Origin of the sequence: Bordetella genomosp. 13, from assembly GCF_007679965.1 — a bacterium.
In the GTDB taxonomy this organism is placed as follows: Bacteria; Pseudomonadota; Gammaproteobacteria; order Burkholderiales; family Burkholderiaceae_B; genus Bordetella.
The window spans coordinates 224,870-610,466 of sequence record NZ_VEHL01000002.1; the positions used below are offsets into that span (position 1 = coordinate 224,870).

340 protein-coding genes, 2 tRNA genes, 3 pseudogenes and 1 riboswitch (1 of these 346 only partly in view) are annotated in these 385,597 nt (G+C 69.0%); of the genes and pseudogenes, 193 read left to right on the top strand and 152 right to left on the bottom strand.

The features are described from left to right. The 11 genes from argH to FS845_RS06945 all read left to right on the top strand — a co-directional run. On the top strand, positions 1 to 249 hold the 3' end of the coding sequence (argH, locus tag FS845_RS06895) for an argininosuccinate lyase (protein ID WP_144631807.1). The gene continues 1,254 nt to the left of window position 1, outside the view; 249 of the gene's 1,503 nt are visible here — the last part of the coding sequence; its start codon lies off the left edge, out of view; the stop codon is at positions 247 to 249. A gap of 46 nt (positions 250 to 295) precedes the next feature. Next, the gene (locus FS845_RS06900; protein ID WP_144631810.1) at positions 296 to 1,261 is read left to right on the top strand and encodes a Bug family tripartite tricarboxylate transporter substrate binding protein; all 966 of its coding nucleotides are present in this window, start codon (positions 296 to 298) and stop codon (positions 1,259 to 1,261) included. Positions 1,262 to 1,372: 111 nt separating this feature from the next. Further along, positions 1,373 to 2,053, top strand: a complete 681-nt coding sequence (locus FS845_RS06905; RefSeq protein ID WP_144631813.1) for an HAD family hydrolase — start codon at positions 1,373 to 1,375, stop codon at positions 2,051 to 2,053. 127 nt (positions 2,054 to 2,180) lie between these two features. Next, on the top strand, positions 2,181 to 3,515 hold the full coding sequence (rsmB, locus tag FS845_RS06910; protein WP_144631816.1) for a 16S rRNA (cytosine(967)-C(5))-methyltransferase RsmB: 1,335 nt from the start codon (positions 2,181 to 2,183) through the stop codon (positions 3,513 to 3,515). Between the two features lie 19 nt (positions 3,516 to 3,534). After that, on the top strand, positions 3,535 to 4,146 hold the full coding sequence (locus FS845_RS06915; RefSeq protein WP_144631819.1) for a DUF4390 domain-containing protein: 612 nt from the start codon (positions 3,535 to 3,537) through the stop codon (positions 4,144 to 4,146). Next, positions 4,143 to 6,431 carry a sensor histidine kinase gene (locus tag FS845_RS06920; protein ID WP_144631822.1) on the top strand — a complete coding sequence of 763 codons (2,289 nt, stop codon included), beginning with the start codon at positions 4,143 to 4,145 and terminating at the stop codon, positions 6,429 to 6,431. Before FS845_RS06915 ends, FS845_RS06920 begins: the two co-directional genes overlap by 4 nt. 11 nt (positions 6,432 to 6,442) lie before the next feature. Next, a complete protein-coding gene (locus FS845_RS06925; RefSeq protein WP_144631825.1) occupies positions 6,443 to 7,126 on the top strand; it encodes a response regulator in 684 nt (227 codons plus the stop codon). Then, a complete protein-coding gene (gene trkA, locus FS845_RS06930) occupies positions 7,123 to 8,502 on the top strand; it encodes a Trk system potassium transporter TrkA (protein ID WP_144631828.1) in 1,380 nt (459 codons plus the stop codon). The genes FS845_RS06925 and trkA overlap by 4 nt, the downstream gene beginning before the upstream one ends. A gap of 10 nt (positions 8,503 to 8,512) precedes the next feature. After that, on the top strand, positions 8,513 to 9,982 hold the full coding sequence (locus FS845_RS06935) for a TrkH family potassium uptake protein (RefSeq protein WP_144631832.1): 1,470 nt from the start codon (positions 8,513 to 8,515) through the stop codon (positions 9,980 to 9,982). 26 nt (positions 9,983 to 10,008) lie between these two features. Beyond that, positions 10,009 to 10,710 carry an NTP transferase domain-containing protein gene (locus FS845_RS06940; RefSeq protein WP_144631835.1) on the top strand — a complete coding sequence of 234 codons (702 nt, stop codon included), beginning with the start codon at positions 10,009 to 10,011 and terminating at the stop codon, positions 10,708 to 10,710. Positions 10,711 to 11,100: 390 nt separating this feature from the next. Next, positions 11,101 to 12,363, top strand: coding sequence for a YbdK family carboxylate-amine ligase (locus FS845_RS06945; RefSeq protein WP_144631838.1), 1,263 nt, complete (start codon positions 11,101 to 11,103; stop codon positions 12,361 to 12,363). Positions 12,364 to 12,376: 13 nt separating this feature from the next. On the opposite strand, the gene FS845_RS06950 is transcribed toward FS845_RS06945, so the two are convergent. Further along, complete coding sequence (locus FS845_RS06950) at positions 12,377 to 13,300, bottom strand: methyltransferase domain-containing protein (protein WP_144631841.1); 924 nt, start codon at positions 13,298 to 13,300, stop codon at positions 12,377 to 12,379. Between the two features lie 86 nt (positions 13,301 to 13,386). Here FS845_RS06950 and FS845_RS06955 point away from each other — a divergent pair, with 86 nt between their 5' ends. After that, positions 13,387 to 14,202 carry a ComF family protein gene (locus tag FS845_RS06955; RefSeq protein WP_260986196.1) on the top strand — a complete coding sequence of 272 codons (816 nt, stop codon included), beginning with the start codon at positions 13,387 to 13,389 and terminating at the stop codon, positions 14,200 to 14,202. A gap of 164 nt (positions 14,203 to 14,366) precedes the next feature. Continuing rightward, positions 14,367 to 14,837, top strand: coding sequence for a tRNA (cytidine(34)-2'-O)-methyltransferase (locus tag FS845_RS06960; protein WP_144631843.1), 471 nt, complete (start codon positions 14,367 to 14,369; stop codon positions 14,835 to 14,837). Positions 14,838 to 14,930: 93 nt separating this feature from the next. Here the strand turns inward: FS845_RS06960 and FS845_RS06965 are convergent, their stop codons facing one another. From FS845_RS06965 to FS845_RS06990, 6 genes are all read right to left on the bottom strand, one after another. Then, on the bottom strand, positions 14,931 to 15,449 hold the full coding sequence (locus FS845_RS06965) for a hypothetical protein (protein WP_260986197.1): 519 nt from the start codon (positions 15,447 to 15,449) through the stop codon (positions 14,931 to 14,933). Positions 15,450 to 15,651: 202 nt separating this feature from the next. Further along, the gene (locus FS845_RS06970; RefSeq protein WP_144631846.1) at positions 15,652 to 16,644 is read right to left on the bottom strand and encodes a Bug family tripartite tricarboxylate transporter substrate binding protein; all 993 of its coding nucleotides are present in this window, start codon (positions 16,642 to 16,644) and stop codon (positions 15,652 to 15,654) included. A 54-nt stretch (positions 16,645 to 16,698) separates the two neighbouring features. Further along, positions 16,699 to 17,754 carry an NAD(P)H-dependent glycerol-3-phosphate dehydrogenase gene (locus tag FS845_RS06975; protein ID WP_144631849.1) on the bottom strand — a complete coding sequence of 352 codons (1,056 nt, stop codon included), beginning with the start codon at positions 17,752 to 17,754 and terminating at the stop codon, positions 16,699 to 16,701. Between the two features lie 18 nt (positions 17,755 to 17,772). After that, positions 17,773 to 18,291 (bottom strand): protein-export chaperone SecB, encoded by a 519-nt coding sequence (secB, locus tag FS845_RS06980; protein WP_144631852.1) that lies wholly within the window; start codon positions 18,289 to 18,291, stop codon positions 17,773 to 17,775. Positions 18,292 to 18,333: 42 nt separating this feature from the next. Then, positions 18,334 to 18,591, bottom strand: a complete 258-nt coding sequence (gene grxC, locus FS845_RS06985) for a glutaredoxin 3 (RefSeq protein ID WP_144631855.1) — start codon at positions 18,589 to 18,591, stop codon at positions 18,334 to 18,336. 33 nt (positions 18,592 to 18,624) lie between these two features. Then, positions 18,625 to 19,047, bottom strand: a complete 423-nt coding sequence (locus FS845_RS06990; protein WP_186332191.1) for a rhodanese-like domain-containing protein — start codon at positions 19,045 to 19,047, stop codon at positions 18,625 to 18,627. A 195-nt stretch (positions 19,048 to 19,242) separates the two neighbouring features. On the opposite strand from FS845_RS06990, the gene gpmA reads away from it, so the two are divergent. The 8 genes from gpmA (at position 19,243) to FS845_RS07030 (ending at position 27,361) form a co-directional block, all read left to right on the top strand. Then, entirely contained in the window at positions 19,243 to 19,995 is a 753-nt protein-coding gene (gene gpmA, locus FS845_RS06995; RefSeq protein ID WP_144631858.1) for a 2,3-diphosphoglycerate-dependent phosphoglycerate mutase, read from the top strand. Positions 19,996 to 19,998: 3 nt separating this feature from the next. Then, entirely contained in the window at positions 19,999 to 21,675 is a 1,677-nt protein-coding gene (locus FS845_RS07000; protein WP_144631861.1) for a murein hydrolase activator EnvC family protein, read from the top strand. A 98-nt stretch (positions 21,676 to 21,773) separates the two neighbouring features. Beyond that, on the top strand, positions 21,774 to 23,237 hold the full coding sequence (locus tag FS845_RS07005) for a S41 family peptidase (protein WP_144631863.1): 1,464 nt from the start codon (positions 21,774 to 21,776) through the stop codon (positions 23,235 to 23,237). Then, positions 23,234 to 23,998 (top strand): HesA/MoeB/ThiF family protein, encoded by a 765-nt coding sequence (locus FS845_RS07010; RefSeq protein ID WP_144631866.1) that lies wholly within the window; start codon positions 23,234 to 23,236, stop codon positions 23,996 to 23,998. Before FS845_RS07005 ends, FS845_RS07010 begins: the two co-directional genes overlap by 4 nt. A 94-nt stretch (positions 23,999 to 24,092) precedes the next feature. After that, positions 24,093 to 24,371: a hypothetical protein gene (locus FS845_RS07015; RefSeq protein ID WP_144631869.1), complete on the top strand. Its 279-nt coding sequence runs from the start codon at positions 24,093 to 24,095 to the stop codon at positions 24,369 to 24,371. Between the two features lie 193 nt (positions 24,372 to 24,564). Further along, the gene (locus FS845_RS07020) at positions 24,565 to 25,116 is read left to right on the top strand and encodes a hypothetical protein (RefSeq protein WP_260986198.1); all 552 of its coding nucleotides are present in this window, start codon (positions 24,565 to 24,567) and stop codon (positions 25,114 to 25,116) included. A gap of 98 nt (positions 25,117 to 25,214) precedes the next feature. Beyond that, positions 25,215 to 25,952: a FadR/GntR family transcriptional regulator gene (locus FS845_RS07025; RefSeq protein WP_144631872.1), complete on the top strand. Its 738-nt coding sequence runs from the start codon at positions 25,215 to 25,217 to the stop codon at positions 25,950 to 25,952. After that, entirely contained in the window at positions 25,949 to 27,361 is a 1,413-nt protein-coding gene (locus FS845_RS07030) for an FAD-binding oxidoreductase (protein WP_144631875.1), read from the top strand. Before FS845_RS07025 ends, FS845_RS07030 begins: the two co-directional genes overlap by 4 nt. A gap of 88 nt (positions 27,362 to 27,449) precedes the next feature. Here the strand turns inward: FS845_RS07030 and FS845_RS07035 are convergent, their stop codons facing one another. Next, the gene (locus FS845_RS07035) at positions 27,450 to 27,638 is read right to left on the bottom strand and encodes a hypothetical protein (protein WP_144631878.1); all 189 of its coding nucleotides are present in this window, start codon (positions 27,636 to 27,638) and stop codon (positions 27,450 to 27,452) included. Positions 27,639 to 27,814: 176 nt separating this feature from the next. Here FS845_RS07035 and FS845_RS07040 point away from each other — a divergent pair, with 176 nt between their 5' ends. After that, positions 27,815 to 29,191, top strand: a complete 1,377-nt coding sequence (locus FS845_RS07040) for a PLP-dependent aminotransferase family protein (RefSeq protein ID WP_144631882.1) — start codon at positions 27,815 to 27,817, stop codon at positions 29,189 to 29,191. Positions 29,192 to 29,224: 33 nt separating this feature from the next. Here FS845_RS07040 and FS845_RS07045 read toward each other — a convergent pair whose 3' ends face one another. After that, positions 29,225 to 29,878, bottom strand: a complete 654-nt coding sequence (locus tag FS845_RS07045) for a hypothetical protein (protein ID WP_144631884.1) — start codon at positions 29,876 to 29,878, stop codon at positions 29,225 to 29,227. Positions 29,879 to 29,986: 108 nt separating this feature from the next. Beyond that, positions 29,987 to 31,900 (bottom strand): phosphomethylpyrimidine synthase ThiC, encoded by a 1,914-nt coding sequence (gene thiC / locus FS845_RS07050; RefSeq protein WP_144631887.1) that lies wholly within the window; start codon positions 31,898 to 31,900, stop codon positions 29,987 to 29,989. A gap of 347 nt (positions 31,901 to 32,247) precedes the next feature. Here thiC and FS845_RS07055 point away from each other — a divergent pair, with 347 nt between their 5' ends. After that, complete coding sequence (locus tag FS845_RS07055) at positions 32,248 to 32,835, top strand: SecDF P1 head subdomain-containing protein (RefSeq protein WP_144631890.1); 588 nt, start codon at positions 32,248 to 32,250, stop codon at positions 32,833 to 32,835. A gap of 158 nt (positions 32,836 to 32,993) precedes the next feature. Here the strand turns inward: FS845_RS07055 and FS845_RS07060 are convergent, their stop codons facing one another. Further along, positions 32,994 to 33,464 carry an Rrf2 family transcriptional regulator gene (locus FS845_RS07060; protein WP_144631893.1) on the bottom strand — a complete coding sequence of 157 codons (471 nt, stop codon included), beginning with the start codon at positions 33,462 to 33,464 and terminating at the stop codon, positions 32,994 to 32,996. Positions 33,465 to 33,635: 171 nt separating this feature from the next. Here FS845_RS07060 and FS845_RS07065 point away from each other — a divergent pair, with 171 nt between their 5' ends. Continuing rightward, positions 33,636 to 34,526 (top strand): NAD(P)/FAD-dependent oxidoreductase, encoded by an 891-nt coding sequence (locus FS845_RS07065; RefSeq protein ID WP_144631896.1) that lies wholly within the window; start codon positions 33,636 to 33,638, stop codon positions 34,524 to 34,526. Positions 34,527 to 34,775: 249 nt separating this feature from the next. Here the strand turns inward: FS845_RS07065 and FS845_RS07070 are convergent, their stop codons facing one another. Both FS845_RS07070 and FS845_RS07075 read right to left on the bottom strand, forming a co-directional pair. Further along, on the bottom strand, positions 34,776 to 35,177 hold the full coding sequence (locus tag FS845_RS07070; protein WP_144631899.1) for a helix-turn-helix domain-containing protein: 402 nt from the start codon (positions 35,175 to 35,177) through the stop codon (positions 34,776 to 34,778). A gap of 112 nt (positions 35,178 to 35,289) precedes the next feature. After that, positions 35,290 to 35,712 carry a helix-turn-helix transcriptional regulator gene (locus FS845_RS07075; RefSeq protein ID WP_409929265.1) on the bottom strand — a complete coding sequence of 141 codons (423 nt, stop codon included), beginning with the start codon at positions 35,710 to 35,712 and terminating at the stop codon, positions 35,290 to 35,292. 95 nt (positions 35,713 to 35,807) lie between these two features. Here FS845_RS07075 and FS845_RS07080 point away from each other — a divergent pair, with 95 nt between their 5' ends. Then, entirely contained in the window at positions 35,808 to 36,479 is a 672-nt protein-coding gene (locus tag FS845_RS07080) for a response regulator transcription factor (protein ID WP_144631902.1), read from the top strand. A gap of 68 nt (positions 36,480 to 36,547) precedes the next feature. Here FS845_RS07080 and proB read toward each other — a convergent pair whose 3' ends face one another. The 4 genes from proB to rplU all read right to left on the bottom strand — a co-directional run bounded on the left by proB (position 36,548) and on the right by rplU (position 39,647). Continuing rightward, positions 36,548 to 37,684, bottom strand: coding sequence for a glutamate 5-kinase (gene proB / locus FS845_RS07085; RefSeq protein WP_144631905.1), 1,137 nt, complete (start codon positions 37,682 to 37,684; stop codon positions 36,548 to 36,550). Positions 37,685 to 37,755: 71 nt separating this feature from the next. Further along, positions 37,756 to 38,892 (bottom strand): GTPase ObgE, encoded by a 1,137-nt coding sequence (gene obgE / locus FS845_RS07090; protein ID WP_144631908.1) that lies wholly within the window; start codon positions 38,890 to 38,892, stop codon positions 37,756 to 37,758. A 151-nt stretch (positions 38,893 to 39,043) separates the two neighbouring features. Beyond that, the gene (gene rpmA, locus FS845_RS07095) at positions 39,044 to 39,301 is read right to left on the bottom strand and encodes a 50S ribosomal protein L27 (RefSeq protein ID WP_144631911.1); all 258 of its coding nucleotides are present in this window, start codon (positions 39,299 to 39,301) and stop codon (positions 39,044 to 39,046) included. A gap of 34 nt (positions 39,302 to 39,335) precedes the next feature. Beyond that, positions 39,336 to 39,647 (bottom strand): 50S ribosomal protein L21, encoded by a 312-nt coding sequence (gene rplU / locus FS845_RS07100; protein WP_186332192.1) that lies wholly within the window; start codon positions 39,645 to 39,647, stop codon positions 39,336 to 39,338. Positions 39,648 to 40,169: 522 nt separating this feature from the next. Between rplU and FS845_RS07105 the strand changes: the two genes are divergently transcribed. Together FS845_RS07105 and FS845_RS07110 are read left to right on the top strand one after the other, a co-directional pair. After that, positions 40,170 to 41,135, top strand: a complete 966-nt coding sequence (locus FS845_RS07105) for a polyprenyl synthetase family protein (RefSeq protein WP_144631917.1) — start codon at positions 40,170 to 40,172, stop codon at positions 41,133 to 41,135. Positions 41,136 to 41,255: 120 nt separating this feature from the next. After that, positions 41,256 to 41,332 (top strand) — tRNA-Pro (locus FS845_RS07110). A 153-nt stretch (positions 41,333 to 41,485) separates the two neighbouring features. Here the strand turns inward: FS845_RS07110 and FS845_RS07115 are convergent. Beyond that, complete coding sequence (locus FS845_RS07115) at positions 41,486 to 42,829, bottom strand: aspartate aminotransferase family protein (RefSeq protein ID WP_144631920.1); 1,344 nt, start codon at positions 42,827 to 42,829, stop codon at positions 41,486 to 41,488. A gap of 169 nt (positions 42,830 to 42,998) precedes the next feature. Between FS845_RS07115 and FS845_RS07120 the strand changes: the two genes are divergently transcribed. Then, positions 42,999 to 43,892: a MurR/RpiR family transcriptional regulator gene (locus tag FS845_RS07120; RefSeq protein ID WP_144631923.1), complete on the top strand. Its 894-nt coding sequence runs from the start codon at positions 42,999 to 43,001 to the stop codon at positions 43,890 to 43,892. Positions 43,893 to 43,936: 44 nt separating this feature from the next. On the opposite strand, the gene FS845_RS07125 is transcribed toward FS845_RS07120, so the two are convergent. Next, complete coding sequence (locus tag FS845_RS07125; protein ID WP_144631926.1) at positions 43,937 to 45,445, bottom strand: M81 family metallopeptidase; 1,509 nt, start codon at positions 45,443 to 45,445, stop codon at positions 43,937 to 43,939. A 120-nt stretch (positions 45,446 to 45,565) separates the two neighbouring features. Between FS845_RS07125 and FS845_RS07130 the strand changes: the two genes are divergently transcribed. The 5 genes from FS845_RS07130 (at position 45,566) to FS845_RS07150 (ending at position 52,058) form a co-directional block, all read left to right on the top strand. Next, complete coding sequence (locus FS845_RS07130) at positions 45,566 to 46,552, top strand: Bug family tripartite tricarboxylate transporter substrate binding protein (RefSeq protein ID WP_144631930.1); 987 nt, start codon at positions 45,566 to 45,568, stop codon at positions 46,550 to 46,552. Beyond that, positions 46,542 to 47,831: a hydantoinase/carbamoylase family amidase gene (locus FS845_RS07135; RefSeq protein WP_144631933.1), complete on the top strand. Its 1,290-nt coding sequence runs from the start codon at positions 46,542 to 46,544 to the stop codon at positions 47,829 to 47,831. The genes FS845_RS07130 and FS845_RS07135 overlap by 11 nt, the downstream gene beginning before the upstream one ends. A gap of 140 nt (positions 47,832 to 47,971) precedes the next feature. Beyond that, positions 47,972 to 48,775 (top strand): exopolysaccharide biosynthesis protein, encoded by an 804-nt coding sequence (locus tag FS845_RS07140; RefSeq protein ID WP_144631936.1) that lies wholly within the window; start codon positions 47,972 to 47,974, stop codon positions 48,773 to 48,775. A gap of 171 nt (positions 48,776 to 48,946) precedes the next feature. Continuing rightward, positions 48,947 to 50,320, top strand: coding sequence for an MFS transporter (locus tag FS845_RS07145; RefSeq protein WP_144631939.1), 1,374 nt, complete (start codon positions 48,947 to 48,949; stop codon positions 50,318 to 50,320). A gap of 91 nt (positions 50,321 to 50,411) precedes the next feature. Further along, positions 50,412 to 52,058 (top strand): acyl-CoA synthetase, encoded by a 1,647-nt coding sequence (locus FS845_RS07150; protein ID WP_144631941.1) that lies wholly within the window; start codon positions 50,412 to 50,414, stop codon positions 52,056 to 52,058. A gap of 42 nt (positions 52,059 to 52,100) precedes the next feature. On the opposite strand, the gene FS845_RS07155 is transcribed toward FS845_RS07150, so the two are convergent. From FS845_RS07155 to FS845_RS07190, 8 genes are all read right to left on the bottom strand, one after another. Beyond that, entirely contained in the window at positions 52,101 to 53,075 is a 975-nt protein-coding gene (locus FS845_RS07155) for a Bug family tripartite tricarboxylate transporter substrate binding protein (protein WP_144631944.1), read from the bottom strand. Positions 53,076 to 53,219: 144 nt separating this feature from the next. Beyond that, complete coding sequence (locus FS845_RS07160; protein ID WP_144631947.1) at positions 53,220 to 54,620, bottom strand: ATP-binding protein; 1,401 nt, start codon at positions 54,618 to 54,620, stop codon at positions 53,220 to 53,222. A 338-nt stretch (positions 54,621 to 54,958) separates the two neighbouring features. Then, the gene (gene creD, locus FS845_RS07165; protein WP_144631950.1) at positions 54,959 to 56,386 is read right to left on the bottom strand and encodes a cell envelope integrity protein CreD; all 1,428 of its coding nucleotides are present in this window, start codon (positions 56,384 to 56,386) and stop codon (positions 54,959 to 54,961) included. 110 nt (positions 56,387 to 56,496) lie between these two features. After that, positions 56,497 to 56,658 (bottom strand): toxin-antitoxin system HicB family antitoxin, encoded by a 162-nt coding sequence (locus FS845_RS07170; RefSeq protein ID WP_144632808.1) that lies wholly within the window; start codon positions 56,656 to 56,658, stop codon positions 56,497 to 56,499. 9 nt (positions 56,659 to 56,667) lie between these two features. Continuing rightward, entirely contained in the window at positions 56,668 to 58,104 is a 1,437-nt protein-coding gene (gene creC, locus FS845_RS07175; protein WP_144631953.1) for a two-component system sensor histidine kinase CreC, read from the bottom strand. Between the two features lie 186 nt (positions 58,105 to 58,290). Continuing rightward, entirely contained in the window at positions 58,291 to 58,992 is a 702-nt protein-coding gene (gene creB, locus FS845_RS07180) for a two-component system response regulator CreB (RefSeq protein WP_144631956.1), read from the bottom strand. A 115-nt stretch (positions 58,993 to 59,107) separates the two neighbouring features. Further along, complete coding sequence (locus tag FS845_RS07185) at positions 59,108 to 59,995, bottom strand: amidohydrolase family protein (protein WP_144631959.1); 888 nt, start codon at positions 59,993 to 59,995, stop codon at positions 59,108 to 59,110. A 30-nt stretch (positions 59,996 to 60,025) separates the two neighbouring features. Further along, the gene (locus FS845_RS07190; protein WP_186332193.1) at positions 60,026 to 60,988 is read right to left on the bottom strand and encodes a Bug family tripartite tricarboxylate transporter substrate binding protein; all 963 of its coding nucleotides are present in this window, start codon (positions 60,986 to 60,988) and stop codon (positions 60,026 to 60,028) included. 151 nt (positions 60,989 to 61,139) lie between these two features. On the opposite strand from FS845_RS07190, the gene FS845_RS07195 reads away from it, so the two are divergent. After that, positions 61,140 to 62,087 (top strand): LysR substrate-binding domain-containing protein, encoded by a 948-nt coding sequence (locus FS845_RS07195; RefSeq protein ID WP_144631965.1) that lies wholly within the window; start codon positions 61,140 to 61,142, stop codon positions 62,085 to 62,087. Between the two features lie 138 nt (positions 62,088 to 62,225). Further along, entirely contained in the window at positions 62,226 to 63,341 is a 1,116-nt protein-coding gene (locus FS845_RS07200) for a branched-chain amino acid aminotransferase (RefSeq protein ID WP_144631968.1), read from the top strand. Positions 63,342 to 63,388: 47 nt separating this feature from the next. On the opposite strand, the gene FS845_RS07205 is transcribed toward FS845_RS07200, so the two are convergent. The 4 genes from FS845_RS07205 to FS845_RS07220 all read right to left on the bottom strand — a co-directional run bounded on the left by FS845_RS07205 (position 63,389) and on the right by FS845_RS07220 (position 66,305). Beyond that, complete coding sequence (locus FS845_RS07205) at positions 63,389 to 64,081, bottom strand: antibiotic biosynthesis monooxygenase family protein (protein WP_144631971.1); 693 nt, start codon at positions 64,079 to 64,081, stop codon at positions 63,389 to 63,391. A 102-nt stretch (positions 64,082 to 64,183) separates the two neighbouring features. After that, positions 64,184 to 64,822, bottom strand: a complete 639-nt coding sequence (locus FS845_RS07210; protein WP_409929273.1) for a DNA-3-methyladenine glycosylase I — start codon at positions 64,820 to 64,822, stop codon at positions 64,184 to 64,186. A gap of 29 nt (positions 64,823 to 64,851) precedes the next feature. After that, positions 64,852 to 65,376 carry a methylated-DNA--[protein]-cysteine S-methyltransferase gene (locus FS845_RS07215; RefSeq protein ID WP_144631978.1) on the bottom strand — a complete coding sequence of 175 codons (525 nt, stop codon included), beginning with the start codon at positions 65,374 to 65,376 and terminating at the stop codon, positions 64,852 to 64,854. A 218-nt stretch (positions 65,377 to 65,594) separates the two neighbouring features. Beyond that, positions 65,595 to 66,305: a 4'-phosphopantetheinyl transferase family protein gene (locus FS845_RS07220; protein WP_144631981.1), complete on the bottom strand. Its 711-nt coding sequence runs from the start codon at positions 66,303 to 66,305 to the stop codon at positions 65,595 to 65,597. A gap of 221 nt (positions 66,306 to 66,526) precedes the next feature. Here FS845_RS07220 and FS845_RS07225 point away from each other — a divergent pair, with 221 nt between their 5' ends. The 27 genes and pseudogenes from FS845_RS07225 (at position 66,527) to FS845_RS07355 (ending at position 99,102) form a co-directional block, all read left to right on the top strand. Next, positions 66,527 to 69,289, top strand: coding sequence for a hybrid sensor histidine kinase/response regulator (locus FS845_RS07225; protein ID WP_222129974.1), 2,763 nt, complete (start codon positions 66,527 to 66,529; stop codon positions 69,287 to 69,289). A 185-nt stretch (positions 69,290 to 69,474) separates the two neighbouring features. After that, positions 69,475 to 70,191, top strand: coding sequence for a DUF4198 domain-containing protein (locus FS845_RS07230; RefSeq protein ID WP_409929274.1), 717 nt, complete (start codon positions 69,475 to 69,477; stop codon positions 70,189 to 70,191). A gap of 125 nt (positions 70,192 to 70,316) precedes the next feature. Continuing rightward, entirely contained in the window at positions 70,317 to 71,651 is a 1,335-nt protein-coding gene (locus tag FS845_RS07235) for a hypothetical protein (RefSeq protein ID WP_260986199.1), read from the top strand. Then, the gene (locus tag FS845_RS07240; protein WP_144631990.1) at positions 71,648 to 72,349 is read left to right on the top strand and encodes a DUF4194 domain-containing protein; all 702 of its coding nucleotides are present in this window, start codon (positions 71,648 to 71,650) and stop codon (positions 72,347 to 72,349) included. Before FS845_RS07235 ends, FS845_RS07240 begins: the two co-directional genes overlap by 4 nt. Continuing rightward, entirely contained in the window at positions 72,349 to 75,159 is a 2,811-nt protein-coding gene (locus tag FS845_RS07245) for an ATP-binding protein (protein WP_144631993.1), read from the top strand. The genes FS845_RS07240 and FS845_RS07245 overlap by 1 nt, the downstream gene beginning before the upstream one ends. A gap of 26 nt (positions 75,160 to 75,185) precedes the next feature. Beyond that, positions 75,186 to 75,449, top strand: coding sequence for a helix-turn-helix transcriptional regulator (locus FS845_RS07250; protein ID WP_144631996.1), 264 nt, complete (start codon positions 75,186 to 75,188; stop codon positions 75,447 to 75,449). A gap of 4 nt (positions 75,450 to 75,453) precedes the next feature. Then, positions 75,454 to 76,796, top strand: a pseudogene (locus FS845_RS07255) (type II toxin-antitoxin system HipA family toxin). A 185-nt stretch (positions 76,797 to 76,981) separates the two neighbouring features. Beyond that, entirely contained in the window at positions 76,982 to 77,227 is a 246-nt protein-coding gene (locus FS845_RS07260) for a sulfurtransferase TusA family protein (protein WP_144631999.1), read from the top strand. 50 nt (positions 77,228 to 77,277) lie between these two features. Beyond that, positions 77,278 to 77,640: a DsrE family protein gene (locus tag FS845_RS07265; RefSeq protein ID WP_144632002.1), complete on the top strand. Its 363-nt coding sequence runs from the start codon at positions 77,278 to 77,280 to the stop codon at positions 77,638 to 77,640. 35 nt (positions 77,641 to 77,675) lie between these two features. Next, on the top strand, positions 77,676 to 78,212 hold the full coding sequence (locus FS845_RS07270; protein ID WP_144632005.1) for a hypothetical protein: 537 nt from the start codon (positions 77,676 to 77,678) through the stop codon (positions 78,210 to 78,212). A gap of 180 nt (positions 78,213 to 78,392) precedes the next feature. Further along, on the top strand, positions 78,393 to 79,970 hold the full coding sequence (locus tag FS845_RS07275; protein WP_222129975.1) for a hypothetical protein: 1,578 nt from the start codon (positions 78,393 to 78,395) through the stop codon (positions 79,968 to 79,970). Positions 79,971 to 79,988: 18 nt separating this feature from the next. Then, positions 79,989 to 81,509: a 5-methyltetrahydropteroyltriglutamate--homocysteine methyltransferase gene (locus tag FS845_RS07280; RefSeq protein WP_144632008.1), complete on the top strand. Its 1,521-nt coding sequence runs from the start codon at positions 79,989 to 79,991 to the stop codon at positions 81,507 to 81,509. Between the two features lie 144 nt (positions 81,510 to 81,653). Continuing rightward, the gene (locus FS845_RS07285; RefSeq protein WP_144632012.1) at positions 81,654 to 82,154 is read left to right on the top strand and encodes a sigma-70 family RNA polymerase sigma factor; all 501 of its coding nucleotides are present in this window, start codon (positions 81,654 to 81,656) and stop codon (positions 82,152 to 82,154) included. A 4-nt stretch (positions 82,155 to 82,158) separates the two neighbouring features. Continuing rightward, positions 82,159 to 83,178: a FecR domain-containing protein gene (locus FS845_RS07290; RefSeq protein ID WP_144632015.1), complete on the top strand. Its 1,020-nt coding sequence runs from the start codon at positions 82,159 to 82,161 to the stop codon at positions 83,176 to 83,178. A gap of 103 nt (positions 83,179 to 83,281) precedes the next feature. Continuing rightward, positions 83,282 to 85,717: a TonB-dependent receptor gene (locus tag FS845_RS07295; protein WP_144632018.1), complete on the top strand. Its 2,436-nt coding sequence runs from the start codon at positions 83,282 to 83,284 to the stop codon at positions 85,715 to 85,717. A 43-nt stretch (positions 85,718 to 85,760) separates the two neighbouring features. Then, positions 85,761 to 86,909, top strand: coding sequence for a PepSY-associated TM helix domain-containing protein (locus FS845_RS07300; protein ID WP_260986200.1), 1,149 nt, complete (start codon positions 85,761 to 85,763; stop codon positions 86,907 to 86,909). A gap of 197 nt (positions 86,910 to 87,106) precedes the next feature. Then, positions 87,107 to 88,036: a TauD/TfdA dioxygenase family protein gene (locus FS845_RS07305; protein WP_144632024.1), complete on the top strand. Its 930-nt coding sequence runs from the start codon at positions 87,107 to 87,109 to the stop codon at positions 88,034 to 88,036. A 33-nt stretch (positions 88,037 to 88,069) separates the two neighbouring features. Next, on the top strand, positions 88,070 to 89,617 hold the full coding sequence (locus FS845_RS07310; protein ID WP_144632026.1) for an ABC transporter substrate-binding protein: 1,548 nt from the start codon (positions 88,070 to 88,072) through the stop codon (positions 89,615 to 89,617). A gap of 3 nt (positions 89,618 to 89,620) precedes the next feature. Then, positions 89,621 to 90,541 carry an ABC transporter permease gene (locus FS845_RS07315; protein WP_144632029.1) on the top strand — a complete coding sequence of 307 codons (921 nt, stop codon included), beginning with the start codon at positions 89,621 to 89,623 and terminating at the stop codon, positions 90,539 to 90,541. Next, positions 90,538 to 91,422 (top strand): ABC transporter permease, encoded by an 885-nt coding sequence (locus tag FS845_RS07320; protein WP_144632032.1) that lies wholly within the window; start codon positions 90,538 to 90,540, stop codon positions 91,420 to 91,422. Before FS845_RS07315 ends, FS845_RS07320 begins: the two co-directional genes overlap by 4 nt. Then, on the top strand, positions 91,419 to 92,453 hold the full coding sequence (locus FS845_RS07325) for an ABC transporter ATP-binding protein (protein WP_144632035.1): 1,035 nt from the start codon (positions 91,419 to 91,421) through the stop codon (positions 92,451 to 92,453). Before FS845_RS07320 ends, FS845_RS07325 begins: the two co-directional genes overlap by 4 nt. Further along, a complete protein-coding gene (locus tag FS845_RS07330) occupies positions 92,450 to 93,454 on the top strand; it encodes an ABC transporter ATP-binding protein (protein ID WP_144632038.1) in 1,005 nt (334 codons plus the stop codon). Before FS845_RS07325 ends, FS845_RS07330 begins: the two co-directional genes overlap by 4 nt. A 12-nt stretch (positions 93,455 to 93,466) precedes the next feature. Next, positions 93,467 to 94,867 carry an LLM class flavin-dependent oxidoreductase gene (locus FS845_RS07335; protein ID WP_144632041.1) on the top strand — a complete coding sequence of 467 codons (1,401 nt, stop codon included), beginning with the start codon at positions 93,467 to 93,469 and terminating at the stop codon, positions 94,865 to 94,867. After that, positions 94,860 to 95,699 (top strand): TauD/TfdA dioxygenase family protein, encoded by an 840-nt coding sequence (locus FS845_RS07340; RefSeq protein WP_144632044.1) that lies wholly within the window; start codon positions 94,860 to 94,862, stop codon positions 95,697 to 95,699. The genes FS845_RS07335 and FS845_RS07340 overlap by 8 nt, the downstream gene beginning before the upstream one ends. Next, the gene (locus FS845_RS07345; protein WP_144632047.1) at positions 95,696 to 97,075 is read left to right on the top strand and encodes an LLM class flavin-dependent oxidoreductase; all 1,380 of its coding nucleotides are present in this window, start codon (positions 95,696 to 95,698) and stop codon (positions 97,073 to 97,075) included. Before FS845_RS07340 ends, FS845_RS07345 begins: the two co-directional genes overlap by 4 nt. Before the next feature lie 35 nt (positions 97,076 to 97,110). Continuing rightward, the gene (locus FS845_RS07350; RefSeq protein WP_144632050.1) at positions 97,111 to 98,325 is read left to right on the top strand and encodes an acyl-CoA dehydrogenase family protein; all 1,215 of its coding nucleotides are present in this window, start codon (positions 97,111 to 97,113) and stop codon (positions 98,323 to 98,325) included. 120 nt (positions 98,326 to 98,445) lie between these two features. Further along, positions 98,446 to 99,102: an SMI1/KNR4 family protein gene (locus tag FS845_RS07355; protein ID WP_144632053.1), complete on the top strand. Its 657-nt coding sequence runs from the start codon at positions 98,446 to 98,448 to the stop codon at positions 99,100 to 99,102. Between the two features lie 64 nt (positions 99,103 to 99,166). On the opposite strand, the gene FS845_RS07360 is transcribed toward FS845_RS07355, so the two are convergent. Further along, positions 99,167 to 100,384, bottom strand: a complete 1,218-nt coding sequence (locus FS845_RS07360) for a hypothetical protein (RefSeq protein ID WP_144632056.1) — start codon at positions 100,382 to 100,384, stop codon at positions 99,167 to 99,169. A 422-nt stretch (positions 100,385 to 100,806) separates the two neighbouring features. Between FS845_RS07360 and bla the strand changes: the two genes are divergently transcribed. After that, complete coding sequence (gene bla, locus FS845_RS07365; protein ID WP_409929275.1) at positions 100,807 to 101,709, top strand: class A beta-lactamase; 903 nt, start codon at positions 100,807 to 100,809, stop codon at positions 101,707 to 101,709. A gap of 50 nt (positions 101,710 to 101,759) precedes the next feature. Here bla and FS845_RS07370 read toward each other — a convergent pair whose 3' ends face one another. From FS845_RS07370 to FS845_RS07385, 4 genes are all read right to left on the bottom strand, one after another. Further along, on the bottom strand, positions 101,760 to 102,206 hold the full coding sequence (locus FS845_RS07370) for a GlcG/HbpS family heme-binding protein (protein WP_144632062.1): 447 nt from the start codon (positions 102,204 to 102,206) through the stop codon (positions 101,760 to 101,762). A gap of 13 nt (positions 102,207 to 102,219) precedes the next feature. Further along, positions 102,220 to 104,154, bottom strand: coding sequence for an AMP-binding protein (locus FS845_RS07375; RefSeq protein ID WP_144632065.1), 1,935 nt, complete (start codon positions 104,152 to 104,154; stop codon positions 102,220 to 102,222). Beyond that, the gene (locus FS845_RS07380; RefSeq protein ID WP_144632068.1) at positions 104,151 to 105,050 is read right to left on the bottom strand and encodes an HpcH/HpaI aldolase/citrate lyase family protein; all 900 of its coding nucleotides are present in this window, start codon (positions 105,048 to 105,050) and stop codon (positions 104,151 to 104,153) included. Before FS845_RS07380 ends, FS845_RS07375 begins: the two co-directional genes overlap by 4 nt. Positions 105,051 to 105,135: 85 nt before the next feature. Beyond that, positions 105,136 to 105,927, bottom strand: a complete 792-nt coding sequence (locus FS845_RS07385) for an enoyl-CoA hydratase/isomerase family protein (RefSeq protein ID WP_186332194.1) — start codon at positions 105,925 to 105,927, stop codon at positions 105,136 to 105,138. Between the two features lie 278 nt (positions 105,928 to 106,205). Here FS845_RS07385 and FS845_RS07390 point away from each other — a divergent pair, with 278 nt between their 5' ends. From FS845_RS07390 to FS845_RS07400, 3 genes are read left to right on the top strand one after another with little or no spacing between them, the layout of a single operon-like run. Continuing rightward, positions 106,206 to 106,853, top strand: coding sequence for a TetR/AcrR family transcriptional regulator (locus FS845_RS07390; protein WP_144632074.1), 648 nt, complete (start codon positions 106,206 to 106,208; stop codon positions 106,851 to 106,853). A gap of 43 nt (positions 106,854 to 106,896) precedes the next feature. Then, positions 106,897 to 107,733, top strand: coding sequence for an enoyl-CoA hydratase-related protein (locus FS845_RS07395; RefSeq protein ID WP_186332195.1), 837 nt, complete (start codon positions 106,897 to 106,899; stop codon positions 107,731 to 107,733). A gap of 4 nt (positions 107,734 to 107,737) precedes the next feature. Continuing rightward, entirely contained in the window at positions 107,738 to 108,367 is a 630-nt protein-coding gene (locus FS845_RS07400) for an enoyl-CoA hydratase/isomerase family protein (protein WP_144632080.1), read from the top strand. Here FS845_RS07400 and FS845_RS07405 read toward each other — a convergent pair. Next, positions 108,339 to 109,304: a Bug family tripartite tricarboxylate transporter substrate binding protein gene (locus FS845_RS07405; RefSeq protein WP_144632083.1), complete on the bottom strand. Its 966-nt coding sequence runs from the start codon at positions 109,302 to 109,304 to the stop codon at positions 108,339 to 108,341. The genes FS845_RS07400 and FS845_RS07405 overlap by 29 nt on opposite strands. Positions 109,305 to 109,379: 75 nt before the next feature. Next, positions 109,380 to 110,522, bottom strand: coding sequence for an acyl-CoA dehydrogenase family protein (locus tag FS845_RS07410; protein WP_186332196.1), 1,143 nt, complete (start codon positions 110,520 to 110,522; stop codon positions 109,380 to 109,382). A gap of 372 nt (positions 110,523 to 110,894) precedes the next feature. Between FS845_RS07410 and FS845_RS07415 the strand changes: the two genes are divergently transcribed. From FS845_RS07415 to FS845_RS07425, 3 genes are read left to right on the top strand one after another with little or no spacing between them, the layout of a single operon-like run. Next, positions 110,895 to 111,869 carry a Bug family tripartite tricarboxylate transporter substrate binding protein gene (locus tag FS845_RS07415; protein WP_186332197.1) on the top strand — a complete coding sequence of 325 codons (975 nt, stop codon included), beginning with the start codon at positions 110,895 to 110,897 and terminating at the stop codon, positions 111,867 to 111,869. Positions 111,870 to 111,909: 40 nt separating this feature from the next. Next, positions 111,910 to 113,163, top strand: coding sequence for an LVIVD repeat-containing protein (locus FS845_RS07420; RefSeq protein ID WP_222129976.1), 1,254 nt, complete (start codon positions 111,910 to 111,912; stop codon positions 113,161 to 113,163). Next, positions 113,160 to 114,251, top strand: a complete 1,092-nt coding sequence (locus tag FS845_RS07425; protein WP_144632092.1) for a CobW family GTP-binding protein — start codon at positions 113,160 to 113,162, stop codon at positions 114,249 to 114,251. Before FS845_RS07420 ends, FS845_RS07425 begins: the two co-directional genes overlap by 4 nt. A 15-nt stretch (positions 114,252 to 114,266) precedes the next feature. Here the strand turns inward: FS845_RS07425 and FS845_RS07430 are convergent, their stop codons facing one another. The 3 genes from FS845_RS07430 to FS845_RS07440 form a co-directional block, all read right to left on the bottom strand. After that, a complete protein-coding gene (locus tag FS845_RS07430; RefSeq protein ID WP_144632095.1) occupies positions 114,267 to 115,487 on the bottom strand; it encodes a type II toxin-antitoxin system HipA family toxin in 1,221 nt (406 codons plus the stop codon). A gap of 3 nt (positions 115,488 to 115,490) precedes the next feature. Continuing rightward, on the bottom strand, positions 115,491 to 115,754 hold the full coding sequence (locus tag FS845_RS07435) for a helix-turn-helix domain-containing protein (RefSeq protein ID WP_144632098.1): 264 nt from the start codon (positions 115,752 to 115,754) through the stop codon (positions 115,491 to 115,493). Positions 115,755 to 115,933: 179 nt separating this feature from the next. Continuing rightward, positions 115,934 to 116,009, bottom strand: a tRNA-Phe gene (locus FS845_RS07440). A 265-nt stretch (positions 116,010 to 116,274) separates the two neighbouring features. Here FS845_RS07440 and hemA point away from each other — a divergent pair. From hemA to FS845_RS07470, 6 genes are all read left to right on the top strand, one after another. Next, a complete protein-coding gene (gene hemA, locus FS845_RS07445; RefSeq protein WP_144632101.1) occupies positions 116,275 to 117,549 on the top strand; it encodes a glutamyl-tRNA reductase in 1,275 nt (424 codons plus the stop codon). A 90-nt stretch (positions 117,550 to 117,639) separates the two neighbouring features. Beyond that, positions 117,640 to 118,722 carry a peptide chain release factor 1 gene (gene prfA / locus FS845_RS07450; protein ID WP_144632104.1) on the top strand — a complete coding sequence of 361 codons (1,083 nt, stop codon included), beginning with the start codon at positions 117,640 to 117,642 and terminating at the stop codon, positions 118,720 to 118,722. 73 nt (positions 118,723 to 118,795) lie between these two features. After that, positions 118,796 to 119,608 (top strand): peptide chain release factor N(5)-glutamine methyltransferase, encoded by an 813-nt coding sequence (gene prmC / locus FS845_RS07455; protein ID WP_144632107.1) that lies wholly within the window; start codon positions 118,796 to 118,798, stop codon positions 119,606 to 119,608. 79 nt (positions 119,609 to 119,687) lie between these two features. Beyond that, entirely contained in the window at positions 119,688 to 120,014 is a 327-nt protein-coding gene (gene grxD / locus FS845_RS07460; protein ID WP_144632111.1) for a Grx4 family monothiol glutaredoxin, read from the top strand. A 6-nt stretch (positions 120,015 to 120,020) separates the two neighbouring features. Continuing rightward, on the top strand, positions 120,021 to 120,581 hold the full coding sequence (locus tag FS845_RS07465) for a UbiX family flavin prenyltransferase (protein WP_144632114.1): 561 nt from the start codon (positions 120,021 to 120,023) through the stop codon (positions 120,579 to 120,581). 46 nt (positions 120,582 to 120,627) lie between these two features. Next, positions 120,628 to 121,383, top strand: coding sequence for a GntR family transcriptional regulator (locus FS845_RS07470; protein ID WP_186332198.1), 756 nt, complete (start codon positions 120,628 to 120,630; stop codon positions 121,381 to 121,383). Positions 121,384 to 121,394: 11 nt separating this feature from the next. Here the strand turns inward: FS845_RS07470 and FS845_RS07475 are convergent, their stop codons facing one another. The 4 genes from FS845_RS07475 to FS845_RS07490 form a co-directional block, all read right to left on the bottom strand. Then, positions 121,395 to 122,519 carry an aminotransferase class V-fold PLP-dependent enzyme gene (locus FS845_RS07475; RefSeq protein ID WP_144632120.1) on the bottom strand — a complete coding sequence of 375 codons (1,125 nt, stop codon included), beginning with the start codon at positions 122,517 to 122,519 and terminating at the stop codon, positions 121,395 to 121,397. Between the two features lie 56 nt (positions 122,520 to 122,575). Further along, positions 122,576 to 123,553: a Bug family tripartite tricarboxylate transporter substrate binding protein gene (locus FS845_RS07480; protein WP_144632124.1), complete on the bottom strand. Its 978-nt coding sequence runs from the start codon at positions 123,551 to 123,553 to the stop codon at positions 122,576 to 122,578. A gap of 147 nt (positions 123,554 to 123,700) precedes the next feature. After that, positions 123,701 to 125,056, bottom strand: coding sequence for an aspartate aminotransferase family protein (locus FS845_RS07485; protein WP_144632126.1), 1,356 nt, complete (start codon positions 125,054 to 125,056; stop codon positions 123,701 to 123,703). A gap of 146 nt (positions 125,057 to 125,202) precedes the next feature. After that, complete coding sequence (locus FS845_RS07490) at positions 125,203 to 125,931, bottom strand: IclR family transcriptional regulator (protein ID WP_144632129.1); 729 nt, start codon at positions 125,929 to 125,931, stop codon at positions 125,203 to 125,205. 264 nt (positions 125,932 to 126,195) lie between these two features. Here FS845_RS07490 and FS845_RS07495 point away from each other — a divergent pair, with 264 nt between their 5' ends. The 3 genes from FS845_RS07495 to FS845_RS07505 all read left to right on the top strand — a co-directional run bounded on the left by FS845_RS07495 (position 126,196) and on the right by FS845_RS07505 (position 129,497). Next, positions 126,196 to 127,125 carry a hydroxymethylglutaryl-CoA lyase gene (locus FS845_RS07495; protein ID WP_144632133.1) on the top strand — a complete coding sequence of 310 codons (930 nt, stop codon included), beginning with the start codon at positions 126,196 to 126,198 and terminating at the stop codon, positions 127,123 to 127,125. A 183-nt stretch (positions 127,126 to 127,308) separates the two neighbouring features. Then, positions 127,309 to 128,508: a CaiB/BaiF CoA transferase family protein gene (locus FS845_RS07500; protein WP_144632136.1), complete on the top strand. Its 1,200-nt coding sequence runs from the start codon at positions 127,309 to 127,311 to the stop codon at positions 128,506 to 128,508. Continuing rightward, positions 128,505 to 129,497, top strand: coding sequence for a Bug family tripartite tricarboxylate transporter substrate binding protein (locus FS845_RS07505; RefSeq protein WP_144632139.1), 993 nt, complete (start codon positions 128,505 to 128,507; stop codon positions 129,495 to 129,497). The genes FS845_RS07500 and FS845_RS07505 overlap by 4 nt, the downstream gene beginning before the upstream one ends. Positions 129,498 to 129,680: 183 nt before the next feature. On the opposite strand, the gene FS845_RS07510 is transcribed toward FS845_RS07505, so the two are convergent. Both FS845_RS07510 and FS845_RS07515 read right to left on the bottom strand, forming a co-directional pair. Then, positions 129,681 to 130,214, bottom strand: a complete 534-nt coding sequence (locus FS845_RS07510) for a DUF934 domain-containing protein (protein ID WP_144632142.1) — start codon at positions 130,212 to 130,214, stop codon at positions 129,681 to 129,683. Next, a complete protein-coding gene (locus tag FS845_RS07515) occupies positions 130,207 to 131,943 on the bottom strand; it encodes a nitrite/sulfite reductase (protein WP_144632145.1) in 1,737 nt (578 codons plus the stop codon). Before FS845_RS07515 ends, FS845_RS07510 begins: the two co-directional genes overlap by 8 nt. Positions 131,944 to 132,251: 308 nt before the next feature. On the opposite strand from FS845_RS07515, the gene FS845_RS07520 reads away from it, so the two are divergent. Further along, positions 132,252 to 132,479 (top strand): hypothetical protein, encoded by a 228-nt coding sequence (locus FS845_RS07520; protein WP_144632148.1) that lies wholly within the window; start codon positions 132,252 to 132,254, stop codon positions 132,477 to 132,479. Positions 132,480 to 132,523: 44 nt separating this feature from the next. Here FS845_RS07520 and FS845_RS07525 read toward each other — a convergent pair whose 3' ends face one another. After that, positions 132,524 to 133,171, bottom strand: coding sequence for a carbonic anhydrase (locus tag FS845_RS07525; RefSeq protein WP_144632151.1), 648 nt, complete (start codon positions 133,169 to 133,171; stop codon positions 132,524 to 132,526). Positions 133,172 to 133,427: 256 nt separating this feature from the next. On the opposite strand from FS845_RS07525, the gene FS845_RS07530 reads away from it, so the two are divergent. Further along, positions 133,428 to 133,760 (top strand): PsiF family protein, encoded by a 333-nt coding sequence (locus FS845_RS07530; RefSeq protein WP_144632154.1) that lies wholly within the window; start codon positions 133,428 to 133,430, stop codon positions 133,758 to 133,760. Between the two features lie 86 nt (positions 133,761 to 133,846). On the opposite strand, the gene FS845_RS07535 is transcribed toward FS845_RS07530, so the two are convergent. From FS845_RS07535 to FS845_RS07565, 7 genes are all read right to left on the bottom strand, one after another. After that, on the bottom strand, positions 133,847 to 134,182 hold the full coding sequence (locus FS845_RS07535) for an FxLYD domain-containing protein (protein ID WP_144632157.1): 336 nt from the start codon (positions 134,180 to 134,182) through the stop codon (positions 133,847 to 133,849). Between the two features lie 200 nt (positions 134,183 to 134,382). After that, positions 134,383 to 135,423 carry a cyclase family protein gene (locus FS845_RS07540; protein ID WP_186332200.1) on the bottom strand — a complete coding sequence of 347 codons (1,041 nt, stop codon included), beginning with the start codon at positions 135,421 to 135,423 and terminating at the stop codon, positions 134,383 to 134,385. A 5-nt stretch (positions 135,424 to 135,428) separates the two neighbouring features. After that, entirely contained in the window at positions 135,429 to 136,211 is a 783-nt protein-coding gene (pcaD, locus tag FS845_RS07545) for a 3-oxoadipate enol-lactonase (RefSeq protein WP_144632820.1), read from the bottom strand. A gap of 112 nt (positions 136,212 to 136,323) precedes the next feature. Further along, the gene (locus tag FS845_RS07550; RefSeq protein WP_144632161.1) at positions 136,324 to 136,620 is read right to left on the bottom strand and encodes a YciI family protein; all 297 of its coding nucleotides are present in this window, start codon (positions 136,618 to 136,620) and stop codon (positions 136,324 to 136,326) included. 14 nt (positions 136,621 to 136,634) lie between these two features. Next, the gene (gene catC / locus FS845_RS07555) at positions 136,635 to 136,910 is read right to left on the bottom strand and encodes a muconolactone Delta-isomerase (RefSeq protein ID WP_144632164.1); all 276 of its coding nucleotides are present in this window, start codon (positions 136,908 to 136,910) and stop codon (positions 136,635 to 136,637) included. Positions 136,911 to 136,962: 52 nt separating this feature from the next. Continuing rightward, a complete protein-coding gene (locus tag FS845_RS07560) occupies positions 136,963 to 137,607 on the bottom strand; it encodes a 3-oxoacid CoA-transferase subunit B (protein ID WP_144632167.1) in 645 nt (214 codons plus the stop codon). Positions 137,608 to 137,609: 2 nt separating this feature from the next. Continuing rightward, on the bottom strand, positions 137,610 to 138,293 hold the full coding sequence (locus FS845_RS07565; RefSeq protein ID WP_144632170.1) for a 3-oxoacid CoA-transferase subunit A: 684 nt from the start codon (positions 138,291 to 138,293) through the stop codon (positions 137,610 to 137,612). Positions 138,294 to 138,423: 130 nt separating this feature from the next. Here FS845_RS07565 and FS845_RS07570 point away from each other — a divergent pair, with 130 nt between their 5' ends. Further along, the gene (locus FS845_RS07570; protein WP_144632173.1) at positions 138,424 to 139,206 is read left to right on the top strand and encodes an IclR family transcriptional regulator; all 783 of its coding nucleotides are present in this window, start codon (positions 138,424 to 138,426) and stop codon (positions 139,204 to 139,206) included. A 74-nt stretch (positions 139,207 to 139,280) separates the two neighbouring features. Here the strand turns inward: FS845_RS07570 and FS845_RS07575 are convergent, their stop codons facing one another. From FS845_RS07575 to ppc, 4 genes are all read right to left on the bottom strand, one after another. After that, positions 139,281 to 140,006, bottom strand: coding sequence for an SDR family NAD(P)-dependent oxidoreductase (locus FS845_RS07575; RefSeq protein WP_144632176.1), 726 nt, complete (start codon positions 140,004 to 140,006; stop codon positions 139,281 to 139,283). Between the two features lie 35 nt (positions 140,007 to 140,041). After that, the gene (locus FS845_RS07580) at positions 140,042 to 141,376 is read right to left on the bottom strand and encodes a short-chain fatty acid transporter (RefSeq protein WP_144632191.1); all 1,335 of its coding nucleotides are present in this window, start codon (positions 141,374 to 141,376) and stop codon (positions 140,042 to 140,044) included. 102 nt (positions 141,377 to 141,478) lie between these two features. After that, positions 141,479 to 142,411 (bottom strand): 3-hydroxyacyl-CoA dehydrogenase family protein, encoded by a 933-nt coding sequence (locus tag FS845_RS07585; protein ID WP_144632194.1) that lies wholly within the window; start codon positions 142,409 to 142,411, stop codon positions 141,479 to 141,481. A gap of 267 nt (positions 142,412 to 142,678) precedes the next feature. Next, on the bottom strand, positions 142,679 to 145,531 hold the full coding sequence (ppc, locus tag FS845_RS07590) for a phosphoenolpyruvate carboxylase (RefSeq protein WP_144632197.1): 2,853 nt from the start codon (positions 145,529 to 145,531) through the stop codon (positions 142,679 to 142,681). 121 nt (positions 145,532 to 145,652) lie between these two features. On the opposite strand from ppc, the gene queC reads away from it, so the two are divergent. Next, positions 145,653 to 146,393 carry a 7-cyano-7-deazaguanine synthase QueC gene (queC, locus tag FS845_RS07595; RefSeq protein ID WP_260986201.1) on the top strand — a complete coding sequence of 247 codons (741 nt, stop codon included), beginning with the start codon at positions 145,653 to 145,655 and terminating at the stop codon, positions 146,391 to 146,393. Positions 146,394 to 146,523: 130 nt separating this feature from the next. Here the strand turns inward: queC and FS845_RS07600 are convergent, their stop codons facing one another. Together FS845_RS07600 and FS845_RS07605 are read right to left on the bottom strand one after the other, a co-directional pair. Next, the gene (locus FS845_RS07600) at positions 146,524 to 147,720 is read right to left on the bottom strand and encodes an MFS transporter (protein ID WP_144632200.1); all 1,197 of its coding nucleotides are present in this window, start codon (positions 147,718 to 147,720) and stop codon (positions 146,524 to 146,526) included. A gap of 13 nt (positions 147,721 to 147,733) precedes the next feature. Continuing rightward, positions 147,734 to 148,279 (bottom strand): GNAT family N-acetyltransferase, encoded by a 546-nt coding sequence (locus tag FS845_RS07605; protein ID WP_144632203.1) that lies wholly within the window; start codon positions 148,277 to 148,279, stop codon positions 147,734 to 147,736. Between the two features lie 156 nt (positions 148,280 to 148,435). Here FS845_RS07605 and FS845_RS07610 point away from each other — a divergent pair, with 156 nt between their 5' ends. Continuing rightward, positions 148,436 to 149,332 carry a LysR family transcriptional regulator gene (locus FS845_RS07610; RefSeq protein ID WP_144632206.1) on the top strand — a complete coding sequence of 299 codons (897 nt, stop codon included), beginning with the start codon at positions 148,436 to 148,438 and terminating at the stop codon, positions 149,330 to 149,332. Positions 149,333 to 149,350: 18 nt separating this feature from the next. Here FS845_RS07610 and FS845_RS07615 read toward each other — a convergent pair whose 3' ends face one another. Further along, positions 149,351 to 150,670, bottom strand: a complete 1,320-nt coding sequence (locus FS845_RS07615; protein ID WP_144632209.1) for a M20/M25/M40 family metallo-hydrolase — start codon at positions 150,668 to 150,670, stop codon at positions 149,351 to 149,353. Positions 150,671 to 150,915: 245 nt separating this feature from the next. On the opposite strand from FS845_RS07615, the gene ilvD reads away from it, so the two are divergent. After that, the gene (gene ilvD / locus FS845_RS07620; protein ID WP_144632212.1) at positions 150,916 to 152,775 is read left to right on the top strand and encodes a dihydroxy-acid dehydratase; all 1,860 of its coding nucleotides are present in this window, start codon (positions 150,916 to 150,918) and stop codon (positions 152,773 to 152,775) included. 196 nt (positions 152,776 to 152,971) lie between these two features. On the opposite strand, the gene FS845_RS07625 is transcribed toward ilvD, so the two are convergent. Next, on the bottom strand, positions 152,972 to 153,727 hold the full coding sequence (locus tag FS845_RS07625; protein ID WP_144632216.1) for an SDR family NAD(P)-dependent oxidoreductase: 756 nt from the start codon (positions 153,725 to 153,727) through the stop codon (positions 152,972 to 152,974). A gap of 144 nt (positions 153,728 to 153,871) precedes the next feature. Between FS845_RS07625 and FS845_RS07630 the strand changes: the two genes are divergently transcribed. Further along, the gene (locus FS845_RS07630; protein ID WP_144632219.1) at positions 153,872 to 154,483 is read left to right on the top strand and encodes a TetR/AcrR family transcriptional regulator; all 612 of its coding nucleotides are present in this window, start codon (positions 153,872 to 153,874) and stop codon (positions 154,481 to 154,483) included. A gap of 35 nt (positions 154,484 to 154,518) precedes the next feature. On the opposite strand, the gene FS845_RS07635 is transcribed toward FS845_RS07630, so the two are convergent. Further along, a complete protein-coding gene (locus FS845_RS07635) occupies positions 154,519 to 155,682 on the bottom strand; it encodes an alpha-hydroxy acid oxidase (RefSeq protein ID WP_144632222.1) in 1,164 nt (387 codons plus the stop codon). A 134-nt stretch (positions 155,683 to 155,816) separates the two neighbouring features. Between FS845_RS07635 and FS845_RS07640 the strand changes: the two genes are divergently transcribed. The 3 genes from FS845_RS07640 (at position 155,817) to FS845_RS07650 (ending at position 158,996) form a co-directional block, all read left to right on the top strand. Beyond that, positions 155,817 to 156,716, top strand: coding sequence for a LysR family transcriptional regulator (locus tag FS845_RS07640; RefSeq protein WP_144632225.1), 900 nt, complete (start codon positions 155,817 to 155,819; stop codon positions 156,714 to 156,716). Between the two features lie 220 nt (positions 156,717 to 156,936). Next, positions 156,937 to 157,965 (top strand): hydroxyacid dehydrogenase, encoded by a 1,029-nt coding sequence (locus tag FS845_RS07645; protein ID WP_144632228.1) that lies wholly within the window; start codon positions 156,937 to 156,939, stop codon positions 157,963 to 157,965. Positions 157,966 to 158,000: 35 nt separating this feature from the next. After that, positions 158,001 to 158,996: a tripartite tricarboxylate transporter substrate binding protein gene (locus FS845_RS07650; RefSeq protein WP_144632231.1), complete on the top strand. Its 996-nt coding sequence runs from the start codon at positions 158,001 to 158,003 to the stop codon at positions 158,994 to 158,996. A 3-nt stretch (positions 158,997 to 158,999) separates the two neighbouring features. Here FS845_RS07650 and FS845_RS07655 read toward each other — a convergent pair whose 3' ends face one another. Together FS845_RS07655 and FS845_RS07660 are read right to left on the bottom strand one after the other, a co-directional pair. Further along, on the bottom strand, positions 159,000 to 159,968 hold the full coding sequence (locus FS845_RS07655; protein WP_144632234.1) for a Bug family tripartite tricarboxylate transporter substrate binding protein: 969 nt from the start codon (positions 159,966 to 159,968) through the stop codon (positions 159,000 to 159,002). Between the two features lie 208 nt (positions 159,969 to 160,176). Further along, complete coding sequence (locus tag FS845_RS07660; protein ID WP_144632237.1) at positions 160,177 to 161,343, bottom strand: MFS transporter; 1,167 nt, start codon at positions 161,341 to 161,343, stop codon at positions 160,177 to 160,179. A gap of 104 nt (positions 161,344 to 161,447) precedes the next feature. Here FS845_RS07660 and FS845_RS07665 point away from each other — a divergent pair, with 104 nt between their 5' ends. After that, positions 161,448 to 162,329: a LysR family transcriptional regulator gene (locus FS845_RS07665; protein ID WP_144632240.1), complete on the top strand. Its 882-nt coding sequence runs from the start codon at positions 161,448 to 161,450 to the stop codon at positions 162,327 to 162,329. Positions 162,330 to 162,341: 12 nt separating this feature from the next. Here the strand turns inward: FS845_RS07665 and FS845_RS07670 are convergent, their stop codons facing one another. The 3 genes from FS845_RS07670 to FS845_RS07680 all read right to left on the bottom strand — a co-directional run bounded on the left by FS845_RS07670 (position 162,342) and on the right by FS845_RS07680 (position 165,450). Next, on the bottom strand, positions 162,342 to 163,679 hold the full coding sequence (locus tag FS845_RS07670) for an NAD(P)H-dependent oxidoreductase (RefSeq protein ID WP_144632245.1): 1,338 nt from the start codon (positions 163,677 to 163,679) through the stop codon (positions 162,342 to 162,344). Then, positions 163,676 to 164,551 (bottom strand): phytanoyl-CoA dioxygenase family protein, encoded by an 876-nt coding sequence (locus FS845_RS07675; protein WP_144632248.1) that lies wholly within the window; start codon positions 164,549 to 164,551, stop codon positions 163,676 to 163,678. Before FS845_RS07675 ends, FS845_RS07670 begins: the two co-directional genes overlap by 4 nt. 224 nt (positions 164,552 to 164,775) lie before the next feature. Next, positions 164,776 to 165,450 carry a GntR family transcriptional regulator gene (locus FS845_RS07680; RefSeq protein ID WP_144632251.1) on the bottom strand — a complete coding sequence of 225 codons (675 nt, stop codon included), beginning with the start codon at positions 165,448 to 165,450 and terminating at the stop codon, positions 164,776 to 164,778. A 143-nt stretch (positions 165,451 to 165,593) separates the two neighbouring features. On the opposite strand from FS845_RS07680, the gene FS845_RS07685 reads away from it, so the two are divergent. Next, the gene (locus FS845_RS07685; RefSeq protein WP_144632254.1) at positions 165,594 to 166,418 is read left to right on the top strand and encodes a TauD/TfdA dioxygenase family protein; all 825 of its coding nucleotides are present in this window, start codon (positions 165,594 to 165,596) and stop codon (positions 166,416 to 166,418) included. Between the two features lie 102 nt (positions 166,419 to 166,520). On the opposite strand, the gene FS845_RS07690 is transcribed toward FS845_RS07685, so the two are convergent. Beyond that, complete coding sequence (locus FS845_RS07690) at positions 166,521 to 167,081, bottom strand: 5'-3'-deoxyribonucleotidase (RefSeq protein ID WP_144632257.1); 561 nt, start codon at positions 167,079 to 167,081, stop codon at positions 166,521 to 166,523. 287 nt (positions 167,082 to 167,368) lie between these two features. Here FS845_RS07690 and FS845_RS07695 point away from each other — a divergent pair, with 287 nt between their 5' ends. From FS845_RS07695 to FS845_RS07710, 4 genes are all read left to right on the top strand, one after another. Beyond that, positions 167,369 to 167,875: a sigma-70 family RNA polymerase sigma factor gene (locus tag FS845_RS07695; protein WP_144632260.1), complete on the top strand. Its 507-nt coding sequence runs from the start codon at positions 167,369 to 167,371 to the stop codon at positions 167,873 to 167,875. A 5-nt stretch (positions 167,876 to 167,880) separates the two neighbouring features. Further along, positions 167,881 to 168,888 carry a FecR domain-containing protein gene (locus FS845_RS07700; RefSeq protein WP_260986202.1) on the top strand — a complete coding sequence of 336 codons (1,008 nt, stop codon included), beginning with the start codon at positions 167,881 to 167,883 and terminating at the stop codon, positions 168,886 to 168,888. Positions 168,889 to 168,975: 87 nt separating this feature from the next. Then, on the top strand, positions 168,976 to 171,357 hold the full coding sequence (locus FS845_RS07705; protein WP_260986203.1) for a TonB-dependent siderophore receptor: 2,382 nt from the start codon (positions 168,976 to 168,978) through the stop codon (positions 171,355 to 171,357). Between the two features lie 10 nt (positions 171,358 to 171,367). After that, on the top strand, positions 171,368 to 172,513 hold the full coding sequence (locus FS845_RS07710) for a PepSY-associated TM helix domain-containing protein (protein WP_144632265.1): 1,146 nt from the start codon (positions 171,368 to 171,370) through the stop codon (positions 172,511 to 172,513). A 26-nt stretch (positions 172,514 to 172,539) separates the two neighbouring features. Here the strand turns inward: FS845_RS07710 and FS845_RS07715 are convergent, their stop codons facing one another. After that, entirely contained in the window at positions 172,540 to 172,962 is a 423-nt protein-coding gene (locus FS845_RS07715) for a CopD family protein (protein WP_144632269.1), read from the bottom strand. Then, entirely contained in the window at positions 172,959 to 173,297 is a 339-nt protein-coding gene (locus tag FS845_RS07720; RefSeq protein ID WP_260986204.1) for a DUF3817 domain-containing protein, read from the bottom strand. Before FS845_RS07720 ends, FS845_RS07715 begins: the two co-directional genes overlap by 4 nt. 144 nt (positions 173,298 to 173,441) lie before the next feature. On the opposite strand from FS845_RS07720, the gene FS845_RS07725 reads away from it, so the two are divergent. Beyond that, on the top strand, positions 173,442 to 174,422 hold the full coding sequence (locus FS845_RS07725; protein WP_144632276.1) for a GlxA family transcriptional regulator: 981 nt from the start codon (positions 173,442 to 173,444) through the stop codon (positions 174,420 to 174,422). On the opposite strand, the gene FS845_RS07730 is transcribed toward FS845_RS07725, so the two are convergent. The 4 genes from FS845_RS07730 to FS845_RS07745 all read right to left on the bottom strand — a co-directional run bounded on the left by FS845_RS07730 (position 174,419) and on the right by FS845_RS07745 (position 181,292). Beyond that, entirely contained in the window at positions 174,419 to 175,108 is a 690-nt protein-coding gene (locus tag FS845_RS07730) for a 2'-5' RNA ligase family protein (RefSeq protein WP_144632279.1), read from the bottom strand. The two genes, FS845_RS07725 and FS845_RS07730, sit on opposite strands and share 4 nt — an antisense overlap. Positions 175,109 to 175,345: 237 nt before the next feature. Then, complete coding sequence (locus FS845_RS07735; protein WP_144632282.1) at positions 175,346 to 176,869, bottom strand: efflux transporter outer membrane subunit; 1,524 nt, start codon at positions 176,867 to 176,869, stop codon at positions 175,346 to 175,348. 10 nt (positions 176,870 to 176,879) lie between these two features. Further along, complete coding sequence (locus tag FS845_RS07740) at positions 176,880 to 180,068, bottom strand: efflux RND transporter permease subunit (RefSeq protein WP_144632285.1); 3,189 nt, start codon at positions 180,066 to 180,068, stop codon at positions 176,880 to 176,882. A gap of 27 nt (positions 180,069 to 180,095) precedes the next feature. Continuing rightward, on the bottom strand, positions 180,096 to 181,292 hold the full coding sequence (locus FS845_RS07745; protein ID WP_144632288.1) for an efflux RND transporter periplasmic adaptor subunit: 1,197 nt from the start codon (positions 181,290 to 181,292) through the stop codon (positions 180,096 to 180,098). Between the two features lie 234 nt (positions 181,293 to 181,526). On the opposite strand from FS845_RS07745, the gene FS845_RS07750 reads away from it, so the two are divergent. From FS845_RS07750 to FS845_RS07760, 3 genes are all read left to right on the top strand, one after another. Next, positions 181,527 to 182,555 (top strand): LysR family transcriptional regulator, encoded by a 1,029-nt coding sequence (locus FS845_RS07750; RefSeq protein WP_144632291.1) that lies wholly within the window; start codon positions 181,527 to 181,529, stop codon positions 182,553 to 182,555. Positions 182,556 to 182,730: 175 nt separating this feature from the next. Next, positions 182,731 to 183,831, top strand: a complete 1,101-nt coding sequence (locus FS845_RS07755; RefSeq protein ID WP_144632294.1) for an AI-2E family transporter — start codon at positions 182,731 to 182,733, stop codon at positions 183,829 to 183,831. Positions 183,832 to 183,936: 105 nt separating this feature from the next. After that, entirely contained in the window at positions 183,937 to 184,701 is a 765-nt protein-coding gene (locus tag FS845_RS07760) for a phytanoyl-CoA dioxygenase family protein (protein WP_144632297.1), read from the top strand. A gap of 136 nt (positions 184,702 to 184,837) precedes the next feature. Here the strand turns inward: FS845_RS07760 and FS845_RS07765 are convergent, their stop codons facing one another. Then, on the bottom strand, positions 184,838 to 185,743 hold the full coding sequence (locus tag FS845_RS07765; protein ID WP_144632300.1) for a LysR family transcriptional regulator: 906 nt from the start codon (positions 185,741 to 185,743) through the stop codon (positions 184,838 to 184,840). Between the two features lie 130 nt (positions 185,744 to 185,873). Here FS845_RS07765 and FS845_RS07770 point away from each other — a divergent pair, with 130 nt between their 5' ends. Continuing rightward, entirely contained in the window at positions 185,874 to 187,040 is a 1,167-nt protein-coding gene (locus FS845_RS07770) for a mandelate racemase/muconate lactonizing enzyme family protein (protein ID WP_144632303.1), read from the top strand. A gap of 16 nt (positions 187,041 to 187,056) precedes the next feature. Here FS845_RS07770 and FS845_RS07775 read toward each other — a convergent pair whose 3' ends face one another. The 4 genes from FS845_RS07775 to FS845_RS07790 form a co-directional block, all read right to left on the bottom strand. Beyond that, positions 187,057 to 189,201: a TonB-dependent siderophore receptor gene (locus tag FS845_RS07775; RefSeq protein ID WP_144632306.1), complete on the bottom strand. Its 2,145-nt coding sequence runs from the start codon at positions 189,199 to 189,201 to the stop codon at positions 187,057 to 187,059. Positions 189,202 to 189,239: 38 nt separating this feature from the next. Further along, positions 189,240 to 191,648 carry a TonB-dependent siderophore receptor gene (locus tag FS845_RS07780; RefSeq protein ID WP_260986205.1) on the bottom strand — a complete coding sequence of 803 codons (2,409 nt, stop codon included), beginning with the start codon at positions 191,646 to 191,648 and terminating at the stop codon, positions 189,240 to 189,242. Positions 191,649 to 191,733: 85 nt separating this feature from the next. Next, complete coding sequence (locus FS845_RS07785) at positions 191,734 to 192,774, bottom strand: FecR domain-containing protein (RefSeq protein WP_144632309.1); 1,041 nt, start codon at positions 192,772 to 192,774, stop codon at positions 191,734 to 191,736. Between the two features lie 67 nt (positions 192,775 to 192,841). After that, on the bottom strand, positions 192,842 to 193,354 hold the full coding sequence (locus FS845_RS07790) for a sigma-70 family RNA polymerase sigma factor (protein ID WP_144632312.1): 513 nt from the start codon (positions 193,352 to 193,354) through the stop codon (positions 192,842 to 192,844). A 246-nt stretch (positions 193,355 to 193,600) separates the two neighbouring features. On the opposite strand from FS845_RS07790, the gene FS845_RS07795 reads away from it, so the two are divergent. The 7 genes from FS845_RS07795 (at position 193,601) to FS845_RS07825 (ending at position 200,712) form a co-directional block, all read left to right on the top strand. After that, on the top strand, positions 193,601 to 194,803 hold the full coding sequence (locus FS845_RS07795) for an ATP-binding protein (protein WP_144632315.1): 1,203 nt from the start codon (positions 193,601 to 193,603) through the stop codon (positions 194,801 to 194,803). Then, complete coding sequence (locus tag FS845_RS07800; RefSeq protein WP_144632319.1) at positions 194,800 to 195,354, top strand: response regulator transcription factor; 555 nt, start codon at positions 194,800 to 194,802, stop codon at positions 195,352 to 195,354. Before FS845_RS07795 ends, FS845_RS07800 begins: the two co-directional genes overlap by 4 nt. Positions 195,355 to 195,569: 215 nt before the next feature. Further along, the gene (cyoA, locus tag FS845_RS07805; RefSeq protein ID WP_260986206.1) at positions 195,570 to 196,484 is read left to right on the top strand and encodes a ubiquinol oxidase subunit II; all 915 of its coding nucleotides are present in this window, start codon (positions 195,570 to 195,572) and stop codon (positions 196,482 to 196,484) included. A 9-nt stretch (positions 196,485 to 196,493) separates the two neighbouring features. Then, complete coding sequence (gene cyoB / locus FS845_RS07810; RefSeq protein ID WP_144632325.1) at positions 196,494 to 198,473, top strand: cytochrome o ubiquinol oxidase subunit I; 1,980 nt, start codon at positions 196,494 to 196,496, stop codon at positions 198,471 to 198,473. Between the two features lie 3 nt (positions 198,474 to 198,476). Further along, complete coding sequence (cyoC, locus tag FS845_RS07815) at positions 198,477 to 199,097, top strand: cytochrome o ubiquinol oxidase subunit III (protein WP_144632328.1); 621 nt, start codon at positions 198,477 to 198,479, stop codon at positions 199,095 to 199,097. Further along, positions 199,097 to 199,435, top strand: a complete 339-nt coding sequence (cyoD, locus tag FS845_RS07820; protein ID WP_144632331.1) for a cytochrome o ubiquinol oxidase subunit IV — start codon at positions 199,097 to 199,099, stop codon at positions 199,433 to 199,435. The genes cyoC and cyoD overlap by 1 nt, the downstream gene beginning before the upstream one ends. Positions 199,436 to 199,710: 275 nt before the next feature. Next, a complete protein-coding gene (locus FS845_RS07825; protein WP_144632334.1) occupies positions 199,711 to 200,712 on the top strand; it encodes a tripartite tricarboxylate transporter substrate binding protein in 1,002 nt (333 codons plus the stop codon). A gap of 9 nt (positions 200,713 to 200,721) precedes the next feature. Here FS845_RS07825 and FS845_RS07830 read toward each other — a convergent pair whose 3' ends face one another. Further along, entirely contained in the window at positions 200,722 to 201,468 is a 747-nt protein-coding gene (locus FS845_RS07830; RefSeq protein WP_144632337.1) for an IclR family transcriptional regulator, read from the bottom strand. A 103-nt stretch (positions 201,469 to 201,571) separates the two neighbouring features. On the opposite strand from FS845_RS07830, the gene FS845_RS07835 reads away from it, so the two are divergent. Beyond that, on the top strand, positions 201,572 to 202,834 hold the full coding sequence (locus FS845_RS07835; RefSeq protein WP_144632340.1) for a CaiB/BaiF CoA transferase family protein: 1,263 nt from the start codon (positions 201,572 to 201,574) through the stop codon (positions 202,832 to 202,834). A gap of 46 nt (positions 202,835 to 202,880) precedes the next feature. Next, positions 202,881 to 203,963, top strand: a complete 1,083-nt coding sequence (locus FS845_RS07840; RefSeq protein ID WP_144632344.1) for a TauD/TfdA family dioxygenase — start codon at positions 202,881 to 202,883, stop codon at positions 203,961 to 203,963. A 122-nt stretch (positions 203,964 to 204,085) separates the two neighbouring features. Here FS845_RS07840 and FS845_RS07845 read toward each other — a convergent pair whose 3' ends face one another. Then, entirely contained in the window at positions 204,086 to 205,297 is a 1,212-nt protein-coding gene (locus FS845_RS07845) for an MFS transporter (protein ID WP_144632347.1), read from the bottom strand. A 172-nt stretch (positions 205,298 to 205,469) separates the two neighbouring features. Here FS845_RS07845 and FS845_RS07850 point away from each other — a divergent pair, with 172 nt between their 5' ends. The 4 genes from FS845_RS07850 to FS845_RS07865 are packed head-to-tail and all read left to right on the top strand — an operon-like array spanning position 205,470 to position 210,168. Next, complete coding sequence (locus tag FS845_RS07850) at positions 205,470 to 206,387, top strand: NAD(P)-dependent oxidoreductase (RefSeq protein WP_260986207.1); 918 nt, start codon at positions 205,470 to 205,472, stop codon at positions 206,385 to 206,387. 52 nt (positions 206,388 to 206,439) lie between these two features. Beyond that, positions 206,440 to 206,940, top strand: a complete 501-nt coding sequence (locus FS845_RS07855; RefSeq protein ID WP_144632353.1) for a (2Fe-2S)-binding protein — start codon at positions 206,440 to 206,442, stop codon at positions 206,938 to 206,940. A gap of 5 nt (positions 206,941 to 206,945) precedes the next feature. Continuing rightward, positions 206,946 to 207,941 (top strand): FAD binding domain-containing protein, encoded by a 996-nt coding sequence (locus FS845_RS07860; protein WP_144632355.1) that lies wholly within the window; start codon positions 206,946 to 206,948, stop codon positions 207,939 to 207,941. Between the two features lie 10 nt (positions 207,942 to 207,951). Further along, positions 207,952 to 210,168 carry a xanthine dehydrogenase family protein molybdopterin-binding subunit gene (locus FS845_RS07865; RefSeq protein WP_144632358.1) on the top strand — a complete coding sequence of 739 codons (2,217 nt, stop codon included), beginning with the start codon at positions 207,952 to 207,954 and terminating at the stop codon, positions 210,166 to 210,168. A 76-nt stretch (positions 210,169 to 210,244) separates the two neighbouring features. Here FS845_RS07865 and FS845_RS07870 read toward each other — a convergent pair whose 3' ends face one another. The 4 genes from FS845_RS07870 to FS845_RS07885 all read right to left on the bottom strand — a co-directional run bounded on the left by FS845_RS07870 (position 210,245) and on the right by FS845_RS07885 (position 213,364). Next, positions 210,245 to 211,003 carry a LamB/YcsF family protein gene (locus FS845_RS07870; RefSeq protein WP_144632361.1) on the bottom strand — a complete coding sequence of 253 codons (759 nt, stop codon included), beginning with the start codon at positions 211,001 to 211,003 and terminating at the stop codon, positions 210,245 to 210,247. A gap of 11 nt (positions 211,004 to 211,014) precedes the next feature. Then, positions 211,015 to 212,031, bottom strand: a complete 1,017-nt coding sequence (locus tag FS845_RS07875; protein WP_144632364.1) for a biotin-dependent carboxyltransferase family protein — start codon at positions 212,029 to 212,031, stop codon at positions 211,015 to 211,017. A gap of 52 nt (positions 212,032 to 212,083) precedes the next feature. After that, positions 212,084 to 212,845, bottom strand: coding sequence for a 5-oxoprolinase subunit PxpB (gene pxpB / locus FS845_RS07880; protein WP_144632367.1), 762 nt, complete (start codon positions 212,843 to 212,845; stop codon positions 212,084 to 212,086). A gap of 84 nt (positions 212,846 to 212,929) precedes the next feature. Beyond that, positions 212,930 to 213,364, bottom strand: coding sequence for a VOC family protein (locus FS845_RS07885; protein ID WP_144632369.1), 435 nt, complete (start codon positions 213,362 to 213,364; stop codon positions 212,930 to 212,932). 117 nt (positions 213,365 to 213,481) lie between these two features. Between FS845_RS07885 and FS845_RS07890 the strand changes: the two genes are divergently transcribed. After that, positions 213,482 to 214,342 carry a LysR family transcriptional regulator gene (locus FS845_RS07890; protein WP_144632371.1) on the top strand — a complete coding sequence of 287 codons (861 nt, stop codon included), beginning with the start codon at positions 213,482 to 213,484 and terminating at the stop codon, positions 214,340 to 214,342. A 422-nt stretch (positions 214,343 to 214,764) separates the two neighbouring features. On the opposite strand, the gene serA is transcribed toward FS845_RS07890, so the two are convergent. From serA to phoB, 3 genes are all read right to left on the bottom strand, one after another. Beyond that, positions 214,765 to 215,961 (bottom strand): phosphoglycerate dehydrogenase, encoded by a 1,197-nt coding sequence (gene serA / locus FS845_RS07895; RefSeq protein ID WP_144632374.1) that lies wholly within the window; start codon positions 215,959 to 215,961, stop codon positions 214,765 to 214,767. A 275-nt stretch (positions 215,962 to 216,236) separates the two neighbouring features. Continuing rightward, the gene (gene phoR / locus FS845_RS07900; RefSeq protein WP_144632377.1) at positions 216,237 to 217,538 is read right to left on the bottom strand and encodes a phosphate regulon sensor histidine kinase PhoR; all 1,302 of its coding nucleotides are present in this window, start codon (positions 217,536 to 217,538) and stop codon (positions 216,237 to 216,239) included. Positions 217,539 to 217,547: 9 nt separating this feature from the next. Continuing rightward, positions 217,548 to 218,246, bottom strand: coding sequence for a phosphate regulon transcriptional regulator PhoB (phoB, locus tag FS845_RS07905; protein WP_144632380.1), 699 nt, complete (start codon positions 218,244 to 218,246; stop codon positions 217,548 to 217,550). A gap of 146 nt (positions 218,247 to 218,392) precedes the next feature. Between phoB and ubiE the strand changes: the two genes are divergently transcribed. The 6 genes from ubiE to rfaE2 all read left to right on the top strand — a co-directional run bounded on the left by ubiE (position 218,393) and on the right by rfaE2 (position 224,339). Then, a complete protein-coding gene (gene ubiE, locus FS845_RS07910; protein WP_144632383.1) occupies positions 218,393 to 219,166 on the top strand; it encodes a bifunctional demethylmenaquinone methyltransferase/2-methoxy-6-polyprenyl-1,4-benzoquinol methylase UbiE in 774 nt (257 codons plus the stop codon). A 148-nt stretch (positions 219,167 to 219,314) separates the two neighbouring features. Further along, positions 219,315 to 220,334 carry a Tim44 domain-containing protein gene (locus tag FS845_RS07915; protein ID WP_144632386.1) on the top strand — a complete coding sequence of 340 codons (1,020 nt, stop codon included), beginning with the start codon at positions 219,315 to 219,317 and terminating at the stop codon, positions 220,332 to 220,334. Positions 220,335 to 220,530: 196 nt separating this feature from the next. Next, on the top strand, positions 220,531 to 221,163 hold the full coding sequence (locus FS845_RS07920; protein ID WP_144632389.1) for an SCP2 domain-containing protein: 633 nt from the start codon (positions 220,531 to 220,533) through the stop codon (positions 221,161 to 221,163). A gap of 4 nt (positions 221,164 to 221,167) precedes the next feature. Then, positions 221,168 to 222,724: a ubiquinone biosynthesis regulatory protein kinase UbiB gene (gene ubiB / locus FS845_RS07925; RefSeq protein ID WP_144632392.1), complete on the top strand. Its 1,557-nt coding sequence runs from the start codon at positions 221,168 to 221,170 to the stop codon at positions 222,722 to 222,724. Between the two features lie 186 nt (positions 222,725 to 222,910). Further along, entirely contained in the window at positions 222,911 to 223,804 is an 894-nt protein-coding gene (locus FS845_RS07930; RefSeq protein ID WP_144632395.1) for a ferritin-like domain-containing protein, read from the top strand. 55 nt (positions 223,805 to 223,859) lie between these two features. Next, positions 223,860 to 224,339 carry a D-glycero-beta-D-manno-heptose 1-phosphate adenylyltransferase gene (gene rfaE2 / locus FS845_RS07935; protein WP_144632398.1) on the top strand — a complete coding sequence of 160 codons (480 nt, stop codon included), beginning with the start codon at positions 223,860 to 223,862 and terminating at the stop codon, positions 224,337 to 224,339. A 91-nt stretch (positions 224,340 to 224,430) separates the two neighbouring features. On the opposite strand, the gene FS845_RS07940 is transcribed toward rfaE2, so the two are convergent. The 7 genes from FS845_RS07940 to FS845_RS26785 form a co-directional block, all read right to left on the bottom strand. After that, positions 224,431 to 225,759: a TolC family outer membrane protein gene (locus tag FS845_RS07940; RefSeq protein ID WP_144632401.1), complete on the bottom strand. Its 1,329-nt coding sequence runs from the start codon at positions 225,757 to 225,759 to the stop codon at positions 224,431 to 224,433. Between the two features lie 3 nt (positions 225,760 to 225,762). Continuing rightward, positions 225,763 to 226,443: a protein-L-isoaspartate O-methyltransferase family protein gene (locus FS845_RS07945; protein ID WP_144632405.1), complete on the bottom strand. Its 681-nt coding sequence runs from the start codon at positions 226,441 to 226,443 to the stop codon at positions 225,763 to 225,765. A gap of 55 nt (positions 226,444 to 226,498) precedes the next feature. Continuing rightward, positions 226,499 to 227,335, bottom strand: a complete 837-nt coding sequence (gene thiD / locus FS845_RS07950; protein WP_144632408.1) for a bifunctional hydroxymethylpyrimidine kinase/phosphomethylpyrimidine kinase — start codon at positions 227,333 to 227,335, stop codon at positions 226,499 to 226,501. Then, positions 227,332 to 228,132, bottom strand: a complete 801-nt coding sequence (locus FS845_RS07955) for a thiazole synthase (protein ID WP_144632412.1) — start codon at positions 228,130 to 228,132, stop codon at positions 227,332 to 227,334. The genes thiD and FS845_RS07955 overlap by 4 nt, the downstream gene beginning before the upstream one ends. A 68-nt stretch (positions 228,133 to 228,200) precedes the next feature. Beyond that, positions 228,201 to 229,289 (bottom strand): cobalamin-binding protein, encoded by a 1,089-nt coding sequence (locus FS845_RS07960; RefSeq protein WP_260986208.1) that lies wholly within the window; start codon positions 229,287 to 229,289, stop codon positions 228,201 to 228,203. Between the two features lie 38 nt (positions 229,290 to 229,327). Continuing rightward, positions 229,328 to 231,349, bottom strand: coding sequence for a TonB-dependent receptor (locus tag FS845_RS07965; RefSeq protein ID WP_144632415.1), 2,022 nt, complete (start codon positions 231,347 to 231,349; stop codon positions 229,328 to 229,330). An 89-nt stretch (positions 231,350 to 231,438) separates the two neighbouring features. Beyond that, positions 231,439 to 231,621: riboswitch (cobalamin riboswitch) on the bottom strand. A 126-nt stretch (positions 231,622 to 231,747) separates the two neighbouring features. Then, the gene (locus FS845_RS26785; protein WP_260986209.1) at positions 231,748 to 232,710 is read right to left on the bottom strand and encodes a tetratricopeptide repeat protein; all 963 of its coding nucleotides are present in this window, start codon (positions 232,708 to 232,710) and stop codon (positions 231,748 to 231,750) included. Positions 232,711 to 232,915: 205 nt separating this feature from the next. On the opposite strand from FS845_RS26785, the gene metH reads away from it, so the two are divergent. After that, positions 232,916 to 236,689: a methionine synthase gene (metH, locus tag FS845_RS07980; RefSeq protein WP_144632418.1), complete on the top strand. Its 3,774-nt coding sequence runs from the start codon at positions 232,916 to 232,918 to the stop codon at positions 236,687 to 236,689. A 227-nt stretch (positions 236,690 to 236,916) separates the two neighbouring features. Continuing rightward, complete coding sequence (locus tag FS845_RS07985) at positions 236,917 to 237,396, top strand: PTS sugar transporter subunit IIA (RefSeq protein ID WP_144632421.1); 480 nt, start codon at positions 236,917 to 236,919, stop codon at positions 237,394 to 237,396. Between the two features lie 54 nt (positions 237,397 to 237,450). Here the strand turns inward: FS845_RS07985 and FS845_RS07990 are convergent, their stop codons facing one another. Beyond that, positions 237,451 to 238,254, bottom strand: a complete 804-nt coding sequence (locus FS845_RS07990; protein ID WP_144632424.1) for a class I SAM-dependent methyltransferase — start codon at positions 238,252 to 238,254, stop codon at positions 237,451 to 237,453. Between the two features lie 101 nt (positions 238,255 to 238,355). Between FS845_RS07990 and FS845_RS07995 the strand changes: the two genes are divergently transcribed. Next, the gene (locus FS845_RS07995; protein WP_144632427.1) at positions 238,356 to 239,186 is read left to right on the top strand and encodes a helix-turn-helix transcriptional regulator; all 831 of its coding nucleotides are present in this window, start codon (positions 238,356 to 238,358) and stop codon (positions 239,184 to 239,186) included. 18 nt (positions 239,187 to 239,204) lie between these two features. Here the strand turns inward: FS845_RS07995 and mutY are convergent, their stop codons facing one another. Beyond that, positions 239,205 to 240,365 carry an A/G-specific adenine glycosylase gene (mutY, locus tag FS845_RS08000; protein WP_144632430.1) on the bottom strand — a complete coding sequence of 387 codons (1,161 nt, stop codon included), beginning with the start codon at positions 240,363 to 240,365 and terminating at the stop codon, positions 239,205 to 239,207. Positions 240,366 to 240,522: 157 nt separating this feature from the next. On the opposite strand from mutY, the gene FS845_RS08005 reads away from it, so the two are divergent. The 3 genes from FS845_RS08005 to FS845_RS08015 all read left to right on the top strand — a co-directional run bounded on the left by FS845_RS08005 (position 240,523) and on the right by FS845_RS08015 (position 245,775). After that, positions 240,523 to 244,155, top strand: a complete 3,633-nt coding sequence (locus tag FS845_RS08005; RefSeq protein ID WP_144632433.1) for an indolepyruvate ferredoxin oxidoreductase family protein — start codon at positions 240,523 to 240,525, stop codon at positions 244,153 to 244,155. An 86-nt stretch (positions 244,156 to 244,241) separates the two neighbouring features. Continuing rightward, positions 244,242 to 244,925 (top strand): PadR family transcriptional regulator, encoded by a 684-nt coding sequence (locus FS845_RS08010; RefSeq protein ID WP_144632436.1) that lies wholly within the window; start codon positions 244,242 to 244,244, stop codon positions 244,923 to 244,925. Positions 244,926 to 244,950: 25 nt separating this feature from the next. Continuing rightward, positions 244,951 to 245,775, top strand: coding sequence for a siderophore-interacting protein (locus tag FS845_RS08015; protein ID WP_144632439.1), 825 nt, complete (start codon positions 244,951 to 244,953; stop codon positions 245,773 to 245,775). 54 nt (positions 245,776 to 245,829) lie between these two features. Here FS845_RS08015 and cheD read toward each other — a convergent pair whose 3' ends face one another. The 3 genes from cheD to FS845_RS08030 all read right to left on the bottom strand — a co-directional run bounded on the left by cheD (position 245,830) and on the right by FS845_RS08030 (position 248,527). After that, positions 245,830 to 246,645 (bottom strand): chemoreceptor glutamine deamidase CheD, encoded by an 816-nt coding sequence (cheD, locus tag FS845_RS08020; RefSeq protein ID WP_144632441.1) that lies wholly within the window; start codon positions 246,643 to 246,645, stop codon positions 245,830 to 245,832. Between the two features lie 152 nt (positions 246,646 to 246,797). Beyond that, positions 246,798 to 247,709, bottom strand: a complete 912-nt coding sequence (locus FS845_RS08025) for a cell division protein FtsX (RefSeq protein ID WP_144632443.1) — start codon at positions 247,707 to 247,709, stop codon at positions 246,798 to 246,800. Between the two features lie 113 nt (positions 247,710 to 247,822). Further along, positions 247,823 to 248,527, bottom strand: coding sequence for a cell division ATP-binding protein FtsE (locus FS845_RS08030; protein WP_144632845.1), 705 nt, complete (start codon positions 248,525 to 248,527; stop codon positions 247,823 to 247,825). 321 nt (positions 248,528 to 248,848) lie between these two features. On the opposite strand from FS845_RS08030, the gene FS845_RS08035 reads away from it, so the two are divergent. The 6 genes from FS845_RS08035 (at position 248,849) to FS845_RS08060 (ending at position 254,943) form a co-directional block, all read left to right on the top strand. Continuing rightward, positions 248,849 to 249,865 carry an amino acid ABC transporter substrate-binding protein gene (locus tag FS845_RS08035; RefSeq protein WP_144632446.1) on the top strand — a complete coding sequence of 339 codons (1,017 nt, stop codon included), beginning with the start codon at positions 248,849 to 248,851 and terminating at the stop codon, positions 249,863 to 249,865. 128 nt (positions 249,866 to 249,993) lie between these two features. Then, on the top strand, positions 249,994 to 251,184 hold the full coding sequence (locus FS845_RS08040; RefSeq protein ID WP_144632449.1) for an amino acid ABC transporter permease: 1,191 nt from the start codon (positions 249,994 to 249,996) through the stop codon (positions 251,182 to 251,184). A 143-nt stretch (positions 251,185 to 251,327) separates the two neighbouring features. Then, on the top strand, positions 251,328 to 252,428 hold the full coding sequence (locus tag FS845_RS08045; RefSeq protein WP_144632451.1) for an amino acid ABC transporter permease: 1,101 nt from the start codon (positions 251,328 to 251,330) through the stop codon (positions 252,426 to 252,428). 60 nt (positions 252,429 to 252,488) lie between these two features. Beyond that, entirely contained in the window at positions 252,489 to 253,229 is a 741-nt protein-coding gene (locus tag FS845_RS08050; RefSeq protein ID WP_144632454.1) for an amino acid ABC transporter ATP-binding protein, read from the top strand. 265 nt (positions 253,230 to 253,494) lie between these two features. Then, complete coding sequence (locus FS845_RS08055; RefSeq protein WP_144632456.1) at positions 253,495 to 254,517, top strand: Bug family tripartite tricarboxylate transporter substrate binding protein; 1,023 nt, start codon at positions 253,495 to 253,497, stop codon at positions 254,515 to 254,517. A gap of 6 nt (positions 254,518 to 254,523) precedes the next feature. Beyond that, the gene (locus FS845_RS08060) at positions 254,524 to 254,943 is read left to right on the top strand and encodes a CopD family protein (protein WP_144632459.1); all 420 of its coding nucleotides are present in this window, start codon (positions 254,524 to 254,526) and stop codon (positions 254,941 to 254,943) included. A 69-nt stretch (positions 254,944 to 255,012) separates the two neighbouring features. On the opposite strand, the gene FS845_RS08065 is transcribed toward FS845_RS08060, so the two are convergent. From FS845_RS08065 to gtdA, 9 genes are all read right to left on the bottom strand, one after another. Next, on the bottom strand, positions 255,013 to 255,978 hold the full coding sequence (locus tag FS845_RS08065; protein WP_144632462.1) for a Bug family tripartite tricarboxylate transporter substrate binding protein: 966 nt from the start codon (positions 255,976 to 255,978) through the stop codon (positions 255,013 to 255,015). A gap of 67 nt (positions 255,979 to 256,045) precedes the next feature. Beyond that, entirely contained in the window at positions 256,046 to 257,014 is a 969-nt protein-coding gene (locus tag FS845_RS08070; RefSeq protein ID WP_144632465.1) for a ketopantoate reductase family protein, read from the bottom strand. Positions 257,015 to 257,027: 13 nt separating this feature from the next. Further along, positions 257,028 to 258,800 (bottom strand): thiamine pyrophosphate-requiring protein, encoded by a 1,773-nt coding sequence (locus tag FS845_RS08075; RefSeq protein ID WP_144632468.1) that lies wholly within the window; start codon positions 258,798 to 258,800, stop codon positions 257,028 to 257,030. A 64-nt stretch (positions 258,801 to 258,864) separates the two neighbouring features. Then, positions 258,865 to 260,310 carry an aldehyde dehydrogenase family protein gene (locus tag FS845_RS08080; RefSeq protein WP_144632471.1) on the bottom strand — a complete coding sequence of 482 codons (1,446 nt, stop codon included), beginning with the start codon at positions 260,308 to 260,310 and terminating at the stop codon, positions 258,865 to 258,867. Between the two features lie 9 nt (positions 260,311 to 260,319). After that, the gene (gene maiA / locus FS845_RS08085) at positions 260,320 to 260,958 is read right to left on the bottom strand and encodes a maleylacetoacetate isomerase (protein ID WP_144632474.1); all 639 of its coding nucleotides are present in this window, start codon (positions 260,956 to 260,958) and stop codon (positions 260,320 to 260,322) included. A gap of 64 nt (positions 260,959 to 261,022) precedes the next feature. Beyond that, complete coding sequence (locus FS845_RS08090; protein WP_144632478.1) at positions 261,023 to 261,985, bottom strand: Bug family tripartite tricarboxylate transporter substrate binding protein; 963 nt, start codon at positions 261,983 to 261,985, stop codon at positions 261,023 to 261,025. Between the two features lie 57 nt (positions 261,986 to 262,042). Next, positions 262,043 to 263,302: a flavin-dependent oxidoreductase gene (locus tag FS845_RS08095; protein WP_144632481.1), complete on the bottom strand. Its 1,260-nt coding sequence runs from the start codon at positions 263,300 to 263,302 to the stop codon at positions 262,043 to 262,045. Beyond that, positions 263,299 to 264,003, bottom strand: a complete 705-nt coding sequence (locus tag FS845_RS08100; protein ID WP_144632484.1) for a fumarylacetoacetate hydrolase family protein — start codon at positions 264,001 to 264,003, stop codon at positions 263,299 to 263,301. Before FS845_RS08100 ends, FS845_RS08095 begins: the two co-directional genes overlap by 4 nt. 72 nt (positions 264,004 to 264,075) lie before the next feature. Next, a complete protein-coding gene (gtdA, locus tag FS845_RS08105) occupies positions 264,076 to 265,131 on the bottom strand; it encodes a gentisate 1,2-dioxygenase (protein ID WP_144632487.1) in 1,056 nt (351 codons plus the stop codon). A gap of 162 nt (positions 265,132 to 265,293) precedes the next feature. On the opposite strand from gtdA, the gene FS845_RS08110 reads away from it, so the two are divergent. After that, positions 265,294 to 266,244 (top strand): LysR substrate-binding domain-containing protein, encoded by a 951-nt coding sequence (locus FS845_RS08110; RefSeq protein WP_144632490.1) that lies wholly within the window; start codon positions 265,294 to 265,296, stop codon positions 266,242 to 266,244. 28 nt (positions 266,245 to 266,272) lie between these two features. On the opposite strand, the gene FS845_RS08115 is transcribed toward FS845_RS08110, so the two are convergent. From FS845_RS08115 to FS845_RS08125, 3 genes are all read right to left on the bottom strand, one after another. Then, complete coding sequence (locus FS845_RS08115; RefSeq protein ID WP_144632493.1) at positions 266,273 to 271,261, bottom strand: autotransporter outer membrane beta-barrel domain-containing protein; 4,989 nt, start codon at positions 271,259 to 271,261, stop codon at positions 266,273 to 266,275. 512 nt (positions 271,262 to 271,773) lie between these two features. Then, complete coding sequence (gene glpK / locus FS845_RS08120; RefSeq protein ID WP_144632496.1) at positions 271,774 to 273,288, bottom strand: glycerol kinase GlpK; 1,515 nt, start codon at positions 273,286 to 273,288, stop codon at positions 271,774 to 271,776. Beyond that, the gene (locus FS845_RS08125; RefSeq protein ID WP_144632499.1) at positions 273,275 to 274,720 is read right to left on the bottom strand and encodes a DHA2 family efflux MFS transporter permease subunit; all 1,446 of its coding nucleotides are present in this window, start codon (positions 274,718 to 274,720) and stop codon (positions 273,275 to 273,277) included. Before FS845_RS08125 ends, glpK begins: the two co-directional genes overlap by 14 nt. Before the next feature lie 168 nt (positions 274,721 to 274,888). On the opposite strand from FS845_RS08125, the gene FS845_RS08130 reads away from it, so the two are divergent. The 4 genes from FS845_RS08130 to FS845_RS08145 all read left to right on the top strand — a co-directional run bounded on the left by FS845_RS08130 (position 274,889) and on the right by FS845_RS08145 (position 277,423). Beyond that, positions 274,889 to 275,077, top strand: coding sequence for a DUF3460 family protein (locus FS845_RS08130; protein WP_144632848.1), 189 nt, complete (start codon positions 274,889 to 274,891; stop codon positions 275,075 to 275,077). Positions 275,078 to 275,113: 36 nt separating this feature from the next. After that, the gene (locus FS845_RS08135) at positions 275,114 to 276,004 is read left to right on the top strand and encodes a segregation and condensation protein A (protein WP_144632502.1); all 891 of its coding nucleotides are present in this window, start codon (positions 275,114 to 275,116) and stop codon (positions 276,002 to 276,004) included. 45 nt (positions 276,005 to 276,049) lie between these two features. Beyond that, on the top strand, positions 276,050 to 276,892 hold the full coding sequence (gene panC, locus FS845_RS08140; RefSeq protein ID WP_144632505.1) for a pantoate--beta-alanine ligase: 843 nt from the start codon (positions 276,050 to 276,052) through the stop codon (positions 276,890 to 276,892). A gap of 216 nt (positions 276,893 to 277,108) precedes the next feature. Then, the gene (locus FS845_RS08145; protein WP_144632509.1) at positions 277,109 to 277,423 is read left to right on the top strand and encodes a response regulator transcription factor; all 315 of its coding nucleotides are present in this window, start codon (positions 277,109 to 277,111) and stop codon (positions 277,421 to 277,423) included. Here FS845_RS08145 and FS845_RS08150 read toward each other — a convergent pair. After that, positions 277,395 to 278,213, bottom strand: a complete 819-nt coding sequence (locus FS845_RS08150; RefSeq protein ID WP_144632512.1) for a copper resistance protein NlpE — start codon at positions 278,211 to 278,213, stop codon at positions 277,395 to 277,397. The two genes, FS845_RS08145 and FS845_RS08150, sit on opposite strands and share 29 nt — an antisense overlap. A gap of 214 nt (positions 278,214 to 278,427) precedes the next feature. Between FS845_RS08150 and FS845_RS08155 the strand changes: the two genes are divergently transcribed. From FS845_RS08155 to FS845_RS08190, 8 genes are all read left to right on the top strand, one after another. Continuing rightward, a complete protein-coding gene (locus FS845_RS08155) occupies positions 278,428 to 279,369 on the top strand; it encodes a prepilin peptidase (RefSeq protein ID WP_144632515.1) in 942 nt (313 codons plus the stop codon). A 25-nt stretch (positions 279,370 to 279,394) separates the two neighbouring features. Then, positions 279,395 to 280,036: a dephospho-CoA kinase gene (gene coaE / locus FS845_RS08160; RefSeq protein ID WP_144632517.1), complete on the top strand. Its 642-nt coding sequence runs from the start codon at positions 279,395 to 279,397 to the stop codon at positions 280,034 to 280,036. Between the two features lie 56 nt (positions 280,037 to 280,092). Then, a complete protein-coding gene (gene zapD / locus FS845_RS08165; protein WP_260986210.1) occupies positions 280,093 to 280,845 on the top strand; it encodes a cell division protein ZapD in 753 nt (250 codons plus the stop codon). A 196-nt stretch (positions 280,846 to 281,041) separates the two neighbouring features. After that, positions 281,042 to 282,316 carry an MdtA/MuxA family multidrug efflux RND transporter periplasmic adaptor subunit gene (locus tag FS845_RS08170; protein WP_144632520.1) on the top strand — a complete coding sequence of 425 codons (1,275 nt, stop codon included), beginning with the start codon at positions 281,042 to 281,044 and terminating at the stop codon, positions 282,314 to 282,316. A gap of 9 nt (positions 282,317 to 282,325) precedes the next feature. Further along, positions 282,326 to 285,430, top strand: coding sequence for an MdtB/MuxB family multidrug efflux RND transporter permease subunit (locus tag FS845_RS08175; RefSeq protein ID WP_144632523.1), 3,105 nt, complete (start codon positions 282,326 to 282,328; stop codon positions 285,428 to 285,430). Next, on the top strand, positions 285,427 to 288,540 hold the full coding sequence (locus tag FS845_RS08180) for a multidrug efflux RND transporter permease subunit (RefSeq protein ID WP_144632526.1): 3,114 nt from the start codon (positions 285,427 to 285,429) through the stop codon (positions 288,538 to 288,540). The genes FS845_RS08175 and FS845_RS08180 overlap by 4 nt, the downstream gene beginning before the upstream one ends. After that, positions 288,537 to 289,988, top strand: a complete 1,452-nt coding sequence (locus FS845_RS08185; RefSeq protein ID WP_144632529.1) for an efflux transporter outer membrane subunit — start codon at positions 288,537 to 288,539, stop codon at positions 289,986 to 289,988. Before FS845_RS08180 ends, FS845_RS08185 begins: the two co-directional genes overlap by 4 nt. A gap of 209 nt (positions 289,989 to 290,197) precedes the next feature. Beyond that, positions 290,198 to 291,199: an Rpn family recombination-promoting nuclease/putative transposase gene (locus tag FS845_RS08190; RefSeq protein ID WP_144632532.1), complete on the top strand. Its 1,002-nt coding sequence runs from the start codon at positions 290,198 to 290,200 to the stop codon at positions 291,197 to 291,199. Positions 291,200 to 291,234: 35 nt separating this feature from the next. Here the strand turns inward: FS845_RS08190 and FS845_RS08195 are convergent, their stop codons facing one another. The 4 genes from FS845_RS08195 to dkgB form a co-directional block, all read right to left on the bottom strand. Next, positions 291,235 to 292,257: a Nudix family hydrolase gene (locus tag FS845_RS08195; RefSeq protein WP_144632536.1), complete on the bottom strand. Its 1,023-nt coding sequence runs from the start codon at positions 292,255 to 292,257 to the stop codon at positions 291,235 to 291,237. Further along, the gene (locus FS845_RS08200; protein WP_260986211.1) at positions 292,250 to 293,122 is read right to left on the bottom strand and encodes an ATP-binding protein; all 873 of its coding nucleotides are present in this window, start codon (positions 293,120 to 293,122) and stop codon (positions 292,250 to 292,252) included. Before FS845_RS08200 ends, FS845_RS08195 begins: the two co-directional genes overlap by 8 nt. A gap of 5 nt (positions 293,123 to 293,127) precedes the next feature. Next, positions 293,128 to 294,357, bottom strand: coding sequence for a bifunctional glutamate N-acetyltransferase/amino-acid acetyltransferase ArgJ (argJ, locus tag FS845_RS08205; RefSeq protein ID WP_144632540.1), 1,230 nt, complete (start codon positions 294,355 to 294,357; stop codon positions 293,128 to 293,130). A gap of 129 nt (positions 294,358 to 294,486) precedes the next feature. Further along, positions 294,487 to 295,296: a 2,5-didehydrogluconate reductase DkgB gene (dkgB, locus tag FS845_RS08210; protein WP_144632543.1), complete on the bottom strand. Its 810-nt coding sequence runs from the start codon at positions 295,294 to 295,296 to the stop codon at positions 294,487 to 294,489. Positions 295,297 to 295,490: 194 nt separating this feature from the next. On the opposite strand from dkgB, the gene FS845_RS08215 reads away from it, so the two are divergent. Then, on the top strand, positions 295,491 to 296,252 hold the full coding sequence (locus FS845_RS08215) for an SDR family oxidoreductase (protein ID WP_144632546.1): 762 nt from the start codon (positions 295,491 to 295,493) through the stop codon (positions 296,250 to 296,252). A 140-nt stretch (positions 296,253 to 296,392) separates the two neighbouring features. Here the strand turns inward: FS845_RS08215 and FS845_RS08220 are convergent, their stop codons facing one another. The 3 genes from FS845_RS08220 to FS845_RS08230 are packed head-to-tail and all read right to left on the bottom strand — an operon-like array spanning position 296,393 to position 298,881. Then, a complete protein-coding gene (locus tag FS845_RS08220; RefSeq protein WP_144632549.1) occupies positions 296,393 to 297,409 on the bottom strand; it encodes a hypothetical protein in 1,017 nt (338 codons plus the stop codon). A gap of 30 nt (positions 297,410 to 297,439) precedes the next feature. Beyond that, positions 297,440 to 297,928 carry a MarR family winged helix-turn-helix transcriptional regulator gene (locus FS845_RS08225; RefSeq protein ID WP_144632552.1) on the bottom strand — a complete coding sequence of 163 codons (489 nt, stop codon included), beginning with the start codon at positions 297,926 to 297,928 and terminating at the stop codon, positions 297,440 to 297,442. Then, entirely contained in the window at positions 297,925 to 298,881 is a 957-nt protein-coding gene (locus FS845_RS08230; RefSeq protein WP_144632555.1) for an alpha/beta hydrolase, read from the bottom strand. The genes FS845_RS08225 and FS845_RS08230 overlap by 4 nt, the downstream gene beginning before the upstream one ends. Positions 298,882 to 299,074: 193 nt before the next feature. Between FS845_RS08230 and FS845_RS08235 the strand changes: the two genes are divergently transcribed. The 11 genes and pseudogenes from FS845_RS08235 to FS845_RS08285 all read left to right on the top strand — a co-directional run bounded on the left by FS845_RS08235 (position 299,075) and on the right by FS845_RS08285 (position 312,338). Next, complete coding sequence (locus FS845_RS08235; RefSeq protein WP_144632558.1) at positions 299,075 to 300,238, top strand: ABC transporter substrate-binding protein; 1,164 nt, start codon at positions 299,075 to 299,077, stop codon at positions 300,236 to 300,238. 89 nt (positions 300,239 to 300,327) lie between these two features. Further along, positions 300,328 to 301,248, top strand: coding sequence for a branched-chain amino acid ABC transporter permease (locus FS845_RS08240; protein WP_144632561.1), 921 nt, complete (start codon positions 300,328 to 300,330; stop codon positions 301,246 to 301,248). Positions 301,249 to 301,262: 14 nt separating this feature from the next. Beyond that, positions 301,263 to 302,225 (top strand): annotated as a pseudogene (locus FS845_RS08245) (branched-chain amino acid ABC transporter permease); the annotation flags it as partial. 77 nt (positions 302,226 to 302,302) lie between these two features. Continuing rightward, on the top strand, positions 302,303 to 303,085 hold the full coding sequence (locus tag FS845_RS08250) for an ABC transporter ATP-binding protein (protein ID WP_144632567.1): 783 nt from the start codon (positions 302,303 to 302,305) through the stop codon (positions 303,083 to 303,085). Continuing rightward, positions 303,085 to 303,789 (top strand): ABC transporter ATP-binding protein, encoded by a 705-nt coding sequence (locus FS845_RS08255; RefSeq protein ID WP_144632857.1) that lies wholly within the window; start codon positions 303,085 to 303,087, stop codon positions 303,787 to 303,789. The genes FS845_RS08250 and FS845_RS08255 overlap by 1 nt, the downstream gene beginning before the upstream one ends. Before the next feature lie 295 nt (positions 303,790 to 304,084). Continuing rightward, positions 304,085 to 306,040 carry a biofilm regulation protein phosphatase SiaA gene (siaA, locus tag FS845_RS08260; RefSeq protein WP_409929269.1) on the top strand — a complete coding sequence of 652 codons (1,956 nt, stop codon included), beginning with the start codon at positions 304,085 to 304,087 and terminating at the stop codon, positions 306,038 to 306,040. 25 nt (positions 306,041 to 306,065) lie between these two features. Continuing rightward, positions 306,066 to 306,605: a biofilm regulation protein kinase SiaB gene (siaB, locus tag FS845_RS08265; RefSeq protein ID WP_144632573.1), complete on the top strand. Its 540-nt coding sequence runs from the start codon at positions 306,066 to 306,068 to the stop codon at positions 306,603 to 306,605. Positions 306,606 to 306,636: 31 nt separating this feature from the next. After that, positions 306,637 to 307,014, top strand: coding sequence for a biofilm regulation phosphoprotein SiaC (siaC, locus tag FS845_RS08270; protein ID WP_144632576.1), 378 nt, complete (start codon positions 306,637 to 306,639; stop codon positions 307,012 to 307,014). After that, positions 307,011 to 307,841 carry a biofilm regulation diguanylate cyclase SiaD gene (siaD, locus tag FS845_RS08275; RefSeq protein WP_144632579.1) on the top strand — a complete coding sequence of 277 codons (831 nt, stop codon included), beginning with the start codon at positions 307,011 to 307,013 and terminating at the stop codon, positions 307,839 to 307,841. Before siaC ends, siaD begins: the two co-directional genes overlap by 4 nt. Positions 307,842 to 307,843: 2 nt before the next feature. Then, positions 307,844 to 310,426, top strand: a complete 2,583-nt coding sequence (locus FS845_RS08280; RefSeq protein ID WP_144632582.1) for an EAL domain-containing protein — start codon at positions 307,844 to 307,846, stop codon at positions 310,424 to 310,426. A gap of 355 nt (positions 310,427 to 310,781) precedes the next feature. Then, complete coding sequence (locus FS845_RS08285; RefSeq protein ID WP_186332201.1) at positions 310,782 to 312,338, top strand: ABC transporter substrate-binding protein; 1,557 nt, start codon at positions 310,782 to 310,784, stop codon at positions 312,336 to 312,338. Between the two features lie 3 nt (positions 312,339 to 312,341). On the opposite strand, the gene FS845_RS08290 is transcribed toward FS845_RS08285, so the two are convergent. Further along, the gene (locus FS845_RS08290) at positions 312,342 to 313,259 is read right to left on the bottom strand and encodes a LysR substrate-binding domain-containing protein (protein ID WP_144632585.1); all 918 of its coding nucleotides are present in this window, start codon (positions 313,257 to 313,259) and stop codon (positions 312,342 to 312,344) included. Positions 313,260 to 313,347: 88 nt separating this feature from the next. Here FS845_RS08290 and FS845_RS08295 point away from each other — a divergent pair, with 88 nt between their 5' ends. From FS845_RS08295 to FS845_RS08330, 8 genes are all read left to right on the top strand, one after another. Further along, complete coding sequence (locus FS845_RS08295; protein ID WP_186332202.1) at positions 313,348 to 314,475, top strand: NAD(P)/FAD-dependent oxidoreductase; 1,128 nt, start codon at positions 313,348 to 313,350, stop codon at positions 314,473 to 314,475. Further along, positions 314,456 to 314,752, top strand: a complete 297-nt coding sequence (locus FS845_RS08300) for a (2Fe-2S)-binding protein (protein WP_144632864.1) — start codon at positions 314,456 to 314,458, stop codon at positions 314,750 to 314,752. The genes FS845_RS08295 and FS845_RS08300 overlap by 20 nt, the downstream gene beginning before the upstream one ends. Continuing rightward, positions 314,749 to 316,149, top strand: a complete 1,401-nt coding sequence (locus FS845_RS08305) for an FAD-dependent oxidoreductase (protein ID WP_144632588.1) — start codon at positions 314,749 to 314,751, stop codon at positions 316,147 to 316,149. Before FS845_RS08300 ends, FS845_RS08305 begins: the two co-directional genes overlap by 4 nt. Before the next feature lie 53 nt (positions 316,150 to 316,202). After that, on the top strand, positions 316,203 to 317,408 hold the full coding sequence (locus FS845_RS08310; protein WP_260986212.1) for an NAD(P)/FAD-dependent oxidoreductase: 1,206 nt from the start codon (positions 316,203 to 316,205) through the stop codon (positions 317,406 to 317,408). Further along, positions 317,405 to 318,346 carry an ABC transporter permease gene (locus FS845_RS08315; protein WP_144632594.1) on the top strand — a complete coding sequence of 314 codons (942 nt, stop codon included), beginning with the start codon at positions 317,405 to 317,407 and terminating at the stop codon, positions 318,344 to 318,346. Before FS845_RS08310 ends, FS845_RS08315 begins: the two co-directional genes overlap by 4 nt. Next, positions 318,343 to 319,221, top strand: a complete 879-nt coding sequence (locus FS845_RS08320) for an ABC transporter permease (protein WP_144632597.1) — start codon at positions 318,343 to 318,345, stop codon at positions 319,219 to 319,221. Before FS845_RS08315 ends, FS845_RS08320 begins: the two co-directional genes overlap by 4 nt. 88 nt (positions 319,222 to 319,309) lie before the next feature. Next, a complete protein-coding gene (locus tag FS845_RS08325; protein WP_144632600.1) occupies positions 319,310 to 320,299 on the top strand; it encodes an ABC transporter ATP-binding protein in 990 nt (329 codons plus the stop codon). Continuing rightward, positions 320,296 to 321,273, top strand: coding sequence for an ABC transporter ATP-binding protein (locus FS845_RS08330; protein WP_144632603.1), 978 nt, complete (start codon positions 320,296 to 320,298; stop codon positions 321,271 to 321,273). The genes FS845_RS08325 and FS845_RS08330 overlap by 4 nt, the downstream gene beginning before the upstream one ends. Before the next feature lie 351 nt (positions 321,274 to 321,624). On the opposite strand, the gene FS845_RS08335 is transcribed toward FS845_RS08330, so the two are convergent. The 7 genes from FS845_RS08335 to FS845_RS08365 are packed head-to-tail and all read right to left on the bottom strand — an operon-like array spanning position 321,625 to position 329,448. Beyond that, positions 321,625 to 322,050 (bottom strand): RidA family protein, encoded by a 426-nt coding sequence (locus FS845_RS08335; RefSeq protein WP_144632606.1) that lies wholly within the window; start codon positions 322,048 to 322,050, stop codon positions 321,625 to 321,627. A gap of 30 nt (positions 322,051 to 322,080) precedes the next feature. Then, complete coding sequence (locus FS845_RS08340) at positions 322,081 to 322,506, bottom strand: acyl-CoA thioesterase (protein WP_144632870.1); 426 nt, start codon at positions 322,504 to 322,506, stop codon at positions 322,081 to 322,083. 5 nt (positions 322,507 to 322,511) lie between these two features. Then, positions 322,512 to 324,185, bottom strand: coding sequence for an AMP-binding protein (locus FS845_RS08345; protein ID WP_144632610.1), 1,674 nt, complete (start codon positions 324,183 to 324,185; stop codon positions 322,512 to 322,514). Positions 324,186 to 324,237: 52 nt separating this feature from the next. Next, positions 324,238 to 325,407 (bottom strand): acyl-CoA dehydrogenase family protein, encoded by a 1,170-nt coding sequence (locus FS845_RS08350; protein WP_144632874.1) that lies wholly within the window; start codon positions 325,405 to 325,407, stop codon positions 324,238 to 324,240. Positions 325,408 to 325,415: 8 nt separating this feature from the next. After that, on the bottom strand, positions 325,416 to 326,270 hold the full coding sequence (locus tag FS845_RS08355; RefSeq protein ID WP_144632613.1) for an enoyl-CoA hydratase family protein: 855 nt from the start codon (positions 326,268 to 326,270) through the stop codon (positions 325,416 to 325,418). A gap of 50 nt (positions 326,271 to 326,320) precedes the next feature. Then, on the bottom strand, positions 326,321 to 327,109 hold the full coding sequence (locus tag FS845_RS08360; RefSeq protein ID WP_144632616.1) for an SDR family NAD(P)-dependent oxidoreductase: 789 nt from the start codon (positions 327,107 to 327,109) through the stop codon (positions 326,321 to 326,323). Beyond that, positions 327,106 to 329,448: a bifunctional salicylyl-CoA 5-hydroxylase/oxidoreductase gene (locus FS845_RS08365; protein ID WP_144632619.1), complete on the bottom strand. Its 2,343-nt coding sequence runs from the start codon at positions 329,446 to 329,448 to the stop codon at positions 327,106 to 327,108. Before FS845_RS08365 ends, FS845_RS08360 begins: the two co-directional genes overlap by 4 nt. Before the next feature lie 356 nt (positions 329,449 to 329,804). On the opposite strand from FS845_RS08365, the gene FS845_RS08370 reads away from it, so the two are divergent. Next, the gene (locus FS845_RS08370) at positions 329,805 to 330,716 is read left to right on the top strand and encodes an arsenic resistance protein (RefSeq protein ID WP_144632877.1); all 912 of its coding nucleotides are present in this window, start codon (positions 329,805 to 329,807) and stop codon (positions 330,714 to 330,716) included. A gap of 142 nt (positions 330,717 to 330,858) precedes the next feature. On the opposite strand, the gene FS845_RS08375 is transcribed toward FS845_RS08370, so the two are convergent. The 4 genes from FS845_RS08375 to FS845_RS08390 form a co-directional block, all read right to left on the bottom strand. Next, positions 330,859 to 332,490, bottom strand: a complete 1,632-nt coding sequence (locus FS845_RS08375; protein ID WP_144632622.1) for a DUF342 domain-containing protein — start codon at positions 332,488 to 332,490, stop codon at positions 330,859 to 330,861. Positions 332,491 to 332,745: 255 nt separating this feature from the next. Further along, the gene (hemL, locus tag FS845_RS08380; protein ID WP_144632625.1) at positions 332,746 to 334,029 is read right to left on the bottom strand and encodes a glutamate-1-semialdehyde 2,1-aminomutase; all 1,284 of its coding nucleotides are present in this window, start codon (positions 334,027 to 334,029) and stop codon (positions 332,746 to 332,748) included. Positions 334,030 to 334,055: 26 nt separating this feature from the next. Beyond that, positions 334,056 to 334,712 (bottom strand): thiamine phosphate synthase, encoded by a 657-nt coding sequence (thiE, locus tag FS845_RS08385; RefSeq protein WP_144632628.1) that lies wholly within the window; start codon positions 334,710 to 334,712, stop codon positions 334,056 to 334,058. Positions 334,713 to 334,815: 103 nt separating this feature from the next. Further along, the gene (locus tag FS845_RS08390; protein WP_260986213.1) at positions 334,816 to 335,670 is read right to left on the bottom strand and encodes a bifunctional hydroxymethylpyrimidine kinase/phosphomethylpyrimidine kinase; all 855 of its coding nucleotides are present in this window, start codon (positions 335,668 to 335,670) and stop codon (positions 334,816 to 334,818) included. 199 nt (positions 335,671 to 335,869) lie between these two features. Between FS845_RS08390 and FS845_RS08395 the strand changes: the two genes are divergently transcribed. The 4 genes and pseudogenes from FS845_RS08395 to FS845_RS08410 all read left to right on the top strand — a co-directional run bounded on the left by FS845_RS08395 (position 335,870) and on the right by FS845_RS08410 (position 338,000). Beyond that, complete coding sequence (locus FS845_RS08395; RefSeq protein ID WP_066132292.1) at positions 335,870 to 336,034, top strand: rubredoxin; 165 nt, start codon at positions 335,870 to 335,872, stop codon at positions 336,032 to 336,034. A gap of 56 nt (positions 336,035 to 336,090) precedes the next feature. Continuing rightward, positions 336,091 to 336,690 (top strand): YqgE/AlgH family protein, encoded by a 600-nt coding sequence (locus FS845_RS08400; RefSeq protein ID WP_144632633.1) that lies wholly within the window; start codon positions 336,091 to 336,093, stop codon positions 336,688 to 336,690. After that, positions 336,683 to 337,075: pseudogene (ruvX, locus tag FS845_RS08405) on the top strand (Holliday junction resolvase RuvX); the annotation flags it as partial. The gene FS845_RS08400 and the pseudogene ruvX, both read left to right, overlap by 8 nt. Before the next feature lie 178 nt (positions 337,076 to 337,253). Then, positions 337,254 to 338,000 (top strand): lysophospholipid acyltransferase family protein, encoded by a 747-nt coding sequence (locus tag FS845_RS08410; protein WP_144632639.1) that lies wholly within the window; start codon positions 337,254 to 337,256, stop codon positions 337,998 to 338,000. 91 nt (positions 338,001 to 338,091) lie between these two features. Here the strand turns inward: FS845_RS08410 and FS845_RS08415 are convergent, their stop codons facing one another. Beyond that, positions 338,092 to 338,982 (bottom strand): LysR family transcriptional regulator, encoded by an 891-nt coding sequence (locus FS845_RS08415; RefSeq protein WP_144632642.1) that lies wholly within the window; start codon positions 338,980 to 338,982, stop codon positions 338,092 to 338,094. 136 nt (positions 338,983 to 339,118) lie between these two features. On the opposite strand from FS845_RS08415, the gene FS845_RS08420 reads away from it, so the two are divergent. Then, on the top strand, positions 339,119 to 339,769 hold the full coding sequence (locus FS845_RS08420; RefSeq protein ID WP_144632645.1) for a hydrolase: 651 nt from the start codon (positions 339,119 to 339,121) through the stop codon (positions 339,767 to 339,769). Positions 339,770 to 339,897: 128 nt separating this feature from the next. Here FS845_RS08420 and FS845_RS08425 read toward each other — a convergent pair whose 3' ends face one another. Next, positions 339,898 to 340,893, bottom strand: coding sequence for a tripartite tricarboxylate transporter substrate binding protein (locus FS845_RS08425; RefSeq protein WP_144632648.1), 996 nt, complete (start codon positions 340,891 to 340,893; stop codon positions 339,898 to 339,900). Further along, positions 340,890 to 341,720, bottom strand: a complete 831-nt coding sequence (locus FS845_RS08430; protein WP_260986214.1) for an amidohydrolase family protein — start codon at positions 341,718 to 341,720, stop codon at positions 340,890 to 340,892. Before FS845_RS08430 ends, FS845_RS08425 begins: the two co-directional genes overlap by 4 nt. A 113-nt stretch (positions 341,721 to 341,833) precedes the next feature. On the opposite strand from FS845_RS08430, the gene FS845_RS08435 reads away from it, so the two are divergent. Continuing rightward, positions 341,834 to 342,739 (top strand): LysR family transcriptional regulator, encoded by a 906-nt coding sequence (locus FS845_RS08435; RefSeq protein ID WP_144632652.1) that lies wholly within the window; start codon positions 341,834 to 341,836, stop codon positions 342,737 to 342,739. A 15-nt stretch (positions 342,740 to 342,754) separates the two neighbouring features. Here the strand turns inward: FS845_RS08435 and FS845_RS08440 are convergent, their stop codons facing one another. From FS845_RS08440 to mpl, 8 genes are all read right to left on the bottom strand, one after another. Further along, positions 342,755 to 343,591 carry a symmetrical bis(5'-nucleosyl)-tetraphosphatase gene (locus tag FS845_RS08440; RefSeq protein WP_144632654.1) on the bottom strand — a complete coding sequence of 279 codons (837 nt, stop codon included), beginning with the start codon at positions 343,589 to 343,591 and terminating at the stop codon, positions 342,755 to 342,757. Beyond that, positions 343,588 to 344,766 (bottom strand): LPS export ABC transporter permease LptG, encoded by a 1,179-nt coding sequence (gene lptG / locus FS845_RS08445; protein WP_144632657.1) that lies wholly within the window; start codon positions 344,764 to 344,766, stop codon positions 343,588 to 343,590. The genes FS845_RS08440 and lptG overlap by 4 nt, the downstream gene beginning before the upstream one ends. A gap of 83 nt (positions 344,767 to 344,849) precedes the next feature. Beyond that, on the bottom strand, positions 344,850 to 345,554 hold the full coding sequence (mtgA, locus tag FS845_RS08450; RefSeq protein ID WP_144632660.1) for a monofunctional biosynthetic peptidoglycan transglycosylase: 705 nt from the start codon (positions 345,552 to 345,554) through the stop codon (positions 344,850 to 344,852). 34 nt (positions 345,555 to 345,588) lie between these two features. Then, the gene (aroE, locus tag FS845_RS08455) at positions 345,589 to 346,440 is read right to left on the bottom strand and encodes a shikimate dehydrogenase (RefSeq protein WP_144632664.1); all 852 of its coding nucleotides are present in this window, start codon (positions 346,438 to 346,440) and stop codon (positions 345,589 to 345,591) included. Positions 346,441 to 346,675: 235 nt separating this feature from the next. Further along, on the bottom strand, positions 346,676 to 347,572 hold the full coding sequence (locus FS845_RS08460; protein WP_144632668.1) for an energy transducer TonB: 897 nt from the start codon (positions 347,570 to 347,572) through the stop codon (positions 346,676 to 346,678). A 134-nt stretch (positions 347,573 to 347,706) separates the two neighbouring features. Then, positions 347,707 to 349,590, bottom strand: coding sequence for a ribonuclease catalytic domain-containing protein (locus tag FS845_RS08465; RefSeq protein WP_144632671.1), 1,884 nt, complete (start codon positions 349,588 to 349,590; stop codon positions 347,707 to 347,709). Positions 349,591 to 349,662: 72 nt separating this feature from the next. Then, positions 349,663 to 350,283, bottom strand: a complete 621-nt coding sequence (locus FS845_RS08470; RefSeq protein ID WP_409929270.1) for a YqiA/YcfP family alpha/beta fold hydrolase — start codon at positions 350,281 to 350,283, stop codon at positions 349,663 to 349,665. A gap of 4 nt (positions 350,284 to 350,287) precedes the next feature. Then, positions 350,288 to 351,721 (bottom strand): UDP-N-acetylmuramate:L-alanyl-gamma-D-glutamyl-meso-diaminopimelate ligase, encoded by a 1,434-nt coding sequence (gene mpl / locus FS845_RS08475; protein ID WP_144632674.1) that lies wholly within the window; start codon positions 351,719 to 351,721, stop codon positions 350,288 to 350,290. A gap of 72 nt (positions 351,722 to 351,793) precedes the next feature. Here mpl and FS845_RS08480 point away from each other — a divergent pair, with 72 nt between their 5' ends. The 13 genes from FS845_RS08480 (at position 351,794) to FS845_RS08545 (ending at position 363,491) form a co-directional block, all read left to right on the top strand. Continuing rightward, entirely contained in the window at positions 351,794 to 352,312 is a 519-nt protein-coding gene (locus tag FS845_RS08480; protein ID WP_144632677.1) for a TlpA family protein disulfide reductase, read from the top strand. An 83-nt stretch (positions 352,313 to 352,395) separates the two neighbouring features. After that, on the top strand, positions 352,396 to 352,830 hold the full coding sequence (aroQ, locus tag FS845_RS08485) for a type II 3-dehydroquinate dehydratase (RefSeq protein WP_144632680.1): 435 nt from the start codon (positions 352,396 to 352,398) through the stop codon (positions 352,828 to 352,830). Between the two features lie 91 nt (positions 352,831 to 352,921). After that, positions 352,922 to 353,371 (top strand): acetyl-CoA carboxylase biotin carboxyl carrier protein, encoded by a 450-nt coding sequence (gene accB, locus FS845_RS08490; protein WP_144632683.1) that lies wholly within the window; start codon positions 352,922 to 352,924, stop codon positions 353,369 to 353,371. Positions 353,372 to 353,494: 123 nt separating this feature from the next. Next, complete coding sequence (accC, locus tag FS845_RS08495; protein ID WP_144632686.1) at positions 353,495 to 354,841, top strand: acetyl-CoA carboxylase biotin carboxylase subunit; 1,347 nt, start codon at positions 353,495 to 353,497, stop codon at positions 354,839 to 354,841. A gap of 70 nt (positions 354,842 to 354,911) precedes the next feature. After that, positions 354,912 to 355,832: a 50S ribosomal protein L11 methyltransferase gene (gene prmA, locus FS845_RS08500; RefSeq protein WP_144632689.1), complete on the top strand. Its 921-nt coding sequence runs from the start codon at positions 354,912 to 354,914 to the stop codon at positions 355,830 to 355,832. Between the two features lie 12 nt (positions 355,833 to 355,844). Beyond that, entirely contained in the window at positions 355,845 to 357,569 is a 1,725-nt protein-coding gene (locus FS845_RS26940) for a DUF3426 domain-containing protein (RefSeq protein WP_260986215.1), read from the top strand. Positions 357,570 to 357,580: 11 nt separating this feature from the next. After that, the gene (locus FS845_RS08515) at positions 357,581 to 358,522 is read left to right on the top strand and encodes a carbohydrate kinase family protein (protein WP_144632692.1); all 942 of its coding nucleotides are present in this window, start codon (positions 357,581 to 357,583) and stop codon (positions 358,520 to 358,522) included. A 190-nt stretch (positions 358,523 to 358,712) separates the two neighbouring features. Next, positions 358,713 to 359,186, top strand: coding sequence for a glycine zipper 2TM domain-containing protein (locus FS845_RS08520; RefSeq protein WP_409929276.1), 474 nt, complete (start codon positions 358,713 to 358,715; stop codon positions 359,184 to 359,186). 189 nt (positions 359,187 to 359,375) lie between these two features. Next, complete coding sequence (locus FS845_RS08525) at positions 359,376 to 359,612, top strand: acyl carrier protein (RefSeq protein ID WP_144632697.1); 237 nt, start codon at positions 359,376 to 359,378, stop codon at positions 359,610 to 359,612. Then, a complete protein-coding gene (locus FS845_RS08530) occupies positions 359,593 to 360,771 on the top strand; it encodes a D-alanyl-lipoteichoic acid biosynthesis protein DltD (protein WP_144632700.1) in 1,179 nt (392 codons plus the stop codon). Before FS845_RS08525 ends, FS845_RS08530 begins: the two co-directional genes overlap by 20 nt. Further along, positions 360,768 to 360,893, top strand: coding sequence for a hypothetical protein (locus FS845_RS26790; RefSeq protein WP_062826573.1), 126 nt, complete (start codon positions 360,768 to 360,770; stop codon positions 360,891 to 360,893). The genes FS845_RS08530 and FS845_RS26790 overlap by 4 nt, the downstream gene beginning before the upstream one ends. Before the next feature lie 7 nt (positions 360,894 to 360,900). Then, positions 360,901 to 362,028 carry an MBOAT family O-acyltransferase gene (locus tag FS845_RS08540; protein ID WP_144632704.1) on the top strand — a complete coding sequence of 376 codons (1,128 nt, stop codon included), beginning with the start codon at positions 360,901 to 360,903 and terminating at the stop codon, positions 362,026 to 362,028. A 23-nt stretch (positions 362,029 to 362,051) separates the two neighbouring features. After that, positions 362,052 to 363,491, top strand: a complete 1,440-nt coding sequence (locus tag FS845_RS08545; protein WP_144632707.1) for a D-alanine--poly(phosphoribitol) ligase — start codon at positions 362,052 to 362,054, stop codon at positions 363,489 to 363,491. Positions 363,492 to 363,515: 24 nt separating this feature from the next. Here the strand turns inward: FS845_RS08545 and FS845_RS08550 are convergent, their stop codons facing one another. The 6 genes from FS845_RS08550 to FS845_RS08575 form a co-directional block, all read right to left on the bottom strand. Beyond that, positions 363,516 to 364,484, bottom strand: coding sequence for a DUF3800 domain-containing protein (locus FS845_RS08550; RefSeq protein ID WP_144632710.1), 969 nt, complete (start codon positions 364,482 to 364,484; stop codon positions 363,516 to 363,518). Positions 364,485 to 364,690: 206 nt separating this feature from the next. Beyond that, entirely contained in the window at positions 364,691 to 365,251 is a 561-nt protein-coding gene (locus tag FS845_RS08555) for a YggT family protein (protein ID WP_144632713.1), read from the bottom strand. A gap of 173 nt (positions 365,252 to 365,424) precedes the next feature. Continuing rightward, entirely contained in the window at positions 365,425 to 366,030 is a 606-nt protein-coding gene (locus tag FS845_RS08560) for a histone H1-like DNA-binding protein (RefSeq protein ID WP_144632716.1), read from the bottom strand. A 310-nt stretch (positions 366,031 to 366,340) separates the two neighbouring features. Continuing rightward, positions 366,341 to 367,543, bottom strand: coding sequence for a ribonucleotide-diphosphate reductase subunit beta (locus FS845_RS08565; protein WP_144632719.1), 1,203 nt, complete (start codon positions 367,541 to 367,543; stop codon positions 366,341 to 366,343). Positions 367,544 to 367,564: 21 nt separating this feature from the next. Then, complete coding sequence (locus tag FS845_RS08570) at positions 367,565 to 370,501, bottom strand: ribonucleoside-diphosphate reductase subunit alpha (RefSeq protein WP_144632722.1); 2,937 nt, start codon at positions 370,499 to 370,501, stop codon at positions 367,565 to 367,567. Positions 370,502 to 370,806: 305 nt separating this feature from the next. Beyond that, positions 370,807 to 374,331: an indolepyruvate ferredoxin oxidoreductase family protein gene (locus FS845_RS08575; protein WP_144632725.1), complete on the bottom strand. Its 3,525-nt coding sequence runs from the start codon at positions 374,329 to 374,331 to the stop codon at positions 370,807 to 370,809. A gap of 124 nt (positions 374,332 to 374,455) precedes the next feature. Here FS845_RS08575 and FS845_RS08580 point away from each other — a divergent pair, with 124 nt between their 5' ends. The 8 genes from FS845_RS08580 to FS845_RS08615 all read left to right on the top strand — a co-directional run bounded on the left by FS845_RS08580 (position 374,456) and on the right by FS845_RS08615 (position 381,503). Further along, positions 374,456 to 374,908 (top strand): Lrp/AsnC family transcriptional regulator, encoded by a 453-nt coding sequence (locus tag FS845_RS08580; RefSeq protein WP_144632728.1) that lies wholly within the window; start codon positions 374,456 to 374,458, stop codon positions 374,906 to 374,908. A 101-nt stretch (positions 374,909 to 375,009) separates the two neighbouring features. Beyond that, positions 375,010 to 375,966: a Bug family tripartite tricarboxylate transporter substrate binding protein gene (locus FS845_RS08585; RefSeq protein WP_409929277.1), complete on the top strand. Its 957-nt coding sequence runs from the start codon at positions 375,010 to 375,012 to the stop codon at positions 375,964 to 375,966. Positions 375,967 to 375,991: 25 nt separating this feature from the next. Next, positions 375,992 to 376,774: a GntR family transcriptional regulator gene (locus FS845_RS08590; RefSeq protein WP_144632734.1), complete on the top strand. Its 783-nt coding sequence runs from the start codon at positions 375,992 to 375,994 to the stop codon at positions 376,772 to 376,774. Positions 376,775 to 376,786: 12 nt separating this feature from the next. Beyond that, positions 376,787 to 378,106, top strand: coding sequence for a 3-isopropylmalate dehydratase large subunit (locus tag FS845_RS08595; protein WP_144632737.1), 1,320 nt, complete (start codon positions 376,787 to 376,789; stop codon positions 378,104 to 378,106). Between the two features lie 11 nt (positions 378,107 to 378,117). Then, complete coding sequence (locus FS845_RS08600) at positions 378,118 to 378,648, top strand: 3-isopropylmalate dehydratase (protein ID WP_409929278.1); 531 nt, start codon at positions 378,118 to 378,120, stop codon at positions 378,646 to 378,648. Then, positions 378,645 to 379,508, top strand: a complete 864-nt coding sequence (locus FS845_RS08605) for an oxaloacetate decarboxylase (protein ID WP_144632740.1) — start codon at positions 378,645 to 378,647, stop codon at positions 379,506 to 379,508. Before FS845_RS08600 ends, FS845_RS08605 begins: the two co-directional genes overlap by 4 nt. Before the next feature lie 153 nt (positions 379,509 to 379,661). Next, positions 379,662 to 380,183 (top strand): hypothetical protein, encoded by a 522-nt coding sequence (locus FS845_RS08610; protein ID WP_144632743.1) that lies wholly within the window; start codon positions 379,662 to 379,664, stop codon positions 380,181 to 380,183. Between the two features lie 120 nt (positions 380,184 to 380,303). After that, positions 380,304 to 381,503 (top strand): MFS transporter, encoded by a 1,200-nt coding sequence (locus tag FS845_RS08615; RefSeq protein WP_144632746.1) that lies wholly within the window; start codon positions 380,304 to 380,306, stop codon positions 381,501 to 381,503. 4 nt (positions 381,504 to 381,507) lie between these two features. Here the strand turns inward: FS845_RS08615 and gltX are convergent, their stop codons facing one another. Beyond that, positions 381,508 to 382,920, bottom strand: coding sequence for a glutamate--tRNA ligase (gene gltX, locus FS845_RS08620; protein WP_144632749.1), 1,413 nt, complete (start codon positions 382,918 to 382,920; stop codon positions 381,508 to 381,510). 101 nt (positions 382,921 to 383,021) lie between these two features. On the opposite strand from gltX, the gene FS845_RS08625 reads away from it, so the two are divergent. After that, a complete protein-coding gene (locus tag FS845_RS08625; RefSeq protein WP_144632752.1) occupies positions 383,022 to 385,463 on the top strand; it encodes a GNAT family N-acetyltransferase in 2,442 nt (813 codons plus the stop codon). Positions 385,464 to 385,597: the final 134 nt, after the last annotated feature.

Sequence of the window (385,597 nt, forward strand, 5' to 3'; positions counted from 1 at the left end):
GCCACCATGCAGCAGGTGGGCCGCAAGGCAGCACTGCCGCCGGCGGACATCGCCGCCTGCCTGGACCCGGCGCGCAACGTGTCCGCGCGGCAGTCGCTGGGCGGACCGGCGCCGCAGGCCGTGCTGGCGCAGATCGAACGCGGGCGCGCCGGCACTGACCAGGCCCGGCAGGCCCTGGCGGCGATCCAGGCCCGCATCGACCAGGCCGACCAGGCGCTGGATCGGCAGGCCCGTGCGTTGGCGGCCTGAGCCGCGGCGCCGATCAATCATTTATAAACCGACAAGGGGAATCATCATGTGGAAACGCTATGCGGCGATCGCCGCGCTCTCGTTCGCCTGCCTCGACGTGCAGGCGCAGGCCGCCTATCCGAACAAAGCCATCGAGCTTGTGGTGCCGTTCGCGCCCGGCGGCACCGTGAACCTGACCGCGCGCATGCTGGCACAGCGCATGTCCGACATGCTGGGCCAGCCGGTCATCGTGGAGAACAAGCCGGGCGCGGGCGGCAACATAGGCGCCGGCTACGCGGCGAAGGCGCGCGGCGACGGCTACACCTTGCTGTACGCCACCATGGGCAACCAGGTCATCCAGCCGCTGGTGAGCAGGAACCTGCCGTATTCGCCCTCGCGGGACTTCGCGCCCATCGCGCTGTTCGCCACGGTGCCCAACGTGCTGGCGGTATCCGCCGATACGCCCGCCAGGACGATCGGAGAACTGGTGCAGTACGCCAGGCAGAATCCCGGTACGCTCAACATGGGGTCGGCCGGCATCGGCTCGGTCAACCACATGGTGGGCGAACTGTTCATGTACCGGGCGGGCGTGAAGTTCTCGCACGTGCCGTACAAGGGCGCGGGGCCGGCCGCGACCGACCTGCTGGCCGGGCAGATCCAGGTGCTGTTCGTCAACCTGCCCACGGTCCAGCCCTACCTGAAGTCCGGCAAGATCCGCATCCTGGGCGTGGCCAGCGAGGCGCGCGTCGCCAGCATGCCCGACGTGCCCACGTTCGCCGAGGCCGGCGTGCAAGGGGCGGAGACGGAATCGTGGTCGGCGCTCATGGCGCCGGCCGCCACGCCGCCCGCTATCGTCGGCAAGCTGCAGGAGACCGTCACCGCCATCACGCGCGATCCCGCCTTCGCCAAGCTGCTGGACGAGCAGGGCGCGCGGCCGCTGGAAGGCGGCGGCACTGAGCTGAAGGCCCTGATCGACGCGGACAGCAAGCGATGGCAGGAGGTCGTCCGGCACGCCGACATCCAGCTGGACTGAGCGGCGCCGCCGCATGGCGGACGGGGCCTGTCACCGGCTGGACGCATGGCCGTGTTTCAATAGCGGCTACGCCCCAGCCCGACCCGGCCCCACGCGGCCGCCCATCGCCCCATGACTCCCGCTTCACTGCTCGCCGGCCGCAAGGCCATCGTCTTCGACCTGGACGGCACCTTGCTGGACACCCTCACGGACATCCGCGAGGCCATGAGCGACGGTTTGCGCGAGTGCGGGCATCCCGGCCTGCCGGCCGACTACGTGCTGCCCAACCTGTACGGCGCCTTCCCCGCCGCGCTCACATCGATGATGGCCGACCGCGGCGTGCCCGAGTCCGACCACGAGGCGGTCATCGCGGCGTACGGACGGCACTACGAGGCGCGCGCGCACCGCAGCTCGGTGCCGTATCCCGGACTGGTCGATTTCCTGGACGATTGCCGGCGCCGCGGCGTGCGCCTGGGCGTATGCACCAACAAGCGGCACGCCCCCGCTTTGCAGGCGCTGCGGCAGACCGGCATCCTGCAGTACTTCGATCACGTCTCCGGCTGCGATACCGTGCAGCGTCCCAAGCCCGACCCCATGCCCCTGCTGCAGGCGCTGCAGGTCCTGGGTGCCGAGCCCGCCAGCGGCGCCTACCTGGGCGACACCCACGTCGACGCCCAGACGGCCAGCCGCGCCGGCGTGCCCTTTCTGTATTTCCGGGCGGGCTACGGCAGCCCGCTGGTGCACGAATACCCCATCGCCGCCAGTTTCGACGGCTACGCCGAGCTGATCGCCGGCGACGAGCTGGTCGCCTGACGCCATTGCCGCCGGCGCGCGGACCGAGAAATCCCGCCCCGGGATGCCGTGCCGCAGCCGTCCGGCACGGTGCGGCGCGCGCTCCAGCTACCATAGCGGTCTTGCCTACGTATTTCGCAATTCCGCCATGTCGCAACCGTCATCCGAAGCCCGCTCCTGGGCGCCGCCCCTGTCCCGCCTGCTGTTGGCCGCCGCATCCGCCGTGGACGCGGTGGGGCAGGGCTATTCGCTGACCGAGGCCCTGGCGCGCATCGAGGGGCCGCTGCGGCCCGGCGCCCAGGCCCTGACCTTCCACACCATGCGCCAATGGGGCTGGGCCGACGAGATCGCCCGGGAACTGGTGCGCAAGTCGCCCGGCCCCCTGTTCGATGCGCTGCTGCGGGCAGCCCTGGCCCTGTTGCGTCCCGCCGGGCCGCAGGCCGTGCCCGGCATGCCCGTGTACGCGCCGCACACCGTGGTCGACCAGGCCGTGGAAGTCGTGGCCGGCACCCGCAAGCTGGCCTCCTACAAGGGCCTGATGAACGCCTGCCTGCGCCGCTTCCTGCGCGAGCACGAGTCGCTGGAGCGCACGGTGGGGCAGCGGCCCCGGGCGCGCTGGAACCACCCCGACTGGTGGATCGACCAGCTGCGCCAGAACTACCCGGACCAGTGGCAGCAGCTGCTGCAGGCGGCCAATGTGCCGGCGCCCCTTACCCTGCGGATCAACCGCCGCCGCGCGCAGCGCCAGGCCGTGCTGGATGCTTTCCAGGCCCAGGGCATCGACGCCGCGCCCGTCGGGCAGGATGGCCTGGTGCTGGCGCAGGCGCGGCCCGTGACCCAGTTGCCGGGTTTCGAGGAAGGCTGGTGGTCGGTGCAGGACGCCGGCGCGCAACTGGCGGCGCCCCTGCTGGCGCCGAGCGACGGCATGCGCGTGCTGGATGCCTGCGCGGCGCCGGGCGGCAAGACGGCGCACCTGCTGGAACTGGCCGACGTGGACCTGATGGCCCTGGACGCCGATGCGCAGCGCCTGCAGCGGGTGGGCGAGAACCTCGAGCGCCTGGGCCTGTGGTCCGACCGCGTGGCGCTGGCGGAGGCCGACGCATCCCGCCTGTCGTCGTGGTGGGATGGCAGGCCGTTCGATGCCGTGCTGGCCGACGTGCCGTGCACTGCCTCGGGCATCGTGCGCCGCCATCCCGACATCCGCTGGCTGCGCCGCGCCGACGACGTGGCCCGTACCGCGGCATTGCAGGCCCGCATCGTGGACGCGCTCTGGAAGACGGTCGCGCCGGGCGGACGCCTGCTGTACGTCACCTGCTCGATCTTTCCGGCCGAGGGCCAGGCGCAGGCCGAGGCCTTCGTCCGCCGCCACGCCGACGCGCAGCCCCTGCCGGCGCCCGGCCAGTTGCTGCCGGTTGCCATCGATGCAACACCCGAGCAGCAGCATGACGGATTTTTCTATGCGTTGTTTGCCAAGCAGTCCTGAATCGCCAAGAATAGGTGGCATGTTCGCGCGCATTCGCTGCAAATCCATGATTTCACGCTTGTTTTCCGTGCTGCTGATGGCCGTCGTGCTGCTGCCGCTCGGTGTGGGCCCGGCTGCCCATGCCGCCGATCCCCACGTGCTGCGCATCGATCCGGTCGTGCGCGACGGCAAGCTGGAGATCGACGCCGACGTGCAGTTCGAGCTGAACGACCAGTTGCGCGACGCTGCCCAGCGCGGCGTGCCGCTGTACTTCACCGCCGACCTGGTCATCACCCGCTCGCGCTGGTGGTGGCTCGACCGCACCGAGGTCGAGACCAGCATGACCTGGCGCATCGTCTACAACGCCCTGACGCGCCAATGGCGCGCGGGCGCCGAAGAGCTGTCCCTGCCCGTGTCGTCGCTGGACGAGGCCATGGAGATGGTGCGCAACATCCGCCACTGGCGGGTCCTCGACACCGACCGGCTCGATCCCGACGTGCGCTATAGCGGCCAGCTGCGCGTGCGGCTGGACACCTCCATGCTCGCGCGGCCCTTCCAGGTCAACGCGCTGAACAGCAGCTCCTGGTCGCCGGCCACGCCGTGGACCGATTTCTCCTTCTCCCTGTCGCGATCGCCCCGCGATCCCTCATGAGACGCTTCCTACGCATCGCCCTGATCATCGGCGGGATCAGCGGGCTGGCCCTGATGGGCCTGCTGGCCTGGTCGACGGGCAACGCCTCGCGCTTCGCGCGCTACTACGACACGCTGCTGGTGCTCAACGGCGTGTTCGCCTTCGCGCTGTTCGTCTGGGTCGCCGCGCTGACGGTGCGCCTGGCGCGCCAGATACGGCGGCGCCAGTTCGGCGCCCGCCTCACCGCGCGCTTCGCACTGGCGTTCGCATTGATCGGCGTCGTGCCCGGCGCGTTGATCTACGTACTGTCCGTGCAGTTCATGTCCCGCTCGATCGAATCGTGGTTCAACGTGCGGGTCGACAGCGCGCTCGAGGCCGGCCTGAACCTGGGCCGCGCGGCGCTGGACTCGCAGCTGGCCGACCTCGACGCCCGCGCGCGCGGCATGGCGGCCGAGCTCAACAACCTGAACGACGCCGACATCCCGGTCACGCTGACGCGCCTGCGCGAGAACAACGGCGTGCAGGAAGCCATGGTGTTCACCGGCAGCGGCCGGCCGGTCGCCTTCTCCACCAACCAGTACGGCCAGCTGCTGCCGCCCACGCCGCCGCCCGCGGTGCTGAACCAGTTGCGCATGGCGCGCAACTACTCGGCGGCCGAGGCCGACGATCCGGTCGCGCCCAATGCCGATCCCGGCCTGCACCTGCGCGTGGTGGTGCCGCTGACCCCGCCCGCCCGCATCGACGGCCTGCTGGGCGCATCGGCCGAGCCGCGCTGGCTGCAGCTGGTGCAGCCCGTGCCCGAGCAGATCGCCCACAACGCCAACCGCGTGCAGCAGGGTTTTCGCGACTACCAGGAACTGGCCCTGTCGCGGCTGGGGCTGCGCAAGCTCTACGGCATCACGCTGACCCTGGCCCTGCTGCTGTCGGTGTTCAGCGCCATCGCGGTGGCGCTGTCGCTGTCCAAGCGCCTGGTGCGTCCGCTGCTGCGGCTGGCCGCGGGCACGCAGGCCGTGGGCGTGGGCGACTACCGTCCCCTGCCCGAGCCGCCCGAGCGCGACGAGGTCGGCCAGCTGACGCGCTCGTTCAATGCGATGACGCGCCAGCTGGACGAGGCGCGCCAGATGGTCGAGAGCAACCGGCGCCAACTGGAGCGTTCCAACGTCTACCTGGAAAGCGTCATGGCGAACCTGTCGTCGGGCGTGCTGGTGTTCGACGAGGGCTTTCGCGTCACCACCGTCAACCAGGGCGCGCAGACCATCCTGCAGGCAGACCTGCGCTCGGTCATCGGCCGGCCGCTGGAAACGGTGGACGGCATGCTCGAGTTCGCGCAGATCATCCGCCAGGCCTTCGCCGGCCACGCCGCGGTGGGCTCGGAGCGCACGCATTGGCAGCAGCAGTTCGAGGTGCGCCCGGGGCAGGGCGAGCCCGTGGCGCTGCTGGCGCGAGGCACGCATCTCAGCGTCGACGGCCGCGGCAACGGCTACATGGTGGTGTTCGACGACATCACCGAAGTGATCTCGGCCAACCGCACCGTGGCGTGGGGCGAGGTGGCGCGCCGCCTGGCACACGAGATCAAGAATCCGCTGACGCCCATCCAGCTGTCGGCCGAACGCCTGGCCATGAAGCTGGCCGACCGGCTGGCGCCCGCCGACGCGCAGATGCTCACGCGCGCCACCAACACCATCGTCAACCAGGTGAGCTCGCTCAAGCAGATGGTGGACGATTTCCGCGAGTACGCGCGCACGCCGCCCGCAGTGATGCAGAGCGTGGATTTCAACTCGCTGGTGGGCGACGTATTGGCGCTGTACGGATGGGGCGAAAGCGGCGAGGGCCCGCGCCTGCTGAACCTGGACGTGCAGCTGGCCCCGGACTTGCCCGCGATCGAGGGCGATGCCACGCAGCTGCGACAGGTCATCCACAATTTGTTGACCAATGCCCGCGACGCGGTGGCGGAGCAGGGCGACGCGGGCCGCGTGCGCGTGTCCACGCAGCTCGTGCAGAGCGAACAGCCCGATGGATCGAAGCAATGCGCGGTGCGTTTCATCGTGGCCGACACAGGGCCCGGCTTCGCGCCGCAGGTCGCGCAAAGGGCCTTCGAGCCCTACGTAACGACCAAGGCCCATGGAACTGGGTTAGGATTAGCCATCGTTCGCAAGATCGTTGACGAGCACGGAGGGCGCATCGATCTTGCCAATCGCAAAGAGGGCGGGGCTCGCATCTCCATCCTGCTGACGCGTCTGGCACCTGCATCCGATACTATTATGGACGCGACACGTCAAGCAAAGGATAATGCGGCTACGCAATAGGTGAGAGGTATATGGCCAGAATCCTGGTGGTCGACGACGAAATAGGCATTCGCGAGCTCCTGTCCGAGATCCTGTATGACGAAGGACACACGGTCGAGCTTGCCGAAAACGCAGCGCAGGCGCGCTCTGCGCGGCAGCGCATGCGCCCCGATCTCGTGCTGCTGGACATCTGGATGCCGGATACCGATGGGGTCAGCCTGCTGAAGGAGTGGGCGTCGCAAGGCCTGCTGGACATGCCCGTCATCATGATGAGCGGCCACGCCACCATCGACACGGCGGTCGAGGCCACGCGCATCGGCGCCATGGATTTCCTGGAAAAGCCCATCACGCTGCAGCGCCTGCTCAAGACCATCGCCGCCGGCCTGGCGCGCGGGCGTGCGCCGCATTCGGCTCCCGCCGTGCATGCCGCGCCGGTCGCCGCGATGCCGCTGGACGACGAACTCGACGCCCCGGCTCCCGTCGCGATGGCCAGCGACGCGCCTGCCGTGTCCAACGGCCAGCTGGGCAACATCTCGCTGGACCAGCCGTTGCGCGAGGCGCGCGACGCCTTCGAGCGCATCTACTTCGAATACCACCTGGTCCGCGAGAACCACAGCATGACCCGTGTTTCCGAACGCACGGGCCTGGAGCGCACGCACCTGTACCGCAAGCTCAAGCAACTGGGCATCGAATCCGCGCGCAAGCGTAGTACATGAAGATCCTCATCATGGGCGCCGGCCGCGTGGGTACCAGCGTGGCCGAGAACCTGGTGTCGGAACACAACGACATCACGGTGATCGATTCCGATCCCGCCCAGCTGCGCTATCTGCAGGAGCGCTACGACCTGCGCGGCCTGCACGGCGACGGCACGCAGGTATCGGTGCTCGAGGCCGCCGGCGCGGGCGACACCGACCTGTTCATCGCCTGTGCGGCCTCCGACTCCGCCAACATGGTGGCCTGCAAGATCGCGCGGCAGCTGTTCAACATCCCGCGTCGCATCGCCCGCATCCGCATGCCCGAGTTCGCCGACCACCCAGAGCTGATGGGCGAACAGGGCTTCTGCATCGACGCGCTGATCAGTCCCGAGCGCAGCGTCACCACCTATCTGCACAGCCTCATCGAATTCCCCGAAGCCCTGCAGGTGGTCGAATTCGCCGACGGCCGCGTCAGCGTGGTCACCGTGCGCGTGGGGCAGGGCAGCCCGCTGGCGAACCTGCCCGTGGACAAGCTGCGCGACGTCTGGCCGGACGTCGCGGCGCGCGTGGTCGACGTGCTGCGCGGCGGCCGTCCGCTGCATGCGGGCAGCGGCACGGTGGTGGCGCCCGGCGACGAGGTCGTCATCGTGGTGGATACGCGCCACGCGCGGCGCGCGGTGCGGCAACTGCGCGAGGCCGAGAAAAGCGTGCGCCGAGTGATGATCGCGGGCGGCGGCAACATCGGCCTGCGGCTGGCGCGCCAGCTGGCCGAAGAGAATTACAGCGTGCGCATCGTCGAGCGCGACGAGAAACGCTGCCTGTACCTGGCCGCCGAACTGCCCAACAACGTGCTGGTGCTGCACGGCAACGGCACCGACGAGGCCCTGCTCGAGCGCGAGAACATCGACGACATGGACACCTACCTGGCACTGACCAGCGACGACGAGGACAACATCATGTCCTCGCTGCTGGCCAAGCGGCTGGGCGCGCGCAAGGTCATCGCGCTGATCAACCGCCAGGCCTATGGCGAACTGATGCAGGGCAGCCACATCGACATCGCCGTGTCGCCCTCGCAGGCCACCATGAGCGAGCTGCTGCGCCACGTGCGCCGTGGCGACGTGGTGGGTGTGCACCGGCTGCGCCAGGGCGTGGCCGAGGCGCTCGAGGCCGTGGCGCACGGCGACCGCTCCACCTCGCGCGTGGTCGGCCGCGCCGTCGGCGAGCTGCGCCTGCCCAAGGGCGCCAGCATCGGCGCGCTGGTGCGCGGCGACGAGATCCTGCTGCCCGACGACGACACCGTCATCGAGCAGGACGACCACGTGGTGGTATTCGTGCCCTCGCGCCAGCAGATGCCGCGCGTCGAGAAGCTGTTCCAGGTCTCCGCGTCGTTCTTCTGAGGCTGCACGCATGAAACGGCTGCTGGCCACCTTCCACGTGCTCAGCCTCACCATGCTGGTGTTCGCGCTGACCATGCTCGTCCCGCTGGGCGTGGCGTTCTTCGGTGACGACGCCGGCCTTGAGGCTTTCTGGCGCGGCTTCCTGCTGGCCCTGGTCATCGGCGGCCTGCTGTGGGCCTGCACCCGCCACGCGCGCACCGAGTTGCACGCGCGCGACGGCTTCCTGCTGGTGGCCATCGTGTGGGCCGGCCTGCCGCTGCTGGCCGCCATTCCGCTGCTGCTGTACTTCCACAACGCGGGCATGCCGCTGTCCTTCACCGACGCCTATTTCGAGGCCATGTCGGGGCTGACGTCCACCGGCGCCACGGTGCTGACGGGGCTGGAGCACCTGCCCGCGTCGATCAACCTGTGGCGAGCCACGCTGATCTGGATCGGCGGCATGGGCATCCTGGTGCTGGCCGTGGCCATCCTGCCGCTGCTGGGCGTGGGCGGTCATCAGGTGGTGCGGGCCGAGACGCCAGGTCCCATGAAGGACGAACGCCTGACGCCGCGCATCGCCGGCACCGCCAAGGCCCTGTATGCCGTGTACTTCGGCCTGTCCATCGTCTGCCTGATCGCGTACCGCGCGGTGGGTCTGCCGTGGTTCGAGGCCTGGTGCCACATGGCCACCACCATGGGCCTGGGCGGCTTCTCCACGTGGGACGAAGGCTTCGCGCATTTCGATTCGCTGTCGGTCGAACTGGTGGCCATGGTGTTCATGCTGATCTCGGGCATCAACTTCGCCACGCACTTCACCGCGCTGCGCCAGCGCAGCGCGCGGGCCTATGTGCTCTGTCCGCAGACGCTGCCGTACCTCGGCCTGGTGCTGGGCGCGGGTGTGCTGATCTCGGCCTTCCTGTATGCCGAGGACGTGTATCCGGACCCGCTGCAGGCGCTGCGCTACGGCATGTTCAACACGATCTCGGTGGCCACCACCACCGGCTATGCCAACGCCGACTACACCACGTGGCCGCTGTTCGCGCCGCTGACCATGCTGCTGCTGTCGGCCATCGCCACCTCGGCGGGCTCCACGGGGGGCGGCATCAAGATCATCCGCGTGATCCTGCTGATCAAGCAGGCGCGCAACGAAGTGGTGACCATGCTGCATCCGCACGCGGTCAGCCCGGTGCGCATCAATGGCCGCGTGATCGACGCGCGCGTGATGTCCTCGGTGCTGGCCTTCATGCTGGTCTATGGCATGTCGCTGGCCGTGCTGACCGCCGTGCTGATGTTGTCGGGCATGGACCCCGTGCTGGCGTTCTCGGCCGTGATGGGCATGATCAATAACACCGGTCCCGGCCTGGGGGCGCTGGGCCCCATGGGCAGCTTCGCCACGCTCAACGACTTCCAGACCTGGGTCTGCACCTTCGCCATGCTGATCGGGCGGCTGGAGTTCCTGACGGTGCTGGTGCTGTTTACGCCGATGTTCTGGCGCAAGTAGCAGGACCTCGCGCGAGGCTCGATCCCATGCACGCGGACACGGACATGACGGTGGCGGATTGTGTGGGCATCCTGTTGGCGGGCGGTTTCGGCCGCCGCTATGCGGCCCAGGCGCCGGGCGCCGACAAGCTGCTGGCGCGCTTGCCCGACGGCCGGCCGGTGGCCGTGGCGGCTGCGCAGGCCCTGCTGGCCGTGCTGCCGCGCGTGCATGCCGTCGTCAGGCCCGAGAACGCCGAACTGGCGGGCCTGCTGGCCGCCGAGGGCTGCCGGGTGGTGCCGGCCGACGCCGCGAGATCGGGCATGGGCGCCAGCCTGGCCGCGGGAACGCGGGCGCTGCTGCACGCGTGCGGCACGCCCGAGCCGGCCACGGGCCATCCACCCGGCGCCATGGCACAGGATTCAGCGCGCCTTGCACGGCATGCCACCAGCCATCGATCTCCGGACCGCTGCCTGGTGGCCCTGGCCGACATGCCCTGGCTGAGGCCGGCCACCATCCGTCATATCGCCCTGCACAGCCGCAGCCATCCCATCGCCGCGCCGGTCTACCAGGCGCAGCGCGGGCATCCCGTGGCCTTCTCTGCCGCGCTGTGGCCGGAGTTGGCGCGCCTGGAAGGCGACACCGGCGCGCGCGACGTGCTGCGCCGCCATGGCGTGCACCTTCTGCCGGTGGACGACCCCGCGGTACTGGTGGACGTGGATCTGCCGACCGACCTGGCGGATGGGGCATAGGGCGACTGCCTCGGCACCAGTTCGCGTGCACGCGTTGCTCAGAACGCGCTTTCCCGGGCAAAAATTTGCCCCTGAAAGCGGCTCGGACGGTAGTGGAAAACCCTTGCTATCGATTTCCCACCCGAGCTGCACAGCGTTGCATCCTCTGCATCTCGGCCCGGAACAAGCTGCAGACCCGCACCATTGCTTGAGTGTAAGTAGTCACTTCCTTCAAGGATGAGAAATGCCGTGCAGTTGGCCGATGTTGCGGATAATTGTCACGATTGCTCGGCGTTTTGCCACATAACTCCCGCTATCATGCCTTCATAACCCCTAGACGCCCCCGGCACCCGGCCTGCTCCGGACTTTCGCCCGCGGCGCATCCGTAGCAAAACCTTCTAGGAGCCGGTGATGGAACAGATCCCGTTCACCCCGTCAGCCCCCAATACGTTGGGCATTGAACTCGAACTGCAATTGATTCACCCGGGCAGCTTCGATCTGGCCGCCGCGTCGGATGAACTGCTGGCCCAACTGGCCAATCACCCCATCGCGGACCGCGTCAAACCCGAAATCACCCGCTCGATGATCGAGCTGAATTCTTCCGTCCATGAGCATCCCAAGGGCCTGCAGGCCGAGATGCGCGAGATGCGCGACGTGCTGTGCGAGGCGGCCGACGCCGTCGGCGTGCTGGTCTCGGGCGGTGGTGCGCACCCCTTCATGCGCTGGCAGGACCGCGCCATCCACGACAGCCCGCGTTTCCAGTACCTGGCCGAGATGTACGGCTACCTGGCCCGCCAGTTCACGGTGTTCGGCCAACACATCCACCTGGGCGTGGGGTCAGGGGACGAGGCCATCCGCATGGTGCATGGCCTGTCGCCCTACGTGCCGCACTTCATCGCGCTGTCGGCCTCGTCGCCGTACTGCGAAGGGGTGGACACCCTGTATTCGTGCTGCCGACTGAACGCGGTCAACAGCTTCCCGCTGTCCGGCCACATGCCGCCCGACGTGGGCGACTGGTATCGCTTCGAAGCTCACATCGCGCAACTGCGTTCCACCGGCCTGGCGGAAAGCATCAAGGACCTGTACTGGGACATCCGACCCAAGCCCGAATTCGGCACCGTCGAAATCCGGGTGTGCGACACGCCCCTGACCATCGAGCGCGCCTGCCAGATGGCGGCCTTCGCGCAGGCGCTGGCGGTGCTGGTGTCGCGGGATCCCGCGCCGGGCGACAAGGCCTGGCTGGCCTACCGCAGCAACCATTTCCAGGCCTGCCGTTTCGGCCTGCATGGCAGCTACGTCACGCCGGACGGGCAGCGCGTGCGCCTGCAGGACCACGCGCGCGAACTGCTGGATCGCCTGATGCCCATCGCCGAGGAACTGGGCACCACGGACATGCTGGCCGGCCTGCGCGACGAGATCCAGCGCGGCGGCAACGACGCGCGCTGGATGCGCAGCCAGTTCAATCGCGCCCGCGAACTGCCCCTGTTGGTCGAGACCCTGACGCGCGCGTGGCGCCATGGCCGCGACGGCGCGCAGGTGGTGGATCCGGCGCCCGCGCGCCGGCGCATCCGCGCGACGTCCGAGCCGGTGGGGCATACCCCGGCGCACGACGTGCAGGCGCTGGCAACGCCCGAGGTGGCGGGCACGCGCAACTGGCAGGACAGGCTGCACTGAGGCGCAGGACAGCCTAGCTGCTCCGCCGTCCCCCGATCGCATTGACCGACAGGCGCGTCTCGCCCGGCGTGGCGCGGTGCGCGGCGGCGCGCCACGCATGGCCATAGGCCACCTCGATCGACAGGCCGATGCGGCCGTCCGGCCCGCGCTGCGCCGCCAGGGCGTCGCACAGCCGGTCGCGCCAGGCGCGGCCGGCCAGGCCGGCGCGCCGTCCCAGGGCGGGATTGCCGCCCAGCGCGCGCACGTCTTCCAGCAGGCGCTGCGGCGTCTCGTAGGTCAGGGTCAGGATTTCCTGGTCCATGACGGGATCGGAGAAACCGTTTTCCACCAGCAGGTCGCCGAAGTCGTGCATGTCCACGAAGCCGGGTGTGGCGGTCTGCAGGCCCGCGTCGTCCAAGGCCTGGCGCAGTTCGCGCAGGGTGGCGGGGCCCAGGCACGAGAACATCGCCAGTCCTCCCACGCGCAGGGTGCGGCGCCATTCGGCCAGCACCGCGTGCGGCGCGGGATGCCAGTGCAACGCCAGGTTCGACCAGACCAGGTCCAGCGACTCGGGCGCCAGGCCGCTGTCGGCCAGATCGGCCTGCACGTAGCGCGTCTCGGGCTTGCCGGAGCGCGTCAGCTTGCCCAGCCAGGCGCCCACGCCCGACGGCGCGAAACGCCCGCGCGCGCATGCCAGCAAGGGCGCACAGGCGTCCAGGCCGGTGTAGGCGGCTTGCGGATAGCGCTCGCGCAGCAGCGTCAGGTTGTCGCCCGCGCCGCAGCCGGCGTCCAGCATCTGCGCCGGTTGCAGGCGGATGTACTGCAGCCGGCCCAGCATGCGCCGGGCCACCTCGCCGTACAGGAACTGGGCATCGGACAGGTCGCCGCGGCGGGCGAACTGGCGGATGACGTGCTGGGAAGACAGGGGAAGCGTGGGCAGGGCGGAGGACTGGGACATTTCTGTCGCGCCGCCCGTGACGGGGCGCGCGTATGCGTGATCTGATGGGGGCCGGCGCCCGTGTGCGCGACGACGGCGGTTTCCCGATGCCTCCCATTATTGCCCATCCACCTGTCCATGCGCTGCGTCGGGCCATACGCGCCTGGGGTCTTGCCTGGCGCCGGCTGGCCGCCAGGGCGGGTTCGGCGTGTCCGGCCTGTGGCGGCGCCGCGCGCGGCGGACGCCTGTGCGAACCCTGCGTGGAGGACGTGCTGGAGGGCGTGCTGGACCCCGATGGCCTGCGTTGCCAGCGCTGCGCCTTGCGCTTGTCTTGCGCGGCGCTGCCGCGCGACCTGCCCGCCGGCGCGGTCCTGTGCGTGGACTGCCTGCTGCATCCGCCCGCCTTCGCGCGGACGGTTGCCGCGTTCGACTACGAGCCGCCATTCGATGGCCTGGTCCAGCGCTACAAGGGCGAGCACCGCTACGTGATGGCCGGCGCGCTGGCGCACCTGCTGTACTGCGCCTGGCTGGCGGCCGACGTGGAGGGCCCGCCCGTTCAGGCGCTGGTGCCCGTCCCGGCCAGCCGGAGCTCGCTGCGGCGACGCGGTTTCAATACCGCCGCGGAGCTGGCGGCGGCCCTGGGCGCGCAGGCGAATGTGCCGGTGCTGCGCACGGCCCTGCACCGGCGCCGCGAGGACGGCCGGCGCCAGGCGTCGTTGGGGCGACGGCAGCGCGAGGCGGCCGTGCAGGGCCTGTATGCCTGCCGGCGGCCGCTGCCGCCCCTGCACGTGGGGCTGGTGGACGACGTGATGACCACGGGCAGCACGGTGGATGCGGCGGCGCGCGCGCTGCTGGGGGCGGGCGCCGCGCGGGTCACGGTGCTGGTGGCGGCGCGCACGCCCGCCTTGCCCTCCCGGGACTGAGCGGGCGGGGCTGCGCATCACCCGACGGTCAGGGCAGTTGTTCCTGGCCTGGCCAACGCCGGACATCATGTCCCGCGTCCTTTCGGGACACTCCGGCACCCGGCGCGTCGTGCTGGCAAAATGACGGCTTTCGTTCCTCGGCATGCCGCCGAGCCGCAAGCGCCATGTTCCACGTCGTCCTCGTCTGCCCCGAAATCCCGCCCAACACGGGCAACGTCATCAGGCTGTGCGCCAATACCGGCTCGCAGCTGCACCTGGTGCGCCCGCTGGGGTTCGAACTGGACGATGCGCGCCTGCGGCGCGCCGGACTGGACTACCACGAATGGCAGCCCATGCAGGTGCACGACACGCTGCAGCTGGCGCTCGCCGCCACGGGCGCGCCAGCCGAGCGCATCTATGCGCTGACCACCCGCACCGCGCACAGCGTGGCCACGACGGCCTTCCGGCCTGGAGACGTTTTCGTGTTCGGTCGCGAGACGGCGGGCTTGTCGGACGAGCACATGGCGTGCTTCGCCGATGCGCAATGCCTGCGCCTGCCCATGCTGCCGGGCCAACGCAGCCTGAACCTGTCCAATGCCGTGGCGGTGACGGTGTTCGAGGCGTGGCGGCAGCAGGGCTACGAAGGCGCGGTGTAGCGGCGCCGGCCCGTCCCGGCATGGCGCCATGCCGCGGACATTGACGGGCCGGCCCGCCGCCAGCGGCGCGCCTTGCGCGCCACGTTCCGGCGGTCAGTTGATGCTGTAGCCGCGCCCCAGCAGGCACGCGCCGATGGAACGGGTATACGAGTCCGTCTGCGCGCCGGTGGTCCACTGCGACGCCTGGTTGGGATCGAAGCCGCTCTGGTTGGCGGCCCAGCGCTCGCATTCGCCGCGGTCGCGCGCCTGCTGCGAGGGGCTTTGGCCGCGTGCGGGATAGGCGATGACGTCGGCCGCGGCCACGCGCTGCGGCGGGGGCGGAGCCACGTATTGCACGGGCGGCGCCACGTACACCGGCTGCGGCGCGACATAGACGGGCGGGGGGCTGTAGTACACCGGCGCCGGGCCGTAGACGTAGCTGGGCCGCGAGTTCAGGGCGATGTAGGTGCCGGCCGCCGCCAGACCCAATGCGCCGCCGATGACCCAGCCGCTGCTGGGGCCGTGGTAGCCGCGATAGCCATGGTGATAGCCCCAGGCGGACGCCGTGGTGCTGAACGAGGCGAGCGCCATCGCGAGCGCCGCGCCCGCGATACGCAGAGTATGAATCTTCATGTCGAACTCCTGAGCCGGCGCCGGGGGCGCGATGCGCATCCGCCGGTCGGCTGTGGATAATGTACCCAGGCGGGGCTGTCGCGTCGCTGTCTGGGGCAGTAATGAGACATCTTGGCGCATGTGGCCATTTCAGTCGGTTTCAATGGGGTCGGATGCCCGCTGCTGCGGCGCATCGCCCCATTGTGCATTGCCCCGAGCTGCGTTAGTCCAGCGACAGGTTCAGACGCGCGATGACCTCGTCCCAGCGCGTCTTTTCGTCGCGGATGCGGCGCGTCAGGTCTTCGGGCGTGGACCAGGCAGGGGTGAAATACTGCAACGCCAGTTGCTTGCGCACCGCTTCGCTGTCGATGATGTTGGCCAGCTCGCGGTTCAGGCGTTCGATGACGGGCGTGGGCGTGCCCGCCGGCGCCAGGATGGCGTTCCACGAAATGGCCTCGAACCCCGGATAGCCCTGCTGCGCCATGGTGGGAATGCCGGGCAGCGCCTCGCTGGGCTGCAGGCTGGTCACGGCCAGCGCCTTCACCTTGCCGCTGCGTACTTGCGGCATGGCGATGGCCGGCACCATGAAGCCGGCGTGCACGTCGCCGCCGATGATGGCGCTGATGACCTGCGGAAAGCCTGGATACGGAATCTGCGCCAGGTCGATGTTCGCTTCATGCTTGAACATTTCCATGGCCAGGTGCGCCGAGCTGCCCGGGCCGACCGAACCGTAGTTCAGCGAGCCGGCGCGGCTGCGCGCCAGCGCCACGAATTCCTGCACGTCGGACGCGGGCAGGCTGGCCGGCACCGTCAGCACGTTGGGGCTGGTGGCCACCAGCGTGATCGGCGCCAGGTCGGTCAGCGGATCGTAGCCCAGTGTTTTCTTGTACAGCGTCGGCGCGGTCACCAGCGGACCGTTGATGGTGTAGAGCAGCGTGTAGCCATCGGGCTTGGCCTGCGCCACCAGGCGCGTGCCGATGTTGCCGCCCGCGCCGGGCTTGTTGTCCACCACGATGGCCTGGCCCAGCACCTGGCCCAGCGGCTCGGCGATGGTGCGCGCCAGCAGGTCGGGGGACGAGCCGGGCGGGAAGGGCACCACAAGGTGCACGGGACGGTCCGGCCATTCGGCGTGCGCGGCGGCGGGCAGCACGGCGGCGGCGATCAGGGCGAGGCAGGCGCGGCGAAGCAGCCGGCCGGCACGCGTGGCGTAGGGCATGTGAGGTCTCCTTGGGCGGCGGAAAGTTCTTGGTGTGGTTCTTGCGTGACGGCGTCAGCCGACGGGATGCTCGGGACGCGCTTCGCGCGCCAGCAGCGCCGAGACGGCCGTCATGGGGGCGACGCCGTCGAACAGCACGGCGCAGACGGCTTCGGTGATGGGCAGTTCGACGTCCAGCGCGCGGGCGCGCTGCAGCACTGCGCGGGCGCAGCGCACGCCTTCGGCCGTGATGCCGCTGGCCAGGATGTCGGCCAGCTTGCGGCCGGCGCCGATCTCGAGCCCGACGCGGCGGTTGCGCGACAGTTCGCCGGTGGCGGTCAGCACCAGGTCGCCCAGGCCCGTGAGGCCGGCGAAGGTCTCGGCCTGCGCCCCCAAAGCGATGCCGAAGCGGGTGATCTCGGCCAGGCCGCGGGTAATGAGCGCCGCGCGGGCATTGGTGCCCAGCGCCAGGCCGTCGGCGACGCCGCAGGCCACTGCGATGACGTTCTTCAGCGCGCCGCCGACCTCCACGCCGACCACGTCGGTGCTGGCGTAGACGCGCATGGCGCCGCCATGCAGCGCGGCGATGGCCAGGCTGGCCACCTGCGGGTGGGTACTGGCGGCGGTGAGCGCCACGGGCAGGCCCTGCGCGACTTCGCGCGCGAAGGACGGGCCCGACAGCACGCCGCCGCGCCAACCGGGCAGGCCGGCCAACGCGTGCTGGGCGATTTCATGGGGCAGGCGGCCACTGTCTTCCTCGAACCCTTTGCAGGTCCAGACCAGCGGCACGTCTTCGAGGCGGTGACGCGGCAGGCGTTGCGCCAGGTCGCGGCACATGGCGTCCAGGCCCGCGACGGGCACGCCCAGGATGATCAGGCCGGGTTCGGACCCGGCAGCCAGGAACGCCAGGGCCTCATCGACGTCAGCGCTGAAGCGCAGCGCGGCGGGCAGGCCGACGCCCGGCAGATAGCGCGCGTTCTCGTGGTCGCGCGCCATGGCGTCCACGCGCGCCGCGTCCCGGGCCCAGAGCAGGGTGGGATGGCGGCGCGCGGCGGCCGCGGCAAGCGCCGTGCCCCAACTGCCCGCGCCCAGGACGGCGACGCGGGGCGCGGAAGGAGACGCAGCAACCATGGCGCGGCCAACCGCCGATTACTGGCGCGTGGCGCCCGGAGGCAGGATGATGCCGGCGTCGGCGCCGTTGGGGGCCTGCTGCTGTTGCTGCAGCTCGGCGATGCGCTGTTCGTACAGGGCCTGGAAGTTGACTTCGGCCAGATGCAGCGCGGGCAGCGACGTGCGGGTGATGGCGTCGGCGATGTTGGCGCGCAGGTACGGGTACAGCATGGTCGGGCAGACGATGCCCAGCAGCGGATCCATCTGTTCGGCCGGGATGTTGGCCAGTTCGAAGATGCCGGCCTGGGTGCCTTCGACCAGGTACAGGACCTTGTCGTTGATGCGGGTGGTGACCGTGGCCGTGACGGTGGATTCGAACACGGTCTCGGCCAGGCGCTGGCCGCCGACGTTGATGCTGACTTCGACCTGCGGCGTTTCCTGTTCCAGGAAGACGTGCGGAGCGTTGGGCATCTCCAGCGAGAGGTCCTTCAGGTAGACGCGTTGCAGATTGAACGAAGGCGCGTCCGCTTGCTGGGTGTTTTGGTCCTGGTCAGCCATGGTGATTCCGGTTGGTGGGGTCGAATGAAAGGGTCTTGCGCGTCAGCCGTTCAGCATCGGCAGCAGGTTGCCGGCGCGGTCCAGCGCCTGCAGGTCGTCGCAGCCGCCGACGTGGGTGTCCCCGATGTAGATCTGGGGCACCGTGCGGCGTCCGGTGCGCGCGATCATCGCGTCGCGCTGGGCCGGATCCTGGTCGATGCGGATGATCTCGAGGTCGGTCACGCCCCGTTGCTCGAGCAGCGACTTGGCGCGCGCGCAATAGGGGCAATAATCCTTGCTGTACATGACAACTTTGTTCATGGTTTCTCCGGCTTCGGGGAAGAAAGGCGCCGCTCAGCCCTTCTGGGTGATGGGCAGGCTGGCCGCCGACCAGGCCTTCATGCCGCCTTCCAGGGCGGACACGTCGGCAAAACCCTGCGCCTTCAGGCGCGCGACCATGCGGGGGGCGTCGCGGCCCTGTTCGCAGACGAGGATCAGCGGCTTGTTCTTCGGCAGGTTACCCGCTTTCTGCTCGAGGTCGGCTGCCGGCAAGCTGCGTGCCTGCGCGATGTGGCCGGCCTGGAACTGCTCGGTGGGACGCACGTCGACCCAGACGGCCTGGCGCTGGTTGACCATCTGGATGGCCTCGGTGGTGCTGACGCCACCGCCGGAACGGCCTTTGCGCAGCGACGGGATGGCCAGCATGATGCCCGAGACCACGGCGACGGCGACGATGAAGATGTTGTTCTTTTCGAGCAGAAATTGCAGAAGATCCACGAGGTATCCTGAAGTGTGGCTTGAACCGGTGCGGCCTGAAGCGTGTAGGGGCGCCCGGGGCGCCGAGGTCGGCCGACGGCCGTGCGCGAAAGACCGCGCGGCGGACGTAAAGCCGAGGCAAAATCGCTCAATTATAAAATGAGCGCATCGCTGACCGTTTTTTCACTTGTTCCCGCGCCCGACGCGGCTTCTACCATGCACAAACTCGTACTGATGCGCCACGGCGAAAGCCAGTGGAACCTCGAGAACCGCTTCACCGGCTGGACCGACGTCGACCTGACCGATACCGGCCGCGAACAAGCCCGCAAGGCGGGCGAACTGCTCAAGGCCGAGGGCTATGGCTTCGACGTCGCGTTCACTTCCGTGCTCAAGCGCGCCATCCGCACGCTGTGGATCGCGCTGGACGCCATGGACGCCATGCATACGCCGGTCGGCAACAGCTGGCGCCTGAACGAACGCCACTACGGTGCCCTGCAAGGCCTGAATAAGGCCGAGACCGCCGCCCAGTACGGCGACGAGCAGGTGCTCATCTGGCGCCGCGCCTACGCCATCGCGCCCGAGCCACTGGGCCTGGACGACCCGCGGCACCCGCGCTTCGACGCGCGTTATGCCCGCGTGCCGGCCGACCAGCTGCCCGCCACCGAATGCCTGAAGGACACCGTCGAACGCGTGCTGCCGTTCTGGAACGACTCCATCGCTCCCGCCATGCGCGCCGGCCGCCGCGTGCTGGTCGCGGCGCACGGCAACAGCCTGCGCGCCCTGATCAAGTACCTGGATGGCGTGTCCGACGATGACATCGTGAGCCTGAACATCCCCACCGGCCAGCCGCTGGTGTACGAGCTGGACGACGACCTCAAGCCCATCCGCCACTACTACCTGGGCGATGCCGCCGAGATCGAGGCCGCGATGGCCGCGGTCGCCGCCCAAGGCAAGGCCAAGAAGGACTGAGCGATGCGGGTTGCGCGGGGAGTGCCGCGGTTCGCGCGGCGGGCGGCGGTGCTGGCGCTCAGCCTGGCCGCGGCCGGGGCCGGCGCCGCGTCGGCCGATCTGGCCGGGCGGCAGTCCGAGGCCGAGCGTCAGCAGTCGGCCCTGCGCGACCGCATCGAATCGCTGCAGAAAGAGATCGACACGCGCGAGGCCGCGCGCAAGGAAGCGGCCGATGCCTTGAAGCAATCCGAATCGGCCATCTCGCGCATCAACCTGCGCCTGCGCGAACTGGACGAGGCGCAGCATCGCGCCGAGACCGAGCTGGCCAGCCTGGAAAAGCAGATCGTCGCGCAGAACATGGTGCTGGCGCAGCGCCGCGCCGAGCTCTCCGAGCAACTGCGCGCGCAGTACGCCAGCGGCCTGTCGCCCTGGACCGCGCTGCTGTCGGGCGATGATCCCCAGCAGTTGGGCCGCAACCTGGGCTATCTCGATTACGTGTCGCGCGCCCGGGCCCGCGCGGTGGCGGCGCTGCGTGCCGAGATCGACCGGCTGGCCGCGCTGCAAGCCAGCGCCGACGCGCGCCGCACCGAGATCGCGGGCGTGGTCGAGGAAACCGGCAAGCAGAAGGCCGAGCTGGTGGCGCAGCAGAAAGAGCGCGCCACGCTGGTGGCCCAGCTGGAAGGCCAGATCGCCGCGCAGCGCGCCGAGGCCGGCAAGCTGGGCCGCGACGACCAGCGCCTGTCGCACCTGATCGACGACCTGGAAACCGCCATCGCGCGCCAGGCGGCCGAAGAGGCGCGGCGCCGCGCCGAAGAGGCCCGCAAGGCGGAAGAGGCCCGCAAGGAAGCCGCCCGCAAGGCGGAATTGGCCCGCAAGGCCGAAGAGGCCCGCCGCGCCGAACTGGCCCGCAAGGCCGAGGAAGCGCGCAAGGAAGCGGCCCGTCAGGCCGAGGCCGTGCGGCAGGCCCGCAACGATGCCGAACGCCGTGCCGCGGAAAAGGCCCGTTCCGAAGCCATGGCCGAAGCGGCCCGCGTGCGCGAGCAGGCCGAGGCCGCCGCGCGCAAGGCCCAGCAGGCGCTGGTCGATCCGGACAGCGCTGGTCTGCGCCCGGTGGAAGGACAGGGGCATACCCGCCTGGTGGAGCCGGGCCAGCAGACATCCCGCCCCCAGGCCGGGGAACCTGCCTCCGCTGCCAGGCCCGAGCGCATCGAGCGCGCCGAACGTCCCGAGCCGGACGAGCCCGCCGGGCAAGCCGAGCAACGCGCCGAACAGCGGCCCGAGCGCGAGGCCTCCGCCCGCCCGGCCGCCGGCGGCAACGGGCTGCGCCGCGGCCTGACGCCGCCCGTGCGCGGCGCGGTCCAGGGCCGCTTCGGCGTGGGCCGTCCCGACGGCGGGGTGTGGCGCGGCATCGTGCTGCGCGCCTCCGAAGGGACGCCCGTCAAGGCGGTGGCGCCCGGAACCGTGGTGTACGCCAACTGGCTGCGCGGGTTCGGCAACATCATCATCGTCGACCACGGCCAGCAATACCTGTCGGTCTACGCGTACAACCAGAGCCTGCTCAAGCGCGTCGGGGACACCGTGGCGGGCGGGGATACCCTGGCTACCGTGGGCGCGACCGGCGGCCAAGTGGAATCGGGCCTATACTTTGAAATTCGCCATCGCGGCGCGCCCGTGGATCCAGCCCAGTGGCTGGCCCTGTAGCGCCGCGCTGAAACACCGCTGTAGTATTTTCACAGCATGGTAGCCCCCTCGAATTCCCTGGCATCGCGCCCTGGGGGCGTCAATTTCAGGATGTGTGCATGAGCACTCGCAAGTATCGCGGTTTCGGTCTCGTTGCCATCGGTGCGGTGGCAGGCGTTCTGCTGAGCGCGGGCGTCACTGCCGTGGCGCAGCGCGGCAGCCCGCTGCCGCTGGACGAGCTTCGGCAGCTGACCAACGTCTTCGGGGCGATCAAGGACAACTACGTCGAGCCCGTCGACGACAAGACGCTGATCCAGAACGCCATCTCGGGCATGGTGTCCAACCTCGACCCGCACTCGGCCTACCTGGATGCAGACGCGTTCCGCGACATGCAGACGGCCACGCAGGGCGAATTCGGCGGCCTGGGCATCGAGGTCGGCGCGGAAGACGGCTTCGTCAAGGTCATCTCGCCCATCGAGGACACGCCCGCCGCACGCGCAGGCATCCTGGCCGGCGACCTGATCACCAAGATCGACGACACGCCCACCAAGGGCATGCAACTGAACGACGCCGTGAAGCTCATGCGCGGCGCGCCCAAGTCGCCGATCACGCTGACCATCATGCGCGCCGACCAGCCGCAGCCCATCGTGGTCAAGCTTGTGCGCGACATCATCAAGGTGCGCAGCGTGCGCAGCAAGATGCTGGACGACGGCACGGCCTACCTGCGCATCGCGCAGTTCCAGGAAAAGACCGGTCCCGACATGGCCCGCCAACTGCGCGAGCTCGGCGCCAAGGGTGCGCCCAAGGCCCTGGTGCTGGACCTGCGCAACGATCCGGGCGGCCTGCTGACCAGCGCCATCGGCGTGTCCGGCGCCTTCCTGCCCAACCCGCAGGACACGCTGGTGGTCTCCACCGACGGCCGCACGCCCGACGCCCGCCACAAGTACATGGCCAAGCCCAGCGAATACGCGCGCGGCGAAGGCGACTACCTGGCCGACGTGCCCGCCTGGGCCAAGACCGTGCCGATGGTGGTGCTGGTCAACGTCGGTTCGGCCTCGGCCTCCGAGATCGTGGCCGGCGCGCTGCAGGACCACAAGCGCGCCAAGCTGCTGGGCAACCGCACCTTCGGCAAGGGCTCGGTGCAGGTCATCCTGCCGCTGTCGCAGGACACCGCGGTCAAGCTGACCACGTCGCGCTACTTCACGCCGCTGGGCCGCTCCATCCAGGCCACCGGCATCGTGCCCGACTACATCGTGGCCGACACCGCCAAGGGCGACCTGTTCCGCCTGCCGCGCGAAGCCGACCTGCAGCGCCACCTGTCCAACCAGCAGGACGCCAACGAGATCAAGTCCGCCGGCTTCGACAACAGCGAGCCGGTCGCCAAGATCTTCGAGTTCGGCGGCAAGGAAGACTTCCAGTTGCAGCAGGCGCAGAACCTGCTGGCGGGCCGCGCGGTCGACAAGGGCACGCAGCGCCAGGCCAAGGCCGACGCGAAGCCCGATGCCAAGGATGGCAAGCCCGGCAGCGACGCCCAGCGCATGAAGATCACGCCTTCCGGAGTCGAGCCCTCGCAGTCCAAATGAACGACCAGCAACTGCTGCGCTATGCCCGCCACATCCTGCTGGACGAGGTGGGCATCGAAGGCCAGGAAAGCTTCCTGGCCGCGCGGGCACTGATCGTGGGAGCGGGCGGCCTGGGTTCTCCGGCCGCCCTTTATCTTGCCACCGCGGGTGTGGGCCACATCGTGCTGGCTGACGACGACCACGTCGAACTCAGCAACCTGCAGCGCCAGATTCTGCACACCACCGCCAGCGTGGGCCGTCCCAAGGCCGAATCCGGCCGCGACATGCTGGCCGCCTTCAATCCCGAAGCCGAGGTGCACGCGCGCGTGGCGCGCCTGGACGGCGTCGCGCTGTCCGAGGCCGTGGCCGCGGCCGACGTGGTGCTCGACTGCACCGACAACTTCGCCACCCGCCACGCCATCAACCGCGCCTGCGTGCGGCATCGCAAGCCGCTGGTGTCGGGCGCGGCCATCCGTTTCGACGGCCAGGTCAGCGTGTACGACCTGCGCGACGACGACGCGCCCTGTTATCACTGCCTGTTTCCCGAAGCCGACGACGTCGACGAGGTCAGCTGCGCCACCACCGGCGTCTTCGCGCCTCTGGTGGGCATCATCGGCAGCATGCAGGCCGCCGAGGCGCTGAAGCTGCTGGCGGGCGTGGGACGCAGCCTGTCCGGACGGCTGCTGCAGCTGGACCTGCGCGAGATGCAGTGGCACTCGGTGAACGTGCGGCGCGATCCGGAGTGCGAGGTGTGCGGGGGGCGGGGCCAGGGTGGACGCTGACCGCGGCACGGCCGATTGTCCGGCAAGGCCGGCATAGTGTCCGATATGCCGTCCGCCAGGCGACGTATGCCATTGATTGTGGGACAATCTTCCCATGGACAAGCCCTCATCGCGCAAACCGCTGGCCAAGGCCGCTCAGTACTCGGCGGTAGGTGACCTTTCGTCCCTCCAAGGCGAGAAAGCCGCGCGCAAGCGCGTCAAAGCTTTGTCCGCTTCCCGACGCAAGCAAGGCAACACCAGTCGCATTTTGGTTCTGCAGAGCGAGCCGCTCTCGGATAACCCCTATGCCATTGGAACGGATGCCACACTGGAGGTCCTGCGACGCGTCGGCGTGCTGACGCCACAGGGCAGGTTGACGAAGACCTTCCGTTGAACGCCGGCCAACTCCTGGTCGCGTATCACGGTTGTGATGCGGTGGTCCGCGACGATCTGGTGTCGGGGCGCCTGCGGGCGCTACGGCACAGCGCCAACCCCTACGATTGGCTTGGCCCCGGCGCTTATTTTTTCGAAGGCGATGCCGAACGCGCCCGCAATTTCGCCCGGGCATCCCACGCGCATCCCAACGCATGTACACCCGGCAGCCAATCGTCACGCCGACGGTCGTCGGTGCAGTCCTGTGCGTGCAGAGCTGGTTGGACATGACCACCCAGGACGGGCTGCGTGAGTTCGGCAAGGCCCACGACGTGTTGATCGACAGCCTGCGGTCGGCGGGAAGCACGCTGCCTCGCAACGCTGCCGCGGGTCCTCACGACACCGACATCCTGTTGCGCCAGCTCGACAACGCCGTCTTCACGTACCTGCATGGGGTTCGCGATGCCGTGCCCCAGTTACGGCCATATCAGGCGGTTCGCGGCGCTTTTCCGCAAGGTGCGCCGCTTGCCGAGAACTCCGGATTTCGCCGGGATACGCACATCCAGATTGCGCTGCGTGACGACACGTGCGTGCTGGGATGGTTCCTGCCGGCTGGCGTGCAACTGATGACCGGCGATCAATACCGCCAAGCCGTGCAGGCGCTGCAGACGGCGAAGGCTCGGCCCATCGAGCGCAAACCCAGAGTACGCGCCTCCTCGGCCGAACAGAGTGGAGCGGCGATCCGGCCTGGTGAGTCCAAGCGCTGAGGCGCCTGTCGCGGCCTCATAGGCTGGCTGCTGGGCGGATCGCTACACGTCTTGGGTAAAAGTTTTCATATAACCTGAGAACATGCCTATAATCCCGCATGTCCCTGCACACCGCCACCCTGACCGAACAGGTCGCCAGCCAGCTTGCTGCCGAGATCGCGCGTGGCACCTATCCCGTGGGCGCCAAGCTGCCGGCGGGCAAGGACCTGGCCAGCCTCTACGGCGTCAGCGCCGCCGTCATCCGCGAGGCGACCGAGCGCCTGCGCGCGCAGGGGCTCGTGCGCAGCCGGCAAGGGTCGGGCTGCGTGGTGCTGGCCCGTACCGGCGCCGCGGGATTCCAGGTGCCGGCGCAGGCCGACCGCGCGCAGCTTGGCCACGTGTACGAGCTGCGCATGGAACTCGAGGGCGGGGCGGCCGCGCTGGCCGCCCAGCGCCGCACGCCGGCCGACCTGGCCGCCATGCAGCGGGCCCTGGACGGACTGCGCGGCTGCCTGGACGATCCCGACCCCGACGCGGGCGTCGAGTACGACGTGGCCTTCCACAGCGCCGTGGCGGTCGCCACCCACAATCCCAGTTATCAACGCCTGCTGCAGTACCTGAACCTGCAGTTGCGCCAGGCCGTGCGCACCGCGCGCGTCAACAGCCTGCGCCACGCGGGGCTGCCGCTGCGCGTGCAGCAGGAACACGTGGCCCTGTTCGACGCTATCGCGCGCGGCGATGCCGACGCCGCGCGCGCCGCGGCCGTGGCCCACCTGCGCGCCGCCGCGGGACGTCTCGAACTCGGGCTGCCCGCCTCCGAATTTTCCCTTTCTTCCGAACACGGATACGCCTCATGAGCACGCAAGCCTTTTCGCAACGCCTGGTCCAGGCCCTGGGCCCCGACGTCGTCGCCACCGCCGAACAGGACATCGCACCCTGGCTCGCCGACTGGCGCGGGCTGTACCGCGGCCAGGCCCAGGCCGTGGTGCGGCCGCGCACCACGGCCGAGGTCGCGCAATGCCTGGCGCTGTGCCAGGAGGCCGGCGTGCCGGTGGTGCCGCGCGGCGGCAATACCGGCCTGTGCGGCGGCGCCACGCCCGATGGCGGTGCGTCGAACGTGGTGCTCAGCCTGGACCGCATGAACGCCGTGCGCGGCATCGATACCGTGGCCAACACCCTGGTGGCCGAGGCCGGCTGCATCCTGGGCAACCTGCGCCGCACCGCGCACGAGGCGGGCCGCCTGCTGCCGCTCAGCCTGGCCGCGGAAGATTCCAGCCAGATCGGCGGCAACCTGGCCACCAACGCGGGCGGCGTCAACGTGGTGCGCTACGGCATGGCGCGCGAGCTGGTGCTGGGCCTGGAGGCCGTGCTGCCCACCGGCGAGATCTTCCATGGCCTGCGCACCCTGCGCAAGGACAACACCGGCTACGACCTGAAGCAACTGCTGATCGGTTCCGAGGGCACGCTGGGCGTGATCACCGCCGTGGCCCTGCGCCTGTTCCCGCGCGTGGACACGCGCAGCGTGGTGCTGGCCGCGGTGCAGTCGCCCGCGCAGGCGCTGCAACTGTTCGAACTGCTGTACGAGCAATGCGGCGCGCGCCTGCAGGCGTTCGAGTTCTTCACGGGCGATTGCGTCGACCTGGTGCTGCGCCACGCGCAGGGCGTGCAGGAGCCCTTCGCGCAGCGCTACCCCGGCTACGTGCTGGTCGAGCTGGCCGACAGCGTGGACGAGGCCGCGCTGAACGCGTTGGTCGAGCAGGTGATCGGCGAGGCCCTGGAGAAAGAACTGTGCCTGGATGCCGCGGTGTCGGCATCACTGGCCCAGGTGCAGGCGCTGTGGAAGCTGCGCGAGGAGATCTCCGAGGCGCAGCGCGCAGACGGCCCGCACCTGAAGCACGACGTGTCGCTGCCCATCGAGCGCATCCCCGAGTTCATGGTGTCGGCAGAGGCCCGCGTGCGCGCCGTCAGCGCCGACCTGCGGCCCTTCATCTTCGGCCATTTCGGCGACGGCAACCTGCACTACAACCTGTCGCGCCCAGCTGGCGCCCCCGCCGACTGGGCCGCCAGGGAAGGCGCCGCCATCACCGACGTGGTGCTGGACGAGGTGAACCGCTACGGCGGCAGCATCAGCGCCGAGCACGGCATCGGGCAATTGAAGCGCGAGCACTTCCTGCACAGCAAGGATCCGCTGGAACTGCGCGTGATGCGTGACATCAAGCGGGTGCTGGATCCCAAGGGAATCATGAATCCGGGCAAGCTGCTGTAGGGGTGGCTTGGAAGGGCGAGCCCGTTTTATCTCCCTTGGGTGCGGTGCTTCGTGGCGGGTGTGGATGTATGTGGGGTCCTGGCGTCCTTCAGGCGCCTGTTCCCTGGCTGCGGACGCTCGTACTCGCGCTTTCGCGCTCTGCCCCCGTCTCTTTTTCTTTCTGCTTCTCCTTTTCTTTTTTTGCTCCATCGTAATGGGACTTGATGCCCAGGAACATGCACGTGCCCAACACGAGCAGCTTGAACGTACCGAAGACTACAGGGACCCAGAAATCCATCGTTTCCTCACTGCTTGTGGGCCAGAATCCATACAAACAGCGAAATTTTACAGTTAAAATCCGTACAAAAAGTTGAATTGTCCGCTTTTGTGCTGTTTTTTTATCTGTAACCCGTCTAAAAGATCCATACATCAAGGGAAGACATGTCTCTAGCGCGTCGCCTTAAAAAAGCAAACATGTCTTGGTTGCGCCCCCTCGCCGCCGGCGCAGGCACCCGGTATCAGCAGATCGCCACGCAAATCGTCACGGCGGTCGAGGACGGCGTGCTGCGGCCGGGCGACCGCCTGCCTGCGCAGCGCGAACTCGCCCAGGCATTGGGCGTCGACCTCACGACCGTCACGCGTGCGTATACGGAAGTGCGTCAGAAAGGGCTTCTGGAAGCGCAGGGGGCGGGTGGGACCTATGTGGCCTATTCCGGCTTGGAGACGGGAGGGACGATCGATCTGGGGATGAATATCCCTCCCTTGCTCGGCAGCACGGAGTTTTCGCGCTTGCTCGAGCAAGGCAGCGGCACGACCCAGGTGGCGGCAAGCTCGATGGACCTGATGAGCTATCACGTGGGTGCGGGGGCTAGCCGGCATCGTGCAGCAGGTGCGAAATGGCTGCAGCCGATGATAGGCAACACGGACATCGAGCGCATCGTGGTCTGCCCCGGTGCGCAGACCGCCATCGCGGCACTGCTTCTGGCCAGGAGTCAGGCCGGAGATGCCGTGGCCTGCGATGCGTTGACTTACCCAGGCTTCCTGGCCGCGGCCCGCTTGCTCCAGCGCTCGGCCGTAGGGGTGAAGTCCGATGCGCTCGGAATGGACCCGGCCGACCTCGAGCGCGTGTGCGAGCAACATCGTCCCGCGTTGCTGTACTTGAATCCGACGATCCAGAACCCGACCGCGCTGACGCTCTCCACCGAGCGACGAACCGCGCTGCTGCGTGTCGCGCAGAAGCATGCGCTGCCTGTCATCGAGGATGATCCTTACTGGCTGTTGGCCGAGCGTCCGCCGAGCACGATGTTCTCATTGGCCAGCAACACGTCTTCGACGCCGGTGTATTACGTCTCGACGCTGTCCAAATGCATAGCTCCAGGCCTGCGAACGGCCTACCTGGTCGTACCCTCCGGCGAGCCGTTGAGTCCGGTCCTCGACGCCCTGCGTTCGCTGGCACTGATGCCCACCGCCTGGATGGCCGAAACGGCGTCGGCCTGGATAGAGTCGGGCGCCGCCGTTCAATGGCTGGCACGGATCAGGAGCGAGATGCGGCATCGGCAGGCGATCGCAGCATCGATCCTTCCGGGGCATATCCAGGCCGACCCGAATGGGCTGCACCTCTGGCTCCAGTTGCCGCGTCACGTCGACTTGTACCGGCTTGCACAGACGGCGCTGCAACAAGGGGTGAGCGTCACCGACTCGGAGTCATTTTCCACGGGGTCGTTCAGCCCCGTGGCGCTTCGTGTGTCATTGGGGGGAGCCATCGATCGCCATCGCCTGACGCACGGCCTGACCCGGTTGGCGGAGTTGCTCAAGGGCGATCTTGCCCGGCGGGTCTCGAACGTTGTCTGATCGGCCTGGACGTCCGGTCCCACCCTGCCGCGTTCAGCGGCCGTAGGCGTCGATTCGTTCGCATCCCGCCAGCGAAGGATGCGCATGTCCAGGGGCGCAGCGGTACCACGCGTCGCGATACTCGCGCTGAACGGACATTCCGATCGGGGACCGCCGGGCCATGACGAGGAACAGGTCGCCCTTCTCGATGCGTTTCACCATTGCCGCGGGGGCGCAGATCTTCCGGGTGTCGGCCAGCCTGAAATAGGTCGGGCACTTACGAAAGGCGTCGTCCTTGTCCCGCTTGAACGAAACCGCCACGAGGTCGCGTTGCGACGGGCCCGCCAGTCTGTCGTGGGCCAGGAAGAACAGCATGTCCACGAAGATCGAGGTGAACAGTCCGCCCAGAAGCGCCAGGCCACCCAGATACACCAGGCGCTGGAATATCGATGCGGCGTGCCAGAGTCCCGCCCGCAAGCGCGGCCGCAGCAGCAGCGCCGTCCCCAGGCAGGCCCCGCCGATGAAGCTCGCATTGAAGATGGCGTCCGCCCACGCCGGGCGGATGGCGAAGCGCTGGGCATGGACGATCAGCGCGACGATCGCGAAGATCCCCAGCACCATCAGCACGATTGAAATGCACCGCAGCGCGGGCGACATCGTCGCGCCGCGCGGTGGTGCGGCAGGTCTTGCGGGCTTGTGCTTCGACATGCTCTCCGTGGCCTGGATTGCCAGCCAAGGGTTGTATCACGAGCCTCGCCGCGCCAGGGCGGCCGATGCCGCAAGGCGTGCCGTGATCGAGGTCACGGCACGCCGGCATCACGCCTGGTGATACAGCGCCGCGCCCTTCTTCACGAACTCCACCGCCTTCTCCTGCATGCCCTTGTGCAGGGCATCGGCGTCGCTGACGCCCTGCGAGGCCGCATACTCGCGCACGTCCTGCGTGATCTTCATGCTGCAGAAGTGCGGGCCGCACATCGAGCAGAAGTGCGCCACCTTCATCGAGTCCTTGGGCAGGGTCTCGTCGTGGAACTCCTTGGCGGTGTCCGGATCCAGGCCCAGGTTGAACTGGTCGTCCCAGCGGAACTCGAAACGCGCCTTCGACAGCGCGTTGTCGCGGATGGACGCGCCCGGATGGCCCTTGGCCAGGTCGGCGGCGTGGGCGGCGATCTTGTAGGTGATGATGCCGTCCTTCACGTCCTTCTTGTTCGGCAGGCCCAGGTGTTCCTTGGGCGTCACGTAGCACAGCATCGCCGTGCCGTACCAGCCGATCAGCGCGGCGCCGATGCCCGAGGTGATGTGGTCGTAGCCCGGCGCGATGTCGGTGGTCAGCGGGCCGAGGGTGTAGAAGGGCGCTTCGTGGCAGTGCTCCAGCTGCAGGTCCATGTTCTCCTTGATCATCTGCATGGGCACGTGGCCGGGGCCCTCGATCATCACCTGCACGTCGTGCTTCCACGCCACCTGGGTCAGCTCGCCCAGCGTCTTGAGCTCGGCGAACTGCGCCTCGTCGTTGGCGTCGTAGGCCGAGCCCGGACGCAGGCCGTCGCCCAGCGAGAAGCTGACGTCGTAGGCCTTCATGATCTCGCAGATCTCTTCGAAGCGTTCGTACAGGAAGCTCTCCTTGTGATGCGCCAGGCACCACTTGGCCATGATCGAGCCGCCCCGCGAGACGATGCCGGTCATGCGGTCGGCCGTCATCGGAATGAACGGCAGGCGCACCCCCGCGTGGATGGTGAAATAGTCCACGCCCTGCTCGGCCTGCTCGATCAGCGTGTCGCGGAAGATCTCCCACGTCAGGTCCTCGGCGCGGCCGTCCACCTTCTCCAGCGCCTGGTAGATGGGCACCGTGCCGATCGGCACCGGCGCGTTGCGGATGATCCACTCGCGCGTCTCGTGGATGTGCTTGCCCGTGGACAGGTCCATCACCGTGTCGCCGCCCCAGCGGATGGCCCAGGTCATCTTCTCGACCTCTTCGCCGATGCCCGAGCTGACGGCCGAGTTGCCGATGTTGGCGTTGATCTTCACCAGGAAGTTGCGGCCGATGGCCATCGGCTCGATCTCGGGATGGTTGATGTTGGCCGGGATGATGGCGCGGCCGCGCGCGATCTCGTCGCGCACGAACTCGGGCGTGATCAGCGCCGGGATGGCCGCGCCGAACGATTGGCCGGGATGCTGGCGCAGCAGGCGGCGCGCCATCTTCTCGCCGTCGGGACCGCTGGCGCGCAGCGACTCGATGTATTGCTCGCGGCGCAGGTTTTCGCGGATGGCCACGTATTCCATCTCGGGCGTGACGATGCCGCGGCGCGCGTAGTGCATCTGCGTGACGTTGGCGCCGTCGCGCGCGCGGCGCGGCGGACGCCGCAGGTCGAAGCGCATGGCCGTCAGCCTGGGATCCTCCAGCCGCTGGCGGCCGTATTCGCTGGTGGGGCCGGACAGCAGTTCGGTGTCGCCGCGTTCCTCGATCCAGCCGCGGCGCAGCTCGGGCAGGCCGCGGCGGATGTCGATGCGCACCTCGGGGTCGGTATAGGGGCCGCTGGTGTCGTATACCGTCAGCGGCGGATTCTTCTCGCCGCCGAACATGGTGGGCGTGTCGGCCTGCTCGATCTCGCGGAACGGCACGCGCAGGTCGGGCCGCGATCCGGTCTGGTATATCTTGCGGGATTTCGGCAACGGCGCGACGGCGGCGGCGTCCACTTCGGCGGTGGCGGCCAGGAACTTGGGATTGGCGTTCATGAAAGCTCCAATGAGACAAAGTTGGAGCCGAATAGGGATGGAATTCCGGCCGCGCACGCACGGGCGCACGAAGGCGCAAGTACCGGCGGCAATGGAATACGCTCCCAGCATCGGCATTATCCGTACTGGTACGAAGGGACTCTCTCAACACGCGGCCACGTGGCCGCGAGTACCCCTGCATGGGCCGAAGTATAGGCGTTTTGCGGGCGGGTTCCGTATTGCCCCGTTGCAACTGGAATCAGACTTGACCGGCACCTGTCGCGCGAGGCCTGTAAACTTTTTTGTAACGCGCACGAATCCGCGATGAATGCGCACGGAAACCGCGAACCTCAAGGGAACTCTCGATCATGCAATTGACTCTCCGCAAACTGGCTCCTGTCTTCGCCGTGGCCATGTTGGCCCTGGCCGGATGCCAGACTGCGCCGACGACGACCGGCAAACAGGCCGCCGGCACCGCCACCCCGACGGCGCCCGCCCAGCCCAGTACCGCGTCGCCGGTCGAGTTCTACATCGCCTACACGACGCCGGGCCAAGGACGTACGGCCGTGAACATGCCGGATGGGACGCTGTACCTGCAGACCACCCCCGTGCTGACGCGCGAGTACCTGACCGAGGCCGCCGCCGTGGTCGACCGCCAGGGCCAGCATTTCGTCGGGCTGCGCTTCAACGAAGCCGGCACGCGCATCCTGTCGGACGTCAGCAGCCAGAACCTGGGCAACATGCTGGCGCTGGTCGTGAACCGTGAGCTGGTGGCCGCGCCCAGCATCGCCGAGCCGCTGAACCGCGGCGCGCTGGCGTTCAGCGTGCCTACGGCCCAGGCCGCCATGGAGCTGGCCGCCCAGATCCGCGGCGATGCGGCGCCGGGCGCCGCCGCGCCGGTGGGTACGCCCATGCCGGCTGCCGCACCCCGTTCCGGCGCGACGCCGGTACGTTGATCAGGCGGGGGCAGGGCGCCTGGGCGCCGCTGCCCGCGGGCAGGAGAACCGGGCCTGGCGTCCGGTTTTTGTTTGGGGGTAAAGCCCAGTAAAGCCGCGCCCGTCCAGGCCCGCAAAGATGGGTTCCCACTTGCAGGGCCAGGTCGGCGTCCGCCGCTTCACTCGTGCCGATGCTGGCGCTGCGCCAGCCGTTCGTCCCAGCCGCTGCCGCGGCACAGCGCGTCGAACTCATCGGCCAGGTCCGCCAGGGCGATCCCGGCCAGCCGCTCCAGCAGCAGCGTCTCGGCCTGGCGCAGCGCATCGTCCAGCGCCGCGTTGACCACGCGCTCCACCGCGCATTCCGGGTTCTCGGTCTCGTTGCCGATGGCGAAGATGCGCGGCCCGCCGACGGCGCGGTGGATGTCCAGCAAGGTGATCCGCTTCAGGTCGCATGCAATGCGCCAACCTCCGCCGTGGCCCTTCTCCGACTGCACGTAGCCCGCCTGGCGCAAGCCCGCCATCGTGCGGCGCACGACCACGGCGTTGGTGTCGAGCATCAGGGCGATCTGCTCGGAGGTCAGCGGTTCGTCGCGCCGCGCCATGTGCAGCAGCACGTGCAGCATGCGGGACAAGCGGCTGTCTTTTCTCATGATGAGGCGCCTCAGGAACGCGCACGCCACGGCCACGGCGCACGATATGAAACATTATAAGTTGCGTGACGGCCGGCCTTCGGCCTATCATGTAACTTCAATAGTTTCATGACAGACCGAAGGCCGGACTGGGTCCGCGCCGCGTCGGCCGTCTTCCGGAAAGGAGCCTCCATGCAATACGACGCCATCATCGTGGGCGGCAGTTATGCCGGCCTGGCCGCCGGGCTGCCGCTGGCGCGGGCACGCCGCAATATCCTCGTCATCGACGGCGGACAGCGCCGCAATCGCTACGCCGGGCACTCGCACGGCTTCCTCACGCAGGACGGCACGCCGGCCGCCGTCATCGCGACGAAGGGCCGCGAGCAGTTGCTGGCGTATCCCACGGTGCAGTGGCTGAACGCCACGGTCGCCGGCGTCGCGGCCACCGCCGAGGGCTTCCGGGTCGAGGTCGACGGCCAGGACGTGCGCCACGCCCGCCGCATCGTGTTCGCGCTGGGCGTGACCGACCAGCTGCCCGACGTGCCGGGCCTGGCGGAACGCTGGGGGACGTCGGTCTTCCATTGCCCGTACTGCCATGGGTACGAGCTGGACCGGGGCAGGATCGGAGTGCTGGCCAGTTCGCCGCTGTCCTTGCACGTGGCGATGCTGCTGCCCGATTGGGGGGCGACCACGCTGTTCCTGAACGAGGCGTTCGAGCCCGATGCCGCGCAGCTGCGGGCGCTGGCCGAGCGTGGCGTGCGCATCGAACGCAGCCGCGTGCAACGCATCGACGGCGAGCTGGATCTGATCCTGCAGGGCGGGCACGTGGTGAAGCTCGACGGGCTGTTCGTCACCTCGCGCGTCGCGCCGTCCAGTCCGCTGGCTCAGCAGCTGGGCTGCGAGATGGAGGAGGGGCCGTGGGGACGTATCGTCAAGACCGACGCCATGAAGGCGACGTCGGTGGCGGGCGTGTACGCGTGCGGGGACATGGCCCGCCCGGGAGGATCGGTGGCGGTGGCCGTGGGAGACGGCACGATCGCGGGCGCCGCGGCGCACCAGTCGCTGATCTTCGCGGCGTCCTGAGGCTGCGCAGCCTCGCGTTCGGCCTCGTGGCGTCCTGAGGCGGCGGCGCACAGGCGTCTTGGCGGCGTCTCGAGGCCGCGGGAGGCTCGCATGCGGCTTCCTGGCGGCCAGAAGACCAGGGGGGCGCTGCATGCATCCACGCGGTTCCTGGAGGCCGCGAGCGACGCGCATGCAGGCCGCTCCGGGAGCCCTTTTTCTACGTGTTAACGTGCCCGTGCACGGGCCGCCGCGGCTCGACGCCGCTGACGCTCAGCCGCGCCGTTTCGGGGCCTTCGGCGGCCTGGCGCCGCGCTGGCAGGTGTCCAGGTAGGTTTCCAGCAGCTGGTCGACGAACTGCAACTGCTCCGGCCCCAGCGCGCCGAAACGGCGCGGGTCCACCGAGAACGGCCAGGCCACGGGCTGCGGTTCGCGCAGGCTGTGCCGATCGGCGCCGCGGCCGCCCGGCTCGTACACCAGCACGGCGCGTTCCAGCGGGCCGTTGCCGGTTTCCAGCCATTCGATCTCGATGTCCAGGGCCGCGGCCAGGCTGCGCACCGAACGGCTGCTGCCGCGGTCGCCGCTTTCGTAGCTGGCGATGGCGCTCTGGGACAGGCCGCTGGCGCGCGCCAGCGCCTGCTGCGTGTATCCGCGCAGCAGGCGTGCTTCCTTCAATCGGTCTGAGAAATTGCTCTTCACGCCATGATTGGAGCGTGGTGGGCGAATACTTTGGTGGTTCAGAAAATCACGGACGTGGTATTTGCCTTGCCCGCTTCATTTCAAACCTTTATCGCCGTTTCGTCTGCGGTACCGGATTGGCGCCGCGTTGGCACGCGTCCAGATAGGCTTCCAGCCACTGGTCGAGAAAATGCAGCTGGTCGGCATTCAGTGCGGAAAAACGGCGCGGATCCACGGAAAATGGCCATGCCACGGGTTGCGGTTCACGCAGGCTCGGCCGGGCCGCCTCGCGGCCGACATTTTCGTACACCGACGGCGGGCGCTCCATCGGCCCTTTTCCCGTCTCCAGCCATTCGGCCTCGATCTTCAGGGCCGATGCCAGTTTTCTCGCCGAGCGGCTGCTGCGCCGATTGCCGTTCTCATAACTGGCAATTGCGCTTTGCGACAGACCGCTTGCACGGGCCAGCGCCTGCTGCGTAAATCCGCGCAGCTGCCGTGCTTGTTTCAATCGGTCTGAAAAAGAGGTTTTCACGCTGCGATTGGAGCGTGTGCTGTAAATACCATGGTGATTGATAAAATTACATATGTAGTATCCGCACCGCTCGAAACCGTTTTCCGATCACCAACATGTCCGACAACCAGCAACTCATATTCGTCAATGACGCGTTGCCCGTCTCGTCCACCACCGCGTTGGTGCAGGGGCTTCAGCAGTCGGGTTGGTCCGTGCAGTTCGCCCATGCGGGCGGCGCGTTGCGCGCGCTGGTCGACGTCCGCATGCCGGATGCCATCGTGGTGCGCACCTCGGCCGAGGCCCTGTACGACCGCGTCACGCACGTGCGCGCCTGTGCGCCGGTATCGGCCCTGGTGGCCATGGTGACCGGCGCGCCCGCCGACGCGCGCATCGCCGCCATGGACGCCGGCGCAGATGCGTGCTGTCATGCCGATACCCACTACTCCGAGTTGGCGGCCATGCTGCGCGCCGCGCTGCGGTTCCGCGGCTTCGGCGGGCGCCGGTCGCTGTGGCGCCTGATGGCGCGCGACCGCGTGCTGGCCGGTCCGGCCGACCAATGGGTGCCGCTCACGCTGGCGGAAAGCCGGCTGCTCAAGCGCCTGTTCGACGCGCCCGGTTGGCTGCTGCCGCGCAACGACAAGGCCTTCGGCGGCGGCCGTGCGCTGGACGTGACGGTGTCGCGGCTGCGCGCCAAGGCCCAGGGCCTGGGGGTGCAGCTGCCATTGTTCACGGTACGCGACTGGGGCTACATGTTCCTGGCCGACGGCGACGTCGGCGCCTGGAACTGACGCCGCGGGCCGCCCGGACGGGCGGTCGCCACGGCGCCTGCTGCGGCCAGGGACGGCCGCCGCGCGGGTCAGATCACGACCAGGTTGTCCCGGTGCATCAGCTCGGGATCCGTCATGCTGCCCAGGATGTCGGCGATGCGCGCCGACGGCTGGCGCATGATGCGCCGCGTGTCGGCGGATGAATAGTTGATCAGTCCGCGCGCGCACTCCTTGCCGTCGACGCCCACGCAGGCGACCACGTCGCCGCGTTCGAACTCGCCTTCGACGGCAGTCACGCCAATAGGCAGCAGGCTCTTGCCTTCGTGCAGCAGGGCGCGCACGGCGCCATCGTCCAGCACCACGCGGCCGCGCAGGCGCAGGTGGTCGGCCAGCCATTGCTTGCGCGCCGACCACACGGGCAGCAGCGCGCGCAATTCGGTGCCGATGCACTCGCCCGCGGCCAGGCGGGTCAGCACGTTGCGTTCGCGGCCCGAGGCGATGACCGTATGGGCGCCGCTGCGCGCGGCGCGCTTGGCGGCCAGGATCTTCGTCAGCATGCCGCCGGTGCCCACGCCCGTGCCGGCGCCGCCCGCCATGGCTTCCAGGGCCAGGTCGCCGGCCTGCGCGTGCGAGACGAACTGCGCGTCGGGATTCTTGCGGGGATCGGCGCTGTACAGGCCGCGCTGGTCCGTCAGGATGACCAGCGAGTCGGCTTCGATCAGGTTGGTGACCAGCGCGCCCAGCGTGTCGTTGTCGCCCAGGCGGATTTCGTCGGTGACCACCGTGTCGTTTTCGTTCACGATGGGGACGACGCCCAGGCGCAGCAGCGCGAACAGCGTCGAGCGGGCATTCAGGTAGCGGCGCCGATCGGCCAGGTCTTCGTGGGTCAGCAGTACCTGGGCGGTGCGCAGGCCGTACTCGGCGAAGGCGGCCTCGTAGGCCTGGCACAGGCCCATCTGGCCCACCGCGGCGGCGGCCTGCAACTCGTGCATGACCGACGGGCGCTTGGCCCAGCCCAGCCGCGCCATGCCCTCGGCGACGGCGCCGCTGGACACCAGCACCACCTGGCGGCCCTGGCTGCGCAAGGCGGCGATCTGCGCCGCCCAGTGCGCCACGGCGACCCGGTCCAGGCCGCGCCCCTCGTTGGTGACCAGGGACGATCCCACTTTGGCGACCAGGCGGCTGGCGGAGGCGATGACGGAAACGGCGTTGGTGTGGGCAGTCATGGCGACGACCGGGCGTTGCGGGACACGGGACACAGCCGCCGGGGCGGCGGCTGACGGACTGCGATTATGGCCTATTCGCCGGCGCTGCGCGGCGGCGTGGGCATGTCGGCGTCGGAACGGGTGGTGTCGAAACGCGGATCTTCGTGCACGTAAGTGCCGTCGGCCTGGTCCTGGGCGATGTGATCCTTGCGGCTTTCGGCGTCCAGGTAGTCCTGCAGCGCCCAGATCAGGTCCTGCGTGCCGTCGCCGTTCAGGCCCGAGATGACGTGCACGGGGCCGTCCCAGCCGAACTCGGCGCAGAACTGCTCGCGCGCGGCCTGCGGGTCGGCCACCATGTCGAGCTTGTTCAGCACCAGCCAGCGCGGCTTGGCGGCCAGGTCGGGATCGTAGCGGCGCAACTCTTCGACGATGGCGCGGGCGTCGACCACCGCCTGGGCCACGGCGTCGGTGTCCGGGTCGGGGCTGGAGATGTCCACCAGGTGCAGCAGCACGCGGGTGCGCGCCAGGTGGCGCAGGAACAGGTGGCCCAGGCCGGCGCCTTCGGATGCGCCTTCGATCAGGCCGGGAATGTCGGCCACGACGAAGCTGCGCGACGGCGAGGTGCGCACCACGCCCAGGTTGGGGTGCAGCGTGGTGAAGGGATAGTCGGCGATCTTGGGGCGCGCATTGGAGATGCGCGTGATCAGGGTGGACTTGCCCGCGTTGGGCAGGCCCAGCAGGCCGACGTCGGCCAGCACCTTCAGTTCGAAGCGCAGGCGGCGCTGCTCGCCTTCCTTGCCGGGCGTCCATTGCTTGGGCGCGCGGTTGACGCTGGACTTGAAGTGGATGTTGCCCATGCCGCCCTGGCCGCCGGCCGCCAGGGTGACCTGCTCGCCGTGGCGGTCCATGTCGAACAGCACCTCGCCGGTGTCGGCGTCGTGCACGACGGTGCCCACCGGCACGCGCAGCGTGATGTCGGGGGCGGCCGCGCCGTACTGGTCGGAACCGCGGCCGTTCTCGCCGTTCTTGGCGCGATGCAGGCGCGCGTAGCGGAAGTCGATCAGGGTATTGATGTTGCGATCGGCCACGGCATAGATGCTGCCGCCGCGTCCGCCGTCGCCGCCGTCCGGGCCGCCCTTGGGAATGAACTTCTCGCGGCGAAAGCTCGACGCGCCATTGCCGCCTTTGCCGGCGATGACCTCGATGGTGGCTTCGTCTACGAATTTCATGATGTGTGCGGTAAAGAGATAACGGCGGCGGTTGCGGTCCTCGCTGCTGCCGCCAGGCAGGCGAGGATGTCATTCTGCAAAACAAAAAGCCCTGCCGCAGACGGCAGGGCTTTTGCCGGTGCGGCGCGTACGGAGTACGCGGCGCCGGGTATTACTCGCTGACCACCGAGACGATGGCCTTGTTCATCGGGCCCTTGTGGCCGAACTGAACCTTGCCGTCCGTCAGGGCGAACAGGGTGTGGTCCTTGCCCACGCCGACGTTGACGCCGGGGTGGACACGGGTACCGCGCTGGCGAACGATGATGCCGCCGGCCGAGATCTGCTGGCCGCCGTACACCTTGACGCCCAGGCGCTTCGATTCTGAGTCGCGGCCGTTCCGGGTGGAACCGCCGCCCTTTTTCTGTGCCATGTTTAGCTCCTGCTAAAAATGTACCGAGTCGCTATCAGGCCGTGACGGCTTCGATGCGGATTTCGGTGTAGTTCTGACGGTGGCCTTGACGCTTCTGGTAGTGCTTGCGACGGCGCATCTTGAAGATCTTGACCTTGTCATGCCGGCCATGCGCAAGAACCGTCGCCTTGACCAGGGCGCCGGAGACGAGGGGCGTGCCAACTTTCAGTTGGTCGCCTTCGCCCACGGACAGGACCTGGTCCAGCGTGATTTCTTGCCCAATGTCAGCAGGTATCTGTTCTACCTTGAGTTTTTCACCGACAGCAACACGATATTGCTTGCCGCCGGTTTTTACGACCGCGTACATGGGTTTTCCTTGAAGGGTTAAATCGGAGGGCAGGGCGGGCGGGCATGGCAGGGGGAACAGCGACTTGGCTGCTGCCCGCTGCGAATGGATTCGCCATCCTTGCCGTCCTGACACATTCGGTCCTTCGGACGACGCAGCCGCAAGGCGTGGCCTTGCTGGCATGGGTACTGGCACCGTACTGCGAATTGCGATTGCGACTGTACTGATGCGTACCGACCTCGTGCCAACGCACGTAGGCGAACGGACCGAATCGAGGATTCTAGCCCGAGCGAGGGTGAAAGTCAAAAACGCCTTGTGGCGTAAGGGCTTATCCCGCGCGAGTGTGGCATCCGGGTGACATCGGCCGCGCGGCTGGCGGGGCCGGATCGGCGCGTGGCCGCGGTGCACCCGGCCTGCCCCTGGGGCGTCGGGCGACCTCTGCCGTGTCAGTATAATTCGGGCCGGCCCCTGAAACCCGCGCGCTCGCCGCGCGGCATGCTGCCCGAGCCGCGGGGCCTGGCTCACCCATTCCCGGATCTGGTTTTGACTCTCTCCGCGCTGATCGCTCCCATTGCCGATGACATGAAGGCCGTCGACGCGGTCATTCGCGACCGGCTGAATTCCGAAGTCGTCCTGATCCGCACCATCGGCGACTACATCATCGGGGCGGGCGGCAAGCGCATGCGCCCGGCCATGCTGATGATGGTGGCGCGCGCGCTGGGCTACACGGGCACCTATCACCAGCTGCTGGCCGCGGTGGTCGAGTTCATCCACACCGCCACGCTGCTGCACGACGACGTGGTCGACGAGTCCGACCTGCGCCGCGGCCGCAACACCGCCAACGCCGTGTTCGGCAACGCCGCCAGCGTGCTGGTGGGCGATTACCTGTATTCGCGCTCGTTCGAGATGATGGTCGAGGCGGACAACATGCGCATCATGCAGATCCTGTCCGAGGCCACCACGGTCATCGCCGAGGGCGAGGTGCTGCAGCTGCTGAACGTGCACGATCCCGACGTCTCGCAAGAGCGCTACCTGCAGGTGGTGCGCTACAAGACCGCCAAGCTGTTCGAGGCCGCCGCCCAGGTGGGAGCCGTGCTGGCGGGCGGCACGCCGGCGCAGCAAGAGGCCGCCGCCGCCTATGGCCGCCACGTGGGCACCGCGTTCCAGCTGGTCGACGACGTGCTGGACTACAGCGGCGACGCGCAGGCGCTGGGCAAGAACGTGGGCGACGACCTGCGCGAAGGCAAGCCCACGCTGCCGCTGATCCGCGTCATGGAAGTGGGCACGCCCGAGCAGCGCGACCTGATCCGCCAGGCCATCGAAACCGGCGACGCCGACTTCGAAGCCGTGGCTGCCGCCATCCAGGCCACCGACGCCCTGGAGCACGCCATGCAGGCCGCGCAGGCCGAGGCCGATCTGGCTCGCGACGCCCTGGCCGATTACCCGATTTCCATTTATAAAGAATCCCTGGTAGAATTCTGCGCTTTCGCGGTGAAACGCGATCGCTGATGCAGAAAGCGCGATAGTACGGATAAGTGCGGTACGGATAAGTTCGGTACGGATAGGCGCGCACGGCGGTTGGGCTCCCAGCCCCTCCACTGGTTCGCATTGGCAGCAGTTGCAAGACTTCGGGGCGTAGCTCAGCCTGGTAGAGTACTGCGTTCGGGACGCAGGAGTCGGAGGTTCGAATCCTCTCGCCCCGACCAATTCAGTTGGTCGATCCCGATGAAAGACCCCTAAGCCATCAGGCTCAGGGGTCTTTTTGTTATGGCCGTGGCAGGCGTGGTGCCTGGCCTATCCCCGGCAGCGCTGTCCTTGCGCCGCCGAGGTGCCGGTGGCCGGTGGCCGGTGGCGCGGCCTCAGGCCGCCTGGGTCTGCCGGGCGGGCAGCACGTCCTGCACCGCCGCCGCGAAGCGCTCGACGATGCCGTCGATGTCGGTCGCGGTGCAGATGAAGGGCGGGGCCAGCAGGGCATGGTCGCCGCGCGCGCCGTCCACCGTGCCGCCGGCGGGATAGGTCATCAGGCCGCGCTGCATGGCCGCGGCCTTCAGTTGCGCATGCATGCGGCGGGCTGGGTCCAGCGGCGCCTTGGTGGCGCGGTCCGCCACGAACTCCACGCCCACGAACAGGCCCCGGCCGCGGATGTCGCCCACATTGGGGTGTTCCCCGAGCGCCTCGCGCAGCCGTGCGCGCAGCTGCTCGCCGCGCGCGCGCACATTCTCCAGCAGATTCTCGTCGCGGATGGTGTGCTGCACCGCCAGGGCGGCCGCGCAGGCCGTGGCATGGCCGATGTAGGTGTGGCCGTGCTGGAAGAATCCGCTGCCGCCTTCGATGGCGGCATTGATGCGGTCGGTGGACAGCATGGCGCCGATGGGCTGGTAACCACCGCCCAGGCCCTTCGCGATGGCGATGATGTCGGGAACCACGCCGTCTTCCTCGCAGGCGTACAGGTAGCCGGTGCGCCCCATGCCCGACATGACTTCGTCCAGGATGAGCAGCACGCCGTACTTGTCGCAGACGGCGCGGATCCGCCTGAGGTAGTCGCCCACGGGAGGCAGCGCGCCGGCGGTGGCGCCCACGACGGTCTCGGCGACGAAGGCCGCGACCGTCTCGGGGCCCAGCCCGACGATGGTGGCCTCCAGCTCGTCGGCCAGGCGCTGGGCGTACTGCGCGTCGGATTCGCCTTCGAGCCGGTCGCGGTACGCGTAGCAGGGCGAGACGTGGTGCGCCTGCACCAGCAGCGGCAGGAAAGGTTCGCGCCGCCAGGCGTTGCCGCCGATGGCCAGCGCGCCCAGCGTGTTGCCGTGGTAGCTCTGGCGCCGCGCGATGTAGTGGCGGCGCGCGGGTTGGCCCACCTCGACGAAGTATTGCCGCGCCAGCTTCAGCGCCGCCTCGACCGCCTCGGAGCCGCCCGACACGAAGTACACATGGTTCAGGTCGCCCGGCGCCGTGTCGGCCAGGTGGTCGGCCAGGAACTCCGCTGCTTCGGTCGTGAAGAAGGACGTGTGGGCGTAGGCGAGGCTGGCCGCCTGTTGCTGGATGGCGGCGACCACGCGGGGATGGCCGTGGCCCAGGCAGGACACCGCCGCGCCGCCGGAGGCATCGACGTATCGTCGGCCGTCGCTGTCGATGATCTCGATGCCCTGGCCGCCCACGGCGACGGGCAGGCGATGGCGGGGATTGCGATGGACGATGCGTGACATGGTCGATGGTCGGTAGGAAGAGCAGGCGCTCGGTGAAAAAAGTATAGGTAAACGGGTCCCGCTATGCAACAAGTGATTCTTTATTGTTTTAAATGAAACGATTGGGCTAAGCGGCGCGGCGGGCGCGGTGTGCAACAATCGTTGCGCCGCCGTCCGCCTCTTTTTCCCGATGCCATCGAACCCGACTTCCGCCCTGCGTACCCTTGCCGATTTCCAGGAGCATTGCCGTGCGCATTTCGCCGACCTGAGCGCGCAATACCAGCAGGGCGTGCGCTACCTGATGGATCACCCGCAAGAGGTGCCCATCTCTTCCATGCGCGCGATAGCGGGACGCGCCGGAGTGCAACCGGCCACACTGGTCCGGCTGGCCCAGCATCTGGGCTTCGATGGCTGGCAATCCCTGCGCGCCTTGTTCGTGGACGACTTTCGCGGCGCCCACCAGCCCTACGCGTCGCGCGCCAGGAAAGTCGTTCGCAAGGGCGGCTCGTCGCGCCTGCTCGACGATATCGTCCAGGCGCAGCACCAGAACCTGGACGCGATGCGCGCCGAGGCCCAGGCGGGACTGGCGGGCGCCGCCGAACTGCTCGGCCGCGCGCAGGACGTGCACGTGGCGGGCTTCCGGGCGTGTTTTCCGGTGGCGTCCACTTTCCATTATCTGTACCGGCTGTTCCGCAAGTCGGTGCACCTGGTGCGGGGCGACGCCGGCGCGCTGGAGATGGAGCTGCGCGCGTTCGACAGGCAGGACGCCGTGCTGGCCATCAGCTTCGCGCCCTATTCGCAAGAGGTGCTTCGCGTGGTCGAGGCCGCCCGCGCCGCGGGTTGCCGGGTGGTGGCCCTGACCGATAGTTCGGTGTCCCCGCTGGCCCTGCAGGCCGATTGCACGGTGCTCTTCTCGGTGGACAGCCCTTCGTTCTTCCCGTCCATCACCGCCGGCGTCGCCGCGGTCGAGGCGCTGGTCGAACAGTTGCTGGCGCGCGAGGGCAAGGGCGCGGTCAAGGCCCTGGAGGCCGCCGAGGGCCAGTTGCACAGCACCGGCGCATACGTGCCCGCCCGCCGCCGGTAGTCGTTCGATGCGGCGCGCGTCGCACCGGCCGACGCGATGCGCGATCAGGCCGTGTCCGCATCCGCGAAGGGATAGACCGAACGCCTGTCGAGCCGTCGATAATCCAGCAGCGTCAGGTCGGCCGGGCCGTGGTCCGGCGTGTCCACGATGAGGATCTCGCGCGCGATGGGTTCGTAGAAATCGCGGAAGTGCGTCTTCGAGCGCAACACGATCACGTCGAAGTCCTCGGGGCGCTGGCCGAACAGATAGAAGGGATCGCCGTCCACCGCGAAGGCGAAGCGGCTGACGACGCTGACCGACACCCCATCGACGCGCAGCAGCGCCGTCATGCCCAGGTCCACCGGCATGCCGCGCTGGTAGTTGCCCGTGACGCGGTAGGCGATGGGCCCGGTCCGTTCGACCAATGCCGTGACCGTCAGGGGCGGGCCGGCCTGCGGCGAACTGTGCGCGCCCAGGCGCAATGTGATGGTCGCGCCCGCTCCGGCCGCATGGGCGGCCTGCGCGGCGGCGGGGTCCAGCAGGAACGGCACCGCCACGTTGCGCATCCCGCGCGCCAATACCGCCGCCAGCACGTAGGTCGAATCGTTCATGCGGTCGGCATGCTCCAGCAGCACGCATGGCCGGCCCGTGCCCGACGGGCTTGCGGCCACGCGGTCCATGGCCTGGTCGACGGTGTACACCTCGAGCGGCCGGTACAGCGCGTGGCGCTGCGCATGCAGTCGGCGGGCGAAGGACCGGGCGATGTCCGCGGCCTCGGCTGGCGGGCCGTCCAGCACGCACAGGACGGAGAAGCCCGTGTTGCAGGCGTCCGCGTACGAGAATCCCGCCATCACCGAGATGTCCAGGTAGCGGTCGCTGGCCGCCTCCGCCGCGCGCGCCTGGGCGATCAGGCCGGCCAGCGGCTCCAGGCTGGTGGCGCTGAAGATGCTGGGCACCAGCACGCCGGGCTTGGCCACCGCCATGGCCGGGCGGATCTCGCCCGCGATGGTGCGGGCCAGGCAGAGCGCGGCGCGCCGGCCCGTATCGCCCATGTCGATGTGCGGCGACTTGTGGTACGCGAAGGCGGCCGTGGCCTGGGCGAACGTGGCGGCATCGACATTGCCGTGATAGTCCAGCGCCACCACGATGGGCAGGTCCGGTCCGACGCTCTGGCGGGCGCGCTCGATGATGTGGCGTTCGACGTCGGGATACGACGCCGCCGCGCAGGCCCCATGCAGGTACAGCAGCACGCCGTCCAGCTGGCCGGCCTGGGCCGCCAGCGCCGCGCAGATCTCCTCGGTATAGAACTCGACCGCCTCGTCCGTCGCGGGACCCAGCGCGCCCAGCAAGGTGTGGACGATGGGCACGATCTGGACGGCGCGCGATTCGCAGACCTCGATGACGCCGCCGGCCACCGTATTGGTGCCGCGCAGCTGTTCGATGATGGCCGGCCCGCGCAGGGCCACCCGCTCGAAATCCTGCAGGGTGGACGGCACGGGCAGGAAGCTGACGGATTCGGTGTTGAAGGCGGCGAGCGCCACGCGGGGCCGCCGGGAGGGGGGGTCGGTTTTCATGTCGGCGCTTCAGTTGGAAACAAATGTTGTGTAGTATCTTAAATCGAATCGGTTGATTCGTGTGCCGCGTGCACGACGAATCGGCCGGCTCGCCACAACAACCATTCCAGGGGAACATTCATGGCCATCTCTTTCGTGCAACGCGTGTTGCGGCGGTGCATCGCCGCCGCGGGCGTCCTGATGCTCGCGCCGCTGACGGCGCACGCCGACTTTCCCGAGCGGCCCATCACCATCGTCGTGCCGTCCGCCGCGGGCGGGACGCCCGATACGCTCATCCGCTTCCTGTCGCTGAAGGCGCAGGAGCGCTACCAGAAAACCTTCGTGGTCGAGAACCGGCCGGGCGCGTCGGGCATTCCCGGCATCAATGCGGTCTATCGCGCCAATCCGGACGGCTACACCCTCGGCTATGCGAACAACGTCACGCTGGCCATCAACCGCGTCGCGTTCAAGGAGCTGCCCTACGATCCGCAGGCGCTGGTGCCGGTCGCGTACGTGATGAAGGTGGCCAACGTGCTTGCGGTGAATCCCGCGCTGCCGGTCAAGACGCTGGACGAGTTCCTGGCCTATGCGAAGAACAATCCGGGCAAGGTCACGTTCGCCTCGCCGGGCCAGGGCACCTCTGGCCACCTGACCGGCGAGCTGCTGGCCAGCAGCTCGGGCGTGAAGCTGCTGCACGTGCCGTACCGCGGCAGTCCGCAGGCCACCAACGACGTGATGGCGGGCATGGTCGATGCGCTGTTCGACAACACCACCAGCATCAGCCCGCACATCCGCTCGGGCAAGCTGCGCGCCCTGGCGGTCACCAGCCTGAAGCGTTCGCCCAGCTTTCCCGACCTGCCCACCGTGGCCGAGAGCAAGCTGCCGGGCTTCGAGGGCGTGGCATGGGGCGGCATCGTGGCCCCGCCGGGCACGCCGCCCGAGATCGTGCAGACCCTGACCAAAATGTTCAACGACCTGCTCGAAGACGCCGCCATCCGCGATCAGTTGCTGAAGATGGGCATGGACGAGGTGATCGGCGGCCCGCCGCGGGCCATGGCCGACTACGCGGCGAAGGAAACCGAGAAATGGGGGAAGGTCATCAAGGAGGCCGGCGTCGATGTCCAGTGAGCAACACGGCCCGATCGAACCCGCCGCGCGCGCGGCGGCGCGGCAGCAGGTCGTCCGCTGGTTCGACGTGATGGCGGAAACCACCGCCGATCCCGTGGCCGGCATCACCCGGCCGTCGTATGGCGAGGGCGAGCAGTTCGTCCACGCCTTCCTGCGTGCCGAGGCGGCCGCGCTTGGCCTGCGCATCGTCCAGGACGCCGCGCTGAACAGCTACATGACGCTGCCCGGCCGCGATCCGGCCGCGCCGGCCATCATGATCGGATCGCACCTGGACTCGGTGGCGCAGGGCGGCAACTTCGACGGCGCGGCGGGCGTGGTGGCGGGGCTCGCGGCCCTGTCCATGCTGCGGCAACAAGGCGTGGCGCCGCGCGGCGACATCACGGTGATGGGGGTGCGCGCCGAGGAAAGCGCGTGGTTCCAGACTTCGTACATCGGCAGCCGCGCGGCCCTGGGTCGGCTGTCCGCCGAGGCGCTGCAATGCCGGCGCGTGGATACGCAGGCCACGCTGGCCGAGCACATGCGCCAGTTTGGCGGCGATCCCGACGCGTTGCTGGCGGGGCCGCCTTTCCTGGCGGCCGGGCGCATACGGGCTTTCATGGAAGTGCACATCGAGCAGGCGCCCAGCCTGGTCGAGGCCGGCGTGCCGCTGGGCATCGGCACGGGCATTCCCGGCAATTTCCGCTATCCGGAGATCGTCGTCACCGGCGAGACCGCGCACGTGGGCCTGCCGCGCCGGTTCCGCCGCGATGCGCTGGTGGCGGCCTCCCGGTTCGTGGCGCGTCTGGACGACCTGTGGCGGCGCTGGGAGGACGCGGGGAAGAGCATGGCCTTCACCGTCGGGCGGTTTCATACCGATGCCGCCAACGATGCGATGACCAAGGTGCCGGGCGACGTCCGTTTCAGCCTGGACGTGCGGGCCTACGACGAAGCGGACGTGGCGCGCCTGCATGAAGAGGTGCTGGGAATCGTCGGGGCGCTGCAGGACGAATGCGGCGTCCGCTTCGACCTGGGCCGGCGCACGCAGGCGCCGGTGGCCACGGTGTCGCCGGACATCCGCGCCGCGCTGGCCGCGCTGGCACAGGCGCGCGGCATTGCTTGCGTGCCGCTGGCCAGTCCCGCCTCGCACGACGCGGCGGTTTTCCACGAAGCCGGCGTGCCGATGGGACTGCTGTTCGTACGCAACCGGAACGGCAGCCACAATCCGCACGAGGCCATGGACATCGATGATTTCATGCTGGCGGTGGACGTGCTGACCGACTGGCTGCTGGCGCAGGGCTGAGGTTAAGCGCTGAGGGTTAAGCGCTGAGGGTTAAGCGCTGAGGGTTAAGCGCTGAGGCCGGCCGGTGGATCGGGGCCGGCTTCCTGCATCCGCCAGCGGGGCGCGGAGCACCTGGGCACGTCGCTTGCTGGGCGGGGCGCATGAACGGTCAACGATACGAAAGCATTCGGGCCACCGCCGGCGCGCATCCGGAAGCCGCCGCGACCACGCGCGCCCTGGGGCTCGAGGCCACCGCGCGCCTTGCGGCAGCCAGCGCGGGCGATGCGCCCGGGATGGAGGACGTACCGGGGACGGAGCCGGCCAGGCCCCCGGTCAGCGCCCACCTCGACGCCGGCCACGCGCACGGTGCCCGTTTCCGCCGCCGCGCCTGGCGAGCGGCGCCCAAGCTGTCCACCATGCTGGACCGCCTGGAACGGCTCACGTGCCGCGACTGCGAGATCTCGGTCGAGCGCATGCTCAACGCCATCGGGCGCACCAGCTTCGCGCCGCTGATCCTCATCGTGGGCCTGCTCATCATGTCGCCCCTCGGCCACGTGCCGGGCATGCCCAGCACGGCGGCCGTGCTGGTGGGCCTGAGCGCCGCGCAGATCGTCATGGGCCGATGCCACATCTGGCTGCCGGCGTGGCTGCTGCGGCGCCAGGTCAACCGCAAGCTGCTGCAGCGGGCGATCCGCTTCCTGCGGCCGCTGGCCCGGGCCAGCGAATTCGTCTGCCGGGCGCGCATGCGCTGGATGACGGGCAACGTGGGCGTGCGCACCGTGGCGGGGTTGTGCCTGGCCATCTGCGTGGTCATGCCGCCCCTGGAGATGGTGCCCATGGCCAATTCGGCATGCGGGGCGGTGTTGGCGCTGTTCGGGCTGGCGCTGACCACCCGGGATGGCGTGTTGATGAGCGTGACGCTGCTGGGCGGCGTGGGGGCGCTCGGTTGGCTGGCGATGGGATGATGGGCAGCCTGGACGACCCGCCACGTGGCCGATGACAGGCCGCCGGCTGACAATCCGCTGGCATTTCGCACATTCAAAGCACCGCCGATACGGGAGTAATATCAACGCCTCCGCGACCCACGCCCAGGCGCGTGCGGCCATCCCGTCCGTCACTCCCCCGCCGTCCCAGTCATGCTGTTCAGCTTCGCGCGTACCCACCAACACCCGATAGGCGAAGGCGTCCCGCACGCCGAACGGTGGAGGGCGGTGCTGGCGTTGTTGCTGGGCGTGTGCATGGCGAGCCTGGACACCGCCATCGCCAACACCGCGTTGCCGACCATGGCACGCGATCTGCAGACCACCGACGCGCTGTCGGTATGGATCGTCAGTTCCTATCAACTGGCCATGATCGCGGCGCTGCTGCCGGCCGGCGCGCTGGGCGAGATCGTGGGCCATCGCCGCGTCAGCATGGCGGGCCTGGTGCTGTTCACCGTGTCGTCGCTGGCATGCGGCCTGGCGCCTTCGCTGGAGTGGCTGGTGGCCGCGCGCGTGGTGCAGGGGCTGGGCGCGGCCGGCGTGATGGCGGTCAACGCGGCGATCCTGCGCTTCGTCTATCCGGCCGGGCAACTGGGCCGCGGCGTGGGCCTGAATTCGCTGGTTGTGGCCGTGTCGTTCGCGGCGGGCCCCACGCTGGCCTCGCTGATCCTGGCCGTGGCCAGCTGGCACTGGCTGTTCCTGATCAACGTGCCGCTGGGCTTCCTGGCCTTCCGCCTGGGCCTGAAGTCGCTGCCGGTGACGCCGCTCAACGACCGTGCCTTCGACCGCGTCGCCGCGGTCCTGTGCGCGTGCTTCTTCGCGCTGCTGGTCTACACGCTGAACGAGGGTGCGCACTCGCGCACCTGGACGGACGTGCTGGTCACGCTGGCGCTGACCTTGCTTTTCCTCTTCCTGCTGCTGCGGCGGCAGGCCGGCGACCCCGCGCCCATGCTGGCGCTGGACCTGCTGCGCCGGCCGATGTTCGCGCTGTCGGCGGCCACCGGCGTATGCGCCTTCGCCACGCAGGCGCTGGCCTTCGTGTCGCTGCCGTTCATGTTCCAGCAACTGGGGTATACGCAGGTGGCCACGGGCTTCCTGATCTCGCCGTGGCCGGTGGCGGTGGCGCTGGTGGCCTCGGTGGCGGGCCGCCTGTCGGACCGCTATCCGGTGGGCATGCTGGCGGGCATCGGCCTGGCGGCGCTGTGCGCCGGCATGGGCCTGCTGGCCAGCATGCCGGACCATCCGTCCGCGTTCGACATCGCCTGGCGCATGGCGCTGTGCGGCGCGGGATTCAGCTTCTTCCAGTCGCCCAACGTGCACGCCATCATGACTTCGGCGCCGCACGAGCGCAGCGGCGGCGCCAGCAGCATGGTCGGGACGGTGCGGCTGCTGGGGCAGTCCACCGGGGCCGCGCTGGTGGCCGCGTGCTTCAACATCTCCACGACCCATGGCGCCGTGACGGCGCTTTGGCTGGGAACGGCGTTCGCGGGGCTGGCGGGGGTGGCCAGCGTGATGCGGCTGCGGTACTGACCTGCCTTACACTGGTCCGGCGGCCACAGCAGCCGCCGGATCGGCCTCCACGTCGCGGGATGGCCGGCTCCGATACCGACAGGAGACAGCCATGCCGCAGGCCTTGAAGGAGGAACTGGCGCGCAATGCCGCCAATCACGTTCCGTTGACGCCGCTGGGTTTCATCGAGCGTGCCGCCCGGGTCTATCCCGATCATCCCGCGTTGGTCCACGGCGCGCACCAGCAGAGCTGGAGCCAGACCTACGAGCGCTGCTGCCGCATGGCGGCCGCGCTGGTGGACGACGGTGTGGCCACGGGCGATACCGTGGCGATACTGGCGCCCAACACGCCTGCCCTGTACGAGGCGCATTTCGGCGTGCCCATGGCGGGCGCCGTGCTCAATGCCATGAACACGCGGCTGGACGCGGCCACGCTGGCCTTCATCCTGGAACACGGCGAGGCGCGCGTATTCCTGTACGACAGCGAGTATGCGGACCTGGTGGCCGATGTACTGGGCCGCCTGCGCGAGCCGCCGCGCACGGTGCGCATCGAGGACACCGGCTTTGCCGGCCCGCACGGCGACCTGGGCGACGCCGAGTACGAAACCTGGCTGGCCTCGGCCGAGCCGCGCTGGGACTGGGCCTGGCCGGCGGACGAATGGCAGTCGATCTGCCTGAACTACACCTCGGGCACCACGGGCAATCCCAAGGGCGTGCTGTACCACCATCGCGGCGCGTACCTCAACGCCATGGGCAACGTGCTGTCCAGCAACGTGCCGGCGCACGTGCGCTATCTGTGGACGCTGCCGATGTTCCACTGCAACGGCTGGTGCTTCCCGTGGACGGTGGCGGCGGTGGCGGGCACCAATCTGTGCCTGCGCAAGGTCGATGCCGCGCACGTCTTCGAGGCGATCGGCGAGCGGCGCGCCGAGCTGTTCTGCGGCGCGCCCGTGGTGCTGAACATGCTGGTGAATGCGCCGCAGGGCGTGCGGCAACGCGCGGAGCACCGTGTGCTGGCCGTGACCGGCGGCGCCGCGCCGCCCGCCGCGGTGATCGAAGCCATGGACGCCCTGGGCATCGAGGTGTCGCACCAGTATGGGCTGACGGAGACCTACGGTCCATCGATGGGTTGCGCCTGGCATCCCGAATGGGACGAACTGCCGTTGGAGCAGCGCGCCGCGCTGAAGGCGCGCGTGGGCGTGCGCAAGGTCAACGTGGAGCGCACGCAGGTGGTCGATGCCGACATGCGGCCCGTGCCCGCCGATGGGCAGACCATGGGCGAGATCGTGGTGCAGGGCAACAGCGTGATGAAGGGCTACCTGAAGAATCCCCGCGCCACCGACGAGGCCTTCGCGGGTGGGTGGTTCCATACCGGCGACCTCGGGGTGGTGGACCCGGACGGCTACGTGGCGATGCGCGACCGGGCCAAGGACATCGTGATCTCGGGCGGCGAGAACATCTCGACCGTCGAGGTCGAGAGCGTGCTGTACCGCCACCCCGACGTGCTGGAGGCAGCCGTGGTGGCGCGGCCCGATGCAACGTGGGGCGAGACGCCGTGCGCCTTCGTCACGTTGAAGGACGGGCACGACGCGCAGGCCCAGGACATCATCGATTTCTGCCGGGAACGGCTGGCGCGCTTCAAGGTGCCGCGCACGGTGGTGTTCGGCCCGCTGCCCAAGACGTCGACCGGCAAGATCCAGAAGTACGTGCTGCGCGAGCAGGCCGCGGGATTGCCGGCGAGGGAGGGGGCGTCGGGATAGCCGGCACGTGCCTGGGCGGTGCCCGCACCGCCTGCCCCGGGCTTACTGCGCCGTGATGTTCCGCTCGCGCACCACCTTGCCCCACTTGTCCGACTCGGCGCGGATGAACTCGGCCAGGCCTTCGCGCGTGGTCGGCTGGGGCGTCAGGCCATGCTTGTCCAGCGCCGCCTTGATCTCGGGATCGTTCAACACCTTCACGATCTCGCGGTTCCAGTTGTCCAGCAGCGGCGCGGGAGTCTTGCCGGGCGCGACGAAGGCATACCAGTTGAGGGCCTCGAAGCCGGGGTAGCCCGATTCGGCCACCGTCGGGATGTTCGGCAGGTAGCTCGGACGCTTCAGGCCGGTGGTGGCCAGCGGAACCAGCTTGCCGGTCTCGACGTGCGGCATCGCCGTCGGCGGCGCCGAGAAATACGAGGCGACCCGGCCGCCCAGCAGGTCCTGCAAGGCCGGCGCGCCGCCCTTGTAGGGGATGTGGACCATCTCGATGCCGGCGCGCTGGTTGAACAGTTCGCCCGCCAGATGCGACGCGGAGCCCGGACCCGTGGAGGCGAATTCGACGCGGTTGCCCTTCTTGGCCAGGGCGACGAATTCGGCCAGGGTGTTGACGCCCAGGCCCTTGTGCACGACCAGCACGTTCGGGAAGTTGACGCCGCCGGAGACGGGCGCCAGGTCCTTGAACGGGTCGTAGCCGACCTTCATGAGATGCGGGGCGATCGACAACGGACCGATGGAGCCAAACAGCAGCACGGTGCCATCGGCCGGACCATGGGCGACCTGCTGGTGGGCAATGTTGCCGCCGGCGCCGCCCTTGTTCTCCACCACGACCGACTGGCCGATGTTCTCGCCGAGTTTCTTGGCGATGAGGCGCGCGGATGCATCGGCCGCGCCGCCGGGGGCGAAGCCCACGATGAGCGTGACCGGCTTGCCTGGCGGAAAATCCTGGGCCGCCGCGGGCAACGCCACGGCGCATGCGAGCGCGCTACAGGCCAGCAGGATGTGGCGTCGGATGGGTTTCATGGAGAGTCTCCTGGTTCTTGTAGGAATGGGGCCGGCTTCAAAGGGCCAGCCGCATACTTTAGGAGGGGCGGCGGATGCGGGGAATGCACATCTGTTCAACAGGTGTTCAGTATTCGTGAAGGGGGCCGGACGTGCGAGCCGGCTTCAGCGAACCTTGGGCGGCAGCCAGCGGTCCAGGCAGGCGGCCAGTTCGGCCTGCGGCACGGGCTTGGTTAGCCACTCGTTGAAGCCCGGACGCCGGTCCGTGGCGCCGGCAAGCGCCGGCCGGCCCGCCGAGAAGGCGACCACCGGCAACGGCTCTCCCTGGATGTTGCGCAGCCCCGCGCGGCGCACGTGGCGGGCCAGCGCCGCGCCGTTCATGCCGGTCATGCGCACGTCGGTCAGCAGCAGGCCGTATTGCCGCGCGCGCAGCTGGCGCAAGGCATCCAGGCCGTCCGTCGCCGTGTCGTGGGCATGGCCGAGCTGGGCCAGCTGCAGACCGATCAGTTCGCGGGCGATGGGGTTGTCCTCGGCCAGCAGGATCAGCCGGCCGCGCTGCCGCTCGCGGGCGTGGTCGATGGGCAGCAAGGCCAGCGCATGGCGCGGCGCGGGCGGGTCGTCATCGTGCAGGCGATCCCGCCTGGAGGCGCGAATGGGCGCGTGGGACGTGGCCAGGGGAGTCCGCGCCCGCGGCAGGGGCAGGTCCACCGTGACGCACGTGCCCGCGCCGACCCGGCTGCGCAGCGCGATGCGGCCCCCCATGGCGTGGACCAGTTCCTGGCTGATCGCCAGGCCTAGGCCCACGCCGCTGTAGCCGGCCCGCCGGGCGGCGCGCGCGCGGCGATAGGGCCGGAACAGCCCGGCCTGCTCATCGGCGGCAATGCCGACGCCGCTGTCCTCCACGGTGAAACGCACTATGGCGGCATCGTGCTGGCGCCGCACGCGCAGCAGCACACGACCGCGCGGGGTGAACTTCAGGGCATTGGCCAGCAGGTTGAACAGCACCTGGCGCAGGCGCAGCGGGTTGCCGCGCACGTGCACGGGCAGGTCCGCGTCCAGGATCAGATCCAGGCGCAGGCCCTTGCCGCGCGCGCTCTCGTTCCAGAAGCCGTAGGTGTCGCGGCACAGCGCCCACAGGTCGAACGGCTCCTGGCCGGCCGCCGCGGCTGGCGTGGCATCGAGGATGCCGTCCAGCAGGCGCACCAGGTGATCCCCGGCCATCCGGCCCAGCTCGACCAGGCGTTTCTGCCGGGCGTCGGTGCACGTGCCGTGCAGCGTATCGAGCATGGCGATCAGGCCGTTGAGCGGCGTGCGCAGTTCGTGCGCGGTATAGGCCAGGGCGATGGGCGGGGCGGCGCGCGTGCGCTCGGGTGCCGCCGTCTCGACGGCCCTGCGCCGGCCGGGCTTGCGGCCCGCGCCGGACGTCCTGGACGGCGCCCCGAGGGCGCGCACACGGGGCTTGCGTGTCCGGAACCTGCGCAATGCGGGCCTGTCGGCCTCGTTGGCCACGGGCGGCTGGTTCAGCAATCGCCGTGCAGGGGCGTGCAGCGCGTGTCGGTGTTGCATGCGAGGCGGGTAGCAGGCGCGCGGGGATGCGGAGCAGGGGTTCGGGACATGGCCGGGATCATGAAAACGCGATATTCATGATTTAGTGTTTCCGCGGCCGTCCGATTAATGGAACAAGAAAATATCGGACTGGTATACGTATTGACGCGGCTTATATTGCAGTTGCGGGTGGGTGCTATTTGTATCCAATGGCCAGCGCCGTGTTGCCTGATTGACGGTTCGTGAAAGGAAGAAGGCGGAACCCGGGTCCGGGATTCCGCCTTTTCGATCGGCACTCGCCACGCGGTCAGGGCCTGCGGCCCGGAACCGCCCGGAACGTCAGGCTGCCATGTCCATGCTCAGGGCACCGGCGGCAGGGCGGATTGCGGGGCGGCCTGCAAGGGCGCGGCCTGCGTCGGCGCCGCCGCCTTGTCGCTGCCCAGCACGCCGTACCAATCCAGCTTGCGGGTGGCCAGCATCACCGCGGCCAGCACGGCGAACAACAGCAGCGAGCCCATCATCAACGCCGCCTGCTCGCTTTGCAGCACCACATACAGCGCGCCGTACAGGCCGCCCACGCCCAGCCCGAATCCCAGGCCCGTGCGCTTGCCGCCCATCGCGTAGCTGACGTACACGGCCAGCAGCAGGCTGCACGCGGCGCTGGCGCAAGCGTAGGCCCAGCCGAAGGGCATGTGCTCGGACAGGCTGAGCAGCAGCAGGAAGAAGATGCTGAGCGCGCTGCCCACCAGCAGGTATTGCATGGGGTGCACGCGCAGGCGGCGCAGCAGTTCCAGCATGCCGACCGCGATGAAGGTCAGGCCCACGAACAGCATGCCGTACTTCACCGCCCGCGAACTGAGCGAGTACGGATTGACCGGATCGAAGAAGGCCACGCCGAAGCTTTCCACGCACGAGCCGGGCTCCGGGCCGTATTCCTGGCGCATGTCGACGGCGCACAGCGGCACGCTGCGGCCGTAGTCGGCGGGCGCGGTGGTCGCCAGCGAGAAGACGCGCCAGGTGGCCTCGAACCCCTGGTCGGTGACGGTGCGTTCGGCGGGCAGGAAGCGGCCGCCGAAAGAGGGGTGGGGCCAGTCGGCGTTCATCTTCACCTGCGTGGATTCGGCCACCGGCGCGAACGACAGCTGGGCCGTGCCCTGCAGTTCCAGCGTGACGTCGGCGCTCAGCTCGCGTCCGGCGGCCGCGGTCTCGTCCAGCTCCATGTGGAAGCCGCGCGGGTAGCCGGGATGCTGCGTGCCCGGCTGGATCGCCACGTCGCGGCCATTGACGGCGGCGTGCGCCGAGCGGATGCCGCGTGCGTCCATCAGCGCCAGCATCAGCGTGGGGGCTTCGCATTGCACGCGGCCGTCGGCATGTTCGGAGCGGGGCGGCAGCATGGCGTCCGAGGCCGGCCATTGCGCCTTCAGCCGCATTTTTGCGGCATAGGTGTCGATGCGGAAGATGCCGCGATAGCGCGGATCCTGGTCGACCTGCGCGTCGACCTGCAGCGTGCCGGGCGGCGCGGTCAGCATGAAGCTGCGGCGCTCGTTGCGCAGCTTGCGCGCGGCGCCTTCGCCGTCCCAGGCCTGCCATTGCTCGGTGCAGTAGCGCTGCAGCACGGGACCCATCAGCGTCTGCTTGCCGACCTGGTCCTGCTCGACGTTCATTTCCGCGGTGCGCTGGTTGCCGTGGCGTTCGTGGACGATGTCGCCGATGCTGATCAGGCCAAAGGCCAGGCACGCCAGGACCAGCAACAACGCCGCTCCCTTCACGATCACAGGGCTTTTCATGGACTTTCCTCTCTCCGTCGGGTGTTCGATGCTGGGCAGTCTGAACGGGGAGGGTGAGCAGGCGATGAAGTGTGTGAAGGGAGTGTGAAGTGTCGGGATGATGAACGCGTTCAGGCGTTAGCGGCTTTCCTGATGACGCTTGCGATCCACTGGTTGAGGCTTTCCTCGTGCGCGGCCGCGGCTGCGGCGGCGGCTTGGTGGATTGCAGGAGGAACGCGAAGCACAAACTTGCCGGAGAAATCCTTGCGGGGTTCGACACCGCCAGCACTTATGAGACTTTTCTACACCGCCGGAAACCGCAGTCTTGCCACCAGCCCCGGCTGTGCCCGCACCAGCTCCAGCGTGCCGCCATGCAGCGCCATCACCTGTTCGACGATGGCCAGGCCCAGGCCGCTGCCCTTGTCGCCGCCCTCGGGCCGGGCGGTGGAGTAGAAGCGCTTGCCCAGCTGCGGCAGGGCATAGTCCGGCACGCCCGGGCCATGGTCGCGCAGTTCGAACAACACGTGCGGGCCGTCGCGCCACACGGACAGGTCCAGCGCGGCGCCGGCCGGCGAGAAGTCCAGCGCGTTGGCCAGCAGGTTGCCGATGGCCAGTTCGGCCAGTTCGGGGTCGCCGCGGATTTCGGCGGCTTCCTGCCGCAGCCAGCGCACCTGCAGGCCGCGCTGGCCGATGCGCGCCTGCTGGGCCTGCAGGGCGTCCAGGGCGCAGTTGTCCACGCGCATGCGCTGCGCGTGGGCCAGGCTGCCGCGGGTTTCCAGCTTGGACAGTTCCAGCAGGCGGTCGACCAGCACGCGCAGGCGTTCGGACTGGTCCAGCACCTGCGCCGCGAACAGCTCGCGGTCGGCCGCGGGCAGCGGGTCCTGCAGCAGTTCGCCGGCGCCGCGGATCGCGGCCAGCGGGCTTTTCAGTTCATGGGTGAAGGCGCGCACCACCTGTTCCATGTGCTGCCGGCCTTCCAGGCGCAGGCGCATATCCTCCATGGCGTGCGCAAGGTCGCCCAGCTCGCCGGGCAGGCGCGGCACGGCCAGCACCTGGCCGGCCTGCACGTGCTGCGCGTAATGGCGCAACCGGCGCACCGACCAGACGATCCATATCGTGACCAGCACGCCCACCAGCAGCGACAGCCCGAACAGCCACGCGCCGGCCACCAGCACCTTGCGCTCGGCGCGGGCGACGAAGCGCGCGACCGAGGAGGCGGGCTTGGATACCGTCAGAACGCCCAGCAGCTGGCCGTCGCGCCGCACGGGGGCGGCCACGTACATGGTGCCGTCCTCGGTCTTCTGGGCGGCGTCGTGCGTCGAGCGGGCGCCGTACTCGCCGCGCAGCGTGCGCATCACGTCGTTCCAGCGGGAATAGTCCTGGCCCACCGCGGACGGCGTGCGGGAATCGAGCACCACGCGGCCGGTGGCGTCGGTGACGTACACACGGAAATCCAGCGAACGCTTGTCCAGTCCCCAGATGCGTGCATTGACGGGACGGGTGGCGTAGTCGCGGATGCTGCGGGCCAGGTCGCTGTCCTCCAGCGTGCCGCCAGGCGGCATGGCGGCCAGCGGTCCGGCGGCCTGTTCAGCCAGCAGGTTGGACGTGTCGACCAGGATGTCTTCCATCACTTCACGCGCGCTGGGCTTGATCTCCGCCATGAAGACGCGCAGCACGAACACGGCCGCCAGGCCGGCGATCAGGAAGAACCCGAGCAGAAGGCGCAGGCCCAGTTTCATGGGCGGTCCTCGGTGCGTGGGGCGGGCGGGGCGCTCCGGTATTCACCCTTGAGGCGGCTCTGCGGGGTCATGGGGATACCTTCGTGCTGCGCACTCCGGTATTCACCCTTGAGGCGGCTCGGCGGCTCATCGGGAAACCTTCGTGCTGCGCACTTCGGTATTCGCCCTTGAGGCGGCTCGGCGGGCTCATGCCTGCGGTAGTTCCAGCGAATATCCCAGGCCGCGGTGCGTGACGATGGGATCGAGGTCGGGACGGATCTCGCGCAGCTTGGCGCGCAGCGTCTTGATGTGCGTGTCGACGGTGCGGTCGCCGCTGTCGGCGCTGTGGCCCCACACCGCGTCCAGCAGCGCGTCGCGCGTGTGGATGCGGCCGGGGGTGTGCAACAGGCGTTGCAGCAGGCCCAGTTCGCGCCGCGTCAGCGCCAGCCATTGGCCGCTGAAGCGGATGCGGCTGCCGGCTTCGTCCACACCGAACAAGGGTTCGGCCAGGGCGGGGGGCACGGTCACCGGGGAGGGCATGCGGCTGCGGCGCAGCAGCGCCCGCACGCGCGCCACCAGCTCGCGCGGGCTGAAGGGCTTGGCGATATAGTCGTCCGCGCCCAGTTCCAGGCCCAGCACGCGGTCGATCTCGTCGCTGCGCGCGGTCAGCAGGATCAAGGGCAAGGTGGAGCCCGTCTGCCGCAGCTCGCGGCACAGGTCCAGGCCGCTGCCGTCGGGCAGGCCGACGTCCAGCACAGCCAGGTCGGGCGGGGTCGCGCCGGACAGGATCCGCCGCGCCAGGGCGACCAGGGGCACGTGTTCCACCGCCAGGCCCTCGCGTTCGAAGGTATAGGCGATGGTGCGCGCGATGGCGGGGTCGTCTTCGAGCAGAAGCAGGCGTGGCGTCATGGCAGGCGGAGCGGGGTCGGCGGGCAGGGACACGGACAGCGGCAGCGTGCATCATGCCGCATGTGCGTGGCCCCGTTCCAGCAGAATCCTACCGCGCCCCCGCCTCGCGGGGCCGCTAGAAGCGGTAGAGCCGCGCCGGATTGTCGACCAGGATCCTGTTTCGCAGCCCGGAATCCGGCAGCCAGCGGTACAGGGTATTGAGCAACGTGCCGTCGTTCGGCACGGCGCCCGCCTCGAAATAATTGATGTGCGGCCAGTCCGTTCCCCAGACGATGCGCTCCGGATTGGCGGCGATCAGCGCGCGCACGTAGGGGTCGATGTCGCGGTAGTCGTCGCGCTGGTTGGTGTTGCGGTCGGCGCCGGAAATCTTGGTCCATGCGCGGCCGCTGGCCAGCATGCGGCAAAGCTGCTGGAATCCGGGGTCGCCGGTGCCCAGCGAGGCGTTCATGCGGCCCATGTGGTCGACCACCAGGGGAACTTCCAGCTTATCCAGGCGCGGCGCCAGGTCGGTCAGGTCGGGCGCGTGGATCCATATCTGCGCGTGCATGTCCAGCTCGCGCATGGCGGGCGCCAGCGCCTCCAGGGCTTCCAGGCCGACGCCGTTCTTGTAGACCTTGGCGCCGCCCACGGCATACAGGTTGAAGCGCAGGCCGCACACGCCGGCGCGGCGCCATGTGCGCAGCGTGTCCGCGGCGGTGTCCGCGTCGGCCACCGCCACGCCTCTCAGCCTGCCGGGATGCGCCGCCAGGGCGTCCAGCATGGACCGGTTGTCGGTGCCGTACGCGCTGGCGGTCACGATCACGCCGCGCTCGAAGCCGATGGCGTCCAGGTGCTTCAGCAAGCGCTCGCAAGGGTTCTCGGGCGGCGTGTAGCTGCGCTCGGCCGCCAGCGGGTAGCGGTCGCCGGGGCCGAAGATATGGACATGGCTGTCGCAGGCACGGGCGGGAACGTCGAACTGCACGCGCTCCACGGCGTCATGCGGCGGTAGGCAGGGTCTGGACATGGTCTCGTTTTCGGTGGGTCGGTTTCGGGGTCATTGCGACAGCTTGCCTGCCTCGCTCAGCCGCTTCGCCTGCGCGCTTTCCTGGTCGATCATGGCGGAGAATGCGTCGGGCGCGGACCATCTGGCGGTGCTGCCGATCGCCTCCAGCGATGTCTTCACGGTCTCGTCCCGGGCCACTTCCTGCAGGGCGGCGTTGAGTTTCCGGACGATCTCGGCCGGCGTGGCCTTCGGCACCAGGATGCCGGTGCTCGTGGACGCGTCGATGCCCTGCACGCCCGATTCCTTGAGCGTCGGGATGCCGGCAAGCGAGGGCACGCGGTCCGCGGTCATCACGGCCAGGGCCTTCAGCTTGCCCCCGCCGATCAGGTTGGCCGAACTGCTGAGTTGGTCGATGACCATGTCCACCTGGCCGCCGGCCAGGTCCACCAGCGCGGGGCCGGAGCCCTTGTACGAAATGGCCGTGAACTTGCAGCCGGTCGCTTCCTGCAGATTGATCAGCGCGACGTAGTTGGTGGTGCCGATGCCGGAATGTCCCACGGTCACTTTTCCGGGGTTGTCGCAGGCCGCCTTCAGCAGGCCCTTGATGTCCTGGTACTTGCCGGCGGAATTGACGTCTATCAGCAAGGGTGTGTTGGCGATCATCCCGGCCGACGTGAAATCGCCGGCCTTGTAGCCCGTCGAGGCCATGAACGGCGCGACGGCGATGGCGTTGGGCGTGGTGACCAGGAGGGTATAGCCGTCCGGCTCGGCCTTGGCGACCTGCGTGGCGCCGATGATGCCGCCAGCGCCGGGCTTGTTGAGCACGACCACGGTGGCCTTCAGGGCCTTGCCGAGCGCGGGCGCGACCAGGCGGGCGGTGATGTCCAGGTTGCCGCCCGGCGCGAACGGAACCACCAGGGTGATCGGCCGGTCGGGGTAGTCGGCGTGCGCCAGCGCCGGCGCCAGCGACGTACAGAGGCAGGCGAGCGGCAGCGCGAGCGGTTTCAGGTTCATTATTGTCTCCTTGATTTTTCGAGGCGGTGCATGCAGGCTCGAAAGGCCCGTGAGCCGCAAGTCTAGGCAGCGCCGGGTCTGGCCGACAGACTCGGAAATCGAAGAGGTGTTTAATTTATTTAAACGCGCGGGAAATTCACCGGCAGGCACCATGGAACTGCGGCAAATAAACTATTTCATCTCGGTCGTGGAATTCGGCAGCATGGGCAAGGCCGCCCTGGCGCTGGGCGTGACGGCCTCGACGCTGAGCCAGCAGATCAGCCGCCTGGAAAGCGAGCTGTCCACGGTGCTGCTGCAGCGCTTCTCCACCGGCGTCGTGCCCACCGAGGCCGGGCTGGAATTCCTGCGCCGCGCCAAGACGGTGATGCACCACGTCGAGATGGCGGCGACCGCCACGCAAAGCGAAAGGCTGTCCGGCAAGGTCAGCATCGGGATGGCGCCCACGATCGCGCTCAAGCTCGCGCTGCCGTTGCTGCGCGCCATGCAACAGCGCTATCCGAAGATACGCGTGCAGATCGTCGAGGGCATGTCCGGCCACCTGACCACGCTGTTCGAGGCGCGCAAGCTCGATTTCCTGATCCGTTTCGACATCGGCGACAACCCCAGGCTGGGGATTTTTCCGCTGCTGCGGGAGAACCTGTTCGTCATCGGGATGCGCGACCTGCCGGGCATGCCGGACGCGCGAGGCTTCGGCATCGAACACCTGGGGGCGCTGCCGCTGGTGATGCCGACCGGCCAGCACACCTTGGTCAACCTCATCATGAACGCCTTCCGGCTGAAGAACGTGCGGCCGAACATCGTGCTGGAGGTCGACGGCCTGAACACCTTGATGGGCGCGGTCCAGGAGGGCATGGGCGCGGCGATCCACCCGAGTTCCGCGCTGGCGCTCATCCGCGGCGAAGGCATCGTTGCGCTGCCCATCGTCGATGCCTCGCTGTTTCGCACCAGCATCCTGATCGGGCAGCCCGACGCAGAGCTGACGCCGGCGGCATTGGCGACGCGCATCACGTTGAAAAGCGTCGCGCGTACACTCATCGAGGACGGTCGATGGGAAGGCGCCGCCCTGGAGCCGCGCTTGCCGGACCCGCCGCAGCGATAGATTCCCGCAGGACGGACCACGGGTGCGCCTGGGCCCGTTTCCGCCGCGCCGGGGACCGGCCGTCCAGAAGGATTAAACTGGCACGATACCCCGACGCGCCACGCGCCGGCACACCGACCCACTTTTACGCCAGCGAAAATGAGCACCACCACGTCTCCCACCGCCACTTTCCCGATTCCCTTCAAGACGACGCGTTCGCAGGCGGCGCGGGCGCTTGCCGAGCGCGAAGCCATTCTGGCCGATCCGGGATTCGGCAAGCACTTCACCGATCACATGGTCTCGATCGACTGGACGGTGGACAAGGGTTGGCATGACGCGCAGGTGCTGCCGTACGGTCCGCTGCAGCTGGACCCGGCCGCCTCGGTGCTGCATTACGCGCAGGAAATCTTCGAAGGCCTGAAGGCTTACCGCCACGCCGACGGTTCGGTCTGGACCTTCCGTCCCGAGGCCAACGGCGACCGCATGCAACGCTCGGCCCGCCGCCTGGCGCTGCCCGCGCTGCCCACCGACCTGTTCGTCGAATCGCTTAAGCAGCTGCTGGCCGCGGATGCCGACTGGGTGCCGTCGGCGCCCGAGACCAGCCTGTACATCCGTCCCTTCATGATCGCCAACGAGAGCTTCCTGGGCGTGCGTTCGGCGCACCGGGCGGCCTACTACGTGATCGCCAGCCCCGCGGGCCCGTACTTCGCCAAGGGCGTGGCCCCGGTGTCGATCTGGCTGTCCACCGACTACGCGCGCGCCGCCAAGGGCGGCACGGGCGCGGCCAAGTGCGGTGGCAATTACGCCGCTTCGCTGCTGCCCCAGCAGGAAGCCTATGAAAACGGCTGCGCCCAGGTGCTGTTCCTGGACCCGCTGGAAGGCAAGTACCTGGAAGAGCTGGGCGGCATGAACGTTTTCCTGGTGATGAAGGACGGCACGCTGGTGACCCCCGAGCTGTCGGGCAGCATCCTGGAAGGCGTGACGCGCGCCAGCATCATCCAGCTGGCCCGCGACCGCGGCCACGAGGTGCAGGAACGCAAGGTCTCCATCGACGAATGGCGTGACGGCGTGGCGTCGGGCCAGGTGGCCGAGGCCTTCGCGTGCGGCACGGCCGCGGTGGTCACGCCGATCGCGGCGCTGAAGGGCCGCGGTTTCGTGGCGGGCGACGAGTCCGCGCCCGCCGGCAAGCTGACCATGGCGCTGCGCCAGGAGCTGACCGACATCCAGTACGGCCGCGTGGCGGACCGCCACGGCTGGCTGACCCGCCTGGCCTGACGGGCTTCGGGCCGGCGCGGCCCGACGCGGCCCGGCGGGCATACCGCCTAGGCTGCCGGCCGGGCCTCGTCAGGCCGCGCGATCTCCGGGTAGTACTGCGGCGCCTCGCGCCGGTCGTACATGCCGTAGTCGCGCACCACGCGCAACGTGCGCAGGCGAGCGCCCTCGGGCAGCGCCAGCGCGCCGCGCAGGGCCCCTGCCGCCTCCGCGTCGCGCAGGCACAGGAACAGGATCACGTCGCCGGGCGCCAGCACGGCGTCCAGGACATCCCACGAAACCAGCCCCGCGATGCCGTCGCGCAGCCCCAGCTCGCGCGCGAGATCGGCCGGCGCGGCGGTTGCCGACCAGTCCGCGGGACGGCTTGCATCGATCATCGCGATGACGGTGCCCGCGCCGACCTCGGTTTCGTCCAGGCGCTGCTGGCGCAGCGCATGGCCCGGCGGCGGACAGGAATCGGCGGTGATCTCGCCCACGCGCAGGTGGTAGTCCAGCATGATCCGCTCCCGTCCCTGTTCCTGCACCAGGTGGTGCTTCATCTGCGTGCGCCAGCGCACCACGGACTTCTCGTCGCGCCAGCTCGACAGCGACAGCAGCCAGCCGTCGCGCGTCAGGCTGCGATAGCGCACGTTGTCCACGAAGCCGTCGACCTGCTCCAGCTCCGGCTTCAGCAGCCTGGCATTGCCCAGGTAGGCGTCCCATTGCTCGGGGCGCGGGTGGACTTCGAACATCACGGCGAACATGCGGTCTCCTCGTTCATTGCGCCGCGGCGGCGGGGCCGCGGGGCGCGTGCACAGGCCTGCGTTTGGCTGGGTGTCGGGTCATCATCGCCCGGTTCGTCGGTATCAGCGGTCCGGCGGCCACACGCCCGAGCTGCCGCGCCGGTGGCTGCCGACCAGGTGGGTATCGATCATGCCCGTGGCCTCCATCAACGCGTGCATGGTGGTGGGTCCCACGAAGGCGAAACCGCGCTGCCGCAGGGCCTTGCTCAGCGCCGCGGAGGCGTCGGACACGGTGGGGATCTCTGCCAGCGTGCGCGGCATGGGCGTGGCCTCGGGCTTGAACGACCAGATGAACGCCGCCAGGCCGCCTTCCTCGCGCAGGCGCAAGGTGGCGGCCGCGTTGCCGATGGTGGCCAGGATCTTGGCGCGGTTGCGCACGATGCCGGCATCGGCCATGAGGCGGGCGACGTCGTCGTCGCCGAAATCGGCCACCACGTCGGGATCGAAGCCGCGGAATGCCGCGCGGAAGGCTTCGCGCTTGCGCAGGATGGTCGCCCACGACAGGCCCGACTGGAAGCCTTCCAGCGCCAGGCGTTCGAACAGGCCCTGTTCGTCGCGCACGGGCATGCCCCATTCGGTGTCGTAGTAGGCGCGCAGCAGCGGGTCCACCGCGGCCCAGGGCGGGCGCGCCAGGCCGTCCTCGCCCATGACCAGGCCGCTTTCGGGGGCGGCAGTGACGGGGCTGGCCGGGCGGATCGCCATGGCGGCGCCGGATCGGGCGGCCATGGCGCTCAGGCCGCCAGCGGCCGCGGCATGCGGTCCAGCGCCAGGCCCTGCTGCGCGCTTTCCAGGGCCAGCAACTGGGCCTTTCTTTCCAGCCCGCCGGCAAACCCGGTCAGCTTGCCCGACGAGCCGATCACGCGATGGCAGGGGGCGATGATGGAGATGGGATTGCGCCCGTTAGCCGCACCCACCGCGCGCACCGCATCGGGCTTGCCGATCTGCACGGCGATCTCGCGGTATGTGCGCGTCTGGCCGTAAGGGATGGCCAGCAGGGCCTGCCACACCTGTTTCTGGAAGGCGGTGCCCGCGAAGTCCAGCTCCAGGTCGAAGCGGTCGCGCTGGCCGGAGAAATACTCGGCCAGCTGTTGCTGCGCGGCCAGCAGGGCGGGGTGATGCGGATCTTCGCGCAGGTCGCCCAAGGGCACGCGTTCGGGGCAATCGTTCTCCCACAGGATGGCGGCGAGTTTCCGGCCGCGCGCGACCAGCTTCAGCTGGCCCACCGGCGATGCCATGTACGTGTAGACGCAGGTCATGTCGTGCTCCGGGTTGGTTGCGGATGCGTTCGCATGGGCGAACACCATGGATGCCAGTGTAGGAGGGCGGCGGATGGGACGAAACCGGATTCTTGCGGTCGAATTCGCGAAGCCGGGATTCGACCCGCGCGGCCGGCGGTGTGATCGTTCGGGGCGTCGCTTCCGCGGCCGTCCCTGTCGCCGGCCGCGCCGCGTCAGCCGGTCCATCCCTCGACCCGTCAGCCCATCGATCGCGCGGTCCATGCCAGCGCCGCGGCATAGCCTCGCGGTGCCGCAAGCTCGCGCACCGCCATGCCGTCCAGCAGTCCGGGCCGGGCCCGCAGGCGTGGCGGGGCATCCGGAAACAGCGTCAGCGACACGGCTTGCAGATGTTCGGTGATGCCCGCGCCAGACGCCTTCAGCAAGGCTTCCTTCACCACCCACAGCCGGAAGGCATGGGCGCGCGGCTGCGGCGCGGCACGCACGGCGGCGCGCTCTTCCTCGGTGTAGACCAGCGGGCCGATGGCATCGGGGTCCAGCGTGTCCTTGCACTGCTCGATGTCCACGCCCACCTGCGCGATGGCGCGCGCATCCCCGATGGCGATCAGTGCGTAACGGCCAGCGTGCGAGACGTTGAAGGGCAGATCGGGCGCCTGCGCCAGCAGGGGCTTGCCTTGCGGTCCCGCCGTGAAGCGCAATTGCGCCGGCGGGCAGTCCAGGCGCTGGGCCAGCAGGCGCCGCAGCGCCGCGCGCGTGGCGGCATGGCGTACGCGGTCGGCGCGCTGCAGATAGCGCGAATTGCGTGCCCGCTCGTCTTCCGAAAGTACGTGCAGATGGTCGTGCGGCTCGGCCTCCAGGTCCAGCCGCAGGCAATGCACCGCGAGGGCGTCGCCGGCATCGTCGGGCAGCGGCAGGCGCCGCAGGTCGGGCGATTCTTCCGGACCGGACATGGGGTTCTCCTTGTGTATTCGTTGCGCGAGCCTTGCGGGACAATACCAGGGCCGCCACCCGATGGCCCACGCGGCCGGCGGGCCGCTCGCATCGCCCTGCGCCAGGGACGGAACCGCGCATGCTCGCGGGCGCGATTCCATGTTAGAAATCGGGCTGCGGGACCTGCGCGTGCACCAGACTGCCGCATGCCGGCAAGATGTACATCAACAGAGGGCTGACGTTGCCATTCGACGCTGACATTTTCGACTGGAGCCAGACCCCGCTCGGGCCCAAGGAGACGTGGTCGGCCGCGCTGCAAACCACGTACGACATCGTCATGGCCAACGGTTCCGGCATGTGCGCCGTATGGGGCCCCGAAAAGACCATGCTGTACAACGCAGCCTTCGCGCCTTTCCTGGGCCAGCGCCATCCGGGCGCCATGGGGCGGGGCTTCCACGAGGTCTGGCAGGACGTCTGGGCCGACATCGGCCCGCTGGTGGATCGCGCCCTGTCGGGCGAATCGGTGCGCTTCGAGAACATGCACCTGGTCATGACCCGCAACGGCCGCGAGGAAGACACGTACTGGACGTTCTCCTACAGCCCGCTGCGCGACGGCGGCCGCATCGTGGGCGTGCTGGACGTCGCGCTCGAGACCACCGCGGCGGTGATGAACCAGGAGCGCGCCCGTGCCGACGCCCAGCGGGTGCAACTGGCGCTGGCGGCCGGCGCCATCATCGGCACCTGGGTCTGGCATCTTCCCACCGACCGCTTCACGGTGGACGAGGCATTCGCGCGCAGTTTCGGACTGGATCCGGCGCTGGGCCGCGCCGGATTGAGCCTGGAGCAGGTGATCGCCACCGTCCATCCCGACGACCGGCAGGGACTGATCGAAGCCATCGACGAGGTGATCGGCCGCGGCGGGGCCTATGCGCACCAGTACCGGGTGCGGCGGTACGACGGCCTGTACTACTGGCTGGAAGCCAACGGCCGGGTCGACCTGGCGCCCGACGGCACGCCGCTGTACTTCCCCGGCGTGCTGATCGACGTGCAGGGACGCCGCGTGATAGAGGCCGAGCGCGACCAGGCCATCGCGCGGCTGCGCGCCCTGAACGCCGAGCTGGAACAGAAGGTGCTGGCGCAGTCGATGGTGCGGGGCCGCAACTGGCAGCTCACCTCGGACATGCTGGGAGTGCTCAATGCGCAGGGGTATTTCGAGGCCTCGAACCCTGCCTGGGAGGCCACGCTGGGCTGGTCCGAGGACGAGATCGCGCAGACCCATTTCCTGGATTTCCTGCATCCCGAGGACCGGCCCGGCACCGAGGCCGCATGGCAGGCGGTGCATGACCGCGGCGAGATCGCGCCGCGCTTCGAGAACCGCTATCGGCACAAGCGTGGCGGCTGGCGCTGGCTGTCGTGGGTCGGGGTTCCGGACGAGGGCAAGGTGTATTGCGCGGCGCGCGACGTGACCGCCGAGAAGGAGGCCCAGGCCGAGCTGGTGACGCGCACCGCCGAACGCGACCGCCTGTGGGAAACGACCAACGACCTGATGGGTACGGTGGGCCAGCATGGCTACCTGAAGGCCATCAACCCGGCCTGGAGCGCGCAACTGGGCTGGAGCCGCGAGGAACTGCTGGGCCAGCCGTTCAGCGCGTTGATGGTGCCGGTGGACCAGCCCGTGGTCGCCGAGGCGATGCGCCGCCTGGCCGAAGGCGAGGACGTGGGCGGCTTCGGCGGCCGCGTGCGGTGCCGGAACGGCTCCGAACGCGACATCATGTGGACCGCGACCTTCGATGCCGGGATGGGTGTTTTCCACATGGTCGGCCACGACCTGACCGAACTGCGCGCCGCCGAGGAATCGCTGCGGCAGTCGCAGAAGATGGAGGCGGTCGGCCAGCTCACCGGCGGCCTCGCGCACGACTTCAACAACCTGCTGGCCGGCATCTCGGGCTCGCTGGAGCTGATGCATCTGCGCGTGGGCCAGGGCCGCCTGCACGACGTCGAGAAATACATGGCCGCCGCGCAGGGCGCGACCCGGCGCGCCGCCGCGTTGACGCACCGCCTGCTGGCGTTCTCGCGGCGCCAGACCCTGGCGCCCAAGCCCGCGAAGATCGGCCACGTCGTGCTCGGAATGATGGACATGATCCAGCGCTCCGTGGGCCCGGGCATCAGCGTCGAATTCGTGCCGACCGCCGATCCGTGGACCACCCTGGTCGACGTGTCGCAGATGGAGAACGCGCTGCTGAACCTGTGCCTGAACGCGCGCGACGCCATGCCGGAGGGCGGCCGCATCAGCATCGAATCGGCCAACCGCTGGCTGGACCGTCCGGCGGCGCGCCAGCTCGACCTGCCCGAAGGCGCGTACCTGGAACTGTGCGTGCTGGACACGGGCACCGGCATGCCGCCCGACATCCTGGCACGCGCCTTCGATCCGTTCTTCACCACCAAGCCGCTGGGCGAGGGCACGGGGCTGGGCCTGTCGATGATCTATGGCTTCGCCAAGCAGTCCGGCGGTCAGGCACGCATCTATTCCGAGGTGGGGCACGGCACGCGCGTCTGCATCTACCTGCCGCGGCATCGCGGCGAGGCCGCCGCGGAAGAGTCTGCCGCCGACGATCCGCCCGCGCAGGCGGCCCGCACCAACGAGATCATCCTCGTCGTGGACGACGAGCCCACCGTGCGCATGCTGGTGGTGGACGTGCTGGAAGAGCTGGGCTACACGACCATCGAGGCGGGCGATGCCGTCGCGGGCCTGAAGGTGCTCGAATCCGATGCCCGAATCGACCTGCTGCTGACCGACGTCGGACTGCCCAACGGCATGAACGGCCGGCAGATGGCCGACGCGGCGCGCCAACTGCGCCCGGGCCTGAAGGTGCTGTTCATCACCGGGTATGCCGAGAACTCCCTGCTGACCAACGGCCAGCTCGAGCCGGGCATGGCGATCCTGACCAAGCCGTTCGCCGTGGACGTGTTGACCGCGCGGGTGCGCGAGCTGATCGCGTCGTAGCGCTCCGATCGGTCCGGCGCGCGCTGTCCTGCGGCATTGAACCGTGCGTCGTCCGCACGGCGGGCCGGGTTCCTGCGCGCAAAATTTGCAAATGAGAATTGTTGCTATCATTCGGAACCCGCGCGGCGTCGTTGCGCGGATTTCCAACCAACAAGAGTTGGCTCGCCCTGATAGGAACCCACATGATCAAGAAGACTTTGATTTCCACGCTCGCGGCCTTCGGCTGCCTGGCCTCCGCCCACGCGCACCAGGTCTGGCTGGAACAGCCCGAGGGCCAGAACGCCGTGCTGCGTTTCGGGGAATTCGGCGACAACCTGCGCGAGGCCTCGCCCGGCCTGCTGGACAAGTTCGGCAAGCCCACGGCCACGCTGATCAACGCCAAGGGCACGCAGCCCGCTGAGGCCAAGAAGACCGCCGATGGCTACGCGCTGCCTTTCAAGGCCGCCTCGGGCGACGCCATCATCGCCGAAGACGCGGCCTATCCGCTGAACACCTACAAGCGCGACGACAAGAGCGTCACCAGCTGGTATCACCCCGCCGCCCGCTACATCACCGGCTTCGCCGAACAGGCGCCCAAGCTGGCCCTGGACATCGTGCCCACCGGCAAGCCGGGCGAACTGAAGGTGACGTACAAGGGCCAGCCGCTGCCCAAGACCAAGGTGTCGCTGGTGGTGCAGTCGGGCTGGGCCAAGGAGGAATGGACCGACGCCCATGGCCTGGTGACGTTCGCCATGCCCTGGCAGGGCGCGTACGTGGCCGAAGTCGGCCACGCCGACCGCACGCCGGGCGAGCGCGACGGTAACAAGTACGACGTCGTGAACTACGTCACGTCGCTGACCTACGTGAAGCCCGACGGCATCGCCGCCGTCCCCGCCGGTCCGGCCGCCACGCCGAACAAGTAAGGCGAGCCTGCATGCGGCGCCTTGCCGCACGTGCTTCGGCCGCGGGGCGAGCGCCAATCCCACGGCCTGCCCGGACGGGCTCCACCCGGTAAACTGTGCGGTTTTCCCCACCCAGGGCCCGTTCATTGTCCAACCGCGACCCGTCCGCCTTGCTCGATCCGCCCCTGGCCGAGGATGCCGAGGCCGGAAGCACCTTCGAGAGTTATTTCCGCGATCCGGGCCTGGCCGCCGAGTCGCCGCTGGCGTGGGCGCTGTCGCATCGGCTCGACGTGCTCGATGCCCTGCGCGGCCTGCTGTCGGGCGGCCATGCCGCCGCGCGGCTGCGGGTGTGGGCGTTCCTGGAGGTCGCAGGCCAACCCCAGGCGCGCCTGCAGCGCGACGACCTGAACCTGCTGCTGCACGCCCTGAAGCCCGAGGCGCTGGACATGGTGCTCAAGCGCCTGCGCGAACTGGGCCTGCTGGTATGGGACGCCACCGATCAGGATTACCACCTGCCCCCGCTGGCCCAGCAGGTGCAGGCCATGCTGGCGCCGCTGTCGCGCGCCTCCACCGAGGACGACGACATGGCCGCGCTGCTGGCCCAGGTCGCGGGCGCGCAGGCGCTGGGCCTGTCGGACGCGGGCCACATCAAGCACCTGCACGCGCAACTCGCGCGCCTGCATGACGAGTTCTCCGACGCCATCGCCAGCGGCTCCGAAGCGCGCCTGCGCGAGGCCCAGCCGCGCTTCGAGCGCGCGCTCAGCCTGGTCGAGCGCGCCGGCGAGGCGCTGACGGCGCTGATCCGCAGCGAGCACGGCGACACGCGCCTGGAGCGCGAGGCCCGGGCCCTGGGCCATGGCCAGGCCCGCCTGCTTTCCATGGCCAGCCAGTTCACGCGCGCGATGCAGCAGGCCGACCGGCAGCGCGTCACGCTGGGCAGCACCGGCATCACCAGTTCCGACGTGCGGCATTGGCTGCGGTCGCATTCCGCCCTGCACGAGCTGATGGGCGACTCGCTGTCCATCGGCGTGCGTCCGCTGTTCGCCAGCGCGGCCGACCTGCTGGACGTGGCCGAAGGCGAATTCGAGCGCGACCGGCCCGATCCCCAGCGCTCGAGCGGCCTGCCGCCTCCCGCCGAGGCGGCCGCGGGCGAGATCGAGGCGCTGCGCATGCCGGCCGAGCTGGGAGCGCTGATCGGCCTGCTGGCCGACTGGAACGCCGCGGACGCCGATGGCGCGCCGCCCGCGCCGCAACCGGTCGGGCAGGCCGTGCTGGGCGGCCGTTTCGCGCAGGCCGCCTATCGCATGCAGCTGCTGCCGCTGCTGGGCGACGCGCAGGCGCGCACGCTGCAAGGTCAGACAGGCGACCTGGCGCGCTCGCCGTGGCGAGCGGTGCTGTCCACCAAGGTGGTGAAGGTGGACGACGAACACGTGGCGCGGCTGAGCGCGGGCCAGCTGCACCCCGATACAGGAAAACAATGATGAACGCTCTCGATGACGCCGCCGTGCTGGCGGCCGAACTGCTGGCGCGCCGCTGGCTGCCTCGCCAGCATCCGCGCGTGCGCCGCGCCCTGGTCGACGCCGACCTGTGGCAGGCCGTGCAGGACCGCCTGGCCCAGGTGGGCCTGCGCCTGATCGACAACATCCATTCCGACCACATCTCGGTGGCGCTGCTGCGCGGCGCCGAGACCGCCGTGTTCGGCGAGGCCGGCCTGAACGCCAGCAACAACGCGGACCTGCCGCGCGACGGCATCTCGCTGCTGGTGGTGCTGTGGGCCCTGATCGTCCTGCCCAAGCGCGAACGCCAGGCGGCCCGGGCCAGCAGCGCCGAAGGCGATCAGCAGAACGAGATGTTCAAGGCCGAACGCCCCATGCCCAGCGCGGCGGAGGTCAGTCCCACGGTGTCGTACAAGGCGCTGCTGGCCGACTTCGGGACGCAGTTGGGCAAGAAGACCCGCCTGGACACCAACCTGCGGCGCCTGGAGACCCACGGCTTCATCGTGCGGCGCGGCGACGACATCGCCGAGGGCCCGCTGCTGGACCTGCTGCTGGACTACGACACCATGGCGCCCCGCATCCTGGATGGCGCATTGAGCAGCGTACTGGCGCGTACTCAGACAATGGCAGAGCCGGAAAAGCAGGGCGATCCCGACACCGATACCGCGCAAGGACAGATCTGATGTTTCATCTGCAAAGCCTGGAACTGCTGCAATGGGACTACTGTCAGCGCCTGACGCTGCCGCTGGACGGCGCCATCATCACGGTGGCCGGTCCCAACGGCTCGGGCAAGACCACGCTGCTGGACGCCATGCGCACGCTGCTGGGGCTTGAATGCTCCGGCGGCCGCAACTACAAGACCTACGCGCGGCACGCCAACGCCGACATGACCTGGCTGCGCGCCGTGGTGGACAACCGCGCGCATGGCCGCCAGACCTCCAGCCGGCCGTTCGCGCGCAACCTGCTGTACTCGGACCAGGTCACGCTGGCGTGCCGCATCGACCGCAACGGCGGCGACTGGCAGCGCCGCTACGTCATGGTAGAGGGCGACGTCTCCATCGAGACCCTGACGGAGATGCCGCAGAAGGACTGGCTGGGCATCGAGCACTGGCGCAAGCGCCTCGAGGGCGCGGGCCTGTCGCGCGCCATCGCGCGCGTGCTGGCGCTGGAGCAGGGCCAGACCGACCGCCTGTGCGAATACTCGCCCAAGGACCTGTTGCGCCTGGTGTTCGATGTGTTCGGCGATCAGGAAGTGCTGGATCGCTATGAAGAAGCGCGCCGCCACCAGCGCGAGCTGCTGCAGGAGGTCGAGGCTGCCGAACGCGAACTGGCGCACAGCCAGCTGCAGCTGTCGCACCTGGAATCGCGCGTGACGCGCCATCGCGACTACCAGGCGCGCCTGCGCGAGCGCGAGCGCCTGGCCACCGAAGTGGTGCCCGTGCTGGCCTGGCACGAAGAGCGCCAGGACCTGGCGGGCAAGCTGCGCGAGGTGCATCGCCAGCGCCTGCACCAGGCCGAGGAGGTGCGCGCGCGTGCCGGCTACCGGCAGTCGCTGCTGGACCTGCTGCAGGCCAAGACGGACGCGGCCCAGGCCGTGCAGCGCCTGGAGACCGAACGCGCCGCGGCACGCGCCGCGCAGGAACAGGCGCGCGATGCCGAGCGGCCCGTCGAGGAATTGCTCAAGCACGCCGCCGAGCTGCAGAAGCTGGCCGAGGTCGAGGGCGACGCCGCCCTGCTGGCCGAACGCGTGCGGACGCTGGAAGAGGAGAAGGCCACGCTGGCGGCGCAATGGCACGCGCTGCAGGCGCAGCGCGATGCCGCGCAGGCGGCGCTGGACGGCCTGCAAGGCCAGCGGCGCGCGCCGCCGCCGCCCGAGGTGCTGCGCTTCCAGCGCGTGCTGCGCCAGGCCGACATCGCGCATCACGTGATGGCCGACGTGATCGAGATCGCCGACGAACAATGGCGCGCCGCCGCCGAAGGCGTGCTGCGCGCGGCGCGCTGGGTCGTGGTGCTGGGCAATCCCGCCGACGAAGGCCGCGCCATGGCGCTGGCCGAGCGCGAGCGCTATCGCCACTACTTGGTCTCGGACGCCGTGCAGGCGCCCGCGCGGCCCGATGCCGACAGCCTGCTGGCCGTGCTGCGCTTCTCCGCGTCCGCGCCCACGTGGCTGATCAGGCAGCTGGGCCAGATCCGCCGCGTGGCGGATACGCAGGCCGGCAGCCGCCAGGGCGGCGAGTGGATCACGCCCGAAGCCTATTACCGCGATCCGCGCGGCGGCCGCAGCGTGTGGGTCGAACCCGCCGAGCATCAGTTCGGCGCCGCCGCCGTGCTGGGACGACGCACGGCGCTGGAGCAGCGCCTGGCGCGCATCGACGACGAGATGACGGCGCTGGCGCAGAAGCAGCGCGAGATCCGCCGCCAGGCCGATGCCGCGCAGGCCGCGGCGCGTGGCCATCGGGCCGCCGAGGAACTGGCCGGCAAGGCCGAGCAGTTCGAACAGGCGCGGCGCGAGCTGCCGGCCCTGAAACTGGCGCGCGCGCAGGCCGGCGACCGCTGGCAGGCGCTGGAAGAGGAACATTCCAAGGCGCTGCTGACGCAGCACCGGACCAGGTCCGAGTACGACCGCGTGCAGCGCAGCCTGACCGACAGCGAACGCAACGCGCAGAACAGCGAGCGCGAACTGCGCGAGCGCTACGAGGCGCTGCGCGAGCGCGCGGCCACCTCGCGCGAGACGCGCAAGCGTTTCCCGGCGCGCTGGATCACGGCCGGCACGCTGGACGACCTGCGCGAGCACTACACCAACGCCACCCAGGCCCGCCTGCGCGCCGAGACCGTGCAGCGGGAGCTGGAAGAGGGCGAATGGGAAACCGACCCCACCGTCGAGGACAAGCACGTGCTGATGCAGGCCACCGTGGCCGGCCAGCAGGGCGAACTGGGGCAGCGGCGCGCCAGCAACGACGCGGCCGCCGTGGCGGTCAACAATGCCCGCGAACGCTACATCGACGTGCTGCGCGCCACGGTGCGCCGCTATCGCCAGAACATCGTCGAGCTGGGCGCGCTGGCCGGCGTCGAGGTGGGCGCCGACCTGCCGCACCTGGACAACGACGACACCGTGCTGCGCCAGGCGGAACTGCGCGTGCGCTTCAACTTCGATGGCAAGGGCCAGATCGGCCTGAACGACGGCGAGGCGTCCGGCGGCCAGCAGGTCATCAAATCGCTGATCCTGCTGGTGGGCCTGCTGAAGGACGAGGACACGCCCGGCGGCTTCGTCTTCATCGACGAGCCCTTCGCGCACCTGGACGTGCGCAACATCCAGCTGGTGGGCCACTTCCTGAAGTCCACGCGCGCGCAGTACGTGTTGACCACCCCCATCACGCACAACGTCGAGGTGTTCGAGCCCGCCGACATCACGCTGGTGACGGCGAAGAAGCCGCGGGATGCGCGGTGGGCGCCGCCGATCGGGGTGTTGCAGCGGCGGGTGGAAAAACATTGACGGTTTCGTGATCGCCCGGCGTCGTACTGAGCGACTTCACGATTCGCACCGCGCAGCAGTTGCCCTCGATCTTGCAGGCGTTCCGCAAGGAAGCCGGCCTTACCCAGGCCGAGGCGGCACGGCAGTTGGGCGTATCCCAGCAGACGCTGTCCGCCCTGGAACGCAACGCCGAGCGCGTCAGCGCCGAACGGCTGCTGCGCCTGCTGAGCGTATTGGGCGTTCAACTTGTGCTGCGCAAGGACGCGCCCGCTACCCGGTTGGCGAAACCCGCCCCCGGCCCCAACTGGTAGCGCCATGGGCAGGCCATCGCATTCGCGCGCGCTGGGGCTTTGGATGAACGGCGCCTTCGTGGGCACCTGGAACCTGCGGGCCGCGGAGCAGACGCTGGAGTACGACGCGGACTGGACCGCGTCGGCGCAGGGCCGGCCCCTGTCGTTGTCGCTGCCTTTCCAGCCCGGCAATGCCCCGCATCGCGGCGCTGCCGTACGCGCCTATTTCGAGAACCTGCTGCCCGACAGCCAGGACATCCGCGAGCGGATCGCGCGGCGCTATCGGATCGGCACCACCGAAGCCTTCGACTTATTGGCGCAGATCGGCCGCGATTGCGTCGGCGCGTTGCAGATCCTGCCGATGGGCGCGGTGCCGCAGGGCGTGGATTCGGTCCAGGCCACCACGCTGAACGAGGCCGACGTCGCGAAATGGCTGCGCGGCACCTTGGTTTCCCTCGCGGACGGACCGTCGGACCTGGACGATTTCCGCATCTCGATCGCCGGCGCCCAGGAAAAAACGGCGCTACTGCAGGTCGATGGCCGGTGGTGCCAGCCGCACGGGACCACGCCGACGTCGCACATCCTCAAGTTGCCGCTGGGGTTGGTGGGCAACATGCGCTACGCATGCGCGAGTCCGTCGAGAACGAGTGGCTTTGCTCGCGGATCCTGCGTGCCTACGGCATGCCGGTGGCGAATTGCCGGCCGTTGGTGTTCGAGGACATGAAGGTGCTGGCGGTGGAGCGCTTCGACCGCGTGTGGTGGCAGCCCGATGGCGGCGCGCGCTGGCTCGTGCGCCTGCCGCAGGAAGACCTGTGCCAGGCCACGGCGACCCCGCCCCATCTGAAATACGAGGCGGATGGCGGCCCCGGCATGGCGCGCATCCTGGAGGTGCTGTCGGGCAGCGTCGATCCGCGGCAAGACCGCCGCGTGTTCTTCCAGGCGCAGATACTATTCTGGATGCTGTGCCCCACCGATGGCCATGCCAAGAACTTCAGCCTGTTCCTGAGGCCCGGAGGGGCCTATGCCTCGACGCCGCTGTACGACGTGCTGTCGGCCTATCCGATACTGGGCGAGGGGCCGGACAGGCTGTCGCCGCATCGCGCCAGGATGGCCATGGCCGTGCGCGGCAGGGATGCCCACCACCGGATGCGTGACATACGGCGCCAGCATTGGCAGGCCATGGGCGAACGCCATGGCATCCTGACGCCGGATGGAGGTGCCGCGTCGCGAGTCATCGACGACCTGGTGGAGCGCACGTCCGACGTGGTGCGTACGGTACGTGATGCCTTGCCCGCGGATTTTCCGCAGGCGCTGGCCGGCAGCATCCTGGGCGGGCTGGTGGATGCGGCACGGCGCCTGGCCCAATAGTAGGCTCGCGCGCAACGAGCAGCAGTACTATATGCATATTCCCGCCGACCATATCGCATGGTCCGCCCACGGCCCAACTGTGCAAGGTCCTTGCCGCCATGACCGTCTATCCACGTATCCATCCCCGTCCTGAGCCCGTCCCGTCGCGCACGTGACGCGCGGCCATGAACAAGCACGAGTCATACATGTCCACACCGACGCCCGGCGATGGCGCCGATTTCTGGGATGCGGGAGAGATGGGCTGCGGCGAGCTCATCCTCAAGCTGCGCAAGCATCTCAAGCGCATGCCTGGCCAGGTGATGCGCGTCGTGGCGCACGACGCCGGCGCGATCCACGACATCCCGGCGTTCTGCCGGATGACCCGCAACGAACTCGAACGCTACGACCCCCAGACCCACACTTTCTGGGTCCGGTCGCGGCTGGATTGGTAGGCCGGCGATCCCGTCATCGCCTTTTTTCATCTTTGCTACGGAGACCCATCATGGCTGGAAAATTCGTCGTTTCCCTGACCTGCTCGAAAGACAACACCGACCGCGCGACCGTCGCCTTCGTCGTCGCCAATGCCGCCGTCGCCTCCGACAAGCAGACCCTCGTTTTCCTGTCGATCGAAGGCACCCGCCTGTCGCAGAAGGGCTATGCCGACGACATCCATGAAGAAGGCTTCGCGCCGCTGAAGGAACTGATGGCCAGCTTCGTGGCCGCGGGCGGTGAGATCTATGTCTGCTCGCCGTGCTTCAAGAAGCGCGCGCTGGACGAGAACAACCTGGTGGAAGGCGCCAAGATCGTCGGCGGCGCCAAGCTGGTCGAGTTCATGAGCGACAACGCGCCCAGCATCAGCTACTGATCCGCGGGCGCCCCGTCACCACCAGGAAGATCCCCATGATTCCCCGTCGCCTGATGTCCATCGTCTTTCTCCTGGCTGCCCTGGGCTACGTGGCCATCAGCTACGCCGTGTTCGAGGTGCCCGCCACCCCGGCCGCCGCGGAAGAGTGCGGATTCCTGCCCGGCGAACTGTCCGCCGGCGGTGCGGTGGCCTACGAACGCTCGCAGGCGTGGGCCATCAGCTTCGTGCGCAAGCAGGAGTACTACACCGCGATCACGGTGGGACTGGCGCTGGCCTTCATGGTTTTCGCGCTGGCCATCGGCCGGCGCGGCGGCGCGGCGTCGGCCGGCGTGGCCGCCAGCAGCGGCGTGCTGGCAGTCTCCGCCTTGTGCGTCAGTTGCCTGGCGCCAGCGCTGTCGGTCGTGGGCCTGGGCATCGCCGGAGGCTTCCTGGCCGACGTGCCCAAATCGCTGATCGCCCTGAACACGCTGTTGCTGACGGGGTGGGGCGTGCTGTTCCTGTCGCGGCGCACCAGCGCCTGTGCGCTGCCGCCGCGCAAGCCGGCAGCGTCCGAGCCGGCGGCGCAGGCTTGAGAATCGCGAGAAACCCCCCACGCCGCGCCTTCGGCTTGCTGCCCCCCGAGGGGGCGCTTTTTGCCTTGGGGCGGCCCGGCGGAAAAAGAGAAACCCCCCCACGCCGCGCCTTCGGCTTGCTGCCCCCCGAGGGGGCGCTTTTTGCCTTGGGGCGGCCCGGCGGCAAAAAAAGGACTACACATGAAAACCCGTTTCGCCGCCGCAGCGGCCGTGCTGGCCTGCCTGGCCGCGGCAAGCGCCGTGTCCGCGGCGACCACCGACTACGCCACCGTGCTGACGCCGGCGCGTCCTGGCATGCCGTTGGCGCATCCCATCGCGCCCGAGACCCTCGCGCCGCCGCCGTTCTCGCTGATCGCGGACCGTCCGGTCAAGCCGGCGTACGTGCCGGGCCTGCCCGGCCTGCCGCAGTACCGCATGGTCAGCGACGACTTCGGCCGCAAGATCCCCAAGTACGACGGCGTGTTCATCCGCCAGAGCCGGGTCGAGGACGGCGAGGTCGTGATTCCCGCGGGCGGCCTGTTCTACCTGGAAGACACCTGGGGCGGCGAAGTGGCGCTGCGCGGCGAGCAGGTGCCGGTGCTGGGCCGCATGACCACCTACATCGACTACGACATGTCGATCGAGGTGCAGGAGAACATCACCATCCCGGCCGGCGGCAGCGTGGCCGTGGGCGGCCAGGTCTATCACTACTACGCCACGGTGGGCCACGAAACCACCACCAATCACGCGCTGCACGTGCGCAGCATCTCGGGCACCGATTGGGAATGGGCGTTCGGCAACCCCATCCTGTCGGCCAGCCAGGCCAACTGGTGGGGCACTCGCTTCAACCAGCTGTACAACCAGGGCCAGGCGCGCGAGGTCACGCCGCAGAAGATGGTGTTCGACTGGTTGAGCGGCGTGCGCACCGACCGCATGCTGTATGCCGAGGAAAAGGTGCACGCGGGCCTGGCGGCCGCCGGCGACCAATGGCAGGTGGGTGCGCGCACCGTGCGCGTGGCCGCGGTCGATGCCGCGCGCGGCACCGTCAGCCTGGAAGTGCTGCAGGACGGCAAGGTGACCGGTTCGCGCACGCTGGGTCCCGTGCGGCAGGAACGCCTGATCGAGGATACCGACGCCCGCAAGGCTCTGGTGTTCGAGGACGGCGACATGGTGGCGTTCCTGTCGCCGTGGCCCGCGGCGTTCGACGGCGAGCGCGCCAACCTGAAGGTGTACGGCAAGGCGTTCAGCCTGCGCTACGGCCAGGACTACGTGCACGACGCGCGCTATGCCAGCTATCCGGTGGGTTGCCCCACCGGCCATGAATTCGGCTTCATGCTGGTCAACAAGGAAGAGATCCGCCTGAAGCCGGGCGAGTCCTATGCCGGCCCGGAAGGCTATTTCAAGGTCGTCGTCGACACCGTGGCCGACGGCAAGGTTACCGGCTGGCACGTCGAGGACCGCGAGGGCGCGCGTTCGATCAACCTGGGCGGCCCCGACGTGGCCAACGTCGACCTGGTGCTGGGCCAGGGCCGCGTGGCGGGACAGGCCATCCTGTTCGACGTGGGCCGCGCCATGCTGGCCCGCACCTACGCCGCGGCGCAGCGCGCCGACACCGGCGCGGCCTCCGTGCCCGCGGCGCCCGCGCCGTCCCCGGCGCCAGCCGCCGCGCCGGCCGCGCAATCGAATGGCGGCCTGTCGCCGTCGCTGATCATCGTCATCGCCATCCTCGCGCTGGCCTGCCTGGGCGTGGGCTTCGAGTGGGGCCGGCGCCGCCGCTGACATTACTGGAGCTTCAACATGGAACCCGTCACCCGGCATAGCCTCTCGCCCGACGTCAGCTTCGACGGCGGCGATCTCGATTGCGGCAACGGCCTCTTGCTGCTGATCCGCAAGCACATCGATCCGCTGCCGCGCGGCGGCCTGCTAGAGATCCAGTCGCGCGAGATCTCGGTGGACGAAGACCTGCCCGCCTGGTGCCGCCTGACCGGCAACGAACTGGTCTCATGGACCAAGGCGAACGGCCAGCGCAGCTTCCTGGTGTGCAAGGGCAGGCTGGCCGAGCGCGATGCCGCGCCCATCGCGTCCCCCGCATCCGCGGCGGTGGCGGGGGGCCAGGCGTCCGCGACCGCCGTGCCGCGCGAGCGCCGCCAGCCCGTGCAGGCATTGCCCGTGCCGCCGCTGGCCGTCACCGGCATGGGCAGCTGGCCTCGTCCGCGCTGGATGATCGAGGCCATGCACGCGCACGTCGAAGGCCGCCTGCCGGAAGCCTCGTTCCACGAGACCGCCGACGACGCGGTGCGGCTGGCGATCTCCGCCCAGGAGAAGGCTGGCGTGGATCTCGTCACCGACGGCGAACAGCGCCGCGACAGCTATGCGAGCTTCGTGGCCTCGCGGCTGGACAACTGCCAGCTGATCCCGCTGACCGACCTGTTGCCCCTGGTCGACGATCCCGAGGAGTTCGCCGCCGAACTGCGCGCGCTGGACATCCCGGCCGGCGAGGTGCGCCATCCCGCCGTCTTCGGCCGCCTGTCGCGCTCGCGTCCGCTCGTTGCGCACGAGGTCGACTTCGCGCGCTCGGTCTCCGGCAAGCCGGTGAAGGTGGCGTTGCCGGGCCCGTACCTGCTGACGCGCACCATGTGGATGGAATGCATCTCCGACCGGGCCTATGACAGCCGGGAAGCGCTGGCGGCCGACGTGGTGCGCGTGCTGCGCGAAGAGCTGGTCGAGTTGCTGGACGCCGGCGCATCGCTGGTGCAGCTGGACGAGCCCGTGCTGTCCGAGGTGGTGTTCGCCGGCGCCAAGAACAAGCGCAGCTTCATGTGCGGCGCGCTGTCCGAGTCGCTGGCGCCCGCCGAGGAACTGGCCTTCGCGCGCGACCTGCTGAACGCCGTGCTGGACGGCATGCCGCAGGACCGCACGGCCCTGCACGTGTGCCGCGGCAACTGGACGCCCGACGAAAGCGTGGCGCTGTCCGGCGACTATGCGCCGCTGTTGCCGACGCTGGCGCAGGTGCGCGTGGGCGCGTATCTGCTGGAGATGTGCACGCCGCGCGCGGGCGACGTCGCCATGCTCCGCGCGCTGCCCGACCATGCCCGCATCGGCATCGGCGTGGTCAACCAGAAAGACCAGGCCGTCGAGACGGAAGACGCGGTGGCGGCCCGCATCGAGCGCGGCATCGCGCTGTTCGGCCGCGACCGCCTGCTGCTGCATCCCGATTGCGGCTTCGCCACCTTCGCGGACAACCCGATCTGTTCGACGCAGATCGCCCAGGACAAGCTGAGGGTGATCGCCAGGGCGGCGGAGCGATTCCGGCAATAGCAGGGCCGTCGGAGAGCGGCAAGCCGCCGCCTGGCGGCAATGCGGGCAAACGAGGGGCCCCATGGGGCTTCCCTCGTCCGTCTCATTCTCTATAATGCCAACGATTCTCATTCATGACGACGGTCCGCCGTCGCGCACGGAAAGATCGTGGCCGGCAAGCTCGCGTTCCAGCAAGACATCGAAATCCTCTACACCGACCATCATGGTTGGCTGCGCGGCTGGCTGTCCCGCAAGCTGGGGGACGCCTTCGTGGCCGCGGACCTGGCCCACGACACCTTCGTGCGCCTGCTGTCCAAGGAGACGGCGCCGGCCATACGCGAGCCGCGCGCGCTGCTGACCACCATCGCCAGCGGCCTGATGATGGACCTGTGGCGCCGCCAGCGCATCGAACAGGCCTTCCTGGAAGCGCTGGCCCTGCAGCCCGAGTCGCACGCGCCGTCTCCCGAGACGCGCGCCATCCTCATCGAGACCCTGGTCGAGATCGACCGCATCCTGGACGGCCTGCCGCGGGCGGTGCGCCAGGTGTTCCTGATGTCGCAGCTCGATGGCCTGAAGCAGGCCGACATCGCCCAGCGCCTGGGCATCTCGGTTCCCACCGTCAAGCGCCACCTGGCGCGGGCGGTGGAGTACTGCTGCTTCGCGTAAGCCGATGTCCGCCGCTGCCCAGCCCATCGAGACGCCCATACCGCCGCACGTGCGGCGCCAGGCCGCGAACTGGGTCGTCGCCCTGCAGGCCGACGACGCCAGCGACGACACCCGGGCGCGCTGGCGCCAGTGGCGCGCCGGCCACCCCGATCACGAACGCGCATGGCAGCGCATCGAGGCGTTCGGCAGCCGGCTGACGGGCCTGCCGTCGCCGTTGGCGCATGCCGTGCTGGCACACGCAGCATCGGCCGCGCCAAGCCAGCCGGGCCGCCGCCGCGCGGTGAAGGCCCTGGCCGGTGTGTTCGTCGCCGGGGGCGCGGCCTGGCTGCTGGAAGACGCCACCCCCTGGCGGCAGTGGACGGCCGACCGGCGCACGGGCACCGGCGAGCGCGCCGAGGTCCGCCTGGCGGACGGCACCCTGGTGCAGATGAACGCGCAGACGGCCATCGACGTGCGCTACACCGATCGGCAACGCGTGGTGCGCCTGCTGGCCGGCGAGATCCTGGTCACCACCGCGCCGGACCCGATGGGCGATGCCGGATCGGATCGCGCCCGGCCGTTCCTGGTGCAGGCGCCGCAAGGCATGCTGTGCGCGCTGGGCACGCGCTTCAGCGTGCGCCTGCCCGAAGCGGCCACGGACGCAAGCTGCCACGTGGCGGTGTTCGAGGGCTCCGTCGAGGTGCGTCCCGATCTGGCCGTGCAGGGGCCCCTGGTCCTGCATGCCGGCCAGCAGGGCCGTTTCACACGCCGGGCCGCCCTGCGGGACGGCCCCGCCGACGATGCCGACCTGGCCTGGCTGCAAGGCATGATCGTGGCGCGCGACATGCCGCTGCAGGCTTTCCTGTCGCGCATGGCGGAGTATCGGCGCGGCTGGGTGGTCTGCGATCCGGCCGTGGCCGCGCTGAAGGTCACCGGCACGTACCCCCTGTCCGACACCGACCGGATCCTGGACATGCTGGCCGCCACCTTGCCGGTGCGGGTGGAGTCCGCCACGCGCTACTGGGTGGCCGTGCGGTCGGCGTGACGGCCCGAGGCCGGATTTTTTCCGTCGAGTTGATCCCTTTTCGTTTCCCGAGCGGCATGGAAGGTAGAGACCGTTCATCCAGCCATCGAGGGGAACCCACACCATGGATCGATCCAGGCCCGGCCAGCGCCGGCGCGCCGCCGCAGGCATTCATCTCGGCCGCCTGAGCCACGCGATCGTGCGCGGCGCCATTGCCGGCGCTGGCGCGCTGGCCTTGCCGCATGCCGCCGCGCAGGCCCAGCCGGCCGAGGCCGTGCGCGCCTACGACGTGCCGGCCGGCCCGCTGACGCAGGCGCTGAACCGCTTCGGCCGCGACGCGGGCATCCTGCTGTCGTTCTCCACCGACCAGACCGACGGCCTGCAAACCCCGGGCATCCGCGGCAGCTACTCCGTGCCGCAGGCGCTGCGCGCGCTGCTGGCGCAGTCCAGCCTGCAGGCCGTGCAGCAGCCCAATGGCGGCTACGTGCTGCGTGCGGCGGCGGGCTCGCCGGTGACGCAGCTGCCGACGGTGCAGGTCACGGGCACCGCCGTCGACGGCGCGCTGCCGCCGGAGTATGCCGGCGGCCAGGTCGCCAGCGGCGGCCGCGTGGGCCTGCTGGGCAACAAGGATTTCCTGGACACGCCCTTCAGCGCCACGCAGTACACCGCCAGGCTGATCGAGGACCAGCAGGCGCAGAACATCGGCGACGTGCTGGTCAACGATCCTTCTGTGCGCAACACCTATGCGCGCGGGGCGGGCCGCGACGAGTTCAACATCCGCGGCTTCACGCTGTTCAACTACGACGTCTCGTACAACGGCCTGTACGGCGTGTCGCCCCGCAATGCCAGCTCGCTGATCGGCATCGAACGGGTCGAGGTGCTGCGCGGCCCGAACGCGCTGCTCAACGGCATGGCGCCGTACGGCTCGGTCGGCGGCTCCATCAACCTGGTGCCCAAGCGCGCCGGCGCCGAACCGCTGAACCGCGTCACGTTGTCGTACATGGAGGACAGCCAGCTCGGCGTGCATGCCGACGTGGCGCGCCGTTTCGGCCAGGCGCAGCAGCTGGGTGTGCGGCTGAACGTGCAGCGCGCCGGCGGCGAGATGAACATCGACCACGGCAAGGAAGACCTGGGCGCCTTCGCCTTGGGCGTGGACTACCGCGCCGACCGCTTCCGCATCGAAGGCGACCTCAACTACCAGGACCGCATCACCGACGCGCGCAGCGGCCTGCTGTTCCCGCCGCCCGCCGGCACCGCCATCGGCCGCGCGCCCGACGCCAGCCACAACTTCTTCCCGTCGTGGACGTACTGGAAGGCGCGCGAGTGGTCCGGCATGGTGCGCGCCGAGTACGACCTGAGCAACGACTGGACCGTGTACGGCGCGCTGGGCGGGCGCCGCCACGATTTCGACAGCCTGCAGACCAGCTGGCTGATGCTGGATGGCGACGGCATGATCGGCGCCGTGCCCGCGCGCCTGGGCGAGTCGCTGGCCAGCCGCACGGCCGAGGTGGGCGTGCGCGGCCGCGCGCGCACGGGCCCGGTGATGCACGAGCCCTCGCTGTCGGCCAGCGTGCTGGCCATCGACTACGAGTCGCGGCGCTTGCGATCCAGCACGGTCTTCTCCGACCTGTATGAGCCTGTGGACCTGCCCAAGCCCGACATCGCCAGGCCGTCGGGCCTGGGCAAGACCAGCGATACGCGCCTGTACAGCGTGGCGCTGGCCGACACCGTGTCGCTGCTGGACAAGTCCGTGCAGCTGACCGCGGGCCTGCGCCACCAGCGCGTGCAGATCGTCAACTTCAATGCCGATACCAACGCGCGCACCACGGACTACGGCGAGTCCGCCGTCACGCCCGCGCTGGCGCTGACGTTCAGGCCCACCGAGCGGCTGTCGCTGTACGGCAACTACATCGAAGGCCTGAGCCAGGGCGCCACCGCGCCTGCCGGCACGCTCAATGCCGGCGAGACCTTCGCGCCCGCCAAGTCGAAGCAGTACGAGGTCGGCGCGAAGTATGACTTCGGCAGCTTCGCCACCACGCTCAGCGCCTTTCACATCGAGCAACCCAGCGCCTATCTCGATGCCGGCTCGATGCGCTACGTGGCCGATGGCAGGCAGCGCAACCGCGGCCTCGAATTCCTGGTGCAGGGCGAACTGTCACGCAGCGTGCGCCTGCTGGGCGGCGTGGCCTATACCGATGGCCGCCTGACGCGTACCGAGGGGGGCATCAACGACGGCAGGCACGCGCCGGCCGTGCCGAAGTTCCAGTTCAACGCCGCCGTGGAATGGGACACGCCCTTCGTCGACGGCCTGACGCTGACCACGCGCATGCTGCGCACCAGCCGCCAGTACGTCGACGCGGGCAACACGCAATCGCTGCCGGGCTGGACGCGCTTCGACGTGGGCGCGCGCTACGCGACCACCATCGCGGGCACGCCCATGGTGTTCCGGGCCACGGTCGAGAACGTGTTCAACAAGGACTACTGGCTGTCCGCCGCGCGCGAGGGACTGACGGTGGCCGCGCCGCGCACGTTCCTGTTGTCGGTGTCCGCGGACTTCTGAGGCCATGCCGGGAACGGCCTCGCGTATCAGGACCTGGTCCGCCGTGCACAGGTGGACCAGCCTGGCCTGCACGCTGTTCATGCTGGTCGCGTGCCTGTCCGGCCTGCCGCTGATCTTCCGAGACGAGATCGTGGGCTGGCTGGACGGCACGCAGGCCTACACGCCCGTGGCGTCCGGGCAGCGCCAGGCCGGCCTGGATGACATGGCCCGGGCCGCCACGCGGCTGCACCCGGGCTATCGCCTGACCGAGGTATTCGTCGGTCATCGCGAACCCAAGGCCATATTCCAGATGAGCGCCTCATCCACGGCGCTGGCCGCCGGGCAGCCGGCCCATCGCCGTCTCGTCTTCGACCTGCGCACCGGCGATCTGCTCGAGGAATCCGACGCCGCGCAGCCGCATGGCGGCCCGGCCGCGCGGCTGATGGTCGTCATGGTGCGCCTGCACATCGACCTGTACGCACGCCTGCCGGGCCAGCTCTTCATGGGCTTCATGGCGCTGCTGCTGGTGGCTGCCGTGGTGTCGGGCGTCGTACTGTATGGCCCCTTCATGCAGAAGCTGCCGTTCGGCACCGTGCGTGCCCACCGGTCGGCGCGCATCCGATGGCTGGATCGCCATAACCTGCTTGGCATCGTGGCCCTGGCGTGGACACTGATGATGGGCGGCACGGGGGCGCTCCACGAATTGGCCGTGCCGCTGTTCAGGCACTGGATCGACGCGGAGGTGCGGCCCGCGGTGGCGGCCTGGAGCGGCCTGCCCGCGCCGGATCCCGCGATGATGGCGCCCGTGCAGGGCGCCTACGAGGCCGCGCGCGATGCGGCGCCGGACAGGGTGATCGAGGAACTGGTGTTTCCGCGCGAAGCCTACGGCGTGCCGCATCACTATCTGCTGTGGGCCAAAGGCGATACCGCATTGTCCGAACATCTGTTCGACGCGGTGCTGGTGGATGCGCGCACCGGACAGGCAAGCGCGGTGCTGCGGATGCCCTGGTATCTGCGCGCCCTGCAGTTCTCGCGGCCGCTGCACTACGGCGACTACGCGGGCATGCCCCTGAAGATCATCTGGGGCCTGCTCGACCTGGCCGCCATCGTGGTGCTGGGTAGTGGACTGTACCTGTGGGTGGCGCGGCGCAAGCAGGGCAGGGCGCGGCTGCGAACGCTCGTCCATGCGCACGCCGGGTCCGCTCGCCGATAGCGGCGGTCCCGGGGCAAACGCGTCGCATACATGCGGATCGCATCGATCCTTATGCCGGATATCAATATTCGAACTGCATCGTTTGGGTCCGGTGCGCGCGCTCCTATCATTTGCCCTTCGCCCTTTGGGGGCTCGCGGATCGTGTAGTCGATGCGGGAGCCTAGCCATGCTCCCACGACCGCACGCACGATCCTGCCATGTCCGCCACCGCCGAGAAAATCGAAGTCCGCCCCTTGTCGCTGCACACCGGCGCCGAAATCCACGGCGTGGACCTGCGCGACGACCTGGATGCCGACACGGTGGCGCAGATCCGCGCAGCCCTGCTGACGTGGAAGGTCGTGTTCTTCCGTGACCAAAACCTGGGCCACGCGGACCAGATCCGCTTCGGACGGCGCTTCGGCGACCTGACCGTGGGACATCCGGTGTTCGGCTACGTCGACGGCTATCCCGAGCTGTACTCGGTGGCCAAGAACCGCTTCAAGGCGCGTTTCGACGGCGAACAGCTGGTGCGTCCGTGGAGCGGCTGGCATACCGACATCACGGCGGCGGTGAATCCGCCCGCGGCCTCGATCCTGCGCGGCGTCACCATTCCGCCATATGGCGGCGACACGCAATGGACCAACCTGGTGGCGGCCTACGAAGGCCTGTCGCCGACGCTGCGCGGCTTCGTCGACGGGCTGCGCGCCATCCATCGCTTCACGCCGCCGGAAGGCCGCCAGGCCAAACAGGAATTCATCAAGAGCCTGGCCGACACGCCGCTGGTGTCCGAACATCCGCTGGTGCGCGTGCATCCCGAGACGGGCGAGCGCGCGCTGTTCGTCAGCCCAGGATTCATCAAGCAGATCGTGGGTCTGTCGCCGCGCGAAAGCGAACATCTGCTGGCGCTGCTGTTCGAACAGATACTGAAGCCGGAGTACATCGTCCGCTTCAAGTGGCAGGCGGGCGACATCGCCTTCTGGGACAACCGCGCCACCGCGCACCGCGCGCCTTCCGACATCAATCAGACCGACTTCGATCGGCAGCTCTATCGCATCACCCTGGTCGGCGACGTGCCGGTCGGGCCGGACGGCCAGTCCTCCACGGCCATCCAGGGCGATCCCGTGCTGGCGCATCAACTGGCCGACTGAGACCGCATCACCCCCGTTAGATAAGGTTCCTTCATGTACAAGATTTCGACAGCCCTCGGCGGGCTGGCGCTGGCTGCCGCATTGCTCGTCGGTTCCGCACAACCCGCGCTGGCCGCCAGCACGGCGCCCGCGGTGGACCGCGACACGCTGGTCGTCGGCGTGGAAAAGGAGTTCTACAACCTGGACGGCCTGGTGGCCGTCAGCGGCGACTCGCTGCGCTACGGCTGGCAGATCTACGACACGCTGTACGGCTTCGACGGCAAGGGCAACCTGGTGCCGCGCCTGGCCACGGCGTTGAAGGTGTCTGACGATGCGCGCACATTCACCTACACGCTGCGTCCCGACGTGAAGTTCCACAACGGCACGACGTTCACCTCGCGCGACGTGAAGGCCTCGCTGGACCACGTGCTGGACCCGCAGAGCAAGAGCACGCGGCGTCCGTACTTCGCGCCGGTGGTCGAGTCGGTGGAAACGCCCGACGACCAGACGGTAGTGTTCAAGCTGAAGGCCCCCGACGGCGCCTTCGCCAACAAGGTCGCGGGCTATCTGTACATCGTGCCCGGCGAGTACCTGGCCAGCCTGCCCAACCCCGACGCCTTCGCGCAGAAGCCCGTGTCGCTGGGACCGTACAAGTTCAAGTCGCTGGCGCCCGGCGGCAGCGAGCTGGTACTGGAACGCTTCGACGACTACTGGGGCGATAAGCCGCGCGTGAAGACGCTGGTGTTCCGCGCCATCACGGAGCCCGCCAGCCGCGTGAACGCCGTGCTGCGCGGCGAGGTGGACCTGTCCGTGGCCCTGCCGTTCTCGGACTTCGAGCGCCTGAAGAAGGAAGCGGGCCTGGAGGTGATCGAAAGCCGCGTCGCCTCGCCCATCTATGTGCGCGTCTACACCAACGTGAAGGAATCGCCCTTCGCCGACGTGAAGGTGCGCCAGGCGCTCAGCTATGCGCTGGACACGAAGGCCATCATCAAGAGCGTGCTGCACGGCGTGGGCGAGCCGCTGGGCACCTTCATCTCGAACTACTACCCGTATGGCGCGGACAAGGCCATCGCACCGTATCCGTACGACCCTGCCCGGGCGCGTGCGCTGCTGGCCGAAGCGGGCTACGCCAAGGGCTTCTCGACCGAACTGAACATCCAGGGCGACATCCCGCAGGGCGTGGCCGAGGCCATCGCGGCCTACTGGGGCCAGGTGGGCGTGAAGGTCAAGCTCAACCGCCTGACCTATGCCACCTTCCAGCGCCTGAACAACACGCACACCTCGGGCCCGCTGGCGCTGAGCCAGTTCACCAATGCGCTGTACGACCCCATCCATCCGGTGGGCGGCGCGTTCGCCAGCAACGGGAGCTGGTCGGACTACTCGAATCCCAAGATCGATGCGCTGCTGGACGAGGCCTCGCGCATCAGCGACACGGCCAGGCGCGGCGAGGTATTCCAGCGCGTCGGCCGCGAGCTGCACGACGACGCGGCGGCATTCTTCATTTCCGAGTTCTCGTACATCTATGCGAAGAAGCAGACGCTGCAATGGCAACCGCAGCAGGGCTCGGGCTTCCTGAACTTCCGCACCGTGCAGTGGAAGTAGGCGATGCTGGTCTATAGCCTGCGCAAACTGGGATCGGCGCTGGTCACGGTGCTGCTGATGTCGATCCTGATCTTTGTGCTGGTGCGGCAGGTGGGCGATCCCGCCTACCTGCTGATGCCGCCCGAGGCCACCGAGGCCGACCGCCAGCTGTTCCGTCAGCAACTGGGCCTGGCCGACCCGGTGCCCGTGCAGTACCTGCGCTTCCTGGGCGGCATGGCGCGCGGCGACATGGGCAAGTCCTTCCATTTCGGCGCGCCCGCGCTGGACATGGTGCTTGCCCGCCTGTCGTCCAGCCTGCTGCTGGTGGGCATCGCGCTCTGCCTGGCCCTGGCCGTCGGGCTGCTGCTGGGCGTGTCCTCGGCCGTGTCGCGCAGCCGCCTGCTGGCGCGCTTCGCGGCGCTGTTCTCGGTATTGGGACAAGCCGCGCCGCCGTTCTTCGTGGCCCTGCTGTTCATCCGCCTGTTCTCGGTGCAATGGGGCTGGCTGCCCACCGGCGGCCATGGCACGTGGCAGCACCTGGTGCTGCCCGTGGCCGCGCTGGCCTGGTACTCGGCGGCCGGCATCGCCCGGCTGACGCGCGCCAACATGCTGACGGTGCTGGAGACGGACTACATCAGGATGGCGCGCATCAAGGGCCTGCCCACGCGCGTGATCGTCTTCACGCATGCGCTGAAGAACGCGGCGCTGCCCATCGTGGCCTTCGCGGCGTCGCAGTTCGGCGTGCTGGTGGGCGGCGCAATCGCCATCGAGACGGTGTTTTCGTGGCCGGGCTTCGGCAGCCTGATGGTCGAGGCCATCAACACGCTGGACTTCACCGTGGTGCAGGCCGCCGTGGTGGTCTCGGTGCTGCTGTTCATCGTCATCAATCTGCTCGCGGACGTGCTGTATGCAGCCATCGATCCGCGCATACGGTATCGCCAATGAGTACATCATCGACCGAGGTCCTGGCCGTCTCCAATCCCGCCGCGCCGCGCGCACGCCCGGACCGGCAACTCTGGAAGCATCGCCGCGTGATGCTGCCCGCGGCGGTGTTCCTGCTGATCGTGGCCGTCTCGGCGTTCGCGCCGTGGCTGTCTTCCATCGACCCCAACGCCATCGACCTGTCCGCCACGTTCCAGCCCCCGGGCGCGGCGCACTGGTTCGGCACCGACCAGATGGGACGCGACGTGTACACGCGCACGCTGCACGGCGGCCGCATCTCGTTGCTGATCGCGTTCTGCGCGGTGGCGCTGGCCGGCGTGCTGGGCGCGTTGGCCGGCATCCTCTCCGCCTACATCGGCGGCCGTTTCGACGGTTTCATGATGCGCATCGTGGACGCGCAGTACGCGCTGCCGCCGGTCTTCCTGGCCATGCTGATCGTGGGCGTGCTGGGCCCCAGCATCACCAACATCATCGCCGTGGTCACGCTGGCCAACTGGGGCCGCTTCGCGCGCATCATCCGCGCCGAGGCGCTCAGCCTGCGCGAGCGCGACTTCGTGTTGATCGCGAGGCTGGTCGGCGCCTCGCCGTGGTACGTGGCGGTGCATCACCTGCTGCCCAATGTGCGCAATACCTTCATCGTGCTGCTGACGCTGGACGTGGGCCTGATCGTGTTCATGGAAGCCGCGTTGAGCTTCCTGGGCCTGGGCGTACAGCCGCCCGATCCGTCGTGGGGCGGCATGATCGCCGAAGGGCGCAACTACCTGGAGAATGCGTGGTGGATGTCCGCGCTGCCCGGCCTGGTGCTGATGGCGACGGTGCTGTGCTCCAACCTGATCGGCGATGCCTTCCAGGACGGCAAGCCGCTGCGGGGAGCGCGGGAATGAGCGGCACCGTGCACAAGCTGCCTTCCGCCGTGCTGTCGGTCGAGAACCTGGTGGTCGAGGCCGCGACGCCGGCCGGCCCGGCGCGACTGGTCGATGGCGTGGGCTTCTCGGTGCATGCGGGCCGCACGCTGGGGCTGGTGGGCGAGTCGGGCTCCGGCAAAAGCGTCACCTGTCTGTCCGTGCTCGGCCTGCCGCCGGCCGGCGTGCGCGTCTCGCAGGGCCGCGTCCTGCTCAACGGGCAGGACCTGCGCGGCCGCACCGAGGTCCAGATGAATGCATTGCGCGGCACCGAGATCGGCATGGTGCTGCAGGACCCGATGACCTCGCTGAACCCGCTGTTGACCATCGGCCGGCAGATCACCGAGATGTACCGCTATCGCGAGGGCGGCGGCAGCCGCGCCGAGCATCGCGAGCGTGCCGTCGAGCTGATGCGGCGCGTGCGCATTCCCGCGCCGGAAAGCCGGCTGGGCAGCTATCCCCACCAGTTCAGCGGCGGCATGCGCCAGCGCATCGCCATCGCGATGAACCTGGCCTGCAACCCCGGCCTGCTGATCGCCGACGAACCCACGACCGCGCTGGACATCACCGTGCGCCTGCAGATCCTGGACCTGCTGCGCGAGCTGCAGGCGCAGCAGGGCACTGCCATCGTGTTCGTCACGCACGACCTGCACCTGGTGCGCCGCTATTGCGACGACGTGGCCGTGATGTACGCGGGCCGCATCGTCGAACAGGGGCCGGTGGAGCAGGTCTTCGGTCAGCCGCTGCATCCGTATACCCGTGGCCTGCTGGGCGCGGTGCCGCGCCTGCGCGGCAATCCGCGGCGCCTGACGGTGATACCCGGCCAGCCGCCGCTGCCCGGCGCCATCACGCAGGGTTGCCGCTTCGCGCCGCGTTGCGGGCAGGCGCAGGCGGACTGCGCCGCCGCCTATCCGGACCTGCGCGCGCACCGGCCCGGTCACCAGGCCGCGTGCTGGCTTGCCGGCGCCGACGCGGCAGCGGCGCGTCCCGATCGAATCGCGGTGGCCGTATGAGCAACGCCGTCGAGATTCCGCATCCTGCGGACCCTGCCATCGACGTCTCGGGCGTCGGCCGAACTTTCCCCGTGCGCACGGGGCTGTTCTCCCGCACGCGGCAACTGCAGGCCGTGCGCGATGCCTCGTTCGTGCTGCCCCGCGGCGGCACCTTCGGGCTGGTGGGCGAGTCCGGATCGGGCAAGTCCACGCTGGCGCGCATCCTGCTGGGCGCGGACACGGCCAGCCAAGGCGAGTTCCGCTTCGGTTCGCGCGTGTTCGGCAAGAGCGTCGACGCGCGCGACGTGCGCTGGCGGCAGCGCAAGGTGCAGGCCGTGTTGCAGGACCCGCTGGGGTCGCTGGATCCGCAGATGCGCATCGGCGACATCGTGCTGGAGCCGCTGCGGGTGCAACGCAGCGGCATGGTGCGCGCCGCGCTGGAGGCACGCCTGGACGAGCTGCTGGCGCAGGTCGGCCTGCCCGCCGAGTTCAAGGAGCGCCGTCCCCGGCAGCTGAGCGGCGGCCAGCGGCAGCGCGTGGCCATCGCTCGTGCCCTGGCGCTCGAACCCGACATCCTGGTGCTGGACGAGCCCGTGTCCGCGCTGGACGTGTCGATCCAGGCGCAGGTGCTGAACCTGCTGAAGGACCTGCAGGACACCCTGGGGCTGAGCTATCTGCTGATCTCGCACGACCTGGCCGTGGTCGGCTTCATGAGCACGCACATCGGCGTGCTGTACCTCGGGCGATTCATGGAGCAGGGCACGCGCGAGGACATCATCGAACGGCCGGCCCACCCGTATACCCACGCGCTGATCGCGGCATCCGAGCCCGATGCCCTGGATGCGCAGGCCGTGGGCGGCGAGATCCCGTCGCCGCTGGCGCCGCCGTCGGGCTGCGTCTTCCACACCCGCTGCCCGGCGGCGCGCGACGTCTGCCGCACGCAGGCGCCCGCCGAGCAGCGCCTGTCCGCCACGCATCGCGTGGCCTGCCACTTTCCCATCGCCGCGCCCGCGGGCCGCTAGCGCGCTGCCATCATGTCCAAACAGATCCGCCTGAACGCCTTCCTGACCTTCGCGCCCACGCATCTTTCGCCGGGACTGTGGTCGCATCCCGAGGACCGCTCGCTGCAGTACAACACGCTGCCGTTCTGGACGGACCTGGCGCGTACCGCCGAACGCGGGGGCTACGACGCCCTGTTCTTCGCCGATGGCATCAGCCAGTACGACGTGTATGGCGGCTCCAACGCCGCCGGCGTGCGCTGGGGCCTGCAGTTTCCCCGGCTCGACCCGCTGCTGCTGGTGTCCGCCATGGCGCAGGCCACCGAACACCTGGGCTTCGCCGTGACCAGCAGCGTCACGTACGAGCCGCCGTTCCTGTTCGCGCGGCGCATGTCCACGCTGGACCACCTGACCGGCGGACGCATCGGCTGGAACATCGTGACCAGCTTCGGCGACAGCGGCGCGAGGGCGGCGGGCCATGCCGGCGCGCGGCCTCACGACGAACGCTACGAGGTGGCCGACGAGTACATGGAGCTGGTCTACCGCCTGTGGGAGCAGAGCTGGGAAGCGGGCGCCGCGCTGCGCGACCGCGACAGCCGCGTGTTCGCCGACCCCGCACGCGTGCACGAGATCCGCCACGAGGGCCGCTTCTTCAGCGTGCAGGGCATGCATTATTCGGAGCCCTCGCCGCAGCGCACGCCGGTGCTGTACCAGGCCGGCACCTCCGGGCGCGGCAAGGACTTCGCCGCCCGGCATGCCGAGGGCGTGTTCCTCAGCGGCCCCACCGCGCGCATCGCGGCCAACGATGCCGCGGACATCCGCCGCCGCGCCCAGGCGCTGGGCCGAGATCCGGCATCGCTGCTGTTCTTCTCGCTGGCCACCGTGGTGGTCGCGCCCACCACGGAAGAAGCACGGCAAAAGTGGCAGGATCTGCAGCGGCACGTCAGCCTGGAGGGCGCGCTGGCGCTGTTCTCGCGCTGGATCGGCGTGGATCTCTCGCAGTACAGCCCCGACGACCCGCTGCGCTACATCAGGACCGAGGGCATGCAGTCCACCATGGAAGGCTTCACGCTGGCCGATCCGGACCGCGTGTGGACCATCGGCGAACTGGCCGTGCACAACGCCATCGGCGGCAAGGGACCGGTCTTCATCGGTTCGCCCTCGGAGGTGGCCGATGCGATGCAGGCCTGGATCGCCGAGTCCGACATCGATGGCTTCAACCTGAGCCATGCGCTGCTGCCGGGCAGCCATGAAGACTTCGTGGAACTGGTGGTGCCCGAGCTGCGCCGCCGCGGCGTCTACAAGCCGGCCTACCGGCCGGGCACGCTGCGCGAAAAGCTATACGGCAGCAGCGCGCCGCTGCTGGCCGCTCCCCATCCCGCCGCGCTGCACCGCGCGGCGCCCGTCACTACGCAAGCCATCGAGACCCATGCCTGACGCTACCTACGAGACCATCACCGTCGATCCGCTGACGCGCCACATCGGCGCACAGATCGGCGGCATCGACCTGACCGCGCCGCTGTCGCAGGCCCAGGTGGCCGAGCTGCGCCGCGCGCTGCTGGAGCACCAGGTGATCTTCTTTCGCGACCAGCCGCTCAATCTGGACCAGCACCTGGCGCTGGGCAAACACTTCGGCTCCTTGCACGTGCATCCCAATGCACCGGGGCCGGAAGGGTATCCCGAGATCCTGCGCATCCACGCCGACGAGAAGACAAAACGCATCGCGGGCGACCGCTGGCACTCCGACGTGTCGTGCGATGCGGAACCGCCGCTGGGCAGCATCCTGCACCTGCATACGCTGCCCGAGCGCGGCGGCGACACGCTGTTCTCCAGCAGCTTCGCCGTATACGACTCGCTGTCGCCCGGCCTGAAGACCTATCTGGAAGGCCTGACCGCCACCCACGACGGCGAGCCCACCTATCGCCAGCGCAACCGCCTGAAGGGCATCGACGACAGCGGCAAAACCTATCCCAAGGCCTCGCACCCGGTGGTGCGCACGCATCCGGAAAGCGGCCGCAAGGGCATCTTCGTCAATGCCAACTTCACCACGCACATCGACGGCGTGTCGGCGGCAGAGAGCGAAGGCATCCTGCGCCTGCTGTTCGAACGCTTCACCGTGCCGGATTTCCAGGTGCGCTGGCGCTGGGAGCCGGACTCGATCGCGTTCTGGGACAACCGCGCTTGCCAGCACCTGGCCGTGTGGGACTACTACCCCGAGGTGCGTTCGGGCTTCCGCGTCACCATCAACGGGGACAGGCCTTACCTATGAGCACGACGAGCCCGAAGAAAGAGATACGCATGAACGCCTTCGCGCTGCACAGCCCGGTGCACCATTCGCCCGGCATGTGGCGCCATCCGCGCGACCGCTCGCTGCAGTACAACACGCTGGACTACTGGGTGGACCTGGCCCGCACGCTGGAGCGCGGCCTGGTCGATTCGCTGTTCATGGCAGACAGCGTGGGCGTCAACGACGTATACGGCGGCAGCGTGGACACCGCGCTGCGCCACGGCGCGCAAGTGCCCAAGCAGGATCCCGTCATGTCGCTGTCCGCCATGGCCTATGCCACCGAGAATCTGGGCCTGGCCGTGACCAGCAACGCCAACCACGAGCCGCCCTATGTGTTCGCGCGCCGCATGTCCACGCTGGACCACCTGACGCGCGGGCGCATCGGCTGGAACGTCGTCACCGGCTTCGCGCAGAGCAGCGTCAAGGTGCTGGGCAAGGACGGCGTAGCCTCGCGCGACGAGCGCTACGACATCGCCGACGAGTACATGGACGTGGTCTACAAGCTGTGGGAAGGCAGCTGGGAAGACGCCGCCGTCGTGCGCGATCCCGCCAGCGGCGTGTTCGCCGATCCGTCGCGCGTGCACCGCGTGGATCACCAGGGCAAATACTTCCGCCTGCAGGGCATCCACCTGACCGAGCCCTCGCCGCAGCGCACGCCCATGCTGTTCCAGGCGGGATCCTCCGCGCGCGGCATGCGTTTCTCGGGCCGCCACGCGGAGGGCATCTACCTGAGCGGCCCCAGCAAGAAAGTGCTGGCGCCCGTGGTGGCCCGTACGCGCGCGGAGGCGGTCGAGGCAGGCCGCGGCGCGAACGACATCAAGTTCTTCGCCATGGCCACCATCATCACCGGCCGCACGGCGCAAGAGGCGCGCGACAAGTACGAGGACTACAAGCGCTACGTCACGCCCGAGGCCGCGCTGGCCATGTTCTCGGGCTGGACCGGCATCGACTTCTCCACCTACGACCCCGACGAGCCGATCCGCTACATGCAGCTTGACGCGGGCACCTCGTCCGCGCTGGAGGGCTTCACTCGCCTGGACCCGGACCGGATCTGGACGGTGAAGGAACTGGCGCTGCACAACGCCATCGGCGGGCGCGGGCCGGTCTTCATCGGCGCGCCGCACGAGGTGGCCGATGCACTGGAAGAGTGGGTGGACGAGACCGACATCGACGGCTTCAACCTGAGCTATGCCGTCACGCCCGAGGCCTACGAAGACTATGCCGACCTGATCGTGCCCGAATTGCAGGCGCGCGGCCGCTACAAGACGCGCTATGCCCCAGGCACGCTGCGCGAGAAGCTGGGCGGCCAGGGCCGGCTGCTGCCCCGCAGCCATCCCGGCGCCGCATTCCGCCGCTGACCGCCTACGCCCACGGATTTTCTACAGGAAACACCATGAGTACTGATAGCCCTGATTCCAACCCGCGCCTGCGAGAGGCTCTGGACGGCCTGCCCGCGCTGGCCCGCGAGATCGGCGTGGATGCCGCGCAGCGCGAACTGCGCCGCGAGTTGCCGTACCCCGCCTTCGATGCCTTCCGCCGTTCCGGCCTGGCCGCGCTGCGCATTCCCGTCGAGCGCGGCGGGCTGGGCGGCACGCTGGAGGATGCCATCCACGTCGTCACCACGCTGGCGGCCGCGGAATCCAACGTGGCCCATGCGCTGCGCGTGCATTTCGACGTGGCCGAATCCATGCGGCTGTCGCCGCGCACGCCCTTTCACGACAGGCAGGTCGCGCGGCTGGTGGAGGGCAAGCTGTACGGCGGCGCATCGGGCGAGCAGGGCACCGCGCGCGCGGGCCAGATCGAGACCGTGCTGAAACGCCAGGGCGATCATTACGTGGTGTCGGGCAAGAAGTACTACACCACGGGCTCCGCCTACGCCGACTACATCCGCGCCAACTTCGTGGACGAGCAGGACAACGGCATCACCGCCATCATTCCGCTGAAGGCGCGGGGCGTTCAGCCCATCGACGACTGGGACGGCATGGGCCAGCGCATGACCGCCAGCGGCAGCGTCGTGTTCGACAACGTCGAGGTCGATGCGTCCGAGGTCGTGGGCAAGGGCTATCCCTCGCTGGCTGGCCGGCACGGCGGGGCGTATCGCCAGCTGCATCTGGTGGCCGTGGCGGCCGGCATCGTGCGCAACATCGTGTCGGACGCGCAGGGCTACGTGACGGGCCATGGCCGTCCGGTGCTGCACACCAACGCACCCTCGGCGCGCGAAGACGTGTTCATCCAGCAAGTGGTGGGAGACCTGTCCGCGCTGAGCCACACCATCGACGTGCTGGTCTACGAGAACGCGCGCACGCTGGGCCGCTCGTCGGATGCGATCCTGGCGCAGGATCCGGCGGCCGACGAACTGGTGTTGCAGAGCGCGCTGGCCACGGCGCGCACGCAGATCATCGTGGGCAAGCTGGCGCTGCAGGCGGGCGAACGCCTGTTCGACGCGGGCGGCGCCTCGGCCACCTCGCGCAAGCACAATTTCGACCGGCACTGGCGCAACCTGCGCACCATCTTCAGCCACAACCCGCTGCATCACAAGGCGCGCGTGGTGGGGGATTACGTGCTGAACGGCGTGAAGACGCACCTGATCGAAGGTCGCACGTTCTAGGGTATCCGCCGTGCGGCGGGCCGGCCGCCGCAGCCCTCCTGAAACCTTTTGCAGCCTGTGCCGGAAGCGGGGTCGGCCCGCATCTGGCTAGAATGCGAAATTGTTTTCCTGGAGGCACGCATGGATCTACTGAGCTCGTTCACCGACATCGCACGAAGCGCCGGCTTCGAATTGCCGCCCGAACTGGCGGCCTGGTATCGCGAGGGCGTGGCGCATGCCGATGCCGACACGCCCGCCATGGCGGAGGTTTACGATTTCGAATGGATCACGCCCGAGCAGTGCCGGCAGACCATCGACGAGTGGCTGAATCCCGAGGCGCAGGACGGCAACCGCTTCTTTCCCTTCGCCGAAAGCGGCGCGGGCGATGCGTACTGCCTGGTGCGCCTGGCCGACGGCCGCGAAGGCGTGTCCATGGTCTGGCACGACGACGATGAAAACGACATCGAGTACGCCACCTTCGCCGACTTCGTCGCGGGCACGTACCTGGGCAGCTACGCCAACCTTTCGTATCTGCGAGCCAGCCTGGAAGAGATCGGCACGGCGATTCGCGCCAGCCTGGAAGTGACCGCGCCGGCGCTGCCCGAGTCGCACGCCAAGGCCATCACCGCGCCCGCGCGCGTGGCGGTCCGCGAACGCACGTACCGCACCGGTCCGAAGGCCAAGCCCGAGACCGTGCCGTCGCTGCTGCCGCAGCAGGAAGCCGAGGCCGGCGCCGAGCGCTTCAAGCGCCGCACGCCGATCTGGTTCACCGTGGTGGCGCGCTGGGACATCGAATGACGCACCTGGCGTGCGCGTGAAAAAACCCGGCGCGCGCCGGGTTTTTTCATGGTGCGGGCCGCGCTCAGTTCGCGGCGGGCCGGCGGGCGAACCGCTCTTCGCTGGGGAACCCGCGCGTGCGATAGCGCACCGGATAGCCGTCGGCCATGGGCTCCAGCAGCGCGCTGCATTCGTTCCACATGGCGTCCCAGGTCGTGAAGACGTCGGCCTTCGGTTCGCCGTCCTCGCCGATCACCAGCAGCGCGATCAGGTCGGTACGGGGCAGCAGCGTGTCCACGTCCTTGGTCCATACCGAATACGTGGTCAGCCGCTCGCTGTCCTGGTGCTTGATCAGCTTGCAGCTGGCCACGAACAGGTCGATCTCCTGCTTTTCGTGCACGCGCTCCAGCAGCTCCTTCTGCACCTGGTAGGCATCGGCCGCGCCGTGGCGCTGCAGATCAGCCAGCAGCTGCGCCGTCTGCGGGTCCTGCGGCGCGACGACCTCAAGGCGACCATCGGCGATGCGGTACAGGTACGAGGACACCGCGCGCTGCTCCGCGTCCAGCGTCTGCCGGGCCACGGCCACCATGGCGCGTTGCGCGGCGGTGTCGCGGGCCGACGCCACCAGCAGGCAGCCGCGCGTGGGAATCATGATGACGCAGTCGGTGCCCGCGGGCGTGCGATGCATCATGTCCGTCAGCAGGCAGCGCGACGAGTCGTACGCGTCGCTCCATGCGCCGCGATACACGCCTGGCGCCATTTCGACGAAATGCTCGGCGCCCTGGCCGCGCAGGTTGTCGATGGCGTCCGCGAAGGCGGTCTCGAACGTCACGCCCCATTCGCGGATCTGCTCCATGCCCACGCTGGCCATGGTTTCGGGCGTGTCGTAGGCCAGCATCACCACGGCATCCTCGCTGAACGCGCGGCTGGGATCCTCGAAGGGCTCGTCGCCGCCGTTGGCGGCCTGCGTCAGGCGCAGCGTCTCGGGGAACATCTTGCTGCGTATGATGGGCCGCAGATAGGCTCTGGCGTCGGCATAGGTGGTCGGCGTCTCTGGCTGCCGCAGCACGGCCAGATACTTGGCCAGCACGTTGGCGCGCTCGCCCTTCGGCGCGGCACAGTAGTCGTGGTAGGCGTTGTGCAGGTTGAACACCTGCTTGTGGCCTTCGCCGTGCAGCAGCGCAAAATCGCGCTCGGAGTAGACCATATCCTGCGTCAGGCCAGACCGCGCGGCCTGCTCGCGGACCATCTTCGCGAACTTGTCGCGGGACGGGGTGGAGGAGAAGAGGTCGAGTAAACCCAAAGCGCGCTCCCGGTTATTTTTGATGGCGGAGCGGATCGCCAGTCTGGCCTAGGTCGTTCTTCCCGCGCCTGGTCCTGGGGCACGGAGGCTGTGGCGAGCCGGAACTGCGGGGCCAACATATCACGTGCCGGTGGCCGCGCATCGTGCCCGCGGCGCGCGCGGAGCTCGCAGGTGTAACGCACGTTTGCAGCGCGGCCAGGGCCGCCGAAGGGGCCACAGGCAAGCCAGATCGGCGCGCCGACGGGGCCGCCCGCGCGCGGGCCGCGATGCGCGAGGCGCCGGGATGCTCACAGGCGCATACATTTCCCGGTGGCGGCACGGGCGCCGGCTGGCGCGCGAGTTGCCAGGATTGGAACAAGGCCCTGTACCATCCTCTGCCACCCACTGTCTCGGCGTTTAGAACCCTCAGTATGCGTACATTCATCACTCGTCGCGCCGCGCTGCAAGCCGCGCTGATTGCTGCTTTGGCAGGACTGCACCCCTTGCGCGCCCAGGCCGCCATACGCCGCGAAGGCATCGAGGCGCGGCTCAAGGCCCTTGAAACCCGTGCTGGCGGACGCCTTGGCGTCGCCGTGCTGGATACCGCAACGGGCCGGCTGGCAGGCAGTCGGCTGGACGAACGATTCGCGCTGTGCAGCACGTTCAAGGCCCTGGCCGCTGCGTGTACCCTTGCGCGCGTCGACCGCGGACAGGAGCGGCTGGAGCGCCGCATCTTCTTCACGGAGCAAGACCTGGTGATGCCCTTCAAGGCGACCCAGCCCCATCTTGCCGACGGCATGACGATCGGGCAGCTGTGCGAGGCGGCGGTGACGGTGAGCGACAGCACGGCGGCGAACCTGCTGCTGGCGAGCCTCGGCGGGCCATCGGCGTTCACTGCCTATATGCGATCCCTGGGCGACTCCGTGACGCGGCTCGACAGAATGGAACTGGGCTTGAACATCGTCAAGCCCGGAGAGACTCACGATACGACCTCGCCGCGCGCCATGGCCGGCACGCTGCGGGAAGTCATGCTTGGCCATGCGCTGTCGGAGCCGTCGCGAAAGACGCTGACGGACTGGATGACCGAGTCCAGGGATGCCGCCGAGCGTCGCCTTCGGCTCGGTCTGCCCAAGGGATGGAGGATTGCGAACAAACCGGGCACGTGGGAAGGGATATCCACCAATGACATCGGCGTGATCTTCCCGCCAGGTCGCGATCCGGTCGTAGTGGCTGCTTTCCTTGCCGAAGCGCCGGGAACGATCGAACAGCAAGAGGCCGTGCTCTCCGAGGTCGCCAGGATCGTGGCCGAGGAGATCCTGCAAGGCGGAAAGCCAAGCCGCGGGTAATCCACCGAGGCCCGGCAGCCCGACCCCTACTGCGGTACCACGCCCGCCGCTCACGCGGCCGGCGCGTCGCCCGTGTCCGGCACGAGTCCCGTCGCTTGCACCGCAGGCACCAGCGCGGCCTCGTCATTGTCCGAGGTGTCTCCCGACACCCCCACGGCGCCTACGACGTGGCCGTCCGCATCGCGCAGCAGCACGCTGCCCGCCACGGGCACCATGCGGCCGTCGGAGATCGCGTTCAGGGCGGCGAAGAACTCGGGCATCTTCTGGGCGCGGCGGGCCAGCTCGCGGCCGCCGAACCCCATGCCCAGCGCGCCCCAGGCCTTGGCCGTCGCCAGTTCGGAACGCATGATGCTGGCGCCGTCGTCGCGCTTGAGCACGACGGCGTGGCCGCCCGCATCCAGCACCGCCACGGTCAGCGGTTGCAGGCCCAGTTCCCTGCCTTTGGCGATCGTGCCGTCGGCGATGCGGTCGGCCTGCGCAAGCGTCAATCCTTTCATGTCGTCCTCCTGGTCATGGTGCGGGTGGGTCTTCGACGATCACATAGGGAATGGCGTAGGCCGACAGCACTTCCTCGGCCTTTTGCCGCGCGCCCGGCGCCGAACCCTTCAAGGTCAGCGTCGTGGCCATGCCGCTGCCGCCGGTATTGACGACCTGCAGCGACCATTCCCCCGGCACGCCTTGCAGCGCTTCGTTGAAGACACGCTGTGCGGCGTCCAGCTGCAACAGGTGCTTGATGGGCTTGCCGACCGAGGTCAGCGGCAGCTTATCGAGGAAGATGATTTCCTTCGGCACCGCCGGCCGCTCGGGGATGTGTTGCGCGGCATGGCGCAGCAGCACGTCGGCCGAGACCTCGGCGCCGGGATGCAGTTCGACATAGGCGATCGGCAGCTCGCCGGCATGCGCGTCGGGCTTGCCCACCGCGGCCGCGACCGCGACCCAGGGCGAGGCAAGCAGGGCGTTCTCGATCAGGGCAGGCTCGATGTTGTGGCCGCCACGGATTATCAGGTCTTTCTGGCGGCCGCTGATGCGGATGTAGCCGTCGGCGTCGATGCTGCCCAGGTCGCCCGTGACGAAGTAGCCGTCGGGCAGGAATGCGCCCTTGTCCTGCGCAGGATCCAGGTAGCCGCCGGCCACGCCAGGTCCGCCGACCAGGATCATGCCTATCTCGCCCAGTGCGCAGTCGCGTTCGATGCCGCCGTCGGCGCCCATCTTGACGATGCGCACTTTCATGTAGGGCACGCGGATGCCAGAACAGCCGCGGCGTATCTCGCCATCGCGCGGATCCAGGCTGACGTGGCTGGTGTTCTCGGTCAGGCCATAGCTCTGCAGCGTGCGTGCGCCGGTGATCTCGGCGATGCGGTCCTGGATGGCGGGGGACATGGCGGTGGAGCCGGTGGCGAAGTACGGCCGCAGCGACGAGATGTCCTCGCCGGCAGGGGGATTCTTGGCCAGCATCGACAGCGTCGTGGGCACGCCCGAGATCTGCGTGACGCCGAAGCGTTCCACATAGCGCCAATAATTGGCCAGGTAGGTCTTGTCGCGCGCGCCGTGCATGCTGGGCAGCACCGCGGTGTTGCCGTTGGCGGTGCTCACCAGTCCGCGCACCAGCAGCCCGCCCACGTGGAACAGCGGCGTGTCGGACAGCACCACGTCCTCGGACGTGAAGGCCAGGCCGTTGTTCGCCGCCCATTGGCGGTACACCATGCCCCCGTGCAGGATCTTGACGATCTTCGGGTGGCCAGTGGTGCCGCCCGAGTGCACGTAGCAGGCGATGTCGCGTCGCTGGGCGACGTCGCGCGGAAAGTCCAGCCTGTCCTGCGGATACGCGGCCGCGGCCGCCAGCAGGTCGCCCTCGTGCGGCGCGGCGAAGGGATCGTGGAGCGTGAACAGGCGCGGCGGGCGTTCCATGCGCGTCAGCGCCGCGCAGACGTTGTCATGGATCTCGAACCCCGGTGTCGGGCCCAGCGCCACCACCGCCTTGGCATCGGCGCGCTGGATCAGGTCGGCCAGGGCGTGGGCGTCCAGCATCCAGTTGATGGGAAACGGCCGCGCGGCCAGCAGGCCGCCCAGGAACGTTGCGAACAAAGCCGGCACGGTGGGACTGACGATGGCCACCGCATCCTGCGGACCGACGCCGCTGGCGCGCAGCAGGTTGGCGATCTGGATGGACCGGTGCTCCAGGTCGGCGAAACTCCAGGCCTGGATCTCGCCGTCGAGATCGCCGTTGTGGGTCACATGGAAAGCCGTGCGGTCGGGCTTGTGGCGGCAGCCGTCCAGCAGGTTCAGGGCGAAGTCCCAGCGCGTGATGCGCTGCTCGATGGGCACCTGCTCGATCGCCTCGATGTCGGCCATGTCGCGCAGCGGCGCATACCGGCCGGAGGGCACGCTGCCGTGGGGGCCCATGTCGGGCAGGACGGCGGGAACGGTCTCCTGGAGAGTCGTCATGCTTGCTCCCTTGCCAGGGAAAGCGTGCGCTGGGCCAGCCGGACGTTGGCGTAGTCGACCATCATGCCCTGGTACTTGACCGCGGCGATGCCGGCCGCCTCGCTTTCGCGGAAGGCCGCCAGCAGGCCGCGCGCATATTCGATCTCCTGCTCGCCGGGCGAGAACACGGCGTGCATGACCTCGATCTGCGATGGGTGGATGGCCATCTTGCCGACGAAGCCCTGCTCGCGGGCGATCTCGCATTCCGCACGTAGCGCGTCGGCGGACGCCAGGTTCATGAAGACGCCGTCGACCAGCCATTCGATGCCGGCCGCGCGCGCGTCCACTACCAGCTTGCCGCGCGCATAGGCCAGCGCGAGGCCGCTGGGCGTCCAGCGGCCGCCCAGGTCCACCATGAAATCGCCCTGCTCGGCGCTGGCCAGCGCCATGCCGCGCACGCGCGGCGAGGCCCGGGCCATGTCGTAGGCATTGCGCAGTCCCAGGCAGGTCTCCACCAGCGGAACGATGGCCAGCGTGTTCATGGGCAGCGAGGCATGGCCTTCGACGGCAAGCAGGGCCTCTGCGACCGTGTCGACGTCCGCCGCTTCCTCTGCCTTGGGCAGGATGACGCCGGCGACGCCGTCCAGGCTGCCGGCGTCGGAAAGCACCGCCAGGTCGCGCCGGAACTCATCCGTATTCGGATGATTGATGCGCAGGTACATCGGCTTGCGCAGCCCCGCCGCCAGGGCGGCGGCGATGTGCTCGCGCGCCTGCGCCTTGGCCTGCGGCGCCACGGAGTCTTCCAGGTCGAAGATCATGGCGTCGGCCTGGCCGGCCTGCGCCTTGGCCAGCAGCTCGGGCCGGGCGCCCGGCGCGAATAGCAGGGTGCGGTACATCCTTTGCGAAGCAGCGTCCATGTGTGTCTCTATGGTCAGGAAAGAACCCCTTGCCCCTTGCCGGGGCTGGCCGCGCCGCCTGGCGGCAGACCGGGGCTGCGGAATCTCAGCAGCCGCGCCAGGCGGGCGGGCGTTTCTCGAGAAAGGCGCGCGGACCTTCCTGCGCGTCTTCCGTCGTGTAGACGAAGGTGGCCAGATCCTGCTCCATGCGCAGGCCGTCCGCCAGCGACAGCTCGGCGCCCCGCTTGATCGCCGCCTTCGCGGTGCGCACCGCCACGGGCGCGTTCGCGGCCATCTGCTGCGCGCACGCAACCGCGCGCGCCAGCAGCTCGGCGTCGGGCGCGACGTACTCGACCAGCCCGATGTCCAGCGCTTCGCGGGCGCCAATGGTGCGGCCGGTGAGGATCATGTCCATCGCCCGGGCACTGCCGATGCGCCGGGACAGGCGCTGCGTGCCGCCGTTGCCGGGAATCAGTCCACGCTTGACCTCGCCGAACGCGAAGCTGGCCGACTCGCCGGCGAAGCTGAGGTCGCACAGCAGCGACAGCTCGACGCCGCCGCCGATCGCCAGGCCGTTCACGGCCGCGATCAACGGCTTGTCGAACGCTGCGATCCCTTCGCCTTGTTCCCAGCGATAGCGCTTCATCTCGGACAGCGGGACGCCGGCTTGGGCGGTGGCGAATTCGCGCAGGTCCATGCCGCTGGAGAACGCCTTGGCGCCGGCCCCGGTGAGCACGGCCGCGCCGATTCCGGCATCCCGCCGCAGGGCATCCAGGGCATGGCGCAGGTCGCTGCGCATCTGCATGTTGATGGCGTTCATGACGTCGGGACGGTTCAGCGTCAGGATGGCCACGCGGCCCTGCCGCTGGACCGCGAGGGTTTCGAAAGACTCTGTCATTTGCGTGCCGCGCGTTGGCGTTGCGTTCGACGGCGATGTCCCGCAATCAGCGGGCATCGCCAGGATGCGATCCGGTCAGGCTGCCCGCGCCGTATCGCAGTGGGTTTACTCACTTGATTCAATCATGTGATTTAATTATGATGATGACGTGGCATGCTGTCAACTCCGGTTAGCATCCCTGGAGGGCCAGGATGAGTCGCTTGCTTCAGGCGTTCAGTTGAATATGCGCCGGCCGCCATCCTGAATATTCTTCGTAGAACAGGACTTAGAGCTTCAACATGAAAAAGGATCTGGAAGCCGCGGCTGGCTTCGGAACAAGCACGCCGGAACGCATTCTCCAGGCCGCCGAGCGCCTTTTCAGCGAGCGTGGCGTGGATGGCGTCAGCCTGCGCGAGATCACTGCCGCGGCCCAGGTGAACAGCGCCGCGGCGCACTACCACTTCGGCTCCAAGGAAGAGGTGCTGAAAGAGCTCTTCGCCGTGCGCGCGCGGCCCATCGCCGAGCGCCGCGTCGAGCTGCTCGGCCAGCTCAAGCGCAACAGGCAGGGCCGTCCCGTGCTCGAAGACGTGCTGCGCGCCTTCCTGTGGCCGGCGCTGGACGCGCTCAACACGCCCGAGGGCCTTGCCTTCACGCTGTTGCGCGCCCGCATGGCGTTCGAGCGCGAAGAGGTGCGGCGCGAGGTGCTGGCCAATGCCTTCGATGCGTCCAGCCGGCTGGCCATGGACGAACTGGCCAAGGCCTTGCCCAAGCTGCCCGTGACGGAATTGCGCTGGCGGTTCCACTTCCTGCTGGGCGCCATGGTCTACACCATGGCGGTTCCGGGCCGGCTGGAGTCCATCACCGAAGGCGGCATCGACACGCGCGACGCGACCACGGCGCTGGAACAGCTGGTGCGCTACGCCGCTGCGGGGTTCCGCGCGCCTTGATGCGGAACGGGAATCCCGGCCATCGAAGTTCCAAGGAGAACACGTGCAATACACAGGTCCAGACCAGTCGGCAGGCGGGCCGCGCCAGCTCGGCGCAGTGCTCGAGGCAGGCGTGTTGACCGTCACGCTCGACCGTCCCGGGCACGGTAACGCCATCGACGTCGGCATGACGCGCGAGATGGTTGCCCTGCTGGGCGCCGTGCATGGAGATCCGCAGGTGCGCGTGGTGGTGTTGCGCGGCGCGGGCGCGGACTTCTGCGCCGGGATGGACGCCGCGGATTTCCAGGACGTCGCGCGGCATGGCGAACAGGCCCTGCGCGCCGCGCGCCAGATGTTCGACGATTGGCGCGTGCGCCGGCTGCGCCTGCTGCCGCAGCCCGTCATTGCCATGGTGCATGGCGCCTGCCAGGCAGAGGCCATCGGCATCCTGGAGGGCTGCGACATCGTGCTGGCCGCGGAAGACGCGCGCTTCGCGCTGCGCGGCGACCAGGCGCCCGGGTTTCCCGGCGGCGTCGCCGCCAAGACCGTCTCGCGCGTGATGACGCCCCGGGCGGCAAGCTTTTTTGCGCTGACGGGCGAATCTTTCGACGGCAGGGAAGCCGAGCGCAACGGGTTGGCCACGCTTGCCGTGCCGGCGCAGCGCCTGGAAGAAGAGGTCTATGCGCTTGCTCGCGACATGGCGGCCAAGGAGCAGACCGCGCTCCAGTTCACCAAGGAGACCCTGCTGCACGTGGGCGAGATGAGCTGGGACGGCGTGCTCAATTTCACGGCGGCCAAGTTCGCCGAACTGAAGATGCTGCAGGCGGGCAGGCCGTCGGCACGAGCCTTCGCGGTCGAGAGTTTCCTTGCCGGGCAGTCCAAGCCCGGCCTGGGAGGGTGATGCAATGCTGCGCATCGAAGACGCCGACGGGGTGCGTTGCATCGGGCTCGACCGGCCAGCCAAGCGCAACGCCATCGGCGTCGAGCTCACGCTGGCGCTCGAAGAGGTGCTGCTTCGCACCACGCACGACGCCGGCATCCATGCCTTGGTCTTTCACGGCATCGGCGGCAATTTCTGCGCGGGCATGGACATGAAGGACTTCTTCGACAGTTCCACCCGGCCGCCCGATGTACTGCTGCAGGCGCGGATGGCGACCGAGCACTGGCGCACCCGCCTGCTGCCCCGGATGCCGCAACCGATCTTCACGGCGGTGCGAGGGTACTGCCTGGGCGCGGCCATGCCCATCCTGAATGCGTCCCAGGTGGTGCTGGCCAGCGCCGACGCCCGGTTCGGGCTGCCCGAGATCAACTTCGGCTTCGTGCCCGGCGGGCAGATCGTCAAGGCGGCGGGCCAGATGATCACCCCGCGCGGCTTGGCCTATGCTGCGCTGAGCGGCCGGCCTTTCGATGCCGAACGCGCGCAGCGCTGGGGCCTGGTGACGCGGGTGGTGCCGGACGATCCCTTCGAGCCGGCGCTGGCGCTGGCGCGCCAGGCGGCGCGGGCCGCTATTCAGGCAGGAAGCCGGGCGTGCTGACGACCTTCTGGTAGCGCGCGCTTTCGGCCTGCACGAAGGCGCGCAGTTCCTCCGGCGACGAGTGCATCGGTTCCGCGCCCAGTTCCTCGAACCGGCTCTTGAGCTCCGGGTTCTCCATCGCCTTGTCCAGCGCCTGGCCGAATTTCGCCGCGATGTCTTTCGGTACGCCGGCGGGCATCCAGATGCTCCACGAATTGGCGCCGATCAGATCCTTGTAGCCGCTTTCCGCGAAGGTGGGTACCGTGGGCAGCAGCGGGCTGCGCCGGGCGCCCGTATAGGCGATGGCGCGCAGGCGGCCGGCGCGTATCTGCGGCAGCGCGCTGGGCGGGTCCACCGCGATCATGTCCAGCTGGTTGGCCAGCACGTCGTTCAGGGCCTGCGCGCCGCCCTTGTACGGAACGTGGGTGATCCGGATGCCGGCCACCTGGTTGAACATCTGGCCCGTCAGGTGAGCGAAGGTGCCGATGCCGCCGGATCCGAAATTCAGCACGCCGGGCTGCGCCTTGGCGGCCTGGACGATGTCGGCGACCGTCCTGTACGGCGACGCCGAGTTGACCACCAGCACGGCCGGCCCCGTGGCGATCAACGACACGGGCTGGAAATCCTTCAGCATGTCGTACGGCGTCTTCTGGATCAGCGGCTGCACGATGGACGAACCCAGCGTGCCGATGGTGAACGTGTAGCCGTCGGGCGGCTGCTTGGCCGCATACACCATGCCGATCGCGCCGCCCGCGCCGGCCTTGTTCTCCACGATGACGGGCTGCCCGAGTGCCGTGCCGACCTCCTGTCCGAACAGGCGCGCCATCGAGTCCGATGCGCCGCCCGGCGGGAAATTCACCACGAAATGCAGGGGCCGGTCGGGGTATGCGTCCGCGGCATGGGCGGGCAGCTGCAACACGGCGCCCGCCACGAGGGGCAGGATGTAGCGTAGCTTCATGAGCGTGTCTCCTGATTGTTTTGATGGCGGGCGCGGACATCATGGCGGTCCGCCCCGGTACTGCCCGCCTGCCGGCTACAGCCCCAGCGACGCGGCGATGATGTTCTTCTGGATCTCGGACGTGCCCCCGCCGATGGTGGCCAGTCGCGAATCGCGGAAGAAGCGCTGCATCGGGTATTCCATGCAGTAGCCGTAGCCGCCGAGTATCTGCAGGCACATGTCCGAGATGGTCTTGTACGACTCGGCGATGTAGTACTTGATCACCGCGGTATCCGCGCGTTCGGCCTGGCCATGCTCCATGAGCCAGGCGTACCGGCGGATCATGGTCTGCGAGGTGTCCAGCATCACCTTCATGTCGGCGAACTTGTGCTGCGTGACCTGGAAGCTGCCGATGGGCTTGCCGAACTGATGGCGGGTCTTGGCGTAGTCCAGCGCGAATTCGAATGCGCGCCGCGCCGCGCCGATGCGTGCGGCGGACAGGCACAGGCGCTCGTAGCGCAGGGTGTCCTCGCAGATCGCCCAGCCATGGTCGAGTTCGCCCAGCAGCGCGTCCCGGGGCACGCGCACGTTGCTCAGCGTGAATTCCGTCGTGCCGATGGCGTGCTGGCCCAGGGTGGGGATCTTGCGGATCTCGATGCCGTCCAGCCGGGTGTCCACGAGAAAGGTGCTGATGCCCAGCTGCTTCTTGCCCAGGTCGCTGGTGCGGACCGGCACCAGGATGTAGTCGGCGATGTCGGCGCCGGAGGTGAACTGCTTGCGGCCCTCGATCACGAAATGGTCGCCCTCGGCCGTGGCGCGCGTGCGTAGCGCCGCGGCATCCGAGCCCGAGTCCGGTTCGGTCAACGCGAAGGCGAACGACAGTTCGCCCTTGACCACGCGCGGCACGATGCTGCGCTTCTGGGCTTCTGTGCCGTGCTTGAGCACCGCATAGCAGCCGTAGGTGAAGTTGCGGAACAACCAGAGTCCCAGCTCTTCGAAATGATTGCCGGTCTCTTCCAGCAGCAGGGCCAGGTCGGTGGGCGTGCCGCCCGCGCCGCCGTATTCCTCTGGGGCGATCAGGCCCAGCCAGCCGTTGCGGGCCAGCGCGTCGAACGCCTCGCGCGGCGGGGTCTGCGTGGCGTCGCACCGCGCGGCGTACTCCAAGCTGCATACGTCGTCCAGCAGGGTGCGAACGTGGCTGACCAAGGCCTCCTGGTCATTCGTGAGTCCGAAATTCATCTCTATGCTCATCGTGTAGGCAGAGCGCGGGTCGCGAACCTCTGCGGGTGGTTCGAGCGGCATGCGGCGCTTGCGAAACGCGGGCCGCCAGCCGTGCTGCGGCGTACAGTCTTGCGCGCCGTCTATTTCAACTGATTTAATCACTTGATTGAAGGCTATCATGTGCTCGAATCGACTGTCAACGATTCCTCCTCGATGGCACGCGGTGCTCCTCCAGGCTAGCAATGGGCTTGAATCGGCGGTTTGCAATCGAATGGTTTAATCACTTGATTGACGCTTTCAGGTGGCCACGCTATGCTGCGTTCAATCAAATGATTCAACGAGACAAACCAAGAGATTTGCGAATCGAAAAAAGGAGGAAGCATGGTGAGCATGGAGACGCTGAAACGCGCGCGCCTCGCCGTCTTGATGGCGCTTGCGCTCGGGTGTGCCAGTGCGCATGGCCAGGCGCAGGACTATCCGTCCAGGCCTATCCGGGTGATCGTGCCCAGTTCGCCCGGCGGCAGTCCGGATGTGCTGGCAAGACTGATCAGCGAACCGCTCGGCAAGGAACTGGGGCAGCCGCTGGTCGTCGAAACGATTCCCGGCGCGGCCGGCATCATCGGCACGGACAAGGTGGCCAAGGCCGAGCCCAATGGCTACACGCTGCTGTACGGCTTCAACCAGATAGCGACGATGAATCCGCCGCTGTACAAGAAGCTGCCGTACTCGCCCGAGCGCGACCTGGCGCCTTTGGGACTCACGCTCAACCTCAGCTACATGTGGATCGCCAGCAGTGCGTTCGGCCCCGACAACATTGCCGAGCTCATCGCGCTGAATCGCCAGAAGCCCGGCAGCGTCGACTACGCCTCGACGGGGCCGGGATCGGCGGCGCACCTGGGCGCGCTGCTGCTGGAAAAAATGACGGGCACCGAGATGCACCACGTGCCCTATCGGAGCAATACCAATTCCGATCTGATGGCGGGCATCGTGCAGTTGAAGCTGGATCCGGTGGCCGCATCGCTGGGCCTGGTGAAGTCGGGCAGGGTCAAGGTGCTGGCCGTCAGTTCTCCCCAGCGCCTGGCCGTGCTTCCCGAAGTCCCTACGGTCGCCGAAACCGTTCCCGGCTATGAAATGACCGGCTGGCAAGGCTTCTGGGCGCCGGCCGGCACGCCCGCCCACATCGTGCAGCGGCTCAATACGGCCATCGTGAAGGTGGTGCGCCAGGGCGACATGCGGGCCCGCATCGAGCAGCTCGGCTACGAGCCCCTGGGGTCGTCGCCGCAGGAGATGGCCGACCGCATCCACCGCGAACTGCAGCACTGGACGGACATGGCCAGGCAGGCCAATCTCAGCCTGGACCAGTGACGGCCCGCGCATCCAAAAGTTGATTCCACTGGAACCGCAGATGTCTCTCCCGCATGCCAACCGCCCTGCCAGCCGCGCCGATCAGACGCTGGCGCACAACATGACCCTGCTCGCGCACCACGAGCTCGCCGGCTTCGGCGGCCTGGGCGAGGGCATCGCGATGCAACTGGCTGACGATGGCCGGCGCATCCTGTGGCTGGCGCACGAGTCCGCGCCCAAGAACTTCACCGGCGTGGACGTGACCGACCCGCGTGCGCCCAGGCTGGTGGTCCAGACCGAGCTGCCGCACATGAAGGTGCGTTCTAATTCCCTGGACGTCTGCGGCAACCTGATGGCGGTTGCCTATCAGGTCAACACGCCGGGCCTGCAGCCCGCGGGCTTCGACCTGTTCGACATCACGGTGCCCGAGCAGCCGCGCCTGGTCTCGCACTTCGATTGTTCCGGCCCGTGGTCGCGCGGCGTGCATTGCCTGTGGTTCATCGACGGCAAGACGGTGCACATGGCATCGGGGGCGCCCGACTTCCAGCCCCATGATCCCAGGGACGACCAGATCTATCGCATCGTCGACGTCAGCGACCCGGCGCGGCCGGTGGAGGCGGGCCGCTGGTGGCTGCCGGGCACGCGGGTGGGTGACGAGGCCCCGCCGCCACGGCGGCTGGCGCCGCAATTCGATCGCGGCTTCCGGGCGCACAACACCAATGTCTATCCCCAAAGGCCAGACCGCGCCTACGTGGGATACATCGATGGCGGCGCGGTGGTGCTGGACATTTCGAATCCTTCCGACATCCGCGTGGCGTCCAGCTGGAATCATTCGCCGCCGTTCAACGGCTTCACGCACACCGTGCTGCCGCTGTTCGAGCGCGGCCTGTGGGTGGTCACCGACGAGTGCGTGCAGGACGACGGCAAGGACTGGCCGAAACTGGTGTGGATGCTGGATGCGCGGTCCGAGGTCAACCCCGTTCCCATCTCGACGTTTCCCATGCCACCGGTGGAAGTCTTCGCGCGGCGCGGCGGACGCTTCGGCGCGCACAACGTGCACGAGAACCTGCCGTTGCCGATGTCGTTCCAGTCCGAGACGTTGATCATCGGCACGTTCTTCAACGGCGGGGTGCGCGCCTACGACACCCGCGATCCCTATCGCGTGGAAGAGGTGGCCTATTACGTGCCCGGCGCGCCGGCGCTGTCGCCGGCGGGGGCCATCCAGCTCAACGACGTGTTCGTCGACGAGCGGCGCATCGTCTACACGGTGGACCGTTTCAACGGCGGGCTGTACATCCTCGAAATGAACCTATGAGCGGCTCCGCGCCCGATGCCTACGTGCGCGATCCGCTGGCGGGCAAGCTGCCGGTGACGCTGGTCACCGGATTCCTGGGCAGCGGGAAGACTACTCTGATCGGCAGGCTGCTGCGGCACCCGGGCATGCGCCGCGCGGCCGTGATCATCAACGAGGTCGGCGAGATCGGCATCGATCACGACCTGGTCGCCATGTCGTCCGAGAACGTCAGCCTGCTGGCCAACGGCTGCATCTGCTGCGTCGTCCGCACCGACCTGCAGGACACCCTGCGCCAGCTGTTCGGGCAACGGCGCGCGGGCCAGGTCGCGGATTTCGACCGCGTCATCATCGAGACCTCGGGCCTGGCGGATCCGGCGCCGGCCGTCCAGACGCTGACCAGCGACACGATGCTCGGCGCGCATTACCGGCTGGACGGGGTGGTGACGCTGGTCGATGCCTTGAACGGCGCGCGGCAGCTATGCAGCAGCCCCGAGTGCGAGAAGCAGATTGCCCTGGCGGACCTGATCGTGCTGACCAAGGAGGACCTGGCGGAGCCCCAGTCCGCCACATCGCTGCGGGATGCCATCCGCGGCATCAACGCCAGCGCGCCCTTGCGGCACAGCCGCATGGGCGATCTGGATCCGTCGGAGTTGACCGGGCTGGGCCTGCACAGCGCGCGGGTCGGCGACCGGACGGGGCGGTTCCTGGGGCGGTGGCTGGATGACGATAGCTCGGTGGGCGAGGGCGCGGCCGGCGAGGGCGGCGAGCCGGGATACCTGGCGGACAGGCTGCCGGGCGTCCGCCATGATCGCTCGGTGCGCACTTGCGCGCTGACGTTCGAGCAGCCCTTCGACTGGGACTCGTTCGGCGCCGCCATGGACATGTTGATGAAGCTGCGCGGCCCCGACCTGCTGCGCGTGAAGGGCATCGTCAACGTAGCGGGCGCGCCGGTGGTCGTGCAGGCCGTGCAGCACGTCATGCATCCGCCCGTCACGCTGGACCGCTGGCCCAGCGAGGATCGCCGCTCGCGGCTGGTGTTCATCGCGAGGAACCTGCCAGCTGGGCGGATTCGGGGGGTGTTCGAGGCGGTGGTTGGAGTGCGGGGTTGAGGAGGCGGCCGTCCGTCAGGCAGAGGTCTGCCAGGCAGCGGCCATGTCCGCGCGCAAGGCGTCGGGGATACGCGCGTCGTTTCGCGCCTGTCGCAGCGCCGCGAGCATGCCCTCGCGTATGCGCCGCAGAACCTCGCGCGGATTGCTGACCTCGCATATCTTGCTGCCGAACAGCAGCAACTCGTCTTCGGTGGGATAGGTCCTGGTCTGGTGCTTGCCGGCGAACAGCTTCAGCGCCATCGTCCTGTCTTCCAGCTCCGGTCCACCGTCGTATCGTGCGTATCGATAGATCGCGGTGGTGACGACGTCGAACATCGGCGCCAGCCAGGCATCGGTGACCGAGCGGTACAGCACGCCATAGTTCTTCAGATGACCGTCGCCGTTGCGAACCATGGCGCTGAATGCGACCTGCTCGAAGAAGCGATGGAGGTTGACTCTGGGCAACTGCAACTGCTTGAGCAATTCGGCCACGCGCTGATAGCTGCCTTGGTACTTGCGATCGGCCAGTACGTCGCGCACGCGCAAGCCGGCCAGCGCCGCGACGTCTTCGAAGCCGAGTCGCTCGACACTTCCGTCGGCTGTTGGAACCAGGTCGAATCGGTCCAGTATCAGCATCTGCCCATCATGCGACAAGGCGAAATCCGGCGTATCGATGCCAGCCAGTCTGGCTGCGGTCAGGCAGAGAAACTCGTTCGCGGTCAAGCCGGGATAGGCAGGGCTGCCTGCCTTGACGATCAACGAAGGGATAGGCACGGTAGGCCTGTCCGGCACCATGATCTTCGGTTGCATCCCCGCAATGCCGGCGCCTGTGCTCAGGTAAGCGCGCACCAGTTCGTCGAAGACTTCCGGTGTGTAGCGAGTGTTGAGCAGGGTCTCCTTGGACATCGCCGGCGCGGCGGGAGCCGGCGAACTGTCCGGCAGGGTGTAGCCCAGCCGTCCAATCCCGTTCTCGCCTATCAGCGCCAGCAGATGCATGGGCGTCAAAGGCTGTTTTGGAAACGCGGCGCGCAGCCGCATGTACAGGTCGCCTTCCGGCAGGTTCTGGTCCATCACGGGAAACAGATCGCCGTCTTGCCAGGTCAGTTGGGTACCGGCATTCATCAGCAATGCTACGGATGGCTGCTGCGCACGGGGATCCAGGTAGCGGAACTCGTACGTCGAACGCTTGAGCAACTGTCCCGCGTGGGCTTCGTGCCCGATCGACACCTGCAGCAGAGGAATCTTCTCGGGCAGCATGGCTTACTCGTCGTCCTGCGCGAAATGGCGGGCGATTTCCTGCATCGTCGGCATGCCGGCGTTAGTGATTTGCAGCGCCAGGCCCAGGCCTGCGAGGACGGCCAGCAGGGATGAGACGGTGACGTCCTCGCCCGATTCCAGGCGATAGATCACCTCGCGCACCTTGCCTGCGCGCTGAGCAAGTTCGGTCTTCGAGAGGCCGGCGGCTTCCCGTTTGGCTTTCAGCAAGGGAGCCAACTCGCTGAGGAGGCGGATTTTGTCAGTCATGACTTACGTTTTAGCGATGAACCGCTACTGGCGCAAGTTTTAACTGGCATGAGAGGCGTAGCGGGTGTTATTGCAGCGTAGATGAGCGGCCTGCGGCTGCCGGCGCGATTCATTGCTGCGCACTTTCCAGCGCCAATGCAAAAAGGGCTGCGCATCTGCGCAGCCCTTCGAAATTCTTTTGGTGGCCTGGGGCGGAATCGAACCACCGACACGCGGATTTTCAATCCGCTGCTCTACCAACTGAGCTACCAGGCCAACGAAGACCGCAACTATACACGAATTTTTCGCCCTGTGCAGGCGGCGTGCCGAAGCAGTGATCAGCCACTGCGCTACCGTTTCCGGGCCGCACCCATCCCGCCCACGGGACACCCCATCCCACCCATTGATGCCTTCCAGCAACCCCAGGGGTAACCCTAGGCGTATAATCCTGGGTTGTTCTCTGTTACATCCGTGTGTACAAGCTACCCGTACACGCCGGCGCGCCGCGCCGACACATCCCGGGTTGCGCGCACCTGCCACGATGTCCGTCGCCGTTCTTGCCTTCGGTCTGAATCACACCTCCGCCCCGGTCTCGGTGCGCGAGCGCGTGTCCATGCCCGTCGATCTGGTGCGTCCGGCGCTGGAAGGGCTGCGCGCGGCGTTCGGGGGATCGGTGCGCGAAGCGGCCATCCTGTCCACCTGTAATCGCACCGAGGTCTACTGCGCGGCCGAGCCGCAGGTGGCCGAGCAGTTGCCCGCGTGGCTGGCCGAGCACAACCGCATCGAGGCCGTCTCGCTCGATCCCCATCTGTACCGCCATCGCCAGGACGATGCCGTGCGTCACGCGTTCCGCGTGGCCAGCGGGCTGGATTCCATGGTGCTGGGCGAGCCGCAGATCCTGGGCCAGATGAAGGACGCCATCCGCGCCGCCGACGAGGCCGGCTCGCTGGGCACGCTGCTGCATCAACTGTTCCAGCGCACCTTCTCGGTGGCCAAGGAAGTCCGCTCGCAGACCGCCATCGGCGCGCAGTCGGTGTCCATGGCGGCCGCGGCGGTGCGCCTGGCCGAACGCGTGTTCGGCAAGCTGGACCAGGCGCGCGTGCTGTTCATCGGCGCGGGCGAGATGATCGAACTGTGTGCCACGCATTTCGCCGCGCAGCGTCCGCAAAGCATGGTGGTGGCCAATCGCACCACCGAGCGCGCCGAGACGCTGGCGGGCCGCTTCTCGGCCGGCACGATGAAGCTGGCCGAGCTGGGCGACCGCCTGTCCGAATTCGACGTGGTGGTGTCCTGTACGGCCAGTTCCCTGCCCATCATGGGCCTGGGCATGGTCGAGCGCGCCACCAAGCTGCGCCGCCATCGTCCCATGGTCATGATCGACCTGGCCGTGCCGCGCGACATCGAACCCGAAGTCGGCCGCCTGGACGACATCTACCTGTATTCCGTCGACGACCTGGGCCGCCTGGTGCAGACCGGCACCGACGCGCGCCGCGCGGCGGTGGTGCAGGCCGAGGCCATCATCGAAACCCGCGTCCAGGGCTTCATGCACTGGATGCAATCGCGCGAAGTGGTGCCGGTCATCCGCGACCTGCACCAGGCCGCGGCCGACGTGCAGGCCGTCGAGCTCGACCGCGCGCGCCGCATGCTGGCGCGCGGCGATTCGCCCGAAGCCGTGCTCGAGCAGCTGGCGCACGGCCTGACGCAGAAGTACCTGCATGGCCCGCTGGCGGCGCTCAACCGCAGCGAAGGCGACGAGCGCCGGCAATTGCTGGGCTGGATGCCGCGCCTGTTCCCCAGCCGCGACACGCGCCGTTAGCGGTCCCGCCGCGCTCCGTCCCTTGCGGCGGACGTTCGCCTTGCGGGCGCCCGCCGTGCCGATTTCCCCTTTTACTTGGTACTTCCGCTGATGAAAGCTTCCATGCGCAGCCGGCTGGAACAGCTGGCCCATCGCCTGATCGAGATCGACGCCCTGCTGGCCGATCCCGATTCCGCGTCCGACATGGAGCGCTTCCGCAAGCTGTCGCGCGAGCGCGCCGAGGTCGAGCCCGTGGCCGTCGCCTTCAAGACCTTCGAGGCCACCGAGGGCGACATCGCCACGGCGCAGGAGATGCTGTCCGATCCCGACATGCGCGACATGGCGGAAGAGGAGCTGAAGGCTGGCAAATCGCGGCTCGAGCAGCTGGAAAGCGAATTGCAGCTGCTGCTGCTGCCGCGCGATCCCGATGACGGCCGCAGTCTGTTCCTGGAAATCCGCGCGGGCACGGGCGGCGACGAGAGCGCGCTGTTCTCGGGCGACCTGCTGCGCATGTACACGCGCTTCGCGGAAACGCGCGGCTGGCGTGTCGAGCTGATGTCGGAAAGCCCCTCGGAGCTGGGCGGCTACAAGGAAGTGATCGCGCGCATCGATGGCGATGGCGCCTATGGCCGGCTGAAGTTCGAGTCGGGCGCGCATCGCGTGCAGCGCGTGCCGGCCACCGAGGCGCAGGGCCGCATCCACACGTCGGCGTGCACGGTGGCGGTGATGCCCGAGGCCGACGAGCTGAGCGAGATCGTGATCAACCCCAGCGACCTGCGCATCGATACCTTCCGTGCCAGCGGCGCGGGCGGCCAGCACATCAACAAGACGGATTCGGCGGTGCGCATCACCCACCTGCCGACCGGGCTGGTGGTGGAGTGCCAGGACGACCGTTCGCAGCACCGCAACAAGGACCGCGCCATGCAGGTGCTGGCCGCGCGCCTGAAGGACAAGGAGCTGCGCGAGCGCCAGAGCAAGGAGGCGGCCGAGCGCAAGAGCCTGATCGGCTCGGGCGACCGCTCCGAGCGCATCCGCACCTACAACTTCCCGCAAGGCCGCGTCACCGACCATCGCATCAACCTGACGCTGTACAAGCTGCAGCAGATCATGGAAGGCGACCTGGAAGAACTGACCGGCGCGCTGATCTCCGAGCACCAGGCCGAGCAATTGGCGGCGCTGGGCGACGAGGTCTGATGCGACGGCAGGCCTGCCTGGCTCCACACCGTACCGCTCCTCCGATTCCATCCGGCCCGCAGCCCTCATCGCCATGACCCGCATCATCGACCTGCTGCACGACACGCGCCTGCCGCGCCTGGAGGTGCGCATGCTGCTGGAACGCGCGCTGGACAAGCCGCGCGCGTGGCTGTTGGCGCACGACACCGATCCCGCGCCCGCGGCGGCGGCCGAGCTGTACCGCGCGCTGGTCGAGCGCCGCCAGGCCGGCGAGCCCATGGCCTATCTGCTGGGCGAGCGCGAGTTCATGGGCCACCCGTTTCGCGTGACGCCCGACGTGCTGATCCCGCGGCCCGATACCGAGCTGCTGGTGGAGACGGCCATCGAGGCGCTTTCCGGCAAGCCTGGCGCGGCCCTGCTGGACCTGGGCACGGGCAGCGGCGCCGTCGCGGTGTCGGTGGCGCTGGCGCGGCCGCAGGCGGTGGTCAGCGCCACCGATCGCAGCGCGGCCGCCCTGGCCGTGGCCGCCGACAATGCCGGCCGCCTTGGCGCGCGGGTACGTTTCCTGCAGGGCGACTGGTTCGGCGCGCTGCCGGCAGGGGAACGTTTCGACGTGATCGTGTCCAACCCTCCGTACATCGACAGCGCCGACCCGCACTTGCAACAGGGCGACCTGCGGCACGAGCCGCGCGGCGCGCTGACGGACGATGCCGATGGCCTGAGTGCCCTGGCACGTATCGCCGCCGACGCGCCGGATTGGCTGAAGCCGGGCGGCGCGCTGTGGATGGAACATGGCTGGGACCAGGCCGAGACCGTGCGCGCGCTGTTGCGGGCGGCGGGCTTCGCCAGCGTGGCCAGCCGGCGCGATCTGGCCGGCATCGAACGGATTTCCGGCGGATACCTATAATTGACGTATTCCCGGACCATCCCCATATAGGTGGGACGGCCTGAGCCCATCCGGAACCCATACCCTCTGCGAGACCACCATGAGCGACGTGCAAGAATTCATCCGTGAAACCGTGACCCAGCATCCCGTGGTGCTGTTCATGAAGGGCACTGCCCAGTTCCCGCAATGCGGCTTCTCCGGCAAGGCCATCCAGATCCTGAAGGGCTGTGGCGTGAAGAAGCTGGTCACCGTCAACGTGCTGGAAGACGACGAAGTGCGCCAGGGCATCAAGGAATTCTCGAACTGGCCCACCATTCCGCAGCTGTACGTGTCGGGCGAGTTCATCGGCGGGTCGGACATCATGAACGAGATGAACGGCAACGGCGAACTGAAGCAGCTGCTGGACGACTCCGGCGCCACGGCCTGACGCTCGATGCGGCGGCTGGTCGTCGGCATCACGGGCGCCACCGGCGCCCTGTACGCGGTGCGCATGCTGCAGGCCCTGCAGACCGTGCCCGACGTGGAATCGCACCTGGTCGTGTCGGCCTCGGGCGTGCTGAACATCCAGCACGAGCTGGACATCGGCCGCAACGAGGTGCAGGCGCTGGCCGACCACGTGCACAACGTGCGCGCCGTGGGCGCCACGCTGGCCAGCGGCGCGTTCCAGACAGCGGGCATGGTCATCGTGCCGTGCTCGATGCGCACGCTGGCGGCCGTCGCGCACGGCCTGTCCGACAACCTGATCACGCGCGCGGCCGACGTCACGCTGAAGGAACGGCGCCGGCTGGTGATGATGGTGCGCGAGACGCCCTTCAACCTGGCCCACCTGCGCAACATGACCGCCATCACCGAGATGGGCGGCATCATCTTCCCGCCGCTGCCGGCGTTCTATCACCGGCCCACGTCCATCGAACAGATGGTCGACCACACCGTGGCGCGGGTGCTGGAGATGTTCGACATCCACGTGCCCGGGCCGACGTGGGAAGGCACGTGACGCGGACGACGCGCGCCGGTTTCATCGAGCCGTACCGACCATGACCGTGACCAAGAAAGGCCCGCCTGCCTCTCCGGCATTCTTCAATCCCTTTCCGAAGTACCTGCAGGTCCGGCACATCCTCGAGCGCCGGCTGTATTCCGGATACGAGCTCGGCGACCAGCTTCCCACCGAGCAGGCGCTGTGCGAAGAGTTCGGCGTCTCGCGCGAGACGGTGCGCGAGGCCCTGCGGGGTCTGGAGCAGGAGGGCATCATCCAGCGCCACCGCGCCAAGGGGACGTTCTTCGTGCGCCGGCCCGATGCGCCGGCCAATCAGCGCCTGACCGGCATGGTCGAGGACTTCACCGCGCTGCACCTGGATACCTATGCCAAGGTGCTGTCGGCCGCGCCGGTCAAGGCCGCCGACGAGGCCAAGCTGCTGCACGCGCCGACCGAGGACCTGTTCCACATCGAGCGCCTGCGCTACTTCGAGAATCGTCCGCTGGTGGTGCACGAGGCCTTTTTGCCGCCCGCGGTGGGCGAGCGCATCATGGCGTGGGACCTGGGCAATGCCTCCATCCAGGGCCTTATCGAGGACGAGCTGCGGATCGTCTGCATCGAAGAACGCCAGCAGATCGAGGCCATGATCGCCGACACGCGGTTGGCGCAGCTGCTGGACGTCCCTGTGGGGGCGCCGGTGCTGCTGGTCAGCCGGCTGCACAGGCTGTCCGATGGCAGCGGCATGGTGCTGTTCCGCTCGTACTACCGCGCCGACCGCTACTACTACACGCTGAACCTGTCACGGCCCGGCGCGCGGCCGTAGCGGCCGCGGTCTCACAGGCGCCGCCGGATCAGCGCGGCCAGCTGGTCGACCTCGTCCACGGTGTTGAACAGCGACAGCGATACGCGCACCCCGAGCCGCTGCGGCGACACGCGCACCTGGTGGGCCGAGAAGTATTCGCCCCAGCCTTCGCCGGGCAGGTCCAGTACGTGGATGTGCGAGCGCTGGCCGGCGGGCGCCCGCAGCGGCACGCCCAGATCGTCCAGGTGACTGGCCAGCCGCTCGCCCAGCGCCTGCACGTGCCGTGCGATGCGATCCACGCCCACCGAGGAAAGAAAGGCCAGTGCCGCATCCAGCGCGTGCACGTGCGGCAGGCTCAGGTTGCCGATCTCGAAGCGGGCCGCGCCGGGACGCAGCGCCACGGCGCCGTCGCGCACCATGCGGTCGGGCGCCGCGTCGGCCACGGCCGAGACGGCCAGGTACGCCGGCTGCAGGTCCGCCAGTTCGCGCGCCACGTACAGCAAGCCCAGTCCCTGCGGCAGCAGCAGGCCCTTGTGGCAGCCGGCGGCCAGCATCGAGATGCCCAGTTCGCGGACGTTCATCGGATGGATGCCGAGCGACTGGATGGCGTCGACCACCAGAGGGATGCCGCGATCGCGGCAGAAGGCGCCGAGGCCGGCCAGATCCATGCGCAGGCCGGTGTCGGACGTGACGTGCGACACCGCCACGGCGCGGGTGCGCGCATCGGCGTGCGCGGCGCAGGCCGCCGCGTCCAGGCCCCGCGGTCCGCAGGCCACGAAGCGCACCTCGACGCCGCGACGCCGCAGGTTCAGCCAGGCGTACGTATTGTTGGGATGATCGCCCGCCATCAGCAGCACGTTGTCGCCGGCCCGCAGCGGCAGTGCGTTGGCCGCGATGTTCAGGCCCTCCGAGGTGTTCTTCACGAAGGCGATCTCGTCGGGCCGCGCCCCGACCAGCGTGGCGGCGCGTTGGCGCGCGCCGGGCACGCGGCCCAGCCACAGCGGCTTCGGGCCGCCGTCGAGCTGGCTTTCGTCCATGAAGGCTTCCAGCGCCGCGCGCACGCAGGCCGCCAGCGGCGACTGGTGGGCGATGTCGAAGTACAGGAAGCGGCGGGTTACCGGGAACTGGGCGCGCACCGCCTCGATGTCGTAGCTCATTGGCGGAGTTCCGTGTCGAGGTTGCGGGTCTGCGCGCGTCGAGCGGTGGGCATGGCTCAATCCAGCTTGGCGCCGGAACTGCGCACCACGCCGCCCCACTTGGAGACTTCGCTCTTCACGTAGCTGGCGAACTGCGGACGGCTCAGCGTCGCCGGGGCGGCGCCCTGCACGGCCAGGGCCTCAATCACGTCAGGCTGCTTGAGCGCCTGCGCCACCGCGGCCGACAGCTTGTCGACGATGGGCGCGGGGGTGCCATTCGGCGCGAATATCCCATACCAGTTGTCCACCGTGTAGGCGGACGCGCCGCTCTCCATGACGGTGGGCACGTCGGGCAGCGAGGCCGCGCGCGTCTGGCTCGAGACCGCCAGCAGCTTGACGCGGCCCGACTTGGCCAATCCCAGCACCGGCGGGGTCGGCACGAACATCACCTGCACCTGGCCGCTGACCAGGTCGGCCAATGCCGGGGCGGTGCCCTTGTACGGGACGTGTACCCAATCCAGCCGGTTCTGCTCGCGGTACATCTCGCCCGACAAGTGGGTGATGGTGCCCGTGCCGGCCGAGGCCACGTTGATGCGGCCCGGCTGCTGCCGGATCAGCGTCGCCAGTTCGGCCAGCGTGCCGGCCTGCACGCTGGCGTTGACCGCGATGGCCAGCGGCGTGGTCGCGACCATGGCGACGGGTGTCAGGTCGTCGATGGTGCTGTAGCCCAGCGTTGGATACAGGCTGGGATTGATGGCGATCTCGGAGGTCGACGCCAGCACCAGCGTGTAGCCGTCCGGCGAGGCGCGCGCCACCGTGCCGGTACCGATGGAGCCGCCCGCGCCGCCGCGGTTGTCCACCACGACCTGCTGGCCCAGGCTGTCGCTCAGGCTCTTGGCGATCAGCCGCCCGACGGCGTCGGAGCCGCCGCCGGGCGGGAACGGCACGACCAGCCGGACAGGCCGGTCGGGATAGGTGTCGGCATGGGCGGCCGCGCCGGCGAGGCACGACAGGGCCAGGACACAACGGGCGATTCTCGATACGTATCGATGCATGGTAATTCCCCTGGGGTTGCAGACTCCCGGCGCCGGCACGGCGACCGGGTCATGCGCGCCGGGATCTATGCGTCCGGCTGCGCGCGATACTTCGAATCCGAATCGGCCGGCGGCGTGTCTGTCTCCTGAGCGCCGCGGCGGTTGGCGTCATGCGGCGGCGGTCTCCTTCGCGGCGGCCGATTGCGCCACCTGTTCGAGAACGTGCTCCAGGATGTCCATGCCCTCCTGGAGTTCGGCGTCCGTGGTCACCATCGGCGGCACCAGCCGGATCACGTTCATGCGGCCCTGGCTGCCGCGCGCCTGCACGATCAGGCCCTGGTCCTGGCAGGCCTGCACCACTGCCTTGGCGGCGGCGTTGGCCGGCTCGCGCGTCGTGCGGTCGGTGACCAGTTCCACGCCGTACAGCACCCCGCGGCCACGGATGTCGCCGATCATGTCGATCTGCCTGGCCATGGCCGACAGGCGTTCCTTGAGCTGGGCGTCGATGAGGCTCGCGCGCTCGACCAGGCCGTCCTGTTCGATGATGTCGATGCTGGCCACGCCGGCCGCGCAGGTGATCGGGTCGCAGGCATGCGAACGCGTGGCGAAGTAGCCGTTTGCGGCCGCGCGGTCGGCGATCTCGGCGGTGGTGCACACCGCGCTGACGGGCAGGCCCGCGCCGAAGTGCTTGGACACGGTGATGATGTCGGGGACGATGTCTTCGTGCTGGTGGCCCCACATGCGGCCGGTCTTGCCCAGGCCGGTCTGCGACTCGTCCATGATGAACAGCATGCCGTATTGGCGGCACAGGTCGCGCAGCGCCTTCACGTAGCCGGGGGGAGGGACGATGATGCCGCCCGCGCTGAGGATGGGCTCCATGATGAAGGCGGCCGGCCTGCCGGTGAAGTTGCTGAGCGCCAGGTCGAAGCTGGTCTTCATGCAGAGGAAGTCGCCCTGGCCGCTGATGCATCCGCAACCCCGGAACGGGCAGCGGTAGCCGTAGGGCGCCATCATCGACGAGGTGGCCTGCGCCGCCAGCCCGTGCTTGCCGCGGTTCCAGCCGAACGACAGCGAGCGCGTGACGAACGACGTGGAGCCGTGCAGGCCCATGTTCATGCCCAGCACGTCGGTGCCGCCCGTGACCTTGCGGGCCATGTCGACGGCGGCCTCCACGGCGTCGCTGCCGCTGACCAGGAACAGCGATTTCTGCAGGGGCGCGTTCAGCACCTCGCCCAGGCGGCGGTGCAGGGCCAAGCGGTCGACGTTGAGGAAAGTCTTGGTCGAATGGCTGATGGTTTCCAGGTTGCGCTTGACCGCCTCGACGTACAGCGGGTGGTTGTGGCCCAGCGCGGCGGCCATCTGGCCCGAGCCGAAGTCGAGGTAGCGGCGGCCCTGCGTGTCGAACACTTCGATGCCCTTCGCGCGGGCGATGACCGGGCGGCTTTCCAGGCCGGCCATATAGGCGCCTTTGGCCGTGGGGATCATCCAGCGGTCGACGATTTCCTTCACTTCGGTGGTGTCCATGCCTGTATTTCCGTAGGGGGAGTGAAGCCGCTGGTTCGCAGCTAATGAGGTAATGTACGGATAATAATACAATAGGCAATGACGACACTTCGGACAAACCCGGAGCCCGTCCGGCCTGCCTTTCGCCGACCTGGCGGTCGTACTGCTTACCCCACCAACCCCCGCAATTTCTGCGCCGCCGCCTGCACGGCCTTCAGGTTCTCCGCCTTGTAGCGATGCGCCGGCGCCGTCAGCGTGACGGCCGCCGCGATGGTGCCGTCATCGCGCAGCACCGGCACGGTGATGCCCGCGACTTCCGCCAGGCGGTCGCCCACGGCGGCGAAGTAGCCATCGGCGCGGATGCGTGCGTACAGCTCGCCATCCGGGCCGTCGACGTGCCCCAGCACGGGGTCGTACGCCGTCAGCACGCGGCCGCCGGTGCCGCGGTCCAGCGGCAGCAGGTCGCCCGCCTTGATGAAGTCGCGGATCGGGCTGGGCGAGTCCACCCGGTACAGGCATAGCCGCGCGTCGCCCTGGCGCACGTGATAGGCGGCGCTTTCGCCGGTGGCGGCCACCAGGTCGCGCAGCACCGGCACCACCACGTGTTCCAGCGAGAATGCGGCCGCGTACAGCGCGTGCACGCGCGCGATTTCCGATCCCAGCGCATAGCGGCCGTCGTCCAGCCGCTGGATCCAGCGCGCGTGCTCCAGAGACGCCAGCAGGCGCAGCACGGTGCTCTTGTACAGGCGCGTGCGCTCGGCCAGGTCGGCCAGTCCCAACGAGGCATCGCCGGGCCGGAACGCGCCGATCAGGCTGAGCGCGCGATCGACCGCCGCCACGCCGCCGGGCGCTGCGGCCGCGTCGGCGACGGATTCGGTGGAGGCTTTCTTCGGCATCGGGTCCCTTGAAGGCGGGCGCTGGAAGCGCCTGATGAGCCCTGGATTTTATGCGGCGAGGGCCTGCCGGGCGGGCGGACGACATCCACGGGGCGGCTATGCGTTACCTGTCGAGGAAGCGGCCGCCGCCGTGGGGACAGCGTTCGCCGCGTCGCCTCGCCAACACCGCGCGTTGACACCGCACAACCATCGGGAGCAAAATCTATTTCATAAGAAAGAATTTTGTTCTATCTTACAGAATAAACTCCAATGGAGCGAGACATCGTGACCCCAGCTTCTCCCGACGTCCTCATCAGCGAGGTCGGCCCCCGCGACGGCCTGCAGTCCGTGGCCGCCACCATGCCCACCGATGCCAAGACGCGCTGGATCGACGCCCTTGTGGCCGCCGGCGTGCGCGAGATCGAGGTGGCTTCGTTCGTGCCGCCCAGGCTGCTCCCGCAGATGGCCGACGCCGCCGAGGTGGTGCGGCACGCGCTGCGCCACCCCGGCCTGACCGTGATGGCGCTGGTGCCCAATCGCCGCGGCGCGGAGAACGCGCTGCGCGCGGGCGTGCACAAGCTGACCATGCCGGTCTCGGCCAGCCATGCGCACAGCCTGGCCAACGTGCGCAAGACGCCCATGGAAATGGTCGACGAGGTGCGCGCCATCGTGCAGCTGCGCGACGAGATCGCACCCGGGGTGAAGATCGAGGCCGGCATTTCCACGGCGTTCGGCTGCACGCTGCAGGGCGAGGTGGACGAGGACGACGTCATCCGGCTGGCGGCCGCCTGCATCGAGGCCGGCGCCGATGAATCGGGCCTGTCCGACACGGTGGGCTATGCGAATCCTGCGCAGGTGCGCCGCTTGTTCCGCCGCCTGCGGCAGGAGATCGGCACGCACGCCGGCGCCGCGCACATGCACAACACGCGCGGCCTGGGGCTGGCCAATTGCCTGGCCGCGTGGGACGAGGGCGTGCGCACCTTCGACAGCTCGCTGGGCGGGCTGGGCGGCTGCCCGTATGCGCCGGGCGCCTCGGGCAATGTGGTCACGGAAGACCTGGTGTTCATGTTCGAGGCCATGGGCGTGCGCACCGGCATCGACCTGGACCGCATCGTGGCCGCGCGCGCGCCGCTGGCCGCCGGATTGCCGGGCGAGCCGCTGTACGGCATGACGCCGGATGCCGGCCTGCCCAAGGGCTTCGCGCAGGCGGCGTAAGGCCGCGGCGGGAAGCGCAGGCAGGGCCGCGCTCGCCGAGCGCAATGCCCCGGCCGCCCGCGCCCATGCCTGCTTCGCGGCGCCGCCGCGCGCGGGCCCGGGCCAGGTACTCCGCCAGTCCCTCATCGCACGCGCGCCTCCAGGCGTGTGCCGTTTCACCGATCCGTCTGTAGAAAAAAGCCAATGTCCGCTGCCAATCCCTTGCCCTACGAGGGCATCCGAGTCATCGAATTCACTCACATGGTCATGGGGCCGACCTGCGGCATGCTGCTGGGCGACCTGGGCGCCGAGGTCATCAAGATCGAGCCGGTCGGCGGCGACAGCACGCGCCGGCTGCTGGGGTCGGGCTCGGGCTTCTTCCCCATGTTCAACCGCAACAAGAAAAGCGTGGTGCTTGACCTGAAGCAGCCGGATGGCGTGCAGGCGGCGTTGCGGCTGATCGACACCGCCGACATCGTCAGCGAGAACTTCAAGAGCGGCGTGATGGACAAGCTGGGCCTGGGCTACGAGACGCTGAAAGCCCGCAACCCGCGCCTGATCTACGTCAGCCACAAGGGCTTCCTGGCGGGCCCGTACGACAACCGCACGGCGCTGGACGAGGTGGTGCAGATGATGGGCGGCCTGGCCTACATGACCGGCCGTCCCGGCGATCCCGTGCGCGCGGGCACCAGCGTCAACGACATCATGGGCGGCATGTTCGGCGCCATCGGCGTGATGGCCGCGCTGGCCCAGCGCGAGAAGACGGGCGAGGGCACGTACGTCGAGGCCTCGCTGTTCGAGAACAACGTGTTCCTGATGGGCCAGCACATGCTGCAGTACGCCGCCACGGGGCGCGCGCCCGCGCCCATGCCCAGCCGCGTGGCCGCTTGGGCCGTGTACGACGTGTTCACGGTGCAGGACGGCCAGCAGATCTTCCTGGCGGTGGTCAGCGACAAGCAATGGCGCATCTTCTGCCGCGCCTTCGGCATGGACGACCTGCTGGCCGACGCGCGCCTGGCCACCAACAACGACCGCGTGCAGGCACGCGAGTGGATGATGCCCGAGCTGCGCAGCCGGCTGGCCTCGCGCAGCGCCGCCGAACTGGCGCGGGTGTTCGAGGCCGAGGGCCTGCCGTTCGCGCCCATCACGCGCCCCGAGGAATTGTTCGACGACCCCCATCTGGCCGCCACCGGCGGCCTGGCGCCGATACGCATGAACGACGGCAGCACGTCGCGCGTGCCGCTGGCGCCGTTCACGCTGGGCGGCGCCCAGCCCCCCGTCCGCCTGCAGCCGCCGCGCATCGGCGAGCACACCGAGGCGCTGTTGCGGCAGGCGGGCTATGCCGACGCGGACATCGAATCCCTGAAGGCAAGACAAATCACACAAGGAGACAGCACATCATGATTTCCCTCACTCGCCGGCAATTGCTGGGCGCCGCGCTGGCGTCGGGCGCCTTGCCCGCCTGGACGCAGGCCCTTGCGCAGTCGTCCGATTTTCCGGGCAAGCGGCCCATCCGCCTGGTGGTGCCCTACACGCCGGGCGGCGGCACGGATGCGATGGCGCGCCTGACGGCCGAGAAGATGGCGGCCGAAGCGGGGTGGAGCGTGGTGGTCGAGAACCGCCCCGGCGCGGGCGGCAACATCGGGCTGGACCAGGTGGCGCGCGCGCAGCCCGACGGCTACATGCTGGGCATGGGCCAGACGGCCAACCTGGCCATCAATCCGGCGCTGCTGCCCAACATGCCGTTCGACGCGGCCAAGGACTTCACGCCGGTGGCGCTGGTGGCCTCGTTGCCCGTCATCCTGGTGGTGCGCGCGGATTCGCCGTGGCAGTCGGTGCAGGACGTGGTGAAGGCCGCGAAGGCGAAGCCAGGCGAGGTGAAGCAGGCGCTGGCGGGCACCGGCACGGTGGGCCACCTGGCCGGCGAATTGCTGGCCTACGACGCGAAGTTCAAGGTGCTGAACGTGCCGTACAAGGGCGCCGCGCCGGCCCTGAACGACCTGCTGGGCAAGAACACCGACTATATGTTCTCCACGGCGCCCGCCGTGCAGGAAATGATACGCGGCAAGGTGCTGCGCGCGCTGGCGGTGACCTCGGGCGAGCGCCTGGCGATCCTGCCGGACGTGCCCACCGTGGCCGAGTCCGGCTTTCCGGGCTTCGAGGCGCTGGACTGGAAGGTCCTGGTGGCGCCGGCCAACACGCCCAGGGACGTGGTGGACAAGCTGAACGCGGTGATGGAAAAGGTGCTGGCCAGCCCGGCCACGAAGCAGTACCTGGCCAGCGAGGGCAGCCAGCCGATGGGCGGCACCGCGGAGCACGCGCGGCAATATCTGGCGGCCGAGCAGAAGAAGTGGGCCGGACTGATCCAGGACGCGAAGATCACGCTGGGTTGAGCGCGGCCGGGGCCGCGACGAGGGCCGCGTGGGCCGCGCACGTGTACGAGCGCGCGCAGGTGTGATTCAGACCGGGGCGAATGAAAAACGGCGCGCGAGGGTTCGCGCGCCGTTGTGCGGAGGATCGCCCGCGGCCTTGCCAGGCTGGCCCTGTCGCCAGGCCGGGCATCGGCCGTGCATTCGTCAGGCCGGCACCAGATACGTCTTCTGGTAGTGCACGCTGAAGGTCTTGAAGGCGGCCAATGCCTTGTACGGATCGTGGCCGGCCTTGACCAGGAAGCTGTCGAAGCCCACGCGCGCCTGGTAGTGGATGGTGTCGATCATCACGTCGCCTACCGCGCGCAGTTCGCCGGTGTAGCCATGGCGCGTGCGCAGCAGCTGCGCCAGCGAATAGCCGCGGCCGTCGGTATAGGCCGGGAACTCGACGGCGATCAGCGCGATGCCGGTGGTGTCCAGCGTCCCGGTGTCGCCGCCCAGCAGGTCGGCCAGGTCGGCGTCCGGCGGCAGCAGCACGCCAACCGGATTGCGGCGCGCGCGCAGCACGTCGCGCTCGGCCTTCCAGGTGGCCAGCGTCACGATCCAGTGGGGCTCGTCGGCGGGGACGGCGGAGGCCGTCTCTTCACCTTCGGCGGGCGCGTACTCGCGCCAGTCGTTGGCTTGCAGCTCGCCGTTGCGGATCAGGTGAGGAACGCTCAGGTCCAGGGTGGCGTCAGGCATCCGCGGTCTCCTTCTCGGGCTTGACGATATCCGGATCGCTGTACACGTCCTTCTTGAATGGATCGATGCCGAGGCGGTCGACCACGTCGATGAAGCGTTCCTCGTCGCTGTCGCGCAGGCTCAGATAGGTGCGGATCAGGCGATCCACCACGACCGGCACGGTGTCGCGCGCGAACGAGGGGCCGATGATGCGGCCGATGGCGGCGCCGCCGCCGCGCAGCGATTCCAGGTCGGGCAGCGGCTTGGCCGCGCCGTTCTGGCGGCCGCCGATGGTGACCTGATACCACTCCTCGCCGGCCTTGTCGACGCCCAGGATGCCGATGTGGCCCACGTGATGGTGGCCGCAGGCGTTGATGCAGCCGGAGATGTTCAGGTCCAGCTCGCCGATCTCGAACAGATAGTCGAGGTCGTCGAAGCGGCGCTGGATGGCCTCGGCCACGGGAATGGAGACGGCGTTGGCCAGCGCGCAGAAGTCTCCGCCCGGACAGGCGATGATATTGGTCAAGAGGCCGATGTTGGCGGTGGCCAGGCCCAGCGCGCGCAGCTCCTGCCACAGTTCGTGCAGCTGCGAGCGGCGCACGTCGGCCAGGATCAGGTTCTGCTCGTGCGAGACGCGCAGTTCGCCGAAGCCATAGCGTTCGGACAGGTCGGCCACGGCGTCCATCTGGTCGGCCGTGATGTCGCCCGGCGGCACGCCGGTGGGCTTGAGCGACACGGTGACGGCGGCGTAGCCGGCCATCTTGTGATCCTTCACGTTGCGGCGCAGCCAGTGCGCGAAGGCCGGGTTCAGCGCGGCCTGCTCGGCCGTGGTGTCGGCGTCGTCAGCGGCCTTCGCATCGTACTGCGGCCACGTGAAGCGGCTGGCAATGGTGTCGACGAACTGCTGCGTGATCGTGTCGGGGCCGTCCTTGATGCGCTGCCATTCTTCGTCGACCTGCTGGGCGTACACCTCGGGCGTCAGGTCCTTCACCAGGATCTTGATGCGCGCCTTGTACTTGTTGTCGCGGCGGCCGTGCAGGTTGTACACGCGCAGCGCGGCCTGCAGGTAGGTCAGCAGGTGCTGCCATTCGACGAACGGGTTGATCAGGTGGCCGACCATGGGCGTGCGGCCCAGACCGCCGCCGATCCACACGCGAAAGCCCATCTTGCCGTCGCGCTCGACGGCCTGCAGGCCGATGTCATGCACGCCCACGGCGGCGCGGTCCTCGACGGCGCCGCTGACGGCGATCTTGAACTTGCGTGGCAGGAAGGCGAATTCGGGGTGCAGCGTGGACCACTGGCGGATGATCTCGCACCATACCAGCGGGTTGATCAGCTCGTCGGGCGCGATGCCGGCGAAGTGATCGGTGGTGGTGTTTCGGATGCAGTTGCCGCTGGTCTGGATGGCGTGCATCTGCACCTTGGCCAGCTCGGCCAGGATGGCGGGCACGTCTTCCAGGCGCGGCCAATTGAACTGGATGTTCTGGCGCGTGGAGAAGTGGCCGTAGCCGCGGTCCCAGGTGCGGGCGATGTGGGCCAGCGTGCGCAGCTGGCGCGCGGCCAGCATGCCGTAGGGGATGGCCACGCGCAGCATGGGCGCATGGCGTTGCACGTACAGGCCGTTCTGCAGGCGCAGCACGCGGAATTCGTCTTCGGTCAGTTGGCCGTCGAGGAACCGGCGCGTCTGGTCGGTGAACTGCGCCACGCGCTCGTCGACCAGTTGCTGGTCGACTGGATCGTAGACATACATGATGGTTGTCTGTTGCGTTGGAATCTGTTGTGGGCGAAGCAGGACGGTGGGGCGTCCTGCCGCCGTGCCGCGGGCATTGTAGGAAGAATGCGGCGCGGTCTGCGGGTTCTCATAACCGTAACAGCAGACAAGGCGGCGGGTCTAAGTCTTTCTGGTAATAAGGAAGGAGCGTCCGGTTGTGAAGGCGCCGTGACGACGCGGGCGTCTTGGCGCCCGCGGCGCGCCCGCCCGGACGGGCCGGTTGCCAAGGGGGCGGCCAAGGCGGGTGCTATAAACGACAGGTAGTGTCTTTTGCAGGGGCTGTACAGATGTCGCTTCACACCATGGGTCAACTGGGCGCCGCGCTGCTGCTGGCAGCCACCCTCGCGGGCTGTTCGTCGAGCAGGCCCGAGGAGCCGAGCCGCAGCAGCGATTGCAGCTGGTGGCGCAGCAGTTGCATGTATGAGGGCCAGTACGAGCCGGACGAGCGCGAGTACGCCGAGGAAGAGGCCGCGCGCCTGAACCGGCAGCAGTCCAGGCGGATGGGCAGGGATTAGGTTGTCCGGGCCGGGCCGTCCGGTCCGGGCCCTCCACGCCGGCGTCAGCCGGCGGGATTTTCCACGCAGGGGGCGAACTGCCCCGAGGCCGGGTCGCGCACGAACAGCACGCCCGTGGCCACGCCGAAGTAGGCGCCGTGCAGCACCAGTTCGCCGGCGTCGACGCGGCGGCGGATGGACGGGAAGGTCAGCAGGTTGGCCAGGCTCTGCTCGATGACGGCCAGCTCCAGGCGCTTCAGGTCGGCGTTGCGGTCGCCGGTGGAGGGCCCCAGGCGGTCTGCCACGGGGCTGATCTGCGACATCCACTTGCCGATGAAGTCCATCTTGGACAGCGGTTCGGCGTCGTCGTAGAACGCGCGGATGCCGCCGCACGAGGCATGGCCCAGCACCACGATGTTCTTGACCTTCAGGCCGTTGACCGCGAACTCGATGGCCGCGCTGGTGCCGTGGTACGACGATTCCGAATCGGTCTCGGCCGGGGGAACCAGGTTGGCCACGTTGCGGATGACGAACAGTTCGCCAGGACCGACGTCGAAGATGACTTCCGGCGATACGCGCGAGTCGCAACAGCCGATGATCAGCGTTTCGGGATTTTGGCCGGTTTCGCCCAGGGCCTGGTAGCGGCTGCTTTCGCCGGGAAAGCGGCCCTGCAGGAACGACTGGTAGCCTTCGGTGAGTCTTTTGGGAAACATGGTTTCTTCCTTGTTTTGGCGCGTCCGGCGCCGTCGCGTGGGCCCCGGCGGGGGCGGTGCGGCGCGTGGGCACCCTGGATTTTCCCATATCGGCCCGACTACCGCCCGCCTGGCATTTCAGGTTTAAGACAGTTTTCCAGGCTTGCGCCTGCCGGCGCTTTTGCCGGATGATGGTTCGCCGGCCCGCGGGCCGCGCATGCGCCAGCCCGGCCAGTCCGTGCATTCCGCCCGGACGGGGCGCGCCCAGGAGGATGCCATGGCTTTTCCGACCCGTGAACTGACGGTCGCCGCCCTGCTGGCGGTGTTCTGCGCCGCGCCTGCCTGGGCGCAACAGGCCACCCCCACGCCCGCCAAGACGCCCACGCCGCAGCAGCAGCGCATGGCCGACTGCAACAAGGCCGCCGCGGACAAGAAGGGCGACGAACGCAAGGCCTACATGAAGAGCTGCCTGAAGGGCGAGGCGCCGGCGGCCACCGTGACGCCGCAGCAGCAGCGCATGAAGGACTGCAACGCGCAGGCCACCGCGCAGTCGCTGATGGGCGACAAGCGCAAGATCTTCATGAAGGATTGCCTCAGCACCAAGACCTGACGGCGCGGGACGCCCGGCACGTCGCGCTCCCCTATGCCATGGCGCAGCGCGCGGGCGCTGCCTCCGTACGCGGGCGCGAGGCGCGCCTACTCGGCCTTGACGTCCACCGCGGTGAACCGGCTGAAGCTCTGCGGCGTGGTCGCCAGCAGTTCCCAAGAGGCGCCCGGCGGCAGCGGGGCCTCGGCGCGCTGGGCGACACGGCCGATCTCGGCGCCGTTGGCGTCGTACAGCGCGAAGACGATGGACGGCGCGGGCAGCAGGCGGTCGCCGTTGTTGGTGACCGTGCCGGTGATGGTGGTCTGGCCCATCGTGGTGTCGCGGGTGGCTTGCAGGTTCGACACCGAGACGCCATAGGACAGGCTCTGGGCCGTGGCGGAGCCGGCGGCCAGGGCCAGCAGCAAGGCGGCGAATCGCGTTTTCATGGGCATCTCCGGAAGCAGCGCGCGGGGCGCCGGGGCCCTTCACGATAAGCCGGCAGCTGTGACAACGCGGTGCGCAGTCGTGTCGGTTTGTTTATGGCGCGTCGCGCCCGGCCCGCGGTGCCGTATAGGCGCCGTAAAGGTGCCGGACCGCGCGTGCTCCACCTGCGCGGGGCGCGGATGTTCCCGCGCGGCGCGCCCGCCTATACCGTGGCGATCGGCGTGGCGGGCGAACCGATGGCGTGCGGCAGCCGCAGCGGAGGCGCGGTCAGCATGAAGCGGTGCCGGCCGTTGGCATGCAGCCAGTCGGCCAGGTCCTTCATGTACCAGAGTTCGGCCAGCGGCAGGCCCAGCTTGAACAGGCAGTGATGGTGCAGCGGCAGCATCGGACGCTGCCCGGTGGTGGCGCGCGAGGGATAGGCTTCCACCGCGTAGTTGTCCGCGCACAGCGCCGCGATGCCGCTGTCGGTGATCCATTGCAGCAGGCCGGCGTCGGTGCCGTCCAGCGCGGCGCCGTACTGGTGCAGCACGTCGCCGTCGGGCTTGCCGTTCATCTCGACCAGCTTCTCCGCGTAGCCCGTGCGCAGCAGCAGCATGTCGCCGGACTCGACCTCGATGCCGTCCGCGTCCATGGCCTGGCGCAGTTCGCGCAGGCCGATCATCGTGCGGCCGGTGCCGAAATGGCGCGCCAGGTCGACCAGCACGCCGCGGCCCTGCATGCCTTTCTCGGCCAGGTTCTCCACGCCCAGGCGCAGCGCCGCCGACGGGCCGCCGCTGTTGCAGCCGCAGCCGGTATGGTCGCCGTCGGCGGGGCCTACCACGTCCACGCCAGCGCGAAAGCCGTTGTAGTAGCACAGCTCGGGCTTGCCGTCGCCGTCGGCGTCGAACAGCGCGCCCACGTGCGCCAGAGAATCCCATTGCGTCGAATACTGCGTGGAAAGCAGCACCTGATCGTCGCTGAGCACGTCCACCGCGTCGGGGTTCAGATTGCGCAGCGGAAAGTTCAGGTAGGGCGTGTCCTGCAAGCGGGTGGGGCTGAGCTGCGGCGGATGGCGGCGCGGGTTCAGCACGTTGCCGCCCGGCAGGTTCAGCGGCAGCGACAGGCAGAAGGTCCTGCCCGCGCGGATCTCGCGCGCGCCGTTCAGCACCTGCGTTTCCTGGATGAGGTTCAGCCGGCCCAGTTGGTCGTCCGGCCCGAAATCGCCCCAGTTCGAGCCCTCCGGACGTTGCTTCCAGCGTTGCATGGCGGTCAGTCCTCCTGCAGGAAGTCGAGCACGGCGCGCGTGAAGGCGTCGGGCTGTTCCCAGTTCGAGATGTGCGAGGTGTCCAGTTCCAGGTAGCGCGCGCCGGGAATGGCCTCGGCCAGCTCGCGCCCTTGCTGCGGCGTGGCGGCCACGTCGTGCGTGCTGCCGATGACCAGCGTGCGCGCGCGGATGGCCCGCGCCTTTTCGCGCAGGTCGTTGTCGCGCAGCGCGGCGCAGTTGGCGATGTAGCCGGCGTCGGGCGTGCGGCGCAGCATGTCGGTCAGCACCTGCGTCAGGCCGGGCTGCGCGTTGCGGTAGGCGGGCGTCAGCCAGCGCTCGACCAGCGTGGGCGCCATGGCCGACACGGTGTCCCGCGCCACGGCCGCCATGCGGGTGCTCCAGCTGTCGACCGAGCCCAGGCGCGCGGCGGTATTGCACAGCACCAGGCGATCCACGCGCTGCGGATGCGCAAGCGCCAGCGTCATGCCGGTGGGCCCGCCCATCGACAGGCCGCAGAAATGCGCGCGTTCGATGCCGACGTGGTCCATCAGCTCGCGCACGTCCTCGGCAAGTCGGTCGAAGCGGTACTCGCCATCGGGCACCGAGGAGCGGCCGTGGCCGCGCGTGTCGTAGCGCAGCACGCGGAAGTGGCGGGCGAAGGCGGGCACCTGCTGCGACCACATGTCGGCGCTGGATCCCAGCGAATTGGACAGCACCAGGGCGGGTGCGTCGTCGGGGCCGTCGACCACGTAATACAGCGTGGCCTGGCTGAGTTTGGCGTAGGGCATGAAGGGAAAACTCGCGTGGTGCATGGGCGAAGCGTGGCGCCCGCGTGGATGAAAAGGGCATGCGCCGCGCCGTCTGCCGGCACGGCGGCCGAAACGGCGTGCCGCCACTGTCCTACAGGTACGACTTGCCGTCGACGTAGGCCTTGCGCCAGCGCGTCAGCGTGACGCGCTCGAACAGGTCGGCCTTGTGGAACGGGTCGGCGGCGATGAAGCGTTCCGCTTCCTCGCGCGTGTCCAGCGCCACCACGTACAGGCCGCCGCCGGCGTCGCTGCCGTCGTCGTTCAGCTTGGCGCCGGTGGCCAGCAGCAGGTGCTTGTGTTCGTCCAGGAACTTCAGGTGCTCGGGGCGGTGCTGCTGGCGCACGGCCTGGTGGTTGGGCTTGTCGAAGGTTTCGATGATGTAGGGCATGGCGGGCCTCGTGGTCAGATGGCCGACGGGTGGCGCGCCAGGGCGGTCACCTCGACGTCCATGTAGGGAAAGAGCGGCAGCGAGAACAGCAGGGTGTTCAGTTCGTCGTGGTCGGCCACGTCGAACACGCTGACGTTGGCATAGCGGCCGGCCACGCGCCACAGGTGGACCCATTTGCCTTCGCGCTGCAGCGTCTGGGCCAGGGCCTTCTCGTCGGCCTTCAGGCGGTCCGCGCGCTCGGCGGGCATGTCGGGGGGCAGGTTGACCTGCATTTGCACCATGTACAGCATGGGAGACTCCGTAATGGGCACGGCGCCCCGTGGGGCGCCGTGTGGATGAAACCTAGTTGGCGAACGTCAGGGGCAGGCCCGTCAAGGCCAGCAGGCCGTCTGGCGTGGCGTCGCCGAACAGGTCGATGACGGTGACCTTGCCGTCGCGCAGGTCGAACACGGCCACGTCGGTGTACACGCGCGACACGCAGCGCACGCCGGTCAGCGGATAGCTGCAGGCCTCGACCAGCTTGCTCTGGCCTTCGCGCGTGGTCAGCTCCATCATCACGTACACGTCCTTGGCGCCGATGGCCAGGTCCATCGCGCCGCCCACGGCGGGGATCGCATCGGGCGCGCCGGTGTGCCAGTTGGCCAGGTCGCCATGGCGCGACACCTGGAACGCGCCCAGCACGCAGATGTCCAGGTGGCCGCCGCGCATCATGGCGAACGAGTCGGCATGATGGAAGAACGCGCTGCCGGGCAGTTCGGTCACCGGCTGCTTGCCGGCATTGATCAGGTCGTAGTCTTCCTGGCCCTTTTCCGGCGCGGGGCCCATGCCCAGCAGGCCGTTCTCGGTGTGGAGGATGACCTCGCGGTCGGCGGGCAGGTGGTTGGCCACCAGCGTGGGCAGGCCGATGCCCAGGTTGACGTAGGCGCCTTCGGGAATGTCGCGCGCCACGCGGGCGGCGATCTGGTCGCGGTTCAGACGATTGCTCATGATTACTCCTGCACGCCGCGCGGGGCGTCGATCTGCACGACACGCTGGACGAAGATGCCGGGGGTGACGACTGCTTCCGGATCGAGTTCGCCCAGTTCCACCACCTGGCGCACCTGCGCCACGGCCACGCGGGCGGCGCTGGCCATGATGGGCCCGAAGTTGCGCGCGGTCTTGCGGTAGACCAGGTTGCCCCAGCGGTCGCCGCGCTCGGCCTTGATCAGTGCGTAGTCGGCGTGCAGCGGGTATTCCAGCACGTAGTGGCGGCCGTTGATCTCGCGCGTTTCCTTGCCGTCGGCCAGCGGCGTGCCGTAGCCGGTGGGCGTGAAGAACGCGCCGATGCCGGCGCCCGCGGCGCGGATGCGCTCGGCCAGGTTGCCCTGCGGCACCAGTTCCAGTTCGATCTTGCCGCTGCGGTACAGGCCGTCGAAGATCTGCGAGTCCGTCTGGCGCGGGAACGAGCAGACGATCTTGCGCACGCGGTTGGCGCCCAGCAGCGCGGCCAGGCCGGTGGTGCCGTTCCCGGCGTTGTTGTTGATGATGACGAGGTCTTTGGCGCCCTGCTCGAGCAGGGCGTCGATCAGTTCCATGGGCTGGCCCGCGGTGCCGAAGCCGCCGATCATGACGGTGGCGCCGTCGGGCACGTCCGCCAGCGACTCGGCGGCGCTGGATACAAGTTTGGAGATCATTGAGGGTCTCGAAGGGATGGAAGTGTCTCGGTTTGTTCTATAGTCGAACATTCGTTCTTTTATAGAACATCGTTTCATGGTGGGTGGGGGGTGTCAAGACGACCGTCCACCTTCTGTTTTTGGATGATTCATGGTCGAGCAAGCGCACCAGCCGCCCAGCGACAGCTACGTGCAGTCCTTCGCGCGCGGCCTGTCGGTGATCCGCGCCTTCGGGCCGCAACGCCCGCGCATGACGCTGTCCGAGGTGGCGGCCGCCACCGGGCTGACGCGCGCCGGCGCGCGCCGCATCCTGCTGACGCTGGTGCAGCTGGGCTACGTCGAGGCCGACCAGCGCCGCTTCGCGCTGACGCCGCGCATCCTCGAGCTCGGCTACGCCTACCTGTCGGCCACGCCGCTGTGGGACCTGGCGCTGCCGTACATGGAAGAGGTGGCCGAGACCACGCGCGAATCGTGCTCGGTGTCCGTGCTGGACGGCACCGACATCGTCTACATCCTGCGCCTGTCCACGCACAAGGTGATGACCATCAACCTGGCCGTGGGCAGCCGCCTGCCCGCCTGGGCCACGTCGATGGGGCGCGTGCTGCTGGCCGGACTGCCCGAGGCCGAGCAGGAACGCCTGCTGGACGCCAGCCAGATCCAGGCCTACACGCCATCCACCATCACGGACCGCGCCGCGTTGAAGCGCGTGCTGGCCGAGGTGCGCGAGCAGGGTTATGCCTGCGTGGTGCAGGAGCTCGAACCCGGCCTGCAATCGGTGGCCGTGCCCATCATCGACCGCAGCGGCCGCGTGACCGGCGCGATGAACGTCAGCGGGCATGCCAACCGCTACTCGCGCGAGCAGATGCTCGAGGCCTTCCTGCCGCTGTTGCGGCGCGCCGCGCAGCACATCAACCAGGCCCTGCAGCGGCGCTGAGCGCGCGCGGGCGGGGCAGGCGGCGCCGGAGGGGCAGGCGAGCGCGCGGGCCATGGCGGTCGTTCGTGCCGGGATCAGATGGGCGCCATGCCCAGCGAGGTGCCGCCGCATACGTACAGCACCTGGCCGGTGACGAAGCCGTTGTCGGGCGACAGGAAGAACATGGCCGCGCGCGCCACGTCTTCCGGCGTGCCCAGGCGCTTGACCAGGATGCTGTCGATGATGCGCTGGGTCTGCGGCGCGCCTTCGGGGTTGCTCTTCATGAAGAGGTCGGTGGCGATGGGGCCGGGCCCGATGGCGTTGACGGTGATGCCGTCGCCGCCCAGTTCCATGGCCAGCGTGCGCGTCATGCCGATCAGGCCGGCCTTGGTGGCCGAATACACCACGCGTTCGGGCTTGCCCAGCGCCGCGCGCGAGGACATGTTAACGATGCGGCCGAAGCCCGCCGCGCGCATGTCCGGCAGCACGGCCTGCACCAGGATCAACGCGGTGCGCAGGTGCAGGTTCACGACGTAGTCCAGGTCGGCCAGCGTGGCCGTGTCGGCCGTGCCGGGCCGCGTGGCGCCGGCATTGTTAACCAGGCCCACAATGGCGTACGACTGCACGGCCTGCTGCGCGGCGGCCTGGGCCTGTTCGGGATCGGTCAGGTCGGCCTGGATCGAGACCAGGCCCTCGGGCGGGTTCTCGGGCAGGCGGTAGTCGATGTTGACGACGCGCTGGCCCGCGTCCAGCAGGGCGCGTGCGATGGCGGCGCCGATGCCGGCGCTGGCGCCGGTGACCAGATAGGCGGTGGGTTTCATGGGGTGGACTCCTCGTGGGGCGTTTGCGGTCGGGCTCAGGCCATGTGGCCCCAGATCCAGACGGTGGCGATGTGCAGGATGCCGACCCAGACCATCATGATCACGGTGTAGCCCATCACGTCGCGCAGCTTCAGTTTGGACAGCGCCAGCGCGGGCAGGATCCAGAAGGGCTGCACCAGGTCGTTCCAGGCGTTGCCCAGCATCACCGACATCGCGGTCTGGTTGATGGGGCTGCCGATCTCCTTGGCCGCCTCGATCATGAAGGGGCCCTGGATGACCCAGTGGCCGCCGCCCGAGGGCGCGAAGAAGTTGATGACGAACGAGCTGAGCAGGCCCCAGAACGGCAGCGTGGACGGCGTGGCCACGTCGACGAACACCTGCGAGATGGTGTTGACCAGGCCCGAGCCCGCCATGATGGCCATGATGCCGGCGTAGAACGGATACTGCAGGATGATGCCCGAGATGGTCTTGATGCCTTCGTTCAGCTTGGCCACGTAGGCGGCGGGCGTGCCCAGCAGGATGATGCCCAGGAACAGGATCACGAAGTTGATCAGGTTCAGGTCCAGCGAGCCGCCGTCGGCGATGTGGAAGGCCACGTAGGCCACGCCCAAGAGGCCGATCAGCAGGCTCAGGATGCGGCTGTTGTTCAGGCGCGAGGCCAGCGTGCGGCCTTCGCCGTCCTCGTCGGACACCGGCGCCTTCGCGGCCTGGTCGATGGCCGGGTCCACCTCGACCACCTTCTGTCCGGCCTTGGGATGCAACCACGCGTTCAGCAGCGGCAGCGTCACCAGGATGACCGCGCTGAGTATCAGCATGGGCGGCGAGAAGATGGTTTCCGACAGCGGGATCACGCCCATCTGGCCGGCCAGCGGATGGCCCGGCGTGGCGATCAGCACCGGGATGCTGGCCGACAGGCCCAGGCCGTACATGGTGAAGCCGCTGTAGGCAGAGGCGATGATCAGCGGGTAGTGCACGCCTTGCACGCGCCTGGCCAGCTTCTTGGCGACGATGCCGCCGATCACCAGGCCGAAGCCCCAGTTCAGGTAGCTGCCGATGGCGCCCACCAGCGTGGCCACGATGATGGCGGTGTGCGGCTTGTGCACGGCGCCGACGATGCGGTCCAGCAGGCGTTCGGTGACGGGCGCGGTGGCCAGCACGTAGCCCATGGCCAGGATCACGGCCATCTGCGTGGTGAAGGCCAGCAGGCTCCAGAAGCCCTTGCCCCATTCGCGGGTGATGGCGCCCAGCCCCTGGCCTTCCACCGCCATGGCCAGCACCACGGAAAGCAGCGTCAGGCCGATGGCGAATACGAAGGGATCGGGCAGATACTTGCGCATCAGCTCCGTGAAGAAATTGGCGAGGCGGTTCATGCGTGTCTCCAGCTTGTGTCTGGCAGGTGAGGCAATGCACGCGAGGCCGCGGCGCGGCCGCGGAGGGCGGACGCCGCGTGGCTTCGTGCGCGGGGGGAGGGATCAGGCAGGCGGGCGGGCGTTCAGCCACTGCACCAGTTCGGCCAGCGCGGCGCTCTTGTCGCGCAGCACGCGCTCGCGGCGCTCGGGCGGCCAGGCGTAGAAGCCCTGGCCGCTCTTGGCGCCCAGCTGGCCGTCGCGCACCTTGTCGCGCAGCAGCTCGGAGGGCTCGGTGCGGTTTTCCAGGTCGGCGTACAGGTATTCGGCGATGGCCAGGTGCACGTCCAGGCCGTTCATGTCGCGCTGTTCCAGCGGGCCGGACAGGGCCAGGCGGATGCCCAGGCTCCACTTCACGACCTCGTCGATGTCCTCGGCGCTGGCCACGCCGCTTTCCAGCAGGGCCATGGCTTCGCGCGCCAGCGCGTGCTGGATGCGGTTGGCGATGAAGCCGGGGATGTCGCGCTTGACCAGCACGGGGCGCTTGCCCACGTGGCGCAGCGTGTCCATCACGCTGACCACGGTGGTGTCCGAGGTGCCGTCGTTGCGAACTACCTCGACCAGCGGGATGACGTCGGCGGGCGTGAAGAAGTGCGTGCCCACGAAACGGTCGCGGCGCGTGACGGCCTGCGCGATGGCGTTGATCGACAGGCCCGAGGTGTTGGTGGCCAAAATGGTTTGCGGCCCGCACAGGCTGTCCAGGCGCGAGAAGATGTCGCGCTTGAGTTCCAGCTTTTCGGGCACGGCCTCGATGACCAGCGCCGCGTTGCACGCGGCTTCCAGGCCGGCGTCGTAGCGGATGCGGCGCATGGCGGGGGCGATGTCGTCGCCCGCCAGCACGTGCAGCTGCCGTTCGATGTTGCCCTGGGCGCGCGTCAGGGCGCCGTCCACGGGGTCGATCAGCACGACGTCGATGCCGCGTGCCGCGAAGAGGGCGGCGATGCCGCTGCCCATGGCGCCCGCGCCGATGACGGCGACGGGGGAGAGAAGAGAAGTCATGTCGGGACCACACTGCTCGTGGCCCTGGCCGGTGCAGGCATGCCCGTTGGGGGCGTCCGGGATGCCGGGCGTCTCTTCCGTGATGCCTTTCCGTGCCGGAGCCAGAAGATCATTGTTGTTCTATATGCGAACAAGTGTGCGCATATAGAATTTTCAAGGATGGTATCGGCTTTGCATGGAGTGGACAAATCGCCCCGCCAAGGGTGTCCATTGGGTGGTCACTTGGCCAGGCGGGCGGCGGGCCGCGGCCGGCCGCCCGCCGGACGCTCAGCCCGAATTGCGCAGCCCCGCCGCGATGCCATTGATGGTCAGGTGGATGGCGCTCTGGATGCGCGGATCCGGTTCCTCGGCACCCTTTTCCTGCAGGGCGCGGTGGCGCTTGATCAGCTCGATCTGCAGGTAGTTCAGCGGGTCGATGTAGGCGAAACGCTCGCGCAGCGAGGCCTGCAGCGCCGGGTTGTCGGCCAGCAGGTCGCGTTGCGTCAGTTGCTTCAGCATGGCCATGGTGCGGCCGTGTTCGTCCTGGATCTGGCCGAAGATGCGCTCGCGCACGCCGCGCCTGGGCATCAGCTGGGCGTAGCGCGCGGCGATGGACAGGTCCGACTTGGCCAGCACCATCTCCATGTTGGATAGCAGCGTGCGCAGCGCGGGCCAGTGCTCGGCCATGTCGCGCAACTGGTCCAGGCGCGCGCGGCGCGTGCGCGGGCCGCCCTTCACGCCTTCTTCCAGGTAGGCCTCCATGGCCGAGCCCACGCCGTACCAGCCCGTCAGCATCAGCCGGCACTGGGCCCACGAGAAGCCCCACGGGATGGCGCGCAGGTCCTCGATGCGCTGGCCTTGTTTGCGCGAGGCCGGGCGCGAACCGATGTTCAGGCCTGCGATCTCGCTGACCGGCGTGGCGGCGAAGAAGTAGTCGGTGAAGCCCGGGGTGTCGTAGACCAGCTTGCGGTAGGTGCGCTGCGCGTGTTCGGACAGGAAGTCCATGGCCGCGCCGTGCTCGGCCATGTGGGCGTCTTCCGCGCTGGCCGCGGCGGCGCGCGGCGCCAGCGAGGATTCCAGCGTGGCGGCCACCAGCAGCTCCAGATGCCAGCGGCCTACCTCGGCATCCTTGTACTTGCTCTGGATGACTTCGCCTTGCTCGGTCAGGCGCAATTGGCCGGCCACCGTGCCCGGCGGCTGCGCCAGGACGGCGTCGAAGCTGGAGCCGCCGCCGCGGCCCACCGAGCCGCCCCGGCCGTGGAACAGGCGCAGCCGTACGTGCGCCTTGCTGAACACGTCGACCAGCGCGCGCTCGGCCTGGTACAGCGTCCAGTTGGACGTGAGGAAGCCGCCGTCCTTGTTGCTGTCGGAATAGCCCAGCATCACTTCCTGCGTGTCGGCCTGCGCCAGCTTCACGCGCTGGCGGATCTCGGGGATGGCCAGCCATTCGGCCATGATGCCGGGGCCGCGCTGCAGGTCGGGGATGGTCTCGAACAGCGGCACCACCATCAGGCCGTCGTCTTCTTCCAGCGGCTCGCCGGCCGCTGCGATCAGGCCGGCTTCCTTCTGCAGCACCAGCACTTCCAGCAGGTCGCTCAAGGTCTCGGTGTGCGACACGATGCTCTGCCGCACCGCCTGCTTGCCGTAGCGCGCGCGGGCCGCCGCCGCGGCACGCAGGATGGCCAGTTCGCGCGCGGTCTCTTCGCTGTAGGGCAGCCACGGCGAGGACAGCGGGCGCGCGTGCGCGAGTTCGGCGCGCAGCAGCGCCACGCGGTCGGTCTCGTCCAGCGCGGCGTAGTCCACCGGCACCCCGCGCCACTGCGCGCCCGCGCGGGTGAACAGTTCGGCCAGCGCGCGCTCGTGCACGTCGGAGCTCTGGCGCAGGTCCACGGTGGCCAGGTGGAAGCCGAACACTTCCACCGCCTGGCGCAGTCCGGTCAGGCGCAGCCGGGCGATGGGCGCGCCCTGGTGCTCGGCCAGCGAGGCCGCGATGACGGCCAGGTCGGCGGCGAAGTCCCGCGGCGCCGCGTATGGCTCGGCGGCATAGGTCGAGCGGCGCGCCAGGTCCTGGCCCGTCAATTGCCGGGCCGTGGCGGCCAGGCGCGCGTAGATGCCCACCAGCGCGCGGCGATAGGGCTCGTCGCGGCGATGCGGCGATTCGTCGCCGCCCGAGGCCGCCAATTGGCGCAGCTCGGGTTCCACGCCGATCAGCAGCGTGGTGATCGACAGCTCGGCGCCCAGCGTGTGCACCTCTTGCAGATAGTGTTCGAACAGCACGGTGGCCTGGCGCAGCAGCGCGCGCTCCAGCGTGTCGGCGTCGACGTTGGGATTGCCGTCGCGGTCGCCGCCGATCCAGCTGCCCATGCGCAGGAAGGGCTGCAGCGGTTCGGCGGGCGCGGCGAAGGGACGCTGCGGGCCGTCGGGATGCAGCAGCTTGCCCAGGTCGGCGTACAGGCGCGGCACCACGGACAGGAAGGTGCTGCGGTAGTACGACAGCGCATTCTCGATTTCGTCGGCCACCGTCAGGCGCGTGTAGCGCAGCATGCGCGTCTGCCACAGCGTGGCCACGCGGCCCAGCAGGGCCAGGTCCAGTTCGGCGCGCTCTTCCTCGGTCAGCGGCTGTTCGCGCTGCGCCACCAGGGCGGCGATCTCGCGGTGCGCGTCCAGCGTGCTCTTGCGCTGCACCTCGGTGGGGTGGGCCGTCAGCACCGGCATCACGCAGGCCTCGGCCAGCAGGCGGCGCACGCGCGCCGGACCCACGCCCTGCGCCTTCAGGCGCGCCAGCGCGTCGCGCAGGCTGCCGCGCGGCGGCTCGGCGCTGGCCAGCAGCTGTTCGCGTTGCGCGCGGTTCTGGTCGCGGTCCTCGGCGATGTTGGCCAGGTGCAGGAAGTAGCTGAAGGCGCGGGCCACCGCGTTGGGATCGTTGTCGCGCAGGCGCTTGACGCGCTGTTCCAGCACCTTGCCGTCTTCCGCACGGCCCTCGCGGCGAAAGCGCACCGCGGTGCGCCGCAGGGTTTCGATGGTGTCGAACACCCGCTCTCCTTCTGTGGCCTCGATCACCTCGCCCAGCATTCGCCCCAGCAGGCGGATGGTGTGGCGCGAATTTTCTGCGGAATCGGACTGCGGGCGTACGACTTTCATGGGCTACGGATCCGTCTGGATGAAGGAAAGGAGATGGTGTTCGGCTTGCTGCTCTGATGCGGAATTTGCGATGCCGGCATTGTACGCAGCCGGGGCCGTTCGGCTGGGTTAAAGTGCCGGCATGTCTACCCCCATGCTTGCCCCCACGCCGGACACGCGCCGCGCCCTGGTCCTGTTCTCGGGCGGCCAGGATTCCACCACCTGCCTGGCCTGGGCCCTGGACCGCTATGCCCACGTCGAGACCGTGGCGTTCGACTATGGCCAGCGCCATCGCATCGAGCTGGATGCGCGGCTGAACGTGCTGCGCGAACTGCGCGCGCGCCATGCGCACTGGAGCGCCAAGCTGGGCGAGGATCACCTGCTGGACCTGTCGGTGCTGGGACAGGTGGGCGATACCGCGCTGACCTCCGACCGCGAAATCGAGATGCAGGCCAACGGCCTGCCCAATACCTTCGTGCCGGGCCGCAACCTGCTGTTCCTGACGCTGGCCGCCGCGCTGGGCTATCGCCGCCAGCTGGACGTGCTGGTGGGCGGCATGTGCGAGACGGATTTTTCGGGCTATCCCGATTGCCGCGACGACACCATCAAGGCGCAGCAGGTCGCGCTCAGCCTGGGCCTGGCGGCCCGCGTGACCATCGAGACGCCGCTGATGTGGCGCGACAAGGCCCAGACCTGGGAGCTGGCGCGCACGTTGGGCGGGCTGGAACTGGTCGACCTGATCGTCGAGCACAGCCATACGTGCTATCTGGGCGAGCGGGGCGCGCGCCATGAGTGGGGCTATGGCTGCGGCAACTGCCCCGCATGCGAGCTGCGCGCGGCGGGATGGCTGCGCTGGAAGACGGGGCAGTACGCGCCGGCCTGAGTGTGCTTGCGCTATCGCGCGCCATCGCGCGCTGTCGCGTGCCGGCCGCACGGATGATGCGCAGGCATCATGCCGCCGCGCGCACGCGGGTCCGGCCCTGCGCGGCGGGAGGCAAGGCCTGCACCGTGATTCAGGAAGGCGGACGGACCCTGCCGCGCTGCGCGCCGAAGCGCCACGCCAATCCCGCCGACGCGGCCAGCAGCACGACGGCGCAAGCCAGCGACAGCAGCATGGCGGCGTGCGCGCCGCCATGCGCGATCACCTCGGCATAGGCCAGCGGGCCCGCGGCCGTCATCAGCAACGCCGGCACCAGCAGCCTGCCCGTGATGGCGCCATAGGACCGCGGGTCGAACAGCACCAGCGGCAGCGTGCCGCGCGTGATGGTGAACAACCCGTTGCAGACGCCGTAGAAGAAGGCGAAGCAGGCCGCCGCGGCCGCGTAGCCGCCCGCCAACCCGGCCACGAAGCACAGCGGCAGCGCCAGCGCGGTCAGCGTGTTCAGCGCGATGGGCGTCAGCCGGCCGCCCGCCAGGATCTCGGCCAGGCGGCCCGTGACCTGGCCCACGCCCCACAGCGCCGCCACGCCGACCGCCACGTGCGCCGCCAGGCCCAGGTCGTGCAGCATGGCGATCAGGTGCGTGGCATTGCCCGCGGTCAGGAAGCTGGCCAGCATCACGATCAGGGCATACAGCAGTTGCGCCAGTCGCGGATTGTCCGGCGCGATCGAGCCATTGCGCCGGCCATGCGCGAGGGCCTCGTCGGCTGGCGGGGCCCAGCGTCCTTCCGGCAGGGCGCGGAAGAGGGCCATCATCGCCAGGGCCAGCAGCGCATAGACGCCCAGCGCGCCGCGCCAGCCCAGGGCGCCGGCCAGCGCCTGGCCCACCGGCCACATCACGGTGGAAGAGAGTCCGCCGAACAGCGTGATCTGCGACATGGCGCGACGCGCTTGCGGGCCGCCGGCGCGCGCCAGGGCGGCGAAGGCCGCGTCGTACAGCGTCAGGCGCATCCCGACGCCCAGCAGCGCCCAGGCCACGGCATACGACAGCAGGGTGTGGGTAAGGGCGAGAATCCCGCATCCCAGTGCCACCAGCAGGGCGCCGATCGGCATGACGGTGCGTCCGCCCCATCGGTCGATGGCGCGTCCCGCCGTGGGCGAGACCAGCGCCATGCAGACGATGCCGCCCGACATGCCGCCGTAGACGAGCGCGGCGCTCCAGCCCAGTTCGGCCTGCATGGCGGGACCGAAGTTGCCGATCAGGTAGAACGAGACGCCCCAGGCCAGCAGCTGCGAGACGCCGATGCAGACGATGGTGCGCCAGGAAAACATCGCCTCGTCCTGCTCAGGCGGTCTCGGGCGGCGTGCGGTCGCCGTCGCCCAGCTCGCGCTGCATCAGTACGGTGTCGCGCCACTGGCCGTGCTTGTAGCCCACCGAACGCAGCGTGCCCACGGGATGAAACCCCTGGCGCGCATGCAGCGCCAGCGACGCGCCGTTGCGGCTGTCGCCCACCACCGCCAGCATCTGGCGCCAGCCGGCGGCCTGGCAGCGCTGCACCAGCGTGGCCAGCAGCCGGTTGCCGATGCCCAGGCCGCCCCAGCCGGTCTCCACGTAGACCGAGTCTTCCACGGTATGCCGGTATGCCGGACGCGGCCGGTAGGGCGTGACGTAGGCGTAGCCGCGCACCGTGCCCTCGACCTCGGCCACCAGGTAGGGCATGCCGCGCGCCAGCACGTCGGCGCGGCGGTCGCGCATCTGCTCGGGCGTGGGCGGGTCGAGTTCGAACGAGGCGGTGCCGTGCAATACGTGGTGCGCGTAGATCTGCTGGATGCGGGCGAGGTCGCCGTCGGCGGCGTCGCGGATCGAGACGATGCGGGGGGAGTCGGTCATGACGAAACGTGGAAAGGAAACGTGCAAGGCGCCAGTGTGCGCCCGGACGCCGGATAACAGAAGGTTTGTCTGCTTCTGCCTGGCATAAGCAAAACTTTGGTATCGGGCGCCATGCGGCCGTATCATCGGGGCGTTCCATCAGCCGGCCATCGCCTCATGCGCGGACTCAACCTCGATCATCTCCGCATCTTCCTCGACGTGATCGAGCTGGGCAGCTTTTCCGCCGCGGCCGAGCGCAACGGGCTGACCCAGCCCGCCGTCAGCCAGCAGGTGCGCCAGCTCGAACGCCGCTACGGCCTGCGGCTGGCCGAACGCGTGGGACGGCGCGTGGCGCCGACCCATGCGGGCCTGGCGCTGATCGAGCACATCCGCCGCATCGACGCCGCCGTGGCCGAGGCCGACCAGGCCATGCAGTCGCATGCGGCTGGCGTGGGCGGACGCGTGCGGCTGGGCACGGGCGGCACCGCCTGCACCTATCTGCTGCCCGCCATGCTGGCGGGCCTGCGCCGCCGCTTTCCCGAGCTGGACGTGGTGGTCAGCACCGGCAACACGGCGGATATCCTGCGCGGCATCGAGGGCAACGCGCTGGACATCGGCCTGGTGACCTTGCCCGCGCCGGGCCGCATGTTCCAGGTGACGCCCGTGCTGGACGACGAATTCGTCGCGATCTTTCCCGCCCACGAGGCGCTGCTGCCTGCGCGCGTGGCGCCCGCCTTGCTGGCGCAGCGGCCCCTGGTGCTGTTCGAGCCCGGCGCGCGCACGCGGCGCCTGGTGGACGACTGGTTCGAGACGGCCGGCCTGGCCGCTCGGCCGGTGATGGAACTGGGCAGCACCGAGGCCATGAAAGAGATCGTGGCCGCCGGCCTGGGCTGCGCGGTGCTGCCCAGCATGGCGGTGCAGGGCGCGGGCGCGCGCGGCACGCTGGCGGTGCGGCCGTTGCGGCCGCGCCTGCGGCGCCAGCTGGCGGTGGTGATGCGGCGCGACAAGCCCGTCAGCCGCGGCCTTCGGCAGGTGGCCGACATGCTGCTGGCCCTGCGCGGCAGGCGCGGCTGATTCCGCGCGGAAACGGCCTTACTGCCCCTGCACCTTGTCCTGCGACAGGTCCATGATGATGCGGGTGGCCAGGTACAGCCGCGGCACGATGCTCTTGATCTGGACGTACTCGGCGTCGTTGGAATGCGCGCCGAAGCCCGACAGACCCATGCCTTCCACCACGGGGCCGCGTGCCTTCAGCGCGGCGAAGGCGGCGTCGGTGCCGCCGCCGGTGGCGCGGTCCAGCACCTTCATCTCCATGTCGAGCTCCTTGTAGATGGTCGCGCCGTGCTGCGCCAGCGCGCGCGAGGCGGGCGTGGCCGACAGCGGCGGGCGGCGCACCTCGAACTTCAGGCTCACCTTGGACTCGGGCAGCAGCTTCTTCTGGATGCGTTCCTGCAGGGCCTTCTCCAGCGCATCGAAGTCTTCCACCTTCAGCGCGCGCGCATCGGCCTGCGCCGTGGCCTGGCCGGGAATCACGTTGCGGTTGGTGCCCGCCTGCGCCACGGTCCAGTTCAGCTTCAGGCCGTCGTCCGGCTTGGACAGGTCCTTCATCTGCAGCACCTGGTGGGCCAGCTCGTACAGCGCGTTCACGCCGCCTTCCGGGCGCGAGCCGGCATGCGAAGTCTTGCCCTGCACGGTGAGATAGGCCGAGCCGATGCCGCTGGTGGCCAACCGCAGGTCGCCCGTGGTGCCGCCGCCCTCGAACGAGAACACCGCGTCCTGGTCCGCCGCCATGCGCGTGATGGTGCTGCGCGCGCCCGGCGAGCTGATCTCCTCGTCGCCGTTGACCAGCACGGTCAGCGTGCCGAAGTCCTTGAAGCCCAGCTTCTGCAGCGTGGAGATGGTGTGGATGATCAGCGCCACGCCCTGCTTGTCGTCCGCGATGCCCAGCCCGTAGGCGCGTTCGCCGTCCACGCGGAACGGCTGGTCCTTCAGCATGCCGTTGCGGTAGACGGTGTCCATGTGCGCGATCAGCATGATCTTCTTCTTGCCGCTGCCCTTGAATTCGGCATGCACCATCGGGCCGGTCTTCTCGGGCGTGTCGTCCATGCGGTAGACGTCGGTGGGCGGCAGGATTTCCACCGTGCCGCCCAGCGCCTTCAGGCGGTCGTGCACCAGCTTGGCGATCTGCTCCACGCCCTCCACGTCCTTGCTGCCGGACTCGATGCCGACCAGGTCGCGCATGGTATCCAGCATGGGCTGCTCCTGCGCGCGCGCCGCCTCCAGCACGTTGGCCACGGGCGCGGCCTGCGCGGCGGCGGCGCAGGCCAGCGCGGCGGCCAGCGCGGCGGCCAGCAGGGCGGCGGACAGCAGGTTCAGGGCGGGAACTTGCAGGGAACGGGCATGGCCGGGCATCGTCGATCTCCTCGCATGGGTAGGGGCGGAGCGTCCGCCCGGATAAGGCCCGCGGCGCGCGTGGCGCGATGCCCGCCGCGCCGCGGACAGCCTGTCCACGATAGGCCGCAATGGGCCCGACAAGTAGGGGGATTTTCCGGGTTGCGGGCCGCGGGCTTCCGTGCATCCCCGCGGAACGGCGTATTATCTGGAGTTTTGCCGAATTTCCGCCTCGGAATCGACCCCGCCCGCAGAGAGCCGCCGCCATGCCGCACTACCGTTCCCGCACCTCCACCCACGGCCGCAACATGGCCGGCGCCCGCGCCCTGTGGCGCGCCACCGGCATGAAGGACGGCGATTTCGGCAAGCCCATCATCGCGGTGGTGAATTCGTTCACGCAGTTCGTGCCGGGCCACGTGCACCTGCGCGACCTGGGCGCGCTGGTGGCCAGGGAAATCGAGGGCGCCGGCGGCGTCGCCAAGGAATTCAACACCATCGCCGTGGACGACGGCATCGCCATGGGCCACGGCGGCATGCTGTATTCGCTGCCCTCGCGCGAACTGATCGCCGACTCGGTCGAATACATGGTCAACGCGCACTGCGCCGACGCCATGGTCTGCATCTCGAACTGCGACAAGATCACCCCGGGCATGCTGATGGCCGCCATGCGCCTGAACATCCCTTGCGTGTTCGTGTCGGGCGGCCCGATGGAAGCCGGCAAGATCCTGTCCCCCACCGACGGCAAGGTCATCGCCAAGATCGACCTGATCGACGCCATGATCAAGGCGGCCGATCCCAAGGTGTCCGATGCCGAGGCCGAAGAGGTCGAGCGCAGCGCCTGCCCCACGTGCGGCTCCTGTTCGGGCATGTTCACCGCCAACTCGATGAACTGCCTGACCGAAGCCATCGGCCTGGCACTGCCGGGCAACGGCACCATCGTGGCCACGCACGCCTGGCGCCGCGGCCTGTTCGAGCAGGCCGGCCGCCTGGTCGTCGACCTGTGCCGCCGCTACTACGAGCAGGAAGACGCCTCGGTGCTGCCGCGCGCCATCGCCAGCAAGAGCGCCTTCGAGAACGCCATGACGCTGGACGTGGCCATGGGCGGCTCGACCAATACCGTGCTGCACCTGCTGGCCGCGGCGCAAGAGGCCGGCGTGGACTTCACCATGGCCGACATCGACCGCATCTCGCGCCGCACGCCCTGCCTGTGCAAGGCCGCGCCCGCCACCGACAAGTACCACATCGAAGACGTGCACCGCGCGGGCGGCATCCTGGGCATCCTGGGCGAGCTGGCGCGCGCCGACCTGCTCGACCTGTCCTGCGGCAACGTGCACAGCGGCACGCTGGGCAATGCCATCTCGCAATGGGACATCGCGGGCGGCGCCGGCGAAGCCGCGCAGAAGTTCTACCGCGCGGCTCCCGGCGGCATCCCGACCACGGTGGCCTTCAGCCAGGAAGCCACCTTCCTGACGCTGGACGCCGACCGCAAGACGGGCTGCATCCGCAGCAAGGAAAACGCCTATTCCAAGGACGGCGGCCTGGCCGTGCTGTACGGCAACCTGGCCGAGAAGGGCTGCATCGTCAAGACCGCGGGCGTGGACGAGTCGCAATGGGTCTTCACCGGCCGCGCGCGCGTCTTCGAAAGCCAGGAAGACGCCGTCGAGGGCATCCTGGGCGACCAGATCGTGGCGGGCGACGTGGTCGTCATCCGCTACGAAGGCCCCAAGGGCGGTCCCGGCATGCAGGAAATGCTGTATCCCACGTCGTACCTGAAGTCCAAGGGCCTGGGCAAGACCTGCGCGCTGTTCACCGATGGCCGCTTCTCGGGCGGCTCGTCGGGCCTGGTGATCGGCCATGCCTCGCCGGAAGCGGCCGAGGGCGGCACGGTCGGCCTGGTCGAGGACGGCGACACGATCGAGATCGACATCCCCAACCGCCGCATGCACCTGGCCGTGGACGACGCCGAACTGGCGCGCCGCCGCGCCGCCATGGACGCCCGCGGCGACAAGGCCTGGCAGCCGGTCGACCGCGAACGCGTAGTCTCGCTGGCGCTGCAGGCCTACGCCGCGCTGGCCACTTCGGCCGACCGCGGCGCGGTGCGCGACCTGTCCCAGTTGAAGCGCTGATCGCGCCTGTGCACGGGCGCCGGCCGGCGCCTGCGCGGTACATGACCCGGCGCATGCCGGGTTTTTCAATGCGCGCCCGACCTTGCCCGTGCCTCCCATGGAAGCCTGGCGCCGTGCCGGGCTTTCCATGGGCTTGCCGCCAGGACGTGCCGCCAGCCGCCAGCCGCCTGCCGCCTGCCGCCGCGTCGACCCGGCGTCAGATGTGAAAGCCTCCGCTCACGTCCAGCACGCCGCCCGTGATGTAGCCGGCGTCCGGTCCCGCGAGGAAGCAGACCGCCGCCGCGACTTCCTCGACGGTGGCGATGCGGCGGATCGCATGCAGGTCCATGATCGCGTCCGGCAGTTCGTCGGCCACCGCCGCCGCCATGTCGGTCGGCATGATGCCGGGCTGCACCACGTTGACCGTGATGCGGCGCGGGCCGAGGTCGCGCCCGACGCCCTTCGCATAGCCGACGATCGCCGCCTTGGTCCCCGAGTAGTCCGCCACGCCGGGGAAGGCGACGCGGCTGCCCAATCCGGAGCCGATGAAGACGATGCGTCCGTCATCCGAGATCTTCTGCGCCGCGGCGCGCGTCGTCGCCACCACGCCCAGGACGTTGACGTGCCACTGGCGGTCGAAGGCCGCGGCGTCCAGTTCGGGGTCGTCCGTCGTCTTGCCCTGCACGGCGATCGCGGCGTTGTTCACCAGGATGTCGAGCTTGCCGAACTGCGCGATCACCGCCTCGATCAGCGGCCTGGCGGCGGACGTATCCGCCTGGTCGCTCTGGATGGCTGCTGCACGCACGCCTTTTTCCCGCAGCGCCTTGACGACGGCCTGCGCCTTTTCGGCCGAGGCCGCGTAGCTGATGGCGACGTCCGCGCCTCGCTCGGCCAGCGCCAGCGCGATGGCCGCGCCCAAGCCGCGGGACCCGCCGGTGACCAGCGCGACCTTTCCTGCCAATGACTTATCCATGAGAAACCCTTTGTTCGACACGGGACGATGCCCCGGCACCTGGTTATTCATAACGACTGTTATGATAACGAACATTATGGAATTCGGCGTGGGGTGTCAAGACGGTTTACTATCGATCGTTATGAAAAAAGAGGTCTATTCCTGATGGGGCGCCACCGCGAATTCGACGTGGATCAGGCGCTGGACGCCGTTCTCTGCGTGTTCTGGCGCAAGGGGTACGACGGCGCGTCGTATACCGACCTGACGCAGGCCACGGGCGTCGAACGGCCCGCGCTGTATTCCGCATTCGGCAACAAGGAGGCCTTGTTCCGCCTGGCGCTGTCGCGCTACGAACAGCGGTTCCTGGGGTTCTATCCGATTGCGTTGCAGCAGCCGACCTCGCGGGAAGTGGTCGAGCACGTGCTGCGCGGCACGGTCGAGCTGAACACCCGGTTTCCCGATCATACGGGCTGCCTGGGCCTGAACGGCGGGCTGGCGGGTTCCGACGAGTCCGAACCCGTCCGGCAGATCCTGGTCGACGCGCGCGCCAGCAGCGAGACGGCGTTGCGTGAGCGCTTCGAACGCGCGCGGCGGGAAGGAGACCTGCCCGGCACGGCCGACTGCACCGCGCTGGCCGCCTTCGTGACCACTGTGATGAACGGCATCGCCGTGCAGGCCAAGGCAGGCGTGGGCCGCGAGGTGCTCGAAGCGGTCGCCGCGCACGCGCTCAGCACCTGGCCCACCGGCGATTCCGGCCCTGCGGACCCGCGCGCGTAAGGTTCGCTGCCCGGTTGCGCGGCGTCGTCGCGCGGTCAGTGCACGTCGTCGTGCACCAGGTGCGCGGGCTTGATGTCCCGCACCGACACCACGCCCAGCAAACCCATGTCGCGCTTCACTTCCTCGACGATCAGCCGGATGGCATGCGCCACGCCGGCGGACCCCGCCACCGCCGCGGCGTAGTTGAAGGGCCGGCCCACGAACACGCACGAGGCGCCCAGCGCCAGCGCCTTGAGCACGTCGGTGCCGCGCCGCACGCCGCTGTCCAGCATGATTTCCAGGCCCTGTGCGGCGTCGGCGACGGCGGGCAGCATCCGCAGCGGCGATACCGTGCCGTCCAGCTGCCGTCCGCCGTGGTTGGACACGATGATCCCGTCCATGCCTTTCTGGCGCGCCAGCGCCGCGTCGCGCGGATTCAGGATGCCCTTGATGATCATGCGGCCCTGCCAGCGGCGGCGGATGGCTTCCACGTGCGTCCAGTTCAGGTGGCCGCGGTCGGAGAAGTCACGCTGCACGTTGGGCGACACGATGGGCGCGCCGCGCGTCGCGTAGTTGTTCTCGAAGTGCGGCATGCCGTGCTTCAGCAGCGTGCGCAGGAAGGTGCCGAACAGCCATCGCGGATGCGTGATGCCCTGCCACGCCAGCGACAGGTTGGGGCGCAGCGGCGTGGAGAACCCGGCGCGCAGGTTGTTCTCGCGGTTGGCGGCCACGGGCGTGTCCACCGTCAGCACCAGCGTCTGCACGCCGGCGGCGGCCACCCGGTCGATGAGGGCGCGGATCTGGGCCTCGTCGCCCGGCAGGTAGGCCTGGAACCACGTCTGCGGCGCGGCCTCCATCACGTCCTCCAGCCGGATCAGCGACGAGCCGCTCATGATGCAGGGGATGCGCGCCTCGGCCGCGGCGCGCGCCAACACGATGTCGCCGCGATAGCTGGACAGCGCCGAGATGCCCATGGGGGCGATGCCGACGGGCGCGTCATAGGCCTGGCCCATCACGGTGGCGGCGGTGCTGCGCCGGGACACGTCCACCAGCACGTCGGGCACGAAGGCGTACTGCGCGTAGGCGTCGCGGTTGGCGCGCGCCGACAGCCCGTCCTCGACCGCGCCCGATACGTAGGCGAAGACGGGCTTGGGCAGCACGCGCTGTGCCGCGGCTTCGAAGTCCTGCAGGTTCAGGATGTGGCGCAAGGAGGAGGGCATGGTCTCGTTGTTATGGGTAGGGGAATGCGCGGCGTGCCGGGCCGCATCCGACGATAATAGGAGCGCGGCTGCTTTGGAATAAAGCGAGTTTATTGATATAAAACACTTCACTTTTATTCGCCCTGCGCCGTGCCATGACCCTCAAGCAGCTGGAAGCGTTCTATTGGGCCGCCACGTGCCGCAGCTTCGCCATCGCGGCCAGCCGCCTCAACATTTCGGTGTCGTCGCTGTCCAAGCGGCTGGCCGAGCTGGAGAGCGCGATCGGCTCGGAACTGTTCAGCCGCAGCGCGCGCAGCGCCATCCTGACCCCGCTGGGCGAACAGCTGCTGCCGCATGCGCGCGACCTGCTGCGTTCGGCCGACGATTTCCTGCAGCGTGCAGCCGACAGCGTGCCGCTGGCCGGTCGTTGCCGCTTCGGTGTGGGCGAGCTCAGTTCCATGACCTGGATGCCGCGCCTGATCGCCGAGATCCGCCGCGAATATCCCAATCTGCTGGTCGAGCCGCGCGTGGGCGTGGGCGAAGAGGTGGAACTCGGGCTGGAAGACGGCGACCTGGACTTCGGCATCATCGGCGGGCCGTCCACGCGCGCGTCCATCACGTCCGTGCTGATCGGACAGGCCGAGTTCGAGTGGGTGGCCAGTCCGGCCGCCGTGCGCGACGCCCGGTGGCTGCCGCCGGCGGCGCTGCGCGACCATACACTGGTGGCGCTGCCCAACAGCTCGGGCGTGATCCGTATCGTGGACGACTGGATGACCGCGCAAGGCGTGTCGCCCGGCCGCAATCTGCGCTGCAATGGCTGGGCCGCGGTGGCGGGCATGCTGCGCGAGGGGCTGGGCATCGGCATCCTGCCCACGGCGTGGGCGGGCGTGCTGGTGGAGCGCGGGCAACTGGCGCGGCTGCAGAACTTCCCTGCGCCGCAGCCCCTGAGCTACGCCATCGAATGGCGCCGCGACGACACGCGGCCCCTGCTGTCATGCATGCGCGACCTGGCGCAGCGCTGCATCGACTTCCATGCGCCGTCCTGTCTGATGTGAGTGCGGCAGGGTATGTCGATAATTTCTAAAAAGCGAAATACGGATTAGAAAATAATTCGCTTTATGGAAATTTTACGCGGCGTTAGAGTGGTCTCCTACAACAACCATTACTGACCGGAGACATCCGCCCCGTGCAATGCCGGCCGACACGCGCTCCCGCGCGTCCTGGCCACGGCGCCGCGGGCTTGCGGTGATCGCCGGCACGCGCGAAGGAACCGCCATGACGTCCGCATTACGCCTGGTCCGCCTCGATCTGTGGCTGGACCCCATCTTCGACCGGCTGGTGGCCGAGCAGCCCGGTGTGGCGCTGACGGTGGCGCCCGCGCGCGGAGACGAGCCCGCCGTGCAGGCCGCGCTGGGCCGCGCGCACGGCTACCTGGTCACCGCAGCCAAGGACGAACTGCCGCCGCGCTGGTTCGTCACGGCCGACCTGATCTCGCAATGTCCCGACCTGGTGTGCGTGGCCACCACCGGCGCGGGCTACGACACCGTGGACGTGGCGGCCTGCACCGCCGCCGGCATCGCGGTGGTCAACCAGGCGGGCGGCAATGCCGACTCGGTGGCCGAACACACCTACGCACTGCTGCTGGCCGTGCGCCGGCGCATCGTCGAATCGCACCAGCGGCTGCGCCACGACAGCGGCTTCACGCGCGAAGACCTGATGGGGCACCAGATCCGCGGCAACACCATCGGCCTGGTCGGCCTGGGCCAGATCGGTTCGCGCGCCGCGCGCATCGCGCAGGGCTTCGGCCTGCGCGTGCTGGGCCACGACCCTTATCTGGCGCCGGAAAGCCTGCGCGCGTTGGGCGTCGAGCCCGTATCCCTGGATGACCTGCTGGCGCAATCGGACATCGTGTCGCTGCATTGCCCGCTGAGCGCGGAAACGCGCGGCATGATGGACGCGGCCGCGTTCGCCCGCATGAAGCCGGGCGCAATCTTCATCACCACCGCGCGCGGCGGCGTCCACGACGAAGCCGCGCTGTACGACGCGCTGCGCGCGGGGCACCTGGCCGGCGCGGGCCTGGACGTATGGAAGCAGGAGCCGCCCGGCAACGATGCGCCACTGCTGCAGCTGCCCAACGTGGTGGGCACCTATCACACGGCGGGCGTCACGCACGAAGCCCGCCGCAACGTGGCGCGGTCGGCGGCCGAGCAGCTGCTGGCCATGTTCCAGGGCCAGCGGCCGCCCAACCTCGTCAACCCGCAGGCCTGGCCCGCGGCGATGCAGCGCATCGCCCGGCTGGCATAACGATACGCGGCATGCAGCCGCAGGAGACATACATCATGCAGAATCCCTACAAGCGTCGTACCCTGGGACGCCTGGCCGGCGCCGCGCTGTTCTGCGCGGCCGCCGCGCTGCCCGCCGCCGGCATGGCCGCGGACTATCCGTCCCATCCCATCAACATGATCGTGTCGTATGGTCCCGGAGGCGGCACCGACCTGGTCGCTCGCATGATGGCGCCTTTCCTGCAGAAGTACCTGCGCAACGACGCGCGCATCGTGGTGCTGAACCGCCCCGGCGCGGGCGGCGCCATCGGCTTCTCCGAGATCGCGCGCGCCACGCCCGACGGCTACACCATCGGCTTCATCAACACGCCGAATATGCTGACCATTCCCATCGAACGGTCGTCGAACTTCACCTGGCGCAGTTTCGACCTGATCGGCAACCTGATCGACGATCCGGATTCGTTCACGGTGCGCGAGGACAGTCCGATCAAGTCGCTGGCGGACCTGGCCGACTATGCGAAGAAGCATCCCGGCGCCGTCACCGTGGGCACCACCGGCACGGGATCCGACGACCACCTGGCCATGCTGCGCTTCCAGCATGCGTCCTCGACCAAGCTGAACCACGTACCCTACAAGGGCGCGGGCGAGGTGCGCAGCGCGCTGGCCAGCGGCGAGATCATGGTGGGCGCGATCAACATCGGCGAGGCGCTGCAGTACCAGAAGGGAGGCACGCCGTTGCGCATCCTGGGCCAGATGTCGAAGACGCGCTCCGCGGCGCTGCCCGACCTGCAGACGTTCAAGGAGCAGGGCTATGACTTCGAGCTCGCCTCGCTGCGCGGCCTGGCCGCGCCCAAGGGCCTGCCCGAGCCGGTGCGCGCCAAGCTGGTCGAGGCCGTGAAGCAGACGTACGACGATCCCGAGTTCCAGGCCAAGGCGCGCGACCTGTTCGCGCCGTTGCGCTACCTGGCGCCGGCCGACTATGCCCGCACGCTCGAAGCGGGCGAGGCCGAGTTCCGGGCGCAGTGGAAGGAATCGCCCTGGATCGACAAGTAAGGATCAGTCGACACTGGCGCCGGACGCCCGCACCACCGCGCCCCACTTGTCCACGTCGTGCTTCAACACCTGGGCGAACTCCGCCGGGGTGGTGACGTAGGGCTCGGCGCCTTGCGCGGCGAAGCTCTTGGCCACCTCGGGATCGCGCAGGATCTCGTTGACGTCGCGATTGATGCGCGCCACGCGTTCGGGCGGCGTCTTTTTCGGCGCCATCAGCCCGAACCACGGATTGACGTCGAAGTCCTTGAAGCCGGCTTCGGCGATGGTGGGGATGTCGGCGAACGACCTGGCGCGCTGCGCGCTGGTCACGGCGATGGCCCGCAGGCTGCCGCTCTTGATCTGGCCCGCCACCGACGGCAGGCTGGTGAACACCACGTCGATGCGACCGCCCAGCAGGTCCTGCAGGGCCGGCGCCGCGCCGCGATACGGCACGTGCACCATCTTCACGCCGGCGGCGCTGTTGAACATCTCGCCCAGCAGGTGGTTGACCGATCCGTTGCCCGCCGACCCGTAGTTGACGCGTCCGGCCTTGGCCGCCTTCACCAGTTCGGGCACGGTGTGGAACGCGGCATCGGGACGGCCGACGGCGACGAAGGGCAGCGTGGCCAGCGTGGCCACCGGCGCGAAGCCCGTGCCCGGATCGAACGACAGGTTCTTGTACAGCGCGCCGTTGATGGCCTGCGTACCCACGTAGCTCATCAGCAGCGTGTAGCCGTCGGGCTCGGCGGCGATCACCGTCTCCATGCCGACGTTGCCTCCCGCGCCCGCGCGGTTTTCCACCACCACGGGTTGGCCCCACTTCTTCGTGAGCTGCTGGCTGACGATGCGCGCCAGCACGTCCGAGGCGCCGCCGGGCGTCTGCGGCACGATCAGCCGCACGGGCTTGGCGGGATAGGTGTCCTGCGCGGCGGCGGGCGCGGCCGCCGCGGCAAGACAGGCGAACAGGGCTGCCGCCCGGAAGAAGTGCTGCATGCGTTGTCTCCGATTCGTTGTCGCGCCGTCGCGCGGCGGCCGGCATCGGACGGCTGGTGCAGGGCCGCGGCCGGCGCGCCGCGTGGGGCGCCTTCATTTCTTATGCCTTCCGTGACGACGCCCGGTCGTGCCGGGCGTCTTTGCGTCACAGGGTCGAACCATTGTATGCGTGTCGTATCCCCTCGGCACGTCGTGCCGTGGCGCGCGGTCAGATCGCGGCGTGCAGCGCCGGGCTGACGCGGTCGCGCCGCCAGCTGTACAGCGCCACCAGCAATCCGCTGCCCGTGACCGCGGCGGCCACCAGCGGCGTGCTGCCCAGGCCGGGGCCATGGTCGATCGCCAGGCCGCCCAGCCACGCGCCCGCGGCATTGCCCAGGTTGAACGCGGCGATGTTGAAGGCCGACGCCAGGTTGGGGGCGCCGCCGGCCTGTTCCAGCACGCGCATCTGCAGCGGCGGCACGGTGGCGAAGGCTGCCGCGCCCAGCACGCCGACGGTGATCACGGCCAGCACCTTGTCGTGCACGGTGAAGGTGAACAGCACCAGCACGGCGGCCAGCACGGCCAGGCTGCCGATCAGCGTGGGCATCAGCCGGCGGTCGGCCAGGCGGCCGCCCAGCGTGTTGCCGGCCACCAGGCCCACGCCGAACAGCAGCAGGATGGGCGACACCGCGCCTTCCGGAAAGCCCGACAGCTTCGTCAGCAGCGGCGAGATGTAGGTGAAGGCCGTGAACACGCCGCCGAAGCCCAGCACGGTCATCAGGAAGCCCAGCATCACCTGCGGACGGGCCAGGGCGCGCAGTTCGCCCTTCAGGTCGCTCTGGTGCGTGCCGCGGCTGGCGGGCACCAGGGCGGCGATGGCGATGAAGGCCACCACGCCGATGGCCGTCACGGCCCAGAACGTCGAGCGCCAACCCCAGGCCTGCCCCAGCCAGGTGCCAAAGGGCACGCCCAGCACGTTGGCCAGCGTCAGGCCGGTGAACATCAGCGCGATGGCGGAGGCCTGCTTGTCGGCGCGCACCAGGCTGGTGGCGACCACCGAGCCCACGCCGAAGAAGGCGCCGTGCGCCAGCGAGGTCAGCACGCGCGCGGCCATCAGCCAGCCGTAGTCGGGCGCCAGCGCACACGCCAGGTTGCCGGCGATGAAGATCACCATCAGTGCCAGCAGCAGCGTCTTGCGCGGCAATTTGGTGGTCAGGATGGCCACCGGCGGCGCGCCCACGGTGACGCCCAGCGCATAGCCGGTCACCAGCAGGCCTGCGCTGGACAGGGTGACGTCGAGGCTGGCCCCGACCTGGGGAAGCAGCCCCATGATGACGAATTCCGTGGTGCCGATGCCGAAGGCCCCCACGGCGAGCGCCCAAAGCGCGATAGGCATGATGTCGAACTCCAGATGAAGGATTGGATGCCCGGCATTGTGCGCCGCATGATCTTTGAGAAAAAGCGCTCTAAACTCACAGGACTTATGTTCCGGAGGCAAAAATGGCCCTCAATTCAGATGCCTTGCGGGTGTTCCTTGCGGTAGTGGACACCGGCAGCATGAGCGCGGCGGCCGAATTCCTGGGACAGACGGCCTCGGGTGTCAGCCGGGCGCTGGCGCGGCTGGAGGAACAGCTGGGCGTGACGCTGCTGACGCGCACCACGCGCCGCATGGAGCTGACCGAGGAGGGCCTGCAGTTCCAGCAGAAGGCGCGCGGCATCGTGGGCGCGCTGGACGAGGCCGAGGAATGCATGCGCATCCGGCACCAGCAGCCGGCCGGCCGGCTGCGCGTGGACGCGTCGGCGCCGGTGATCCTGCATTGCATCGTGCCCCACGTGGCCGATTTCCACGAACGCTATCCGGCCATCCAGCTGGAGCTGACCAGCAACGACCGCATCGTCGACCTGGTCGAGCACCGCACCGACCTGGCAATCCGCGCGGGCGCGCTGGGCGATTCGTCGCTGCACGCGCGGCCGTTCCGGCCTTCAAGGCTGTACCTGGTCGCCAGCCCCGCCTACATCGAGAGGCACGGTCGCCCGCGCAACGTTGCCGCGCTGGCGCAGCACATGCTGCTGGGCTTCACGCAGCCCGAATCGCTGAACAACTGGCCGGTGCGGCACGAAGGCGGCAACAGCTATCCCATCGTGCCCGGCATGGCCGCGTCCAGCGGCGAGACCCTGCGCAGCCTGGCGCTGGCCGGCGTGGGCATTACGTGCCTGTCGGAGTTCATGACGCGCGCGGATCTCGAAGCAGGGCGGCTGGTGAAGGTGCTGGATGCGGCCGACAATGGCTATCGCCAGCCGCTGCATGCGGTGTACTACCGGAACACGCAGCTGGCGCGCAGGATCGCGTGCTTCCTGGATTTTTTGTCGGAGCGGATGTAGGAGGCGAAATCGTCAACCGAACGTCTGCTCCATCTCCCTCCTGAACCGCACCGCCATCGCGTTGTCGTCGAACTCGACGTCGTCCCAGCGCACCGCCTGGCCCTGCTTCACGGCGTGCTTCAGTTGCACCTTGTGCGCCAGGCCCAACGGCAGGTAGCCGTCGCCCACCGACACGCGCGCCGGAACCAGTTGCCCGTACACCGTGTAGCCGCCTTCGCCGTCCAGCTCCTGGCCGGCCTGCAGGTTGCGCTTGGCCGTGGCCACCACGTCGCCGTGCCAGCCGGCGGGCGATCCGGTGGGCTCGCGGCGCAGCCCGACGCTGGCCACGCTGATGCCCAGCTCCAGCCCGATCAGGTGGTAGGGCTTGTACATGGCCGTGTAGTTGCCGCCGGGGTCGGTGATCAGGCCGTACTCGTTGAAGCAGCGCCGGACGTAGTCGCTGTCGCCCGCCAGCGTGACGTAGACGCCCCAGCGCAGGTCGCGGAACACCGGGCGTCCGTCGCGCTCCAGCGACGAGATCACCTCGACCTGGCCGCGATGGTGCAGGATGCCGCCGTCTTCGCGCGGCCGCAGCACGCGCGCCAGGTCGTCCACGCCGCACGGCGGAAAATGCAGGCCGGTGGGCGAGGGCGCCAGCCCCGTCGCGTTGGCCACGGCGGCCATCTCGATGGCGCTCTTGGTGCCGTCCAGGAAGCTGTTGAACATCTGCGCGTTGAAGTCGCCCGCGGCCACCATCTCGTCGGTGAAGCCGTAGTACGGCCACACGGTGTCCGGCGTGGATGTGTGGAACTCGGGCAGGTACTTGGTGCCCTTGCCGGCCGCCACGACCTCGAAGCCGCTGGTGCGCGCCCAGTCGACCATCTCGCAGATCAGGGCCGGCTGGTCGCCATAGGCCAGCGAATACACGATGCCCGCTTCGCGCGCGCGCTTGGCCAGCAAGGGGCCGGCCAGCGCATCGGCCTCCACGTTGACCATGATGATGTGCTTGCCGTGCTCGCAGCAGGCCAGCACGTGGCGGATGCCGGCGGCGGGATTGCCGGTGGCGTCGATGACGATTTCCACGCCGGGGTCGGCGATCACCGCCTCTGCATCGTCGCTGAAGTAGACCTTGCGCGACTTCACGGCTTCGTGGACGCTGCCGGCGTTCAACGCGGCGGCCGGCCAGCCGACCTTGGTGAGGGCGGCGCGCGCGCGGTCGGGCGCCAGGTCGGCCACGGCCACCAGCCGCATGCCGGGCGTGCGCTGCGCCTGGCTGAGGAACATCGAACCGAACTTGCCGGCGCCGATGAGCGCCACGCGCAGCGGCTTGTCGTCGGCTTCGCGTTGCTTGAGCATGCGGTGCAGATTCATTGAACGGCCTCCTCGAGGGGTTCCAGCGACGTGCGAGCGGCCGCCGGCGGCGTGCCGTGCTGCCAGGGCAAGTCCACAGGATAGTCCTTTCGCAGGCAGTCGTCCGGCAGGCATTCGATGGGCGTGAAGTCGCGGTGCGCGATCCATTCCACGCGCTTGTGGCGCCGGATGTGATTGGAGAGCGCGCACAGGCTCAGGTAGACGCTGACGCGGTTCCACGGGCTGAGGTTCGACGTGGATGCGTGCACCAGACACGAGTGGAACAGCAGCATCGATCCCGCCGGCCCCTTGGGCGCGACGATGCCGCCCTCGCGTCCGCCGGCCTTGTCCACCAGCGTGCGGATGTTGCCGTTGTTGATGGTCCACAGCGGATAGCTGGTGGTGGTCAAGTCATGGCCGGCCTCCAGCACGCCCATGCGATGGCTGCCGGGGATGAACATCAGCGGGCCGTTGAACTCGTTGACCTCGTCCAGGAAGATCGCCACGTTCATGGCGCGCGGCGTGGGCATCAGGTCGTCGTTCAGCCAGGTGCCGTAGTCCTGGTGCCATTGCCAGACGTCGCCGTCGAAGGCGTTCTTGCCGTTGATCTTGAACTGGTGCATGTACACCTGCTCGCCGAACAGCTGTTCCACCGGCCGCACCATGCGCGGGTGGCGCGCCAGGCGCGCGAACGGGCCGCTGTACATATGCGCCGCGAAGTTGGTGCGTACCGCGCCGCCGTTCTTCTCGCGCACGTTCTCGGGGCGGTCCTGCGCGTACAGGCGCGGCACCTCGTCGGTCAGCTTGGAGATCTCCTCGGGGGAGAACAGGGCGGGAAAGAACAGGTAGCCGTCCCGTTCGAATTGATCGAGTTGCGCTTGGGTCAGTTGCATCGTCGTCTCCGGATGACAGGCCGGCTGGCGCCGGCTTCTGAAAGCGCCGGCACGCCGGCCGGCTGGTGGGGATGCTGTCTGCTGCGGGGAACTGCGAAGACTGCGGGTGTCGCGGATGCTGCGGGTGCTTCGGGGAACTGCGGGCGGTGATGCCGTGGTGCCGCGGATGCCGCGATGGAATGTCTGCCGATGCGCGCGGCGCGGCGAAGGGCGTCGCGCCGGCTTCAAGCCGCCGAGCGCTGCTCCAGCCGCGGCATCAATCCTTCGGCGGCGCGCACCGCGTGCTCGCGCGCCAGCCGGGCGGCGAGCTTCGCGTCGCCCGCGTTGATGGCGGCCACGATGGCGGCGTGCTCGTCCCACACGCCGGCGCGCACGGCCGCGGGTTCCAGCACGGCGGACATCACGCGTTCCAGGTGGCCCCATTGCGGCTCCATCAGCGCGGCCACCAGGCGGTTGCCCGAGGCCTCGTAGATGGCGCGATGCAGTTGCGTGTCGGCGGCGATGAGCGCTGGCATGCGGGCGCGGCGCAGGGCGGCGTGGCCGCGTTCGACCAGCGCATCCGGCAGCGCGGGCGCCTCGCCGGCCTGGATGCGTTCTGCGGCAAGCCGCGCCGCCAGCGCGTCCACCTCGGCGCGCAGCTGGTAGAACTCCTGCACCAGCTGCGGGTCCAGCGGCGCCACCTGCAGCGTGCCGCGCCCATCCGCGCGCACGGCCAGGCCGTCGCGCTCCAGCTGCGCCAGGGCCTGCAGCACGGGCTGGCGCGAGATGCCGAAGCGGGCGGCCAGGTCTTCCTGGCCCAGGCGCGAACCCGGCGCCAGCGTTCCGCCGATGACGGCTTCGCGCAGTTCCAGGTAGACGGTCTGCACCAGGTCGCCCGGGGTGGGCAGCGGCTTCAGCATGGCGGTCTCCCAACCGTTTTCTGTATTCAGAATACAGAAAGACCGTATCCGCGTCACGCTGCGGCGCGACATGGATGCACCAGACCGCACTAGAATGACGATTCAGCGCACGGCGATGCGCGACACCGGATTCGGAGACGACGTTGGACATCAAGAAAATCGCGGGCGCCCTGGGCGCCGAGATCTCGGGTGTGGACCTGACCCAGCCGCTGCGCGGCGAACAGGCGGCCCAGGTGCGCCGGGCGCTGCTCGATCATCAGGTCATCTTCCTGCGCGGACAGGACCTCACGCCCGCGCAGTTCCTCGACTTCGCCTCCGTCATGGGCGAGCCCATCGAGTACCCTTTCGTGAAGGGGCTCGACGGCTACCCGCAGATCATCGAGGTGAAGAAGCTGGAGCACGAGCGCAGCAATTTCGGCGGCGTCTGGCATTCCGACACCACCTATCTGCAAGAGCCGCCCATGGGCTCGATGCTGCTGTCGCGCGAGATCCCGCCCTATGGCGGCGACACCCTGTTCGCCAACCAGTACCTGGCCTACGAGGCGTTGTCCGACACCATGAAGCGCCTGCTGGACGGCCTGGTGGGCATCAGCACCTCGGCCAAGGCGGACGTGTCGCGCACGCGCGAAGACCGCATCAAGAGCGACGGCAAGGAAGGCGCGCCGCAACAATACCAGGCCGAGCATCCCCTGGTGCGCACGCATCCCGAAACGGGGCGCAAGGCGCTGTACCTGAACACGGCGCACACGGCCGGCATCAAGGGCCTGACCGACGAGGAAAGCGCTCCGCTGCTGCAGTTCCTGTTCCAGCACCAGATCAAGCCGGAGTTCACCTGTCGCTTTGCCTGGACGCCCAACGCCATCGCGTTCTGGGACAACCGCTGCGCCATGCACAACCCGGTCAACGACTATCACGGCTTTCGGCGGGTGATGCACCGGATCACGCTGCGGGGCGACAGGCCGGCATAGCGGTTGCGCGGGTGGCGCGACGGCCCTGGCGCGCGTAGCGTCGAAGCGCCAGCGCGCGGCACGCGCCCGCGCCGCGTCGTGCGCGCGATGCCGACGCGGAGGTCAGCCGTCCGACGCGTACAGCTCGCCCGCCAGCACGTTGCGCCAATTGGCCCACGTCAGGCGGGGACGGCCGGTCTCCTGGCGGTTGTAGGGCGCGTCGTAGATGACATGGCGCCAGCGCGGCCGTGCGGCGCCCTCGATGCGCGGCCGGTCGTCGATCAGCAGATCGCCCTGTACCAGCGTCTTGTCGCGCGTCAGGATCAGGCGCTCGGTGGCGGGGCGGCCCAGGTGGCGCTCGACCCACTGGTACTTTTCCGCCACGCAGTTCTCGTACTGGCGCAGCGGCGACGAACAGATGCGCACGTCCATGCCCAGCGCCAGCAGTTCGCGGAACGCCTCGATGGCGCCCGGCACGGGCGGCAGGCCGGCGATGAAGCCGGGGGCGGTGTAGATCGCCTCGGCCTGCGCGCGCAGTTCGGGCGGATAGTCTTCCAGCAGGTGGAAGGACTTGCGGTCCGCGAATTCGACGGGAGGGATGTCCGCATACCGCTCGCGCCACGCGGCAAGGAACGCGTGTTCGAAATCGGCCAGCACGCCGTCCTGGTCCAGCAAAATCAGCATGATCGGGGCACCTCGTAAGTCGGGACAGGCGGGGCGATTGTGCCACGGCGGCCGCTTGCCGCGGGACCGGGCATGGTGCCGGCGGCATCCCGCTGGAAACCATCCCCTTCCTGCCTTCCGGCGGCGCTGCAGTCCGGCCGTGCCCAACCCATTCTTCGGGCCTTGTCGATACGGCCTCTTAAAAAACCGCCACCGCTCAGAAATGCTTATTGCTATCATTTGCGGTTTCGGCTCGCGCCTGGCCGTCGTCGTGCGCATCGCCTCGTCCTGACCGCCCCGAGGACACCGTGTCTTCCGCTCCCGTTCCCGCCGCATCGCTCCAAGCCCTGTACGAAGGCAATCATGGTTGGCTGCACCAATGGCTGCGCCGCCGGCTCGGTTGCGGCGACGACGCGGCGGACCTGGCGCAGGACACCTTCGTGCGCGTGCTGCTCAAGCCCGACGAACTGCCCGGCGTGCGCGAACCGCGCGCCTATCTGGTCACCATCGCCCGCGGGCTGATCAACGACCTGTGGCGGCGCCGGTCGCTGGAAAGCGCCTGGCTGGACGCCGTGGCCGCGCTGCCCGCGCAGACCGCGCCATCCCCCGAGGAACAACTGGCCATGTGGCAGGCCCTGCAGGCGCTGGACCGCATGCTGGCCGGCCTGGCGCCCAAGGCGCGCGAGGTCTTCGTGCTGTCGCAGCTGGAAGGCCTGAGCTATGCGCAGATCGCCGAGCGGGTGGGCTTGAGCGAACGCACCATCAAGCGCTACATGGCCGATGGTTTCGCGCATTGCCTGGCGCTGATGGACTGAACGGCATGATGCATCGCCAGCCTTCCGCGCCGATGGATCCCGGCGTGATCCGCCAGGCCGCCCGCTGGCTGGCCCTGCTGCATTCGGGTCATGCGGGGCCTGCGGATCACGAGGCCTGCCGACGCTGGCGGCAGGCCGAAGTGGCTCACGAACAGGCCTGGCAGAAAGCCGAGCGCCTGAGCCTGCAGTTCGGCGCCGTGCCCGCCGCGCTGGGCGTGCCCGTGCTGGCGCGCCAGGCGCGCACCAATCGCCGCGCAGCCCTCAAGACCCTGGCCCTGCTGGGCGGCACGCTGTCCGCCGGATGGCTGGGCTATCGCCGGGCCCCATGGCAGGAATGGTCCTCCGATTACCGCACCGCCATCGGCGAAAGCCGCGAGCTGGTGCTGGACGACGGCAGCCGGCTGGCCATGAACACGGGCACCGCGCTGGACGTGCGCTATTCCCCCGGCGAACGGCTGGTGCGGCTGCAGCAGGGCGAGATCTACGTGCAGACCGCGCGCGATGCCGGCGCGCGGCCCTTCTTCGTGCAGACCCGCCATGGCCGGCTGCGCGCCCTGGGCACGCGCTTCGTGGTGCGGCAGCTGGGCGGCGATGGGGACGCCACCTGTATCGAGGTGCTGGAGCATCGCGTCGAGATTTCGCCGCAGGGCGGGGCACGCTCCGTGGTGCTGGATGCCGGCCAGCGGGCCTGTTTCACCGCCGCCGCCATCGAGGCCCCGCGCGCCGTTGCGCCCGCCACGTCCACTGCGCCCTCCGACGCGGACGCGGCGCCGGGCTGGACGCGCGGCGTGATGTATGCCGATCGGACCCGGCTGGGCGACTTCCTGCAGGAGCTGTCGCGCTATCGCTCCGGCATCGTGCGATGCGACCCGGCCGTGGCCGGCCTGCGCCTGTCCGGGGCGTTCCAGTTGGCCGATACCGACCGGGTGCTGGACATCGTCGAGCAGACGCTGCCGGTGCGCGTGGTGCGCCGCACGCCGTACTGGATCACCGTGCTGCCGCGCTCGGGCTGACTTTTACAATTTTCCGTGTCCCTTTCGACGCCGCTCGTTCGGCATTGCCTCCGAACGAATCAACCGCGCACGCAAAGGAAAGGGAACGTGGCATTGCAATCCAAGCAAATCAAGGCGCGCCTGGCCGCGGCCGTGGCGCTGACGCTGTCGGCCGCGGGGTACGCGCCCAGCGTCCTGGCCCAGCAGGCTGCCGCCGCGCCGCAGGCCCAGGCCCGCGACTATGCCGTGGCCGCGGGTTCCCTGGCCGATGCCCTGTCCGCCTTCGCCGGCCAGGCCGGCATCACGCTGTCGTTCCGTCCGGAGCAGACCGACGGCCACGCCAGCGAGGGACTGCGCGGCAGCTACACCGTGGCGCAAGGGCTTGCGCAACTGCTGCAGGGCAGCGGCCTGCGCGCGGTGCCGCATGCCGACAATGGCTATGTCCTGCAGGGCAATGCGCCGGCGTCCGCCGTGCCGGCCGCGCCCGCCGCGGCGGGCGGCGGCGCGTCCACGCTGGAGGCTATCCAGGTCAGCGGCAGCTGGCTGGGCACCGGCCTGGAGAACAGCGTGCGCAGCTTCGGCGGCGCGCGCACGCTGGTGCAGCGCAATGAGATCGAGCAGAGCGGCGCGACCAGCGTGTCCGACGTGCTGCGCCGGGTGCCCGGCGTGCAGATCAACGGCAGTACCAGCGCGGCAGGCAGTTCGGTGGGCCTGCACGTGGGCGTGCGCGGCCTGTCGGGGCGCAACTCGTCGCGCTCGACGATGCTGCTGGACGGCATTCCGCTGGCCATGGCGCCCTATGGCCAGCCCAATCTGGTGATGGCCCCGGTCAGCCTGGCCAACATCGATTCCATCGACGTGGTGCGCGGCGGCGGCGCGGTGCGCTATGGCCCGCAGAACGTGGGCGGCATCATCAACTTCAAGACGCGCGCCATTCCCACCGAGCCGGGACTGACGGGCGATGCCTCGCTGCGCTACAACCTGTTCGGCGAAGGCGGCGGCAATACGCAGTACAGCACCTTCCTGGGCAGCCAGCTGGACAACGGCTTCGGCCTGGCGCTGCTGTATTCGGGCATGGACGGCCGGCAATGGCGGGATGGCAGCGACGACCAGTACAACGACCTGGCGCTGAAGTGGCGCTACGAGCTGACGCCCTCGTCCGAGGTGTATGGCAAGTTCTCGTACTACGACGTGAAGTCCATGACGCCGGGCGGCCTGACGCGGGAGCAGTATCGCGACGATCCCTTCCAGAACACGCGTCCCACCGATTACTGGAAGGGCGAGCGCAAGGGCCTGGACGTCGGCTACCTGAACACGATCTCGGACACGCAGGAGTTCGAGGTGCGCGCCTACCGCTACAACAGTTCGCGCGAAAGCTCGCTGATCAACGTGGCGGCGGGCCGCAACGACTTCCAGCCGCGCGACAACCACGTCACGGGCATCGAGCCGCGCTACACGCAGCGCTTCGAACTGGGTTCCACCACGCATGACGTGACGGTGGGCTACCGCTACATCCGCGAGACCGGCGAGGACAAGCGCTACAACACGCTGCTGTCCAGCGGACGGGCCAATCCCGCCACGGTGTTCGTCAACGGCACGCGCGCGCATTCGTTCTACATCGACGACCGCATCGCGTATGGCTCGTGGCGCGTCACGCCGGGCGTGCGCTACGAGCGCATCGACAGCGACCGCCACCAGCAGGGCACCGACGACGAACCGTTCGAGCAGCGCAACCGCAAGGCGCTGCCGTCGCTGAACATCGCCTACCTGGTCAACCCCAACCTGACGCTGTACACGAACTACAACACCTCCTTCGGCGCGGTGCAGTACACGCAGCTGAACTCGATGTCGGCCACCAACCCGCTGCGCCCCGAGATCGCCAAGACGGTCGAGGCCGGCACGCGCTGGTCGGGCAAGCAGATGCATGCCGAGTTCACGGTGTTCAACCTGCGCTTCGACAACCAGATCCTGTCCATCCCGGGCACCAATCCCGCCGTGTTCCGCAACCTCGGAGCGACGCAGCACAACGGCGTGGAGTTCGCCTGGGACTACGACTTCGACAAGGAGGGGCCGTTGGCGGGCTTCAACGTGTATGCCAACTACACGTACACGCGCGCCATTCAGAAATCCGGCGAGGACGAGGGCAAGGAAGTGCCGTTCAACTCGCGCCAGACCGGCACGCTGGGCGCGCGATATGCGCTGCGCGCGTGGGCCTTCGACCTCTCCACCACGATGCAGAGCGGCAATTACACCGACGCCGCCAACACCCGGGACGAATCGGCGGACGCCATCACCGGCCGCGTGCCGGGCTTCTCGATCTGGAACTTCCAGGCCAGCTGGCAGATTCCGAACGCAGCGGGCAGCAGCATCGTGGCCGGCGTGAACAACCTGTTCGACAACCGCTACTACACGCGCAACATCGACAGCGACGGCGGCCGCATGGTCGGCGCGCCGCGCATGTTCTACGTGCAGACGCGCCTGGCGTTCTGAACGGCGCACGATGCAGCGCCTGCGCGCCCTGTGGCTGACGTGCCACCGCTGGACGGCCCTGACGCTGGGCTGGCTGCTGATCCTGGCCGGCCTGACCGGCGCGCTGCTGGTCGTGGCGCGGCCGCTGGACGAATGGGCGCACCCGGGGTATTTCGTGGCGCACCGCGAGGTGGCGCAGGGCTACCTGGCGCGGGGCGATGCCGCGCATGCCGATGCCGCGCGAGGCGCCGTGCCGCTGGACGCCGTGCGCGCGTCCATCCAGGCCGAATTCGGCGCTGACGCCGGCATGACGCTGCGTCCACCGCGCCAGGCGGGCGAAACCTTGCAGGTGCTGGTGCGCGGCGCCTGGCGCGGCACGGTCTACCTGGATCCCGCCACTGGCGCGGAACAAGGCCGGCGCGGCGAGGACGAAGGCTTCGTCAACACGCTGTTCCGCCTGCACAGCGCATTGCTGATGGAGTCGACCGGCAAGGCCGTGCTGGCCTGGGCATCATTGGCCTATCTGGCCCTGCTGGCCACCGGCCTGGTGCTGTGGTGGCCGAAGCGCTGGCCGCCGTCGTTGCGTATCGAATTGCGCAAGGGCCTGCTGCGCGGACTGTTCGACGTGCATCGCACGGGCGGCGCCGTGCTGGGCCTGGTGCTGGCCGTGTCGGTCGCCACCGGCGCCTTCATGGCATGGCGGCCGATAGGCGCGTGGATCAATGCGCTGGCGGGTTCCACGCCCGCCGCCGTGCCGGCGCTGCGCGGCGAGCCCGCCGATGCACTGCCGCTGGACGTGCTGGTGGCGCGCGCCCAGGCCGTCTATCCCGATGGGCAGGTGGGGTACGTCATGTTGGCGCCGCAGCCGCACCGGCCGGTGCGGATACGCATGCGCGTGGCGGGCGAGCCGCACCCCAACGGCATGTCCACGATCTGGCTGGACCCGCGCGACGGCACGGTCCTGTCGGCCCGACGCTGGGACGAGATGGACGTGGCCGTGCGCCTGAACACCGTCATCTATCCGCTGCATACCGGCGAGCTGGGCGGCGTGCCGCTGCAGGCGGTGACGGCGCTGGCGGGACTGGCGCTGGGTGTGCTGGGTATCAGCGGCGCGTGGCTGTGGTGGCGGCGCCTGCGGGCGCGCCGTATCGCCCGCGCGGCAGGGCGGCGCGGATAGACGCCTTTCGCCCGGCGGCCGGCGAGTCAGAAAGGCTTGGCCGTCGCCAGGATGCCGACGACTGCCAGGAGAACCACCATCGACGGCGCAGCCATGCTCCAAGGGGCAGCGGGCTCGCCGTCCTGGCCGGCGCGGCGCAGGCGGCCCGACTGCACGCCGTGCAGGGCGGACAGCACGATCACCAGCACTGCCTTCAAAGGCAGCCACACGCTGCCGGACCAGTAGCCCGAACCGGCCAGCGCGACGCCCAGCGCCCATACCAGCAGCATGGCGGGCGTCGTGACACGGCGATCCCACCGCCGCATCGCGGGGGCATGGGCCCGCAGCACGCTGGCCTGGCCGCGCATCACGCGCAGGAACACCGCCACGGCCAGCACGCCGCCCGCGAAGACCAGCGCGGCGGCCACGTGCAGGGCCTTCATCCACGGATAGAGCATCGCGAGACTCATGCCGCGCGCTCCATGCGCAGGGCCGTGATCCTGCGCGCCAGGAAGCTGGCGTTGACGAAGCCGCCGAACGGCACGATGGCCAGCAGCAGCAGGCGCAGCACGTCGGGCCGGCTCCAGGCCGCGCCGGCCACCGTCTGCACGAGCACCCACAGATAGGCCAGGAAGGCCAGGCCATGCAGCGGGCCCAGCGCCTGTACGCCGTAGGGCCAGCCGCCCAGGTGCTTCAGCGGCACCGCGAGGAAGACCAGCAACAGCAGGGTCGTGCCTTCCAGCACGGAAAACAGCTCCAGCCGACGCAATTGCGCCAGTTCGGCTTCGCGGGTGGACGGGGTCACGCGGCGTCTCCTTCGGACCGGGGATGGGTATTTATAGCGGCCCGCGCAGGCCTCGCGTGAGTGGCAGAAATGACGAAAACCCATCATTTCCTGCCAACCCGCATTGGTAGAATTCCGATCGGATATCCCGTGCTGGAGCCCCGCATGCGCACCGTTGCCGTTCTCGTCCTGCCTGATTTCGTTCCCTACGACATGGGCATCGCATGCGACGTGTTCTCGCGCGTGCGGCTGCAAGGCGGCCGGTGCGCCTACCGCGTCCTGGCCTGCTCGCAGACCGCCAAGGTGCACGCGGCGCCCTTCGACATCCACGTGCCCTGGCGGCTCGACCAGGTCGTGCAGGCGGACATGGTGATCGTGCCGGGCATCGAAGATCCCTTCCGGCCCATTCCGCCCGCCGTGGTGAAGGCGCTGCGGGCGGCGCGGCAGCGCGGCGCGCTGATCGCCTCGATCTGCACGGGCGCTTTCGTGCTGGCCGCGGCGGGCCTGCTGGATGGCCGCCGCGCGACCACGCATTGGGCGGCGGCCAGCGAACTGGCCCGGCACTACCCGGCCATCGACGTCGATCCCGGCGTGCTGTTCGTGGATGACGGCGATATCGTCACGTCGGCCGGAGCGTCCGCCGGGCTGGACATGTGCCTGCACCTGGTGCGCCGCCATCACGGCCAGGCCGTCGCTTCGCAAGCGGCGCGGCTGGCCGTCGCGCCGCTGCATCGCGATGGCGGGCAGGCGCAGTTCATCCCGCAGTCCACGCCCGCGCCGGCCGCCGGCCTCGCGCCGCTGTTCGACTGGATGCTGGCCAACCTGGACCAGCGCATCGACGTGGCGGCCCTGGCGTCGCGCGCCTGCATGAGTCCGCGCACGTTTGCCCGGCGATTTCGCGAACAGACGGGAACGACCCCGATCCAGTGGCTGTTGAAGTCGCGGGTGCGCCGCGCCCAGGAGTTGCTGGAAACGACCGCGCTATCGATAGACCAGGTGGCCCGCGCGGCAGGCTTCGATTCCCCGGTGACCTTCCGCACGCGTTTCCAGAACCTCGTCGGGCTGACGCCCAGCGCCTACCGGCGCCGTTTCAGCGGGCCGGCCGGGGATGCGTCGAGCGATGCCTTGGCCGCATTGGCTGCCTAGGCGTCGGATTCGCCGCTGCGTGCCAGTACGCGGTATTGCGCCGTGCCCATGCTGGGTTCGGACGAGACCAGCACGTAATGCCGATAGGCCCACAGGACCGGTTCGGCGGGAGGCTCGGGCAGCGAGGCGCAATCGGCCTTGCGCAGCAGCGTGACGTGTGGGCGGAAGGGCCGGGCTTCGCGCTGCCAGCCGAGCGCCTGCAGGGCCGTCCACAGGCGATCGTTCAGCGTGTGCATGGCGTGGATGCCGGGAGATGGCGTGTCGTGCGTGGCCACGCCGGCCGTATCCACGTCGGCCGTATCCACGTCGGCCGTATCCACGTCGGCCGTATCCACGCCGGACGTCTCCACGCGCGGCCGGTCCCCGCCGGACACCGCCGCGTCGGGACACGCATGCACGATCCCCTGCCTGGGAAACGTGCCGTAGCGCGACAGCAGGAGTTCCCCCGGTTCGATGCGGTCCTGCCGCGTATGCGCGATCAGGGTCTCGGCCTGCGCGCGCGTGGCCTCTCCCAGGAAGGCCAGCGTCAGGTGCAGCGTGTCGGGCCGCATCGGCCGGCCGCCGCAATGCGCGTGGGCGCGTTGCTGCCAGGGCGCCAGGGCATCCCGCGCGCGGCCTTCGGGCCATAGCGCGAAGAAAATCCGCAGCGTATCGCGCGGGTCGGGGCGGGAGGTGGAAACCGTCATGGCCCCAGCTTAACCGGCTAGGCGAGGAAGGGGCAGGAACGAGGCGCGCGGCGCGGCGTCATGCCGGGCAATCGCAACTCTTGAGCGCCATCCACTGACACCATCCACGGGCGCCCCCTTCCGCGAACGCCACCCGCAACGCACCCACGGTCGCTGGCCACAAAGGACAAGGGCCGGCACGATCTCCGTGCCGGCCCTCCGAAACCGCCGCGTGTCGCGGCGATCAGGCAACGACGCCTACTGCGCCGCCACCTGTTGCGCCGGCGCGTCCTGCTGCGCGCGCGGCGCCATATCCGGCAACGGCGTATCCCAGCCGCCGCCCAGCGCGCGGATCAGGTTCACGGTGGAGCGCGCGCGCTCGCCGTTCAACTGCACCGAGGCGCGCTGCTGCACCAGCACCGTGCGGTCGGCCTCGATCACGTCCAGGTAGCTGATCGAGCCTTCGCGGTATTGCGTCTGCGACAGCGAGGCGGCGCGGGTCGAGGCCTGCAACGCGGCCTCCTGCGCCTCGGTCTGGCCACGCAGCAGGCGCAGGTTGGACAGGTTGTCCTCGACTTCGCGGAAGGCGGTCAGCACCGTCTGGCGGTAGTTGGCCACGTCTTCCTCGTACACCGCGCGGGCGCGGTCCACGCCGGCCTGGCGGCGGCCGCCGTCGAAGATCGGGATCGACAGCGCCGTGCCCACCAGCGGGCCCAGCAGGAACGTGCGGCTGGACCACTGGAACAGGTTGCCCAGTTCCGAGGACTCGAAGCCGCCCGCCGCGGTGATGTCCAGGCGCGGGAAGAACGCGGCCTTCGCCACGCCGACGCGCGCATTGGCGGCGGCCATGGCGCGCTCGGCCGCGGCGATGTCGGGACGGCGTTCCAGCAGCGTGGAGGGCAGGCCGGCCGGCACGTCGATGGCCACGCGCGACAGGGGTTGCGCGGCCATGTCGAATTCGGACGGCGCCTTGCCCAGCAGCACCGCCAGGGCGTGCTCGGCGGCGGCGCGCTGGCGCTGCACGCCGGCGGCCTCGGCGCGTGCCGACTCCAGTTCGGCGCGCGAACGGGCCAGGTCCAGTTCGCCGATGTCGCCGGCGTCGTAGCGCTGCTGGATCAGCTTCAGCGAGGCGCCGCGCAAGTCCACCGTCTGGCGGTAGATCTGCAGTTCGGCATCCAGCTGGCGCACCTGGAAATAGCCCGTGGCCACGTCGGCCTGCAGGGCCAGCAGCACCGAACGGTACAGCGCCGCGCTCTGCTGCGCGTCGGCATTGGCGGCCTCCACGCCGGACGAGACACGGCCGAACAGGTCGACCTCGTACGAGACCGATGCCTGGGCACGCCACAGCGTGGTGGAGCTGGCCGGACCGTCGTCGCGCAGGCCCTGCGAGGCTGGCGAGGCGCGCTGGCGCGACGGGCCGATGCCCGCGTCCAGGTTCGGGTACTGGTCGGAACGCGCGTCGCGCAGCAGGGCGCGGGCCTGCGACAGCCGGGCGGCGGCGGCCTGCAGCGTCTGGTTGGCCTGCAGGGCCTGCGCCTGCAGCGCGTCCAGCGTCGGATCGTTGAAGACCTTCCACCAGTCGCCGCGCAGGGCGTCCTCGGACGGCTTGGCGGCCTGCCAGTTACCGGCCTCGTGGCCGGCGAGGTCGTTGGCGGGCGCCGCTTCCTTGAAGGCCGTCGGGGTCGAGACCTCGGGCCGGTGGTACTCGGGGCCCACCGCGCAGCCCGCCAGCGTCAGCAGCAGGAACAGCAGGGCGGAGCCGCGTTTGATGGTATGCGTCATGGCTGGCTCCTCAGTCGGCTTCGGCAGTGTGGTGATGCGAGATCGTCGGCGCGGTGTGGTGGCCGGCGCTGTGCAGCGGGCGCTTGCCCAGCTTGCGCAGCAGCACGTAGAACACCGGCGTCAGGAACAGGCCGAACAGCGTCACGCCCAGCATGCCGAAGAACACGGCGATACCCATGGCCTGGCGCATTTCCGCGCCCGCTCCGGTGGACAGCACCAGCGGCACCACGCCCATGATGAACGCGATGGACGTCATCAGGATGGGACGCAGGCGCAGGCGGCTGGCCTCGATGGCGGCCTGCAGCGGCGTGCTTCCGCCCATTTCCAGTTCGCGGGCGAACTCCACGATCAGGATGGCGTTCTTCGCGGACAGCCCCACCAGCACCATCAGGCCGATCTGCGTGAAGATGTTGTTGTCGCCACCGGTGAAGTAGACCCCGCTCAGGGCGGCCAGGATGCTCATCGGCACGATCAGGATGACCGCCAGCGGCAGCGTCAGGCTTTCGTACAGCGCGGCCAGCACCAGGAACACCAGCAGCACGCTGATCGGGAACACCCACAGGCCCGCGTTGCCGGCCAGCATCTGCTGGTAGGCAAGGTCGGTCCACTCGACCTGGAAGCCGCGCGGCAGCGTTTCCGCGGCGATGCGCGCGGCCGCTTCCTGCGCCTGGTTGGTCGAGAAGCCCGGTCCGGGGCCGCCGTTGATGTCTGCGGCGGTGTAGCCGTTGTAGCGCACCACCATCTCGGGGCCGAAGCTCTGCTTGACCGTGACCAGCGACGACAGCGGCACCATGTCGCCCGAGGCGTTGCGGGTCTTCAGTTGCAGAATGTCCTCGGGGTGGGCGCGGAACTGCGCGTCGGCCTGGGCCCGCACCTGGAACACGCGGCCGAAGCGGTTGAAGTCGTTCACGTACACCGAACCCAGGTAGACCTGCATGGTGTCGAACACCTCGGTCACCGGCACGCCCAGCTGGCGGGCCTTCACGCGGTCCAGGTCGACGTCCAGCTGCGGCACGGCGATCTGGTAGTTCGAGAAGGTCGGGCCCAGTTCGGGCGTCTGCGCGGCCTTGGCCACGAAGGCCTGGGTGGCGCGGTCCAGCGCCTCGTAGCCCTGCGCGCCGCGGTCCTCGATCTGCAGCTTGAAGCCGCCCAGCGTGCCCAGGCCCAGGATGGGCGGGGGCGGGAAGACCGCGACCGTCGAGTCCTTGATCGAGGCGAACTGCTGGTTCAGGGCGCCCGCGATGGCGTTGCCCGACAGGTCGGAGGTGGTGCGCTTGTCGAAGTCGTCCAGCGTGACGAACACGATGCCGGCGCTCGAGCTGTTGGTAAAGCCGTTGATCGACAGGCCCGGGAAGGCGATGGCGCTCTTCACGCCAGGCTGCTTCAGGGCGATGTCGCTCATGCGGCGGATCACGTCTTCGGTGCGGTCCAGCGAGGCGCCGTTGGGCAGCTGCGCGAAGCCGATCAGGTACTGCTTGTCCTGCGCCGGAATGAAGCCGCCCGGCAGGATGTTGCCGATCAGCACGGTCAGTCCCAGCAGCACGGCGTACACCAGCATCGAGCCGCCCTTGCGCTTGACCACGCCGCTCACGCCGGTGGCGTAGCGGTCGGACGCGCGATTGAACGTGCGGTTGAACCAGTTGAAGAACGGCCCGAAAAGACGGTTCATCACGCGGGTCAGCGCGTCGGGCTTGTCGTGGTGGCCCTTGAGCAGCATTGCCGACAGGGCGGGCGACAGCGTCAGCGAGTTGAAGGCCGAGATCACCGTCGAGATGGCGATGGTCATGGCGAACTGCTTGTAGAACTGGCCGGTCAGGCCCGTCATGAAGGCCAGCGGCACGAACACGGCGCACAGCGTCAGCGCGATGGCGATGATGGGCCCGCTGACTTCCTGCATGGCCTTGTAGGTGGCGTCGCGTGGCGACAGCCCCTCGCTGATGTTGCGCTCGACGTTCTCGACCACCACGATGGCGTCGTCCACCACGATGCCGATGGCCAGCACCATGCCGAACAGCGACAGCGCGTTGATCGAGTAGCCGAACATCAGCAGCAGCCCGAAGGTGCCGATGATGGACACCGGCACGGCCAGCAGCGGGATGACGGACGCGCGCCAGGTCTGCAGGAAGATGATCACCACCAGCACCACCAGCGCGATGGCTTCAAGCAGCGTGTGCACCACGGCCTCGATACTGGAACGCACGAACTGCGTGGGGTCGTACTCGATGCGGTATTCGACCGAGGGCGGGAAGTCCTTGGCCATCTCGGCCATGGCGGCGCGCACCTGGCTGGACACTTCCAGCGCGTTGGAGCCGGGCGACTGCATGATGCCCATGCCCACCGCGGGTTTGTTGTCCAGCAGCGAGCGCAGCGCGTATTCCTGCGAGTCGAGCTCGACGCGGGCCACGTCGCGCAGGTGCGTGACGGCGCCGTCGGACGAGGTCTTCAGGATGATGTCGCTGAACTCCTCCGCGCTTTGCAGGCGGCCGCGTGCATTCACCGAGAACTGCATGGGCACGTCGTTGGGCGAGGCGCCGATGGTGCCGGCCGCGACCTGCACGTTCTGCTCGCGGATGGCGTTGACCACTTCCATGGCCGTCATGCCGCGCTGCGCGACCTTCTGCGGATCGAGCCACACGCGCATGGAATAGTCGCCCGCGCCCCACACCGTGACTTCGCCGATGCCGGTGATGCGCGACAGGCGGTCCTTCACGTTGATGACCGCGTAGTTGCGCAGGTAGGTGGCGTCATAGCGGTCGTCGGGCGAGATCAGGTGCACCACCAGCGTCAGCGTGGGCGAGCTCTTGACCGTGGTCACGCCCAGGCGCTGCACGTCGGGCGGCAGGCGCGGCAGCGCCTGCGAGACGCGGTTCTGCACCAGTTGCTGCGCCTTGTCCGCGTCCACGCCGAGCTTGAAGTAGACCGTCAGCGTCAGGTTGCCGTCGCTGTTGGCCTGCGACTGCATGTACATCATGTCCTCGACGCCGTTGATCTGCTGTTCCAGCGGCGAGGCGACGGTTTCGGCGATCACCTTGGGGTTGGCGCCGGGATACTGCGCCCGCACGACGACGGACGGGGGCACGACTTCCGGGTACTCGGAGATGGGCAGCTGGAACATGGCCAGCAGGCCACCCAGCAGCACCAGCACCGACAGCACGCCCGCGAAGATGGGCCGGTCGATGAAGAATTTGGAGATATTCATTGTTGTGTCTTCCGAACAGTCGGTGCCTTACTTCAGGCTGGCCGATGCGGTCTTGACGGCGTCCGGCGCGGTGTCCATGGACACCATGTTGGGCGCGACCAGGTCGCCGGGGCGCACGCGCTGCAGGCCATTGACGACGATGCGCTCGCCGGCCTTCAGGCCGGACTCGACCACGCGCAGCGGGCCGACGTTGGCGCCCAGTTTTACTTCGCGGTAATTGGCGTGGTTGTCGTCGCCGACCACCAGCACGAAACGCTTGCTCTGGTCCGTGCCGATGGCGCGTTCGTCGATCAGCACGGCCTGGTACGGGGCGCTGCCGCCCAGGCGGACGCGGGCGTACAGGCCGGGCAGCAGGCTGCCGTCCTTGTTGTCGAACACGGCGCGCACGCGGATCGTGCCCGAGGTCGGATCCAGGCGGTTGTCGACCGACTGCACCGTGCCTTCGCGCGAGTAGCCGTCCTCGTTGGCCAGGCCCAGCTGCACCGGCACGGAAGCGCCCGTGCCGCGGCTGGGATTCACGTAGCGCAGGAAGGTCTGCTCGTCCACGTCGAACGACGCATACAGCTGGGCGACCGACACCAGGGTGGTCAGCGGCACCGACTGGGCGCCGGCCGACACGACGTTGCCGACGGTGACCTCGGCGCGCGACAGGCGACCGTCCACCGGGGCCGCGATGCGGGTGTAGCCCAGGTTGATCTTGGCGGTGTCGAGGGCCGCCTGGGCGGCCTGCAGGTTGGCGGCGGCTTCGCGGGCGGCGTTTTCCTTCTCTTCGAAGTCGCGGCGGGCGATGGCGTTCTCGCCCATCAGGCGCTTGCCGCGCGCCAGGTCGGACGCGGTATACGAGACCCGGGCACGGGCGGCGGACAGCTGGGCGGCGGCGCGGTCGACCTCGGCCGCATACGGACGCGGATCGATGGTGAACAGCACGTCGCCCTTCTTGACCAGCGCGCCGTCCTTGAAGTGGACCTGCGTGAGGGTGCCGGAGACCAGCGGGCGGATGTCGACGCGGTCGATGGCTTCCAGGCGGCCGGAATAGCGCTGCCAGTCGACGATGGGGCGGGTGAAGGCCGGGGCGACGTCGACCGCCGCGCCGGCGGGCGGGGCGGACTGGGCCTGTGCGGTACCCGTCCCGGTGGAGGGGCCGAATACTGCGTAGCCGCCGCCGGCGGCGGCCAGCGCGGTCGCCAAAGCAACCGCGGCAAAACGGGGACGAATAGCCGTCATGGCATTTCCTTGAGATCGATGGGGAGAAACCTGGCCCGGAGACTGGCGTGCTGCTGGGGGTGACGCCGCTGCTGCACTGCAACAGCCGGAACGGTTTCTTCTGGACGGTGAGATTCTGGTAGCTTTGTCGGCTTGGATAAACAGTGTTTTCATGGCAACACTAGTCGATCCGGCCGAACAATCTGGGATCTTTCCGGGTTATGCTGGCGTCACTCCTTCTTCCCGGACACACCCATGGATCGCTTCCAAGCCATGCAGGTCTTCGTGCGCGTCGTCGAGGCGAACAGCTTCACGCGCGCGGCCGATGGGCTGGCGCTGCCCCGCACCACGGTCACCACCATCATCCAGAACCTCGAACGCCACCTGGGCGTGCGCCTGCTGAACCGCACCACGCGCCGCATCAGCCTGACGCCCGACGGCGCTGCGTACTACAAGCACAGCACCCGCATCCTGGCCGAGGTCGAGGAGACCGAGGCGTGCCTGCAGGACGCCGCGTCGCGCCCGCAGGGACGGTTGCGGATCGACGTGCCGCCGTCCATCGGCAACCAGATCCTGATCCCCTCGCTGTGCGAGTTCCACACCAAGTACCCCGACGTCGAATTGGTCATCGGCCTGTCCGACCGCCGCGTCGACCTGGTGCAGGAGGCGGTCGACTGCGTCATCCGCGGCGGCCTGCTGGAAGACTCCAGCCTGGTGGCGCGCCGCATCGGCATCCTGCAGTCGGTCACCTGCGCCTCGCCTAGCTACCTGGCGCGCTACGGCATGCCGCACTCGCTGGAAGACCTGCAGCGCCACCAGGCGGTGCATTATTTCTGGGCGTCGGGCCGCAACTGCAACTGGGATTTCGTGGTCGACGGCAAGGAACAACAGGTCGACGTGGCGGGCGCGGTGTCGGTCAACGACTGGATGGCGCACCTGAAGTGCGGCGTGCAGGGCTTCGGGATGATCCAGACCGCGCGATTCATGGCGCTGCCGCACCTGCGCAGCGGCGAACTGGTCGAAGTGCTGCCGCAGTGGCGCCCCTCGGCCGTGCCGATCTCGCTGCTGTACCTGCAAAGCCGCCAGCTGTCGCCCAAGGTGCGCGCCTTCTCCGACTGGGTGGCCGGATTGTTCGCCGGCTGTCCGCTGCTGAACGGCGGCGACGAGAACGACCTGGACGGCACGGAATGCATGCGCCGTCCGCAGGCGCCCGAACTCACGCCCGCGGCCGTGCAGGCCGCGCGCCTGAACGCGCCGATGGATGCGCCCGAGTTCGTGATGTAGGTGTTTTCCCGGCCGCGCGCCCCGTCGCCGCCATCTGGCGGACGGGGCGTACGGCTGCGGGGCGCATTACGCCTGCCGCGGGCGTGCTGCGCGCGAGGGACGGAACTGCGGTGGGGCAGGTTATCAAAACTCGGTATATTCCGAAGTCCGGGCCGAACCTCCTCGAAAGTGGTCTATGCAGACAGTCCTTCCCGCTTCGCTGATCGCCCGCTGGCTGTTGCTGCTGGTGGTATTGGCAGGCTTGTACTTCCTCAGCGGTTTCCTTGTCCCCGTGCTGGCCGCACTGATCATCGGCCTGGCCACGTGGCCCGTCTACACGCGCCTGTTGCGCCGCTGCGGCGGCAGCACCCCGGTCGCGGCTACCATCGCCCTGCTGGTGGTGCTGCTGGTGCTGGTGGTGCCCATTTCCCTGGCGCTCAGCTATGCGGTGAAAGAGGCCAGCCACTTGTTCGCCTGGGCGCTCGAGGTCAACCGGCACGGCATGGCCGCGCCCAACTGGATCCTGGCATTGCCCATCGTGGGCGAACAATTGGCCGCCTACTGGCAGACCTACCTGGGCGCGCCGCATGCGCTGGGCGAGATGGTCCAGCTGATCAGCGGCGAGCACCTGGGCAACATCTACCGCATGGCGCTGTCGGCCACGGGCAACGTGTTCCAGCTGCTGCTGACCGTGCTGTTCATGCTGATCACGCTGTTCTTCGTCTACAAGGACGGCGGCCGCATGGTCTCCCAGCTGGACATCCTGGGAGAACGCATCCTGCCCGCGCGCTGGCAGCGCTTCTCGCGGGTGGTGCCGGCCACCGTCAGCTCCACCGTCACCGGCATGTGCCTGATCGCCCTGGGCGAGGGCGTGGTGCTGGGCATCGCGTACTGGATCGCCGGCGTGCCCTCGCCGGTGCTGCTGGGCGTCATCACCGGCTTCATGGCACTGATCCCGGGCGGCGCGCCCCTGTGCTTCACGCTGGTGTCGCTGTACCTCGTCGGATCCAATCACCTGGCGGCCGGCATCGCGCTGTTCGTCTGGGGCACGGTCGAGCTCTTCATCGTGGACAAGACCCTGCGCCCGCGCCTGGTGGGCGGCCCGGTCAAGCTGCCGTTCCTGCCGACCTTCTTCGGCCTGGTGGGCGGCGTCAAGACCATGGGCATCGTGGGCCTGTTCGTCGGCCCGGTGCTGATGGCGCTGCTGGTGGCCATCTGGCGCGAATGGGTGCGCAACGTCACCCAGGAACGCGACGAGGAGCGCCTGCGCATCGGGACGGACCGGCCCGCCGACTGAACGCCAGTCACAGGAGTATGCTTGCAAGAGGACACGATGTGTCCCAGCCGGTTTACAGGGGCCGTTCGCCTTTTCCGGCTCGCCAGCATGAGGAAGAACAGCAAGATGTCCGGGCCTACGGTTGCCGAACAGGTCGCCACCCTGCGCGAGCAGGGCTTTGTGGTGGCGCGCGGATTTGCCGCCGCCGATGAGTTGAAGGCCCTGCGCGACCTGTCGCAGCGCCAACTGGAACAGGCGGCCGCGCCTGTCGAATACGAGGCCGACCTTCGGTATCCCGGCGCGCCGGCCTCGCGCCACGCCGAGGGGGGCCACACCGTGCGGCGCCTGCTGGACGCCTACGGCCGCGATCCTCTCTATCGCCAATGGGCCACCTCGCCCCGCATCGCCGACTGGCTGCGCGCCTGCTTCGGGCAAACGCCGGTGCTGTCCACCACGCACCACAACTGCGTGATGACCAAGCATCCCCGCTACGGCAGCCTGACCGGCTGGCACCAGGACATCCGCTATTGGTCGTTCAGCGCCGAGAACCTGGTGTCGACCTGGCTGGCGCTGGGCCACGAGCAGGCCGACAATGGCGGACTGTTCTTCCTGCCGGGCTCGCACAGCGCGGCGTTCCAGCCCTCGCAATTCGATGGCGCCAAGTTCTTCCTGCAGAACCTGCCCGAGAACCAGCCTTGGATCGAGCGCGCCGTCTGCCCCGAGCTGGAGCCGGGCGACGTGGTGTTCTTCCATTGCCGCACGCTGCATGCGGCGCGCGGCAATGCCAGCGACCGGGTGAAGCTGTCGCTGGTGCATACGTACTACCCCAGCGATACGCAGCCCGTGCCGGGCACGCGGTCGTCGTCCAGGGTGGACGTGCCGCTGGGTTGAGCCCGGCGGCGCGGGGTCAGTCCGCGGGCTGCAGGAGGGGCGCTTCCCGCAGCTTCCGCGCGCCGGATTTCAGCGCGTGCGCCCGGAGCACCGGCTCCCGGAGCACCGGCTCGGCCGTTCGGCCGCGGTGCATCCGTCACGCCGGTCCTCCCGCCGCCGCCCAGAACGCCTCCGCCGTCGCCGTGTCCGGCGCCGCGCGCCGATACAGCCGGATTTCCAGCGGAATCCACGTGCCCTCGGGCCCGGCCGGCACGAGCCGTCCCTGGTCCAGTTCGTCCTCGATCAGGCTGCGCGGCAGCCACGCCACCCCGCGCCCATCCAGCGCCATGCTTTTCAACACTGTCGCCAGGTGCGCGGTGAACACCGGCTTGCCCCCCGCCAGGTCCAGTGCATCCGCGCACAAGGTCCGCACCAGCCGCCCCAATCCCGATTCCGCGCTGTACGCCAATATCGGCACCGGCCCGCCACGCTTTCCCGCCGCCAGGTTCCAGCGCGCCCGGCCCGCGCGTCCCGGCACGCATACCGGCATCAGCACGTCCGCGCCGACCTGCACCGACGGATAATCCTGAGGCGGCAGGCGTCCCGGCGCGTCCGCATGCGCATGGCTCAGCAGGAACTGCACGCGCCCGTTCTGCATCCAGCCCTCGCATTGCTGCAGCACGTCCGAAGCCAGCTGGATCGGGCCCACCGGCGTGCGCGATTCCAGGCTGCGCAGCCATTGCGGCAGGAAATGCAGCGACAGCGCGTGCGTGGCCGCGAAGCGCAGCGTGGCCGAGGTGGCGGCATCCACGGCGCGCGCCTCGTCCGGCACGCGCTCCACGCGCGCCAGGATCTCGCGCGCCACGTTGCGGAACCACGCGCCGGTCTCGGTCAGGGTGGCGGGATGCGTGCCGCGGTCCACCAGCACCACGCCCAGCCAGTCCTCCAGCGCGCGGATGCGCCGGCTGAAGGCGGGCTGGGTCATGTGGCGCGCCTCGGCGGCGCGCGAGAAACTGCCGGTGGCCGCCAGGGCCAGAAAGTCTTCCAGCCAGGAAAGATTCATGGTCTATGCGCGCAAAGCATGGAAGTAGAGAAAAGCGGCATTGGCCGCGGGCCCGCCGATCGGCCACTATACACATCCGTGCCCCAAGCAGAGGGCGTCCGCCCATCTCCAGGAAACCAGGACCCGCGCCATGAAAATCGTCGACATCGTCGAATCCACCCGTCCCATCAAGTCCAACATCCGCAACGCGTACATCGACTTCTCCAAGATGACGCTCAGCCTGGTCGGCGTGGTGACCGACGTGGTGCGCGACGGCAAGCCGGTGATCGGCTACGGCTTCAACTCCAACGGCCGCTACGGCCAGGGTGCGCTGATCCGCGAACGCTTCCGCCCGCGCGTGCTGGAAGCCGCGCCGGACAGCCTGCTGGACGGCACCGGCAACAACCTGGATCCGCACAGGATCTGGGACACCATGATGATGAACGAGAAGCCCGGCGGCCACGGCGAGCGCTCGGTGGCCGTGGGCACCATCGACATGGCCGTGTGGGACGCCGTGGCCAAGATCGAGAACAAGCCGCTGTACCAGCTGCTGGCCGAGCGCTACGGCGACGGCAAGCCCAACCGCGACGTGTTCGTCTACGCCGCTGGCGGTTACTACTGGCCGGGGCAGGGCATCGAAGGCCTGCAGCGCGAGATGCAGAGCTACCTGGACCGCGGCTATTCCGTGGTGAAGAAGAAGATCGGCGGCGCGTCGCTGGCGGAGGACTGCAAGCGCATCGAGGCCGTGCTGAAGCTGCTGGGCCCGGGCCAGCGCCTGTGCGTGGACGCCAACGGCCGCTTCGACCTGAAGACCGCCATCGCCTATGCGCGCGAGCTGTCCCAGTACGACCTCTTCTGGTACGAAGAGGCCGGCGATCCGCTGGACTTCGAACTGCAGGCCGAACTGGCCAACCACTACGACAAACCCATGGCCACGGGCGAGAACCTGTTCTCGATGCAGGACGCGCGCAACCTGATCCGCTACGGCGGCATGCGCCCCGACCGCGACTGGCTGCAGTTCGACTGCGCGCTCAGCTACGGGCTGGTCGAATACCTGCGCACGCTGGACATGCTGAAGGAGAACGGCTGGTCGCCGTCGCGCTGCGTGCCGCACGGCGGCCACCAGATGTCGCTGGCCATCGCGGCCGGCCTGGGGCTGGGCGGCAACGAGTCCTATCCCGACCTGTTCCAGCCCTACGGCGGCTTCCCGGACGGCGTGAAGGTCGAGAACAGCATCGTGCGCCTGCCCGAACTGCCCGGCATCGGCTTCGAGGGCAAGGCCGACCTGTACGCAGAGATGCGCGCACTGACGAACTAGCCGGCCCCGCCTCGCGCTACCAGCGGTAGGCCACCGTGCCTACCACCGAGCGCTCCAGGCCGTAGCGGCAATTGAGCGTGTTGTTGCGGCACACGATGGTCGTCTTGTCGAACACGTTGTTGGCGTTCACCGCGAAGCGCCACGGCCCGGTGTCATAGTGGATGGCGGCATCGACCATCACCGACGAGCCATTCTCCAGCGTGTTGGCCACGTTCGCGTAGGTCTTGCCCACGTAGCGTATGCCCGCGCCCATGCCCAGGCCGGCCAGCGTGCTGGCGGGCAGCGTGTAGTCCAGCCACGCCGATGCCATGTGGCGGGGCGTCACGATGGGCGCGTGGCCCAGCTCGACCGGATTGTTGCTGCGCGTGACCTCGACGTCGTTGTACGTATACGAGGCCAGCAGGAACAGGCCGCGCGCCAGCTCCGCCTTGCCTTCCAGCTCGACGCCGCGCGAGCGGATCTCCCCCGTCTGCACGCTGAAGGCCAGGTCCGTCGGATCGGGCGTCAGCACGTTGCGCTGGCGCAGGTCGAACAGCGAGATGGCCGCCAGGCTGCGGCTGCCCGGCGGCTGGTACTTCAGGCCGATTTCGTACTGTTCGCCCTTGGTCGGCACGAACGGCGAGCCGCTCTTGGACGTGCCGGATTGCGGCAGGAACGACGTGGAATAACTGGCGTACGGCGTCAGGCCGTTGCCGAACAGATAGGCCACGCCCGCGCGGCCCGTGAAGGCGTCGTCCTGCGTGCGCGTGGTCTGTCCGGCCAGGTAGTCCTGGCGCGTGGCCCGCGCCCAGTCCTGGCGGCCGCCCAGCGTCAGCATCCATCTGTCCAGCTTGATCTGGTCCTGCAGGTACAGGCCCATCTGCCGGTTGATCTCCTTCTGGTCGATGATGGTGCCCGCCGCGGTCGGATACGGGATGTCCAGGCCGTAGCGCGGATCGGCCAGGTCCAGGTTGGGTGCAAGGCCTTGCCGGTAGCGCTGCTGCCCGTTCTGGAAGCGGTAGTCCAGGCCGGCCAGCAAGGTGTGCTGCGTGGGGCCGGCGGCGAATTTCCATTCGGCCTGGTTGTCCGCGACGACGCCGTCGGCATGCTCTTTCGATGCCAGCGCATAGCGGCGGATGGTGTGTCCGTCCGGCAGCATCGACAGGGAGTACAGGTCGCGCTGATCCAGGTCGCCGTATTGGTAGCGCGCGTTCTGGCGCACCGTGAAGCCGCTGTTGAAGCGACGTTCGAACAGGTACCCCACCGAGTAGGTCTTGCGGTCGTATTTGTTGAAGTCGTAGTCGCCCACCAGCGTGTGGAACGGATACACCGGGCGCGACTCGCCGTCGGTGCGGTCGTGCTGGTAGTGGGTCAGCAGCGTGAACGAGGTGTCGGCATCGGGCTGCCAGGTGAAGGCCGGCGCGATGTAGCCCAGGTCGTCCGGATAACGGTGGCTGGAGTCGTACTCGTCCTGCGTGCCGGCATCGCGCAGGATGCCGGTCAGGCGATACAGGTATTTGCCGCCGTCATCCAGCGGGCCGCCCACGTCGAAGGCTGCCTGGCGGCGCTCGAAGCTGCCCGCCTGCAATTGGATCTCGCCGAATGCATCGCGGGTGGGCCGCTTGGTGATGCGGTTGACCAGGCCGCCGGGCGCCACCTGGCCATACAGGACCGAGGACGGGCCGCGTATCACTTCCACGCGTTCCAGCGCGTAGGGGTCCATGCGCACGCGGATCTGGTCGTAGGGCAGCTGATTCAACCCATCGCGGTAGTCGCCGGTGATCTTGGCGTCGAACCCGCGCAGCACGATCCAATCGTTGCGCACTTCGGACCCGCCGAAATTGTTCACCTGCACACCGGGCACGTACTGGACGGCCTGGGCCACGGTCTGCGCGCCGCGGTCGCGCATCTCCTGCGCGCCGACCACGGACACCGATTGGGGAATCTCGCGCAAGGCTGTCGCCGACTTCGAGCCCGTGGTCGTTGCGCCGGCGGCGTAGCCTTGGACCGGGCCCGTGGCCGGGTCGGTAGCTGCGCCGGTGACGGTCACGGTGGGCAGGGTGGCCGGCGCGGTCTGCTCAGTCTGCGCCGCGGCGGGCTGGGCCTGCAAGGCGGCGAGCACGCTTGCGGCCAGCAGCGCGCGATAGGCGGGGGCGGGCGGGGGAAGGCGTCTGTGGTTCATCGTTCTTCTGGTGGGAGATGGCCTTGCGGCGGAAAGGGTCAGTAGCGGTACGTCAGCGTGGCGGAGACCGTGCGCGCCATGCCGTACCGGCAATTGAGGCGATCGGTACGACACACCACGGCGGCGGCGTCGAACAGGTTGGCGGCGTCGAGCGACAGGCGCCAGGCGCGCGTTTCATAGCGCAGGGCGGCATCGACCATGAACGCCGCGTCGTTCTTCATCGCGTTCGAGGCATCCACGTAGGTGGTGCCCAGGTAGCGCACGCCCGCGCCCGCGCTCCAGCCCTCGCCGGGCGCGCCCCACAGGCGGTGATCCAGCCACAGGGCCGCCATGTGGCGGGGCGTGACGACCGGCCGCTTGCCCTGTGCGGGGCCGTCGGCCGACAGGATGCGCACGTCGTTGTACGTATAGGCGGCGACCAGGTCCCAGGACGGATCCAGGCGGGCCCGGGCTTCCAGCTCCAGGCCTCGCGTGCGCATGCGGCCGGCCTGTACGTCGAAGCCCGCATGCGCGGGATCGGGGTCGGGGGTGAGCGCGCGCCGCTGGCGCAGGTCGAACACGGCCAGCGTGTACAGGTCCTGGCGGCCCGGCGGTTGGAACTTCAGTCCCGCCTCGGCCTGCGCCGCCCGGGCGGACGTGAAGGGCCGGCCGTCATATCCCGCCCCGGCCTGCGGCAGGAAGGCCGTGGCATAACCGAGGTACGGAGACAGGCCGGACTCGAAGGTGTACGTGGCGCCGACCCGGCCGGTGCCCACGCGTTCGGCCTGATGGGTGCGCGTGCCGGCCAATCGGTCCTGCGTGCGCAGGTCCGCCCGGTCATGCCGGATGCCTGCCGTGAACGTCCAAGGGCCGGCCTGCGCCTGGTCCTGCAGGTAGAGGCCCCATTGCCCGTCGACCTGTCGCAGATCCAGCACGCGCTGCTCCGGTCCTGGCGAGACGGTGGGCAGGCCGTAGCGGGGCGCCGCGAGGTCCAGCGACGGCGCCATCGCCTGGCGATACTGCTGGCTGCCGTCGACGCGGCGGAAATCGATACCGGCCACCACGGTGTGCAGCATGCCCGCGCTGGCCAGGCGGCCTTCGACCGAGCTGTCGACGGCGATGCCGTCGGCATGTTCGCGCGCGGCGAGCTGGTAGCGCGACAGCGTGCGGCCGTCGGCGCCCAGCGCCAGCGGATAGAGGTTGCGCAGCGTCAGGCGGCCCTGCTGGTAGCGCGCGTTCTGGCGCAGCGTCCAGCCTTCGGTCCATTGGTGCTCCAGCAGGTAGCCGGCGCTGTACACCTCACGCTCGTTGCGGTCGTAGCCGTAATCGCCCGTCAGCACGCGCGTGGGGTAATACGCGCGCGACTCGCCGTCATTGCGGTCGCGCTGGCCGTGCATCAACACGGTGATGGACGTGTCCGCGTCGCGCCACGTGTAAGCCGGCGCCACGTAGGTCAGGTCGTCGCGGTAGCGGTGGCGCGCGTCGTAGCGGTCCTGCGTGCCTGCCCGCCGGGCGGTGGCCGTCAGCCGGTAGTAGGCGTTGCCGAGCGATTCGTCGGGCGCGTCGTCCAGCGGGCCGCCGAGGTCCACGTAGCCCTGGCGCAGCCCGAACGATCCCGCCTGCAGGCCGGCCTCGGCCAGGGACTGCGCGGGCGGACGCTTGGTGATGCGGTTGACGATGCCGCCCGCGGCCGCCTGCCCGTACAGCGACGACACCGGTCCGCGCAGCACTTCGATGGCTTCCAGCGCATAGCTGGGTACGCGCGCGCGGATCTGGTCGTACGGCATCTGGCTCAGGCCGTCGCGGTAGTCGCCGGCCAGCTTGGCGTCGAAACCGCGCAGCACCAGCCAGTCGTTGCGGACTTCGTTGCCGCCGTAGTTGTTGATCTGCACGCCGGCGCTGTACTGCAGCGCCTGCGGCACCGAGCCGGGATTGCGCGCGCGCAGCGCCTGCGCGTCGATCGTCGAGACCGATTGCGCCAGGCCCTGCACCGGCGTGTCCGTCTTGGTCGCCCCGCGCACGGACGTCCATGGCGAGACGGCGGCCGGCGATCCGCCCCTGACGGCGATGGCGTCCAGCTCGACCAGCGAGACAATGGCGGCGCGCTCGATGCGGTAGCCGTCCTGCATGTCCGGCCGGGCCCGCAGACCGTGCACGCCCAGTACGGCCTCGAACGCGTCCTCGATGGAATGGCCGCCCTGCAGGCCGGCGCTGTGCAGGCCACGCGTCAGTGCCGGATCGAAATACAGCAGCACGCCAGCCTGGCTGGCGATCTGCTGCAATACCTGCACCAGCGGTCCGGCGGGCACCTGGTAGACGCGTTGCGGCGCGACGGCACCTGCCGACGCGGCCTGCGTCGGCATGGCGCCCAGCGGCGCGCCGAACGCGCAGGCCAGCGCCAGCCAGGTCCCGGGCAGGGCACGCCGCGGCCGGCGCAAGGCGCTTGCGAAGTCGATGGGGTAGGGCAATGTCGGTCCTCTTTCACATGAGAGGACACGCGAGAACCGGAATCCGGAAAGCGCCAGGGACTTTTTTGCGGATGGCCGGCGGGCGTCAGCCCGCGGCCGTCACGATCACCCAGTACGGCGTGACCCGGCGCACCGTCACGGGAAGCAGCCGGCCCAGCGCATCCAGCGCCCGGTCGGTGTCGGCCAGCGGAAACAGGCCGGAGATGCGCAGCGCCCCCGCGCGATCGTCGTGCCAGATCAGGCCGGGCCGGTAGCGGCCGAGCTCGGCCAGGAAACGGGCCACCGGCATGTCGTCGGCCGCGAGTTCACCGCGCATCCAACTGTCCGCCTCGGGCGACAGCGCGTGCGCGGGCTGCACCTGCGCATCGGTCAGGCGCGCCATGGCGCCGGCGTCCAGGCGATGCGCCCGGCCGCCCCGCCCGGGCGTCAATTCGACCGCGCCTTCCAGCACGGCGATCCGGGCCGAGTCCTCGTCGCGGCGGACGATGAAGCGCGTACCCAGCGCGCGTGCCTGACCGAATGGCGTCTCGACCACGAAGTCGTGCCGGGCATGAGGGCCCGCGTGCCCGGTGGTGAAACAGGCCTCGCCGCGCAGCAGGCGCACGACCCGCCTGGCGCCGTATTCGACCTCGACCGCGCTGTCGGCGTTGAGCAGGATGCGCGTCTGGTCGGCCAGTGCGAATTCTCGCCGCTCGGCCACGCCCGTGGCGTAGCCGGGCGCGGGCCGCTGCCAGGTCGCCCGCGTGCCGGCCCACAGCAGGGGGCCGCCGACCGCGCCCGCCAGCGCGGCGCAGACCAGCACCCGCCGCGACCGGCCGCGCCGCGCCGCGGACAGCGCCTCGCAGGCGGCGGGCCCCGCCACGCCGCGCAGCCGGGCATCGGCCTGCGACAGGTGCGTCCAGGCGCGCGCATGGTCGGGATGGCTGTCGCGCCAGTCCTGCCAGGCGTGACGGTCCGCCTCGGTGGCCTTGCCGGACATGAACAGGACGTACCAGCGGGAGGCCTCCCTGGCCACGCGCGGCGCCAGCGGCAGGCCCGCGGCGTACAGCTGGCCGGCGGCGCTCGCGGGTGTGCCTTCGTGCTCCGCGCCCAGGTATTCGCCCTTGGGGCGGTCCAGGGAGCTCATGCCGCCGCTCCGCCACTGCGCGCGGCGTTCCGGCGGACATGGGAGGCCAGGCGGCGTGGCGGCATGGTCAATCCCCCACCTGCGCGAAGAAGCAGGCCTGCACCGCGCGCTCCATGTAGTTGCCCACGGTGCGGGGCGTGACGCCCAGGCGCCGGGCGATGTCCTCGTACTTCATGCCTTCCAGCTGGGCCAGCAGGAAGGCTTCGCGCACCTTGGCGGGCAGGGTGTCCAGGGCGCGGTCGATGGCGCACAGGGTCTCCAGGATCTCCTTGCGGGCCTCGGGACTGGGAGCGAAGGCTGGCGGCAGGGCGGCCAGGGCGTCCAGGTAGGCCCGCTCGATCGCGACGTGGCGGTGGTGGTTGGCCAGCAGGCGCCGCGCGATGGTCGCCAGGTAGGCGCGCGGTTGCGCCAGGACCGGCGTGCCCTGCGCCAGCAGCACGCGCAGGAACGTGTCCTGCGCCAGGTCCGCGGCGGCCTCTTCGCCGCCCATGCGGTATCGCAGCCAACCGGCCAGCCACGCGTGGTGCTCGCGGTAGAGCGATTCGGCGTGATCGTGCAGGGGCAATTGGGGGCTGCGCATGGCTGCGGACTCCGTACACTCCATGGGATTTTGGGAATGATAACTATTAACAACATATTTCGGTACCCTCGATGCGCAAAACGCGACATCGGCGCGGGTTTCCCATGCCGGGCCGATGCCCCGGCGCGCCTGGGCGGACCCTGTTCCGCAACGCCTTCCCGGCCCTGCGCAGGCGGGCCAGGCCGGGTTCGCCATACAATGGCAGGTCGCGCAAGGTCCGCGCCCGTATCCGTTTCCGCCCGTCCCATGTCGTCCGGTAGTTCCGCCAATTCCTTCCTGCGCACGCTGTGCAGCCTGCGCTGGGTCGCCATCGCCGGGCAGGCCGCGACCGTGCTGGTGGCCAGCGGCCCGCTGAACGTCTCGCTGCCGCTGGCGCCCCTGTGGGGCGGCGTGCTGTTCCTGGTCATCTTCAACCTGTACGCCACGCTGCTGCCGCCGCGCAGCGAAGAACTTTCGCCGGGCGTCGCATTCCTGCACCTGCTGATCGACATCGCCGTGCTGGCCTGGATGGTGGGCTGGAGCGGCGGCATCCACAATCCGTTCGGCCTGCTGTTCCTGGTGCTGATCGCGCTGGCCGCGCTGGCGCTGCCGCCGCGCTGGGCCTTCGCCGCGGCGCTGGCCTGCGTGGCGGGCTATGCCGGATCGGCCGTGTTCGGCAAGCCGCTGGACAGCCCGCACGACCAGCACATGCTGCTGCTGTGGGGCATCGCCGCCAACTTCATCATCTCGGCGGGGCTGGTGTTCTATTTCCTGACGCGGCTGGCGGGCGGCCTGCGCGCCCGCGAGCGCGAACTGGCCGCGCTGCGCGAGCGCTTCACCCGCAACGAAGGCATCGTGGCGCTGGCCACGCACGCCGCCGCCATGGCGCACGACCTGAACACCCCGCTGGCCACCATGACGCTGCTGGCCGACGAGATCGCCGTGCAGGCACAGGGCGACGAGATGCGCAGCGACGTGGCCACGCTGCGCCAGTTGCTTGCGCTTTGCCGCGAACGCATCCGCAACCTGGCGGTGCCCACCCAGGTCGACCTGGTGCGCGTGGTCAGCCAATGGAAGCTGGTGCGTCCCACCATCGAGCTCAGCCGCACGGGCACGCTGCCTGCTTCCCTGCGGGTGGAGCCTTCCATCGCCCATCTGCTGCAGGCCCTGCTGAACAACGCCGCCGACGCCGGCGAGGAAGTCGGCGATCCGCGCGTGGAACTACACTTGGAATATCAGGGGGGCACGTTGCGCGGCGAAGTGCGCGACCACGGCCTGGGCATCGATCCCGACCGGCCCCTGCTGCCGGCCACCGGCCTGTTCCATAGCGGCAAGCCGCAAGGACTGGGTGTGGGCCTGGCGCTCTCTCACGCGACCGTGGAACAACTGGGCGGAGAGATGACCCTGACCGCGGCTGAAGGGGGAGGCACCCGTATCCGTTTCGATCTACCCCTGGAAAGTCCTGCATGAACCCGTCCGGCCCCGGCCTACTCATCGACGACGACGAACTGTACCTGCGCACCCTTCAGCGCAGCCTGGCGCGCCACGGCCTGGAAACCCGCATCGCCTGCAGCGTGGGCGAGGCCCTGCGCGTGGCCGAAGAAATGCGTCCCGGATTCGCCCTGGTCGACCTGCGGCTGGGCGAGGATTCCGGCCTGACGCTGATCCGCCCCTTGCGTGCGCTGCGCGAGGACATGCGCATCCTGCTGGTCACCGGCTACGCCAGCGTGGCCACGGCGGTCGAGGCCATCAAGCGCGGCGCCGACGACTACCTGCCCAAGCCCGCCACCGCGCCCATGATCCTGCGCACCCTGGGCCTGCTGGATCCGCAAAACGTTACGATTGAAAGCGCCATGACGCCGCTGCACCGCCTAGAATGGGAGCACATCCATCAGGCGCTGTCCGAGACCAACGGCAACGTCTCCGCAGCCGCCCGGCTGCTCGGCATGCACCGCCGCTCGCTGCAGCGCAAGCTGGCCAAGAAGCCCGGTCCCGAGCGCGACGCCATCCCCCACGATTGATCTTCCCTGCGGTGAAACCCGGGTGCGACCTTTTGTCGCACCCCCCGGATTAACCCCTGCGGGCTTTCCCTAGGCTTACGTCCCTTTGGTGCACCATGTTGGTGCTGTTGCCCCGTGGCGACTGCGACCTTCTGTCGCATGTGCGGGGCGCCGCCGCGGGCTACCATCCCGGCTTTGCTGCAAGGCAGCACCTTTATCGTCTGTTAGGGCCGCCCGTGAAACTCCCCCCTTACGCCTCCACTGCCGCACGCGCGCTTGCCGTCGGCGCCGCCCTGCTGCTGGGCGGCTGTTCCATGGAAATCCTGAACCCGAAAGGGGACATCGGGATGCAGGAGAAGAATCTCCTGTTGACCGCCACGGGCCTGATGCTGCTGGTCGTCGTGCCGGTCATCATCATGACGCTCTGGTTCGCGTGGAAGTACCGGTCCACCAACACCAACGCCAAGTATTCGCCCAAGTGGTCCCATTCCACGCCCATCGAGATCGTGGTCTGGACCGTGCCCTGCATCATCGTGGGCATCCTGGCCGTGCTGACGTGGCAGAGTTCGCACGCGCTGGATCCCTACCGCCCCATCGAGTCGGACAAGAAGCCGGTCACCATCGAAGTGGTGTCCCTGGACTGGAAGTGGCTGTTCATCTACCCCGAGCAGAACATCGCCACCGTCAACGAGATCGCCTTCCCGGTGGACCGTCCCGTCGAATTCCGCATCACGTCCGGTTCGGTGATGAACTCGTTCTTCATCCCGCAGCTGGGCAGCATGATCTATTCGATGGCCGGCATGACCACCAAGCTGCACCTGATCGCCCGCGAGGAAGGCACCTACGCCGGCCTGTCGGCGAACTACAGCGGCGGCGGTTTCTCGGGCATGCGCTTCAAGGCCCACGCCACCTCGGAGCAGGGCTTCGAAGAATGGGTTGCCAAGGCCAAGACCAACGGCACCGAGCTGACCAACGAGAAGTACGCCGCGCTGTCCAAGCCCAGCGAACACACGCCGGTCGCCTATTTCTCGAGCACGCCGCCGGCGATGTTCGATTTCATCCTGAACACCACCATGGCCAAGATCGCCGGGGTCGACTCGCCGTTCTGCACGCCCACGTCCAAGAACCTGGTCGCAGCCGCCTCGGAGTAATTTCAAATCATGTTCGGCAAACTTACCCTCGAATCGGTTCCGTACCACGAACCGATTGTCATGGTCACGCTGGCGGCCGTCATGCTGGGCGGTCTCGCCCTGTTTGGCGCCATCACGTACTTCCGCAAGTGGAACTACCTGTGGTCCGAATGGATGACCACGGTCGACCACAAGAAGATCGGCATCATGTACATCGTCGTCGCGCTGGTCATGCTGCTGCGCGGCTTCGCCGACGCCATCATGATGCGCACGCAGCTGGCCGTGGCCTCGGGCGATTCCCCGGGCTTCCTGCCGCCGCACCACTACGACCAGATCTTCACGGCCCACGGCGTCATCATGATCTTCTTCATGGCGATGCCCTTCATCACGGGCCTGATGAACGTCATCGTGCCGCTGCAGATCGGCGCCCGTGACGTGGCCTATCCCTTCCTGAACTCGCTGAGTTTCTGGTTGTTCGCCGCCGGCGTCGTGCTGATGATGCTGTCGCTGTTCGTGGGCGAGTTCTCGGCCACCGGCTGGCTGGCCTATCCGCCGCTGTCGGGCCTGGACTACAGCCCCAGCGTCGGCATGGACTACTACATCTGGGCGCTGCAGATATCAGGGTTGGGAACGACACTATCCGGCATCAACTTCATCGTGACCATCCTGCGCATGCGCGCGCCCGGCATGTCGCTGATGAAGATGCCCGTGTTCACGTGGACCGCGCTGGTCACCAACATCCTGATCGTCGCCGCCTTCCCGGTGCTGGCCGCCACGCTGGCCCTGCTGACCGGCGACCGCTACCTGGGCACGCACTTCTTCACGAACGACGGCGGCGGCAACGCCATGATGTACGTGAACCTGATCTGGATCTGGGGCCACCCCGAGGTGTACATCCTGATCCTGCCGTGCTTCGGCGCGTTCTCGGAAATCATCGCCACGTTCTCGCGCAAGCCGCTGTTCGGCTACAAGTCGATGGTGTACGCCACCGCGGCCATCGGCGTGCTGTCGTTCCTGGTCTGGCTGCACCACTTCTTCACGATGGGTTCGGGCGCCAACGTCAACGCGTTCTTCGGCATCGCCACGATGATCATCTCGGTGCCCACCGGCGCCAAGATCTTCAACTGGCTGTTCACGATGTACCGCGGCCGCGTGCAGATGACGACCCCCGTCATCTGGACCATCGGCTTCATGGTCACCTTCGTCATCGGCGGCATGACCGGCGTGATGATGGCCATCCCGGCCGTGTCGTTCGTGCTGCACAACAGCCTGTTCCTGATCGCCCACTTCCACAACGTCATCATCGGCGGCGTGGTGTTCGGTTGTATCGCCGCCATGACGTACTGGTTCCCCAAGGCCTTCGGCTTCAAGCTGAACGAGCGCCTGGGCAAGTACTCGTTCTGGTGCTGGCTGATCGGCTTCTACCTGGCCTTCATGCCCCTGTACATCCTGGGCTTCAAGGGCATGACCCGTCGCCTGAACCACTACGACAACCCCGAGTGGCAGCCGTACCTGATCGTGGCCTGGGTGGGCGCCGTGTTCGTCGCCGCCGGCATCGGCTTCATGCTGCTGCAGATCGCCGTGAGCATCCGCGACCGCGAAAAGAACCGTGACCTCACGGGCGATCCCTGGGGCGGCCGCACGCTCGAGTGGTCGATCTCGTCGCCCGCGCCGTTCTACAACTTCGCCCACGTGCCCCAGGTCGACCACCTGGACCAGTTCTGGGAAGACAAGGAATCCGGCCGCACCGGCCGTCCGCAGCGTCCCTACACGGACATCCACATGCCGCGCAACACCGGCACGGGCGTCTACATGGGTGCCTTCGGTCTGGCGATGTGCTTCGGCCTGATCTGGCACATCTGGTGGATGGCCATCGTCGGCCTGGTCGGCATGATCGCGTCGTTCGTCGCACGTGCCTACAGCCGCGACATCGACTACTACGTGCCGGCCAAAGAGGTCGAGGCCATCGAGAACGCGCACTTCCAGCGCAAACAGCAACAGGCTGCCTGAGCCATGACGCAAGCTACCACTCTCAATCACGGCGTGGCCCACGGCCACGACGACCACGAGCATCACGACGACGGATCCAAGACCACCTTCGGTTTCTGGATCTACCTGATGAGCGACTGCCTGATCTTCTCGGTGCTGTTCGCGACGTTCGCCGTGCTGTCCAAGGCCACCGCCGGCGGCCCGGACGGCAAGGAACTGTTCGACCTGTCCTTCGTGCTGGTCGAGACGATGCTGCTGCTGGTCTCCAGCTTCACGTTCGGCGTGGCCATGCTGAACATGCAGGCGGGCAAGGTCGCCAAGGTGCAAGCCTGGCTGGCCATCACCTTCCTGTTCGGCCTGGGCTTCGTGGCGATGGAAGTCTGGGAATTCCATCACCTGATCACCGAAGGCTACGGCCCCGGCCGCAGCGCCTTCCTGTCTGCGTTCTTCGTGCTGATCGGCACCCACGGCCTGCACGTCACGTTCGGCCTGATCTGGATCCTGATCATGATGCACATGATCAGCCGCCAGGGCCTGGATCCGTTCAATACGCGCCGCCTGCAGTGCCTGAGCCTGTTCTGGCACTTCCTGGACATCATCTGGATCTGCGTGTTCACCTTCATCTACCTGTTCGGAGCCCTTTGATGTCGTCTCATACCGCAGCGGCCGACCATCACGGCGCACACGCCCACGGCAGCATGAAGCAGTACGTCGTCGGCTTCATCATCTCCATCCTGCTGACCTTCGGCTCGTTCGGCCTGGTCATGGCGGGCGACTATCCCCATTCGGTGGTGGTGCCCGGCCTGATCATCCTGGCCGTGGCGCAGCTGCTGGTCCAGCTGATCTTCTTCCTGCACATGGGCCGGTCGGAGCGCGACAACACGCTGACCTTCATCTTCACCATCAAGGTCATCGCCATCATCGTCGTGGGCTCCCTCTGGGTGCTGCACAACATGAACATCAACATGATGCCCGGCATGTAAGCCGACGCGTCCCGATCGAACCGCTCGATCAAGAAGGCCCCGCACCGGATGGTGCGGGGCCTTTTGCTTTGGGACTCTCGGGCCGTCTTGGGACGGGCGAGCGGCACGACCCCGCGCGGCCGCCCCGGCGCGGCGGTCGGTGTTTACCCGTAGGAATTCGCCTCGCTTCCTATGACGGCGCTTATGGCCGTTTCGGCCGCGCCTCGACACCGCCGGAAAGCTGTGCCTATACTGCTCCACAAAAATAGACATCATGTCTAAAACTGGAGGAGACGATGAAAACCATCCTGCGCCGTGCCGCATGCACGCTGGCCGTCCTGGCCATTTCCGCCGCTGTGTCGGCCGCACCCACGGCGGCCGCGCCCACTACGGCCGACAGCGTGAAGCTGCCCGAGCTGATCCGCATCGTGGTGCCGTTCTCGCCCGGCGCCAGCAACGACGTGTTCGGACGTGCGCTGGGCGAGCGCATGTCGCGCCTGCTGGGCGTGAACGTCGTGGTCGAGAACAAGCCCGGAGCGGGCGGCGTGATCGGCGCGTCCGACGTGGCGCGTTCCAAGCCGGACGGCTCGGCGCTGCTGTTCAGCTCGGTGTCGTTCGCGACCAAGGCGGCCACCGATCCCAAGCTGCCGTACGACGCCACGAAGGCATTCGCGCCCGTGGCGCTGGTGGCGCGCGGCGCCATGGTGATGGTGGTGGGCAAGTCCACGCCGTACACCAGCGCCAAGCAGGTCATCGACTACGCCCGCGCGAACCGCGGCAAGCTGAACTACGGTTCGGCCGGCATCGGCTCCATCGGCCAGATGAGCACCGAACTGCTGAACGCGCAGACCGGCGCCGAGATGGTGCACGTGCCGTACAAGGGCATCACCAACGCCGTCACCGACATGATCGGCGGACGGCTGGAGACCATGATCACCACGCCGGCCTCGGTCAGCGGCCCGCTGGCGTCCAAGGACATCCGCGCGCTGGCCGTGACATCGCCCGAACGGTCGAAGTTCTTTCCCGACCTGCCCACCGTCGCGGAGTCGGTCCCCGGCTATTCGGTGGAGGTGTGGTGGGGCATGTATGCGCCGGCGGGCACGCCGGCTCCGGTGGTGGCCAGGCTGAACGCGGCCATCCGCGAGGCCAGCCATACGCCCGAGATGCAGGCGCTGTTCGCGCGCGAAGCCACCGAGCCCACCGACATGGACCCGAAGGCCTTCGCCGCCTACACGAACGAGCAGCTTGCCCAGTGGCGCAAGCTGGCGTCCGACCGCCACATCGTGGCCAGCGAATAACGGCCGGCGTCAGCCGGGCAGCACCAGGCCTTCCAGCTTGCGGTAGGGCGCCTCGAACGACGAGACGTCGCCGCCCAGGTCGCGGCTCAGCTGCCGGCCGGCTTCCATGACCAGGGGCAAGGCTTGCTTGAACACGTTCTTGTCGAAGCGGAACAGCGGCACGCCCAGCGAGATGGCGCAGACCACCCGCTGGCGCACGCCGAACACCGGGCACGAGATGGCCGCGGTCTCGCTGCGGCGCTCGGACAGCGAGACGGCATAGCCGGCCGCGCGGATGCGGTCATACGCTTCGCCCGGCTCGCCGCTGAACGCCAGCAGCACCTTGCCGGCCGCGCCTTTTTCCAGCTCGACCTGCTCGCCCTCGCGGACATGCATGATCACCGAGCGCGGCTGCGTCATGCGATGCAGGCAGATGCGGCGGTCGCCCTCGCGCACGTAGATGGCGGCGGTCTCCTTGGTCTGGCGCACCAGCTCGCGCAGCACGGGGGCGGCGTAGTCCCAGAGCCGGAACGACTCTTGGTAGAACATGCCCAGGTAGAACGGCGCCGGGCCCAGCATGAAGCGGCTGTCGTCCAGCCGCTTGATGAAACCGAAGTGCTCCAGCGACTCGCAGATGCGCAGGATGGTGCTGTGGTACAGGCCCGTGGCGTTCATCAGGTCGGTCAGCGTCATGCCTTCGACGCTGTCCTGGAAGGCCATCAGGATCGACAGCGCCCGGTTTACCGACGCGACGCCGGGATCTTCTTTTGCAGCCATGCTTTCTTGCTCCCGCGGATGCGCCGGACAGGGACGGCGCGGGGCCACATTGTAGAGTTCTTCAAAATAGACATCATGTCTATTTTCAGGATAGACTGAATCCATGCAGACGAAAACGACTCGAGACACGGGCCTGCCGCGCAGGCAATTCGACGCCGCCGCCCAGGGGCCGCTGGCGGGATTGAAGGTGGTGGACCTGTCCCGCCTGGTGGCGGGCAACATGCTGACGCTGCAACTGGCCGACTTCGGCGCGGACGTCGTCAAGGTCGAGCCGCGTGCGGGAGACACGCTGCGGGCCTTCCAGACCGCGGGCGTCGAGGCCTTCTGGAAGGTCTATGCGCGCAACAAGAAAAGCATCTGCCTAGAGTTCCGCCATCCCGCGGCCATCGGCCTCATCCGCCAGATGTTGCGCGACGCGGACGTGCTGATCGAAAGCTTCAGGCCCGGCGTGCTGGAAGAGATGGGCATGGGCCCGGACGTGCTGCACCAGGCCAATCCCGGCCTGGTCATCGTGCGCATCTCGGGGTGGGGTCAGACGGGCCCGTACCGCCGCAAGCCGGGGTTCGGCACGCTGGTGGAAGGCTATTCGGGGTTTGCCGCGATGAATGGCTTCGGCGACCGCGAGCCCGTGCTGCCGCCCATGTTCCTGGGCGACATGACGGCTGGCCTGTACGGCGCCAGCGCCGTGATGACCGCGCTGTGGGAAGTTCGCGTGAATGGCGGGAAAGGGCAGGTGATCGATCTTTCGCTGTTCGAGCCGACGATCTCGGTGCTGGGGCCGCAGGCAGCCAACTACCGCATCACCGGCAAGGTCAAGGCCCGCACCGGCAGCCGCTCCAGCACCAGTTGCCCGCGCAACACCTACCGCACGTCCGACGGGCAGTGGCTGTGCGTGTCCACGTCCACGCAGAGCATGGCGGCGCGGCTGTTCGAGACCATCGGCCGCGCCGACATGAACGGCGACCCGCGTTACTGCAGCAATTCGGCGCGCCTGGCGCACCTGGAAGAGGTCGACGGCATCGTCGCAGGCTTCATCGCGCAGCGCAGCCTGCGCGAGAACCTGGCCTTGTTCGAGGCCGCCGACGTCACCGTGGGGCCGGTGTACGACTCGGCCTCGCTGCTCGACGACCCGTACGTCTCGCAGCGCGAGAGCCTCGTCGAGCTGGACGACCAGGATCTGGGCAGCCTGCCCATGCACAACGTCACGCCCAGGCTGTCCGGCACGCCCGGCAATTTCTATCGCCCCGCGCCGCGCAAGGGCGAACACAACGAAGCGTGCCTGCTGCCGCTGGTGGGCGAGCAACGCTATCGGCAACTGGTGGCCGAGGGCGTGGTGGTGGCGGCCGACGCCGCACCGCCCGCCTGAAGCCCGCCACGAACGGCACACCCATGAACATCGGAGGAGCAACAGCATGAGCATGATCGGCAAATACATCGACAGCCCGGGCGCCTGGAAGGGGCCCGACATCGACTGGACGCGCGAGGGCCTGCACGTCCTGTCGGATGACGAGCTGCGCGAGATCGACCTGGCGCTGAAACACTTGCTGAGCCTGGGCAACCTGGACTTTCCGCAGATCACGCGCCAGACCTTTCCGTTGGACAAGGTCGGCGCGCTGATGGAAAGCCTGCCGCAGCGGCTGCGCACCGGCCGCGGGTTCCTGATGCTGCGTGGCCTGCCGCGCCAGCAGTATTCCGACGACGACATGACGCGCATCTATTTCGGGCTGGGCGCCTACATCGGCACGCCGATGACGCAGTCCTACCTGGGCGACATCCTGGGCCACGTCATGGACGTCAGCGACTACGAGCCGAAGTCGCGCGGCTATCGCAAGGGCGGCGGGCAGCTGATGCATACCGACTCGTGCGACATCATCGGCCTGATGTGCCTGCGCTCGGCCATCTCGGGGGGCGAAAGCCGCATCTCCAGCGCGCTGGCGGTGCACAACGTGATGGCCGAGCAATATCCCGAGCAGCTCAAGCTGCTGGCCGACGGCCTGTTCCTGAAACGCACCGATGAAGACGGCCGCCGCGCCACGCGCACCTTCAGTCCCGATCGCGTGCCGTTCTTTTACGAAGAGAACGGAGAAGTCTCGTGCTACCTGCCCACCGGCTATGCGCGCCTGGCCGAGAAAAGCGGCCAGTGCCCCTTCACGGCCGAGGAGTCCGAGGCCTTGTACCGCGTGCGCAAGGTGGCGGCCTCGCCCGAGTTGTACCTGGACATGGGGTTCAAGGAAGGCGACATCCAGTTCCTGAACAACCGCATGATGGTGCACGGCCGCACCGACTACCAGGACGCGAAGGACCTGGCGGATCGCCGTCACCTGCTGCGCCTGTGGTTCGAGGTGCCGACTTGGCCCGCCATGCCGCAGAAGCAGATCTTCCATACGGCGGAGGACCGCAGGCTGTGGAGCCAGTACCGCCAGCCGCTGGGCGAGTTGCCGTCCATCCACTACCAGAAGCTGCTGGAAGGCGTGCACGGCGAGATGGTGGATTGATGCGGGAAGGCGCGCGCCTGCGTGCGCCGCGATCGGGGTAGGGTAGGGCGCCAGGATGACGCTTCTTTTCGACGCGGGCCGAGCGTCGCACGGTCAGCCCGTCGCACGGTCAGCCCGCCGCGTCAACCCGCTGCGTCGGCCGCCAGCACCTGCCGCTTGCGCCTGGCGTCGCGATCCATCGATACCGACACGGCCCACAGCGCCAGGCCACCCAGCGCCAGCGCGCAGCCGACCCAGCCGGTGGAGACCCAGCCGAAACCGGCCGCGATGGCCAGGCCGCCCAGGTAGGGGCCCAGCGCGTTGGCCGTGTTGAAGGCCGAGTGGTTCAGCGCCGCGGCCAGACCCTGCGCGTCTTCCGCAACGTCCATCAGGCGCGTCTGCAGCACGGTGCCCAGCGCGCCGCCGCAGCCGATCAGGAACACCGACAGCGACAGCGTCCAGATGTTGCCCGCCATGAAGGGGAACAGCGCCAGCGAGGCCGCGCTGAAGACCAGCACGCCGCCCGCCGTGCGCATCAACGCGCGGTCGGCGAAGGCCGGGATGACGAGATTGCCGATGGTCATGCCCACGCCGAAGACGCTGAGCACGATGGGCACGGTGCCGGGCGACACTTGCGTGACCGCCATCATCGTATCGGCCAGATAGGTGTACACCGCGAACAGGCCGCCGAAACCGATGGCGCCGATGCCCAGGGTCAGCCACACCTGGCCGCGCGCCAGGGCGCCCAGTTCGCGCAGCGGACTGGCCCCGGCATCGGGCGCGGCGTTCGGCGCGTACAGGCGCACCAGCGTCATCGTCAGGATGGCCAGCAGGGACACCAGGGCGAAGCTCCAGCGCCAGCCCACGGCCTGGCCCAGGAAGTTGGCCATGGGCACGCCGACGATGGTGGCCACCGTCAGCCCCAGGAACACGCGGCCCACGGCCAGCGTGCGCTTGTTGTCCGGCACCAGTGAGCTGGCCACCAGCGCGGCGATGCCGAAATAGGCGCCGTGCGGCAGGCCGCTGACAAAGCGGAAGGCCAACATCCAGTGGTAGTCGGGCGCCAGGGCGCTCAGGCCGTTGCCGACGGCGAACATGCCCATCAGCAGGACCAGCAGCGTGCGGCGCGGCAGCCTGGCGCCCAGCACGGCCAGCAGCGGCGCCCCGACCACCACGCCCAGGGCGTAGGCGCTGATGACGTGCCCGGCCGTGGGGGCGTCGATGCCCAGGCTTTGCGCGAAATAGGGCAGCAGGCTCATCGAGGCGAATTCGGTCGTGCCGATGGCGAAACCGCCCACGGCCAACGCGAAAAGCACCAGGCCCGGCTGCGTGTGCCGGGAAGAGGGGGGAGTCATGGGGGATCCTTCGAGTTGATGCGAGACATGCGCCCAGGAGGCCGCATGCCGCCATTATGCCCCCGCGGTGCAGGCGTCTTTTGCCTGATCCTGCTTTTTTGCGCCGCATCAAAATACAGGCGCCCCATGTCCGGTATGACGATTGCTCACGTGTTCAGGGCGGCGTCAGTCCGTGCCCGCACCATCGAGGCATGCACAGGAGATTCGGATCATGAACATCGGTTTTATCGGTACAGGTTCCATGGGCGCGGTCATGGTGCGGCGGCTGCTGGCCGCGGGCCATGCGGTGCGGGTGTGGAACCGCAATCCCGAGCGCACGCGCCCACTGGCGCAAGACGGCGCCGTCATCGTCGACACCGTACGCGAGGCCTTCAGCGGCGATGCCGTTTTCTCGGTGCTGGCCGACGACACGGCCGCGCGCGCCGTGCTGCTGGACAGCGGCGTGCTGGATTCGGTGCCGGATGACGTGGTGCACGTCAACATGGCCACCATCTCGGTGGAGCTGGCCGCCGAACTGGCCCGCTGCCATGCCGACCGCGGCGTGGCCTACGTGGCCGCGCCCGTGCTGGGCCGTCCCGACGTGGCCGAGGCCGGCAAGCTGAACATCGTGGCCGCCGGCCCCGCGTCCGCCATCGACCGCGTGCAGCCCCTGCTGGACGTGCTCGGCCAGAAGACCTGGCGCATCGGCGACACGCCCGAGCATGCCAATGTCTACAAGCTGGCCGCCAATTTCATGCTGGCCTGCGCCATCGAGAGCTTCGGCGAGGCGGCGGCGCTGGTGTCGGGACACGGCTCGGATGCGGCGCTTTTCCATGAACTGATCACCAGCAGCATCCTGCCCGGCCCCGTCTACCAGGGCTACGGCAAGATGATCACCGAAGGCCGCTACGAGCCCGCGCTGTTCAAGGCACGGCTGGGCCTGAAAGACGTGCGCCTGGCGCTGGCCGCCGGCGAGGCGGTCCACACGCCGCTGCCCATGGGCAGCGTGGTGCGTGACAGCCTGATAGAGGCCATGGCGCACGGCGACGGCGAAAAGGATTTCGCCGTGCTGGGCCGCGTGGCGCAGCGCCGGGCGGGCCGCGTGGACTAGGCATGGCAGGCATGGGGCTTGCTGCGGCCTTCCGATCTTTCCGGAGGTCTCCATGCCCGACTCTTCCCCGACTGCCGCCGCCGCGGCGGGCACCGTCGACGTCACGCTGCACGTCAACGGCGCCACGCACGCCCTGCGGCTCGATCCCCGCGCCACGCTGCTGGACACGCTGCGTGAAACCCTGCACCTGACCGGCAGCAAGAAGGGCTGCGACCACGGCCAATGCGGCGCCTGTACCGTGCACCTGGACGGACGGCGCGTGAACGCCTGTCTGACCCTGGCCGCCGTCGCCGATGGCTGCCAGGTCACCACCATCGAAGGCCTGGGCTCGCCCGAGTCGCTGCATCCCATGCAGGCTGCTTTCGTCGCGCACGACGGCTATCAATGCGGCTACTGCACGGCCGGGCAGATCATGTCCGCGTGCGCGTTGGTGAACGAACCCTGCGGCCCGCATGACGACGACGTCCGTGAACTGATGAGCGGCAACATCTGCCGCTGCGGCGCCTATTCCAACATCGTCGCGGCCATCCAGGATGTCCGCGGAAAGAGGTGAGCGCCATGCAGAATTTTCGCTACAGCCGCGCCGCCGACGTCGCCGACGCCGTGCGCATGGCCGCCGCCGAGCCCGCCCGCGTGCGTTTCCTGGCCGGCGGCACCACGCTGGTCGACCTGATGAAGCTGGACGTCGAGACGCCCACGCACGTGGTCGACATCAACCGCCTTGGACTGGACCAGGTCGAGGTGGCGGACAACGGCGAGGTGCGCATCGGCGCCATGGTGCGCAACGCCGACCTGGCGCACCACCCGCACATCCGCGAGCATTATCCCGTGCTGTCGCAGGCCCTGCTGGCCGGCGCGTCGGCGCAACTGCGCAACATGGCCACCACCGGCGGCAACCTGTTGCAGCGCACACGCTGCGTGTACTTCCGCGACCGGGCCATGCCGTGCAACAAGCGCGAGCCCGGCTCGGGCTGCTCGGCCATCGGCGGCTTCAACCGCAACCTGGCGGTGCTGGGGACCAGCGAGCACTGCATCGCTTCCAATCCGTCGGACATGAACGTGGCGCTGCTGGCCCTGGATGCCAGCGTGCGGGTGCAGGGCCTGAACGGCATGCGCACCATCGCGTTGCGGGATTTCTGGCTGCTGCCCGGCGACACGCCGCAGCGCGAGACGGTGCTGGCCGCGGACGAGCTGATCGTCGATGTCGTGCTGCCGCCGTTGCCGGAAGGCACGCAGTCGGCCTATCTGAAGCTGCGCGACCGTGCCTCGTACGAGTTCGCGCTGGCGTCGGCCGCGGTGGTGCTGCGCGTGCGGGACGGCCGCATCGAGCATGCCGGCATCGCATTGGGCGGCGTGGGCACGCGGCCTTGGCGTTGTCCACAGGCGGAGCAGTTGCTGGTGGGGCAGGCCCCTGGGGTTCAGCGTTATGCACAGGCTGCCCAGGAGGCCCTGCGTGGTGCCGTCCCGCAGAGCGAGAACGGCTTCAAGATCGAACTGGCGCGCCGTTGCCTGGCGCATGCCCTGGCGACCGTGGTGCCGCCGCACAACGCCTAGGAGCCCGCGCATGGATACCCCCCGACTACAGAAGGCGCTTTCCCATCCCGCCGCCATCGGCAATCCGTTTCCGCGGGTCGACGGCCCCCAGAAGGTCAGCGGCACGGCGCGCTATACCGCCGACTTCAACCTGCCGGGCATGCTGCATGGCGTGCCGGTGACCGCCACCATCGCGCATGGCCGCATCGCCGAGCTGGACGCCAGCCAGGCCGAGGCCGTGCCAGGCGTGCGGCTGGTGCTGCGCCAGGGCAACTGTCCGCCGTTGAAGCGTGCGCAGAAGGGCTCCATCGACGAGAAGCGTCCGCCGCTGGAAGACGACGTGATCCGCTACTACGGCCAGTACGTGGCCATGGTGGTGGCGGACACGCTGGAAATCGCAACGGCCGCCGCGCGCCTGGTGAAAGTGCGCTATGACGCGTATACGCCCGATGTCGCGCCGCCGGAAGACCTGGACGAGGCGACCAAGGTCGAGAGCGAGCGCGGCGATGCCGTCGCCGCCTATGCCAGCGCGCCGGTGCGTGTCGAGGCGACCTACAGCACGCCCGTCGAGACGCACAATCCCATCGAGCTGCATGCCTGCGTGGCGGACTTCGACGGCCAGCGCTACACGCTGTACGAGACCAGCCAGGCCGTGGTGAACCATCGCGACGTCGTGGCGCAGATGCTGGGCGTGAAGGCCGACGACGTGCGCGTGGTGTCGCTGTTCCTGGGCTCGGGGTTCGGCGGCAAGCTGTGGCCATGGCCGCATTCGGTGCTGGCGGCCGCGGCATCGCGCCAGTTGCGCAAGCCCGTGAAAGTGGTGCTGCAGCGGCAGATGACCTTCCAGAGCGTGGGCCATCGGCCCTTCCTGCGCCAGCGCTTCCGACTGGGCGCCGACCGCGATGGCCGGCTGTTGTCGGTGCAGCAGCATTACGTCGGCCAGACCTCGCAGCTGGACGACTACGAGGAGAGCTGCGCCGAGGCCACGCCGCACATGTACAGCACGCCCAACCTGAAGGCGTGCTCGGGCCTGGCGCGCCGGCACGTGGGCGCGCCGACCTCGATGCGCGGCCCGGGCGCGGTGCCCGGCCTGTTCGCGCTGGAGTCCGCGATGGACGAACTGGCCATCGCGCTGGACATGGATCCCGTCGCCCTGCGCCTGCTGAACGAGCCCCAGAAGGACGAGGGCAAGGACCTGCCGTTCTCGTCGCGGCACCTGACCGAGTGCCTGACAACCGGCGCCGAGCGCTTCGGCTGGTCGCGCCGCACGCCGCGGGTCGGCTCGATGAAGCGCGATGACCTGGTATTGGGTTGGGGAATGGCCTCGTGCTCGTGGCTGGGCATGCGTTGGCCCGGCGAGGCCAAGGTGACGCTGAGCGCCGACGGCTCCGCGCGCGTCGTGTGCGCCACGCAGGATCTCGGCACGGGGACGTATACCGTGCTGGCGCAGCTGGTCAGCGCCGAGACCGGCATCCCGCTGGAGCGGATCGAGGTGCGCCTGGGCGACACGGCGCTGCCGCCGGGGCCGGTGTCCGGCGGCTCGGGCGCGACGGCGTCCGTCATCCCCACCGTGCTGCAGGCCGTGCGCGACGCCGTGCGCGCCGCCATGGAGGCTTCGACGCGACAGGGCGGAGCCTGGGCCGGCATCGTCACGTCCGACCTGGTGTGCCGCGACGGCGCCATCGGACTGGCCGACGGCAGCGGCAAGGCGGTTCCGCTGCAGCAGGTGCTGCGCGACGCGGGCGTCGATTCGGTGACGGGCGAGGGCAAGGCAGGCTCGGGCAACGACATCAAGAAGCGCTACTCCGTCAACTCCTACGGTGCGCATTTCGTCGAAGTGACCTGGCATCCGGCCACCGCGCGCCTGCGCGTATCGCGCGTGGTGACGGTGATCGACGGCGGCCGCATCGTCAATCCCCGCACGGGCCGCAACCAGATCGAAGGCGCGGTCATCATGGGCGTGGGAATGGCGCTGTTTGAAGAGACCCAGTACGACCCGCGCAACGGAGCGCCGGTGAACAGCAACCTGGCCGACTACGTGATGGCCACGCACGCCGACGCGCCAGAGCACGACGTGGTGTTCCTCGATTATCCGGACCTGATCTGGAACGAGTTGGGATCGCGGGGGATCGGGGAGATCGGATTGGCGGGGATTGCCGCGGCGATCACCAATGCGGTTTATCACGCGACGGGGATCAGGGTGCGGGATCTGCCGGTGAAGATCGAGGATCTGCTGGTGGGGGCGTAGGCCTCGAGCCCAATGCGACGGAGCGCCCTCGCTGGCAGCGTCGGAGGCTTCCCCGAGTGAACGGGGAAGCCTTTTTTCAAACCGTCCTGACCTCCACCCCCGCCTCTTCCAACGCCTTCCTGATCCCGCCGGCAAACGCCTCGGCTCCCGGCTGGTCGCCGTGTATGCACAAGGTATCCGGCTTCAGCGGCACGCGCGTGCCGTCCGTCGCGACCACCACGCCATCCTGTGCCATGCGCAGCACCTGCTCGATGGACTTGTCCAGGTCGGTGATCATCGCGTCGGCGCGGCTGCGCGGGGTGAGCGAGCCATCGGCCTGGTAGGTGCGGTCCGCGAACACTTCCTGCGCCGTCTTCAGTCCCACCGACTGCGCTGCCTCGATCCAGCGGCTGCCCGCCAGGCCGTACAGCACCAGATCGGCGTCCACGTCGCGCACCGCCTGGCACAGCGCGCGCGCCAGTTCCAGGTCCTTGGCGGCCATGTTGTACAGCGCGCCGTGGGCCTTCACGTGATGCAGCTTCGCGCCTTGCGAGGCCGCCACGCCGGCCAGCGCGCCGACCTGGTAGACCATGGCGTCGTAGCCTTCCTGCGGCGTGATGTGGATGGTGCGGCGGCCGAAGCCGGCCAGGTCCTGCAGGCTGGGATGGGCGCCGATGGCCACGCCGTTGGCCAGGGCCGCGGCGACGGTCTTGCGCATGGTGGCGGGATCGCCGCCGTGAAAACCACAGGCGATGTTGGCCGAGCTGACGTACTTCAGCACGGCCTCGTCGTTGCCCATGTGCCAGGCGCCGTAGCTTTCGCCCATGTCGCAGTTCATGTCGAGGGTGGATGTCATGGCAGGCTCCGTCAGGTGGGGGCGTGCTGCGCCAGCAGCGCGCGCAAGGCTTGCAGGGACTCTTCCAGGCCGCGATAGGCGCGTTCGCGCGCGTTGTCCAGGCGCTGGGCTTCTTCGAGGCCGATCATCGCGAAACGCAGCGCCTGGCCGGGCGCGTACTGGGCCAGCAGAGGCAGGTCGGCGCTGGCCACCTGGGCGATCTTGGGATAGCCGCCGGTGGTCTGGCGGTCGGCCATCAGGATGATGGGCTGGCCGCCCGCCGGCACCTGGATGGTACCGAAGCTGGCGGCCTCGGACAGCATCTCGCGCGGCTTGGCCAGCGCCAGGTGCGGGCCGGACAGGCGATAGCCCATGCGATCGGATTGCGGGCTGATCTGGAAGACTTCCTGCACCAGGCGTTGCCGCGAAGCCTCGTCGAAGGCGTCCCAGTGCGCGCCGGGCAGCACCCGCAGGGCCTCGCGCGGCATGTGCACCAGCGGAGCGGGCAGGTAGATGCGCAGGTCGTCCAGTGTTTCGGCCAGGGAGTCCTGCGCCGCATCGTCGCCCTGCAGGACGACGCGCAGGCCGATGCGGTCGTCCTTGGCCAGCGCGCGGCCCTGCCAGCCGCCGAAGCCGCTGCGCAGATAGGTGCTTTCGCTGTCCATGACGGGATCGATCGCATAGCCGCCGTGCACGGCCAGGTAGGCGCGCACGCCGCGCTCGTGGCGCGGCCGCGAGGAGAACGTCAGCACGTCGCCTGCGCGCGCCAGCATGGGACGCAGAGGCGGGATGGGGATGCCGTTCAGCGCGGCGCCCAGGTCGGCGCCGCCGATGGCCAGGCAGGCCGGCGCGTCGAAACGCAGCGTGGGACCGACCAGGGTGATTTCCAGCGTGGCATGATCCGTGGAATTGCCCGCCAGCAGGTTGGCCAGGCGATGGGCGCGCTCGTCCATGGCGCCGGCCACGGGGATGCCCAGGTGTTGCCAGCCGGTGCGGCCGTCATCCTGGAAGGACGACAGCAAGCCGGGCTTGAGGACGGTGAGACTCATTGATCGCGGCGGGGCCAGAGAAAGGATTCGTGAAGAAAGCGGACCGGTGCGCTCATGTCGCCGCGCCTGGCTGCTTCGAAGCGGTCTCGGCGCGCATGCGTGCGTACTGCTCGGCGCTGATGGGCACGAAGCGGATGCGGTCACCGGGCGCCAGCAGGGCGGCCGGTTCGCGCGCGGGGTCGAACAGCACCAGCGGTGTGGCGCCGATGACGCTCCAGCCGCCGGGCAGGTTGCCGGGATAGATGACGGTCTGGCGGTTGGCGACCGCCACCGCGCCCGCCGGGATCGACATGCGCGGGGTGGGGCGGCGCGGGATGGCCAGGCGTTCGTCGTGGATGCCGATATAGGCATGGCCCGGCGCGAATCCCAGCATGAACACCATGCTTTCCGGCCCGCTGTGCAGCGCGATGACTTCGTCGGGGCTGACGCCCGCGCGTTCGGCCACCTCGGGCAGGTCGGGGCCGTGTTCGCCGCCATAGCAGACCGGGATCTCGATCTCGCGGCCGGCGGAGGCATCGGGTTGGATACCCGCGGCCAGGGCGCGCTCGATGCGCGCGGACAGCTGGCTGAAGGTGGGGCCGTCGCCGGTCGGCCGGTAATGCACGGCCACGGCGGTGAACGAGGGCACGATGTCGATGACGCCCGGCAGGCCGGCATCGCGCAGCATGTCGGCGGCCGCCAGGCAGATCCGGCCGGTGCGCACGTCCAGCGCTTCGCCGAAGCGCACCAGCACGCAACGGTCTCCCTGCGCCTGGATGCGCCAGGTGGGGGCGTCCGGCCTTGCGCCGGTTGAAGAGGCTGCTGCGTGGCTCAAATCGTGTTGCCCGCGGTAAGGGTTGATGAACGAATACCGGCGCCCGAAGGCGCCGGCATCACTGCTTCAGTACGCAGCTTACTCTTACTTGGCGAACAGCGACTCCATGTTCTTGAACGCCTTGAATTCCAGGGCGTTGCCCGACGGATCCAGGAAGAACATCGTGGCCTGTTCGCCCACTTCGCCCTTGAAGCGGATGTAGGGCTTGATGACGAAGTCGGTGCCGGCATCGGTCAGCTTCTTCGACATGGCTTCCCATTCTTCCATCGACAGCACCACGCCGAAGTGGCGCACGGGCACGTTGTGCGAGTCGACGGCGCTGGTGGCCTTGTGGCCGCACTCGTCGGGCGACAGGTGGGCGACGATCTGGTGGCCGTAGAAGTTGAAGTCGATCCACTCGGGCGAGCTGCGGCCCTCGCTACAGCCCAGCAGGTCGCCGTAGAACGTGCGGGCTTCGGCCAGGTCGCGGACGGGGAAGGCCAGGTGGAACGGGGGCATGGAGGCGGCTTGGGCGGTCATGGAAAAGCTCCGGTCTAGACGGGGAATTAAATCAGAGAGGGTGACGGCGTAGTGTACGAATTGTTTTTTTGATTGAAAAACGATATTTTTTGAGTCTGACAATCAATAAAATCGATCGTGATCCGCGAGTTCAAGACATTCATTGCCGTGGCGCGCGAAGGCACCTTCACCGGGGCCGGACGGCAGCTGGGGTTGACCCAATCCGCCGTCAGCGCGCAGATCCGCCGCCTGGAGGAACACCTGGGCGTGGCCCTGTTCGACCGCACGGCCAAGTCGGCCGAGCTGAACGTGCACGGCCGCGAGATGCTGCCGCAGGCCGAGGCGCTGGTGGCCATGGCGGACCGGATGGTCAGCATGGCGGGCGCGGGACGCGTCAGCGGCCTGCTGCGCGTGGGCGCCATCGCGTCGGTGCAGCAGGACCTGCTGGTGCGCGCGCTGGCGACGTTCCGCGCCTCCTATCCCGACGTGCGCGTGCGCATCGTGCCCGGCGTCTCGCTGAACCTGCTGGGCCACGTGGATTCGGGCGAGGTGGACCTGGCGGTGATGCTGCGCCCGCCTTTCGCGCTGCCGCCGGAACTGGGCTGGCAGCCGCTGCTGCGCGAACCCATGGTGCTGGCCGTGGCCAAGGCGCTGCCCGAAGCGCCGTGGCGCCAGTTGCTGGCCACGCAGCCGTTCATCCGCTATGACCGTTCGTCGTTCGGCGGGCGCCTGGTGGACGGCTTCCTGAAGAAGCAGCGGCTGAGCGTGCGCGAAGCGCTGGAGCTGGACGAACTGGACGCCATCGCGAACCTGGTCCGCGAGGGGCTGGGAGTGGCCTTGATGCCGCGGACGCGCCAGCTGTCGACACGCGGACTACGCTTGATGGACCTCGGCGAGCCGTCTTTCTGCCGCGAGATCGGAGTGATCGCGCGCGTGCCGTTCGAGCGGGCGCCGTTGATGGCGCAGTTGGTGAATAGCTTGACGGCGGTGGCCGAATAGGCCGTTGATGGCCCCAGGCTCCTGGCAAGGTCTTCTGTTTTCTCTCTCTTTTCTTCGGTTGGAAGTCTCTTTCGATTTCAACGACTTTTGTTCTTGAGGCGCCGCATCCGTATCTGCGAAGTCCCGTCCTCGCGCTTCCGCGCTGCGGGCGGGACTTCTCCGGTACGGCTGCGGCTCACGGCAGAGCAAGCCGGCGCGTCGTCAAGCACGTTGCCTTCAAGCAGATGTTCAAAGCGGCCGCATGGCGTTGCAGCGAGCCACGGGCATGACGGAGGACTCCCGCCCGCAGCGCGCAAGCGCGAGGACGGGAGTACGCAGTCATGACCGTGGCGCCTCAAGAACCCTGACCTCTGCAATCACCCCTCAGATGCAGATATAAGAAGAGAGCCGGTTCATCAGAAAAATAGAGAGGAGAGAAAACCTCAAACCCGATCACACCGCACGGTAACCGGATGGCTGCGCAACGCCGCCATCACCACGTCGTCCACCTTCCCATCCACGTCCGTGATCACATACCCAACCTGGCCCCTGGTCTGCAGGCTTTGGCTGACGATGTTCAACCCGTGCTCCGCCATCAGGTTGTCCAGCGCGCCCAGCGCGCCCGGCGCGTTGCGGTGCACGTGCAGGATGCGGGCCGTGCCCATGGGTTCCAGGTAGGGCAGCTCGGGGAAATTGACCGCGGTCTTGGTCGTGCCCGCCTGGATGTAGCGGACCAGCTTCTCGGCCACCTCGCGGCCAATGGCTTCCTGCGATTCTTGCGTGCTGCCGCCGATGTGCGGCGTGAGGATCACGTTGTTCATGCCGACCAGCGGGCTGGACAGCGGCTCGTCGGCGCTCTTGGGCTCGACCGGGAACACGTCCAGCGCGGCGCCGGCCAGGTGGCCGGATTGCAGTGCGTCGCGCAGCGCCGTCAGGTCGACCACCGTGCCGCGCGAGGCATTGATCAGGATGGCGCCGCGGCGCATGCGCGCCAGCGTATCGGCGTTCATGATGTTCTCGGTGGACTTGCCGCCGGGCACGTGCAGCGTGACCACGTCGGCCTGCTGCAGCAGCTCGTCCAGCGAGCCGGCGGCGCGCGCGTTGCCCAGCGGCAGCTTGGCTTCGACGTCGAAGAACACCACGCGCATGCCGACGGCCTCGGCCAGTGTGCCGATCTGCGAGCCGATGTTGCCGTAGCCGACCACGCCCAGCGTCTTGCCGCGTGCCTCGAAGGCGCCGGCGGCGGTCTTGTCCCAATGGCCGGCGTGCACCCGCGCGTTCTTCTCGGGGATGCGGCGCAGCAGCAGGATGGCCTCGGCCAGCACCAGCTCGGCCACCGAGCGCGTATTGGAGAACGGTGCGTTGAAGACGGGAACGCCGCGCTGCATGGCCGCGTCCAGGTCGACCTGGTTGGTGCCGATGCAGAAGCAGCCCACCACGCGCAGGTCGGGCGAGGACAGCAGATCGGCGTCCAGCTGGGTGCGCGAACGGATGCCGACCACCTCGGCGCCGCGCATCGCCGCGGGCAGCTCGGCGGGCGGCAGCGACGCGGCGTGCGCGACGATGTCGGTGTAGCCGGCCGCCTGGAAGACGGCGCGTGCGCTGGGATGGATGTTCTCGAACAGGACGATCTTGGCCATGTTGCCGGGGCCCTCATGCGAATTGAGATTGATTTCAGATTGTGGCGCACTTGCGTTGCTGCGACGCAAAAACCCCTGGAAGCGGTGGGGCGAATGCCGCGCGGCGGGTGCAGGGCGCCGGGCCGATTTCGCAAGACGCATGCCCAGACGGCCGCGTGTTCCGATCAGGCATGGCCCGAAACCCGCCTGCTCGGATGATGCAGGTCCGGATCGGGCATCCCCCGGATGCGAAACGGCCCCTGCAACAGGGGCCGCCGGCAATGCGTTGGACTGGCTCAGCCTTCGTGTCGTGCGACGCGCTCGGCCGGGAACTTCAGCGAGAAGATGCTGCCCTTGCCGGGCTCGCTCTCGATGACCAGCGCGGCGTCGTGGCGCATGGCGATGTGCTTGGTGATGGCCAGGCCCAGCCCCGTGCCGCCCACGGCGCGCGAACGGCCGCGGTCGACACGGTAGAAGCGTTCGGTCAGGCGCGGGATGTGGCGCGCCGGGATGCCGATGCCGGTGTCCTTGACGCTGTAGCGGGCGCCGTCCTCGTCCTGTTCCCAGCACACGGTGATGCGGCCGCCGTCGGGGGTGTAGCGCACCGCGTTGGTCAGCAGGTTGGCCACGGCCGAGGCCAGCTCGCTGCCGCTGCCCAGCAGGTGCAGGTGCGGGTCGATGTGCCAGTCAAAGGTATGGCGGCCGCCCGACAGCGCCTCGATCTGTTCGCGCGCCTTCTGCAGCATCTCGGTCATGTCGACCGCTACCGGGTCGGCGCTGGGCGAGGACTCCAGCGTGGACAGCGTCAGCAGGTCCTCGACGATGGCCTGCATGCGCTGGGCCTGCTCGTGCATCATGCCGACGTACTGGTCGCGCTGCGCGGCGGGCAAGGCGTCGGCCGGCATGTCGCGCAGGGTTTCCAGGAAGCCGGAAAGCACCGTGAGCGGCGTGCGCAGTTCGTGCGAGACGTTGGCCACGAAGTCGCGGCGGGTGGTCTCGAGCTTCTCGATCTGCGTGACGTCGCGCGAGATCAGCAGGCGCTGGTCGCTGGCGTACGACGTCAGCTGGATCATCATGACGCGTTCCTGGCCGTTCTGGGTCAGGCGCAGCAGGATGGGCTCGGGCCAGTCGTTGCTGTGCGCGTAGGCCACGAACTCGGGCGAACGCAGCAGGTTCAGCAGGCTGCTGCCGCGGTCGGCCGGCAGGCGCAGGCCCAGGTGGCGGCGCGCCATGCGGTTGCACCAGTCGATCTGGAAGTCTTCGTTCAGCGTGACCACGCCGTCGGGCAGGGCCTGCGCGGCGGCCAGCATGCTCTGCATGGCGTCGCGCGTGTCGGCCAGGTCGCGTGCGCGCACGCGCAGGTGCCTGTAAAGCGGCGCGAGGATGTCGTCCCAGGCGCCCACGCCCACGGGCGGCGAGGTCTCCGGGTGATGTGCCCAGTGGGCCACGCGCTGCAGGCGCCAGCTGCGCCACAGCAGGATGACGGACACCGCCACGCCGAAAAGGACCCAGCCGACCGGATCGCCCAGGAGCCATTCGGCAAGCGCCGAGAAAACCGCCCAGAATGCGATCAGCAACAGCGTGCGCAGCCAGACCATCTTCGAGGATCAGCGCGACGGCAGTTGGGCGGTGAAGCGGTAGCCGCTGCCGCGCACGGTCTCGACGTGGACGTCGTGGCCGCTGGGTTCCAGCGCCTTGCGCAGGCGGCGGATGTGGACGTCGACGGTGCGCTCTTCCACGAACACGTGGTCGCCCCACACCTGGTCCAGCAGCTGCGAACGCGAGAACACGCGCTCGGGGTGCGTCATGAAGAAATGCAGCAGGCGGAATTCCGTGGGACCGATCTGCAGCTGCTGGGCGTTGCCCGACAGGCGATGCGTGACCGGATCCAGCTTCAGGCCGGCGACGTCGATGATGTCGTCGGTGAGCTGCGGCGCGCGGCGGCGCAGCACGGCCTTGATGCGGGCCATCAGCTCCTTGGGAGAGAATGGCTTGGTGATGTAGTCGTCGGCGCCCGCTTCGAGGCCGTCGACCTTGTCCTGCTCCGAGCCCTTGGCCGTCAGCATGATGACGGGGACCGTGCGGGTCCGTTCGTCTTCGCGCAGCTTGCGGGCCAGCGACAGGCCGGAGGTGCCGGGAAGCATCCAGTCGAGAAGGATCAGGTCGGGCAGTTCGGCGCGGATCAGCGTCTGGGCTTGTTCCGCGTCGAAGGCGCGTAGGACCTTGTGTCCGGCGAACGACAGGTTGACGGCGATCAGTTCCTGGATGGCGGGTTCGTCTTCGACAACAAGTATGGTGCTGGACATGTGAGAGCAATACCGATGTGCGCCGGCGCGGCGCGAACGTTGCGATAGTATGGCCGGAATATTTCAGGTATGTGAATGACTGTCATATTCCAGGCGCTGCGCCGTGGCGGATCGGCTACCATTGGGCCATAACCGGGATCCCTACCATGCAGAACACCTCTTCTTCCGACGCGCAGGCGTCCGGCCAGGATACGACCCATTTCGGCTTTCAATCCGTCCCTGAGAACGAAAAGGCCCGCAAGGTCGCGGAAGTCTTCCATTCGGTGGCCTCCCGCTACGACGTCATGAACGACCTGATGTCCGGCGGCCTGCATCGTATATGGAAAGCCTTCACCATCGGCCGCGCGGCCATCCGGCCGGGCATGCGGGTGCTGGACATCGCCGGGGGCACGGGCGACCTGGCGCGCGCCTTCGCGCGCCGCGCGGGTCCCACGGGCGAGGTGTGGCTGACGGACATCAACGATTCCATGCTGCGCGTGGGCCGCGACCGCCTGGCCGACAGCGGCCTGCTGCTGCCCGTGGCGGTGTGCGACGCCGAGCGCCTGCCGTTTCCCGACGGCTATTTCGACCGCGTCAGCGTGGCCTTCGGCCTGCGCAACATGACGCACAAGGACCGCGCGCTGGCCGAGATGACGCGGGTGCTCAAGCCTGGCGGCAAGCTGCTGGTGCTGGAATTCTCGCGCGTGGCCAAGCCGCTGGCGCCGGCCTACGACTGGTATTCCTTCAACGTGCTGCCCTGGCTGGGCAAGAATGTGGCCAAGGACGAGGCCAGCTACCGCTACCTGGCTGAATCCATCCGCATGCACCCCGACCAGGAAACCCTGGCGGGCATGCTGCGCGATGCCGGTCTCGAGCGGGTGCAGTATTTCAACCTGACCGCCGGCGTAGCGGCGTTGCACGAAGGCGTGCGACTGGGTTGAGGAAACTGACGGGAACTTGTAGCGGATGGCATTGTCCGTTATTCTAGGTTCATTCAGTTTTTTGTAAGAATAGTGGCGCTGGCCGCCTTGCGGCCCGGTAGGTTCTTCTGCGGGGAAGGGCGGCGCGCACATGAGGAGCACGTTAGAAATGTCCCGAATCCATATTTCCCGGTTCATCGCCGCGGCGCTGGTTGCCGTCTCGGGCGTTGCCATGCTGGCAACGACCTTCGACGCCGAAGCCCGCCGCGCCGGCGGCGGCGGCAGCGTCGGCCGCCAATCGTCCAACGTCACGCAGCAGCGCCAGGCCACCACGCCTCCGTCGGCCGCGAACAACACCACCGCCGCCGGCAGCACCGCAGCGACGGGCGCGGCCGCCACGGGCGGCGCGGCTGCCGCCGCGGGCGCGCGCAGCGGCGCCTCGCGCTGGCTGGGTCCCATCGCCGGCCTGGCAGTCGGCCTGGGCCTGGCGGGCCTGCTGTCGTCGCTGGGCCTGGGCGGCGCGTTCGCCGAGTTCATGGCCAGCATGCTGCTGATCGCCCTGGTGGTGTTCGCCGTCATCTTCATCGTGCGCCGCCTGCGCGGTGCGTCCACGGGTCCGCGCCACGCGTTCCAGGGCGCCGGCACTGGCTCGGGCAACGGTAACTTCCGTGGCAACGCGCAACCCCAGCCCATGCAGCGCGAAGCGCTGCGCGCCGCGCCGGCCCAGCCGGCCGCCGCGCCCGCTGCCGCTGCTGCGACGGCTGCCACCGCGCTGCCCAAGGCGGGCGAAGAGGGCAACTGGTACATCCCGGGCGACTTCGACACGCAGACGTTCCTGCAGCACGCCAAGCAGCAGTTCGTCAGCATCCAGGCGCTGTGGGATACGGGCGACCTGACCCGCCTGCGCGAATACCTGACCGACGACCTGATCGCCGAACTGAAGCCGCAGCTCGAGGCACGCGCTGGCGCCGCCAACAAGACCGAAGTGGTCCTGCTGAACGCCGAGATGCTGGGCATCGAAACCGTCTCCGACGGCCACCTGGCCAGCGTGCGCTTCTCGGGCATGCTGCGCGAGGATCCGAATGCCGAGGCGTTCCGCTTCGAGGAAGTGTGGAACCTGTTCAAGCCGGCGCAAGGCGGCTGGCTGCTGGCCGGCATCCAGCAGATCCCCGTCGAATACGCCAGTTGATCGCTGCCCCCACCGGCAGTGCTGAACCGGCCCGCGAGGCCGGTTTTTCATTGCCGGGCCCTTGGGATGGCGCCGCTGTCTTCCGCGGGCGGCGAATTGCCGACCCTGCACGCGCGCGCGGGACGGCGCCGCGGGCGAACCCGGTAAACTGCCAGTTTGCTTCAGCCCGGCCGCCCGCGGTCACTCGATCGATTCCATGTCGCCTTTTACCGCCCTGCCTACCTTGCCGCGCCTGGCCGCGGGTGCGCTCAACGCGCTGACGGGCCGCGAGCCCTGGGCGCGCGAGCGCCTGTCCCGCCATGCCGGCAAGACCGTGCGTTTCGCGCTGGCCAGCCAGGCCGTGTCGCTGACCATCTCCAGCGACGGCACCGTGGCGAACGCCGACCAAGCCATCGTGCCGGACGTCACGCTGACGCTGCAGTCGGACAAGCTGCGTCCCGACCGCCTGCTGGGCGGCAAGCCGGATTTCGCCGAGGTCACGCACATCTCGGGCGACGCGGCGCTGGCGCAGGCGGTGGCGGACCTGGCGCGCGACCTGCGCTGGGATGCCGAGGGCGACCTCGCGCGCGTGGTGGGCGACATTCCCGCCGCGCGGCTGGCGTCGGGCGCGCGTACGCTGTCCACCGGCCTGCGCACGGCCGGCCAGCGGCTGGCGGCCAACGTGTCCGAATACCTGACCGAGGAACGCCCGGTGCTGGCGGGCAAGTCCCTGCTGGACCAGTGGCGCCAGGACCAGGCCGCGTTGCAGGCCGACACCGATGCGCTGCAACGCCGGATGGCGGAGCTGGACGCGCGTCTGGCCCGCCTGGCCGCCAAGCGGGGAGCCTGACGCCATGCTGCCGATCCTGCCGCGCCTGCTTCGCATCCTGTTCATCGCCTTCCGCTACGGGCTGGACGACCTCGTGCTGTCCAGCCTGAACCATCCGGTGGCCACGATGGCGCTGCGGGTGATCCGCCTGGGCACGCGTCCGCGCGCGCCGCGCGGCCAGCGCCTGCGCCAGGCCCTGGAGTCGCTGGGCCCCATCTTCGTCAAGTTCGGCCAGGTGCTGTCCACCCGGCGCGACCTGATCCCCGCCGACATCGCCAACGAACTGGCGCTGCTGCAGGACCGCGTGCCGCCGTTCCCGTCGGCCCAGGCCGCCGCCAGCATCGAGGCCGCGCTGGGCGCGCCGCCGCAACAGCTGTTCGCCCAGTTCGACGTCGATCCGGTGGCCTCGGCCTCGATCGCGCAGGTGCACTTCGCGGTGCTGCACGACGGCCGCGAAGTGGCCGTGAAGGTGCTGCGTCCGGGCATGCTCGACGTCATCGACAAGGACATGGCGCTGATGCGCATGGTGGCCGGCATCATCGAGCGCATCGGCCCCGACGGACGACGCCTGAAGCCACGCGAGGTGGTGGGCGAGTTCGACAAGTACCTGCACGACGAGCTGGACCTGGTGCGCGAGGCCTCGAATTGCAGCCAGCTGCGCCGCAACTTCGGCCCCGAGACGGGCCGCGGCGACGTGCTGATCGTGCCCGAGGTGATCTGGGAATACACCGCCAGCACGGTCTTCACCATGCAGCGCATGTACGGCATCCCGGTGGGGCACATCGACCGCCTGCGCGCGGCCGGCATCGACATCCGCACGCTGGCGCGCAGCGGGGTCGAGATTTTCTTCACACAGGTGTTCACCGACGGCTTCTTCCACGCCGACATGCACCCGGGAAACATCTATGTGTCGGACGACCCGCGCACGCTGGGCCGCTACATCGCCCTGGACTTCGGCATCGTCGGATCGTTGTCCGAATTCGACAAAAACTACCTGGCGCAGAATTTCCTGGCCTTTTTCCACCGCGATTACCGCCGCGTGGCGCAATTGCACATAGAATCCGGCTGGGTGCCGGCCGACACCCGGGAAGAAGAACTCGAAGGCGCCGTGCGGGCGGTCTGCGAGCCCTATTTCGACCGGCCGCTGTCCGAGATCTCGCTGGGCCAGGTGCTGCTGCGCCTGTTCCAGACCTCGCGGCGCTTCAATGTCGAAATCCAGCCGCAACTGGTATTGTTGCAGAAGACCCTGCTGAACGTGGAAGGGTTGGGCCGCCAGCTGGATCCCGACCTGGATCTCTGGAAGACGGCCAAGCCCTACCTCGAACGCTGGATGCACGAGCGCGTGGGGTTGGATGGACTGCGCAAGAACCTGGCCAAGGAAGCCGGGCAATGGTCGCAGATGCTGCCGGCATTGCCTCGTCTATTGCACGACAGGCTGAACCGGCCCGACGTCGGACCCGAACTGCTGCGGGAAACGCAGCGGTTGCGGCAGGCCCAGGAGGCGAACAACCGCCTGCTGACGGCCCTGACGGCGGTACTGGCACTGGGAATCGCCGTGGCGCTGTGGGCGCTGACACGGTAACTACACATAGGGGACGGCTCGGTCATGGTTTTGTCATTAAACTGTCATTACAGTTTCTCGTAGCGCGGCGTTAAATGAGCCTTATTAAGATCGCCTTGTGTACGGTGCGCCGTCCGCGCGTTCCCTGTACGCACTGAGCGGCGCGAGCCCATACCGAGCGGAAACCCATAAAAGGGCCCATCAATCATGCTTTATCCCGAACTCTTCAAAACCATGGAAGCCGTCCGTTGGAACATGGCTTCCGACATCCCGTGGGATGACTTCGACCGCAGCAAGCTGACCGAAGACCAGGCCCAGACCATCAAGATGAACGCCATCACCGAGTGGGCGGCGCTGCCGGCCACCGAGATGTTCCTGCGCGACAACCGCAGCGACAGCGACTTCTGCGCCTTCATGTCGGTCTGGTTCTTCGAGGAACAGAAGCATTCGCTGGTGCTGATGGAATACCTGCGCCGTTTCCGGCCCGACCTGGTGCCGACCGAGGAAGAGCTGCACAAGGTGCGCTTCGAGTTCGACCCGGCGCCCGAGCTGGAAACGCTGATGCTGCACTTCTGCGGCGAGATCCGCCTGAACCATTGGTACCGCTGCGCGGCCGACTGGCACACCGAGCCGGTCATCAAGGCCATCTACCGCACGATCGCCACCGACGAAGCCCGCCACGCCGGCGCCTACCTGCAATACATGCGCCGCGCCCTGCACGACCGCGGCGAACCGGTCAGCGTCAGCGCCCGCCAGTCGTTCGCCAAGATCGGCGTGCTGATGGCGTCAGCCAGCCGCACCGCGCAGGCCATGCACCCGACCAACCTGCACGTGAACAAGGCCCTGTTCCCCAACGACACCGTGCAGTCGCGCCTGCCGGAGCCCGGCTGGCTCGAGCATTGGCTGGACACCCAGATCCGTTTCGACACCGGCTGGGAGAACCGCGTGGCCAGCCGCATCCTGCACATCCTGTCCAAGCTGCTGGACCGCAACTTCGAGACGGTGAAGGACCTGAACCGCTACCGCAAGGAAGTCATGGCCCGCATGCCCGGCGGCGCCAAGGACAGCGAAAGCGACAGCGGCATCATCCTGGCCAGCTGATCGCGGCGGGCTTGCCGGCGTCCCGGGGACGGCGGCGGCCGCGTAGAATCCCCGCATGCCTGCCCGTTTCGATTCCAAAGTCCTGTCCCGTGACGCCGCCATCGCGGCCGTCGCGCATCTGCCGCGTCCGCTGGTCTTCACCAACGGGGTGTTCGACATCCTGCACCGCGGCCACGCCACCTATCTCGACCAGGCCGCCCAGCTGGGCGCCACGCTGGTCGTGGCCGTGAACACCGATGCCTCGGTGCGCCGGCTGGGCAAGGGCGACGACCGGCCGCTGAACCTCGAGGCCGACCGCGCCGCGCTGCTGGCGGCGCTGGGCTGCGTGGACATCGTCACGTCCTTCCACGAAGACACGCCCGAAGCGCTGATCGATCAACTGCGGCCCGACATCATCGTCAAGGGCGGCGACTACGACATGGCCAAGCTGCCCGAGACCCGGCTGGTGCAGGGCTGGGGCGGCCGTGCCGTGGCCATCCCGTTCGAACACGAGCGCTCGACCACGGCATTGCTGAAGAAGATCCGGCTGGGGTGATGCGGACGGCGCGGCGCCGGACCTGTGCGGTCTTGATGCAGGGGTGTTGCAGGCGCCACCAGGGCGACAGCCCGTTCGGCCCTCGGTCGTTCTAGGGTTTCGGCAGCCGCAGCAGGCGGTTCACCGCGTCCAGGTCGCTTTCGGCCAGGATGCCGCTGGCCGCCTTCAGGCGCAGGCCGTCCAGCAGCGTGCCATAGCGTGCCTGCGCCAGGTCGCGCTGGGTGGCGTACAGCTGCTGCTGCGCGTCCAGCACGTCCTGGTTGATCCGTACCCCCACCTCGTAGCCGATGCGGTTGGCCTCCACCGCGTCGCGGCTGGAGCGCTCGCCGGCTTCCAGCGCGCGGATGCGCGACAGGCCCGACGTGACGCCGCTGTAGTAGCGGCGGGCCGATTGCACGGCCTGGCGGCGCGCGGCCTGGTAGTCCTGGCGCGCCTTCTGTTCCAGCTGCACTTTCTCGGTGACCTGCGAAGACACGCCGCCGCCCGAATACAGGGGAATCGACAGCACCACGCCGATGCTGTTGTCGATGGGGCGGCCCGGTGCATCGCTGCCCTGGCGCATGCGCGCGTCGCTGGCGCTGGCGCTGCTGGCGCGCAGGTTCAGCGAGGGGTAGTGGCCGCTGCGCGCGATCTCGATGTCGCGGGTGGCGATGCGGGTCTGCAGTTGGGCGCGCAGCACGTCGATGCCCGAGGACTCGGCCTGGCTGGACCATTCGTCGATGCGCGTGGGCTGCGGGGCGGGCAGGGCGACGCCGGACGGCAGCTCGGCCAGCGCGCCGGGCGGCGTGCCGATGATCTGCGCGAGCTCGTCGCGGCGCACCTCCAGCGCATTCTGCAGTTCGAGTTCCTGCGCCACGATCAGGTCGTAGCGGGCGCGGGCCTCGTAGCTGTCGGCGATGGTGGAATTGCCCAGCTCGAAATTGCGCTGGGCGGCGGCCAGCTGCTCGGAGACGGCGGCTTTCTCGGCCTCGGTGGCCGACAGCGTGTCCTGGGCGGACAGTACGTTGAAATAGGCGTCGGCCACGCGCAGCAGCAGGTCCTGGAAGGACTGCTGCAGCTGCAGTTCGGTGTCGGCCACGCGCAGCTGCGACTGCTCGTAGCGCTGCCAGCGGTTCCAGTCGAACAGCGGCTGCGTCAGCACCAGCGCCCAGGTGCCGCGCGTGCCGTCATAGGCGGTGAAGCCGCGGGTGGAGTGCGTGGAGCCATAGGCGCCACCCACCTCGGCGCTGACGGCCGGCAGCAGTTCTGCGCGCGCCTGCGGCAGTTGTTCCAGCCCGGCGCGATAGGCCGCGCGGGCGGAGGCATAGACCGGATCGCTGGCCAGCGCGTCGCGCCAGACCTGCATGAGGTCCTGCGCACGTGCGCCTCCGCTTGCGGCGCCGCAACAAAGCAGTAAAGCCGCAAGGGTGAAGGCGCGCATGCGTCAGAACTTGAACTGGGATACGGCGGTGCCGCGCAGCGGCTTGACCATGGTTTCGAAGAGATTGACGGTTTCGAAGCTGGCGGCGGTGGTGCGGGTGATGCGACAGGCGGTCATCACCGGCGCCTGGCCGACCACGACGACCATGCGGCCGCCCACGCGCAGCTGGTACTTCAGCGCGTCGGGCACCGAGGGCACCGAACCGGTGACCAGGATGGCGTCGAATTCGGTGGAGCCCCAGCCGTTGCGGCCGTCGCCGGTCTCGACCTTGACGTTGGCGACGTTGTTCATCTGCAGGTTCTGCTGCGCGAACGCTACCAGGCGGCTGTCGATCTCGACCGTGGTGACCTGCTGCGCCAGGTGGCCGAGCAGGGCGGCCTGGTAGCCGGAACCGGTGCCGATCTCCAGCACGCAGTCGGTGGGCTGCAGCAGCAGTTCCTGGGCCAGGCGGGCCTCGACTCGGGGCGGCAGCATGGTCTCGCGCGTGTCGACCGCGTTGATCTGCAGCGGCAGCTCGGTGTCGGAGAAGGCCAGGGCGCGCAGGGCGGGCGGCACGAACAGCTCGCGGCGGACCGCGAACAGGGCATCCAGGACCTTGAGGTCGAGCACATCCCACGGGCGGATCTGCTGTTCCACCATGTTGAAACGGGCGTGTTCTACGTCGGGCAGAGTTGAGGCGTTCATGACTGTGAGGCTGGGGTGAATGTCGCGGGCCATTGTAGTACCGGCTGGGTTGCCGTTACCACCATGCGTGGAAATGATGCACCGGGCCATGGCCGCCGCCGACGTCCAGGCGGTCGGCATGGCGGATGGCCTCGGTCAGGTAGGCCTTGGCGCGGCGGGCGGCCTCGGGCACGTCCTCGCATTGCGGCAGCAGGGCGGCCAGCGCGGCGGACAACGTGCATCCGGTGCCGTGGGTGTTGCGGGTTTCCAGGCGCGGCGCGGCCAGTTCGATCATGCGGTCGCCGTCGTGCAGCAGGTCGATGGCAGCCTCGCCGGGCAGGTGGCCGCCCTTGAGCATGACCCAGCGGTGGCCCGAGTGCGCCATGCGGTTGCGCAGGCGCTCTGCCACGCGGCGCATTTCCTTGATGGTCTCGACGGGGCGCTCTTCGAGCAGCACGCCGGCCTCGGGCAGGTTGGGCGTCAGCACGGTGGTCTGCGGCAGCAGGGCTTCGCGCATGGCGCCCACCGCCTCGCGCTCCAGCAGCAGGTCGCCGCTCTTGGCCACCATGACGGGGTCGAGCACGACGTGGGCGGGCGTCCAGCGCGCCAGGCGCTCGGCGACGGCGGCGATGACGGGGTACTGGCCCAGCATGCCGATCTTGACGGCGTCGATGCGCACGTCGGCGAACAACGTGTCGATCTGCTGGGCGACGAAGGCGGGCGGCACGGGCGAGATGCCGGTGACGCCCTGGGTGTTCTGGGCGGTGAGGGCGGCGATGACGGCGCAGCCGTAGGCGCCCAGGGCGCTCATGGCCTTGACGTCGGCCAGCACGCCGGCGCCGCCCGAGGGATCGACCCCCGCGATGGACAGTGCGTGCGGGATGCGGCGCCCGGAGGACGGGGAAGTGCTCATTGCTTGGATGCGGTGATCAGGCCTTCGGTAGGCGAGCTGGGAATGGCGCTGTAGAGCTTCCTGGGCATGCGGCCGGCCAGGAAGGCCTCGCGGCCGGATTCGACGGCCTTCTTCATGGCGCCGGCCATCAGCACGGGATTCTGCGCATGCGCGATGGCGCTGTTCATCAGCACGCCGTCGCAGCCCAGCTCCATGGAGATGGTGGCGTCGGACGCCGTGCCGACCCCGGCGTCGACCAGCACCGGCACTTTGATCTGGTCGATGATCAGGCGCAGGTTCCAGGGATTGAGGATGCCCATGCCCGAGCCGATCAACGAGGCCATGGGCATGATGGCGACCGCGCCCAGGTCTTCCAGCATGCGCGCCTGGATGTGGTCGTCGGCGCAATAAACCATGACCTTGAAGCCTTCGTCCACCAGGGTCTTGGTGGCCTTCAGCGTCTCGGGCATGTTGGGGAAGAGGGTCTGCGGGTCGCCCAGCACTTCCAGTTTCACCAGGTCGTGGCCGTCCAGCAGTTCGCGGGCCAGGCGCAGCGTGCGCACGGCATCGTCGGCGGTGAAGCAGCCGGCCGTGTTGGGCAGCAGCGTGAACTTCGACATGGGAACGTGGTCGAGCAGGTTCGGCTCGCCGGGGTTCTGGCCCAGGTTGGTGCGGCGGATGGCGACAGTGACGATCTGCGCGCCGCTGGCGTCCAGCGCGGCGCGGGTCTGTTCGAAATCCTTGTACTTGCCGGTGCCCACGATGAGGCGCGAGGCATACTCGCGGCCGGCGATGTTCAGAGTGTCTGCGGTGGTCATGACGGTGCGGAGGAGGCGCCGCGGCCTGGCGTCAGGCGGCCGGCGCGGTTCAGGTCAGTATTCCGCCATCATAGTCCACCCCGCCGGGCCGGGCCGTCGGAGCGGGCCGCATCGATGCGGGCGCACAGGGTCTCGGCGGCATCCACCAGGCGGGCCGTGGGCCGGTACAGGGCGTCCGCGTCCAGCGTGTACAGATGGCCGCGGCGCGCGGCGGCCACCCCGCTGGCCTGCCAGGCGCGGAGGAATGCCTCGGACTCGGCGTCGTTCACCGTGCCGGCGATGATGACCTCCGGCTGCCTGGCCAGCACGCTTTCCACTGACACCTGCAGGGCGGCGCGGCCGGCGTCGGCGAAGACGTTGACGGCGCCGCAGCGGCGCAGCACGTCGCCGATGATGCCGGTGTCGCCCAGCGCGTACAGCGGGCGGGCGCCGGCCTGCACGAACACGCGCACCGTCGGCTTGCCGGTGTAGCGCTCGGTCAGGGTGTCCAGGCGCATGCGCAGGGCCTGCGCGCGGCCGCGCGCCACCGGCTCGGTGCCGAACAGGATGCCCAGGCGTTCCAGGGTGATGGGGATGTCGTCCAGCGTGCGCGGGTCGCTGACGTATACGGCCGGCCGCTGCGACTGCAGCACGGGCGCCAGCGTGCGCAGGGCGCCGGGCTGCCAGGCGATCAGCAGGTCGGGGCGCAGGGCGGCGACGCGTTCGGGATCCGGCCGCAGCCCGTCGCCGACCTGGGGCAGCGCGCGCGCCTCGGGCGGATAGTCGCTGCCCATGACGGCGCCGACCACGTATTGCCCCGCGCCGGCCTCGTAGGCCAGCTCCACGGCGTGCGGCGCCAGGGCGACGGCGCGGCGCGCGGGGGCGGGCAGCTCGACCATGTGGTCCGCGTCGTCCAGGACCTGGATGGGCGTGGCCGTCGCCGGCCGCGCGCGCGCGGGCGGCTGCGTGGCGGGAACGGCCGCGGCGGGCGGCCGCGAGGGCGTGGGCTGGGCGGCAGCGTTGGCGGCGGCGACGAGCAGCGCCAGGGCCGGACCGGCGATCCGCGTGGCCATCGACACGGCGTTCCGGCTCGCCGCCGACGCCAGCGTCGGGGCGATGGCGGCCGCGCCGCGCCGGCGCGCGGCGGCCGGGATCGGATCTCGATGCAGCGCGGCCATGCCCCTCCCTTCATCGCGCGCGCAGGGCGCGCATTGCTTCAATAACGCACGGTCAGCGAGGCCATCACGTTGCGGCCCATGCCCGGGTACAGGTTATAGCGCCCGGTGGGACCCAGCGGCAGGAACGACGCATCGGTGCCACGGATGCCATAGGTGGCGTAGTCGCGGTCGAAGATGTTGTTCACGGCCAGCGAGCCCTCGACGTTGGGCGTGAAGCGGTAGCCGGCGCGCGCGTTGAACAGGACGTAGTCGCCGATCTTGGTCTTGAACTGGTTGGCCTGGTCGTTGTCCATGCGCGAGCTGCCCACGTACTGCGCGGACGCGCCCAGGAACAGCGCGTCGGTCGGACGCCACGTGACGCCCGCGTTGGCCAGCCACTCGGGCACCAGCGGCACGCGGTTGCCACGCAGGTCCACGCCCGCGGCCTCGCCCGAACGGAACTTGGCGTCGGTCCAGGTGACGTTGCCGTCCAGCGTGATGCTGGCGGTGACGGCGTAGCGGCCTTCCAGTTCGACGCCCTGGCGACGCGTGGGATCCAGGTTGACGTTGGCGAACGTCAGCGGGTTGTAGTGGATCTCGTTCTTCAGGTCGGACTGGAACCACGCCAGGCGCGCGCTGGAGGCGCCCTGCGACCACAGCACGCCCAGCTCCTTGTCGGTGGACGTCTGGGGCCGCAGCGGCTCCTGCAGCATGAACAGTTCGTCGGAGTTGGCCAGGCGGAAGCTGCGGCCGATCTTGCCGTACGCGCTGAAACCGGCCCCGACTTCCTGGCGCAGGGCCAGTTGCCAGGCGCTGAGGTGGCGACTCTCGTCGGACGGGGTCTTGAAGCCAGACTCGACGCGCAGGTCGTCCGAGGCGTACTGGCGCCGGCCGCCCAGGGTGATGGTGGTGCCGGGCGTGGCCTGCACCGTGCCCTCGGCGAACAGCGCATGCTGGCGCTGGCGCGCCGTGGTCTGGTCGGGCGAGAAACTGTAGTAGGCCTCTTGCGTGGCGTCGGTGCGGTTGTACAGGCCGTCGGCGCCGACGACCAGGTTGTGGCCGCCCTCGAAGGGCAACTGGTAGCGCAGGCTGCCCGTGGTCTCTTCCAGTTCCTGCTGGCGGACGATGTCGCCGAAGCCGTCGTTGGTGTAGCCATCCAGGCGCTTGTTGCGCTGGCTCAGGTCGGCGAACAGCGTGCCGCGCCAGATCTGCTGGCGCACCTGCACGCCGAAGGCGTCGGTGGTGCTCTTGAGGTAATCGTCCGGATAGGTGGCGCCGCGCGGATCGTCTTCGTACTGGTTCAGGCCGGTGACCGGATCCACCGCGCGCGGGCCGGGCAGTCCCAGTTTCTGGGTGGTGGTGCGGGCGTACAGGCGGACCGAGCCGGTGTCGTGGCGGAAGGTCAGCGCGCCGCCGCCGCCGGCACGGCGTTCGCGGTTGTTGTCGCGGTAGTTGTCGGTCTGCAGCGTCTGGCCCCAGGCTTCCACGCCGACCTTGCCGTTGTTGGCCTGCACGTGCAGGTCGGTCTGGCGCAGGCCGTAGTTGCCGATGGAGAACTTGGCGCTGGCGTCCAACGGACGCTCGAATCCGCTGCGCGTGATGATGTTGACCACGCCGCCCGTGGCGCCGCCGCCGTACTGCACGGCGCCACTGCCGCGCACGATCTCGATGCGCTCGATCTGGTCCAGCGGAATGGTGCCCAGCGTGGGCGCGGACAGGTCGTTGTCGTTCTGCTTGATGCCGTCGACCAGGATCAGCGTGTTGCTCAGGCCGGTGAGGCCGAAGCCGCGCAGGTCGACGATGCCGTTGTCGCTGGAGCCGGTGTTGTTGATGACGTGCACGCTCGATTGCGTGGACAGCACGTCCTGCAGCGAGCGCGCGCCGCTTTCGCGGATGTCCTCGGCGCTGATCACGGACACGGGGACGGCCTGCGTGCGGGCGTCGGTAGGCACGCGCGAAGCGGTGACGGTGATGGTGTCGAGCTGGGTGGTGGTGGGTTCTGCGGCCGTCTGGGCCAGGGCGGCCAGCGGCGCGGTGCAGGCCAGGACACCGGCGTAGCGCCGGAGGGAGCGGGAAGTCATGGAGTGAGCCTCGATGCGACGCGCGACCCCGCACGTCAGACACAGGAATGAGGCCGGCCCCCATGTCCAGCCGGGCCGGACGGGCGGGACGCCCTCGCGATCGAACCGGCCGGTATCGGGCTGCCATGGCCATCGACCATGGGGACCGTTGCGGGGGCAGCACAGGCTGGGCTGGCGCGCGCGCCGCGTGGCGCGCATCGGCTCAAGGCCTTCCTGTTTCCCGTTTATCTTTCGCGCATGTAGCCGAAAGCACCGATTCGGGGCGCAAATGTATCACCTTGCGACGCGTTTGGCGGCCGTTGTTTTATTTTCGCCACATATTTGGGTGGCACCTGTGCCATGCAACGGGCGACGTGCCGCAGCGTGCAGACGCGCGCACCAGGCCGCGGCCGCCAGGCTCAGTCTTCATCGATCAGGTCGCGTTCGATCAGCAGCCGCAGCATGTCGGGGCCTTCGTCCTCGTCGCCCTCGAAGATGTCGGAGCCGTCCAGCATGTAGGCGCGCAGCAGTTCGTCGATGGCGCGCTCCGGGTCGTCGCCGCGCCGCCACAGGGCCTTGCCCAGCATGTAGTGGACGAAGGGGTTCTCCTGCGCGTCGGGGCCGTTCAGCGCGTCGAACAGCATCTGGGCGGCGCCGGCGTAGTTTTCCTGGAAATAGCAGGCTTCGCCGATCGAGGTGGTGAGCCAGGTGTAGGCCGACCACTTGGTCTGCGGCTCGGGCAGCAGGTCCAGCGCCTGGCGCCATACCGACTCGGCGCCTTCGTATTCGCCCTCGTCGCTCAGTTCGTTGCCTTCCTCGGACAGCGCTTCGATTTCTTCGTAGATGTCGTCGGGCAGCTCTTCCTCGTCGTCCTCGTCGGCGCTGCCCAGGCCGGCCAGGGGGCCCGCGGGCACCGGCACGGGGTCGACCGGCGTGCGGCCTTCCTCGATGGCGGCCGCGCGATCCAGGTAGAACTCGAGGTAGGCCGGGTTCTCGCCCTGGAAGGGCCGGCGGCGAAATTGCTCGTACACCTCGTCGAACAGTTCGTAGGCCTGGTCGAACTCGCTGGCGGCGTAATGCACCGTGGCGGCGAGGAACTCGGTATGCACTTCGGGTCCGGGGCCATAGGCTTCGCGCGCCAAGGCCAGCCAGGGCTTGGCCTTGGCCGGCTGGCCGATGTCGCGATAGAACTCGGTCATGGCCACGACGGTGGAGGCCGCGTGATCGTAATCCAGCCTGGGCTCGGGGATGACGTTCCAGGCCTCGAGGTAGTAGCGTTCGGCCGTGTCGACGTCGCCGGCTTCGCGCGCCTTGCGGCCCTTGACGGCCTTGTCGATGAACTGCGCCTCGACTTGCTCGGGCAGGGGGAGAGGTTCGGACATTGCGGTTCCTTCGGTCTGCGATTCGGGTTCGAGGCGTAGGCGGGCGGCCGGTGCGTCTGCCGATTCTAGCGCCCGCTCCAGCCCTTGGCTCGGAGGGCCGGGCCTCATCGGAGGCATGACGCTGCCGGCCCTGCGCGAGTCGTTAAAATATGGACACAAGTCCGTCATCTCGTGCGCCGCGCGCGCACCTCCCGCAGGATCCGCCGTGTCATACCCTCGCATGCCCTATCCCCTGTCCGCTTACACCCATGGCGCCGAGTTCGTGCGCCAGCTGGACAAGCGCATCCTGATCCTGGACGGCGCGATGGGCACGATGATCCAGCGCTACAAGCTGTCCGAGGCCGATTTCCGCGGCGAGCGCTTCGCCGAGCACCACCAGGACCTGAAGGGCGACAACGAGCTGCTGTCGCTGGTGCGTCCGGACGTCATCTCCGAGATCCACCGCCAGTACCTGGAAGCGGGCGCCGACGTCATCGAGACCAATACCTTCGGCGCCACTTCCATCGCGCAGGGCGACTACGACCTGCCCGAGCTGGCCTACGAGCTGAACAAGGTCTCGGCGCAGCTGGCCCGCGAGGCCTGCGACCAGTACAGCACTGCCGAGCACCCGCGCTTCGTGGCTGGCGCGCTGGGCCCGCAGCCCAAGACCGCGTCCATCTCGCCCGACGTGAACGATCCGGGCGCGCGCAACGTCACGTTCGACGAGCTGCGCGTGGCCTATGTCGAGCAGCTCAACGGCCTGCTGGACGGCGGCATCGACGTGGTGCTGATCGAGACCATCTTCGACACGCTCAACGCCAAGGCGGCCATTTTCGCCACCGAGGAAGTCTTCGAGGCGCGCGGCGTGCGCCTGCCCGTGATGATCTCCGGCACCGTCACCGACGCGTCGGGCCGCATCCTGTCGGGCCAGACCGTCGAGGCCTTCTGGAACTCGGTGCGTCACGCGCGGCCCGTCACCATCGGCCTGAACTGCGCCCTGGGCGCGGCGCTGATGCGCCCCTACGTGGCCGAGCTGTCCAAGATCTGCGATACCTACGTCTGCGTGTATCCCAACGCCGGCCTGCCCAACCCCATGGCCGAGACGGGCTTCGACGAAACGCCCGCCGACACGTCCACGCTGCTGGAAGAGTTCGCGCGCGCGGGGCTGGTCAACATGGCGGGCGGCTGCTGCGGCACCACGCCGGACCACATCCGCGAGATCGCGCGGAAGGTGCAGTCGCTGCAGCCACGCACCGTGCCCGAGGTGGCCGTGAAGACGCGCCTGTCGGGCCTGGAGCCGCTGAACATCGACGAGGAGACGCTGTTCGTCAACGTGGGCGAACGCACCAACGTGACGGGCAGCAAGATGTTCGCGCGCCTGATCCGCGAGGAAAAGTACGACGAGGCGCTGGCCGTGGCCCGCCAGCAGGTCGAGAACGGCGCGCAGATCATCGACATCAACATGGACGAGGCCATGCTGGATTCGGTGGCATGCATGCACCGCTTCCTGAACCTGATCGCGTCCGAGCCCGACATCGCGCGCGTGCCGGTGATGATCGACAGTTCCAAGTGGGAAGTGATCGAGACCGGCCTGAAGTGCGTGCAGGGCAAGCCGGTGGTCAACTCCATCTCGATGAAGGAAGGCGAGGAGCCCTTCCGCCATCATGCCCGCCTGTGCCGCCGCTACGGCGCGGCCATGGTGGTGATGGCCTTCGACGAGCAGGGCCAGGCCGACACGCTGGCGCGCCGCAAGGAGATCTGCGGCCGCGCCTATCGCATCCTGGTCGAGGAAGAAGGCTTCGCGCCCGAGGACATCATCTTCGATCCCAACGTGTTCGCGGTCGCCACCGGCATCGACGAGCACAACCACTACGCGATGGACTTCATCGACGGCGTGACGTGGATCCGCAAGAACCTGCCGCACGCCCGCATCTCGGGCGGCATCTCGAACGTCAGCTTCTCGTTCCGCGGCAACGAGCCCATGCGCGAGGCCATCCACACGGTGTTCCTGTACTACGCCATCACGGAAGGCCTGACGATGGGCATCGTCAACGCCGGCCAGCTGGGCGTGTACGCCGACCTGTCGCCGCAGCTGCGCGACCTGGTCGAGGACGTGGTGCTGGACCGCGCAGAGCCCGTGGGGCGCACCGACGCGGCCGACGAGCGCACGCCCACGGAGCGCCTGGTGCAGTTCGCCGACACCATCAAGGGCTCGGGCGCCAAGAAGGAAGAAGACCTGGCCTGGCGCAGCGCCGAGGTCGAGCAGCGCCTTTCGCATGCGCTGGTGCACGGCATCACCGCGTTCATCGTCGAGGACACCGAAGAGGTGCGCCAGAAGATCGCGGCGCGCGGCGGCCGGCCCATCGAGGTGATCGAAGGCCCGCTGATGGACGGCATGAACGTGGTCGGCGACCTGTTCGGCGCGGGCAAGATGTTCCTGCCGCAGGTGGTGAAGTCGGCCCGCGTGATGAAGCAGGCCGTGGCCCACCTCATCCCGTTCATCGAGGAAGAGAAGCGGCAGATCGCCGCGGCCGGCGGCGACGTGCGCGCCAAGGGAAAGATCGTCATCGCCACGGTCAAGGGCGACGTGCACGACATCGGCAAGAACATCGTGTCGGTGGTCTTGCAGTGCAACAACTTCGAGGTCGTGAACATGGGCGTGATGGTGCCCTGCGCGCAGATCCTGGACAAGGCCAAGGAAGAGCAGGCCGACATCATCGGCCTGTCCGGCCTGATCACGCCCAGCCTGGAAGAGATGGCCTACGTGGCGGCCGAGATGCAGCGCGACGACTATTTCCGCGAGCGCCGCATGCCGCTGCTGATCGGCGGCGCCACCACCAGCCGCGTGCACACCGCGGTGAAGATCGCGCCGCACTACGAAGGGCCGGTGGTGTACGTGCCGGACGCCAGCCGTTCGGTGGGCGTGGCCACCAACCTGATGTCGGAGCAGTCGGCCACCTACCTGGCCGACCTGGCGCAGGAATACGAGGACGTGCGCCGCCGCCACGCCAACCGCAAGGCCTCGCCGCTGATGTCTCTGGTCGACGCCCGCGCGGCGCGCCCGCGCATCGACTGGGCCAGCTACACGCCGCCGCGGCCCAAGTACATCGGCCGCCGCACGTTCAAGAGCTACGACCTGGCCGAGATCGCGCGCTACATCGACTGGGGCCCGTTCTTCCAGACGTGGAGCCTGTTCGGGCCGTATCCCGCCATCCTGCAGGACAAGGTGGTGGGCGAGCAGGCGCGCAAGGTGCTGGCCGACGGCCAGGCCATGTTGAAGCGCATCATCGACGGCCGCTGGCTGACCGCCAGCGGCGTGGTGGGCTTCTACCCGGCCAACACCGTCAACGACGACGACATCGAGGTCTACAAGGACGAGTCGCGCAGCGAAGTGCTGTTCACGTGGCGCAACCTGCGCCAGCAGGGCGCCAAGCGCGAGGGCGTGGCCAACAAGTGCCTGGCCGACTACATCGCGCCCAAGGACAGCGGCGTGGCCGACTACATCGGCCTGTTCGCCGTAACGGGCGGGCTGGGCATCGAGAAGAAAGAGGCCGAGTTCGAGCGCGACCTGGACGACTACTCCGGCATCATGCTGAAGTCGCTGGCCGACCGCCTGGCCGAGGCCTTCGCGGAATGCCTGCACGCGCGCGTGCGCCAGGACCTGTGGGGCTACGCGCCCGACGAGGCCCTGTCCAACGAGGACATGATCGCCGAGAAGTACGTGGGCATCCGGCCCGCGCCGGGTTATCCGGCCTGCCCCGAGCACGTGGTCAAGACCGACCTGTTCCACGTGCTGGACGCGCAGGAGGTGGGCATGGACCTGACCGACAGCTACGCCATGCTGCCGGCCTCCAGCGTGTCGGGCTTCTACTTCAGCCACCCGGAATCGCAGTACTTCAACGTGGGCGTGATCGGCGACGACCAGGTGGAAGACTACGCGCGCCGCAGCGGCCGCGGCGAGGACGACGTGCGGCGCACGCTGTCGCCCAACCTGGGGTGATGCGCGCGGCGGCGTGCTGCCTGCGCAGACGGCGCGCATATGCCCCGCCACGGGCGCATCGGCGCGCCGTTTAGGGTTTCTTTACGTCTGCGTACGCCTTGTTTGCAGGGTTTTTGCGCGCGCTGGCCTACAGTGGCTGGACGAGGCCACGAAGCGGGCCATTCAAAGGACAGGGCAGGGCGCCGCGATGCAGGGGCGGCCACGGCCCGGCATGGAGCGCGAAGACCATGGGCAAGATCGCCGATCTGCTGGAAAACGAAGACGTCCTCCTGGACCTGGACGTGCGCGACAAGGACGCGCTGTTCGAGGTGGCCAGCCGCGGGCTGGCAAGAGGCTGCGCGGTGGCCGCCGAGGACATCCTGGCGGCATTGATGCGCCGCGAACGGCTGGGGGCCACGGCGCTGGGACAGGAGGTCGCCGTGCCGCATGCCTCGGTGGAAGGCCTGGACGGCATCCATGTCCTGTATGCGCGCCTGAAGCAGCCTTGCTACTTCGACGGAGGCAACGGCATGCCGGTGGTGCATGCGCTCTTCCTGATCGTGCCGGCGCCGGCCAACCAGACGCACCTGGACATCCTGGCCGAAGCGGCCCGGCTGTTCTCGCAGCCGGAGTTCCAGAAGGCGCTGCGTCGCGGCCAGTCGCCGGACGAGGTCCGGCAGGCGTTTGCGGACTGGAGCGCGCGCAGCGCGGTCCACGCGGCGGCCTAGCCGTGCCTTGAGGCCGGCTGGCGCGGCGCAAGCGGTTCGATTGCCGGCGCCTGGCTAGACCGCGCAGCCCGGCTCCGGCAGCGAGGCGAAGCACGGCTTGGCCGCCACGATCGTCAGCGTGTCGCTGGTGAACGAGCCATCTTCCTGCACCTGGAAATATCGCCGCACGGGCTCCGGCGCGATGCCGGACAGGTGCCTCAGCGCCGCTACCAGCGTGTCGGGCGTGCGCATGCGCGCCACCCATGACGAGAACTCGAGCGGCAGCCGCCTCGGCGTCCAGCCGCGCGGCACGAAGCCGGCCTCGGCCAGCATGCGGGTCCATTCGGACGCCGAGTAGTTGCGCACGTGCGAGGTGTCGCGCAGCACTTCGATGGCCTGCAGCCAGGTGTCCAGCAGCGCCTGGCCGGGAGATACCACGTCGACGAAGACAGCGGTGCCGCGCGGCTTGAGCACGCGCAGGGCTTCCCGCAGCGCCTTGCCCGGGTCGGACCAGTGGTGGGTCGAGTAGCGGCACATCACCAGATCGAATTCCTCGTCGCCGAAGGGCAGGCGCTCCGCCTTGCCGCGACAGGTCGCCACATTGGACAATCCGCGCCGCGCGGCCTCGGCCGCCACCACGTCCAGCATCTGTTGCGACAGGTCGTAGGCGGTGACGTGGGCCACGCGCGGCGCCACATGGAAGCTGACGTGGCCGCCGCCGCAGCCCAGGTCCAGCACGCGCGCCTGGGGATGCTCGCCGGCCAGCGCGGCCAGCTGCCGCAGGTCTTCGCCCTGGGCGTGCACGGTGCTGGCCAGGTAGGCGGCGGCCTGCGGGCCGAACTGGCGGTCCACCGCCGCGTCATGGGTGTTCGTGGTCATGTCGATTCCTGCATGGTTGGGAACCGAGGCCAGGGAGCGGCCTCGCAGCGCGTAAGATAGGCAGGCCCAAATACGCGTACAAGACCATTGCTTATCCTGGTATGACTACTGCCCCCCCGCTGTCCGCCAGCCATGACGGCTCATCCGTGCGCCGCCATGCCCTGGGCGAATTCGTGCGCAGCGCGCGCGCCCGCATCACGCCGCAGATGGCCGGCCTGCCCGACGGACTGCGCCGCCGCACGCCGGGCCTGCGCCGTGAAGAGGTGGCGCAGCTGTCGGGCATCAGCGTCACCTGGTACACATGGATCGAGCAGGGACGCGAGGTCTCGGTGTCGCCGTCGGTGTGGGCGCGCATCGCCGGGGTGCTGCAACTGGCGCGCGCCGAGCGGGCGTATCTGTTCGAACTGGCCGAATGCGCCGATCCCCAGCACCCGCGCGACGATGCCAGCGGCACGCCCGCGCCGCTGCGCGATTGCGTGCAGGCCATCCAGGCGCCGGCCTACGTGCTGGACCGCGCATGGAACGTGCTGGCCTACAACGATCCGATGCGCGAGCTGTTCGACGATTGGCCCGCGCGCGATCCCGGGCCGAACCTGCTGCGCTACATCTTCCAGGACCCCGCCGCACGCGACCTGGTGGTGGATTGGGACCAACGCGCGCGCCGCGTGGTGGCCGAATTCCGCGCCGACGCGGGCGCGCACCTGGACGAGACGGACGTGGCCCAGCTGGTGGAGGCCCTCAAGCGCGACAGCAGCGTGTTCGCGCATTGGTGGACGCGCCATGCGGTGGTCGAGCGCGAAGGCGGCCTGCGCGATTTCCAGCATCCGCGGCGCGGCCGCTTGGCCTTCCAGCAGGTCACCTTCCGCCTGGCCACGCATCCGGAACTGAAGCTGGTGATGCTGCTGGCGGGCGCCGCGCCGGCCGTCGAATGACGGCTGCCGCGCCACGGATCAGTCGTCCGCGGCGAACAGGCCGCCGTTTGCCGGCATGCCGGGCAGGCCGGCCTCGAACAGGCCTTCCAGCAGCTTCTTCACCGGCGCGGGCAGGGCGGTGGAAGCCAGTTCCGCCGCGGTCACCCAGCGCATGACGGCGCCGTTGGCCGCGGCGGCGTAACCCGCCACGCCGACGCCGGCCATGGCGTCATCGGCCGCGGCCACGCCGGCCTCCCGCAACACGGCGGGCGCCTGCACGTGCACATACCAGGGGCTGACGTTCAGCCGGTAATGCGTGAACGCGTGCGAGAAATCCGCCAGGCGATAGTGCGCGGCGGGCTCCAGGCCCAGCAGCCGCGACGCGGCCAGCGGATCGGCATCGACGGCGAATTCCGGCAGGCTCCACAGCCCGCCCCAGATGCCGGTCTGCGGCCGCTGCAGCAACAGCACCGCGCCGGCATGCTGCAACACCAGCATGCCCGTCTCGCGCTGCGGCACGGCCTTGCGCGTCTTCGGCGTGGGCAGCTCCTGCTGTCGGCCTTCGCGCCGCGCCACGCAGGTGTCCATCACCGGGCAGCGGTCGCAGGCGGGCCTGCCGCGCGTACAGAGCGTGGCGCCCAGGTCCATCAGGCCCTGGGTGTAGGCGCGCATGTCCAGCTTGGGCGCGGCCGCCACCTGCGCTTCGGCCAGTGCCCACAGGCGCTGCTCGACCTCGCGTCTGGCCGGATCGCCCTCCACGCCGAAGTGGCGCGCGAACACGCGCTTGACGTTGCCGTCCAGGATGGGCGAGCGCTCGCCGTACGAGAACGCCGCGATGGCCGCGGCGGTCGAGCGGCCGATGCCGGGCAGCGTGGCGATGTCCTGCGCGGTGGGCGGGAAGCGGCCGCCCCAGTCGGACACTACCTGCTGCGCGCAGCGGTGCAGGTTGCGCGCGCGAGCGTAGTAGCCCAGGCCGGCCCAGTACGGCATGACCTCTTCCTGGGTGGCCGCCGCCAGCGCCGCCACGTCGGGAAAGCGGTCCAGGAAGCGCTGGTAATACGGAATGACCGTGGCCACCTGCGTCTGCTGCAGCATGATCTCGGACAGCCAGGTGCGATAGGGATCGGGCGGGCCTTGCCAGGGCAGGCCATGGCGGCCGTGGCGGGTCTGCCAGGCGGCGATGCGGGAGGCGAAATCCATGCCGGATTATCGCATCGCCCTATTGCGGGGACGCATCCGGACGGGTAAAACGAAAGACATAACAAACGGCACCACCGTGCCCGGGCCTGCCGCTGGCCGCTCCACAAGAGCTTTCTTCCCGCGGCCGACCCGGCAGTCCAACACAAACGGAGTAGACATGAACGCCCCCCTTTCGCCCGCGCAACACGCGGCGCTTGCCTCTGTCCAACTGGACGACCGATACACCCTGGATTCCGGCCGCGCCTGGATGAGCGGCATCCACGCCCTGGTACGCCTGCCCATCATGCAGCGGCTGCGCGACGCGCAGCAGGGCCTGAACACCGCCGGCTTCGTGTCGGGCTACCGCGGCTCTCCGCTGGGGGGCGTCGACCAGAACATGTGGAAGGCGGCCAAATACCTCAAGCAGCACCACGTCGAGTTCCAGCCGGGCGTCAACGAAGACCTGGCCGCCACCGCCGTGTGGGGGTCGCAGCAGGTCAACCTGTTCCCGGGCGCGAAGTACGACGGCGTGTTCGGCATGTGGTACGGCAAGGGCCCCGGCGTGGACCGCTGCGGCGACGTCTTCAAGCACGCCAACGCCGCCGGCACCTCGCGCCACGGCGGCGTGCTGGTGGTGGCGGGCGACGACCACCCGGCCAAGTCGTCGACGCTGCCGCATCAGAGCGATCACATCCTCAAGGCCTGCATGATCCCCGTGCTGTTTCCGTCCAGCGTGCAGGAAGTGCTGGATTTCGGGCTGCACGGCTGGGCCATGAGCCGCTATGCCGGCGTGTGGGTGGGCCTGAAGACCATCACCGACATCGTCGAGGTGTCGGCTTCGGTCGAGGTCGACGTGGACCGCGTCGGGATCCTGCTGCCCGAGGATTTCCAGTTGCCGGCCGACGGGCTGAACATCCGCCTGCCCGATACGCCGCTGGCGCAGGAGGCGCGCCTGCTGGACTACAAGCTGTACGCCGCGCTGGCGTACGCGCGCGCCAACAAGCTGAACCGCGAGCCGTGGCACGTGCCGCCGCAGGACGCGCGATTCGGCATCATGACCTCGGGCAAGGCCTACCTGGATACACGCCAGGCCCTGTCCGACCTGGGATTGTCGGAAGACGTGTGCCGCCGCATCGGCGTGCGCCTGTTCAAGGTGGGCATGGTGTGGCCGCTGGAGGCCACCGGCACGCAGCAGTTCGCCGAGGGGCTCGACGAGATCCTGGTGGTGGAAGAGAAGCGCCAGGTGCTCGAATACCAGCTGAAGGAAGAGCTGTTCAGCTGGATCGGCTCGGGCAAGAAGATCCCGCGCGTGGTCGGCAAGTTCGACGACAAGGACGGCGGCGAATGGTCGGTGCCGCAGGGCAACTGGCTGCTGCCGGCGCACTACGAATTCTCGCCCGCGATGGTGGCCAAGGTGATCGGGCAGCGCCTGCTGCGCTTCGAACTGCCCGAGGACGTGCGCGCCGGCATCGTGGCGCGCCTGGCCTTCATCGACGCGCGCGAAAAGGCGCTGGCCAAGCCGCGCGTCACGGCCGAGCGCAAGCCGTGGTTCTGTTCGGGCTGTCCGCACAACACCTCGACGCGCCTGCCCGACGGTTCGCGCGGCATGGCGGGCATCGGTTGCCACTACATGGTGACCTGGATGGGCCGCAACACGCAGGTGTTCACGCAGATGGGCGGCGAGGGCGTGCCGTGGATCGGCCAGGCGCCCTTCACCGAAGAGAAGCACGTGTTCGCCAATCTGGGCGACGGCACGTACTTCCACTCGGGCCTGCTGGCGATCCGCGCGGCCGTGGCGGCCAAGGCGCCCATCACCTACAAGATCCTGTTCAACGACGCCGTGGCCATGACGGGCGGGCAGCCGGTGGACGGTCCCATCAGCGTGCCGATGATCACGCGGCAGATGGCCGCGGAAGGCATCGAGAAGATCATCATCGTCACGGACGAGCCCGAGAAGTACAAGGGCGTGTCCGACCTGGCGCCCAACGTGCCCGTCAAGCACCGAGACGATCTCGATGGCGTGATGCGCGAGCTGCGCGAATATCCCAACGTGTCGGTGCTGATCTACGACCAGACCTGCGCCACCGAGAAGCGCCGCCGCCGCAAGCGCAACGCCTATCCCGATCCCGCGCGCCGCGTGGTCATCAACGAGCGCGTGTGCGAGGGCTGCGGCGACTGTTCCGAGAAATCGCACTGCCTGTCGGTCGAGCCGCTGGAGACCGAGTTCGGCCGCAAGCGCACCATCAACCAGTCCAGCTGCAACAAGGACTATTCCTGCCTGAAGGGCTTCTGTCCCAGCCTGGTCACCATCGAGGGCGGCAAGCTGCGCAAGCCCAGCGCGCTTCAGCAGCAGGGCGACGTGTCGGACGGGCTGCCCGAGCCCGTGCCGGCCGATCTGCGCAACGGCCATTACGGCGTGTTCATCGCCGGGGTGGGCGGCACGGGCGTGGTCACCATCGGCCAGTTGCTGGGCATGGCCGCGCACCTGGAAGGCAAGGGATGCTCGGTGCTGGACATGGCCGGCCTGGCGCAGAAGGGCGGCGCGGTGTACTCGCACGTGGTGCTGGCGCCCACGCCGGGCGAATTGATGAACACCCGCGTGGCCATGGGAGAGGCCGACCTGGTGCTGATCGGGGACATGGTGGTGGGCACGGGCCCCGAGGCCATGGCGCGCATGCGCCCGGGCCGCACCCACGCGCTGCTCAACAGCGACGTCGCGCCCACCGCGGCCTTCGTCAACAATCCCGACTGGACGCTGCCGGGCTCGAACCTGCAGGCGGACCTGCAGGCCGCCTGCGGCGCTGGCAATGTCGATACGCTGGATGCCGCCGAGCTGGCCGTGGGCCTGCTGGGCGACGCCATTTACGCCAATCCGCTGATGATGGGCTATGCGTATCAGAAGGGATGGCTGCCGCTGGGCGAGGCCGCGCTGCTGCGGGCCATCGAACTGAACGGCCAGCAGGTGCCCAACAACGTAACGGCCTTCGCGTGGGGCCGCCGCGCCGCGCACGACCTGACCGGCGTGCAGGCGCTGATCGGCACGCCCGCGGGCGCGGCACCCGCGGGCGACACGCCGCCGCTGGCCGACGACGGCATCGTCGAGGTGCGCCGCGGGCAGGGCGCCGTGGTCGACTTCAAGCGGCCCGCCGGTGAACTGGACACGCTGGTGGCGCGCCGCAAGGCCTTCCTGACCGACTACCAGAACGCCGCCTACGCGGCGCGCTACGCCGAACTGGTCGACCAGGTGGCGCAGGCCGAACGCGCGGCCACCGGCACCACGCGCCTGGCGACGGCGGTGGCGCACTACTACTTCAAGCTCATGGCCTACAAGGACGAGTACGAAGTGGCGCGCCTGTACACCGACGGCGAGTTCCTCAAGCGCATCGAAGCGCAGTTCGAAGGCGACTGGAAGGTCAACTTCCACCTGGCCCCGCCGCTGTTCGCCAAGCGCGATGCGCAGGGCCACCTGGTGAAGCGCCGCTACGGTCCCGGCATGCTGCGCGCCTTCAAGCTGATGGCGCGGCTGCGCGGGCTGCGCGGCACACCGCTGGACGTGTTCGGCTACACCGCCGAACGGCGCGCCGAGCGCGACCTGATCCGCCAGTACCGCGAGGACATCACGGCCATCCTGCCCAAGCTGACGCGCGGCAGCCTCGAGCGCGCCGTGGCGCTGGCCAGCCTGCCCGAGCACATCCGCGGCTACGGCCACATCAAGGAAGCGGCCATGGAAAAGGCGGCCGCGCGGCGGCTGGAAATACTGAAGGATTTCAGTGCGCAGGTGGTGTCCATCGACGGCGCGCGGGCGGCCTGACAGGTCTTCTCCGGACTGCGGGCGATTGACATGGGGCGCTCTGTAGATATATCGTAAGACATATCTTACGATCTACGGAGCGTTTCATGCATTTTCCATGGCATGGTTTTTCCCGGGGCCACGCGCCCCGGCACTGGTTCGGCATGGGCGGTCCGCGCGGCGGCCGCCATGGCCGCGGAGGCGGCGGCTTCATGGGCGGCGGCTGGGGCGGTGCGGGGGATGACGGCTTCACCCGTGGCCGCAAGTTCGGCGCCGACGAACTGCAGCTGATGCTGCTGTCGATGCTGCAGGAGCAGCCGCGCCACGGCTACGAGCTGATCAAGGCCCTGGAGACCCGGTCCAACGGCTTCTACACCCCCAGCCCCGGGGTGGTCTATCCCGCCCTGACGTACCTGGAAGAACTGGACTACGCCACGGTCGAGGTCCACGGCAACCGCAAGCGCTATCACCTGGCCGACGCCGGCCGCGCGCACCTGGACGAAAACCGCGAGCGGGTCGAACTGCTGTTCGCGGCGCTGGCCCATGCCGCGCGCAAGATGGCGTGGATGAAGCAGGCGTGGGGCGGCCAGAACGATCCCGAGGAAACGCCGCCCGGCCCCGAGGCGGGCGGCTGGCTTGCGGAACTGGTCGAGGCGCGCCAGGCGCTGAAGATGGCGCTGTTCCGCCGCAGCGAAGTGGATGCCGCCGAACAGCGCCGCCTGGCGGACATCCTGCGCCGCGCCACGGCCGAGATCGAGCAGGGCGGGGCCTGTCGGGACGCCAAGTCCTGAATCACGCAATCCCGAGAGAGAATCCATGACATCCGATACCCTGGACGCCTCGCGTCCGCAGGTCCGCAAGGTCCAGCACACCCTGAAGGCGCGCCTGCTGCGCGTGCGCCGCACGATGCGGCTCAGCCCGCACATGGTGCGCATCACGCTCGAAGGCGACGACCTGGACGGTTTCGTCTCGGCCTCCTTCGACGACCACGTCAAGCTGTTCTTTCCGGCCACGCCCGACGCCGCCCCGGTGATGCCGGCCTTCGGCCCCAATGGCCCGCAATGGCCCGCGGACGCGCCCAGGCCCGTCACGCGCGACTACACGCCGCGGCGCCACGATCCGCAAGCCGGCGAGCTGGACATCGACTTCGTGCTGCATGGCGAAGGCCCGGCCGCGGCGTGGGCCGTGCAGGCGCGCGCGGGGCAGCAGCTGGGCGTGGGCGGGCCGCGCGGCTCGTTCGTCGTGCCCACGGAGTTCGACTGGCACCTGCTGATCGGCGACGAGGCCGCCTTGCCGGCCATCGCCCGCAGGCTGGAGGAACTGCCGGCCACGGCGCGCGCCATCGCCGTCATCGAGACGCGCCACACCGCCGCGCGACTCGCGCTGGCATGCGCGGCCGACCTGACCTTGCAGTGGGTGCATTGCGCGGTGGACACGGCCGACGGCCGCACGGCGCTGGAACGCGCGGTGCGCCGCCTGCAGTTGCCCGACGGCCAGGGCTATGCGTGGGCCGCGGGCGAATATTCGGCGATCCGCGCCATCCGCAAGCATCTGGTGGAAGAGCGCGGCCTGGACGCCGCGTCGATCCGCGCGTCGAGCTACTGGCGCCAGGGGCCCGGCGCGGGGCACGAGGTGTTCTAGCTAGCGACCGGACGAGGGTGCGGACCTGCGGCCGGCCGGCCGTCCGGGGCCTGGCTAGGGTTTGACCTTGTCGAAGCGCTCGACGCGCATCGGGCTGGCGCCTGCGGGCTTGTCGAAGCGTTCGACCTTCATGCCGCCGGCAGGCTTGTCGAAGCGCTCGACCTTCATGCCGCCGGCGGGCTTGTCGAAGCGTTCGACCTTCATTCCCCCGGCAGGCTTGTCGAAACGCTCGACCTTCATCCCGCCCGGGCGGGTGAAGCGTTCCACGTGCTGCGGCGCACGCGTTTCCGATTGCGCGAATTGCGCGGCGGCTTCCTCGCGCTGCGCGATCAGCACCTCGGCCTTCTGGTGATGCGGCGCCATGCGGCGCACCATGACGCGGCCTTCGCGCGGGAAGAAGTTGATGCGGCGCGCGTGCACGTCGCCGAGGTCTTGCGCCAACACCGGAATGCCTTCCGTCTTCAGGTAGCTGAGCACGAACTGGCCGTTGCGTTCGCCGATGTTCATCTGCTGCATGGCGCTGAGCACCGCGCCGCCGCCGAACACCTTGGCTTCGAGGCGTTCGCGCGCCGCGCCGGCCTTGATCAGTTCATTGATGAGCACTTCCATGGCGAACGAGCCATAGCGCATCGTGGCCGAGGCCGGCGACGAGGCATCGCCCTCGGGCAGCATGAAGTGGTTCATGCCGCCGACGCCGGTGACGGGGTCGCGCAGACAGGCGGCCACGCATGAGCCCAGCACCGTCGACAGCATCAGGTCTTCGTCGCTGGTGGTGACGTAGTACTCGTTGGGCAGGATCTTGACCGCGTCGCTCTTGAAGGTGCTATCGAAGTAGTGGCGCGTGGCGCGGGCTTTGGAGGCGGAGGGCATGGGGGCAAGCGAGCGGCCAGAAATTAAACGATAGCAACGGGCATGAATAGTTACATTTATAACAGTTTAACCCGCAATTGTTGCAAGTTGCCCATATTGGTGTGCTCAATGTACCTTGCGGCGGGCCACGTCCGATCTTCCGAACAACGCGCTTAAAAGCGCGTACTACGCGTGACTGACCAGCGGGCCGACAAGGCGCCCAGCACGCCGGCCGCCACGACGGCCAGCAACAGCATCGGTGCACCAGGAAGGTGCAGCGCGAATTCGGCGCCGTAGCTGCTGGCCAGGCCCAGCAACGCGTCATTCAAGGGGGTCAGGGCGATGGCCGCCGCGCCGATCGCCAGCAGGGCGGCCAGCGAGCCCGTCAGGGCGCCCAGGTACAGGAAGGGCCGGCGCACGAAGGACTCGGTCGCGCCCACCAGGCGCGCCACGGCGATTTCCTCGCGTTGCGTCATGGCCTGCAGCCGCACGGTATTGAACACCGTGGCCAGCACCACCACCGCCACGCAGATCGCCAGGAAGACCAGGCCGATGCGGGCGAAGCGCAGGATGGCCTCCAGGCGCTGCACCCAGGCGCTGTCCAGCTGCACCTGGTCGACGTGGTCCCAGCCGCGCCATTGCCCGGCCAGCGTGTCGGCGCGCTGCGCCAGGTCGCTGCCATCGGCCAGCGTGGCCACCACCGCGTCGGGCAGGGGATTGCCCTGCAGCACGGCCAGGGCCTCCTGCCACGCGGGATTGCTGCGCAGCTGCGCCAGCGCCTGGCCGCGCGGCACCACCCGCACCGCCGCGACCTGGTTGCCGAATTCGTCGTCGATGCGCTTGGCGACCGCGGCGGCCGCCGCGGCGGGCGCGTCGGGCTGCATGAACACCGTCAACTCGGGCGCTACCGACACCTGGCGCGCCACCGGCTGCACCGACACCAGGATGGCCGCGCCCAGCAGGGGCAGGGCCAGCGCCAGCGCCATCACCAGCAGGTTGGCCAGCGAGGAGAAGGGCTGGGCCGCCAGGCGGCGCAGCGTGATGGTCAGGGCGTAGCGATGCTGGCGCAGCAGGGCGCCGAACATGAGGCCTTCCCGCTGCGCATTGCGATGTTCGTTCTTCGGACGGGCTGACGAACTCACTGGCGTACCTTCGTGCTGCGCACTCCGGTATTCGCCCTTGGGGCGGCCCGGCGGGCTCACGGACGTACCTCCGCGGCGCGCTCGGCATTCGTCGCGCGCGCTCCGTGCGAATCCTGGAACCGGCCCGGTTCGACCAGCAGCATGCGGGTGGCGTACTCGGCCATCAGGGCCTGGTCGTGCGAGGCGATCAGGGTGGTGACCCCGACGCGGTTGAAATCGCGGAATACGTTCATGATGCGTTGCGCGTTGCCGTGGTCGAGGTTGGCGGTGGGCTCGTCCGCGATCAGGATGGCGGGGCGGTTGACGATGGCCCGCGCGATGGCCAGGCGCTGCTGCTCGCCGCCCGACAGTTCGACCGGATTGAGGTCTTCCTTGCCCGCCAGGCCGACCTTGTCCAGCGCGGCGCGGGCGCGGGCGCTGGCGGCCTCGTGCGGCTGGCCCAGCACGGCCAGCGGCAGCATGACGTTCTGCAACGCGCTGCGATCGAACAGCAGGTGGGTGTCCTGCAGGATGACGCCGACGGCGCGGCGCAGATACGGGCGCGCGCGCGCCGGCAGCTTGTCCAGCCGCTGGCCGTTGACCTGGATGGAGCCGCGCGACGGCGGTTCCAGCCCGCCGATCAGTTTCAGCAAGGTGGATTTGCCGGCGCCCGAAGGCCCCGATACGAAGACGAATTCACCGGCCGAGACCCGGAAATTGATGTCGGCCAGAATATTGCGGCCGCGTCCGTACGATTTGAAGACGTGCTGGAATTCGATCATGGCGGGGCAGGAGTGAAGCAGCAATAGTAACTCCCCGCGCGGTCCCGCCGGCAAACATCGCCGTGGCGGGGCCAGGTTCCGGGCGGCGGGTGCACACGCGGGCGCACACGCCGCTGCGCACGCCGTCCTCTGTATCGATGCACCACGCAAGTGCATCGATATGACATGAAACGCGCGTCGAACGTCATATATATGTCCCCCATTCAGAGGGTTTAGTGCAAAGGGATTTCCCCCATGTCCCCAAATTAGGTCAAACGCTACCATCGCCGCAAGCGTGAGGCCTACCAGGCCCGCGCAGCTGTCCTTACACGGGAGATCACCATGAAAGTATTGAAACTGGCCGCTGTCGGCGCCGCCCTCTTCGCCGCCGCATCGGCCGCGCACGCGGGCGCGACGTTCGACAACGTCAAGAAAAAAGGCTTCGTCCAGTGCGGAGTTTCCACCGGCATCGCCGGCTTCTCCATCGCCGACAGCAAGGGCACGTGGCAGGGCATCGACGTGGACATGTGCCGCGCCATCGCCGCCACGATGTTCAATGACGCCACCAAGTTCAAGGTCACCCCGCTGAACACGCAGCAGCGCTTCACCGCCCTGCAGTCCGGCGAGATCGACGTGCTGACCCGCAACACCACGCAGACGCTGACCCGCGACACCACGCTGGGCCTGATCGGCGCCGGCGTGAACTACTACGACAGCCAGGGCGTCATGGTCTCGAAGGACCTGGGCGTCAAGAGCGCGAAAGAGCTGAACGGCGCCACCGTCTGCGTGCAGCCGGGCACCACCACCGAACTGAACCTGGCCGACTGGTTCCGTGGCCAGAAGATCGAATTCAAGCCGGTCGTGATCGACAAGTACGACGAGATCGTGCGTGCGTTCTCGTCGGGCCGTTGCGATGCCTTCACGACCGACAAGTCGCAGCTGGCCTCGACCCGCACCACGCTGACCGATCCCGACAAGTACGTCATCCTGCCGGAAGACTTCTCGAAGGAACCCCTGGGCCCCATGGTCCGCCAGGGCGACGAGCAGTGGTTCAACGTGGTCCGCTGGGCTCTGAACGCGCAGTTGGAAGCCGAGGAATACGGCATCACGTCGAAGAACGTCGACGACATGGCCAAGAACCCCAACCCCAACATCCAGCGCATCCTGGGCACGACCCCGGGCATGGGCAAGAACCTGGGCGTGGATGACAAGTGGGCCTACAACGTCATCAAGCAAGTGGGCAACTACGGCGAAGTCTTCGAACGCACCCTGGGCAAGGGCGGTCCGATGAAGCTCGAGCGCGGCCTGAACGCTTCGTACAAGCAGGGCGGCATCATGTACGGCTGGCCCGTGCGCTAAGCCAAGACCCGCCTGACGCGCCCGGCCTCTGCGCAAGAGGCCAGGCGCGAGTCGGCAGGCAGGCAAGGGCGAAGGCGGCGCACGACGCCGCCTTCGCCGTGTTGTCCGATCTCTGTTAGAAGCACATCATGGCAACTACCCCTAAAAGTCCGCCCTTGGCGGCACCTCCGAGACGCCTGAGCTGGAATGATCCCGGCACGCGCGCGGTGGTCTATCAGGTCGTCGCGCTGGGGCTGGTCGCCCTGGGCGTCTGGTTCCTGGTCTCGAATACCCTGCACAACCTGTCCCAGCGCAACATCGCCACCGGCTTCGGCTTCCTGGGCCGCGAGGCCGGCTTCGCCATCGGCGAAACCGCCATCGCGTATTCGCCCGCCGACACCTACGGCCGCGCCATCTGGGTCGGCCTGCTGAACACGCTGCGCGTGGCGGTGCTGGGCATCATCCTGGCCACCATCCTCGGCACGCTGATCGGCATCGCCCGGCTGTCCAAGAACTGGCTCATTTCCAAGCTTGCCTCGGCCTACGTCGAGGTCATGCGCAACATCCCGCTGCTGCTGCAGCTGTTCTTCTGGTACGCGATCATCACCGAGAGCATGCCGGGGCCGCGCCAGGCGCACAATCCGCTGCCGGGCGTGTTCATCTCCAACCGCGGCCTGAAAGTGCCCGGCCTGCAGGGCGACTCGTTCGACTGGATCCTGGTCGGCGTGGTGGTGGCCATCGTCGCCATCGTGTTCGCGCAGCGCTGGGGTACCAAGCGCCAGCAGGCCACCGGACGCCCGTTCCCGCTGGGACGCTGGGCCATCGCGTTCCTCATCGGTTTCCCGGTGCTGGGCTGGCTGGTCAGCGGCGCCTCGCTGACGCTTGACGTACCGGAACTGCGCGGCTTCAACTTCTCGGGCGGCTGGACGCTGTCGCCGGAATTCTCCGCGCTGCTGGCGGGCCTGGTGATCTACACCGCGGCCTTCGTGGCCGAGGTGGTCCGTTCCGGGGTGCAGGCCGTCAACAACGGCCAGTGGGAAGCGGCCGGCTCGCTGGGCCTGCGCCGCGGCCTGGTGCTGCGCCTGGTGGTGCTGCCGCAGGCGCTGCGCGTGATCATCCCGCCGATGACCAGCCAGTACCTGAACCTGACAAAGAACAGCTCGCTGGCCGTGGCGATCGGCTATCCGGACATCGTGTCGGTGGTCAACACCACGCTGAACCAGACCGGCCAGGCCATCGAGGGCATCCTCATCATCATGGCGGCGTACCTCACGGTCAGCCTCTCCATCTCGATCTTCATGAACTGGTACAACAAGCGCATCGCGCTGGTGGAGCGTTAGGTGAAGGCCCCCCCCTACGCGCTGACGCGCGCCCCCCAGGGGGCGACGCAGGCGGACCGGCAGAGCCGGATTCGCCGCGTCCCCGATCGAGGCGCACCGGGTTCATATGCCGCGGGTGCTGCTTGGCTGCATGAGACGCTGATATGAGCAATACGACACACATTCCTACCGAGGCGCTGCCCCCGCCGTCCACCCACGTCGGTGCCTGGGCATGGGTCAAGACGCGGCTGTTCTCGTCGCCGCTGAACATCCTGCTGACGGTCCTGTCGGCATGGCTGATCCTGATGGCCGTGCCCGCCGTCGTCGAATGGGCGCTGATCAAGGCCAATTTCACGGCCGACACCGCTGCCGAGTGCCGCGCCACCACCGGCGCGTGCTGGGCCTTCATCGCCGAAAAGCACCGCCTGATCCTGTTCGGCACGTATCCGTACGACGAACAGTGGCGTCCGCTGCTGGCCACCATCATCCTGCTGGCGGTCATCATCTGCAGCGGCATGCGCCGCTTCTGGAACGCGACGCTGCCCGTCATCTGGGCCGTCGGCCTGACGCTGGTCGGCATCCTGATGTGGGGCGGCGTCTTCGGCCTGGAGCACGTCGAGAACGCACGCTGGGGCGGCCTGCCGCTGACGCTCATCCTGTCGACCTTCGGCATCGCCTTCGCCTTTCCCATCGGCGTGCTGCTGGCCCTGGGCCGGCGCTCGCGCATGCCGGCGATCAAGGCGCTGTGCGTCGTGTACATCGAGCTGATCCGCGGCGTGCCGCTGATCAGCCTGCTGTTCATGTCGTCGGTGATGCTGCCGCTGTTCCTGCCCGAGGGCTACTCGATCGACAAGCTGCTGCGCGCGCAGATCGCCATCATCATGTTCGCGGCGGCCTACATCGCCGAGACGGTGCGCGGCGGCCTGCAGGCCATCCCGAAGGGGCAGTACGAAGGCGCGGATTCGCTGGGCCTGTCGTACTGGCAGCAGATGCGCAAGATCATCCTGCCGCAGGCACTGAAGATCGTCATCCCGCCGCTGGTCAGCATCTTCATCGCGCTGTTCAAGGACACGTCGCTGGTGGTCATCATCGGCATCTTCGACCTGACCCTGGCGGCCAAGGCGGCGTTGTCCGACGCGGCATGGCGCGGCTTCAGCGTCGAGGCCTACGTGTTCATCTCGCTGATCTACTTCGTCTTCTGCTTCTCGATGTCGAAGTACAGCCAGAAACTCGAAAAGCGGCTGCAAACCGGCCACGCCAGATAAAACAATCAAACCGCGCTGCCCGGGGGGCGGCGCGGCCTCAGTCATCACGGGAGTACAGGCATGCCTGACGCCATCATCCGCCTGCAGGACGTGAACAAGTGGTACGGCCAGTTCCACGTCCTGCGCAACATCAATCTCGACGTCGCGCCCGGCGAACGCATCGTGGTCTGCGGCCCGTCGGGTTCCGGCAAGTCCACGATGATCCGCTGCATCAACCGCCTGGAAGAACACCAGGCCGGCAAGATCGTCGTCGACGGCACCGAGCTGACCAACGACCTGAAGCAGATCGAGACCATCCGCCGCGACGTCGGCATGGTGTTCCAGCACTTCAACCTGTTCCCGCACCTGACGGTGCTGGAGAACCTCACCCTCGGCCCCACCTGGGTGCTGAAGAAGCCGCGCGCCGAAGCCGAGGCCACGGCCATGAAGTACCTGGAGCGCGTGCGCATTCCCGACCAGGCCAAGAAGTTTCCCGGCCAGCTGTCGGGCGGCCAGCAGCAGCGCGTGGCCATCGCGCGCTCGCTGTGCATGCATCCCAAGATCATGCTGTTCGACGAGCCCACCTCCGCGCTGGACCCCGAAATGGTCAAGGAAGTGCTGGACGTGATGGTCACGCTGGCCGAGGAAAGCGGCATGACCATGCTGTGCGTGACCCACGAAATGGGCTTCGCCCGCAAGGTCGCCGACCGCGTGATCTTCATGGACCGCGGCGAGATCATCGAGCAGAACAGCCCGGACGCCTTCTTCGACAACCCGCAGAACGAGCGCACCAAGCTGTTCCTGAGCCAGATCCTGCATTGATCCGTCGCTGATCCTGCTTGCCCGCAAGGCCGCCTTTCGTTGTATCGGCGGCCTTTTTTCTTCGCACTCCGTGCGATGTGCGGCGCGGCAGAACCTCTCAGGAACTTGCAAGCTTGACGCAATAATTCATGGAAATATGAAGTTTTCCAGCAATGATTCGCCGGAATTGGCCAGAATAATCATCTGGATCCGCTAAAAACCGCAGAATTGCCGGCCTGTGTAACTGAGTTATGCTGGCGCCGCTCATCACTGGAGACCCCTGCTCATGTCCCGTCCCGATATTCTTCGTTCCACCGCGCGCCGCGTTCTGCTGGGCGGTGTCGTGGCCCTGGCCGCCGGCCTGTGCTCGCTGGCCCCGATGGCCGCGCAGGCCGCCGACTACCCCAGCAAGCCGCTGCGCTTCATCGTGCCCTATCCTCCCGGCGGTCCGCTGGACACCATGGCGCGCGTGCTGGCCGAGAAGGTGCGGGCCTCGCTGGGACAGCCGGTCATCGTCGAGAACAAGGCCGGGGCCGGCGGCAACATCGGCGCGGACTTGATCGCCAAGGCGCCGCATGACGGCTACACGCTGGGCATGGGCGCTGTGGCCACGCACGCCATCAATCCGTTCCTGTTCAACAACCTGCCGTACGATCCGATCAAGGATTTCTCGCCCATCACCGTCGTGGCCTCCGTGCCCAACGTGCTGGTCATGAACCTCGACTTCGCGCAGAAGAACGACATCAAGACCCTGGCCGACCTGATCGCCTATGCCAAGAAGAACCCCGGCAAGCTGAATTACGGATCGGGCGGCAACGGCAGCGCCGGCCATCTGTCCGGCGAACTGCTGAAGGCGCGCGCCGGCATCAACGTCGAGCACATTCCGTACCAGGGCGCGGCGCCGGCCCAGCTGGCGCTGCTGTCGGGCCAGTCCGACTTCATGTTCGACAACCTGGCCGCGTCGGCCGGCCTGATCAAGGACGGCAAGGTCAAGGCGCTGGCCGTGACCACCGCGCAGCGCTCGTCGCTGCTGCCGGACGTGCCCACCGTGCAGGAAGGCGGCGTGCAGGGCTTCGACCTGGGCACGTGGTTCGGCGTGTTCACCACCGGCGGCGTGCCGGCCGACGTGGTGGCCAAGCTGAACAAGGCCTACGCCGACGCGATGAACCTGCCCGAGGTGCGCGAGCGCCTGCTGGCCATGGGCTCGGAAGCCAAGCCGATGACGGCGCAGGCCTTCGCCGAGTTCGTCAGGCAGGAGAAGGACAAGTACCAGGAAATCGTCAAACTGTCGGGCGCCAGCCTGAACTGACCGGTGATGGCCTGGTATCCCTGGCTGCGCGTGCTGCACGCGGTATTGGCGGCGGCATGGGTGCTGGGCCTGCTGACGCTGTCGGCAGCCTGTTTTCCCGCGTCGGAGCCGCAGGCGCCATCGCGCTTCATGCGGGGCCTGGCGCGCTGGAACGTGCGCGTGACCTGGCCCGCCATGCTGCTGGCCCTGGCCGTGGGCGCCGAGCTGGCACGCATGGTGGGCTGGTTCGGCCAGCCCTGGCTTGACGCCAAGCTGGGCCTGGTCGCGGCCCTGGTGTTGCTGCAGATCGCACTGTCCGTCGTGCTGCACCGCCTGATCCACGTGCAGGGCTATCGCTCGCCGGGGTGGGCGCTGCCCGCCAGCATGGTGGTGTTCCTGCTGGGGCTGGGCGTGCTGATCCTGGCGACGGTCAAGCCGGCCTTCTGAGACCGGCCGCGCATCGGCGTGCCGCCGGCCCGCCGATGCGTCCGGACTTCCTTGCGCATCCTGCCGTCATCAGTTCGGCTGGATGCCCGCGTCCCGGGCGACGCGCTTCCATAGCGCGATCTCCCTGCCGATCAGCGCGGCGAATTCCGCCGGGGTGTTGCTCCTGGGCGTGATCGACAATCCTGCGATGCGTTCGCGCACTTCCGGGGCCTGCAGCGCGTCGTGCACGCTGCGCTGCAGTGTCGCGATCACCGCTGGCGGCGTGCCCGCGGGCGCGAACAGGCCGCTCCACAGCTCCACGTCCATGTCGATGCCGGCTTCCTTCATGGTCGGCACGTCCGGCAGATAGGGCGTGCGCTGCGCCGAGGTGACCGCCAGCGCACGCACGCGGCCGCCCTTGATCATCGGCGTGGCCGGGCCCGCGTCCACCAGCGTCATGGTGGCGTCGCCGGTGCTGACGGCCGTGATCGAGTCCATGCTGCCCTTGTAGGGGATGTACTCGAAGTGCGTGCCGGTCTGCTTCTTGAACAGCTCGGTCATCAACTGGAACGACGCGGCGCTGGCGCTGTAGTTCGACGTCTTCGGGTTGGCCGCGGCGTAGGCCTTCAGGCCCTTCAACGTGGCCGTCCCGGGATTGGCGGACTGCGTCAGCAGGATCAACGGGAACGTGCCCACCAGCGAGATCGGCGCCAGGTCCTTGTCCGGCGCATAGGGCAGCGACTTGTACAGCGCCGGATTGAACGAGATGGGGCCGCTGGCGCCCATCAGCAACGTGTAGCCGTCGGGCCTGGCCTTGGCCACGTACGTGGCGCCGACGATGGAGGCCACGCCGGGCTTGTTCTCGACGATGACGGGCTGCTTCAGCGACGCGGACATCCTGTCGGCCAGGATGCGGGCCAGGATGTCGTTGGCGCCGCCGGCGCTGTAGCCGACGACGATGGTGATGGGGTGCGCGGGATACGTTTCCCCGGCTTGCGCGGCGGCGCCCGCGCAGGCCAGGGCAGCGGCCGACGCAAGGGTTGCGGGACGAATCATGGTGTGTCTCCTCGGGTGTGGTCAGGGCCGACGCTGCTGCCGCTTCACTGCGGGTGGGACTGCGCTGTCAGGCGGCGGCTTCGGGGTGCGCCAACTGCCAGGCGCGTGCGGTCTCCAGCCCCTTCACCAGCCGGTACACGGTGCGGCATGCGTGCACGGCGACGCCCAGGCGGTCGCCCTCGCGCACGATGAAGCCGGTCAGTTCGTCGATCTCGGTGGCCGCGCCGCGCGCGATGTCCAGCGCCATCGAGCCCGCATGGCGGCTGACCGGGCGCCGGCCGGCGCGCGTGTCGTGCACCAGCTCCAGGGGATCGAAGGCGTAGCGGCCGCCCAGTGCCCGGACCACGTCGTTGCACTCGCGCGCCAGGTCGTCGATCAGCGCGGCCACGTCGGGCGATCCGTAGCGCGCGGCGTTCACGCCCAGCAACAGCGCGCCCACGGGATTCATCACGCAGTTGAAGACGAACTTGGACCAGACCGCGTCCATCGGGTCGTCCAGCGTGCGGGTGGGCAGGCCCGCGGCCGTCAACAGCTCGGCCAGCCAGGCGCAGTCGGCGGCGTCGCCGCGAGTCGGTCCCAGCCACGTGGTGTTGCCGCGGATCAGGTGTTCGATGCAGCCGGGGGCCAGGTAGCGTCCCGCGTCCAGCGAGATGCCGCGCGCCACCTTGCAATCGGAGCCGGCCTCGAGGATTTCGCTGTTGCCCATGCCGTTCTGCAAGGTGACCAGCAAGGGGCTGTCTGTTGCCACCACAGGCCGCAGCCCGGCCAGGGCGTCGGCGGTGCGGCCGGACTTGACCAGGAACAGCACGGCATCGAATGCCTCGCCGTGCAGCGATGCTGCATCGGTCTCGGCACGCAGCCTGCACGTGCGCGCCTGGCCGCCTTCGATGCGCAGGCCGTGCTGGCGGATGGCGGCCACGTGGGCGGCATCGATGTCCAGCGCGGTCACCTCGGCCACGCGAGCCAGGTGGGCGGCGTAGATGCCGCCCATGGCGCCGCAGCCGACCACCAGGATGCGGTGTCGGGAATGGTGCATGGCTGTCTCCTGGCTAGATCTGTCCGATCCGCACGTGCAGCAGCGCGGCCTGGCCACGGTCCAGCGCCTGCAGGCAGCGCGCGAGGGCGGGGGGCAGGTCACCCGGCTCGATCACGTGTTCGCCATGCGCCCCGAAAGCCTGCGCCACCTGGTCGAAGCGGCGCTGGCGGCCATCCAGGCGCGCCTGGAAGTCATCGACACCGGCCGCCTCGCCATCCGGATAGACGCGCAGCACGGCTTCTTTCACCGCCTGCCAGCCGCCGTTGTCCAGCACCACCGTCAGGATGGGCAGGCCGTAGTTCTGCGCCACCGCATAGACCGAGGTCGGCGTCGAGAAATGAAAGCCGCCATCGCCGACGATCTGCACGACGCGGCACTGCGGCCGCGCCAGCTTCACGCCCAGCGCCAGGCCGCCGCTGTAGCCCAGGCCGCCGCCGGAGCAGCCCAGCAGCGACAGCGGCTCGGTGCGCGGGATCTGCCCCAGCACCGCTGGCGAATTGCGGATGGCCTCGTTGACGACGACGTCGTCCGGGCGCAATGCCGCGCCCAGCGCGGCGCACACGTACTGCGGCGAGATCGCGCCGGGCGCGCCACGGTCGTCGGCCGCGCGCGCCAGCGCCGCGCGGCGTGCGGCATTGGACTGCTCCCAGCCGGCGATGCGCCGCGCCACGCGTTGCTCGAACTCGGGCGTGGCCAGGCGCTCGACGGCCTCCAGCACCTGCTCCAGGGCGCGGCCGCAATCCGCCTGCAGCCGGGTATGGGTGGCGAAGCCCCACATCGGGAAGTCGCGCTTGATCGGATCCACATCGATGTGGGTCCAGCGCGTGTCGGGATGCTCCGTGGCGAACTTCGGCAGCCAGGGCACGTCCACGTCCAGCAGCAGGCCCACGTCGGCGTCGGCCAGGCCGGGCTTGGGGTCGAAACCGCCGAAGCATGGATGATCGCGCGGGAGGTTCATGTGGGTGGGCATGAACTCGTAGACCCGGATGCCGCAGCGCTGCGCCAGGGCCTGCAGCGCGCGCACGGCGCGCGCCTTGCGGCCCAGGTAGGCGGTGACCGCGACGGGGCTGCGCGCGCCGATCAGCTGGCGCGCGACGGCCTCGGCTTGCAGCGGATCGATGCCGCCCGCGGCCACCTCGCCGTAGCGGTCGGCCGGAAAGGTGCGCACCTGCTCGGGCCGCCACTGCTCGGCCAGCGTCTCGCGCGGCAGGGTCATGTACACGGGCCCGGGGGGATCGCTGTGCATCACGGCATGGCCGCGTCGCAGCGCTTCCTTCGCCACCACGCCCGAGGGCAGCGAGTATTCCCACTTCACGTAGGGCCGCACCAGGCTGGCGATGTCGAAGGGGTCCTGCACGAAGTGCACGTAATTGTCGCGCGAGCCCGGCAGCTCGCCGCGCAGCGTGTAGGGCGCGCGGCCGGCGATCAGCATCACCGGCAGGCGGCCGCGGAACATGTTGTGCAGGCCCATGGCCGCGTTGGCCGTGCCGGCGTCCACGTGCACCATCACGGCCTGCCCGCGTCCCGTCATGGCGGCATAGCCAGCGGCCATGTGCACCGCCACGTTCTCGTGCGGGCACAGGATGGTGCGCGCCTGCTTGCGTCCTTCGCGCTTCCAGCGGGCCATCTCCTCGATCAGCGCGACGTGGTCCGTGCCGAAGTTGGAGAAGACGTAGTCCACGCCGATCTCGTTCAGGCCCTCCAGGAAGTAGTGCGCGGCGCTGCGGGAAGGTCCGGGCGTGGTGGGGGAGGCCGCCGGGTGGGCGGACGGTGCCGTGTTGTCCATGTGATGTCTCCAGTCGCCGGGGTCTGCCGCCCCGGCTGTCCTGCTTGGTGGAAGGGGCCAGGCGTCAGGCCTGGGTTTCGTAGTAGAAGTGCTTGGTTTCCAGGAAGTCGTTCAGGCCCTCCTGGCCGTGCAGCCGGCCGTAGCCGCTGTCCGCATGGCCGCCGGTCTCCGCTTCGGCGTACAGCCTGTTGTGTGTGTTGGCCCATACCGTGCCGAACCTCATGCGCCCGGCCATGCGGCGGGCGCGTTCGGCATCGGCCGACCACACGCTTGAGGCCAGGCTGTAGCGCGTGGCGTTGGCGCGCGCGATCGCATCCTCCTCGTCGCGAAAGCGCTCGACCACCACCAGCGGGCCGAACAGCTCGCGCTGCACGTAGTCGGACGCCAGGTCTTCGATGGCCACCAGGCTGGGCTCGATGAAGGCGCCGCGCGCCAGGTTGCCGGCCGGGACGCGGCCCTGCACCAGCACCGTGCCCGAGTCGCCGGCACGTTCGACCAGTCCCGCGATGCGGTCGCGATTGGCCGTGTCGATGAGGCAGCCCATCTGGGACTGCGGATCGTCGCCCCTGCCCACCCGCACGGCGCGGTAGGCGTCGGCCAGCTTGCGGGTGAAGTGGTCGTACACCTCGTCCTGCACCAGCACGCGGCTGATGGCGGTGCATTGCTGGCCCGCCAGGATGAGGCTGCCCGCCACGACGCCGGCGATGGTGCGGTCGTGCGCCGCGTCGGCGAACACCACGGCGGGCGCCTTGCCGCCCAGCTCCAGCGACAGGCGCTTGAGCGTGCCCGCGGCGGCCTGCGCGATGCGCTTGCCCACGGCGGTCGAGCCCGTGAAGCTGACCACGTCGACGTCCGGCGAGGCGCACAGTTGCTGCGACACGGCCGCGCCGGACTCGATCACCGAGTTCACGATGCCCGCGGGGATGCGCTCGTCCCGCACCAGGCACTCCAGCGCCAGGTTGTGCGCCAGCGCCGTCTGGAAGGCGGGCTTGATCACGACCGAGCAGCCCGCGGCCAGGGCCGGGGCCAGCGATCGCGCCAGCAGGGTGATGGGAGCGTTCCACGGCAGGATGATGGCGGCAACGCCGGCCGCCTCGCGCTCCAGCGAGCTGTAGCAGCCCGGCTCCAGTTCGGCGATGCGGCCGAACAGGTTGCGCGCCAGTCCGGCGTAGTAGCGCAGCTCTGAGACCGCCGCCAGCGTCTCGCCCATGGCCTCGCGGCGCAGCTTGCCGTTGAGCGTGACCAGCCAGTCGGCCACCTCTTCCCTGCGCGCTTCCAGGTTGTCGGCTGCGCGCAGCAGCACGTCCGCGCGCAGCCGCGGCGAGCGGCGCCACGCGGTCCGATCGAAGGCGCGCCGGGCCGCCGCGATGGCGGCGTCGGCCTCGGCCGTGCCGCCATCGGCGTAGCGCGCGGCGACCTGTCCCGTTGCGGGGTCGAAGGCATCGCCCAGCGCGGACGATCCCGTGCCGTCGATCCAGTGGCCGTCGATGTAGTGCCGGGCGATATGCATGGCGATGTCCTAGGCGGTGTAGTCGGGCTGCACCGTGGGCGCGGCGGCGAGGAAGGCGGGCTGCTGCGCGCAATGGTCGTGCACCGCCAGGGCGCGCGGGAACGCGGACAGGTCGCAGCCCATGCGTTGCGCATTGGCCACCTGGGGCACCAGGCAGCAGTCGGCCAGCGTGGGGGCCTGGCCGAAGCAGTACGGCCCATCGGCCCGGCGGGCCAGCATGGCCTCGACGCTGGCCATGCCTTCGGCGATCCAGTGGCGGTACCACGCGCTCTTCTGCGCGTCACTGGCCTTCAGCTCCGCCTGCAGGTACTTCAGCACGCGCAGGTTGTTCACGGGATGGATGTCGCAGGCGATGACATTGGACAGCTCCAGCACGCGGGCCCGCTGCAGCGGGTCCCGCGGAATCAGCCTCGGTTCGGGATGGCGCGCGTCCAGGTAGTCGATGATCGCCAGCGATTGCGACAGTTCCAACGCGCCGTCGGACAGCAGCGGCACGCAGGCGGACGGATTGCGCGCGACATACTGCGGCTGGCGATGTTCCAGCACGCGGATGTTGACCGGCAGGGTCTCGTACGCGACGCCCTTCAAGGCAAGCGCGATGCGCACGCGGTACGAGGTCGAACTGTTGAAGAAGCTGTGTAGTTGCATGGGAAGGCACACCTGGGTCGGGAAGGCGGGCAGGCGATGCCCGCCGTGATTGCTCGGGCGCGGGTCACTCCGCCTGGATGCCCGCGCGCTGGACGATCTCGCTCCAGCGTTTCTCGTCCTTCGAGATCAGCTGGCCGAATTCGGCGGGCGTGGAGGTGGCGGGCACCATGCCTTGCGCCTCGAAGGCGGTGGCCACGTCGGGGGCTTTCAATGCCTGGGCGATCTGCTTGTTCAACGTGTCGACGATGGCCGGGGGCGTGCCCTTGGGCGCCAGCACGCCGTACCACATGTCCACGTCGGCGCCCTGCAGGCCGGCCTCGGCCAGCGTGGGCAGGCCGGGCAGCTGGGCCAGGCGCTTGGGGCTGCCGGTGGCGATGGCCACGAGCTTGCCGGCCCTGATCTGCGGCAGCGCGACGTGCACCGGCAGGAACATGTAGTCGAGCCGCCCACCCAGCATGTCGGTCACGGCGCCCGAGGTGCCCTTGTACGGCACGTGCAGCATCGTGGCCTTGGTGCGGTCCAGGAACAGCGCCATCGACAGATGGTGCGGCGTGCCCACGCCCGGCGTGCCGTACGTCAGCTTGCCCGGGTTCGCCTGCGCGGCGCGCACCACGTCGGCCACGGTCTTCGCCGGATTCGACGGATGCGTGACCAGCAGCAGCGAGCCCCACGAGGTCAGGCTGACGGGCGCGAAATCCTTCACCGGGTCGTAGCGCAGCTTGCCCTGGTACAGGCTGGCGTTCATCACGAACGTGTTCACCGTCACCATCAGCGTGTAGCCGTCGGGTTCGGCGCGCGCCACCTTCTCGCTGCCGATGTTGCCGCTGGCGCCCGGCAGGTTTTCCACCACCACGGGCTGGCCCAGCGTCTTGGGCAGGCCGGCCGCCAGCTGGCGCGCGATCAGGTCGATGCCGGTGCCAGGGGTGTAGGGCACCACCAGCGTGACGGGCCGCTCGGGCCAGGCCGCTTGCGCGGATCCCGCGAGGGCCAGCATCAGGCAGGCCAATATTTTGAAGAGGCGCTTCATGGTTTGTCTCCGGTATGGACGGGCCATGTATCCGGCCCTGTCCGTTGTGCGCGTGCGTCAGAGGAACGACGGCCGGGCCTTCAGGCCAGCGGGGTCGAAACCCGCCACGCGTTTGTAGTTGGCCGAGATGCTTTCCAGTTCGGCCGGGCTGATGACATCCTCGATGCGTGCGTAGGGGCGGTCGCCCGAGCGCACGTGGACTTCGCGCAGGATGGCGTCCGGCGGATTGGCGCGGTTGGTCAGCACCACGCGCGTGGTGGCCTCGACGCGCACGCGGTCGTAGTCCGCCAGCGCGGCGGGCGTCAGGCCCTGGCGCTTCAATTGGCCCGCCAGGTAGCGGGCGTCGATGACCGCCTGGCCCGCGCCGTTGGAGCCGCGCGGCACCATGGGATGCGCGGCGTCGCCCAGCAGCGTCAGGCGGCCCTGCGTCCAGGTGGGCAGCGGATCCTGGTCGACCATGGGATATTCCAGGATGCCGTCGGCGTCCTGGATCAGCGCCGCCACGTCGAGCCAGTCGAAGTGCCAGTCGGCGAAGGCGGGGAAGAAGTCCTCCAGGCGGCCGGCGCGTGTCCAGTCGCGCACGGCGGGCTCGGCGGCCTCGATCTCCGCCACCCAGTTGACCAGCTGGTTACCCTGCGCGTCGACGTCGTCGCGGATGGGATAGATGACCATCTTGCCGGTGGACAGCCAGCCCGCGCGCACCATGCTGGCGCCGCTGAGGAATGGTTTGCAGCGCGTGGTGCCGCGCCACATGTTGACGCCCGAATAGCGCGGCGCGCCTTCTCGCGGGTACAACTGCTTGCGCAGCGCGGAGTGGATGCCGTCGCAGCCCACGGCGATGGCGCCACGCACGGGCGGCAGGTCGTGGCCGTCGTTGTCGCGGAAGTGCGCGGTGACGCCGGCGTCGTCCTGGTCGACGCGGCTGCAGCGGGCGTCGGTGACCACGCTGTCGGCGCCCAGCCGCTGCCGCACCGCGTCCAGCAACGCCATCTGCAGGTCGCCGCGATGGATGGAATATTGCGGCCAGTCGTAGCCGGCGGCCTGGCCGGCCGGCTCGCGATAGATGAGCTGGCCGTGGCGGGTATAGAACACCGACTCCTTGGTGCGCACGCCGACCGGGTCCAGCGCCGGCAGCAGGCCGAGCTCGTCCAGTTCGCGCGTGGCGTGCGGCAGCAGGTTGATGCCCACGCCCAGCGGACGGATCTCGCGCACCGCTTCGTACACGCGGCAGGCGATGCCCGCCTGGTGCAGGCTGAGCGCCAGCACCAGGCCGCCCACGCCCGCGCCGATGATGACGACGTCGGTATCGCGCGTCATGGCTGCACCACGTGCACGTCGAGCGTGCCCAGGCCGTCCACGCCGCCTTCCATCGTGTCGCCCGGCTTGACCGGGCCGACGCCTTCGGGCGTGCCCGTGTAGATCAGGTCGCCCGGCTCCAGCTGGAAGTAGCGCGACAGGTACGAGATGGTCTCGGCGACGGACCAGATCAGCTTGGACAGGTCGCTGCGCTGCCTGTCCTGGCCGTTGACCTTCAGCCAGATGCCGGCCTTGTCCAGCGTGCCGGCCTGCGCGGCGGGCACCAGCGGGCCCAACGGTGCGCTGTGGTCGAAGGCCTTGCCCGGTTCCCACGGGCGGCCGGCTTCGCGGGCCTTCATCTGCAGGTCGCGGCGCGTCATGTCCAGGCCCACGCCGTAGCCCCACACGTGATCCAGCGCTTGTTCGACCGCGATGTCGCGGCCGCGCTTGCCGATGGCCGCGACCAGTTCGATCTCGTAGTGGAAGTTGGCGGTCTCGCTGGGGTAGGGCAGTTCCAGCGTGACGCCTTCGGCCACCGGCATCACGGCGTCCGCGGGCTTGCAGAAGAAGAAGGGCGGCTCGCGATCGGGATCGAAGCCCATCTCGCGGGCATGCGCCGCGTAGTTGCGGCCGACGCAATAGACGCGGCGCACGGGGAACAACTCGGCGCGGCCGGCGATCAGCGCGCCGGTGACGGCGGGGGGAGTGAAGACGTACGACATGAGAGACCTTGTCCTGATGGGTGAAGCATCGATCGGAGGAGACCCGCGCGGGGCTGGGTCCCCGGGCGCGGTTCAGTCCTCGCGCGACTCGCGCCAGAGGCCCAGCGCGGCCTGCACGGGCCGGTCGGAATAACTGAACAGCGTGGCGTCTTCCAGCGCGGCCAGTTGCACGGGCAGCCAGGACGGCGCGACGAACACGTCGTGCGGCGCGAACGCGAATTCCTGGTCGCCGATGCGTGCCGACCCGCGGCCTTCCACCACGCAGTACACGGTGGAGTCGGTGCTGCGGCAGGTGCGGCCCTGGAAGCCGGCCGGCAGGAACTGCATGAACGTGCCCATGGTGGGCATGGGGTAGCCGCCCGTGGCGGGATTGACGTAGCGCAGCTTCACGCCGTCCCAGGCGTCGAGTTCGCCGTGCCGGTAGAGCCGGTCCAGCGCCTCGCGGCTGCGTTCGTAGGGGTAGTTGAAGATGGGCGACGAGGACGCGTGCGCCGCCTGGTGGCGCACGGGCAGCATGTTGTAGCCGTAGCGGGCGCCGCTGTCGCCTTCCGGGCGCGTCACGGGCTGGGTGGCGGCCGGGTAGTTCTCCGCGAAGCCGGCGTCCAGCATGCGCAGCAGCGGGATGTCCAGGCCGTCCAGCCACACGACCGGTTCGCCGCCTTCGGCCGCGTCGGCATTGCCGTGGTCGTGCCAGGTCCAGGACGGCGTGATGATGAAGTCGCCGGGACGCATGGTGGTGCGTTCGCCGTTGACCGCGGTGTACGCGGTGCGGCCTTCGACGATGAAACGCAGCGCCGACTGCGAATGGCGGTGGCTGGGCGCGATCTCGCCCGGCAGGATCAGCTGCAGGCCGGCGTACAGCGTCTGGGTGATGCTGGCCTGGCCCTGCAGGCCGGGATTCTCGAGGATCAGCACGCGGCGCACGGCTTCCTCGGCGCTGATCAGCGAGCCCGATGCCAGCACGTCGGCGCGCACGTCCTCGTACTTCCAGAGGGCCGGCACGCAGCGCGGCGCGGGCTGGCGCGGCACGAGGTTGTGCAGCGATTCCCACAGGGGGGCCATGTGCTTGCGGCCGATGCGCGCGTAGTACACCTGCCGCGCGTCGCCGGGAGATTTACCGTCGGGCATGCCTGTCTCCGTCGTGTACGGGACGCGTCGTGGCGTCCCGGCCTGCCTGTTGCCGCCAGGATGGCGCGGCAGGTCGTGGAGCTATTATGGGTGCGCCGGTATGCTCAAAAAAATGAAAAAAACTTATCATCCATACGATGAAACGTATGGCTGGACGGAGACATGGACTGGACCTATCGCCTGCGCCTGCGCAACGTGAAGATGCTGCTCAGCCTGGCCCAGACCCGCAACATCAGCCACTCGGCGGCCATGCTGAACACCACCCAGCCCGGGCTGTCGAAATGGCTCAAGGACCTGGAGGAGGACATCGGGCTGCCCCTGTTCGAACGCCATGCGCGCGGCCTGCTGCCGACTCCATACGGCGAGGTGCTGATCGCGCATGCGCAGCGCCTGGATTCGCAGCTGGAGCGCGCCAGCACCGACATGGCGGCGCTGCGCGAGGGCGGCAGCGGCCGCGTGGTGCTGGGTGCGTCCGGCGCGGCCGCCTCCGATACCGTGCCGCTGGCGGTGCTGCGCCTGCTGGAGCGCATGCCGCAGGCGCGCGTCAGCCTGGTCGAGGGCACCACCGACCGCCTGCTGGCCCAACTGGCGCAGGGCGACCTGGACGTGGTCGTGGGACGGCTCGCGCCCGAGTATCACGATCCCGTGGTGCAGTCGGCCGCGCTGTATCTCGAACCCATCCACCTGGTTGCGCGGCCGCGCCATCCCCTGGCCACGCGCGCGGGGCTGCAATGGGCCGACCTGCTGGCCTATCGCTGGATCCTCTGGCCCAAGGGCACGCCGATCCGCAATGCGCTGGACACGGCGCTGGCGGCGGCCGGACAGTCCACGCCGGCGGACGCGATCGAGTCCAATTCGGTCACCATCAACCTGACGCTGATCAACACCAGCGACATGATCGGCGTGGCCTCGCACCGCGCCGCGCTGCGCCTGTCGCAGATGAACGCCATGCGCATCCTGCCGATACGCCTGTCGGGCTTCGGCTCGGTGGCGATGTACTGGCGGCGCGAGAAATACCCGCCGCAGGCGGTCCAGCTGGCGATGGCCTGCCTGCGGGAAGTGGTGGCCGAGCACGCGCCGGGACGGGGCGGCACGGAAGCACCGCCCGCATGACGGGCCCTGCTGCAGCGCGTCCACCGCTTCACCAGCTGTAGCGGTATCCCACCTGGCCGTAGACGCCGCGCCGGTCGTCGCCGCCCAGGTTCCGGGCGACCTTCACCGTGGCATACAACTGCCCCGACTGGCCGGCGCGGATGTTCAGGCCCCCGCCCACTTCGGCCCACGTGCGCCCCAGGCCTTCACGAAACGCCGTGCCGTCCATCCACACGCGGCGCGCCCCGATGAAATCGTGCAGCACGTCGGCGGTCAGGTAGGGCGTGCCGCTGCCCGAGCCGTCCGCGGTGTCCAGTCCGGGCACGAAGATGCGCAGGCCCAATCGGCCACGCAGCGCGTGGTTGCCGTTGCCGGACACATCGGAAATGCCGTCGTCGAAGCCGCGCAGCTTCAGGTACTGGTACGCCAGCTGCGCCTGCGGTTCGATGGCCAGCCTGCCGGCCATGGGCAGGGGCTGGCCGACCTCCTGCGACAGGACCAGGCCGTAGCCGTTCTGCGTCGCCTTGCCGCCATAGGCGTCGTAGTACTTGTTGTGATAGCGGGTGGCCTGGGCGACGCTGTCCCAATAGCCGCCTTGCGGACCGTACAGCGTGTAGTAGCCGCCCAGGCTCTGCGCCTGCGTGGTGGTGCTGCCGGTCTTCTCGGACAGCGTCGCGTCCAGGCTGCGCAGGCGGTCGCGGAATTTCGCATTGGCGGTGCCCAGGCTCGCGGTCACGCCGGCGTGGGTGCTGCCGCCTTCGGTCGGCCGCGACAGGGTCCAGTCGCGACCGAACTGCATGAAGAACGTCTGCTGCTTCACCGCGTAGCGGCTGCTCGTATCGGCATTGATGCCGGACCCGCCCGCGCGGCCCCATATGCCGTGGGCGTTGCCCTGCTGGCCGCGTTCGGTGCTGGCCACGTCGCCGACCCGCTCCTGCAGGCGGCCCAGGTTGGCGAAGCCATAGCCCAGGTTCAGCGCGGGCGTCAGCGCATACCCCACCGTCGCGGGGCGATACGCCACAGGTGGCTCGGCGCCCGTGTCGCCGTTGCCCGCGCCGAGAAACGAGCGCAGGTAATAGGCCTGCGGATCGGCGCTGCCGCCGCGGTACAGCAGGTATTCGTAGGGCCCCGCCTGCACGGGCGAGGCCAGCCGGAACGTGCCGGGCGCCGTCGTGCCGCCGTTGGCCGTGGCCACCACGTTGATGCCGTCGCCGGCGGTCAGCGCGCCGGCGGGGGCGGTCCTGTCGATGCGCAGGGCGGTGGCGCCCGTCGCCGCGCCGCCGTCGATGAGCAGGCGGTCGCTGGCCGAGGGCCCGCTGCCCAGGTAGGTGTTCAGCACGATCAGCCCGTTGCCGGTGTAGCGTTGCGTGGTCACCGTGCCGTAGCTGGCGGGCCGCGTGGGATCGCCGGTGGGTGCGATGAACGCGACGGTGCCGGCGTTGGACAGGGCGTCGGTCCGCGAGTCGGCGGTCACGCGCCACGTGCTGCCGGCATCGATGTCCACGGACATGGGATCGACGCGGCCCGTCAGCATCGCGCCCGCGCGCAGGTTCACCGTGCCGCGGCTGCCGTCGTCCGCGATCACGTCGCCGCGCAGCGACACGCCTTCGGCGGTGAAGTCCGCCACGCTGTTGCGGCTCAGCCGCAGCAGGATGCCCGAGCCGGCGGCCAGCGTGGCGCCGCCGCGCACGGTGATGGCGGCATGCGCGCCGGCGACGTCGACGGCGTTGCCCGACCGGGCGTCGACCGATCCCCCGGTCATCGTCACGCGCGACACCTGCGCGCTGCCGGCGTCATCGGACAGCGCGATGCCGCCCGACACGCCCTGTATCGCCGTGCGGTTCAGGGCCAGCACCGCGCCGCTGCCCGATGCGCGGATGCCGACGCCTTGCGTGCCCGTGGCGCTGACGCTGGAGTCCGCCAGCACGACCTGGCCGCCGCCGGCGCGGTTGTCGATGGCCGCGCCGCTGCCCTGCGACGTGATGCGCGTCGCCTGGCCGACGAAGGCCGCGCCGGTGGCGGTGTCGTCCAGCAGCACGCCGGCGGCCGTGCCCGCCGCCTGCACGCGGCCCGCGCCCGTCAGCGCCACGGAAGCGCCCGCGCCGCTCAGCCGCACCGCGGCCGTGCCGTCGTCGGCCTGCAGGGTCCCGTCGTTCACCAGCAGGGCATCCGCGCCGCGCACGTGTGCGCCCACGCCGTCGGCCGCGCGGATCAGGCCATTGTTGCGGACTTCGCCGTTGGTGCCGACCACGACGCCGGTCGACGCCGCGCCGTCCAGCGACACGGCGGCGTCGTTCACCAGCACACCGCGATCGCGCGCGACGAAACCGGTCACGCCGGCCGACGCCGACGCGATCTGCGCGCGGTTTTCCAGCAGGGTGGTGACGGGCGTGCCTCGCGCCGCGCCCGACACGTCCAGGCCCTGCCCGTCGACGATGCCCGCCGTCGCACCGGCGGCGGACAGCGCGATCGTCGTGGCGCTGTCAATGGTGCCCGTTGCGCCGCCCTCGACCACGATGGCGGCGGCGCCGCCGTTGGGGCCGGCCGCGCCCGTCACGTCGTACGTCGAGCTGCCCGTGGACAGCGTGGCGCCCATGCCGGTCGCCACCACGCCGCGCGCGTCGGCGCCGGTGATCGTCAACCGCAGCGCGCCGCCCGCGGTGGTGCCGTTGAACGCCGCACCGTCGGCCACGCGGAACATCGTGGACCGGTCCGTCGTCACGCTCAGTGCGCTGTCGGCCACGTCGATGGCGGAGCCCGTGCCCGCGGCGTAGAAGCCGATCTGGTCCGTGCCGGCCAGGAAGCGCGGCGTCGCGCCGGCCGCCACGTGCACCGTGCCGCCGTCCTGCGCGTAGATGCCGATGGCGCCGGTGCCCGACAGGTTCACCGTGCCGCCGATGCGGGCCGTGGCCAGCGCGCCGTCCACCCACACGCCGATGTTGCGCGTGCCGCTGGCGGGCGACAGGCCGCCGTTCACGTTGATGGTGCCGCTGGACTGGGCGTTGGCCGCGGTGCCGGGATTGGCGTTGACCAGCATGCCGATGCCGTTGATGCCGTCGAGATTGATCGTGCCGGCGTTGTGCACGATGGCGTTCGTGCCCGCCGCGCCGTTGTCGTCGGCCATCATGCCGACGTTGGCCAGCGGCGTCCCGTCGGCGGCGCCCCGTATCGTGATGGTGCCGTTGTTCTGCAGCAGCGACTGCACGGGCGCGGTGGAGTACATGGCCACGGCGTTCTGCGCGCCCGCGCCGATGATGACCTGCCCCTCGTTCACGGCTCGGTCGCCCGTGTCCATGATGCGGATGCCGTAGGTGGGGGCGGTGATGGCGACGTCCGTGGTGGCGTCGGCCTGGGTGTACTGCGCCGCGCGGCCGACGTAGATCGTGCCGTCCGCGGCGTTGGTGAAGCTGCTGCCGCCGCTGACGTTGACGCCCACGACCGTGCTGGCGTAACCGGGATTGACGCCGGCATTGATGGTGCCGTCATTGACCCCCGAGGCGCCCTGGGCCAGGCCGATGCCGGCCGACAGGTTGTTGGCATAGGCCAGTCCCGCGGTGTTGACGATGCCGCTGTTGCGCACGGTGCTGCCCGCGCCGGTGGCCAGGATGCCCGAGCCCGTGTAGTAGAACGTGTCCTGCGTGGCGGTATCCAGCCGGTCGCCGGCCAGGTAGCCCGACGCGACCACGCCGGTGCTGGCGTTGACGAAATGCGCGCCGCTTTCGATGCGGACGACCTGCTCCACGATGTTGCCGGACAGCGTGCCGTTGTTGGTCACTGTCGCGCCCTGTGCGGCCTTGATGGCGCCCGATGCGCGGGTGGCGTCTATCTGCGCGCCCAGCGCGACGACACCTGCGCCATTGGCGCCCTGGGCCAGCATCGCATAGCGGTCGCCGTTCGGCGTGCGCGCCAGGTCGCCGGCGGTGGTGTTGGTCTGGTAGCGCACCGGCACGTTGGTCGTGGCGTAGGCCATCGCGAAGGCCCGGTCATAGGCGTCCTGCGAGGCCAACACGCCGCTCTTGAGCGCCGCGACCAGCGCATCGTTGTAGGCCGCCAGCTGCGTGGCATTGGTGATGGTGTGGGTGACGCCGTTGAAAGTGACCGCGCCCGCGTAGGTGGTCACCGGCACGTACACCGTGACGATCCCGTTCTCGTCGGGCGTGGGCAGGCCGGGATCGATGCCCAGGTCGACCTGGTTGCGCGACTGCCACGAGACGGTGCTGGCCGCGGCGCCCGTGCCGTCCGCGCTGGTCAGGTAGGTCTGCTTGGACACCATCATGATGCGGTTGGCGGACGGCGTGCCCGCGGGGGCGGCGCCGAGGTTCACGTTCAGCGTGCCGCCGCCCTGGTCGACCTTGCCCAGCGAGGCGCGGTAGTACATGTCGCCGGCCACGTCCTCGAACTGCTGGACGGGCGTGTTCGCGTTCGAGCGGTCCGCGAAGACGCTGGAGTCGTACACGCGGTACACCTGGTTGATGCCGGCCGCGTCGTTCGGTCCCGTCACCGCCATGCTCTGCGCACCGTGCGTCAGTGCCTGGGACTGGAAGGTGCCCGACACGACGGTCACCGTGCTGCTGTCGACGGTGGTGTTGCCGCTGTAGCCCGTGCTGATCGGCGAGGTGCCCTGCAGCGTGATGACGTCGCCGCCCGTGACCACCGCGCCGCCCGCGCCGTCGTAGCTGGTGGGCGGATGGTAAGTGGATATGCTGCAGTTGCCGCCGCTGGCTGGTGCCTGCGACGGCGTGCCGGCGTGGCAGACCGACGCCGGCTGGGCAGGCGCGGCGTAGCCCGCCGCCATCAGGGCGCACGAGAGCACCGACAGCCGGGCTGCGTTGCGCCATGGCGATGGCGCAACGCAATGCCTTGCGTGGCCCGCGCCCATGCACGCCTGTGCGTCGAGGCCGGCTGGCGCCAGTCTGTCGAACAGCCCGGGCCGCGCGGCGCGGCATGCGCCGCGATCGTGCGGGCCGGCGCCCGGCGCGGGCATGGCGGCATAGGCTGGCCCGGCCGGATGCCGGTCCGTTTGGCGTAGTGGATTCATGGCGATGCCCAGTCCTTCCCACGGAGTCGAGAATTGCCGCCACGCCTGCAACGGCGAGCCGTGTGCGGCGGCGGTGAGGGCATCATTGGCGCTAATCCCGTCGCGACCAATTGCCGCTTTGGGCTAGGCCGAAACGGCGTCGGGGAAACGGCTTAGGCGGCCGGCATGAGGAAAGAAGCAGGCGAGGGTGTAGGCCGCCACGCGCCGCCCTGGGAGGGCGGCATGGGCCGGATGGATGAAGGCACGGGACGGCGTGCGCGGCGGGCTACGCCGCATGCATGACGTCTTGCGGGGCGCGGTGCAGAGGCTGCGCGGCGGCGCCGATGGGATTCGCGCTGCGTGTGGCGGCAGCCTCGATCGTGACGTGGGCACTTCCTGGCCGAAGGCGTCTTTTCGACGTGCCTGGCGGGCCGAATGGCACCGCACTCCGCGCGTGAGCGGATGGCGCTGGGTATATCGGCGACTAAGACGGCTGGCCCTCCGCGCCGGCGAGCCCTCTTGCCTGCCTGGGCTCAGTCCTGCCTGGCCCACCCCTTGGCGTGCTCGACGGCCTGCCGCCAGCGCTTCAACCGGGCTTCGCGCCGGTCGGCCGACCATGCCGGCTCGAAGCGGCGGTCGGCGCGCCACTGCGCGGCGAACTCGTCCAGCGATTGCCAGAAGCCCACCGCCAGGCCCGCCAGGCCGGCGGCGCCCAGCGCGGTGGATTCGGACACGCGCGGCCGCACCACGGGCACGCCCAGCAGGTCGGCCTGCATCTGCATCAGCAGGTCGTTGCGGGTGGCGCCGCCATCGACGCGCAGTTCGGACAGGTCGATGCTGCTGTCCGCGTTCATGCAGGCCATCAGCTCGGCGCTCTGCAGCGCGATCGATTCCAGCGTGGCGCGCGCGACGTGGGCGCGCGTGGTGCCGCGCGTCAGGCCGACCATGGCGCCGCGCGCGTAGGGATCCCAATGCGGCGCGCCCAATCCCGCGAAGGCGGGCACCAGGAAAACGTCGTCGGTGTCCTCGACCTGGGCGGCCAGCGCCTCGACGTCGGCCGAGCGCGGGATGATGCCCAGCCCGTCGCGCAGCCACTGCACCGCCGCCCCGGCCACGAAGATGCCGCCTTCCAGCATGTAGGTGGCCTGCGGCCCCGACGGCGCGGGCAGCATCCAGCCCAGCGTGGACAGCAGGTGATTGGACGAGGCGACCGGCTTGTCGCCGACGTTCATCAGCATGAAGCAGCCGGTGCCGTAGGTGTTCTTGGCCATGCCCGGCGTGAAGCAGGCCTGGCCGAAGGTGGCGGCGTGCTGGTCGCCGGCCACGCCCGCGATGGGGATCGCGCCGCCCAGCAGTTCGGGCAGGGTGCGGCCGATCTCGCCGCTGCTGGGTGCGACCTCGGGCAGCAGGCTGCGCGGGATGCGCAGCAGCTCCAGGATGTCGTCGTTCCAGTCGTGCGTGTGCAGGTCGTACAGCATGGTGCGCGCGGCATTGGTGGCGTCGGTGCTGTGCACCTGACCGCCCGTCAACTGCCACACCAGCCAGGTGTCGATGGTGCCGAAGGCCAGTTCGCCGCGTTCGGCCGCCTGGCGCGCGCCCGGCACGTTGTCCAGCAGCCAGGCCAGCTTTGTTCCCGAGAAATAGGCGTCCACCACCAGGCCCGTGCGCTGCTGCAGCCATTCGGCGTGGCCGTCCTGGCGCAGCTTCTCGCACAGCGGCGCGGTGCGGCGGTCCTGCCATACCAGCGCGTGGGCCAGAGGCCGGCCCGTGGCGCGCTCCCAGACCAGCGTGGTCTCACGCTGGTTCGTGATGCCGATGGCCGCCACGTCGGCCGCGCTGGCGCCGGCGTTGCGCAGCGCTTCGCGCGCGACTTCCAGTTGCGTGCTCCAGATCTCGGACGCGTCATGCTCGACCCAACCGGGCTGCGGATAGTACTGCCGGAACTCGCGCTGGCCCGTGCCGCGCACCGCGCCCGCGCGGTCGAACACGATGGCCCGCGAACTGGTCGTGCCCTGGTCCAGGGCCAGGATGAATTCAGGAGTCGTCACGCCGTGCCCTCGTCTGGTTGAACTGGGCGCCCGCGTCGGGCGACAGGCGCCGGAACGAAAATGCCGACAGGACGCAGGCCATGCCGACCACCACGAAGCCGACGATCACGTCGCCCACCACCAGATGCTCGCCGCCACGCGCGGCCATGCTGAGGTTCAGCGACACCGCCGCCAGGCCCACGCCCAGCGTGATGCCCAGTTGCTGCGCCATGGCAGAGAAGCTGCTGGCGCTGCTCATGCGTTCGGGGCCGATATCGGCATAGGCCAGCGTGTTGACGCCGGTGAACTGCAGCGAACGGAAGAAGCCGCCGATCAGCAGCACCAGGATCATGACCCAGGCGGGCGTCTCGGGAGTGAAGGCGGCGCAGGCCATGACGAACAGGCCGGTCAGCACCGCGTTGACCATCAGCACGCGGCGAAAGCCGAAGCGCATCACGATGGGCGTGGCCACGAACTTCATCAGCATGGCGCCTGCCGCGCCGGCGAAGGTGATCAGGCCGGCCTGGAACGGCGACAGTCCGAAGCCTACCTGCAGCAGCATGGCCAGCAGGAACGGCGTGCCGCCCACCGTGAAGCGGCACAGGTTGCCGCCCAGGGTGGAAATGGAGAACGTGGGAATGCGCAGCAGCGACAGGTCGATGATGGGATGCGCGACGCGGCGCGAATGGCGCACGTACAGCGCGCCGCAGCCGAACCCCAGGACCAGCAGCCCGGCCTGCATCCAGACGGGCATCAGGCCGCGGCCCAGCGACTCGAAGCCGCTGACCAGCGCGGCCAGGCACACGCTGCTGAGCACGAAGCCCCACAGGTCCAGGCCGGGCGCGTCGCGCTCGCGGATCTCGTCCACGTAGTGCATGACCAGCGCGATGCCCAGCACGCCGATGGGAATGTTGATCAGGAAGATCCAGTGCCACGACATGTACGTGACCATGAAACCGCCCAGCGGCGGGCCGATCACCGGCCCCAGCAGGGCCGGCAGCGACAGGAACGACATGGCCTTCAGCAGGTCCTGCTTGGGCACGATGCGCAGCAGGATGATACGTCCCACCGGCACCATCATGGCCCCGGCCATGCCCTGCGCGATGCGGCCCAGCACCAGCTGCGTCACGTCCTGCGCCAGCGCGCAGGCGACCGAGCTGAGGGTGAACAGGCCGATCGCGGTGATGAACACCCGGCGGGCGCCGTAACGGTCGGCCGCCCAGCCGCTGACGGGCACGAACACCGCCACCGCCAGCAGATACGAGGTGATGGCCACGTTCAGCCGCACCGGGGTCGAATTCAGCGCCGCCGCCATGGCCGGCAGGGCCGTGGCCACCACGGTGGCGTCGAGCATCTGCATGAACAGCGCACATCCCACGATGAAGGGGATCATGCGGGCGGCGCGGGCGGCGCGCAATGGGTCGGAGGCGGCTGAGGCTTGTTCTGAGGACATTGGGCGCGGGGCGCGGGGAGGGGTGTGGGGGGTGGATCGATTGTAACGCCGGCCCCGGCGCGGGGCGGTCACGACCGGTTGCCGGGCGCGGCCGCTGCAGGCAAGCCCGGGCGCGGGCCGCCCGGCAAGCTGAAGTACACTGCCGGGATCGACAACCCGCCGGTCCGCATCATGGCCAACTACGAATCCGAAATCACCAAGTTCCTGAAGGATTACAAGGCGCAGCATCCCGACGTCGAGCAGCGCCAGCGCGAAGGCCGCGGCCGCCTGTGGGACAAGCCGCAGGACACCGAACTGCTCGAGGGTTTCCGGGCCGCGCGCGTGCCGCAGAAGCCCTACGTGTATTCGGCCGACTGATCCGTCCGCCCATCCCCGCGCGCGGCCCCGGTCCCGATGTCGTCCCGTAACTCCGCCATTCCGGGCGCCGACCTGGCCGCGCTGGTCGAGCCGCAGGTCGACAGCACGCCCGATGTGATCGACTCGGTGGCGTTCGCGCGCCTGTACGGCGAGCCGCTGTTCCAGCTGCCCAACGACCTGTACATCCCGCCCGACGCGCTGGAGATCTTCCTCGAGGCCTTCGAGGGGCCGCTGGACCTGCTGCTCTACCTGATCCGCAAGCAGAACTTCAACGTGCTGGACATCCCGATGGCGGATGTCACGCGGCAGTACCTTTCCTACGTCGACCAGATCCGTACCCACAACCTGGAACTGGCCGCCGAATACCTGCTGATGGCCGCGCTGCTGATCGAGATCAAGTCGCGCATGCTGTTGCCGGTGAAAAAGTCGGATACCGGCGAAGAGGCCGAAGACCCGCGTGCCGAACTGGTGCGCCGCCTGCTCGAATACGAGCAGATGAAGCTGGCGGCGCAGAAGCTCGACAGGATTCCCCAGCTGGGGCGCGACTTCGTCCGTTCGCAAGCCGTGGCCGAGATCAGCGTCGAGCGCATGATGCCCGACGTCAGCGTCGACGACCTGCGCGCGGCCTGGGCCGACATCATGAAGCGCGCCAAGCTCAACCAGCATCATCAGATCACGCGCGAACAGCTGTCGGTGCGCGACCACATGACCCACATCCTGCGGCGCCTGAACGAAGTGCGCTTCATGGAATTCGGCGAGCTCTTCCTGGAGCGCATCCGCGAAGGCGCGCCGGCGGCGGTGGTGGTCGTGCATTTCATCGCCATGCTCGAACTCGCGCGCGAATCCCTGCTCGACATCACCCAGGCCGAGCCCTACGCCCCCATCTACGTGCGCCTGGCCTACACCAGCGTCGCGGCCGCGGCCTGACGCGGCCAGCCCTGGCGTCCCAGGCGCCTCCGAGCGGAGATTCCCTTGAAAGTCGTCCATACCATCCAGGAATTGCGTGACCACCTGCGCGGCCAGAACCGCGTGTCCTTCGTGCCCACCATGGGCAACCTGCACGAGGGCCACCTGGCCCTGATGAAGCTGGCGCGCCAGCATGGCGATCCCGTGGTCGCCAGTGTGTTCGTCAACCGCCTGCAGTTCGGTCCCAACGAGGATTTCGACCGCTATCCGCGCACGCTGCAGGACGACATCGAGAAGCTGGAACGGCAGCGTGACGTGTACGTGGTGTTCGCGCCCGACGAACGCGAGATGTATCCCGAGCCGCAGAACTACCGCGTGCAGCCGCCCGACGACCTGGGCAACATCCTGGAAGGCGAGTTCCGGCCCGGCTTCTTCGGCGGAGTGTGCACGGTGGTGCTGAAGCTGCTGTCGTGCGTGCAGCCGCGCGTGGCGGTATTCGGCAAGAAGGACTACCAGCAACTGATGGTGGTGCGCAGCATGTGCCGCCAGTTCCAGCTGCCCGTGGACATCCTGGCGCACGAGACGGTGCGGGCGGACGACGGCCTGGCGCTGTCCTCGCGCAACCGCTACCTGAGCGAGGCCGAGCGCGCCGAGGCGCCGGCGCTGTACGCGGCGCTGAACGGCATCCGGGAACAGGTGCGCGGCGGCGCGCGCGATGCGCGGGCGCTGGAAGCCGAGGCCGTGCGGGCGCTGGGCGGCCGGGGCTGGCAGGTGGACTACATCTCGGTGCGGCGCCAGCGCGACCTGAAGGCGCCCGAGGCGGCCGACATGCAGGCGGGCGAACCGCTGGTGGCGCTGGCCGCCGCCAAGCTGGGCGCGACCCGGTTGATCGACAACCTGGAGCTCTGAGCCCGCCGGGCCGCCCCAAGGGCGAAGACCGGAGTGCGCAGCACGGAGGTGGTTCAGTCAGCCCGCCGGGCCGCCCCAAGGGCGAAGACCGGAGTGCGCAGCACAAAGGGGGCCCAATCGGCCGGCCGGCGGGGACCCCTGCCAGATTTGGTAGCTTCATCCCGTGCGGTGGGCATGCCACACTTCTTGCAATCCTGAATTGCAACGGAGGCAACCATGCATTGCCACAGCCGCCCGCAGGACGCGTCTGGCGCAACCCCGCCGGCGCTCACCCCGCGCGAACGCGAACTGCTGGGCTACATCACGCAGGGGCAGTCCAACAAGGTCATCGCCATCGATTTTGGCATCTCGACGCGTACGGCCGAGGCGCATCGCGCGCGCATCTTCCGCAAGATGGGGGTGCGCAGCGCGCTGGAGCTGGCCTGCGCGCTGTGTCCCTATCGTGGTCCTGGTGGTCCTGGTGGTCCGGGCGGCGCGGCGGCGCCCGGCCGGGCAGGGCCGGTCATTGGCAGGCCGGGACCGGCTGCTTGACCAGTTCGTCGATCGGGTCGAGGTCGGGTTGGCGCGTCAGGCTGTAGTCCAGCGTGGGGGCATTGCCCAGCACCGAGCGCACGCGCAGCACGTTGTTGGCCGTGGCCAGCAGTTCGGCGCGGGTGCTGCCCGCGCCGTCCAGCAGCAGCAGGCGGGCGGGGCGTTCGCCGGTCACGTTCCAGCAGCCCTGTTCGGCCACCGGCTTGCCCTGGCCTTCCAGCGCCACGGTGCGTGCGCGCCAGCGGCCATTGGGGGCCAGGGTCAACGTGACGCGCTGGGCCTCGGCCTGGCACTGCATCGAACGCGAGAAACACGGGAACGTGCCCATGTAGGTCTGGGCCTGCGGCATGAAAGCCTGGGCCTCGGGGTTGACCGGGCCGCCGGCATCGGCGTCCGGCGCGACCGTGGCAGCGGCGGTGCGGTTCACCATGCGGGCGTTGGCGCCACCGGGCGGTAGCGGCGGCACCGGCGAGTCCGCCAGGGCCGGGTTGGCCGCCTGCGCGGCGTCGCCCGTGGCGGTCGGCGCCGGCGTGCCCGTCGACGTGGTGTTGGCGGGGCGGCGGGGAGCGTCCGGCTTCAGGTCGATCTGCAACTGCGACGGCGCGTGCACCACTGTGCGGTAGCCGGCGCCCTGGCCGTGGTACTGCGCGTCGGTCACTGTGCTTTCGGGCGGCGGGTTGTAGTAGCCCGCGCTGCCGAATTGCGAGCAGCCGGCGGCCAGCAATGTGGTGGCCAGGCCGGCGGCGGCCAGCAGGCAGGAGCGCGTGACGCGAACGGGGGCGGGAGACATGGCGGGGTGTCCGGTAAGACGAAGAAGGGCGGCGCACGGATACGGCACCGTATGCCTGATGCCCACGATTCTACGCATTTATGCCCGTATCCGGGTATACCCGGCGGCGACGTGCAGGCATCGCGTCGACCGCGTTTGATGATTCGCCGTACAGCCGGAATAATGCGGCGTCCGGCGCCCGCCGCCGGCTTCATTCTCTCTGTGGCCTGACATCATGTGGCATACGTATTCCCTCGATCCGGCTCTGGCGGTCGTGCTGGCCGCGCTGCTGGGCCTGGCGGTCAGCGGTCTGCTGGGCGCGGTCGCCCATCGCCTGCCGCGCATCATGGAGCGCGAATGGCAAGCGGCCCTGCGCGAAGCGCAAGATGGAACCGGCGCCGGCCCCGAGCCCGAACCCGAGCGCGAATCTCGGCCCGAATTCCATCCCGGATATCAATCGGACTCTCCGCCCGCGCATGGCCGCGTTTGCGAATCCGGACCCTACGGGCTGCTGCGGCCAGGCTGGCATTGCCCCGCCTGCGCGGCGCCCGTGCGCGGCTGGCGCGCGCTGCCGCTGCTGGGCTGGCTGGCGCTGCGCGGCCGCTGCGCCGATTGCCGCGCGTCCATCGGCTGGCGTTATCCCGTCCTTGAGATCGCCGCGGCCGCGCTGTTCGCCGCCTGCGCGTGGCGCTTCGGGCCCACGCCCATGGCCCTGTGCGCCATGGCATTGGTGGGCGCGTTGCTGGTGCTGGCCTGGATCGACCTGGAAACCGGCTTGCTGCCCGATGCCATCACCCTGCCCCTGGCCTGGGCAGGACTGCTGGTCAACCTGGGCAATGGCCTGGCCCCTTTGCAACTGGCGGTGGTCGGGGCGGTCACCGGATACCTGTTCCTGTGGGCGGTTTTCCATGTGTTCAAGTTGGTCACCGGGCGTGAGGGCATGGGGTATGGCGATTTCAAGCTGATGGCGGCGCTGGGCGCCTGGCTGGGGGTGGCGGCCTTGCCCTGGCTGCTGCTGGGCGCTTCCCTGGCCGGCGTCGTCGTCGGCGTGGGCCTGCGCGTGGCGGGCCGGGTCGAGCAGGGCGAGCCGCTGCCGTTCGGCCCGTACCTGGCCGCGGGCGGTATCCTGATGCTGCTGGCCGCGGGGCAACCGCCGTGGCTGGCGGTTTTCGGATGACACGGACAAGAATGGGACGACGCGCATGTACAGCATCGGATTGACCGGCGGCATCGGCTCGGGCAAGTCGCGCGTGGCCGACCTGCTGGGCCAGTGGGGCGCCACGGTGATCGACACCGACCAGATCGCGCATGCGCTGACCGGCCCCGGCGGCGCTGCCATGTCCGCGCTGCGCGAGGCGTTCGGCGACCGCGCGGTGGACGAGCACGGCGCGCTGGACCGCGCGTGGATGCGCGACCGGGTGTTCCGCGAGCCCGCGGAACGCGAGCGCCTGCAGGCCGTGCTGCATCCGATGATCGACCGGGACACGCGCCAGGCCGCCCGGCAGGCAACCGGTCCGTATGTGGTGTACGTGGTGCCGCTGCTGGTCGAGTCCGGACGCTGGCGCGAACGGGTCGACCGCATCTGCGTGGTCGACTGCGACCCCGATACGCAGGTGGCCCGCGTGCAGGCCCGCAGCGGGCTGACGCCGGACGCCATCCGGCGTATCATGGCGGCACAGGCCGCGCGGGACACCCGGTTGGCCGCCGCCGACGATGTCATCGTCAACGACGGCGGCACCACGCCAGAGATGCTGCACGCGCGGTCTCGTCGCATGCACGATCGCTGGATCGAATGGGCGGCGGCAGCGGGCGGGCATCCTGGCGACCCCGGCAGTCTCGCCTGACCTCACCGCCTGACACTTTTCCGGCCTCCGGGCCGGCCACCACGGGCCTGCAGCGAGTGATCCTTTACGAATATCCTTTCAACGAGCGTATCCGGGCCTATCTTCGCCTGGAATATCTTTTCGACAGGTTGTTCTTCTTCGCGCGTGGCGACGACATCCGTCAGCACCAGATCGCGGTCACCACGCTGTTCGACATTCTTGAAACCTGCGAACGCACCGACGTGAAGAGCGCGGTGCTGCAGGACATCGAGCGGCAGCGCCTGTCCCTGGCCGCGCTGCGCGACCATCCCGACGTGGCCCAACAGGCGCTGGAAGACATGCTGCGCGACATGGAACGCGCCGCCGGCGCCCTGTCGGCCCAGGGCAAGACCGGCCAGGCGCTGCGCGAGAACGAGTGGCTGGTCAGCCTGCGCGGCCGGCTGGCCGTGCCGGGCGGCGCCACCCAGGTCGACATGCCGTCGTACCACGCCTGGCAGCACAAGCCGGCCGAGGTGCGCCACGCCGACCTGCAGACCTGGAGTGCGCCGCTGCTGCCGCTGGCCGAAGGCCTGGCCATGGCGATGCGGCTGCTGCGCGAGTCCGGCCGCAAGGCCCCCATGACGGCCGAGCAGGGCGCCTACCAGCAGATGTTGGGCGGCAAGACCCACCAGTTGCTGCGGGTCTGGATCGACCCCGGCCTGGGCGTGTTTCCCGAGATCAGCGCCAACAAGTACATGATCTGGATCCGCTTCTCCACCCAGGACGGCGAGCTGAAGCCGCAGCCGGTGGCGCGCGACGTGTCCTTCCAGCTGTCGCTCTGCTCGGTCTGACGCGCGGCCGACTTCCCGTCCGAGGCAAGTCGGCCCGGCCATCGAGCCGCGCGGCGTGCCATGCCGTCCGGCACCGACGAACCGAACGACCCGCGGCAGGTCGAACCGATTCCTGTTGCGTTTTATTTCAAACGGTCGTCGCGGCTCGGCGCTCTGTTGGACAATAGCGCCAATCGTCGTTCATGCCGGATCCCTTATGCCCGAGATTCACCCCGCCAACGCGCCGCGCCGGTCGCGCCGCCGCCTGTTCGTGACCCTCGTGGTCCTCGTGGTCGCCGCCGCGCTGCTGTGGTGGTTCCTGCGGCCGGCGGGCACCAACGGCTCCGGCCATGCCGGCCGGCGCGGTCCGATGGCCGGCGGGTCGTCGTTCATGGCGGACATGGCCGTGCCCGTGAAGGTCACCGCCGCGCGCAGCCAGCAGATCGAGGTGATCCTGCGGGCGCTGGGCACGGTCACGGCCTACAACACCGTCACGGTGCGCAGCCGGGTCAGCGGCGAGCTGGTCAAGGTGGCCTTCCAGGAAGGGCAGACGGTCAAGGCCGGCGAACTGCTGGCCCAGGTCGATCCGCGCCAGTTCCAGGTGGCGCTGGACCAGGCGCAGGGCACCCTGCAGCAGAACCGCGCCCAGCTCGAGAATGCCCGGCGCGACCTGCAACGCTACCAGGCGCTGTACAAGCAGGACTCCATCGCCAGGCAGCAGTTGGACACGCAGGCGGCGCTGGTGCGCCAGTACGAGGGCACGATCAAGAGCAACCAGGCCGCGGTCGACGACGCGAAGCTGCAGCTGGACTACACGCGCATCACGGCGCCCATCGGCGGGCGGCTGGGACTGCGCCAGGTCGACCAGGGCAACCTGGTCTCCAGCAGCGACACCAACGGGGTGGTCGTCATCACCCAGACCCAACCCATCTCGGTGCTGTTCACCCTGCCCGAGACCCAGCTGCCTCAGGTGCTGGCCCAACTGCGCGCCGGAAGCACGTTGCGCGTCGAGGCCTACGACCGCGCCGACACCACGCGGCTGGCCACCGGCCAGCTCGAAACGGTGGACAACCAGATCGACATCACCACCGGCACGGTCAAGCTCAAGGCGCGGTTCGACAACGCCGACCAGTCGCTGTTCCCCAACCAGTTCGTCAACGCGCGCCTGCTGGTCGAGACGCGCTCGCAGGTCACCGCCATTCCCAACGCCGCCGTGCAGCAGGGCTCGGCCGGGTCGTTCGTGTTCGTGGTCAAGGCGGACAAGACGGTCGAGGTGCGGCAGGTCGAACTCGGACCGGTCAACGGCGACTGGGTCGCGGTCAACAAGGGCATGCAGCCGGGCGAGAACGTCGTGGTCGAGGGCACCGACCGTTTGCGCGCGGGCGCCAAGGTCGACATCGTCACGCCGCAGACCGCGATACCCGCCACCCCGGGCAGCCAGACCGGCGCCGATGCGCCGCCCCAGGGCCAGCGCAACCGCCGCGCCAGGTAAGGGATCGCCGTGAGCCCGTCGCGTCTTTTCATCCTGCGGCCAGTCGCCACAACGCTGTCGATGGTGGCCCTGCTGATCGCCGGCCTGATCGCCTACCGCATGTTGCCGGTGTCGGCGCTGCCCGAGGTGGACTATCCGACCATCCAGGTGGTCACCCTGTATCCGGGTGCCAGTCCAGACGTGATGACCTCGCTGGTCACCTCGCCGCTCGAAAGGCAGTTCGGCCAGATGCCGGGCCTGGCCCAGATGTCGTCCACCAGTTCGGGCGGCGCATCGGTCATCACGCTGCAGTTCAGCCTGGTGCTGGCGCTGGACGTGGCCGAGCAGCAGGTGCAGGCGGCCATCAATGCCGCGTCCAACCTGCTTCCCAGCGACCTGCCGGTGCCGCCCACGTACAACAAGGTCAACCCGGCCGACGCGCCGGTGCTGACGCTGGCCATCACCTCCCCCACGATGCCGCTGCCGCAAGTGCGCGATCTGGTCGACACCCGCATGGCGCAGAAGCTGTCGCAGATCCCGGGCGTGGGCCTGGTCGGCGTGGCGGGCGGACAGCGGCCCGCCGTGCGCGTTAAGGTCAATCCGCAGGCGCTGGCGGCGGCCGGGCTCAGCCTGTCCGACCTGCGCAGCGCGGTGGTCGGGGCCAACGTCAACCAGCCCAAGGGCAACCTGGACGGCCCGCAGCGCTCCATCACGATCAACGCCAACGACCAGTTGCAGTCGCCCACGGCCTACAACGACCTCATCATCGCCTATCGCAACAATGCGCCGCTGCGATTGTCCGACGTGGGCCGGGCGGTGCAGGGCGCCGAGGACGTGCGCCAGGCGGCCTGGGTGGGCGACAAGCCGGCCATCCTGCTCAACGTGCAGCGCCAGCCGGGCGCCAACGTCATCGACGTGGTGGACCGCATCCAGGCGCTGCTGCCGCAGTTGCGCGCCTCGCTGCCGGCCACGCTGGACGTGACGGTGGTGGCCGACCGCACCCAGACCATCCGCGACTCGGTGGCGGACGTGCAGTTCGAGATGGTGCTGGCCATCGCGCTGGTGGTGATGGTCACCTTCGTGTTCCTGCGCAGTTTCATCGTCACGCTGATCCCCAGCGTGGTGGTGCCGCTGTCGCTGGTGGGCACGTTCGGCATCATGTACCTGGCCGGCTTCAGCATCAACAACCTGACGCTGATGGCGCTGACCATCGCCACGGGCTTCGTGGTGGACGACGCGATCGTCATGATCGAGAACATCGCGCGCCACATCGAAGAGGGCGAGACGCCGATGGCCGCCGCGCTCAAGGGCGCCAGCCAGATCGGCTTCACGCTGATCTCGCTGACCTTCTCGCTGATCGCGGTGCTGATCCCGCTGCTGTTCATGACCGAGGTGGTGGGCCGGCTGTTCCGCGAGTTCGCCGTCACGCTGGCGGTGGCGATCCTGATCTCGCTGGTGGTGTCGCTGACCTTGACGCCCATGATGTGCGCGCGACTGCTGCGGCCCGAGTCCGAGCACAGATACGGGCGCTTCCATCGCGCCACGGGCGCCTTCATCGACGGCACCATCGCGCGCTACGACCGCCTGCTGGGCGTGGTGCTGCGCCACCAGCCGCTGACGCTGCTGGTGGCCCTGGGCACCTTCGCGCTTACCGTGGTCCTGTACCTGGCCATTCCCAAGGGCTTCTTCCCGCAGCAGGACAGCGGCATGATCCAGGCCATCACCCAGGCGCCGCAGTCGGTGTCGTTCAAGGCCATGGCCGAACGCCAGGAGGCCGTGGCCCGCCTGGCCATGCAGGATCCGGCGGTGGCCTCGGTGTCGTCCTTCATCGGCGTGGACGGAAGCAACGCCACGCTGAGCGCCGGCCGCATGCAGATCGCCCTGAAGCCGCACGCCGAGCGCGGCGATACCCTGCCCGAAGTGCTGCAGCGCCTGCAGCAGTCGTTCGCGGACCAGCAGAACGACATGCAGGTGTTCATGCAGCCGGTGCAGGACCTGACCATCGACGACCGCGTGGCGCGCACGCAGTATCAGATGACGCTGTCCAATCCCGACCTGGACGTGCTGGCCGAATGGGTGCCCAGGCTCGTGCAGCGCCTGAACCGCGTGCCCGAGCTCAGCGACGTCACGCACGACCTGCAGGACCAGGGCCTGCAGGCCTGGGTCGAGATCGACCGCGACGCGGCCTCGCGCCTGGGCATCACCACCGCGGCCATCGACGAGGTGCTGTACGACGCCTATGGGCAGCGCCTGATCTCCACCATCTTCACGCAGTCCAACCAGTACCGCGTGGTGCTGGAGGTCGAGCCGCAGTTCAGCAACGGGCCGGCTGCCATCACGCGGCTGCACGTGGCCACGTCGGATGGGCAGCAGGTACCGCTGTCCAGTGTGGCGCGCGTGATCGAGGGGCGTTCGGTGCTGGCCGTGAACCGCCTGGACCAGTTCCCCATGGTGACGATGTCGTTCAACCTGGCGCATGGCGCGTCGCTGTCCACGGCCGTCGAGGCCATCGCGCAGGCCGAGCAGGAGATCGGCATGCCCGCCAGCATCGAGACGCGCTACCAAGGCGCCGCGCTGGCGTTCCAGAACTCGCTGTCCAGCACGCTGTGGCTGATCGTGGCCGCCATCGTCACCATGTACATCGTGCTGGGGGTGCTGTACGAAAGCTACATCCATCCCATCACCATCCTGTCGACGCTGCCGTCGGCCGGGGTGGGGGCGCTGCTGGCGCTGCTGATCAGCGGCACCGACCTGGACATGATCGGCATCATCGGCATCATCCTGCTGATCGGCATCGTGAAGAAGAACGCGATCATGATGATCGACTTCGCACTGGACGCCGAGCGCCGGCGCGGCCTGGCGCCGCGCGAGGCCATCCATGAGGCGGCGCTGCTGCGGTTCCGGCCCATCCTGATGACGACGCTGGCGGCGCTGTTCGGCGCGCTGCCGCTGATGCTGTCCTCGGGCACGGGCGCCGAGCTGCGCCAGCCGCTGGGCCTGGTGATGGTGGGCGGCCTGCTGGTCAGCCAGGTGCTGACGCTGTTCACCACGCCCGTCATCTACCTGATGTTCGACCGCCTGGCGCGCCGCGGCAAGCCGGCGCAGGGCCAGCAGCATCCGGTGCGCCAGCCATGATCCTGTCGGCGCCCTTCATCGTCCGACCCGTCGCCACCACGCTGATGAGCCTGGCGGTGGTGCTGCTGGGAGCGCTGTCTTACTGGCTGCTGCCCGTGGCGCCGCTGCCGCAGGTGGACGTGCCCACCATCTCGGTGTCGGCCAGCCTGCCGGGCGCCAGCCCCGAGACCATGGCGTCCAGCGTGGCCACGCCGCTGGAGCGCTCGCTGGGCAGCATCGCCGGCATCACCGAGATGACCTCGCGCAGCTCGCAGGGCTCGACCCGCGTCACGCTGCAGTTCGACATCTCGCGCGACGTGGACAGCGCGGCGCGCGACGTGCAGGCGGCCATCAACGCGGCGCGCTCGCTGCTGCCCACCAGCCTGCGCAGCAATCCCACGTACCACAAGGCCAATCCGTCGGACGCGCCCATCATGACGCTGGCGATGACCTCGGGCACGCTGACGCAGGGCAAGCTGTACGACCTGGCCACCACCATCGTGGCGCAGAAGCTGTCGCAGGTGAACGGCGTGGGAGAGGTCACCGTGGGCGGCAGCTCGCTGCCGGCGGTGCGGGTCGACCTGAATCCCGGCGCGCTGTCCAGCCGCGGCGTGTCGCTGGACGAGGTGCGCCAGGCCCTCTCCAACGCCAATGCCAACCGCCCCAAGGGCATGCTGGAAAGCGACCGGTACCACTGGCAGGTGATGGCGAGCGACCAGCTCGACCGCGCCGAGCAGTACCGGCCGCTGATCGTGGCGTGGCGCAACGGCGCGCCGGTGCGCCTGTCCGACGTCGCCGAGGTGCAGGATTCGGTCGAGGACCTGTTCCAGACCGGCTTCTACAACGATCGCCAGGCCATCCTGCTGATCCTGCGCCGCCAGGCCGATGCCAACATCATCGAGACCGTCGACGCCGTGCGCAACCAGCTGCCCCAGCTGGCCGCCTTCCTGCCGGGCGACGTGACCCTCAGCGTGGCCCAGGACCGCTCGCCCAGCATCCGCGCCTCGCTGCACGAGGCCGAGCTGACGCTGGTCATCGCGGTGGGCCTGGTGGTGATGGTGGTGCTGCTGTTCCTGCGCCGCTGGCGCGCCGCGATCATTCCCAGCCTGGCCGTACCGGTGTCGCTGGTGGGCACCTTCTGCGTCATGTACCTGTGCGGCTACACGCTGAACACGATCTCGCTGATGGCGCTGATCGTGGCCACGGGCTTCGTGGTGGACGACGCCATCGTGGTGCTGGAGAACATCATGCGCCACATCGAGAACGGCGCCACGCCGATGCGGGCGGCGCTGCGCGGGTCGCGCGAGGTGGGCTTCACGGTGCTCTCCATGAGCCTGTCGCTGATCGCGGTGTTCATTCCCATCCTGCTGATGGGCGGGATCGTGGGACGCCTGTTCCGCGAGTTCGCGGTGACCCTGTCGGCGTCCATCCTGGTGTCGCTGGTGGTATCGCTGACGCTGACGCCGATGATGTGCGCGCGGATGCTGCGCGCCGAGCCGCGCGAGCCCGAGCCTCGCCGCCCCAGCCGGATCAACCGCGCGCTGGATGCGCTGATGGACGGCATGCAGCGCGGCTACGCGGGCTCGCTGGGCTGGGCGCTGCGCCATGCCCGGCTGATGATGCTGGTGCTGGCGGTGGCCATCGGCCTGAACGTCTACCTGTATACCGCGGTGCCGAAGGGCTTCTTCCCGCAGCAGGACACCGGCCAGCTGCTGGGCTTCTTCCGGGCCGACCAGGGTTCATCGTTCCAGTCCACCGTGCCCAAGCTCGAGTACTTCCGCAAGGTGCTGATGCAGGACCCGGCGGTGCAGAGCGTCACGGCCTATGCCGGTGGCCGCGGCGGCAGCAACAGCAGCTTCGTGCAGGTGCAGCTGAAGCCGCTGGAAGAGCGCCTGGTCAGCGCCGATACGGTGATCGAGCGGCTGCGGGCCCGCTTGTCGCGCGAGCCGGGCGCGCGCCTGTTCCTGGTGTCGCAGCAGGACATCCGCATCGGCGGGCGCGCCAGCCAGGGATCGTACGACTACGGCCTGATGGCGGGCGACCTGCAGCTGCTGCGCACCTGGATGCCGCGCGTGCAGCGCGCCATGGCGGCGTTGCCCGAGCTGACCGACGTGGACGCCGATACCGAGGACAAGGGCCGGCAGGTCAACCTGGTGATCGACCGGGAGGCCGCCACTCGCCTGGGCATCAGCATGTCGTCCATCTCGGCCGTGCTGAACAACTCGTTCAGCCAGCGCCAGGTGTCGGTGATGTACGGGCCGCTGAACCAGTACCACGTGGTCATGGGGGTGGACCAGCAGTTCGCCAAGGACCCCGATTCGCTGAAGGACGTGTACGTCATCGGCGCGGACGACCAGCGCATCCCGCTGGCGGCGGTGGCGCGCTATGAGGTGGGCAACGCCCCGCTGAGCGTGCAGCACCAGGGCCTGTTCGTGGCCGACTGGATCTCGTTCAGCCTGGCGCCGGGCGTGTCGCTGGGCCAGGCCACGGCGGCCATCGATGCGGCGGTGGCGCGCATCGGCCTGCCGTCCGACCAGATCCAGGCGGGCTTCCAGGGCAGCGCGGCCGAACTGCAGAAGACGCTGGCGCAGCAGCCCTGGCTGATCCTGGCTGCGCTGGTCACCATGTACATCGTGCTGGGCATCCTCTACGAGAGCCTGGTGCATCCGCTGACCATCCTGTCGACCTTGCCGTCGGCGGGCCTGGGCGCCTTGCTGGCCCTGATGGTGCTGGGCAGCGAGTTCACGCTGATCGCGCTGATCGGGGTGTTCCTGCTGATCGGCATCGTGAAGAAGAACGCCATCATGATGGTGGACTTCGCCCTGGAGGCCGAGCGCCGGCGCGGCCTGTCGCCGCGCGAGGCGATCTACGAGGCCTGCCTGACGCGCTTCCGTCCCATCATGATGACCACGCTGGCCGCCATCTTCGGCGCGTTGCCGCTGATGCTGGCCACCGGCCCCGGCGTGGAGATGCGCCGGCCGCTGGGCATCACCATCGTGGGCGGCCTGGTGCTCAGCCAGATGCTGACGCTCTACACCACGCCCGTGGTCTACCTGTTCTTCGACCGATTCCGACTGTGGGCCGCGCAACGCCGCACCCGCCGGCTGGATCCCCATGCTTCCCGTCCATGACCCGAGTCCTACGCCATCGTCTTTCCGTCCTGACACCCCGCGCTGGCGCGGCGTTGCTGTGCCTGGCGCTGTCGGCCTGCGCCGTGGGGCCGGACTACCAGCGGCCCGCCATCGACGTGGGTGCCGGCTACAAGGAAGGCCAGCAGCAGGTGCCCGGCTGGAAGCCGGCCCATCCGCGCGACGACGCGCAGCGCGGCCCATGGTGGTCGGTGTATGGCGACGCCGTGCTGGACGGCCTGATGCAGCAACTGGACGCGGCCAACCAGGACGTGGCGGTGGCCGAGGCCAACTACCGGCAGGCGCAGGCCCTGGTGCAAGGATCGCGCGCCGGATTCTTTCCCACCATCGGCGCCGGCGCGGGCCTGACGCGCTCCGGCGGCGGCAGCGGCTCGGGCAACGGTGGATCGTCGGTCGGCAACCAGTATTCGCTGACGGGCAGCGTCAGCTGGGAGGCCGACGTGTGGGGACGCCTGCGCCGTGGCCTGGAGTCCAGCCGCGCCAGCGCCCAGGCGTCCGCCGCCGACCTGGCGGCCACGCGGCTCAGTTCGCAGGCCGCGCTGGCGCAGAACTATTTCCAGCTGCGCGTGCAGGACGAGCAGAAGCGCCTGCTGGATGCCACCATCGCCGCCTACGAGCGCTCGCTGCAACTGACGCGCAACCGCTACGACGCGGGCGTCACCGGCAAGGCCGACGTGGCCGTGGCGACGCAGCAGCTGGAGAATGCCCGCGCGCAGTCGGTGGACCTGGACTGGCAGCGCGCGCAACTGGAACACGCCATTGCCGTGCTGACGGGCCAGCCGCCGTCGCGCTTCGCGCTGCCGTCGCAGGCGTTCGAACAGCCGTTGCCAGAGATTCCCGTGGGCCTGCCTTCCGAGCTGCTGGAGCGCCGCCCCGACGTGGCGGCGGCCGAGCGGCGCGCCGCGGCGGCCAACGCGCAGATCGGCGTGGCCGAGTCGGCCTGGTTCCCCGACCTGACGCTGTCGGCCGATGGGGGCTTTCGCAACGGCAGCTTTTCCAACTGGCTCACCGCGCCGGCGCGCTTCTGGTCGATCGGGCCGTCGCTGGCGCTGACGCTGTTCGACGGCGGCGCGCGCGAAGCCCAGGTCGATCAGGCGCGCGCGGCCTACGATGCGCAGGCCGCGTCGTACCGCCAGTCGGTGCTGACCGCGCTGCGCGAGGTCGAGGATTACCTGGTCCAGTTGCGCGTGCTGGCGCAGGAGCAAGAGGTGCAGGCGCGCGCGCTGGACGCCTCCCGCGAATCATTGCGCCTGGTGCGCAACCAGTACGAGCAGGGCATGGTCGACTTCCTGAGCGTGGCCACGCTGCAGGCCACGGCGTTGAACGCCGAACGCTCGGCCTTGTCGCTGGTGGGCAGCCGGCTGGTGGCCAGCGTGCAGCTGATCGCGGCGCTGGGCGGGGGATGGGAAGGGTTGCCGGCGCAGCAGTGATCTGCACGCCGCGATCGCGGTGTGCCCGTCGCCGATCTCCCGCGCGGCAAGATCCGCGGCGTGCATCGCAGGCGTGGACGGGCGTCGACAGCTTGGCCTCTTGCGGCTCGCGTACGTAGAACTACGCGGGATCGAAGCATCCCGCTTCAGGCCCTGAATGGCGGCGGCATGGATAGAGTGGAGCCATAACGATCCCACTGTGCGCCGCGATGACCAGGCACGATGCCACCTACAAGCTGCTGTTTTCCCACCCGGAGATGATCCAGGCCCTGCTGCAGGGCTTCATCCGCGAACCCTGGGTGGGGCAGTTGGACTTTTCCTCTTTGGAGAAGGTGCCGGCGTCTTTCATCACGGACGACCGCCGGGCGCGGCTGGGCGACCTGGCCTGGCGCGTGAAGAGCAGTGGCGGGCAGTGGCTGTACGTCTACGTGTTGCTCGAATTCCAGTCGTCCGTCGAGCCGCGCATGGCGCTGCGCATGATGGCGTATCTGGCGTTGTTCTATCAGGACCTGGTGCGGCAGCAGGCCGTCGGCGCGGGCGAGGTGCTGCCCCCTGTGTTGCCTTTGGTGCTGTACAACGGCGAACCCGCGTGGCACGCGGCGCAGGATGTGGCGCAGCTGATCGCCCCGTTGCCGGGCCAGTCCACGGGGTATCGACCGGCGTTGCGCTATTGGCTGATCGATCAGCAGCAGTGGATGCGCGACGGACGGATGCCCGCGCGAAACCTGGCCGCGGCGTTCTTTCGGGTCGAGCGCAGCAATACGCCGGAAGAGATCGGCAACGCGCTGGGCGAGCTGCTCGAATGCGCGCCTCGGTCTGATTTCTCGGATTTGCACCGTGATTTCGTCCGATGGTTGCGGCACTCCCTGCTTCCGGCCCGCATGCCCGGTGCTAGGATTCCCCAACTGAACGACATGCAGGAGGCGCGTGCCATGCTTTACGACACCGTGAAGGGCTGGACCCAGGAGTGGTTGCGGCAGGGGGCGGAGCAAGGCCTCCAGGAGGGTTTGCAGAGAGGCTTGCAGAAAGGCAACCATGAAGGCCGCCAGGCCATGCTGCGCCAGCTGCTGGTCCACCGCTTTGGCCCGCTGCCCGTCGACGCGCAGCAACGGCTCGCCGACGCCTCCGCGCCCGACCTCGACCGCTGGGCGCTGACGATGCTGTCCGCGCCCAGCCTGGACGCGGTCTTCACCCAACCGGCCGCCGCCTGACGGCGCCGGCGGCAGCGGTCGGTATCCCCTCCCGGCTACAGCAGCCCGCGTATCGCCGCGATGCCGTGCGCGCCATGCCGGCGCGCTTCCACGCGCGTGGCGTCGCTTTGCCCGCCCAACGCAAATACCGGCAAGCCCGCGTCGCGAATGCCTCGCTCGAAGCCACTCCAGCCTATGCCCGGTTCCCCAGGGTGCGAGGGCGTGGCCAGCACATGGCCCAGCACCGCGAAGTCAGCACCCAGTTCCCGCGCATGCACCACCTCGTCATGGCCGTGCGCGGAAACGCCCACCAGCGCGCCTTCGCGCAGATCAGGCCGCGACGCCAACGCCGCCGCATCCACCGCACGCAGATGCACGCCATCGGCCAGACGCCACCATGCCGACGGATGCGCGCTGTTTACCAGCAACCGTGCGCCGGCCGCGCGGCAGCGCGCCTGCACCGCCTGCATGGCCTGGCGCAGCGTATTGGCCGCGGGGCCTTCGGGCCACTGCGGTTCGCGCAGTTGCACCAGCTTCAGGCCACCGGCCAGCGCGGCGTCCAGGCGCGCCAGGAAGCCCGGCAGCCCGTCCGGCCCGCCGATGCTGCTGATGCCATATGACGTGGGCAGCGTGAGCCAGCGCAGCGGCGGCAGGGTGGCGGGCAGCAGATCGCCCACCACGCCGGCGTTGGCGGGGTCCACCCACTCCAGGCGCTGGTTCTCCAGGCCATGCGGCTCGCCCTCCCACCCCGTGACCTGGCAGAACGCCAGGCGCACGGTGGTCTGCGGATAGGTGTGCACGTACGTCACCCAGGGCCAGGCCTCGGTGACGCGGATACCGATCTCTTCGTGCAGCTCGCGGGCCAGGGCCTGCAGCACGGTCTCGCCGGGTTCGAGCTTGCCGCCGGGCAGTTCCCACCAGCCCGACCACGGCTTGCCTTCGGGACGCTGCCCCAGCAGCAGCTGGCCATCGGGACGCAGGATCAGGCCGGCGGCCACGTCGATGATCTTGCGGGTGTCTGCCGCCGAGGATGACGGGGCAGCCACGCCAGGCACCGCCTTGCCGCTGTCTTCAGACATGCCGGGCCGCCCAGTCGCGCGCGAACTGATAGGCCACCCGGCCCGAACGCGAACCGCGCTCCAGCGCCCATTGCAGGGCCTCGGCGCGGCACGGCTCGATCTGGTCGGCCGGGCAGTCCAGCTCGCGCAGCCAGTGGTGCACGATGTCCAGGTAGTCGTCCTGCTTGAAGGGATAGAACGACAGCCACAGCCCGAAGCGCTCGGACAGCGAGATCTTTTCCTCCACGGTCTCGCCGGGATGGATCTCGCCGTCGGGCTGGTGCTTGGCCTGCAGGTTCTCGCTCATGTATTCCGGCATCAGGTGGCGCCGGTTGGACGTGGCGTAGATCAGCACGTTGTCGCCCGAGGCCGACACCGAGCCGTCCAGCACCGACTTCAATGCCTTGTAGCCGGCCTCGCCTTCTTCGAAGGACATGTCGTCGCAGAACACGATGTAGCGTTCGGGGCGGCCGGCCACCAGCTCGACGATGTCGGCCAGGTCGCCCAGGTCGGACTTGTCGACCTCGATCAGCCGCAGGCCCTGGTCGCCGTAGGCGGCCAGCATGGCCTTGACCAGCGAGCTCTTGCCCGTGCCGCGCGCGCCGGTCATCAGCACGTTGTTGGCCGGCTTCTTCTGCAGGAACTGGCGCGTGTTGCGGTCGATGACGTCCTTCTGGCGCTCGATGTGCTGCAGGTCGTCCATGTCGATGCGCGCGATGTGGCGCACCGCGTCCAGCCAGCCGCGCGAGCCGCGCTTGCGCCAGCGGTAGGCATGCGCGTTCCAGTCGATCTCGGGGGGAGCGGCGGGCAGCCAGGCTTCCAGCTGCGCCAGCACGCGTTCGGCCCGCGCCAGCAGGCGGACCATGTCGGGGGAAGACGTATCCATCGTGATCAGGAGCGGTAGTCGGCGTTGATGCTGACGTAGTCGTGCGAGAAGTCGCAGGTGTAGACGGTGTCGGAGACCTTGCCGCGGCCCAGCGCGATGCGCACCAGGATCTCGGCTTCCTTCATGACGCGCTGGCCGTCGGCTTCCTGGTAGGACGGGTTGCGGCCGCCGTCGACGGCCACCAGCACGTCGCCCAGCCACAGGCGGATGGCCGAGACGTCCAGGTCGTCGATGCCGGCGTAGCCAATGGCGGCCAGGATGCGGCCCAGGTTGGGATCGGACGCGAAGAACGCGGTCTTGACCAGCGGCGAGTGCGCCACCGAGTAGGCGACCTTCAGCGCTTCTTCGGTGCTGCCGGCCTCTTCCACGCGGATAGTCATGAATTTGGTGGCGCCTTCGGCGTCGCGCACGATCTTCTGCGCCAGGTCGGCGGCGGCCTCGGTCAGGGCCTGCACCACGGCGGCATAGGCCGGGTCGGACTCGGAGGACACGGACACGCCCGACTTGCCGGTGGCGATCAGGATGAACGAGTCGTTGGTGGAGGTGTCGCCGTCGACCGTGATGCGGTTGAACGACTGGTCGGCGATCTGCACGGCCAGCGTGCGCAGCAGCGGCTGGGCGATGGCGGCGTCGGTGGCCAGGTAGCTCAGCATGGTAGCCATGTTGGGCCGGATCATGCCGGCGCCCTTGCTGATGCCGGTGAACGTGACGGTCTTGCCCTCGGCCTGGATGCGGCGCGAATGGATCTTGGGCAGCGTGTCGGTGGTCATGATGCCGTGCGCGGCGCTGAACCACTGGTCCGGCGACAGCGCGGCGATGGCGCCGGGCAGGCCGGCCTTCACGCGGTCCACGGGCAGCGGCTCGAGGATGACGCCGGTGGAGAACGGCAGGATCTGTTCGGCGGGCACGCCCAGCAGGCCGGACAGCGCGGCGCAGGTGTCCTTGGCGCGCTGCAGGCCGTCGGCGCCGGTGCCGGCGTTGGCGTTGCCCGTGTTGATGACCAGCGCGCGGATCGCGCCGCCCGATGCGGCCAGGTGCGATTCGCAGACCTGCACGGGCGCGGCGCGGAAGCGGTTGCGCGTGAACACGCCGGCCACGGTGCTGCCTTCGGCAAAGCGGAAGACGGTCAGGTCGCGGCGGTTCGCCTTGCGGATGCCCGCCTCGGTGACGCCGATCTCGACACCGGCGACGGGGAAAATTTCGGATTCGGGGGGGATCTGCAGATTGACGGCCATGGTTCGCGGACTCGCTGGTGGATGGCGCCGGGGCGGCTGCCGACGGCATAGCCTTCTATTATCCACCGGCGAGGGCGCGCGCCAAATGACGTGTCGCGTGCCGGTCCCTCCTGCCGGCTCCGAGTACGCTCAGTCCCAGGCCGGCGCCAGGCCTTCCGGGTCCACCAGGCGCTCGCCGCGGTCCAGCGCCGCGATGCGGTCCATGTCCTGGTCGTCCAGCCGCAGCCCCGTGGCCAGCAGGTTGCTGGCCAGGTTTTCCGGCTTGGTCGAGGATGGGATCACCGCATGGCCCAGCTGCAGCGCCCAGGCCAGGGCGACCTGCGCGGGCGTGGCCTGATGCCGTCGGGCGATGTCGGCGATCACGGGGTCCTGGATGGCCTTTCCATACGCCAGGGTCATGTAGGACGTGACCGGGATGCCGTGTTCGCGGGAGAACGCGGCGACGCGGCGGTTCTGCAGGTAGGGATGCAGCTCGATCTGGTTGGTGGCGATGGCGTCGGCGCCCACGGCGTCGATGGCCTGGCGCATCAGGTCGACCGTGAAATTCGACACGCCGATGGCGCGTGCCAAGCCCAGGTCGCGCGCCTCGCGCAGGGCCGTCATGTACTCGGCCACCGGCACGGCATTGCCGGGCGAGGGCCAGTGGATCAGCACCAGGTCGGCGTGGTCGGTGCGCAGCTTCGCCAGGCTGTCGCGCAGGCTGTCGGCCAGGCGCTCGCGCGGCAGATTCTCGGTCCAGATCTTGGTGGTCAGGAACAGCGCGTCGCGGGGCACGCCGCTGTCGGCGATGGCCTGGCCGATCTCGGCCTCGTTGCCGTAGATCTGCGCGGTGTCGATGGCGCGGTAGCCCAGTTGCAGCGCATGGCGCACCGAGTCGATGACGGTCTGGCCCTGCAGGCGGAAAGTGCCCAGGCCGAAGGGGGGAAGGGAGGGGGTCATGGTTGCGGTTCCTGTGTGATCTATCGTCCAGGCCTCGCAGTGTGCCGGGCTTATCTTTGCGGATACAGGGGGTATGCGTACTATGACTTTTGCCTGCGCAGCAAAGATCCGCCGCCGCCCGCCGGCCATGCTGTGTAAGCTAGCGGCTTGCGCCGGGCGCTGTCCCGGCGTTCACCCCATCGAGGAGCATCGCAATGGATCTGGGCATCGCCGGCCGCTGGGCCGTGGTGTGCGCGGCCAGCAAAGGGCTGGGCAAGGGCTGCGCGGTCGCGCTGGCGCGCGAAGGCGTGAATCTGGTGATCAACGCGCGCGGCGAGGCCGCGCTTGCCGAGACCGCGGACGAACTACGCGCGCTGAACGCGGCCATCGACGTGCGCAGCGTCGTGGGCGACGTCACGCAGGAATCCGTGCGGCAGGCCCTGCTGGCCGCGGCCCCGCAGGTCGACATCCTGGTGAACAACGCCGGCGGTCCGCCGCCCGGCGACTTCCGCGACTGGAAGCAGGACGACTGGCTGGCGGCCCTGCAGGCCAACATGCTGACACCCATCGAGCTGATGCGCGCCACGGTGGACGGCATGGCCGAGCGCGGCTTCGGCCGCGTGGTCAACATCACCTCCGCGGCGGTCAAGGCGCCGATCGACGTGCTGGGCCTGTCCAACGGCGCGCGCAGCGGCCTGACCGGCTTCGTGGCCGGACTGGCGCGCCAGCCGCGGCTGGCCGGCCGCAACGTCACGCTGAACAACCTGCTGCCCGGGCCGTTCGAGACCGACCGGTTGCGCAAGACGCTGGGCGTGCCCGGCCAGCGCGAGAAGCGCCTGGCCGCCATTCCGATGGGCCGCTTCGGCAATGCCGACGAATTCGGCGCGGTGTGCGCCTTCCTGTGCAGCGTGCACGCCGGCTACATGACGGGGCAGAACGTGCTGCTGGACGGCGGAGGCTATCCCGGCACGTTCTAGGTACGCGGCCGCGTCGCCGAGCCTCCCATCGTTGCAGGACGCGTGGCCGTCTGGCCGACGCATGCCATTGCGGGGCCGCGGTGCCGGATCATGCCAGGCCGGCGCGCGCCGATCGACGACGCGTGGCGAGCCTTGGGCAGCTAGGGCGCGATGCGCATCGACGACACGTCCAGCACGCCCGCGTCGCGGTTGCTCAGCACGGCGCGCACGGTGCCGTCCGGCGCCTGCACCACCGAATTGCCCGGCGCGATGTCGGGCCGTCCGGCGCGCAGCGCCGCGCGGCCGCGTGGCGGGCTGAGCAGCAGGTCGCCCGTCTCGGCGCCGCGCACGCCCGTGGCGCTGCCGGCGCGCGTGCCCGACGGGTAGGTGATTTCTCCCAGGCGCAGTTCCTCGGCCAGCAGGCCTTCGAACTTGATCACCTGGTGCTGGCTGTCGACGGTGATGTCGGCCTTCAGCAGCGACAGGCCGGAGATGGCGGCCGGCTCGCTGCCGTCGGTGCGCAGCAGCCAACGCTGCGGCATGGCCTGGCGCAGGTCCAGCCAGGTGCCCGTGGGCAGCGGCAGGTTGCCCACGGTGTTGCCCGAGGCCAGGTGGCAGCTGTCGAAGCGCGGCCGGCCGTCTTCCATGACCAGTTCGACGCGGTGCGCGCGCGAGCAGCGCCAGCCGCCGTGGATGGTCTGGTCCGTGATGATGGCCAGCGACCAGCTCTCGCCCGCCGCGCCGATGGGGCTGCCGGACTTGCGATAGCGGAACAGCTGCTTCGCCTGCAGGCCGCCCACTTCCACCAGGACCGGGAAGTCGGCCTGCACGAAGGAAGCCAGGTCGCCGGGCGTGGCCAGGCGCAGTTCGGTGCCGGACGGCATGTCGACGCCGGCCAGCCGCTGGGGCGCGTCCAGCACGGCGCGGCGCGCCTGTTCCTCGCGCGCCTCACGCTGCGTGGCCAACCACTGGCTGAGGTGCTGATAGGGAAAGATGCCGCCGGTGATGGCCAGCACCGCCATCATGGCGGGCCCCAGGCGGCGGTGGTCGCGCAGCCACAGGCGGGCGCGCCGGTCCAGCGCCAGGCGGGCGAGCCAGGTCAGCAGCGTGCTCAGGCAGATCAGCGAGAGCGCCATCGACGCGTAATAGTTGCCGCCAGGAATCGAGACCGGAATCATGGCGGCAATTATGCGCCATTCCGGGGCGGGCTATCGCTCCTGCGTACGGTGGGCGACCACCTGCAGTTTCAGTTCGCCCAGCGCCTTGAACAGGGCATTGCGGCTGCCTTCTGGCAGGTCGTCGAACATGCCCTTGACCCAGCTCTCGTGGGCGCGCGCCATGCGCGCGAAGGTCTTCCTGCCCAGCGGCGTGAGCTTCAGCACCGAGCTGCGCCGGTCGGTCTCCACCTTGGTGCGCACCACCAGGCCCTCGGATTCCAGCTGGTCGGTGATGCCGGTGATATTGCCGTTGGTCACCATCATGTGGCGCGACAGCTCGCCCATCTTCATGCCCTTGGGCGCGCGCTGCAGCTGCGCCATCAGGTCGAAGCGCGGCAGCGTGGTGTCGAACTCCGTACGCAGGCGGCCGCGGATCTCGCTCTCGATGAGATTGCAGCAGGTCAGCATGCGCAGCCACAGCCGCAACGCGTGGTGGTCGTCGGGGGCGGCGCGGGTTTCGAGGTCGGGAGCGTCGATCATGGGGCGGTATGGGTGGAAGGGGGCTGGCCCATTTGGGGCTGGCCCGTCTCGGCCTGGCCCGGCTGCGGCAGGCCCATCTGCTCGAACATGGCGTTGGCCAGCGGGCTGCCGGGGCGGCCCAGTTCCAGCACGATGTCGAAGTGGTTCAGGCCGGGCGCGGGCACGTATTGGCCGGGATGGCCGCGTGCCTGCCAGGCCCGCAGGTAGTCGGCGCTCTGGCGCTTGAATTCGTCGGTCTCGTTCTCGCCGTAGCTGACCACGATGGGGCAGCCGTGGGCGGGCGCGAGGGCCTGCGGGCTGTTGCGCGCGGCGTCGTCGGGCGTCAGGCGCATCCACTGGTTGATGTGGGTATGCACCAGCGGCGCCAGATCGTACAGGCCGGACAGCAGCAGCGCGCCCTTGACGGCGTCGTCGGGCAGGCCGGCCGCGCGTTGCCAGCCGCCGGCCAGCAGCATGCCGCACAGGTGTCCTCCGGCCGAACTGCCGCCGACGTGCAGGCGCTCGGGATCGCCGCCATGCGCGGCGATGTTGCGATGGACCCAGACCAGCGCGCGGCGTATCTGGTCGACGATGCGGTCCAGCGTGACGGCCGGCGCCAGCGAATAGTTGACGGCCACCACCACCGCGCCGGCGCGCGTGAAGGCGGGCGCCATGGAACTGGAGTCTTCCTTGCCCAGTGCCCGCCAATATCCCCCGTGGACGTAGATGAAGACGGGCGCGGGGCATCCCGGCGCGGGGCATCCCGGCGCGGGGCCTTGCGCCGCGAACACGTCCAGCGTCTCGTCGGGATGGTCGCCGTACGCCACGTCCAGCGTGCACGGCAGTGCCTGCCGCGCGCGGCGGCTTTCGTCGGCGTACTGCTTGAGTATCGATTCGACGTGCGGTACTGTCGCGCGTGCGTTGTACTGGACGTCGAGCGCGGCGGCGTCGAACTGGCGGTAGACGATGCTCATGTTGGGACAAACCCTAGGCTTGTTTTGCAGGATACTTTAAACCTAAACTATGCCGCACGCCAGTTGATTTCTCATCCGCTGCGCCGGCCGTGCCTCGCGGGCGGCAGGGCGCCGGATGACGGGCTCGGCGACACCACCGCATCGAACGCTTCAGAACAAAACCCAAGCAGCGCGCCGCGCCAGGAGTCCCAGCATGCGTTTCATTCCCTTCGTCGTGGCCGCCGCCGCGCTCGTCCCCACCCTGTCCATGGCCGACACCATCAAGGTCGGCATCGCCAACGACATCTCCGGTCCGTTCGCGGCGCTGGGCGCCGAGGCGCGCGACGGCTTCAACCTGGCCATCAAGCAGCTGGGCGGCAAGCTGGGCGGCCAGCCGGCCGAGTTCCTGCAGACCGACATGGCGGGCAACCCCGAGCAGGCGCGCCAACTGGCCACGCGCTACATCCAGCGCGAGAAGGTCGACTTCTTCACCGGCCCCATCGGCTCGAACGTGGCGCTGGCCGTGGGCCCGGCGCTGTTCGCGGCCAAGGTCCCGTACCTGTCCAACAATCCCGGGCCCAGCCAGTACGCCGGCGCGCAGTGCAACAAGTTCTGGTTCGGCACCACCTACCAGAACGATGCCTTCCACGAGGTGGCCGGCAAGGTCGCGGCCGACCGCGGCTACAAGAAGATGGTCATCATCGCGCCCGACTATCCGGCGGGCAAGGACGCGCTGACGGGCTTCAAGCGCGGCTACAAGATCGACGTGGCGCAGGAGCGCTACACCAAGCTGGGCCAGATCGACTATGCGGCCGAACTGGCCGAGGTGCGCGCCGCCGCGCCGGACGCCGTCTACATCTTCCTGCCGGGCGGCATGGGCATCAACTTCGTCAAGCAATTCGTCGCGGCGGGCCTGTCTCAGAACATCGCGCTGGTCGGCCCGGGCTTCTCGGCCGATGAAGACGTCATCCCTGCCGTGGGCGAACCCATGATCGGCATGGTCAACACCGCGCAGTGGGCGCACGACCTGGACGTGCCGCAGAACAAGCAGTTCGTCGACGCCTTCCGCAAGGAATACAACGGCCGCTATCCCTCGGTGTACGCGGCGCAGGCCTACGACGTCATCATGGCCATGGACGCCGCCGTGAAGCAGGCAGGCGGCAAGGCCGGCGACCGCGACGCCATCGTCGCGGCGCTCGAGAAGGCCGACTTCCCGTCGGTGCGCGGTTCCTTCGCCTATGGCAAGAACCACTATCCCATCCAGGCCTACTACGCGCGCCAGGTGGGCAAGGACGCGCAAGGCCGCATCACCAACAAGCTGCTGGGCAAGGTGTACGACAAGCACCAGGACGTCTACGTCGACCAGTGCAAGATGTGATCCGGCGGTCGCGGTAAAGGAAGCAGGGCGCGGCGCGGGCCGCGCCGATTGACCGCGGGCGCGCGACGCCCGCGGCACGGGGGAAGTCGATGACGTACACGCTGATCGTCGAGCAGTTGCTGAACGGTCTGCAATTCGGGTTGATGCTGTTCCTGATCGCCGCCGGCCTGACGCTGGTGTTCGGCATCATGGACATCATGAACCTGGCGCACGGGTCGCTGTACATGGCGGGCGCCTACGTGGCGGCCGAGACCATGCAGCGCACGGGCTCGTTCGCCGCGGCGGTGGTCGTGGCCGCGCTGGCCACGGGCGTGGTGGGCGCGTTGCTGGAACTGGTGCTGATCCGCCGCCTGGCCGTGCGCGACCACCTGGCCCAGGTGCTCGGCACCTTCGCCATCCTGCTGATCGCCAACGACCTGGTCAAGATGATCTGGGGTCCGGCGCCGGTGATGCTGAACACGCCGCCTTCGCTGTCCGGTCCGGTGCGCCTGCTGCCCGATCTCATGTACCCCGCGTACCGCCTGATGATCATCGGCCTGGGACTGGCCGTGGCCGCGGGCCTCTACTGGTTCGTCACGCGCACCCGCGCCGGCGTGCTGGTGCGGGCTGGCGCCTCGAACCGTCAGATGGCCACGCTGATGGGCGTGCGCGTGCCGCTGCTGTTCCTGGGCGTGTTCGCGCTGGGCGCCATGCTGGCCGCGCTGGCCGGCGCGCTGCTGGGGCCGGTCACCGCGGTGCAGGTCGGCATGGGCGAGGAGATCCTGATCCTGGTGCTGGTGTGCATCGTCATCGGCGGCATCGGCTCGATCCGCGGCGCCTTCGCCGGCGCGCTGCTGGTGGGCATGGTCGACACGGCCGGCCGCGCCTTCCTGCCCACGCTGCTGCGCAGCTTCTTCCCGCCCGACGTGGCCTCCAGCGTGGGGCCCACACTGGCCGCCATCGCCATCTACGTGCTGATGGCGGGCGTGCTGGTGTTCCGGCCTTCGGGCCTGTTCCCCGCGCGCGGCTGATCCAGAGATCCGACATGACTAACCGTTCACTGCTCTGGACCGCGCTGTTCCTGCTGGCCCTGGCGGCCTTTCCGCTGGTGGCGCCGCTGTTCGACCTGGACTTCTACGTGTCGTTCGTGCGCCGCATTTTGATCTACGCGCTGGCCGCCACCAGCCTGAACCTGGTGCTGGGCTACGGCGGCATGATCGCGCTGGGGCACGCCGCCTTCCTGGGCGCCGGCGCGTACGCGGTCGGCATCCTGGGCGCCTCGGGCGTGACGTCCGCGCTGGTGGCCTGGCCCGCGGCCATGCTGCTGGCGGGCGGCCTGGCCGTGCTGACCGGGGCCATCTCGCTGCGCACGCGCGGCGTGTACTTCATCATGATCACGCTGGCCTTCGCGCAGATGGTCTATTACGTGTTCATCTCGCTGCGGCAGTACGGCGGCGAGGACGGGCTGAATCTGCCGGGCTACTCCACGCTGCCCGGCCTGGACCTGGCCGACGACCGCGCGTTCTATTACCTGGTGCTGGCGCTGTTCGTGCTGTTGATGGGGATCTTCGGCCGCCTGGTGAATTCGCGCTTCGGCACCGCGCTGCGGGGCATCCGCGAGAACGAATCGCGCATGGAGGCGCTGGGCTACCCGGTCTACCGCATCAAGCTGGCCGCGTTCGGCCTGAGCGGCGCGGCGGCCGGGCTGGCGGGCGCCCTGCTGGCCAACCACAACCTGTTCATCTCGCCCAGCCTGATGCACTGGACCCAGTCGGCCAACCTGCTGATCATGGTGCTGGTGGGCGGCGTCGGCCTGCGCTATGGCGGCGTGGTGGGCGCAGTGGTCATGCTGGTGCTGGAAGAGGTACTGAAGATGTGGACGGAATACTGGCACCTGCCGCTGGGCGTGCTGCTGCTTGCCGTGGTGTTCGGCGCGCCGCGCGGACTGGCAGGCCTGCTGGGACCGCTGTTCACCGGCGCGGGCACTGGCGCGGGCACCGGCGCGGGTAAAGACCCGGGCAACGGCGCGGACGCCGACCAGGACCGCCCCGCCGGGCCGGCCACCTCCACCCCCCGGAGCGGCGCATGAGCGGCGCCCAAGTCTTCATGCCGGCCCTGCAGGCCGAGGGACTGGTCAAGCGCTTCGGCGCGCTGCTGGCCACCGACCACGTCTCGCTGACGCTGCGGCCCGGCGAGATCCATGCCTTGATCGGCCCCAACGGCGCGGGCAAGTCTACGCTGATCCACCTGCTGTCCGGCACCTTGCCGGCCGACGCGGGCACGCTGATGGTGGCGGGCACGGACGTCAGCGGCATGGGCGCGCACCAGCGCGTGGCGGCCGGCCTGTCGCGCTCGTACCAGATCACCAACATCTTCAAGTCGTTCAGCGTTCTGGACAACCTGCTGCTGGCCGTGCAGGCGCACGCGGGCAGCAGCTTCCGTTTCTGGCGGCCCCGCCATCGCGAGGAAGCCCTGTACGAACAGGCCCGCGCGCTGGCGCGCCAGTGCGCGCTGGACGTCGGCCTGCTGGGCCGCCCGGCCGGCACGCTGCCGCATGGCGAGCAGCGCAAGCTGGAGTTCGCGCTGGCCCTGGCCGCGCGGCCCAGGGTGCTGCTGCTGGACGAGCCCATGGCCGGCATGGGGCCCGACGAGACCCTGCGCCTGGCCGACCTGATCGACAGCCTGCGCGGCGAAGCCGCCATGCTGCTGGTCGAGCACGACATGCAGGCGGTGTTCCGGCTGGCCGACCGCATTTCCGTGCTGGTGTATGGCCGCGTCATCGCCACCGGCACGCCGGACGAGATCCGCGCCAATCCCGAGGTGCGGCAGGCCTACCTGGGCGACGACGAAACCGTGGAGGAAGCATGATGCTGGAACTGCGCGGCATCGCCAGCGGCTATGGTCCCAGCCAGGTGCTGTTCGGTGTCGACCTGAGCATCGGCGCCGGGCAGGTGGTGACGCTGCTGGGCCGCAACGGCATGGGCAAGACCACGCTGTTGCGCACGCTGTTCGGCCAACTGCCGCTGCGCGGCGGCAGCGTGCATTTCGGCGGCCAGGACATCGGTGGCTGGAGCCCCGACCGCATCGCCCGCGCCGGGCTGGCCATCGTGCCGGAAGGGCGGCAGTGCTTTCCAAACCTGACGGTGCGCGAACACCTGACCGCGTTCGTCGCCGCGCGCAATCCCGACATCGGCCGGCCCTGGACGCCCGAGCGCGTGTTCGAACTGTTCCCGCGCCTGGGCGAGCGGGCCCGCAACATGGGCAACCAGCTGTCCGGGGGCGAGCAGCAGATGCTCGCCATCGGCCGCGCGCTGGTCACCAACCCGCGCCTGCTGGTGCTGGACGAGGCCACCGAAGGCCTGGCGCCGCGCATCCGCGAAGAGATCTGGACCTGCCTGGCCACCCTGCGCCAGGCCGGGCAGACCATCCTGGTCATCGACAAGTACGTCGAGCGCCTGCTGGCGCTGGCCGACCGGCACGTCATCCTCGAGCGCGGCCAGGTGGTCTGGAGCGGCGACTCAGGCGCGCTGGACGCCGACCGTGGCCTCTGGACCCGCTATCTGGGTGTCTGACCCCATTTGAGGGTCTGCGGGTCAGGTCCATGTAAACGTTGTCAATTTGATACCGACGTTTCGATTTTTAGGGTCTAATTGCCGATCTTCGTTTATCCGGGCCCGCCCAGCCTCTACACTCTAGCCCGCGAGCGACTCGCGGGCTGGCGATCCTTGCGTCGTCCTTGCGCCCGCCGGGCGCCGTACAGGCTGTAGACGCGGCTGTGCCCATCGCCATGTGCCGTACCGCACGGCGCTTTACTGACTAGTCTGGGATTGTTCGAACATGGCGAAATGGGGGTTGAGGACCAAGTCCTTGCTGGCTTTGGCCCTGGCATGCCTGGTCGCGCTGATTCCGGCCACGCTGATCGGTTGGCACGTCTTCGACAGCGTCCGCGAGCATTTTGGCCGGGCCTACGTCGAGAACGTCACGCTGCTCAGCCGCCAGAAGATCCTGGCGCCCATCTCGCGCGAACTGGCGCTGTCGCTGCGGCTGGCCGACTCCGAGGTCACGCGCCGCTTCCTGCTCGATGAGAACGACCCCGCCACGCGCGAACTATTCTTCCGCGAGGCCGAAGGCTACCGCGGCGACCTGCGCAGCCAGTCCTACTTCGTCATCAGCGCGCTGAGCAACCACTATTTCTTCAGCGACAAGCCGCAGACGGCGCCGCTGGCGCCGCGCTACACGTTGTCGCCCGATACGCCCGAGGACGGCTGGTTCTACACCTCGGTGCGCGCCGCCCAGCGCTACAACATCAACGTCAATCCCGACGTGCAGCTGAAAATCACCAGCGTCTGGTTCAACGTGCAGGTACGCGATGGACAACGGGTGCTGGGGCTGGCCGGGTCGGGGCTGAACCTCAACACCTTCCTGACCGACTTCATCACCCACAGCGATCCCGGCGTCACGCCCATCATCGTCGACCAGTCCGGCGCCATCCAGGCCTTCCACGACGCGTCGCGGATCGCCTACAACTCCGCGGTCGGCGCCGATGCGCGCCACAACAGCGTGTACGACCTCGTGGGCCAGGACGACCAGGCGCCGCTGCGCCAGGCCCTGCAGCGCGCCGAGTCCGATCCCAGCCAGGTGCAGACCGTCTGGGGCAGGTTCGGCGACAAGCGCCAGTTGCTGGCCGTGGCCTACATCCCCGAGCTGCGCTGGCACGTGCTGACGGCCGTCGACCTGGGCGCGGCGCGCGTCACCGACGCCGGCTGGCTGTGGCCGGCCGCCATCGGCGTGGTGCTGCTGGTGGCCGCCATGCTGCTGGGCTTCGGCTATGCCGTCGAGCGCCTGATGCTGCGCCCGCTGCGCCGCCTCCAGTTGTCGGCCCGCGCCATCGCCGCCGGCAGCTATGACGTCAGCCTGCCGCCCGCCGGCCAGGACGAGATCGGCGACCTGAGCCGCGCCTTCGGCGTCATGGCCGAGAAGGTGCGCACCCATACCGCCGAACTCGAGGACAAGGTCCGTGAACGCACCCAGGAACTGGAAAGCGCCAACCGCGAGATGGCCGAGGCGCAGAAGAAGATCGGCGACTCCATCGACTACGCCAGCCTGATCCAGCGCGCCATCCTGCCCGACCGCCAGCTGGTGCGCTCGCTGGGTGAGCGCCACTTCGTGCTGTGGAAGCCCCGCGACGTGGTCGGCGGCGACTTCTACGTGTTCCGTTCCGACGGCCCCAACTGCCTGCTGGGCGTGATGGACTGCGCCGGCCATGGCGTGCCGGGCGCCCTGATGACCATGCTGGCGCGCGCCGCCATCGACCTGGCCATCGCCGAGGTCGGGCCGGCCGATCCGGCCGCCGTACTGGCCGGCACCGACGCCGCCATCCGCGCCATGCTGGCCGATGCGCAGTTGCCCCGTACCCTTGCCATCAATACGGACGCAGGCCTGGTGTATATAGACTGGTCGAATCACCGGCTCGTGTATTCCGGCGCCAAGATTTCGCTGTACGCCAGCGACGGCGACGTGCTGGAAGAGCTGCCCGGCGCGCGCCGCGCCCTGGGCGACAAGCGGCCGGGCGAGTACGAGAACGTCGAACTGTCGCTGAAAGCCGGCTGGACTTACTATCTGGTTACAGACGGGTTCCTGGACCAGGCGGGCGGCGAACACGGCTTCGGATTCGGCAACCGCCGTTTCGCCGAGATGCTGACCCGCCATGCCCGCCAGCCGCTGCCCGAGCAGGCCCGGGCCTTCAGCCAGGCGCTGGACGCATACCGGGGAGAGCGGCCGCAGCGCGACGACATCACGCTGCTGTCCTTCCGTTTCGAATGAACCTGGCCACCAAGGTGTGACCGCTATGAATGCATCCGATCTCTACGCCCTGCGCGAGCGTTTCAACCAGAATCGCACGCTGCTGTGCTTCAACGGCCCCATCTCGCGCAGCCTGATCGAAGAGATCGGCAACGCGCTGAAGAACTACCTGGACGCCGAGCACACCCGTCCGGCCGAGGCCATGGACGTGTTCTCGGTATACATCGAGATGATCCAGAACATCCGTCAGTACGCCCTGCAGTGCAATGATGCCGACGCGTCGGCCACGGTGGCCATCAATCGCCGCGATCCGGGCGGCTACGTGGTGTCGGCCGGCAACATGGTCGAGACCGCCCACGGCGAACGCCTGGTCGCGATGATCACCCGCCTGGCCTCGATGGACAAGGCCGCGCTCAAGGCGGAATACAAGGCGCAACTGCACAAGCCGCGCGTGCCGGGCACGGTCACGGGCGCGGGCCTGGGCCTGATCGACATCGCGCGCCGCGCCAGCGCGCCCCTGCAGGCCAGCCTCAGCCCGCAGAGCGAAGACGGCCGGGCATTCTTCAGCCTGAGCGTCGCCATTTAGTACGCAGTACGAAACGTCTGCAGAGTTCGATATGAATGATCTGAATCTACCCGGGACCCAGTCCACTCCTTCCATCCTGACCGATGCCAAGTCCGGCGTGCTGCGCATGGGTGGCGACTCGTATCCCGAGAACTCCTTCGAACTGTTCGGTCCCGTGCTCGAATGGGTCGAGACCTACCTGCGGGACAGCGCCGAGCCGTTGCGCCTGGAACTGGAACTGCTGTACCTGAACACCAGCAGCATCAAGGCCGTCATGGAGATCTTCGACCTGCTCGAGGCGGCCCACGACCAGGGCAGGGCGGTCAAGGTCGAATGGTTCTACGACATGCGCAACGAGCGCGTGGGCGAACTGGCCGAGGAATTCAAGGAAGACTGCTCGTTTCCTTTTGCCGTGATAGGTCGTGAATGAAGCACAATACCGCCGATCTTGAACGGCGCGTCAGCGAACTGCTGGCCGACCCGGCGCATGCCGGGCATCCGTTGCATGGCGCGCTGCATGACCTGTGGCAGCACACGTCCGACGTGCTCGAACGCGTCGAGCGCATCACGCAGCTGTCCGATGCGTTCCAGTCCATGGCGCGCGAGCGCGAGCGCGACGTCTGCCAGCGCTTCGACCGCCAGCTGCGCAAGCTGTCGCGCATCGTGCGCATCTCCGACCACTACCAGAACATGATGCGCGAGCTGAACGCCGCGCTGAAGAACGCCTCCATCCACGACGAGCTGACCGGCCTGGCCAATCGCCGCGCGCTGATCGAGGCGTTGAAGGAAGAGACCGAGCGCGCCTGCCGCCACGAACGCCGCTTCGTGGTGGTGATGCTGGATGTGGACCATTTCAAGCAGATCAACGACCGGCACGGCCATGACGTGGGCGACCGCGCCCTGATCGGCGTGGCCGGCCTGCTGCACGATGGCATGCGCCAGTACGACGCGTGCGGCCGCTGGGGCGGCGACGAATTCCTGCTGCTGCTGCCGGAGTCGAGCCTGGAAGAGGCCAAGTTCATGTTGGAACGCCTGGTAAGCCAGGTGCGCGAGCTGCGCGTCCAGTGCCCGTCCGGCGAGATCGGCCTGACGGTCAGCGTGGGCATGGCGCAGTACCAGCCGGGCGAGACGTTCAACGATACCCTGACCCGTGCCGACCATGCGCTGTACAGCGCCAAGCAGCTGGGACGGGATCGGGTGGCGGCCGATGGGCCGGGTCCGCTTCCGGTCGAACCCATCGCCTCGGCGGCGGAGTAGCGATGTCCGACGAATTGAACACTGACGTTCAGTCTGGCGAGGATGCGCTGCGGTGGGGCGGCTCGGCCTTCCTGCAAGCCCTGGACCGCGCGGTCCTGAGCTGCGATTTCGATCTCACCGGCGGCGTGCTGCGCGCCAACGACAACTTCCTGGCGCTGGTCGGCTACACCCGCGACGACATCGACCTGCTGCGCCACGACATGCTGTGCGAGTCGGTGCATGACGGCAAGGCCGGCGTGGGCGGCGAGCGCCTGTGGACGCAGCTGCGGCGCGGCCAGCCGTTCTCCGGCAACTGCAAGTTCCGCGCGCGCGACGGCTCGCCCATCTGGGTCGAGGCCACCTACCTGCCGGTGCTGGACGCCGACGGCGTGGTGGGCCGCGTGTGCATCGTGGGCCGCAAGGCCATCGCCGACGCCGAGCGCCTGGAAGAGATCCGGCTGCTGCTGGGCGTCAACGACACCGGCAACGCCGTGGTGGTGTCCGGCGCGGACGGTCGCATCCTGTACGTCAGCGACAGCTTCCGCCGCATGTTCGGCTACACCGACGAGGACGCGCGCAACCGCACGCTGGGCGAGGTGCTGGCCGGCGCGCGGCCCGACCGCGCCACCATGGACGAACTGGAACGCCGCCTGACCTATCCGGCCGGCTACCAGCGCGACCTGCTCGCCTACGACCGCAGCGGCAAGCCGCTGTGGGTGTCGGTGATGGCCAATCCCGTCTTCGACGACCGCGGGCAGCTGTGCAACGTGGTCGACGTGCTGGTCGACGTCACGCCCACCAAGGTGCACGACGTGCCGCAGCGCCGCGTGCTGCAGGCCATGGTCAACGAGGTCTCGGTGGCCGAGGTGATGAGCATGGTGTGCCTGGAGGTCGAGCGCCTCGCGCCCGACGTGGTCGCCAGCGTGATGCGCGTCGACGCGCAGGGCTACCTGCGCCCGCTGGCCGGCCCCAGCCTGCCGCTGGCCTACCTGAACGCGCTGGACGGCCTGCCGATCGGCGCCGAGACGCTTTCCACCGGCAGCGCGGCCTTCCTGGGCCGGCCGGTGATGGTGCGCAACATCGTCACCGACCCGCTGTGGGCCGAGCACCGCCACCTGCCGCTGCCACAGGACCTGGTGGCCTGCTGGTCCTCGCCCATCAAGTCCAGCGACGGCCAGGTGCTGGGCACCTTCGACCTGTATTTCCGCGAGCCGCGCTGGCCCGACGCCTTCCACCATCGCCTGGTGGGCGGCAGCGTGTACCTGTGCGCGCTGGCGCTGGAACGCGACGAGGCCCGCGCGCGCATCCGCCAACTGGCGTTCTACGACGAGCTCACCGGCCTGCCCAACCGCAACCTGCTGCTGGCGCGCGCCCAGCAGGCCGTATCGCACGTGGCGGCGTCGGGCGGCGGCAAGCTGGCCGTGCTGTTCCTGGACATCGACCGCTTCAAGCAGATCAACGACACCATGGGCCATGCCGCCGGCGACGCGCTGCTGCGCGAAGTGGCCAGCCGCCTGGGCCGCCTGGCGCGCCCGCGCGACGTGGTGGGCAGACTGTCCAGCGACGAGTTCGTGGTGGTCTATCCGGATTACGAGGACGCCCGCCTGACGGCCGACGCCGAGCAGATGCTCGCGGCCCTGGCGGAACCCTTCCACGTCGGCGACGTGTCCCTGAAGCCGTCGGTCAGCATCGGCATCAGCGTCTATCCCGAGAACGGCGAGGACGTGGACACGCTGCTGCGCCACGCCGACCTGGCCATGTACCAGGCCAAGACGGCGGGCCGCGGCCGCATCTCGTTCTTCAGCCCCGAGATGAACCGCCAGGCGCACGAGCGCATGGCGCTGGAGGCCGCGCTGGGCGACGCGCTGACCAATGGCACGCTGCACCTGCAGTACCAGCCGCAGATCCGCCTGGCAGACGGCCAGCTGTACGGCGTCGAGGCGCTGGCGCGCTGGACCCACCCCCAGATGGGCGTGATCCCGCCCGCGCGCTTCGTGCCGCTGGCCGAAGAGTGCGGGCTGATCCACCAGCTGGGCGTGTGGGCCATCCGCCAGGCCTGCGCGCAGCTGGCCGACTGGCGCATGGCCGGCGTGGTGGTGCCGACGATCTCCGTCAACCTGTCCGCGACCAACTTCCACGATCCGCAGCTGACCGAAGTGATCGAAGAGGCGCTGGCCTACAACGGCCTGGCGGCGCACGACCTGGTGCTGGAAATCACCGAAGGCGTGCTGCTGGACGCCACGCCCGAGACGCTGGCCACCATCTCGGCGCTGCACGACCTGGGCGTGCGCCTGTCGATGGACGACTTCGGCACGGGCTATTCCAGCCTGGGCCACCTGCGCCGCCTGGTGGTCGACGAGCTGAAGCTGGACCGCAGCTTCGTGCTGGGCCTGGAAGGCGACGAGGCCGCGCGGGCGCTGACCAGCGCCGTCATCCGCATCGGCGAAAGCCTGAGCCTGCCGGTGGTGGCCGAGGGCGTCGAGAACGAAGAGCAGCGGCGTTTCCTGGTCGAGCAGGGCTGCGCGGCCGGGCAAGGGTATCTGTTCTCGCCCGCGTTGCCGGCGGCCGAGTTCTCGCAGTGGGTGAAGGCGCGGGAACTGGGCTAGGTTTCGCCACGCGCCTGCACGGGCGGCCCGTGCCCGGCCCGAAAAAGACTGCCTTGCTCGACCGACCCCCGACAGCTGGACGAGATCCAACCCGTCGGGGGTTTTCATTTGGCCGCGATCCGCTGCTCGTTTTCCCTAGTCCGTGCGAAAAGCGCGGATCAGTAGTAACCACTATGCACTCCGGCCCGCCAGAGGAGCGGCGGCCGGGCAGCGGGCGCTTGTATAACCCTGTGGAATAGGGTGTGTCATCAAGCGACTTTGACGCAATAGGCGCTCGAGCCTACCTTTCCCCCATCGCATGGCATCGCCGCATCGGCATGCGTCCTCGACCAACCGCCGCCTTCGATGGGGAATCATGAATCGTCCCGCACTTTCCGCGCTCGCCGCCGCTCTGCTGGCCACCTGTACCGTCCTGTCCGCGCATGCGCAGCAGCCCCCGATGCTGCGCATCAGCTCCGGCGCGGCCGACAACGCCACGCTGGATCCGCATCGCGCCACGTCCACGGTGGACAAGGGCGTGGCCTCGGAGATGTTCGACGGCCTGGTGCGTTTCCCGCCCGGCAGCGCCGATCCCAAGAAGCTCGAGGCCGACCTGGCCGAGCGCTGGGAAAGCTCGGCGGACAGCAAGGTCTGGACCTTCCACCTGCGCAAGGGCGTGCAGTTCCACGGCGGCTACGGCGAACTGAAGGCCGAGGACGTCGTGTACTCGCTGCAGCGCGCGGCCGACCCGAAGCGCTCCAGCTTCGCGGCCACGTTCGGCCAGATGGAGAAGGTCGAGGCGGTGGACGACTACACCGTGCGCGTCACGCTGAAGTCGCCCGACGCGGGCTTCCTGGGCCGCGTGTCCGACTATCACGGCGGCAACATCGTCAGCAAGAAAGCCGCCGAGAAGCTGGGCGACAAGTTCGGCGGCGGTCCCATCGGCACCGGCCCGTTCGCGTTCGGCGAGCACGTCACGCAGCAGTACGTGAAGCTGGTGGCCAATGACCAGTACTTCCGCGGCAAGCCCAAGCTGGGCGGCATCGTCTACCGCATGATCCCGTCGGACAGCGCGCGCGAGCTGGCCTTCACCTCGGGCGAGATCGACGTCATGCAGGGCAAGCGCGAGCAGCGCTGGGTGGAACGCTCGGCCAAGCGCGACATGAAGGTCGACATCTTCGATCCCGCCGAATTCCGCACGCTGTACATCAACCGCACCATCAAGCCGCTGGACGACCTGAAGGTGCGCCAGGCCGTGGCCGCCGCCATCAACGTGGACGAGATCGTGCGCTACGTGGGCAAGGACGTGGCCGACAAGGGCTGCTCGGTGGTGCCCAACGGCTACCTCGGCGAGGACTGCGGCGCGGGCGGCTACAAGTACGACGTGGAGGCCGCCAAGAAGCTGCTGGCCGAAGCAGGCTTCCCGAACGGCATCGCGCTGAAGTCGGTGGTGTCGAACATCTCGGCGCAGCAGCCCATCATGGAGATCATCCAGGCGCAGCTGGCCCGCGCCGGCATCAAGCTGGACATGGAGGTGGTGGACCACGCCACCTACCAGGCCAAGAGCCGCGCCGACCAGAGCGCGCTGGTGTTCTACGGCGCCGCGCGCTTTCCCATCGCCGACGCCTACCTGAGCGAGTTCTACGACTCGGCCGCCGCGCCCGGCCAGCCCGCCGCCATGTCGAACTTCGGCCATTGCGCCGTGGCCGACCAGGAGATCCGCGCGGCCCGTGTCGAGCCCGACGCGGGCAAGCAGCTGGCGCTGTGGAAAGAGGCCCAGGCAAAGATCCACGCGGACGTCTGCGCCGTGCCGCTGTTCGGCCTGAAGCAGGTGTGGGCGCATGGCGACGGCGTGGACTACGGCTACACGCTGCAGGGCGCGCTGAACCTGCAGCCGCCCGTCACCGAGCAGACCTCGCTCAAGGCGAAGTAGGCCTCATTGCCCCTTCAGCAGTCCCCGCGAGACCTGCGCCGCCACGGCGCGGGCGCACGCGGCGAAGTCTTCCACCAGCGCCGCGTTGCGCGAGGTCTGCGTGCGGCACATCTGGAAGTGGAACTGCAGCTCGGGCTCGAAACGCCGCAGCACCATGCGGCTCTGCAAACCATCGGCGAACAGCGGATGAATCAAGGACACTCCCATACCGGCGGCCACGAACTCGCACACGGTCGGCGCCGTGTCGGTTTCCAGCACGACGTTGAGCTTGGCGCCCACGGCCTGCAGGGCCTGGCTGACCAGCGCATGCGTCTGGCTCTCGGCGCTGAAGCTGATGAAGGGCACGCCGTCCAGGTCGCGCGGCCGGATGACGCGCTTGCGCGTCAGTTCGTGGTTCACGGGCATGGCGCACAGCAGCGCATGCGGGAACAGCGGCTCGCGCTCGATGTACGGATTGTCGACGCGGTTGCCCACCAGCGCCAGGTCGATGTGCTGCTTGGCCAGCCAGTCGCCCAGGAACACCGAGCCGCGCGTGCGGATGGAGACGTGCACGTCGGGGTGGCGTTCGAGGAAGGCCAGCGTGACGCGCCTCATGAAGGTGCCCGACAGCGCGGGCAGCACGCCGACCACCAGGCGGCGCTGCTCGGCGCGGCGGATCGATTCCACGGCCTCCTCGACCTGGCGCAGCCCCGTGAAGATGCGCTCGACCTCCTGGTACAGCCGCATGCCCTGGTGCGTGGGCGCCAGCTTGCCGCGCACGCGGTCGAACAGGGTCAGGCCGGTCTCGGCCTCGAGATGCGCCAGCAGCTTGCTGACGGCGGGCTGCGACACGCCCAGCACCGAGGCCGCCTGGCTGACCGTGCCTTGCTCGATGACAGCCTTGAAGGCTTCGACCTGTCGCAGATTGAGCGCTTGCTGCATGCCGGGACCTGTGGATCGCGCGGCCGTCGTGCCGCGCCGCGGGGCTCAAGAGTACCGCATGCGCGCCGCGCGCAGCGAGAGGCGCGGCATGGCTGAGGACTACGACGTCATCGTGGCCGGCGCCGGCATGGTGGGCGCGGCCATCGCCTGCGGGCTGGCCGGCCTGGGCCAGCGGGTACTCGCGCTGGACGGCGGCGACACCGATTTCCGCGCGGCCAAGGCCAATTTCGGCCTGATCTGGCTGCAGGGCAAGGGCCACGGCCATCCGCATTACCAGCGCCTGTCGCGGCAGGCCGTGCAGCAGTGGCCCGCGTTCGCGGCCGCGCTGCAGGCCGAGACCGGCATCGACCTGGCCTATGACAATCGCGGTGGACTGCACTACTGCATCGGCGAGCAGGCGCTGGAGGGCCGCGCCGCGCGGCTGGCGCAATGGCGCCAGCAGGCGCCCGAGCTGGCGCCGTGCACCGAGATGCTGGACCGCGGCGAGCTTGCGCGGCGGTTTCCCATGCTGCGATTGGGGCCCGACGTGTCGGGCGCCAGCTACGGCGCCCTGGACGGCCATGCCAATCCGCTGCGCCTGCTGGCGGCCCTGCAGGCGGCCTTCATCGCCCGCGGCGGCGTGCTGCGCGGCCGCCATGCCGTCAGCGCCATCCGGCCGATGGCGGGCGGCGGTTTCGCGGTCGACGCGGCCGGCGGCACCTGGCGCGCGGCGCGCGTGGTCATCGCCGCGGGCCTGGGCTCGAGCGCGCTGGGCAGGCAGGTCGGCCTGGACGTGGCGCTGCGGCCCGAGCGCGGCCAGATCCTCGTCACCGAGCGCCTGGCGCCGCTGTTGCCGCTGCCGGCCAGCGGCATGCGCCAGACCGGCGAGGGCAGCGTGCTGATCGGGCTGACGCAGGAACGCGTCGGCTACGACCTGTCCACCACCACCGACGCGGCCGTGCGCATGAGCCGCAACGCGCTGCGCGTGCTGCCCGCCCTGGCGGGTGCGCGCGTGGTGCGGCAGTGGTCCTGCCTGCGCGTCATGACTTCCGACGGCTGCCCGGTCTATGCCGAGTCGGCTGATTACCCCGGCGCGTCGATCGCGCTTTGTCACTCCGGCGTGACGCTGGCGTCGTACCACGCGGGGCCCTACGCCCGCGCGCTGGCCCACGGCGCCGTGCCCGCCGACCTGGATGCCTTTCACCATGGACGCTTCGATGTTCCGCAAGCTGGATGACCCCGGCGCGCAGGCGCTGACTTTGACGATAGACGGGCAGCCCGTGCAGGCCGAGCCCGGCGAGACGGTCGCCGCCGTGCTGCTGCGCCAGTCCCGGCCCGCCTCGCGCACGACCCCCGTGCACGAGAGTCCGCGCGCGCCGTACTGCATGATGGGCGTGTGCTTCGATTGCCTGGCGATCGTGGACGGCGTGGCCTCGACCCAGACCTGCCTGGTGACGGTGCGCGAGGGCATGCAGGTCCAGCGCCAGATGGGCCGCCGGAGCGTGCAGCCATGATGCGCGAATTCAACGTATTGATCGTGGGCGCGGGCCCGGCGGGCATGAGCGCGGCCGTGGGCCTGCGCGCCGCGGGGCTCTCCGTGATCGTGGTGGACGAGCAGCCCGCGCCGGGCGGCCAGATCTGGCGCGCGGTCGAGACCGTCGCGGCCACGCCCACGGGCGCGCTGCTGGGCGACGAGTACCGCGCCGGCGCCGACCTGGTCCGCGCCTTCCGCGCCAGCGGCGCCCTGTACGAGCCGCAGACACAGGTCTGGCAGATCGAGCCGGGCTGGCACGTCTACATGAGCCACGCGGGCAAGGCCGAGGTGGTGCGCGCCGACAACGTGCTGCTGGCCACCGGCGCGCAGGAGCGGCCCGCGCCGTTCCCGGGCTGGACGCTGCCGGGCGTGCTGACGGTAGGCGCCGCGCAGATCCTGTTGAAGACCTCGCGCCAGGTGCCCGCGCAGCCCGTGTGGGTGGCCGGCAGCGGCCCGCTGCCGCTGCTGTACATGGCACAGCTGCTGCGTGCCGGCGGCCGCATCGCGGGTTGGCTGGATACCTCGCCGCCGGACACGTGGAAACGCGCATTGCCGCACCTGTCGGCCGCGCTGCGCGGCTGGCCCGAGCTGCGCAAGGGCCTGGGCTGGCTGGGCGAACTGCGGCGCGGCGGCGTGCGCCGCGTGCGCGGAGTGACGCAACTGCGCGCCTCGGGCGACGGTCGCCTGCAGGAGATCGAATACACCACGCGCGACGGCCGCACCGAGCGCGCCGCGGCGCAGGTGCTGCTGGCGCACGAAGGCGTGGTGCCGTCCATCCACATGACCCGCGCGCTGGAATGCGATCACAGCTGGAACGACGCTCAGGCCTGCCTGGCCCCCGACCTGGATGCCTGGGGCCAGACCAGCCAGGCCGGCGTGTTCGTCGCCGGCGACGGCGCGGGCATCGGCGGCGCCAAGGCGGCCACCGTGCGCGGCGAGCTTGCCGCGCTGGGCATCGCCTTGCGGGCCGGCGCCATCACGGACGCCGACGCCGCGCGCCGCGCCGAGCCGCTGCGCGCCCGGCTGGCGGGCGACCTGAACCTGCGCCCGATGCTGGATGCCATGTACCCGCCGCGCGCCGACGTGTTCGCGCCGTCGGACGACACCATCGTGTGCCGCTGCGAGGAACTGACCGCGGGCGAGATCCGCCGCGCCGCCCGCATCGGCCAGCCCGGCCCCAACCAGATCAAGTCGTACACCCGCGCGGGCATGGGCCCGTGCCAGGGCCGCCAGTGCGGCTACACCATCGCCAACATCGTCGCGGCCGAGCAGGGCAGGCCCGTGGCGGAAGTGGGCTTCTACCGCATCCGGCCGCCGTTGAAGCCGTTGACGCTGGGCGAGCTGGCCAGCCTGGACGTGGATGGGGGGCAGGCATGAACGCGAGCCGGTCCGAGAAAGCGGCAGGGGATGCTGCGAACGCAGGCAGTCCCGTGGACGCGACCCACCGCGCCGGACGGGGCGCCACCCTGGGGGCATCCGGCCCCCCGGCTGGCGCCTCCCACGCCCCGACGCACGACGCCGTCGTCATCGGCGGCGGCCTGCATGGCCTGTCTGCCGCGCTGCACCTGGCGCGCGCCGGCCGCCGCGTCGTCGTGCTGGAGAAGCACTGGGTCGGCCGCCACGCCTCCGGCGCCACCGCGGCCGGCGTGCGCACGTTGAATCGCGACCGCGGCGAACTGGACCTGTCGCTGGAATCCATGGAGATGTGGCATGCGCTGCCCGCCCTGGTGGGCGACGACTGCGGCTTCCATCCCAACGGGCAGGTCTGCGTGGCCGAGTCGCCCGCCGCGCTGGCCAAGCTGCAGGCGCGCGTCGACGGCCTGCGTGCCGACGGCTATACCCACGAAGAGATGATCGGGCCGGACGAGCTGCGCCGCCTGCTGCCCGAACTGAGCACGCACTGCCTGGGCGCCTCCATCGCGCGCCGCGACGGCGCGGCCGATCCGCACCGCGCGCTGCGCGCGTTCCGCCACAGCGCCGAGGCAGCGGGCGTGACGATCGTCGAGCAGTGCGGCGTCACCGCCATCGAGCGGCGCGGCCAGGACTGGGCCGTGCTGGCCGGCGGCCGCGAATGGATCGCGCCCGCGGTGGTCAACGCGGCGGGCGCCTGGTCCGCGCGCATCGCCGCGATGGTGGGCGACGACATCCCGCTGGCCACCAAGTCGTCGATGATGATGGTCAGCGAACGCCTGCGGCCCTTCATCAGGCCCGTGGTCGCCATCATGGGCCGGTCGCTGTCGTTCAAGCAGTCCGACCAGGGCACGCTGGTCATCGGCGGGGGCCTGCAGGGCATTCCCGACCTGGACCGCGAGACCTCGACGGCGCGCATGCGCGTGCTGTCGAAGGGCGCGCGCGCCGCCGTCGACCTGTTCCCGATGGTGCGCGACATCCGCATCGTGCGCATCTGGGCGGGCCTGGAGGCCAAGACCGAGGACCTGCTGCCGGTGGTCGGCCCGTCGCCCAACGCGCCGGGCGTGTTCCACGCGTTCGGCTTCTCGGGCCACGGCTTCCAGCTTGTGCCCGTGGTGGGCGCCACGCTGGCAGACCTGGTGGTGCATGGCGCCACCCGCCGGCCCATCGAGCACATACAGGCGCAACGGCTGATGCAGCCGTCGGCGCGGGAGACGCAATCATGATGCGCTATGCGATCAAGCGCCTGCTGCTGGCCATCCCCACGCTGCTGGCCATGCTGACGGCCGTGTTCGTGCTGGTGCGGCTGGTGCCCGGCGATCCGGCGGCGGTGATGCTGGGCGACCAGGCCAGCGCCGAGGCCCTGGCGGCCCTGCGCGACCGCCTGGGTCTGGATCTGCCGCTGTACCAGCAGTACCTGCATTTCCTGGGCGACATGCTGACGGGCAACTTCGGCGTGTCCATGGCCAGCGGCCGCACGGTGCTGCAGGAGGTCGCGCTGGTGCTGCCGTGGACCATCCAGCTGACGCTGGCCGCCGTGCTGATCGGCGTGGTGTTCGGCCTGCCGCTGGGCATCTGGGCCGCGCTGCGCCGCAATGCCTGGCCCGACTACCTGGGCCGCCTGCTGTCGCTGACGGGCCTGTCGTTTCCCGCCTTCGTGTCGGCCATCCTGATGCTGCTGGTGTTCGCCATCCAGCTGCGCTGGTTTCCGGTGATCGGCTCGTCGATCTCCGGCGACTGGACCATGCAGCTGCGCAACCTGGTACTGCCGGCCTTCAACCTGGGCCTGATCATGACCGCCTACGTGATGCGCGTCACGCGTTCGTCGATGCTGGGCGTGCTGGGCGAGGACTACGTGCGCACGGCGCGCGCCAAGGGCGTGCGGCCGATGCGGCTGGTGCTGCGCCACGGCCTGCGCAACGCGCTGATCCCCATCGTCACGGTGGTGGGGCTCTACTTCGGCACGCTGATCGGCAACTCGGTGCTGACCGAGATCGTGTTCAACCGGCCGGGGCTGGGCAAGCTGATCCTGGGCGCGCTGAACGCGCGCGACTACACCCTGCTGCAGGGGCTGATGGTCGTGTTCGCGTCGTGCGTGATCGTCGTCAATCTGCTGACCGACCTGGTGTACGGGCTGGTCGATCCTCGGGTGAAATACCAATGAGCGCCGTCACCGCCACCGCCTCCGCCCCGCCGCAGACTCGCGCGCTTTGGCAGGCCCTGCGCAAGAACCGCCTGTCGTGGGTGGGCATCGGCCTGCTGCTGGTCATCGTGCTGGCCGCCGTGTTCGCGCCCTGGCTGGCGCCGCACGATCCGCTGCAGCAGAACATCGCCTATCGCCTGGAGCCGCCGTCCGCCGAGTTCTGGCTCGGCACGGACAGCTACGGCCGCGACGTGCTGTCGCGCCTGATCTACGGCGCGCGCGTGTCGCTGCTGGTGGGCTTCGTGGCCATCCTGATCGCCATGAGCATCGGCTCGGCGCTGGGCATCCTGGCCGGCTACGTCGGCGGCCTGGTGGACCAGCTGATCATGGGCCTGGTCGACGTGCTGCTGTCGTTTCCCACGCTGCTGCTGGGCCTGATGGTGGCCGCCATGCTGGGCGCCAGCCTGGAGAACCTGATCATCGCCATCGCGATCACCGAGATCGCGCCCTTCGTGCGGGTGGCGCGTGCGCCGACCATCGCGCTGAAGCAGCGCGACTTCGTCGAGGCGGGCAGGGCGCTGGGCTACGGGCCGCTGCGGCTGATGGGCGTGCACATCCTGCCCAACATGATCTCCGACGTGGTGGTGCTGGGCTCGCTGTGGATGGCGTCGGCGATCCGCACCGAGGCGTCGCTGTCCTTCATCGGCCTGGGCGTGCCGCCGCCGGCCGCCACCTGGGGCAGCATGATCCGCGAAGGCTTCGAGAACATCCTGGACGCCTGGTGGCTGACGGTGTTCCCCAGCGTCGCCATCCTGGTCACCGTGCTGGCCCTGAACCTGCTGGGCGACGCGCTGCGCGACGCCATCGATCCCAAACTTCGCTCGGAGCGGTCATGAACCCGTCGATCTGCGTTGAAGGCAAATACCCGACGACGATGCGCGAGGGCGGCATCGCCATCGCCGCCCTGCCGGCCGGAGGTGGACGATGAACGCACCCGTCCTCGAACTGCGCAACCTGCGCACCGAATTCCGTGTCGGCGGCGCCTGGCATGCCGCCGTGCGCGACGTGTCGCTGGCCGTGCGGCGCAACGAGACGCTGGCCGTGGTGGGCGAATCCGGCAGCGGCAAGAGCGTGACCGCGCTGTCGGTGCTGCGGCTGCTGCCGCAGGCGGGCGCGCGCCACGGCGGCGGCGAGATCCTGCTGGAAGGCGAGGACCTGTCCGCCTTGCCCGAGCGCCGCATGGCGCAGTTGCGCGGCAACGCCATCGCCATGATCTTCCAGGAGCCGATGACCTCGCTGAATCCCACCATGACGGTGGGCGACCAGATCGCCGAGGCCATCCGCCAGCATCGCCGCCTGTCCTGGCGCGAGGCGCGCGCGTTGGCGCTGGAGGCGCTGGAAGAGGTGAAGATCCCGGCCGCGGCCCGGCGCTTCGACGACTATCCGCACCAGTTCTCGGGCGGCATGCGCCAGCGCGTGATGATCGCCATGGCGCTGGCCTGCAAGCCCCGCGTGCTGCTGGCCGACGAGCCCACCACCGCGCTGGACGTCACCATCCAGGCGCAGATCCTGAGCCTGCTTTCCGACCTGAAGACCGCGCACGGCATGGCCGTGCTGTTCATCACGCACAACCTGGGCGTGGTCGCGCAGATCGCCGACCGCGTGGCGGTGATGTATGCCGGCGAAGTCGTCGAGACCGCCGACGTCGACACCCTGTTCGCGCGCCCGCTGCATCCGTATACCGAGGCGCTGCTGCGCGCCATGCCGCGCGTGGATGCCGACAGCGAGGTGCTGGAACCCATCCCGGGCAGCGTCCCGCCCATCACCGCCATGCCCGGCGGCTGCGCCTACGCGCCGCGTTGCCCGCTGCGCCAGCGGCGCTGCGAAGTCGAATCCCCGCGCCTGCAGGACCTCGGCGGCGGCCATCACGTGCGCTGCCTGGTGCGCGCCGACCAGATCCAAGGAAACCCATGAGCGACCTTCTGCAAGTGCGCAACCTGGTCAAGCGCTTCGAGAGCGGCGGCGGCCTGCTGGGCGGTCCGCGGCAGGTCGTGCGTGCTGTCAACGACGTGTCCTTCGGCGTGGCGCGCGGCCAGTCGCTGGGGCTGGTGGGCGAGTCCGGCTGCGGCAAGTCCACCGTGGCCCGCACGCTGCTGCGCCTGATCGAGCCGGACGAGGGCAGCATCCACTTCGACGGCCAGGACCTGCGCCGCGCCAGCGCCGGCGAGCTGCGCACGCTGCGCCAGCGCATCCAGATCGTGTTCCAGGACCCGTACGCGTCCTTGAACCCGCGCCGCACCGTGCGCCAGGCCCTGAGCGAACCGCTGCGCGTGCACCGGCTGGGCGACGCCCGGCAGATCGCCGAGAAGATCGAGCGCACGATCCAGGAAGTGGGCCTGCCCGTGTCCGCGCTGGACCGCTATCCCCACGAGTTCTCGGGCGGCCAGCGCCAGCGCATCGGCATCGCCCGCGCCCTGGTGCTGGACCCCGACCTGATCGTGGCCGACGAGCCCGTCTCGGCCCTGGACGTCTCGGTGCAGGCGCAGATCCTGCAGCTGCTGGAGCGCCTGAAGGCCGAGCGCGGCCTGTCCTTCGTCTTCGTCTCGCACGACCTGGGCGTGGTGCGCCACTTCTGCGACACCGTCTGCGTGATGTACCTGGGCCGCATCATCGAGCAGGGTCCCACCGCCCGCGTGCTGGACCATCCCCTGCACCCCTACAGCCGCGTCCTGCGCGACTCTTCGCCCGTGCCCGACCCCCGGGCCCGCATCCGCCTGGCCCGCATCGAAGGCGAAATCCCCGCCCCGACGCACCTGCCCCCCGGCTGCACCTTCCACCCGCGCTGCGCGCGGGCACAACCCAACTGCAAGACCGACGTGCCGCCGCTGCAAGCGCTGACCCCGGAACGCGCCGCGGCCTGTTTCTACCCGCTGGTGGAGCAGGGGTAGCCCCTTCTCTCATCCCAAGCCCGGATCGCATCGCAAGCAAGCCACCCTATGAAGGCAGGGATGACAGGGTGACAAGACCGACGAGGATACGTTCGCGACAGCCTCGGAAAGAAGCACGGTGCCACAAAGCTTGGCAGCGCAAACCCACCCGCCGAATGACTCTGACGTGAGTCCTCGGTTGGGGTTGCGGGGGCCGTGCCGGCCAATTGGAGCGAGGGCAGCCCCGCAGGGGCCGAGGGCGCCTGGTGGCGCGCCCGAGCCGAGCGACTTGGCCGGCACGGCCCCCGCAACCCCGGCCGAGGACGCCTTCAAAGCGACAACCCTTCGCATGACGGAGACATCCCCCGACGATCAGGCATCCCCGCCCGACAAAACAGCCGGCACCACCGCCGTCACCTCGATCTCCACCTTCGCCCGATCCTCGACCAGATCCGCCACTTCCACGGCCGTCATCGACGGGAAATGCCGCCCAATCAACTCCCGATAGTGCTTCCCGATCTCGGGATACGCCGCCACGTACTCCCGCTTGTCCTTTACATACCACGTCATCCGCGCGATATGCTCGGGCCGCGCGCCCCCCTGGTCCAGGATCGCGACGATATTGGCCAGCGTCTGCCGCACCTGCAGCGCGAAATCGTCCGTCTCGAACTGCTGCTGCCCGTTCCAGCCGATCTGTCCGCCCACGAACACCAGGCGCGCGCCCGGCGTCATCTCGACCAGCATGCCGTTGGAGTAGCCGCGCGGCGGCATCCAGTCGGGCGGTTGCAGAATCTTCATTTCATCATCCTTGTATGTAAATCATCGGTCTCACGGTGCCGGCACCACGTACCGCGCGATGCGGGCGCGCAGGGCGTCCGGCAGCGGCGTGGAACGCATGGTGCGCAGGTCCACCGTCACGATGGTCAGCAGCGCCGACAGGCGCAACTGGCCATCTCCTCCTTCGAAGCGCACCTCGGCGCGCAGCGACGCGCCACCGATGTGCCGTACCGCCAGCACCTGCCGCAGCTTCTCGTGCCAACGGCTGGGCGCGCGGAAGTCGCACTGTATCGAGGCCAGCGGCGTGCCGATCTGCTGGTCCACGTGCAGCGTGTGGAACGGCAGCCCCATGCCCTTGTCGAACCATTCCTCGACGAAGTCGTTGATCATCTCGAAATAGCGCGGATAGAACACGATGCCCGCCGGGTCGCAATGGCGAAAGCGCACCTCGACCTGGCTTTCGAACGGGCTGCCCATGGTACTCATGCCGCGCTCTTGCTCGACGAGTCCGCCGCGGCCGCCAGCTGCCGCAACGCGAAGCGCTGCAGCTTGCCCGTCTCGGTGCGGGGCAGCGTCTTCACGAACTCGATGGCGCGCGGATACTTGTAGGGGGCGATGCTTTCCTTCACGAAGGCCTGCAGGGCCGACGCCAGTTCGGTCGAGGGCTTATACGCGGGCTTGAGCACCACGTAGGCCTTCACCACCTGCCCGCGCTCGTCGTCCGGCGCGCCCACCACGCCGCACTCGGCCACGGCTTCGTGGCGCAGCAGCGCGTCTTCCACCTCGGGACCGGCGATGTTGTAGCCCGCCGAGATGATCATGTCGTCGTTGCGCGCCTGGTAGAACAGATAGCCGTCGTCGTCCTGCACGAAGGTGTCGCCGGGCAGGTTCCAGCCCTGCTGCACGAACTTGCGCTGGCGCTCGTCGGCCAGGTAGCGGCAGCCCGTGGGCCCGCGCACCGCCAGGCGGCCCGCCGTGCCGTTGGGCACGGGGCGCATGTCGTCGTCCACCACCTGCGCCACGTAGCCGGGCACCACCTTGCCGATTGCGCCGGGCCGCACGCTCTCGGGCGGGCTGGAGACGAACACGTGGATCATCTCGGTGCCGCCGATGCCGTCTATCATCTCGATGCCGGTGGCGCTTTTCCACAGCTGCCGCGTGGCGTCGGGCAGGGCCTCGCCGGCCGACACGCTCTTCGCCAGTGAGGAGATGTCGTAGTTGCCCGCCAGCGCCGCCATCTGCCGATAGAACGTGGGCGCGGTGAACACGATGGTGGCGCGGAACTGCTGGATGGTCTGCAGCAGCAGGTCGGGCGTGAGCTTCTCGACCAGCACCGTGCTGGCCCCCGCGCGCAGCGGAAAGCACAGCAGGCCCCCCAGGCCGAAGGTGAAGGCCAGGGGCGGCGTGCCGCAGAACACGTCGTCGGCCGTGGGCCGGATGACGTGGCGCGGGAACAGGTCGCACATGGCCAGCACGTCGCGGTGGAAATGCATGCAGCCCTTGGGGGCGCCCGTGGTGCCGCTGGTGAAGGCGATCAGGCAGACGTCGTCCGCCGAGGTGTCGCAGGCGGTGAACTCGGCGGGCTTGGCGGCCGCCAGCGCGTCCAGGGCATCGGGCGCGGCATCGTTGAACAGCATCACCGGGCCCAGCCCCGCGCAATGCTGTTCGTGCCCCGTCTGCTTGCAGTACAGCGCCTCGTCCTTCAGGCGCGCGTCGCACAGCACGGCCTGCACCCGCGCCTTGTCGATGATCTGGCGCAATTCCTTGGCGCGCAGCAGCGGCATGGTGGGCACGGTGACCAGGCCGGCCTTGATGGCCGCCAGCCACGACGCGGCCATCATCGGGTTGTTGGGGCCGCGCAGCAGCACGCGGTTGCCGGGCACCAGCTTCATGTCGTCGACTAGCACGTGCGCGATGCGGTTGGTCAGCACGCGCAGCTGTTCGTAGGTCATGGTGGCCGGCCCGGCATCGGACAGCCAGCGCAGCGCCACGCGGTCGCCGTGGCCGTTGGCGGCCATGGCGTCGACCAGCTCAACTGCGCAGTTGAACCGCTTGGGATACGCCACGTCGGGCCCGTCCAGCAGCAGCTCGGGCCACTGGTCGGGCGGCGGCAGGTTGTCGCGGGAGTAGGTGTCTACGTGCGCGGATGCTTCCATGGTATTTCCCCTTGTGTCGGCACTGTCTTGTGCCTGTACGGGCCTGGATCGTTCAGGCCTTGAGCAATTCCCGGGCGATGATCAGCTTCTGGACCTCGGTGGCGCCTTCGTAGATGCGCAGCGCGCGGATCTCGCGATACAGCTTTTCCACAGGCTGCCCCGACACCACGCCCGCGCCGCCGAACATCTGCAGGGCGCGGTCGATGACCGCCTGCGCCGATTCGGTGGCCGCCATCTTGGCCATGGCCGCCTCGCGCGTGGTGCGCACGCCCTTGACGTCGCGTAGCCAGGCCGCGCGATACGTGAGCAGCGCCGCCCCGTCGATGGCCGTGGCCATGTCGCCCAGCGCGGCCTGGGTCAGCTGCAGGTCGGCCAGGGTCTGGCCGAACATGCGGCGTCCGCGCGCCCGGGCCAGGCCTTCGTCCAGGGCGCGCCGGGCGAAGCCCAGCGCGGCGGCCGCCACCGAGGCGCGGAAGATGTCCAGCGTCATCATGGCCAGCTTGAAGCCCTGCCCGGGATCGCCCAGGCGCTGGCTGGCGGGGATGCGGCAGTTGGAAAAGCGCAACCGCGCCAGCGGATGTGGGGCGATCAGATCGAAGCGCTCGGCGATCTCCAGGCCCGGCGTGTCGGCGTCGACCACGAAGGCGCTGATGCCGCGCGCGCCGGGGGCCTCGCCCGTGCGGGCGAACACGCAATAGAAGTCGGCGATGCCACCGTTGGAGATCCAGGTCTTCTCGCCGTCGAGCACGTAGGCGTCGCCGTCCGCGCGCGCCTCGCAGGCCATGGCCGCGACGTCCGACCCGGCCTCGGGCTCGGACAGCGCGAAGGCGGCGATGGCCTCTCCGCACGCCACCGCCGGCAGGTAGCGGCGGCGCAGGGCTTCGGAGCCCATCAGCGAGATGGCGCCGCTGCCCAGCCCCTGCATGGCGCAGGCGAAGTCGGCCAGCCCCTCGTGGCGCGCCAGCGTCTCGCGCAGCACGCAGACCGCGCGCGAGTCCACCTGCGGCAGCTTGCCGCCCCAGGCCCCGTCGGGCCCGGCCGGCACGCAGTAGCGCAGCCAGCCGGCCTCGCCCAGCGCGCGCACCAGCGTGCGGCAGGCGGCGTCGGCGTCGCGGTGGTCCACGTGCGCCAGGGCCTGGTCGCACCAGGCGTCCAGTTCATGCGCCAGGGCGCGGTGGCTGTCGTCGAAGAAGGGCCAGTCCAGCCAGGAGGCATCGCGCATGGGCATGGTCAGTCTCCGGCGAACTCGGGCTTGCGCTTGTTGACGAAGGCCTCGTAGGCCCGGTGGAAGTCGCGCGTCTGCATGCAGATGGCCTGCGCCTCGGCCTCGGCCTCGATGGCCTCGTCCACGCCCATGTTCCATTCCTGGTGCAGCAGCTTCTTGGTGACGCCGTGCGCGAAGGTCGGCCCTGCGGCCAACTGCGCGGCCAGTTGCGCGGCCGCCTCGCCCAGCGCCTGCGGCTCGTGCAGCGCGTTGAAGAAGCCCCAGTGCAGGCCTTCGTCGGCGCTCATGGCGCGGCCGGTGTACAGCAGCTCGCTGGCACGTCCCTGGCCGATCATGCGCGGCAGCAGCGTGCAGGCGCCCATGTCGGCGCCAGCCAGGCCCACGCGGGTGAACAGGAACGCGGTGCGCGCGGCGGGCGTGCCAAGCCGCATGTCGGACGCCAGCGCCACCATGGCGCCCGCGCCGGCGCACACGCCGTCGACCGCCGCCACGATGGGTTGCGGGCAGGCGCGCATGGCCTTGACCAGGTCGCCCGTCATGCGGGTGAAGTCCAGCAGCTCGGGCATGCTCATCTTCGTCAGCGGCCCGATGATTTCATGCACGTCGCCGCCCGAGCAGAAGTTGCCGCCCGCGCCCGTGACCACCACCACCTTGACGTCGGTGGCATAGGCCAGGCCGCGGAACAGGTCGCGCAGTTCCGCGTAGGAATCGAACGTGAGCGGGTTCTTGCGCTCGGGGCGGTTCAGCGTGATGGTGCCGACCTTGCCGTCCTGCGAGACCTGCCACAGGAAGGTGCGGGCTTCGTGGCCCGCGTAGGGGCGCCGGTGATGCTTCATGGTGTGTTCGATGCCTGCGGACATGCGTGTCTCCGTGGATGTGCGTGGATGGGGGCGAGGGATGGGCGAGACGCCTACCCCGCCACTTCGCCGCCGTCGACGGCGATGGCCTGGCCATTGACGGACGCCGACGCGGGCAGCGCCAGCCAGGCGACGGTCTCGGCCACCTCTTGCGGATCGACCAGCCGGCCCTGCGGGTTGCGCTCGGCCAGGCGGCCGCGCGCGTCGGCATCGCTCATGCCGGTCTTCTGCACGATGTTGGCGACGGCGTCGCGCACGATGTCGGTATCGGTGTAGCCGGGGCACACGGCATTGACGGTGACACCCTTGCGCGCGGTTTCCAGCGCCACGGCGCGGGTCAGGCCGATGACGCCATGCTTGGCCGCGCAATAGGCGGCGACGTAGGCATAGCCCACCAGTCCGGCGGTGCTGGCCACGTTGATGATGCGGCCCCAGCCCTGTTCCAGCATGCCGGGCAGCGCGGCCTGCATGCAGTGGAAGGTGCCGCCGAGATTGACGTCCACCATGGCCTGCCACAGTGCGGCGTCGGTGCGGTCGAAGCGCTGGCTGACGGCCTGGCCCGCGTTGTTGACCAGGACGTGCACGGTGCCGTGGCGCTGGACCGCTTGCGCGAACGCGGCTTGCACCGAGGCGGCGTCGGCCACGTCTGCGCTGGCGATGCCCACGCGATCGGCGGCGTCCAGCGTATCGGCGGCGGCCTGCAGCGCGGCGGGGTCGCGCCCCAGCAACGTGACTGCCGCTCCGCGCGCCAGCAGCGTGCGCGCGCAGGCCAGCCCGATGCCGCGTGCCGCGCCCGTCACCAGGGCATGGCGGCCTGCCAGGGGGAGGACGGAAGTATTCATTTGGCGTCCTGTTGCGCCATGGCGTTGGCGCGTTCGAAATTGGTTTCCAGCTGCCGCTTGCCGGCGGCGTACGGCAGCGGCCAGGGCACGTCGCGATAGCCCACGTGCGCAGCCTCGCGCAGCGTCCAGGCGGCGTCGGCCAGGTGCGGGCGCGCCAGCGCGCACAGGTCGGCGCGGCCCGAGGCGATGATGCCGTTGACGTGGTCGGCCTCGAAGATGGCGCCCACCGCGATGGTGGGGATGCCCGCCTCGTTGCGCACGCGGTCGGCGAACGGTGTCTGGTACATGCGGCCGTACACCGGCTGCTGGTCGGGGCTGACCTGGCCGGACGAGCAGTCGACCATGTCGGCGCCTGCCGCCTTGAAGGCGCGGGCGATCTCGACGGCGTCGTCGCCGTCGATGCCGCCCTCGACCCAGTCGTGCGCCGAGATGCGCACGGACATGGGCAGCTGTTCGGGCCACGCGGCCCGCACGGCCCGGAACACTTCGAGGGGATAGCGCAGGCGGTTGGCCAGGCTGCCGCCGTAGTCGTCGGTGCGCTGGTTGGTGATGGGCGAGATGAAGCTGGACAGCAGATAGCCGTGCGCGCAGTGCAGTTCCAGCCAGTCGAAGCCGGCGCGCGCGGCGCGGTGCGTGGCGGCGACGAAGTCGTCGCGCACGCGGTCCATGTCTTCACGCGTCATGGCGCGCGGCGTATCGGAGATGCCGGGCAGGTAGGGCAGGGCCGAGGCCGACAGCAGCGGCCAGTTGCCGTCGGGCAGCGGGTGGTCCGCCTGCTGCCATCCCAGTTGCGTGGAGCCCTTGCGGCCCGCATGGCCCAGCTGCATGCCGATGCGCGCGGGGCTGTTGCCGTGCACGAAGCGCACGATGCGCGCGAAGGCCTCGGCCTGCTCGTCGTTCCACAGGCCGGGGCAGCCCGGCGTGATGCGCGCGTCAGGCGAAGGGCAGGTCATCTCGACCATGACCAGGCCCGCGCCGCCCAGCGCCCGCGCGCCCAGGTGCACCAGGTGGAATTCGCCGGGCACGCCGTCCCGGCACGAATACATGGCCATGGGCGACACGACGATGCGGTTGGGCAGGCGCACGCCGCGCGCCTGGTAGGGCGTCAGCATGGGTAGCGGAGGGCGGCCGGTGGCGGGGGCGCCCGCCTGCTCGGCGATCCAGGCCTCGTACCCCTGCAGCCATTGCGCGTCGCGCAGGCGCAGGTTTTCGTGCGAGATGCGCTGCGAACGGGTCAGCAGCGAATAGGCGAACTGCTCGGGCGACAGGCCGGCATAGCGCTGCACGTTCTCGAACCATTCGGTGGAATTGCGCGCGGCGTTCTGGATCTTCAGCACCTCGACGCTGCGCACGTCTTCGTAGTGCTGCAGGCCCGCGGACAGGCCTTGCGCGCCTTGCAGGCAGCGCGCCAGCTCGATGGCGTCTTCCAGCGCCAGCTTGGTGCCCGAGCCGATGGAGAAGTGCGCCGTATGCGCGGCGTCGCCCATCAGCACCACCGGCACGCGGCGCTGGCCGCGGTCGGTGTCCAGGGTGTTCCAGTGCACCCACGTGTTGCAGATGACGCGCGGGAAGCGGATCCAGATGGCCGAGCCGCGCAGGTGCGCCGCGTTGCTCATCAGGCGGTGGCCGTCGAGCCATGGCGCGAACAGCTTCTCGCAGTAGGCGATGCCGTCTTCCTGGCTCATGGACTCGATGCCGCTGGCCTGCCAGGTTTCTTCCGGGGTCTCGACGATGAAGGTCGACAGCCCGTCCTCGAAGCGATAGGCGTGCGCCTGGAACCAGCCGTGCTCGGTCTGCACGAAGGCGAAGGTGAAGGCGTCGAAGGTCTTGGTGGTGCCCAGCCACACGAAGCGGCAGCGGCGCTGGTCGATGTCGGGCTTGAAGGTCTCGGCGTAGCGCGTGCGCACCAGGCTGTTCAGGCCGTCGGAGGCGACCACCAGGTCGGCGTCGTACTGGCGGGCCAGCGCCTGGTCGTCCTGCGCGTAGGTCTCGAACACCAATTGCACGCCGACCTCTTCGCAACGCGCCTGCAGGATGTTCAGCAGGTGCTTGCGGCCGATGCCGATGAAGCCGTGGCCGCTGGTGCGGATGCTGCGGCCCTTGAAATGAATGTCGATGTCGTCCCAGTGGTTGAAGGCGTCGCCGATGGTGCGCGCCGAGACGGGATCGGCCTGCCGCAGGTTTTCCATGGTGGCGTCGGAGAACACGACGCCCCAGCCGAAGGTGTCGTAGGGGCGGTTGCGCTCGACCACGACCACGTCGTTGGCGGGATCCTGCAACTTCATCAGCAGCCCGAAATACAGGCCGGCGGGACCGCCGCCCAGGCAGACGATTTTCATGACGTGCGCTCCGTGGAGTCCTGCGGGACCAGGCGCCCGGCAATGGACAGTACATGCTTATATATTTTAGGCTTGAAATATATAACGCAAGCGCGGTGCGGTGCAATACGGAGTTCTACGTCAGGGAAATCCCGAGGATCGAATAGGACGGCGCGAAGCTGCCGGTGCGGCCTGTGTTCCGTACCATCCTGCTTCGGAGCCTCCGCCATGGCGGCGCAGGATTGTGGTGTACTTCCTTGCCCTCGCGGCGCGCCGGTCCGGCATGCACGCTCCTCTTTCAACTGTTTTTTCAGGTACCCGTGTCGCTTCCCCACGTGCGCGAACTGCTCGAAGCCCGGCAGGTCTCCCTCTATTTCATGGCCGTGCTGGCCGCCGCGGCGCTGGCCTGGCAGGCGCCCGGCACGGCCACGCTGGCGCCCGCCATCGATCCGCTGCTGGGCGTCATGCTGTTCGTCACGTTCCTGCAGGTGCCACTGACGGCGCTGCGCCAGGCATTGGCGAACCCGCGCTTCCTGGGCGCGCTGCTTACCGCGAACTTCGTGCTGGCGCCGGCCCTGGTCTGGGTGCTGCTGCCGTGGATGCCGGACGATCCGCTGCTGCGCGTCGGGGTCCTGCTGGTGCTTCTGACGCCCTGCATCGATTATGTCGTCACCTTCGCGCACCTGGGGCGGGCCGATGCCCGGCCGCTGCTGGCAGCCACCCCGGTGCTGCTGGCCATGCAGATGCTGCTGCTGCCGTTGTACCTGAACCTGTTCCTGGGCAAGGCGGGCGCGGGCCTGGTGCACTGGGGACCCTTCCTGCACGCCTTCCTGTATCTCATCGTCATTCCGCTGGCATTGGCCGCCGCGTGCCAGGCCTGGTCGGCGCGCGGCGGCGCGGGCCGCGCCGTCGTGGCGGCACTGGGCCTGCTGCCGGTGCCGGCCACGGCTGCGGTGCTGTTCGTGGTGGTGGCCGCCGTCACGCCGCAGCTGGGCAGGGCGTCGGGCGCGGCGTGGGCCGTGGTGCCGCTGTATGTCGTCTATGCCGTCGTGGCGCCCGGCCTGGGATGGCTTTGCGCGCGCATGTGGCGCCTGCCCGCCGACCAGGGGCGCGCCGTCGCGTTCAGCAGCGCCACGCGCAATTCGTTGGTGGTATTGCCGCTGGGCCTGGCCATTCCGGGCGCGGTGCCCTGGGTGCCCGCCGTCATCGTCGCGCAGACGTTGGTCGAGCTGGTCGGCGAGCTGGCCTATGTGAAGCTCATGCCACGGTTGGGCAGTCGGGGGACGTAGCGGGGCGCGCCATCCAGCACCGCAACAAGCACGACGCTGTCAGCGCGGCACTATCCCCGTGCGGCACCAAGCACGATGCCATTCCGTGCGACGCATCATCGGCGGAGCCCCCTCCCACAGGGAGATCGGATCCGCGCCGGACTCAGCGGATGACGATCTCGCCGTTTTCCAGGCCGGCGCGGCCGCCGATCTGGTCTTCGATGAATTCCATGCGGCGGTTGGCGATGTACAGCTTCACGCCGCCATAGAAGCGCTTCTTGGCCGTGATCGTGGCCGTCTGCAGCGGCAGCAGGTCGCGATTGAGCTGCTCTTCGCGGGCCTGCAGGTCGGTCAGTCCGGCCAGTACCTGGTGCAGCGTGTTGGCGGCGCGGTCGCCCACGCCGTTCACGTTCTTGTGCGGATTGGCCTTCAGGAACAGCACCAGCTTTTCCAGCTTGTCTTTCTTGTCATCCAGGTCGCGCCGTTCGTCGGCCAGCGCGGCACGCTTGGCCGTGGCGTGCGGATCCAGGCCCACGCGCACTTCGGTGGGCGAGGCGGCCATCGAGCCCAGCGTGCCCGATTGCACCGATTTCAAGGCCTGGACCTGGCCGCCCGTGACGGTGCCCTGCTGCGAGCCCGGCGGGCCCACCAGCACGCTTTCCCCGGCGCTGATGGTGCATTGGCGCACCTCGCGTTCGACGGCCACGTTCTTGCCGGCGCTGACCTCGGCATTGGACAGGAAGCGCGCCTTGACCGTGCCGCCACAGCTGATGTGGGCCTGGCGGCTGTTGCCGCGGTTGTCGCGTGCGAAGGCGTCGGCCATGCCGACGATGCCACCGTTGACGGTGATGTTGCCGCCTGCATGCACGTGGGCGGCCTCGATGGTGCCGTTGACCACCACGTCGCCGGTGACGCGCACCAGCATGCCCATGGTGATGTCGCCCTTCACGCGCAGCGTGCCGTCGAATTCGATGTTGCCCGAGGTCAGGTCGACGGCGTCGACCTCGACCAGCGAGTTCACCTGCACGCCTTGCGCCACCACCATCGGCACGCCGGCGATGGCGGCCAGCAGCAGATCGGGATCGTCCGGATCGGTCTCGACGCCCGTCAGGTTGGGCGCGAAGGGCACGTCGGGCAGGGGCGGGGGCTCGATGGGACGGCCCAGCACGTTGTGGCCGGGCTCGCCCGGCGTGCTCGGGATGCGGCGCATCAGCGGCTCGCCGGGCACGACCAGGGTGAGATTGCCCATTTCGCGATAGTCGATGATCGCGTCTTCGTCGTCCTCGCGCTGGCGCACCGTCAGCGATTCGAGCAGGCTTTCGAAATGGCCCTGGCGTCCAGGCACCGGGTATTTGCCTTCGGCGATGACGACGTTCTCGCATTCGCCCTGGGCGATGAGATCGCGCAGCGTGAGGTCGAGAATGCCCGCGATGATGCCGCTGGCCTTCAGGGCGTTGCGCACGTCGTCTTCGGTGACGGGGTTGCCCCCGCGGGGCGGCTTCAGGGTCAGCAGCGCCGACATCAGGTCCGGCGTCACGTCCAGCTCGAACGAACCATGGACGATGATGGCGCCGATGGCCAGGCGCACCGCGCCGTCGGCGTCATGGCAGGCGTTCAGGAACGAGGCGACCAGTTCCTCGTCCAGCACTTCCAGGCCCCAGCCCTGCGCCTGGACCGCGGCGGCCAGCGCCTGGCGCGTGGGCGGCACCGGGTTGTCACCGTCCGGCTGGTAGATGGCGGACAAGACTTGGGAAGCCTCGTCAACGACCAGCTGAATCGGATTTTCGGCGGGCATGGAAGTCCTTTCTTTCAGGGAACGGATGCGTCCGGCTCATGCGCGGGCAGGGGCGCACAGCCTCTATCGGTAGAGGTAATAAATAGAAATATCAAGACATATTACGCGAAGATCGGTGTCGCGGGATAGCGAGGATGCGGGAAAATGTCCCCTATCTTGCTGATTTCACTGAAAAAACGAGCAAAACAGCCGTAACAGGGGCCATGCATCCCGGAACGTCCACGAGTCGGACGTTCCCAGGGGCTGCATTGGCGGTCAGCGGGTCATGGCCGCGAATGCCAGTTCCGCCGCATCCAGGGTGGCCTGGAGCACGGCGTCGTCGTGCGTGGCGGAGACGAAGCCGGCCTCGAACGCGGAAGGTGCGAAGTGTACGCCCGCTTCCAGCATCAAGTGGAAAAATTGTTTGAACGCCGCCGCGTCGCAATCCGAGACTTCGGCGAACGATGCCGGCACGTTGGCGCCGAAATAGATGCCGAACATGCCGCCGATGGCATCGGCAGAGAACGCCAGGCCCGCCGCCCGGCCACGCGCCTGCAGGCCTTCGGCCAGCTTGCGCGTCTGGTCGGACAGGTGCTCGTAGAAGCCGGGCTGGCCGATCAGGCGCAGCGTGGCCAGGCCCGCGGCCACGGCCACCGGGTTGCCCGACAAAGTGCCCGCCTGATAGACACCGCCCAACGGCGCGATGTGCTTCATCAGGTCGGCGCTGCCGCCGAATGCGCCCACGGGCATGCCGCCGCCGATCACCTTGGCCAGCGTCGTCAGGTCGGGCCGCACGCCCGTCAGGCCCTGCACGCCCTGCGGGCCCACCCGGAAACCGGTCATCACCTCGTCAAAGATCAGCACCGCGCCGTGGCGCGTGCACAGCTCGCGCAGGCCTTCCAGGAAGCCGGCGGCGGGCTTGATCAGGTTCATGTTGCCGGCCACGGGTTCCACGATCACGCAGGCGATGTCCGCGCCGTGCTCGTCGAACGCCGTGTGCACGGCCTGCAGGTTGTTGTATTCCAGGGTGAGCGTGTGGGCCACGAACTCGGGCGGCACGCCGGCCGAGCTGGGATTGCCCAACGTCAGCAGTCCCGAGCCCGCCTTGACCAGCAGGCTGTCCGAGTGGCCGTGGTAGCAGCCCTCGAACTTGACGATCTTGGCGCGCCCCGTGGCGCCGCGCGCCAGGCGGATGGCCGTCATGGTGGCTTCCGTGCCCGAGCTGACCAGGCGCACCTGCTCCAGCGAGGGCAGGCGGTCGATCAGCAGTTCGGCCAGTTCCACTTCGGCTTCGGTGGGCGCGCCGAACGACAGGCCGTGGACGGCGGCGTCCTGCACGGCCTTGACCACCTCGGGGTGGGCATGGCCCAGGATGGCCGGGCCCCACGAGCCGACGTAGTCGATGTAGCGGGTGCCGTCCGCATCCCACACGTAGGGGCCCTGGGCGCGCGCGATGAAGCGCGGCGTGCCGCCCACCGACCGGAAGGCGCGTACGGGGGAGTTGACGCCGCCCGGGATGCTCAGGCAGGCGCGTTCGAAGAGTTCGGCGTTACGGGACATGGCACGGACTTGTCGTTGGTGCCGCCTCAGGGGCGGGCGGGATTGGCGTAGGGCGCCGCGCAGGCGCGCGCGGCGGCCCCGATGTCGGGGGCCTCGAAGAGGCCGGTGATGACGGCGATGGCGTCGGCGCCGGCCTGGACCGCCAGCAGGGCGTTGTCCGGCGTGATGCCGCCGATGGCCACGACCGCGGGCCGCGGCCGGGCCTGCTGCTCGGCCAGTTCGCGCGCCTGGCCCAGCAGCGCCAGCGGCGCATGGGCCGCCTGGGGCTTGGTGGGCGAGGGGAACACCGCGCCGAAGGCGATGTAGTCGGCGCCGGCGTCGATCTGGCGCCGGGCGCGCTCCAGTTCGTTGTAGCAGGACGCGCCGATGATGAGATCGGGCGCCTGCCTGCGCGCCTCGGCCAGGTCGCCGTCATCGCGGCCCAGGTGTACGCCGTCTGCTCCCACTTCGAGCGCGAGGCGCCAGTGGTCGTTGATCATCAGCACCACGCCCAGTTCGCGGCACAGTGGCGCCAGCGCGCGCGCCTGGGCCGTGCGCACGGCGTCGGGCACGTCCTTGCGACGCAGTTGCAGCGTGCGCATGCCGCCGGCGGCGGCCTGCTGCACGGCCTTCAGCAGGCGGTCGGTATCGTCCCACTCGGGGGTGACGCCATACAGGCCGCGGGGAAATCGCAGAGCGGTCATGGAAATGCCTTCAGTCGAATGGCCGGGCCGGGGCGGTTCGGATCCGCCGGGATGCCTACGTGCTTCGCATCCCGGTGCGCGCCCGTGGGCCGGCCCGGCGGGCTCATTGCTTGCGGCCCACCGGCGTGCCGTCCACCGGAGCGCCGGCCGCCGTACCGACAGCCGACGGAGCGCCAGCCGCCGGATTGCCCGCCAGGCGATTCGGGATGCGCCTTCCCATGCCGGGCAGGAAGCTGCCGGCCAGGGTCTGGTCGGCGTGGATCAGCGCGAGTTCGACGGCGCGCGCCATCGGCAGGCCCTGTGCCAGGAAGGCGGCGGCGGCCGTGGCGGCCACGCCGCCGGTGTCGGCATTGCGGTCGGGCGGCGCCTGCCAGGGCCACGAGGCGGTCTCGCCCTCGGGGCCGATCAGCGTGTTGGCATGGTGGCCCGGGCGCAGCGGCGCGCCCAGCACCAGCGCCCATTGCGCGCCACCCGCCAGCAGGGCATGCGCGGCGCTGGGCGCGCCGGAGGTGTCGATGCTGCCGTCGGACTGCCAGTGGGCAAGGCGCATGTGCTCGACCACCACCAGGTTGGCCTGCGGCAGCAGCAGCTCGAGGGTGGCCGACAGCAGGTCGTCGGCATCGTCCTGCGCGGCGGCGTCCTCGGGCAGCGGGCCGCGCGGGCCCAGGTGCAGCACCAGCGGCACCTGGCTGTAGTCGGCGGCGATCTGGGCCGCCACGCTGGCCGATTCGGTGGAATACAGGCCGCCCACCTTGATGGCCTGGACGGGCATGTCTTCCAGCAGACAGCGCGCCTGGTCGTCGAGCAGGTCGGCCGAGACGGGATGGATTTCCTCGATGCCGGCGGTGTCCTGGACGGTGAGCGCCGTGGCGGCCGCCAGCCCATGGCAGTTCAAACGGGCGCAGGTGACGGCGTCGGCGGGCAGGCCATCGGTGCCGGACGGATCGACCGGGCTCATGAGAAGCACGAGGGGAGGAAGGACGGAGGCCACTGGCACGGGAATAAGCGCGATACGGACTGGGCTGGCCGGTCCCGTGACCGGGTTTTTCGGGCAGCCCCTATTGGGTTTTCGGTAAGATGTCCCAATTCTAATGGATGCGTCGCGCCACCGGTCCGAAGGGCGGATCGGGGGCGGCGGCGCCGAGCACGAGAGAACCATGCGTACCTGGATGTGTCTGATTTGCGGTTGGGTCTACGACGAAGAGGCTGGCTTGCCGGAAGAGGGCATCGCGCCGGGAACCAAGTGGGAGGACGTCCCTCCCAATTGGGTCTGTCCTGAATGCGGCGCACGCAAGGAAGATTTCGAACTGATGGAAATCTGACGGCCCCACGTCCGTCGGATCCAATACAACGGCAAACCGCATCAACGAGGGCCGTCATGACCGATACGCAGCATTCCGACGGGGACCGCAAGGGCGCCGAGTCCGGCGCCGACTTTTCCAACCAATTCCTCATGGCCATGCCCGGCATGGTCGAGGGCAGCCTGGCCGGCACGGTCATCTACGTCTGCGAGCACACGCCGCGCGGCGCGCTGGGCCTGGTCATCAACCGCCCTACCGACCTGACGCTGGGTACGCTGTTCGAACGCATCGATCTCAAGCTGGAAATCGCGCCCGCCAAGGATGACATCGTCTTCTTCGGCGGCCCCGTGCAGACCGACCGCGGCTTCGTGCTGCACGCGCCGGCCGGCGACTACACCTCCAGCATCCGGCTGGGCGAGCTCGCCCTGACCACCTCGCGCGACGTGCTGCAGGCCGTGGCCGACGGCAACGGACCGGCGCGCCTGCTGGTCACGCTGGGCTACGCCGGTTGGGGCGCGGGCCAGCTCGAGCGCGAGATGACCCAGAACGCCTGGCTCAGCGTCGATGCCGATCCGCGCATCATCTTCGACGTGCCGCCCGACGACCGCTATCCGGCCGCGCTGAAGCTGCTGGGCATCGATCCCGTCATGCTGGCCGGCGACGCGGGTCATGCCTGACGAAACCCTGCTGGGCTTCGACTTCGGCGAAAAAAAGCTGGGCATCGCCATCGGCAACACGCTGACGCGACAGGCGCGTCCGCTGGAAATCATCTTCTCCGAAACCCGCCAGGCGCGCTTCGGCCGCATCGCCGAGCTGCTGCTCGAGTGGCAGCCGCAGCGCGTGGTGGTGGGCCTGGCGCTGGCCAGCGACGGCGGCGAACAGCCCGCCACCGCGCGCTGCCGGCGCTTCGCCAACCAGCTGCATGGCCGCTTCGGCCTGGCCGTCGAGCTGGTCGACGAACGCGGCTCCAGCATGGAAGCCCAGCAGCTGCTGGGCACGAACGCGCCCGACGATGCGGTGGCCGCGGCCGTCATCCTGCAACGCTACCTGGATGCGCTGCCCGCGGACGGGGCTGCCCCGATCCGCGCGCAGCCCGGCGCGGCGCCCGCGGACGCGCCTCCATCCAATGGCTCCCCCCAGGACGAAAGCCCGACGGGCGGCACGCCCGGTTCGCGAGTATGATGCTGCCCGCCCCCGGCCGCGCGCGTAGCGCCAGGGGTTCATCCCCGGAGACCACGAGTTGAACCTGCTGCGCTTCCTAGTCCGGCTGGCCCTGGTGCTGCCGCTCATCATCTTCGCCCTGCTGTGCGTCACCCTGGTCTATCCCTGGTTGCCGCTGGACGCGCGGGTGCGCCTGTGGCTGAACCGCACCTGGTCGCGCTGCCTGCTGCGCGCCTGCGGCATCAGGCTGACCGTACGCGGCGAGCCCCGCTACAAGGGCGCGGTGCTGTGGGTGGCCAACCACGTGTCGTGGATCGACATCTTCGTGGTCAACGCGGTGCGCGCCACGGCCTTCGTGGCCAAGGCCGAGATCCGTTCGTGGCCGTTGGTCGGGTGGCTGGCCGTGGGCGCGGGCACGCTGTTCATCGATCGCGGCCAGCGCCATGCGGTGCACGACATGGGCCAGGCCATCCACAAGTGCTTCAAGCGCGGCGATGCCGTGGGCCTGTTCCCCGAGGGCACCACCAGCGAGGGTTTCGCCCTGCGCCCCTTCCATGCCAGCCTGTTCGAGCCCGCGCGCCAGGCCGGCGTGGCCATCCAGCCCGTGGCCATGCGCTTCCTGCATCACGGCCAGCGCAGCGGCTTCGCGTCGTTCGTCGGCGAGGAAACCCTGGTGGCCAACATGTGGCGCGTGCTGGGCGGCAGCGGCGTCGCGGTCGAGCTGGTATTCCTGCCGGTGCTGCCCGGCACGGGCGAAGCCGGCGAACCGCCCACCCGCCTGGAGCTGTCGCGCATGGCGCGCGACGCCATCGGCAGCCAGCTCTAGGACTGCCGGCGCAGGGTATGCGCACACGGGTCCAGGACCACACGGGTCCAGGCCGGCGCGGCTCTCGTCCACCCGGCGCCGGCCCTTCGCGCTAGCGTGGCGCCTCGACGGGTTCGGTCCGGCCCAGATAGTCGATCAGCAGTTCCGTCAGCACCCGTATCTTCCGGTCCGGATGCTGCGCGGGCGGGCGCACGACGTATACGCCGGCCGGCGGCGGCGGATAGCGCGTCATCACCGGCACCAGCGCGCCGCTGTCCACGTGTGCCCGGGTCAGGCAGTCGGGAACCCAGGCGATGCCCAGTCCCGCCACGGCGGCCGCCGTCAGCGCCGCGCCGTTGTCCGCCGTGAAGCGTCCGCGCGGATGCACGGTGCGGATCCTGTCGCCGTCCATGAACTGCCAGCTTTCCGTGCCCTGCATCAGCGCCTGGTGGGCGGCGAGCTCGTCCGGCGTGTCGGGCGCTCCGTGCGCGGCGATGTAGGCCGGGCTGGCCACCAGCTTGCCGTACAGCGGTCCGACGCGGCGCGCGATCAGGTCCGAGTCCGGCAGGTAGCCCACCCGTATCGCGCAGTCGTATCCTTCCGCGACCAGGTCGACGAAGCGGTCGCTGTAGGCGGTATGGAGTTGCAGGCGCGGGTGGCGCCCGGCCATCTCCGCCAGCATGGGCGCCAGGTAGGTGGGGCCGATGGACAGGGGCGCGGCGACGCGCAGCCGGCCGCGCAGATCGCCGGCCGGCAGGATGGATTCCCTGGCCGCGTCGATGTCGGCGCAGACCCGCGCCGCATGGTCCCGGAAAGTGCTCCCGGCCTCGGTCAGGGCCGCGCCGCGGGTGGTGCGCGCCAGCAGCTGCACGCCCAGCTCCGCCTCGAGTCGCAGCAGCCGCCGGCTGACGATGGACTTGGCGACGCCCAGCCGACGCGCGGCGGGCGAGACACCCCCCGCGTCGGCCACTTCCACGAAGGTCCGGAGCTCCTCGATGTCCACGTCGGCGTTCCTGTCATGGCGACACAGCGTCGCTCGGAAAGGCAATATCGTACCAACAGGAGGAATGCCAGAATCCTTTCCAGGCCGTGCCGCATCCGGCGCGGGCCTTCGAAACCCTCTTCAAAAGGATTCCCGCATGGCATTGCGCAATGGTCTTGATTCCCTGCTTCGCCCCGAAGACTCGGTGCTGGTCCTGATCGACCACCAGCCCTACCAGCTTGCGAACGTCAACAGCCACGAGCCGCAGATGGTGATCAACAACGCGGCGGGGCTTGCAAAGGCCGCCAGGGCCTTCGGCGTTCCCACCACCCTGACCAGCGTGATCGCCGAGCGGGGCGGCCTCATCTTCCCGCAGATCACCGAGGTGTTCCCCGGCCAGGAGGTGATCGACCGCACGCTCATCAACACCTGGCAGGACCGGAAAGTCGTGGAGGCGGTCGAGGCGACGGGCCGCAAGCAACTGGTCATCGCGGGCCTGTGGACCGAGGTGTGCGTGGCGATGCCCGTGATCCAGGCGCTGGGCGAAGGCTGGGACGTGACGGTGATCACCGACGCGTCGGGCGCCGTGTCCGCCGAGGCGCACCAGGTCGCCATCCAGCGCATGATCGCGGCCGGCGCCAACATGATGACGTGGCTCGCGCTGGCTGCGGAATGGCAGCGCGACTGGGCCCGCGCCGATTCGGCGGCCAGGCTGACGGAAGTCATCCAGCAGCACGCGGGCGGCAGCGGCATCGCCTATCTGTGGGAGCAGCAACTGCTGAACACACCGGCGCCCGCCCAGGCCTGATCCGGACGAGGGAAGGGGCGCCGCGGCGTCTTTTCAACGGCGCGAGGCGATGGACACGCCATGCCCGTACCCTGTCCGAGGCCATGGACGCGCGCTCCGGCAAGCCGTCGCGTCCATGGCTCTGGCGCTCAGTCCAGCGAGATCTTCGCGTCCTGCACCACCTTCTGCCATTTGGCGATCTCGGCGCGGCGGAAGGTATCCAGTTCGGCGGGCGTGGAGCCGATGATCTCGGCGCCGATGCCCGCCAGCGTGCGCGCCACGTCGGGTTCCTTCAGCACTTCGGCCAGCGCCCCGGACACCTGGTCGATGATGGACGCGGGCGTGCCGGCCGGCGCGAACACGGCATTCCATTCGTAGCTCTCGTAGCCCGGCACGCCCGATTCGGCGATGGTGGGCAGGTCCGGCACGGCCGGCGAGCGCGTCGAGCCGCCCACGGCCACGGGCCGCAGCTTGCCGTTCTTTATATGCGACCACGAGGAGCCCAGGCTGGCGAACATCACCGGCACCTGGCCCGCCATCACGTCCACCATGGCCGGGCCGCCACCCTTGTAGGCCACGTGTACCAGCTTCGTGCCGGCCAGCACGTTGAACAGCTCGCCGGCCAGATGCTGCGCCGAACCGGGGCCGGCCGAGGCGAAGTACACGTGCGTGCGCGTGTCCTTGCCCTGCCGCACCAGGTCGGCCACGGACTTGACCTCGTACGAGGGCGTGACGACCAGCACGTTGGGCACGCGCAGCAGCAGCGAGACCGGCGCGAAGTCGGCCAGCGTGTCGAACTGCATCTTGCTGTGCAGCGCCGGATTCTGCGCGTGGTTGGAGGCATCCAGCATCAGCGTGTAGCCGTCGGGCTTGGCCTTGGAGGCGTAGGCGCCGCCGATCATGCCGCCCGCGCCGCCGCGGTTCTCGATCACCACGGGCTGGCCCAGCTTCTCGGCCAGCTTGGGGCCGATCAGGCGGGCAACCACGTCCACCGTGCCGCCGGGCGGGTAGGTGACCACCAGCGTGAGGGGGCGTTCGGGCCAGGCCGCGGCGGCCGTTCCGACGGCCGCCAGCGACAGCAGGGCGGCCGCGCCGGCGCGGCCCAGGCCCAGGGCCACGCGGCCCAGTCGGGAAATTGTCTTCATGCGTCTTCTCCTTGGAATTGGAATAGGGTCAGGGGTGTCGTGGACAGCACGCCGCGCCGGTCGGCGGGGTCGTCCAGCCAGGCGTCCAGCCAGGCCAGGCTGGACGCGTAGTCCGCGCGGTCGCGGTGTTCGGTATGGGGCCAGTCGCTGCCCCACATCAGGCGGTCGGGGCCGTAGGCGGCCAGCAGCACGCGCGCGGCCTCGCGGCCGCAGTCCAGGGTCTGGCCGCCGGGCCAGTTGCGATAGGGCGCGGACAGCTTCACCCACACCCGGCCGGTGCCGGCGTGGACGAGCAGGTGACGCAGGTCGTCCAGCCGGCCCGGGCGGCCGAAATGGTCGACCACCACGCGGCAGTCCTGCGCGAGCAGCGGCGGCAGCAGGGCCGGCAGGCGGGCCGCCGGCGCGTGCACTTCCACGTGCCAGTCCAGCGCGTTGGCGCGTGCCAGCAGGGCGCGCCAGCCGGCGTCGGCGAAGTCGGGGTCGGGCAGGCCCATCAGGTTCAGGCGCATGCCCACCACGCCGGCGCCAGCGAGTTCGCGCAGCCGGGCGTCGTCGAACCCGGTGTCCACCACCGCCACGCCGCGCAGCCGGCCCGCCGCCGCCTGCAGCGCGCGCACCATGTAGCGGTTGTCGGTCCCCAGGAAGCTGGGCTGGACCAGCACGCCATGGCGCAGTCCGTTCGCGTCCAGCAGCGCCAGGTATTGCTCCAGGAAGGCGTCGTAATCGGGCGCGTAGCGGCGCTGCGGTGCCAGCGGCAGGCCGCGTTCGAACACGTGGGCGTGGGTATCGACCGCGGCATAGGGGCGAGGGTCGGTTGCCTGGGGCAAGGCTGTCTCCGTCTTTGGCGCACGGCATGGCGCCGTGCATATAGGGCGGAATTCTAGGAAGCCTTTCCATATCGTTCTATATTCACCGTCTGATTTATACATATCGGTTCAATATGGAAACGCGACATCTGCGTCATTTTCTGGCCGTGGTGGAACACGGCAGCGTCAGCCGCGCGGCGGCCTGGCTGGGCATGGCCCAGCCCGCGCTCAGCCAATCGCTGGCGCGCATGGAAAAGGAACTGGGCGTGGCCCTGTTCGAGCGCTCGCGCCGTGGCGCGCGGCCCACGGCGGCGGCGCGCGCCATACTCGAGGACGTGCGGGTCAGCGTGGCGCGCATCGACGCCGCCGCGCGCCATGCGCGGCTGATCGCCCACGGCAGCGCGGGCCAGCTCACCATCGGACTGGTGTCGTCCGCCCTGTTCGAGATGCTGCCCCGCGCGCTGCGGGCATTGCGCCGCCAGGCGCCCGGCGTGAAGGTGGTGCTGCGCGAGATGAGCAACGCGGAGCAGGCCGAGGCTCTGCAGGCCGGCGAAATCGACATCGGACTGATGCACACGCCCGTCGCGGTGGGCGGCCGCATGCGCGAGCGCCAACTGCTGCGCGACCGGCTGGTCGCGGCCATACCCGACGAATTCGAGACCGGGCCGGACGGCAAGGTGTCGCTGGCGCAGATCGCCAGCGCGGGCCTGGTGCTGTATCCGCAGAACCAGCTGCCGGTGCTGTACGCGGGCATCCTGGACGCCATGCGCAAGGCGGGCCTGGAAACCCACGTGGCACAGGAGGCCAACCGGACGCTGACGGTGCTGGCCTGCGTGGCCGGGGGATGCGGCGTGGCGCTGCTGCCCAGCTGGATACGCGCGCTGGATTTCCGCGGCGTGCGCTTCTGCGAAGTGCGGGACGGCGCGGGCCTGCCCGGCTTCGACCTCAGCGCGATCTGGCCGGCGCGCTCGGTGCCGACGCTGGCCGACTTGTTCGCCGGGCTGGACCTGGGGCCGCTGGGCGAACCCGCGACGGACTAGGAGCGGCCGAGGCGCCTATTTGCCGCCCATCGGGTCGCGGAACTGCGAGCAGCGGATCTGCACCAGCTTGCGGTCCTGCAGCCGCACGGCGCTGAGCGCGCCACCCCAGATGCAGCCCGAATCCAGGCAGATGACGTCGTCGCGCATCAGCAGGCCCAACGTGGACCAGTGGCCGAACACCACGGTCACGTCGCGCGTGGCGCGCTTGGGCACGTCGAACCACGGGATCAGGCCATTGGGCCAGGCGCCGGGCGCGACCTTGGTGGCGAATTCCATGTGGCCCTGCTGCGTGCACAGGCGGATGCGCGTCAGCGCGTTGATGATGACGCGCAGGCGCTTGCCGCCGCCGTAATCGTCCTTCCACACCACCGGCTCGTTGCCGTACATCTTCTGCAGCGACTTCTGCCAGTTGTCGCCACGCAGGGCGTCCTGCACCTCGGCGGCCAGCGACAGGGTCTTGGCCACGTCCCACTTGGCCAGCACGCCGGCATGCACCAGCAGGTGGTCGTGCTCGAAATGGGCCAGCGGACGGAAGCGCAGCCAGTCGATCAGGTCGCTGGCGTCGGGCGCGTTCAGGATCTCGTCCAGGGTGTCCGACTTGGACGGCTTGCGCACGCCGGCCGCGGCGGCCAGCAGGTGCAGGTCATGGTTGCCCAGCACCGCGACACTGCGGTCTTCCAGCATCATGATGCGGCGCAGGGAGGCCAGCGACTGCGGACCCCGATTGATCAGGTCGCCGGCGAACCAGAACTGCGCCTCGGGTTCGCCCGCCAGTTCCGGGTGCGCCAGCAGGTCTTCCAGCGGATCGCAGCATCCCTGCACATCGCCGATCATCCAGATGCTGCCTTTCATGCGGGCACTCTTCTCCAGGGCCAGCGGCGTTCGACCAGGCGGCCCACCACGTGCCGGTATTCCATCAAGGTAAGGGCGCCGAAGGCCAGCAGCAAGGCGGCCACGTTCGGACCCAGGGCCGTCAGCCAGGGCGGCCAGCGGCTGAGCATGCCGACGTTCAGCGCCAGCTGGTTGAGCATGAAGAAGCCCACGCCCAGCAGGATGCCGATGAATACCTTCGCGCCCACGCCGCCGCGGCGGGTCTGCATGAAGCTGATCGGCGCGGCGATCGTGATCATGACCAGCAGCGTGAACGGGTAGACCGCCTTGCGCCACAGGGCGACGATCTGCCGGTCGGCCTGCAGCTGGTTGTTGTGCAGATAGTCGATGTAGTCCAGCAGGGTGACGATGGACATGCGCTCGGGCGTCAGCACGCGCGCCAGCAGGCGTTCGGGGCTGAGGGTGGTGTCCAGCGCCAGTTCGGGCAGCCTGGTGACCTGCGCCGGCGGCCGTTCGGGCGGACGGGCGTTGGCCAGGGCCTCGGCGGCGTTGGGGTCGATGCGCGTCTGGACGACGTCGGTCAGGGTCAGGCTGCCGCTGCGCAGCACGCCCGAGGGGGCCTGCCAGGTGGCGGACAGTTCGAGGTCCTTCTTGAATTCGTACAGCATCACGTCGCCGACCTGGCCGCTGGCCAGCAGCTTCTGGATGTTGATGATGCGGGTGCCGCCTTCGCGCGTGGGCTCCTTGAACCAGTAGCCGCTGGCCAGCCGGCCGCCGCCCGCCTTGCCGCGCAGCATCAGGTTGGCCTCGCCGGTGCGGATCTCGGCCTCGGGCGTGACGAACTCGGACAGCAGCAGCGCACCCACCATCAGCGGAATGGTGATCAGCCACAGCGTGCCCAGCAGGCGCATGCCGCTGACGCCGGAGACGCGCAGGATGACCAGCTCGTTGCGCTGCGCCAGGCCCGCGAGGGCCAGGATGGAGCCGATCAGCAGCCCGATGGGCAGCAGGTCGTACAGCCGGGTAGGCAGTGCCAGGCCCTGCATGTAGAACAGGGCGAGCATGGTGAAGGTTTTGCCGACGTTGTCCAGATCGTCGACCAGCGCGAAGAACGTGAACAGTCCCAGCAGGGCCAGCAGGACCACTGCGCAGGAGCGATAGATTTCGCGAGCCAGGTAGCGGCGGGCGGTACGCATTGGGGGGATCGAACAGGATGGGACGTCTAAACGTGAAGCTTAACAAAATCTGCGCGCCGCATCGGCCGTACCTCGCCTGTTCGTCAGGGGATTTCCGCCTGGCGCATGCGGGCCGAGATGGTGGAGGCCCGCGAATTCAGGTAGCCCGTGCTGCGGTGGCGGTCGTAATAGCGCGGATTGGGCAGCATGGCGGCCAGTTTGGCCGCCTGGTAGGAGCCCAGCCCGCTGGCGCCGGTGTTGTAGTAATGCTGCGACGCCGCCTGCGCGCCGAACACGCCCGTGCCCCATTCGGCCACGTTCAGGTAGAGCTCGAGGATGCGCTGCTTGGACATGACGTGTTCGATCATGTAGGTCAGCACCAATTCCTGGCCCTTGCGCAGATAGGTGCGCGAGCCGGACAGGAACAGGTTCTTGGCCAGCTGCTGCGTGATGGTCGAGCCGCCGCGGCGCTTGTCGCGCCCCAGTTCCTCCTGGCGCTGGTTGTACTCCCAGGCCTTGCGGATGGCCTCCCATTCGACGCCGTCGTGCTCGACGAAGTTGGCGTCTTCCGAGGCGACCACGGCGCGCTTGAGCGACTCGCTGATCTTGTCATAGGGCACCCATTCGTACTTCAGCTTGAAGTCGGGGTCGTCCTCGCGCAGGCGCGACAGCTCTTCGCGCATCACCGCGCTGCTGCCGGGCGGCTGGTAGGCGTACCAGACCACCATGCAGAACAACCACAGCTGGTACAGGATCACCAGGCACAGGATGGCCATGACGGCCATCGCCGTCATCCGCCATATCGACATGCGCCGCGCCGGGCGGCTGCCGCGGGCCACGCCGTCAGCCCTCGGCCAGCAGCGCGGCGCGCAGCGCGACCAGCACCGGGGAGGGGTCCGGCCGCACGCCGTGCCAGATGTGGAAGCTTTCGGCGGCCTGGCCCACCAGCATGCCCAGGCCGTCGGCGCGGCGCGCGGCGCCGTCCGCCTCGGCCTGCCGCATGAAAGGCGTGGGGCGCGCGCCGTAGACCATGTCGTAGGCCATGGCGTCGGGGGCATACAGGCCGCCGGGCAGTTGCGGGGCGGCGTCCTGCAGGCCGCTGGCGGTGGCATTGATGACGACGTTCCAGCCGCCGGGCGTGGCGGCCTGGTCCAGCCCGCCTGCGCTGACGCGCGCGGGGCCGGGCAGGGCGGCGGCGGCCCAGGCCCGCGCCAGCTCGTCGGCCCTGGCCTTGGTCCGGTTCACGATGTGGATGCGGGCGCAGCCCGCCTCGGCCAGCGGCTGCAGCACGCCGCGCGCCGCGCCGCCCGCGCCGACCAGCAGCACGCGCGCGTCGCGCAGGGCGACGCCCAGCCGCGCCAGGTCGCTGACCAGGCCCACGCCGTCGGTATTGTCGCCATGCCAGGCGCCTTCCTGCAGCCACAGGGTGTTGACCGCGCCCGCCAGCTTCGCGCGCGCCGAGACACGCTCGCCGGCCAGGGCCCAGGCTTCCTGCTTGAAGGGCACGGTCACGTTCAGTCCCAGGCCGGCGGCTTCGCGGAAGGCCTGCACCGTTGGCGCGAACCCGTCCAGCGGCGCCAGCAGGCGCTCGTACTGCAGCGGCCGGCCGGTCTGCGTCGAGAACATCGCGTGGATTTGCGGCGAACGGCTGTGGGCGATGGGATTGCCGATGACGGCGTAGCGGGGAAGGGTCATGGTGTAGCTCCGTGCTGCGCACTTCGGCATTCGCCCTTGAGGCGGCTCGGCGGGTTTATCGAGAGGCCTGCGTGCTGCGCACTTCGGCATTCGCCCTCGAGGCGGCTCGGCGGGTTTATCGAGAGGCCTGCGTGCTGCGCACTTCGGCATTCGCCCTTGAGGCGGCTCGGCGGGCGTATCGGGAAGCCTGCGTGCTGCGCACTTCGGCATTCACCCTTGAGGCGGCTCGGCGGGCTCATGGCACAGAAGTCTCCAGCGTGTCGTTCACGAAATGCCAGGTCCGGGTGATGACCAGCTCGTCGGTGTCGCGCGCCAGTTCGGGCGGGAAGGGGGCGAAGGGGGCGGCCATCTGGACGATGCGGCGCGCCGCCTGGTTCAGCACGGCATGCGGCGAAGGCCGGTCGATGTCGAACCCCGCCAGGCTGCCGTCGGCGCGCACCGTCACGGTGATGCGCAGCTTGCCGTAGATCCGGCCGCGCGCCTCGTCGGGATAGTGCTGCGTGCCGACCGACTCGACGCGGCGGCTCCAGCCGTCCAGGTAGGCAGCGTAGCGCGAGGCCGCGGCCGAGGGCGCCACGTACGCGCGGCGCGGCTGGGCGTTGTATTCATGGACGCGCTCGGACAGCGCGGCGATGCGGGCGTTCTGCACGATGCCGGGCTGCTGGGCGCTATCGTCGCCGGCCTCGGCGATCTCTGGCCACGGATGCATGGGCTGGCGCTCCGCGCCAGTGTGCTGCTGCGATTCCAGCTGGGTCAGCAGCCGCGTCTGCTCGGCTTCCAACTGAAGTTGCCGCTGGCGCATGGCCTGCAGCACGATGGTCTGGGCCGATTCGCCGGTGCGCGGCAGCGGCGATTGCGCCATGCCGCTGTCGGCGTCGCCGCCGCCGTCGACCTGCTGTTGCGCCAGCGCTTGGGCCTGCACGGGCGCGGTCTCGGTCCTGGCATTGACCAGCACCACCTCGAGCGACTGCGCGGGCGCCCGCGCCGAGGCCCCGGGGCCGAAGCGCCAGGCAAGCACGCCGGCGTGCACCAGCAGCGAGATCGCCAGGCCGACCAGCAGGTAATGCTGCGCCGGGGCGCTCAGCCAGTGCCGGAAACGACCGGAAGAGGGGGAGGGAGCGGACGATTGCACGAGGGCATTTTAGGGCAGTTGGCAAGATCCGCCGGATTCGGGGCGGGGCCTTTGCCTGCCGTCCGGCGGATCGCCCCACCATGACCGCCGCGCCATGGAAAAGGGCGGCCGGGGCCGCCCTGGGTCTGGGCTGGTCAGGCCGCCGGACCTACGTACCGGCAGTCCAGTTCCAGCGCCAGTTCGTCGCGGCCCAGGATGTCGATCTCGACCGCGGCGCCGCGCTCCAGCTCGGGCAGACCGCCCACCTTGGTGACCAGCGGCGCATTGGCCAGGCGCACCAGGTCGTCGCGCAGGACGTTCGCCGTCACGCGCGTCAGGCCCTGCTGCTTGATCCAGCGCAAGCACCAGTAGCGCTCCATGGCGCCCTGGAACTCGGACCAGGCTGCGTACTGCGCGTCGAACGCGCCGATGATGGCGAACAGGTCGGCGTCGCGCGGCTTGAAGGGCGCCACCAGGCGCGCGGACACGCCGTTATCCACCGCCGCGATCAGCTGCCACTGGTTGACCAGGTCGACGTAGCGGCGCAGCGGCGACGTGCTCCACGCGTACTGCGGCACGCCGATGGCCTCGTGCGGCAGGGCCTGGGTGCTCATGCGCACGCGGCCGGCCTGTTGCGAACGGTAGATGCCCGGCACGCCGTGCTGGTTCAGCAGGCCGCCCCACAGGTTGTTGGCCAGGATCATGTACTCGGCCACCATGCGGTCCAGCGGTGCGTTGCGCTGGCGCGGCACCAGGCGCACCGGGGTGTCCGGATCGTCGGGATTGCCGTCCAGGTAGAAGCTGTACTCGACGCGGGAGTTGTTCTCGGGCTTGCCGCGCGCCTCGTCGCGCTTGGCCGACAGGGCCTGTGCCAGGCGCCACAGCGGCCGCAACCAGTGTGCGTAGGGCAGCTCGGCCTGCGGATCGTCCAGCGCGGCTTCGGTGACCTGCGTGTCCAGCTGATTGTGGCGCAGGTTCTCGCGCACCACGATGCGCTCCAGGCGCGTCTCGGACTCGATGATCTCACCGGTGGCGGGATCGGCCGTCACGTATAGCGACAGCGCCGGCACCGCGCGGCCCGCGTCCAGCGAGAACGCCTGGATCACGTTGTCGGGCTGCATCGGGATCTTGTCGCCGGGCATGTATACGGTGGACAGGCGCGCGCGTGCCAGCTTGTCCAGCTCGCTGTCGCGCGTCACCGCCAGGCCGGGCGCGGCCACGTGCACGCCCACGCGCACGCGGCCGTCGGGCAGTTCGGCCACGGACAGGGCGTCGTCGATCTCGGTGGTGGTGACGTCGTCCACCGAATAGATCTCGGCCTCGGACAGCGGCAGTTCACGTTCGATGGCCGGCACTTCCACGTCGGGGAAGCCCGTGCCGCGCGGAAAATGCACGGCGAGGAAGCGGCGCTTGTGCAGGGCCAGGGCATGGGGCCACGCGCCCAGTTCCAGCAGCAGGCGGTCCGGCGTCTTGTGCAGGCGCGTGCAGGCGGCGTCCAGCGCCTTCCAGGCCTGCGTGTTCTTGTCTGGACGCACCAGCAGCGACTCTGCGGCCTGCGCGATGACCTCGGGCAGCTTGCCCTCGGCCATTTCGTCGACCCACTGCTGCTGCTGCTCGGCCTGCAGGCGCTTCTTCTCCAGCGCCGCCAGCGCGGCCGCCAGGATGTCCGGCGGGGCGGGGCGGTAGCGCCCGGTGCCGCGCCGATGGAAATAGGCTGGCGCGCCGTGCAGGCGCATCAACAGCGCGGCGTGCTCGACCGGGGTGGGCGCATGGCCGAAGTAGTCGGCGCCCAGCGTGGGGGCGTCGAACTCTTCCTGAGGCGCGCATTCCCAGAGGAACTGCAGATCGATGTCCTCGGCCGCGGCAGCCGCCTGTGCCAGCAGCGCCGCGGGGTCGGGCGACGCGAAGGTGAACAGCGTGCTGTTGCGCTTGATCTTGCTGCGCTTGCCGGAGTCGGACTCTATCTGAAGCGTGGCGTCCGCCTCGGACATGATGTTGGCTGCCTTGAAGCCGCCGTCATCTTCGAAAAACACGTACATATTTGCGATCGATCCATCTGGCGCCGTCGGGCGCGCCGCCGGCAGGTCGAAGCCCGCCGTCGGCAGTAGGTCTTAGTGTGATGTGCAGGCGCCCAGCGCGAATTCCAGCACCTCGGGCAGCCATTGCGCGAAATCGGACAGGCCATGGTCGCTGCCCTGGACGATGCGTTGCCGGCAGCCGGCATAGCGGTCGCGCATTTCGCGCCAGTCGAGCACTTCGTCGCCGGTGGCGGCCACCAGGAAATAGCGCTCGAGGTGGCTGAGGATGGGCACCTCCATGTCCGCCAGCTCCTGTACGTACTGCGGCAGGAACACGAACGGCGCGTCCGAATGATACATGCGATGCTCGCCCACCTGGGTGGCGAGATCGCGCGCCGCGTGCACGGCGGGATTCAGCAGCACGGCCCGGCAGCCCAGGCGCTCGGCCAGCCAGGTGGCGTAGTAGCCGCCCAGCGACGAGCCCACCACGGTCAGGTGGCGCGGCCCGGGCAGGTGCTGCAATTGCCGCTGGGCGATGCCCAGGATCAGCTCGCCCGCCTCGCGCGGGCTGGCGGGCAGCTGCGGGCAGGCCCAGGCCCGCGACAGGCCGCGCTCGGCCACGGCCTGTTCCATCAGCCGCGCCTTGAATGACGCGGGCGCCGACCGGAACCCGTGCAGATAGAGAATGGCGTGTGCGGGCATGGAAGCGCTCATTGGACTACCTCCGTGCTGCGCACGCCGGTATTCGCCCTTGGGACGGCCCGGCTGGCTCATGGGCCAGGGCGTCCAGCAGCTTGCCGTGCACGCCGCCGAAGCCGCCGTTGCTCATCACCACGACGTGGTCGCCCGGCCGGGCGGCGGACGAGACCGCCGCCACCAGGGCGTTCAGGTCGTCGAAGCTGGCGGCGCGTTCGCCCAGCGGGGCCAGCACGGCGGCCGGGTCCCAGCCCAGCGCCTGCTTGCCCTCCTTGGCGCCGAAGCAGAACACCAGATCGGCCTGCCGCAGCGAACCGGGCAGGCGTTCGGCCATGGTGCCCAGCTTCATGGTGTTCGAGCGCGGCTCCAGCACCGCCAGGATGCGCGCCTGGCCCACCTGGCGGCGCAGGCCGTCCAGCGTGGTGGCGATGGCGGTGGGATGGTGAGCGAAGTCGTCGTAGACCTTCACGCCATTGGCCGTGCCGCGCAGCTCCATGCGGCGCTTCACGCCGCCGAAGCGCGACAGCGCGGCGATGCCGTCGGCCGCCGCGATGCCGGCATGCTCCGCCGCGGCCAGCGCCGCCAGGGCATTCATGCGGTTGTGCTCGCCGCCCAGCGTCCAGCGCACCGTGCCCAGCGCCTGGCCGCCGCGCAGCACCGCGAAGGCGCCGTCCGCGTCAGCGGGGCCGGCCTGCCAGGCATCGGCCACGGCGGGGTCCGGCGCCGGGCCGAAACTTGCGACCTCCGACCAGCATCCGCGCGCCAGCACGCGGTCCAGCGCCTCGCTGCCGGTGGGTGCGACGATGCGGCCGCTGGCGGGAATGGTGCGTACCAGGTGATGGAATTGCGTCTCGATGGCCGCCAGATCCGGAAAGATGTCCGCGTGATCGTATTCCAGGTTGTTCAGGATGGCGGTGCGTGGCCGGTAGTGCACGAACTTCGAGCGCTTGTCGAAGAACGCCGTGTCGTACTCGTCCGCTTCGATGACGAAGGCATCCACCTGGGGATCGAAGCGCGCCGATACCTGCAGGTCGGGCGCGATGCCGCCGATCAGGAAGTTGGGGCGGCGGCCGTTGGCCTCGAGGATCCACGCCAGCATCGAACTGGTGGTGGTCTTGCCGTGCGTGCCCGCCACCGCCAGCACGTGCTGGCCCGGCAGGATGTGGTCGCCCAGCCATTGCGGGCCCGATACGTAGCGGGCACCGCTGTCGAGGATGGCTTCCATCAGCGGGTTGCCGCGGCTGACGACGTTGCCGATGACGAACAGGTCGGGCTCGAGCGCCAACTGGTCGGCGCCGAAGCCTTCGATCAGTTCGATGCCCTGTTCGGACAGCTGGGTGCTCATGGGGGGATAGACACCGGCGTCGCAGCCCGTGACCTTGTGGCCGGCCGCGCGCGCGATCAGCGCCAGCCCGCCCATGAACGTGCCGCAAATACCAAGAATGTGCAGATGCATGGGAGATCTCCTGGCGGCATTGTAGAGGCTGCCGCGTTCCCCCGCGGAGCGCTTGCGGTTATGATTCGGCCCATGAATCGCCGTCTCTTCCTGCACGCGGGCGCCGCCACGGCCATGGCCGTGGCCTATGCGCATCGCGTGCACGCCGCCCAGGATTCCGCCGTATCGCCCGACGCGGTCAAGGCCCTGTCCGACATGGCCCTGCCTGACCTCGACGGCCGGGCACACAAGCTGTCCGACTGGCGCGGCCGCCCCATGGTGGTCAACTTCTGGGCAACCTGGTGCGCGCCTTGCGTAAAAGAGATGCCCGAGCTCGATGCCATGCAGAAAAGCCATCCCAAGGTGCAATTCATCGGAATCGGCGTGGATAACGCGGACAACATCCGTAAATTCCTCGCCAGGGTTCCGGTCTCCTATCCCTTGGTGGTCATGGGCACCGGCGCCATCGATACCCTGCGCAAGCTGGGTAATCCCGCCGGCGGCCTGCCGTTTACGCTGGTTTTCAATGCAGATGGCACCGTGAACCGCAAAATCCTCGGGCAGATCGACGCGGCCGATCTTGGGCGCACGGTGGCGGGCCTGGCGGCCTGATGACGGGCAGCTTGCAACAATACGGCGATTTGGCGTAAAAAGTCGCTTTATCCATACTTTTTGCCGACGTTCCTCGCAAATCCATGGCGCGACGCATTCTCGTCCTGCACGGCCCCAACCTGAATCTGCTCGGCACGCGGGAACCCGGCATCTATGGCAGCCGCACGCTGCCGCAGATCGATGCCGGCCTGGCGGCCGTCGCGGCGGATCTCAACGTGACGCTGGCGTCCTGGCAGAGCAACCACGAAGGGGCGCTGGTCGACCGCATCCAGGCGGCCGCGTCGGACGGCACGGATTTCATCATCATCAACGCCGGCGCCTACACGCACACCAGCGTGGCGATCCGCGACGCGCTGGCCGGGGTGGCGATTCCGTTCGTTGAAGTACATTTGTCCAACCTGTTCAAACGCGAGCCTTTCCGTCACCACTCGTACCTGTCCGACATCGCCGTCGGGCTGATCAGCGGCCTCGGGCCGGATGGCTACGAAGCCGCGCTGCGCTACGCGGCCCGGTACTGACCGCGACGCACGTTTTTCCAATTTCCAGTACATGGCGCCGGCCCGCTCCGGGGGGCGCCGCCAACAAATTTAATCGGGAAGCAGCTTCATCATGGACCTCCGAAAACTCAAGACCCTGATCGACCTGGTGGCGGAGTCGGGCATTGCCGAACTCGAGATCACCGAAGGCGAGGGCAAGGTTCGCATCGTCAAGTTCTCGCAGACCCTGCAACCCGTCGCCTACCACGCGCCCGAGGCCGTGGCTGCCGCGCCCGCCGCGGCAGCGCCTGCCGCCGCACCGGCCGCCGCCGCTGCCCCGGCCATCCAGGGCCACGTCGTCAAGGCGCCGATGGTCGGCACGTTCTACCGCTCGCCCAACCCCGGCGCCGCCCCGTTCATCGACGTGGGCCAGTCGGTCAAGGAAGGCGATCCGCTGTGCATCATCGAAGCGATGAAGCTGCTCAACGAGATCGAGGCCGACAAGGCCGGCGTCATCAAGGAAATCCTGGTCGAAAACGGCGAACCGGTCGAATACGGCCAGCCGCTGTTCGTCATTGGCTAGATGAATCCCCTCCTGCGCGCGGCGCGCGTCCCTGCGGGGGCGGCGCTGCCGGAGCCGCGGCGCCCCAGAGGCGCCGGTTCCATGTGTCGCAGGTCGTGCGAAGCACGGTGGAGCAACTGATATATGTTCGAAAAAATCCTGATCGCCAACCGCGGCGAGATCGCCTTGCGCATTCAACGCGCCTGCCGCGAACTGGGCATCAAGACCGTGGTCGTGCACTCCGAGGCCGACCGCGATGCCAAGTACGTGCGCCTGGCCGATGAGTCCGTGTGTATCGGGCCCGCGCCGTCGCGCGAGAGCTACCTCAACATGCCGGCCATCATCTCGGCCGCCGAGGTGACCGACTCCGAAGCGATCCACCCGGGTTATGGCTTCCTGTCCGAGAACGCCGACTTCGCCGACCGCGTCGAGAAAAGCGGCTTCGTGTTCATCGGCCCGCGTCCCGAGACCATCCGCCTGATGGGCGACAAGGTCAGCGCCAAGCGCGCCATGATCGAGGCCGGCGTGCCGGTGGTGCCGGGTTCGGAGGGCGCGCTGCCCGACGATCCGCAGGAAATCATGCGCGTGGCGCGCGAAGTGGGCTACCCGGTCATCATCAAGGCGGCGGGCGGCGGCGGTGGCCGCGGCATGCGCGTGGTGTACACCGAGGCGGCGCTGCTGAATGCCGTCGCCATGACGCGCTCGGAAGCGGGCGCCGCGTTCAACAACCCCGAAGTCTATATGGAGAAGTTCCTGGAGAATCCGCGCCACGTGGAGATCCAGGTGCTGGCCGACGGCGGCCGCAACGCCGTGTGGCTGGGCGAACGCGACTGCTCCATGCAGCGCCGCCACCAGAAGGTCATCGAGGAAGCGCCGGCCCCCGGCATCACGCGCCGCCTGATCGAGCGCATCGGCGACCGCTGCGCCGACGCCTGCCGCAAGATGGGCTATCGCGGCGCGGGCACGTTCGAGTTCCTGTACGAGAACGGCGAGTTCTACTTCATCGAGATGAACACGCGTATCCAGGTCGAGCACCCGGTCACCGAGCTGATCACCGGCGTCGATCTGGTCCAGCAGCAGATCCTGATCGCCGCCGGCGAGAAGTTCACGCTGCGCCAGCGCGACATCGTGCTCAAGGGCCATGCCATCGAGTGCCGCATCAACGCCGAGGATCCGTTCCGCTTCGTGCCCAGCCCCGGCCGCATCACCAACTGGCATACGCCGGGCGGCCCTGGCGTGCGCATCGACTCGCACGCGTTCAACGGCTATTTCGTGCCGCCCAACTACGACTCGATGATCGCCAAGGTCATCACGTACGGCGACACCCGCGAGCAGGCGCTGGCGCGCATGCGCACGGCGCTGTCCGAGATGGTGGTCGAAGGCATCCAGACCAACATCCCGCTGCACCGGGAACTGATGCAGGACGCGCGCTTCATCGAAGGCGGCACCAGCATCCATTACCTGGAAAACAAGCTGGCCCAGCGTCCCTGACGCGGGCAGGCGGGGCCACCCTGTGCGGGTGGCCCTGCTGCTTTAACCGAATCACCAACAGGCTTCCACCATGCGTGAACTCGTGCTCCACTGCCTCGAGGCGCAGGCCGAGGTGCTGTCCGATGCCCTGCTCGAAGCGGGTGCGCTGTCGGTGTCCGTCGAGGACGCCGACTTCGGCACCGCCGACGAACGGCCGCTGTTCGGCGAGCCCGGCACCGAACCCGACGTACAGGCCTGGGACCGCAACCGCGTCGTGGCCCTGCTGCCCGACGGCGCCGATCCGGCCCAGATGCTCGAGCAGGCGCTGGCCGACATCGGCCTGCCCGCCGACGTGGCCCGCGACTGGTCGCTGCGCGAAGTGCCGGATGCCGACTGGGTGCGTCTGACGCAGTCCCAGTTCGCGCCCATCCAGATCGCCGAGCGGCTGTGGATCGTGCCGAGCTGGCATCGCGACGATCCCGCCGTCGCTGCCCACGAGGCGGGCGGGTCGGACGCCATCCACATCGAGCTCGATCCCGGCCTGGCCTTCGGCACCGGCAGCCATCCCACCACCCACCTGTGCCTGGCCTGGCTCGAGGCCGAGCTGCCGGCCGGCGCGCCGGTGCTGGACTACGGCTGCGGCTCGGGCATCCTGGCCATCGCGGCGCGCAAGCTGGGTTCGGGGCCGGTCACGGCCGTGGACATCGATCCGCAGGCGGTGCAGTCCACCGCGGACAATGCCAGGATCAACGCGGTCGAGCTGGATGCCATGCTGCCCGACGGCCTGCAGGAAGGCACGTTCCAGGTGGTCGTGGCCAACATCCTGTCCAATCCGCTGAAGGTGCTGGCGCCCATGCTGGCCGCGCGTGTGGCGCCGGGAGGTGACCTGGTGCTGTCCGGCGTGCTCGAGCGGCAGGCCGAGGAAGTGGCCGCGGCCTATGCGCCGTGGCTGGCCCTGTCCGTCTGGCGCGCGCGCGACGGCTGGGTGTGCCTGCACGGCCGCCGCGACTGATACGGTTTCGCCATGCCGATCACCCGCTGCCCGCAATGCCGCACCGCCTTCCGGGTGGTCGCCGACCAATTGCGCGTGCGCAACGGGCTGGTGCGTTGCGGCGTGTGCGACACCGTGTTCGACGGCCGGGCCTCGCTGGAGGACGCCGAAGCCGGCATGGCGCCGGTGACGCCGCAGGCGCCCGCATCGTATGCGCCGCCGCAGCCGCCCACTCCGTTCGTGCCGCCGTCGCGTCCGATCCCCGTCGTGGCGCCGCTCCCCGCGGTACCGCCTGCCGACATGGCCCAGGTTCCGCCCGCGCAACGTGCGGCGCCTGTCCCGCGATTTCCGCGCGCGGCGGCGCCGTCCGCCGAGCTGCAGGATCCGCCGTGGGCCGATGCGCCGCGCGTTGCGCCGTCTCCCGTTCCGGCCGCGCCGGAACTGCCCGTCGCCGCCGCCGTTCCCGTGCCGCCGCCCGCCGTGCTGCGCGGCCGCGCGCGAGCAGGCGAGGGCGATGCCGCCGCGCCGTCGCACCATGCCGTCGGGCCGGAAAGCAGCGCGCCGTTTCGCAGCCGCGATCCCGAGCCCTACATGGTGACGCGTGCGCCCGCGCCTGTTCCGCCTCGACCCTCGGCCCCGCCGCCCGCGCACGACCGTGCGGTGCGCGCCGACCCCGCCGCCGGCCGCCGCGACCCGCGTATCGCGGCCGAGCCGCCATCCGTGCTGCGCGGACGCGCGGATCGCCGCCACGAACCCGCCTTCGGCGCCGCGGCGCCCCGCGAACCCGCGCCGTACGACGACGACCGCGAACCGCCGTGGCATCACGAGCCGCCGCGGCGCGGCCGCGAGCCCATGCGCCATGACGATACGTCCGCCGTCGACGACAAGCGCGACCACGAACCGCACTGGCGCCGCGAGCCGCCGGTGCGCGGCAGTGACGCCATTGCCCGCGACGACGCGTTCGAGACCGACGACGACCGTGACGACTCACCGCGGTGGCGAGCCGAACCCGCCGTGCGCGACCCCGAACGCGCGCACCCGGTTCCCGCTGCGCGCCCGCCCGTGCGGCCCGAACCTGGCCGCAGCGAGCCCGGCCTGCGCCACGCGACCGCGCACGACGACCGGACGGACGACGTGGACGCCAGCGGCCACGACCCGGACGATCGCATCTACGGCGACGCCCGCACCCGCTATTCCAGCGCCACCGACAGCGGCCGCGCGCCGCCCGAGTTCCTGGACCAGGACCGGATCGATTCGCGCCTCACCTGGCGCCGCCTGTGGGCCTGGGCCTGCCTGCTGGGCCTGCTGGCGCTGGGCGCGCAGCTGGTCTTCGCCTACCGCACCTCGCTGGCCATCGCCGTGCCGGCGCTGCGGCCGGCGCTGACCGGCGTGTGCCAGGCCGTGGGTTGCACGGTGGGCCACGCGCGCCGCATCGAGCGCATCTCCATCGTATCGTCCTCGCTGCGCCCGCCGTCCGGCGCCGCCTCGCAGGCTGCCGACGACGGCCGTTCGCGCCTGGTGCTGACCGTTGTGCTGCGCAACCGCTACGACAAGGAGCAGCACTGGCCGGCGCTGCTGCTGGACCTCACCGACCTGTCCGACACCGTGGTGGCGCGCAAGGCGATCCTGCCCGAGGCCTATCTGCCCGCCGGCACGACCGGTCCGTTGGGCGCGGGCGCCGAAGTCACCCTGACGGTGCCCATCCAGGTGACGGGCCTGCAGGTCAATGGTTATCAACTCGACAAATTCTTTCCTTGAAGGATGAAAGCATGACCGCTCCCGTACTGATCTGCGGCTCGATGGCGTTCGATTCGATCGCCGTGTTCGAAGGCAGCTTCGGCGATCACATCCTGCCCGACCGCATCCAATCGCTGAGCGTGTCCTTCCTGGTGCCGACCATGCGCAAGGAATACGGCGGCTGCGCGGGCAACATCGCCTACAACCTGAAACTGCTGGGCGGCAATCCCGTGCCGGTCGCCACGGTGGGCGAGGACGCCGGCGAATACATCGAGCGTCTCACCGGCCTGGGCATCGATGTCTCGCGCGTGCGCGTCATGCCGGGCACCTACACGGCCCAGTGCTTCATCACCACCGACCTGAACGACAACCAGATCGCCGCCTTCCACCCGGGCGCGATGTCGCTGTCGGCGCAGAACGATCTGAGCGATGCCGAAGCCGCCTGGGGCGTGGTCGCGCCGGACGCCAAGGAGGGCATGTTCGCCCACGCCGAACGCCTGAACCGCAAGGGCATCCCGTTCGTCTTCGACCTGGGCCAGGCCATGCCGCTGTTCAGCGGCGAGGACATCACGCGCATGCTGGGCCTGGCCCAGGTGCTGACCGCCAACGACTACGAGGCCGGCGTGATCGAGCAGCGCACCGGCCGCAGCCTGGCCGAGATCGCCGGCGGCCTGCGGGCCGCGGTGGTGACGCGCGGCGCGCAGGGCGCCACGCTGTTGACCGGCGGCGAAACCATCGAGATCCCGCCCGTGAAGGCCGAGGCCGTGGTCGACCCCACCGGCTGCGGCGACGCGCACCGCGGCGGCCTGCTGTATGGGTTGACCAGCGGCATGAACTGGCTGGACAGCGCCCGCCTGGCCAACGTGATGGGCGCCATCAAGGTCGCGTCGCGCGGCCCGCAGAACCACACGCCGTCGCGCCAGCAGATTGACGCGCAACTGCGCGCTGCATACGGTATCGGCTTGCAAGGCTGAGCGCCGGCCCGGCGCGGCCCGACGGGCGGCCGCGCCGGGAACCGAAGCCCTCATCCAGGCGTCAATCACCTGTTGCACCCTGTTTCTCGGCGGAAGGCAATCCGCCGTATGCAGAGGTATCATGAATCACCGTCGCCTAGTTCCCCCACGAGGAGCCCCAATGACAAGCGCTATCACCCTTTCCAAGACGATGCCGCGCGCCAGCCGCTGGCTCGCCATCGCCGCCGTAGCCACCTCCATGGCCACTCTTGCCGGCTGCGCCAATCACAGCGCTTCGAGCGGTGTCTATTCCTATGACCAGGCCCAACGTGAACAGATCGTGCGCACCGGCACCGTCGTCGGCGTGCGTCCCATCACCATCCAGGAAGACCGCTCCAGCGGCGTCGGCCTGATCGGCGGCGCGGCGCTGGGCGGCGTGGCCGGCAACGCCATCGGCGGCGGCTCGGGCCGCGCCATCGCCACGGTCGGCGGTGCGCTGCTGGGCGCCCTGGCGGGCAACGCGGTCGAGAACCGCGTCGGCCGCAACTCCGGCCTCGAGATCACTGTGCGCCTGGACAACGGCGAAACCCGCGTCGTAGCCCAGGAAGCCGACCAGCCTGTCAGCGTCGGCCAACGCGTGCAAGTCATCAGCGGTGCGGGTCCCACCCGTGTTGCCCCGATGTAAACACTGCAACGTCGTTTTTTCGCAGCAGGATAAGCCCGCCTCTCCGGCGGGTTTTTTCTTTGCCGGTTTCAAGTTTCAGTTTATTCAGTTCAATTTCCGATTTTTTCATTTATACTCGCCCCAGCACGCTTCCGGGGCCGGAAAACGCCCCGCCGCACCGCCGGCTGGCACGGCGGAAACTGGACTGATATGCACACCGAGCACGAACTTCTCGCCCGCATCGCCGACATCGTCGAGGCGATCATCCTCAAGAAAGTCACGCCCGACACCCCGCTGATGGCCAGCGGCCTGGTGGATTCGCTGGCTGCGGTGGACGTCACGTTGGCCGTCGAGTCCGAATACGGCTGCTCCATCCCCGCGCCGGAGATCGCCGAACACCTGCAGTCGGTCCGTACGCTTGCCGGCTATGTCGCCGCGCATCGCTAACCCCCGCCTGCTGTCGCACCTGGCCGCCGCGGCCGCCGCCACCGTGCTGGCTACCGGGCTGTTCTGGAGCGCCGACGACTGGCTCAGCGCCACCGTCCGTCCGGTGGCGGCCGCCTCGTCGGCCAGCGACAACTACCTGCCCAACCTGGGGCCGGACTGGGGCACGCAGAACGTCAATTTCGCGCGCCTGGGCAACGCCCTGTCCGACGGCACGCTGGTGGTGCTGGGCTCGTCCGAGCTGTCCAGCCACGACCTGCGCTTCGTGCCGTACCGCTTCTTCCCGCAGGAACTGAAAGTGCCCACGCTGGCCTACGGCCACGCCATGTTCCAGTCGTACGGCATCCTCAGCGTGCTGGAGTCCGTGTCGGACTCGCTCACGCCCAACTCGCGCCTGGTGATCATGCTGTCGCCGGCATGGTTCGCCTCGGGCGGGCAGTTGCCGCGCACCGCGTTCGCCGAGCACGTCACCGGCCCCGTCTGGGACAGCCTGTGGGACAAGCCCGCCACGCGCGAGCAGATGCAGAACTGGATCAGCGACAACGCCAACTGGGGCCTGCTGTGGCTGCTGGCCAACGGCCAGGTGTCCGAACTGAAGGACAAGGCCTCGCTCTGGTGGAACAGCCAGGGCCAGGCGGCCCCGCCCGACAAGCCGCGCAGCGCGCTGGCCGTGCCCGCGCACAAGTTCGTGTCGTGGCCGTCGGCGGCACGCCTGTCCGCGCCGCAGTGGGACGGCATCCTCGGCCAGGCGCGCGACGTCGAGGTCGAGCTGGGCAGCCACAACCCCTACGACGTGCGGGACGACTACTACCAGAAATACCTGGCCGACCTGAATGCGCCGGCGCGCAACGAGTTCCCCGACGTGCAGCCCATGACGCGCAACGAGCTGGGCGACCTGTCGCGCGTGATGGCGCTGTTGCAGAAGCGCAAGGTGAAGGCCTATTTCGTCATCCAGCCGTTCAACCCCAAGCTGATCCTGGACGTCGAGCGTTTCAACCCGGTGGCCGATGCCATCAACGACATGTGCACCCGCTACGGCATGGGCTGCCTCGACCTCTACACCATCCCGTTCCAGCCCGGCATGGTGCGCGATGACATGCACCTGGCCGAACTGGGCTGGGCGCTGGCCGACCGGGGTATTGCGGAGTACTTCTCGCGATGAAGCGTTTCTTCTGGCATCTGTGCCTGTACCTCGGCCTCATCCTCGTCTTCGTCCTGCAGGCCCAGCCGACCACCGGCCGCGGCGGGCCGATCAAGGTCGAGTTCCAATACCAGCAGTTCTGAGGGCGCCATGGAACTGTACGCAAGCTTCAACTTCTTCGGCAGCGCGCTGGCCGGCGGCCTGGGGCTGCTGCTCTACCGCACGTTCGGCCTGTCGCTGCGCCTGTCGTACCGGCACCTGGTCGGCGCGCTGTGCCTGGGCGTGTGGCTGGCGGTGTTCTGGACGCGGCCCTACCAGCCCGCGGCGCTGTTCGTCGTGGCCGGCGGCGCGCTGTGGGCCATGCGGCGCGGCTGGCTGCCCACCTGGGGCGCGGTGCTGGTCACGATGGCGCCTCTGCTGCTGGTCAAGACCGGCACCACCAGCCTGCCCGGCATGCTGGGCCTGTCCTTCGCCACGTTCCGCGCCATCGACGTGCTGCTGTTCGCGCAGCGCAACGAGCGCGTATCGCCGCTGGATTACTTCATCTATCTGTTCTTCCCGCTGACCTTGCTGGCCGGGCCGATGTACCGGTGGCGCAATTTCCAGGCCGACCTCAGGCACGGCTTCGAGGGCGTCACGCTGGACCGCTGGCTGACCGGGCTGGAACTGCTGCTGATCGGCGTCATCCAGAAGTTCGGCCTGGCCGAGGCGGTGTGGCGCTTCGGGCTGAGCACGCTGGACGCGCACGATTATTCGCTGACCGGCGTGGCGCTGAACGCCTCGCTGTACAGCTTCTATCTGTTCTTCGATTTCGCGGGCTACAGCAGCATGGCGATCGGGGTGGGGATGATGTTCGGCTTCACGCTGCCCATCAATTTCCGCAACCCGCTGGCCGCGGTCAATCCGCAGGACTTCTGGCGCCATTGGCACATCAGCCTGTCCGAATGGCTGCGCGATGTGGTGTTCATGCCCATCTACAAGGCGCTGTGCAAGACCGCGTTCTTCGCGCGCCACCGGCTGGCGGCGCAGAACATCGGCATCTTCGCCACGCTGCTGGCCATGGGCGTGTGGAACGGCCTGTCGCTGCACTACATCGTCAGCGGCATGATGTTCGGAGCCTATTCGGTGGGCCACAACCTGCTGGTGAACGCCGCGCGCCAGCGCCCGGCGCTGCAGGCCGCGCTGGCACTGCCCGCCATGCGCTGGGCCGGCCGCGTGTGCACCCTGGTATTGGCCGCGCTGGCGCTGTACGTGTTCAGCGGCCGCAGCCCCATCTGAAGACCGGCCCCGCGAGGCAAGCCATGCGTTTCGATCTGCATACGTTCCAGTTCGTGCCCTCCGACCGCTCGCCGCAGGCGCTGGCCGTGGCGGGCGCCGACCGCAGCCTCAGCTGGCAGGCGCTGCTCGACGAGGCCCATGCCTTCGCCGCGCGGCTGCGCGAGCTCGGCATCGGGCCCGACGTGCCGGTGGCCATCTACGGCCACAAGGAGGCCGGTTTCTTCGCCGCCATGGCGGGCGCGCTGCTGGCCGGTACGCCGTTCGTGCCGGTGGACACCATCTATCCCACGGAACGGCTGCGCCGTATCGTCGAAATCGTGCGCGCGGGCGCCGTCTACGACGCCGCCACCGGCCGCTTCCTGCCCGGCGCGCCCGACGCGCGCGCGCTGGACGAGCGCGGACTGGCCTACGTGATGTTCACCTCGGGCAGCACCGGCGATCCCAAGGGCGTGCAGATCGGCCGCGAAAGCGTGGCGCTGCTGGGCGACTGGATGCTGGGCGATTTCCGGCTGGGCGACGCGCCGGTCTTCATGAACCAGGCGCCGTTCAGCTTCGACCTGTCGATGTACGAGGTCTTCGCCACGCTGGCGTCGGGCGGCGCCTGCGTGCTGAACGCACGCGAGCAGATCGCCGGCGGCCAGTGGCTGGCGCGCCTGGCCGAACTGGGCGCCTCGGTGTGGGTGTCGACGCCATCGTTCGCGCACCAGCAGCTGGTCAATCGCGATTTCTCGCCGGCCGCGCTGCCCGCCTTGCACACCTTCCTGTTCTGCGGCGAACCCCTGCCGGCGGCGCTGGCGCGCAAGCTGCGGCAGCGCTTTCCCGACGCGGCCATCCTGAATACCTATGGCCCGACGGAAGCTACCGTGGCCACCACCGCCATCTTCGTCGACGACGACGTGCTGGCGCGTCACGATCCGCTACCGGTGGGCCACGCAAAGCGCGACAGCCTGGTGTTCATCGACCAGGACGAGCTGTGCATCGTCGGCGACCACGTGATGCGCGGCTATCTGAACCGGCCTGACCTGAACGCCGCCAAGCTGTTCACGCACGGCGACGGCCGGCGAGGTTTCCGCACGGGCGACCTGGGCGCCATCGATGCCGACGGCCTGCTGTTCTGCCGCGGCCGCATCGACGACCAGATCAAGCTGAACGGCTATCGCATCGAACTGGCCGAGATCGACGCCGCGCTCAATGGCCTGCCGGGCGTGCAGGGCGGCGCGTGCGCGGTGCTGCGCCGGCCGGACGGCACGGCGGTGCGGCTGCTGGGCTTCGTGGCCATGGCCGACGGGCGCCAGCCCGGGCTGCAGGTGCCCGATGCGCTGGTCGGGTGGAAGACGGTGCTGGGCGCGCGCTTGCCGCCGTACATGGTGCCGCCCGAACTGGTGGCCTGCGCCGACCTGCCCATGTCGAACAACCACAAGGTCGACCGCAAGCGCCTGCTGGAAATCTACGCGGCGCTGTAGGCGGCGCCGCACGTGGCGCTTTGTTCAAGTAGGCATCGGATCTTGCGGAACATTTCTCTCTGGTCCAGAAGCAGTTAAAACCAGGGCTAAGATTTTTTCGATATCGCCCTGCACGAGAGCTGCCCCCGGTACAGCCCCCCGATTTACTTCTCTCTTGTCTTTGCGTACGACGGGCGGGCTTACGAACAGGTTGGAGGAAGGCCGTCTGGCATGGTTGTCGAACACGCTGATGCTCCAATACTGTTCGACCCTGACCTGCAGAAGTTTCAAGCGTTTGGCGTAGCGTCGCCTGATGTCCAGATCGCGTCCGTTCACATGGACTCCGGTGACGTACCCGAAGCAGTAGGCAGAGGATGCCATTGGAAACAGCAGCGCGCTGCACAGCACATCGGTCAATTGCAGTCCGACGTGGTTATTGCTGACACCGAAAGTTGGTAATTCCAGAATCCGATTGAAAGGATCACCTTTCGCTCGGTACTTTTGCGTGAAGATCGAATGAGCGACCTGGTCATTCAACTGTGTAGTCCGGAAGTCCGCGACCATGAACCCCGTGGAGTCCTGTTGTTCGAGAAAGCTCTGGAAGGCCTTGCAGGCCTGCTGTACCGACTGAGTGTAGGTCTCCCGGGCCTTGAAAGGGATTCCAATGCCCTTGATCCAGAGCGTGCCCAGTATCTTGCAATCCAGGCGCTCCAATAGGCTCAAAGTGTCGTCTATGAACCGCAACTGAGCCGTCGCTTTATGACCCTTTCTCCGGATCTGCCCCCGAAGGTCAGAGCCTTTGATTTCTTCCCGAACATCGTCCAGAAGATGCCTGGACTTGAAAGAACCAGGAAAGTAGTGCCGCTTTAACTTCAAGAATTCTGTTGTGAGCAACCCTAGAGATGCTTGAGGGACGATCAATCCTGCTATGACCAAGACCGGTTGAATGTCAGTCTGGCCACTGGGTAGCGCGGCGCTGCATCCCGCTTCATCGATGTAGCAGATGTACCCCAAGACGCACTCGAAAATGAAAACAGCCGCTTGAGCGGCTGTTTGGCGGTCTATGACCGTATTTGTCGCCAGGGAGTTCCCGTTCGACGTCCGATTGGCTTGGACCAATCGTTTTTTAATCTTAACTGGCGCAAATTTCCCTGTCAATTTCGAGGGTCAATTTTGGCCCTGAATACGATGGGCGCAAAGACTCAAGAAGGAAGCTGCGATTACACGCCCATCATGCTGTAGGTCAGGCGCGCCAGCACCATCAGCAGCACCTGGGCCAGCACCAGCAGCACCAGCGGCGAGAAATCGATGCCGGTGCGCGGCAGGATCTGGCGGATGGGGTCCAGCAGCGGCGCCGTCAGCGTCTGCAGCAGGGGCATCAGCGGCGCCATCGGGTTGACCCACGACAGCACGGCCTGGATGAGCGTCAGCCACACGATCAGGTTCAGCGCCCACTTCAGCGACATCAGCAGCGCCGAGCCCGCGGTGGCCGGCAGCAGCGCGGCGGGCACCAGCGAACCCACCGTCACCAGCCACATCAGCACCATGTAGACCAGCGCCGTCAGCCACACGCCGACCAGGCTGGCCCAGTCGACCTTGCCGGTGGACGGCAGGATTTTCTTCAGCGGCACCACCAGCCAGTTCGTGCCTTGATAGACGGCGCGCGCCAGCGGGTTGAACGGATGCAGGCGGACCGCGTGGATCCACGCGCGCAGGATGAGCGCCGCGCCGAACAGCGTGAACAGGATTTCGAGCAGGAAGCGGAGGATGTCGCCGAACATGGACGGTGTGCCGTAAGTGTCTTGTGGGACCGGCCCTCGCGGGTGCCGGCCGATCGATGGTCGCTCGATTGTCGCACGCCTGAACGTCGAGCATTCCGGCGGCCGACCATGAAAAAGCCGCCCGGCATTGCCAGGCGGCCTTGGGGTCTTACAGACGCGGTGACGCGTTCCCGTTAGGGACGGCCGCCGGTCGGGAAGGGCCACGACGACGCCGGGTTCAGCGCGGTCTTGACGGCAGGAGCGGCAGTGGCCGGGGCAGCGGCGGGCTTCTTGGCAGCAGCCTTCTTGGCGGCCGGCTTCTTCGCGGCAGCCTTCTTGGCGGCAGGCGCCTTCTTGGCGGCAGCGGGAGCAGCCTTCTTCGCGGCGGGAGCCTTCTTGGCAGCAGGCGCCTTCTTCGCAGCAGCCTTCTTGGCCGGCGCCTTCTTGGCGACGGTCTTCTTGGCGGCTACCTTCTTGGTCGCGACCTTCTTGGCGGCGGCTTTCTTGGCCGGCGCCTTCTTGGCGGCTACCTTCTTGACGGTCGCTTTCTTGGCGACGGTCTTCTTGGCGGCGGTCTTCTTCACTGCAGCCTTCTTGGCGACGGTCTTCTTGGCCGCGACCTTCTTCACCGCGGCTTTCTTGGCGACAGTCTTCTTCGCCGCGGGTTTCTTCGCGGCGACCTTCTTGACGGCTACTTTCTTGGCCGCAACCTTCTTGGCCGGGGTAGCCTTCTTGACTGCAGCCTTCTTGGCTGCGGGCTTCTTCGCCGCCTTCTTGGCGGCCTTCTTGGCGGTTGCCATGGTCATGCTCCTTAGGTTCAGGGGTCCCAGAACATAAGCCCGCGATACGCACCGCCGGATGGCGGATTGCACGTCGGGCTATTCATCGGCGCATGCCGCTGTTCCGTACGGGCTACAGCACTTCGGCTTGCGCTAATGAATTCGGCACGGCCATTTGATATGGCCCCCGCACCGTTGCGCGAGCCATTTCAAATGGCGCCGGCAGGCGACCCTGAAGGCCGCCTACCGCTTGGTCTTGCGTCATCACAACCTTGCCGGGACACGGCCATGGCGCGAAGCCCGAAGGCCCCGCCACCGCGCTACGGGAGGGCTACTCCCAGTTCAGCGTGCCACCAGTTTGGTATTCGATCACGCGCGTTTCGAAAAAGTTGCGTTCCTTCTTGAGGTCGATCATTTCCGCCATCCAGGGGAAGGGGTTCTCTTCCTGAGGATACAACGGTTCGATACCGATCTGCTGGCAGCGCCGATTGGCGATGAAGCGCAGATACGACTTGAACATGGGAGCATTGAGGCCCAGCACGCCGCGCGGCATGGTGTCCTCGGCGTAGGCATACTCGAGTTCGACGGCCTGGCGGAACAGTTCGCGGATCTCTTCGCGGAATTCCGGCGTCCAGAGATGCGGGTTCTCGAGCTTGACCGTGTTGATCAGGTCGATGCCGAAGTTGCAGTGCATGGACTCATCGCGAAGGATGTACATGTACTGTTCGGCAGCGCCCGTCATCTTGTTCTGACGGCCCAGCGCCAGGATCTGCGTGAAGCCCACGTAGAAGAACAGGCCTTCCATCAGGCACGCGAACACGATCAGAGACTTCAGCAGCGTCTGGTCGGCTTCGGGCGTGCCGGTCTTGAATTCCGGATCGGCGATGGCCTCGATGAACGGGATCAGGAACTCGTCCTTGGCCCGGATCGACGGCACTTCGTTGTAGGCGTTGAAGATCTCGGATTCGTCGAGGTCGAGGCTTTCGACGATGTACTGGTAGGCGTGCGTGTGGATCGCTTCCTCGAATGCCTGGCGCAGCAGGAACTGGCGGCATTCGGGCGCCGTGATGTGGCGGTAGGTGCCCAGCACGATGTTGTTCGCGGCCAGCGAGTCGGCCGTGACGAAGAAGCCCAGGTTGCGCTTGACGATGCGGCGCTCGTCCTCGGTGAGCCCGTTCGGGTTCTTCCAGAGGGCGATGTCGCGCGACATGTTGATCTCTTGCGGCATCCAGTGGTTCGCGCAGGTGGCCAGGTATTTTTCCCAGGCCCACTTGTACTTGAACGGCACCAGCTGGTTGACGTCGGTCTCGCCATTGATGATGCGCTTGTCGGCAACCTTGACGCGGCGCGCGGAGCCTTCGCCCGTCGGCGCGGCGGCGGCAGGCGCCGCCGCCGGCAGGGCCGAGTCGCCGAAGGCGCCGGTGGCGGCGCGCACGGGTTCGGCCGCTCGCGGCTCGGCGCGGCCCACGGCCGGCGAGGCCGACGGTTGCGTCGGCTGCAGCGCGGGGGTGGATTCGTCTTCCCAATTCAGCATTTCAATCTCTCCGGTGGCGGCTTACTGGCAGGCTTCGCATTCCTCGAAGCCAGGATCACCCGGCTTCATGGTGCAAACCGCTCCGACGATTTCGGGCTCAGGCAGGTTGGGCGCCTGCTGAGTGCTGACCGCGCCCGCTGCCGCGGATGCGTTGCCGGCGCTGACGGCGTTCAACTCGCCGCCGCGACCGGTGGATTTTTCGGCGCTGGTGGCGCCCAGCGTGCGCAGGTAGTAGGTGGTCTTCAGGCCACGCAGCCACGCAAGCTTGTAGGTTTCGTCGAGTTTCTTGCCCGAGGCGCCGGCCATGTAGATGTTCAGCGATTGGGCCTGGTCGATCCACTTCTGGCGGCGCGATGCGCACTCGACCAGCCACGACGGTTCGACTTCGAATGCCGTGGCATAGAGTTGGCGCAGTTCAGCAGGCACGCGATCGATACGGGACAGGCTGCCGTCGAAGTACTTGAGGTCGGCGACCATGACTTCGTCCCAGAGACCGAGTTTCTTCAGGTCACGAACGAGGTAATCGTTGACGACCGTGAACTCGCCGGAGAGATTCGATTTGACGTACAAGTTCTGATAGGTGGGTTCGATGCACGCAGATACGCCAATGATATTGGAAATCGTCGCGGTTGGGGCGATTGCGATGCAGTTCGAGTTGCGCATGCCATGTTCTTTGATGCGCGCGCGCAACGAGGTCCAGTCGAGTTTGCTCGACTCGTCGACGTCGACGTTGCCGCCACGCGCATCGCGCAGCATCGCGATGGAGTCTTGCGGCAGGATGCCGCGCGACCACAGCGAACCTTCGTACGAAGGATAGCGGCCGCGTTCCTGCGCGAGTTCGCTCGATGCCCAATACGCTTGATAGCAAACGGCTTCCATCGATTCGTCTGCGAACTGGATCGCGGTCTGCGATGCGTACGGCACGCGCATCATGTGCAGGCAATCCTGGAAGCCCATGATGCCCATGCCCACCGGGCGATGGCGTTCGTTCGACTGCTTCGCCTTCACGACGGCGTAGTAGTTGATGTCGATCACGTTGTCGAGCATGCGCATGGCGATGCCGACGGTGCGCTTGATCTTCTCGTGGTCCAGTTCGTAGCCGCCGTTGGCCGAGGGCTTCATGTGCGCGGGCAGGTTCACCGAACCCAGGTTGCACACGGCGATCTCGGACTCGTTGGTGTTCAGCGTGATCTCGGTGCACAGGTTCGAGCTGTGCACCACGCCCACGTGCTGCTGCGGCGAGCGGATGTTGCACGGATCCTTGAACGTGATCCACGGATGGCCGGTTTCGAACAGCATCGACAGCATCTTGCGCCACAGCGAGATGGCCGGCATCTTCTTGAACAGCTTCAGTTCGCCGCTGGCAACCTTGGCCTCATAGCCCAGGTAGGCCGCTTCGAATTCCTTGCCGTACTTGTCGTGCAGGTCGGGGCAGTCGGAAGGCGAGAACAGCGTCCATTCGGCGTTGTCCATCACGCGCTTCATGAACAGGTCGGGAATCCAGTTCGCCGTGTTCATGTCGTGCGTGCGGCGGCGCTCATCGCCGGTGTTCTTGCGCAGTTCCAGGAACTCTTCGATGTCCAGGTGCCACGTTTCCAGGTACGTGCACACCGCGCCCTTGCGCTTGCCGCCCTGGTTGACCGCCACGGCGGTGTCGTTGACGACCTTCAGGAACGGGACGACGCCCTGGCTTTCGCCATTGGTGCCCTTGATGTGGCTGCGCAGCGCGCGCACCGGGGTCCAGTCGTTGCCCAGGCCGCCGGCGTACTTGGCCAGCAGCGCGTTTTCCTTGATGGCTTCGTAGATGCCTTCCAGGTCGTCGGAGACGGTGGTCAGGTAGCACGACGACAGCTGCGAGTGCAGGGTGCCCGAGTTGAACAGCGTGGGCGTGGAGCTCATGAAGTCGAACGAGGACAGGATCTCGTAGAACTCGATGGCGCGCGCCTCGCGGTCGGTCTCGCGCAGCGCCAGGCCCATGGCCACGCGCATGAAGAACACCTGCGGCAGTTCGATGCGGGTGCCGCGGATGTGCAGGAAGTAGCGGTCGTACAGCGTCTGCAGGCCCAGGTAGCCGAACTGCAGGTCGCGGCGCGCGTCCAGCGCGGCGCCGATGCGGGTCAGGTCGTACTCGGCCAGCTTGGCGTCCAGCAGGCCGCCTTCGATGCCGCGCTGGATGAAGATGGGGAAGTAGTCGGCATAGCGCGACTGCATGCCGGCCTGCGAGACTTCCTCGCCCAGCACTTCCTTGCGGATCGTGTGCAGCAGCAGGCGCGCGGTGACCTGGCTGTAGGCCGGGTCCTTCTCGACCAGCGCGCGCGCCGACAGGATGGCGGACTTGTAGACCTCGTCGACGGGCACGCCGTCGTACAGGTTCTTCACCGTTTCCTTCAGGATGGCTTCGGTGTCGATGTATTGCGTCAGGCCTTCGCCGGCGGCTTCGATGGTGGCGCGCAGGGCGGCCATGTCCAGCGAACGGCGCACGCCGTTGTCGACGACCTTGATGCCAGAATCTTCTTCAGCGGCCGGCGCGGCCTTTTCCTGCTGCTCGTGCGCGCGTTCCTGCGAACGCTTCTCGCGGTACAGCACGTACGAACGCGCCACGTCGTGCTGGCCCGAGCGCATCAGCGCCAGTTCGACCTGGTCCTGCACGTCTTCGATATGGACGGAGCCGCCGTTGGGGCGGTTGCGCACCACGGCGTTGACCACCTGGGCGGTCAGTTGCTCGACCAGTTCGCGCACGCGCGCAGAGGCCGCGCCCTGGCCGCCATTGACGGCCAGGAAGGCCTTGGTCATGGCGATGGCGATCTTGCTGGGTTCGAAGCCCACCACCGATCCGTTGCGGCGGATCAGGTGGTAGCTGGACCACTGGCCGGCGGCCGAGACGTCGGCTGCGGGCGATTCGGACGAAGAGGGCGGCACGGCCGAAGGCCGGGTCACAGAGGCGATCGTAGTCTGCATGGAAGCTCCTGTGCGAAAAGCGGAAATGAGAAAGGACGCGGCTGATGCCGGGTCCGAAGAGAATTGGGTACGTATGGGGGAGGTCGCTAGGCCGGAACTGCGGATCCGGATGCGTGGCCGGTGAGTTCAGCTGGTGATGCAACCACAAGATGTAGTGTACCACCCCCTACAGCGACACTAATTCTAGTGATGGAGTCGAGTGCTCACAAGCGGGAAAATCGGTAGCGGGACGTCTTAGTTGTAACTATGAGAAACGGCGCCCGAGGGCGCCGTGCGGCCAAGCGGTGACCCGGTTTTCCCTGGCATCACGCCATTTTACGCTGCTCCGCGGGCAGGGCCGGCAATGACCCCGATTGCCAGAGGTGTAAGCGCTGTTGCATTTGGTCGCGGTACTTGGCGACGCTGGCGGCCTTGATGTGGCCATAGCCGCGGACGGTTTCCGCCAGGGCGGCGATGCGGGCGGCCTCGGTCAGGTTGTCCGCCGTCAGGCCGGCCACCAGAGTGTCCACGATCTGGCGATATTCGGCGATCAGCGAGCGCTCGGTGCGACGCTCTTCGGTGCGGCCGAACGGATCGAGCCAGGTGCCGCGCAATCCCTTCAGGCGGCGCAGCACGCGCATGGCGCGGTCGGCGCCGCCGCCCAGCGCGATCTTGCGCGGGATGCCGGTACGCGGATCCTTGCGCGCGAACAGCGGCGGGGCCATGTGGAATTGCAGTGTGTAGTCGCCCTCGAACTGGCTTTCGAGTTGGGCGCGGAACGCGCCGTCGGTGTAGAGGCGCGCCACCTCGTACTCGTCCTTGTAGGCCATCAGTTTGAACAGGCCGCGCGCCACGGCCATCGCCAGCCGCGGCGTGCGCGCGGCCGGGTCCAGCTCGCGCTCGCGCGCGGCCACGCGGTCGACCAATTCGCGGTACCGGCGCGCATAGGCGGCGTCCTGGTAGGCCACCAGGTCCTGCTCGCGGCGCTGCACCGCCTTGTCGAACGACTCGGGCACGTGCAGCTGGATGACCTGGGCGCCGCCGGCCGCGGTCTTGGGACGCAGCACGCCTTCCAGCGCGGCCGGTTCGTGCGCGGCCAGGCGGCCGGCGTCGAAAGCGGCCCGATTGGCCTGCACCGCCACGCCGTTGAGCTCGATGGCGCGCGCGATGGCGGCCAGGCTGATGGGCACGTCGCCGCGCTGCCAGGCATGGCCCAGCATGAACATATTGGACAGGATGCTGTCGCCGAACAGCGCCAGCGCGGCCGCGTGGGCATCGATGGCGGCCGTGCCGGCCTCGCCCGCCGCGTGGCGGATCTTGGCCAGCAGGGCTTCCTGGTTCAGCGGCGCATCGGGATTGCGCGTGAAGTCCGACACCGGCGCGACATACGTGTTGACGGTGACCCGGGTGTGGCCGTGGCGCAGCGCGCCCAGCGAATCGGGCGCCACCGAGGCCACTGGATCGCACAGGATGGCGGCGTCGGCCTGCTGCCAATCCAGCCGCACCGGGCCGGCCGAAGTGCCGGCGGGCGCCAGGCGGATGTGGCTGACCACCGTGCCGCCTTTCTGCGCCAGGCCGGTCAGATCCAGCACCGCGGCCGACAGGCCTTGCAGATGCGCGGCCATCGACACGATGGCGCCGACGGTGATGACGCCGGTGCCGCCCATGCCGGCCACCAGCAGGCGATAGGGCCGGTCGAGCTGCGCCACGCCAGGATCGGGCAGGGCGGCGATGCGGTCCTGCAGCTGTTGCAGGTCGGCCTTGGCCGCCGCGCTCTTGCGCGGCTTGCCGCCCAGCACCGACACGAAGCTGGGACAGAAGCCTTCGGCGCACGAGTAGTCTTTATTGCAGCTGGACTGGTCGATGGCGCGCTTGCGGCCATAGGGCGTTTCCAGCGGCACCACGGACAGGCAGTTCGATTGCACGCCGCAGTCGCCGCAGCCTTCGCAGACGGCGCTGTTGATCAGCATCCGGCGCGCTGGATCGGGAAACTGGTTTTTCTTCCTGCGGCGGCGTTTCTCGGCGGCGCAGGTCTGGTCGTGGATCAGGATCGTCACGCCCTGGGTCTCGCGCAGCTCGCGCTGCAGGGCGTCCAGCTCGCGGCGGTGGTGCACGCCGATGCCCGCGCCCAGGTCGATGCCGCGGTACTTCTCGGGCTCGTCGGTGGTGACGACGATGCGGGCGACGTTCTCGCCGCGCAGCTGCTGGCAGATCTGCGGCACCGAGATCGGGCCATCGACCGGCTGGCCGCCCGTCATGGCCACGGCGTCGTTGAACAATATCTTGTAGGTGATGTTGGCGCGCGCGGCCACGGCCTGGCGGATCGCCAGGTAGCCCGAGTGGTAGTACGTGCCTTCGCCCATGTTCTGGAACACGTGCGGCATGCCGATGTAGGGCGCCAGGCCGATCCAGTCTGCGCCTTCGCCCCCCATCTGCGTCAGGCCGCCGGTCTCGCGGTCCATCCACGCGGCCATATAGTGGCAGCCCACGCCGGACAGCGCCTGGCTGCCCTCGGGCACCTTGGTGGACGTGCTGTGCGGACAGCCGGAGCAGAAGTAGGGCCGGCGCTTCATGCCGTCGGCCTCGTTGGACAGCGGCTGCTGGCAATCGAAGCCCTCGCGGCCGCCCACGTGCAGGCCTGCGGTGCGCAGCAGCCAGCCCGACAGCGGCGCGGCCAGCAGCGAGGGGCGCAGCTGGCCCGCCGACGTGACCATCGATTCGCCGTCCAGGCCCGTCTTGCCGGCCACCGTGGGGCGATCGGCGTCGTTGTAGAGCAGGTCCTTGATCTGGCCCTCGACGACCGCGCCCTTTTCCTCGATCACCAATATATGACGCAGCCCGCGCGCGAATTCGCGCAGTCGGCCGGCGTCCAGCGGCCAGGTCAGGCCCGGCTTGTAGATGCGCACCGGCGAGTGCGCGGTGACGGTGTCCACGCCCAGGCGAGCCAGCGCTTCCATGGTGTCCAGGTGCGCCTTGCCCACCGTGACGATGCCCACCGTGGCCGCGGGCGCCGGGCACACCATGCGGTCGATGCTGTGGCGCTGCGCGAAGGCGCGCACCGCGCGCATGCGCAGGTTCATGCGCGTTTCCACGGCCAGCGACAGGAAGTCGCGCGCCGAGTATTCCAGCGCCTCGCGCGGCAGCTCGGGATCTTCCGGCATGTCGTAGGCGCGCGGCTGCTGCAGCTCGAACGACTCGCCGCATTCGATGGTCTCGGACACGGCCTTGAAGGCGACCCACGTGCCCGCGTGGCGCGACAGCGCCCAGCCCCACAGCGCGAAGGTCTCGTATTCCTCGATGGAGGCGGGGTGCACCACCGGGATCTGCCACCCGATCAGCGAGGCTTCGCTGGCGTGAGGAATGGAGGAGGACACCGCCGTGTGGTCATCGCCGACCACCATCAGCACGCCGCCGTGGCGCGAGGCGCCAGCCGCGTTGCCGTGATGCAGGGCGTCGCCCGCGCGGTCCAGGCCGGGGCCCTTGCCATACCACATGGCGAAGACGCCATCGACCTTGCGGTCGGCGCGCACGCCCGCCTGCTGAGTGCCCATGACGGTGGTGGCCGCCATGTCTTCATTAATGCCGGGCAGGAAGCGCACCTGGTTCTCGTCCAGCAGCTTCTTGGCCTTCCACATGGCCATGTCCACGCCGCCCAGCGGCGAACCCCGGTAGCCGGACACGAAGCCCGCCGTGTTCAGGCCGCGTTCGCGGTCCCGCCGGCGCTGCGTCAGCACCATGCGCAGCAGGGCCTGCGTGCCCGTGAGGAACACCCGGCCGTGCGTGCGGGTCAGGTTGTCCGAGAGCTGGTATTCCAGGTCGATCGAGGGCGGTTGCTGGGGCGTGCCGTCCATGGCGTGAGTCTCCGATTGTCTCCAGCCATGATAGGTGCGCGAGCCTTGGCGTTTATTGCGTTGTGGCGTCGTGCTATCCCTATAATTCGAAATGAATGTTTCGTTTTCAGAAAAAAGGTGGGAGATGGACAAGACCGACATGGGTATCCTGCGGGCCCTGCAGGAAGATGGGCGGGCTTCGGCGCAGCAGCTGTCCGACAAGGTAGGACTGTCGGCGGCGCCGGTCTGGCGCCGCGTGAAGGCGCTCGAGGCGGGCGGCGTCATCCGCGGCTACAGCGCGCAGGTGGACCGGCACAAGGCAGGACTGCCGGGCTGCATGTTCGTGCAGATCAGCCTGGAGCGGCATTCGGCCAGCACGGTCGAGAACTTCGAGCGCTCGGTGCGCGACGCGCCCGAGATCATGGAGTGCTATGCCGTCACCGGCGACTCCGACTTCCTGCTGAAGATATTGGTGGAAAGCCCCGAGGCCTACGACCAGTTCCTGCACCGCTTCCTGTTCAACCTGCCCGGCATCCGCCAGACGCGCACCATCGTGGCGCTGCGCGAAATCAAACACGAGGTGCGGCTGCCGCTATAGACGGCGGGGCAATTCCCTTGTTGGCGGCGCGATCGCGCCACCTGTATACTTGTACTGTTATCAATACAAGCATATAGGAGACAATGGTGACGACACCTATCCTGCGCACGGCACTCGGCAGCGTCCTGCTGACCGCATTGTTCACTTCCGCGGCGCCCGCCTGGGCCCAGAACAATCCTCCCGTCCGCCTGGTCGTGGGCGCGCCGCCGGGCGGCACCACCGACATCGTGGCGCGCGCCATCGCGCAGCACATGGGCACCGACCTGAAGCGCACCTTCGTGGTCGAGAACCGCCCCGGCGCGGGCGGCAACATCGCCGCCGACTACGTGGCCAAGAGCAAGAACGACGGCAACACGCTGCTGGTCACGTTCACCAGCTTCTCGATCAACGCCAGCCTGTACAAGAACCTGCCGTTCGATCCGAAGAAGGACTTCACTCCCATCAGCATGCTGGCCTCGGTGCCCAGCCTGCTGGTCGCCCGCAAGGACTTCCCGGCCAGCTCGATGCCCGAGTTCGTGAAGGTGGTCAAGGCCAGCCCGGGCAAGTACACCACCGCCATCGGCGCGCTGGGCTCGTCGCTGCACATGGCCGGCGAACGCCTGAAGATGATGGCTGGCCTGGACATCCTGAACGTGCCGTACAAGGGCACCGCGCCCGCCATGACCGACCTGCTGGGCGGCCAGGTGGACATGATGTTCGCCAGCTCGGTCACCGCCAAGCCGCACATCAAGGCCGGCACGGTGAAGGCCCTGGGCGTCACCAGCGCCAAGGGACTGGCCGAATACCCGGGCGTGGCGCCGATTGGCGATACCATCAAGGGATTCGAATCCAATGCCTGGTTCGCCCTGCTGGGCCCGGCCGACCTGCCGCCGCAGACGCTGAAGGACCTGAACGAAGCGGCCCGCAAGGCCGTCGACACGCAGGCCTTCCGCACCATGCTCGAGGCGGAGTCCGCCACGGCCGTCAGCAGCAGCCCCGAGGAACTCGGCGACTTCATCGCCAAGGACATCGCGCGCTACGCCGAACTGGTGCAATTCACCGGCGCCAAGCCCGAGTAAAGCGGGTCCGCCAGGAGTCCCATCCGTGTCCGCCAGTCCGCTGCCCCTGTATCACAAGGTCTATCTGCTGTTGAAGCAGCGCCTGGCGGCGGGCGACTTCTCGGGCGACGCGCCCATGCCCGGCGAGAACATGCTGGCCACCGAGTACGGCGTGTCGCGCCTGACCATCCGGCGTTCGCTCGAGGCCCTCGAGGCCGAGGGTCTGGTCAGGCGGCGGCAAGGCCGCGGCACCTTCGCCGCGCCCGCGCCGCAGCCGTCCGGCGGGCACGACTCCGACATCGACTCGCTGATGGCCCACCTGGCCGACATGGGCATGCAGACCCAGGTGCGGCTGATCGACCTGCAGATCGAGCCGGCCCAGCCCGCCGTCGCGACGCGGCTCGGGCTGGCGGCCGGCGCGCCCGTGCACCGCTCGGTGCGCGTGCGCAGCCACGACGGCCTGCCGTTCTCGCACCTGACCACCTACGTGCCCGACGACATCGGCCGGCGCATCCGCCGCGAAGACTTGGGGTCGCGCCCGATCCTGGGTATCTTCCGCGACCTGGGCGTGCAGGTCGCGCACGCCGAGCAGGCCATCTCGGCCGCGCTGGCCGAGCCGCACGAAGCGGCGCTGCTCGAAGTCCCGGTCGGTTCCGCGCTGCTGGCCCTGCGCCGCCTGGTGCGCGACGCCGAGGGCCGGCCGGTCGAACTGCTGCACGCGCTGTACCGGCCCGACCGCTACGAATACCGCATGGACATGCGGGCCCATGAAACGCCGGGCGAGCCGAACTGGCTGCCCGCGGGTGCCGGCCTGTCCGCCACTTCCTGAGTGAGGGTTCCCTTGAATTCCGCACATTCCTCGAAGGACGCATCCCGCCGGGACGCGTCCGCCGCGGGCCAGACGCTGGCCCAGAAACTGCTGTCCGCCGCAAGCGGCCGTGACACGGTGCAGGTCGGCGAGATCCTGAACTGCCGCGTCGACCTGGCCATGTTCCACGACTCCAGCGGCCCGCGCCGCCTCAAGCCCATGCTCGAAGAGCTGGGCACGGGCCTGTGGGACCGCTCCAAGGTCGTGCTGGTCATGGACCACTACGTGCCCGAGTCCGACGACGAGTCGCGCCGCATCGTGCGCATCGCCCGCGACTGGGCGCGCGACCAGGCGCTGCCGCACGTGTACGACTCGGTCGGCATCTGCCACGTGGTCGTGCCCGAGAACGGCCACATCCGCCCCGGCATGTTCTGCGTGGGCGGCGATTCGCATTCGCCCACCGGCGGCGCCTTCGGCGCCTACATGTTCGGCGTGGGCAGCACCGAGATGCTGGGCGTGGTGGCCAGCGGCGAAATCTGGATCAAGGTCCCGCAGACGCTGATGATGCGCTGGAACGGCCAGCTGCGCCCCGGCGTCACCGCCAAGGACATGGCGCTGCACATGATCGGCCGCTTCGGCATGAGCGGCGGGCGCTACCAGGCCGTGGAGTTCTGCGGCGAGGCCGTGCGCGCCCTGTCGATGCAGGAGCGCATGACGCTGTCCAACATGTCCGCCGAACTGGGTTCGCAGGTGGGCCTCGTGGCGCCCGACGATCTCACCGTGCGCTACCTGCGCGAGGCCGGCGTGCCCGAGGACCGGATCCCCGACGTTTCGGCCTGGCAGTCCGATGCGGACGCGCCCGCCGAGTGGTTCGACTTCGACGCCGCCGCGCTGGCGCCGCAGGTGGCCGCGCCGCACAGTCCCGCCAACGCGGCCGACGTGCAGGACTATCCCGGCACCGGCATCCAGGCGGCCTACATCGGCGCCTGTACCGGCGCCAAGCTGGAAGACCTGCGCGCCGCCGACCAGGTGCTGCAGGGCCGCCGCGTGGCCGCGGGCGTCAGCCTGATGGTGGCGCCGGCCAGCCTGCAGGACCAGCAGCAGGCCGAGCGCGAGGGCGTGATGGCGCGCCTGGTGCAGTCCGGCGCCACGGTGCTGCCCACCTCGTGCGGCGCCTGTTCCGGCTACGGCGGGTCCATCCCCGAAGGCGCCAACGTCATCTCGACCACGGCGCGCAACTTCAAGGGCCGCATGGGCGCGGACACTGCCCGCGTCTTCCTGGCGTCCCCGTACACCGTGGCGGCCTCGGCATTGGCCGGCCGCATCGCCGATCCCCGCGAGGTGCTGGCATGACCTCCGGCAACATGACTGCGCAAGTGGAAACAGGCCATCGCGCCTGGAAACTCGGCAGCGACGTCGACACAGACCAACTGGCGCCCGGCGCCTACATGAAGTTCGGCATCGACGAGATCGCCAGGCACTGCCTGCAAGGCGTGCGCCCGGAGTTCGCCGGCAGCGTGCAACCGGGCGACGTGCTGGTGGCCGGCGACAACTTCGGCATCGGCTCGTCGCGCGAACAGGCGGCCGCCGCGCTGGTCGCGCTGGGCGTGCATGCCGTCATCGCGCCCGCGTACAGCGGGCTGTACTTCCGCAATGCGTTCAACGTGGGCCTGCTGCTGCTGACCTGCGCCCGCGCCACCGAGATCGAAGAGGGCGAGCAAGTGCGCATCGACCTGGACGGCCCGGCCGTCGTGCGCGCCGACGGCACCGTGCTGCCCTGCGAGCCCATCCCGGGCTTCCTGCTGGACATGGTGCAGGCCGGCGGTCTGCTCAACCAGCTCAAGCGCCGCCTCGCCTCGGGCGAACTGGCGCGCCATCCCATGAAGGCGATATGAACCCCACTACTTTGAAAGCCAAGCTTGCCGCCGGCCAGACCATCCTGGCGCCCGGCGTCTACGATGCGTTTTCGGCCCTGGTGGCCGAGCAGGCCGGCTTCGAGGCGCTGTACCTGTCGGGCGCGTCCATCGCCTACACGGCGCTGGGCCGCTCCGACGTGGGCCTGACCACCTATACCGAGGTGTGCGAGACCCTGGCGCGCATCACCGAGCGTGTCGCCACGCCGGTCATCGTCGACGGCGACACGGGCTTCGGCAACGCGCTGAACGTGCAGCGCGCCGTGCGCGGCTTCGAGCGCGCCGGCGCCGCCATGATCCAGCTGGAGGACCAGGGCTTTCCCAAGCGCTGCGGCCACCTGTCGGGCAAGTCCGTCGTGCCGGTGCAGGAGATGTGCGGCAAGCTCCGCGCCGCGCTGGACGCGCGAACCGATGCCGACACGCTGATCCTGGCGCGCACCGACTCGCTGGCCATCGAAGGCCTGGACGCCGCGCTGGAACGCGCCGAGCGCTACCTGGAGTGCGGCGTCGATGCGCTGTTCGTCGAGGCGCTGCGCACCTCCGAGCAGATGGACGCCGCCTGCCAACGCTTCGCCAAGCGCGTGCCGCTGCTGGCCAACATGGTCGAAGGCGGCCAGACTCCCGTGGAAAGCGCCCGCGCGCTGGGCGAGCGAGGCTTTCGCCTGGTGATCTTCCCGGGTGGCACCATGCGCGCGGTGGCCCACATGCTGCAGGGCTACTACGGGAGCCTGCGCGAGCACGGCACCACCGCGCCGTGGCGCGAACGCATGCTGGACTTCGATGGCCTGAACGAGGTCATCGGTACTCCGCAGCTGCTGGAGCAGGGCAAACGCTACGAATGATTGCGGCGACTGTTGCGCAATTGCACAACTCGCCGCGCGTGTGCGGCCTATCCATTGCGTTGCGCCGCCACGCTAATTTAGAGTGCTTCCTGGTGCCGCCGCGTCGCATCGCGTGACGCGGCAAGTCATACGGGCAAGGGTCCCGAGGAAGTCATGAGTCGTTCGTTTTTGCCTTTGGCTGGCGCGCTGTGCGCCGGGTTGGTGCTGGCAGGTTGCGCGGTCCAGAAACCCACGGCTTCCAAGCCGGCCGATGCCACGGCGCCCGCCGTGGCCGCCGCCGCCGAACCGGTACGCTGCACCCCCGTGCGCGGCGACGATCCGATGGTCGGCACCTGGTATTCGGTCTCGCGTCCGCGCGGTTTCGCCGGCGATCTCCAGGCCCTGACGGTGCTCTCGCCCGATGGCCGCATGACCTACGAAACGCAGATGAAGGTGGGCCGCAAGACCCGTCCCGCCCTGCGCGAATCGGGTTGCTGGACGGTGGCCGACGGCGTCTACACCATGCGCACCACCGAATCCAACGGCGACATCGTCGATGCGGGCGATCCCATCTACACCAACAGCTACCGCGTCGAGAAGGTCGACCGCGGCCAGCTGAGGCTGCGCGAGATCCGCGGCAGCGGCCAAGTGCTCAGCGCCAAGCGCATGCAGCCGGGCTACCGCCTGCCCAACTGAGCCGGTTGGCGCACGGCGCGCCCGCGGCATGTCTGGTGGGCATGCCGCTGCGCACGCCTGCTACGCTCGTCCCCTGATGTAAGGTAGCGGACTTCCGCCACCGTCCCCGCTCGCGCCTTCATGCCCACGCCGTCCTCGGAAACCCGCGCCATCCTGTTGCTGGCCCTGGCGGCGTTCGTCAGCGCCTGCGCCTTCCGCATCTGCGATCCCATGCTGCCGCTGCTGGCCAAGGAGTTCGGCACCTCCACCGGCCAGGCCGCGCATGCCGTCACCGCCTTCGCGGTGGCCTACGGGGTGCTGCAGATGTTCTTCGGCCCGGTCGGCGACCGCTACGGCAAGTACCGCGTGGTCTGCGTGGCCACGTTCCTGTGCGCGCTGGGCAGCGCCGGCGCGGTCATGGCCGGTTCGCTGGACATGCTGGTGATCTGCCGCGCGCTGTCGGGCGCCGCGGGCGCCGGCATCGTGCCGCTGTCGATGGCCTGGATAGGCGACAACGTTCCCTACGAGCGCCGCCAGGCCACCCTGGCGCGCTTTCTCACGGGCACCATCCTGGGCATGGCATGCGGCCAGCTGGCGGGCGGCCTGTTCGCCGAGTCGCTGGGCTGGCGCTGGGCCTTCGGGTCGCTGGTGCTGGGCTATCTGCTGGTCGGCATGCTGCTGGTGCGCGAGGTGCGGCGCCAGCGCGCTCAGGGCGCTTTCCAGGGCGCCCAGGTCGCGGGCGCGGGAGGCGGTTTCATGGCCCAGGCGCGGCGCGTGCTGGGCGTGCCGTGGGCGCGCGTGGTGCTGTTCACCGTGTTCGTCGAGGGCGTGCTGGTGTTCGGCGCCCTGGCGTTCGCCCCGGTCTACCTGCACGAGAAATTCGGCCTGTCGCTGACCCGCGCCGGCGCGGTCGTCGCCGTGTATGCGTTGGGCGGACTGCTTTACACCGTGGTGGCCCGGGCCGTGCTCAGGCGGCTGGGAGAACGCGGCCTGGCCCTGGCCGGCGGCATGGTGCTGTGCGCGGCATTCCTGTCCTACCTGCTGGGCCCGACATGGCACTGGGCCATCGCGGCCAGCATCCTGGCCGGCTTCGGCTATTACCTGCTGCACGCCACGCTGCAGACCAACGCCACCCAGATGGTGCCCGCCGCGCGCGGCACGGCGGTGGCGTGGTTCGCGTCCTGCCTGTTCATGGGCCAGGCGGCGGGCGTCGCGCTGGCCGGGCCCGTGGTGGACGCCAGCGGCCCGGCGATGCTGTTCGGCATCGCGGCGGGACTGCTGCCGGTGCTGGGGTTCTTCTTCGCGGGGGCGTTGAAGGGGCGGGCTGCCCGGCCGGCTTGAGGCCTCAGCCTTCCTGCACCGCCGCCAACCGCTGCAGCACCAGCTCCTTGCCCAGCAGCGCCAGCACCGCGTCCACGGCCGGGGTCTGGGCGCGGCCGGTGACGGCCACGCGCAGCGGGATGGCCAGTTGCGGCATCTTCATGCCGCGGTCCGCCAGCACGGCCTTGATCAGTGCCGCGATGGCTTCGCGCGTCCAGTCGGTGTCGCGCGCGCGGGCGGCGAAGTCCGCCAGGGCTTCGCGGGCGGCCGGAGTCAGGTGCTGCTCGGCCAGTTCGGCCGGGGCGGGGGCGTAGGGCGCGCAGAACAGCATGGCGCTTTCGGCCAGTTGTTCCAGCGTCTCGGCGCGGTCCTTCAGCAGGCCGATGGCGCTGGCCAGGTCCACCGCCTGCGGATTGCCGCCGCGGCGGGCGATGCGCGGGGCCACGCGCCGGGCCAGTTCGGCGTCGGCCATCTCGCGGATGTAGTGTGCGTTGACCCAGTTCAGCTTCTTGGGATCCCATTGCGAGGCAGACTTCGACAGATGCTCGGTGTCGAACCACTGCACCAGCTGCTCGCGCGTGAACAGCTCGTCGTCGCCATGGCTCCAGCCCAGGCGGGCCAGGTAGTTGACCATGGCCTCGGGCAGGTAGCCCTCGTTGTCGTATTCCATGACGTTGACCGCGCCATGCCGCTTGGACAGCTTCTGGCCGTCCGGGCCGAGAATCATCGGCACGTGGCCGTACTGCGGCAGCGTGGCGCCCAGCGCCAGCAGGATGTTGATCTGGCGGGGCGTGTTGTTGACGTGGTCGTCGCCGCGCAGCACGTGGGTGATGCCCATTTCCCAGTCGTCGACCACCACGCAGAAGTTGTAGGTGGGCGTGCCGTCGGGGCGCGCGATGATCAGGTCGTCCAGCTCCGTGTTGTCGAAGCTGATGGGGCCCTTGACCATGTCGTTCCAGCTGGTGGCGCCTTCCTGCGGGTTGCGGAAGCGCACCACGGGCTTGCGGCCTTCGGGAATGGCGGGCAGCGTCTTGCCGGGTTCGGGACGCCAGGTGCCGTCGTAGCGCGGCTTGTCGCCGCGCGCGCGGGCGGCTTCGCGCATGGCTTCGACTTCCTCGGGCGAGCTGTAGCAGTGGTACGCCGTGCCCTGTTCGAGCATGCCGGCGATGACCGCGCGATAGCGGTCCATGCGCTGCATCTGGTAGAAGGGGCCCTCGTCGGGCTGCATGCCCAGCCAGTCCATGCTGTCCAGGATGGCCTGGGTGGCCGCTTCGCTGGAGCGCTCGACGTCGGTGTCCTCGACGCGCAGGACGAATACGCCCTGGTGGCGGCGCGCGTAGGCCCACGAGAACAGGGCGGTGCGGGCGCCGCCCAGGTGCAGGAAGCCGGTGGGAGAGGGCGCGAAGCGGGTGCGGACGATGGGCGTTTGGGCAGTCATGGATGGCGTGCGCTCAGGGCGGGGCACATGCCCCGCCTCGGGTATTGCGCGGCGGTTCTTGTTACGATGACCGCTATTTTAGAGTAGCCAAGCGAACTGCCATGCTGCGACACGCTCTCGCCCCGCTGTTCGAGCCCGGCTCCCTGCTCGTCGTGGCCGATCGTGCGCTTCCCGTGGCCTCGGTGCTGCCGGGCAGCGTGCGCGGGCGCGCCACCATCGTCGACTGCGCGCCCGGCCAGGCGCCCGAGATTCCCGAACGCTGCAACGGCCTGGCCGAGGGCGAGCGCCCCGACCTGGCGCTGGTGTGCGTGTCGCCGGCCGTCCTGCCGGAGACCTTGCGCCGCCTGGCGCCGCTGGCCCCGCGCGCGGCCATCCTGCTGCCGCACGAACTGCCCGATCCCTATCCCGGCGGCACCACGGCGCTGTGCCGCGCCTGGGCCGAGGAAACCGGCTGCCAGCTGCTGGGCCCGCGTTCGTTCGGCGCCCAGCGTCCGCACGCCGGCTTCAATTTCAGCCAGCATCCCACCCTGGCGCGCGCCGGCCGCGTGGCGCTGCTGGCCCAGTCGCGCTCGATCATGGCCGCCGTCATGGACTGGGCCGAGGACGTGCACATCGGGTTCTCGCTGACCGTCGCGCTGGGCGACACCGCGGTGGTGGGCCTCTCGCAGCTGCTGGATTACCTGGCCAGCGATCCGCGCACCGACAGCATCGTCATCTACCTGGAAGACGTCGGCCCCGCGCGCGAGTTCATGAGCGCGCTGCGCGCCGCCGCCAGCGTCAAGCCCGTCATCGTGCTCAAGGCCGGCCGCGCCGACCCCGACGGCGCCGACGCCGTGTTCGACGCCGCGCTGCGCCGCGCCGGTGCGGTGCGGGTGCGCTACTTCGTGCAGTTGTTCTCGGCGGTGAAGGTGCTGGCCTACAAGAACCGGCCGCGCGGACGGCGCGTGGCGCTGCTGTCCAATGGCAGCGGGCCTCCGCAGCTGGCGCTGGACCTGGCCGGGCCCGACACGCCCATCCTGAAGGCCGAGCTGTCGCCCGCCACGCGGCGCACGCTGGAAGGCATGCTGGAGCCCGACGCGCAGACCGCCAACCCTGTCATCACCTATCCGCCGCTGACCCCCGAACGCATCCAGAGCATCCTGGACGCACTGCTGGCCGACAGCGGCGTGGACGGCGTGCTGGTGCTGCTGGCGCCCGACGCGCTGGCCGACATGCCCGCCGTGGCCAGCCAGCTGGCCCAGATCGCGCCCAAGGCGCGCAAGCCGGTGGTCTCGTGCTTCATGGGCGATGCAGGCATGCGGCCGCTGCGCCGCATGCTGGACGACGCGGGCACCTCGGCCTTCCGCACCCCCGAATCCGCCGCCGACGCCTTCGGCGTGCTGGCCACGCACCACTACAACCAGCAACTGCTGCTGCAGACCCAGCCGCCCGAGCCGCCCAGCCTGGCGCCCGACATCGCGGGCGCGCGCGCCATCGTCGAGCGCGCCCGCGCGCAGCAGCGGCTGGAACTCGAGCCCTCGGAGGCCCGCGCGCTGCTGGACACCTTCCTGGTGCCCTTGCGCGCCGCGCCGCGCGACGTGCTGCCCAGCGAGCCCGAATCCCGCCCCATGGCCATCCGCGTGCGCCGCGATCCGCAGTTCGGGCCGGTGATCCGCTTCGGCGCCGGCGGCGACGACGCCGTGTTGTCGCCCGTGGATCGCGGGCTGGACCTGCCGCCGCTCAACGGCTTCCTGGCGCGCCAACTGGTCGAGCGCAGCCGCATCTGGCGCCGCGTGCTGGCGCCGCAGGTGGGCGGCATCGCGGCCGAGGCCTTGCAGCATGCGCTGGTGCAGGTGTCGGAGCTGGTGTCCGAATTGCCCGACGTCGAATCGCTGGACATCGACCCGCTGTACGCCGGCGAGACCCAGCTGCGCGCGGCGGGACTGCGCGTCACGCTCAGCCGCGAACCCGCCTGCGAATCGCCGCAGCAGAGCGGCTATCCGCACATGGCCATCCATCCGTATCCGTCGCGCCTGGTGCAGGTGCGGCGCTTCGAGGACGGCGCGTCATGGGTGATCCGCCCGATCCGCCCCGAAGACGGCCAGCCGCTGCAGGACTTCATCCGCGGCCTGTCCGAGCGTTCGCGCTACATGCGCTTCGTGTCGATGATGCGCGAGCTGACGCCGCGCATGGTGTCGCGCTACACCCAGGTCGACTACCACCGCGAACTGGCGCTGGTGGCGGCCACGCAGGTGCCCAATCCGGCCAACCGCGGCCACCCGCACGAAGTCATCATCGGCTTCGCGCACTACCTGCGCAATCCGGACGGACGCGGTGCGGAATATGCGTTGGTGATCGGCGACGACTGGCAGCGCCGCAAGCTGGGCGGCCAGCTGATGCGCGCGCTGATCGAGGCGGCGCGCGAGCAGGGCCTGGAATACATCGACGGCCTGGTGCTGTCGACCAACCGGCCGATGCTGACATTGATGACGCGCCTGGGCTTCACCAACGACGCGGACCCGGAAGACCCGACCATGCGCCGGGTGTGGCTGAACCTGCGCTAGCTGTGATGTTCCAATAGGTTGTTCACCCGGAAGAGTCTGGGAAACTGGAGTTCTCTACGCTTCAGTGACTCAGGAAACTCGACCGGATGAACAGCCATAAGAATGCCAGACTTACGCCGCATGGTCGTCACTTG

Excerpts from the sequence above, each read along its gene's own strand:
- FS845_RS08435 (WP_144632652.1), top strand. The coding sequence starts at position 341,834 with ATGGAAACGCGACATCTGCGTCATTTTCTGGCCGTGGTGGAACACGGC.
- FS845_RS07635 (WP_144632222.1), bottom strand. The coding sequence starts at position 155,682 with ATGCCCTCCTCCTTGCGCCACATCCTGAACCTGCAGGACTTCGAAGCC.
- FS845_RS07755 (WP_144632294.1), top strand. The coding sequence starts at position 182,731 with ATGCAGACAGTCCTTCCCGCTTCGCTGATCGCCCGCTGGCTGTTGCTG.
- cyoC (WP_144632328.1), top strand. The coding sequence starts at position 198,477 with ATGACGCAAGCTACCACTCTCAATCACGGCGTGGCCCACGGCCACGAC.
- FS845_RS07680 (WP_144632251.1), bottom strand. The coding sequence starts at position 165,450 with ATGCTGAAGCCGCTGCCCACCCCGGGCGACCTGGTGCAGACCGTCTAC.
- lptG (WP_144632657.1), bottom strand. The coding sequence starts at position 344,766 with ATGCGTACCGCCCGCCGCTACCTGGCTCGCGAAATCTATCGCTCCTGC.
- rsmB (WP_144631816.1), top strand. The coding sequence starts at position 2,181 with ATGTCGCAACCGTCATCCGAAGCCCGCTCCTGGGCGCCGCCCCTGTCC.
- phoB (WP_144632380.1), bottom strand. The coding sequence starts at position 218,246 with ATGTCCAGCACCATACTTGTTGTCGAAGACGAACCCGCCATCCAGGAA.
- FS845_RS07215 (WP_144631978.1), bottom strand. The coding sequence starts at position 65,376 with ATGACCTGCGTCTACACGTACATGGCATCGCCGGTGGGCCAGCTGAAG.
- FS845_RS08195 (WP_144632536.1), bottom strand. The coding sequence starts at position 292,257 with ATGTCTGAAGACAGCGGCAAGGCGGTGCCTGGCGTGGCTGCCCCGTCA.
- FS845_RS08465 (WP_144632671.1), bottom strand. The coding sequence starts at position 349,590 with ATGTACGTGTTTTTCGAAGATGACGGCGGCTTCAAGGCAGCCAACATC.
- FS845_RS06905 (WP_144631813.1), top strand. The coding sequence starts at position 1,373 with ATGACTCCCGCTTCACTGCTCGCCGGCCGCAAGGCCATCGTCTTCGAC.
- aroE (WP_144632664.1), bottom strand. The coding sequence starts at position 346,440 with ATGACCCTTCCCCGCTACGCCGTCATCGGCAATCCCATCGCCCACAGC.
- FS845_RS07500 (WP_144632136.1), top strand. The coding sequence starts at position 127,309 with ATGTCCGCTGCCAATCCCTTGCCCTACGAGGGCATCCGAGTCATCGAA.
- FS845_RS08050 (WP_144632454.1), top strand. The coding sequence starts at position 252,489 with ATGCCTGACGCCATCATCCGCCTGCAGGACGTGAACAAGTGGTACGGC.
- FS845_RS06940 (WP_144631835.1), top strand. The coding sequence starts at position 10,009 with ATGCACGCGGACACGGACATGACGGTGGCGGATTGTGTGGGCATCCTG.
- FS845_RS07710 (WP_144632265.1), top strand. The coding sequence starts at position 171,368 with ATGCAGCGCCTGCGCGCCCTGTGGCTGACGTGCCACCGCTGGACGGCC.
- FS845_RS06950 (WP_144631841.1), bottom strand. The coding sequence starts at position 13,300 with ATGTCCCAGTCCTCCGCCCTGCCCACGCTTCCCCTGTCTTCCCAGCAC.
- prfA (WP_144632104.1), top strand. The coding sequence starts at position 117,640 with ATGAAAGCTTCCATGCGCAGCCGGCTGGAACAGCTGGCCCATCGCCTG.
- FS845_RS07410 (WP_186332196.1), bottom strand. The coding sequence starts at position 110,522 with ATGAATTTCGGACTCACGAATGACCAGGAGGCCTTGGTCAGCCACGTT.
- FS845_RS07390 (WP_144632074.1), top strand. The coding sequence starts at position 106,206 with ATGAAAAAGGATCTGGAAGCCGCGGCTGGCTTCGGAACAAGCACGCCG.
- FS845_RS07030 (WP_144631875.1), top strand. The coding sequence starts at position 25,949 with ATGAGCACGCAAGCCTTTTCGCAACGCCTGGTCCAGGCCCTGGGCCCC.
- FS845_RS08515 (WP_144632692.1), top strand. The coding sequence starts at position 357,581 with ATGACCGCTCCCGTACTGATCTGCGGCTCGATGGCGTTCGATTCGATC.
- FS845_RS07565 (WP_144632170.1), bottom strand. The coding sequence starts at position 138,293 with ATGATCTCCAAACTTGTATCCAGCGCCGCCGAGTCGCTGGCGGACGTG.
- FS845_RS08610 (WP_144632743.1), top strand. The coding sequence starts at position 379,662 with ATGAGTCGTTCGTTTTTGCCTTTGGCTGGCGCGCTGTGCGCCGGGTTG.
- accC (WP_144632686.1), top strand. The coding sequence starts at position 353,495 with ATGTTCGAAAAAATCCTGATCGCCAACCGCGGCGAGATCGCCTTGCGC.
- FS845_RS06925 (WP_144631825.1), top strand. The coding sequence starts at position 6,443 with ATGGCCAGAATCCTGGTGGTCGACGACGAAATAGGCATTCGCGAGCTC.
- FS845_RS08580 (WP_144632728.1), top strand. The coding sequence starts at position 374,456 with ATGGACAAGACCGACATGGGTATCCTGCGGGCCCTGCAGGAAGATGGG.
- creD (WP_144631950.1), bottom strand. The coding sequence starts at position 56,386 with ATGAAAAGCCCTGTGATCGTGAAGGGAGCGGCGTTGTTGCTGGTCCTG.
- FS845_RS08145 (WP_144632509.1), top strand. The coding sequence starts at position 277,109 with ATGCATTGCCACAGCCGCCCGCAGGACGCGTCTGGCGCAACCCCGCCG.
- FS845_RS08110 (WP_144632490.1), top strand. The coding sequence starts at position 265,294 with ATGGACTGGACCTATCGCCTGCGCCTGCGCAACGTGAAGATGCTGCTC.
- FS845_RS08480 (WP_144632677.1), top strand. The coding sequence starts at position 351,794 with ATGAATCGCCGTCTCTTCCTGCACGCGGGCGCCGCCACGGCCATGGCC.
- FS845_RS07800 (WP_144632319.1), top strand. The coding sequence starts at position 194,800 with ATGAACCCGTCCGGCCCCGGCCTACTCATCGACGACGACGAACTGTAC.
- FS845_RS07920 (WP_144632389.1), top strand. The coding sequence starts at position 220,531 with ATGTCGCCTTTTACCGCCCTGCCTACCTTGCCGCGCCTGGCCGCGGGT.
- FS845_RS07655 (WP_144632234.1), bottom strand. The coding sequence starts at position 159,968 with ATGCAGCACTTCTTCCGGGCGGCAGCCCTGTTCGCCTGTCTTGCCGCG.
- FS845_RS08040 (WP_144632449.1), top strand. The coding sequence starts at position 249,994 with ATGGCAACTACCCCTAAAAGTCCGCCCTTGGCGGCACCTCCGAGACGC.
- FS845_RS07065 (WP_144631896.1), top strand. The coding sequence starts at position 33,636 with ATGCAATACGACGCCATCATCGTGGGCGGCAGTTATGCCGGCCTGGCC.
- FS845_RS07425 (WP_144632092.1), top strand. The coding sequence starts at position 113,160 with ATGAGCGGCTCCGCGCCCGATGCCTACGTGCGCGATCCGCTGGCGGGC.
- FS845_RS08370 (WP_144632877.1), top strand. The coding sequence starts at position 329,805 with ATGGCCGTGCTGGCCGCCGCGGCGCTGGCCTGGCAGGCGCCCGGCACG.
- grxD (WP_144632111.1), top strand. The coding sequence starts at position 119,688 with ATGAGCGACGTGCAAGAATTCATCCGTGAAACCGTGACCCAGCATCCC.
- FS845_RS07580 (WP_144632191.1), bottom strand. The coding sequence starts at position 141,376 with ATGAACCGCCTCGCCAATTTCTTCACGGAGCTGATGCGCAAGTATCTG.
- FS845_RS08035 (WP_144632446.1), top strand. The coding sequence starts at position 248,849 with ATGAAAGTATTGAAACTGGCCGCTGTCGGCGCCGCCCTCTTCGCCGCC.
- FS845_RS07625 (WP_144632216.1), bottom strand. The coding sequence starts at position 153,727 with ATGGATAAGTCATTGGCAGGAAAGGTCGCGCTGGTCACCGGCGGGTCC.
- FS845_RS07650 (WP_144632231.1), top strand. The coding sequence starts at position 158,001 with ATGCAGAATCCCTACAAGCGTCGTACCCTGGGACGCCTGGCCGGCGCC.
- FS845_RS07320 (WP_144632032.1), top strand. The coding sequence starts at position 90,538 with ATGAGTACATCATCGACCGAGGTCCTGGCCGTCTCCAATCCCGCCGCG.
- FS845_RS08350 (WP_144632874.1), bottom strand. The coding sequence starts at position 325,407 with ATGCGCGATGCCTCCTGGCTGGACTGGCCCTTCTTCGACGACAGCCAC.
- FS845_RS08080 (WP_144632471.1), bottom strand. The coding sequence starts at position 260,310 with ATGCATATCGCCCGGCACTACATCGACGGCCACTGGATCGACGGCACG.
- FS845_RS08290 (WP_144632585.1), bottom strand. The coding sequence starts at position 313,259 with ATGCAGCAAGCGCTCAATCTGCGACAGGTCGAAGCCTTCAAGGCTGTC.
- FS845_RS08520 (WP_409929276.1), top strand. The coding sequence starts at position 358,713 with ATGCCGCGCGCCAGCCGCTGGCTCGCCATCGCCGCCGTAGCCACCTCC.
- FS845_RS07550 (WP_144632161.1), bottom strand. The coding sequence starts at position 136,620 with ATGCCCTACATCATCGAAACCTTCGACAAGCCCAACCACCAGGCCGTG.
- FS845_RS07020 (WP_260986198.1), top strand. The coding sequence starts at position 24,565 with ATGTACACCCGGCAGCCAATCGTCACGCCGACGGTCGTCGGTGCAGTC.
- FS845_RS07385 (WP_186332194.1), bottom strand. The coding sequence starts at position 105,927 with ATGACAGAGTCTTTCGAAACCCTCGCGGTCCAGCGGCAGGGCCGCGTG.
- FS845_RS08315 (WP_144632594.1), top strand. The coding sequence starts at position 317,405 with ATGATGCGCTATGCGATCAAGCGCCTGCTGCTGGCCATCCCCACGCTG.
- FS845_RS08225 (WP_144632552.1), bottom strand. The coding sequence starts at position 297,928 with ATGATCGACGCTCCCGACCTCGAAACCCGCGCCGCCCCCGACGACCAC.
- FS845_RS08220 (WP_144632549.1), bottom strand. The coding sequence starts at position 297,409 with ATGATTCCGGTCTCGATTCCTGGCGGCAACTATTACGCGTCGATGGCG.
- coaE (WP_144632517.1), top strand. The coding sequence starts at position 279,395 with ATGTACAGCATCGGATTGACCGGCGGCATCGGCTCGGGCAAGTCGCGC.
- FS845_RS07275 (WP_222129975.1), top strand. The coding sequence starts at position 78,393 with ATGAAAACCCGTTTCGCCGCCGCAGCGGCCGTGCTGGCCTGCCTGGCC.
- FS845_RS07640 (WP_144632225.1), top strand. The coding sequence starts at position 155,817 with ATGACCCTCAAGCAGCTGGAAGCGTTCTATTGGGCCGCCACGTGCCGC.
- FS845_RS07210 (WP_409929273.1), bottom strand. The coding sequence starts at position 64,822 with ATGGCGATCCGCCCGGCCAGCCCCGTCACTGCCGCCCCCGAAAGCGGC.
- FS845_RS06965 (WP_260986197.1), bottom strand. The coding sequence starts at position 15,449 with ATGAAGATTCATACTCTGCGTATCGCGGGCGCGGCGCTCGCGATGGCG.
- FS845_RS08360 (WP_144632616.1), bottom strand. The coding sequence starts at position 327,109 with ATGAATACTTCCGTCCTCCCCCTGGCAGGCCGCCATGCCCTGGTGACG.
- FS845_RS06935 (WP_144631832.1), top strand. The coding sequence starts at position 8,513 with ATGAAACGGCTGCTGGCCACCTTCCACGTGCTCAGCCTCACCATGCTG.
- FS845_RS07960 (WP_260986208.1), bottom strand. The coding sequence starts at position 229,289 with ATGGCCGCGCTGCATCGAGATCCGATCCCGGCCGCCGCGCGCCGGCGC.
- FS845_RS08065 (WP_144632462.1), bottom strand. The coding sequence starts at position 255,978 with ATGATTCGTCCCGCAACCCTTGCGTCGGCCGCTGCCCTGGCCTGCGCG.
- FS845_RS07505 (WP_144632139.1), top strand. The coding sequence starts at position 128,505 with ATGATTTCCCTCACTCGCCGGCAATTGCTGGGCGCCGCGCTGGCGTCG.
- FS845_RS06945 (WP_144631838.1), top strand. The coding sequence starts at position 11,101 with ATGGAACAGATCCCGTTCACCCCGTCAGCCCCCAATACGTTGGGCATT.
- FS845_RS07375 (WP_144632065.1), bottom strand. The coding sequence starts at position 104,154 with ATGACGACTCTCCAGGAGACCGTTCCCGCCGTCCTGCCCGACATGGGC.
- FS845_RS07570 (WP_144632173.1), top strand. The coding sequence starts at position 138,424 with ATGGTCGAGCAAGCGCACCAGCCGCCCAGCGACAGCTACGTGCAGTCC.
- FS845_RS08185 (WP_144632529.1), top strand. The coding sequence starts at position 288,537 with ATGACCCGAGTCCTACGCCATCGTCTTTCCGTCCTGACACCCCGCGCT.
- FS845_RS07465 (WP_144632114.1), top strand. The coding sequence starts at position 120,021 with ATGCGGCGGCTGGTCGTCGGCATCACGGGCGCCACCGGCGCCCTGTAC.
- FS845_RS07200 (WP_144631968.1), top strand. The coding sequence starts at position 62,226 with ATGAGCACCACCACGTCTCCCACCGCCACTTTCCCGATTCCCTTCAAG.
- FS845_RS07310 (WP_144632026.1), top strand. The coding sequence starts at position 88,070 with ATGTACAAGATTTCGACAGCCCTCGGCGGGCTGGCGCTGGCTGCCGCA.
- FS845_RS08625 (WP_144632752.1), top strand. The coding sequence starts at position 383,022 with ATGCTGCGACACGCTCTCGCCCCGCTGTTCGAGCCCGGCTCCCTGCTC.
- FS845_RS08170 (WP_144632520.1), top strand. The coding sequence starts at position 281,042 with ATGCCCGAGATTCACCCCGCCAACGCGCCGCGCCGGTCGCGCCGCCGC.
- FS845_RS08560 (WP_144632716.1), bottom strand. The coding sequence starts at position 366,030 with ATGGCAACCGCCAAGAAGGCCGCCAAGAAGGCGGCGAAGAAGCCCGCA.
- FS845_RS07340 (WP_144632044.1), top strand. The coding sequence starts at position 94,860 with ATGCCTGACGCTACCTACGAGACCATCACCGTCGATCCGCTGACGCGC.
- ubiE (WP_144632383.1), top strand. The coding sequence starts at position 218,393 with ATGCAGAACACCTCTTCTTCCGACGCGCAGGCGTCCGGCCAGGATACG.
- FS845_RS07145 (WP_144631939.1), top strand. The coding sequence starts at position 48,947 with ATGCTGTTCAGCTTCGCGCGTACCCACCAACACCCGATAGGCGAAGGC.
- FS845_RS07835 (WP_144632340.1), top strand. The coding sequence starts at position 201,572 with ATGCAGACGAAAACGACTCGAGACACGGGCCTGCCGCGCAGGCAATTC.
- FS845_RS07420 (WP_222129976.1), top strand. The coding sequence starts at position 111,910 with ATGTCTCTCCCGCATGCCAACCGCCCTGCCAGCCGCGCCGATCAGACG.
- FS845_RS08295 (WP_186332202.1), top strand. The coding sequence starts at position 313,348 with ATGGCTGAGGACTACGACGTCATCGTGGCCGGCGCCGGCATGGTGGGC.
- FS845_RS07060 (WP_144631893.1), bottom strand. The coding sequence starts at position 33,464 with ATGAGAAAAGACAGCCGCTTGTCCCGCATGCTGCACGTGCTGCTGCAC.
- FS845_RS26785 (WP_260986209.1), bottom strand. The coding sequence starts at position 232,710 with ATGTCCGAACCTCTCCCCCTGCCCGAGCAAGTCGAGGCGCAGTTCATC.
- siaC (WP_144632576.1), top strand. The coding sequence starts at position 306,637 with ATGAATGATCTGAATCTACCCGGGACCCAGTCCACTCCTTCCATCCTG.
- FS845_RS07730 (WP_144632279.1), bottom strand. The coding sequence starts at position 175,108 with ATGACGGTTTCCACCTCCCGCCCCGACCCGCGCGATACGCTGCGGATT.
- FS845_RS07790 (WP_144632312.1), bottom strand. The coding sequence starts at position 193,354 with ATGCGCAGCCCCCAATTGCCCCTGCACGATCACGCCGAATCGCTCTAC.
- FS845_RS08045 (WP_144632451.1), top strand. The coding sequence starts at position 251,328 with ATGAGCAATACGACACACATTCCTACCGAGGCGCTGCCCCCGCCGTCC.
- FS845_RS07190 (WP_186332193.1), bottom strand. The coding sequence starts at position 60,988 with ATGAACCTGAAACCGCTCGCGCTGCCGCTCGCCTGCCTCTGTACGTCG.
- FS845_RS07715 (WP_144632269.1), bottom strand. The coding sequence starts at position 172,962 with ATGAGTCTCGCGATGCTCTATCCGTGGATGAAGGCCCTGCACGTGGCC.
- FS845_RS07660 (WP_144632237.1), bottom strand. The coding sequence starts at position 161,343 with ATGCCTATCGCGCTTTGGGCGCTCGCCGTGGGGGCCTTCGGCATCGGC.
- FS845_RS08075 (WP_144632468.1), bottom strand. The coding sequence starts at position 258,800 with ATGGACAACACGGCACCGTCCGCCCACCCGGCGGCCTCCCCCACCACG.
- FS845_RS08570 (WP_144632722.1), bottom strand. The coding sequence starts at position 370,501 with ATGCAGACTACGATCGCCTCTGTGACCCGGCCTTCGGCCGTGCCGCCC.
- rpmA (WP_144631911.1), bottom strand. The coding sequence starts at position 39,301 with ATGGCACAGAAAAAGGGCGGCGGTTCCACCCGGAACGGCCGCGACTCA.
- FS845_RS07860 (WP_144632355.1), top strand. The coding sequence starts at position 206,946 with ATGCAGAATTTTCGCTACAGCCGCGCCGCCGACGTCGCCGACGCCGTG.
- aroQ (WP_144632680.1), top strand. The coding sequence starts at position 352,396 with ATGGCGCGACGCATTCTCGTCCTGCACGGCCCCAACCTGAATCTGCTC.
- FS845_RS07540 (WP_186332200.1), bottom strand. The coding sequence starts at position 135,423 with ATGCAACGCTGGAAGCAACGTCCGGAGGGCTCGAACTGGGGCGATTTC.
- FS845_RS08325 (WP_144632600.1), top strand. The coding sequence starts at position 319,310 with ATGAACGCACCCGTCCTCGAACTGCGCAACCTGCGCACCGAATTCCGT.
- FS845_RS26790 (WP_062826573.1), top strand. The coding sequence starts at position 360,768 with ATGAAGCGTTTCTTCTGGCATCTGTGCCTGTACCTCGGCCTCATCCTC.
- FS845_RS08615 (WP_144632746.1), top strand. The coding sequence starts at position 380,304 with ATGCCCACGCCGTCCTCGGAAACCCGCGCCATCCTGTTGCTGGCCCTG.
- ubiB (WP_144632392.1), top strand. The coding sequence starts at position 221,168 with ATGCTGCCGATCCTGCCGCGCCTGCTTCGCATCCTGTTCATCGCCTTC.
- FS845_RS08390 (WP_260986213.1), bottom strand. The coding sequence starts at position 335,670 with ATGAGCCCGGTCGATCCGTCCGGCACCGATGGCCTGCCCGCCGACGCC.
- FS845_RS07865 (WP_144632358.1), top strand. The coding sequence starts at position 207,952 with ATGGATACCCCCCGACTACAGAAGGCGCTTTCCCATCCCGCCGCCATC.
- prmC (WP_144632107.1), top strand. The coding sequence starts at position 118,796 with ATGACCCGCATCATCGACCTGCTGCACGACACGCGCCTGCCGCGCCTG.
- FS845_RS07845 (WP_144632347.1), bottom strand. The coding sequence starts at position 205,297 with ATGACTCCCCCCTCTTCCCGGCACACGCAGCCGGGCCTGGTGCTTTTC.
- FS845_RS07135 (WP_144631933.1), top strand. The coding sequence starts at position 46,542 with ATGTCCAGTGAGCAACACGGCCCGATCGAACCCGCCGCGCGCGCGGCG.
- FS845_RS07010 (WP_144631866.1), top strand. The coding sequence starts at position 23,234 with ATGAACGACCAGCAACTGCTGCGCTATGCCCGCCACATCCTGCTGGAC.
- FS845_RS07985 (WP_144632421.1), top strand. The coding sequence starts at position 236,917 with ATGGGCAAGATCGCCGATCTGCTGGAAAACGAAGACGTCCTCCTGGAC.
- FS845_RS07725 (WP_144632276.1), top strand. The coding sequence starts at position 173,442 with ATGCGCACCGTTGCCGTTCTCGTCCTGCCTGATTTCGTTCCCTACGAC.
- cyoB (WP_144632325.1), top strand. The coding sequence starts at position 196,494 with ATGTTCGGCAAACTTACCCTCGAATCGGTTCCGTACCACGAACCGATT.
- FS845_RS08470 (WP_409929270.1), bottom strand. The coding sequence starts at position 350,283 with ATGAGCGCTTCCATGCCCGCACACGCCATTCTCTATCTGCACGGGTTC.
- FS845_RS08025 (WP_144632443.1), bottom strand. The coding sequence starts at position 247,709 with ATGTTCGGCGCCCTGCTGCGCCAGCATCGCTACGCCCTGACCATCACG.
- FS845_RS06975 (WP_144631849.1), bottom strand. The coding sequence starts at position 17,754 with ATGGTTGCTGCGTCTCCTTCCGCGCCCCGCGTCGCCGTCCTGGGCGCG.
- FS845_RS07515 (WP_144632145.1), bottom strand. The coding sequence starts at position 131,943 with ATGTATGTCTACGATCCAGTCGACCAGCAACTGGTCGACGAGCGCGTG.
- FS845_RS06900 (WP_144631810.1), top strand. The coding sequence starts at position 296 with ATGTGGAAACGCTATGCGGCGATCGCCGCGCTCTCGTTCGCCTGCCTC.
- FS845_RS06970 (WP_144631846.1), bottom strand. The coding sequence starts at position 16,644 with ATGCCCTACGCCACGCGTGCCGGCCGGCTGCTTCGCCGCGCCTGCCTC.
- secB (WP_144631852.1), bottom strand. The coding sequence starts at position 18,291 with ATGGCTGACCAGGACCAAAACACCCAGCAAGCGGACGCGCCTTCGTTC.
- FS845_RS08305 (WP_144632588.1), top strand. The coding sequence starts at position 314,749 with ATGATGCGCGAATTCAACGTATTGATCGTGGGCGCGGGCCCGGCGGGC.
- FS845_RS08365 (WP_144632619.1), bottom strand. The coding sequence starts at position 329,448 with ATGAAAATCGTCTGCCTGGGCGGCGGTCCCGCCGGCCTGTATTTCGGG.
- FS845_RS07315 (WP_144632029.1), top strand. The coding sequence starts at position 89,621 with ATGCTGGTCTATAGCCTGCGCAAACTGGGATCGGCGCTGGTCACGGTG.
- obgE (WP_144631908.1), bottom strand. The coding sequence starts at position 38,892 with ATGAAATTCGTAGACGAAGCCACCATCGAGGTCATCGCCGGCAAAGGC.
- FS845_RS07930 (WP_144632395.1), top strand. The coding sequence starts at position 222,911 with ATGCTTTATCCCGAACTCTTCAAAACCATGGAAGCCGTCCGTTGGAAC.
- FS845_RS07990 (WP_144632424.1), bottom strand. The coding sequence starts at position 238,254 with ATGACCACGAACACCCATGACGCGGCGGTGGACCGCCAGTTCGGCCCG.
- FS845_RS08300 (WP_144632864.1), top strand. The coding sequence starts at position 314,456 with ATGTTCCGCAAGCTGGATGACCCCGGCGCGCAGGCGCTGACTTTGACG.
- FS845_RS08250 (WP_144632567.1), top strand. The coding sequence starts at position 302,303 with ATGAGCGGCGCCCAAGTCTTCATGCCGGCCCTGCAGGCCGAGGGACTG.
- FS845_RS08100 (WP_144632484.1), bottom strand. The coding sequence starts at position 264,003 with ATGTCGTACGTCTTCACTCCCCCCGCCGTCACCGGCGCGCTGATCGCC.
- creC (WP_144631953.1), bottom strand. The coding sequence starts at position 58,104 with ATGAAACTGGGCCTGCGCCTTCTGCTCGGGTTCTTCCTGATCGCCGGC.
- FS845_RS07955 (WP_144632412.1), bottom strand. The coding sequence starts at position 228,132 with ATGACCACCGCAGACACTCTGAACATCGCCGGCCGCGAGTATGCCTCG.
- FS845_RS08215 (WP_144632546.1), top strand. The coding sequence starts at position 295,491 with ATGGATCTGGGCATCGCCGGCCGCTGGGCCGTGGTGTGCGCGGCCAGC.
- FS845_RS07610 (WP_144632206.1), top strand. The coding sequence starts at position 148,436 with ATGCGCGGACTCAACCTCGATCATCTCCGCATCTTCCTCGACGTGATC.
- FS845_RS07350 (WP_144632050.1), top strand. The coding sequence starts at position 97,111 with ATGAGTACTGATAGCCCTGATTCCAACCCGCGCCTGCGAGAGGCTCTG.
- FS845_RS07520 (WP_144632148.1), top strand. The coding sequence starts at position 132,252 with ATGTCGCTTCACACCATGGGTCAACTGGGCGCCGCGCTGCTGCTGGCA.
- cyoD (WP_144632331.1), top strand. The coding sequence starts at position 199,097 with ATGTCGTCTCATACCGCAGCGGCCGACCATCACGGCGCACACGCCCAC.
- siaB (WP_144632573.1), top strand. The coding sequence starts at position 306,066 with ATGAATGCATCCGATCTCTACGCCCTGCGCGAGCGTTTCAACCAGAAT.
- FS845_RS07945 (WP_144632405.1), bottom strand. The coding sequence starts at position 226,443 with ATGAACGCCTCAACTCTGCCCGACGTAGAACACGCCCGTTTCAACATG.
- FS845_RS07080 (WP_144631902.1), top strand. The coding sequence starts at position 35,808 with ATGTCCGACAACCAGCAACTCATATTCGTCAATGACGCGTTGCCCGTC.
- FS845_RS07150 (WP_144631941.1), top strand. The coding sequence starts at position 50,412 with ATGCCGCAGGCCTTGAAGGAGGAACTGGCGCGCAATGCCGCCAATCAC.
- FS845_RS07265 (WP_144632002.1), top strand. The coding sequence starts at position 77,278 with ATGGCTGGAAAATTCGTCGTTTCCCTGACCTGCTCGAAAGACAACACC.
- FS845_RS08565 (WP_144632719.1), bottom strand. The coding sequence starts at position 367,543 with ATGCTGAATTGGGAAGACGAATCCACCCCCGCGCTGCAGCCGACGCAA.
- FS845_RS07055 (WP_144631890.1), top strand. The coding sequence starts at position 32,248 with ATGCAATTGACTCTCCGCAAACTGGCTCCTGTCTTCGCCGTGGCCATG.
- FS845_RS07965 (WP_144632415.1), bottom strand. The coding sequence starts at position 231,349 with ATGACTTCCCGCTCCCTCCGGCGCTACGCCGGTGTCCTGGCCTGCACC.
- FS845_RS07645 (WP_144632228.1), top strand. The coding sequence starts at position 156,937 with ATGACGTCCGCATTACGCCTGGTCCGCCTCGATCTGTGGCTGGACCCC.
- FS845_RS26940 (WP_260986215.1), top strand. The coding sequence starts at position 355,845 with ATGCCGATCACCCGCTGCCCGCAATGCCGCACCGCCTTCCGGGTGGTC.
- argJ (WP_144632540.1), bottom strand. The coding sequence starts at position 294,357 with ATGGCCGTCAATCTGCAGATCCCCCCCGAATCCGAAATTTTCCCCGTC.
- FS845_RS07240 (WP_144631990.1), top strand. The coding sequence starts at position 71,648 with ATGATGAACGCTCTCGATGACGCCGCCGTGCTGGCGGCCGAACTGCTG.
- FS845_RS07765 (WP_144632300.1), bottom strand. The coding sequence starts at position 185,743 with ATGAATCTTTCCTGGCTGGAAGACTTTCTGGCCCTGGCGGCCACCGGC.
- FS845_RS08400 (WP_144632633.1), top strand. The coding sequence starts at position 336,091 with ATGACCGATACGCAGCATTCCGACGGGGACCGCAAGGGCGCCGAGTCC.
- trkA (WP_144631828.1), top strand. The coding sequence starts at position 7,123 with ATGAAGATCCTCATCATGGGCGCCGGCCGCGTGGGTACCAGCGTGGCC.
- prmA (WP_144632689.1), top strand. The coding sequence starts at position 354,912 with ATGCGTGAACTCGTGCTCCACTGCCTCGAGGCGCAGGCCGAGGTGCTG.
- FS845_RS07130 (WP_144631930.1), top strand. The coding sequence starts at position 45,566 with ATGGCCATCTCTTTCGTGCAACGCGTGTTGCGGCGGTGCATCGCCGCC.
- FS845_RS07160 (WP_144631947.1), bottom strand. The coding sequence starts at position 54,620 with ATGCAACACCGACACGCGCTGCACGCCCCTGCACGGCGATTGCTGAAC.
- FS845_RS07330 (WP_144632038.1), top strand. The coding sequence starts at position 92,450 with ATGAGCAACGCCGTCGAGATTCCGCATCCTGCGGACCCTGCCATCGAC.
- thiD (WP_144632408.1), bottom strand. The coding sequence starts at position 227,335 with ATGAGCACTTCCCCGTCCTCCGGGCGCCGCATCCCGCACGCACTGTCC.
- hemL (WP_144632625.1), bottom strand. The coding sequence starts at position 334,029 with ATGTCCCGTAACGCCGAACTCTTCGAACGCGCCTGCCTGAGCATCCCG.
- FS845_RS08440 (WP_144632654.1), bottom strand. The coding sequence starts at position 343,591 with ATGAAAGGCAGCATCTGGATGATCGGCGATGTGCAGGGATGCTGCGAT.
- FS845_RS08285 (WP_186332201.1), top strand. The coding sequence starts at position 310,782 with ATGAATCGTCCCGCACTTTCCGCGCTCGCCGCCGCTCTGCTGGCCACC.
- ilvD (WP_144632212.1), top strand. The coding sequence starts at position 150,916 with ATGCCGCACTACCGTTCCCGCACCTCCACCCACGGCCGCAACATGGCC.
- FS845_RS07605 (WP_144632203.1), bottom strand. The coding sequence starts at position 148,279 with ATGACCGACTCCCCCCGCATCGTCTCGATCCGCGACGCCGCCGACGGC.
- FS845_RS08330 (WP_144632603.1), top strand. The coding sequence starts at position 320,296 with ATGAGCGACCTTCTGCAAGTGCGCAACCTGGTCAAGCGCTTCGAGAGC.
- pcaD (WP_144632820.1), bottom strand. The coding sequence starts at position 136,211 with ATGCCCTACGCCAAACTCAGCCAGGCCACGCTGTATTACGTGGTCGAC.
- FS845_RS07220 (WP_144631981.1), bottom strand. The coding sequence starts at position 66,305 with ATGTCCGGTCCGGAAGAATCGCCCGACCTGCGGCGCCTGCCGCTGCCC.
- FS845_RS07700 (WP_260986202.1), top strand. The coding sequence starts at position 167,881 with ATGATGCATCGCCAGCCTTCCGCGCCGATGGATCCCGGCGTGATCCGC.
- FS845_RS07405 (WP_144632083.1), bottom strand. The coding sequence starts at position 109,304 with ATGAAGCTACGCTACATCCTGCCCCTCGTGGCGGGCGCCGTGTTGCAG.
- FS845_RS07115 (WP_144631920.1), bottom strand. The coding sequence starts at position 42,829 with ATGTCACGCATCGTCCATCGCAATCCCCGCCATCGCCTGCCCGTCGCC.
- FS845_RS07345 (WP_144632047.1), top strand. The coding sequence starts at position 95,696 with ATGAGCACGACGAGCCCGAAGAAAGAGATACGCATGAACGCCTTCGCG.
- accB (WP_144632683.1), top strand. The coding sequence starts at position 352,922 with ATGGACCTCCGAAAACTCAAGACCCTGATCGACCTGGTGGCGGAGTCG.
- FS845_RS07630 (WP_144632219.1), top strand. The coding sequence starts at position 153,872 with ATGGGGCGCCACCGCGAATTCGACGTGGATCAGGCGCTGGACGCCGTT.
- FS845_RS07400 (WP_144632080.1), top strand. The coding sequence starts at position 107,738 with ATGCTGCGCATCGAAGACGCCGACGGGGTGCGTTGCATCGGGCTCGAC.
- FS845_RS07785 (WP_144632309.1), bottom strand. The coding sequence starts at position 192,774 with ATGAGCTCCCTGGACCGCCCCAAGGGCGAATACCTGGGCGCGGAGCAC.
- FS845_RS07370 (WP_144632062.1), bottom strand. The coding sequence starts at position 102,206 with ATGAAAGGATTGACGCTTGCGCAGGCCGACCGCATCGCCGACGGCACG.
- FS845_RS07205 (WP_144631971.1), bottom strand. The coding sequence starts at position 64,081 with ATGTTCGCCGTGATGTTCGAAGTCCACCCGCGCCCCGAGCAATGGGAC.
- FS845_RS08240 (WP_144632561.1), top strand. The coding sequence starts at position 300,328 with ATGACGTACACGCTGATCGTCGAGCAGTTGCTGAACGGTCTGCAATTC.
- mutY (WP_144632430.1), bottom strand. The coding sequence starts at position 240,365 with ATGGATTTCGCCTCCCGCATCGCCGCCTGGCAGACCCGCCACGGCCGC.
- FS845_RS07560 (WP_144632167.1), bottom strand. The coding sequence starts at position 137,607 with ATGAGCAATCGTCTGAACCGCGACCAGATCGCCGCCCGCGTGGCGCGC.
- FS845_RS08060 (WP_144632459.1), top strand. The coding sequence starts at position 254,524 with ATGGCCTGGTATCCCTGGCTGCGCGTGCTGCACGCGGTATTGGCGGCG.
- FS845_RS07475 (WP_144632120.1), bottom strand. The coding sequence starts at position 122,519 with ATGAGCTACGACATCGAGGCGGTGCGCGCCCAGTTCCCGGTAACCCGC.
- FS845_RS08090 (WP_144632478.1), bottom strand. The coding sequence starts at position 261,985 with ATGAAGCGCCTCTTCAAAATATTGGCCTGCCTGATGCTGGCCCTCGCG.
- FS845_RS08530 (WP_144632700.1), top strand. The coding sequence starts at position 359,593 with ATGTCGCCGCGCATCGCTAACCCCCGCCTGCTGTCGCACCTGGCCGCC.
- gpmA (WP_144631858.1), top strand. The coding sequence starts at position 19,243 with ATGCACAAACTCGTACTGATGCGCCACGGCGAAAGCCAGTGGAACCTC.
- FS845_RS07430 (WP_144632095.1), bottom strand. The coding sequence starts at position 115,487 with ATGCTGCCCGAGAAGATTCCTCTGCTGCAGGTGTCGATCGGGCACGAA.
- FS845_RS07615 (WP_144632209.1), bottom strand. The coding sequence starts at position 150,670 with ATGCCCGGCCATGCCCGTTCCCTGCAAGTTCCCGCCCTGAACCTGCTG.
- FS845_RS06955 (WP_260986196.1), top strand. The coding sequence starts at position 13,387 with ATGCCTCCCATTATTGCCCATCCACCTGTCCATGCGCTGCGTCGGGCC.
- FS845_RS08525 (WP_144632697.1), top strand. The coding sequence starts at position 359,376 with ATGCACACCGAGCACGAACTTCTCGCCCGCATCGCCGACATCGTCGAG.
- gtdA (WP_144632487.1), bottom strand. The coding sequence starts at position 265,131 with ATGCCCGACGGTAAATCTCCCGGCGACGCGCGGCAGGTGTACTACGCG.
- FS845_RS07325 (WP_144632035.1), top strand. The coding sequence starts at position 91,419 with ATGAGCGGCACCGTGCACAAGCTGCCTTCCGCCGTGCTGTCGGTCGAG.
- FS845_RS07830 (WP_144632337.1), bottom strand. The coding sequence starts at position 201,468 with ATGGCTGCAAAAGAAGATCCCGGCGTCGCGTCGGTAAACCGGGCGCTG.
- FS845_RS07480 (WP_144632124.1), bottom strand. The coding sequence starts at position 123,553 with ATGCATCGATACGTATCGAGAATCGCCCGTTGTGTCCTGGCCCTGTCG.
- FS845_RS07675 (WP_144632248.1), bottom strand. The coding sequence starts at position 164,551 with ATGCAACTGACCCAAGCGCAACTCGATCAATTCGAACGGGACGGCTAC.
- FS845_RS08135 (WP_144632502.1), top strand. The coding sequence starts at position 275,114 with ATGTCGTCCCGTAACTCCGCCATTCCGGGCGCCGACCTGGCCGCGCTG.
- FS845_RS07735 (WP_144632282.1), bottom strand. The coding sequence starts at position 176,869 with ATGACGCATACCATCAAACGCGGCTCCGCCCTGCTGTTCCTGCTGCTG.
- FS845_RS07740 (WP_144632285.1), bottom strand. The coding sequence starts at position 180,068 with ATGAATATCTCCAAATTCTTCATCGACCGGCCCATCTTCGCGGGCGTG.
- FS845_RS07280 (WP_144632008.1), top strand. The coding sequence starts at position 79,989 with ATGGAACCCGTCACCCGGCATAGCCTCTCGCCCGACGTCAGCTTCGAC.
- FS845_RS08180 (WP_144632526.1), top strand. The coding sequence starts at position 285,427 with ATGATCCTGTCGGCGCCCTTCATCGTCCGACCCGTCGCCACCACGCTG.
- FS845_RS07825 (WP_144632334.1), top strand. The coding sequence starts at position 199,711 with ATGAAAACCATCCTGCGCCGTGCCGCATGCACGCTGGCCGTCCTGGCC.
- FS845_RS08355 (WP_144632613.1), bottom strand. The coding sequence starts at position 326,270 with ATGTCCGCAGGCATCGAACACACCATGAAGCATCACCGGCGCCCCTAC.
- FS845_RS07485 (WP_144632126.1), bottom strand. The coding sequence starts at position 125,056 with ATGGACACCACCGAAGTGAAGGAAATCGTCGACCGCTGGATGATCCCC.
- cheD (WP_144632441.1), bottom strand. The coding sequence starts at position 246,645 with ATGCCCTCCGCCTCCAAAGCCCGCGCCACGCGCCACTACTTCGATAGC.
- FS845_RS08030 (WP_144632845.1), bottom strand. The coding sequence starts at position 248,527 with ATGATCGAATTCCAGCACGTCTTCAAATCGTACGGACGCGGCCGCAAT.
- FS845_RS07775 (WP_144632306.1), bottom strand. The coding sequence starts at position 189,201 with ATGAACCACAGACGCCTTCCCCCGCCCGCCCCCGCCTATCGCGCGCTG.
- gltX (WP_144632749.1), bottom strand. The coding sequence starts at position 382,920 with ATGACTGCCCAAACGCCCATCGTCCGCACCCGCTTCGCGCCCTCTCCC.
- FS845_RS07195 (WP_144631965.1), top strand. The coding sequence starts at position 61,140 with ATGGAACTGCGGCAAATAAACTATTTCATCTCGGTCGTGGAATTCGGC.
- siaD (WP_144632579.1), top strand. The coding sequence starts at position 307,011 with ATGAAGCACAATACCGCCGATCTTGAACGGCGCGTCAGCGAACTGCTG.
- FS845_RS08055 (WP_144632456.1), top strand. The coding sequence starts at position 253,495 with ATGTCCCGTCCCGATATTCTTCGTTCCACCGCGCGCCGCGTTCTGCTG.
- FS845_RS08575 (WP_144632725.1), bottom strand. The coding sequence starts at position 374,331 with ATGGACGGCACGCCCCAGCAACCGCCCTCGATCGACCTGGAATACCAG.
- FS845_RS07840 (WP_144632344.1), top strand. The coding sequence starts at position 202,881 with ATGAGCATGATCGGCAAATACATCGACAGCCCGGGCGCCTGGAAGGGG.
- hemA (WP_144632101.1), top strand. The coding sequence starts at position 116,275 with ATGTCCGTCGCCGTTCTTGCCTTCGGTCTGAATCACACCTCCGCCCCG.
- FS845_RS07940 (WP_144632401.1), bottom strand. The coding sequence starts at position 225,759 with ATGCGCGCCTTCACCCTTGCGGCTTTACTGCTTTGTTGCGGCGCCGCA.
- FS845_RS07690 (WP_144632257.1), bottom strand. The coding sequence starts at position 167,081 with ATGCTGATTTTGCTGGACCAGGACGGCGTGCTGGCCGATTTCGAACAC.
- FS845_RS07000 (WP_144631861.1), top strand. The coding sequence starts at position 19,999 with ATGCGGGTTGCGCGGGGAGTGCCGCGGTTCGCGCGGCGGGCGGCGGTG.
- FS845_RS07535 (WP_144632157.1), bottom strand. The coding sequence starts at position 134,182 with ATGAAAACGCGATTCGCCGCCTTGCTGCTGGCCCTGGCCGCCGGCTCC.
- FS845_RS08095 (WP_144632481.1), bottom strand. The coding sequence starts at position 263,302 with ATGACGCGCGATACCGACGTCGTCATCATCGGCGCGGGCGTGGGCGGC.
- queC (WP_260986201.1), top strand. The coding sequence starts at position 145,653 with ATGTCTACCCCCATGCTTGCCCCCACGCCGGACACGCGCCGCGCCCTG.
- FS845_RS07995 (WP_144632427.1), top strand. The coding sequence starts at position 238,356 with ATGACTACTGCCCCCCCGCTGTCCGCCAGCCATGACGGCTCATCCGTG.
- FS845_RS07875 (WP_144632364.1), bottom strand. The coding sequence starts at position 212,031 with ATGAGTCTCACCGTCCTCAAGCCCGGCTTGCTGTCGTCCTTCCAGGAT.
- FS845_RS07305 (WP_144632024.1), top strand. The coding sequence starts at position 87,107 with ATGTCCGCCACCGCCGAGAAAATCGAAGTCCGCCCCTTGTCGCTGCAC.
- FS845_RS07510 (WP_144632142.1), bottom strand. The coding sequence starts at position 130,214 with ATGCCTGACGCCACCCTGGACCTGAGCGTTCCTCACCTGATCCGCAAC.
- FS845_RS07005 (WP_144631863.1), top strand. The coding sequence starts at position 21,774 with ATGAGCACTCGCAAGTATCGCGGTTTCGGTCTCGTTGCCATCGGTGCG.
- FS845_RS08010 (WP_144632436.1), top strand. The coding sequence starts at position 244,242 with ATGCATTTTCCATGGCATGGTTTTTCCCGGGGCCACGCGCCCCGGCAC.
- FS845_RS08545 (WP_144632707.1), top strand. The coding sequence starts at position 362,052 with ATGCGTTTCGATCTGCATACGTTCCAGTTCGTGCCCTCCGACCGCTCG.
- mtgA (WP_144632660.1), bottom strand. The coding sequence starts at position 345,554 with ATGTCGATATGGCGGATGACGGCGATGGCCGTCATGGCCATCCTGTGC.
- FS845_RS08340 (WP_144632870.1), bottom strand. The coding sequence starts at position 322,506 with ATGGGCAGCCCGTTCGAAAGCCAGGTCGAGGTGCGCTTTCGCCATTGC.
- proB (WP_144631905.1), bottom strand. The coding sequence starts at position 37,684 with ATGACTGCCCACACCAACGCCGTTTCCGTCATCGCCTCCGCCAGCCGC.
- FS845_RS07795 (WP_144632315.1), top strand. The coding sequence starts at position 193,601 with ATGTCGTCCGGTAGTTCCGCCAATTCCTTCCTGCGCACGCTGTGCAGC.
- FS845_RS08235 (WP_144632558.1), top strand. The coding sequence starts at position 299,075 with ATGCGTTTCATTCCCTTCGTCGTGGCCGCCGCCGCGCTCGTCCCCACC.
- FS845_RS07120 (WP_144631923.1), top strand. The coding sequence starts at position 42,999 with ATGCCATCGAACCCGACTTCCGCCCTGCGTACCCTTGCCGATTTCCAG.
- FS845_RS07490 (WP_144632129.1), bottom strand. The coding sequence starts at position 125,931 with ATGCCGAAGAAAGCCTCCACCGAATCCGTCGCCGACGCGGCCGCAGCG.
- FS845_RS07245 (WP_144631993.1), top strand. The coding sequence starts at position 72,349 with ATGTTTCATCTGCAAAGCCTGGAACTGCTGCAATGGGACTACTGTCAG.
- phoR (WP_144632377.1), bottom strand. The coding sequence starts at position 217,538 with ATGGTCTGGCTGCGCACGCTGTTGCTGATCGCATTCTGGGCGGTTTTC.
- FS845_RS07355 (WP_144632053.1), top strand. The coding sequence starts at position 98,446 with ATGGATCTACTGAGCTCGTTCACCGACATCGCACGAAGCGCCGGCTTC.
- FS845_RS07665 (WP_144632240.1), top strand. The coding sequence starts at position 161,448 with ATGGCCCTCAATTCAGATGCCTTGCGGGTGTTCCTTGCGGTAGTGGAC.
- FS845_RS07015 (WP_144631869.1), top strand. The coding sequence starts at position 24,093 with ATGGACAAGCCCTCATCGCGCAAACCGCTGGCCAAGGCCGCTCAGTAC.
- serA (WP_144632374.1), bottom strand. The coding sequence starts at position 215,961 with ATGGCCAAGATCGTCCTGTTCGAGAACATCCATCCCAGCGCACGCGCC.
- FS845_RS07870 (WP_144632361.1), bottom strand. The coding sequence starts at position 211,003 with ATGACATCCACCCTCGACATGAACTGCGACATGGGCGAAAGCTACGGC.
- dkgB (WP_144632543.1), bottom strand. The coding sequence starts at position 295,296 with ATGACCCCCTCCCTTCCCCCCTTCGGCCTGGGCACTTTCCGCCTGCAG.
- FS845_RS07040 (WP_144631882.1), top strand. The coding sequence starts at position 27,815 with ATGTCTTGGTTGCGCCCCCTCGCCGCCGGCGCAGGCACCCGGTATCAG.
- FS845_RS08540 (WP_144632704.1), top strand. The coding sequence starts at position 360,901 with ATGGAACTGTACGCAAGCTTCAACTTCTTCGGCAGCGCGCTGGCCGGC.
- FS845_RS08280 (WP_144632582.1), top strand. The coding sequence starts at position 307,844 with ATGTCCGACGAATTGAACACTGACGTTCAGTCTGGCGAGGATGCGCTG.
- FS845_RS07155 (WP_144631944.1), bottom strand. The coding sequence starts at position 53,075 with ATGAAACCCATCCGACGCCACATCCTGCTGGCCTGTAGCGCGCTCGCA.
- FS845_RS07530 (WP_144632154.1), top strand. The coding sequence starts at position 133,428 with ATGGCTTTTCCGACCCGTGAACTGACGGTCGCCGCCCTGCTGGCGGTG.
- FS845_RS08070 (WP_144632465.1), bottom strand. The coding sequence starts at position 257,014 with ATGCACCATTCCCGACACCGCATCCTGGTGGTCGGCTGCGGCGCCATG.
- FS845_RS08375 (WP_144632622.1), bottom strand. The coding sequence starts at position 332,490 with ATGCCCGCCGAAAATCCGATTCAGCTGGTCGTTGACGAGGCTTCCCAA.
- FS845_RS08200 (WP_260986211.1), bottom strand. The coding sequence starts at position 293,122 with ATGGATACGTCTTCCCCCGACATGGTCCGCCTGCTGGCGCGGGCCGAA.
- FS845_RS07670 (WP_144632245.1), bottom strand. The coding sequence starts at position 163,679 with ATGAATCTGCACCGCATGCTCAAGCAACGCGAAGCCGACGACAAGCCG.
- FS845_RS07750 (WP_144632291.1), top strand. The coding sequence starts at position 181,527 with ATGGATCGCTTCCAAGCCATGCAGGTCTTCGTGCGCGTCGTCGAGGCG.
- FS845_RS07760 (WP_144632297.1), top strand. The coding sequence starts at position 183,937 with ATGTCCGGGCCTACGGTTGCCGAACAGGTCGCCACCCTGCGCGAGCAG.
- FS845_RS07525 (WP_144632151.1), bottom strand. The coding sequence starts at position 133,171 with ATGTTTCCCAAAAGACTCACCGAAGGCTACCAGTCGTTCCTGCAGGGC.
- FS845_RS06960 (WP_144631843.1), top strand. The coding sequence starts at position 14,367 with ATGTTCCACGTCGTCCTCGTCTGCCCCGAAATCCCGCCCAACACGGGC.
- mpl (WP_144632674.1), bottom strand. The coding sequence starts at position 351,721 with ATGCATCTGCACATTCTTGGTATTTGCGGCACGTTCATGGGCGGGCTG.
- FS845_RS07770 (WP_144632303.1), top strand. The coding sequence starts at position 185,874 with ATGAAAATCGTCGACATCGTCGAATCCACCCGTCCCATCAAGTCCAAC.
- FS845_RS07125 (WP_144631926.1), bottom strand. The coding sequence starts at position 45,445 with ATGAAAACCGACCCCCCCTCCCGGCGGCCCCGCGTGGCGCTCGCCGCC.
- FS845_RS06915 (WP_144631819.1), top strand. The coding sequence starts at position 3,535 with ATGTTCGCGCGCATTCGCTGCAAATCCATGATTTCACGCTTGTTTTCC.
- thiE (WP_144632628.1), bottom strand. The coding sequence starts at position 334,712 with ATGACCGCTCTGCGATTTCCCCGCGGCCTGTATGGCGTCACCCCCGAG.
- FS845_RS08600 (WP_409929278.1), top strand. The coding sequence starts at position 378,118 with ATGACTGCGCAAGTGGAAACAGGCCATCGCGCCTGGAAACTCGGCAGC.
- FS845_RS08320 (WP_144632597.1), top strand. The coding sequence starts at position 318,343 with ATGAGCGCCGTCACCGCCACCGCCTCCGCCCCGCCGCAGACTCGCGCG.
- FS845_RS07185 (WP_144631959.1), bottom strand. The coding sequence starts at position 59,995 with ATGTCCAGACCCTGCCTACCGCCGCATGACGCCGTGGAGCGCGTGCAG.
- FS845_RS07745 (WP_144632288.1), bottom strand. The coding sequence starts at position 181,292 with ATGACGGCTATTCGTCCCCGTTTTGCCGCGGTTGCTTTGGCGACCGCG.
- ppc (WP_144632197.1), bottom strand. The coding sequence starts at position 145,531 with ATGAAAGTCGTACGCCCGCAGTCCGATTCCGCAGAAAATTCGCGCCAC.
- FS845_RS07415 (WP_186332197.1), top strand. The coding sequence starts at position 110,895 with ATGGAGACGCTGAAACGCGCGCGCCTCGCCGTCTTGATGGCGCTTGCG.
- FS845_RS08345 (WP_144632610.1), bottom strand. The coding sequence starts at position 324,185 with ATGGAAGCATCCGCGCACGTAGACACCTACTCCCGCGACAACCTGCCG.
- FS845_RS08015 (WP_144632439.1), top strand. The coding sequence starts at position 244,951 with ATGACATCCGATACCCTGGACGCCTCGCGTCCGCAGGTCCGCAAGGTC.
- FS845_RS08605 (WP_144632740.1), top strand. The coding sequence starts at position 378,645 with ATGAACCCCACTACTTTGAAAGCCAAGCTTGCCGCCGGCCAGACCATC.
- FS845_RS07585 (WP_144632194.1), bottom strand. The coding sequence starts at position 142,411 with ATGACTTCTCTTCTCTCCCCCGTCGCCGTCATCGGCGCGGGCGCCATG.
- FS845_RS08155 (WP_144632515.1), top strand. The coding sequence starts at position 278,428 with ATGTGGCATACGTATTCCCTCGATCCGGCTCTGGCGGTCGTGCTGGCC.
- FS845_RS07290 (WP_144632015.1), top strand. The coding sequence starts at position 82,159 with ATGTCCGCCGCTGCCCAGCCCATCGAGACGCCCATACCGCCGCACGTG.
- FS845_RS07380 (WP_144632068.1), bottom strand. The coding sequence starts at position 105,050 with ATGGACGCTGCTTCGCAAAGGATGTACCGCACCCTGCTATTCGCGCCG.
- FS845_RS07600 (WP_144632200.1), bottom strand. The coding sequence starts at position 147,720 with ATGTTTTCCTGGCGCACCATCGTCTGCATCGGCGTCTCGCAGCTGCTG.
- FS845_RS07575 (WP_144632176.1), bottom strand. The coding sequence starts at position 140,006 with ATGAAACCCACCGCCTATCTGGTCACCGGCGCCAGCGCCGGCATCGGC.
- FS845_RS07435 (WP_144632098.1), bottom strand. The coding sequence starts at position 115,754 with ATGACTGACAAAATCCGCCTCCTCAGCGAGTTGGCTCCCTTGCTGAAA.
- FS845_RS07915 (WP_144632386.1), top strand. The coding sequence starts at position 219,315 with ATGTCCCGAATCCATATTTCCCGGTTCATCGCCGCGGCGCTGGTTGCC.
- FS845_RS08190 (WP_144632532.1), top strand. The coding sequence starts at position 290,198 with ATGACCAGGCACGATGCCACCTACAAGCTGCTGTTTTCCCACCCGGAG.
- catC (WP_144632164.1), bottom strand. The coding sequence starts at position 136,910 with ATGCTGTACATGGTGCAAATGCAGGTCAACCTGCCCCCCGACATGCCC.
- FS845_RS07025 (WP_144631872.1), top strand. The coding sequence starts at position 25,215 with ATGTCCCTGCACACCGCCACCCTGACCGAACAGGTCGCCAGCCAGCTT.
- FS845_RS07270 (WP_144632005.1), top strand. The coding sequence starts at position 77,676 with ATGATTCCCCGTCGCCTGATGTCCATCGTCTTTCTCCTGGCTGCCCTG.
- creB (WP_144631956.1), bottom strand. The coding sequence starts at position 58,992 with ATGACGCCACGCCTGCTTCTGCTCGAAGACGACCCCGCCATCGCGCGC.
- FS845_RS07335 (WP_144632041.1), top strand. The coding sequence starts at position 93,467 with ATGTCCAAACAGATCCGCCTGAACGCCTTCCTGACCTTCGCGCCCACG.
- FS845_RS08005 (WP_144632433.1), top strand. The coding sequence starts at position 240,523 with ATGAACGCCCCCCTTTCGCCCGCGCAACACGCGGCGCTTGCCTCTGTC.
- FS845_RS06920 (WP_144631822.1), top strand. The coding sequence starts at position 4,143 with ATGAGACGCTTCCTACGCATCGCCCTGATCATCGGCGGGATCAGCGGG.
- FS845_RS07855 (WP_144632353.1), top strand. The coding sequence starts at position 206,440 with ATGCCCGACTCTTCCCCGACTGCCGCCGCCGCGGCGGGCACCGTCGAC.
- grxC (WP_144631855.1), bottom strand. The coding sequence starts at position 18,591 with ATGAACAAAGTTGTCATGTACAGCAAGGATTATTGCCCCTATTGCGCG.
- FS845_RS08420 (WP_144632645.1), top strand. The coding sequence starts at position 339,119 with ATGGCATTGCGCAATGGTCTTGATTCCCTGCTTCGCCCCGAAGACTCG.
- FS845_RS08230 (WP_144632555.1), bottom strand. The coding sequence starts at position 298,881 with ATGAGCATCGTCTACCGCCAGTTCGACGCCGCCGCGCTCGACGTCCAG.
- FS845_RS08335 (WP_144632606.1), bottom strand. The coding sequence starts at position 322,050 with ATGAAGATTCTGCAACCGCCCGACTGGATGCCGCCGCGCGGCTACTCC.
- FS845_RS08425 (WP_144632648.1), bottom strand. The coding sequence starts at position 340,893 with ATGAAGACAATTTCCCGACTGGGCCGCGTGGCCCTGGGCCTGGGCCGC.
- thiC (WP_144631887.1), bottom strand. The coding sequence starts at position 31,900 with ATGAACGCCAATCCCAAGTTCCTGGCCGCCACCGCCGAAGTGGACGCC.
- FS845_RS08395 (WP_066132292.1), top strand. The coding sequence starts at position 335,870 with ATGCGTACCTGGATGTGTCTGATTTGCGGTTGGGTCTACGACGAAGAG.
- FS845_RS07045 (WP_144631884.1), bottom strand. The coding sequence starts at position 29,878 with ATGTCGAAGCACAAGCCCGCAAGACCTGCCGCACCACCGCGCGGCGCG.
- FS845_RS08115 (WP_144632493.1), bottom strand. The coding sequence starts at position 271,261 with ATGAATCCACTACGCCAAACGGACCGGCATCCGGCCGGGCCAGCCTAT.
- FS845_RS07295 (WP_144632018.1), top strand. The coding sequence starts at position 83,282 with ATGGATCGATCCAGGCCCGGCCAGCGCCGGCGCGCCGCCGCAGGCATT.
- rplU (WP_186332192.1), bottom strand. The coding sequence starts at position 39,647 with ATGTACGCGGTCGTAAAAACCGGCGGCAAGCAATATCGTGTTGCTGTC.
- FS845_RS07885 (WP_144632369.1), bottom strand. The coding sequence starts at position 213,364 with ATGACCGCCCAAGCCGCCTCCATGCCCCCGTTCCACCTGGCCTTCCCC.
- FS845_RS08150 (WP_144632512.1), bottom strand. The coding sequence starts at position 278,213 with ATGTCTCCCGCCCCCGTTCGCGTCACGCGCTCCTGCCTGCTGGCCGCC.
- FS845_RS08555 (WP_144632713.1), bottom strand. The coding sequence starts at position 365,251 with ATGTTCGGCGACATCCTCCGCTTCCTGCTCGAAATCCTGTTCACGCTG.
- FS845_RS08125 (WP_144632499.1), bottom strand. The coding sequence starts at position 274,720 with ATGTCCTCAGAACAAGCCTCAGCCGCCTCCGACCCATTGCGCGCCGCC.
- rfaE2 (WP_144632398.1), top strand. The coding sequence starts at position 223,860 with ATGCCTGCCCGTTTCGATTCCAAAGTCCTGTCCCGTGACGCCGCCATC.
- FS845_RS07035 (WP_144631878.1), bottom strand. The coding sequence starts at position 27,638 with ATGGATTTCTGGGTCCCTGTAGTCTTCGGTACGTTCAAGCTGCTCGTG.
- maiA (WP_144632474.1), bottom strand. The coding sequence starts at position 260,958 with ATGCAACTACACAGCTTCTTCAACAGTTCGACCTCGTACCGCGTGCGC.
- FS845_RS07140 (WP_144631936.1), top strand. The coding sequence starts at position 47,972 with ATGAACGGTCAACGATACGAAAGCATTCGGGCCACCGCCGGCGCGCAT.
- FS845_RS08255 (WP_144632857.1), top strand. The coding sequence starts at position 303,085 with ATGCTGGAACTGCGCGGCATCGCCAGCGGCTATGGTCCCAGCCAGGTG.
- FS845_RS07260 (WP_144631999.1), top strand. The coding sequence starts at position 76,982 with ATGTCCACACCGACGCCCGGCGATGGCGCCGATTTCTGGGATGCGGGA.